The 367,957-nt window shown below is 61.8% G+C and carries 317 protein-coding genes, 3 tRNA genes, 6 pseudogenes and 1 other annotated feature; of the genes and pseudogenes, 187 read left to right on the top strand and 139 right to left on the bottom strand.

Annotation, left to right across the window (positions count from 1 at the left end; all coding sequences use genetic code 11):
• Positions 1 to 86: 86 nt before the first annotated feature.
• A tRNA-Phe gene (locus FJW04_RS18665) sits at positions 87 to 162 on the bottom strand.
• Between the two features lie 172 nt (positions 163 to 334).
• Complete coding sequence (locus tag FJW04_RS18660; protein ID WP_140715885.1) at positions 335 to 1,207, bottom strand: helix-turn-helix domain-containing protein; 873 nt, start codon at positions 1,205 to 1,207, stop codon at positions 335 to 337.
• Positions 1,208 to 1,311: 104 nt separating this feature from the next.
• Between FJW04_RS18660 and FJW04_RS18655 the strand changes: the two genes are divergently transcribed.
• The 5 genes from FJW04_RS18655 (at position 1,312) to FJW04_RS18635 (ending at position 7,523) form a co-directional block, all read left to right on the top strand.
• Positions 1,312 to 2,583 (top strand): ABC transporter substrate-binding protein, encoded by a 1,272-nt coding sequence (locus FJW04_RS18655; RefSeq protein ID WP_140715881.1) that lies wholly within the window; start codon positions 1,312 to 1,314, stop codon positions 2,581 to 2,583.
• Positions 2,584 to 2,677: 94 nt separating this feature from the next.
• Positions 2,678 to 3,538, top strand: a complete 861-nt coding sequence (locus FJW04_RS18650) for a sugar ABC transporter permease (RefSeq protein WP_140715879.1) — start codon at positions 2,678 to 2,680, stop codon at positions 3,536 to 3,538.
• Positions 3,535 to 4,371, top strand: a complete 837-nt coding sequence (locus FJW04_RS18645; RefSeq protein WP_140715877.1) for a carbohydrate ABC transporter permease — start codon at positions 3,535 to 3,537, stop codon at positions 4,369 to 4,371. Before FJW04_RS18650 ends, FJW04_RS18645 begins: the two co-directional genes overlap by 4 nt.
• Before the next feature lie 8 nt (positions 4,372 to 4,379).
• Positions 4,380 to 5,459, top strand: a complete 1,080-nt coding sequence (gene ugpC, locus FJW04_RS18640; protein WP_140715874.1) for a sn-glycerol-3-phosphate ABC transporter ATP-binding protein UgpC — start codon at positions 4,380 to 4,382, stop codon at positions 5,457 to 5,459.
• Between the two features lie 36 nt (positions 5,460 to 5,495).
• Positions 5,496 to 7,523, top strand: coding sequence for an aldo/keto reductase (locus FJW04_RS18635; protein ID WP_015316255.1), 2,028 nt, complete (start codon positions 5,496 to 5,498; stop codon positions 7,521 to 7,523).
• A gap of 7 nt (positions 7,524 to 7,530) precedes the next feature.
• On the opposite strand, the gene FJW04_RS18630 is transcribed toward FJW04_RS18635, so the two are convergent.
• Positions 7,531 to 8,415 carry an AraC family transcriptional regulator gene (locus FJW04_RS18630; RefSeq protein ID WP_140715872.1) on the bottom strand — a complete coding sequence of 295 codons (885 nt, stop codon included), beginning with the start codon at positions 8,413 to 8,415 and terminating at the stop codon, positions 7,531 to 7,533.
• A 249-nt stretch (positions 8,416 to 8,664) separates the two neighbouring features.
• On the opposite strand from FJW04_RS18630, the gene FJW04_RS18625 reads away from it, so the two are divergent.
• The 6 genes from FJW04_RS18625 (at position 8,665) to FJW04_RS18600 (ending at position 17,663) form a co-directional block, all read left to right on the top strand.
• The gene (locus FJW04_RS18625; RefSeq protein ID WP_140715870.1) at positions 8,665 to 10,131 is read left to right on the top strand and encodes an alpha-glucosidase/alpha-galactosidase; all 1,467 of its coding nucleotides are present in this window, start codon (positions 8,665 to 8,667) and stop codon (positions 10,129 to 10,131) included.
• Between the two features lie 103 nt (positions 10,132 to 10,234).
• On the top strand, positions 10,235 to 12,316 hold the full coding sequence (locus tag FJW04_RS18620; RefSeq protein WP_140715868.1) for an ABC transporter substrate-binding protein: 2,082 nt from the start codon (positions 10,235 to 10,237) through the stop codon (positions 12,314 to 12,316).
• Between the two features lie 134 nt (positions 12,317 to 12,450).
• A complete protein-coding gene (locus FJW04_RS18615; protein ID WP_140660720.1) occupies positions 12,451 to 13,458 on the top strand; it encodes an ABC transporter permease in 1,008 nt (335 codons plus the stop codon).
• Entirely contained in the window at positions 13,459 to 14,595 is a 1,137-nt protein-coding gene (locus FJW04_RS18610) for an ABC transporter permease (protein ID WP_140715866.1), read from the top strand.
• Positions 14,596 to 14,605: 10 nt separating this feature from the next.
• Positions 14,606 to 16,273 carry an ABC transporter ATP-binding protein gene (locus FJW04_RS18605; RefSeq protein WP_140614686.1) on the top strand — a complete coding sequence of 556 codons (1,668 nt, stop codon included), beginning with the start codon at positions 14,606 to 14,608 and terminating at the stop codon, positions 16,271 to 16,273.
• Positions 16,274 to 16,292: 19 nt separating this feature from the next.
• Positions 16,293 to 17,663: an alpha-glucosidase/alpha-galactosidase gene (locus FJW04_RS18600; RefSeq protein WP_140614685.1), complete on the top strand. Its 1,371-nt coding sequence runs from the start codon at positions 16,293 to 16,295 to the stop codon at positions 17,661 to 17,663.
• A gap of 11 nt (positions 17,664 to 17,674) precedes the next feature.
• Here the strand turns inward: FJW04_RS18600 and yacG are convergent, their stop codons facing one another.
• The 9 genes from yacG to FJW04_RS18555 all read right to left on the bottom strand — a co-directional run bounded on the left by yacG (position 17,675) and on the right by FJW04_RS18555 (position 23,269).
• The gene (gene yacG / locus FJW04_RS18595) at positions 17,675 to 17,872 is read right to left on the bottom strand and encodes a DNA gyrase inhibitor YacG (protein ID WP_023772777.1); all 198 of its coding nucleotides are present in this window, start codon (positions 17,870 to 17,872) and stop codon (positions 17,675 to 17,677) included.
• Positions 17,869 to 18,495 (bottom strand): Maf-like protein, encoded by a 627-nt coding sequence (locus FJW04_RS18590; RefSeq protein WP_015316264.1) that lies wholly within the window; start codon positions 18,493 to 18,495, stop codon positions 17,869 to 17,871. Before FJW04_RS18590 ends, yacG begins: the two co-directional genes overlap by 4 nt.
• 24 nt (positions 18,496 to 18,519) lie before the next feature.
• Positions 18,520 to 18,738: a translation initiation factor IF-1 gene (gene infA / locus FJW04_RS18585; protein ID WP_006329283.1), complete on the bottom strand. Its 219-nt coding sequence runs from the start codon at positions 18,736 to 18,738 to the stop codon at positions 18,520 to 18,522.
• 87 nt (positions 18,739 to 18,825) lie between these two features.
• Complete coding sequence (locus FJW04_RS18580) at positions 18,826 to 19,287, bottom strand: low molecular weight phosphatase family protein (RefSeq protein ID WP_140614683.1); 462 nt, start codon at positions 19,285 to 19,287, stop codon at positions 18,826 to 18,828.
• Positions 19,275 to 19,760 (bottom strand): UPF0262 family protein, encoded by a 486-nt coding sequence (locus FJW04_RS18575; protein ID WP_015316266.1) that lies wholly within the window; start codon positions 19,758 to 19,760, stop codon positions 19,275 to 19,277. The genes FJW04_RS18580 and FJW04_RS18575 overlap by 13 nt, the downstream gene beginning before the upstream one ends.
• A 6-nt stretch (positions 19,761 to 19,766) precedes the next feature.
• On the bottom strand, positions 19,767 to 21,059 hold the full coding sequence (gene hisD / locus FJW04_RS18570) for a histidinol dehydrogenase (RefSeq protein ID WP_140715864.1): 1,293 nt from the start codon (positions 21,057 to 21,059) through the stop codon (positions 19,767 to 19,769).
• Positions 21,060 to 21,066: 7 nt separating this feature from the next.
• Entirely contained in the window at positions 21,067 to 21,501 is a 435-nt protein-coding gene (locus FJW04_RS18565) for a DUF2948 family protein (RefSeq protein WP_015316268.1), read from the bottom strand.
• 168 nt (positions 21,502 to 21,669) lie between these two features.
• Positions 21,670 to 22,962 (bottom strand): UDP-N-acetylglucosamine 1-carboxyvinyltransferase, encoded by a 1,293-nt coding sequence (murA, locus tag FJW04_RS18560; protein ID WP_140715862.1) that lies wholly within the window; start codon positions 22,960 to 22,962, stop codon positions 21,670 to 21,672.
• Positions 22,963 to 23,092: 130 nt separating this feature from the next.
• Positions 23,093 to 23,269 carry a hypothetical protein gene (locus FJW04_RS18555; RefSeq protein ID WP_015316270.1) on the bottom strand — a complete coding sequence of 59 codons (177 nt, stop codon included), beginning with the start codon at positions 23,267 to 23,269 and terminating at the stop codon, positions 23,093 to 23,095.
• Positions 23,270 to 23,429: 160 nt separating this feature from the next.
• Between FJW04_RS18555 and FJW04_RS18550 the strand changes: the two genes are divergently transcribed.
• The 5 genes from FJW04_RS18550 (at position 23,430) to FJW04_RS18530 (ending at position 28,460) form a co-directional block, all read left to right on the top strand.
• Positions 23,430 to 23,504 (top strand) — tRNA-Thr (locus FJW04_RS18550).
• 86 nt (positions 23,505 to 23,590) lie between these two features.
• On the top strand, positions 23,591 to 24,217 hold the full coding sequence (locus FJW04_RS18545; protein ID WP_210241305.1) for a hypothetical protein: 627 nt from the start codon (positions 23,591 to 23,593) through the stop codon (positions 24,215 to 24,217).
• A 217-nt stretch (positions 24,218 to 24,434) separates the two neighbouring features.
• Positions 24,435 to 26,102 (top strand): DUF882 domain-containing protein, encoded by a 1,668-nt coding sequence (locus tag FJW04_RS18540; RefSeq protein ID WP_140715860.1) that lies wholly within the window; start codon positions 24,435 to 24,437, stop codon positions 26,100 to 26,102.
• A 94-nt stretch (positions 26,103 to 26,196) separates the two neighbouring features.
• Entirely contained in the window at positions 26,197 to 27,102 is a 906-nt protein-coding gene (locus tag FJW04_RS18535) for a MurR/RpiR family transcriptional regulator (RefSeq protein ID WP_140715857.1), read from the top strand.
• 41 nt (positions 27,103 to 27,143) lie between these two features.
• Entirely contained in the window at positions 27,144 to 28,460 is a 1,317-nt protein-coding gene (locus tag FJW04_RS18530; RefSeq protein ID WP_140715855.1) for an ArgE/DapE family deacylase, read from the top strand.
• Between the two features lie 20 nt (positions 28,461 to 28,480).
• Here the strand turns inward: FJW04_RS18530 and FJW04_RS18525 are convergent, their stop codons facing one another.
• Genes FJW04_RS18525 through FJW04_RS18505 form a run of 5 tightly spaced genes read right to left on the bottom strand, consistent with a single transcriptional unit; the run spans position 28,481 to position 33,104 of the window.
• Positions 28,481 to 29,515 (bottom strand): branched-chain amino acid ABC transporter permease, encoded by a 1,035-nt coding sequence (locus FJW04_RS18525; protein ID WP_140715853.1) that lies wholly within the window; start codon positions 29,513 to 29,515, stop codon positions 28,481 to 28,483.
• Complete coding sequence (locus FJW04_RS18520) at positions 29,512 to 30,387, bottom strand: branched-chain amino acid ABC transporter permease (protein ID WP_140660772.1); 876 nt, start codon at positions 30,385 to 30,387, stop codon at positions 29,512 to 29,514. Before FJW04_RS18520 ends, FJW04_RS18525 begins: the two co-directional genes overlap by 4 nt.
• Positions 30,388 to 30,396: 9 nt before the next feature.
• Entirely contained in the window at positions 30,397 to 31,110 is a 714-nt protein-coding gene (locus tag FJW04_RS18515; RefSeq protein ID WP_140614676.1) for an ABC transporter ATP-binding protein, read from the bottom strand.
• Positions 31,107 to 31,847, bottom strand: a complete 741-nt coding sequence (locus FJW04_RS18510; protein ID WP_015316277.1) for an ATP-binding cassette domain-containing protein — start codon at positions 31,845 to 31,847, stop codon at positions 31,107 to 31,109. Before FJW04_RS18510 ends, FJW04_RS18515 begins: the two co-directional genes overlap by 4 nt.
• Positions 31,848 to 31,850: 3 nt before the next feature.
• Positions 31,851 to 33,104, bottom strand: coding sequence for an ABC transporter substrate-binding protein (locus FJW04_RS18505; RefSeq protein ID WP_140715851.1), 1,254 nt, complete (start codon positions 33,102 to 33,104; stop codon positions 31,851 to 31,853).
• 190 nt (positions 33,105 to 33,294) lie between these two features.
• Between FJW04_RS18505 and FJW04_RS18500 the strand changes: the two genes are divergently transcribed.
• The gene (locus tag FJW04_RS18500) at positions 33,295 to 34,113 is read left to right on the top strand and encodes an alpha/beta hydrolase (RefSeq protein ID WP_041163341.1); all 819 of its coding nucleotides are present in this window, start codon (positions 33,295 to 33,297) and stop codon (positions 34,111 to 34,113) included.
• A 172-nt stretch (positions 34,114 to 34,285) separates the two neighbouring features.
• Positions 34,286 to 35,680, top strand: coding sequence for a multicopper oxidase family protein (locus FJW04_RS18495; protein WP_140715849.1), 1,395 nt, complete (start codon positions 34,286 to 34,288; stop codon positions 35,678 to 35,680).
• Positions 35,681 to 35,713: 33 nt separating this feature from the next.
• Here the strand turns inward: FJW04_RS18495 and FJW04_RS18490 are convergent, their stop codons facing one another.
• The 3 genes from FJW04_RS18490 to FJW04_RS18480 all read right to left on the bottom strand — a co-directional run bounded on the left by FJW04_RS18490 (position 35,714) and on the right by FJW04_RS18480 (position 37,959).
• Positions 35,714 to 36,001 carry a PTS sugar transporter subunit IIB gene (locus FJW04_RS18490; protein WP_015316281.1) on the bottom strand — a complete coding sequence of 96 codons (288 nt, stop codon included), beginning with the start codon at positions 35,999 to 36,001 and terminating at the stop codon, positions 35,714 to 35,716.
• 16 nt (positions 36,002 to 36,017) lie between these two features.
• Positions 36,018 to 36,482, bottom strand: coding sequence for a PTS sugar transporter subunit IIA (locus FJW04_RS18485; protein ID WP_140715847.1), 465 nt, complete (start codon positions 36,480 to 36,482; stop codon positions 36,018 to 36,020).
• Between the two features lie 70 nt (positions 36,483 to 36,552).
• Complete coding sequence (locus tag FJW04_RS18480; protein ID WP_140715845.1) at positions 36,553 to 37,959, bottom strand: PTS transporter subunit IIC; 1,407 nt, start codon at positions 37,957 to 37,959, stop codon at positions 36,553 to 36,555.
• Between the two features lie 338 nt (positions 37,960 to 38,297).
• Between FJW04_RS18480 and FJW04_RS18475 the strand changes: the two genes are divergently transcribed.
• Genes FJW04_RS18475 through FJW04_RS18465 form a run of 3 tightly spaced genes read left to right on the top strand, consistent with a single transcriptional unit; the run spans position 38,298 to position 40,312 of the window.
• Entirely contained in the window at positions 38,298 to 39,632 is a 1,335-nt protein-coding gene (locus tag FJW04_RS18475) for an NAD(P)H-dependent oxidoreductase (protein WP_140715843.1), read from the top strand.
• A gap of 45 nt (positions 39,633 to 39,677) precedes the next feature.
• Entirely contained in the window at positions 39,678 to 39,920 is a 243-nt protein-coding gene (locus FJW04_RS18470) for a type II toxin-antitoxin system VapB family antitoxin (RefSeq protein WP_015316285.1), read from the top strand.
• On the top strand, positions 39,920 to 40,312 hold the full coding sequence (locus tag FJW04_RS18465) for a type II toxin-antitoxin system VapC family toxin (protein WP_140715841.1): 393 nt from the start codon (positions 39,920 to 39,922) through the stop codon (positions 40,310 to 40,312). The genes FJW04_RS18470 and FJW04_RS18465 overlap by 1 nt, the downstream gene beginning before the upstream one ends.
• A 10-nt stretch (positions 40,313 to 40,322) precedes the next feature.
• Here FJW04_RS18465 and proC read toward each other — a convergent pair whose 3' ends face one another.
• Genes proC through FJW04_RS18450 form a run of 3 tightly spaced genes read right to left on the bottom strand, consistent with a single transcriptional unit; the run spans position 40,323 to position 43,494 of the window.
• On the bottom strand, positions 40,323 to 41,138 hold the full coding sequence (gene proC / locus FJW04_RS18460) for a pyrroline-5-carboxylate reductase (RefSeq protein ID WP_140715833.1): 816 nt from the start codon (positions 41,136 to 41,138) through the stop codon (positions 40,323 to 40,325).
• 60 nt (positions 41,139 to 41,198) lie between these two features.
• Positions 41,199 to 42,527 (bottom strand): O-antigen ligase, encoded by a 1,329-nt coding sequence (locus FJW04_RS18455; RefSeq protein ID WP_015316288.1) that lies wholly within the window; start codon positions 42,525 to 42,527, stop codon positions 41,199 to 41,201.
• Positions 42,496 to 43,494 (bottom strand): glycosyltransferase, encoded by a 999-nt coding sequence (locus tag FJW04_RS18450; protein ID WP_140715830.1) that lies wholly within the window; start codon positions 43,492 to 43,494, stop codon positions 42,496 to 42,498. Before FJW04_RS18450 ends, FJW04_RS18455 begins: the two co-directional genes overlap by 32 nt.
• A 171-nt stretch (positions 43,495 to 43,665) precedes the next feature.
• Between FJW04_RS18450 and FJW04_RS18445 the strand changes: the two genes are divergently transcribed.
• The 3 genes from FJW04_RS18445 to FJW04_RS18435 are packed head-to-tail and all read left to right on the top strand — an operon-like array spanning position 43,666 to position 46,564.
• Positions 43,666 to 44,838 (top strand): glycosyltransferase family 4 protein, encoded by a 1,173-nt coding sequence (locus FJW04_RS18445; RefSeq protein WP_140715828.1) that lies wholly within the window; start codon positions 43,666 to 43,668, stop codon positions 44,836 to 44,838.
• Positions 44,835 to 45,641, top strand: a complete 807-nt coding sequence (locus FJW04_RS18440) for a WecB/TagA/CpsF family glycosyltransferase (protein WP_015316291.1) — start codon at positions 44,835 to 44,837, stop codon at positions 45,639 to 45,641. Before FJW04_RS18445 ends, FJW04_RS18440 begins: the two co-directional genes overlap by 4 nt.
• A complete protein-coding gene (locus FJW04_RS18435) occupies positions 45,638 to 46,564 on the top strand; it encodes a DUF6492 family protein (RefSeq protein WP_140715826.1) in 927 nt (308 codons plus the stop codon). Before FJW04_RS18440 ends, FJW04_RS18435 begins: the two co-directional genes overlap by 4 nt.
• A gap of 6 nt (positions 46,565 to 46,570) precedes the next feature.
• Here FJW04_RS18435 and FJW04_RS18430 read toward each other — a convergent pair whose 3' ends face one another.
• The gene (locus FJW04_RS18430) at positions 46,571 to 47,866 is read right to left on the bottom strand and encodes a lipopolysaccharide biosynthesis protein (protein WP_140715824.1); all 1,296 of its coding nucleotides are present in this window, start codon (positions 47,864 to 47,866) and stop codon (positions 46,571 to 46,573) included.
• 200 nt (positions 47,867 to 48,066) lie between these two features.
• Here FJW04_RS18430 and FJW04_RS18425 point away from each other — a divergent pair, with 200 nt between their 5' ends.
• From FJW04_RS18425 to FJW04_RS18410, 4 genes are all read left to right on the top strand, one after another.
• Positions 48,067 to 50,655: a GumC family protein gene (locus FJW04_RS18425; RefSeq protein ID WP_140715822.1), complete on the top strand. Its 2,589-nt coding sequence runs from the start codon at positions 48,067 to 48,069 to the stop codon at positions 50,653 to 50,655.
• Positions 50,656 to 50,834: 179 nt separating this feature from the next.
• Positions 50,835 to 51,734 (top strand): bifunctional methylenetetrahydrofolate dehydrogenase/methenyltetrahydrofolate cyclohydrolase FolD, encoded by a 900-nt coding sequence (gene folD / locus FJW04_RS18420; RefSeq protein ID WP_140715820.1) that lies wholly within the window; start codon positions 50,835 to 50,837, stop codon positions 51,732 to 51,734.
• A 28-nt stretch (positions 51,735 to 51,762) separates the two neighbouring features.
• Complete coding sequence (locus tag FJW04_RS18415; protein ID WP_032922464.1) at positions 51,763 to 52,761, top strand: GlxA family transcriptional regulator; 999 nt, start codon at positions 51,763 to 51,765, stop codon at positions 52,759 to 52,761.
• Positions 52,762 to 52,874: 113 nt separating this feature from the next.
• Positions 52,875 to 54,539 carry a VWA domain-containing protein gene (locus FJW04_RS18410; protein ID WP_140715818.1) on the top strand — a complete coding sequence of 555 codons (1,665 nt, stop codon included), beginning with the start codon at positions 52,875 to 52,877 and terminating at the stop codon, positions 54,537 to 54,539.
• A gap of 66 nt (positions 54,540 to 54,605) precedes the next feature.
• Here the strand turns inward: FJW04_RS18410 and edd are convergent, their stop codons facing one another.
• The 3 genes from edd to zwf all read right to left on the bottom strand — a co-directional run bounded on the left by edd (position 54,606) and on the right by zwf (position 58,673).
• Entirely contained in the window at positions 54,606 to 56,429 is a 1,824-nt protein-coding gene (gene edd, locus FJW04_RS18405) for a phosphogluconate dehydratase (protein WP_140660789.1), read from the bottom strand.
• A gap of 73 nt (positions 56,430 to 56,502) precedes the next feature.
• Positions 56,503 to 57,219, bottom strand: coding sequence for a 6-phosphogluconolactonase (gene pgl, locus FJW04_RS18400; RefSeq protein WP_140614660.1), 717 nt, complete (start codon positions 57,217 to 57,219; stop codon positions 56,503 to 56,505).
• Positions 57,201 to 58,673 carry a glucose-6-phosphate dehydrogenase gene (gene zwf, locus FJW04_RS18395; RefSeq protein WP_015316300.1) on the bottom strand — a complete coding sequence of 491 codons (1,473 nt, stop codon included), beginning with the start codon at positions 58,671 to 58,673 and terminating at the stop codon, positions 57,201 to 57,203. The genes pgl and zwf overlap by 19 nt, the downstream gene beginning before the upstream one ends.
• A gap of 317 nt (positions 58,674 to 58,990) precedes the next feature.
• Between zwf and FJW04_RS18390 the strand changes: the two genes are divergently transcribed.
• Positions 58,991 to 59,737, top strand: coding sequence for an SDR family oxidoreductase (locus FJW04_RS18390; protein ID WP_140715924.1), 747 nt, complete (start codon positions 58,991 to 58,993; stop codon positions 59,735 to 59,737).
• A gap of 19 nt (positions 59,738 to 59,756) precedes the next feature.
• On the opposite strand, the gene FJW04_RS18385 is transcribed toward FJW04_RS18390, so the two are convergent.
• The 3 genes from FJW04_RS18385 to FJW04_RS18375 form a co-directional block, all read right to left on the bottom strand.
• Positions 59,757 to 60,638, bottom strand: a complete 882-nt coding sequence (locus FJW04_RS18385; RefSeq protein WP_181172979.1) for an SH3 domain-containing protein — start codon at positions 60,636 to 60,638, stop codon at positions 59,757 to 59,759.
• A gap of 373 nt (positions 60,639 to 61,011) precedes the next feature.
• Positions 61,012 to 62,298, bottom strand: a complete 1,287-nt coding sequence (locus FJW04_RS18380; protein WP_140715814.1) for an FAD-binding oxidoreductase — start codon at positions 62,296 to 62,298, stop codon at positions 61,012 to 61,014.
• Positions 62,299 to 62,437: 139 nt separating this feature from the next.
• Complete coding sequence (locus FJW04_RS18375) at positions 62,438 to 63,874, bottom strand: glutamine synthetase family protein (protein ID WP_015316305.1); 1,437 nt, start codon at positions 63,872 to 63,874, stop codon at positions 62,438 to 62,440.
• Positions 63,875 to 64,022: 148 nt separating this feature from the next.
• On the opposite strand from FJW04_RS18375, the gene FJW04_RS18370 reads away from it, so the two are divergent.
• The gene (locus FJW04_RS18370) at positions 64,023 to 64,745 is read left to right on the top strand and encodes an HAD family hydrolase (protein ID WP_140715812.1); all 723 of its coding nucleotides are present in this window, start codon (positions 64,023 to 64,025) and stop codon (positions 64,743 to 64,745) included.
• Between the two features lie 64 nt (positions 64,746 to 64,809).
• On the opposite strand, the gene FJW04_RS18365 is transcribed toward FJW04_RS18370, so the two are convergent.
• The 3 genes from FJW04_RS18365 to aceA all read right to left on the bottom strand — a co-directional run bounded on the left by FJW04_RS18365 (position 64,810) and on the right by aceA (position 67,080).
• Positions 64,810 to 65,223, bottom strand: coding sequence for a response regulator (locus tag FJW04_RS18365; RefSeq protein WP_167331149.1), 414 nt, complete (start codon positions 65,221 to 65,223; stop codon positions 64,810 to 64,812).
• 269 nt (positions 65,224 to 65,492) lie between these two features.
• Positions 65,493 to 65,735, bottom strand: coding sequence for a hypothetical protein (locus tag FJW04_RS18360; RefSeq protein WP_006202762.1), 243 nt, complete (start codon positions 65,733 to 65,735; stop codon positions 65,493 to 65,495).
• A 55-nt stretch (positions 65,736 to 65,790) separates the two neighbouring features.
• Complete coding sequence (gene aceA, locus FJW04_RS18355; protein WP_140715810.1) at positions 65,791 to 67,080, bottom strand: isocitrate lyase; 1,290 nt, start codon at positions 67,078 to 67,080, stop codon at positions 65,791 to 65,793.
• Between the two features lie 223 nt (positions 67,081 to 67,303).
• Between aceA and FJW04_RS18350 the strand changes: the two genes are divergently transcribed.
• The 7 genes from FJW04_RS18350 to FJW04_RS18320 all read left to right on the top strand — a co-directional run bounded on the left by FJW04_RS18350 (position 67,304) and on the right by FJW04_RS18320 (position 75,366).
• On the top strand, positions 67,304 to 68,752 hold the full coding sequence (locus tag FJW04_RS18350; protein ID WP_140715809.1) for a helix-turn-helix domain-containing protein: 1,449 nt from the start codon (positions 67,304 to 67,306) through the stop codon (positions 68,750 to 68,752).
• 146 nt (positions 68,753 to 68,898) lie between these two features.
• Complete coding sequence (locus tag FJW04_RS18345; protein WP_140715807.1) at positions 68,899 to 69,798, top strand: DUF2167 domain-containing protein; 900 nt, start codon at positions 68,899 to 68,901, stop codon at positions 69,796 to 69,798.
• 176 nt (positions 69,799 to 69,974) lie between these two features.
• Complete coding sequence (locus tag FJW04_RS18340) at positions 69,975 to 70,928, top strand: DMT family transporter (protein WP_140715805.1); 954 nt, start codon at positions 69,975 to 69,977, stop codon at positions 70,926 to 70,928.
• 328 nt (positions 70,929 to 71,256) lie between these two features.
• The gene (locus FJW04_RS18335; RefSeq protein ID WP_023772832.1) at positions 71,257 to 72,354 is read left to right on the top strand and encodes a polyamine ABC transporter substrate-binding protein; all 1,098 of its coding nucleotides are present in this window, start codon (positions 71,257 to 71,259) and stop codon (positions 72,352 to 72,354) included.
• A gap of 76 nt (positions 72,355 to 72,430) precedes the next feature.
• The gene (locus tag FJW04_RS18330; RefSeq protein WP_015316313.1) at positions 72,431 to 73,573 is read left to right on the top strand and encodes an ABC transporter ATP-binding protein; all 1,143 of its coding nucleotides are present in this window, start codon (positions 72,431 to 72,433) and stop codon (positions 73,571 to 73,573) included.
• 9 nt (positions 73,574 to 73,582) lie between these two features.
• A complete protein-coding gene (locus FJW04_RS18325) occupies positions 73,583 to 74,551 on the top strand; it encodes an ABC transporter permease subunit (protein ID WP_140715803.1) in 969 nt (322 codons plus the stop codon).
• The gene (locus FJW04_RS18320; protein ID WP_015316315.1) at positions 74,548 to 75,366 is read left to right on the top strand and encodes an ABC transporter permease subunit; all 819 of its coding nucleotides are present in this window, start codon (positions 74,548 to 74,550) and stop codon (positions 75,364 to 75,366) included. The genes FJW04_RS18325 and FJW04_RS18320 overlap by 4 nt, the downstream gene beginning before the upstream one ends.
• Before the next feature lie 25 nt (positions 75,367 to 75,391).
• Here the strand turns inward: FJW04_RS18320 and FJW04_RS18315 are convergent, their stop codons facing one another.
• On the bottom strand, positions 75,392 to 77,245 hold the full coding sequence (locus FJW04_RS18315) for an AsmA family protein (RefSeq protein WP_140715801.1): 1,854 nt from the start codon (positions 77,243 to 77,245) through the stop codon (positions 75,392 to 75,394).
• Between the two features lie 204 nt (positions 77,246 to 77,449).
• Between FJW04_RS18315 and FJW04_RS18310 the strand changes: the two genes are divergently transcribed.
• Positions 77,450 to 79,408, top strand: coding sequence for an acetoacetate--CoA ligase (locus tag FJW04_RS18310; RefSeq protein ID WP_140715799.1), 1,959 nt, complete (start codon positions 77,450 to 77,452; stop codon positions 79,406 to 79,408).
• A 246-nt stretch (positions 79,409 to 79,654) separates the two neighbouring features.
• On the opposite strand, the gene FJW04_RS18305 is transcribed toward FJW04_RS18310, so the two are convergent.
• Positions 79,655 to 83,551 (bottom strand): PAS domain S-box protein, encoded by a 3,897-nt coding sequence (locus tag FJW04_RS18305; protein ID WP_140715797.1) that lies wholly within the window; start codon positions 83,549 to 83,551, stop codon positions 79,655 to 79,657.
• 248 nt (positions 83,552 to 83,799) lie between these two features.
• Between FJW04_RS18305 and FJW04_RS18300 the strand changes: the two genes are divergently transcribed.
• The 3 genes from FJW04_RS18300 to FJW04_RS18290 all read left to right on the top strand — a co-directional run bounded on the left by FJW04_RS18300 (position 83,800) and on the right by FJW04_RS18290 (position 86,178).
• A complete protein-coding gene (locus FJW04_RS18300; RefSeq protein ID WP_015316319.1) occupies positions 83,800 to 84,258 on the top strand; it encodes a phasin in 459 nt (152 codons plus the stop codon).
• Positions 84,259 to 84,609: 351 nt separating this feature from the next.
• Positions 84,610 to 84,686, top strand: a tRNA-His gene (locus FJW04_RS18295).
• 262 nt (positions 84,687 to 84,948) lie between these two features.
• Positions 84,949 to 86,178: an integrase gene (locus FJW04_RS18290; protein ID WP_348641981.1), complete on the top strand. Its 1,230-nt coding sequence runs from the start codon at positions 84,949 to 84,951 to the stop codon at positions 86,176 to 86,178.
• Between the two features lie 2,563 nt (positions 86,179 to 88,741).
• On the opposite strand, the gene FJW04_RS18280 is transcribed toward FJW04_RS18290, so the two are convergent.
• The gene (locus tag FJW04_RS18280) at positions 88,742 to 88,876 is read right to left on the bottom strand and encodes a DUF1127 domain-containing protein (RefSeq protein WP_140715921.1); all 135 of its coding nucleotides are present in this window, start codon (positions 88,874 to 88,876) and stop codon (positions 88,742 to 88,744) included.
• 215 nt (positions 88,877 to 89,091) lie between these two features.
• Here FJW04_RS18280 and FJW04_RS18275 point away from each other — a divergent pair, with 215 nt between their 5' ends.
• The 10 genes from FJW04_RS18275 to FJW04_RS18235 all read left to right on the top strand — a co-directional run bounded on the left by FJW04_RS18275 (position 89,092) and on the right by FJW04_RS18235 (position 96,647).
• Entirely contained in the window at positions 89,092 to 90,000 is a 909-nt protein-coding gene (locus FJW04_RS18275) for a transcriptional regulator GcvA (RefSeq protein WP_140715791.1), read from the top strand.
• 394 nt (positions 90,001 to 90,394) lie between these two features.
• On the top strand, positions 90,395 to 90,835 hold the full coding sequence (locus FJW04_RS30365; RefSeq protein ID WP_246673880.1) for a hypothetical protein: 441 nt from the start codon (positions 90,395 to 90,397) through the stop codon (positions 90,833 to 90,835).
• 182 nt (positions 90,836 to 91,017) lie between these two features.
• A complete protein-coding gene (locus tag FJW04_RS30360; RefSeq protein ID WP_246673878.1) occupies positions 91,018 to 91,185 on the top strand; it encodes a hypothetical protein in 168 nt (55 codons plus the stop codon).
• Between the two features lie 87 nt (positions 91,186 to 91,272).
• Positions 91,273 to 91,407 carry a hypothetical protein gene (locus tag FJW04_RS30585; protein WP_281405547.1) on the top strand — a complete coding sequence of 45 codons (135 nt, stop codon included), beginning with the start codon at positions 91,273 to 91,275 and terminating at the stop codon, positions 91,405 to 91,407.
• A gap of 265 nt (positions 91,408 to 91,672) precedes the next feature.
• Entirely contained in the window at positions 91,673 to 92,599 is a 927-nt protein-coding gene (locus tag FJW04_RS18260) for a zincin-like metallopeptidase domain-containing protein (protein WP_140715789.1), read from the top strand.
• 521 nt (positions 92,600 to 93,120) lie between these two features.
• Positions 93,121 to 93,804: a hypothetical protein gene (locus FJW04_RS18255; protein WP_246673876.1), complete on the top strand. Its 684-nt coding sequence runs from the start codon at positions 93,121 to 93,123 to the stop codon at positions 93,802 to 93,804.
• Between the two features lie 128 nt (positions 93,805 to 93,932).
• Positions 93,933 to 94,127, top strand: coding sequence for a DUF6499 domain-containing protein (locus tag FJW04_RS18250; protein WP_140715787.1), 195 nt, complete (start codon positions 93,933 to 93,935; stop codon positions 94,125 to 94,127).
• Positions 94,128 to 94,182: 55 nt separating this feature from the next.
• Positions 94,183 to 94,683: a DUF2285 domain-containing protein gene (locus FJW04_RS18245; protein WP_140715785.1), complete on the top strand. Its 501-nt coding sequence runs from the start codon at positions 94,183 to 94,185 to the stop codon at positions 94,681 to 94,683.
• Positions 94,684 to 94,932: 249 nt separating this feature from the next.
• Complete coding sequence (locus FJW04_RS18240; RefSeq protein ID WP_140715783.1) at positions 94,933 to 95,997, top strand: ParA family protein; 1,065 nt, start codon at positions 94,933 to 94,935, stop codon at positions 95,995 to 95,997.
• Between the two features lie 2 nt (positions 95,998 to 95,999).
• The gene (locus FJW04_RS18235; RefSeq protein ID WP_140715781.1) at positions 96,000 to 96,647 is read left to right on the top strand and encodes a hypothetical protein; all 648 of its coding nucleotides are present in this window, start codon (positions 96,000 to 96,002) and stop codon (positions 96,645 to 96,647) included.
• Between the two features lie 198 nt (positions 96,648 to 96,845).
• On the opposite strand, the gene FJW04_RS18230 is transcribed toward FJW04_RS18235, so the two are convergent.
• Positions 96,846 to 97,793: a hypothetical protein gene (locus tag FJW04_RS18230; protein ID WP_140715779.1), complete on the bottom strand. Its 948-nt coding sequence runs from the start codon at positions 97,791 to 97,793 to the stop codon at positions 96,846 to 96,848.
• Between the two features lie 430 nt (positions 97,794 to 98,223).
• Positions 98,224 to 99,459 carry an adenylate/guanylate cyclase domain-containing protein gene (locus FJW04_RS18225; protein WP_140715777.1) on the bottom strand — a complete coding sequence of 412 codons (1,236 nt, stop codon included), beginning with the start codon at positions 99,457 to 99,459 and terminating at the stop codon, positions 98,224 to 98,226.
• Between the two features lie 521 nt (positions 99,460 to 99,980).
• Between FJW04_RS18225 and FJW04_RS18220 the strand changes: the two genes are divergently transcribed.
• The 7 genes and pseudogenes from FJW04_RS18220 (at position 99,981) to FJW04_RS18195 (ending at position 105,927) form a co-directional block, all read left to right on the top strand.
• A complete protein-coding gene (locus FJW04_RS18220; protein ID WP_140715775.1) occupies positions 99,981 to 101,816 on the top strand; it encodes a hypothetical protein in 1,836 nt (611 codons plus the stop codon).
• Positions 101,817 to 102,844: 1,028 nt separating this feature from the next.
• Positions 102,845 to 103,171, top strand: a complete 327-nt coding sequence (locus tag FJW04_RS18215) for a DUF736 domain-containing protein (protein WP_140715773.1) — start codon at positions 102,845 to 102,847, stop codon at positions 103,169 to 103,171.
• A gap of 282 nt (positions 103,172 to 103,453) precedes the next feature.
• On the top strand, positions 103,454 to 103,735 hold the full coding sequence (locus FJW04_RS18210) for a helix-turn-helix domain-containing protein (protein WP_140715771.1): 282 nt from the start codon (positions 103,454 to 103,456) through the stop codon (positions 103,733 to 103,735).
• A gap of 17 nt (positions 103,736 to 103,752) precedes the next feature.
• Positions 103,753 to 104,292: pseudogene (locus FJW04_RS18205) on the top strand (replication initiator protein A); the annotation flags it as partial.
• Positions 104,290 to 104,574 carry a TrbG/VirB9 family P-type conjugative transfer protein gene (locus FJW04_RS30355; RefSeq protein ID WP_348641983.1) on the top strand — a complete coding sequence of 95 codons (285 nt, stop codon included), beginning with the start codon at positions 104,290 to 104,292 and terminating at the stop codon, positions 104,572 to 104,574. The pseudogene FJW04_RS18205 and the gene FJW04_RS30355, both read left to right, overlap by 3 nt.
• Complete coding sequence (locus FJW04_RS18200) at positions 104,571 to 105,704, top strand: TrbI/VirB10 family protein (RefSeq protein ID WP_140715767.1); 1,134 nt, start codon at positions 104,571 to 104,573, stop codon at positions 105,702 to 105,704. Before FJW04_RS30355 ends, FJW04_RS18200 begins: the two co-directional genes overlap by 4 nt.
• Position 105,705: 1 nt before the next feature.
• Positions 105,706 to 105,927: a DUF2274 domain-containing protein gene (locus FJW04_RS18195; protein ID WP_140715765.1), complete on the top strand. Its 222-nt coding sequence runs from the start codon at positions 105,706 to 105,708 to the stop codon at positions 105,925 to 105,927.
• 431 nt (positions 105,928 to 106,358) lie between these two features.
• Here FJW04_RS18195 and FJW04_RS30350 read toward each other — a convergent pair whose 3' ends face one another.
• The 3 genes from FJW04_RS30350 to FJW04_RS18180 form a co-directional block, all read right to left on the bottom strand.
• Positions 106,359 to 106,562 carry an Hsp20/alpha crystallin family protein gene (locus FJW04_RS30350; RefSeq protein WP_246673874.1) on the bottom strand — a complete coding sequence of 68 codons (204 nt, stop codon included), beginning with the start codon at positions 106,560 to 106,562 and terminating at the stop codon, positions 106,359 to 106,361.
• Between the two features lie 140 nt (positions 106,563 to 106,702).
• On the bottom strand, positions 106,703 to 106,873 hold the full coding sequence (locus FJW04_RS29980; RefSeq protein WP_181172978.1) for a hypothetical protein: 171 nt from the start codon (positions 106,871 to 106,873) through the stop codon (positions 106,703 to 106,705).
• Between the two features lie 1,108 nt (positions 106,874 to 107,981).
• Complete coding sequence (locus FJW04_RS18180; protein WP_246673873.1) at positions 107,982 to 108,296, bottom strand: AraC family transcriptional regulator; 315 nt, start codon at positions 108,294 to 108,296, stop codon at positions 107,982 to 107,984.
• Positions 108,297 to 108,732: 436 nt separating this feature from the next.
• Between FJW04_RS18180 and arr the strand changes: the two genes are divergently transcribed.
• Complete coding sequence (gene arr / locus FJW04_RS18175; RefSeq protein ID WP_140715759.1) at positions 108,733 to 109,149, top strand: NAD(+)--rifampin ADP-ribosyltransferase; 417 nt, start codon at positions 108,733 to 108,735, stop codon at positions 109,147 to 109,149.
• A 71-nt stretch (positions 109,150 to 109,220) separates the two neighbouring features.
• On the opposite strand, the gene FJW04_RS18170 is transcribed toward arr, so the two are convergent.
• A complete protein-coding gene (locus FJW04_RS18170) occupies positions 109,221 to 109,886 on the bottom strand; it encodes a metalloregulator ArsR/SmtB family transcription factor (protein ID WP_140715757.1) in 666 nt (221 codons plus the stop codon).
• A gap of 88 nt (positions 109,887 to 109,974) precedes the next feature.
• Between FJW04_RS18170 and FJW04_RS30345 the strand changes: the two are divergent.
• The 5 genes and pseudogenes from FJW04_RS30345 to FJW04_RS18150 form a co-directional block, all read left to right on the top strand.
• Positions 109,975 to 110,244 (top strand): annotated as a pseudogene (locus FJW04_RS30345) (DUF2938 family protein); the annotation flags it as partial.
• 65 nt (positions 110,245 to 110,309) lie between these two features.
• Positions 110,310 to 110,402 carry a DUF2938 family protein gene (locus FJW04_RS30340; protein WP_246673889.1) on the top strand — a complete coding sequence of 31 codons (93 nt, stop codon included), beginning with the start codon at positions 110,310 to 110,312 and terminating at the stop codon, positions 110,400 to 110,402.
• A gap of 449 nt (positions 110,403 to 110,851) precedes the next feature.
• Positions 110,852 to 111,166, top strand: a complete 315-nt coding sequence (locus FJW04_RS18160; RefSeq protein ID WP_140715755.1) for a hypothetical protein — start codon at positions 110,852 to 110,854, stop codon at positions 111,164 to 111,166.
• Positions 111,167 to 111,310: 144 nt separating this feature from the next.
• Complete coding sequence (locus FJW04_RS18155; protein WP_348641980.1) at positions 111,311 to 112,597, top strand: DUF2254 domain-containing protein; 1,287 nt, start codon at positions 111,311 to 111,313, stop codon at positions 112,595 to 112,597.
• Between the two features lie 1,455 nt (positions 112,598 to 114,052).
• On the top strand, positions 114,053 to 114,262 hold the full coding sequence (locus FJW04_RS18150; RefSeq protein ID WP_140715751.1) for a hypothetical protein: 210 nt from the start codon (positions 114,053 to 114,055) through the stop codon (positions 114,260 to 114,262).
• A gap of 226 nt (positions 114,263 to 114,488) precedes the next feature.
• Here FJW04_RS18150 and FJW04_RS18145 read toward each other — a convergent pair whose 3' ends face one another.
• Complete coding sequence (locus tag FJW04_RS18145) at positions 114,489 to 114,740, bottom strand: helix-hairpin-helix domain-containing protein (RefSeq protein WP_140715749.1); 252 nt, start codon at positions 114,738 to 114,740, stop codon at positions 114,489 to 114,491.
• A gap of 437 nt (positions 114,741 to 115,177) precedes the next feature.
• Between FJW04_RS18145 and FJW04_RS30335 the strand changes: the two are divergent.
• Positions 115,178 to 115,368, top strand: a pseudogene (locus tag FJW04_RS30335) (hypothetical protein); the annotation flags it as partial.
• Between the two features lie 102 nt (positions 115,369 to 115,470).
• On the opposite strand, the gene FJW04_RS18140 reads toward FJW04_RS30335, so the two are convergent.
• The 8 genes from FJW04_RS18140 to FJW04_RS18105 all read right to left on the bottom strand — a co-directional run bounded on the left by FJW04_RS18140 (position 115,471) and on the right by FJW04_RS18105 (position 122,585).
• Entirely contained in the window at positions 115,471 to 116,949 is a 1,479-nt protein-coding gene (locus FJW04_RS18140; RefSeq protein ID WP_140715747.1) for a SulP family inorganic anion transporter, read from the bottom strand.
• Positions 116,950 to 117,011: 62 nt separating this feature from the next.
• Positions 117,012 to 117,067, bottom strand: a sequence feature (sul1 is cis-regulatory element that is thought to sense ions involved in sulfur or methionine metabolism; They are found in Alphaproteobacteria).
• 477 nt (positions 117,068 to 117,544) lie between these two features.
• Entirely contained in the window at positions 117,545 to 118,330 is a 786-nt protein-coding gene (locus FJW04_RS18135; protein WP_140715745.1) for a hypothetical protein, read from the bottom strand.
• Complete coding sequence (locus FJW04_RS18130) at positions 118,317 to 118,850, bottom strand: sigma-70 family RNA polymerase sigma factor (protein WP_140715743.1); 534 nt, start codon at positions 118,848 to 118,850, stop codon at positions 118,317 to 118,319. The genes FJW04_RS18135 and FJW04_RS18130 overlap by 14 nt, the downstream gene beginning before the upstream one ends.
• A gap of 72 nt (positions 118,851 to 118,922) precedes the next feature.
• Positions 118,923 to 119,096, bottom strand: coding sequence for a ribbon-helix-helix protein, CopG family (locus FJW04_RS30580; RefSeq protein ID WP_281405548.1), 174 nt, complete (start codon positions 119,094 to 119,096; stop codon positions 118,923 to 118,925).
• Positions 119,097 to 119,772: 676 nt separating this feature from the next.
• Complete coding sequence (locus tag FJW04_RS18120; RefSeq protein WP_140715739.1) at positions 119,773 to 120,444, bottom strand: hypothetical protein; 672 nt, start codon at positions 120,442 to 120,444, stop codon at positions 119,773 to 119,775.
• A 64-nt stretch (positions 120,445 to 120,508) separates the two neighbouring features.
• On the bottom strand, positions 120,509 to 121,066 hold the full coding sequence (locus tag FJW04_RS18115) for an SH3 domain-containing protein (RefSeq protein ID WP_140715737.1): 558 nt from the start codon (positions 121,064 to 121,066) through the stop codon (positions 120,509 to 120,511).
• A 264-nt stretch (positions 121,067 to 121,330) separates the two neighbouring features.
• Entirely contained in the window at positions 121,331 to 121,738 is a 408-nt protein-coding gene (locus FJW04_RS18110; protein ID WP_140715735.1) for a hypothetical protein, read from the bottom strand.
• A gap of 478 nt (positions 121,739 to 122,216) precedes the next feature.
• A complete protein-coding gene (locus FJW04_RS18105; protein WP_140715733.1) occupies positions 122,217 to 122,585 on the bottom strand; it encodes a hypothetical protein in 369 nt (122 codons plus the stop codon).
• A 993-nt stretch (positions 122,586 to 123,578) separates the two neighbouring features.
• On the opposite strand from FJW04_RS18105, the gene FJW04_RS18100 reads away from it, so the two are divergent.
• From FJW04_RS18100 to FJW04_RS18060, 9 genes are all read left to right on the top strand, one after another.
• The gene (locus FJW04_RS18100; RefSeq protein WP_140715731.1) at positions 123,579 to 124,559 is read left to right on the top strand and encodes a manganese catalase family protein; all 981 of its coding nucleotides are present in this window, start codon (positions 123,579 to 123,581) and stop codon (positions 124,557 to 124,559) included.
• Positions 124,560 to 124,563: 4 nt separating this feature from the next.
• The gene (locus FJW04_RS18095) at positions 124,564 to 125,391 is read left to right on the top strand and encodes a DsbA family protein (RefSeq protein ID WP_140715729.1); all 828 of its coding nucleotides are present in this window, start codon (positions 124,564 to 124,566) and stop codon (positions 125,389 to 125,391) included.
• Positions 125,392 to 125,549: 158 nt separating this feature from the next.
• Positions 125,550 to 125,924: a hypothetical protein gene (locus FJW04_RS18090; protein ID WP_140715727.1), complete on the top strand. Its 375-nt coding sequence runs from the start codon at positions 125,550 to 125,552 to the stop codon at positions 125,922 to 125,924.
• Positions 125,921 to 128,017: a pyrroloquinoline quinone-dependent dehydrogenase gene (locus FJW04_RS18085; protein ID WP_140715725.1), complete on the top strand. Its 2,097-nt coding sequence runs from the start codon at positions 125,921 to 125,923 to the stop codon at positions 128,015 to 128,017. The genes FJW04_RS18090 and FJW04_RS18085 overlap by 4 nt, the downstream gene beginning before the upstream one ends.
• 158 nt (positions 128,018 to 128,175) lie before the next feature.
• Positions 128,176 to 129,189: a ubiquinol oxidase subunit II gene (gene cyoA / locus FJW04_RS18080; protein WP_140715723.1), complete on the top strand. Its 1,014-nt coding sequence runs from the start codon at positions 128,176 to 128,178 to the stop codon at positions 129,187 to 129,189.
• The gene (gene cyoB / locus FJW04_RS18075; RefSeq protein ID WP_140715721.1) at positions 129,179 to 131,182 is read left to right on the top strand and encodes a cytochrome o ubiquinol oxidase subunit I; all 2,004 of its coding nucleotides are present in this window, start codon (positions 129,179 to 129,181) and stop codon (positions 131,180 to 131,182) included. The genes cyoA (FJW04_RS18080) and cyoB (FJW04_RS18075) overlap by 11 nt, the downstream gene beginning before the upstream one ends.
• The gene (locus tag FJW04_RS18070; protein ID WP_140715719.1) at positions 131,179 to 131,886 is read left to right on the top strand and encodes a cytochrome (ubi)quinol oxidase subunit III; all 708 of its coding nucleotides are present in this window, start codon (positions 131,179 to 131,181) and stop codon (positions 131,884 to 131,886) included. Before cyoB (FJW04_RS18075) ends, FJW04_RS18070 begins: the two co-directional genes overlap by 4 nt.
• Positions 131,883 to 132,347, top strand: coding sequence for a cytochrome o ubiquinol oxidase subunit IV (gene cyoD, locus FJW04_RS18065; RefSeq protein WP_140715717.1), 465 nt, complete (start codon positions 131,883 to 131,885; stop codon positions 132,345 to 132,347). Before FJW04_RS18070 ends, cyoD (FJW04_RS18065) begins: the two co-directional genes overlap by 4 nt.
• 94 nt (positions 132,348 to 132,441) lie before the next feature.
• Positions 132,442 to 133,176 carry a DUF4396 domain-containing protein gene (locus FJW04_RS18060; protein ID WP_140715715.1) on the top strand — a complete coding sequence of 245 codons (735 nt, stop codon included), beginning with the start codon at positions 132,442 to 132,444 and terminating at the stop codon, positions 133,174 to 133,176.
• 270 nt (positions 133,177 to 133,446) lie between these two features.
• On the opposite strand, the gene FJW04_RS18055 is transcribed toward FJW04_RS18060, so the two are convergent.
• The 3 genes from FJW04_RS18055 to FJW04_RS18045 are packed head-to-tail and all read right to left on the bottom strand — an operon-like array spanning position 133,447 to position 137,217.
• Positions 133,447 to 134,700 (bottom strand): cytochrome c, encoded by a 1,254-nt coding sequence (locus FJW04_RS18055; protein ID WP_140715713.1) that lies wholly within the window; start codon positions 134,698 to 134,700, stop codon positions 133,447 to 133,449.
• Positions 134,697 to 136,463 carry a GMC family oxidoreductase gene (locus FJW04_RS18050; RefSeq protein WP_140715916.1) on the bottom strand — a complete coding sequence of 589 codons (1,767 nt, stop codon included), beginning with the start codon at positions 136,461 to 136,463 and terminating at the stop codon, positions 134,697 to 134,699. The genes FJW04_RS18055 and FJW04_RS18050 overlap by 4 nt, the downstream gene beginning before the upstream one ends.
• A 4-nt stretch (positions 136,464 to 136,467) precedes the next feature.
• The gene (locus FJW04_RS18045; RefSeq protein WP_140715711.1) at positions 136,468 to 137,217 is read right to left on the bottom strand and encodes a gluconate 2-dehydrogenase subunit 3 family protein; all 750 of its coding nucleotides are present in this window, start codon (positions 137,215 to 137,217) and stop codon (positions 136,468 to 136,470) included.
• Between the two features lie 235 nt (positions 137,218 to 137,452).
• Between FJW04_RS18045 and FJW04_RS18040 the strand changes: the two genes are divergently transcribed.
• The gene (locus tag FJW04_RS18040) at positions 137,453 to 138,670 is read left to right on the top strand and encodes a cation:proton antiporter (RefSeq protein ID WP_140715709.1); all 1,218 of its coding nucleotides are present in this window, start codon (positions 137,453 to 137,455) and stop codon (positions 138,668 to 138,670) included.
• A 224-nt stretch (positions 138,671 to 138,894) separates the two neighbouring features.
• Here the strand turns inward: FJW04_RS18040 and FJW04_RS18035 are convergent, their stop codons facing one another.
• The 4 genes from FJW04_RS18035 to FJW04_RS18020 all read right to left on the bottom strand — a co-directional run bounded on the left by FJW04_RS18035 (position 138,895) and on the right by FJW04_RS18020 (position 143,782).
• A complete protein-coding gene (locus FJW04_RS18035; protein WP_140715707.1) occupies positions 138,895 to 139,593 on the bottom strand; it encodes an ABC transporter ATP-binding protein in 699 nt (232 codons plus the stop codon).
• Positions 139,590 to 141,440: a branched-chain amino acid ABC transporter ATP-binding protein/permease gene (locus FJW04_RS18030; RefSeq protein ID WP_140715705.1), complete on the bottom strand. Its 1,851-nt coding sequence runs from the start codon at positions 141,438 to 141,440 to the stop codon at positions 139,590 to 139,592. Before FJW04_RS18030 ends, FJW04_RS18035 begins: the two co-directional genes overlap by 4 nt.
• A gap of 10 nt (positions 141,441 to 141,450) precedes the next feature.
• The gene (locus FJW04_RS18025) at positions 141,451 to 142,326 is read right to left on the bottom strand and encodes a branched-chain amino acid ABC transporter permease (RefSeq protein ID WP_140715703.1); all 876 of its coding nucleotides are present in this window, start codon (positions 142,324 to 142,326) and stop codon (positions 141,451 to 141,453) included.
• Positions 142,327 to 142,471: 145 nt separating this feature from the next.
• Entirely contained in the window at positions 142,472 to 143,782 is a 1,311-nt protein-coding gene (locus tag FJW04_RS18020) for a substrate-binding protein (protein ID WP_246673871.1), read from the bottom strand.
• A 272-nt stretch (positions 143,783 to 144,054) separates the two neighbouring features.
• Between FJW04_RS18020 and FJW04_RS18015 the strand changes: the two genes are divergently transcribed.
• From FJW04_RS18015 to FJW04_RS30320, 13 genes are all read left to right on the top strand, one after another.
• Complete coding sequence (locus tag FJW04_RS18015) at positions 144,055 to 144,768, top strand: Crp/Fnr family transcriptional regulator (protein ID WP_181172977.1); 714 nt, start codon at positions 144,055 to 144,057, stop codon at positions 144,766 to 144,768.
• Positions 144,769 to 144,997: 229 nt separating this feature from the next.
• Positions 144,998 to 145,792 carry a GntR family transcriptional regulator gene (locus FJW04_RS18010; protein WP_246673868.1) on the top strand — a complete coding sequence of 265 codons (795 nt, stop codon included), beginning with the start codon at positions 144,998 to 145,000 and terminating at the stop codon, positions 145,790 to 145,792.
• A 46-nt stretch (positions 145,793 to 145,838) separates the two neighbouring features.
• Entirely contained in the window at positions 145,839 to 146,825 is a 987-nt protein-coding gene (locus FJW04_RS18005; protein ID WP_140715697.1) for a sialic acid TRAP transporter substrate-binding protein SiaP, read from the top strand.
• Positions 146,826 to 146,906: 81 nt separating this feature from the next.
• Positions 146,907 to 147,458 (top strand): TRAP transporter small permease, encoded by a 552-nt coding sequence (locus FJW04_RS18000; protein ID WP_140715695.1) that lies wholly within the window; start codon positions 146,907 to 146,909, stop codon positions 147,456 to 147,458.
• Positions 147,459 to 147,470: 12 nt separating this feature from the next.
• The gene (locus FJW04_RS17995; protein WP_140715694.1) at positions 147,471 to 148,745 is read left to right on the top strand and encodes a TRAP transporter large permease; all 1,275 of its coding nucleotides are present in this window, start codon (positions 147,471 to 147,473) and stop codon (positions 148,743 to 148,745) included.
• 181 nt (positions 148,746 to 148,926) lie between these two features.
• Positions 148,927 to 150,138, top strand: a complete 1,212-nt coding sequence (locus FJW04_RS17990) for an amino acid ABC transporter substrate-binding protein (protein ID WP_140715692.1) — start codon at positions 148,927 to 148,929, stop codon at positions 150,136 to 150,138.
• 29 nt (positions 150,139 to 150,167) lie between these two features.
• Complete coding sequence (locus FJW04_RS17985) at positions 150,168 to 151,031, top strand: branched-chain amino acid ABC transporter permease (protein WP_140715690.1); 864 nt, start codon at positions 150,168 to 150,170, stop codon at positions 151,029 to 151,031.
• Entirely contained in the window at positions 151,028 to 151,975 is a 948-nt protein-coding gene (locus FJW04_RS17980; RefSeq protein WP_140715688.1) for a branched-chain amino acid ABC transporter permease, read from the top strand. The genes FJW04_RS17985 and FJW04_RS17980 overlap by 4 nt, the downstream gene beginning before the upstream one ends.
• Positions 151,972 to 152,706 (top strand): ABC transporter ATP-binding protein, encoded by a 735-nt coding sequence (locus FJW04_RS17975; RefSeq protein ID WP_140715686.1) that lies wholly within the window; start codon positions 151,972 to 151,974, stop codon positions 152,704 to 152,706. Before FJW04_RS17980 ends, FJW04_RS17975 begins: the two co-directional genes overlap by 4 nt.
• A 5-nt stretch (positions 152,707 to 152,711) precedes the next feature.
• Positions 152,712 to 153,437, top strand: coding sequence for an ABC transporter ATP-binding protein (locus FJW04_RS17970; protein ID WP_181172982.1), 726 nt, complete (start codon positions 152,712 to 152,714; stop codon positions 153,435 to 153,437).
• Positions 153,438 to 153,616: 179 nt separating this feature from the next.
• Positions 153,617 to 155,914, top strand: coding sequence for a glycogen debranching N-terminal domain-containing protein (locus FJW04_RS17965; protein ID WP_140715682.1), 2,298 nt, complete (start codon positions 153,617 to 153,619; stop codon positions 155,912 to 155,914).
• Between the two features lie 167 nt (positions 155,915 to 156,081).
• The gene (locus tag FJW04_RS30325) at positions 156,082 to 156,663 is read left to right on the top strand and encodes an FAD-dependent monooxygenase (protein WP_246673867.1); all 582 of its coding nucleotides are present in this window, start codon (positions 156,082 to 156,084) and stop codon (positions 156,661 to 156,663) included.
• Positions 156,578 to 157,285 carry an FAD-dependent monooxygenase gene (locus tag FJW04_RS30320; protein ID WP_246673865.1) on the top strand — a complete coding sequence of 236 codons (708 nt, stop codon included), beginning with the start codon at positions 156,578 to 156,580 and terminating at the stop codon, positions 157,283 to 157,285. The genes FJW04_RS30325 and FJW04_RS30320 overlap by 86 nt, the downstream gene beginning before the upstream one ends.
• Positions 157,286 to 158,101: 816 nt before the next feature.
• On the opposite strand, the gene FJW04_RS17955 is transcribed toward FJW04_RS30320, so the two are convergent.
• Both FJW04_RS17955 and FJW04_RS17950 read right to left on the bottom strand, forming a co-directional pair.
• A complete protein-coding gene (locus FJW04_RS17955; RefSeq protein ID WP_246673864.1) occupies positions 158,102 to 160,627 on the bottom strand; it encodes a pyrroloquinoline quinone-dependent dehydrogenase in 2,526 nt (841 codons plus the stop codon).
• Positions 160,628 to 160,951: 324 nt separating this feature from the next.
• Complete coding sequence (locus FJW04_RS17950; RefSeq protein WP_140715680.1) at positions 160,952 to 162,100, bottom strand: AI-2E family transporter; 1,149 nt, start codon at positions 162,098 to 162,100, stop codon at positions 160,952 to 160,954.
• 170 nt (positions 162,101 to 162,270) lie between these two features.
• Here FJW04_RS17950 and FJW04_RS17945 point away from each other — a divergent pair, with 170 nt between their 5' ends.
• Positions 162,271 to 163,230: a YihY/virulence factor BrkB family protein gene (locus FJW04_RS17945; protein WP_181172976.1), complete on the top strand. Its 960-nt coding sequence runs from the start codon at positions 162,271 to 162,273 to the stop codon at positions 163,228 to 163,230.
• Positions 163,231 to 163,395: 165 nt separating this feature from the next.
• On the opposite strand, the gene FJW04_RS17940 is transcribed toward FJW04_RS17945, so the two are convergent.
• Positions 163,396 to 164,247 carry a PRC-barrel domain-containing protein gene (locus FJW04_RS17940; protein WP_140715676.1) on the bottom strand — a complete coding sequence of 284 codons (852 nt, stop codon included), beginning with the start codon at positions 164,245 to 164,247 and terminating at the stop codon, positions 163,396 to 163,398.
• Positions 164,248 to 165,051: 804 nt separating this feature from the next.
• On the opposite strand from FJW04_RS17940, the gene FJW04_RS17935 reads away from it, so the two are divergent.
• From FJW04_RS17935 to FJW04_RS29975, 5 genes are all read left to right on the top strand, one after another.
• Entirely contained in the window at positions 165,052 to 165,597 is a 546-nt protein-coding gene (locus tag FJW04_RS17935) for a hypothetical protein (protein WP_140715674.1), read from the top strand.
• A 120-nt stretch (positions 165,598 to 165,717) separates the two neighbouring features.
• Positions 165,718 to 166,968, top strand: a complete 1,251-nt coding sequence (locus FJW04_RS17930) for a cation:proton antiporter (protein WP_140715672.1) — start codon at positions 165,718 to 165,720, stop codon at positions 166,966 to 166,968.
• Positions 166,969 to 167,243: 275 nt separating this feature from the next.
• Positions 167,244 to 167,660, top strand: coding sequence for a BA14K family protein (locus FJW04_RS17925; RefSeq protein ID WP_140715910.1), 417 nt, complete (start codon positions 167,244 to 167,246; stop codon positions 167,658 to 167,660).
• A gap of 505 nt (positions 167,661 to 168,165) precedes the next feature.
• Positions 168,166 to 168,426: a hypothetical protein gene (locus tag FJW04_RS17920; RefSeq protein WP_140715670.1), complete on the top strand. Its 261-nt coding sequence runs from the start codon at positions 168,166 to 168,168 to the stop codon at positions 168,424 to 168,426.
• Between the two features lie 171 nt (positions 168,427 to 168,597).
• Positions 168,598 to 168,747: a hypothetical protein gene (locus FJW04_RS29975; RefSeq protein WP_181172975.1), complete on the top strand. Its 150-nt coding sequence runs from the start codon at positions 168,598 to 168,600 to the stop codon at positions 168,745 to 168,747.
• Positions 168,748 to 168,890: 143 nt separating this feature from the next.
• Here the strand turns inward: FJW04_RS29975 and FJW04_RS17915 are convergent, their stop codons facing one another.
• The 13 genes from FJW04_RS17915 to FJW04_RS17855 all read right to left on the bottom strand — a co-directional run bounded on the left by FJW04_RS17915 (position 168,891) and on the right by FJW04_RS17855 (position 181,392).
• A complete protein-coding gene (locus tag FJW04_RS17915; RefSeq protein WP_140715668.1) occupies positions 168,891 to 169,220 on the bottom strand; it encodes a hypothetical protein in 330 nt (109 codons plus the stop codon).
• A 240-nt stretch (positions 169,221 to 169,460) separates the two neighbouring features.
• Positions 169,461 to 169,721 carry an oxidase gene (locus tag FJW04_RS17910; protein WP_140715666.1) on the bottom strand — a complete coding sequence of 87 codons (261 nt, stop codon included), beginning with the start codon at positions 169,719 to 169,721 and terminating at the stop codon, positions 169,461 to 169,463.
• Positions 169,718 to 170,356 (bottom strand): cytochrome c oxidase subunit 3, encoded by a 639-nt coding sequence (locus FJW04_RS17905; protein ID WP_140715664.1) that lies wholly within the window; start codon positions 170,354 to 170,356, stop codon positions 169,718 to 169,720. The genes FJW04_RS17910 and FJW04_RS17905 overlap by 4 nt, the downstream gene beginning before the upstream one ends.
• Positions 170,353 to 171,966 carry a cytochrome c oxidase subunit I gene (ctaD, locus tag FJW04_RS17900; RefSeq protein ID WP_140715662.1) on the bottom strand — a complete coding sequence of 538 codons (1,614 nt, stop codon included), beginning with the start codon at positions 171,964 to 171,966 and terminating at the stop codon, positions 170,353 to 170,355. The genes FJW04_RS17905 and ctaD overlap by 4 nt, the downstream gene beginning before the upstream one ends.
• The gene (coxB, locus tag FJW04_RS17895) at positions 171,963 to 172,907 is read right to left on the bottom strand and encodes a cytochrome c oxidase subunit II (protein ID WP_140715660.1); all 945 of its coding nucleotides are present in this window, start codon (positions 172,905 to 172,907) and stop codon (positions 171,963 to 171,965) included. Before coxB ends, ctaD begins: the two co-directional genes overlap by 4 nt.
• Complete coding sequence (locus tag FJW04_RS17890; RefSeq protein WP_140715658.1) at positions 172,904 to 173,701, bottom strand: SCO family protein; 798 nt, start codon at positions 173,699 to 173,701, stop codon at positions 172,904 to 172,906. Before FJW04_RS17890 ends, coxB begins: the two co-directional genes overlap by 4 nt.
• Complete coding sequence (locus FJW04_RS17885) at positions 173,698 to 174,204, bottom strand: hypothetical protein (protein ID WP_140715656.1); 507 nt, start codon at positions 174,202 to 174,204, stop codon at positions 173,698 to 173,700. Before FJW04_RS17885 ends, FJW04_RS17890 begins: the two co-directional genes overlap by 4 nt.
• Positions 174,197 to 175,324 carry a hypothetical protein gene (locus FJW04_RS17880; RefSeq protein ID WP_140715654.1) on the bottom strand — a complete coding sequence of 376 codons (1,128 nt, stop codon included), beginning with the start codon at positions 175,322 to 175,324 and terminating at the stop codon, positions 174,197 to 174,199. Before FJW04_RS17880 ends, FJW04_RS17885 begins: the two co-directional genes overlap by 8 nt.
• Entirely contained in the window at positions 175,321 to 175,800 is a 480-nt protein-coding gene (locus FJW04_RS17875) for a cytochrome c (RefSeq protein WP_246673884.1), read from the bottom strand. Before FJW04_RS17875 ends, FJW04_RS17880 begins: the two co-directional genes overlap by 4 nt.
• A 101-nt stretch (positions 175,801 to 175,901) precedes the next feature.
• Positions 175,902 to 176,438 (bottom strand): DUF3341 domain-containing protein, encoded by a 537-nt coding sequence (locus FJW04_RS17870; protein ID WP_140715650.1) that lies wholly within the window; start codon positions 176,436 to 176,438, stop codon positions 175,902 to 175,904.
• Positions 176,435 to 177,808 carry an NrfD/PsrC family molybdoenzyme membrane anchor subunit gene (gene nrfD, locus FJW04_RS17865; RefSeq protein ID WP_140715648.1) on the bottom strand — a complete coding sequence of 458 codons (1,374 nt, stop codon included), beginning with the start codon at positions 177,806 to 177,808 and terminating at the stop codon, positions 176,435 to 176,437. Before nrfD ends, FJW04_RS17870 begins: the two co-directional genes overlap by 4 nt.
• A complete protein-coding gene (locus tag FJW04_RS17860; RefSeq protein ID WP_140715646.1) occupies positions 177,795 to 180,752 on the bottom strand; it encodes a TAT-variant-translocated molybdopterin oxidoreductase in 2,958 nt (985 codons plus the stop codon). Before FJW04_RS17860 ends, nrfD begins: the two co-directional genes overlap by 14 nt.
• Positions 180,736 to 181,392 carry a cytochrome c3 family protein gene (locus tag FJW04_RS17855; RefSeq protein ID WP_140715644.1) on the bottom strand — a complete coding sequence of 219 codons (657 nt, stop codon included), beginning with the start codon at positions 181,390 to 181,392 and terminating at the stop codon, positions 180,736 to 180,738. The genes FJW04_RS17860 and FJW04_RS17855 overlap by 17 nt, the downstream gene beginning before the upstream one ends.
• A gap of 1,339 nt (positions 181,393 to 182,731) precedes the next feature.
• Here FJW04_RS17855 and FJW04_RS17845 point away from each other — a divergent pair.
• The 8 genes from FJW04_RS17845 (at position 182,732) to FJW04_RS17810 (ending at position 205,042) form a co-directional block, all read left to right on the top strand.
• On the top strand, positions 182,732 to 183,007 hold the full coding sequence (locus FJW04_RS17845; protein ID WP_140715640.1) for a hypothetical protein: 276 nt from the start codon (positions 182,732 to 182,734) through the stop codon (positions 183,005 to 183,007).
• A gap of 189 nt (positions 183,008 to 183,196) precedes the next feature.
• Positions 183,197 to 183,433 carry a hypothetical protein gene (locus tag FJW04_RS17840; protein WP_140715638.1) on the top strand — a complete coding sequence of 79 codons (237 nt, stop codon included), beginning with the start codon at positions 183,197 to 183,199 and terminating at the stop codon, positions 183,431 to 183,433.
• Positions 183,397 to 183,645 (top strand): DUF982 domain-containing protein, encoded by a 249-nt coding sequence (locus FJW04_RS17835; RefSeq protein WP_140715636.1) that lies wholly within the window; start codon positions 183,397 to 183,399, stop codon positions 183,643 to 183,645. Before FJW04_RS17840 ends, FJW04_RS17835 begins: the two co-directional genes overlap by 37 nt.
• A gap of 1,303 nt (positions 183,646 to 184,948) precedes the next feature.
• Positions 184,949 to 194,539, top strand: a complete 9,591-nt coding sequence (locus FJW04_RS17830) for a hypothetical protein (protein WP_140715634.1) — start codon at positions 184,949 to 184,951, stop codon at positions 194,537 to 194,539.
• A 1-nt stretch (position 194,540) separates the two neighbouring features.
• Positions 194,541 to 200,066 (top strand): hypothetical protein, encoded by a 5,526-nt coding sequence (locus tag FJW04_RS17825; protein WP_140715632.1) that lies wholly within the window; start codon positions 194,541 to 194,543, stop codon positions 200,064 to 200,066.
• Between the two features lie 157 nt (positions 200,067 to 200,223).
• Positions 200,224 to 200,913: a hypothetical protein gene (locus FJW04_RS17820; protein WP_140715630.1), complete on the top strand. Its 690-nt coding sequence runs from the start codon at positions 200,224 to 200,226 to the stop codon at positions 200,911 to 200,913.
• A 287-nt stretch (positions 200,914 to 201,200) separates the two neighbouring features.
• Positions 201,201 to 203,546 carry a hypothetical protein gene (locus FJW04_RS17815; RefSeq protein WP_140715628.1) on the top strand — a complete coding sequence of 782 codons (2,346 nt, stop codon included), beginning with the start codon at positions 201,201 to 201,203 and terminating at the stop codon, positions 203,544 to 203,546.
• Positions 203,546 to 205,042 (top strand): septum formation inhibitor-activating ATPase, encoded by a 1,497-nt coding sequence (locus FJW04_RS17810; RefSeq protein ID WP_140715907.1) that lies wholly within the window; start codon positions 203,546 to 203,548, stop codon positions 205,040 to 205,042. Before FJW04_RS17815 ends, FJW04_RS17810 begins: the two co-directional genes overlap by 1 nt.
• 573 nt (positions 205,043 to 205,615) lie before the next feature.
• On the opposite strand, the gene FJW04_RS17805 is transcribed toward FJW04_RS17810, so the two are convergent.
• The 3 genes from FJW04_RS17805 to FJW04_RS17795 form a co-directional block, all read right to left on the bottom strand.
• Complete coding sequence (locus FJW04_RS17805) at positions 205,616 to 206,635, bottom strand: NAD-dependent epimerase (protein WP_015316379.1); 1,020 nt, start codon at positions 206,633 to 206,635, stop codon at positions 205,616 to 205,618.
• A gap of 105 nt (positions 206,636 to 206,740) precedes the next feature.
• A complete protein-coding gene (locus FJW04_RS17800) occupies positions 206,741 to 208,132 on the bottom strand; it encodes an HlyD family type I secretion periplasmic adaptor subunit (RefSeq protein ID WP_015316380.1) in 1,392 nt (463 codons plus the stop codon).
• Entirely contained in the window at positions 208,125 to 209,879 is a 1,755-nt protein-coding gene (locus tag FJW04_RS17795; RefSeq protein ID WP_140715626.1) for a type I secretion system permease/ATPase, read from the bottom strand. The genes FJW04_RS17800 and FJW04_RS17795 overlap by 8 nt, the downstream gene beginning before the upstream one ends.
• Positions 209,880 to 210,283: 404 nt before the next feature.
• Here FJW04_RS17795 and FJW04_RS17790 point away from each other — a divergent pair, with 404 nt between their 5' ends.
• From FJW04_RS17790 to FJW04_RS17755, 8 genes are all read left to right on the top strand, one after another.
• The gene (locus tag FJW04_RS17790) at positions 210,284 to 211,993 is read left to right on the top strand and encodes a calcium-binding protein (RefSeq protein WP_140715624.1); all 1,710 of its coding nucleotides are present in this window, start codon (positions 210,284 to 210,286) and stop codon (positions 211,991 to 211,993) included.
• Between the two features lie 176 nt (positions 211,994 to 212,169).
• On the top strand, positions 212,170 to 212,421 hold the full coding sequence (locus FJW04_RS17785) for a hypothetical protein (protein ID WP_140660803.1): 252 nt from the start codon (positions 212,170 to 212,172) through the stop codon (positions 212,419 to 212,421).
• A 254-nt stretch (positions 212,422 to 212,675) separates the two neighbouring features.
• Entirely contained in the window at positions 212,676 to 213,887 is a 1,212-nt protein-coding gene (locus tag FJW04_RS17780) for a glycosyltransferase (RefSeq protein WP_140715623.1), read from the top strand.
• On the top strand, positions 213,884 to 215,146 hold the full coding sequence (locus tag FJW04_RS17775) for an O-antigen ligase family protein (RefSeq protein ID WP_140715622.1): 1,263 nt from the start codon (positions 213,884 to 213,886) through the stop codon (positions 215,144 to 215,146). The genes FJW04_RS17780 and FJW04_RS17775 overlap by 4 nt, the downstream gene beginning before the upstream one ends.
• Positions 215,146 to 217,137 carry an asparagine synthase (glutamine-hydrolyzing) gene (asnB, locus tag FJW04_RS17770; protein WP_140715621.1) on the top strand — a complete coding sequence of 664 codons (1,992 nt, stop codon included), beginning with the start codon at positions 215,146 to 215,148 and terminating at the stop codon, positions 217,135 to 217,137. The genes FJW04_RS17775 and asnB (FJW04_RS17770) overlap by 1 nt, the downstream gene beginning before the upstream one ends.
• A 1-nt stretch (position 217,138) precedes the next feature.
• Entirely contained in the window at positions 217,139 to 219,373 is a 2,235-nt protein-coding gene (locus tag FJW04_RS17765; RefSeq protein ID WP_140715905.1) for an exopolysaccharide transport family protein, read from the top strand.
• Positions 219,374 to 219,470: 97 nt separating this feature from the next.
• Entirely contained in the window at positions 219,471 to 220,715 is a 1,245-nt protein-coding gene (locus tag FJW04_RS17760; RefSeq protein ID WP_246673860.1) for a lipopolysaccharide biosynthesis protein, read from the top strand.
• A 1-nt stretch (position 220,716) separates the two neighbouring features.
• Complete coding sequence (locus FJW04_RS17755; RefSeq protein ID WP_140715620.1) at positions 220,717 to 221,778, top strand: glycosyltransferase family 2 protein; 1,062 nt, start codon at positions 220,717 to 220,719, stop codon at positions 221,776 to 221,778.
• A 132-nt stretch (positions 221,779 to 221,910) separates the two neighbouring features.
• Here the strand turns inward: FJW04_RS17755 and FJW04_RS17750 are convergent, their stop codons facing one another.
• The gene (locus FJW04_RS17750) at positions 221,911 to 222,612 is read right to left on the bottom strand and encodes a helix-turn-helix transcriptional regulator (protein WP_246673858.1); all 702 of its coding nucleotides are present in this window, start codon (positions 222,610 to 222,612) and stop codon (positions 221,911 to 221,913) included.
• Positions 222,613 to 222,796: 184 nt separating this feature from the next.
• Between FJW04_RS17750 and FJW04_RS17745 the strand changes: the two genes are divergently transcribed.
• A complete protein-coding gene (locus FJW04_RS17745) occupies positions 222,797 to 224,536 on the top strand; it encodes a PAS domain S-box protein (RefSeq protein ID WP_140660807.1) in 1,740 nt (579 codons plus the stop codon).
• Between the two features lies 1 nt (position 224,537).
• Here FJW04_RS17745 and FJW04_RS17740 read toward each other — a convergent pair whose 3' ends face one another.
• On the bottom strand, positions 224,538 to 225,209 hold the full coding sequence (locus FJW04_RS17740; RefSeq protein ID WP_140715619.1) for a response regulator transcription factor: 672 nt from the start codon (positions 225,207 to 225,209) through the stop codon (positions 224,538 to 224,540).
• Between the two features lie 421 nt (positions 225,210 to 225,630).
• Between FJW04_RS17740 and FJW04_RS17735 the strand changes: the two genes are divergently transcribed.
• From FJW04_RS17735 to FJW04_RS17705, 7 genes are all read left to right on the top strand, one after another.
• Positions 225,631 to 226,353 carry an NDP-sugar synthase gene (locus tag FJW04_RS17735; protein WP_015316392.1) on the top strand — a complete coding sequence of 241 codons (723 nt, stop codon included), beginning with the start codon at positions 225,631 to 225,633 and terminating at the stop codon, positions 226,351 to 226,353.
• A gap of 33 nt (positions 226,354 to 226,386) precedes the next feature.
• Complete coding sequence (locus FJW04_RS17730; RefSeq protein WP_015316393.1) at positions 226,387 to 227,523, top strand: DegT/DnrJ/EryC1/StrS aminotransferase family protein; 1,137 nt, start codon at positions 226,387 to 226,389, stop codon at positions 227,521 to 227,523.
• Entirely contained in the window at positions 227,520 to 228,194 is a 675-nt protein-coding gene (locus FJW04_RS17725; protein WP_140614635.1) for a sugar transferase, read from the top strand. Before FJW04_RS17730 ends, FJW04_RS17725 begins: the two co-directional genes overlap by 4 nt.
• 64 nt (positions 228,195 to 228,258) lie before the next feature.
• Positions 228,259 to 229,263, top strand: a complete 1,005-nt coding sequence (locus FJW04_RS17720) for an SDR family NAD(P)-dependent oxidoreductase (RefSeq protein ID WP_140614634.1) — start codon at positions 228,259 to 228,261, stop codon at positions 229,261 to 229,263.
• Positions 229,260 to 230,522, top strand: a complete 1,263-nt coding sequence (locus FJW04_RS17715) for a hypothetical protein (RefSeq protein ID WP_140715618.1) — start codon at positions 229,260 to 229,262, stop codon at positions 230,520 to 230,522. Before FJW04_RS17720 ends, FJW04_RS17715 begins: the two co-directional genes overlap by 4 nt.
• Positions 230,509 to 231,768, top strand: coding sequence for a polysaccharide biosynthesis/export family protein (locus tag FJW04_RS17710; RefSeq protein ID WP_140660809.1), 1,260 nt, complete (start codon positions 230,509 to 230,511; stop codon positions 231,766 to 231,768). The genes FJW04_RS17715 and FJW04_RS17710 overlap by 14 nt, the downstream gene beginning before the upstream one ends.
• Before the next feature lie 60 nt (positions 231,769 to 231,828).
• Positions 231,829 to 232,521 (top strand): class I SAM-dependent methyltransferase, encoded by a 693-nt coding sequence (locus FJW04_RS17705; RefSeq protein ID WP_140660810.1) that lies wholly within the window; start codon positions 231,829 to 231,831, stop codon positions 232,519 to 232,521.
• 54 nt (positions 232,522 to 232,575) lie between these two features.
• Here the strand turns inward: FJW04_RS17705 and FJW04_RS17700 are convergent, their stop codons facing one another.
• The 7 genes from FJW04_RS17700 to FJW04_RS17675 form a co-directional block, all read right to left on the bottom strand.
• The gene (locus FJW04_RS17700) at positions 232,576 to 232,851 is read right to left on the bottom strand and encodes an acyl carrier protein (RefSeq protein WP_181172973.1); all 276 of its coding nucleotides are present in this window, start codon (positions 232,849 to 232,851) and stop codon (positions 232,576 to 232,578) included.
• Positions 232,852 to 232,905: 54 nt separating this feature from the next.
• Positions 232,906 to 234,459, bottom strand: coding sequence for an AMP-binding protein (locus FJW04_RS17695; protein ID WP_181172972.1), 1,554 nt, complete (start codon positions 234,457 to 234,459; stop codon positions 232,906 to 232,908).
• Positions 234,456 to 236,477, bottom strand: coding sequence for an asparagine synthase (glutamine-hydrolyzing) (gene asnB / locus FJW04_RS17690; protein WP_140715617.1), 2,022 nt, complete (start codon positions 236,475 to 236,477; stop codon positions 234,456 to 234,458). Before asnB (FJW04_RS17690) ends, FJW04_RS17695 begins: the two co-directional genes overlap by 4 nt.
• A 4-nt stretch (positions 236,478 to 236,481) precedes the next feature.
• On the bottom strand, positions 236,482 to 237,465 hold the full coding sequence (gene nadE / locus FJW04_RS17685; protein ID WP_140715616.1) for an NAD(+) synthase: 984 nt from the start codon (positions 237,463 to 237,465) through the stop codon (positions 236,482 to 236,484).
• On the bottom strand, positions 237,462 to 240,191 hold the full coding sequence (locus tag FJW04_RS17680) for an AMP-binding protein (protein ID WP_140715615.1): 2,730 nt from the start codon (positions 240,189 to 240,191) through the stop codon (positions 237,462 to 237,464). Before FJW04_RS17680 ends, nadE begins: the two co-directional genes overlap by 4 nt.
• A gap of 334 nt (positions 240,192 to 240,525) precedes the next feature.
• Positions 240,526 to 240,669, bottom strand: coding sequence for a hypothetical protein (locus FJW04_RS29970; RefSeq protein ID WP_167331116.1), 144 nt, complete (start codon positions 240,667 to 240,669; stop codon positions 240,526 to 240,528).
• 247 nt (positions 240,670 to 240,916) lie between these two features.
• On the bottom strand, positions 240,917 to 244,069 hold the full coding sequence (locus tag FJW04_RS17675; protein WP_140715896.1) for a GAF domain-containing protein: 3,153 nt from the start codon (positions 244,067 to 244,069) through the stop codon (positions 240,917 to 240,919).
• A 398-nt stretch (positions 244,070 to 244,467) separates the two neighbouring features.
• Between FJW04_RS17675 and FJW04_RS17670 the strand changes: the two genes are divergently transcribed.
• Positions 244,468 to 244,710 carry a hypothetical protein gene (locus FJW04_RS17670; protein WP_015316406.1) on the top strand — a complete coding sequence of 81 codons (243 nt, stop codon included), beginning with the start codon at positions 244,468 to 244,470 and terminating at the stop codon, positions 244,708 to 244,710.
• A 108-nt stretch (positions 244,711 to 244,818) separates the two neighbouring features.
• Positions 244,819 to 245,103 (top strand): hypothetical protein, encoded by a 285-nt coding sequence (locus FJW04_RS17665; RefSeq protein WP_140614627.1) that lies wholly within the window; start codon positions 244,819 to 244,821, stop codon positions 245,101 to 245,103.
• A gap of 16 nt (positions 245,104 to 245,119) precedes the next feature.
• On the opposite strand, the gene xth is transcribed toward FJW04_RS17665, so the two are convergent.
• On the bottom strand, positions 245,120 to 245,905 hold the full coding sequence (xth, locus tag FJW04_RS17660; RefSeq protein ID WP_140715894.1) for an exodeoxyribonuclease III: 786 nt from the start codon (positions 245,903 to 245,905) through the stop codon (positions 245,120 to 245,122).
• Positions 245,906 to 246,239: 334 nt separating this feature from the next.
• On the opposite strand from xth, the gene FJW04_RS17655 reads away from it, so the two are divergent.
• Positions 246,240 to 247,166 (top strand): NAD(P)/FAD-dependent oxidoreductase, encoded by a 927-nt coding sequence (locus tag FJW04_RS17655; protein WP_140715614.1) that lies wholly within the window; start codon positions 246,240 to 246,242, stop codon positions 247,164 to 247,166.
• A gap of 137 nt (positions 247,167 to 247,303) precedes the next feature.
• Here the strand turns inward: FJW04_RS17655 and FJW04_RS30315 are convergent, their stop codons facing one another.
• Complete coding sequence (locus FJW04_RS30315) at positions 247,304 to 247,471, bottom strand: hypothetical protein (RefSeq protein WP_246673855.1); 168 nt, start codon at positions 247,469 to 247,471, stop codon at positions 247,304 to 247,306.
• On the opposite strand from FJW04_RS30315, the gene FJW04_RS17650 reads away from it, so the two are divergent.
• The 3 genes from FJW04_RS17650 to FJW04_RS17640 all read left to right on the top strand — a co-directional run bounded on the left by FJW04_RS17650 (position 247,451) and on the right by FJW04_RS17640 (position 249,559).
• Positions 247,451 to 248,302 (top strand): alpha/beta hydrolase, encoded by an 852-nt coding sequence (locus FJW04_RS17650; RefSeq protein WP_246673854.1) that lies wholly within the window; start codon positions 247,451 to 247,453, stop codon positions 248,300 to 248,302. The genes FJW04_RS30315 and FJW04_RS17650 overlap by 21 nt on opposite strands.
• A complete protein-coding gene (locus tag FJW04_RS17645; protein WP_015316411.1) occupies positions 248,247 to 248,876 on the top strand; it encodes a DUF1003 domain-containing protein in 630 nt (209 codons plus the stop codon). The genes FJW04_RS17650 and FJW04_RS17645 overlap by 56 nt, the downstream gene beginning before the upstream one ends.
• A gap of 290 nt (positions 248,877 to 249,166) precedes the next feature.
• Entirely contained in the window at positions 249,167 to 249,559 is a 393-nt protein-coding gene (locus tag FJW04_RS17640; RefSeq protein WP_015316412.1) for a response regulator, read from the top strand.
• Between the two features lie 339 nt (positions 249,560 to 249,898).
• On the opposite strand, the gene FJW04_RS29965 is transcribed toward FJW04_RS17640, so the two are convergent.
• The 4 genes from FJW04_RS29965 to FJW04_RS17620 form a co-directional block, all read right to left on the bottom strand.
• On the bottom strand, positions 249,899 to 250,075 hold the full coding sequence (locus FJW04_RS29965; protein ID WP_157163632.1) for a hypothetical protein: 177 nt from the start codon (positions 250,073 to 250,075) through the stop codon (positions 249,899 to 249,901).
• Between the two features lie 171 nt (positions 250,076 to 250,246).
• Positions 250,247 to 250,840, bottom strand: a complete 594-nt coding sequence (locus FJW04_RS17630) for a sigma factor-like helix-turn-helix DNA-binding protein (RefSeq protein WP_246673881.1) — start codon at positions 250,838 to 250,840, stop codon at positions 250,247 to 250,249.
• Positions 250,841 to 251,216: 376 nt separating this feature from the next.
• Positions 251,217 to 251,453, bottom strand: a complete 237-nt coding sequence (locus tag FJW04_RS17625) for a hypothetical protein (RefSeq protein WP_015316415.1) — start codon at positions 251,451 to 251,453, stop codon at positions 251,217 to 251,219.
• Positions 251,454 to 251,472: 19 nt separating this feature from the next.
• Entirely contained in the window at positions 251,473 to 252,207 is a 735-nt protein-coding gene (locus tag FJW04_RS17620; RefSeq protein ID WP_140715611.1) for a Crp/Fnr family transcriptional regulator, read from the bottom strand.
• A 73-nt stretch (positions 252,208 to 252,280) separates the two neighbouring features.
• On the opposite strand from FJW04_RS17620, the gene FJW04_RS29960 reads away from it, so the two are divergent.
• Together FJW04_RS29960 and FJW04_RS17610 are read left to right on the top strand one after the other, a co-directional pair.
• The gene (locus tag FJW04_RS29960) at positions 252,281 to 252,697 is read left to right on the top strand and encodes a hypothetical protein (RefSeq protein WP_041163349.1); all 417 of its coding nucleotides are present in this window, start codon (positions 252,281 to 252,283) and stop codon (positions 252,695 to 252,697) included.
• A gap of 247 nt (positions 252,698 to 252,944) precedes the next feature.
• Complete coding sequence (locus tag FJW04_RS17610) at positions 252,945 to 256,286, top strand: DEAD/DEAH box helicase (protein WP_181172971.1); 3,342 nt, start codon at positions 252,945 to 252,947, stop codon at positions 256,284 to 256,286.
• A gap of 277 nt (positions 256,287 to 256,563) precedes the next feature.
• Here FJW04_RS17610 and cyoD (FJW04_RS17605) read toward each other — a convergent pair whose 3' ends face one another.
• The 5 genes from cyoD (FJW04_RS17605) to FJW04_RS17585 all read right to left on the bottom strand — a co-directional run bounded on the left by cyoD (FJW04_RS17605) (position 256,564) and on the right by FJW04_RS17585 (position 261,733).
• Positions 256,564 to 256,980, bottom strand: a complete 417-nt coding sequence (gene cyoD / locus FJW04_RS17605; protein ID WP_015316420.1) for a cytochrome o ubiquinol oxidase subunit IV — start codon at positions 256,978 to 256,980, stop codon at positions 256,564 to 256,566.
• Positions 256,977 to 257,663: a cytochrome (ubi)quinol oxidase subunit III gene (locus tag FJW04_RS17600; RefSeq protein WP_140715610.1), complete on the bottom strand. Its 687-nt coding sequence runs from the start codon at positions 257,661 to 257,663 to the stop codon at positions 256,977 to 256,979. The genes cyoD (FJW04_RS17605) and FJW04_RS17600 overlap by 4 nt, the downstream gene beginning before the upstream one ends.
• Positions 257,660 to 259,663, bottom strand: a complete 2,004-nt coding sequence (cyoB, locus tag FJW04_RS17595) for a cytochrome o ubiquinol oxidase subunit I (protein WP_181172981.1) — start codon at positions 259,661 to 259,663, stop codon at positions 257,660 to 257,662. Before cyoB (FJW04_RS17595) ends, FJW04_RS17600 begins: the two co-directional genes overlap by 4 nt.
• A gap of 2 nt (positions 259,664 to 259,665) precedes the next feature.
• Complete coding sequence (gene cyoA / locus FJW04_RS17590; protein WP_140715608.1) at positions 259,666 to 260,682, bottom strand: ubiquinol oxidase subunit II; 1,017 nt, start codon at positions 260,680 to 260,682, stop codon at positions 259,666 to 259,668.
• A gap of 181 nt (positions 260,683 to 260,863) precedes the next feature.
• Positions 260,864 to 261,733: an MBL fold metallo-hydrolase gene (locus FJW04_RS17585; protein ID WP_015316424.1), complete on the bottom strand. Its 870-nt coding sequence runs from the start codon at positions 261,731 to 261,733 to the stop codon at positions 260,864 to 260,866.
• Between the two features lie 313 nt (positions 261,734 to 262,046).
• On the opposite strand from FJW04_RS17585, the gene FJW04_RS17580 reads away from it, so the two are divergent.
• Positions 262,047 to 263,216 (top strand): beta-glucosidase, encoded by a 1,170-nt coding sequence (locus FJW04_RS17580; protein WP_181171267.1) that lies wholly within the window; start codon positions 262,047 to 262,049, stop codon positions 263,214 to 263,216.
• A 58-nt stretch (positions 263,217 to 263,274) separates the two neighbouring features.
• Here FJW04_RS17580 and FJW04_RS17575 read toward each other — a convergent pair whose 3' ends face one another.
• Genes FJW04_RS17575 through FJW04_RS17565 form a run of 3 tightly spaced genes read right to left on the bottom strand, consistent with a single transcriptional unit; the run spans position 263,275 to position 266,169 of the window.
• On the bottom strand, positions 263,275 to 263,796 hold the full coding sequence (locus FJW04_RS17575; RefSeq protein WP_015316426.1) for a ferritin-like domain-containing protein: 522 nt from the start codon (positions 263,794 to 263,796) through the stop codon (positions 263,275 to 263,277).
• 34 nt (positions 263,797 to 263,830) lie between these two features.
• Positions 263,831 to 264,994: a UDP-galactopyranose mutase gene (glf, locus tag FJW04_RS17570; protein WP_140614620.1), complete on the bottom strand. Its 1,164-nt coding sequence runs from the start codon at positions 264,992 to 264,994 to the stop codon at positions 263,831 to 263,833.
• Positions 264,995 to 264,996: 2 nt separating this feature from the next.
• Positions 264,997 to 266,169, bottom strand: a complete 1,173-nt coding sequence (locus FJW04_RS17565; protein WP_140614619.1) for a glycosyltransferase — start codon at positions 266,167 to 266,169, stop codon at positions 264,997 to 264,999.
• A 360-nt stretch (positions 266,170 to 266,529) separates the two neighbouring features.
• On the opposite strand from FJW04_RS17565, the gene FJW04_RS17560 reads away from it, so the two are divergent.
• Positions 266,530 to 267,447: a hypothetical protein gene (locus tag FJW04_RS17560; RefSeq protein ID WP_181166253.1), complete on the top strand. Its 918-nt coding sequence runs from the start codon at positions 266,530 to 266,532 to the stop codon at positions 267,445 to 267,447.
• Positions 267,448 to 267,626: 179 nt separating this feature from the next.
• A pseudogene (locus FJW04_RS17555) lies at positions 267,627 to 268,471 on the top strand (manganese catalase family protein).
• 66 nt (positions 268,472 to 268,537) lie between these two features.
• Here FJW04_RS17555 and FJW04_RS17550 read toward each other — a convergent pair.
• The gene (locus FJW04_RS17550) at positions 268,538 to 270,121 is read right to left on the bottom strand and encodes a M20/M25/M40 family metallo-hydrolase (RefSeq protein ID WP_210241304.1); all 1,584 of its coding nucleotides are present in this window, start codon (positions 270,119 to 270,121) and stop codon (positions 268,538 to 268,540) included.
• Positions 270,122 to 270,522: 401 nt separating this feature from the next.
• Between FJW04_RS17550 and FJW04_RS17545 the strand changes: the two genes are divergently transcribed.
• Genes FJW04_RS17545 through FJW04_RS17535 form a run of 3 tightly spaced genes read left to right on the top strand, consistent with a single transcriptional unit; the run spans position 270,523 to position 272,359 of the window.
• Positions 270,523 to 271,134: a hypothetical protein gene (locus FJW04_RS17545; RefSeq protein WP_140715606.1), complete on the top strand. Its 612-nt coding sequence runs from the start codon at positions 270,523 to 270,525 to the stop codon at positions 271,132 to 271,134.
• Complete coding sequence (locus tag FJW04_RS17540) at positions 271,131 to 271,523, top strand: phage holin family protein (protein ID WP_140715605.1); 393 nt, start codon at positions 271,131 to 271,133, stop codon at positions 271,521 to 271,523. Before FJW04_RS17545 ends, FJW04_RS17540 begins: the two co-directional genes overlap by 4 nt.
• Entirely contained in the window at positions 271,520 to 272,359 is an 840-nt protein-coding gene (locus FJW04_RS17535) for a DUF3618 domain-containing protein (RefSeq protein WP_140715604.1), read from the top strand. The genes FJW04_RS17540 and FJW04_RS17535 overlap by 4 nt, the downstream gene beginning before the upstream one ends.
• Positions 272,360 to 272,532: 173 nt before the next feature.
• Here FJW04_RS17535 and FJW04_RS17530 read toward each other — a convergent pair whose 3' ends face one another.
• From FJW04_RS17530 to FJW04_RS17515, 4 genes are all read right to left on the bottom strand, one after another.
• A complete protein-coding gene (locus tag FJW04_RS17530) occupies positions 272,533 to 273,009 on the bottom strand; it encodes a GNAT family N-acetyltransferase (protein ID WP_140715603.1) in 477 nt (158 codons plus the stop codon).
• A gap of 28 nt (positions 273,010 to 273,037) precedes the next feature.
• The gene (locus FJW04_RS17525) at positions 273,038 to 273,712 is read right to left on the bottom strand and encodes a LysE family translocator (protein WP_140715602.1); all 675 of its coding nucleotides are present in this window, start codon (positions 273,710 to 273,712) and stop codon (positions 273,038 to 273,040) included.
• Positions 273,713 to 273,953: 241 nt separating this feature from the next.
• Positions 273,954 to 274,808 carry an alpha/beta hydrolase gene (locus FJW04_RS17520; protein WP_181172970.1) on the bottom strand — a complete coding sequence of 285 codons (855 nt, stop codon included), beginning with the start codon at positions 274,806 to 274,808 and terminating at the stop codon, positions 273,954 to 273,956.
• The gene (locus FJW04_RS17515) at positions 274,808 to 275,899 is read right to left on the bottom strand and encodes a flavodoxin family protein (protein ID WP_140715600.1); all 1,092 of its coding nucleotides are present in this window, start codon (positions 275,897 to 275,899) and stop codon (positions 274,808 to 274,810) included. The genes FJW04_RS17520 and FJW04_RS17515 overlap by 1 nt, the downstream gene beginning before the upstream one ends.
• A 603-nt stretch (positions 275,900 to 276,502) precedes the next feature.
• Between FJW04_RS17515 and FJW04_RS17510 the strand changes: the two genes are divergently transcribed.
• The 4 genes from FJW04_RS17510 (at position 276,503) to FJW04_RS17495 (ending at position 279,910) form a co-directional block, all read left to right on the top strand.
• Positions 276,503 to 277,252 (top strand): Crp/Fnr family transcriptional regulator, encoded by a 750-nt coding sequence (locus tag FJW04_RS17510; RefSeq protein ID WP_140660831.1) that lies wholly within the window; start codon positions 276,503 to 276,505, stop codon positions 277,250 to 277,252.
• 467 nt (positions 277,253 to 277,719) lie between these two features.
• Positions 277,720 to 278,151 carry a DUF2231 domain-containing protein gene (locus FJW04_RS17505; protein ID WP_140715599.1) on the top strand — a complete coding sequence of 144 codons (432 nt, stop codon included), beginning with the start codon at positions 277,720 to 277,722 and terminating at the stop codon, positions 278,149 to 278,151.
• Positions 278,148 to 279,494 (top strand): sorbosone dehydrogenase family protein, encoded by a 1,347-nt coding sequence (locus FJW04_RS17500; RefSeq protein WP_140715598.1) that lies wholly within the window; start codon positions 278,148 to 278,150, stop codon positions 279,492 to 279,494. The genes FJW04_RS17505 and FJW04_RS17500 overlap by 4 nt, the downstream gene beginning before the upstream one ends.
• Before the next feature lie 152 nt (positions 279,495 to 279,646).
• Complete coding sequence (locus tag FJW04_RS17495) at positions 279,647 to 279,910, top strand: hypothetical protein (protein ID WP_224531258.1); 264 nt, start codon at positions 279,647 to 279,649, stop codon at positions 279,908 to 279,910.
• Positions 279,911 to 280,147: 237 nt separating this feature from the next.
• Here the strand turns inward: FJW04_RS17495 and FJW04_RS17490 are convergent, their stop codons facing one another.
• The 4 genes from FJW04_RS17490 to FJW04_RS17470 form a co-directional block, all read right to left on the bottom strand.
• On the bottom strand, positions 280,148 to 280,867 hold the full coding sequence (locus tag FJW04_RS17490) for a Crp/Fnr family transcriptional regulator (RefSeq protein ID WP_140715596.1): 720 nt from the start codon (positions 280,865 to 280,867) through the stop codon (positions 280,148 to 280,150).
• A gap of 446 nt (positions 280,868 to 281,313) precedes the next feature.
• Complete coding sequence (locus FJW04_RS17480; protein WP_140715595.1) at positions 281,314 to 281,571, bottom strand: hypothetical protein; 258 nt, start codon at positions 281,569 to 281,571, stop codon at positions 281,314 to 281,316.
• A gap of 249 nt (positions 281,572 to 281,820) precedes the next feature.
• Positions 281,821 to 282,237 (bottom strand): HD domain-containing protein, encoded by a 417-nt coding sequence (locus FJW04_RS17475; RefSeq protein WP_140660835.1) that lies wholly within the window; start codon positions 282,235 to 282,237, stop codon positions 281,821 to 281,823.
• 49 nt (positions 282,238 to 282,286) lie between these two features.
• Positions 282,287 to 282,682 carry a GFA family protein gene (locus FJW04_RS17470; protein ID WP_224598647.1) on the bottom strand — a complete coding sequence of 132 codons (396 nt, stop codon included), beginning with the start codon at positions 282,680 to 282,682 and terminating at the stop codon, positions 282,287 to 282,289.
• 432 nt (positions 282,683 to 283,114) lie between these two features.
• Here FJW04_RS17470 and FJW04_RS17465 point away from each other — a divergent pair, with 432 nt between their 5' ends.
• The 3 genes from FJW04_RS17465 (at position 283,115) to FJW04_RS17455 (ending at position 285,878) form a co-directional block, all read left to right on the top strand.
• Positions 283,115 to 284,098 carry an ABC transporter substrate-binding protein gene (locus FJW04_RS17465; RefSeq protein ID WP_140715593.1) on the top strand — a complete coding sequence of 328 codons (984 nt, stop codon included), beginning with the start codon at positions 283,115 to 283,117 and terminating at the stop codon, positions 284,096 to 284,098.
• 95 nt (positions 284,099 to 284,193) lie between these two features.
• Positions 284,194 to 284,997: an ABC transporter permease gene (locus FJW04_RS17460; RefSeq protein ID WP_140660837.1), complete on the top strand. Its 804-nt coding sequence runs from the start codon at positions 284,194 to 284,196 to the stop codon at positions 284,995 to 284,997.
• Between the two features lie 122 nt (positions 284,998 to 285,119).
• Complete coding sequence (locus FJW04_RS17455) at positions 285,120 to 285,878, top strand: ABC transporter ATP-binding protein (RefSeq protein WP_167331150.1); 759 nt, start codon at positions 285,120 to 285,122, stop codon at positions 285,876 to 285,878.
• 89 nt (positions 285,879 to 285,967) lie between these two features.
• On the opposite strand, the gene FJW04_RS17450 is transcribed toward FJW04_RS17455, so the two are convergent.
• Positions 285,968 to 287,587 (bottom strand): GMC family oxidoreductase N-terminal domain-containing protein, encoded by a 1,620-nt coding sequence (locus FJW04_RS17450; RefSeq protein ID WP_140715592.1) that lies wholly within the window; start codon positions 287,585 to 287,587, stop codon positions 285,968 to 285,970.
• Positions 287,588 to 287,970: 383 nt separating this feature from the next.
• Between FJW04_RS17450 and FJW04_RS17445 the strand changes: the two genes are divergently transcribed.
• Genes FJW04_RS17445 through FJW04_RS17425 form a run of 5 tightly spaced genes read left to right on the top strand, consistent with a single transcriptional unit; the run spans position 287,971 to position 292,882 of the window.
• Positions 287,971 to 289,245, top strand: coding sequence for an NAD(P)/FAD-dependent oxidoreductase (locus FJW04_RS17445; protein ID WP_140715892.1), 1,275 nt, complete (start codon positions 287,971 to 287,973; stop codon positions 289,243 to 289,245).
• Positions 289,246 to 289,289: 44 nt separating this feature from the next.
• Entirely contained in the window at positions 289,290 to 289,706 is a 417-nt protein-coding gene (locus FJW04_RS17440; protein WP_015316456.1) for a RidA family protein, read from the top strand.
• 5 nt (positions 289,707 to 289,711) lie between these two features.
• Positions 289,712 to 290,386, top strand: a complete 675-nt coding sequence (locus FJW04_RS17435) for a DUF1028 domain-containing protein (RefSeq protein ID WP_140614607.1) — start codon at positions 289,712 to 289,714, stop codon at positions 290,384 to 290,386.
• Positions 290,387 to 290,406: 20 nt separating this feature from the next.
• Entirely contained in the window at positions 290,407 to 291,897 is a 1,491-nt protein-coding gene (locus tag FJW04_RS17430) for an aldehyde dehydrogenase (protein ID WP_140715591.1), read from the top strand.
• Between the two features lie 49 nt (positions 291,898 to 291,946).
• The gene (locus FJW04_RS17425) at positions 291,947 to 292,882 is read left to right on the top strand and encodes a LysR family transcriptional regulator (RefSeq protein WP_015316459.1); all 936 of its coding nucleotides are present in this window, start codon (positions 291,947 to 291,949) and stop codon (positions 292,880 to 292,882) included.
• A 15-nt stretch (positions 292,883 to 292,897) separates the two neighbouring features.
• On the opposite strand, the gene argE is transcribed toward FJW04_RS17425, so the two are convergent.
• Positions 292,898 to 294,055, bottom strand: a complete 1,158-nt coding sequence (gene argE / locus FJW04_RS17420) for an acetylornithine deacetylase (protein ID WP_041163727.1) — start codon at positions 294,053 to 294,055, stop codon at positions 292,898 to 292,900.
• Positions 294,056 to 294,279: 224 nt separating this feature from the next.
• On the opposite strand from argE, the gene FJW04_RS17415 reads away from it, so the two are divergent.
• Both FJW04_RS17415 and FJW04_RS30640 read left to right on the top strand, forming a co-directional pair.
• The gene (locus FJW04_RS17415; protein ID WP_140715590.1) at positions 294,280 to 296,349 is read left to right on the top strand and encodes an FAD-dependent oxidoreductase; all 2,070 of its coding nucleotides are present in this window, start codon (positions 294,280 to 294,282) and stop codon (positions 296,347 to 296,349) included.
• A 179-nt stretch (positions 296,350 to 296,528) separates the two neighbouring features.
• A pseudogene (locus FJW04_RS30640) lies at positions 296,529 to 296,615 on the top strand (SDR family NAD(P)-dependent oxidoreductase); the annotation flags it as partial.
• A 56-nt stretch (positions 296,616 to 296,671) separates the two neighbouring features.
• Here FJW04_RS30640 and FJW04_RS17405 read toward each other — a convergent pair.
• Positions 296,672 to 297,994 (bottom strand): MFS transporter, encoded by a 1,323-nt coding sequence (locus FJW04_RS17405; RefSeq protein WP_140715589.1) that lies wholly within the window; start codon positions 297,992 to 297,994, stop codon positions 296,672 to 296,674.
• A gap of 205 nt (positions 297,995 to 298,199) precedes the next feature.
• Here FJW04_RS17405 and cyoA (FJW04_RS17400) point away from each other — a divergent pair, with 205 nt between their 5' ends.
• From cyoA (FJW04_RS17400) to FJW04_RS17360, 9 genes are all read left to right on the top strand, one after another.
• Complete coding sequence (gene cyoA, locus FJW04_RS17400) at positions 298,200 to 299,381, top strand: ubiquinol oxidase subunit II (RefSeq protein WP_140715587.1); 1,182 nt, start codon at positions 298,200 to 298,202, stop codon at positions 299,379 to 299,381.
• A 10-nt stretch (positions 299,382 to 299,391) separates the two neighbouring features.
• Positions 299,392 to 301,389, top strand: a complete 1,998-nt coding sequence (cyoB, locus tag FJW04_RS17395; protein ID WP_140715586.1) for a cytochrome o ubiquinol oxidase subunit I — start codon at positions 299,392 to 299,394, stop codon at positions 301,387 to 301,389.
• Positions 301,386 to 302,018, top strand: coding sequence for a cytochrome o ubiquinol oxidase subunit III (gene cyoC / locus FJW04_RS17390; protein ID WP_210241303.1), 633 nt, complete (start codon positions 301,386 to 301,388; stop codon positions 302,016 to 302,018). Before cyoB (FJW04_RS17395) ends, cyoC begins: the two co-directional genes overlap by 4 nt.
• A complete protein-coding gene (cyoD, locus tag FJW04_RS17385) occupies positions 302,015 to 302,392 on the top strand; it encodes a cytochrome o ubiquinol oxidase subunit IV (RefSeq protein WP_140715584.1) in 378 nt (125 codons plus the stop codon). Before cyoC ends, cyoD (FJW04_RS17385) begins: the two co-directional genes overlap by 4 nt.
• Complete coding sequence (locus tag FJW04_RS17380) at positions 302,389 to 303,195, top strand: SURF1 family protein (RefSeq protein ID WP_140715582.1); 807 nt, start codon at positions 302,389 to 302,391, stop codon at positions 303,193 to 303,195. Before cyoD (FJW04_RS17385) ends, FJW04_RS17380 begins: the two co-directional genes overlap by 4 nt.
• The gene (locus tag FJW04_RS17375) at positions 303,192 to 304,544 is read left to right on the top strand and encodes an ATP-binding protein (protein WP_140715580.1); all 1,353 of its coding nucleotides are present in this window, start codon (positions 303,192 to 303,194) and stop codon (positions 304,542 to 304,544) included. The genes FJW04_RS17380 and FJW04_RS17375 overlap by 4 nt, the downstream gene beginning before the upstream one ends.
• On the top strand, positions 304,534 to 305,070 hold the full coding sequence (locus FJW04_RS17370; RefSeq protein ID WP_015316469.1) for a response regulator transcription factor: 537 nt from the start codon (positions 304,534 to 304,536) through the stop codon (positions 305,068 to 305,070). Before FJW04_RS17375 ends, FJW04_RS17370 begins: the two co-directional genes overlap by 11 nt.
• Positions 305,071 to 305,299: 229 nt before the next feature.
• Entirely contained in the window at positions 305,300 to 305,908 is a 609-nt protein-coding gene (locus FJW04_RS17365) for an isochorismatase family cysteine hydrolase (RefSeq protein WP_015316470.1), read from the top strand.
• Positions 305,909 to 305,986: 78 nt separating this feature from the next.
• Complete coding sequence (locus FJW04_RS17360) at positions 305,987 to 307,249, top strand: DUF763 domain-containing protein (protein ID WP_015316471.1); 1,263 nt, start codon at positions 305,987 to 305,989, stop codon at positions 307,247 to 307,249.
• Between the two features lie 7 nt (positions 307,250 to 307,256).
• On the opposite strand, the gene FJW04_RS17355 is transcribed toward FJW04_RS17360, so the two are convergent.
• Positions 307,257 to 307,457 (bottom strand): KTSC domain-containing protein, encoded by a 201-nt coding sequence (locus FJW04_RS17355; protein ID WP_015316472.1) that lies wholly within the window; start codon positions 307,455 to 307,457, stop codon positions 307,257 to 307,259.
• A 70-nt stretch (positions 307,458 to 307,527) separates the two neighbouring features.
• On the bottom strand, positions 307,528 to 307,965 hold the full coding sequence (locus FJW04_RS17350; RefSeq protein ID WP_015316473.1) for a GFA family protein: 438 nt from the start codon (positions 307,963 to 307,965) through the stop codon (positions 307,528 to 307,530).
• A gap of 167 nt (positions 307,966 to 308,132) precedes the next feature.
• Here FJW04_RS17350 and FJW04_RS17345 point away from each other — a divergent pair, with 167 nt between their 5' ends.
• Positions 308,133 to 308,744: an alpha-ketoglutarate-dependent dioxygenase AlkB gene (locus FJW04_RS17345; RefSeq protein WP_140715578.1), complete on the top strand. Its 612-nt coding sequence runs from the start codon at positions 308,133 to 308,135 to the stop codon at positions 308,742 to 308,744.
• A gap of 160 nt (positions 308,745 to 308,904) precedes the next feature.
• On the opposite strand, the gene FJW04_RS17340 is transcribed toward FJW04_RS17345, so the two are convergent.
• Both FJW04_RS17340 and FJW04_RS17335 read right to left on the bottom strand, forming a co-directional pair.
• On the bottom strand, positions 308,905 to 309,654 hold the full coding sequence (locus FJW04_RS17340) for a DUF1236 domain-containing protein (protein WP_140715576.1): 750 nt from the start codon (positions 309,652 to 309,654) through the stop codon (positions 308,905 to 308,907).
• A gap of 123 nt (positions 309,655 to 309,777) precedes the next feature.
• Complete coding sequence (locus tag FJW04_RS17335; protein ID WP_140614593.1) at positions 309,778 to 310,563, bottom strand: SDR family oxidoreductase; 786 nt, start codon at positions 310,561 to 310,563, stop codon at positions 309,778 to 309,780.
• A gap of 98 nt (positions 310,564 to 310,661) precedes the next feature.
• Here FJW04_RS17335 and uxuA point away from each other — a divergent pair, with 98 nt between their 5' ends.
• Positions 310,662 to 311,846, top strand: coding sequence for a mannonate dehydratase (uxuA, locus tag FJW04_RS17330; RefSeq protein WP_015316477.1), 1,185 nt, complete (start codon positions 310,662 to 310,664; stop codon positions 311,844 to 311,846).
• A gap of 319 nt (positions 311,847 to 312,165) precedes the next feature.
• A complete protein-coding gene (locus FJW04_RS17325) occupies positions 312,166 to 313,512 on the top strand; it encodes an FAD-binding oxidoreductase (RefSeq protein ID WP_140715574.1) in 1,347 nt (448 codons plus the stop codon).
• Positions 313,513 to 313,674: 162 nt separating this feature from the next.
• Here FJW04_RS17325 and FJW04_RS17320 read toward each other — a convergent pair whose 3' ends face one another.
• The 4 genes from FJW04_RS17320 to FJW04_RS17305 are packed head-to-tail and all read right to left on the bottom strand — an operon-like array spanning position 313,675 to position 317,373.
• The gene (locus FJW04_RS17320; RefSeq protein ID WP_140715572.1) at positions 313,675 to 314,472 is read right to left on the bottom strand and encodes an N-formylglutamate amidohydrolase; all 798 of its coding nucleotides are present in this window, start codon (positions 314,470 to 314,472) and stop codon (positions 313,675 to 313,677) included.
• A complete protein-coding gene (locus FJW04_RS17315) occupies positions 314,472 to 315,794 on the bottom strand; it encodes a glutamine synthetase (protein WP_140715570.1) in 1,323 nt (440 codons plus the stop codon). Before FJW04_RS17315 ends, FJW04_RS17320 begins: the two co-directional genes overlap by 1 nt.
• On the bottom strand, positions 315,791 to 316,438 hold the full coding sequence (locus tag FJW04_RS17310; RefSeq protein ID WP_140715568.1) for an isochorismatase family cysteine hydrolase: 648 nt from the start codon (positions 316,436 to 316,438) through the stop codon (positions 315,791 to 315,793). Before FJW04_RS17310 ends, FJW04_RS17315 begins: the two co-directional genes overlap by 4 nt.
• Positions 316,435 to 317,373, bottom strand: a complete 939-nt coding sequence (locus tag FJW04_RS17305; RefSeq protein WP_140715566.1) for a MurR/RpiR family transcriptional regulator — start codon at positions 317,371 to 317,373, stop codon at positions 316,435 to 316,437. Before FJW04_RS17305 ends, FJW04_RS17310 begins: the two co-directional genes overlap by 4 nt.
• Before the next feature lie 158 nt (positions 317,374 to 317,531).
• Here FJW04_RS17305 and FJW04_RS17300 point away from each other — a divergent pair, with 158 nt between their 5' ends.
• The 5 genes from FJW04_RS17300 to FJW04_RS17285 all read left to right on the top strand — a co-directional run bounded on the left by FJW04_RS17300 (position 317,532) and on the right by FJW04_RS17285 (position 321,471).
• Positions 317,532 to 318,572 (top strand): ornithine cyclodeaminase, encoded by a 1,041-nt coding sequence (locus tag FJW04_RS17300; RefSeq protein ID WP_140715564.1) that lies wholly within the window; start codon positions 317,532 to 317,534, stop codon positions 318,570 to 318,572.
• A 253-nt stretch (positions 318,573 to 318,825) separates the two neighbouring features.
• Entirely contained in the window at positions 318,826 to 319,845 is a 1,020-nt protein-coding gene (locus FJW04_RS17295) for an isopenicillin N synthase family oxygenase (RefSeq protein WP_140715562.1), read from the top strand.
• A 3-nt stretch (positions 319,846 to 319,848) separates the two neighbouring features.
• The gene (locus FJW04_RS29955; protein WP_181172968.1) at positions 319,849 to 320,133 is read left to right on the top strand and encodes a hypothetical protein; all 285 of its coding nucleotides are present in this window, start codon (positions 319,849 to 319,851) and stop codon (positions 320,131 to 320,133) included.
• Positions 320,130 to 320,819 carry an SDR family NAD(P)-dependent oxidoreductase gene (locus FJW04_RS17290; protein WP_140614586.1) on the top strand — a complete coding sequence of 230 codons (690 nt, stop codon included), beginning with the start codon at positions 320,130 to 320,132 and terminating at the stop codon, positions 320,817 to 320,819. Before FJW04_RS29955 ends, FJW04_RS17290 begins: the two co-directional genes overlap by 4 nt.
• Before the next feature lie 400 nt (positions 320,820 to 321,219).
• On the top strand, positions 321,220 to 321,471 hold the full coding sequence (locus FJW04_RS17285; protein WP_015316487.1) for a DUF768 domain-containing protein: 252 nt from the start codon (positions 321,220 to 321,222) through the stop codon (positions 321,469 to 321,471).
• Positions 321,472 to 321,535: 64 nt separating this feature from the next.
• Here the strand turns inward: FJW04_RS17285 and FJW04_RS17280 are convergent, their stop codons facing one another.
• From FJW04_RS17280 to FJW04_RS17265, 4 genes are all read right to left on the bottom strand, one after another.
• Positions 321,536 to 322,654 carry a P1 family peptidase gene (locus tag FJW04_RS17280; protein WP_140715560.1) on the bottom strand — a complete coding sequence of 373 codons (1,119 nt, stop codon included), beginning with the start codon at positions 322,652 to 322,654 and terminating at the stop codon, positions 321,536 to 321,538.
• Positions 322,655 to 322,658: 4 nt separating this feature from the next.
• Positions 322,659 to 324,290, bottom strand: coding sequence for an exodeoxyribonuclease VII large subunit (gene xseA / locus FJW04_RS17275; RefSeq protein WP_140715558.1), 1,632 nt, complete (start codon positions 324,288 to 324,290; stop codon positions 322,659 to 322,661).
• 72 nt (positions 324,291 to 324,362) lie between these two features.
• Positions 324,363 to 325,319: a LysR substrate-binding domain-containing protein gene (locus tag FJW04_RS17270; RefSeq protein WP_140614583.1), complete on the bottom strand. Its 957-nt coding sequence runs from the start codon at positions 325,317 to 325,319 to the stop codon at positions 324,363 to 324,365.
• A 27-nt stretch (positions 325,320 to 325,346) separates the two neighbouring features.
• Positions 325,347 to 325,625: a hypothetical protein gene (locus tag FJW04_RS17265; protein ID WP_140715556.1), complete on the bottom strand. Its 279-nt coding sequence runs from the start codon at positions 325,623 to 325,625 to the stop codon at positions 325,347 to 325,349.
• On the opposite strand from FJW04_RS17265, the gene FJW04_RS17260 reads away from it, so the two are divergent.
• Complete coding sequence (locus FJW04_RS17260) at positions 325,567 to 325,842, top strand: DUF1127 domain-containing protein (RefSeq protein ID WP_140715554.1); 276 nt, start codon at positions 325,567 to 325,569, stop codon at positions 325,840 to 325,842. The genes FJW04_RS17265 and FJW04_RS17260 overlap by 59 nt on opposite strands.
• Before the next feature lie 160 nt (positions 325,843 to 326,002).
• Here the strand turns inward: FJW04_RS17260 and FJW04_RS17255 are convergent, their stop codons facing one another.
• The 4 genes from FJW04_RS17255 to FJW04_RS17240 all read right to left on the bottom strand — a co-directional run bounded on the left by FJW04_RS17255 (position 326,003) and on the right by FJW04_RS17240 (position 330,056).
• Positions 326,003 to 327,034 (bottom strand): DUF937 domain-containing protein, encoded by a 1,032-nt coding sequence (locus tag FJW04_RS17255; RefSeq protein WP_140715552.1) that lies wholly within the window; start codon positions 327,032 to 327,034, stop codon positions 326,003 to 326,005.
• A gap of 90 nt (positions 327,035 to 327,124) precedes the next feature.
• Complete coding sequence (locus tag FJW04_RS17250) at positions 327,125 to 328,498, bottom strand: glutamate--cysteine ligase (RefSeq protein ID WP_140660864.1); 1,374 nt, start codon at positions 328,496 to 328,498, stop codon at positions 327,125 to 327,127.
• 144 nt (positions 328,499 to 328,642) lie between these two features.
• Positions 328,643 to 329,377, bottom strand: a complete 735-nt coding sequence (locus FJW04_RS17245) for a 16S rRNA (uracil(1498)-N(3))-methyltransferase (RefSeq protein WP_140715890.1) — start codon at positions 329,375 to 329,377, stop codon at positions 328,643 to 328,645.
• A 31-nt stretch (positions 329,378 to 329,408) separates the two neighbouring features.
• Positions 329,409 to 330,056, bottom strand: coding sequence for a hypothetical protein (locus tag FJW04_RS17240; RefSeq protein WP_015316495.1), 648 nt, complete (start codon positions 330,054 to 330,056; stop codon positions 329,409 to 329,411).
• A gap of 87 nt (positions 330,057 to 330,143) precedes the next feature.
• Here FJW04_RS17240 and FJW04_RS17235 point away from each other — a divergent pair.
• A pseudogene (locus FJW04_RS17235) lies at positions 330,144 to 330,841 on the top strand (type 1 glutamine amidotransferase).
• A 289-nt stretch (positions 330,842 to 331,130) separates the two neighbouring features.
• Positions 331,131 to 331,262 carry a hypothetical protein gene (locus tag FJW04_RS30575; RefSeq protein ID WP_013893872.1) on the top strand — a complete coding sequence of 44 codons (132 nt, stop codon included), beginning with the start codon at positions 331,131 to 331,133 and terminating at the stop codon, positions 331,260 to 331,262.
• A 66-nt stretch (positions 331,263 to 331,328) separates the two neighbouring features.
• Here FJW04_RS30575 and FJW04_RS17225 read toward each other — a convergent pair whose 3' ends face one another.
• From FJW04_RS17225 to FJW04_RS17215, 3 genes are read right to left on the bottom strand one after another with little or no spacing between them, the layout of a single operon-like run.
• Positions 331,329 to 332,102: a metallophosphoesterase gene (locus FJW04_RS17225; RefSeq protein ID WP_015316497.1), complete on the bottom strand. Its 774-nt coding sequence runs from the start codon at positions 332,100 to 332,102 to the stop codon at positions 331,329 to 331,331.
• Positions 332,103 to 332,136: 34 nt separating this feature from the next.
• Positions 332,137 to 333,273 (bottom strand): alpha-hydroxy acid oxidase, encoded by a 1,137-nt coding sequence (locus FJW04_RS17220; protein ID WP_015316498.1) that lies wholly within the window; start codon positions 333,271 to 333,273, stop codon positions 332,137 to 332,139.
• 25 nt (positions 333,274 to 333,298) lie between these two features.
• Positions 333,299 to 334,102 carry an FCD domain-containing protein gene (locus FJW04_RS17215; protein WP_015316499.1) on the bottom strand — a complete coding sequence of 268 codons (804 nt, stop codon included), beginning with the start codon at positions 334,100 to 334,102 and terminating at the stop codon, positions 333,299 to 333,301.
• Between the two features lie 207 nt (positions 334,103 to 334,309).
• Between FJW04_RS17215 and FJW04_RS17210 the strand changes: the two genes are divergently transcribed.
• The 4 genes from FJW04_RS17210 (at position 334,310) to glcF (ending at position 340,064) form a co-directional block, all read left to right on the top strand.
• Positions 334,310 to 335,632: a DUF3422 family protein gene (locus FJW04_RS17210; RefSeq protein ID WP_140715550.1), complete on the top strand. Its 1,323-nt coding sequence runs from the start codon at positions 334,310 to 334,312 to the stop codon at positions 335,630 to 335,632.
• Positions 335,633 to 335,787: 155 nt separating this feature from the next.
• The gene (locus tag FJW04_RS17205) at positions 335,788 to 337,284 is read left to right on the top strand and encodes an FAD-linked oxidase C-terminal domain-containing protein (protein ID WP_140715548.1); all 1,497 of its coding nucleotides are present in this window, start codon (positions 335,788 to 335,790) and stop codon (positions 337,282 to 337,284) included.
• Between the two features lie 238 nt (positions 337,285 to 337,522).
• Entirely contained in the window at positions 337,523 to 338,728 is a 1,206-nt protein-coding gene (locus FJW04_RS17195; RefSeq protein WP_140715546.1) for an FAD-binding protein, read from the top strand.
• Positions 338,729 to 338,738: 10 nt separating this feature from the next.
• Positions 338,739 to 340,064, top strand: a complete 1,326-nt coding sequence (gene glcF / locus FJW04_RS17190) for a glycolate oxidase subunit GlcF (protein WP_140715544.1) — start codon at positions 338,739 to 338,741, stop codon at positions 340,062 to 340,064.
• An 8-nt stretch (positions 340,065 to 340,072) separates the two neighbouring features.
• Here glcF and FJW04_RS17185 read toward each other — a convergent pair whose 3' ends face one another.
• Together FJW04_RS17185 and FJW04_RS17180 are read right to left on the bottom strand one after the other, a co-directional pair.
• On the bottom strand, positions 340,073 to 340,993 hold the full coding sequence (locus tag FJW04_RS17185) for a bifunctional 5,10-methylenetetrahydrofolate dehydrogenase/5,10-methenyltetrahydrofolate cyclohydrolase (RefSeq protein ID WP_140715542.1): 921 nt from the start codon (positions 340,991 to 340,993) through the stop codon (positions 340,073 to 340,075).
• A gap of 289 nt (positions 340,994 to 341,282) precedes the next feature.
• Positions 341,283 to 342,029, bottom strand: a complete 747-nt coding sequence (locus tag FJW04_RS17180) for a L,D-transpeptidase (RefSeq protein ID WP_140715540.1) — start codon at positions 342,027 to 342,029, stop codon at positions 341,283 to 341,285.
• Between the two features lie 212 nt (positions 342,030 to 342,241).
• Here FJW04_RS17180 and FJW04_RS17175 point away from each other — a divergent pair, with 212 nt between their 5' ends.
• Positions 342,242 to 342,880 (top strand): DNA-3-methyladenine glycosylase I, encoded by a 639-nt coding sequence (locus FJW04_RS17175; protein WP_140715538.1) that lies wholly within the window; start codon positions 342,242 to 342,244, stop codon positions 342,878 to 342,880.
• Positions 342,881 to 342,891: 11 nt separating this feature from the next.
• On the opposite strand, the gene FJW04_RS17170 is transcribed toward FJW04_RS17175, so the two are convergent.
• Complete coding sequence (locus FJW04_RS17170; RefSeq protein ID WP_015316507.1) at positions 342,892 to 343,143, bottom strand: hypothetical protein; 252 nt, start codon at positions 343,141 to 343,143, stop codon at positions 342,892 to 342,894.
• A 249-nt stretch (positions 343,144 to 343,392) separates the two neighbouring features.
• On the opposite strand from FJW04_RS17170, the gene hisS reads away from it, so the two are divergent.
• From hisS to FJW04_RS17145, 4 genes are all read left to right on the top strand, one after another.
• Entirely contained in the window at positions 343,393 to 344,898 is a 1,506-nt protein-coding gene (gene hisS, locus FJW04_RS17165; RefSeq protein ID WP_140715536.1) for a histidine--tRNA ligase, read from the top strand.
• A gap of 178 nt (positions 344,899 to 345,076) precedes the next feature.
• Entirely contained in the window at positions 345,077 to 346,195 is a 1,119-nt protein-coding gene (locus FJW04_RS17155) for an ATP phosphoribosyltransferase regulatory subunit (RefSeq protein WP_140715534.1), read from the top strand.
• Positions 346,192 to 346,890 carry an ATP phosphoribosyltransferase gene (gene hisG / locus FJW04_RS17150; protein WP_140715532.1) on the top strand — a complete coding sequence of 233 codons (699 nt, stop codon included), beginning with the start codon at positions 346,192 to 346,194 and terminating at the stop codon, positions 346,888 to 346,890. Before FJW04_RS17155 ends, hisG begins: the two co-directional genes overlap by 4 nt.
• Positions 346,891 to 346,982: 92 nt before the next feature.
• On the top strand, positions 346,983 to 348,755 hold the full coding sequence (locus FJW04_RS17145; protein ID WP_140715530.1) for an AMP-binding protein: 1,773 nt from the start codon (positions 346,983 to 346,985) through the stop codon (positions 348,753 to 348,755).
• Between the two features lie 7 nt (positions 348,756 to 348,762).
• Here the strand turns inward: FJW04_RS17145 and FJW04_RS17140 are convergent, their stop codons facing one another.
• On the bottom strand, positions 348,763 to 350,307 hold the full coding sequence (locus FJW04_RS17140; RefSeq protein WP_181172967.1) for an alpha/beta hydrolase: 1,545 nt from the start codon (positions 350,305 to 350,307) through the stop codon (positions 348,763 to 348,765).
• 174 nt (positions 350,308 to 350,481) lie between these two features.
• Here FJW04_RS17140 and FJW04_RS17135 point away from each other — a divergent pair, with 174 nt between their 5' ends.
• Entirely contained in the window at positions 350,482 to 351,123 is a 642-nt protein-coding gene (locus FJW04_RS17135) for a class I SAM-dependent methyltransferase (protein WP_140715526.1), read from the top strand.
• A gap of 16 nt (positions 351,124 to 351,139) precedes the next feature.
• Here the strand turns inward: FJW04_RS17135 and FJW04_RS17130 are convergent, their stop codons facing one another.
• Both FJW04_RS17130 and FJW04_RS17125 read right to left on the bottom strand, forming a co-directional pair.
• Positions 351,140 to 351,814: a TetR/AcrR family transcriptional regulator gene (locus FJW04_RS17130; protein ID WP_015316514.1), complete on the bottom strand. Its 675-nt coding sequence runs from the start codon at positions 351,812 to 351,814 to the stop codon at positions 351,140 to 351,142.
• Between the two features lie 103 nt (positions 351,815 to 351,917).
• Positions 351,918 to 352,862, bottom strand: coding sequence for a nucleoside hydrolase (locus FJW04_RS17125; RefSeq protein ID WP_140614559.1), 945 nt, complete (start codon positions 352,860 to 352,862; stop codon positions 351,918 to 351,920).
• Positions 352,863 to 352,964: 102 nt separating this feature from the next.
• Between FJW04_RS17125 and FJW04_RS17120 the strand changes: the two genes are divergently transcribed.
• The 4 genes from FJW04_RS17120 (at position 352,965) to FJW04_RS17105 (ending at position 356,717) form a co-directional block, all read left to right on the top strand.
• On the top strand, positions 352,965 to 353,978 hold the full coding sequence (locus FJW04_RS17120) for a 2OG-Fe(II) oxygenase family protein (RefSeq protein WP_140614558.1): 1,014 nt from the start codon (positions 352,965 to 352,967) through the stop codon (positions 353,976 to 353,978).
• A gap of 80 nt (positions 353,979 to 354,058) precedes the next feature.
• Positions 354,059 to 354,916, top strand: a complete 858-nt coding sequence (locus FJW04_RS17115) for an ABC transporter substrate-binding protein (RefSeq protein WP_140715524.1) — start codon at positions 354,059 to 354,061, stop codon at positions 354,914 to 354,916.
• A gap of 56 nt (positions 354,917 to 354,972) precedes the next feature.
• Complete coding sequence (locus tag FJW04_RS17110; protein WP_140715522.1) at positions 354,973 to 355,914, top strand: amino acid ABC transporter permease; 942 nt, start codon at positions 354,973 to 354,975, stop codon at positions 355,912 to 355,914.
• A complete protein-coding gene (locus FJW04_RS17105) occupies positions 355,911 to 356,717 on the top strand; it encodes an amino acid ABC transporter ATP-binding protein (RefSeq protein WP_015316519.1) in 807 nt (268 codons plus the stop codon). Before FJW04_RS17110 ends, FJW04_RS17105 begins: the two co-directional genes overlap by 4 nt.
• Before the next feature lie 19 nt (positions 356,718 to 356,736).
• Here the strand turns inward: FJW04_RS17105 and FJW04_RS17100 are convergent, their stop codons facing one another.
• Positions 356,737 to 357,645 carry a hydrogen peroxide-inducible genes activator gene (locus FJW04_RS17100; RefSeq protein WP_015316520.1) on the bottom strand — a complete coding sequence of 303 codons (909 nt, stop codon included), beginning with the start codon at positions 357,643 to 357,645 and terminating at the stop codon, positions 356,737 to 356,739.
• A 198-nt stretch (positions 357,646 to 357,843) separates the two neighbouring features.
• On the opposite strand from FJW04_RS17100, the gene katG reads away from it, so the two are divergent.
• The gene (gene katG, locus FJW04_RS17095; protein ID WP_140715520.1) at positions 357,844 to 360,054 is read left to right on the top strand and encodes a catalase/peroxidase HPI; all 2,211 of its coding nucleotides are present in this window, start codon (positions 357,844 to 357,846) and stop codon (positions 360,052 to 360,054) included.
• Between the two features lie 68 nt (positions 360,055 to 360,122).
• Here the strand turns inward: katG and FJW04_RS17090 are convergent, their stop codons facing one another.
• Complete coding sequence (locus FJW04_RS17090; RefSeq protein WP_015316522.1) at positions 360,123 to 360,800, bottom strand: MIP family channel protein; 678 nt, start codon at positions 360,798 to 360,800, stop codon at positions 360,123 to 360,125.
• 316 nt (positions 360,801 to 361,116) lie between these two features.
• Between FJW04_RS17090 and FJW04_RS17085 the strand changes: the two genes are divergently transcribed.
• From FJW04_RS17085 to FJW04_RS17060, 6 genes are all read left to right on the top strand, one after another.
• A complete protein-coding gene (locus tag FJW04_RS17085; protein WP_140715518.1) occupies positions 361,117 to 362,406 on the top strand; it encodes an RsmB/NOP family class I SAM-dependent RNA methyltransferase in 1,290 nt (429 codons plus the stop codon).
• Between the two features lie 72 nt (positions 362,407 to 362,478).
• Complete coding sequence (locus tag FJW04_RS17080) at positions 362,479 to 362,931, top strand: TspO/MBR family protein (protein ID WP_246673850.1); 453 nt, start codon at positions 362,479 to 362,481, stop codon at positions 362,929 to 362,931.
• Positions 362,932 to 363,029: 98 nt separating this feature from the next.
• Positions 363,030 to 363,488, top strand: coding sequence for a PaaI family thioesterase (locus FJW04_RS17075; RefSeq protein ID WP_023771340.1), 459 nt, complete (start codon positions 363,030 to 363,032; stop codon positions 363,486 to 363,488).
• A 105-nt stretch (positions 363,489 to 363,593) separates the two neighbouring features.
• Positions 363,594 to 364,262, top strand: coding sequence for a 5'-methylthioadenosine/S-adenosylhomocysteine nucleosidase (locus FJW04_RS17070; protein ID WP_140715517.1), 669 nt, complete (start codon positions 363,594 to 363,596; stop codon positions 364,260 to 364,262).
• Between the two features lie 55 nt (positions 364,263 to 364,317).
• Entirely contained in the window at positions 364,318 to 365,880 is a 1,563-nt protein-coding gene (gene guaA, locus FJW04_RS17065; RefSeq protein WP_140715515.1) for a glutamine-hydrolyzing GMP synthase, read from the top strand.
• Positions 365,881 to 366,638: 758 nt separating this feature from the next.
• Positions 366,639 to 367,957: VCBS domain-containing protein (locus FJW04_RS17060; RefSeq protein ID WP_210241302.1), on the top strand; the 1,319-nt coding region annotated here is incomplete at its 3' end.

Below are 367,957 nucleotides of genomic sequence, written 5' to 3'. Positions count from 1 at the left end.
ACTCCAAAACCCCTTCGGGCCAAAAGTGTTACCCATGTCTCCGGTATAAACCGTAACCTATGTGTCCGGAACGGACCTTAAAATGATGGTGCCCAGAGGCGGATTCGAACCACCGACACGCGGATTTTCAGTCCGCTGCTCTACCAACTGAGCTATCTGGGCCTGTTCCGGCTAACGAAAACTCGCGCTCCGGATTTCATGAAGGCACCGTGGGCGCCCCTTGAAAGCGCGTGGGTTATAGCATGGGAATCCGGCCTGTCCAGCGCCCAGATGTGGATTTCCCGCAGGAAAAGAAATGTCGCCCGATGGGCCGGTTTCCATGCCGTGCGCCCGCCTATCTGGCGCTTGGCAGCCCCTTGCGGAAGTCGGATGGGGTCATGCCGGCCAGCTTGCGGAAGGATTTGTTGAAGGCGCTGAGCGAGCCGAAGCCCGAGTCCATGGCGACCCGCAGCACATTGGCGTCCTGATGCATCAGAAGCGCCTGCGCGTAGCTCAGCCGCAACAGGTTGACATATTCGTTGAGCGTCATGCCGGTTGATTTCTTGAACAGGCTCATGGCGTATTTGGGGTGGATATCGGCGGCGGCCGCTATGTTCATGCAATCGATGTCGTAGAGGAAATTTTCGGCGATGAAATCGCACATGCGCCCGACATTGCGTGAGGACTGCTGGTCGAAGGGGCTGCCCGCCTCCTGCCCGGCGGCGTTTTCCGGCACCAGCCGATAGGGCTCGAACCGCACCCGCTCCAGCCGCAGCAGGAGTTCGTTGACGGCATGCTCGGTCTTGGCCGGGTCGCCCGAACGGGCGTAGCGGTTCCAGCGGGCGAAATTGTCATTGTCGGATTGATCGGTGGCGCTTGTCACCAGCGTCACACCCGTCATCAGCCGGTGGCGTATATCCGCCGGCAGGTGCAGCCGGAAGAAATGCACCAGCGGCAGGTGCGCGCCGGCATAGACGGCGTCGTCGCTCAAATCGTCCATCTGGTGCGGCAGGCCGCCCCAGAACAGGCACATCTCGCCGGCCGAGAGCGAGATTTCGTGCTCGTTCATGCGGTAGTGGACGGAGCCGCGGACGATGAAATTCACCTCGACCTGGGCATGCCAATGCGGCTTCAGCATCACCAGCGGATTGGTGTGGAACATCTGCAACAGCAGCGGCAGGCCTTCCACACTGCTGGCACCAGGCTGGTAAAACGGCCGTTCGGGCATCTTACTTTCCGCCAATTTTGTATTCCCTTTGTCCGGGACAGGCCTTTGCCGGTGCCTAGTCTAGCCAGGCTCGCAGAGAGAGCAAATGAAATGGGAGGATTTCAATGCGCATCACACTGTCCTGCGCCGCGCTAGCGCTTGCCTTGGGCTCAGCCCCGGCCTTCGCGCAATCCGGCGAAATCACCATCTGGAGCTGGAACATCGCCGCCTCGTCGCTGAAGGCAACGGTTGCCGGTTTCAACAAGGTCCATCCCGACATCAAGGTCACGGTCCAGGATCTCGGCAACCAGCCGACCTATGACAAGTCGATCGCCGGGTGCGCGGCCGGCGGCGTCGGCCTGCCCGATATCGTGACCATCGAGAACGGCGAGGCCGAGAATTACTGGAGCCAGTTTCCCGACTGTTTCGTCGACCTGCACACGTTGGGCTACACGGCGGAAGACCAGAAGAAATTCCCCGATTTCAAGCGTACCGAACTCGAAGTCGGCGACAAGGCCTATGCCATGCCGTGGGATTCCGGCCCGGTCGCCGCCTTCTATCGCCGCGACTTCTATGAAAAGGCCGGCGTCGATCCGGCATCGATCAAGACCTGGGACGATTTCATCGCCGCCGGCAAGAAGATCCAGGCCGCCAATCCAGGGGTCTCGATGACCAATGCCGATTTCAACGGCGACAGTGAATTCTTCCGTATGATCTCCAACGAACAGGGCTGTGCCTATTTCGCCGAGGACGGCCAGTCGATCACGGTCAACCAGCCCAAATGCGTCGACGCCATGACCAAGGTCAAGGAGATGAAGGACGCGGGCATCGTCTCGTCGGCCGACTGGGGCACCAAGATCACCAACAACACCGCCGGAACCGTCGCCACCCAGGTCTATGGCGGCTGGTACGAAGGCACCATCCGCACCGAATCGGCCGGCGAAAACGGCAAGTGGGGCGTCTACCTGATGCCGAGCCTGACCGCGGACGGGCCGCACGCCGCCAATCTCGGCGGTTCGTCGCTCGCCATCACCTCGGCGTCGAAGAACAAGGAAGCGGCCTACGAGTATTTGAAATACACGCTCGGCACCAATGAAGGCCAGATCACCATGCTGAAGGAGTTCGGCCTCGTCCCATCACTGGTCTCGGCCCTGAACGACCCTTACGTCAACCAGGGCCAGCCCTACTGGGGCGGCCAAGCGGTGTGGAAGGATATTCTGGGCACCTTGCCCAAGGTCGTTCCGAGCCGCGGCACGCAGTTCCAGAGCGATGCCGAGATCATCGTGCGCGCCGTGCAGACCAAATACCTCGCCGGCGGATATCCCGACGCCAAGGCGGCACTCGACGATGCCGCCAGCCAGATCGCCTCGGCGACTGGGCTGCCTGTCAAGTCCTGAACTCCCAGGACGGGGTCCGGGACGGCAGCTATGTCGTCCTGGACCCGCCGCTTGCACGCTTGCTTTCAACACCAGGGATGAAGGAGGACAAAAGATGCGCGACCGCAATGCCACGGCCTATCGCTTCCTTACGCCCTATCTCCTGATCTTCGCCATCTTCTGGGTGTGGCCGATCATCTCCTCGTTCCTGATCTCGTTCCAGGCGACGCGCACCGTGCCGTGGCGCTTCGCGCCCGGCTTCAACTGGGGCCGGCTGGTCGGCGACCCCGCCTTCTTCAACGCGCTGAAGAACACGCTGCTCATCCTTGTCATCCAGGTTCCGGTGATGATCGCGCTGGCCATGGTGATGGCGGTGCTTCTGAATTCGCCGCTGCTCAAGGCCCGCGGCCTCTACCGCTTCGCCTTCTTCGCCCCCGTGGTGGTCGGCGAGGTCGCTTATTCGGCGGTGTTCCGGCTGATGTTCAGCCTCGATTTCGGGATCGTCAACAAGCTGCTGAACAGCATCGGCCTGCCCAAGGTCGACTGGTTTTCCAATGTCACGCCGGCCATGGCGCTGATCATGATCGCGGTCACCTGGCGCTGGGCCGGCTACAACGCCATCATCCTGCTGGCCGGCATGCAGTCCATTCCCGAGGATGTCTACGAGGCAGCGACGCTCGACCGGGTAAGCAAGCTCAAGCAATTCTTCTACATCACCCTGCCGCTGTTGAAGCCGGTCATCGTCTTCTGCGCCGTGCTGTCGATCATCGGCACCATGCAATTGTTCACCGAGCCGTTCCTGATCACCGAGCGTGGCGGGCCGGGCGGCGGCACCGAGACGCTCGGTCTGCTGCTTTACCGCCAAGGCTTCCGCTCGCTCAATTTCGGCTATGCCTCTGCCGTCGCCTACACCATGGCCGGGCTGGCGATCGCCATCACGCTGGTGCAGCTATGGCTGACGAGGGAACCGAAATGAGTTCGCTCTCGTCGGCAAGACTGAAACGAAGCATCGCACTGCACCTGTTCCTGACGCCGCTGGCGCTGATCTGGTTGTTTCCGCTGTGGATGATGGTGGTGTTCTCGACCATGCCCGACAACGGCATATTCAGCCCGGGTATCGAACTGTTGCCGCGCGGCAATTTCGTCGACAATTTCAACAATCTGCAGCGCGACACAGACTTCGTCGGCGCCATCGTCATCTCCGTTTGCGTGGCGGTGACCTACACCGTCTTGTCGGTGCTGTTGACCTCGATGGCCGGCTGGGCGCTGGCCCGCTACCAGTTCTTCGGTAAAAGCGTGGTCGTGGCCATCATCCTGGGCACCATCACGCTGCCCTATGCGGTGGTGCTGATCCCGCAATTCATCATGGTGGCGCGCGACTTCAAGCTTGCCAACACCTGGGTGGCGCTGATCGTGCCGCCGCTGTTCAATTCGCTGGGCGCGCTGTTCATGCGCCAGAGTTTTTCGATGATGCCGGACGATCTGTTCGATGCGGCCCGCGTCGAGGGCGTCAAGGAGTGGCGGATCTTCGTCTTCATCGCCTTGCCGCTGGCGCGGCCGATGCTGGCGGCGCTCTGCATCATCCTGTTCCTCGCCTCCTGGAATAATTATCTGTGGCCACTTCTGATCAACAGCCAGCCGGGTTCGATGACAGCACCCGTGGCGCTTGGCACGCTGATCGGCCTGACCAAAGTGTCGTGGGGCGGCATCATGGCGGGCGCGGTCATGCTGACCGTGCCGATGCTCATCGTCTTCGTGCTCCTGCAGCGTCATTTCATCGCCGGCATCGCCGCCGGCGCGGTCAAGTAAGGGGCAGAATGGCAACCGTCACGCTCACCAATGTCGCCAAGCGCTTCGGCGCGTTCGAAGTCGTCCACTGTGCCAACATCGACATCGCCGATGGCGAGTTCGTCGTCTTCGTCGGCCCGTCGGGCTGCGGCAAGTCAACGCTGCTCAGGATGATCGCCGGGCTGGAGGACATCAGCGGCGGCGAGATCGCCATCGGCGGCAAGGTGGTCAACGATGTCGAGCCCGCCGACCGCGGCATCGCCATGGTGTTCCAGTCCTACGCGCTCTATCCGCATATGAGCGTCGAGCAGAATCTCTCCTTCGGGCTGCGCATGACCGGCAACCCCAAGGCCGACACCGAGCGGCGGGTGAAGCGCGCGGCCGAGATCCTGCGCATCAGCGAATTGATGGACCGCCGTCCGAAGAAACTTTCCGGTGGCCAGCGCCAGCGTGTCGCCATCGGCCGCGCCATCGTGCGCGAGCCGCAAGTGTTCCTGTTCGACGAGCCGCTCTCCAATCTCGATGCCGAACTGCGTGTCCAGATGCGGGTCGAGATTTCAAGGCTCCACAAGGAACTCGGCGCCACCATGGTCTATGTCACCCACGACCAGACCGAGGCGATGACGCTGGCCGACCGGATCGTCGTGCTGCGCGCCGGCCATATCGAGCAGATCGGCCGGCCGCTGGAACTCTATGACGATCCCGACAATATGTTCGTGGCCGGCTTTGTCGGTTCGCCGAAGATGAATTTCATCAAGGCCCATATTGTCGGGCGTGATGAAAAAGGGGTCGTGGTCGAGCTGGCGGGCGAGGAGAAGACCCGCATCACGCAACCGTTGAAATGCGCAGGGCCTGAACTGGGTAGCAAAGTCATCGTCGGCGTGCGGCCGGAACATTTTGGCAGCGCCGGTGAAGGCGACGCCGACCTCACCGCCGCCATCGACGTGGTCGAGCACCTCGGCGGCACGAGCTTTCTCTATGCCCGAACGACCCATGGCGAGGATGTGGTGATCCAGCGCGACGCGGCAAAGGTTCCCGACACCTCGGAGGTCACCGTTTCCATCCGCAAATCCTACCTGTTCGACGAAAAGGGGCTGCGGCTGCGCTGACCGGCCGCCCCTTTCCAAGCCCGCAAGGAGAATGACATGACTGCATCAACGCCCATTCGCTGGGGGATTCTTGGGCCGGGCGGCATTGCCAAGGCTTTTGCCGGCGGCGTCGCCGGTTCGCGCACCGGGAAACTGGTCGCCATCGGCGCGCGTAACCCCGGCAAGCCGGGTCTGGCCGAGAGCTTTCCCGGCGCCCGCATCCTCGACGGTTATGACGCTCTTCTCGCCGATCCGGAAATCGACGCGATCTATATCGCGGTGCCGCATCCCGGCCACGCGCAATGGGCGATCCGGGCGGCGGAAGCCGGAAAACATGTGCTTTGCGAAAAGCCGCTCGGGCTGACCGCCTTCGAGGCCGACGCCATTATGCATGCGGCGCGCAAGGCCGGCACCTTTCTCGGCGAAGCCTTCATGTACCGGCTGCATCCGCAGACGCAGCAACTGGTGGGCCTGGTCAAGTCCGGCGTCATCGGCGAGATCAGGATGATCAAGTCGAGCTTCGGCTTCGCCATGCCTGATTTCATGCCGGAGCACCGGCTCTACGCCAACGACCTCGCCGGCGGCGGCATCCTCGACGTCGGCGGCTATCCCGTGTCGATGGTGCGCCTCATTGCCGGCGCTGCCGCGGGAGAGCCATTCGCCGAACCCGACAAGGTGGTGGGCGCCGCCCACCTTGGCCAGTCCGGCGTCGACGAATGGGCCTCCGCTGTCCTGCATTTCCCCGGTGGCATCGTCGCCGAGGTTTCCTGCAGTATCTCGCTGAACCAGGACAACGTGCTGCGCATCTTCGGCACCAAGGGCCGCATCGAGGTGCCGGACTTCTGGTTCGCCGGCGGCGACCGCGATGTCGGCCTCGGCCGGATCGACGTGATCGGCGCCGACGGCGCGCAAGAGACCATCAGCGTCAACGAGAAGCGCCATGTCTATTCCTTCGAGGTCGATGCCGCCGGCGAGGCGATCCGCGCCGGGCGACAGGAATTCGCCTGGCCGGGGATGGGCTGGGCCGACAGCCTCGGCACCTTGCGCGTGCTAGACAGATGGCGCGCGGCGGTGGGGCTGGAGTACGAGATCGAGAAGGCCTCGCTGCGCACCAACACCATCTCCGGCCGACCTCTGCGGCCCGGCGGCACCGCGATAGGCAAGCGCACCATACCGGGCCTGCCGAAACCGACCTCCGTGGTGGCGCTCGGCTTCGAGGATTTCCGCACCTTCTCCTCCGGGTCGATCCTGCTCGATGCCTTTTTCGAGGCTGGCGGCAATCTGTTCGACACCGGCTACGTCTATGGCGGCGGCTACACCGAGACGCTGCTCGGCCAATGGCTGAGAAACCGTGGCGTGCGCGAGCAGTCGGTGATCATCGCCAAGGGCGCGCACTCGCCGCTCTGCTATCCCGACGTGATCGCAAAGCAGCTTGCCCAGTCGCTCGACCGCCTGCAGACCGACCATGTCGACATCTATTTCATGCATCGCGACAATCCGGACGTGCCGGTCGGCGAGTTCGTCGACGCCATGGACGCGGAGGTCAAGGCCGGGCGTATTCGCGGTCCCTTCGGCGGCTCCAACTGGACGATGCAGCGCATGGACGAGGCCATTGCCTATGCCGAGCGCACTGGCAAGCAGAAGCCCGGCGCGCTCTCCAACAATTTTTCGCTGGCCGAAATGCTGGAGCCGATCTGGGCCGGCTGCATCACCTCCTCCACCGACGACTGGAAAGCCTGGCTGACATCCAGGCAGATGCCGAATTTCGCCTGGTCGAGCCAGGGACGCGGCTTCTTCACCGACCGCGCCGGGCGCGACAGGCTGGACAGCGAGGAACTGGTGCGGGTCTGGTACTCCGAGCGCAATTTCGGCCGCCGCGACCGGGCGATCGAACTCGCCGCCAGGCTGCGCAAGAGCCCGATCCATATTGCGCTGGCCTATGTCCTCAACCAGCCTTTCCCATCGGTCCCGTTGATCGGGCCGCGCACGCTGGGCGAACTGGACGACAGCCTGCGGGCGCTGGACATCGCGCTTTCGCCAGCCGAACTCGAGTGGCTGGACGGCGGCAGCCTGCACGCGGCCTGATTAGGTCTCAAGCGGCGTCAGGTCTCGTCGTCCACACCCTGGCGCCGCGCCTGGCCGGCGTTCGCAAGCTGGCATACATGCCGGTGGTGCGGAACTGGCTGGGCGTCGTGCCGTAGAGGCGGCGAAAGACCTTCGAAAAATAATTCGCATCCTCGAACCCGCACAGGATGGCCACTTCCTTCACCGGCAGGAAATCCGCCTTGGTCAGCAATTTCGCCGCCCGCTGCAGCCGCTGCTGCAGCACGAACTCGGCGGGCGGCAGGCCTTCGCTCTCGGCGAAGCAGCGTGAGAAATGAGCCCGGCTCAGTCCGCTGATCTGGACAAGGTCCGCCACCGGCAGGGCTTTGTCGAGATTGGCGTTGATATGATCGATGACCGGCTGCATGGCACTCTGTTTTTCGGCAAAGGCGTGCGAGCCGAACACATCGTCGTAGAGCGCCATCGCCGCCTCGTAGGCGATCGCCGAAGCAGCGCCTGGAGAAGCGGCCCCTTTGATAAGACGCAGACTGCAATCGGCAAGATGATCGATCGTCGCCGGCTGCAGCCGAAAGACCGGACCCGACACGTCGAGGATCGACTTGTGGACGCGCAACGCCTCCTCGCCGTTCATCGAGATCCAGAAATATTCCCAGCGCTCGCCCCTGGCCAGCCAGTAGCGGTGGTTGTGCGGCACCAGCACCAGCAGCGTGTCGTTCGTCTGCAGGCGGTAATCGCGGTTTTCGTAGCGCAACCGGCCGGTACCGCCGATCGTATGCTGCAGGACGGTGAACGGTGTCTGACCGCGCTTTCGCCCGTCCCAGTCATAGGTCACGTCCTCGCGCACCTCATAGCCCGTGCTCGTCGGCATGGCATGCAGGCGCTGGCGGCCGCGCGGCAGCGAGACGGTCCGCATCGACTCTCCGTTGGCGATCAAATCCCGCAGCACAAAATTACCCCTGAAAGCATAATCCTTCTCTGGTCGCGCCCGCGAATAAGCGCATAATCGCGCCTCGACGAACGCGAATAGCCCGCGAACGAGGAGCGGGCGGGAGGAGAGAAAAGCCGGATTCCGGCTTGAATGGCATGCGCCCAAAAGGCGTGTGGCCATCTTTCTTCCCTTGCTGCTCCTTGCCTAGCATTCGATTGGACCGAGGTGAAGGTGATGAGTTTCAAAATCGCTATTATCGGCGCCGGCAGCGTCGGTTTCACCAAGAAGCTGTTCACCGACATATTGTGCGTGCCGGAATTCAAGGACATTGAATTCGCGCTGACCGACGTCAGCGAGCACAATCTCGCGATGATCAAGGCGATCCTCGACAGAATTGTCGAGGCAAACAATCTGCCAACGAGGGTGACCGCGACGACCGACCGCCGCAAGGCGCTCGAGGGCGCGCGCTACATCATCAGCTGCGTGCGGGTCGGCGGCCTCGAAGCCTATGCCGATGATATCCGCATTCCCTTGAGATACGGCATCGACCAATGCGTCGGCGACACGATCTGCGCCGGCGGTATTCTCTACGGTCAGCGCAACATTCCGGTGATCCTGGATTTCTGCAAGGACATCCGCGAAGTCGCCGATACCAACGCCAAATTCCTCAACTATGCCAACCCGATGGCGATGAACACCTGGGCGGCGATCGAATACGGCAAGGTCGACACGGTCGGTCTCTGCCATGGCGTCCAGCACGGCGCCGAGCAGATCGCCGAGGTGCTGGGCGCGAAATCGCCACGGGAACTCGACTATGTCTGTTCCGGCATCAACCACCAGACCTGGTTCATCGATTTGCGGCTGAACGGCCGCAAGATCGACAGGGATGAGCTAATTGCCGCCTTCGAGGCACATCCGGTCTATTCCCAGCAGGAAAAGCTGCGCATCGATGTGCTGAAGCGCTTCGGCGTCTATTCGACCGAAAGCAACGGCCATCTCTCCGAATATCTGCCTTGGTACCGCAAGCGCCCCGACGAGATCACGCGCTGGATCGACATGTCCGACTGGATCCATGGCGAGACCGGCGGCTACCTCCGCTATTCCACGGAAACCCGCAACTGGTTCGAGACCGAATATCCGCAATTCCTCGAAGCGGCGTCGAAACCGATCGACGCATCAAGGCGCTCGAATGAGCATGCGAGCCACATATTGGAGGCGCTGGAAACCAACCGCGTCTATCGTGGCCACTTCAACGTCAGGAATGACGGCGTCATCACCAATCTGCCACGGGACGCCATCATCGAGTCACCCGGTTTCGTCGATCGTTTCGGCATCAACATGGCCGCCGGCATCACGTTGCCGGAAGCCTGTGCCGCTACTTGCATGGCCTCGATCAACGTCCAGCGCATGTCGGTCCACGCGGCGATATCTGGCGACATCGATCTTCTGAAGCTTGCCGTGCTGCATGACCCGCTGGTCGGCGCGGTGTCGACGCCGGAGGAGGTCTGGCAGATGGTCGACGAAATGGTCGTCGCCCAGGCGCAATGGCTGCCGCAATATGCCCATGCGGTTCCGGCAGCCAAGGAGAGGCTGTCGAAATCCACGGTCAAGACGCGGGAATGGGCCGGAGCCGCGCGGCGAAGCGTGCGCTCGATCGAGGAACTGCGCGCCGAAAAGGCCGCGCTGAAGCAGGCCGTCTGAGAACCGGGCGCGGCGGCGGATCCACGGGAGGCGGATCCACCGCAGCCTGCCGTCCAGGCCAAATACGAGCAGCAGCAAACGTCTGAATACGAGGGAGGAGACAATGAGCAACCTACGCAGCATTGGCATTGCCGCCGGACTGGCGCTGAGCGTCTCCGTTCCGGCGCTCAACGCTTTCGCTTCCGAGCCGACCGTCCCACCGGTTCCGGCGACGTTTCCGGCCGAGGGCAAGATCAAGTACGTGCCGCGCGACTCCATCCTAGAGTTCAAGGCGCTGCCCGACTATCACGAGCCCGATTGGGTCACGGAAAAATACGTCAAGGCCGGCAAGCTGCCGCCGGTGAAAGATCGGCTGCCGAAAGAGCCACTTGTCTTCAAGACCGCCAACATGCCGGACGGCGTCGGCGTCTATGGCGATACGATGCGCCATGTCATCGGCGGAAGGCCGGAAGGCTGGAACTACGGCGCCGGCCAGACCCAAGGGTGGGGCGGCATCGACATCGGCCTCTCCGAATGCCTGACGCGCACAGCGCCACTGTTCCAGGTCGAGGCGAAGGACACCGAGCCGCTGCCCAACCTCGCCAAAAGCTGGGATTGGTCAGCCGATGGCCACAAGCTGACCATGCATCTCGTCGAAGGCGCCAAATGGTCGGACGGCGTGCCATTCAACGCCGACGACGTCATGTTCTACTGGGACGACGAGGTCATGGATCCCAATGTCTCGCCGCTCAATGGCGCCACCCAGGAAACCTTCGGCGTCGGCACGACGCTGAAGAAGATCGACGACTACACCGTCGAGTGGACCTTCAAGGACGCCTTCCCGAAACAGCACCTCTACGCAATGGCCTATGGCACCTTCTGCCCCGGTCCCGCGCATATCTTGAAGCCGCAGCACCCGAAATATTCGAAGAACACCTACGACCAGTTCAAGAACGCCTTCCCGCCGGAATATATGAACATGCCTGTCATGGGCGCCTGGGTGCCGGTCGACTATCGGGCCGACGACATCATCGTCATGCGCCGCAATCCCTACTATTGGAAGGTGGACGAGAATGGCAACCAGCTGCCCTATCTCAACGAGCTGCATTACAAACTGTCGACCTGGGCCGACCGCGACGTTCAGGCGGTCGCCGGCGCCGGCGACTTCTCCAACCTCGAGCAGCCGGAAAACTTCGTCGCCTCGCTGAAGCGCGCGGCGGAGGCGAACGCGCCGGCGCGCCTTGCCTTCGGCCCGCGGCTGATCGGCTACAATCTGCGCCTGAACTTCTCCGCCAATGGCTGGGGCAATCCGGACGAGCGCGGCCAGGCGATCCGCGAACTGAACCGCAACGAGGATTTCCGCAAGGCCGTCACCATGGCGCTTGACCGCAAGGCGCTGGGCGATTCCCTCGTCAAGGGGCCGTTCACCGCGATCTATCCAGGCGGCCTTTCCTCGGGCACCAGCTTTTATGACCGCAAATCCACCGTCTACTATCCTTTCGACCTCGAGGGCGCCAAGGCCGAACTCGCCAAGGCCGGTCTGAAGGACACAGACGGCGACGGCATCGTCAACTTTCCGGCCGGTACCGCCGGCGGCAAGAACGTCGAAATCGTGATGCTGGTCAACAACGACTACACGACCGACAAGAGCCTCGCCGAAGGCGTGGTCGCGCAGATGGAGAAGCTTGGCCTCCGGATCGTGCTCAACGGGCTTAACGGCACCCAGCGCGATGCCACGCAATATTCAGGCCGCTTCGACTGGCTGATCCGGCGCAATGAGCAGGAGCTGACCTCCGTGGTGCAGAACACCGTGCAACTCGCTCCGGTCGGCCCCAAGACCAGCTGGGATCACCGCGCGCCGGAAAGCGGCGAGGTCGACCTGATGCCTTTCGAGAAGGACCTCGTCGACATCGTCAACAAGTTCGTCTCGTCGGCGGATAACAACCAGCGCGCCAGTCTGATGCGGGACTTCCAGAAGATCTCGACCGAGCACGTCTACAATGTCGGCCTGACGGAATATCCCGGCGCCTTGATCGTCAACAAGCGCTTCTCCAACATCCCGCAGGGCACGCCGATCTTCATGTTCAACTGGGCCGAGGATTCGATCATCCGCGAACGGGTCTTCGTCGCGGCCGACAAACAGGCGAAATACGAATTGTTCCCCGAAGAGCTTCCCGGCAAACCTGGAGACAAGGGCCCGATGTAAGTTTAAGGGCCGATGCAAGTTTACCTCCCCTGACTGAGAGCGACCCGGCCGCGTCGATGGCGCGGCCGGGACAAACCAACCCTCCGAGCGCCCCTCCAGGGAAGCGTCCGGCGAGATGAGGAAGCGGACCGTCCATGCTGCGATTCCTGCTCACGCGCATAGCGTCGGCAATCCCGGTTCTCGCTATTTTGAGCCTCGTCACTTTTGCCATCATCCAGGCGCCGCCTGGCGATTATGCCGACTACATCCGCTCGCAGCTGATCAACCAGGGCGGAGCCTCCTTCGCGGAGGCCGACGCGCAGGCCCAGGCCTATCGCGTCGAACACGGCCTCGATAAGCCGCTGCCCGTCCAGTATCTCAACTGGATCGGCGGCATCGTCACCCGCGGCGATTTCGGCTACAGCCTCTATTACAACAAGCCGGTGGCAGAGGTTGTCGGCGAGCGCCTGCCGCGCACGCTGCTGCTCGCGCTGGTCTGCCATCTGCTCGCCTCGGTGCTCGGCATCACTTTCGGCATATGGGCCGCGACCCGGCAATACACCTGGATCGATTCCACGCTGTCGGCCATCGCCTTTCTCGGCATGACGGTGCCGCGCTTCCTGATGGCGCTGATCATCGTCTATCTCCTGGTCTTCCAGTTTAACGTGTCGGAGATCGGCTCATTCTTCTCGCCGCAATATGGCGGCGCGCCATGGTCGTGGGCCAAATTCGTCGACCTGGTCAAGCATGTCTGGCCGGTGGTGGCGATCGCCACCTTCGGCGGCCTCGCCTACAATATGCGCGTCATGCGCAGCAATCTGCTCGACACGCTCAACGCGCAATATGTCGAGACGGCGAGAGCCAAGGGCCTGACCGGCAGTGCCGTCGTCATGCGCCACGCCGTGCCCAATGCCTTGCATCCGCTCGTCATGTACCAGGGCGTGGTGCTGCCATACATGCTGACGGGCGAGATCGAGACGGCGATCATCTTCGCGCTGCCGACCGTCGGCCCGGCGATCGTCGGTTCGATGGCGGTCGGCGACGTCTATGTCACAGCCACCTTCATGATGGTGCTGTCGGCGACGCTGATCGTCGGCAACATCATCGCCGACATGCTGCTCGTCCTGCTCGATCCGCGCGTGCGCCAGTTCGGGGAGGGCTAGATGCTGGCGCGAGAGCCTTCACCACCGCCACTGCCGGCCGAGCGAGCCACAGTAGCGCCCGCACGCGGCAATGAGAGCTACATGGCGCTTGTCTGGCGCCGACTGAAGCGCTCCTGGACCGGGATGGCTGGGCTTTGGCTGGTCGTGCTGCTGCTGGTGATGGCCGTGTTCGCCGAATTCCTGGCCCCGATGGATCCGAAGGCGACCGATGTCGGCTTCGCCCCGCCGCAGCTGCCGTCCTTCCACGACAAGGATGGTAATTTCGTCGCGCGGCCTAGGGTCTATGCGCTGGCCGATTCGGCCGATCTCGATCCGGTCACCTTCCAGCCCATCGTCGGCCCCGACTACGACCACCCGAGGCTGCTTGGCTTCTTCGTCGAGGGCGCGCCCTACAAGCTCTTCGGGCTGATCCCGGCGAGCCGGCACTTGTTCGCCTCGACGGACGGCCAGCCGGTGCATTTCCTCGGCACCGACAAATTCGGCCGGGACGTGCTGTCGCGCGCCATCCATGGTTCGCGCGTCTCGCTGATGATCGCGCTGACGGTGGTCTTCATCATCACGGTCATCGGTACCACTGTCGGCATGGTGTCGGGCTATTTCGGCGGCCGGTTCGACGTCTGGATGCAGCGCTTCGTCGAACTGGTGCTCGCCTTCCCACAACTGCCGCTCTATCTGGCGCTGACGACGCTGATCCCTGTCACCGCGCCGACCAATGTGTTCCTCGGCTTTGTCATCATCGTCATGTCGGCGTTGGGCTGGGCGCAGATGTCGCGCGAGGTGCGCGGCAAGACACTGGCGCTGGCGCGCATCGAATATGTGCGCGCCGCCATGGCGGTCGGCTCCACCGACCGGCGCATCATCCTGCAGCACATCTTCCCCAATGTGATGAGCCACGTGATCGTCGCCGTGACGCTGGCCATCCCGACGGTTGTGCTGCTCGAATCCTTCCTCGGTTTCCTCGGTTTTGCCGTCAAGCCGCCCCTGATCTCCTGGGGGCTGATGCTTCAGGACACCGCGACCTATTCCGTCATCGGTACCTATCCCTGGATCCTGTCGCCGGTCGGTTTCGTGCTGGTCACCGTCTTCGCCTTCAACGCGCTCGGCGACGGCCTGCGCGATGCCGTCGATCCGTATTGAGGGGACAGCAATGACCGTCGTACTCGCCGAGCCCTTCGCACCAGCCTTCCGCCTCGATCATGATGGGCGCCAGGGAGAGCCCGTCATCGACGCCCGCAACATCGAGGTCGCCTTCAAGGTCGAGCACGGTACCGTCGAGGCGGTCAAGGACATCTCGTTCCAGCTCTATCGCGGCGAGACGATCGCGATCGTCGGCGAATCCGGTTCCGGCAAGTCGGTGACGGCGCGCACCGTCATGGGCCTGCTGTCGCGCCGCGCAACGGTGTCACCGAAATCGAGCGTCTGTTATGACGGACAGGACATTCTGAAATTCCCCGAGAGCGCCCGGCGCAAGCTGCGCGGCAACCGCATCTCGATGATCTTCCAGGAGCCGATGAGCTCGCTCAACCCGATTTACACGGTCGGCAGCCAGATCGTCGAAGCGATCCGGGTGCATCGCAAGGTGAGCCGCAAACAAGCCTGGGCGCGCGCTCTCGAACTGCTGCGGCATGTGCAGATTCCCGAGCCCGAGGCGCGGCTCAAGCAATATCCGCACCAGCTCTCGGGTGGGCAACGGCAGCGCGTGATGATCGCCATGGCGCTCGCCAACGATCCCGACGTGCTGATTGCCGATGAGCCGACGACCGCGCTCGACGTCACGGTCCAGGCGCAGATCCTCAACCTGATCCGCAATCTGCAGAAAGAGCTGCGGATGGCGGTCATCCTGATCACCCACGACCTCACCGTGGTGCGCAAGTTTTCCGACTACGTCTATGTGATGCAGCATGGCGAAATGTGCGAGCACAACGTCACTGAACGCTTGTTCGCCGATCCGCGGCATCCCTACACCAGGCGATTGCTTGCTTCCGAACCAAGAGGACGGCCGCAACCGTTGCCCGCGGGCTCTGGCACCATCCTCGAAGCGAATGGCGTGCGCGTCTGCTTCATGCTGCGCCACGGCACGTTCTTGAAGCCGGACTGGCGTGAACTGGTCGCGGTCGACGACCTCGACCTCAAGCTTTGCCGCCATGAGACGCTTGGGCTGGTCGGCGAATCCGGCTCCGGCAAGACCACGTTCGGCCAGGCGCTGCTCCGGCTGACCGAAGCGAAACGCGGTGAGATCCGCTTCGATGGCCAGCCGATCCATGGCCTGTCGCGAACGCAGATGCGGCCGCTGCGGTCGCGCATGCAGATCGTCTTCCAGGACCCGTTCTCCTCGCTTAACCCACGCATGACGATCGGCCAGATCATCGAGGAAGGGCTGGTCGTCAACGGCATCGGCGCAACGCGCCGCGAGCGGGTCGAACGGGTGCGCGAGGCGTTGGTCAGCGCGGGCATGCCGGGCGATATCCTGTCGCGGTTTCCGCATGAATTTTCCGGCGGCCAGCGGCAGCGCATCGCCATCGCCCGGGCCATCGCGCTCGAACCCGAATTCATCCTGCTCGACGAGCCGACGTCGGCGCTGGATCTCTCCGTCCAGGCGCAGATCATCGACCTGCTGCGCAAGCTGCAGGACGAGCGTGGCTTGAGCTATCTCTTCATCTCGCACGACCTGAAGGTGGTGCGGGCGCTCTGCCACCGCGTCATCGTCATGCAGCACGGCAAGATCGTCGAGCAGGGACCTGTCGACCAGGTCCTCACCCATCCCAAGACCGCCTACACCGAACGGCTCGTCAGGGCCGCTTTCGACGTGGCCTGAACATATGCCGGAGGTTAACGTGGCAAGACATCCCAGGATCACTTTCATCGGCGCCGGCTCGACGGTGTTCATGAAGAACATCGTCGGCGACGTGCTGCAGCGCCCGGCGCTTTCGGGCGCCACGATCGCGCTGATGGACATCAATCCGCAGCGGCTGGAAGAAAGCGCCGTCGTCGTCAACAAACTGATCGCCACACTCGGCGTCAAGGCGATGGCCGAGACCTACACGGACCAGCGCAAGGCGCTGGCGGACGCCGATTTCGTCGTCGTCGCCTTCCAGATCGGCGGCTATGAGCCCTGCACCGTCACGGATTTCGAGGTGCCGAAGACATATGGCCTGCGCCAGACCATCGCCGATACGCTCGGCGTCGGCGGCATCATGCGCGGCCTAAGGACCGTGCCGCATCTGTGGAAGATCTGCGAGGACATGCTTGCCGTCTGCCCGCGGGCCATCATGCTGCAATATGTCAACCCGATGGCGATCAACACCTGGGCGATCTCGGAGAAATATCCCGAGATCAGGCAGGTCGGGCTGTGCCACTCGGTGCAAGGTACGGCGATGGAACTGGCACACGATCTCGACCTTCCCTATGACGAGATCCGCTACCGCTCGGCCGGCATCAACCACATGGCTTTCTACCTGCAGTTCGAGCATCGCCAGCCGGATGGATCCTATCGCGACCTCTATCCCGATCTCGTGCGTGCCTATCGCGAAGGCCGCGCGCCCAAACCCGGCTGGAATCCGCGCTGTCCGAACAAGGTGCGCTATGAGATGCTGACGCGGCTGGGCTATTTCGTCACCGAGAGCTCGGAGCATTTCGCCGAATACACGCCCTATTTCATCAAGGACGGCCGTCCCGATTTGATCGAGAAATACGGCATTCCGCTCGATGAATACCCCAAGCGCTGCGTCGAGCAGATCGAGCGTTGGAAGGACCAGGCGCAGGCCTACCGCTCGGCCCAGCGCATCGAGGTCGAAGAGTCGAAGGAATATGCCTCCTCGATCATGAATTCGGTCTGGACCGGCGAACCGTCGGTCATCTACGGCAATGTGCGCAACAATGGCTGCATCACCTCGCTGCCGCGTGATTGCGCCGCCGAAGTGCCGTGCCTGGTCGATGCGTCCGGCATCCAGCCGACCTATATAGGCGACCTGCCGCCGCAATTGACGGCGCTGATCCGCACCAACATCAACGTACAGGAACTGACGGTGCGCGCGCTGATGAGCGAAAACCGCGACCACATCTATCACGCGGCGATGATGGATCCGCACACCGCGGCCGAACTCGATCTCGACCAGATCTGGTCACTGGTCGATGATCTCCTGGCCGCACATGGCGACTGGCTGCCGGCCTGGGCGCGCGTCAAACGCAAGAACGAAGCCGCCTGACCGGCGCTCGTCTACTTCGGCTCGTCGGCGTCCGGTTCTTCCTCGTCGTCGCGGGCCGAGATGACATAGGCACCCTTCAGCCAGCGGTTGAGGTCGATGTCCTTGCAGCGCGTCGAGCAGAATGGATAGGTCTCGCGCGCCGATGGCTTGCCGCATTCCGGGCACGGGCGCTTGGGCCGCAGGGGCGTGACCTTGTCGTCGAGGCTCATGGTCGCGCGGACAACCAGTTTTGATGCGTCTTGAAACCTTCGCCCGACAGCAGCGCCACCGTCTCGTAGAGCGGCAGGCCGACAATGTTGGTGTAGGAGCCGACGAGCTTGACGACGAAGGCGCCGGCCAATCCTTGCACGGCATAGCCGCCGGCCTTTCCGCGCCATTCGCCGGACGCGACATAGGCGTCGATCTCCTCGCGCGGCAGCCGCTTGAAACGCACCCGCGTCTCGACCAGTCGCTGGCGCAGTTTGCCGCCCGGCGTGATCAGGCAGATGCCGGAATAGACCCGGTGCGAACGTCCGGACAACAGCCCGAGGCAGTTGGCGGCGTCATCCAGCGTCTCGGCCTTGGGCAGGATGCGCCGCCCGACGGCGACCACCGTGTCGGCCGCCAGCACGAAGCTCGGCGCATGGTCCGTCTCGGACTTCAGCGACGCGAACGCCTTCTCGGCCTTTTCCTTCGACAGCCGTTTGGCCAGCGAGCGCGGATGCTCGGCACGCAGCGGCGTTTCGTCGATATCGGCTGGCAGGATGCGGTCCGGCTCGATGCCGGCCTGCTGCAGGAGTTCGATGCGGCGCGGCGAACCCGAGGCAAGCACCAGCTTTTGCAAAATGCTCATCGCTTTACCGGCCGGGTCTTGATCTTACTTGAAGCGGTAGGTGATGCGGCCCTTGGTCAGGTCGTATGGCGTCATCTCGACCAGAACCTTGTCGCCGGTCAGCACGCGGATGCGGTTCTTGCGCATGCGGCCGGCGGTATGGGCGATGATCTCGTGTTCGTTTTCGAGCTTCACCCTGAACATCGCGTTGGGCAACAATTCCGTGACGATACCCGGAAACTCGAGGACTTCTTCCTTCGGCATTCGATACCTTTGCTTGGATGGCAGTTCCAGCGCCCCGGCTGGAATTTCGGCGGAACCTATATGATAATCTGTCGCTTGTGAACACGCTTAATCGCCAGGCCTCGGAACGGTGAACCGGCTGTAGATCCGGGCTTTCAGCCGCTCGCGCACGTCGCGATAGCTGGCCATGATGTGTTCGCGCGTGCCGCCGGCATCGGTCGGATCCGGCGTCGGCCAGTATTCCACCTCGACGGCAAGCGAGCGCGTGAGTTCGAGCGCGGCATGGTGGGCCTCCGGCGCCAGTGTCACGATCAGGTCGAAATAGTCGTCCTCGAGATCGTTCAGCGTCCTTGGATGACGCTCACCCAGCGACAGCCCGTCCTCGGCAAGCACGGCATCGACGAACGGGTCGCGCTCGCCGGCGCGCACGCCGGCCGAGGCGACGAAGACGGTGGCGGGCAGCATCCGGCGCGCCAGCTGCTCGGCCATCGGCGAGCGCACGGCATTCATGCCGCACAGGAACAGAACCGAGCGGGGCAGGGCGCCGGGGGCCAGGATCAGCCCCGCCAGTGCAGCACGCAGACCAGCGTGAACAGCCGTCGCGCCGTGTCGAAGTCGATGTCGATCTTGCCGGAGAGCCGATCCATCAGCGTCTGCGAGCCCTCATTGTGCAGGCCACGGCGGCCCATGTCGATCGCCTCGATATGGCTCGGCGTCGAGGAGCGGATGGCGTCGTAATAGCTCTCGCAGATCATGTAGTAATCCTTGACGATGCGCCTGAGCGGCGTCAGCGACAGGATGTGGGTGACGACGGCGGTGCCGTCCTCGCGTGCCACGGCAAAGACCAGGCGGGACTCGGCCAGCGACAGCTTCAGCCGGTAGGGACCCGCACCGCTGTCGTTGACAGGCTGAAAACTATTCTCCTCGATCAGGTCGAAGATCGCCACCGCCCGCTCATGCTCGACATCGGGCGTCGAACGGCCGATCGACTCATCGAGTTCGACATCGATCAGTTTTGCGCGGGTTTGACCGGAGCCCGTCATACTGGCCTACATGTTCAGCCGTATGGCGACAGAGCGGCCATGCGCGTCAAGCCCTTCCGCCTGCGCGAGTGCGATCGCCGCCGGTGCCAGCACGCGCAACTGCTCCGGTCCGAGTTTGAGGACCGAGGTGCGCTTGACGAAGTCGAGCACGGACAGGCCGGACGAGAAGCGCGCCGAGCGCGCCGTCGGCAGCACGTGGTTGGAGCCGCCGACATAGTCGCCGATGACCTCGGGCGTGTGGCGACCGAGAAAAACCGCGCCCGCGTTGCGCATCTTCGCCAGGAAGCCTTCGGCATCCTCGATGGCCAGCTCGACATGTTCGGCGGCGATGCGGTCGACCAGCGGCAGCGCGGCCTCGACCGTCGCAACCAGGATGACGGCGCCGAAATCGCGCCAGCTCTGGGCCGCCGTTTCCGCGCGCGGCAGGCTCCGCAGCTGGCGTTCGACCGCCCGTTCGACCGCCTTGCCGAATGCTGGGTCGTCGGTGATCAGGATCGACTGCGCCGACACGTCATGTTCGGCCTGGGCGAGCAGATCGGCGGCGATCCAGTCCGGATCGTTGTCGCTGTCCGCCACGACGAGCACTTCGGAAGGGCCGGCGATCATGTCGATGCCGACCGTGCCGAACACCTGCCGCTTGGCTGCGGCGACATAGGCATTGCCTGGACCGACGATCTTGGCGACGGGCTTTATCGTCTGCGTACCATAGGCGAGTGCCGCGATCGCTTGCGCGCCGCCGACGCGGTAGATTTCGGAGACGCCCGATATATCCGCCGCCACCAGCACCAGCGGGTTGACGACGCCGTGCGGTGCCGGCACGACCATGACGATGCGCTCGACGCCGGCTACCTTGGCCGGCACGGCGTTCATCAGCACCGAGCTCGGATAGCTTGCCGTGCCGCCCGGCACATAGAGTCCGACCGCTTCGACCGCCGTCCAACGCGAGCCGAGCTCGACGCCGACGGCATCCGTGTAGCGTTCGTCCTGGGGCTTTTGCCGCTGGTGATGGGACCGGATGCGGTCGCGTGCGAATTTCAGCGCCTCGACCGTGGCCGGATCGGCCTCGGCATAGGCGCCGGCGATGTCTTCCGCCGAGACGGCAATGCCGAGCTTGGCGAGGTCGCCTCCGCCGAATTTCCGCGTGTAGTCGATCAGTGCCGCATCGCCCTCGGCACGCACGCGCGCGATGATGTCTCGCACCACGGCGTCGACGTCGGCCGACACCTCGCGCTTGGTCGTGAGAAACGCGGCGAAACGCTGCTCGAAATCGGCGTCGGACTGGGCAAGCGTGATGGCCATCGTATGCTCAAGCCCTGTGGATGGGGCGCGAGGTGGCTTCCCACGCACCGCCAATATCGGCAAGGCGGGCTTCGATGCATTCGACATCGAGCATGATTGTGCCGCCGCCCGAAAAGATCAGTTCGACGATGCCCGCGGGCTTGCTGATCTCGATAAAGCTGATCGCCAGCAAGGAAAGAATTTCGGCGGGCTTGTCGCGGGCGATGCCGTTGGTCTTGGCGCCCAGCACCCGGTCGAAATGCAGCACGGCCTGCCGTCGTTCGTTGTGCTGGCGAAACAGGCCGGATTTGGCCTCCCACACGAAACGGTTCATGGTCAGGACGAAGCGTTTGGCCTTGGGCAGGAATTCGAGGTCCGAGACCTTCATCACGGCGTCCTGGAGATGGGCCGAGACGATGCTCAGATCCTGGTCGTCGAGCGCGATAAGCTTGAGGGCGGTCATCCGGATTTTCGACCTACAGGTTGGTTTCAGCCTCTGTTAGGCGGTCTTTCCGGTCGGTGCAACCACCCCACGACGTCCGCCCGAGGCATTGCCTCGGGTTTGCGCTGCGGGCAGACGGGCGGCAGCGCTATGAGCCGCCCTTTGCCAGAAGCTGCTGCTGTCCGACCGTCAGGCGGAAATACGTTCGATCACCGCGCCGCAGTTGGACAGCTTTTCCTCCAGCCGCTCGAAACCGCGGTCGAGATGATAGACACGGTTGACCGTGGTTTCGCCTTCGGCCGCCAGCCCGGCGATGACCAGCGAGACGGAAGCGCGAAGGTCGGTCGCCATGACTGGCGCGCCCTTCAGCTTCGCCACGCCGTCGACGATCGCCGTCTGCCCCGAGAGCGTGATGTGGGCGCCGAGCCGAGCCAGTTCCTGGACGTGCATGAAGCGGTTTTCGAAGATCGTCTCGGTGATGCGCGATTTGCCCTTGGCCATGGTCATCAGGCCCATGAACTGCGCCTGCAGATCGGTCGGGAAGGCCGGGAAGGGGGCCGTCGTCACGTCGACGGGTGAAATGCCGGCGCCATTGCGCTTCACGCGGATGCCGGAATTGGTCTGGGTGATCTCCGCACCCGTCTGGGAAATCACGTCGAGCGCCGTCTGCAGCAGCTCCGGCCGTGCGCCTTCCAGCACGACGTCGCCGCCGGTCATCGCCACCGCCATGGCATAGGTGCCGGTCTCGATGCGGTCGGGGATGACACGCACGCGCGCGCCCGACAGCGCTTCGACGCCGTCGATGGTGATGGTCGGGGTGCCGGCGCCGGAAATTCTGGCGCCCATGGCGTTCAGGCATTCGGCGAGATTGACGATCTCGGGCTCGCAGGCGGCGTTATCGAGCACCGTCTCGCCCTTGGCCAGCGACGCCGCCATCATCAGCACATGGGTGGCGCCGACCGAGACTTTCGGGAAGACATAGCGGTTGCCGACGAGGCGGCCGTTCCGGGTCTTGGCGATGACGTAGCCGGTATCGACATCGATGTCGGCGCCCAGTGCCTGCAGGCCTTCGAGGAACAGATCGACCGGGCGCGTGCCGATGGCGCAGCCGCCGGGCAGCGACACCTTGGCCTCGCCCATGCGGGCCAGCAGCGGGCCGATCACCCAGAACGAGGCGCGCATTTTCGACACCAGTTCGTAAGGCGCCGTGGTATCGACGATATTGCGGGCGGAGAAGTTGATGGTGCGCGAATAGCCCTCATTCTGCTTCTCGCGGCGGCCATTGACCGAATAGTCGACGCCATGATTGCCGAGGATGCGGATCAACTGCTCGACATCGGCCAGATGCGGCACGTTTTCCAGCGTCAGCGTGTCGTCGGTCAGAAGCGAGGCGATCATCAGCGGCAGGGCGGCGTTTTTCGCGCCCGAGATCGGAATGCTTCCGGCAAGCTTGTTGCCGCCGACAATTCTGATGCGATCCATTGGAGACTGTCCCTCTCGGCCAGAAAAGGGCCGGTTCAATCGTTTGAGTATCGGCCCGTCTAGACCATTGACCAATTTGGTTCAAGAAATAGGATTTCGCCCACCCCGGCCTGAGAGTGGCCGATTTGAGTTAATCTTTCTTCATTTCCTTGGCCGCGCCGAGCCCGTCGGGCCGCTGGTCGGCCTCGCCTGTCCGGCGCGAGCGCGACTGCGCCTTGCGCTTCTGCAGGTTGGCCCGCAACTGCTCGGCGAGCCGGTTCTTGCGGGTTGTTCCGCTGTTCTTCGGTGGATTTGTCTTGTCGTTCATTGTCCCGCCACGGCTGGCGACCAGCCAGCCCGCTTTCAGGGATAGCCAACATTGTGGCGCCGCCATGTCAATAAAAGCTATCCGGCAAAACCATTCACAGAAGCGTTGTTCTTGGCCTTGCGCTTGCCGGTTCGATATGGCAGAAGCCCCGCCATCAGCGGCTGCGGTAGCTCAGTGGTAGAGCACTCCCTTGGTAAGGGAGAGGTCGAGAGTTCAATCCTCTCTCGCAGCACCAGACACCCTGCAAACAACGCGGCCTGTGACACCGTCTTTCCGGCACGGACAGGCGATGAACTCACGGCATGCGCTGGAATCCGTGGATTGCCCACGGCGTTGTTCCCTTTGCGCTACCGGGATGATCTAGTGCCCGTTCCCATTCCGGGCATGGCTGCCGAGGCCACAATGCAGATATTCGAGGCCATCAAGAGCGATCTGTATCGCTATACGCGCAGCAGCGACATCGTGACGTTGTGCCGGCAATATCTCACGAATCGGGGCTTCAACTACATGGTCTGGCACCGGATCGCGCAGTCGGACAATTCCGTCGTGTGCGGGATAGCCCGTCTCTTCCTCTCGCTGAAGATGAGGAAATTCGGCATACAAATCCCCGTGGAGACCAGCATCGGCCATGGCTTCTACATAGGCCATGGCGGCCCGTGCGTGGTCCATCATACGGCAACGATCGGCAACAACTGCAACATATCCCAGTATGTGACGATCGGGGCGACGCTTGGCAAATCCGCGTCGATAGGGGACGAGGTCTATATCGGCCCAAACGTGTGCATCGTAGAGGAGGTCACGATCGGCAGCCGCTCGCTTATCGGCGCGGGTGCCGTTGTCACTAGGAATATTCCGGCGGGGAGCACCGTGGTCGGCGTCCCCGCGAGGCCGATCGACAAGGCGCGGCAGCACAATTTCATCACCAATCGATGGCCGCCGGCAATGTGAACAGGTCTATAGTGCTTGCCGGTGGCGCGCCCTCACCGGTCGAACGCATGCGCGGCATGACACGATTCGTTAACCAAGATGCTGTTCTTCGACATGTCGGGTTGTCGGACGGCTGCCTGTCCGGCTGGTTAAGTCATGGCCGGGGAGAGTGCCGAACGAAAGCTCCTCATCTGAGCGAAGACGTCAAATCGCCTGAAACAGGAACGATGTGCAAGGCATGAATGGGATTGAAAGCGAACAAAACCCGCTCGGCGCTTCCCGTCGTTGGACATGGTTGCCGGCCATTGCGATGGCGTTGCTTTGCATGTGTGTCACCGATGCGTTCGCCGAGACGCGCGCCTTGCGGATTCAGCATCTTCATACGGGCGAGAAGGCCGAGATCGTCTTCAAGCGCGATGGGCGCTACGATCAGGCGGGCCTGAAGAAGATCAACTTCATGCTGCGCGACTGGCGCCGCAACGAGCCGACCAGGATGGACCCGCGCCTGCTCGACCTGGTCTGGCAGGCTTACCGCGCCAGCGGCTCGACGGCCTATATCCATGTGGTCAGCGCCTATCGCTCGCCGGCCACCAACGCCATGCTGCGCGGTCGTTCGAAGGGCGTGGCCCGCGAAAGCCAGCACATGGTTGGCCGCGCCATGGACTTCTTCCTGCCTGACGTGCCGCTGAAGAAGTTGCGCGACATCGGCCTGAAGATGCAGGGCGGCGGCGTCGGCTATTATCCGACCTCCGGTTCGCCGTTCATTCATATGGATGTCGGCAATGTGCGGCATTGGCCCGGCATCAGCCGCCTGGAGCTCGCCAGGGTCTTCCCGAACGGCAACACGCTGCATGTGCCGAGCGACGGCAAACCGTTGCCTGGCTACGAGCAGGCGTTTGCCGCCTACGAGTCACGCAAGGTCGCCGGCACGCCCAACATCGAACTGGCCAGCGCCGACCGCGGCCAGCGCAGGCCAGCGCGCGGCCTGCTGGCGACGCTTTTGGGCGGGCGCGGCGCGGATGAAGCCGACGATGCCGCGGAAGCGGCGCCTGCGCCACGCAAGCCGACCAAGTCAGTTGAACCTAAAACGGCCGGTGAACCCAAGATGCCTGGCGACTCCAAGACGGCTGGCCAGGGCATTGCTATCGTGGCGCCGGAGGCAGCCCAGCGGGCGGACGTCCAGATCGCCTCCGCCGATCCGGCCGAAGAAACGCCTGCAAAGACGCCTGAAGCGATCGTCATGGCAATGGCGCCCGGCACGGTGCCTATACCCGCTTTCGCACCGCGCACCGGGTTCGCCGCCACCATTCCAATCCCGCAAGCCGTGCCGTTCGGCGTAGCCAGCAGCGCGTCCACCGCGCGGGTTGAACCGGCGGCGACCGGTGCCGAAATTCCCGTGGCCAGGATGAATGCCGCCCCCGCGATTGCCGGTCCGGACATGCTGGCGCTCAACATCCCTGTCCCGACATGGCGACCGCAAGACCAGACGGGCCCCGCGCGTCAACCGGAGGCGGCCAAATCCGCCGATGCAATCGGTGCCTTGCTGGCCACGCATCACGTCGATGACAGCCTCGATTCGCTGGCTGGACAGCGGATTGCAGTCCCTGCATCGAAACCTGAAGACCGTGTCAGGACCAGCCCCAAGGCCGACCGTGTCCAGCCACGTCTCGATCCCGAAGCCACCGCCGTCATTCTGCCAGCGGCGCCGACCGGCCAATCGGTTGAGACCGGGCGCCGCATCACCGGAACCGGCTCGACAGCGGCGACCGTCATTGCCGCCAATTTCATCCGCACGGCGCCGGAGCAGGTCTATCTCGATGGCTTCCAGCCACGAGGACAGACGTCCGATCACCGCCGCTTCACCGGCTCCGCTGTGAAATTCCTGCCCACCGCCAGGTTCAGATAGGTCGACGCGCAAGTCTGTAAGATATTTTCCAAATTTGACAATCTTGTATGAAATTGTAAGATAATCGTCTTTCCGTTGGCGAGAGGCGATGACCATGTCGATCCGCGAAGAGTTGGCCAACACCACCTTGGCTTTCACGTCGGCGGAAGAAAAGATCGTTCAGGTCCTGCTCGCCGATTATCCGATGTCGGGGCTGGGAACGGCGACCCGGCTGGCGCGACGCGCTGGAGTCAGCGACCCGAGCGTGACCCGCCTGATGACCAAGCTCGGATATGTCGGCTTTGCCGATTTCCAGGCGCGGCTGCTGACGGAAGTCGAATCAAGACTGCATTCGCCGTTGCTGATGATGGAGGCCAAGCGTCCCGGCGGCTCCAGCGAGGGCACGGCACTGGCCTACTTCCATTCGGTTTCCGACAGTCTGGAGCGCACGCGCACGGCGGTCCCCCTGCAGGCCTATACACGCGCTGTCAATTTGCTGCTCGAGACCAAGGGCCAGGTCGTCCTGCTGGGCGGCCGCTTCAGCCGCCACATCGCCTCCATGCTCGCCGGCTATCTCCTGCAGTTCCGCTCCGGCGTGCGCGACATCGGCTCGTTGAGCCCGGCGGATTTCGACTTGCTGATCGACCTCGGCAAGCGCGACCTTCTCGTCGTGTTCGACTACCGGCGCTACCAGTCGGACGTGGTGAGCTTTGCGCGGCAGGCGAAGGAACGCGGCGTCTCCGTCCTGCTGTTCACCGATGTGTGGCTGTCGCCGATCGCTGACGTCGCCGACCTGACGATGGTCGCGGCGATCGACGCCAACTCGCCCTTCGACACGCTGGCGACCGCCGTGGCTCAGATGGAGACCGTTTTCGCCCATGCGCTGGAAGGCCATGGCGCCGGGGTGCGCAAGCGCATCGAGGACATCGAGAAGATCCGCAGCGCCAATGCCGTCACCCTCGATGCCGCCTTGTCGCCGTCCGACAACGAAACCGCCAAACCAAGAGCCACCAGGAAATAGCATCGATGCGCCCGGCGCGGCGGTGCGAGGAAGGAATAACCATGGCTGACGCCCAGACGATCATCGATGCCGTGCAGGCTGAAATCGAGAGAGACCGCGACTGGCTGATCGGGCTTGTCCGCGACATGGTCCGAATCCCTTCGGTCAATCCTAAATTCGAGGCCAATCCGGCGATCAACCGCGAGGCGGATGTCCAGGCTCTGCTGGAGCCGATCCTCAAGAACGATGGCTTCAAGACCGAACAGTGGGACGCCTTGCCCGGCCGGCCCAATCTGGTCGGCGAATGGGCTGGAAACGAGGAGCGCAGCCTGATCCTGTGTGGGCATATCGATGTCGTGCCGGTCGGCGAGATGAAGGACTGGTCGGTCGATCCGTTTGGCGGTGAGATCACGAATGGCCGGCTCTATGGCCGGGGTGCGGTCGACATGAAGGGCGGCGTCGCGGCTTGCGTCGCCGCCGCGCACGCGATCCGCAAGGCGGGTATCACACTGCAAGGCCGGTTGGCCGTCCACTCCGTCGTCGACGAGGAGGCTGGTGGCTTCGGCGCCATGGATGCGGTCAAGAAGGGCAAACTCGCCAAGGCGGTGCTTGTCGCCGAGCCGACCTGGGGCGATGTCCTCCCGGTCGAGGGCGGGCTCGAATGGGCGCGGGTGACGATCCGTGGCCGCAACGCGCATTCGGCGCTGCGTTACAACGAAATCTACCCGCAACGGCACGACAAGGACCGGCTGAAGCCGGGTGTCAACGCCATCGAGATCGCGGCGCGGTTCATTGCCGCCGTCCGCCAATACGAGCTCGACCGGACACGGGCAAAGTCCCATCCGCTGCTGCCGGTCGGCATGAACACGATCAACATCGGAGTCATGCATGGCGGAACGGGCCTTGGCGAACACGGCCTGCCGACGGTGATGACCAACCCGGCCATCATCCCCGATGTTGCCGTGCTCGATCTCGACATGAAGTTTCTGCCGGATGAGAATTCAGCCGAATACCGCCGCGACTTCGAAGCGTTCGTCCATCATTTCGCGCAAACCGACGCCTGGTTGCGCGACAACCCGCCTGCCATCCAGTGGGAGCTCGGCGGGCTGCATTTCCCGCCGATGAACACGCCGGTCGACCATCCGCTGGTGACGTCGCTGATGAAACGCAAGGCGGCGATCGGCAAGGCGCCTCAGACAAGCGGCTTCGTCGCCGTGTGCGATGCAGCGCACTATGCTGGCGCCGGTGTCGACGGTGTCATTTTCGGTCCGTCGGGCGACGGCTTCCATGGCGCCAACGAATATGTCGAAGTGGAATCGGTGGTCGAGACCGCCAAGGTGATCGCGGCATCCGTCATCGACTGGTGCGGCGTGCGCTGAGAAGCTTGCTTTTCAGGTGGTCACGCCGGGCGGTTGATCCGCCCGGCGACGGCACCCCAAGCCGCTTTGATCATGCCGGCCAGTCCGCTGGGATAGGCCAGCATCACGCCGATGATCAGAACCGCCGTGATCATTGGGCGCCATGCGCCGAAATCAGCCATCCACTCGGCGAAAACCGTCAGCACGAAAGAGGCGACGATGGCGCCGTAGATGGTGCTGGTGCCGCCCAGCAGCACCATCGACAGGATGATGGTCGCCAGGCTCATGCCGAACACGTCGATCGAGGCGTTGCGCTGGTAGGCGGCATAGAAGGCCCCGGCGATGCCGGTAAAGAAGGCGCTTGCCGCAAGCGTCAGCATGCGCTGGCGCACGATCGAGACACCGCGGCTGACGGCGTATTCCTCATTGTCGCGCAGCGCCACGATGCTGGCGCCGGCGCGCGAGCGCACGAACACACGCAGGAACAGCGTGCTCGCCCCCAGCAGCGCCAGCGCGATGTAGAAATAGGCGAATTTGGCGTCGCGGACCATATTGTGGTCGAACCAGTAGAGGCCGGGGATACGCACGATCCCTTGCGTGCCGCCGGTGATGTCGGACTGGCTGAGGATCACTTGCATGACCAATTGCGCGAAGCCGAAGGTGACCAGGATGATATAGATGCCCTTCAGGCGCAGGATCGGGATGGTCACCACGATCGCGGCAAGCGTGGCGATGATGCCGCTGGCAAACAGCGCGATCCACGGATCGAGCCCGGCCAGCTTGGTCAGCAGGCTGTAGGCGTAGACGCCGATGCCGAAGAGCGCCAGATGACCGAAATTGAAGACGCCGCCATAGCCGAGGCTGAGGTCCCAATTCGACGCCACGATGGCGTAGATAAAGGCCATGATCAGGATGTGGCGGGCATAGGTGTCGCCGAAGACGAGCGGCAGCAGCGCCAGCACGGCCAAGCCGAGCACGAATCCGATGGCTTCGTGCTTCCACGGCGTGCGGCCAGGTGCGATCGGGGTTGCCGCCGCTGTGCGGATCTGGGTGATCGGCGAGGTCGTGTCGGTCATGCGAGGCCTCGCGAGCGGCTGGCGAAAATGCCCTCGGGACGTACCATCAGGGTCAGGATCAGCACGCCGAACAGCAATGCCGGCGTCCAGTAGAGCCCGAAATAATAGCTGCAGGCGGCCTCGAAAAAGCCGATCAGATAGGCGGCGAAGATCGGTCCCGATATGCTCGATATGCCGCCGAAGACGACGACGATCAGCGCCTTGAGCAGCGGGTCTGAGCCCATCACGGGCGACATGAAGCGATAGCCGCCCATGAAGATGCCGGCGAGCCCCGCCAACGAAGCGGCGATGGCGAAGGCCAGCCCGTAGAGCGCGGTGACATTCAGGCCGACCAGATGGCTGGCATCCTCGTTCTGCGCGACCGCACGCAATGCCAGCCCGAGGCGCGAACGGTTGAGGAACATCCACAACGCCGCCAGGATCAGCGGCGTGATGACGATGATGGCGATCTGGTGCAGCGAAACGCCGACGCCGCCGATGGTGGCGTTGCCGTCCACCAGCGCCGGGATCTGCTTGGAGCGCGGCCCCCAGATGGTGAGCGCTCCGTTCTCGATCAGCGATCCGGCGGCAAGCGTGGTGATGACGACGACCAGCACGATGTTGGGCCGGCCGATCAGCGGCCGCACGACGCTTGCCTGCAGGATCCAGCCGGCGCCGGCCATGACGACCACGGCGACGGGAAAGGCTACCGCCGCCGGCAGGCCGAGTTCCACCAATTGCCAGGCGACATAGGCGCCCAGCATCATGAACACGCCATGGCTGAAGTTGAACACGCCGATCGTCGTCCAGACCAAAGCGAGCCCGACCGCCATCATGGCGTAGAGCGAACCTTGGAACAGGCCGCCGAACAGGATTTCCGCCAATGCGCTCATACCAAGTTCCTAGTGGCCAAAATACATCGACATGATCTCGCCGTGGTCGAGGCTCTCGCCCGGCTTGATCTCGGTCGCCACCGCGCCGTGGTTGACGAGGTAGAGTTGCTGCGTCAGTTCCAGCAGGAACTCGATGTCCTGCTCGACGACGATCAGCGGCACCCCGCCGCGCGAAATGTCCATGACGGAGGCGCAGAGTTCGTCCTTGATCTTGGGGGCCAGCCCAAGCGTCGGCTCGTCGAGGATCAGGAGGCGCGGATGGCTCATCAGCGCCGTGCCGATCGACACCATCTGGCGCTCGCCGCCCGACAGCGTGCGCACGCGCTGGCGCCAGCGTTCCGCCAGTTTCGGGAACAGTTTGATCACCTTCTCGCGGTTCTCCGCCTCATGCGGACGGGCGCGCGGCGAATAGGCGCCCAGCGCCATGCAGTCGGCGATGGAGAGGTCGGGAAACAGCCGGTTGCCTTGCGGCACGTGGATCAGGCCGGCGCCGACGATGGCGCGGGCGCTGAGGCCTGCTATGTCTTGCCCGTCGAACTGGATGCGGCCGTTCTTCGGCCGGAGCAGGCCGGAGACGGTGCGCAACAGGGTCGTCTTGCCATGACCGTTGGGTCCGAACAGGCCGACATTGCCGAAGCGGCCAGCTTCCAGCGAAATGTCGTGCAGCACGGTGACGCGGCCATAGCCGGCGGTGACGCCTTCGACGGTGAGGATGGGAATCACGCCACCGCCCTCCTGGTTCCGAGATAGGCCTCGATGACGCGCTGGTCGGCGATCACGCTTGCCGGCTCGCCAGCGGCGAGCACGCGGCCATTGTTAAGCACCAGCAGATGCTGCGACAGGCTCATCAGGAAGGTCAGCACATGCTCGATCAGGAGGATGGTGATGCCGCGTTCGGCGGTGCGGCGGATCAAACCGATCGACGTCTCGATCTCGGGCTTGGTCAAGCTCGATGCCGGTTCGTCGAGCAACAGCATACGTGGCTGCATGGCGATCGCGGTGGCAAGCATCAGGCATTTGCGCTCGAAGACGGAAAGCTCGCCGGCCAGCCGCCCGAAGGACACTGAACCCAAGCCGACAAACTCCAGTGCCTCTGCGGCCGCCTCGCGGGCGGCTGCCGCTGCACCTTTCTCCTTTCTGCCGTAGCTGGCGCCGATCAGCGCGTTCTCGAATACGGTCAGCCCGTCGAAGCTGGTTTCGCGCTGAAAGGTGCGGGCAAGGCCGAGGCGCGCGATGGCATGTCCAGACTTGCCGTTGATCGCGGTCCCGTCAAAGCGGATGTGGCCTCTGTCCGGCCCGAACGGGATGCCGGTGATGATGTTGAACAGCGTGCTCTTGCCGCTGCCGTTCGGGCCTGCGATGCCAAAGATCTCGCCAGCCTCGACCTTGAACGACACGCCATCGACGGCCTTCAGCGAACCGAAGGCCTTCGATACGTCGTCCAATTCAAGCAGGGCCATGCCTCACTGCATCCAGGGCTGCGGCTTGAAGGCACCGGTGGCGTATTTTTCCGGCGAGATCAGCGTGCGCTGGCCGTCCCAGATCTGAAAGAAGGTGATCGGGATATAGTCGTCGCCCTGCGTGGCGAGATGCGTGGCGGGATCGAATTTCAGCCGGCCTTCGGCGACCTGCTTGTCGGTCTCCGACAGCGCCTTCATGATCGCGGCGTGGTCGGATGCGCCGCCGACTTTCTTGACCGCGTCGAAATAGACGTTGGTCATTTCATAGAGGCCGACGCCATAGGTGCCGCTCTCGACGCCATATTTGGCCTTGAACTTGGCCGCCACCTCATCGGCGCGCGGGTTCTTCGGCGTCGTCAGCGCCCCGCCGAGGAGATTGTAGATGACGCCATTCGACTTTTTGCCGGTGAGTTCGACGAATTCCGGAACACTCGGCGCATATTGCAGGAAGACAAGGCTCTTGGTCGGCTGTTCGAGGAACTGGTTCAGGAAAGACGCCGAATTGCCCGGCAGATAATCGGTGTTGATGACGACATCGAGAACATTCTCGCGCACCTTGGCCAGGATCGAACGCCAGTCGGTGACTTCGCCGAAGGGCACGATCTCATCGACGCTGATAGTCCAGCCCTTCTCCTTGAAAGTCTTCTTCATGCCCTCCGAGATGGTCTTCGAATAGGCGTTGTCGGAGGAGATGATGGCGACTTTCTTGGTCGGCAATGTGATCTTGCCGTCGGCCGCGAGTTTCTCGACGAACAAGGTGACGTCGGTGTTGTAGGCGTCGAAGGACGGCGTTAGCGACCAACAGCACATGTACTTGTCTGGACTCGGCGCGATGATGTCCCTGGTCTGCTGCGAGGTGGCCGCCAGCATGTAGGGCATCTCGGCCTCGGCCATGTTGTCGATCTCGAAATTCGTCAGGCTGGCGTAGCCGGTGAGCATGAATTGCACGCCGGGATCGCCAAGCAGGCGCTCGACCGCGCTGGTGACGTTGCCGGCGGACTGATCCTTGACGTCGCCGACCACCAGTTCGAATGTGTTGCCGGCAACGCCGCCGGCGGCATTCGCCTCATCGATTGCCATCTGCACGCCGCGCTGGAATTCCTGGCCGTCCGCCGCGGCAGGGCCCGTGATCGGCGCCAGCAGGCCGATCTTGACGACATCGGCGAAAGCGGGGGCGCTTGCCGTGGCAAACGCCGCGATCAGGGCCGTGGTCATCAGCATATGGCGGAGTCTGTTGCCTGCGAATTTGGATTTCATCGTGCCGTTCCCTCTTTTCCTCCCGTTCATCGGGAGTTGGATAATTGACAATCTACGCACAATTGTTGTTATTTGAAAAGGATTTTTCAACGGCACGAGACCGGGAAAATGTTATGGCAGGGCTTGGGGAGGCGGCGGCGCTTTGTTGTGCAACTGCTTCGAAACAGGGCGATTCCAGACGGAGCCAAAGATGACGATCGCGCAGAAGACCCTTGAAACCAGTCACGGCAGGATCGCCGTTCGCGAGACCGGCGGCAAAGGCACCGCCGTCCTGCTGATCCACGGCAATTCGTCTTCCGGTGCCGTTTTCCGCAACCAGCTCGAGAGCCCGCTGGGCGAGCGCTACCACATGATCGCCCCCGATCTGCCGGGCCACGGCGCCTCCGGCAATGCGATCGATCCGGACCGCTCCTACAGTATGGAAGGCTATGCCGATGCGATGACCGAAGTGCTCGGCCTGCTCGGTATCGACAAGGGCATCGTCTTCGGCTGGTCGCTCGGCGGTCATATCGGGCTGGAGATGATCGACCGTTATCCTGGCCTGCTTGGCCTGATGATATCGGGCACTCCGCCTGTAGCGCCCGAGGAGGTCGGCAACGGCTTCAAGTCGAGTCCGCATATGCATCTTGCCGGACAAGAGGCCTTCACCGCCGCTGATGTCGAGGCTTATGCGCGCAGCACTTGCGGGGAACCGTTCGAACCGTTCCTCCTCGACACGGTGGCGCGCACCGACGGGCGGGCGCGGCGCCTGATGTTCGAGAAATTCGCGGCCGGCACAGGCCGCAACCAGCGCGAGATCGTCGCCGGCAAGACGCCTCCGATAGCCGTTCTCAATGGCATCGACGAGCCTTTCGTGAACACCGATTTTGTCTCAGCGGTCAAGTTCTCCAACCTGTGGGAAGGCAAGGCGCATCTGCTCGACAAATCGGGCCATGCGCCGTTCTGGGATTCTCCCGGCCGCTTCAACCCGATCTTCGCCCGCTTCCTGGAAAGCGTGGATCAGGCATAGACTCGCCGCAAGGCACCGACCAGCCGCCATCGACCGGAATGTGTCCAGCCCTGCTGGCCTCATTGCACTGACAGGAGGAGGGCGGCCGCGACTGGGCCGTTGGCAAGGCATGCGTGTCCGGCTATGACGGCAAAGTTGCGGAGAGCAGTCAGCTTTTCCGTTGGAGTGCGACATGACCGTATTTACACGCCGCGGACTGCTGAAAACTGCCGCCGTTGCCGGTGCGAGCGGGCTCGGGCTTGCCGCCATGGGCAGGATTGGCGGCTGGGCGGCGTCCGCGCCTGAGCCGGTGGTGCTGCGGACGGCGAAAATCCAGGCGAAGCTGATGGATGTCGGCCAGACCAACAATGTGCTGACTTACGGCAAAGCGGGAATGCCGCCGGTGCTCAGGATGAAAAAAGGCGAACCCTTTGCCGCGCGCCTCGACAATGCCATCGACGATCCGACGACCATCCACTGGCATGGTATTCGCCTGCCGAACAAGATGGATGGCGTGCCCTTCCTGGTGCAGCCTTACGTCTACACCGGCGATCATTTCGACTATGCCTTCACGCCGCCCGATGCCGGCACCTTCTGGTATCACCCGCACTGCAACACGCTGGAGCAGATGGGGCACGGCCTGACCGGCGTGATCGTGGTTGAAAACCCGAACGATCCGGAATTCGACGCTGAATTTGTCCTCAACCTGCGCGACTGGCGCCTTGGCGACGACGGCCAGTTCATCGACCAGTTCCGGCCGCGCGATGCCGCGAGAACCGGCACTTACGGCACGGTGCGTACCGCCAACTGGCTCGATCAGCCGCAATATGACGCGCCCGCCGGCGGGCTGGTGCGGCTGCGCATCGCCATTACCGATGTCACCCGCATCTATGCCTTTCGCGTCGACGGCGCCGAAGCGATGGTGATGGCGCTGGACGGCAATCCGGTGCCGGAGCGCTTTGCGCCCGATGCCTTGCTGCTTGGACCGGGGCAGCGCATGGAACTCGCCATCCGCATGCCCGACGATGAGGGCGCGATCGTCAGCCTGCGGGACGTCAGGGGCACCAAGCCCAAGGTGCTGGCGACGCTGCGCGCGACGGGCAACTCGCTCAAGCGGGACGTTCGCGACGTTGCGCCGCTGGAAGTGAATCCGGTGGCGGAAGTGGATCTCGGCTCGGCCCAGCATATCTCCCTGTCGCTCAGCGCCACGGCGGAGAACGTCCCGAGCGACAGCATCTGCGGTTCTCTCGGCTACAGTTTCTGGGCGATCAACAAGGTGCCGTGGCCGGGCGATACGCCCGATCCAACCGCGCCGCTCGCCGAGCTGAAGCTTGGCAGGAGCTATGTCATCGACATGGAGAACCTGACGCCGCAATCGCATCCGATGCATTTGCACGGCATGAGCTTCAAGGTTTTGTCATCCTCGACGCGGCCGGTGCGGCCGTTAATTTCGGACACCTATCTCATCCAGCCCAATGAGAAGGTGAGCCTTGGCTTCGTCGCCGACAATCCCGGCGACTGGCTGCTGCATTGCCACATCATCGAGCACCAGAAATCGGGCATGACGAGTTACGTCAGGGTGGTCTGAGCCGGGCCCACCGAAGGCAGCATTGTCCGCGACCTACTTGCGCAGTTGCGCCTCGATCTCGTCGAGCACCTTGTCCTTGCCGATGCCGGTGAGGAAGGCGAGGCCCTTGATGACCGGCTTGGTCACCGAAGCCGAGATCGGCGTGGTGGCGACGATGAAGTCGACGCTGTCGGCGAGCCCCGGCACTTCGGTTGCCTTGGCCTGCTGCGCGTTGAAGGTAAGGCCGCGCATCTTCATCGCCTCGGTAACGGCGACGTTGACCGCCGTCGAGGTGGCGATGCCGGTGCCGCAGGCAAAGAGAATTGTCTTCTGTCTGGCCATCTTTGCTTTCCCTTGATTAGCAGCCGAGCACGGTGCGCACGTCGTCAAGCGTCCTGGCCGACCTCAAGCCGTCCAATGCATCTGGATTCTGGATCGTTGCCATGACGGACTGCAGCGCTTCAATCTGCTTGTCCTTGTCATTGATCGCAAGCAGGAAGACAAAACCCACCGGCAGCTTCTCGTCGGGGTCTTCCATGTTGGCGAAGATCACCGGCCTTCTCAGCGTGCCCATTGCGATGCCGGGCTTCAGCACATGCTCGGGATCGGTGTGGGGCACCGCGACATTGTCGGCGCGTTCCAGCGGCAATCCTGTCGGGATGGTCATTTCGCGGCGCACGACCGCGTCGGCATAGGAGCTCTTGACATAGCCAAGGGCCTCGAGCCGTCCCGCCAGGACGCGGATGATCTCCTCATTGGTCAACGCGTCCGACCCGAGCACGATCGCTTCGGGATCCAGAAGCTGCATGAGGGCGTCGGACATGTCTTGCTCCGTCGATAAATCGTGCGCCGGCGAAGGCGCACGATCGTTTCAGATGAAGGCATGCTTGCGTTCAGGCCGTGCCTTCGGCCGGCTCGTCCTCGGCGCCCGCCGCCCGTTCCCAGCCGAGCGGATTGCGGCGATAGAGCACGAACAGGGCCGCGATGACCACGGCGATCACGATGATGCCGATCAGCCCAAGTCCCTGGATGGCCTCGATGATCACATAGGGCACCCACAGGAAGCCGTCGACCACCGAGGTGATCTGCAAAGCATCCGCCGGCAGTTTGAAGCCCGACGCGACGGCCGCACTGGTGAACAGCGGCGCCAGGGCGTTGGCGACATAGAAGCCGATCGCCAAGGTCACCGTGCCGATCACCACCATGCGGAACACATTGCCCTTGACCAGCGGGGCGGTCATGGCGACGATGAACGGGATGACCGCCAGATCGGCGAACAGGATGACGCGGTTGCCCGGCAGGATCACCGACAGGATGATCGCGATCGGCACCAGGATCAGCGACGACGAGATCGCGGCGGGATGGCCGATCAGGATCGCCGAATCGAGGCCGACGAGAAGCTCGCGATCGCCAGTGCGCTTGCGCACGAACTCCTGCGCCGCGTCGGAAACCGGGATCAGGCCCTCCATCAGGATCTTCACCATGCGCGGCAGCAGCAGCATAACCGCGGCAAGTGTCATTCCGGTGCCCAGCACCTTGGCCAGCACCGTGCCGGGATCGCCGGCATTGTAGAAGGCGATGGCGCCGAGCACGAGGCCGATGATCAGGCCGAGCACGACCGGTTCGCCGAACACGCCGAAGCGGCGCTCGATGGTTTCGGTGTTGATGTTGATGCGGTTGATGCCGGGAATGCGGTCCATGATCCAGTTCAGCATGATGGCGATCGGCAGGATTTGCGCCGAGGCGAGATGCGGCACCGAAATGCCGGGAACGCCGTAGAATTGCTGCACCGCGCGCGCCGACCAATCGGCGAACAGCAGCGACAGCGCCGCAACCAGGGCCGCGATGGCAATGCCGTAGGCCAGATTGTCGGTGGCGGCGACGACGAGCGAGCCGACGAAGGCGAAATGCCAGAAATTCCAGACGTCGACATTGAGCGTGCGCGTCATGCGCGTCAGCAACAGCACGATGTTGACCAGGATGCCGACCGGGATGACCCAAAGCCCGACCGAGGAGCCAAAGGCGATGGCGGCCGCCGAGGGCCAGCCGACGTCGATAATGTCGCGATGAATGCCGGTGTTGGTGACAATGGCCTTGGCGACGTCGCCGATCGACGTGAACATCAGGCCAAGCACAAGGTTGATACCGATGAAGGCGACCCCGATGGTGACGGCGGCGCGAAAGGCCTTGCTGACCTTGGCGCCCAAAACCACGGCAATGATGAAAATGACGATCGGCAGCAGGATTGTCGCGCCGAGCGTGTCGATGGCCCCCTTGAGGCCAGCGAGTAGAGTATCCATTCTTCCTCCCCTGGAGCCCCGAGCCTAAAGCTTCGCGGTGCTCCTTTCTCTCAGCCTCTGCCGCCATCTTAGCGCAAAGGCACTCCCCAGATGCCGCGAGACGAGTGCCCCTCCGAGCGGTTGTCTCGATGAACATTTGCCTTTGTTGGCAAACGAATGTTTTATTGAGACTGTTCGCAACAATGTCAATTGGCAAGCCTTTGGGCCAATCGGCCAAGGCGACGACGCTTGTTACGGGTCATTTTCGTTGGAAATCGCCGGTCGCGAGCGGTTTTGTTGGCACAGGGGAATGGTCCCTGCTAATTCGCGTCCAGACCAAGAAGCTGTGGACATCCCGCATGACCAATGTCGCCTTGACCGGGCTTGCCCGCGATCTCGCCAGACGTGCCGCCGACGGCCGCCCGGTGCGCATCGGCATCATCGGCTCCGGCGAAATGGGCACTGACCTCGTCACGCAAGGCATGCTGATGCCCGGCATTGCGGTTTGCGCCGTCTCGACCCGGCGCCCGCACACCGCGCGTGACGCCATCCGCATCGCCTACGGTGACGAGGCGATGGCGGTCGAAGCCGACACCGCGTCGAAAGTCACCGCGGCGATCGAGGTTGGAAAAATAGCCATCACCTCGAACGAGATGCTGGTCACCAACCCACTGATCGATGTCGTCATCGACGCCACCGGCAAGCCGGGCGTCGCCGCCGATTTCGACCTGATGGCGATGGAGCACGGCAAGCACCTGGTGATGATGAATGTCGAGGCCGACGTCACCATCGGCTGTTACCTCAAGCAGCAGGCCGACCGGCTTGGCGTGGTTTATTCGGTCGGCGCCGGCGACGAGCCGTCGAGCTGCATGGAACTGATCGAGTTCGCGTCCGCACTCGGCCTTACCATCGTCTCGGCTGGCAAGGGCAAGAACAACCCGCTCAACCACGATGCCGTGCCTGACGACTATCGCGAGGAAGCGACCCGCCGCAACATGAACCCGCGCATGCTGGTCGAGTTCGTCGACGGCTCCAAGACCATGGTCGAGATGTGCGCCATCGCCAACGCCACCGGGCTGGTGCCTGACGTGCCCGGCATGCATGGTCCCAAGGCCGACCGCGATGACCTCGTCAAGGTGCTGATCCCGCGCGAGGATGGTGGCCTCCTGCTGAAAAAAGGCGTCGTCGACTACACCATCGGCAAGGGTGTGGCGCCCGGTGTCTTCGTCATCGTCGAGGCGACGCATCCGCGCATCATCGAACGCATGGACGACCTGCATATCGGCCGCGGTCCCTATTACAGCCTGTTCCGGCCCTACCATCTGACCTCACTGGAAGTGCCGCTGACGGCCGCTCGCATCGTGCTGTTCGGCAAGCCCGACATGGTGCCGCTGCCGCGGCCGGTTGCCGAGGTCTGCGCCGTCGCCAAGCGCGATCTCGCCGCCGGCGAGACCTTCGATGCGATCGGCGAGACCTGCTATCGCTCCTGGACCATGACCGTCGGCGACGCGCGTTCCCAGCGCGCCGTGCCGGTCGGCCTGCTCGAGGGCGGCAAGGTGCTGAAGCCGGTCAGGAAAGGTGCACTGCTGACCACCGACAATGCAGCGCCAGACCGGACGACCAGTCTGTTCGCGCTGCGTCGCCTGCAGGACGAGATGCTGTACGGAAACAAGCCCGTTGTGGCGCTGTCATGACAGATGCGCTATATTGTAATGGCAGATGACGCCGAGGATCGACCAATGAACCTCCAGATCAGGGACCCGCGTGCACGTGAACTGGCACAGCGGCTCGCCGCCAAACGCAAGATTTCGATGACCGAGGCGGTGATCGAAGCTCTTGAGTCCGAACTGAAACGGGAAAGTGGACGCGCTCCGTTGGCGCAGCGGCTGGCTGCCATCGCCGATGAACTCAAAGCCAGAGCTGGCCAGGGCGGCCGGCCCGTACACAAGGATGAGATCGATGAGATGTGGGGCCACTCCTGATGTTTGTCGACACCTCGGTGGTCGTCGCAATTCTTTCGGGAGAAGGAGATGCTGGCGAGTGGAGCAACCGCATCGCGGTAGCACCTCGCACTATTACTTCCGCGCTGGTGGTGCTCGAAGCGGCTATGCGGCTTTCAACTATGCTGGCGGTCGAGCCGCTCGTCGCTGAAGTGGCGATAGAGGCTTTTCTCCGCGAGGCCGAAATCGAAATCGTTCCCATCGACGCCGGCGACGCCAAGCTCGCGGTCCAAGCTTTTTCAGACTATGGAAAAGGACGCGGGCATCCCGCCCAACTCAACCTGGCCGATTGCCTGTCCTATGCTTGCGCAAAGGGCCGCGGCTCTGCTCTGCTCTACAAAGGCAACGACTTCTCGCATACCGATCTGGCCTAGGGAGTCTGCTCTATTTCCCTAGTTCGATCGACCGCAGCCGCGCCGCTTCCACCGCTTGCGTAAGGAGATTGGTCAACCGGTCATCGCCCATCAGCACGCCAAGCGCCGCCGCCGTCGTGCCGTTGGGGCTGGTCACCTGCTTGCGCAGCACGGCCGGGTCCTCGCGGCTTTCAGCGGCGAGCGATGCCGCGCCGTAAACGGTCTGCATGGCGAGCAGCCTGGCGGTCGCCGCCGGCAGGCCGGCCTTCTCGGCGGCCACCGTCAGCGCCTCGATGAAATGGAAGATATAGGCCGGACCCGATCCGGACACGGCGGTCACCGCATCCATAAGGCCTTCGTCGTCGATAGTGGCCACTTCGCCGCTGGCCGACAGAAGGTCGGCGACGAAGCGCTTGGCGTCGGCGGAAACCAGGGGATTGGAAAACACCACCATCATGCCCTTGCCGATGGCCGCCGGCGTGTTGGGCATGCACCGCACAACGGGGGCGCGGTTGCCGAGGATGCCCTCGAAGGTGGCGGACGGCGTGCCGGCGGCGATGCTGACGAAAGTGGTGCGTCCATCGCCGAAGCGCTTGTACGCGGCGGTGACGTCGCGAATCACCTGAGGTTTCACCGCGATGACGACCAGATCGGGCACGGCATCCGCCGGAATGGCCCCGGCATCCGCTGCCGAGCCGCAGCCAAGCGCCACTGCGCGATCGCGCAGCTCGGCATTGGGCTCGACCACGAAAACCGCCGAGGGTGCAAGCTTGCCGGACTTCAGCCAGCCCGAGAGCATGGCGTAACCCATATTGCCGCAACCGGCGAGAACAAGCCTGATCGTCATCGAGAGCCCTCCGAGGAAAGGCCATGACATAGACGCTCGCGGGTCGGTGGGGAAGCCCTCTCAGGACCGCTGAACAGGCGTGCGCACCGCGATCGGCCGCAACGACACTTGCCTGAGGCCCAGCACGCCGAGCACGAAGAACAGCCAGACCGGATCGCCGCGATGGAAGAAGAAGCTCTCGAGAAAGGCGTTGAGTGCGGTGAACAGCACCACCATCATGAAGAAATCGCCGAGATAGATGTTCTCCTTGCGCTGCGGAATGCGCATATAGTCGCGCAATGGTGCGATGAGGAACGTGTAGACCGCCACGCAAAGGGCAGGGATGCCCATCAGCACCGCGATGTCGAGATAGCCGTCATGGCCGTGCACGATGGTCCTGATGTCCCACGGGCGATCGAAGGGTTGGTCCTGGTTGAGCAGCAGCGGCGTGCCCCAGAAGCTCTCATAACCGTAGCCGGTCCACGGCTTCTTCGCCAGCATCGAGCCGGCGAACTCCCACAATGTCGTCCGGCCGGTATAGGTGAGGTCGGGGAAGTAGATGGCCGCCAGATGCTTCACCGGCGGCAGGAAGACGATGCCCAGCGTGCCGACCGCCGTGGCGATGATCGCCAGCATGAACAGGATCGGCGTACCGAGCCGCATGCCCATCAGACTCGGAAACATCACGATCAGGATCGAGAACGGCACCAGCCCGGCGGTGGTCTTGGAGCCGGTGTGCAGCATGAAGATCATCGCCGCGCAGAAGATACCCGCGCCCCACCAGCGCTGGCCGCGTCGGTAGAGATAAAGCCCGGCGAAGCTGAAGCAGGCCATGATCGGGCCGGCGATGTTCTTGTGGGTGAACACCCCGCGCCACAGGCCGGCATGTTCGGGCTCCTGCGAGTCAGCCGTGTGCATCGCCTCGTGCGGAAAGACGATCAGGCCGAGATAGGACAGGCCCATGACCACAACCGCGGTGAAGATGATGACCCTGGAGAAGGACTCGGCGTCGCGGGGTAGCGCCAGAATCGTCGCCATCGTCAGGATGCCGATCATGGTGAAGGACGCCGCGCGCATTGCCGAGGGCGGATCGGTCGCCAGCACCACCGACAGGAAGAAGAAGCCCAGCATCAGTATCCAGGACGGGCTGAGCAGCGAGCGCACGACGCGCGGATCGGCGAAGGCCATCAGCGCGAAGATCGAAATCCCGCCGAGCGAGCCGAAGCCGAGCTGATTGACGATGTCGCCCCCTTCGCCGGTGAGTTCGGCGCCGGCCGGCTGGAACGGGCGGAAGGACACCATGATGACGGTGAACAGCAGCGCGGCGATCGCGGTCGCCACGCCACCGCGCGTGAACGCGGCGCTGAGCGGCGCGCGCTCAGTTCTTCTCAGGCTGGCGGTATTGCTCATTGGCATATCCGAATTCGGCCAGCACGCGGCCCAGCGCCACATGGACGGGGTAGATGGCGGCCGCCGGGGATCCCGTGCGCGCCAGCCGCATGATGCCGCGAAGCGGCGAGGCGGCAAGCAGCGCCAGGCTCCTGGCGAATACCTTGGCGCCGGCGAACGGCATGCCGGCGCGCCTCTTCTTTTCCACCAGTGTCGAGATGACACCGTTGCGTAGGCTGCGGGCGCGGATCCAGTCGGTCTCGACGCGCCGGGCCGGAACGGTCTCCCGCACCTTGGCTTCGGCGCACCAGCCCAGCACGAAGCCGCGTTGCGCCGACCGGCTGAGAAAGTCGGAATCGCCGCCGCCCATGAAATTGAATCTGAGATCGAGGAAGGGCGGCCCCATCGCGGTCAGCACGTTGCGCCCGACCAGAAGATTGCCGGACGAATAGAGCGCGGGCACCCGTCCCGTCTCCCGGTAGGGGGGTGCGAAGACGGGATGCTCGGCCCATTTGGCATGGGCAGGATCGGCAAAAACGGGCACCTGCGGGCCGCCGACGATGTCGGCGGCGAGCGTTTCGGCGGCGTGGCACATCCGCTCCAGCCATTGCGGATCGGCGGTCTCGTCATCGTCGATGACCAGAAGATGCTTGAAGTTCGGGAACTGCAGGATCGCCGTCTGCCAGCCGGCATTGTAGGCGCTGCAATTGCCGCGCTCATGCGCGATGATGACCATGCCCGGTATCTCGCCGCGCTCGAACAGCGGCAGCACCGCCTTGGCGCCCTCCCGCGCCTCGGCCTCGTTTTCGATGAGGATGACGGCAAAGCGCCTGTCGGTTTGCTGCGCGCGAAGCGACGCCAGTGTCTCCAGCACCTGCTGCGGCCGCTTGAACGTCGGCAAGGTGACGATCGCTTCGACGGGCTCCACGTCGAGCAGGCGAGATCGTCCCGCGATCGATACCGAACCGTCCAATGGCAAAGGGATCATCCGTGTCCAGCCGCGTCGTGAGTCGCGTTCTGGTACCACCACGATGATAAGGTTTCGTTAATCACCTTGCACGGAGAGGCCCGCCAGACATGGGTTTTGGGGCGTTGATCGTGCTCGTTTAATCAAGGGTTCACCGCGCTTTGCTACCGGCTACACCACAGGATAGGTAAGATGCATCTGCTGTTCGCCACATCGATCGTGCCCGACGGTGCTCTCGCCTCGGGCTACGAGATAGCCAACGCCGCGATTATCGCCGCCCTGCGGCGCGCCGGCGCGCGCGTCACGGTCATCGGCTTCACCTGGCCCGGAAAAGCCGCGGCCGATCCCGAAAATACCGTGGTGCTGGGGGCGGTCGACGTGCGCACCGAAAGTGCTTCGCCGCTGCAAAAGCTTGTCTGGGTCGGCAAGGCGATGTTTTCAGGCCTGACCTTCGCGTCGGTCAAGTTGCGTGCGGTGTCCAGCCACGATGTTCAGGCCGCCCTCGAACGAGCCGGTCCGTTCGATGGATATGTGCTGAATTCCGTGCAGTTCGCCGGCGCTTTCGAACGGGTCTTCGAAGACCGGCCCTCGATTTTCGTCGCCCACAATGTCGAGCATCTCTCGGCGCGGGAGAACGCCGTTGCCTCCGCCGACATTTTCCAGCGCCTGCTGTTTCGGCGCGAGGCAAGGCTGCTCAAACTGGTCGAAGAGCGCCTCTGCCGCCGCGCGCGTTTTGTCTTCACGTTGGCCGAGGAGGATCGCGGGGCACTTGGCGTCGCCTCGGATGATCGTTCGGCGGTGCTGCCGCTGGTGACCTGCGCCACGGCGCCAGTCCGGAACGGCCGGCGCGCGATCGACTGTGACGCGGCCCTGATCGGCACCTGGACCTGGCAGCCGAACCGCATCGGCCTCGACTGGTTCCTGGGCAAGGTGGTGCCGCATCTGCGGCCTGGTTTCCGCATCCGCATAGCGGGTCACATGCCTTCCGGCGTCACCTCCGCGCATCCGGGCGTCGAGTTTGTCGGCCGTGTCGCGGATGCCAGGGCTTTCGTGCGCGGCGCGGCCGTCATCCCGCTGATCAGCACCGCAGGCAGCGGCGTGCAGCTGAAGACCATCGAGACCTTCGAGCTTGGCCTGCCCTCGGTGGCCACCAGCCGGTCGCTGCGCGGCATCGACCATCGCCCCGACAATTGCGTCGTCACCGACGATCCGGCCGGCTTCGCCAAGGCCCTGGAGGCAGCCGCGGCCGACATCAACGATGTCGATGGCAGCACCTTCCATGGCCGGCAGGTCAAGGCGCTCGACGCCGCGGTTCGTGTCGGTCTCGAAAAAATCGGCGCCGTGCGGGAGGAGGTGTTTGCATGAACATGCACGCCGCCCGCGCCGCGTTCGGCTTTGACAGCCTGAAGGCAATCCTCGGCATCCCGGTGCTGGCGATCCGCTGGGACGATGCGATTGCCTTGCTGAACCGATTGATCGCCGAGCGGCGCTTCACCAAGGTCAGTTTCCTCAACGCCCACAATGCCAATATCGCCCACACCGACCCGGTGTTCGCCGAGGCGCTCGACGATTTCCTCATCCTGCCGGACGGCATCGGCGTCGATCTCGCCGCGAAGCTGCTCTACGGCGCGCCGTTTCCCGACAATCTCAACGGCACCGACTTCGTGCCGGCCTTCCTGCAGGCTTCCAAGAGGCCGCTGACGGTGGGGCTGCTCGGAGCGACCCGTGTCAACGCCGAGGCGGCGTCCGTGAAGCTGGCGGCGCTTGCCGTACAGCACAACTTCGTGGTCATTCACGACGGTTATTTCTCCCCCGCGCAGGAGCCGGAGATCATCGACCGGATCGCAAAGCTACGGCCTGATATGCTGCTGGTCGCGATGGGCGTGCCGCGCCAGGAATTGTGGATTGAACGCCACATCGACGAACGCCATTGCACGCTGCCGATCGCGGTCGGCGCGCTGCTCGATTTCCTGAGCGGCTCGGTGCCGCGCGCACCGCTGTGGATGCGCCGCCTGCGGCTGGAATGGCTGTTCCGCCTGGCGGTCGAGCCCGGCCGGCTCTGGCGCCGCTACGTGGTCGGCAACCCCCTGTTCCTGTGGCGGGTCGTCAAGCAGAAATGGGCGCGCGGCGCCGAGGCCGTCGCAGATGCTCCCGGAGAGTTTCGTTGAACAAGCGGTTCGTCCCAGACCCGCTGGCCGGCCCACGCCTGTTGCCGAAGACGCCGACGGCAGCGGTTGTGACGGCAAGCTACGCCCCGGATTTTGAACGCTGCCGACTGCTGTGCGAAACGCTTGACCGGCATGTCTCGGGCGCCGCGCACCACTACATTCTGGTGGAACATCGCGACCTTCCGCTTTTCCGCCAGTTGGAGACCAGCCGCCGTTCGATCGTCGATGAGCGGGATCTCCTGCCGCACTGGCTGCGCGCCTTCGACGATCCGCTCAGCCTGTTTCGCCGCCGCGTCTGGCTCAGCCTGAAGACCCAGCCGCTGCGTGGCTGGCACGTGCAGCAGCTGCGCCGTATCGCCATATCGGCGCACGCGGGGGAAGATGTGCTGATCTTCTGCGATTCCGACGTCGCTTTCCTGAAGGCCTTCGATTGCGGTGCCTTTTGGCGAGATGGCAAGGCGCGTTTGTTTCGCCGGGATGGTGTGCTCGCCGATGACGGCCATGACGAGCATCGCTTGTGGTCGCGCAATGCCGGAATGGCACTTGGCATCGATTCGTCCCGGACATCGGTCCATGATTATATCTCGACGCTGATCGCCTGGCGCCGCGACACGGTGCTTGCCATGTGCGGCCGGATCGAAAAGGTCCATGGCCGCGACTGGGTCGAGGTCATCGGCTCGGCGCGCAAATTCTCCGAATGCATGATCTACGGACGCTATGTCGACGATCTGCTGGACGGAGCCGGCCACTTCCACGGTTCGGAAGAATTCTGCCGCGTCCACTGGACGGGCGAGGCGCTGTCGGACGACGAGTTCCGCCGCTTCGTTGCCAGCATGGCGCCAGAGCAGGTGGCAATCGGCATGCAGTCCTTTATCGGCACCGATATAGGCCGGATCCGACGCCTGATCGGGCTTGATCGCTGATTTGTCCTAGATTGCCTTGGCCGGTCTGCGCAGCGCCGAATAGGTCAGCAGCATGGACGCGAGGTAGAGCAGCAGGAAGACGATGTTGAGCGACAGCACCAGATCAGATGTTTCGGAAATGGTGGTCAGCACATAGATCAGCAGCAGCGCCTTGAGGGCGGCGAGCAGGCCGAGATTGAGCGCTCGCACCAGCGTCTGGCCGCGCGCGAAAAGAAGCTCGGCCTGGTATTCGACCAGATTGCGCAGTCCAGGCACACAGATCGCCAGCGCCACCAGGGGTGAGGCCTCGGAAACATTCCTGCCGAGTGCGTTGGGAAAGAAATGCAGCACGATGCCAAGCGCTGCCAGCGCCAGCGTTGAAACGAGGAACACGCCGCCCTCGATGCCGCTCTTTATCGCAAGGCGCGACAGCAGCTCCGGCGCGCGCATCATGCGCTGCACGAGCATCATGGAGAAGGTACGGATGGGGATCGCCGTCAGGTCGACGAGCCGCATGATGATGGCATAGATGCCGGCCAAATGCGGGCCGCCGATCGCCAGCACCAGCAGCTTGTCGAATTCCGATTGCAGGTAGAACAACACCTCGGCGCCGGCCACATAGATGGAATCGGCGAGCCGCCGCAGATAGAGTTCGATGCGCAGCCGCAGCCGCTGGCGTGGATAGAACCAGCCAAAAGCCAAAAGCAGCGAGGCGGCGTTGGCCCCTATGTAGAACCACGACCACATCCAAATGTCATGCTGTGGCGAGACCATGAACAACACCGCGCCAAGCGCCCGCAGGGCGGTGGCCAGGATCGCCAGCACGGCTGCACGGCCGAATTTGCCCAGCCCGTTGTTGACGATCAGCGCCACTTCCACCGGCCGCCACAGCAGCGCCTCGGCAAAAACGATCGCCGTGAATACCGACAGCGGCACGGTGCCGGCAAAGAAGATCAGGTAAACGCCGAACGAGGCCACGGCCAAAAGCGGCAGCGAGACGGCGCCGAGCAGCAGGAAACCCGCCGTGAACGTGCCGATCAGATTGGGGCGGATGGTGGCGGTGCGGTAGAGTGCCGAAATGAAACCGAAGGCGAGAAGCCTCGACAGCATGACGCCGGCCGCCGAGGCGGTGGCGAACATGCCGAACTCTGCGATCGACAGCGTATTGGCGAGCGCGATGAAATAGGCGAGTGAAAACACCAGTCGCCCGCCGGCGCCGCTGATCGCCGAAAAATAGTCGCGCACCAGCCCCCGCCGTTCGGCCATCAAGGTGCCGATCCGCGCGAAGGTCCGCCTTTGCGGTATGTCGCTGGCCTCAGTCATACGTCGAGGAAAATGCATAGAGTGGAAAGTTTAACGCGTCGTTCTGAAGCTTTAAGTAGTGTTGAAAATTCTTGCAACCAAGACGTGAATTACCGCGATCGTCTCCTGGAAATTAACCTTTTGTTTCCTATGCCTGTTTAGCGTGGCTTAACGAATGGCCGACCGCCGCTGCCAAGCGGCCAAGAGTAAAGCTCCACGACATGGTCGACAGGGAAAACCGTGAAGACTGGAAGCGCGAGCGCTCCTTGCTGGCGCTTGGCGAAGCCGTGCGTGGCGAGGACGATGCTTCGCTGGTGTCGATAGGAGACCGCGCGGACCCCTCATGGCGCGAGGATGCCGCCACGCGCCATCGCCTGGCTCGTTCCCGTCGCGAGACGAAGGCGAGCCCGCCTCGGTCGGCAGCCGATAACGCCGAACGGTCTCGCCTGGACGAGGAGCAGCCGTTTGTATCCGAGGGCGCCTGGCGTTCGCGGGGGGAAACCGGCACCGGCGATTTGCCACCCGACATGCCGCAAGCAAGGCCCGCCCCCGAGGAACCTTCGGGCACGGGTGGCGCCCACGATGCAATCGGGTCCCGCGCTGCGGGCAGAGCCGACCCGTCCTCCAATGGCGGGGCGGACAGTCAGCAGTGGAAGCCGCTGATCGATCCGATGCTGGTCGTTCGCGGCGTTGCCAGGTCGAAGCTGCTGATCGTTGCGACCACGATACTGGGCGCTGGACTTGGCGTTGCCATCGCCTTGTCGATGCCGAAGAAATACGAAGCCACGACCGAACTGATCATCGAGCCGGGTGACCTGAAGCTCTCCGACCGCGATCTCACCCAACCGGTAGGCCAGCCCGATGCCGCTCTGGCCGTCGTCGAAACCCGGATCAAGATGCTAACCTCGGGCACCGTTCTCGATCAGGTCGTCAAGAATCTCAACCTCGTCAACGATCCGGAATTCAATGGCCAGGGCTCCGGCGGCCTCGGCGTCATGTCGCTCATCCGCTCGATCGTGTCACGCAACGATGGGCCGGGCGGCGTCGATGAGATTCGCCGCCAGGCGCTGGCTGTCGGCAATCTGGCCAAAAGTCTGTCGGTCGAACGCAGCGGCAAGACTTTTGTCATTTCCGTCAGCGCCGTGACCCAGAACGGCGACAAGTCGGCGCTCATTGCCAATACGACGAGGACCGTCTTCCAGCAGGAAGCCGCCAAATACCAGTCCGACATGGCCGGACGCGCGACGAACGAATTGACGTCCAAGCTCGATGATCTGCGCAAGGGGGTCGAGGCGTCCGAGCGCAAGGTCGAGGATTTCAGGGCCACGCATGGCCTGGTCGACGCGCAAGGCCATCTGATCAGCGACGATCAAATGCTGAAGCTCAACGAGCAGCTCTCGGTCGCCCGCGCCCGCACGCTGGAACTCAATGCCCGGGCAGCGTCGGCGCGTTCGCTGGATGTCAATTCCGTTCTGACCGGCACGTTGCCGGAAGAGATCAACTCCAACGCCATGAGCGATCTGCGCTCGCAATATGCAACGCTGAAGCAGGAGGCCGATCGTGCCGCGGTCCGGCTGGGACCGCGTCATCCAGAACTCCAGGCCCTCGACGCCCAGATCGCCGGCGCGCGCGAGCGCATCGCGGCTGAACTGCGCCGCATCGCCTCTTCGCTGCAGGTCGACTTGAAGCGCGCGGTTCAGCTCGAACAGGACCTTGCTTCCCGGCTGGCCCAGGCAAAGGTCCAAAGCGGCGACGTCAACAGCGACCTGGTTGCCCTGCGGGAACTGGAGCGTGAGGCCACCGCCAAACGTTCCGTCTACGAACAATATCTCTTGCGCGCCAAGGAGACTGGTGAACAGACGGGCATCAACACGACCAACATCAATGTGATCACTCCCGCCCAGGCTCCACTCGAGCCAAATGGACCCTCACGGGCCTTGGTGGCGCTGGCCGGCCTGCTGCTTGGCCTTGCCGCCGGCGTTGGCGTTGGCGCTCTGCGCGGTACCTATGACAGCCTGCGCGAGACGGCAAGCGCGCGCTCACGCCGCGAGCGCAAGGTGGACGAACGCAAGTTGGCTGACCAGAGAGCGCCTCGCGAGGAGCAGGCATTCCGGGCGGAGCCTCCGCCAGAGCCACCGATGCCGGCAGCGCCTGTGCCGCCGCCGCCCGCACCACCGCCGCCGGTCACGCGGACCGAGGCCGCTCCCGCCGAAAGCTCCGGGAGGATCGGCGCACTCATGTCGAGACTGCGCAAGGCCATGTCCCGCAAGCCGTCCGCCGAAGCCGACGACGACATCTCCAGCGGGTTCGGCCTACCCGCCTTCGCCGACAACGGACGGCCTGTCAACGCTCCGCTATTTCCTGGCCATCCGGAGTCCGGTTTCGGGCCTCGGCAGGCGCCCGGCCTGGATTATTCGCAGTCACCCTTCCAGCCGGGCCCCGATGCGGGGTATGGGCAGCGGATGACCTTGCCTTCGCGCTCGCCCCTGATGCCGCAACAGGCAACGTACCCGGCTCCCCCGTTTCCGTCCTCTCCCTATGCACAGCCGTTGGGCTACCCCCAGGCGCAGCCCTGGTCGCAAGCGGGCCATCCCTCCACGCAAAGCTCAGCGGGACCTTATGCGGCGCAGATGCCGTATCCGCCGCCGCCCGCTCCGGCGCAGCCACCGGCCGCCCCGCCCGCGAGGCCGACTCCGGTCGAGGAGGGTGGCGAACAAGCATCGGTCGAAGAGATTCGCGCCAGCCTGCGTGAATTCCGCGAAGCGGTCCGCGAACTCACGGAAAACCGCACCCGCCGCCGCTACTTCTGAGCCACCAGATAGGCTGCGGAGGCCGAACAAAACCGTGCTGGTTTCGCGTAAACGGCATGGGAAGGCGCTTTGACGGGATTGCGAGCTTGTATTTTCGTGACAATGCCGCGCTGCAGATTGCCTGCGCCGCGGCATTATGTTCTCGAAAGCGGCGTGGGCGAAACGATGTTGAGGGTGGCATGGCCGAAGTGATTGACGGAAAAAGCGTTGCCGAAGACGTGGTGCGGACGGTCAAGGCGCTGACCGCCGAGCTGGTCGCCAAGGGCAAGGCCAAGCCAGGCCTGGCCGTGGTCATCGTCGGCGAGGATCCGGCGAGCCAGGTCTATGTCGCCTCCAAATCCCGCACCGCCAAGGAATGCGGCTTTCATTCGCTTCAGCACACGCTGCCGGCGGAAACGTCCCAAGAGGCGCTGCTCAAGCTCATCGCCGAACTCAACGCCGATCCTGAAATCAACGGCATCCTGGTCCAGCTTCCGCTGCCCGCCCATGTCGATGCCGGCAAGATCATCCAGGCGATCGCGCCGCACAAGGACGTCGACGGCTTCCATTTCATCAATGTCGGCAAGCTCGGCACTGGTGAACTCGACACGGCCTTCGTTCCCTGCACGCCCGCCGGCTCGATGCTTTTGATCGAGCGCGTGCGCGGCAAGGACCTGTCCGGCCTCAACGCCGTTGTCGTCGGCCGCTCCAACATCGTCGGCAAGCCGATGGCCAATCTGCTGCTTGCCGCCAACTGCACCGTCACCATCGCGCATAGCCGCACCAAGGACCTGCCGGCGCTTGCCCGCACGGCCGACATCCTGGTCGCCGCTGTCGGCAGGCCGGAAATGATCAGGGGTGACTGGGTCAAGCCTGGCGCCACCGTCATCGATGTCGGCATCAACCGCATTCCCGCGCCCGAGAAAGGCGAGGGCAAGTCGCGTCTCGTCGGCGATGTCGCCTATGCCGAAGCGGCCAGGGCGGCCGGCGCGATCACTCCGGTGCCCGGCGGCGTCGGGCCGATGACCATTGCCATGTTGATGGCCAATACGTTAGCTTCGGCCTACCTTGCGGCCGGACTGAAGCGGCCTTCCTTCTGAGCCCGGGTTGACCCTGAAAGCCGCAGCTTTGCCGAACCCCACTATTTCCCCGGAACGGCCGGTCACGAATGATCCCGTTCAAGGCGGCCGGCAGTTCGCTTTCCTGCTGGTCGACAAGTTTTCGATGTTCTCGCTGGCCGCCGCGATCGATACGTTCCGGTCGGCGAACCGCCTGCTCGGTCGCGACTTCTACGGCTGGACAACTGTGTCGGCCGATGGTGACCCGGTGATGGCTTCCAACGGCCTGCCGCTCAAGATCGACTACGCCGTCGCCGACCTGCCGCCGGTCGATATTCTCTTCGTCTCGGTCGGCTTGACGACAGAATTTCCGGGCAAGAGCAAGGTTCTGGCCGCCTTGCGCAGCTGGGGCCGGCGCGGCAACGCGCTTGGTGCCTTGTCGGTCGGATCCTACCTGCTGGCCGAGGCTGGCCAGCTCGAAGGCTATCGCTGCACGATCCATTGGGAAAACCGCGCCGGCTTCGTCGAGCGCTTTCCCGACATCAACTGCACGGGCAACGTCTTCGAGATCGACCGCAAACGCTACACCTGCGCCGGCGGCACCACCTCGATCGATCTGATGCTGGAGATCGTGCGTGGCGATTTCGGCTCCAACCTCGCCAATGGCGTCGCCAACCAGTTCCAGCACGAGCGCATCCGCTCCGCTGGAGACCGCCAGCGCGTCGGGCCGGAGCGTGACCTCACCGGCAAGTCGGAGAAGTTGCGACGCATCGTCGAATTGATGGCCGACCATCTCGACGAGCCGCTGTCGGCGGTACAGCTCGCCAAGTCGGCGGGCCTCTCGGTGCGCCAGGTGGAGCGGCTGTTTTTGCGCCATCTCAACGTCACGCCGGGGCGCTACTACATGCGGCTGCGGCTGGAGCGCGCGCGCGAATTGCTGCGCCAGACCAACATGCCGATCCTCGACGTGGCGATCGCGACCGGCTTCACCTCGCATTCCTATTTTGCCCAGAGCTATCGGCTGCAGTTTGGCCGCCCGCCCTCGGAAGAGCGCCGCACGACATACTGAATTGGGTACGCACGGGCCCTATGCGAGCTATCGCTGATAGCGGTGGCTTGTGTCCCTGCACGCGCTCAAATAGCTTCGGCCAGCGGACGGGGTGGCTAACTCAGGAGATTTCGATGGCGATACTTGCGCGGAGCGTCGCTGCGGCGATCCTCCTTTTGTCGACGACGACATTCGGCTTTGCCGCCAACAAGGTCATCATCATCCTCGACGCGTCGGGATCGATGTGGGCGCAGATCGACGGAAAGCCCAAGCTGGAAATCGCCCGCGAATCGCTGAGGACCGTGCTTCAATCGGTTCCCGCCGACGACGAGATCGGCTTCATGGCCTATGGCCATCGCGAAAAAGGCAGCTGCGACGACATCCAACTGATCGTGCCGCCCCAGGCGGGCTCGGCAAGCGCCATCTCGGCAGCCGCCGACAGCATGAAGTTCCTCGGCAAGACGCCGCTGACGGCAGCCGTCAAGCAGGCGGCCGAAGCGCTGAAATATACCGAGGACAAGGCAACTGTCGTTCTTATCACCGATGGGCTCGAAACGTGCGGCGGCGACCCTTGTGCGCTGGGCAAGGAACTCGAAGCCTCCGGCGTCGATTTCACCGCCGACGTCGTCGGCTTCGGCCTGACCGCCGACGAAGGCAAGCAGATTGCCTGCCTCGCGGACAACACCGGCGGCAAATACATCCAGGCTTCCGACGAGAAGGCGCTGCAGGAAGCGCTGGTCGAGACCGTCGCGGCGCCGGCACCGGCGCCCGAGCCAGCACCGGCCCTCGCTCCGGCACCAGCGCCCGAGCCGGCGAAGCCCGAGTTCAATTTCATGCCGACCGTGGTGCTGGCCGAGGGCGGCGATCCTGTCACCGACGGCAATGCCTGGGAAGTCTACAAGGCCAAATCGGACGGCACGCGCGGCGACAACGTCACCACCGAATACGGCGACTACAAAGCCAATCTGGAACCGGGCGACTACATCGTCGTCGCGCGCGACGGTGAGGCCAAGACGGAGCAGAAGATCAAGATCGAGGCGGGCCAGGTCTACAAGCCGCTGTTCACCTTGAATGCCGGCACACTCATCCTGCATCCGCGTCCGAGCCAAGGTGCCGATGTGGCCAGCGGGGCGGCTGTCGTGATCGCCTATCCGGGCGTCGACAACCCTCCGACCTATTATGGAGACACGAAAGTCGTGTTGCCGGCCGGCGACGAGAAAGTGACCGTCACGATCGGACGGGGCGTGGTCACCGAAACGATCCTGCTTGCCGCGGGCAGGGTGATCGACAAGGACATAATCGTCGGCGTCGGCCATGTCGTTGCCAACGCATACTATGTGGCCGGCGGCGACAAGGCTGACGGTTCAGGCACCGGCTTCAAGGTGCTCAAGGCCAAGAAGAAGATCGATGGCACCCGCGACGAGGTCACCTATGCCTATGGCCCCGACAGCAAGTTCGATCTGCCGCCCGATGACTATGTGCTGATCGCGACGGTCGATCTCGCCATCGTGGAACAGCCTTTTAGCGTCAAGGTCGGCGAGTTCCAGGACCTCAAGGTCGCCATGAATGCCGGCGTGCTGGCAATCACGGCGCCTGGCACCTCCAAGATCGAGATCTTCGAGACGAAGAAGGACATCAATGGCAATCGCAAGTCGATCGGCTATGCCTATGACGAGAAGTATCAGGCCGCGATAGCGGAGGGCGATTACGCGGTGGTTTCGGAGAAGTCGGACAACAGCAAGAAGGAAGGCGCCGTGACCGTGAAGGCCGGAGAGCGGGTTGAACTGACGGTGCAATGAGGATTGCGATTTCGACCGTGAAAAAGGGCGGCCACGTGCCGCCCTTTTCATGCCGGACAGAATGCGTCAGGCAGTGCCGAACGCGCTGGCGCCGTGATCGGCGCGGCCCACCAATTGGCGGAAGCCGGCGAACAACTCGCGTCCGAAGCCGAATTCATTGCCGATGAGATCGACTTCGGCCGTGCGGCGCAACGCGAATTCGGTGCCTGGCACCAGCACTTCCAGCGTGCCGGCATCGGCGTCGAGGCGGATGATGTCGCCGTCATGGATCCGCGCGATCGGCCCGTCCTCGACCGCTTCCGGCGTCACATGGATTGCCGCCGGCACCTTGCCGGAGGCACCCGACATGCGCCCATCGGTGACCAGCGCCACGCGCTGGCCGCGATCCTGCAGGATGCCGAGCACGGTGGTCAGCTTGTGCAGTTCCGGCATGCCGTTGGCCTTCGGACCCTGGAAGCGGATGACGGCGATGAAGTCGCCGGTGAGTGTGCCCGCCTTGAAGGCGTCGTTCAGCCCCTGCTGGCTGTCGAACACCTTGGCCGGCGCTTCGATGATACGCCGCTCCGGTTTGACCGCCGATGTCTTGATGACGGCGTGGCCGAGATTGCCCGCCAGCACCTTCAGACCGCCCGTCGCTTGGAAGGCCTTGTTGAACGGCGCCAGCACCTTTTCGTCGCCGCTTGCGCGCGGCGAAGCCTCGCGCAGCACGCCGCCGTCGGCGCCGAGCTTTGCCTCGACCGCGTACGGCCGCAGGCCTTCGCCCCACACCGTCTGCACATCCTCGTGCAGGACGCCTTCGTCGAGCAGTTCGCGGATCAGGAAGCCGAGGCCGCCGGCTGCATGGAAATGATTCACGTCGGCAAGTCCGTTCGGATAGACCCGTGCCAACAGAGGCACCGCTTCCGAGAGGTCGGAAATATCCTGCCAGGTCAGCGCGATGCCGGCGGCGGCGGCCATGGCGATCAGGTGGATGGTGTGGTTGGTCGACCCGCCGGTGGCATGCAGGCCGACGACGCCATTGACGAACGAACGTTCGTCGATCATCCGCCCGACCGGCGTATAGGCGTTGCCGAGCGCGGTGATCGCCAGTGCCCGTTTCGTCGCTTCGCGGGTCAAGGCGTCGCGCAGGGGCGTGCCGGGGTTGACGAAGGACGCGCCCGGCGTGTGCAGGCCCATGATCTCCATCAGCATCTGGTTGGAGTTCGCCGTCCCGTAGAAGGTGCAGGTGCCCGGCCCGTGATACGACTTGGACTCGGCTTCCAGGAGTTCGGCGCGTCCTGCCTTGCCCTCGGCATAGAGCTGGCGGACCTTGGCCTTCTCATCGTTGGGCAGGCCTGTCGTCATCGGGCCGGCAGGAATGAACACCGCCGGCAGATGGCCGAAGGTTAGTGCGGCGATCACCAGACCCGGGACGATCTTGTCGCAGACGCCGAGATAGACGGCGGCGTCGAACATGTTGTGCGACAGGCCGATCGCGGCTGCCATGGCGATCACGTCGCGCGAAAACAGCGACAGCTCCATGCCGGGCTGGCCTTGGGTCACGCCATCGCACATCGCCGGCACGCCGCCCGCGACCTGGGCGATGCCGCCCGCCTCGCGCGCGGCCTCCTTGATCAGGGCAGGGAAGGTCTCGAAGGGCTGATGCGCCGACAGCATGTCGTTGTAAGAGGTGATGATGCCGAGATTGGGCACCTTGTCGGCACCGAGCGCCAGCTTTTCCGAGGGGCTGCAGACCGCGAAGCCATGGGCAAGGTTGCCGCAGGACAGCACCGACCGGTTGGCGGTCTGGTTCGACGCTTCGGCGATACGGCTGAGGTAGCGCTCCCGGCCCGGTTTGGAGCGCTGGCGTATCCGTTCGGTGATGGCTTCGATGTCTCGTCTTGCGGTCATGGGATCAGGTCCTTTCAGGCGAGGTCCCGGAAACATCCTCCCGCCGTTGCCGGGACCACTTGTAAACTTGAAATCAGGGCGCCCAGAAAACCTCCACGGGCTTGGGCGATGCGTCGAGCACGGCACGGATCGGCTTTCGCGGCCCGGACGCGGCCGCGCCGTCGAAGGCGGTGCGCTTGTCCTCGCCCTCGATGTGCAGCGCGATGAAACCGGCGTCGATGATCCGCGCCAGGGTCAGGGTCAGCCGAGGCTCACCCGCACTTGCGGCGTGAACCGGCAGGATGATCCTGTCCGAGGCGGGGTCGAGCAGCTTCGGCAGATCGTCGGCGTCGGGAAAGAATGAGGCGGTATGGCCGTCCGGCCCCATGCCGAGGATCACGGCATCGAGCGGCCAGGGCAGGGATCGCAGGGCCGCATCGTCGGATGCTGCAGCATCCTCGATGCCGACCGCCTCGTGGTAGAGCGGAACGAAGCGGGCCGCCTTGGCCGCGTTCTGCAGCAGGTTGGCGGCAACCAGCCCGGCATTGGATCGCGGCGAGGAGGCCGGCACGAAACGTTCGTCGACCAGCGTCACGATCACCTTGTCCCAGGCGATCGGCGCCGCAGAGAGCGTGGCAAAGAACTTTGCCGGTGTCGTGCCGCCGGAGACCGCCAGCAATGCCGTGCCGCGCCCGGTGATCGCCTTGGTCAGGGCATCAGCGACGCGGCCAGCCAGCGCCAAGGCCAGTTGCGGACGGTCGGGAAAAGCGTTCCAGTTGTAGCTGGCGCCGTTCAATTGCTCTCGTGCCATGTCCGCCCGTCACGTTCGATCAGTGCTATCGAGGCCGACGGCCCCCATGTGCCTGCCGTATAGCCCTGCGCTTCCTGCTTGGCGCCTTCCCAGGCATTCTGGATCGGGTCGATCCACTTCCAGGCGGCTTCCACCTCGTCGCGGCGCATGAACAGAGTCTGGTTGCCGCGGATGACATCCATGATCAGCCGTTCATAGGCGTCAGGCGCGCGGCCGTCGAAAGACTGCGCGAAACTCATGTCGAGCGAGATCTGGCGCAGCCGCATGCCGCCAGGGCCTGGGTCCTTGATCATGATGAACTGCTTGACGCCTTCGTCCGGCTGCAGCCGGATGACCAGTTGGTTGGCAAAGATCGGCCCCGCGCCGCTGTCGCCGAAAATCGAGTGCGGGATCGGCTTGAACTCGATGACGATTTCCGAAACCCGGGTCGCCAGCCGCTTTCCGGTCCTGAGGTAGAATGGAACGCCGGCCCAGCGCCAGGTGCCGATCTCGGCCTTGATGGCGACGAAGGTCTCGGTGTTGCTGTCCTTGCCGAGTTCCTCGACATAGCCTTTCACCGGTCCCCCGGCCGACGCACCGGCGCGGTACTGGCCGCGCACGGTGTGCTTCGGCGCCTCGTTGCCGTTGATGCGCTTCAGCGCCCGCAGCACCTTGAGCTTCTCGTCGCGCACCGCGTCGGCGTCCATCGACGAGGGCGCTTCCATGGCGACGAGGCAAAGCAGCTGCAGCATGTGGTTCTGCACCATGTCGCGCAGCGCACCGGCCTTGTCGTAGTAGGTGACGCGGTCTTCCAAGCCCACGGTCTCGGCGACGGTGATCTGCACGTGGTCGATGTGGGCGGAATTCCACAGCGGCTCGTACAGCGCATTGGCAAAGCGCAGCGCCATCAGGTTCTGCACCGTCTCCTTGCCGAGATAGTGGTCGATGCGGAAAATCTGGCTTTCGTGGAAGTCGTCGCCGACCAGGTCGTTGAGCGCCTGCGCTGAGGCAAGATCGCGGCCGATCGGCTTCTCCAGCACGATGCGCGAATTCGGCGTGATCAGATTGTGCTCTTTGAGCTTGTGCGAGATGTCGCCGAACAGCGCCGGCGCCACGGCCAGGTAAAAGGCGCGGATGTGGTCACTTTCGCCGATCGCCTTTTTCAGCTTGTCGAAGCCGGCGCCGCTCGTTGCATCGGCCGGGACGTAGGAAAGCCGGGCGAGGAAGGTCTTCAACTCCTTGGCATCGATATCGGCCGGCTTGACATGGTCCGAAATCGCCTGCTTGGCGAAAGCCTGGAACTCCTCGTCGCTCATTTTCGAGCGCGACGTGCCGATGATACGCGTCGGCTCGGAGAATTGATGGTCGCGCTGGCGATAGTAGAGCGACGGCAGCAGCTTGCGTTCCGACAGGTCGCCGGTACCACCGAAAATGATGAAGTCGAAAGGGTCGACGGGGATGATCTGGCTGGTCATGGTCTGTCCGCTTTGACGCCGGTCGCAAATACGCGGCTGATATATTCTAATCGATTTAAATTTTCCAGTGCCATGGTGTCACATCGAGGACCAGCCGCTGGATTTTGCGTCGGTCCACGTGTGCGCTTGACACTGGCGCCGCCGGGAGGCTTGTCGGTGAACGAAGACTCCGGAAGCTTTCGCAGTTGCAGCATAGAACGTGAATGTGACGAAAGCTAAGGGAGAAATCGGCGCGCCTTGCGGCATCGATCGCATCGGTCGCCAGCCCTTGTGCAAGCTGTGCAGTGATATCGAGGAAGTCCATGAGCGGGAAAAGCATGCGTCTGGAAAACAAGGTCGCCATTATCACCGGTGCGGCATCGGGCTTCGGCGAAGGCATGGCCAAGCGCTTCGCGGAAGAGGGCGCCAGGGTCGTTGTCGCCGATCTCAACGCCAAGGGTGCCAAACGCGTCGCCGATGAGATCGGCGAGGCGGCAATCTGGACGCAGACCGACGTTTCGTTGCGCTCCGAGTCCGACGAGATGGTCTATGCCGCCAAAAGCGCCTTCGGCCGTGTCGACATCATGGTCAACAATGCCGGGTTCACCCATCGCAATGGCGACATGCTCAAGGTCGACGAGGAAACCTTCGACCTGATCACATCAGTCAACATGAAGGCGATCTATCACGCCGCCCTTGCGGTGGTACCGATCATGGAGCGGCAAGGTGGTGGTGTCATCCTGACCACGGCCTCCACCGCGGGCCTGCGGCCGCGGCCCGGCCTCACCTGGTACAATGCCTCGAAGGGTTGGGCGATCACCGCCACCAAGTCGATGGCGGTGGAACTCGCGCCCAGGAACATCCGCGTCAACTGCCTTTGCCCGGTCGCCGGTGAAACCGGCATGCTTGAAAAATTCATGGGCGCCGACACGCCCGAGATCCGCGAGGCATTCCGCGCCTCGATCCCGCTCGGGCGGCTGTCGACCCCGCTCGACATCGCCAACGCGGCTTTATGGCTGGCCTCGGACGAGGCCGCTTTCATCACCGGGGTCGCGCTGGAGGTCGATGGCGGGCGCTGCATCTGAACGCGGCGATCGTCGGATATTACGTGCCGGGCTTGACGTAGCTCTTGTACACCCAGCCGTGCTTGCCGTTGTAGACGATCTCGCACCACTGCTTGCAGCCCATCAGTTGCACCGAGGTCCGGGCAGGGATCGTACCGATGGGGGTGGCCCCCTTCTTCGGAGCACTGCGCATGGTCACAGCCCTGAGAATACGGCCGTTGCCTGTCGCCGCCACCTTGCGCGGCTTCGCCTTGGCTGCGTTGTCCTCGCCTTGTGCATTCGCGGGTTTTTGGTCCGGTGCTTGCGGCTGCGTCTCCGGAATGGCGGCGGTCTGCGCGCCATCGGGATTGCTGCTATTGGCAGGCGGGCTCGGCGCGGCGACCTTGGCAAGCTCGTCGGTGGCATCGGTATCGGTAAACGATTGCGCGAATGCCGCCGCTGTTTTGTCAGGCGCCGGCTCGGGCTGCTTGGCTACCTGGCTGGGAGCCGCCGTTTGATCGGGATCAGTTGCCGCCGCAGCCTTCGGCTGCGCCCCTGTCCAGCGGGGATCATTGGCGGCAAGCGCTGGTATGTCCACCGCCGCCGCTGCCTTGGTCGGTGACACCTGGCTGGACTTGCGCTCCGCCTGCGGCGTCACGGCCGCCGCCGTCACCGTCGTCCCCGAGGAGGGAACTTTCGTCGTCTTCACCGGAATGGTCGGAATGCTCTGCTCGGGGCTGGCGGCTGCTTGCCTCTCGCCGGTCGGCAACGCCAGCCAGAGCGCCACTGCGGCAACGCCAAGCAGTGCCGCGGTGCCTATTGCCGCGATAACCAGGTGCGAGTTCGAACGGACTCCCTGCCAGAATGACGGGCGCATGTCATAGCCGAACTGCATGGCGAAGCGCCGACGTTCCGGAGCACCGAAACTGAAGGGCTCTCTCACTCTTGCCACCTCCATAAGCGGGCCGGTGTTCTTTCGATCAAATATCGCAAGTCACGCGTTCGATCAGCATCGGTCCCAAACGCGGGCGGGCCCGCAACAATCCCCGAACAATCGCCCAGATGCGGACCTTTCGCCCGCGATTGTGGCGTCAGTACGCCCTTACCAAGGATTCTGCGCTTTTGCCCGCAATTCCGCAATGTGTCGCCCGGGCAACAAATATTACATGGATATTACAATATTACATGAGTTCGTGATCGCAGGGATAGCGGCGATCCGATCGCAGCCTAAGCACGTCGTGTCGAAAAAGGCTCCACAACGCACTTGGATCTTGTTGTGCATGTCGTTCCTCCCAAAGGTCACTTCGCGCGACGCATTAGATCCTGTCCCGCAGCGCAAACCAGTTGAGCGCAAGGAAAAGCAGCGGCGCCCGGAACCGGCGGCCGCCAGGAAATGGCGGGATTTTCAGCTCCTCGATCAGCTTCAGCCGGTCGCGGTTGCCGGTGATGGTTTCGGCATAGAGTTTGCCGAAGAAGTTCGACAGCATGACGCCGTGACCGGAATAGCCGCCGGCTGAGATCACATTCGGCATCACTTCGCGCACGAATGGCTTCCTCGGCACCGTGATGCCGACATAGCCGCCCCAGCCATGGGTGATCTCGACATCGCTGAGCGCCGGATAGAGCTCCGCGATCTGACGGCGAATGTGGATGTGGATATCTTTGGGATCGTTGACGCCATAGACCTCGCGTCCGCCGAACAGCAGCCGTCCATCCCTGGATTTGCGGAAATAGCGCACGACGAAGCGGGAATCGTCGACCGATTCGCCCCCCGGCAACACGTTCGAATCCAACCCCAGCGGCACGGTCGCGCCGATGAAGGATCCGATCGGCATGATGTGCGCGGCGCTCACCGGCTCGAGCGTGCCGCCATAGGCGTTGACCGCGATCAGGCATTTTTGCGCCGAGATCGTCCCTCTCGGCGTGGAGACCCTGACCTTGCCGCCTGCCGAGACGATGCCGGTCGATGGCGTTCCTTCGAACAAGTGGGCGCCAGCTTGTGCCGCCGCCCGCGCCGTGCCGATCACCAGCTTCATCGGATGGATATGGCCGGTGCCGATATCGCGCGTGCCGCCGAAATAAGCGCTCGAGCCCAGCCGATCCGCCGTCTCCTTCGCATCCATGAAGGAGATGTGCGGGTATGAGAAGCGGCCGGCCATGATTTCGGCATGCGCCTTGTAGTCGTCGACATAGCGCGGCTTGTGCGCGACCGAGAGCTGGCCTGGCATATAGTCGATATCGATCTGGTTGAGGGCGGCGAAGTCGAGCAGATGCGCTTTCGCCTCTTCGGCGAGATCGAACAGGGCCCTGGCGCGGGACAGACCGTATTCGGCCTCCAGGTCCTCGGCCCAGGCACGCTGCCCGGTGCCGAGCTGGCCGCCATTGCGCCCCGAAGCGCCATCGCCAAAACGATATGCTTCGATCAGGACAACGCCGGTACCGGCCTTGGCCAAATGTGTCGCTGCCGACAGGCCGGTAAACCCGCCGCCGATAATAACGACGTCGCAGGTCCGGTCACCGTCGAGCGTTGGATATTCGGGCCGCGGCCCAGCCGTGTCCTCATACCAGGACCGGCCGGGGGAAATGGGGGATTGGTAGTTCATGATGAGCGAAGACTCGAGGGAGTTCGGGTAGTGAGTAGTGAGTAGTGAGTAGTGAGTAGTGAGTAGTGAGTAGTGAGTAGTGAGTAGTGAGTAGTGAGTAGTGAGTAGTCGCTACCAACTACTCACTACTCACTCACCATCACACATTCAGCAGCAGATATTCCCGCTCCCACGGACTGATCACTTCCATGAACGTTTCGAATTCCGCCCGCTTGATCGCCGCATAGGTGGCGGCGAAGGACTTGCCCAGCAGTGCGCAGAGTTCCTCGTCGCCTTCGAACAGGTCGACGGCTTCGAGCAGGCTGCGCGGCAGGTCGATCTCGTGCGCGTTGGCGGTGGTCAGCACGGGAGGCTCGGCCTTGATCTTCCTGGTGATGCCGATCAGCCCGCAGGCAAGCGAAGCCGCCAGCGCCAGATAGGGATTGGCATCGGAGGACGGGATGCGGTTTTCAACGCGCCGCGCCGCTGGATCGGAACGCGGCACGCGGAAAGCCGTGGTGCGGTTGTCGTAGCCCCATTTGTTGTTGACCGGGGCAGAGGCCGCCTGCGTCAGCCGCCGGTAGGAATTGACGTAGGGCGCGAACATAACCAGCGCATTCGGCACGTGCTTCTGCATGCCGCCGATGAAATGGAAGAAATCCTCGGTCTCCGAACCATCCTCGGCCGAAAAGATGTTCCTGCCCGTCTTCTTGTCGACGATCGACTGATGGATATGCATGGCGGAGCCCGGCTGGCCCTGAATCGGCTTGGCCATGAAGGTCGCGTAGATCTCATGCTTGAGCGCGGCTTCACGAATGGTGCGCTTGAACATGAACACTTGGTCGGCGAGCTCGATCGGATCGCCGTGGCGCAGATTGATCTCGAGCTGGCCGGCGCCCTCTTCGTGGATGAGCGTGTCGATCTCCAGGCCCTGGCTTTCGGAGAAATGGTAGATGTCGTCGATCAGTTCGTCGAACTCGTTGACGCCGGCGATCGAATAGCCGGCGCCGCCGCCGATCGCGCGCCCCGAGCGGCCGACAGGCGGGGTCAGGGGATAGTCCGGGTCCGGATTCTTGCGCACGAGGTAGAACTCGATTTCGGGTGCCACGACCGGCTTCAGCCCAAGCTTGTCATAGGCCGCCAGCACTCGCTTCAGCACATTGCGCGGCGTGAACTCGACCGAGCGGCCGTCCTGGTGGACGAGGTCGCAGATGACGGCGGCCGTCGGGTCTTCCTCCCAGGGCACCACGGTCAATGTCGACAGGTCCGGCATCAGCTTGAGGTCGCCGTCGTCTTCCGGATAGTGAAAGCCGTTGCCGTCCTCCGGATAGCCGCCGGAAATCGTCGTCATGAAGACCGCCGAAGGCAGCGCCAGTGAGGTGTTGGAAGTGAATTTCTTCGACGGCATCATCTTGCCGCGCGCCACACCGGCCTGATCAGGCGTGATGCATTCGATATCCTCGATGCCGCGCCATTCCAGCCAATCGCTGACTTCCTTCCAGTTCTTCACACCTCGCAGGTTTTTCACGAAGGCAGGCGTGCGCGCCCGTCCTCCGCGGCTCGACGGACGGACTTCCTTTTTTGCAGGCGGCATCATTCACCAGATTGGGTTGCGGATTTTCAAGTATAGCCGTGCCGTGCAACGGAAGGGAAGGGGAGCCGCCGCGGGCATTTGCCGTTGCGGGTTGAAAACCGCTTGCCGGTCGGCATAGGTTTGGCGTCTTCCCGCACTCGAGAAGCCGGCGATGAGATCCAGTAGCGAACTGACCACGATCGGCTTCGATGCCGACGACACGCTTTGGCAGAACGAACGGTTCTTCCGCATGACGGAAAAGCGCTTTGCCGCCATGCTGGCCGATCATGGCGAGGGCGAGCAGATCTCGGCTCGACTGTTGGAAGCCGAGAGGCGCAATCTCGCGATCTACGGTTTCGGCATCAAGGGATTTACGCTCTCGATGATCGAGACGGCGATAGAGGTCACCGACGGGCGCGTGCCGGCTTCCGTCATATCGGAGATTCTCGACGCCGGCCGCGAGATGCTGGGCCATCCGATCGAGCCTTTGCCGCATGCACGCGAGACGGTCGAGAAGCTCGCCGGCACCTTCCGCCTCGTGCTGATCACCAAGGGCGATCTGTTCGATCAGGAGCGCAAGCTGGCCGGCTCCGGGCTGGGCGAGTTGTTCGACGCGGTCGAGATCGTCAGCGACAAGACCGCGGCGACCTATGCGCGCCTTTTCAACCGCCATGGCGATGGCCCGGCAAGGAGCATGATGGTCGGCAATTCGCTGAAGTCGGACGTGGTGCCCGCCATCGAGGCCGGCGGCTGGGGTGTCCATGTGCCGCACGAATTGACCTGGGTGCTCGAACATGTCGAGGCGCCGGTCGCCGAGCCGCGTTTCCGCCAGATATCGGATCTCAGCCAATTGCCCGCGCTTGTCGAAAGCATCAGGAACAGAGTTCGATCGTAGACCTCCGACTGCTTTTTTCGCGCAATTCTGGATGGAAAAACGGTTTTCGCCTTTTGGAATCGTTTTAGCGGCCGGTCAGGCGATCGATGACCGGTTGCAGCCGTTCGGGCGTGATCGGCTTGGCCACCACCGCGTCGACGACATGCGCCAGGCCCAGGCTCTCGGGCGTGCCATTCTTGGTTGAAAGCAGGATCACGGGAGGAAGTGCCTTGCCCGCGGCTCGCCGCAACGTGTCGATACTGGACATCAGCGTGTCGCAGTCTTTGTTGTCGGGGCCACCATCGAGGACAACCGCCCCGGGGATAAGCGAACGTAAGGTCTTCACCGCCATTTCAGGCGATTCCGAGATTGGTTTGAGCCCGGAACGCTCGACGATTTTAGACACCACGACGCGATTGATCGGCGACTTCCCGACAACAAGCACCCGCGAAGGATCTCGGATCGTCTCAATGTTTGAACCCCGGGTCACCCGATTCAGATGTTTTGTACTCTCCCCCTCGTCACTCACTAGGCACCCAAGTCGGCCAAGAATCTTGCCCCTATTTCAATGCAGAGTTGAATCTGCGGACAATTGGCGTGAGATCGCACCCTATGTCAAGTTGAAATAAAAGACTTCTGAAACCGTCTCCCACACAGTGGATTCAAGCAACAGTACTGTACTGCCCTGTCCATAGCTTGGTTGCGTGAAAATAAAATTCACCTACGCATACGCGGCGCGGGCAAATGGCCGGTTGTAGCGCTTCCGGGTCAGCCATGGCTTTGTTGTGTAACGATGACCGGGATCAGCAGGTCGCCCCAATTGCCGTCGCCGCCATGGTGCCTCGCGGAGCGCACGAGCTCCACCGAGACGCCCGCCTCGACCGCCTTCATCACCGATTGGTTGAGCCTGTGCAGGTCGTTGGCCAGCATGCGGATTGTCGCCTGCTGGTCGACGCTCATCGTGGTCGATTGCTCTTCGGCCCGTTCCTTGACGCGGCTTATCGATGCCATTGGTCTTCTCCTGTGTCTGAGGCCCTGTTGGGCGTTTCCTCGGTATTTCTGGTCGCTATTCCGCGGCCGGCTTGAACTGCGCGTGCTCGGTCGATTCATGCATGGCCGTGGTCGACGACCGGCCGCCGGTGATCGCCATAGAGACCGCGTCGAAATAGCCGGTGCCGACCTCGCGCTGGTGCTTGGTCGCGGTATAGCCACTGGCTTCCGCCGCGAATTCCGCTTCCTGCAACTCGGAATAGGCCGCCATCTGCCGCGCCTTGTAGCCGCGGGCGAGTTCGAACATGCCGTAGTTGAGCTGGTGGAAGCCGGCCAGCGTGATGAATTGGAACTTGTAGCCCATGGCGCCCAGTTCCCTCTGGAACTTGGCGATCGTCGCGTCGTCGAGATTCTTCTTCCAGTTGAACGACGGCGAGCAATTGTAGGCGAGCAGCTTGCCTGGATGGTGCCTGCGCACCCCCTCGGCGAATTTCTTGGCCTGCGCCAGGTCGGGCTTCGAGGTCTCGCACCAGATCAGGTCGGCGTGCGGCGCATAGGCAATGGCCCGCGCGATGCAAGGCTCGATGCCGTTCCGGACCTGGTAGAAGCCTTCCACCGTGCGGCCGGCATCATAGTCGACGAAGGGCTGGTCGCGCTCATCGATATCGGAGGTCAGCAGCTTTGCAGCTTCCGCGTCCGTGCGTGCCACGACCAAGGTGGGCGTAGCCATCACGTCGGCCGCGAGCCGCGCCGCGTTGAGGTTGCGGATATGCGCCGCGGTCGGGATCAGCACCTTGCCGCCGAGATGGCCGCACTTCTTCTCCGACGCCAACTGGTCCTCGTAATGGACGCCAGCGGCACCGGCCTCGATGAACGCCTTCATGATCTCGAAGGCGTTGAGCGGACCGCCGAAGCCGGCTTCCGCGTCGGCAACGATCGGCGCGAACCAGGTCTCGACAGAAAGCCCCTTGCCTTCGGAGGTTTCGATCTGGTCGGCGCGCTGCAGCGTGCGGTTGATGCGCTTGACCAGTTCGGGCGCCGCATTGGCCGGATAGAGCGACTGGTCCGGATACATTGCCGAGGCGGTGTTTGCGTCGGCGGCGACTTGCCAGCCCGACAGGTAGATCGCCTTCAGCCCGGCGCGCACCTGCTGCATCGCCTGGTTGCCGGACATGGCGCCGAGCGCGTTGACGAAGTCCTCCTCGTGGATGAGTTTCCACAGCCGGTTGGCGCCCATTTCGGCAAGGCTCTGACGAATCTGCACCGAACCGCGCAGCCGCTTCACGTCCTCCGGCGAATAGGGACGTTCAATGCCGTCGAAGCGACCTTCAGGCGCCGAGGGGACGAGGTTGTAAAAATCAGTCATTGGTCACTCCGAAGATTTCTGCACAGCCAATTCTCGGGCTGCTTCTATGTGACTGAATTTACATTCTGGCACCGCATGGGCTAGAAAAATCAGTAAAATCGGGCGGATATAAGAGAAAACCTGTGTTGTATTTGACAGCAAGGCGCTGTAAATTTGTCAATCCTGTAAAGCGAAGGAGACGGGATGCAGCGGGCGGCGTGTAAATTCCTGTCAAGGATTGGCGATGGCTGACCAGAAGATTTTCGCTGGGCCGCGCATCCGCCGCATCCGTGGCGCCAAGGGCCTGACCCAGACGGCGATGGCCGAGGGGCTCGGCATCTCGCCGTCCTACCTCAACCTGATCGAGCGCAACCAGCGGCCGCTGACGGTGCAATTGATCCTGAAGCTCGCCTCCGTCTACAAAGTCGATCCGCATGAGCTTCAGGGCGAGGCAAGGGGATCGGTCGCTGCCCTCAAGGAGGTGTTCACCGATCCGCTGCTGGTCGGCGAACTGCCGGGAGACCAGGAATTGATCGAGTTCGCCGAGGCGGCGCCCAACGCCTCCGCCGCGGTGATAAAACTGTTCCGCGCCTATCGCGAGCAAGCCGAGCGGCTGTCCGATCTCAACGAGCTTCTGGCCCGCGAGGGCCGGGCGACCGCCCTCTCTGGCGCCCGCCTGCCGATCGACGAGGTGCGCGAGATTTTCGAGCGGCGACCGAACCATTTCGTCTCGCTCGAGGAAGAGGCCGAGGCGTTCACGTCGGTGCTCGATCCCGGCGACGACCTGTTTGGCGCCTTGAAGGCATGGCTGAAGCGCGAATACGGCATCGTGGTCAAGGTTCTGCCGGTCGCCACCATGCCGAACTGGCGCCGCCGCTACGACCGCCACTCGCAGCGCCTGTTCCTGTCCGAGCGTCTGTCGCCGTTCGACCAGTTGCGTGAAGTCGCGATGGAGGCCTGCCTGATCCGCATGTCGGTTGCGGTCGCCGGTGAGATCCAGGCACTGAGGCTGACCACGGACGAGGCGCGCCGCCTTGCCCGCTTCGAACTCGGCCGCTACGCCGCCCATGCGCTGATGATGCCCTATCAGCCCTTTCACGCGGCGGCCGTTCGCTCACGCTACGACATTGATGTCCTGCGCTCGCGCTTCGGCGTTTCCTTCGAGCAGGCGGCAAACCGGCTGACCATGCTGCAGCGGCCAGTTGCTTCCGGCGTGCCCTTCTTCATGCTGGAGATCGACAATGCGGGAAACCGCTTCCGCAAGGCCGGCAGCCAGGGCTTTCCGCAAAGCCGCTTCGGCGGGGGCTGTGCCAAGCTTCCCGTGCATGTCGCCTTCACTCAGCCGGGCCAGATATTCGTCGAGGCGGTGGAAATGCCCGACGGCGCCGAGTTCCTGTGCATCGCCCGCACGCTGGAGGGGCCGCAAGGCGCGTTCTCCGAACGACCCCGCCGCACGGCACTGCTGCTCGGCTGCGACATCGGCTTTCGCGACGACATCGTCTATGGCACGGTGCTGCCTGGCGCGGCGACCGGCGCGAAGATGGGGGCGGGCACCGTCGCGGCGACGCCTGTCGGCCCCGCCTGCCGGCTTTGCGAGCGCGCCGGCTGCCTGGCGCGCGCCGAGCCGCCGGTGACGCGACCGCTCGGCCTCGACGAGATGGTCACCGGCCTGAGTGCCTTCGACTTTCAGTGATGTCGTGGTGACTTGCCGCGCGAAGAAGAAGACTGCTTCCTACTCAGGAAGACAATAAGCCTTCACGCTAAATATAGCGGATGCAATATTGATTAAGCGTTGCTGTTAAGATATCAACGACAATCTGTGCAGCGATCGGGGGATTGATGAGCCGGATAGCTCTTTGGCTTGGTTTGGGCCTTGCCCTTTCGGTCTGGCCCGCTCAGGCGGAAAAATCCTCGAATTTTTTTAAATCTTACCAAGGGTACAATGACGACGGCAAGGCTTTCCTGGACAAAATCGAGCCGAAGATCGGCACGGTGCATCTTGCCGAAGGTGTACACCTGACCCTTGGCGATAAGTTCTATTTTCTTAACAAGAAAGACACTGCCTCTGTTTTGACAGAAGCCTGGGGCAATCCTGCCAGTTCCGCTGCCGATTCGGTCGGCATGATCTTTCCGGCCAAATATGATCCCATTGCCGACGGTAATTGGGGCATAGAGTTGCGATGGGAGAAGATAGGCTATGTCGATGATGGCGACGCCGCATCCATCGACTACGGCGAGTTGCTGCGCACCATGCAGGCGGACACATTGTCAGGCAACGATCAAAGGGCAAAGGATGGCTTTCCTCCCATTACCTTGATCGGCTGGGCCTCGCCGCCAGTCTACGACTCGGTCAACAAGCGTTTGCACTGGGCAAAGGAACTGCAATTCGGAGACGATACCGTCCACACGCTCAACTACGACGTCCGTTTTCTGGGTAAGGAGGGCGTTTTTGTGATGAGTTATATCGCTACGGTGGAGCAATTGCCGGAGATAAGGCAAAGCCTGGACGAAGTCCTTGGCCTCGCCGCCTTCAATACCGGCAAGAAATACACTGATTTCATACCCGGCTCCGATACAGTTGCGGCAGTTGGCATTGGTGGCCTCATAGCGGGAAAATTGGCGGCGAAGGCGGGCCTTCTGGCCGTGGCGCTCATTGCGCTGAAGAAATTCGGTTTGATCTTGCTGGTTCCCTTGGCCGGAGTCTGGCGCTTCATTCGCGGCAACAAGCGCACGTCGTAGGCGTCGCCCAAGCGCTGCTGACTGTTGTCGGGCGCGCCGGTAGGGTGCCGGCAGTGCGCCAAACGGAACACTGCACTGGATCACGCCTCGCCAATGCCTTTGCGGTACGCGAACAGGGTACGTTCTTGTCGTCTCCTGCGCATCGTGCCGTCCTCAAAATCTCGACAGTCGCGCCCATGACCGACACCACATCAAGGCAGATCGCCACGTCCGCGGCCATCCCGCCGCGCGAGGAGCGCATCGGCTTCCTTCTGGTGTTCCTGTCGGCACTGATGTGGAGTTTCGGCGGCACCATCGCCCGGTTCATCACGGTCGGCGACAGTTGGACCGTGATATTCTGGCGCTCCGCGTGGGCTGCCGTCTTCCTGCTTTGCTTCATGGTCTGGCGTGACGGCTGGCGCGGCATGCTGAAATCATTCCGCGACATGGGCCTGCCAGGCATTGCGGTGGGGTTCTGCTTCGCCATTGCGTCGACCTCGTTCGTGGTGGCGCTTGCCTATACCACCGTCGCCAATATTCTTTTGATGCAAGCCGGCGTGCCGCTTCTGGCGGCCCTGTTTGCCTGGGCGCTGTTCCGCGAAAAGGTAACCGTCGCGACCTGGATAGCAATCGTCGCCGTCATCGCCGGCGTCGCCATCATGGTGTCTGAATCTGTTGACGGCGCCGTCTCGCCCATAGGCGATGGACTGGCGCTGCTGATCGCGTTCATGTTCTCGATCGCCACCGTCATCACCCGGCGCTTCTCCAGCGTCCGCATGACGCCGGCGACCTGTCTCGGCACGATTCTGGCGGCGGGCTTCGCTGCCTCGCAGGCCTCGACGTTCGCGGTGTCGGCCGGCGACATGGGCCTTCTCCTCGTCTTCGGCGTGGTCAATCTCGGCCTTGGCCTTGCATTCTTCGCCACTGGCGCGCGCTTGATCCCGGCGGCTATCGCGGCGTTGCTCGGCACGTTCGAGCCGATCCTGGGGCCGATATGGGTCTGGCTCATCCATTCCGAGGTGCCGTCCGGGCGCACCATCGTCGGCGGCGCGGTGGTGGTCACGGCGCTGCTTGTCCATATCGGGCTCGAATTCAAGCGCCAGGCGCGGCCTCAGCGGGCTGGGGTCACCGGGGTGCCTTCGCCTAATTGATGCGGGCGCCGAAGCTTTGCCCATTGACAATGTCGCTGCCACCCGGGCAGGCTGGGAACACGGCAACAACAAGACAGGCGTATCTTGCCAAGTCTCCCCGGCGGCCCGATCGAGACCGGACCACATTCTAGTATCTCTGACCGTACGGCGGCGAAAGCTTCTGACGGCATCGCAATTCCTTCCCGCCCCGACCGAGTGGGCGGCCGTCGGCAGCGTGCCGAATGGCGGTCGTCGACCTCTGGAAAGCTCAACAGTCTAAAGCAAATGCCCGGCCGCGCGAGCATGTCGCGACGCGCCGGCAATGGAACACTCACCAAAGGAGAATAGCATGATCCGCAAAGCGCTCTGGCTTTCGGCAACCTCGGTATTTCTGGCGCTTTTGACGCCCGCCGGTCACGCCGCGGACCGCGTCGTCAACGTCTTCAACTGGTCGGATTACATCGACAGTTCGATCATCGATGATTTCACCAAGAAAACCGGCATCAAGGTCGTTTACGATACGTTCGATTCCAACGAGATCCTCGAAACCAAGCTGCTCGCCGGCGGCAGCGGCTACGACGTCGTCGTGCCGAGCGGCAATTTCCTGGCCCGCCAGATCCAGGCCGGTGTGTTCCAGAAACTCGACAAGTCGAAGCTGCCGAACCTCTCCAACATGTGGGACACGGTTACGGAGCGCACCGCCAAATACGATCCCGGCAACGAATACTCGGTCAATTACATGTGGGGCACGGTCGGCATCGGCTACAACACCAAGAAAGTGCAGGCAGCGCTCGGCACCGACAAGATCGACAGCTGGGATACCTTCTTCAACCCCGATAGCCTGGCCAAATTGAAGGATTGCGGCGTCTATGTGCTGGATTCTCCATCCGACATCCTGCCGGCGGCGCTGAAGTACCTCGGTCTCGACCCCAACAGCACGTCGCCCGACGATATCGCCAAGGCCGAGGAAGCTCTTCTCAAGGTCCGTCCCTATATCAGGAAGTTCCACTCGTCCGAATACATCAACGCACTTGCCAATGGCGATATCTGCCTGGCGGTCGGCTGGTCGGGTGACGTGTTCCAGGCTCGCAACCGCGCGGTCGAGGCCAAGCAAGGCGTGGAAATCGGCTATTCCGTGCCGAAGGAAGGCGCCCAGATGTGGTTCGATCAGATGGCGATCCCCGCCGACGCGCCGCACGTCGCCGAGGCGCTTGAATTCATCAACTACATGATGACGCCGGAAGTGATCGCCAAGTCGTCGAACTATGTCCTTTATGCCAACGGCAACAAGGCATCGCAGCAATTCGTGGACAAGGCGCTGCTCGACGATCCGTCGGTCTATCCGGACGCCGCGACCTTGCAGAAGCTCTATACCACCCAGCCTTACGATCCCAAGACCCAGCGCATCGTCACGCGCAGCTGGACCAAGATCGTCACCGGCCAGTAGGCAATCCGGCGCGACCCCGGCAGCCAACTGCCGGGGTCGATTTCTTTTGGGGAATAAAAAAGCACGGAGTGGGGATATGAAATCGCTTGGCAGCATCCGCAGGGACTTCGCGCCATGGAACGACCCGAACGCCAAGCCATATATCCAGTTCGACAATGTCACCAAGAAGTTTGGTGACTTTACCGCCGTCAACAATCTGTCGCTGACCATTTTCGAGCGTGAATTCTTCGCTCTGCTTGGCGCATCGGGTTGCGGAAAGTCGACGCTGCTCAGGATGCTTGCCGGCTTCGAGGAGCCGACGGCCGGGCGCATCCTGCTCGACGGCCAGGATCTGCGCGGCATTCCGCCCTATCGCCGGCCGGTCAACATGATGTTCCAGTCTTATGCCTTGTTCCCGCATATGACCGTCGAGAAGAACATCGCCTTCGGTCTCAAACAGGAAGGCATGCCGAAGCCGGATATCGAAAAACGCGTCGCCGACATGCTGAAGCTGGTCAAGCTCGAGCAGTTCGCCAAGCGCAAGCCGCACCAGCTTTCCGGCGGCCAGCGCCAGCGCGTCGCGCTTGCCCGCTCGGTAGCCAAGCGACCGAAGGTGCTGCTGCTCGACGAGCCGCTCGGCGCGCTCGACAAGAAACTGCGCGAGGAAACTCAGTTCGAACTGATGGATCTGCAGCAGGAGCTTGGTCTCACCTTCGTCGTCGTCACCCATGATCAGGAAGAGGCGATGACGATGGCCGATCGCATCGCCATCATGGATAAGGGCGAGGTGATGCAGGTGGCGACGCCGCCGGAAGTCTATGAAGCCCCGACCTCGCGCTTCGTCGCCCATTTCGTCGGCAACGTGAACATGTTCGAGGGCAAGGTTGCCGAACAGGCGGCCAACACGACGCGCATTACAGGTCCAAGCGGAGCTCAGATCGTCGTCGAGAACGGTGGCGCGGCTGCGAAGGCCAATGCGGACATCGTCTTCGCCGTCAGGCCGGAGAAGATCAGGGTCTCGTCTAAGAAGCCGGCCGATGCCGTCAACGCGCTGGAAGGTGAGGTTTACGACATCGCCTATCTCGGCGACATGACTGTCTATCACGTCAGGCTGGACGACGGGCAGATCGTGCGGGCAAGCGCCTTGAACGCGGCCCGTGTGACCGAGGATCCACTGACCTGGAACGACCGTGCCTGGGTGTCTTTCCGGCCCGACGCCGGCGTCGTGCTGGCACGGTAGGGGACGGCCATGTCCAACATCGCCGTTACCGATGCCGCCGCGCCACCGACCGCCGCCAATCCGTTCCTGACGCGGCTCGGTGCCGGCTTCGTCAGCCGGCTCGTCATCATCGTTCCCTATCTCTGGCTGCTGTTCTTCTTTCTTGTCCCCTTTGTCATCGTCTTCAAGATCTCGTTGTCGCAGACGGCTATCGCCATGCCACCCTATACGCCGGTGCTCGATTTCAGGGACGGCGTTTCCGGTTTCTTCGCCGGCTTTCGCGACCTCAACTTCGACAATTATGTCTGGCTGACGCAGGACGCACTCTATTTCAAGGCCTATCTCACCAGCGTGGTCATCGCTGCCATCTCGACGGTGCTGACCCTGCTGGTTGGCTATCCCATCGCCTATGGCATGGCGCGCGCTCCGGCGACAATCCGCCCGACATTGCTGATGCTGGTCATCCTGCCGTTCTGGACGTCGTTCCTGATCCGCGTCTATGCCTGGATCGGCATTCTCAAGCCCGAGGGCCTGCTCAACCAGCTGCTCTTGTCGCTGCACATCATCAACCAGCCGCTGGTGATCCTCAACACCTACACGGCCATCTTCATAGGCATCGTCTATTCCTACCTGCCGTTCATGGTGCTGCCGCTTTATTCGTCGCTGGAAAAAATGGACTATTCGCTGATCGAGGCAGCCAAGGACCTCGGCTGCCCGCCGACGTCAGCCTTCTGGAAGATCACTTTTCCGCTGTCGCTGCCCGGCGTCATAGCCGGCTGCCTGCTGGTGTTCATCCCGGCCGTCGGCGAGTTCGTCATCCCCGATTTGCTCGGCGGCTCGCAGACGCTGATGATCGGCAAGACGCTGTGGAACGAGTTTTTCGCCAATCGTGACTGGCCGGTGTCGTCGGCCGTTGCCGTCATCCTGCTGTTGCTGCTGATCGTACCGATCGTGTTGTTCCAGCATGCCCAGGCCCGCGCGCAGGAGCAGGGCAAATGAACACCACCTGGAGCCGCTTCAACATCACTTCGATCACGCTCGGTTTTGCCTTTCTCTATTTGCCGATCGTGCTGCTCGTCGTCTTTTCCTTCAACGAGTCCAAGCTCGTCACCGTCTGGGGCGGCTTTTCCACCAAATGGTACGTATCGCTGTTCCACAATCAGGGCCTGATGGACGCCGCATGGGTGACCATCCGCGTCGGTCTGATTTCAGCGACCGTGGCGACCGTTCTCGGCACAATGGGGGCCCTGGCGCTGACCCGCTACACACGCTTCCGGGGCAGGGTCCTGTTCTCCGGCATGATCTTCGCACCATTGGTCATGCCTGACGTCATTACCGGCCTGTCGCTGCTCCTGCTGTTTGTCGCCATCGGCATGGATCGCGGCATGACGACCGTGATCCTCGCGCATATCACCTTCACGATGTGCTTTGTCGCTGTTGTCGTGCAGTCGCGGCTTGTCAGTTTCGATCGCTCGCTGGAAGAAGCCGCCATGGATCTCGGCGCGCCGCCCGTGAAGACCTTTTTCCAGATCACCCTGCCAGTCATTCTGCCAGCGATCGTGTCTGGTTGGATGCTGGCCTTCACGCTGTCACTAGACGACCTGGTCATCGCCAGCTTTGCTTCCGGCCCTGGCGCCACCACGCTGCCGATGAAGATCTACAGCCAGGTCCGCCTCGGTGTGACGCCGGAGATCAATGCCGCCTGCACCCTTCTGATCGCGATCGTCACGGTTGGCGTCATCATCGCTTCCGTCGCCAATAAGCGGCGCGAGGTACAGCGGCAGCTTGACGAGCGGGCCGCGCAACGCGGTTAGAAGCGTTTCAACTGAGGGCCGGGCCTTATTCGCCCGAAACGCCGCGGCTGATGGGCGAAATGAACGGCGTGCTCCAGGTTCCGCCGACGAAAAACGACGACTGGTTGGGTCCCTGCTGGCCGCTCTTCTGCGTTGCTGGCTGATCCGGCTGGATGACACCGCCCGACAACGCCAGTCCGCGTCCTGCGTAGGATGCGATGCCGGAAAGCCATATCTTGTATTTCGCCGAATTGGCCTCGGCCTTGTCCAGTCTGGCCACGCCTCGCGAAATGGTTGCCTTCACTTCGGCGCCATCGATGGGCAGCGTCCCGTCCGAGACATCGTCGAGCGCGAAGAAGCCGCCTTGTTCGGTATGCTTGAGAAAGGCCGGCAGGTTGAACTTGCTGAGCGCGCCAGGGCCAAAGGTCGCCGAGACCGAGCCGTCGGCGTTCTCAAAAACCGAATCCCAGGTCCTTCCCGGTCCCTTGAGGATGACCGAGACGGTGCCCGTGCCGACCGGCACCAGCCGGGTCATCCCGGCCGCGGTGCCGAACGCCCCGCCATCGACATCGGAGGCCAGCAGCCGGATCTCGACCTGGGTGCCCTCGGGCTTGCGGTCGAAACGAAGGCTGGTCTGGATGTTGCCGCCGAAGGCGGAGGCGTCGGAGATGTCGAAGACGGAAAGGCCATCCTTGACCTGCGCGGTGGCTGCGACATCGGCAAGCTGGATGCTCCCTGCGGTGGCATGCGCCGCCGACAGCCTGAGATCGAGGTTGACCCGGTCGGCGAAACTCGTGTCGATCTGACCTGGTTCGCCGCTGCTCGCCGGTCCCAGCGACGTGAAGGCGGATAGAAACGACCTGAGGTCGAGCGTGTCGAAGGCAAGCGTGCCCGAGATCACCGGCTGTGCCTCGCCAAGCGACACGTCCAGCGCACCCATGCCCGGATTGTTGTCCAGCGCCAGCGCCGTGTTCTCGAACTTGACGCGTCCGGCCGATGCCGTGACCTTGCTCGAAATGCTGATCGAGCCGATCGCGGCGCTCGGCGCGATGCCCGCCTGCGACCATTCCAGTACGCGGCGCAGCGAAGGTGCCGCGAATTTCACCTGGCCGTCGAAATAGGCGTTTTCGGACATGCTGGCCGTGCCGTCGAAGGAGAAGGTGGCCGGCGCCGCCTTGAAGGACAGGGTCAGCGGCGCCATGCCCCCGGCAAACAGCACCAGCGGCCTCGGCGAGGCAGCATCCACGGTCACGCTTTCGCCACGCCAGATCCCGGTCGCGGACAGTGTTGCATTGCTGTTCATCGCCGCCCAGTTGGCCTGGCCGCTAAGACTGCTCAGGATCTCTTCATCCTTGCCGTTGACGGACGCCACCATGCGGCCGTCCCTGAACTCCACAGTGCCGAACGTGTCGGCCGGCAGCTTGTCGAGGTCGGGCTTGGCGGGGTCGGCGTTGACCAGGCCACGGGCCGCATCGATGGAGCGCGCGATGCGCCCGCCGGTCGGCGCCGTGGGCAGGAACAGACCGTCCGCCGTGCGCTGGACCCGGATCGTCGGCCGCACCAGCCGTGCCGTGGAAAACACCACATCGCCCTGCAATGCCGCCATGGCCGAGAGGTCGACTTCGACCCGTTCGGCTTCGACGACCGGCGGCGCATCGCCGTCGGTCCATTTTGACAGCGTCACATCGGTCAGGATCGCGCGGAAATTCGGCCAGACCTCGATTCGTGGCGACCCCTCGATGGCAACCCGAAAGCCACTCCAGGCGCTCAATTCCCACGCGATGCGGTCACGCACGATCCGCGTCGAGGCGATCAGCGGCAGGGCCGCGACCACCAGAGCGATGACGATCGCGGCAGCGCCGATCGCCCATACTCCGCGGCGGATCAAGGATGATGGCATATAGCCCCGTATGCTTCCATTCCGACAAAAACGAGCGTCCGACGGGTATAACCCCTGTCGTCACTACGACTTAGGGCCGACGCATTTCAAGTCTTTATGGCCCGGCGATGGCATTTGCGCACACCTGACCGCATCGGCCCAACAAAATCTTGCTCTGCCGCGCAGCGATATGCATAAGCGATGGCGACCGTGGGAGGATCGATCATGGCTGGCGAACTACCGCTCTGGACCCCGACGCAAGACCAGATTGATGCCTCGCCATTGACCGCTTTCATGAAGGCCGCGGCAGCGAGTACCGGCAGTCCATTCTCGTCCTATGCCGACCTCCACCTCTGGTCGGTCGAGAACCGGGAGGCGTTCTGGGGTCTCGTCTGGGATTTCTGCGGTCTTGAAGGCGACAAGGGTGAACGACTGCTGCTCGACGGCGAGAAGATGCCCGGCGCCTCTTTCTTTCCGGACGCGTCTTTGAATTTCGCCGAAAACCTTCTGAAAAAGACGGGCGCTGGCGAGGCCATCGTCTTTCGCGGCGAGGACAAGGTCGAGAGGCGGCTGTCGTGGAATGAACTGCATGGCCTGGTCTCGCGCCTGCAGCAGCTTTTCCTGTCGCTCAAGGTGAAGAAGGGTGACCGTATAGCGGCGATGATGCCCAACATGCCCGAGGCCGTCGCCGCCATGCTGGCGGCGGCCTCCATCGGGGCGGTGTGGTCATCCTGTTCTCCCGATTTCGGCGAGCAGGGCGTACTCGATAGGTTCGGCCAGATCGAGCCAGTCATCTTCATCGCGCCGGACGGCTATTGGTATAATGGCAAGGCGATCGAGGTCGCCGACAAGATCAAGGCGGTCGCGGCCAGGCTCGGCGGCGTCCGCAAAGTCCTGCTCGTCGACTATCTCGGCACCTCCGCCGACGTGGCTGATACCATCGACAAGGCGGTGGCGATGGAAGAGGCCCTGTCGCCCTTTGCCGTCAGGCCCGTCACCTTCGAGCGGCTGCCGTTTTCGCATCCGCTCTATATCCTGTTTTCGTCCGGTACCACCGGCATTCCCAAATGCATCGTCCATTCGGCCGGCGGCACGCTCATTCAGCATGTCAAGGAACACCGGTTGCATGCCGGCCTCGGCGATGGCGATCGCTTCTTCTATTTCACCACCTGCGGCTGGATGATGTGGAACTGGCTGGTTTCGGGCCTCGCTTCCGGCGCCACGTTGCTGCTCTACGACGGTTCTCCGTTCTATCCCGACGGCAATGTGCTGTTCGATTTCGCCGATGCCGAGAAGATGACCTTTTTCGGCACCTCGGCCAAGTTCATCGATTCCGTGCGCAAGGCCGGCCTCAAGCCGATCCGCAGCCATGATCTGTCGACGATACGCGCCATATCCTCCACCGGATCGCCGCTTTCGCCCGAGGATTTCCGCTTCGTCTATGATGGCATCAAGAAGGACGTGCACCTTGCCTCGGTGTCCGGGGGCACCGATATCGTCTCGTGCTTCGTGCTCGGCGTGCCGACCCAGCCGGTCTGGACCGGCGAGATCCAGGGGCCGGGCCTCGGCCTCGCCGTCGACGTCTGGGACGATGACGGCAAGCCGGTCCGGCAGGAGAAGGGGGAGCTGGTGTGCACCAGGGCTTTCCCGTCCATGCCGATCGGCTTCTGGAACGATCCCGACGGCAGGAAATACCAGGCGGCCTATTTCGAGCGTTTCGACAATGTCTGGTGCCATGGCGATTTCGCCGAATGGACCGATCATGGCGGCATGGTCATCCATGGCCGCTCCGACGCGACGCTCAACCCCGGCGGTGTGCGCATCGGCACGGCCGAGATCTACAACCAGGTCGAGCAGATGCCGGAAATCCTGGAGGCGCTGTGCATCGGCCAGGATTTCGACAATGATGTGCGCGTCGTGCTGTTCGTGCGGCTTGCCGCCGGCGTCAAGCTCGACGACGATCTTGAAAAGCGCATCCGGGCCAAGATCCGCAGCGGCGCCAGCCCACGCCATGTTCCGGCCAGGATCGTCGCCGTCTCCGACATCCCCCGCACCAAGTCGGGCAAGATCACCGAGCTTGCGGTGCGCGACGTGGTCCACGGCCGCGCCATCAAGAACAAGGAAGCGCTGGCCAACCCGGAAGCGCTGGAACTGTTCCGCGACTTGCCGCAGCTCGCGCAGTGACCACGACCGCCATGGTTAACGAAATATGTCGCACGAATTTACCTAGATTTCACGAGTGGTACACATTCGTAAATTTTTTGGCGCCCCGGTAAGGACTTGTTAAGGCCCGGCGTCGATAGTCGCACGTAACTTGAGGGAGAAATCCCGTTCCTCAGCCCCGAGGATCTGAATTCAGCTCAAGCCCCCGTTGTGACAGCAATCCAATTTCCTAAGGCGTCCTTACCGGGCGCCTTTTTTCTTGGCTTGCTATTCCGCGAGCACCCGGGTCGAGGGAAACGCAACCTCCACCAGCGTGCCTTCGCCGGGCGTCGAATTGATGGTGAAGCGGGCGCGGTTGGCTTCCACCATCGCCTTGGTCAGCGGCAGGCCAAGGCCGGTGCCGTCGCCGCGCCCACGCTTCAGCGCATTGATCTGCTTGAACGGCTTCAGCGCCTGCTCGATCTCGGCCTGGCTCATGCCGATGCCGGTGTCGCGGACCCGCATGACGACGTCGCCCGAGGTCTCGTAGGCGGTCGAGACGATCACCTGGCCGCCGGCCTGGGTATAGCGCACGGCGTTGGACAGGATGTTGAGCGCGATCTGGCGCACGCTGCGCAGGTCCGCCACCACTTCCGGCAGCCGCGAGGCGAAGCTGGAGCGGATGATGACGCGTTCGCGGTTGGCCTGGGGCTGCATCATCGCCACGGTTTCGGCCAGTGTATCGTTGAGCGACACCGCCTCATAAGCCATTTCCTGCTGGCCGGCCTCGATCTTCGAGATATCCAGGAGGTCGTTGACCAGATCGAGCACGTGGTTGCCCGAGCGGTTGATGTCGCGCAGATAATCGCGGTAGCGGTCATTGGCCACCGGCCCGAACTTCTCGTCGACCATCAGTTCGGAAAAGCCGATGATGGCGTTGAGCGGCGTGCGGATCTCATGGCTGATGCGGGCGAGGAAATCTGTCTTCTGCGAGGAGGCGCGTTCGGCCACCGCGCGCGCCTGGGTGAGATCCTCTTCGGCTCGCTTCCACTGCGTGATGTCGCGCACCACGGCACAGAAGCCGCTGTCGTTGGGCAACCGGCCGATGGTCATGAACAGCGGGATGAAGCGTCCCTGTGCTTCGCGGCCGATCACCTCGCGGCCGTCATTCAAGACGCTCGCCACACCAGGCTCCGACAGGCCGGTGAGATAGTCGCGCGCCGCGCGCTGGCTCTCGATGGCAAACAGCGAGGCGAAGGGCTTGCCGGTCACCTCGTCGCTGTCGAAACCGAACAGCGCCTCGGCCGGGCGGCTGATCGAACGGATGGTGCCGTCGCTGCCGATCAGCACGACCCCGTCGGTAGCTGTGTCGATGATGGTGCGCATCTCGGCGATGCGTGCCTTGAGCTCGGAAATGTCGGGCTGCGTCGGCTCCTCGCCGATCGCGTGCAGGGCCACAGGCGCATCATCCTCGCCGGAACGGCGGACGACCAGCATCAGGGCCTTGCCGTCGCGCCAGGGCACGGAGCGCAGGATGGCGTCGATCGGGAATTCCTGCCCGTCGCGCGTCTTCAGCCGCAGCGCCCGGTCGCTGCCGTCGGAGGCGCCGTCATCGGCATAGGGATCGGCAAACAAAGCGCCGAGGCCGCCCGCATCCTCGAGGTCCTCCAGCGTCGCGTACCTGGTCAGGTCGAGGAATTCCTCGTTGGCATAGTGCAACTGGTCGCCTGAATGGATGATCAGCGGCACCGGCAGCTTGCCGAGCAGCGATGTATCGGGCGTCTTGTTTTCTGTGCCGACGGAAAAAGCCGACGGCATGAACCCTTCGGTCTTGAGCGGCGGTACCTGCAGCCGTGGCGGCTGGATGAGCGTCTCGGCCGCGTGATGCGTGCCGCCGGTTCCGCCGGTGGCCGCAATCGCTTGATCGCCGGATGCAGTTGCTGCGTCGCCGGCCCAATCCTCGTCATCCTCGGCGTCGCGAAAATCGTCTGACGTCATGCTGTCGTCATCGGCCGGTGCCTGGGCAGGTTCTGCCTGCGCCGCAGCCTCGCCATCCTCGGCCGTCGCCGCCTCTTTGTCGCTATCGTGGGCGGCATAGTCGAGCAGGGAGCCCGAGGCCTCCGGCGGCGGGGATCCGGAGGCCGGCGCCTGTTGTTCGGCCTGGTCCGGTTGCGCACCGTCGAGCCGCGCCAGATCCCTCTGATCCTCGGCATCGCTTGGGGAAAATTCGCCCGCATCCGGCTCGTCTTCCGTATCGGGCGCTGCCATCTCATGCGCCGGGCCGCTCGCCGGTTCCTGGCTCGAGCCTGCTGGTCCGGCATTCGGGTCGGCGATATCCGCCCGCGGCTCCGCATCGGCCTCCGCCTTGGCCGCGTCGTGCGGCCCGGGCAAAGACCCTGCTCCGGCACCTTGTTCCGCCTGCCTTGCCGGCTCGGCTGCCGCCGGCGGCTCTGCCGTGGAACTGTCTTTTTTCAGCCGCTCGCCGATCTCGCGGAATGCGCTGCGTTCCAGCGAGGACAGTCCCTTGTCGTTGGCCGGCTGCCGGTGTTCGGCCAACCGGATGACCTTGTCGGCAAAGCGCCGCTCCGGTTTCGGGACGATGGTCAGCGCCGGCACTTCGCCCTTGAACGGATCCGATGCTTTTGGTTCTTCGGCCTTTGGGTCTTCCGGCATTGTCTCCACGGTTTTCGGCTTGGGTGCCGCCGGCATCTCGCCATTGGGCACCAGGGCCATGCCGATCGCTTCCGGATCGACGACCGCATCCCCGCTTCGCGCGACGCCGAAGCCGCGAAAGCCTTCGAAGGCGCGGCCGCGCCCATAGACAGGCAATGCCGCCAGGTCGACAGGGATCTTCAGGTCGGTACCGACGACCGGCCACAGCACCGAGCGGCCGGACCAGGTGTCGCGCCGCTCCAGCAGGCCGGAGATCTCGCCGGATGCATCAAGGCCGAAGGCCGCCGCCACATCCCGGAAGCGCCGGCCGATCACGTCGGCGGCCGGATGGCCGACGATATCGGCGAATTCCGGCGACAGGGCGCTGAACTTACCCTCGGCGTCGGTCCGCCAGACAAAACGCAGCGGTGCGGCCGAGCGGTCTATCGTCCGGGTGACCACGGTCGCGGTCGGGGCTACGGGCGAGGTGGCCTCGTCTTGCTTTACGCTGTGCGCCGCAGCTTCGGTGCCGACCGCCTCTGCCACGCGTTTCGGTTCCGGCGCGGCTGGCGCGTCGTCTTCTCCGGCATTGAAATACCAATGATCGTGCTGCCCCGGCGTGCCGGCCGCCGGCTGATCATTGTCGGCGGCAGCGGGTGTCGGCCCGGCCGGCTCCTCGATTTCCCGCGCTGTCGGCTCCGGCATCTCGCCAGCCATGGGTTCGGAAGGGACGTGTTCGTGCTCGGTCGCGGCAGCGACGGGCAACTGCTCGCTCGCCTCTGTCGCGGCGGTTCCCACCATCCGAACGCCAACCTCCTCGGCAGGGCTTTCCGTGGTCGCGGGCGAACCGTCTGCCGGAGCCGCGCTGTCCTCGAGTTGGTCCTCGTCTATCACCACCAGCAGATGCCGCTCCGGCGTCAGCCGGGCGAGACCGGCGGGGTAGGAGGTCCTGCCGCCCGGAACGAGGCGCTTGACGATGCGCTCGCCCTCGGCCGCGACGTCTGCCACCAGGGCCGCCAGTGTCGCGGGCTGGATGCCGAGCGCCGAAAATCCCTCCGAGGCGGCCTCGACATTGCCCTTGGCATCGATGAAGGCGATGAAATGGCCGTCTTCGGTAAAGCCGCTGATTGCCCGGCCGGCGATCTCGGCGGCACTGCGCGAGCCGGTCTGCGCGGCCGGCACCGCCAGCATGATGGCATTCTCGCCGTCGGGTAGCGTCACGGCACTGGCAAGAAAGCCGACGGCGCGACTGGTCATGCCGGTCGCCAGGCGCACGGTAATCGATCGATCGACGCCGATCTGGGGAAAACCGCTGGTCGCCATGATCTGGCGGCGTGCGACCAGCGGCAGCCGCGCCGAGGCCCCAATGATCGCTTCGATGTCGGGATAGCCGAACATGGCGGCGCCCGGCCCGTTGGCCCAGATCACCTGCTCGAGGTCCACCGACAGGATCGCGATTGCGTCGCCGGCGGCAAACCGCTGGCGGACCGCGTCAAGCACGGCGACGTCGAGGAAGGAATATTCGGACGGCATGCGCTTGGCGAACCCTCACGGAGCGGCGAATTTGCAGTTAACGCTTTGTTAATAAAAGCCGCAGCCACGAAGGTCCACAAGCCAGAACGTGCAAAGGCTGAATTTTGGCCGTTTGGTTAACGGCCGAAAACATTTTTTTGTGCACTGCAACAAAGATATTGCAATGCACAAGATTTGCCTTTATATTGCCATCATACATGAACGAGACGGCTTTCTGTCAAAGCCGCTGCCGCTGAAAAGGATGGAAAATGTCCAGGACCAAGACCGCCGAGACGATCGAAAACGTTGAATTCCCGAGCTTCGACGCTTCCAAGGCCACCGACCAGATGCGCGCTTTCGCCGAAAAGGGCGTTGAGCAGTCGAAGGAGGCCTACGCCAAGCTCAAGACCGGTGCCGAGGAAACCCAGAAGGCCCTGGAGTCGACCTACGAAACCGCCAAGGCTGTTTCCAGCGACCTGTCGCTCAAGACCATCACCGCGCTGCGCGCCAACGCCGAGGCCGGCTTCTCGCATCTCGAAGCCCTGATCGGCGCGAAGTCGCTGTCGGAAGTCATCGAGTTGCAGACCGCGTTCCTGCGTAAGCGCGTCGAACTGACCGTCGAGCAGGCCAAGGACTTCCAGGCCGTTGCCTCCAAGGCGGCCGAGGACGTCTCGAAGCCGATCAAGACCGCCTTCGAGAAGGCGATCAAGGAAATCAAGGCCGCCTAACAAGTGCGCATCGTCCGCGGATGCAACAAAAGGTCGCATTTTGTCGGACAAATAGATGTGAGATAGTGGCGACCGAGCGAATACCCGGCGAGTGGAACCTCCTCCCTCTGCTCTTCGGGGTGACCAGCCAGCACCTCCTCCCGCTGGCTCGTAACAGGAAAAGGCCGGCACCTCCTCCCGCCGGCCTTTTTCTTTGTCCGGCGAAAGAGGCGCCGCTGTAGGGAAGTGGCCTTTGCTTTGCAAAAGCCTTGAATTAGAATTCATAAGCCCGTAAGGACGCATCGCCGAACGAAAGAGCGGATCGCGGAGAGTGAACCTTCCACCCCGATCCTGCTACCAACGTTAAGACGTGCCGTTGTAGCTCAGATGGTTAGAGCGCCGGATTGTGGATCCGGAGGTCGCTGGTTCGATCCCAGCCAACGGTACCATTTGCACTTCTCTCTAAGTTCTTGATTCTATTACGTAAATCTTCCAATTTTGGCGAGGGTATTGCCCCGATTTGAACTCTTGTGCTACCTATTGTGTTACCTATTGTGCTACAAATGGTATGTTCACTACATGGGAAGACGCCGAGAAGAGCAGGACCCTGACCGCTTCCTTAGGGTGCGAGGCAGCCGTTTTCATTACTACCGGCGCGTCCCAAAGGAACTCCGTGACCTCGATGAGCGTGGTGAATTCGTGCGGCGCGCCTTGGACACGATCGACCGATCGAGGGCGCGAACCGCCCGAGATCTTCATGAGGCTGCCGACAACGCGCTTTGGTCCTCTCTTATGCTGGGGGACAACCCCCAGGCTGCACGCATTCGATACCAGCGAGCGATCAAACGCGCGGAGGCGTTGGGGTTCGTCTATCGGCCGCTCGCGGACATCCTGGTTGCCGAGCCGCTCGACACGATCTTAAAGCGCGTTGAAGCTACGATTGGAAAGCCTGACACCTCGCCAGTGCTCGATGCGGTCGGTGGTGCAGCAGCCCCTCCCGACGACAAGATGTCGGAGGCACTGCAACTCTACTTCACCGATATCGCTCGCGACGAAATCCGCACCAAAAGTCCAGATCAGAGAAGGCGGTGGAAGGCAAAACGCCAAATGAGCGTCGATGTCTTCATAGGCTTGGTCGGCGACAAGACGATGGGCGAGATCACCCGCGATGATGCGCGAACGGTCCACAAATATTGGCTGGATCGAATTGCGCCTAAGAAGGGAAGGCCAGACCGCTCGGCGTCGACCGGCAACCGAAATATGGGCAACCTTCGGACCCTATATGGCGATTACTACCGGCATATTGGCTTTCCCGAGCAGAAGAATCCCTTCGCGGACCTGTCATTCAGCGACAAGTCGAAGCGCTCTCGGCCTCCATTTCCAACAGACTGGATTCGAGACAAGATATTTGCACCTGGCGCACTCGCGACGCTCAATGACGAGGCACGCGGCATCGTCCTTGCCTTTGCGGAAACGGGTGCGAGGCCAAGCGAACTTGCAAACCTCCACTCGGGCGTCATCCGTCTCGATCATGAAGTGCCGCACATTTCGATCGAGCCCCGTGAGGATCCTGATGATCCGCGCGAGATCAAGACCGCGTCATCGGTACGCAAGGTCCCCCTGGTAGGTGTCGCGCTTGAAGTGTTCAAGAAGCATCCGGGGGGCTTTCCGCGCTACAAGGATCGTGAGGCGTCCCTGTCCGCGCTGCTCAACAAGCACTTCGAGACCCACAAATTGTTCCCAACTGACAAGCACACGGTCTATTCGCTGAGACACTCCTTCGAAGACCGTATGAAGAATGCCAGGTTGGACGAGGAACTGCGTCGTATGCTGATGGGCCATACAATTGACCGGCCAAAATATGGCGAGGGCGGTGACATGAAGATGTGGCAGGAAGAACTCATGAAGATCGCTCTGCCCTTTGATCCCGCAATCGTTTAACGCGCTGTCGCACCACCGCAATCCGATCCTGCTTCGCCTGGTAGTCCTGCAGTGCGCGTTCGAGATAATCGTATAACGGGAGCCATGCCTCACCCTGCTCACCTCGCGCGACGATGATCTCGGCAACGCGATCGAGCGCGCGCTCAATCCGCTCAACCGTGATCGGCCGCGCTGCTGGCAGGCGCCGCTTCACAGTCCATCCTTTCTGGTCCTCCACGCACAAAGCATATCGTCCGAGTAAGCGGACTTTCAGCAGCACGGGAAGGGTGTGCCTCTGGTCGGGCGGCGACCGGCGGCTGCGGCGTACCTTTCGGACACATCGCTGACGATCCCGGCTAAGAGAGGTAAGCCTCAGAGCGCTACCGCCGATACAGCGCTGCAATTGAGTTCCAGGGTGTACCCCTCAATCGCGGCGGCGAGCGCCTTAACAGCCGTGTTGTCGACCAGCGCGCCGGCGACTTCCACCTGGCGATCCGCAGGCGTTGCGGCCTTCCCTCCGTATTTCAGTCCGAAGATGGCAAGCAGGCCAAGAAAGCCAATGCCGATATCATCGAGCCGCCGGCGAAGGTGGCGACATCGCGAGGCAAGGGGCTAATTCTGGATCAATATCGAACGATAATGCTTACTGCATCAGTCGGAAAGAGATATTTCGTGAACGTCCACGTATGCACGGCGTCTCCTATTTCGGCGTCCATTCGTGCTGCGTTCCTCTCAAACGCAAAAAAACGGCCTCGGTCAGACCGGGACGGTTATTGATGATGGAATTGGTTGCTGGGATAGGATTGGAACCTGCTGGCCTCGCTTGCGAAGTCGCCCAGACGAAGCCATCGGCCATCGTGTTGACGCCGAGAAACAGCGACAGCTCGGCTACCGCGTCGTCGAGGTCGCCAATCGCGCCGTCGATGAGATTGCCGAGCTGCGCCGCGAGATTGGCGACTTGGCTAAGGAAAGTGGCGCGGGGGAAGTGACGCGGCGCCCATGTTCCGGTGGGGCCCAGCCCGACTGAGATGGTGCGGACGCGGCAGCTCGCCTGAGCTTGGCCCGACCGAGTGATGCCCCCATCGCCCGCTCGAACCGCACCGCGCCCTCGTGGTGGCTACCATGCGCGTGACGCGCGGTATATGTTCGCCGGGTAAAATACCGGTGAACGATTAGCGCAACCGACCAGACGGCCGTCCGTTTATCTATGCTGGTTGATCCCAGCACTTCCTGTAATTGCCCGCTGCCGAAAGGTGGCGGGCTTTTTTGCTTCCGGCCGGGAACCGATCCTCTCGGCCCAAGTTCATTCCGTGGCACCCTTGATTCCCCCGGGCAGGAGCGCCGGAGAGTTGTTCTAACAGCTTTCAAACAAAGCCCGCCACCGTCCCCTCAGTGGCGGGCTTTGCTGTGTTTAGCGCGGCGAGGCGGACTCGAGCACCTGCGTGAGACAGCGGCTCGCTGAAATCAAGCCGATCCCAAACTTCGCAGGCGCCCGCGAGCTAAGCCCGGCCTTCGCTAAGGCGGGTCTCCGCTGCCTGGCGGCTATTTGCGGCCCTGAGCTTCAGCAAGCGGTTGCTGATCCTTGTTCATCTGATGGACGGTGAGAGATCGGTGTCGGACCTGGCCTCTTTAATTGGTGGGCGTGATCGGCCTTTTCCACGCACCATCCTCGTCTTCCAAGCCCAGGCGGTGAACTCCTAAATGGAGATGGCGGATCGTGAGGCGGGCAAAGGTTTGCGACTGACTGTTACGCAAAACGTGCCCCAAGACCCCGGGCCATTTGCATTTCCCTCTGGTGCCTCCTTCAAGGTGTCCGTCCCCCGCCGCACTCTCGATATAGCATGAGTGTCCTAGGGCGAGCAGGGGCTCTCAGTGAGGTGCGACGCAGGTCGAGAATTACGCCGCGTCTATCAAGTCGTGCTTGAGGCGTAAAATCCGCAGATCGCACGTCTTTAGTCTCGACTCGGCTGTGATCATCTCAACCTGAGGAATTAACTTCGTGGCTTGTCGAGCCGATTTGCGAGGCTAACCAAACTGCGAGCCTGTTCTATCGACAATTGATAGAGCACCAAAGCGCCCCGTTCGTAAGGCTGTCCTGTGAAGACATCGAAAACTGTCCACGTGTCGTCGCGCTCTTTCCTGATGTCGTATCTCTCGTTTGCCATGGACAATCTCTGAAGCGCCAAGCGGACCGTACCCCAATCGAAACGAAAGTCCAATAACCGCAGCTTTCGCCCGGGCGCTACTAGGGCGGCTCAGCGCACTACCACTGATCTCTTTTGATATCCGGTGGGGCACCACCCAAGCCTCGTCGTTGCAGCCCAGTCCGCTCTCGGCCCTAAAGGCGACATCCGAGGAAAGGCTTGGGGATGTCTGTAGTTCGTAATCCGAACCGAGCGAGCGATGGCATGGTTGTGATCTTGTTTGGACAGGCGAGCGAACCGTAAACTGCCCGCAACAATGCCATTTTCGTTGAGAGCCGGCCGCGTCTGTTCGATGCCTGCACTTCGCTGGTGCGGCTCTCGTGGCCCGGGCGGTCAATGAAATCTGCTTCGCTGATCCGACGGCGATGCGGGGGCCAGAATTAGGCCTGCCAAGGCCATTTTGCGCATTCGTTCCGAACCTGAGTACGACTAAGACCCAGGTCTGCAAGCTGATGGTCCTCGAGCTCGGCCAATTGTCCACGCTGGCAGTGGAGTTGGATCCAGCGCGCTACCATTACAATCGCTCCTGTCACATTGTTGGCGATGTGACGGACATGTGTCGGCAACGACGACGAAGGCCTCCGCGCCTCAGCCACCGGGTGATTGAACATTTCTCATCCTTTCGCGGCATCCATGTTGACCTGTGGCGCTGAAGTGCGCCAATCTGCTGCCGCGCGCAAAGCATGGTTTCTCGTGCTAGCCCCAATTTTTCTCATGATCTGGTGCTAAATTGGCTCGCCGACTGCCGTCGCTCAATGCCCTCAAAGCCTTCGAGGCGGCGGCACGTCATCAGAGCTTCACAAGGGCGGCGGAAGAGCTGTCCGTGACGCAGGGCGCGGTGAGCCATCAGGTGAAGGCGCTCGAGCTTGAATTGGGCATCAGGCTGTTCGATCGCGAACGTCAAAAGCTGAGCATTACACGGGCCGGGCTTACCTATCTGGAGGTGGTGCGCGATGCCTTCGACAGCATAGCTCTCGGCACGCAGCGCATCCAGCATCTATCACGGGCCGGAGCGCTGACGGTCAGCACGTCGCCCGACTTTGCGGCCAAATGGTTGGTCAACCGCCTTGGCAGGTTTGCCGAGACGCATCCAGCCATCGATCTCAGGATTTCCGCAACCATGCATCACGTCGACTTCGCCAGAGAGGATGTCGATCTTGCGGTGCGGCATGGCGATGGCAACTGGCCGGGGCATGATGTTGTCCGCATATGCTCCGAGGAACTGTTCGCGATCTGCAGTCCCAAACTGAAGCAGCGAATGCGCGAGCCTTCCGACGTGCTGAGATTTCCGTTGCTGCATCTTGATGACCGAAAGGACTGGTCGGAATGGCTCGAGGTCGCTGGCGTCGTTGATGCCAAACTCTCCCACGGACCGATCTTGAACCGCGCCAGCATGGTCATAGACGCCGCTGTAGACGGCCAGGGCGTCGCACTCGCCCGCACGACGCTTGCGGCGTGGGACCTCATCAACGGGCGGCTCGTCAGGCCCTTCGCCACGGCTCTGCGATTGTCCAAGACCTATTGGATCGTGTGTCCCAAGGCGACGTCGATGCTGCCCAAAATCGCGACATTTCGGGACTGGCTGTTGGCCGAGGCCGCTGAGGACGTACGTCGCCTTGAGACGCTCGTTCCAAAGTAATAATTCCAAAATCGCTACGCCGGAGCAGTCGCAAGTGTCACTCGCCAAAGGCAAATTCCTCGCCTGACTCTTGCGACGGGCGACATCCGGTTACGGGCGCAAGCAGCAATTCGGACGAACGCCGATAAGAGACCGCTAGCGGGCGCAACCGTTCAAACGACGCTAAGAAAAAAACAAGTGGGCCGGAAGCGAGGCCGAGGACGACGTTGGGCCTGAAGTCGGCGGCCTGAGCGGAGAGGACCAACCTTCCGAGAAAAACGGGTGGAGCCGATCATCTCGGCATAGGTGCGGCGCCGACGCTCAATCTTTCCGCGACGGTGTCGATGCGCATGCGCAAGACGGGCCGGTCATCCCGCGCATTGGAGACGAGCCCTGGAAGTTCACGACGCGGCAATTGCGCCGCACGGTCGCCTGGTACATCGCCAACCGGCCGTTCGGTACGGTCGCCGGCAATCCAGTACAAGCACGCCTCCGTCGCCATGTTCGAGGGCTAGCCGGATCGAGCCAGGCCGATTTCCGCCTCGCTGTCGAGCGCGAGCGCGCACTCGGCCAGCTCGACGATATCGTCGCCCATTACGAGGCATTCCTTCGCCAGGAAGGTCCGGCCGGACCGGGTGCAGCCCGATTGCGACGGGAGTGCGCCCGCGTTGAGGGCGAACTCGGCGATCTCCCTGGCCGGATCATGGACCGCAAGCGACTGCGCACCATGCTTGCCCATCTCGGGCGGACGCTGCATGTCGGCTTCCTCAACGACTGTCTCTTCGATGCGGCGACCGCGCTCTACCTCACTGGCGCGGTGGATTCCGAGCGAACGGCGCCCGCGTTGTCGCGATGAAGCCCCGATCGCTGTCCCAACGCCTGCCTGACCGCCAGGCACCTTGGGCCTTGGCAGACTTCGATCGCCGAGGGCGAACCGCTGCTTGCCGACCGGCGCCTGTCGCAATTGCAGCGCACGGCGATCCTTAAGGACAATGAGCGGAAGCGCCGACTGGTCGCACCCCTCCTGGAGGGTGACACATGACAGCGCTCGGGCCGAAGAGCGAAGCCGCGTTGAGGACGGCCATGGCGCGGCTGCTCGACGGTCGCCCCGAGCGCACCGACGGGGCGCTGACCATCGCCAATCTGGCACGCGAGGCCGGCATCAGCCGGGCGACGGCGAACCGGGCCGGTGATCTTCTCGTCTAGTTCCGGACCGCCGAGGTCCGCCAGCGACGATCGTCGCCCAGCGCCCTCAAGGAACGCGTCCGCGCTCTCGAAGCGGAGCTGCGCGCCGTGCGCGGTGCCGAGGTGGCCGAGCTGCGGGCGCTCGCCCGCACGCTCGCGCAGCATATCCAGGTGCTGACATTGCAGGTCGCCGAGCGCGATGCCGCGATCGACGGTCTGAAGGACGAGTTGGCACGATGTTGACGCCAGAGTCGTGCCGCTGCGGCGTCCGCCTCGTGGTGGCGACTGAGAACCGCGCGTCATCCTCATCGATCCGGTCTCGGCGCGCCGGTCATGGCCGCCCTCCTCAAGCTCGCCCGTCGAGGCAGGGCTCGGGTTGTGGCAGACGCTGCCGGCCCGTCAACCCTGTTCCGCACCAGCACCGAGAACAGTGTGTGACGGGCCGGCTTCCCGCGTCTGCCTCTGCCGCCTCGCCCTCGACGGAAAGGGCGAGCTTGAGGAGGCAGTCATGACCACGAATCGCACACATGAGACCCGGACCGACATCTATGAGCGCGTCACCAGCCAGATCATCGCGGCAATAGAGGCCGGCGCCGACGACTATCGGATGCCCTGGCACCATGACGGATCAGCCATCACCACGCCCGTCAACGTCGCCTCGCAGAAGGCCTATCGCGGCGTCAACGTCATCGCACTCTGGGCCGCAGCGTACGCGGTCGGCTATCCCGTTGGCATCTGGGGCACCTATCGCCAGTGGCAGGCACTCGGCGCCCAGGTCCGCAAGGGCGAGCGCGGCCATCTGGTCGTGTTCTGGAAGATTGCCGATCGCCACGGCGAGGCCGACGCCGAGGACGGCGACGAAGATCACGACGAGCCTGCCCGGCGCATGTTCGCCCGCGGCTACACGGTCTTCAATTGCGCCCAGGTCGATGGCTACACGCTGCCTGAGATGCCGGTGCTGCCCGAGGCCGAGCGTATCGAGCAGGCCGAGCGGTTCTGTGCGGCGCTTGGCATCGACATCCGGCACGGCGGCTCACGAGCGTACTATAGACCGTCCACGGATCACGTGCAGATGCCCGAGTTTGCCTGCTTCCGCGATGCCGTCGCCTACTACGCCGTGCTGCTCCACGAATGCGGGCATGCCTCCGGCGCCAGCCATCGACTCGATCGCGACCTCTCCGGACGTTTCGGCTCGGCGGCCTACGCCATGGAGGAATGCACGGTCGAGCTCCTGAGTGCCATGATCTGCGCCGACCTCAACCTCAGTGTCGAGCCGCGGCCCGATCACGCCGCCTATGTCGCGTCCTGGCTCGAAGTGCTTCGCGCCGACAAGCGGGCCATCTTCACCGCCGCGGCTAAGGCGCAACAGATCGCCGACTGGATGCACGCCCAGCAGGGCAACACCCATCGCCACGACAACAGGGACGCAGCATAGGCGCGCCCCGGTCGACCAAGATAGGCAGTATTGCTTCGCTTGCCGCTCACCATAAGACCGCGAACGGACGATAGTCCGCAAGGCTCGGTTATGATGCTGGGTGTCGGGTGGCGCCCACCAGCCAGAGCTGTGCTACGAGACGGCTAAAGAAGCCCTGTTGTGATTTGCTGTCGCCCTGCAATTGCCCTGTACCGTCCTCGACGAGAACAGTCATCTCGTGAGCGACGCCGGGCAACCGACGGATGCCTTCAGGAATATACCTTAGCCCGAACCAACCGCGCACCATCGCGGTTGCCAGCCAATGCCGGACGAAAAGAGCGCTAGCGGCCGGGCCTTGCTCCAGCAGCGCCAGCGTCTCGCGGCGGCTCTGAGCCCAGTTCGGGGACCTCCGGCAGCACGCCGCCAATTATGATTGGCGTCAATCAATTTGTATATTACCCCTGTCTCGAACTTGCGGTCGAAGAGGGTGCGCGAACACCCTTTTCGACCTGACCAAAGCCAAGCTGTGTGGAGCTCGGATCATGGCTGATTCCGACAATACCACGACTTTGCCTTCCGTCACGCTGGGACGGGAGCCCGAATCTCCGTTGACAGCAGAGCGTCCTGAGCCTCCTGCCGACCATGCAGCTGAAGATCAGCCGCCCGCTGATCCAGCGCTTGCCGTGTCCCTCGCCTGGCTCCGGGCGCACGTAGCGAAGCTGGCCTCTTGTATCCGGCAGCAGGAGGCTGAGTGCGGGCTCCTAGAGCGCGGCGCACTGTTGTCTATTGGCGAAGTCATCGGGCGCGGGGAGGGGGCTGACGCCGACCCAGATTATCTTGATTTGTGCAAGGAAGAGCAGGACAACGCTGAAAGCGCGGACGCCTCGTTGGCGGAGATTGCGGCGACGCCTGCCCAGTCTCTAGCGGGTGTGGTTGCGAAGCTTGCGGCTGTCATTCGGGAGGCGACTGACAACACCGACCTGTGCGAATTTCCGCTGCCGCACATCCGCTCCGCCTTGGCCGATCTGCGGCGTCTCACGCAGCACGCGATAAACGATCAGCCAGCTGGCTGGCCCGCCGGCGACCAGTCGATCGGCTCGCTGTTCGAGCAGTCCGCCTCGTCCTTCGCCGCTTGGCGCGCGTTCAGCGCGTGGTGCCAGGGTGATGACGAAGGCTATCGCACATGGACGAGCACATTCAAGATACTGCAGGGTGCAAGCCAATAGGCATCGCAAAGTCTTGGTCTAACTGCTCGGTGCCGAGATATGTCTTCGTCCCTTCGTCAATGACGGAATCCAAGGATTTCGCTCAACGCCGCGTACTCCTATCAATCCTTGAGAAGGGAAGGACGCGGATGAAGCCCGACACATCACAGTGGCGTGACCCACAGGCATACGCATTCGTCAAAGGCGCAGCCGCTGACGAGATCGCCTGGGAGTTCCTGCGACGCAACCCGCACTATCAGCAGGACTTCGCAACCTCCCGCTCGGCTAAGTCGAGGCGCGCATTACGTAAGCGCTGGGGTTTGCAGTTTCGCCGCTCGGCCTGACCAGTCCGCGGTCGAGCAGCCCGTCTATTGGGCGCCTCAGATCGATCCTGGGGTCGTGAACCTTGTCGAGGTTCCACCGGATCTGCGAGCGCGGGAGGGCAGCGCCTTCGACGTACCGTTGGCCGTGGGCCGGCATGATGAGGTCGGCCTTCACATGCGTTCGTCTCTTGGCGATATGCAACTGGCGCTTCTTGGCGACACGAAGCCAGGCGAACCGCTTGCCGCCATCATACCGCTGGACGACATGGCGCACGACCGGCTGCAAGCCATTGAGCGGTTCATCCGCTCGATCCACAGGCAGCAGCTTCTCGACGCTCGATTGACTGCAGCCCAGCGCCGGCGCCTAAGCCAAATGCTGCGATGCCTCGATGGCCGGGAAGAGCAGGCATCCCATTTTGAAGTCGCTACCGCCTTGTTCGGTCGGCGACTGGTCAGTGCCGTCGACTGGCACGACTCGGCTTTTCGATATCAGACGCATCGCTTAGCGCGGGACGGTTTCAGGATGGTCGAGCGCGGCTACCGTCAATTGCTTCGCGCGCGACGGCGCCTTTCCTGAAGGGGTTCGACGCCGCCTGGTTCACTTGATGCGTGGTCTCCAAGCCGGGCCTACGATCCTGAAGTGAACGGCGTTTTTTGCGCCCCATCCCGGCCGGCAGCGGCGCCCTGGCATGATCCCGAAAGCGGCCAATCACTTAGGTGCCCAAGCGAGGGTTTGCGTATTGCGGACTTCCATCAGGCGTGCTTGATGCCAACAAATCGCAAGACGCCGGTCGTCGCCGTGTGAGCTGGGCCAGCAGGGGGGGTTATGAAGCAGATTGCTATATTTAACCATAAGGGCGGAGTCGCGAAAACTACGATGACATTCCATTTGGCATGGATGTTATCAATGCTGGGCAAGCGGGTGATGGTCGTTGACTGCGACCCCCAATGCAATCTCACTGGGATTTTTCTCGGCGATATGGATACCGAGGACTATCCATTCGAAAGTGAGTCGCCTCAGAAGCCGCGAAATATTCGAGACGCTGTGCGACCAGCCTTCGAATCTCGACCATATATGATCGAGGCGACCGAACTCTATGAGTCACCGGCCCAAAAGGGTCTATTTTTGCTCCCGGGCCATGTGGGTCTGTCCGAATATGAAAGTCAGCTTGCTGTCGCTCACGAACTCAGTAACACGCTGTCGGCACTCCAGAACATTCCAGGCGCTCTGCATCATGCCATCAGGAAATCTGCAGACCTTTACGGTATAGACTATGCCCTGGTCGATATGAGCCCAAGCCTAGGAGCTATAAACCAAAACCTTTTTATGACGAGCGATGCCTTCATTCTGCCGATGGCGCCTGACCTGTTCTCGGCGATGGCACTTCGCTCCCTGGCGCGAACGCTTCCAAAGTGGGCAGAATGGGGGCGAAAAGCTTCCGCCAATGCACTATTGAAAATTGCTGATTACCCATTTCGCCCAATTACGCCGGTCTATTTGGGTTCGACCGTAAACAATTTTCGAAAGCGGGCGAGAGGGGAGGAGCAGGCGAAGCCGACCCAAGCATTTCAAAAGTGGTTTGACCGGCTGGCGGAAGCGAGAAGCACTGATCTGCTCGTCGCCCTCGAAGCTTCGAAGATGCTTCTCCCCACTGAGACCTACGCTGCTGCAAATGCACCAACGAACGAGTTCCTTATGGAGATCGGGTCGTTGGACGGCTTGATCGCGACGGCACAGGAGTTGGCTAAACCGGTGTTCGCGATCGATCTCGCAACCGACACCAACTTCCGAGGGAACGTAGCCGATACTTATCAAATAAAAATAAATGACGTGTATCAAGGGTTTAAATCCGGCGCGGAGAAGGTCATCGCCCTGACGGATATCTTCTGAACATGGAGAGGTTCAGCGGTGCAACAGCTACCTTCGAGCACGCCATCGAAAGGGCGCGTCAGATGGTTGCACTATTCGACGCGCTGACAGCATTGCGTCCCCACGAGCCAGCAAATGACGACGCACTCAGGTCAGCCTATTTTCTGGCTGTCAGTTCGTTTGACTTTTTTGCGCACGAACTGGCTGCCGTAGAAGCCAAGCATCGTTTCACCAACGGTTTGAGGACAAGAAACATTCATCTTCCGATGGATGTTATGACTATCGCCGACGAGGAAGCGCGCATAGCAACGGCCGAGACCCACGTTCGACAAACAAATTCCTACAAAGCGTTCGTAGACCCGGCGAAGTTGGCGGAATTGCTATCTTGCTACTGTTTGAAGCCGTGGGACAGGTTGGCAATACTGATCAATTCCGGCCTCCCAGAGATTGAGCGTAAATCCCCAGAGCACATAAAGGGGCAACTCAAAAGCGTCTGGAAACGGAGGAATCAGATCGCTCATGAAGCTGACGTAAATCCAACACTCGCCGGAGTTTCACTCTGGCCAATCGACAAGGTCGACACAGAAATAACGATCAGTTTCATTTGCTCCATCGGCGCGCATATGCCGAAGGTGATTTCTGAACCGCTATTGGATGATGAAGTGGAATAAAACGCTCGCCGCTGATCCTCGCGAAAAAAGAAGCTGAGGTAGGGTGTAACCACAACCGGCGATGTCGCGATTCTCACGCAAACGAATGTCAAACCGGACATTCTGCTTGCGGCCCACAACTCTCCCGGCCTCGTCCTCGCCATGCTACCGTTCCGGCTCTACGTGGCGGATCGGGCGATGTCGAAGCTGAAGTGGTGATCAGTCCCTCGAAGTTCGCTCCGCAACGTCCATGAGCTGGGACAGCAGATGATCCGCAAGCTGTTCCGGCGAAAACTCCTTGGCAGGAGATGCCTTCGTTACGTAGGCGCTGTAGTCCATACGAACGAGGCCGTAGCGGAACTTCAGGCTTCGTAGCTGTGCGGCCTTGTTGAAGGACGGGTAGAACCCCGGCAGCTCCGGGAAGCCCTTGTAGAACGTGGCGTGGAGATCGATATGCTCGATAGAGTTTATGTAGTGAGGGTACCAACTGCAGATCAAGTTGACCGGATAGCAGCTTACAATGCGGAAGTGCTGGGAGGTCTTGTACTCGACATTCAAGCCTGAGCTCCGAACCACCTCGGTTCCGGCCTTGAGGGCATCGCTGAACTCCTCATAGGCCGCTTTGGCCTTGGCGGTGCCTTCGTGGGAGCGTTCGAATTGCTGTTGAGCGATCTTGAGCTCTGTTGCCCGCTTGAGCCGCGCGGCCCTCTCCATCACCGTCTCCGGCCTTGACGTGCCACCTGCGTCGAGCACCCGCTGCTCGATGACGGCTGCAGCTCCCTCTAGGCCCCATCTTTCGAGACCGACGTAGAGCCGAGTTGGCGGAAGCCAGGCAGGCGTCGACGGCTTCGGCTCGGTTGGGATGAACACGGTAAAGTCGAAGCCATGCTCGAAGGCCCTCGTCCGGATGGCGTTCATTTCGACCCCGGTCCAGCGGGTCTGGCCCCATTCGGTGCGGTACAGGATGACCACGACCACGACCCGGGCCTTCTTGCCGTACACCTCGCTGAAAGTGGTCTGCCCGTCCGTCCCGGCAAGTTCCTTCTGCCGCTCCGAATAGATGAACGTCTTCAACCTGTCCGCCACAAGGTCGTTCAGCTGTGTTGCCCGCGCCTCATCCTGTGCGGTAAATGAGAAGGCCACGTCGTATTCAAATTGATCTTTCATGCGGCCAATATAGGCGAGGCATCGCCCGTACGTCCGTATCCTTGGCGTTTGTTCACGGCTTTCTCCCGGATCCACCAAAGCGGCGTTTGTGCTTCGGCCCGGCTGCTGCTACATTCTCGGAATTATCGGAGGGTGGGGCTTGGAGGAACGTGCACAGCCGCACCCTTACGGCTTCCCGGACGACTGGTTCTACTGGGTCGAGACGGCCAAAGATTCGAGCTACGGAGGCATCCGGTGCTTCCCGCCGCCTGACCCCTCGAGGCTCCCGCCGGAACGCTTGAAGGACCACGCGCTCTTCCAGAGGATGCTCCTCTCGCTCCGAGATTTCGCCCACGCACGCAGCGCCATCACCTTCATCCGCGAGGCCGTCGACTTCGACCAGAAGTATAGCCTGGCGGAGCTGCGGCGCTTCCAGTGCTACGAGACGACGCTAGTGGTGTCCTATTGCCGCCCCTTCTCCGAGTGCGTCGGCGGCTTCCCGCGGCTCTCGCGTTTGCCAATAGACTCGAACGTGCATATGGCCTACCGCCGCATGAGCACGGGCAAAGTTTGGATCAAGCTTCACCGCCGTTTCGAATTCCGCCATGGCTTGCGGAATATCATCGTTGCGCCAGCGATTGACGATCTCCATGCCGCGCAAGTAGTGGTCATAGGCTCCCAAGCTCTCGGTCGGTTTACGCCGCGATGCCTTCACGACGTCGGATTCGACATATCCCGGAACGGCGGCGACAATGCTTCGAGTCACTTCGTCCTGAACCGCGAAGATGTCCTCCAACTCCCGATCATAGCGTTCGGCCCAGACGTGACTACCGGTCGCTGCCTCGATCAACTGGGCCGTGATGCGCACTCGCTTGGCGACTCTGCGAACGCTGCCCTCCACCAAGTAGCGTACGCCAAGCTTTCGCCCTGCTTCTGCGATGTCGACGGCGATTCCCTTGAACGCGAAGGACGAGTTCCGTGCGATCACGAACAGGCCGCGATTGCGCGCCAGTTCAGTGATGATGTCCTCTGTGATGCCGTCGGCGAAGTACTCCTGCTCTTGATCGCCGCTCATGTTGTCGAAGGGCAGCACGGCGATCGACGGCTTCTCATTGGCGACCGACTCAACTCCGACGGGCTGCAGGAACGGCGCGTCGGGAAAGAGATGGACGTTGTAGACGCGCACCGGCCGCTCGATGTTCTTGAGCGTCTGCTCGCCCGTATCTTCAAAGGAGAGTGCGAGCCTGTTGCCGAGACTGTCCCGGACAGAGCCGGATACGGCAACGCCGCCCGGTTTGGCGATGCTCTCGATCCGTGCCGCGATGTTGACGCCATCACCGAAGATGTCGTCGTCGTCGTCAATGATATCTCCGACATTGATCCCGATGCGGAACTCGATGCGGCTGTCCGCCGGCACGTCGGCATTGCGCTCGCGCATCTTGTGCTGGATGTCGGTGGCGCAAGCCACGGCATTTACCGCGCTGGGGAACTCTACCAGCAACCCATCGCCCGTTAGCTTTACGATCCTGCCCTGATGCTCGGCGATCTTAGTGTCTACCAGTTCGTGGCGATGCGCCTTGAACGCTGACAGGGTTCCGCTCTCGTCGCGACCCATCAGCCTGGAGTAGCCGACCACATCGGCCGCGAGGATGGCGGCAAGGCGACGCTGATTGCGTTCTTCGGCCATTGGCAATGCGGCAACCTGGAGCGAAGGAAATCACAAGGATTGTATGGGCGCTCAGGGGCGGAGTCTGTCACGCCTCTTGGCTGCTATTTGGGTTAGTTTCCCACCTTGGTCGCACCGCGCCGAACGTCCGCTATCGTAGAGAAGCGGGTGGTGCCGAGATGAGTAGGATGCCCGGATTGTCTTAACGTGTTGTTAACCAATCCTATAAAGGTCTTGGGTCGGAATAAATACACCAGCTTGCTAATGTGTAATTGTCTACCGCAATAATCCGACCTGAGATTTTCATTTGTGACGCCCAGTAATTTGAGGGGTACTCAGATGACCAATGCAGTCCCTGCCGACCTGCAATCAAAAGGCAACGCTTTTTTCCGCTGCCGCACCCAAGTCACCGGCGAGATCGGGTGGGACGCCAACAGAACCGTCGCGTTCCACGCCTACTCTACACCACAGGAGGGGACGGTTCCTTTTTGTCGCCACAGAGCGAACACGACTTACCCCTTCCATGCAGCTGGAATATCGTTATGACCTCAACCATCGAGCTTCAGGTCAGCGCCCAAAAGTTCACCGACCAAGTGCTCCAGACACTGCTCGCGACACCGCGCCCGCTCCCGGACCCCTACCTCGGGATGCAGCTACAGCGGGTGCGCTACCGCAGTGTAAGCCTCCGCCGCGATGCGGTCGCGTCCTACCGCCTATTGCATGTCAACGCCAGCCACGACCAAGGTCCCGGGTACTACGACATCAGCGCTCGGCAGACGCAACTGGCTGTCGACGTTACCGCCGAGATTACGGCAGAGGCCAACATCGCAGCACAGCCGAACCGTCTCGCGACTCCCGACGTGACCGTTGATGGTACGCTCGTCTTCGACCTTGAGGTCAAGCAGTCATCGATCGGGGTGCTGGCGCTCGATACGACGTTTCGCGACCTTGAAGTCGGCATCTCGTTCCCGTCGATCGCGGGCGTCGTCGACCCGAAGCAGTGGGCGATGGACCAGCTGAAATCGCTTCTCAACCTGAAGCCGATCAAGTTAGATCTCTCCGACACGCTCGCCAAGGGCCTGCAGTTCTGGAACCAGGGGATCGCCCTTGACGCGACGGGCAACGCGCTGATCATCCGCGCCGAGGTGGCCGACGACGGCAATCCCTCTCGCTGGACCGATTTCTACAACGGCGCGATCAAGGAGAGACTCGGCCGGGCCGACTGGGCCGTTGTCGCACTCCCGCGGGACCTAAGCCTCACGATCCAGACGCAGATCTGGGGGCGACTCACGCAGGCGCTCGGCCAGTACCGGGTGCGCACCGTCGATGTGCAGTATTCCGGCCACGGCGACCGCGCCTCCTTCACGATCACGCCGTATCTTGAGGTGTGGGAGGACGGCGTGGAGGTGATCGTCAACGTAGTCTCCGCCTCGTTCGGTATCTCGGTCGGATTCGAGACCGGCAAGGTAGTAGTCGAGATCGACGCCTCCGCAGCCGACGACCTTGCCGGCGGGATTCGCGCCGTGATCGCCGGCCTCGTCGCAGCGTTCGTCCCGCTCGTCGGCTGGCTCGCGGCTATTGTGCTCAACGAGGTGCTAGGCGTCCTGCTCGACGAGGCGTCCCAAGCCATCGCCCAAGCCGCCTCCGGGATCGACGGTCTTCCGGAGGGCACGAAGGTCGAAGAGATCGGCCCCTTCAAATACCGCGCCCGCATTCCGTTCACGGCACCGAGTTCCCTCCCTGGCGCGATCACGACGTTCTCGGCCGATGCCGAAGCGGTAACCGTCGGCGGCACATGGAGCGTGACGAACCTAAGCCCCGGCGAGTTGAAGGTCACAGCTTCGCGGTTCGCCCGAAATGCTCCGTTCGTGTCGTGCGGGGTGCTGGGCTACTCCACACTCGAGGCATTCGACGCCGACCCAGCCGGCTCGATCAGCATGCACGCCGAGGCTGAACTCACGTCGACCGGCACGGCGCCCGTATCGGTCGACAACGTCATTTCTGTGCGCATGCCTCCCACGGACGGCAGCACCGGACTCACCTTCGTGCCTGGCGAGAAAGCGCTGCCATCGAAGCTCGAGCTCGACGGGCCAGGCTCGCTACAGCTCGCCGAGCCGATCCTGGTCGAGGTCCGCACCAGCATCGGCGTGGTGCGGCTGAACTTCGACCAGCTCGCTGGCACAGTGATCACTGTGCCGGAACTGAAGCGGTTGCGATCGCAGATCAAGGCGAACCTGGCCTACTGCGACGCCGAGGAGCTACCCATCTGGTGGCTCAAGAAGCACGATCTAATCCCGGGCGGCGCAGACCTCACATCCGAGGAGATTAAGGCGAAGCTGCTGGAGGAGACCGTCACCACCATCCCCGCCTTCTACTAACTCCTTCCTGGTCGCAGGCGCTCGTTCCGTCTCGCACTATGCCATCTGAGTGAATACCCACGACGATGGGTGGCCAGACCTCGTTGAACCAATCTCCCGGTCGGCAAAGGCGAGATCCTTCGCCATCACGGTCGCGACGGCCATTGTGAGTGATCACGCCCGCCAGTTTGTCCGCATGTCGCAGAGGACGACAAGGTTAATGCTGGGACGGCGTCGGTCGGGAGAGTCGGCGAAGAGAAATGAAATGGATGATGCCGCAGTTCGCGGCCGCACTGCCTGGGATGCGGGAAATACAGTCGGAACGAACGACCCCTGCTGCCACTCCACCGGGCCGAGTCAAAGCGACCCTATGTCCCGCAAAGCGAGCGCCCGCAGAACGGCAGGCTATCGAAAATCCCAGCTGAAACCCGCCAGGCCGGTAACGGCCCCTAATGAGACATTCAGACAATGCCGCGCGACGAAAAAAGGTAGCATCAAAACGCGTCTTTCGCCGCCGATTCCCAAAGCGTCCAGCAAACGTCATCATAGATCTGCGGGAAGCGCGATCCAAATGGCCTTGCGCCCGTAGCACGACACGTCGACGCTGCAGTGCGGGCGAAGGCATCTCGATCCGAGCAGTCAGCCGCTCAAAGGTAGCGTGCGCTTGGCACTGGAGGGAAAGAGGCTTCGATGCAGTACTTGCCGAATCCGTGTCAGGAAATCCGCTGGCGAAGCAATCCGCTTAATCTTTGTTGATCCCTCATGCCGCCATTGCCTCCGTCGGCCATTTCGCGGAGCGCACCAATGACCTCTCGAACGGGCTGATCTGGCCGAAGGACGGCTGAAGCCTCGATCGCCTATGCCGCAATGGCGCGGCGCGCGTTTCTTCCCCTGGGCAAAGCCCATTCCTCGCGAACCAAGAAACGCGCGCCTGTGCCATCCTCCGCTGTGCTGCGGTCGCAAGCGATGCGGCGGCGGTCGCCTCCGGCCTCACGATCGCCATCGAGGCCGCATGGTGCGGGCTCGGAAACGAAGAACGGAGACTGAAAATGGCTACCATCGGCATCTTCAAGAAGACCAGTGCGAACGAGTTCGCCGGCGAGATCGTCACCCTCAGCGTCCAGGCCAAGGGCGTGCGCATCGTCCCCGACACCCGCGCCAGCGGCGAGAACGCACCAAGCCACCGCGTCGTGGTCGGCAAGGCCGAGATCGGCGCCGCCTGGTCCAAGCGCTCCAACGAGGGCCGCGACTATCTCGGCCTCAAGCTGGACGATCCGAGCTTCACCGCTCCCATCTACGCCAACCTCTTCGCCGACGAGGAAGGCGAGGGCCACAGCCTGATCTGGTCCCGCCCCAACCGCCGCAACGGCGAGTGAACTGGCAGACGCCTCGCCCGGTACCGGGCGGGGCGCCTTTTGATGAGGCGAAAGCTTTCCGCGGACCGCCACAGGGCTTCCTGTCATCAGTTACGTTGCTGATGCCGCCTGCGTGAAGATGGTCGAGCGCGGCGATATTGCAGCGAGCGTCGGCGCCATCCCGAAGGCCTCCTAGCGGTGCGAAATAGCGCCGCTCAATTGCGCACCTGATCACGGTGCCCTGGCTCCTCCATCCTGGCCATCGATCGCCGTTCAACCTCGACGGCCGGAAGGAGATACCTCATGAACACCGACGCCGCGCCATTGCCGCCGCGCTACCTGCGCACTTCGGAAGCCGCGCATTTCCTCAGTCTCTCGGCGCGCACACTTGAGAAACATCGCACCTACGGCACAGGGCCCGCCTATCGCAAACTCGGCGGCCGCGTCGTCTACGCCGTCGACGACCTCCAGGCCTGGGTTCAGCGCGGCGCGATGACATCGACATCCGATCCGTATGGCTCGCTGCTGCCCGCCAAGCCTCAGGCCGCCCGCCTGATCCCCTATGCCGGACGCGAAAGGCGCTGAGCCCGCCGATCTCCCCAATGTCGGCACGACCACGCCCACCATTGGAGCGCGAACAGCTCGATCTGTTTCAGGCGCTGCCCGGTGTCGTGGCGCCACGCGATGCGCAGGACCTCATGGCCTATCCCTTCTTCTCCCTCGCCAAATCCAGGCGCCTCGCTCCGATCGACTTTCACGCCGGCGATGTGGCGATCCGCGTCGAAGCGATGCCCGATCACGGCATGGCGACGATCTGGGATGCCGATATCCTGATCTGGGCGGCGAGCCAGATCGTCAACGCTCGGGACGCCGGATTGCGCACATCCCGCCTGATGGCCGCGACGCCATATGAGATGCTTACCTTCATCGGCCGCGGCGTCTCCAAGCGAGACTACCTGCGCCTCAAGGCGGCGCTCGATCGCCTGCAGTCGACAAGCGTCGTCACCTCCATTCGCCAGCCGGCCGAGGGCCGCCGTCACCGCTTCTCGTGGATCAATGAATGGCAGGAGCGCTGCGGTCGAAACGGTCGCCCGCTTGGCGTCGAAATGATCCTGCCCGATTGGTTCTATCGCGCCGTCATGGTCGAGTTTCCGCGCGGTATCGTCCAAGGCGAGATGCCGCCGATTTTCGTCATCGGTCCGGACGGCGAGGCTGAAATCACCAACAGCCGCGTCTATCAAAGCATCCTCATCATCGACCGCCTTTTTGGTGCGGCCGAACTGCGTCTTGGCGCAGGCAAGCGGCAGCAGACGGTCAGGATAGTGCGCGTCGACAGAAGAAGCGATGGGTTGTGGCGGAGCCCCAGCGACAGCGCCGCGTCGGAGCTGCCGAACGCAATGCACAGGGGAGCGCTGCAGCCATGAACGAGAAGAATATGGCCGAACCCATGCGGCTTCGCGCCGACCCGCCGCGTGTGACGCGTCTGTCGCGCAAAATGCTCGCAGGCATCGGCTTCGTCGCCTCGCTCGGTGTCGGCGGCGCGCTGATTTACGCTCTGCAGGAGGCCAGCACATTCAAGCAGGGCGAGGAGCTCTACCCTACCTCCAATCGGCCGCCCGCCGACGGGTTGGCAACACTTCCGCGCGACTATGCCGGCCCGATCCTTGGGCCGCCGCTGCCTGGCGATCTCGGCAGGCCGATTCTCGATGCGCAGAACAAAGGGCAAGCCGTGGTGCCCCCATCAATCGCAAGTCCCGCGATCGACGAAGCCGAGCAGCGCCGGCAAGCCGAAGAGGAAGCGGCCAGAACCTCGCGCGTGTTCTTCCAGACAGCGCAAGGAGATTCCAGGACCGCCGAAGCGTCCGCTCCTGCTGTCAGCGATCTTGCCAGTCAGTACGCTCAGCCAAATGCGCAGGATCGCCAGCTTTCCTTCCTGTCCGCCGCCGCTGACCGGCGTACCGTGGCCCCGGATCACATCACCCCTCCCGCGTCACCCTATGTGCTTCAAGCCGGTGCCGTGATCCCGGCCGCGCTCGTCACAGGTATCCGGTCGGACCTTCCCGGGCAGATCAGCGCCCAGGTGACCGAAAATGTTTATGACAGCCCCACCGGTCGCTCGCTGCTCATCCCGCAAGGCACTCGAATTGTTGGGCAGTACAATAGCGCAATTGGTTCCGGGCAGCGCCGCGTGCTGCTTGTCTGGAACAGGCTGATCTTTCCCGACGGACGCTCCATGGTGCTGGAGCGGCAGCCTGGTGCAGACACTCAGGGCTATGCCGGCCTGGAGGATGCCGTCGATTATCACTGGGGCGAGTTGTTCAAGGCCGCGGCGTTGTCGACCATTCTGAGCGTTGGCGCGCAGGCCGGTTCTTCTGATCAAGACAGCGATATCGTGCGGGCTCTGCGCAGCGGCGCTTCCGGTAGCGTCAGCCAGGTAGGCCAACAGGTCGTTCAGCGGCAACTCGCTATCGCCCCGACGCTCACGATTCGGCCTGGGTTTCCCGTTCGCGTCCTCGTCAGCCGCGACCTTGCCCTTGAACCATACGGAGGTTGACATGGCCAAGTTGAAACTTGCAACGATCGCCGACGACAAGCCGGTGAAGATTACGGTGGAACTGCCGGCGCCTCTGCATCGCGACTTGGTGAAATACGCAGAGATCCTTGGCCGCGAGACCGGGCAGCCATCTGCGGGTCCATCACGCTTGATTGCGCCAATGCTTGAACGGTTCATCGCAACGGACCGCGGCTTTGCGAGAGCAAAGAAGGAAGAGGCTTAGACCGAGCTTTCCTACGGCCGACGGCCGGCCAGCGTATTGAGCCGGGTGGCCGATAGGATGCGCTCCTGTCGATGGCTTACGGCCACTTAGGCCTGAACGGTCAAGTCGTTCGCTATCATGGGCCGGTCATGGCCTTGCCCAGCTTTGATTAAGGTCAAAACGACAGCTCGATCCGGCGTTACCTGCTGGCAATGGCGATGAAACGATCGGACGGCGCCGCAGCGCTCGGCCGATCCGGTTTCGGAAAAACAAATGATCCTGCATAACGGCACACTCGTCGGAGATGACCCATGGCGAGAGCCTGCCGCTGTTTGACAACAAGGGACACCAATCCTACCTCAACCCGATCGAATTCGAGGAGTCCGTGCTCGAGATTGACCCACGCCGGCGGCAGACATCGCAACTTAACCGCCAATCCGGATGAGTCCCGGCTAGCAGCCCGTCGGGCAACTGGAACGATCGCTAGAAGGAGCAGTAGCGCCGCTCCGAGAGATAGTAGTCCTCCTGTTTTCCTCGGTCTTCTCGCCCTTTATGGTCAGGATCTTGTTGGCGAGCTTGATGCCGACATTCTTTCCGTTGATGCCCGGGAGCTCGACGATGATCTCAAACCCATTGGCCTTCTCGACCAGGTCCATCGCCCGCGCTACCGGCCAGGCAGAGCCGCGGAACGCGGGCTGGTCGCGGCCGAAAACGAGGGGGAAGAGGGCAGCCGGAAGTCGAAGGGATGAAAGTCATCGAAAAGCCGATCAACTTCGCGGCGCAACCTCGAACGCCGTCACTGCGCCGCAGAGGTCGCCGCTTCCAGCCCAAAGAGTTCGATCGCCGCTCTGACGGCCTGCGCCGTGTCGGTCAATTCCGCCAGGTTCAATGTGTCTTCAGGGGCAGTCATCCGAAACCATGTCTCTCGACAATTTGCCATGCGCTCAACAGTGCGCCAGCCCTTCATCGACCGTGCCACGCGCATGGTGATGCTTGTCAGACTTCCGCGATCACCATAAACGACTGTACGTGCTCTGATATTGAACCCAGCAGGATGGCCCTATGTCGTCTTAGTCGCTTCCGTGTAAGACCACGCGGCGGAGGCTGCATCTAAACTACAAAGGTGTGAGTCAGGTTCTTTGTACGTCACTGGGAGGTTCCGCAATATTAGCCAGAACGATGTGTGCGGCCGCTTATTTAGCTCGGCAGGATTTTTGGGCGGAACCTAGTCGGCCACTTCCAGTTAACGATGCGTGGTCGATTCCCTCCGGGATCCAGCCACTCAATAAGGAGGCCCGTCGCGGGAGGCCACGCGGCGGGCTTTTTCGTTGAGCTGTTTCACTGCGGCACAGCGACGGCGGCTCCCCGGGATCGGCCAAGGTGTTGCTAATATACAGCACCCCGGCTGCTTCTCAAGCGGCCTCGCGCGGAACGGCTTCCTTCGGCCACCCGTTAGCGTCAACATGACAGCGAACAATGCGAGACGGCGAGATGGACAAGCGGCAAGATACGAGAACCATCGAGGTGTGCTATCTTCTAGCCGTGCCAGTGTCACTGCTCCTCACCGTGGTATTCGCGGGAATGGTCCTTGGCTGAACGGATACGCTCCCAAGCGGTCTACGTCGGCTTGCCGACGAGCGGCCTCTTCGGCGGCACATCAGGTAACCGAATCAAGGGGTTAACGACTTGTTAGCTTCACGAAGGTTGCATGAGGCGCGCCAAATGTTCAGGGATAAAGAAGCTCGAGTTCAGTTTTCGAAGCGCCCCTGCTAGCGGCGGTGCCAATCTCCGTCATGTTCGCGGTGGCCGTGTTCAGCCTTACGTTCGGTTGGTTCGGATGAGCACGCGAGGCACTGGCTTCCTCGACCAGTGGATCCGGTCCAACGTTCCGGGGACAGTCGGTGCGGATGTCGTCTCAGTCGCGGAGCTGCCGCGCCGAGCGCGCCACGTCAGTGCTTGATATTGGGTGTGATTTGAATTACGGAGCTCCGTCGCCGAGAGCCCGGCCCGGTGCTCCTTCAAAATACCGATGGATCTGTTCATCGGAAAATCTCGACAGCGGTGTGAGCGACCCCTCATCCAGTCTTAGCGTTAAGCTTCCCCATCCGCGCCTGCAATGGGGTCACCTGCCGGTATTTGTTCATCACGGTGGTAAAATGGCTCTGGTTTGAAAATCCACTGGAATGAGCGATGTCGGCGATCGCCATGCGGCTGTCGGCAAGCAGCCTTTCAGGGAGGTCCAGCCGCAGGTCGAGAACATATTGATGCGGCGGCACGCCGAAGGTCCTGGCAAACGCCCGTACGAAATGAGAGGGCGAAAGCCCGCACTCCGCGGCCATCTCGGCAAGCGCCAGCTTGCGGGTGAAGTTCTCGTGCAGGAAGTCTTGCACCTTGCGTGCGGCGGGGGGAGAAAGCCCGCCTTTTGCAGTGAGCGCCGGCTGCCGCGCCGAATTGATTCGAGAAACTTCTCGGCACTGTCTCGCTGCGGCACATTCGCCGAACCTCCTTTCCTGCGCCGGATCATGTTCATTGATGGGATATCGTTCGCATTGAATCGATCTAGCCGAACCGATCTAGCGTCACGGCGGAAATTGAATTCTGCGGGGCCGCCTGCGTCACTAGCGTGAGCAGACTTCCGCCCTTAACTAAGCGTCGCTTTTTGCGGGCCATTGACTGACCGGCGCGATCTTATGAGGCTAGTGTCGGATTGCACTTGCGTTGCTGCCGGCCGTCCGCCCAATTGCCCCGCAGCAGGTCTTCTTTGGTGACCGACGGTTAGCCAAGCGGTTCACCACATGAATGACGATGCATAGGAGTTGAAGAGGTATGTACGCCAAAGACGTTCCGGCCGGGACCACCTTCTACCACGGAACCAAAGCTGACCTCGAAGTCGGCGACCTGATCGAGCCCGGCTTCCGAAGCAATTTCGTCGAACGCGGCTTGCAGCACGTCTATTTCACCGCCACACTCGAAGCAGCGACTTGGGGGGCAGAGCTCGCCAAGGGTGAGGGTCGAAGCCGCATCTTCATTGTCGAACCCACCGGGCCGTTCGACGACGATCCGAACCTCACCGACAAGAGGTTCCCTGGCAACATGACCGCGTCCTACCGTTCGGTCGATCCGCTGCGGATCACCGGCGAGGTCGAGGATTGGGTTGGCCATTCGCCGGAGCGACTCCAAGAAATGAAGGATAGTCTCGCCCGCATGAATCAGGGAGGAGGCGCCACGATCATTGAGGAGTGAGATCAGCCGGCGCTGGGAGCGCGCTAGCAGGCACAGAGCATTAAAACGGCAGACCGCGGAATAGCCTGTTTTCAGGCTGCAACTTCGATCGGAAGGCCGGCAGCCTTCCAGTCCGGAAATCCAGCCGCGAGGCGGCGGACTCGAAAGCCCCTGTCGATCAGAATGTCGGCTGCAGTAGCAGAAAGAACGCAATAGGGACCGCGGCAATAGGCGACGATATCCTGATCCGCAGGCAGTTCGGCCAGTCGAAGTTCAAGATCCTCGATCGGAATGTTGAGCGCACCAGGTAGATGGCCTTGCTGATATTCTTCGGGCGGACGGACATCGAGCAGTGTGATGGTACGATCGCCGAGGCGCTGTAGCAGTTCGTCGCGAGAGATCGAGTCCAGCTTTCCGCTCGCGTTCATCGGATCGGCCATTAACTCGCGGATCTCAGCACGTGTGTGCTCAGCGTAGGCGCGAAGCGACGCCAACACGGCTTCAATCGGACCCACGCCAAGGCGGTAAAATACGCGCTTGCCATCGCGGCGCGTCTCCACGAATCCGGCTCGGCGCAGGTGCTGAAGATGCTGAGAGGCGTTCGCGACCGTCAGCCCACCTAGTTCAGCTAGCCGCTCGACGGACCGCTCGCCCTGCGCGATATGCTCCAGCAGCACAAGGCGATGCGGATGGCCGAGCGTCCGAGCCGTCTCGGCAAGGTCGGTATAGAGCGAGGTGGCGGCGTCTGCTTTCATCATTGACAAAGGTGTATCATCGCACAATCATTCAAGCGAGTCATTGAATGATCGTCGTTCCTTGCGAGATATATGAACATGGAGATGGCGCATGAACCAGGACATCGTCACAAGTGCTTACGGCGCCGTGCTGGTCGGGGCGGGGGCCACGCTTGTCATGGATGTCTGGGCGCAGCTGCAAAAGCGGGCCTTCGGGGTTTCCTCACTTGATTACCGCTTCGTCGGCCGATGGATCGGCTACTCTCCCAAAGGAAAATTCGCGCATGACGCGATTGGCAAAGCTGCCCCTTTGCCTGGAGAGGCGCTTCTGGGTTGGGAAGCCCATTATCTCATTGGCATCCTGTTCGCCATCATTCTCGTCGCCGTTTGGGGGGCCGAGTGTTTGGGGGCCGAGTGGTTGCGTCATCGACGCTTGCGCCCGCTCTCATGGTCGGGATCGGCAGCATTGGCGCACCATTTTTTGTCATGCAGCCCGGACTTGGCATCGGCGTCGCAGCTTCTCGTACCCCGAAGCCCTGATTGCCCGCTTTCGCAGCCTGATCGCGCATACTTCCTTTGGAATCGGGCTCTACGTCTCAGGCCTGTCCTTCGGGCAGGTCACTAGACTGATCTTCTGCTAGAATGCTCTCTCGTGGGAAGGGCTTCTACATCGCGCTGGCAGGTCGAGTGATAAAATCGTGTGAACCGGCTGCTCCCACCTAGCAATGGTCAAGGATGTAGCGATGCCCGATCTCGCATTTGAACTTCGCTAAGTTCGACGTGCATTGCTACCGACGCGCTCGGGCTGTCGTAAACGCCCGCCAGCCCCGAATTCGCAGCGTGAGGTCCTAAGCGTCAGGGTTAATTGGGGCAATGCTCAATGACCATACTGTCGCGCCCAAGATAGCGTGGAACCGCTGCCCAACAGAGCAGTTCCTGTTCAAACGGAACACCCTGGGGCGGACCTGTCGCCCAGAAAGGTAATGCAAATGAGACTCATAGTTGCTGCGACCGCAGCTTCAATCGCCTTTTCAGTTCACCCGGTGGCCTCGCAGGCCGCAGCGGAAAAACACACGCTCAACTGTCGTCCGGCTCAGGGCTCGAGCTTAGACCAGGGATCTGCTCCCGAGACACTATCCGACAAGCTCAAGAGTTGCGACGGAGTGCTCAAGGCCCCGAAGATTGGCGACAAGGAAATGGTCGAGCCAGCTCCGCACGTCGGCACAATGCCCGTTATTCCGCCAGGCGCGGTGCCGCAACAACCCTCCAGTGAGGCGCTTGGTTCGAAAACCGAGCTGAACTGATCACGCCGGTTGATTGGCCAGAGTCGCGGAACGAGAATCTTCGTCTGGCTCTTGGTGTTTGGAGATTCGTGATGACCAGTTGCCTGCAATGAAAAGTCAACCAGGGTTATGAGAGCGCGTCTCCGCAAGCTGGGCGCCTGGCTCGTGAACACTTTTTGGTTGATTCCGGCTGCGATGACCCTCGTGGGGGTGTTGCTGGCGTTCGTGCTGATCGCAGCGGACCACAGCAGGATTATGACCAATTCGCAACTGGAGAACTCTTGGCTTTACAGCGGCGGGGCCACGGGCGCACGAACCCTACTGGGGGCCATCGCGTCCTCGACAATCGGTGTCGCGGGTACCGTTTTCTCCATCACCATTGCGGCTCTGTCGCTTGCAGCTGGACAGATGGGCCCGCGGCTGCTGCGGAACTTCACGAGCGATCGTAGCAACCAGTTTACGCTGGGTGTCTTTGTCGGCACGTTTTCATATGCTCTTCTGGTCCTGCGGGCAGTTCGCACCCAAGGCGAGGGTGTTTTTGTACCCCATCTCGCACTCACCGTCGCCATCGCACTTGCGTTCGTCTGTGTGGCCACCCTCGTGTTTTTCGTTGGCCATATGGCGGGACGCATAAACGTCGACACGGTGATCTCGTTGGTGAGCAACGACATGCAGCTTGCATTCGACCGAATCGCAAAGAAGGACAGGCAGCCCGAGGCTCCTCCGCCCTCATTTTGGAGCGGTGCAACGGTCATTTTCGACAGCCGGCAAGGCTATCTTCAGCAATTGGATGAGTCAGGATTGGCCAAGTGGGCGGCCAGCAGGGGAACCACGCTGCGACTGCTGGCCCGGCCAGGTGACTATGTATTTCCCGGAGCGCCAGTCGCATTGATGACACGGCCCGCTGAGGGCGCAGCGGATGCGATACGAGATGCTACGGCACTCAGCAGTGAACGTGGCAGTTCGGCCGATATGAAATTCGCAGTGCGGCAGCTTGTCGAAGTTGCCGTCCGTGCGCTATCTTCGGGGATAAACGATCCATACACAGCTCTGACCGTGATCGACCGGTTCGGGGCAACCTTATGCAAGCTTGCACCCTTGCACCTGCCCAGCGGTGTCTTGATCCACGAGGGAACGCCTGTCCTAGTGTCACCCAGCGTTGACTACGATGGCCTGTTGGACGACATGTTCCACATGATAAGGCAGAACGGTTCGAGCAGTCCGGTTCTGCTCATGAGGATGCTGGAGGTGCTGACGGTCGTTATGGCGTGCGACCAGGCCCCGTCTCGTCGAGCTGCGCTGCAACGCCACGCCGATCTACTGCTGGGCGACGCCAAACGGAACATCCACACGCCCGAGGATCTCCGCGACATCGTCCGCAAGTACGCTGGATTCATGACGATGAAAACTCGTGGCCCCCTCCACTACCTCAATTCTGACGGAATGGCCTGAGGGTTGGCTGGGCGGATCGACTGCCCGATTTGCCAAACGCACTTCTCGGCAAAGGAACTCCGACCGCCACTATCCTCGTGCAGGCTGGCCAGCGGCCGGCATCCTGGTCCGCACAGTCATTATACTCTACTGACCTTATATCCCAGCTGGTGTTTAACGTTCATCTAGAAAGATCAATTGAACGTTCGTCAGCATCTTTAAAGTTCCTCTTAGTCTTATCACGAGATTTTTCGTGAATTTACTTTAGGTGCGGAACAATAGCTTGTTCCATTGGTTGGAACTTGGAGATCCCATCGGCCGCGATCGGCAGGTACGCATCGCCTGAGCTGATCCGCGGGGAAGGCAGGTGCAACCCTTCGTTTCGCGCGCCTGCCAGGTCTTGACAAGCCTTCGTCGGCAAGTCCGGCGAAGCCAGCTCAGAGATGAGCTCGGGGTCTCGCGGCCTGTAAGGCCACCAGCCATCGCGGGTGACGCACGCAGGTCATAAAGCACCGACCAAAGGAGTAAAACATGAAAGGCTTGATTCTCTCTCTGGCCATGATGGCGTTCGCTGTACCCGCGTTTGCCCAATCAGGCGACACAAGCAACACCACAAAGAGCGCTCAAACTGGCGAAGGCGGAAATGCCCAGCAAAACAAAGACATGGCGATGACGGTGGAAAAGTTGAAACTCAGCTCAAGAACGCGGGGTTCAAGCAGATCCAAGTGCTGGACGCCTCGTATCTTGTCCAGGCTCAGACGGACGACGGAGACCGGATCTTCATGGTCATCAACCCGCCTGCGAGCTTGTCCGACACCACCTCGGCCACGGGGAACCAAGGTAGCGTCGCGCAGTGAATCTCTGATCGCCAAAGGTGCGCGGCCCCCGGCCGCCACCGAACCCATGTTCAATTCGGTTCCTCGCGTCAAGAGGCCCGCGGTGCTGTTTAACCGAGCCGGGCCCCCGTACCCTAGCTGAGGATTTGGATGCTCTTCTCACACTCCGATCGCTATTGCGGGCCAAACCGCCCACGAATGACAGTTTCAGTCCCTTGGCTCCGCGAGGTGGCGTTCCGTCGCGCTTGGGGAATAGGAGGGCCGGCCGGGCCAGGTGAGGCCGTCCACCTACCAGGGCTGCGTGCAGTCATGTGTAGGCCGACACGATCCTCCAGCATGAGCTGCCGACCCAGGCCGGCAAGTATCTTCTCTTTCTGGTTAGTGGCGATTCAGCTTCTGAAGGCCAGATGGTCATCTGCTGAAGCCAATCCCACGGTGGGTCGACTGTGACACCGGTACCTTCAGTCCGCCGCCTTGCGCAGGGCGGTTTGTTTGGGCCATCCCGGTCGGGAACGACCGCCTCGGGCAGACTGCCTCGGGCAGACTAGAGTTCGCGCCAGACCACATAGACCACAGCCAGAGCACGGCTTTGAAGCAAGGCAAATATTGCAAATCACCGGAACACCAATGGAGGTACGCCGTGATCAAATACCATACTGCTCGCCTTGAGGAACTTATCGAGCAATACATGGAGACGAGGTCCTGGACCTGTTCGCCTGTTTCGGTGGCGGCGGCGGCGGCAATTATCCTCGCGGAAATGCCGGATTGTGCCATCCAGGCACAGGAGCTAAGCAGCATGATCGCCCGTTCGGCCGTCCGGCACGGGCACGCAGTGAGCTTCGACTTGTGATCCGCTCCGCGAGAAGCTCGCAAGCAGTCAGCGGGCCCAGTTTAGTGCCATGAAGAAGCTGGCAGGCATTTCTGCAATGTACGGCGGCGATCTCCCTCGCTTCTCGGGTCATGGCCAAAATGTGTGGTGACGGGCGCCGGCACGTTCACTGCGCTCTGGCCAAGCCGTAGCCGACAGCATCGCCGCTTGCCGGTGAGTTCCGTGCTTGCGCGGCGAACTGTCGAAATCAGAGTTTCCTGATCGTGGCCGGCCCAGCCTTCAGCCGCACCACCAGCGCGGCATCGAAGCCGTCCAGAGCCTCGACTTCGGCCCATCGTTTGAAGGGCCGGTGGTCGCACAATCGGCGGGCCAACCGAGCATCCATGCCAGGCAATGCCGCCAACTCGTTCTGCGAAGCCGAATTGATGTCGAGAACCTGGCCGGCGTGATGAGCAGTTGCATCATGCTGTGTGCCGGCAGCGTTTCGGATCGTCTTCATCCTCGCCTCCCTGGGTTCTGCTACTGTCGGCGCCAGCACTGGAATACCTGCCTCGCCGCCGCGATCATCAGTCGATCGCCGTCCGGTTTAAATATGACCCGTTCTGCAAACGTCCAGAGTTTTGCTCAATCCGGTATGCTTCCATTACCGAAATCCACCGAGCTGTGAGTTTAGGCCAGCAGAGCGCTGCGGGAACCGGTCGACGGGGGCGCAGATCGCCCGAAAAGCCAAGCCGGTCGCTGGTTCGATCGCCTTTTGGAGAATTCCGAATGATGGATTGCAAGACTACCCGGGTTCCAGTGCGATCAGCAGATCACTACCCCCCGGAAACCCATGTTTGTGCGGGCTAGCCTCGACGCGCTGCGAGGTCAAGCCGCATCGTGACTGCGTCGTCGCCAGCTGTGCGGCACGCGACGTCCCAGGATTGCAAAGGCCTCTCGGCGCTGCGATATGTTGGCGACTATCTGCAGGCCACCGGCCTCTTCGAGGAGATCAATCTTCTAGCCGATCCCGATGAGCCGCGCGACCTGTTGGCATGCTGCTGAGGGCGGCCCTGCAGCCGGCAGCTGAACAAGGCCATCTCCTGGAAGCAGCTGAACAAGGCCATCTCCTGGAACACGAGTTCTGACTACGCCCTGCTCCAGTGGTAACCAACCAACATTACCCGCCCTGGTGTGGTGCGAGCTAGCCCCTGTTTTAGCTATGCTCAAGTGCCTCTCGGACCCCGCGTCTAGTGGCCGGAGGCTGTTATATGCCTGGCTTCGCGAAGGGCGAACTTGCCCATGATCGTGGCGCTCGCTTGGTTTAAGCCGACCAGCTCCACGTCCACTTTCTGAGCTTGGAATTTCAGGACCGCCCGGTCAATCGCTCCCACTCCCGTTAGATCCCAGACATGAGCGTGAGAGAGGTCGATGCGGACGCTATCCAGGTTCTCGCCGAAGTCGAGGGCCTCAAGGAATTCCCCCGCCGTGGCGAAAAAAAGCTGACCCAGGATGGTGTAGGTCCGCACCCGTCCGTCCTGCGAGCTCTCTGAGACAACCCTGAAAATCTGCGAGACTTTCCACGCAAAGAAGATGCCGGAAAGCAACACGCCGACCCCTACACCAAGCGCAAGGTTGTGCGTTCCCACCACGGTAAACACGGTTGCCAGCATGACAAGGCTGGAGCGGCGGGGATGCGTGCGCAGGTCGTTGATGGAGGACCAGGAAAATGTGCCGATCGAAACCATGATCATGATCGCCACCAAGGCCGGCATTGGCACCATCCTGACCCAATCGTTGAGCAGCAGAAGCAGGCAGAGTAGGAACGAGCCCGCGACGAAGGCGGAAAGTCTCCCGCGACCGCCCGATTTAACATTGATCACCGACTGGCCGATCATCGCGCAGCCCGCCATGCCGCCCAGGAAGCCAGTGCAAAAATTGGCAATACCCTGACCGACGCACTCGCGGTTCTTGTCGCTTCTGGTGTCGGTCATCTGGTCCACGATGGATGCTGTGAGCAAGCTCTCCAGCAAGCCGACGGCAGCAACGCCGGCTGAATAGGGAAGGATGATCCACAACGTGTCCAACGTGTAAGGCACGTCGGGGATCAGGAATCTTGGGAGGCTTGACGGTAATTCTCCAAGATCGCCGACCGTACGCACATCAAGGCCCAGCGTCAGCGAAGCCAGGGTAAGGACGACGATGCAGACGAGTGGGGAAGGAACGGCCTTGGAGATTCGGGGGAAAAGATAGATTATCGCCAACCCGGCGGCGATCATCACGTAGGTTTCCCAGGTCTTGCCGATCAATTCGGGAAATTGCGCCATGAAGATGAGAATGGCGAGTGCATTGACGAAGCCGGTGAGAACCGAGCCAGAGACGAAACGCATGGCATGGCCAAGCCGGGCAAATCCCGCGAGCACCTGTAGTACACCCGCCAGTACAGTCGCCGCCAGGAGATACTGCAGGCCATGATCGCGAACGAGCGACACCATAAGAACGGCCGTGGCCGCTGTTGCGGCCGAGATCATCCCCGGTCGACCGCCGGTGATGGATATAATGACGGCAATGGAGAATGAGGCATAGAGTCCGACTTTGGGGTCGACCCCCGCGATGATCGAAAATCCGATCGCCTCGGGTATCAGTGCGAGAGCTACGACAATGCCCGCGAGCAAGTCCCCGCGGAGGTTGCAGAGCCATTCTCGGCGATACCTTTCCAAGGAATTCATAAGTGTCCGAAGTGAACGCAAAGCCGCCCCCTCAAAAGGGTGAACGCTAACTGGGCTTTGGAAATTGTCCGGCGGATCAGCGGCCGGAATAGCCACCCGGGATCACACCGGGTCCGAATTGAGTTGTTCCCGTATAGCACGTGATTGCTGCAAAGCAACATACGATCCGGGTGCTTGCCCGGCCAGACCGAGGCTGCGCAACATTGCGCATGGCCTAACCGGTGACCCTCCACCCCAATTTGCGGGGGTGGCCCTTCTTCTCACGTTGGTCGCCGAGCTACCGCTGCTCCCCGCTGCCATCTAACGTGAGCGGTCCGGCATAAACCCCCGCGGAAACGCCGGACCGCTAAGGAAGTGCTGGCGCGTTCGCACTTCCTCGATCGAAAAAGCTTAGAGCTGCAACGCCGCGGCAACCGTATTCAGTGGCGCCCCAACCGAGCGCTGAATTTGCAAGCTCGACGCAAGTTTGTGTCCTGCAAAAATCAAGCCGATTCCTCTCGTAAATTCGAGCCTTCCAGTCACTGCCGAGCTTCCAAAGCCGTCAATGCCGTGCTTCTGAGACATCCGTTCGTCGCTGCTACGGCCGGCCAGCAACTTAACCTCTGACCTTGGGGGCGACATTTCTGCGGCTGGCCACTTCCATTTCCTTTGCTTCCTTCTCCAGGCGATCCGGCGTGGCAGAGCCCATCAGCGCATATGCCGTGCCACCTGACTGCCAGTAAACGGTGGGCACTCGACCGTCAGTGGCCGGAGTTGGGGGCACGGCGTCTTCGCCGTTCATGGGAACTGCCACCAGCGTAATACGGCCAACACTTGGGGTGTCCGCCGTTACTACCAGGCTCTGCTTCCCGTTCCAGGGCTGAACCTGAACGTCCTTCACCCGCCAGACTGTCGGAAGAGCGGGCATGCTTATGTTTACCGCTCCGATCAGCCGTTCGATCTTATCCTGCTTCGGCTCGCTGCCCTTCTCAGGGCCGGCATTGAGCTGGGCGACCCGCAACGCGTCCCGCGCAGCCAGGATGAACGTCTCATCCGCCTTTTGACCGCCTTGGCGAAGCGGCTCGGTCAACGAATTGGCTGACCAGCCCAAGAAGACCAGCGCCGCCGCAGCCAGCTGCAACTTGAACACCGCAAATACTTTCCTTCGTCGGAACGCGTTCTCCAACTCCCGGGCCCTGTCCAGGCTTGCTCGAGGTGGAAACAGCCGCTGGGGCTGGACATTGCGCAACGCTTCCATGCGCTGTGCTTGCGCGAATACCTCCGCCGCTGCTTCCGGCTCGCGGGCAAGACGCGCCTGGAGTTCAGACCTCCGGGACGGCAACAGCTCGCCGTCAAGAAACCGGTTTATCTCCTCTTCGGAAATTCGGTCACTTGGCCACATCACGGCCTCCCACTATTTTCAATTGAGCCCGTGCGGTGTCGTTCGTCTTTTCCATATTGTGTTTCAGGGCAATCCGGGCCCGGCTCAAACGAGACATCACTGTTCCCACCGGAACCCCAAGCACCGCGGCAGCATCCGAATAGGTGAAGCCTAAGACGGCGACCAAATGGAGCACTTCGGCTTGGTCAGACGGTAGTCCCTCTAGCGCCCGTTGAACGTTGGAGAGCTCAGCGCAGTGTTCTTGTGATGGCATCAGCAACGGGTCGCATTGTTGGGCATAAGCGGCCAAGCGACGGCGCTCAGCATCAGCTCGGACAGCGCTTGTGAAAAATGTGTTCCGAACGATCGTGATCAACCACGGCATCAGCGGGCGCGACGCGTCGTAGGTGCGCGACAACCCGAGTGCCCGAACAAGCGCCTCCTGCACCAGATCGTCCGCGTCGGTGTCATTTTTTGTGAGCACCCTGCTGTAGCGCCACAGGTCCTCCAAGTGTGGAGTGACGTCGAAGTTCACCTTCATGGTCCATATACTGATCGGGAGCCGAAACTATTCCAACCCCACTGACTACAATTTGCTACCGCCGGTCTGATTCTACCGATGGATCAAATCGTCGCCTGGGACTGGATCCATCAACCGTGTTTCAAGCCACTCGCTCAGAGCTCTCTCAATGAGATCATCGCGACTGACATTCATCCGGCTCGCCAGAGTTGCCAGCCCGTCTGCAGTTTTTGGCCTCAGTGGCACACCTGGCGTGTTTCGTAACATGAAGGCTGCGCGCAGGTCCGAGCGCTGCAAATCCGCTACTTCGTGGCCGGCCGTGTCATTCCTGGCGCCAGACAGTGTCATGGATGTTCCTTTCGGCGGGGGAGGCCCAGCAGTGAAGGGACAACCAAGGAGGGCCTGCTGGGCCTGACAGGCGAGGGGCGACTAGCTTGCCTGCCTGGAATATACCGGACAGCACCGGAAACTATTCCAAGGCCGCCGGATTTTTTGCCCGCCCAAAGGGCGAGACGGATCACAGCTGTATCTCCTTCTCGGGGATGAGAGGCCGGCGCGGGTGCTAAAGAGATTAGCGCCCCGAGAGCTTGAAGGGGGCGCGCTTGGCATCGGGTGTGAATGGGTGGCGCCAAGCTGAAGATCGGACCAGCTCAGGCCGCTCTATCCGAGGCTGTCGGCAAACCGAGGCTATGTCTGCAAGCCGCAAGCGAGAATGACCGGAACTAACAATCGGATCGGACGGACCGGCGCGAAAACCTCTTGGTGCCAGCAAAAGTAGGACAACTGCGGCCGCGATCAATGCGATTACGATAGCAGTCTTCAAAATCTCTCTCATGGGTTCCCATTCAAGATGGTGAGAGTGAGCCTGATGACTGAGCAGTCGCTCCTATTCGATGTCGAGCCAGCAACGCCTCTGGCAGTACCAAGCAGGGCCATTGGAATTCTATTTGCAAGCGCTACTCGCCTGCAATGCGGCGCTCAATCCCATCAGGGAATATACGTACTGGGTCTGGGTGCCCCTCCAGGACGTGGCGAACAGCTTCATGTTGCTTCCGGCCCGCATCGCACTGATCATTGACCGATCCTCACCGGCGTTCTGAAGCCAGGCCTTGTTATCTTGCGTGAACATTGAGAAGCGCTGGTCTGCAATCACCACATTGATATTCGACCCTGGCTTGAGCCGATACCCCATGATTGCCTCGGGCTGTTCCTCGACCGGTGTGCGCGAGACCGTTACAAAATTTTCGCCATGATCGACACCGGCCGGCAGTTTGGAAACGGGGACACTCAAGACATAGCACCTTGTCGTGTCGGCACGATAAGAATAGACGCCCCAAGCGCCGTGCCGCGAGAGGAGTCTTGGGGCAGCCTGCACCCAAGTGGTAGAAACCAGCAAACATGCGATGCCCGCTCCAACTGATTTGATGCCCATTATTTCCTTCCAGCTTAGCAGCGCCATAGTGTCCCCGAGGCTTTCGCCCGGAAAAATCTCGCTTTCGGCTCTTCGAGGGTTCGTGACTGCCGTCAGCTTGCCGTCACCACGATTCACGAAATGGTGAGTGGAAGGATCCGGCCCGCAACAGGCAGCTCGTTGTTCACAAGGGGGGTCGCTCAACAATCCGTCCTCTGGATGCTTGCCTGTGATCGTCCGCAAGCCACTCGACCCGTGCGGGTTCGCTTCAAAGCACCTCGCCGGGATAGACGCCCCACATACTGATCTGCCTGATGAAGCCGGATTTGGGGCCCAGTGCAACAGCACACCATTGTCCGTCGCATCGGGTCAGTTCTACCCGCACGCCAGGCTGCAGCCAGGCAACAACCGAACTGCCACTGGACGGTTTGTCTCGCAGCGCAACGTTGTCCTTGGCCCAGGGCTCGACAACGGCCGCCCTGCGGCCTGACAGGAGCGATTCATGAATCCATCCGCTGGTTCCGTCCCAGTCTCTGACCCGTCGCCAATTGTCATACTGTTGGTAGATTTCCAGCGGCATTCCCGGGCGCATAAGGACCCATTCAACTTGATACCCCATGCCAGGACCGACACGAAGGTTGGCTGATGAGGCTCTCAGCGCGGCAAAGCGAGGCAGAACGAGAAGATTAGCCTTGGAGCGGAGTCCCGTCGCCGTCGCGGATCCTGCGAGCGATCCAGCTATCAGAATGAACCGAGCAAGAGAGATAGACCAGTGATGCCCGGCCTTGCTGAGGACGTTCGGGCCGAGATTCGCCGTCGACTTCATGCAATCTGCCACGGAATGTGGAACGGCAATCTCGCATGCAGCAAACGAGAGCGTTGATTGCCGGACGCCGTTCCTATGCTCTTGTAGAAGCCCGACCGAGCTTTGAGGCGAGGTGATTTCAATGCCGCGAGAAGATGCACGATCCGTCGGTCCAGGTAGCGTCCAGATCGGCCACTGCAGTGCAAGCCGCCGGGGGGTTCAGATCAGGTTTTACCGGTTGCGTCATACGCCATTGAGGTTCTCGGCAGCAGACGACGTATGGCATCAGCCCTTTGTCTGATCCTCAGACACGGTGCTCGTCGGAATCGCGTCCAACGCGACCAGTTTTTCCGCGCACAGATCAGCGGCGCCCGGTGCATCCTTTTTTATTCCGGCGAATTTGACCCAGCCACCGTCGGTAATGAAACCGTCCCTCTGATAGGAAGACGTTTCCTTCAGCTTGGCCAGATTTTGGCTCGCGTCGGACGCCGTGATAAACTTTTGGACACACAGATTGGCGGCCAGTTCTGCCCTGGCTTTTATGGCTGAGGTCTTGGCCATTTCCGCCGCAGTTCCTGCCAGGGTCCAGCCGCCGGCAGTGAATCCGACGATGATGGTGAGGACCACCGCGCCTACCACTGACCAGAACCAGAGCGTCTTGGAAGGCCGATATTCTTCGAATTGTTGCGACATTTCCTGGTTCTCCGTCTCGTTTGTTCTCTGTGGACTGGGATCGAAGCCAACCCGCGCAGGTCGTCAAAAGCTTGCTGCTGGCTGTCCAGCAGGTGGAGGGGTGGGGCATCTCACCGGCAGAGCTTCCGATTTGTCTGATGCACAATATACTTAGCATGGGCGGAATCTATTCCACGCCGGTCGCAAGTTTCTGAAGGCAAGATGCTGGCTGCCCGTTTTCTCAGCCGCCTGATCTCTTCCTGTGGCGTAGCGCTACAGACGGAAACTTCGAAGGGAGCCCGATGTCGCGGACTCGTGGGTCAGGGCGAGAACCGCAAATCGGCACAGCGGTAGCAATGCGCAGCAAGGGTCGGTCTACCACCTTGGCGTCAATCGGCCGCTGAACTGTCGATGTGCTTGCCCCCAAGTTTGGCTTCTGCGGGTTTCGCCGTCACCAGTACCCTCTTCGACACACTCTGTCCGACAGGGGCGGAGGAGCTCATATCTCGCCCACGACCGTGCCGTCACCGTTGGCCACCATCGCCGCAATTTCCCGGCAGGCATCCACGTCGCTTGCTTCTTCAAGTGCCTCCAGTGGAGCGCGAACGCGCAACCACACGGCATCACCGGTTGGTTGGGCCAGAACCGCCTTCACCGCTGGCACGACGGGCAGCTTCAGGAGCTTGCCAAGCAGGTCGTCGATCAAGCGATCGTCCTCACCGCGCACGAGTTTCGCCAGCAGCGCCGGTGCGAAATTGGCCGCCCCGCTGATCGCCCCGCTGGCGCCTTGCCTGACCGCTCTCGCCGGATGGCCTTCATGGCCGACGAGTATGGCGAGGTCGCGATGCTGGGCAAGCAGCGCCGCCAAGTGCGATCCTCGTGAATGCTCCCTCAGGCCAAGACTCCTTAGAATCTCCTCCTTCCCTGCAGCTCACGAGGACGTCCACGACTTCCCGGCGAAGGTTAAAGTCGGTGCGACCAGTCGGATGCGTCCGCCTGAACGAACAGGTAAATGCCGATGGCCAGCAACATCGCCAGCATTATCCAGATGATCAGTTTCGAGATGTTCACAGGTGGCAGATAATCGCAATGGCGCCCCGGCAGCAATTCACATTTCGAGGCTTGAGCGTTTGAGGGATAAGATTGCACGATTGCGTTATCGCTCTTGATCGGCCTCTTTTTTTAGCGTTCCCTGATGCGTTGTGACGAGATCGATTTTCGAAACGATATTCGCTGTCGCTGCTGGGGTCGCCCTGTCGACTGCACTCGGCTATCTCGCCTATGCTTGGCCGGGCGATGCCGTGCCCATGCTGGAATGGCTTGCCAGGCCGTTTACATTCAGCACCCTTCTGTGGGCGGCGCTCGGGGCGATGTTTGGGCTCAGCGCCTTGCAATTTCGGCGAGGCCGAACAGGCGTCGGCCGCAAAATGCGGCGCGACGAGCGGGAAACCCCATAGCGGACAAGAGCCTGCTAGACATGCGGAGGCTCCGGTGAACAGCACGCGCTCATTGTGCTGCGAAGCAGGGTCCACCGGGGCCCTCAAATTTCTGCGCCTGTAAATGCTTCGATGAAGAAGTAGTTAGTCGCCGTCATGCTCAGCAGATGAAGCCATGAACATACCGGCGAGGCGTGCCCAGTCATTCCGCGCCACAAACGCTCGGATAAGGCATGCTGCCGCAAACTCCTGCCCGGTTCCTTCGCCTCTCGCGACACCCAGAAAAGGAGTGCCCGGTTGGAGGAACAAAACTCTGCCCCTTCAGTTCGGCCCGAGGTGCTGCGCCCCGGTGTTGCACGTGAGCCCGACGTGAGTGCCCTCTGGGGTGAACCGTCGGATCGGCCACCCCCAAAACGGAGACAATCATGTTTCACCACGTCAAGGAACTTCAGTTCAACGCGCGCGTATCTGAACCCGACCCAAAATTCGCTGCCCTGCTGCTTGAACAATTCGGTGGCGCCAATGGCGAGCTGGCCGCCGCGATGCGGTATTTTACCCAGGCCTTCTCAACCCGCAAACCTTACCCCGACAAGTACGATATGTTGATGGACATTGCGACGGAGGAGTTCAGCCATCTCGAGATCGTCGGAGCAACCATCACGATGCTTCTGGACGGGGTCAACGGTGAACTGAAGAATGCGGCCGAGGCGAGCCCCCTGAACAAACTGACGAAAGGTAAGGCCGGCAAGGAGGATGTGCTCCATGAGGCGTTGACCAACCCACAATTTCTGGTTCAATCAGCTGGCGGACCGACCTTGACGAATAGCCAAGGTGTGCCGTTTTCCGGCAGCTACATAGACGCCAACGGCGATTTGACCGTGGACCTGCGCTCGGACATGGCCGCCGAGGCGCGAGCGAAGATCACCTACGAATACCTGATGAAATTCACGGACGATCCTCTTGTCCACGACAGCCTGCGATTCCTGATGACTCGCGAGATCGCCCACTTCCAGATGTTCGGGGCAGCGTTGGAGACCATTCAACCCAACTTCCCAATGGGCGTCCTGCAGGGAGACCCGCGGCATACCCACACCTACTTCAATCTCTCGAACGGAGCCGAGGCGCGGGGTCCCTGGAACGAGGGACAGGGTCCGTGGAGCGCCGGCGAGAGCTGGGACTATGTGAAGGAGCCTCACAAGCACGTCATCGACACCCAGGGAGAGATCAACCACGAACCAAAGAGCGTCAACATCACTCAAAAGCAGGTGGAGGCCAAGAACAAGGAGCTCTCCCACAAACGCAGCGCCGAGGTCAAAGCAAAAACAACCTCTGCTCCCACCCAGTGGTCCTCCTATCCGCAGGACTCGATCGACAGCCCGGTGAAAGCGCAATCCACGGGAATCTGACGACGTGGGTGAGAGCGAGAACCAAGCCTCGCCCGAACCCCGGCCCAATAACACGCCGGTTCTTGAGATCTCGTATTTCACGGATCCACTGTGCTGTTGGAGCTGGGGCTTCGAGCCTCAATTGAGACGCTTACGCTACGGCTTCGCCGGTCGGATTGCGTTGCGATTGCGTTTGGGCGGCATGATCGGTAGCTGGGACAGGTTCAGTGATCCACTAAACGACGTTCACCGCCCGGCGCAGATGGGTCCGATCTGGATCCAGGCGGCTCGTATTACTGGCATGCCATTCGAGCCGACGATATGGGCTCGCGATCCGCCAGCCTCTTCGTGGCCTTCCTGTCTCGCGGTCAAGGCGGCGGGTCTCCAGTCGGCCGCCGCCGCCGACCTCTATCTGCGCCGCATTCGCGAAGCCGTGATGATTGAAGGCCGGAATATCGCGAAAGAAGAGGTGCTGGCCGACATCGCACATGAGCTTGCCAAAGCACGCCCTGATCTGCTCGACCCCAAGCGGCTCGAGTTGGACGCAATCGGAGCCGAGGCGCGAGCCGCGCTCGAGGAGGATGTGCGCGAAGCCAGATTCCGAGGCGTCGGCAGATTTCCCTGCCTCAGCCTCAGTCGGCCGGGAGCGGATCGCGCCTGGATAGTCGGCTGGCTGCCTTGGGATGAATTGCTCGCCAGATTGCTCACCTATGCCCCCGACCTCGGGGCGGCGCGGGAGCCCCCCAGTGCTGAAGCGTATGCACTTTACTGGGGTGGGATGACGCCCCGGGAAGCTGAGGGCACAACAGGCAATCCAGACGGCACGATGGCCAACAAAGCTGCGTTTCCCTAGGCACGCGCGGCGCGTTCCGCCGCTCACGTCGAGCTTCCGCCGCTCACGTGATGGTGAAGCCGCGGTTGGAACAGACCGGCCAAGCTCGGGTTAGCAAAGTGCTCCGTCCCGCAAGACGCCCCTTTGGGATCGCTTAAACAAACGTCGCAGGAACGATCATGAAAACCCAGCAACTGCCGAACATCAATCATCGTGGCCCGCTCGTCGTCATCACAGCGGCGGTGCTGGCGAGCGCAATCGCTTTCTACTACTTCGCCACCCCACTGACTGGGGTAAATGGAACCCCCGGAGCCATGCTTGTGCTCGTTGCCAGCCTGGCACTTGCGCTGGATGGCCTCGTATTGCGCTTCAGAAGAGGTGGTGTCGTCTTCACCCTGGCCTGGATCTTGGGCCTTCTAGGAGCACTCGGCACATTCACCGCCGCCGTGTTTCTCCATGCCTGGTGGCTCGTGGCTGCCGTGGCCGTTGTGTTGGCCGGGCTGCTGATCACGCTGGGTTTCCGTCAGACCAAGATTCAGGATACGTCCCAATGAAAACTGGTAACTTCCGTACGAGCGTGGCCTTTGCCGTCTTCCTGTTGATCGGGGTCGGCATACATTCAGTCTCTGCCCAAAATGACAATAATTCACCCGCGTCGCAACCGGGCGGCATACCGGATGCCGTTAAACAGCCGAACGACACGAGCGGAGGCGCCAGCCCTTCGGCCGGGGGCGCGGGTTCGCCGATGGAAGCGACAACGGCCCCGCTCCCCGCACCAAAGCCAATCCCTCTGATCCCGCCGCAGCCGACCTGGAGCAGCTTTCATGGCCAGCTTAATGGCCAAAAGTTCTCGCCGCTCACCCAGATTACCGCGGCAAACGTTGGCTCGCTGCGTAAAGTATGGGAGCTGCACACCGGTGATATGTCGGACGGCTCAGGGGCATTGCCAGCCTCGGTCTGGTCCGCAACTCCCATTTTCGCCAACGACACGCTTTATATCGGGACACCCTTCTACGGGGTGCTGGCACTCGATCCGGGGACAGGGGCGATCAAGTGGAAGTTCGAGTCCAAATCCACTTTGAAAGCATTGACACAGCCAGCCTTGAAGAACCGTGGCGTTGCTTACTGGCAGAGCAAGAATCCGATAGCCGGCGAAGGCTGTCAGAAGATCGTCTATCTCGGCACCATGGATGCGCACCTCTTCGCGCTCGATGCCGATTCCGGACAGCTCTGCAAGAAATTTGGCTCGGGTGGCGTGTTGGATGTGAACCAGTGGAACGACATCAACGCCAAGTACCCGCTTTCGCTGTTGCAGCCGCCCACCGTGGCGGGCAACCACGTCATCATCGGCTGGGCTGGTAAGGATTGGGCCTATGCCGAGGCTCCTCCTGGGACGGTGTTCTCGTTGGATCCGCAGACCGGCGTGCGACAGTGGTCGTTTTCGGCACTGCCTGCGCAGATCGCAAAACGGACCGGGACCGCCAATGTTTGGACGGCAATGTCCGTGGACGAAGGGCTCGGGCTCGTGTACCTGCCGGTCTCCAGCCCGTCGCCGAACTACTGGGGCGGCAACCGTGCCGATCCCATACCACTTGCGACATCGACCACCGCGCTGGATCTCGAAACCGGCAAGGTCGTCTGGTCGCGACAGTGGGTCCATCACGACATCTGGGACTACGACATCAATTCCGCGCCTACGCTTATGGACATCACCGTGGCGGGCAAACAAATTCCTGCCCTCATGCAGGCGACGAAGATGGGCTTTCTGTTCGTCGTTGACCGGCGCACCGGAAAAGACGTCTGGCCGATCGATGAACGCCCTGTACCGGGCGGCGACGGCAGCGTCCAAGGGGAAGTCTACGCTCCCACGCAGCCCTTCCCCACCAAACCCGCACCGCTGCTGGACCAGTCCAAAAAGCCACCCATCTGGCGAATAGCTGATGTCGTCGGCCTGGGCGAGTGCTCCCGGCTATGGGACAACCTCTCCTATCGTGGCATGTACAGCCCCCCGACACACAAGGGCGAAGGCGTGCTGGCTTACCCGGATTCGGCGGGCGGCGTCCAATGGGGCGGGGTGGGGTTCGATCCAGGCACCCAAACGGCGGTGGTCAACTTCTCGCACGTCGTCCAATCCATCAAGCTCTATCCCCGCGATGAATACCAGCGGCTCGCCGGCGATTCCGGCAATGAGCAGGGCTACTATCCGCAGGAGGGCGCACCCTACGGCATGTCGCTGCACAACGCTCTCAACTGGCTTGGCATGCCCTGCTGGGCACCCCCCTTTGGAGAAATCGCCGCCATCGACATGACCACCGGCGACATCAAATGGCGCCGGCCGATGGGAGCATCGCAGAAGTGGGGCTTCTATATGCCTGAATCACTCGGGTCGGTGACGATTGGTGGCCCGGCCGTGACGGCGGGTGGTTTGATATTCATCGGGGGGTCGATGGACGCCAAGGTGCGCGCCTATTCTCTCACCAACGGACAGGAACTTTGGTCCGACATTGTCCAGGCGCCCGCGGTGGCCAATCCCGCGGTGTACGAGTACCGCGGCCGCGAATACGTGGTGTTCGTCGCCGGCGGAAATACCATTCTGAAAGACCAGGTTGGCGATCAGGTTGCCGCTTATGCCCTTCCCGGGCCGTAACGACCAAACGCCACCACCGGTAAAGCTCTGGTCGCAGGTCCAGTCGCTGCCGCTGTGACTGTCTTGCTCAGGATGCACCATCGGCCACATCCAGGAAGCTGTGAAGGCTACTTCGAATGAGAGTTGGGAATTGCCAAAGCGCAAAGGCGTCGTCGTGCATGCAAGGCAAGGGCGAAGTCCAAAGAGGCACCTGCCAAAGGGTCGATCGCGCCGCACCGCTCATCGCACGAGCCGTGGCCGCTCTGTCGGCAACCTCCGCGGTTCTGACCGGGTGTTCGGGAGGCGTATTCGATCCGCAGGGACCAATCGCGGCCGGCAACACGAAAATCTTGCTCAATTCGCTGGCCGTAATGCTGGTCATCGTGATCCCTACATTGGTCGCGCTGCTCCTTTTCGCCTGGAAATTCCGAGCCACAAACAGTCAGGCCCGCTACGACCCCGAGTTTGTTTATTCCGGTCGCATAGAGCTGATCGTCTGGGGGATTCCAACTTTGACGATCCTCTTCCTTGGTGGACTCATCTACTACGGATCACATCACCTGGATCCCCGCACGCCGATAGCTTCAGATAAGCCACAGCTGAATGTCCAAGTCGTGGCGCTCGACTGGAAATGGCTCTTCATCTATCCCGACCAGCAAGTCGCCACTGTCAACAAGCTTGTCATCCCGGCTGGCGTGCCGATACATTTCACATTGACTTCCGCCAGTGTCATGAATGCTTTCTTCGTGCCGCAGCTCGGCAGCATGATCTACGCCATGAACGGTATGCAGACAGACCTGCACCTGCAGGCTGACCACGTGGGTACCTACTACGGGCAATCGGCGCATTTTAGTGGCGACGGCTTTTCGGATATGCACTTCCAGGTGCACGCGATCCCGGCACAAGAATTTGACGCCTTCGTATCCGGTTTGAAAGCCGAAACCGGCGTCTTGAACGCCGACGTCTACCTCAAGCTCGCGCAACAGGGCAGCGATGTTCCGGCGACCACGTTTGGTCATGCACAACCGGGTTTGTTTGATGCAATCGTGCATCAGGCGCTGCCTCCCGGCCCCGGTCCAGCCGACAACAAGTCCGGCAACAAACCGAACATCAGGCCCGAGTCGTCGCCGTCGCCCACCGCTTCGGCGAACCCGGCGACGAAGCAACGAGAGGAGGCGCACAATGCTCGGTAAGCTCGACTGGTCCGCCATCCCCTTTGACCAGCCGATCCCACTTGGAGCGGCCTTGATCGTGTTTCTTGCCGGCCTCGGTGTGCTAGGCTGGATTACGTTAAAGGGGCATTGGCCTTATCTATGGCACGACTGGATAACGTCCGTCGATCACAAGCGCATTGGCGTTATGTACATTGTGCTTGCCGTACTGATGCTGCTGCGCGGCTTCGTCGACGCAATCATGATGCGCACCCAGCAGCTGTTTGCGATTCACGGACCGGGTTACCTGCCGCCCGAGCACTTCAATCAGATATTCTCGGCCCACGGGACGATCATGATCTTCTTCGCCTCGATGCCGTTCATGATCGGCCTGATGAACTTCGTTGTGCCGCTGCAATTGGGAATACGTGATGTGGCGTTCCCCACGCTCAACTCGGTCAGTTTCTGGCTGACGGCGACCGGTGCCCTGCTGGTCAATATCTCTCTGGTTGTCGGGGAATTCGCGCGCACCGGCTGGCTGCCCTATGCGCCGCTTTCCGAACTCGCATATTCGCCCGGCGTGGGTGTGGATTATTATTTGTGGGCGATCCAGATCTCCGGGGTCGGAACGCTCTTTACCGGCGTGAACCTGGTAACCACCATTTTGAAGATGCGCGCTCCTGGAATGGGGTATCTGCGCATGCCCATGTTCTGCTGGACGTCGTTGGCTTCCAATCTCCTGATCGTTGCTGCCTTCCCGATCCTTACGGCGACGCTGGCGATGCTGACGCTCGACCGCTACCTCGGCTTTCACTTCTTCACCAACGAAGCCGGCGGGAACCAGATGATGTTCGTCAACCTCATCTGGGCCTGGGGCCATCCAGAAGTGTACATCCTGGTGCTTCCCGCCTTTGGCGTGTTCTCCGAGATCTTCTCCACGTTCTCGTCCAAGCCGCTGTTCGGCTATCGCTCCATGGTGGCGGCGACGATGTTCATCTGTCTCGTGTCGTTCATGGTCTGGCTGCACCACTTCTTCACCATGGGCGCAGGCGCAGACGTAAATACGGCCTTCGGCATAGCCACCTCGGTAATTGCTGTTGGAACAGGGGTGAAGATCTACAATTGGCTCTTCACCATGTATGGCGGGAGAATTCGCTTCGACACTCCAATGCTATGGGCGCTTGGCTTTGTCACCACTTTCACCATCGGGGGAATGACCGGCGTCCTGCTTGCAGTGCCGCCAGCCGACTACGTTCTGCACAATTCGCTCTTCCTGGTGGCGCATTTCCACAATGTCATCATCTCAGGCGTTCTCTTCGGCGCTTTCGCCGGCTTTACCTTCTGGTTCCCAAAGGCGTTCGGCTTTCGACTGCACGAGGGATGGGGCAAGGCGGCCTTCTGGCTAACGCTACTGGGCTTCATCCTCGTCTTCGCACCTCTTTATGTGGTTGGCCTGGAAGGCATGACGCGCCGGCTCCAGCACATTGAAGTGGATGCTTGGGCGCCTTGGATCGTCATCGCGGCAAGCGGTATCGCGGTAATGCTTTTAGGTGCGGCCTGCCAGATCGCGCAGCTCTTCCTGTCAATCAGGGACCGTGACCAGCTTCGCGACGACACTGGCGACCCTTGGGACGGGCGCTCGCTCGAGTGGTCGACACCGTCGCCACCCCCTCCGTTCAACTTTGCGCACCAGCCGCATGTCGAAAACGAGGAGCCCTATTGGAGCATGAAACAACGCGTGATCGAAGGCCAAGACCCAAAGACGGTCAGGCAGTACGAACCGATCGACATGCCAAAGAACAGCCCAACGGGTTTCGTGACTGCATTCTTCGCAACGCTTATCGGATTTGCACTCATCTGGCACATCTGGTGGCTGTCAATTCTCGGGTTCCTCGGCGCCTACGCCACATTTGTCGTGTTCGCCTGGCGAGACCAGGCCGAAATCGTGATCCCTGCCAAAGAGGTCGAACGGATCGACCGCGACCGCACCGCCGCGCAAATCGCCTGGCTCCGGCGCAGGGAGCAAGTGACATGAGTGACCACTTCGATACGATGCCCAGTGACATCACCGCTGGAAGTACCAGACGCGACCCCTACATGGTGGGCCGTTCGAGCGAGCAGGGAGAAGGGCGCTCACGACACCAGGGTGCCACCGGACACGGCGAGGGCGGTCCCGCCTCGAAATTTGTAACCGTCACCTACGGATTTTGGATTTTTCTCCTGTCCGACATAATCATGTTCTCGGCCATTTTCGCGTCGTACGCGGTGCTCGCGAATGCGACCGATAACGGGCCGACAGGCAAGCAGCTGTTCGACCTCACACGCGTTGCCATTCAGACCGGGCTCTTGTTGACCTCGACCTTCACCGCAGGGCTCGCCTCGCTGGCGGTCGAAAGACGTTCGATGCCTGGCGCACAGTCATGGCTGGTCGTCACTGGGGTCCTTGGAGCATTGTTCCTGCTTCTCGAGGGACAGGAATTCATCACGATGATCGGGGACAATGCCGGTCCCGGCCGAAGCGCGTTCCTGTCGGCCTTCTTCGCTTTGGTCGGGTGCCATGGCGTCCATGTGGGGCTTGGCATCCTGTGGCTCGGAACCATGATGGCCCAGCTCTGGGTGAAGGGCTTTCGCGCCGACATCTTGCGCAGGCTTCACTGTTTTACCCTCTTTTGGCACGCCCTGGACATCATCTGGGTCGCGATTTTCAGCCTCGTTTACCTGCTGGGAGCATCGCAGTGACAGATAAGACCGCCCCATCCGACGCGCCCGTCGACACCCGCGATGCCGCCCCTGGCGAGGAGACGATCGCGCGCAATGAGCCTGCGGCTGGACTGCGGGGATATCTGCTCGGCTACGGCCTCGCGCTCCTGTTGACGGTGGGGTCGTTCATCGCCTCGCAGACGGAGTTGATCTATCAGCCGGCCGTCATTTCTGCGCTCGTCGTGCTGGCCCTTGCACAGATCGGCGTGCATCTGGTTTTCTTCCTGCATCTGACGACCGGACCAGACAACACAAACAACATTTTGGCCCTCGCTTTTGGAGTGTTGATCGTTGTCCTGATTGTGCTCGGCTCCGTCTGGATCATGCGACACCTCGACCAGAACATGGCGCCCATGAACCCGCAACCGCTTGCGTCGCTGACGCCCCGGGCTGCCGAACGACTTCGGCTGCTCTCGGCTTTGCCCGGCGCGGTGGGCTGATCGAAGCTGTTCCCGTCAGTCTCGTGAGCCGGCGCATCAAATTGACGGCCAGGATGGCAGGCGGCATCCAAGGACAGCGAAAGAGGAGGAAACTATGATTCCCGAATGGTTACGTTGGGTGGCCGTGCTTTCCTTGCTGGCCGGAATTCTGTCGTCAATCTGGATTGCAACAGACGAGTTCCGAGCCCCGCAGGATATGTGGATCATGAACCTCGTTTGGCCGGTGTGTGCCCTCTTCGGATATGGCTTCGTTCTTTTCCTTTATGTGCACTCCGGCCGGCCAAGCTCCAAGGGCACGGTCGAGCGGCGAAGCGGAGACGCAAAGAACTCAGGCTCGCACAAGACAGCTCTTTCGCCGACGGCGATCGCAAAGGCAGCATTGCATTGCGGAGCCGGCTGCACCGTGGGCGATGTCATTGCCGAAACGCTGGCTCTTGCCTTCCCAACTGTCCTGTTGTGGCTGGGCTGGAAAAGCTTGTTTGCGGAGAGGACGATTTCGGTCTGGATCCTGGACTACATCTTCGCCTTTGTGCTGGGCATCGCCTTCCAGTATTTTACGATAAAGCCGATGCGACAGCTGTCCGCGAAGCAAGGATTGCTACAAGCCCTCAAGGCTGATGCTCTGTCGCTGACAGCATGGCAGGTTGGTATGTATGGCCTCATGGGCGTCGGGCAGTTTTTGCTCTTCAAACCGGTCTTCGGGACGCAACTGGAAGCCAACATGCCTGAGTTCTGGTTCTTGATGCAACTGGCCATGCTGGCCGGCTTTGCAACCAGTTATCCCGTAAATTGGTGGCTCCTCAGGAAAGGCATAAAGGAACTGATGTAGGGCTGCGCCCCTCGCCAGAGCTGCCCCAGCTCCCCTGCAGGAGAAACCGTGCCTTGCGATGAGCCATTCCCGCAGCGCCGCTCAGCCTTAACGCTCCCCCAGCGCACGCCCCTGCCATCCGACACTCCGCCGGCTCCGGACCCGATGCTTGGTCGATCCTCGCTGCCGCTGTGGCAGCATTGTGCAGGCCTTAAAATGGACCGCTTGGCACGCCTCTGGAAGGTTCGCTATACCGCTTTCGCTACGGCCGCCGGAGGCGGTGCAGACCACCTAATACGCGCTCGTGGCCGACTCGACCGACTTGCGCAGGTCTCGCACCTCGTCGGAGCTCACCGCGCCTGCCTTGTTGCCCCAGGCATTGCGGACGTAGGTAGCGACTGACGCAATCTGGCCATCGGTAAGCTTCCATCCGAATGACGGCATCGCCAGTGGGTTCGGACTTTCGGGCATCGAGGCAGCGTGCCCGCCGTTGAGGATGATGCGTAAAACCGACAGCGGCTGGTCGGATTGGACGACTGCGTCCCCTTTGAGGGAGGGAAAGAGTCCTTTCACGCCGACGCCTCCTGACTGATGGCAAGCAGAGCATTGGTCGGCATAGATCGCCTGTCCGGCGCGAACGTCGTCCTGGTCTGGACCTTCCGAGCCTTGCCGAGCGGTAGCCGGAAGCGACTTTAGATACGTTGCGATCGCCTGCAAATCTTCGTCGCTCATTTTGGATGTCGAGTCCTTGATCACCTCGGCCATCGGCCCATAGGCGGTGGTGCGGTCATTGCGGCCAGTCTTGAGAAAACGGGCTATGTCCCCTGTGTTCCACGATCCCAGGCCCTGACGCCGGTCGCCTGCCAGGCTCGGCGCGTACCAGTTCTGGATTTCCCCGCCCTGATACATTTGGTCCGTCTTGGCCGAGCCGAACATGTTCTTGGGTGTGTGGCAGGCCCCGCAGTGACCGAGACCTTCCACCAGATAAGCGCCGCGATTCCACTCCGCCGACTGCCTTTTGTCAGGCTGGAATTCGCCGGGCGTGAAGAACAGTTCGTTCCATCCCGCCATGGCGATCCGATGGTTGAGCGGCCATGTAAACTCGTTGGCACGCGTCGGTGCCCGCACCGGCTCAACCGTACGCAGGTAAGCGCGGATGTCATCAACGTCCGCGCGCGAAACCTTGGTGAACCAGGGATAGGGAAATGCCGGATAGAGACGGTGGCCATCTGCGGCTATCCCCTCGTGCATGGCGCGGTAGAATTGCTCCTCGGTCCACGCGCCGATGCCCGTCTCGGGGTCGGGGGTTATGTTGGCTGAATAGATAGTGCCGAACGGCGTCTCGATGGGCCGGTCGCCGGCAAAGGGCTTGCCGCCATCCGCCGTGTGGCAGGCGACGCAATCGCCGGCTGCCGCCAGACGGCGCCCGCGCTCCTGCCTGGCGAAGTCCCCGATCTGCGCCTGGGCGAAGGGGCCGGGAAGAACCAACCACCCGCCGATCAGGGCGGTGGTTGCAGCCAGGGCGAGGAGCGTGTGCTTCGTCATGTCTGCACCAGAGGACCTGGTCGCTTGAGATACTGATTGCGGATCGCGTCCGCTGCCCAAAGCGCAAGTGCACTCACTGTCCCGGTCGGGTTGTATCCGCTGTTGTGCGGAAAGGCGCTGGCGCCGACCACGAACAGGTTAGGCACCTCCCAGTGCTGCAGATACCGGTTGACCACGCTTTGCTGAGCAGTGGCGCCCATAATGGCGCCACCTGTGTTGTGCGTCGACTGATAGGGCTCGATGTCATAATGCGGCCCCCGCGGCGACTTCTTGATCTCGCGCGGCTTCATCGCCTTTGCAATGTCGACCATCTTGGCCATGGTGAAATCCTGCATCCTCAATTCGTTCTGCTTGAAGTCGTAGGTCATGCGCATCAGGGGTCGGCCGTAGACGTCCCGATAGGTTGGATCAAGATCCAGGTGGTTGGCCGAGTTCGGCATTACCGCCCCCATCAACGAAACCGACATGGAGGTCAGATAGTTCTCGATGAAGGCCTTCTTCCACTTGGCACCCCATTTTGGGGTGCCTTCCGGCAGGAACTCGGTCTCGATCGGCCGGCCGGTGGTCACGTAGCCGGCAATGTAGCCGCCGTGGATGAAACCAAGCCCGCTATGGTCGAAGTTATCGCCGTTCCAGTCGTCGACGATCATGCCCAAAGCGCCGGCCCCCACAAAGGGATTGAGGACCTTGTCGCCAAGGAAGACGTCCACCGAAGGGGTGATCTGATAGCAATAGTTCTTGCCGAGCGTCCCCTGGCCGGTACTTGGGTCGTAGATTGTCCCAATTCCGGAGGTCATCAACAGGTGCACGTTGTGGGTGATGTAGGCGCACACAACCACAAGGTCGGCGGGCTGTTCGTATTCGTTCCCGTGCATGTCGACGTAAGTGACACCCGTGGCGTGTTTGCGCGAGCTGTCGAGATTGATCGCCGTGACCTCGCTTTCGGTGCGAAGACCAAAGTTTTTCTTCTGCATCAAGACGGGCAAGATCGTCGTCTGCGCACTCGCCTTGGAATAGTTGCCGCAGCCGAACTTTTCGCAGAACCCGCAATAGGTGCAGGGCGCCAGACTGACACCGAGCGGGTTGGTATAGGCCTGTGACATGTTGGCGGAAGGGCATGGGAACGCATGCAGCCCGATCGAGTCCGCCGCTTCTGCAAACAACGTCGGCCCATAGGTCTGCTTCATCGGCGGCGTGGGGTAGGATTTGGAACGCCGTCCCTCGAAGGGGTTCCCGCCCGATTTTTTCTGTCCGTTTACGTTGCCGGCCTGACCGGCGATCCCGCACAGTTCTTCCCACCGGGTATAGTACGGCTCGAGCTCGTTATAGGTGACGCCCCAATCCTGCAGCGTCATGTCCTGCGGAACCATGCCTTCGCCATAGCGTGCGATCGTCTGGCTGCGGATCTCGAAGTCATAAGGCAGGAAGCGCCAGGCCTGACCATTCCAGTGTAGGATCGAACCTCCGACGCCGGTTCCGGGTAAGAATGACCCCAGGCGCCGCATCGGCAGCGCCTTCTGGTCGGACGTATTGCGGAACGTCAGCGTCTCCTGGGCGGTCTGTTCGAACAGATGACCGCGGTAGCGATAGCGCAGCTCGTCCTGGATGAAGGTTGGGGCAAAATCCGTGCTGGTTTCCCGCAAGCTGCCACGTTCGATCGCAAGGACTTCGAGACCAGCCTCGGTCAGTTCGTGTCCCATGATGGCGCCGGTCCAGCCGAATCCGACCAGCACGACATCAACCGAAGGAAGCTTCTGAGCCATGGTGCTATCCCTTGCTGTCCCAAGCGGGCCGGCCGCGAATACCGACAGGGGACTGATCGTAGCGGTCCCCGTGGCGGTCGACCCAGTCGAGATAATTGTAACGCGCACCCGGAAAGCCGAGCATCTTCCAGCCGGCCATGTCCTTGTTGCCGCCATAGATGGGATCGCTGAACATACCCTCCTTGGTGTTCAGCCACAGCATTTGAAAGAATGTCTTGGCATCGACGCCGCCGAGATCAAGCTTGCCCTTCTCAAGATCAGACAGAAGTGCATCCTGTGCTTCGGGCGCAAGCTCCGCGAAACGCTTGCCGCCTTGCGAAGCGACTGCATGCTGGTCAATCGCAGTGATCGCCGCGCGGTAGAGCGCGGAAGGCGTCATGCGCGATTGGTAGCCCTGCGTGTCCTCGCCCTTGTCCCAGGGGCCTTGCATGTACCAGCTGCCGCCGCGTCCATACGCGCCAGCGAGTTGGTGGTCGATGAACAGCGGCACACCACAGCCGCGGGCACCCGGGCCGAGAGCATCCTCAGGGATCAGCCTTTCGGTCGCGGCTTCGACAAAGGCGGCCTCGTCGGCGGTGAAGAATTTATAGTCAGCCGCATCGAGCGGGTTTGGCGCGTCCGCCTGATGTGGCAGCCACCTGTCACCGTCGCCGCCTTTGACGTCTCGCGCCGAAGCCGCCCCAATCGTGGCCGATGCCGTGACTGTCGCACCTGCCGTGAGAAACTTACGGCGGCTCAACAAGTTCGGCTTCATGGCGGAGATCCAGCAGCTGTGGGCTTATTTGACCCGCAACCCTCCCCATCCCGAAATGTTCCGCTTCTGACGCGTTTGTGATCGGGAACATGGTGGCGCGGCGTATCGGCCAGGGCGCATCCGGATCTGCTCTGGTCACATCTCCCCTTCGGATCACGCGAACTTCTTCGCACCGGCCGTTCCACTGGGGCCTTACGGCCCTATTTGTCCTGATCAGACCTTACCTGGGGCCGCCATGAACGATCTTCCAATCCTCACCCTGGGGATGATCCTGCTCACCGCTTCTTTGGTGGCGATGATCTCCCGACGGCTGCAACTTCCCTACAGCGTCGGGCTTGTTGCGGCAGGCATCGCCCTTGGCTTCATGCCCGGCGTTGTCGAACTTCCGCTCAGTCGGGATCTGATCTTCACGGTCTTTTTGCCGCCGCTGATCTTCCAGGCGGCCCTTGCGATTGAATGGCGTCATTTTCGCCTGAATCTGCCGGTCACGATTCTGCTCGCTTTTCCCGGGGTAGCAGTTGCCGCCGCAGTGGTTGCGGCTGGCATGCATTTGCTGCTGGGATGGACCTGGATCGGAGCCGGACTATTCGGCGTGCTGATAGCGGCGACCGATCCGGTGTCGGTTATCGCAGCCTTCAAGGAGATGAAGGTTCAGCCCCGTCTGGCTCTCCTTGTCGAATCGGAAAGTCTGCTTAACGATGGCGCGGCCGCGGTTGGCTTCGGCATCCTCGCGGCCATCGCGGCAGGCTCCGAAGCGACATCCCTGAGCATTGCTGCGTCGCTGTTGTGGACTGTCGCGGGTGGGATTGCCTCCGGCGCGGCCGTGGCAGCTGTGCTGCTTCTGATTGCCGGCCGAACCGAAGACCATCTTGTTGAAATAACCCTGACGACCATCGCGGCCTACGGTTCGTTTCTGCTTGCTGAGGACCTTGCCATGTCGGGCGTGCTGGCTACACTCACCGCAGGCTTGATCGTCGGCAACGTCGGATGGAAAGGCGCTATTTCCACCAATGCCAGAAGTCACGTTCTGGCGTTCTGGGAATACGCGGCCTTCCTGGCAAATTCTATCGTGTTCATCTTGATCGGCGGCCATGAAGCCCATCAGCCACTTGGGATATTCGCAGGCACCTCGGCGATCGCCATCATCCTGGTGCTGGTTGGCCGGACATTGGCTATCTATCCTTTCTGTGCCCTGCTTGCTGCGACGCCCCTGAAGGTGGATGCCAGCTATCAGCACATTCTGGTATGGGGCGGGCTGCGCGGTGCGCTCGCTCTGGCCCTGGCGCTTGCACTTCCTGAAAACGTCGCCGAGCGCAGTCAAATAATCGTTGTCGCGTTCGCGGTTGTTGCCTTCTCCATCTTTGTCCAGGGGCTGAGCATGCCGTGGCTTATCAGACGGATGGGGCTGACCGCCGAACGCGCGGGTTCGTCCACACCTGACCGGAGCCGGTGAGGAAGTCGAGGCCGTTCTCGGGTTCCGACTGCTCAGGCGCTGTGATGTCAGCAGGGCTGGAAAGCCATGCCACTCGGTTGCAGCTCGGGCTGCGCCGGACGCATGCCTGTCCACCAGATCGCCATGCACCGGGCGCAATGACGACGCGCTGCCCGCGTCGCGGGACCTGATCCCAGCCGCGTGCCCCCGCTTACGGGGCGACCAGGAACAGCACGTCGCCCGGGCTAAACACCGATGTAGCGTTGCAAGAGTTCGGGCTGCGCCTTGATCTCCGCGGCAGGGCCTTCGTGGACGATATGGCCGTTGTTGATGATGTAGACGCGCTTTGCCAGCGAAAGCGTTGCCGCCAGGTTCTGTTCGACAAGAACGAGGGTATGGCCGGCTTCGGCCAGGTCGCGGCAGGTGCGAACGAGATTCTGTACGATGACAGGTGCAAGGCCCTCGAACGGCTCGTCGAGCAGGACGATTTTTGGGTCGCGAACAAGAGCGCGGGCGATGGCCAGCATCTGCTGTTCGCCGCCCGAAAGATCGGTACCCCGGCTGCCGCGCCTTTCCTTCAGCCGCGGGAACATCTCGTATATGCGCTCGAGCGGCCAATTGTTGTCTGCGGTCAATCCAGCCAGGACGATGTTGTCTTCGACGCTCAAGCTGCCGAAGATGCGGCGATCCTCGTGGACCAGCTGCATTCCGCGTCGAGCTATGCTGTGTGCCTTCCTGCCCGCCAGTTCCTCACCATCGAGCTTGATACTGCCCGTTCGCGGCGTCACAACTCCCATCAGGCTCTTTAGCGTCGTCGACTTGCCGGCGCCGTTCCTCCCAAGCAGCGCGATCACCTCGTGCTTTTCAACCCGCAGCGATACGTCGAATAGAATATGGCTGTCACCGTAGTAGCTGTTCAGCCCGGCGACCTCGAGCAGGCTCATGCTAACTCCTCGTGGATCCCGCCGAGATAGGCTTCCTGCACCTTTGCATTGGCCTTGATCTCATCTGGTGACCCTTCCACGAGGACGCGGCCCTCCTGCAGCACGGTCACCCTTTCGACCAGTTCGAACAGCGCATCCATGTCGTGGTCGATGATGATCATCGTGCGGCCGCGCGCGACCGACTTCAGCAGTGCAACGGTTTCCACGCGCTCTCGTGGACTCATCCCCGCAAGTGGCTCGTCCAGCAGCAGCAGGCTGGGCGAGGTCGCCAGCGCCAAGCCAATCTCGAGCCGGCGTTTCTCACCATAGGCAAGTTCGGATACTGGGGTCTCGGGCCGGTGCGTGAGGTTCACCAGCGCCAGCGTGCGCTCCACCTGTTCTTCGAGGCCCGGGATTGCGCGGATGCTGCGGAAGAGATCGAGCCTGAATCTGCCGCGAAGCTCGCCCAAGGCGGCGATCGTAAGATTCTGCCTGACCGTCAGCCGATCAAAGAGCTGGTTGATCTGGTAGCTCTTCGTCAGCCCCAACTGGCATACATCCGCGACGCCCAAATTGGTGATGTCACGGCCCTGGAACAGGATCCTGCCGGATGTCGGCGTCACCTCTCGGGTGAGCATCTTGAAGAAGGTGCTCTTGCCGGCACCATTTGGACCGATGATGCCCCGCACCTCGCCGTGCTCTACGCTGAAGTCGATGTCGCTGTTGGCCAGCAGGCCCCCGTAACGCTTGCTCAACCCGATGGCGCGAAGGATCGGTCCGGCTGCGGAGTCTGTCGGGCGGTGTCTTGTCGGCATCAGCTGCGCGGTGGAGGGGAACCTAGAATGGTCGCTCGAGGGGAGTGCGTCTGACGGCTGTGCCGGCCGCGCGGCTTTCTTTCCGCCCGTGCCCCATTCATAGACGTCGACAATAGCGCCGACGATGCCTCGCCTGAGAAAACAGACGAGCAGCACGAAGACGATGCCAAGCACCAGCTTCCATATCGCCCCAAGATGCAGCGTGTTTTGGAAGAAGTCGCTCAGAAAGAGCCACACCGTGGCACCGACCAAGGGCCCGAACAGTGTTCCAGCGCCGCCGATTGCGGTCTGCATGACCAGCTGGCCGGAGGTGTCGAACATGAAGGCTTCGGGCGGCATGAAGCCCTGCATGACACCGAGCAGACCGCCGGCGAAGCCGGCATAAACGGCGGCAATCACGAAAGCGGCGTGTTTGTAGCGGTGGATGTCGTGGCCCAGCGCCCCGGCGCGTAGGGGGTTGTCCCGGATGGCCGAGAGGATCGCTCCGACGGGCGAGCGCACGATTCGCAACGCGATCATCAGGCCAACGAAATACCAGAAGGCCAGGAAGACATACATCGTTCGATCGGTATCGAATTCGAGTGTGGTGAAGCCAACGTCGAAACTCGGCGTCGGCACTCCGGGCAGGCCGTTTTCGCCACCCGTGTAAGCCGATAGCGGATTGAACTCGACGAAGAAGAACACCTCCGAAATCGCCACCGTGATCATCGCGAAATAGATGCCTGTCCGCTTCAGCGCGATCAATCCGACCAGATGACCAACGAGGCCGGCCACGATGGCGCCGATGCAGACGGACGCCAGCACGTGGGGGAAGTTCAACTCGGTCATTAGATAGGCCGCGAACATGCCGCCCGTGCCGAAAAAAGCGGACTGGCCGAACGAAAGCAGCCCGGTGTAGCCGAAGAGAATGTCGAATCCCAATCCGAACAGGCCCCAGATCAGAATGCGATTTATGGTCGCCGGCGCAAAGCCGAAATGCGGCAGCACGAATGGCGCTCCGACCAACGCGATCGCCGTCAGCACCTCGACCAGAAATGGTTTTTTGCTGTTCATGGCGCACCGGTCATTCACGGCCCGCCGTGCCGAACAGTCCGTACGGGCGAAGCACGAGTACGAGAGTCATCGCCACAAAAAGCATGACATAGGCGTAGCCCGGGTTGAACATCGAGGTGATGGAGATGATCTCGCCAGCGATCAGGCCCCCGACAACGGCACCCGGGAAAGATCCTACGCCGCCGATAACGACGACAACGAAAGTCTGCACCAGGATCGACTCGCCGACGTCCGGCGCGATCGACACCACTGGCGCGTTTACGATACCTGCAAAACCGGCCGCCATCGCCCCGATGCCGAACACCAGCGTGAAGATCTTGTAGACGTCTATGCCAAGCGAGCTGACCATCACAGAGTCCTCGATGCCGGCGCGCACGATCATGCCGACACGGGTGCGGTAGAGCACGAAGTAGAGCGCGAGCAGCGCAACGGCGACGATAGCCAGCAGAGCCAGGCGATACGTGGGATACATCATGAAACCGAGGGGGGTGATGCCGACCAGCGGCCCGGGCGGGGGCACGGTCTTCGACAGGCCGCCGAAAAAGAAGCGCACCGCCTCGACAAAGACGATGCCCAGTCCGAACGTGACGAGCAACTGATCCTCATAGGGTCGCGAATAGAAATGCCTGATGATGAGCTTCTCCATGAGGAGGCCGACCAGCATGACGAAGAGCGAACCGGCGACCACCGCAGCGACGAAAGAGCCGGTATAATCATAGGCGACGTAGCCGGCATACCCGCCAAGCATGAACATCGCGCCATGCGCCAGGTTGAGCACACCGAGTGTCCCGTAAATTATGGTCAAGCCGGAGGAAATGAGGGCCAGCAGGGCCCCCAGCACCAAGCCGTTGAAGCATTGCGATATAAAATTGGCCCAGTTGATCACGCTGCCGCCCACCGTCCGAGGTTAAGGAATAGTCCGTGCCGTCGCTGCCAGGACGAGCCATCCGGTAACGTTCGGGCCGCGGGTCGAAAGCGGAAGCGCCGGCTTTCTCCGCGCTCCATGCGCGGAAAAGGCGTCAGGGCGTACTTCAGGTATACTCGCCCAGCTGACAGCCGAACGCGTCGGGCTTCTGCATCAGACCTTCGCCGGGCACGATCTCGACGACGTCCCAGAAATCCTCCTCATTTTTCATGTCCTTGGCGGCCTTGCCACGAACGATGACGACGGGACGAATGAGCTGGTGATCCTCTGCACGGAATTTCACATCGCCGACCATCGATGGGAAGGTCTCGCCCTTCTCATACTGCTTGATTACGTCGGGTGGATAGAAACTTCCTGCTTCCGAGACCATGCGTGCCCAGATGGCGAATTGCATGTAGCCATTCTCGGCGCCCCATTCAGGCCGGTAGTTGTACTTCTTCTGGAAAGCATCGACGAAAGCCTTGGCCAGGGGGTACTGGTCTTGCATCGTCCACCAGAAATCGGTGGCCGCAAACACGCCTTCAGTCAGCTCCGCCCCGACTTCCTTGGCCAGGAATGGGATTTGGTACGGAATCACCATCTTCATGTTCGGCGTCAGGCCGAATTGCTTGGCCTGTTGTACCGACAGCACGGCGTCGCGGCCCCAGTTGACGTTGACGATAAACTCGGCGCCGGAATTGGCAATGTTGGTAAGATACTGGCTGAAGTCCTGGGTTCCGAGCGGCGACACCTGGTTCGTCACCATCTGCCAGCCGCCCTGCGAAGTCAGATAGTCATTGACCGACTTGGTGACGGTGTGGCCATAGGTATAGTCGGGCGTCATGAACGCGGCTTTCTTGCCCTTCCCAAAGTTCTTCAGCAGCACCGGACCGATGGCGTTGGCGCAGGTTTCGCCATAGACGCACTGACGGAAAGAGTAACGCGCGCAGTCCTTGCCCGTGGTGTCATTCGAGCCGGAGATGGCCACAAGGTAGAGGATCTTTTCGCGCTGGGCGAATTTGTTGAGTGCGACGGCGACCGCCGAGGACGTGGAGCCCGTCATGGCGACGATCTTCTTGTCGTTGATGAAAGTCTGCTGTTCCTGCACGGCGTTGTTCGGTTTGGCGGCTGAGTCGGCGACCACCAGTTCCACCTTCTTGCCCAGTACACCTTTCCCGATCTTAGGCGCGATCTGTTTGAGCAGATCGTTGCCTTCGTTGATGTGCTCGATCGCCAACTGCATGCCCTTGAGTTCATCCTCGCCCTGTACCGCATAGGCGCCCGTGCGTGGGACAGAAGCGCCGATATAGACGGTGTCTCCCTGCGAGCCTACAGGCCAGGTGCCGAGCGCAGGCTTGTCGTCGGCGGCAAAGGCCGGGCGTAGGAATGAAGCTGGCAGCATCATGCTGCCGGCCACGCCGGCGCCGGCCTGCAGCATGGTGCGCCGGGACAGGCCGGCCGATTTATGGTCGTTGAATTGCATTGCATGTTCCTCCCTTGGCCAAGCGCTTCTGGAGCACTCGTTGCTGCCCACGCTCGGGCAAAAATCGGATCGCATTGGCATTCGCAACCGCACGAGAGGTTCGGTCAATGCAACTTTGGTTGGATGATTTGGATCAATGATCTAGATTAACAAGCCACCGCAAATTGCATCGGCAGATGGAACTCTCACGGCTCGGACGCGGAATGCCCCTAAACGGTCACGCAGTGATGGCCAGACTAACGCAGGTCATGAAACTTGGGGCAGCTGACCTCGCCAGTCTTGAAGCCCTCTTCGAGCGAGACGTTACCGTCGGGAAGCGCGAGGAACTCGTCATCCACGGCTCGCCCTTCCGCAGCTTGTGCTTTGTCAAAGACGGATATGCAATTCGCTACAGGGTGCTGCGAAACGGAAGGCGTCAAATCCTCAAGCTCATCCTGCCGGGTGACGTCATCGGATTTCCCGTGAGCTTCTTCGATCGATCCACCTATACCGTCGTGGCGCTCACTGAAATGACCTGCACGGTCTGTTCGCTCGAGTCCTATATCCGCCTGTGCTACGAGCAACCGCAATTCGGGCTTGTTCTGAGTTGGCTCGCCGCGCAGGAAGCGGCAGGCTATGCCGAGCATATCGTCAACATTGGCCGGCGCAGGCCAATCGAGCGCTTGGCCCACCTCCTGCTCGAACTGCATGAACGCCTTTCGCAGGTCGGACGTGCCACCGAAACTCGCTTTGATCTCCCTTTCTCGCAGGAGATCATGGCCGACGCCCTAGGGCTGAGTGTGCCGCATCTCAACCGCGTCATGCAGCAGTTACGCGTGCAACGACTGATTACGACCGAGGCACGTCGCATCGAATTGACGGACGCCACCGCTCTGCAAACCCTGGCCCAGTATGAACCGCTAGGCCTCGCCCCGATCGACCTGCCGGATCGTCTGCGCTGAGTGCTGGCTGCCTTCTTCAGGGCAAGTCGCCAGGCATGTGGATGGACACGCGAGGGCCGGAACCGAGCGATACGAATTGCGTCGCGCAAGCAGCTCCCTCCGGTTGACCTGTTTGTCGTGGGCCAGGCGCTTGGCACGGTCGCACTAGTACGACCTGGGCTGCCTACAGGCCTTGTATGTTAGATATGTCAGGGCGTATGATCGTGTTCGAGAAACTGGGCAGGATGGTTTGACGGACGAAACGACAACGCTGCTTTCCGCCGCAACCCCGCCGCCACGTGACGGTGCGGGTCGCAACGCTTTCGGCTTTTCCGGCAGCGCGCAGAAGATTGCGACTCTCGTTCATCGACGCCTGCGCGACGACATCCTCTCGCTTGCGCTCAAGCCCGGGACGGTCGTTTCGGAAAATGAGCTTTCGACTGTCTACGGCATCGGGCGAACGCCGGTCCGGGAAGCACTGTTGCGCCTATCCGACGAAGGCCTGGTCGAAGTTGTGCCGAAGTCGGGGACGCGGGTTACGCGGATTCCGGCGTCACGGCTGCCTGAAGCTATCCTGGTGCGCAAATCGCTGGAAGACATCACCACCCGGGCCGCCGCCGAATGCGCCAGCATCAGCGATCTTATGGGCTTGCGCATGCTGATCCAGCGCCAGCGGGAGGCCGCCGAACAGGCAAATGAAGCCGCCTTCCATGCCGCGGACGAGGCTTTCCATGCACAGATCGCGCGGGCGGCAGGTTATCCCGGTATCTGGGTGCTGGTCCAGCAGGTGAAGGCGCAGGTTGACCGCTATCGCCGCCTTACCTTGCCGCAGAAGGGGCGCATGGCGCGCGTCCAGAAGGATCATGAGGCCGTGCTGGCCGGACTTGAAGCGCGTGATTGCGCCGCCGCCGCCGCGGCCATGGCCGCGCATATCGACCAGCTGAGGCTCGATATCGGGGCGATCCGAAGTCTCTATCCGAACTATTTCACAGACGAGACCGATGCCGACCGCAGGTCGGACATGAGGGAGGGCAGCGGCCGATAGGCGAGGGTGTCCGCACCGAATTTGTTGAACACAGGGAGGAACCGTCATGATCACCAGACTTTTCAGGCTGGCCGTCGCCGCTTTCGCGGTGCTTTCGGCATTTGCCATCGGGCCGGCATCGGCCCAAACGGTGCTGAAATGGGCGCATGTCTACGAGACCGGCGAGCCCTATCACATCCAGGCCCTATGGGCCGCCGACGAAATCGCCAAACGCACGGACGGCCGATACAAGATCGAGGTATTCCCGGCCTCGCAGCTGGGCAACGAAAACCAGATAAACGAGGCGCTGACGCTTGGCACGGTCGACATGATCTACACTGGCGTCGCCTTCGCCGGCTCGATCTACGGTCCGCTGTCGATGACCAATGCCCCGTTCATCCTGCGGGATTTCAACCACTGGAAAGCCTATCGCGATTCATCGCTCTTCCAGGATCTGGCCAAGGGCTATGACGACAAGACCGGACACCACATCGTTTCCCTGACCTACTATGGCCAGCGCGACGTGACCGCCAACAAGGAGATCAAGGAACCGGAGGACATGAAGGGCATGAAACTGCGCGTACCCCCGGCGCCCTTGTTTAAGATGTTCACCAAGTCGGTCGGCGCCAACGCCACGCCGATCGCGTTTTCCGAGGTCTATCTCGCTCTGCAACAAGGCACGGTCGATGGCCAGGAAAATCCGCTGCCGACCATCATGGCCAAGAAGTTCTATGAAGTGCAGAGTCACATCATGCTGACCGGCCACATCACCGAATCGTTGGTCACCATCGTCGGCGGTCATGTCTGGAGCGCGATGAGCGAGGAGGACAAGAAAATCTTCACCGACGTGCTGAAGGAAGCTGCCTCGCGCTGCACCGACCAGATCCGCACCAAGGAAAGCGAGCTCGCCGGCAAGTTCCGCGCTATGGGCAAGACGGTCGTCGACGTCGATCGCCAGGCCTTCATCAAGGCGGCGCGGCCGCTGCACAATGATCCCGACTCCGGCGCTGTCTGGACGAAGGAGCAGTACGACGCTTTGCAGGCCCTCAAATAGTCGCCGATCCCTCCCCAGGGGGAGGCCTCGCCTCCCGGTCTGCTATCCGCGAAGCTGCGGGCCAGGAATAGGGAAACCGCTATGACGCAAAACAGCCTGGGCGACGCGGCGCGCATTCGCGTCTCCGAAGAGGCGCCCGATCCTCCAATCGAGCATCATGTCGAGGACTGGCTTGCCTTCGCCATCTTCTGGGGCATGGCGATCATCGTCTTCCTGCAGTTCTTCACGCGCTATGTGCTCAACAATTCGCTGGCCTGGACCGAGGAGATCGCCCGCTATCTCCTGATGATCATCACCTTTGTCGGCGCCGCGATCGCCATGCGGCGCGGCACCCACATCAGCGTCGAGGTGGCGCATATGTTTCTGCCCGCACCGGCCGTACGCGTTTTGAACTTCATCATCGACGTGCTGGTGATCGGCTTCGTGGGGCTGTTGTGCTGGTTCTCCATAGCGATCACACGGCTCATGCAAATCCAGACCATGACCGTGTTTCCATGGCCGATGAGCATCGTCTATGGCGGCATCGCCATCGGTTGTTTCCTGATGCTGTGGCGCGCGGCGGGGCGCTTCCTCGCCGGCGCCAGGCGCGGCTGGCGTCCTGATCCGAGCCGCACAGAACTGATCATCGATTGAGGCCGGACAAAAATGTGGCTCCTGTTCCTAGCGTTTTTCGCCCTGCTGCTGATCGGTGCGCCGATCTTCCTTGCCCTGGGCGGCGCCTCTCTGGTCGACACCGTGTTCTTGTCCAACATCCCCGACTTCGTGGTGCTGCATCGCATGGCCGGCGGCGTCGATTCCTTTCCGTTGCTGGCGGTGCCATTCTTCATCCTCGCCGGCAATCTCATGAACACGGCTGGTATCACGAACCGCATCTTCGACTTCGCCGCCTCCGCCGTGGGCTGGCTGCGCGGCGGGCTTGGGCATGTCAACGTCGTCGCCTCGATCATCTTTGCCGGCATGTCGGGAACCGCCGTGGCCGACGCCGGAGGGCTCGGCAACATCGAAATCAAGGCGATGCGCGACCACGGCTACGACCATGAATTCTCGGTCGGCATCACGGCCGCATCCTCCACCATCGGACCGATCATCCCGCCTTCGCTGCCAATGGTGGTGTTCGGCGTGATGGCCAACGTTTCGATCGGTCAGCTTTTCACGGCAGGGATCATACCCGGCCTCGTGGTAGCAGCAGCACTGATGCTCTACGTAAGTTGGTATGCTCGACGCAACGGCCTGGGCCACGACCAGTCGTTCCGCTGGCGCGCGCTTGGGCGTGATTTCATTCGCGCTATTCCCGCATTGCTGACCCCCGTCATCATCATCGGTGGCATGACCACCGGCGCCTTCACACCGACCGAAGCGGCCGTCGCTGCTTGTGCCTGGGCGCTGTTCCTCGGAATTTTCCTTTACCGGTCGCTCACCTTCCGCCAGTTCTACCGCATCACGCTGGAGACCATAGAGACGACCGCAAGCGTGCTCATCATCGTCGGCGGCGCCTCCCTGTTCGGCTGGGTGCTGACCACCACACGGGTGACGGAACATGTAGCCGCCGGGTTGCTCTCGATCACCGACAACCCGCTGCTGCTGCTGCTGATCATCAACATTATCCTGCTGGTCGTCGGCTGCTTCATGGAGACCATCGCCGCGATTTCGATCCTGGTGCCGATCCTGATGCCGGTGGTCAATCAGGTCGGTATCGACCCGGTCCAGTTCGGGGTGGTCATGGTACTCAACCTCATGATCGGTCTGCTGACTCCGCCTGTCGGCATGGTGCTGTTCGTTCTGTCGCGCGTCGGCAAACTGTCCTTCGACCGCACGGTCATGGCGGTGCTGCCGTTTCTCATCCCGCTGCTGATCGTTCTGGTGCTGGTTTCGGTGATCCCGCAACTGACGCTTTGGTTGCCGACGATGTGGTACCGGTGACCTGTCACTGGGGCGTTGCCTTGCACGAATGTCGCAGCACCCCTCTTGCCCTGGAGCCTCCAAACTCCAGCTTTCAAGGATACCCAGTGGCTGAACAGATTTGGTTGAGGAGACCCGTTCCATTCGACAGCCTGCCGCTGGTAGCCGGTGGCGCGGCAAAGACGCTTAGGGAGGAGAAATCATGTCAAACAAAATGCTTCATCTGGCCGGCGCGTTGCTGGCCGGCGCGGCCTTCGGATTTTCATCGGGCGCGGCATGCGCGGACGACATCGTGCTTGGCGCATCGGTGCAACTGACCGGCGCCTCAGCCAATACAGGCCGCTATTACAAGGATGCCTACGAGTTCGCGATCGACAAGATCAACGCCGCCGGCGGCGTCACGGTGGGCGGCGAGAAGCACAAGCTGGCGCTGAAAATCTACGACAACCAGTCGGACGTTAATTTGAGCGTGCGGCAGTACACGCAGTTGGTCTCGCAGGACAAGGTCGCCCTGCTGCTCGGGCCGTTCGCGTCGAACTTCGCGCTGGCCGATTCCGCCGTGTCGGAGAAATATCAAGTTCCCATGGTGCAAGGCGGCGGCGCGTCGGACCAGATCTTCTCGCGCAAGTTCAAATACATATTCGGCACGCTGGCACCTGCGAGCAACTATTTCGGCTCGACGGTCAAGATGCTTGGCGAACTCGATCCCGCACCCAAGTCCGTCGCCTTGCTCTATGCCGACGATGCTTTCGACGTCTCGGTCGCGGATGGCACGCGGCCCTTGTTGAAGCAGGCTGGGCTGACGATCGCCATGGACGAGAAATACAGTTCCAATGCCAGTGACTTCAATTCGCTGCTGTCTCAGATCAAGAGCAATGGCGCGGAGGTGGTTCTGGTCGCCGGCCACGAAACCGAAATCCTCAATTTCGTCCGCCAGGCAAAAAGCCTGGCCGTCGCCCCAAAGCTCTATTCCTTCACCGTCGGTGTGCCGAGCGAGGATTTCCGCAAGGCGCTCGGTGCGGACGCAGACTATGCCTTCGGCATGACTGCCTGGCTGCCGTCGGCGGAGCTGAAGGACAAATGGTTCGGCGATGCTGCTGCCTTCGCCAAGGCTTACAAGGCGAAATATCACTATGATCCCGATTACCATGCCGCCTCGGGTGCGGCCGACGTCGAGGCATTGGCGCAGGCGATCGAGGATGCCGGCGGCATCGATGCCGCCAAGGTCCGTGATGCGCTGGCCAAACTCAACCTCGACAGCCTCTATGGCAAGATCGCCTTCGCCGAAAACGGTCAGATCGACCTGCCTCAGACGGTTATCCAGGTGCAGGGCACGGACCTCAAGCCGATCTATGGCGCGAAGGGTTTCATAGAGAAGCCGAAATACCCGATGCCGGCTTGGGACAAACGCTGACGCTGTAAAGGCAAGTTGGGGAGACCGGGATGGATCTGCTTGCGCAAATCCTGATCAACGGCATCCTGCTTGGCGGGCTCTACGCCGTCATGGCGCTCGGGCTCGCCCTTGTCTGGGGCGTGCTCAACATCGTCAATCTGGCACACGGCGCCTTCATCATGCTTGGAGCCTATTTGTCCTGGCATCTCTACACCTATCTCGGCATCGACCCGTTCCTCGGCCTGCCGATTACCGCCATAATCATGTTCGCGCTCGGCTATGGGGTGCAGCGCGGGTTACTCAACCTGGTGGCGCGCGGGCCGATGTTCAACACGCTGCTCATAACCTTCGGGCTGGAGGTGGTGCTGACCTATCTGGCGCAGCTTGCCTTCTCCGCCGATTTCCGCACCATCAACCCGCCCTACGCCGGCAACAGCATCTCCCTCGGCCCGATCGTGCTGCCGCAGGCCCGGCTGATGGCGTTCGGCGTGGCCATCGTGCTGACCCTTGCCATGTGGGCTTTCCTGCTGCGCTCCAAGCTTGGCCGCGCCATTCGCGCTACCGCTCAGAACCTCGTGGCGGCAAGGCTTTACGGCGTCGAGCCGCGTCATCTCTACGCGGTGACCTTCGGCATTGGCATTGGACTTGCAGGTGCTGCCGGCGGGCTTTACGGCACGGTTTCGCAGATCAATCCCTATGTCGGCGCGGCATTGACCGCCAAATCCTTCGCCATCGCCATCATCGGCGGACTGGACAACCCCTTAGGTGTGTTGGTCGGAGGGCTGTTCCTCGGCACGATCGAGTCACTGGCGGTGCTCTATATCGGCGCGACCTTCGCCGACGTGGCAAGTTTCGGCGTACTGGTTGCCGTGTTGATTGCGCGGCCGAGCGGACTGCTGGGCAAGACCGCATGACCGCTCTGCGCATAGTCGTCGCTTTGGTCGTGGTCGCGGCGCTCGCGGCCGTGCCGTGGTTCGGCTCGGACGTGCTGATCCAGTTCGGTATCAACGCGCTGCTGTTGGGGGTTCTGGCGCAAGGCTGGAACATCATCGGCGGCTATGCCGGTTATGCCTCTTTCGGCAATTCGGTGTTTTACGGCCTCGGCAGCTACGGCGTCGCCATCGCCATGGTGCAGTGGCAGTTGCCTTTCGCCGTCGGGCTGGTATTCGGCGTCGCCTTGGCGGTCGCCTTTGCCTTTCTGCTTGGCCTTCCGGTGCTGAGGTTGAAGGGGCATTATTTTGCGATCGCCACCCTGGCGCTGGCGCAAGTCATGATCGCCATTGTGTCCAACATCGGACTGGCCGGCCAGAACATCGGCCTCGTGCTGCCGCCGCTCAACAACGACCTGCTGTTCTATGAGCTGGCTCTCGGGCTGCTGGTGCTGGCGACCCTGACGATTTTGTGGCTGACGCGAAGCCGCTTCGGCTTCGGGCTGATCGCCATCCGGGAGAACGAGGAGGGTGCCGCCGTGATGGGCGTCAACACGACGCTCTACAAGGTGCTGGCCTTCGCCCTGTCCGGCGTTTTCACCGCTCTCGCTGGCGGCATTCACGCCTATTGGATCACCTTCCTCGATCCCGAAAGCGCTTTCGATATCAGCCTCAACGTGAAGATGATCATCATGGCGGTCTTCGGCGGGCCCGGCACCGTCCTCGGGCCTGTCGTCGGCGCGTTCACTCTGTCTGCGATCTCGGAGTTCCTGTCGAGCGAGGTCACCAGCCTCGCCGGCCTGTTCTTCGGTATCGTTGTCGTGGTCGCCGTGGTGCTGATGCCGCGCGGGCTGGCAGATGTGGTGCGTCGTTTCCGCAAATCGGGATGGCGCTATTTCATTGAAAATGTGCGGGCCCACCGCATATGAGCCCGATCCTTCAAATCAGCCACGTGACACGCCGCTTCGCGGGGCTGATCGCCGTCAACGATGTCTCCTTCACGCTCGACGAAGGCGAGATCCTCGGGGTTATCGGGCCTAATGGCGCCGGCAAGACGACACTGGTCAGCCTGATCAGCGGCACGCTGGCGCCCAGCTCGGGCGACATTGTTTTCGCCGGGCAATCGATCACAGGACTGCCTGCCTATCGACGCGCGCGCCTTGGCATTGGCCGAACCTTCCAGATTATGCGCCCCTTCCCCGGCCTGTCGGTGCTGGACAATGTAGCTGTTGGCGCGCTGTTCGGCCATGGCGGCGGCGAAGCCGATCTCGACCGTGCACGCGAAAAGGCCCGTGGCTACCTCGATTTCGTCGGACTTGGCAAATCGGCCGATCAACGCGCTGACGAGCTTGGCGGTCCAGGACGCAAAAGGCTGGAACTCGCCAAGGCGCTCGCCATGGAGCCGAAGCTTCTGTTATGCGACGAAGTGATGGCGGGATTGAACCATGTCGAGATCGAGGAGGTGATCGACGTCATCCGCAAGGTGCGCGACCGAGGTATCTCCATTCTGGTGATCGAACACGTCATCAAGGCGATCAAGAGCCTCTCTGACCGGCTGTTGGTGCTGCACCATGGCGAAAAGATCGCCGACGGCGCGCCGGATGCGGTGCTCTCCGACAAAACGGTGGTAGAGGCCTACCTTGGCAAGAGGCGCGCATGAATGCCGTGACGCACAACGGGCATGAGTCGCTCTTGAAGGTTACCGACCTTGGGGCCGGTTATGGCGGCATGCCGGTGCTGCGAAACGTCTCTCTGGAAGTGCGCAAAGCCGAGATCGTCGCCCTGGTCGGTGGCAATGGCGCCGGCAAGACGACACTGCTCCGCGCCCTGTCGCGTGTCATCGCTGCCACCGGAACGATCGAATTTTCCGGCCGGGATCTGGTGCCCATGACCTCGGACGAAGCGTTTGCGTCAGGGCTGGTGCAGGTGCCGGAAGGCCGCCAGCTGTTCGACCGCATGACCGTCGAGGACAATCTCTTGATGGGCGCCTACCGGCGCAACGACAAGGCGGCCGTGGAAGGCGATCTCAAGCGTATGTACGGCCTCTTTCCTCGGCTTGGCGAACGCAAGAAGCAGCTGGCCGGATCGATGTCGGGCGGCGAACAGCAGATGTGCGCCATGGCGCGCGGCCTGATGGCGGGACCCGTCCTGCTGATGATCGACGAGATGAGCCTTGGCCTGGCGCCGGTCGTGGTCGAACAGTTGATGTCGGTGCTGGCAACCATTCGCAACGAGGGTGTGACGATCCTTCTGGTCGAGCAGGATGTGCATCTGGCGCTGTCGGGCGCCGATCGCGGCTATGTCATGGAGACCGGCGAGATCGTGCACCGGGGCGCGGCCAAGGACCTGATCGACGACCCCGAGGTTCGCCGCGCCTATCTGGGACTTTGATCAGGCATGTTGGGTCCAGCGTTCAAGCGGTCCGCTTCATTCGCCGCGTCGACCAACTAGGCCTTCAATCGGTACTTCGGGCATCCGCCAACGGCGATGATTTGCTTCGACCTTGCGCCCAGCGATGCCCCGCAGAAGTCACGAGCGCGCGCCGGCAGCGCGATTGCCGAGGAACATTGATGACGAAGACACGGCAGAGACCCGCCGCAAAAAAGAAGCCAGGCAGGGCCACCCTTGCGCAGGTCCCGCGATCGTCACGCGAACAGGAAAAGGCGCAACAGGCCCCTAAGGCGAAACGGGAGCGGGAACGGCGTGTGCTCACGCAAGGCCATCCGGCCATCGTACGCAGCATCGCCGACGCCATCACCACTAAGGACATCAACCTCTATTACGTCGTCGCCCCGAATGCGCAGATACCGCTGAGTGATGAGCACGGGTTCGGGCTCTATTTTCATGATTGTCGTTTCCTCGGCGGCTATGAAATGTCGCTTGCAGGAGTGGCCCCCATCGTGTTGGCCTCGACCGCGGAGAAGGGCCACATCGCGCTTTTTCAACTCACCAATCCGGACTTGCACGTGGGGCAGGGGACTTTGATCCCCAAGGAAGAGTTGGGCCTCCGCTGGGAACGGGTTCTGGATGCCGATCAAACGCGCTTACGCGAGACCATCTCATTCCAGAACTTTGGCCATAAGGCGCACCACTTCTCTTTTACCCTGGGCTTCCGCGCCGGTTTCGAAGACATATTCAATGTGCGCGGGTTGGTGCGCGAGACGCGCGGCAAACCCGAGCCGCCGCGCTGGCGCGGCGGCAAACTCCAGTTCGTATATCATGGCGCCGACGGCTTTCGGAGAACGACGGCAATCGCCTTCTCCCCGCCACCTCACGCCAGCCATGACACCACCGCCGAGTTCAGGATCAGGATCTCCCCAGGGGACACCCAGACCTTTTCGGTTGGAATCGAGCTGACCGAAACCTGCGCGAAGCCCGGACACAATGAGCCCGAGGAGCAGCCGAATGGAGCAGGGCAGGTGGGCCTTGCAAACCCGCGAAATGGGTCTGAGCAGCGCCTCGAGCAGCATACAAACTTCATCAGCGACAGCTTGCTTTTGAACAACATCGTTGATCGCTCGCTGCGCGACCTTGGAATTTTGCGGTCGCGGCTGGGGCGCGAGGAGTATTTTGCCGCCGGGGTGCCTTGGTTCGTGGCTTTGTTCGGCCGTGACAGCCTGATCGTAGCTCTCGAAATGCTCGCCTTTCAGCCGCACATCGCCGCCCAGACATTGCGCCTCCTTGCCAGCTATCAAGGGCAATGCGTGGACCGCTGGCGTGACGAACAACCCGGCAAGATCCTTCATGAACTCCGCGTCGGAGAATTGGCCAGGGCGGGAGACATTCCCCATGCCCGCTTCTACGGCAGCGTGGATGCGACCCCGCTGTTCCTTCTGCTGTTGGGCCGATATGTGGCGTGGACAGCAGACCTTGCACTGTTCCGGGAGCTACGAGACACCGTCGATCGCGCATTGGCTTGGATTGCCGAAGCGACGGACATGAACGGCTACGTGGCGTATCGAAGCGCTTCGCGAAAGGGCTTGGTCAACCAGGGCTGGAAAGATTCCGGGGATGCTATCGTGCGTGCGAACGGCAGTATCGCGCAGCCGCCGATAGCCTTGGTCGAGGTGCAGGGCTACGTTTTTGCCGCCAAACGCGCGATGGCCGGCATCTTCGAACGCGAGGGAGAGATCGACCGGGCCAAGCAGCTTCGAAGCGAAGCCAAGATGTTGAGGAGCAGGTTCAATCACGACTTCTGGAGCGAGGATCTTGGCCTGTTCGTGCTCGCGCTCGAGAAAGGAGGGCGTCAAGTTCCGGTTGTGTCCTCCAATCCCGGACAGGCGCTGTGGACCGGCATCGCAGACCAGGACAAGGCCCAAAGGTCGCTCGCACGACTGATGCAGGACGATATGTTCGGGGGCTGGGGCGTGCGTACCCTCTCGACCACAGAGCGGCGCTACAATCCAGTTGGTTATCACCTCGGAACCGTCTGGCCGCACGACAATGCCTTGCTGGCGGCGGGATGCCGGCAGTATGGCGACGACACGGCAGCGTTGCGGGTCTTCACGGCCATTGCAGAGGCGGCGATGCATTTTCGGCATCAAAGGCTTCCCGAAGCGATTGCAGGGTTTGGACGGGAGGATTTTCAGGTACCGGTTCACTATCCCGTCGCCTGCCATCCGCAGGCCTGGGCCGCGGGAGCCGTACCATTTCTCCTGACCACCTGCCTTGGGCTGCAGCCGGAGGCATTGCCCCGTACTTTGCGGATCATACGACCGCGCCTTCCCAGTTTTGTGAGCCGCATCGAGCTGCATGGCTTGCGCGTCGGTGGAGAGAGCGTCGATCTGCAATTCACGAGGACCGCCGATGCCGTTACGGCGAAGGTCCTGCGGGTCAGCGGCGATCTCGCCGTCCACATCGAGGGATAAGCTACAATCCGGTCGGCTCAAGCAAGGACACAGCTCTCAATGTGCTTTGTTCTGGCTCGAAACTGGTCCAGACTCGGTAGTGCTCCTGCCCTGTCGGCCTCCGAGCGAAACCGCTGGAGGTGAATTGATCCTCTTGTCCAGGATGCAACAGCCTCTAGCTTCCGATCATGACCACCCGTACCGTACTGATCTCCGGTGGCGGAATTGCTGGGCCAGCGCTGGCCTTTTGGCTCAATGAAGCCGGATTTCAGCCAACCTTGATTGAGCGAGCGCCAACTCTGCGCACCGGCGGATATGTTATCGATTTCTGGGGCCTCGGATACAGCATCGCCGAACGCATGGGGCTTGGCGCGGATATAGAGCGCGTTGGCTACCATGTGCGCGAGGTGCGCATCGTCAATGATCACGGCAGCCGGATTACGGGTTTTGGCACCAGAGTCTTCAGCGAGGTGACTGATGGCCGTTATGTGACCCTTGGGCGCAGTGACCTGTCGCGATTGATGTTCGAAAAGATCAGCCACACGACCGAAATTATTTTTGACGAGGAGATCCTCGCGCTTCAGGAACTGCCAAATGGTATGGGCGCTCGGCTCGAACGGGGCGGCGAGCGCCAGTTCGATCTGGTGATCGGCGCCGACGGATTGCACTCGGCCGTTCGCCGGCTTGCCTTCGGCCCCCGAACACGAGTTCGAGAAAAAACTCGGCTATGTGGTCGCCGCCTTCGAGACGCAGGGTTATCGTCCCCGTGACGAGGACGTGTATGTGATGTACGGCCGACCCGGGCAATTGGTCGGACGCTTTACGCTTCGCGACAACCGCAGCCTGTTGCTGTTCGTCTTTACCTGCCAGGATGACCCCGCTCCCGTCGGGCTTCACGCACAAAAGGCCATGCTTCGACAACGTTATCGCGATGCAAAATGGGAATGCCCTCGCATTCTGGAGGAGCTTGATAAAACCACCGAACTCTACTTCGACAGCGTCAGCCAGATCAGGATGAACAGGTGGACGAACGGCCGCGTTGCCCTGACCGGCGACGCCGCGTTTTGCGTGTCTCTTTTGGCGGGGCAAGGGTCTGCCCTGGCCATGATTTCCGCCTACGTGCTGGCGGGCGAGTTGTTGAGGGCTGAGGGACGTCATGAGAAAGCCTTCCCCAAATACGAAGCATACCTGCGCGACTATATCGGGACAAAACAGCAAGGCGCCGAGCGGTTTGCTACAGCCCTTGCTCCCAAGACGCAGGTGGGCCTGTGGTTCAGGAATCTGGTGATAAGAACATTTGCAGTCCCCGGCCTGGCCCGTCTGGCGGTCAGCAGGGAAATTGCCGATTTGCTGGAACTCCCCGATTATCGGTGGCCGGCCGCGGTGGATTGACGACACCTGGCTTGCGCTTCGGCGCGCAATGTTCAAGCTGCCCGAACAAACTGCTTCAGCCCCTTCAAAACGCGAGCAAGGAAAGTGCCCGCCGCGGCACATTCCCGAACAGGCTTTCAGGATGGAATAGTTTCCCGACATGCTCAGTAGATGGGGTGCGAGTAAGTTTCGATGTGCCTCGAGGGCCATCGGCGGCCGCAAGGAGTGGTAGCGCGGGCTAAGTCTTGGGTAGCTCAGCGCTTCGCGTTTTGGGAGGAGCGCGCTCCTATCAGGCCCAGCGGCTGTTCCCTGGCCGCTGGGCCGGTCCGCATGTAGTGAACAGATGGGCAGTCTTGACCATGGATACGGTGCTCGGAAGCAGAAGGTATTACCCGTCTATTTGCCCAGTCTGCGCGGGAACGGCACTCGAAGCCGATCTCCTTCCGCAATTGTGCGAATTCCAGTGCGGCCTTTGCGGGGCCTACGAAATCACCGGCGCCGCACGCTCTGTAATGAAAGGTATCTCCCAGGAGTACAGGCAGCTGTGGCTTTCTCAAGCCCGAGACCGGGCTGTGGGTTCGCGGCACATCCCTCTGGTGGCTTGCATCAACGAAGAACCGGAGACGGCAAGCCGTTCTTGAGACAGCGGGAATGCTGCCGAGAAGTCTAACGCGATGGCTTTGGCATTGCTGAAGCGTCCCGCGCAATGAGCTGAATGACCCCACTTCTGCTGTAGTCGCCGCGATGCGCTAACACCCTCGGGGAAAGCGGCCGGCGCGGTCTGCCTCCGCTTGCTTATGCAGATCGCTCGAGACTCGTCGCGCCGGACCTGGATCATCACTGCGTGGCTTCCACCTCGCCTGGCTTGGGCAATGCCCATGCGATCACGTAGTCGCCCACGGGCGTTTTCATGAAATGATGTCCTCCTGCGGTGATCGCCACAAACTGTCGGCCATTTGCTTCAAAAGTAATTGGGTTGGCTTGGCCGCCGGCCGGTAGCTTCGTCTGCCACAGGACCTTCCCGGTTTGCGTATCGATGGCTCGGAACATGTTGTCCGTGGTCGCAGCTATGAACGCGAGGCCCCCTGCGGTGACCACCGCACCTCCGTTGTTCGGCGTGCCAATGCGGATCGGAAGCATGGAAGGAATTCCGAACGGACCGTTGGCACGTGCGTCCCCGAAGGGACGATCCCAAAGCGTTTTGCCCGTCGCGAGCTCGACACCGCGGATGCCGCCATAAGGGGGCTGCTTGCACATCAAGCCCGTCCATTTCTGGCGCCAGCCGGCACCGACTTCGATGCCGTAAGGCGCGCCGACCTGGGGGTCGCCACCGGGATCGGCCGGAACCTGGTCTCCATCCGGCTCATTGACCGGCAACAGCCCGCGTTTTTTTACCTCCTCTCGGCTGATCAGCCGGTCGTAATTGGCCATGTCGTTGTAGTTTACGATCAGAATGCCGCGTTTGGGATCCACCGCCACGCTGCCCCAGTCGGACCCGCCATTGTAACTGGGATACTCGACGAAGTGCCGGTCCGTGGTCGGCGGGGTATATTCACCGCGATAGTAAGCCTTGCGGAACTGAATCCGGCACCAGAGTTGGTCGAGTGGAGACATACCCCACATGTCCCGTTCGGTCAGAGCTGGCTTGGTAAGGTCAACGTAGGACGAATACGGTTGGGTCGGCGAGAGCTTCTGCGGCTCGACGCCACCTGTCGGCACCTTGCGGTTTTCCACCGGAAACAAGGGGTCCCCCGTTCGGCGATCAAGCACATAGATCTGCCCCTGTTTCGAAGGCAGGATCAGCGCCGGGACAGTGGCGCCGGCGTGAGGGAAGTCGACCAGCGTCGGCTGCGAGCCAAGGTCGTAGTCCCACAGGTCATAGTGAACTGTCTGAAAATGCCATACTGGCCTGCCATTGGTCACGTCGATGGCGACGACGGAAGAGTTGTAGTCGTTCTCGCAAGCCTTGCGATTGCCGCCATAGTAATCGACGGAAGAGTTCCCCAGCGGGACGTAAACGTAGCCAAGCTGCTCGTTGCAAGCGGCAGAGGCCCACATGTTGGGGGTGCCGCGCGTGAAGGTTTCGCCCGGAGCAGGCTCGCCGGTGAGGTTCGGGCGGCACATGTCCCAGGCCCAGGCGAGCTTACCGGTGACCGCATCGTAGCCGCGGATGACGCCCGATGGTGCATCCTCGGCCTGGCCGTCCTGCACCTGTCCTCCCATCACAACGATACCGCGCACGATGACTGGCGCCGCAACGTTTCCATACCAGCCAGGAACCTTCTGGCCGATGCCGCGCCAAAGATCCACCTGGCCGTCCGAGCCGAATCCGGGACAGGGCGCACCCGTCGCCGCATCGACGGCGATCAGCCGAGCGTCCAGCGTACCCTCGATGATACGCTCGGCGCACAGGTCGCCGGAGCCCGCGGCGGGATTGCGGTAATACGAAACTCCGCGGCAGGTTGCGCCGTAGGGGACGGCGTCGTCGGGCACACGAGGATCGTATTGCCAAATGGCCTTTCCCGTCGCCGCATTGAGCGCGAACAGCTTGTTCTTGGGCGAGCAAAGATAAAGCCGGTTGCCGATCTTCAGGGGTGTTATCTCCGGATATTCATTCTTCGTCTCGCTGTCGGGCAGGTCTCTCGTCCGGAACGTCCACATGAGTTTCAGGTTCTTGACGTTGTCGCGATCGATTTCTCGGAGCGAGGAATACCGCAAACTCAGGTTCGTGCCGCCCCACGAAACCCAGTCGCTGCCTGCATCGCTGCGCATCTGGACCATGGCTCCTTCGCCTGGGGGCAGGCCTGCACCTTGCTCGCTGCTGCTGCTCGGCGCAGAACCGTCTGCCGCGACTTTGGCTGCTAGTTCCGGTGCCTTGGGCGCTAAGCGCTGCAAGGGCCGAGCAAGATCCGGCGTCTGGTCAACGGCCGATTGGGCCTTAGCGCTCGAAACATTCCAGGGATAGGAAACGAACGCGCTGGCTCCGAGTGCGATCAAAACAAGCCCCGCCGCCACAAAGCCGGCGGACTTGGCGCCGACCCCTCTTGTGGTGTGTTGCGGGCGCTCGAACACGGGCAGACACAAGAGCACAAGACCGAGCAGAATCGATGGCCCGACCAGGCGCGGGACCTGTGCCCACCAATTCGTACCGACCTCCCAGAATGCCCAGGCAACCGTGAAAACATAGGTGCCGGCGTAGAGCCAGATTCCGCTCTCGAAACAAAGAGCAACAGCGCGCCAGAGGCAGCCAGGCCAGCCCCCGCGATCAAGTAGTACCAGGACCCGCCGAGCGCGACGAGCCAGATGCCACCGGTTGCAAGCATCGCCCCGATCAACACAATGGCAGCGCCTAGAATTCTGCAATAGTTGATCCAGCCGCGACCGTTACCGCGCTTCGATGTCCGCATTTCGAGTCCTCCTGGGGCTGTCGCGAGGCCGGGCCAGCACTGGGCCCGATCACACATTGTTTCATCTCGCTACAGAACAGAACTGCGCGGCGGCGCCATTGTTCCCCGGTTTTTCCGCAAACCCCGAACGCCGTTGCGCGGGCTAGAGGCATCTTCGTTGGACCATGCCAGTCGCGCCCACCGCGTGAAGGGCCACCGCCAAGGGAGACCGCGCGGCCGCGTCCTCTCGGTCCAACGAAGTTTCCGTCCAAGTCCGAACTTGCCAAAACCTAAACCAGTTTCACGAAGCTCTGCCCGGTTTGCCGGGTTCTGCCAACGCCGAGACATCCTTGCAGGCAGGGGCGCGCTCGACGTATAGCCGCAAGAAAAAAACGCGGATGATAGCAGCCAAAGGTGTGGCAAGCGCCAAACCGTAGACGCCAAACAGTACCCCAAGCACAATCTGTCCGGAAAAGAGCATAGCTGGAGGCACCGAAACCGCTCGCCTTTGGACCATCGGCGTCAAGACGTAGCTCTCCAGCGTCTGTACGGAGACATATATCGCGGCCGCTCCGATCACCGCCCAAATGCCGAAGGGCAAGCTCGCGACGATGATTATGATACCTGCGAGCAGCGGGCCCAAGGTTGGCACAAAGGCAAGCAGGCCCGCTTGCAGGCCTAGAAGGGCAGCCGGACCGACCCCAATGAGCATCAATCCAAGCCACACTAACAGCCCAATTAGAGCCATCGTTATCAGCTGGCCCAGAATCCAGTGCCGAAGGGCCTGCCCCGATTCTTCCAACACCAAACCCCAGCAGTCTTGCCGGTCCGGCGGGGCAAGCAGGAGAATGGCGTCTCGGTAGACCAGAGGCTGTGCGGCCAAAAACAGCCCGAGGAACGCGATGATCATACCGTCGCCCAGCCCGGCCACCAAAGTCGCTATGGCGGTCCAGGCCGGCCCAAAGAGCCCTCCCACGTCTGGCAGCATGGACTTCAAGGTTGGCGTTGCATCGCGCATCTGGGTCAGATCCCCGGCGCTGTCGGCTGGAAATTTCAGCCCGTGCTGCTTCAGCCAGGCCAAGCCGTTGTTGATCTGCTCGCGCACGGTGGCCGCCAGTTCGCTGCCTTGCGCCCCAATCGCGGTTCCGCCCCACGCAATGCAGGCAGAGACAACAACAAGGATTACAGTACAGACAATCATCAACCGCACGCTGCGAGGCCACTGCACCAGTTTCCCGAGCAAGAAGGTGAGGGCATCGAGAAACGCCGCGAACACGACGCCAGCAAAAAGAAGCAGCAAAGCTTCACTCACGCGCCAAACGAGAAAAAGGGCTGCCCCGGCAAAGGCAGCGCAAAATACCGCATAACGGATGAGTGCTTTCGGGTTTTCGCCACCTGCCACCTGTGCACCATTCTTTCGCTCAGCCGCCGGGGCGGCCCGCTTCGACATTGTGCCAATCGGTGGAGCGCCAGGAGCTGCTTGTCGGTCGACACCTGCCGACGTCCACGGGACTGCCGGGCGAACCCAGCGAAATCGATCAGGTGCGGCCGGGCCTTACGGGCTGTGGAACGATGCGCTTCATGAATGGTTCCCTCGCATCAGCGGGCCCGGAGGGTGCAATGCCGCAGTCTTGGTCCACGTCAGCGAAGCTGCGATCCTGGGTGCTTGTCGTGGGTCGAGCCGCGACCGCATTCCGCACCCACAAGCTCTCTATCATTGCATCGGGTGTGGCGTTCCGCGCCACCCTCGCGGTCTTTCCCGGCGTCGCCGTGCTGGTCTGGGTCAGCATCCGGTTCATACGCCCGGACGAGTTACGCGCAGCAGTGCATGCTGTCGCCTCTATGATGCCACAGAGTACACAGGACATCATTCGTACCGCCATGAACAGCCAACTCGCGCACGATCCCGGCGCAGGTTCTTCTTCGGGCTTCCTAGGGCCGTTTTTCGCGCTCGCTCTGGCCGCCTGGAGTGCCAGCAGCGGTTTCAAGGCGATCTTGGTCGCCCTCAACACAATCTTTGATCGCACGGAAAGCCGACATTTCCTGCGCCTGACGGTGATCGCGTTTTCATTTGCCGGCGGCGCTCTCTTTCTGTCGCTCATCGCCATCGCTTTGATCCTGGCAGGCCCTTTCGTGCTTTCGCTTGGCGGAACCGCGCAACGTTGGCCTGTGCTCTTGACCTACCTCAGATGGCCCATCTTGGTGACGCTCTGCATCGCTGGCGTCGGAACCCTCTACCGCTATGCTCCAAATCGTGAGGGCGAGCGGGCGCCACTGGTGACCTACGGTTCATTCACAGCAGCGTTGGCCCTGACCGGCTGTTCCGCGGCGTTCTCACGCGTGCTCGCTCACGTCGCCAGCCTCTCGGTTACATATGGATCGCTGAGCACCCTGATTGGCTCTGGCTATCAGCCACGCTGGTGCTGGTCGGCGCAGAACTGGACGCGGCGCTCAAAACCGGCAACGGAGACAAGTCGAAGGACCGCGACGACAGTAGAGCACGGGACATCGGGCGGCAGGCCGTCCCAGGCCACCGCGACCGCCTGTTCCGCGCAACGATGCATGTCGGGCGCCGGGTGATGGATTGGAGGCGCGTTGCTTCCGGGGCGCTTCTGTAACCCAGACGGGAAGACGAAGTCGTCGGTCCGTTCCTCGCTACAGGCGCCAGCCACAGCCCCTTGGCGCCGCTTCGTAGCTGCATTCCGGCAGCGAGGACCGCTCCTCATCGGAGCGGTCCTTTGGCAACTACTGCACGGTCATGCGCTGGTTGTCGCGATTGTCGGCCCAGGTGCTTTTGTCGTAAGCGGGCTGGGCTTTCAGCTGATCCTTGGTGAAGTTCGTGTACAGATATTTGTTGCCATTCTGATCCTTCATGAATGAAAGCTTGTCCATGCCTACGGCCACTTCCTTCTCGCCCATGCCGAGGAAACCGCCCACGTCGACGATGACCGCGTCAACCTTGCCATCTTTGGTCAGGACCACGTCGCCGATCTCGCCTACGTTAGCGTCATTGGCACCGTAGACAGTGGTCCCGACCAGCTCCTGGGTGCGAATCTTGCCGGGATCGATGGGGGTCAGCGATGCCTTGTCTGTCGCGCCAATCGCGGCCGTGGTGGCCGGCGCGGTGGTCGTCTCCGTAGGCGCTGCCGCCATGCTTGTGTCGTTGTTACTATCCTGCTTCACCGCCGCACTGTTTGCGGACGTCGTATCATAAGATTTGCGGTCGAAATTCGCTTTTGCCTTCAGATCATCCGACGTGGCACTGATGACGAGCCAGCGGTTGCCATCCTTCTCCGCCCATTTCACTGTGTTGTACGGTATAGCCACGTCCTTTTCCCCCATTCCGAGAAAGCCTCCGACGCCGACGATAACAGAGTCCACTGCGCCGTTGTCGCCTATCAAAAGGTCATCTACCGACCCGACATTGTCAGCATTGTCGCCGGTACCGTTGTAAACCTTCTTGCCGATGATATTGGATGCCAAGTGGCCCGACACGGTTTGGGCTTGCTGGGTTGTGGCTGTCTGGGCCGCATAAGCCAGGTTCGAAGCTGAAACAAATGCAGCCAATGCGGTCGTGGCTAGAATAGTGCGTACCATGAGGATTCTCCTGTTGACGATCAAGTTCGTTCTGGCCCTCGGGGGCAGCGAACGGACTATTGGGACAACGAGACGCATCCGGACAGGTTCCGAAAGTGGGCAGGCATCCTCTAGTTGCTTTTCCACTCAAACGCTCGACAGCGAGACAAGTTTGGTCGGCTTTGCTCCAGCGATTGATCCTGTTCCCACCGTAGAGGAAGGTGTACGCGAATCGCCGGGCCTCTCCTGCTCCCTGGCAACATTGTGCAGCCCCTTGGCACACGGTTGATGACGTCCATCTCAAGTGAACCGGCCCGGAGTCTGGTAGACCTTCTGAAGCGTCGTAGTGGATATGTCGCCTTAGCAGCGGAGTCCTTGCTGCGGCGGTCTGCCGGGCAACGCGTGATCTGCTGCTTGTCTAGCAGCTCCGGGGGATGCGAACCGGGAATCTCTCCTGGAGCGCAAACGTCGGAACAAAACAACCGAGGACTTGTTTTTCATGACGTTCACTTGGCCGCGAAAGCACTCCGCTGCTGCGAGCCTGTTCGCCAACGCCGCCCACGACGCGGACTCCGCCGATTCAAATTCGCGACGGCGCCGGCCAGATGAAGAAGTGGTGGCGAAAAAAGTGAAGCCGACGAGGCTGATGCATGCAAGAGCAGGAGCATCGATCGCGACCGCCCCGATTGAGAAGAACATACGCAGGAGCTCGAGATGCTTAGTAGCGCGTCCGCGCTTGCAAAGGTGGGAATCCTGTGAGCAGTCGTGGAGGAACAAGCCCTAATCTGGTTCCAGACGCGAAGTGCGGTACGCAGGAAACCTGACATGACAGTGGTAATTGGACTGTTTGACAATCATGAGGATGCAAACCAGGCCGTAGGTGAGTTGGGCGAGGCGGGAGTTGCGCTTTCCGACATCAGCATTGTGGCAGGTGGTGCTAATGGCTGGTATGCCGACCATCGCTCGCAGGCCGCGGAAGATGCTGCGGCCGGCGCGGCTATCGGCGGATTAGTCGGTGGCGCGGCGGGACTTCTGGCAGGATTCGGCATAATGGTGATTCCGGGCCTCGGTCCTGTGGTAGCCGCTGGATGGTTGGCCGCCACAGCTGCGGGCGCTATAGGCGGCGGCGCCGCAGCTGGAGTAACCGGCGGAATCATCGGAGCCATGACAAGCTCCGGCGTTCCCGAAAGCGACGCCGGCGTTTATGCGGAAGGCATTCGCCAAGGCGGCACACTTGTGGTGGCGAAGGTCCGGAATCAACTGGTTCCCAACGCCAAACAGATCCTTCGGGCCAGATCAGTCGATCTGGTGGAACGGCGTAGCCAATATCAGGCGGCAGGGTGGACCGGGTTCGATCCCTATGCCGGTTAGAAACAATCCCGTTGCCCATTCTTTTCACCTGCCCGACAGCGAAAGCGGCCGTCGGTTCGTCATTGCATCCGTCCACGCGGTGTCGGTCTGGCGCATCTCGCGACATCCCCAGGCAAACTGATGAGCAGTTTCAACGGAGCGCTGGCGCTTGGTGCAGGCACGGTGCTGGTGCTCGGCTTGTTGGGCGGATACGTCAAAAACCGGCTGTGGCTGGCCGAAAGTACGATCTGCCTCATCCTGGGTGCGGTTTTAGGGCCGATGGGGCTTGGCTGGGCAGATCTTGCCTCGCTGCCACTCGACCCGTTTGCGCTCCTCAAGGAAGCGGCACGTCTCACTTTGGGGATCTCTGTCATGGCGGCCGCCCTGCGGCTGCCGCCGGGATTTGTAGCCCGGCGTGCTGCCGGCCTCGCAATTGTACTGGGGCCAGGAATGCTGTTGATGTTCTTGTCAGGCTCGCTCCTTGCTCTGACGATCCTCAATCAGCGGCCGCTTGTCGCTCTGCTGGTCGGCGCGGCACTTGCTCCGACGGATCCGGTCGTGGCGGGGGCGATCACCGCCGGAAGAGCCGCCGAACGCATGGTTCCAAACCGAATGCGCAGTCTTCTGACCGCCGAAAGCGGCGCCAACGACGGCCTCGCACTTCTTTTCGTCACGCTGCCAGCTCTCGTCGTTGCCCAGGCTCCAGTCGAGGCTCTTTCGGAATGGCTGACGCAGGTTCTGCTCTGGCAAACTATGGGTAGCGTTTCGATTGGGCTCGTATTGGGGTGGCTGGCGGGTCACCTGCTAACGTGGGCTCGGCGCCAGCCCTTTTGCCAGCACCATTCCATAGCAACCATTGCCCTGGCATTGTCGCTGACTGTCCTTGCCTTCGTTCGCCTGATCGGGAGTGACGGCATTCTTGCAGTTTTTGCCTCGGGCCTTGTCATCAATTCCTTTGTTTCTAAAGAGGAGGCCCGCCAGGAAAACGTCCAGGCGGCGGTTAGCCGCTTCTTCGATCTCCCAGTCTTCATCCTGGTTGGGACTATGCTCCCTTGGGCAGCTTGGCACGAGCTTGGCTGGAGGGCGATTGGATTCGCGGTAGCTGTGCTCATTGTGAGGCGGGTGCCGTGGTGGGTTGCATTGTATCGGGCGGTGCCTGAAATCAGAACAATGTCGGAGGCTGTTTTCCTTGGCTGGTTCGGTCCAATCGGGATCTCCACCATTTACTATCTTCTGCTGATCCGTGAAAAGACAGGCCTGCACGAGGTATGGGAAATCGGCACCATCGCGGTGTCTTTGTCTGTCGTGGTGCACGGCATGTCCGCGACGCCCTTTACGCAGCTGATAGGGCGGGCAAGAACAACCTCGGGACAAGCCCAACAGGGATCTTAGTCTAGGCCGGCCGACACGGTCCAGCTTTGCAAATCTGCTAACCGGCGTGTTGGCACACACCAGGCAGGTTCAAAGCCGCCATTGCGTGTGAGCCATCCGCCTTCCGTTATTCGTCACCGTTGGGCTGGCGCAGCTAGGCCAAGTCATAGATCCTACATGTAAGTAGTTGTTCTTGAGAAATACGACAATTGCAACAAGAATTCTTGATGGGCAAACCCGATTGGAACAAAATCACCATACAGCGGTTTGCAATCCATCAAGCAATGGAGGCTTCGATGAAAAAATCCTCGATTATGCGAAGCATGCTAGCAGTTCTACTTGCCTTCGGAACCGTCGTTCCGGCCAGTGCTGTGCCGGCGTTTGTTCCAAAGGTCCAGTCCGCTTCCACGGAGGTGGTCCCTGTTCGGTACGATCGAAATCGCCTGATGTTTAGAAGAAATCACGGATACTGGCGTGGTCATCGGGGCTACAGACACTACCGTCCCGGATATCGCCGGCATAACGGCTGGTGGTTTCCTCCGGCAGCATTTGCGTTGGGCGCCATCATTGGCGGCGCCATGAGTCAGCCGCACGTGGTCGGCAATCGACACCTCCGCTGGTGCTATGATCACTATCGCTCATACAGGGCATCCGACAACACATTCCAGCCGTATCACGGACCGCGTCGGCAATGCCGATCGCCCTACGATTAAGCCGTCCATCCGCAGCATCTCACGAGAGACCTGATGGCCTCGCTTCAGCAGACTGACGCGAGGCCGACGACTTCGTCCGATGGGTCGTCGTAGAAGCGTGCGGTCGTCTCCAAGCAGTGCGGATGCGCTCCGAGCGCGTTCACTGCAGCAAGGTGGGTTTGCGTGCTGAGACGTGCCCTGTAGCGTGCTGCAAAGCCACCAGGCGGCATGTCCATGGCTCTGATGACACATAGTCGATGTCCGGCTCAGACGTTATGGCGGCAAGCGGCCGAAAAAATTTGCGACAGCCTGGAATAGTTTCGGTGCGAGCCGAGTAAACGGGATGTTTCGGGCGGCCATCCAAACGCTGTCCCGCAACTCCATGCCCGATCTGGGAGTACCGATCTCATAGTGATGGTTCCGATGCTTACCGCCGACAGAAGCGCTCGTTGGCGAGCACGCCCCCGGACGGCGTCGAACAATGCAGCCGCGCAATCGGCCAGAAGTGGGAGCATGAGCATAGGTCATGCGCAAATTGCACGATTATGAAGAAGTAGGCCTGATCGGCTATCCGTCTGATGGCGCCTACGTCGCCGTGATGGGCAAGGGGGATTATCTGCTTGGAGGCGAGTTGTGCGGGCTCAACGGGGCGCGCTTGGCCGAACAAGCAGCTTCCCTGCCACGATACTATCCCCACGCTATGCGGCTCGTGTTGATAACAGTGCACGGAGACCGCCTTGTGGCGGTCAGGGACTATGGGGTCCCGCTAGGCGAAATTGATGCGTGATTGGCCGTGCCCAACAGGCATGAAGAGACGCGGACCCGACTCTGATGGGCCCTCGACGACGGTTCGCGCTAAGGTGCCGAATCGCGCCGTGCCGGCGTCAAGATCAGATCGCTATTTTGCAGCTGATCGCTTCGTGACCGGCATTGCTAGAGTTCTGCGCTGGAGATGCCATTGACCAGCAGAACGCTGATCGCGGCTACCATCGGCCTCATCTCAGGAGCCGCTATAGGTGTCAGTCACGACAACCTCTTCGCAGGCGCTGGAATCGGCACCGCTTTTGCCATCGCCTTTGCAATGGCAGTGCGTGATCGGAACGAATAGTTTGCAAGGAGGGATCCAGCGTGCTCGCTTGTGCGGCTGGAAAGAGTAGCCGCCCGCGCAGCCGCTTTGGCAGAACAGAGCGTCTGAAACAGCGCCGCGCACAGTTACCAGCCGGCCGGTCCGGGCAGGCGGCCTTGACGCCGTCAAGCCCCCCAGATCGCCCATAGGGCCACCGCCACCGCGATCACCGCAAGGAGGGCGAGTGGAAGCCACCGATTCGGGTGGGTGGCGGACCGTCTGCCGTCGTGCTCGCGTTCCATGGAACGACTGTCGGCCTTTTTGGCCGTCACCTCTGCGCGCAGCGGTGTGCCCGTTCCGCCCGGCTGGGGAAAGCCGCCCGCTTCTGCATCCGTTTCCATTGGGGCGGCGGCGGGATCGAAGCCAGGGGTCTTGTCGCCAAATGATCCGGTATCAACGGCAGCGGCAGTGTTCCACCCCGGCTTTTTGTTCCTTTCGTTGGTCGACCCTGTCATCCCATTTCCGTCCCAAATTCACCGCGGCCAGAACTGCTTATGCCGTGGCGAACTTTAGGCGTCGTGGAATGTTCCCTCGCAGCCGCGGCTTTCCCCGGCCCGACTGGACCGCCCACACGGAGGACGACGACTAAGCGATAGCTGATAGGTGCGACTTTGCTTGTCTTCCGCTGCTGCTTCATCTGATCCGGAGCGAATCGCGACAAACTGTAGCGCCTTGGTAAATCGAACGCGGAGTGATCAGGTCATCGGCTGGTCAATCAGCGTCAGCACAAACAGGATCAACAGCCAGAGCGCGCCCGCCACAACACTCAGCCTTACCAAGATTTCCATGCGGGCCAATTCCATGAATGCCAGAGCGATGATGACGGTCTTTGCCGCAGCGATCGCCATGTTGGTCAACATGTTGAAACCGGCCAAATCGAGATAGGACGAGGCGACAGTGAGCGCCAGCAGCGCGAGCAGACCAATGTAGGCGAGGATGAGCCGTGAGAGGGTCATGCCCGGCTCACCAGGTACAGAAGGGGAAACAGGATCACCCAAACGATGTCGATGAAGTGCCAGTAGAATCCGACCGCCCGTACGCGGCGCAGGTGGTTTGATGGGTTCGCCCAATTCCAGCTGGCAGCGATCCCGAGCACCACCGCGATGCCGCTGAAGAGGTGCAAAGCATGTAACCCCGTCATGGCAAAGTACAGTTGGAAGAAGTGGCGCGCCGCCAGTTCGTGCGCTCCTTGCCAGTGGAAAGGCAGCCCGAGCACCGGAGCCACGTGTTCCTGCGCCTCCTCAAAATATTCATAACCTTTGATGGCGAGGAAGGCAGTACCAAGCACGGCTGTCGCCAGCAGTGACAAGACCGAAGTCTTTGGGCGCTCACCTTGCAACCCCCAATGCGCCAGCGCCATCGTCAGGCTTGAGGTAATCAGGATTGCCGTGTTGGCAGTGCCAAGTAGGATCGAAAGGTGCCTGGACGCTTCGCCGAACGTTTCGGAGCTGTGGATCCGCGCGGCCGTGTAGATCAGGATGAGTCCGCCGAAGAGCATGGCTTCGGAAATCAGAAATACCCACATCCCAAGGGCGTCGGCCGTGCGCTCGCGCTCGGCATCGCGAAACGCAATGCTTTCGGTCGCTGTCATGACTGCTGGTCCTTGAGCTCGTATTGATACGGCTTGCTGGTCACCTGCGGCATCTGTTCAAAATTGTGCGGTGGCGGCGGCGAACTCGTCTGCCACTCAAGGCCGGTGGCGCGCCATGGGTTAGCTGGAGCGAAGCGGCCGGCAAACAGCGACCACCCGAGATAGAAGAGCGGCATCAGGTACCCGATGGCAAGGATCACAGCGCCGGCGGAAGACAGTTCATGCCAGAAGGCGAATTCTGGGGGATAGGCGTGATAACGGCGCGGCATCCCCAAAACCCCGAGCACGAACTGAGGAAAAAAGGTGAGATTGAAGCCTATGAATATCGTAGCGGCGGCCACCCGGGCCCACATCTCGGGATACATGCGTCCCGTCATCTTGGGCCACCAGAAATGGATACCCGCCATGAATGCGGTCACCATGCCGCCCACCATGATGTAGTGGAAGTGAGCTACCACGAAATAGGTGTCATGGAGGTCGACGTCGACCGCCAGCGAAGCCAGGAATAGCCCCGCGAGTCCGCCGAAGGTAAACAGCGCCAGAAAACCCAGCGCATAAATCATCGACGCTTCGAAGGTGATGGAACCTTTGCGCAGCGTGAGGCTCCAGTTGAACACCTTGATTGCCGAGGGAATGGCAACGCAAAACGACAGAAAAGAGAACACGACGCCTGCGTACGTTGATTGGCCGGAGACGAACATATGATGGCCCCACACCAGAAACCCGAACAGGGCGATGGCCATCGTGGCGAGCGCGACGGCGGTGTATCCAAAGAGCGGCTTTCGACAAAAGCACGGTATGATTTCGGACACCACACCCATGCCGGGCAGGATCATGATGTAGACGGCGGGATGGGAGTAGAACCAGAAAAGATGCTGAAACAGCAACGGGTCTCCGCCTTGACCAGGGTCGAAGATCCCGATGCCAAACAGCCGATCAAACACGATCAGGATGAGCGTCAGCGCCAGCACCGGCGTTGACAGCACCATGACAAGGCTCGTCGCGTATATCGTCCAGACAAAGATCGGCAGCCTGAACCAGGTGAGCCCCGGTGCGCGCAGCTTGTGGACCGTAACGATGAAATTGATGCCGGTCATGATCGTCGAGAAGCCGACTACGAAGACGCCAAAAGCGGCCGCGCTCACGTGACTGTTCGAGTAAATAGAGGAAAACGGAGTGTAGAAGGTCCATCCGGTGTCGACACCGCCGGCAACCACGGCAGACAGCGTAAACAGGCTGCCGAGGATGAACACGTACCAGCTTGCGAGGTTCAGTTTCGGAAACGCCAAGTCGCGCGCACCAATCATCAGCGGCAGGAGGAAGTTGCCGAGCGTGGCTGGGATTGAGGGGACCAGGAAGAACCAGACCATCACGATCCCGTGGATCGTGAATAGACGGTTATACGTGTCGTCCGAGACAAGGTCGCCGGCGGGCGTCGCGAGCTCGATGCGCATCAGCGTGGCCATGGCCCCGCCGAGAAAAAAGAAGGCTGTGAGCGAAATCAGGTAAAGCCAGGCGATGCGCTTGTGGTCCGTCGTTAGTAACCACGAAACAGGTGTCGTGCCTTCGCTGAGATAGCTCGGTGCGACCGGGGCGGCCGGAGCATTCATCGTGAACCCTCCTGTGTGGACAATGATTTTATGTACGCCACGACCTCTTGAAGCTCGCTCTCCTCGATCAAGCCGTCGAAACTGGGCATCACGGGATCGTAGCCGGCCGCTACCTGCTTGTTCGGCTGCAGAATGGAATCGCGGATATAGCGCTCGTCGGCCATGACGGTGGTGCTGTTGGAGAGCGCCACCGGCCGCCCGAAAACACCTCGCAGGTTGGGCGCCCGCACCGTGCCGCCTCCATCGTGGCATCCCGAACATCCAAGTGAGCTGAAAAGGCGCTCGCCGGAGCCGGCAAGCGATTGCCCCCCACCTTCTTGCTTCAGCCAGGCCGCGAAGTCCTGAGGCTCCATCGCATACACGGTGCCCAGCATTTGCGAGTGAGCTGTGCCGCAATATTCTGCGCAGAACAGCCGGTACTTGCCTGGCTTGGTGGCGGTGAACCAGACCCGCGTTGATCGGCCGGGAACCGCGTCCTGCTTTACGCGAAAAGCAGGAACGAAGAAGGAATGGATGACATCCTGAGAGCCGAGCGTGACGAGGATGGGGCGACCAACTGGAATGTGCAATGCGTCGATTTCGCGCTGGCCGCCGGCATGCCGGAACTGCCACATCCACTGCTTGCCGAGCCCGGCTATCTCGATCGCATCGGCGGGCGGATGGTCGCGCTGCACGAAGATATAGGCTCCCCAGCCGAAAAGCGCGAACGCTATGACGAGCGTGGCGGTCGTCCATCCGATCTCCAAAGGGGTGTTACGCGCCACGCGCCCGGAGCGGTCGGCGGATGAGCCCGCCCGGTATTTCACCGCATATCCAATAACAAGCGCGGTCAGAAACAACCCAAGCCCGCCCGAAAAGGCCAAGAGCGTGTAGAACAACCAGTCGACCTGTGGCGCCAGGCTCGAGGCCTCGGGCGGGAGAAATTGAATGCCCCCGCTCACGGCGTCTTCTCCCTCCGGCGGTTCCCGATTCCCCGGGGCTTGCGCGACAGGATGAAGATCAGCCCGCCTAACAGTGCCAAGGTCAGGCCACCTGAGACCGACAGCACCCGGCCGATCAGCGGCGTGTATTGGCCACGCGACGTATCAAAGCCTGAACAAAGCAGCACGACCTGGTCTGAGTAGGTGCCGATGGAGCCGCTGGACGCCTCGACCAGCGCCAGCCGAAGATCGCGCGGCTTCAGCGTGGTCGAAGAGAGCAGGCGCGAGAGTCTGGCTTGCGGCGTGAGCACGGCGACCGATACGGGGTGGACAAACTGGTTTATACGCTCGCGGCTCTGGTAGGTGTAGCCCAGTCCATGCGCCAGGCTGCCGATCGAGGCGTCATCGCCGGTGAGAAAGCGCCACGCCGGCATGTCGGTGCGGTTCATGATCCTTGCCAGCTTCGCCTTGCCGGCTTTCGCATCGGCCGCCGTCTCGCGGGGGTCGATCGAGACGAAGACTGCCCGGTAAGCGTCCGTTTCGAGTCCGCTCTGCTCAAGTGCGTCCGCTACTATGTTCTGCGTGAGACCGCACAGGTTTGGACATTTGTTGTAGCCAATCAACAGGACAGCAGCTTTGCCGTCGAGCACGTCCTTGAAAGGCCTGCGCACACCCGATGCTTCCAAGAAGGCGAGGTCGGGATCAATCCCCGCGTTCCGAGGCGGCAAAAGCGCCGGACGACTGACAGTAGCCTTCGCCTGAACCGCCGATAGCAAGCCGGCGGTCAACAGCACCACAAGCGCCAAAGACTTCATCTGGCGCCTCCAGTTGCCGCCCCGCTGCCAGCTTCCACCGCCGGCGTCGATCCGCCGGGTGCGGTCTCCTCCGTATTCCTGCAGTCTCTTGCCTGCGGCGCCCGTGGGACGTTTGCATTTAGCAGGTCGCATTCGCCGCTTTTAGCGGAACCGCGCCCCATCCATTCCGGTACACCCTTGTCCGCGATCATTTGCATGGCATCCTCTATCGGAATGCGGGCTATGCCGGCCTTTTGATCGATCCATCCGGTCTTTTCCAGTTGCGCCTTCTCGCGCGCCAGGAGCATCCTCAGCGCATCTTCGCCGTCGCGCTGCAGAGTAGGGGAACGATCATTGTCCTCGAAAGCGCGACCGAGGGGTGGCTGTCGCGGAGTGGTGTCGAAAAGGAGCGCGAGCACGCCGAGCGTTACGCCGAGGAACACGACGAACCCGGCTGAAAACCACAGCAGGATTCGCCCCGATACGTCGCGACTTTCGGGTTGGCGCCTGTTCGGTTCAGCCATTGATCGGCGCTCTTGATGCGAGACGGTCAATAAGGCGCGGCGACCCCGCAGCAGCCAGAAGCAAGCCGCCCAGAGCCGCAAAGGCGGCAACGTCGATCCAGGCATAGTGCAATGAGGTCTCTGCAAAGGCCGGCCGCACGCGCCAGACGACGTCTAGGGCATGACCGGCGAAAACAACTGCGGCGAGGACGGCGACGGCGTTTCGGCTGCGCTTGAGGCCTCGCGACAAGAATGCTGTGACGGCAACGGCGTGGCAAGCGACCATAACCCACATCACAATTTGCCACCCGTTCTCGCCGCGGGCAACGTACCAGTGAATCTCGTCTGGCAGGTCCGCCGCCCAGACGATGAGGTACTGCATGTAAACAAGATAGACCCAGCCGAGAACGAAGCCGAACAGCATGTTGCACGCGTCCTCCGTGATGAGCACGCCCCTCTTGCCGCCTTGTGGAATGCCTTCTGTCAGCCCGAGCGACATCAGCAGTGTTGCCAGTGCCAAAGCACCAGACATCTGGCCGGAGGTCTCGATCAGTCCGTACACCGTCGAGACGAACTGCGGTTCCAGCGCCAGCATCCAGTCCACGGAGAACATCAGGACGCTCAACCCATAGATGACGAGGCCGACAGCCGCCCAGCGGCCACGGCGGGCAAAGGGTCGGCTTTTCTCCCCATCCGAACTGATTGACATAGCCAGCGACCACAGCCATAGCCAGGCAACCGCGCAACTGGCAGCGCGCAACAAAAAGAATGGCACGTTGAGATACGCCAGCTTGAGTTGCACCTTTTCGGGCAATTCTTCTGCGGGAAGGTGTGCCCAGGCGAATACCGGGTGCAACGCCAAAAGCAACGGCAGCATCATGGCCAGAGCGACTGGCAAGGTGGCGGCGATGGTGCGCAGCCAGGGCCGCAGGGCCCGCCCCCAGTCGCCGCCGGTGAGCACATGGATCATCAGCAGGGCAATGGCTCCGAGCGGCAAACCGAGTATGAACAGAGCGACCGTCCACCACGCGGCGGCGACCTGCATCGGTGCCAGGAACAAGCCGAACCCGCAGCCCGCGAGGCCTGCAAGGCCGACGATGCCGGCCACAGGCGCGGCGCGCTGCAGGATAAGCTCGTTCATTGTGTTGCGCTCCCCTCGATCTTCTCGCGCACCGCGGTCGGCAATTCTGCCAGCTGGGCGTGCTGCGAGAGCTGAAGTGCGCGCACATAGGCCACGATCGCCCAGCGGTCAGCTGGCGGAACGCGATCGGCATAAGAGTACATCACGCCATACCCATGGGTTATGACGTCGTAAATATGCCGGTTGGAGACTTGCAGCAGGGCATCCTGATGGTAGGTGGGCGGTGACGGGAAGCCGCGTTGCACGATCATCCCTCGCCCGTCCCCCGAGAGCCCGTGGCAGGGCGAACAGAATATGTCGAAGCGTTCCCTGCCGTGTTGAAGCAGAGCCATGTCTATTTTCTGCGGGATATCGCTTGGCGTTGGGGAGATGTCGGCGTCGCGCCGCACCGTTCCGGGAACCGGCTGCCTGGCCGAAGCGCCGTCCGGAAATGTTGCCGCCGATGCGAGCGGATCATAGCGTGGCTGGTCCGACATCGCCTGCTTTTGGCAGCCTGCCAGCAGGCCCGAGCATAAGAGGACCGCTGTGGTCCCGAGGCGCAGCCCGCCAAAGCAGCGGCGGATGCGCGGGGCGGAGGTCATGGCTTCACCAGTTCGACGTGGTGCGCGCCCAGCCGTTTGAGCAGGTTTCGCGCGGCCACCGGTCTGAACAGGGGGTCCGAGGCCTTGAGCAGCAGGTGGAAACGACCGCCAGAACCATAGCTGAAGTCAGAGACGCCGAAGACGGGATGGTGATAACGAGGCAGGCCGTTGGCCGCGAGCATCCCGACAAACCCGGCCATGGCCGCTCCGAGAACGCCGGCTTCGAAGGCAAGGACGAGATAGGCCGGCCATGCATTCATCGGCCGGCCCCCGACGTTGATCGGGTAGTCGATCTCGACCGAGTAGAGGATAAGCAAATAAACGGCCGCGGCCCCGAGCAGACCGCCCGCCAGCACAAAATAGGGCAATCTCGTGCGACGCGCTCCCAGCTTCTCGGGCAGACCCTCGATGGGGTAGGGCGAGAAGGTATCCAACTTGGTGTAGCCGAACTCGCGCAGGGACTGGACCGCGTTGCCCAGGCTTTCCGGCGTCGGAAACGTCGCCATCATTCCATACGGCTGAGAGGCGCTCATGCTTTCCCCACCGTTTGCTCATGTGCCAGCTCCTCGACTTCGAAGATGGTCACCGCAGGCAGAATTCGGATGAACAGAAACACCAGAGCGAAGAATGTGCCGAGCGAACCGAACAGGATGCCGAAGTCGAGCCAGGTCAGCGACTGCGAGCCCCAGGACGAGGGCAGGTAGCCGTTGGCCAGGCTACTGACCACGATGACGTAGCGCTCGGTCCACATACCGACGTTTATCAGCAACGAGATTACCCAAAGGCCCGGCATCCACAACCTGACGCGGGGGAACCACAAGAGCTGCAGGACGCCCACATTGCAGAACATCATCAGCCAGAAGAACCAGGCGTACGGACCGAAGGCGCGGCGGAACATCATGACCCGCTCGAAATCCTCGCCCGAGTACCAGGAGAAGAAAATCTCGGAGATGTAGCCGTAGACGACGATCATGCCAGAGGCGATCATCAGCTTGGCGGCATTTTCCATGTGCCGTTTCGTAATGATGTCTTCCAGCTTGAACAGAGTGCGAAGCGGGGCGGCAATCGTGACCACCATCGCGAGGCCCGAATACAGCGCGCCAGCAACGAAATAGGGCGGGAATATCGTTGAATGATAGCCGGGCACCAGCGCATAGGCGAAATCAAGCGACACGATCGAATGCACGGACACGACAAGCGGCGTGGCGAGGGCCGCCAACAAATAGTAGACGCTCTGGAAGCGCATCCAATGGTAGGCCGACCCGCACCAGCCAAGCGCCAGGATACCGTAGAACAGCTGCCCCCGGCGCGTTTCAGCGCGGTCGCGCAGGATTGCGAGGTCGGGTATCAGGCCCATGTACCAGAACAGCAGCGACACGGTGGCGTAGGTTGAAATTGCCGCGAAGTCCCAGACCAACGGACTTCGCCATTGTGGCCAATGCATGTGCGTGTTGGGCAATGGCAGCAGCCAGTAGAAGAACCACGGCCTGCCAAGGTGCAAAATCGGGAACAGCCCGGCCATCGCCACCGCGAACAGCGTCATGGCCTCTGCAAAGCGATTGATGGAATCCCGCCAGCTCTGACGCAGGAGAAGCAGCACGGCCGAGATCAAGGTTCCAGCGTGACCAATGCCGATCCACCACACAAAGTTCGAGATCATCGTGCCCCAGGCGACCGGGATGTTGATGCCGTATTTCCCGACACCGACAGCGATCAGGTAGACGATCGAATATAAGAACAGCATCACCAGTATGAAGAGACCAGCAAAGGCGAGCCAGAAATATCGCGGCAATCGGCCTTGCAGTACGATCGAGCCGATGCGCCTGGTGATCTCCTGTTTGGTGTGCCTCCCTTCCAGGACGGCGAGGGAGCCGTCCCTTCGCGCGACGTCAGCCTGTGCCATGGCCGTCCCCTTTCTCCTCCCTCTCGCGGGCAAGCGCCGGGTTTGGGTTCCTGACCTTGCCGAGGTAGGTGGTGCGCGGCCGCGTATTGAGTTCAGCGAGCAATGCATAGTTGAGCGGCGATGCCTTGACCTGATTGACGGCAGCGTGCCTGTCGTTAAGGTCTCCAAACCAGATCGCCTGCGTTGGGCAGACCTGTTGGCAGGCCGTGACCACCTCGCCGTCGGCTATGGGGCGATTGTCGATTTGCGCATGGATGCGGGCGGCCGCGATCCGTTGCACACAGTACGTGCATTTTTCCATCACGCCACGCGAGCGGACCGATACGTTCGGATTGTTGACCGCCTGAAGGAAACCCACCTTTTCCTTGTCGAACTCCTGGTATTCCAGAAAATTGAAGCGGCGTACCTTGTAGGGGCAGTTCTGGGAGCAATAGCGGGTGCCGATGCAGCGGTTGTAAACCTGGGCGTTGATGCCGTCATGCGTGTGGACCGTGGCGTTGACGGGACAGACCACTTCGCAGGGCGCCTTCTCACACTGCATGCAGGGCACCGGCTGGAACAACGTCTGCGGATCGTCCGGGAGACCTTCATAATAGCGGTCCACGCGCAGCCAGTGCATCTCGTGGCCACGCGCGCACTCTTCCGGGCCGACCGTCGGAATGTTATTTTCCGACTGGCACGCGGCGACGCAGGCCATGCACCCGATGCAGGCGTTCTCGTCGATCGCCATCGCCCACGCTTCCTGATCATAGTGGTATTCGGGATAGAGCGACTCCTTCGGCTCCGGAGGCGCGCCTGCATTTACGAAGTCCGGATTGTCACGATACTGCGACCAGGTTGCGTGCCGCGCTATCGGACGTCCTTCCATCGCCTGATGTTCTTGCGTCGTCGTAAGCTGCTTGCCCAGGTCGAGCCGCTCGACAGTTGCGCCGCTCAGTGCCCACGGTGAACCGGCCTTCCGCAGCACGAACGCGTCGTAGCCGCTTGCGAGATCGGCCACCGGTCCCGCGGAGCGCCGGCCGAATCCGAAGGTTAGCGTCAGACTCCCCTTGGGGTGGCCTGGCGTCAGCCAGACCGGCGCGTCGATGCTGCTTTTGTCGGCGGAAATGCGGATGACGTCGCCATTGGCCAGTTTGTGCAACTCGGCATCCGAGGGCGCCATCAGCGCGGCGTTGCTCCACACCAGCTTGGTAAGGGGACGCGGCAGCTCCTGCAACCACGCATTGTTGGCAAAACGCCCGTCGCGCAGCCACGGGTCGGACGCGAAGCGGATTTCCAGGGTCCCGGGGCGATTGACTTGCTGGGGTGGGGACGCGGTCGAAGTTGTCGGCGGCTGCGTTGCTGCATCCGGTTCGCCGCTCCCCGCCACGCAACCGGCTTTCAACGTCTGATCCCAAGCATCGTCCTCCATGCTGGACGAGCGCCAGGTTCGCCGAACGAGATCCAGCGCAGACAGATCCTGTTGCTGGAGAAGGACGGCCAATATCTCGTGCACGGTACGACCGGCGAATATAGGGGCAATCGTCGGCTGCATGATCGAAGTCGTGCCGTCGAAGGCACGCAGATCTGACCAGCTCTCGAGGTCGTGGGCGGCGGGGACGTGCCAGCGGGCGAGCCGTGCGGTCTCGTCCACATAGAGGCCGTGATGGACGACCTTGGTGATCTTGCCGAACGACTTGCCAATCTCCAGGTCGCCGGGCGCGGTATGGACCGGATTGCAGTCCAAGACGACGGCAGTGTCGATCCGTCCCGCGTATGCATCATCGACGAAATCCGGCAATGCGGCCGCGTCGCCGAGAATTTCGGGCGGCTCGATCACACGAAGGGTGGCCCCGACTGCACCGAGCGACTGGTTGGCCAAAAGCGCCTGATGGGCGACATCAGCGCTCACGCCCTTGCCTACGGCGAGCAATGCCCCCGATCCCGCCGACCTCAGATCGTCCGCGGCAGCCCGAAGCCATTGCGGTGCGTCCTCGCCGGCGGCGCTATCGCCCGAAATCAGGGCTGCAAGCCGCCTGCCGAGGCCGTCCAGTTCGCTGGGCCTCACAGCCAGACGATGATCGGCCGAGGCACCCGTAATGGTCGGAGTCGTCTCGATGGCGTATAGCCGGTTCATGCTGCTGCCGGGCTTGGGCGTGCGTCGACCGAGGCCAAATCCGCGTGCATAGGCGAGGTTGCCCGGGCCATCACCCAGGAAGTCATCGTCGAGGCTGACGATGACACTGGCATGCTGCAAATTGTAGATCGGCGACAGCGGGCGGCCAAATGCGGCCGTTGTGGCTTTTGTCATGGCGTTTCCGCCTAGAGCGTCATGGCGATAAAACCGCATCTCCGGAAAAACTGCGCGCAAGTCGCGAAATTGGGCGGCGAGCGTCGGCGATGTTGACGGTCCGGACAGGATGGCAAGCCCCTCACCCCGCACCTCAGCAAATTGCTTGCGCAGCGCAGCCATTGCGCCGAGGAAAGACCCATAATCGGCGGGAGCGCCGTCCAGCAGTGGGGTCCGAGACCTGTCCGGATCATAGAGCGAAAGCACCGCCGCCTGCATGATTGCGTCTGTGGCGCCCAAGGACGCGGGATGGTCGGGATTGCCCTCGATTTTGGTCGGCCGGCCCTCGTGCGTCTCGACAAGCACGCCGACGCCGTACCCTTCTTTGGAAAAGGTCGTGGCATAATATTCGGCCCTGCCAGGCACGACGTTTTCAGGCTGACGGACGTAGGGGACGATATCGTCGGCCGGAGCGCAAGCCGCGAGCCCGCCGAATGAAACGGCGGCGCCTAGAAGCTTGAGGAGCTTGCGCCGATCGAGGCCCGGTCGAAATGTCGCCCAGCCTTCGTCGCGCAAGGACGGGAATTCCGCTTCGACATATTTACGAAACTCTGGCGCATCGGAGAGTTCGGCTAGGCTTCTCCAGAGCCGAGATTCGTCAGCGGTGGCAGACATAGCAATCAGTCATCGTGTGGGGTTGGATGTTCAGCAGTTTTATTAACTTGGCGCGCATTTCCTCGACATTGGGGGGTGGTGTCCAATCGGTGCTGAAGACAGCGTGGGGAGGACGCAGATTATCTTTGGGGTCGCGGTGGCATCCCAGGCACCATTCCATGTCGAGGGGCTCGCTCTTGCGCATCAAGGGCATTTCTTCGACATGGCCGTGACAGGTCACGCAGGCGACGCCCTTGTTGACGTGTATCGAATGGTTGAAGAAGACGAAATCGGCCACCCGGTTCACCCGGTGCCAACGGAGCGGATTTCCGGTTGCCAAACTCTGCCGAACGGGGGCCAGCATGTCGGCATTTGTCCAAAGCTGCGAGTGGCAGGTCATACACACTTCCGTTGCCGGAAGCCCGGCTGACGACGACACCTCCACGCTGTTATGGCAATAGCGGCAGTCGATTCCGAGCTGACCGACGTGATGCTTATGGCTGAATGGAACGGGCTGCGCATTTGCGCGTGCAACAAACGTGGACCAATTGACACGCGGGGCAACCGAGGCGAGCCCAACCAGCGCCACCAGGCCCGCCAGTCCACCCCAAAGGACAAACCGTGCAACCCCGTTTGCGCCAGGCCGGAAAATCTGTGGCATTCGCTACGCTGACATTTTAGGCGTGAAAACGAATAACACCTGGAACTTCGGAATGTTCCATGGGCGGAGGCGAGGGAAAGGAGGTCTGGCGCGCGACCCACGCCCGGAAAACCTCGGCCCGAGCAGTGAGGATCAGGATCGCGGCCAAGGTGGTTCGAGCGGGAATTCCCACGCCACGGCGTCTGGCGAAGGCTGGAATGTCGACGACTTGCCCCTATCACTTTCCACGTGAGCAGGATGGGTGCGCGTGACGGGATACTCCCGTGCAGACGTGGTGCCGCTGCTGGCCGGCGGCTGCGGGGATAAGCGTGACCCGCGTACGAACAAGCTGCTGCATGACGCGATTTTCGAATGGCTCAACCGAGCGCCTCCTAGCCAGCGACAAAAATCCTTCGAACCTTTTTTACGACGCGCGATTTGGGCTTGGGGGGCAGGGGTGTGCTGGCTTCCTGAGCGAGCCGCGCCTCTTTTAATCGCGCTGATTTTGCGGCGCGCCTGGCCCGTTCCTCAATAAGGGCCGCCGCCGCTGTGGCCTGGTCGTTCCGGCCGTCGTCACGGGTCCACAGCATATCAGTGCCTCGCCTTGGCTGGGGCGCTCCTTTTCTATCTGTATTGCGCCCTGATTGGGTCGATTGCCCCGAACCTCGGCTTGTCGAAAGTGTTCCCTACAGCCATGCGGATGAGACCAACCGTGGGGAATGATGAGAAGATCTCCCAAAATAGTCGGTGAACCCAAATGACGGCGCGTTCTTTGCCATCCTTGTGCCCTGTACATCCAGGCACGCGTTCCTGTCCTTCTTGGCGACGACCATCTTCCCGCCGGCGCGGGTGGAGCGACATCTCCTTCGAAGATCGCCTCGGCTGAGCGCAGCGACGGCAAATGGACCTTCGCCTAAAAGCCCACATGATCCCCGATACGAAAGACAGGTTCCGTTATGAATTGTGTTCGGCCGGACGGTAGCGGGCGGCAACAAAACTGGCCATCTCCTCGGCGGAAACCTACCTCGCCTCCGTTGAGAAAAGAGCCTGCATCGTTCGCCACGGACTTCCAGCGTGTGTTTGGCACGACTTGCACTGAAGCAGGTGTGAACTTTTCTGATCTCAAATGCCTGATGAACCACAGCCGTAAGTGTCCAAGATGGCGACGATATCCGCATCGCGGCACAGAGAGTGACTAACAAATGGACGAGCTTTGCCGACCGAGCCCAGCCTTGGCTAACAGCAACGTGGCCCCTAGCAATGACAACGGTGTCGCAGCGCTGTTACTATTCTCGTTTTGGGAGGTGACTTCAAAATCACCGGGAACGCTACGGTCGAGCGGTGGGCCGATGAAGCCCGAATGTTCGTCTACCTCGGCTACAATACTCCTGACCCGGAGGCGGAAATGTCCGAGCGCATCACCTTGGCTGCCCGCCTCATGGAATATGGCTATCAGCGTGAACAGAGAACAGGTCCCGTGGTCTCCAAAGTTCAACTCAAAGGCGCGATCGTCGTTGCGCAGACCTGCCGTGTAACGCTGCCAATTGGTACGGACTGTGAGGGACATGGATCAAGAAGAATGACAGCTCTGCCATCCAAAGGTGTAGGTTGCCAATCTATTTTAGATAGACCTTAATGAAGGTTCGAACCGGGTGGACTGGTCCCCTCCAAGTCCCCCGCGAAGATGGAGGTCGATTGGGCTCCTGGCCTAGTCGGCCTTCTTCGCTGGTCAGTCGCGTAGGGGGCCTTGCCACAATTTTGATTAATTTCGGAACGATTCGCCGGCTCAGGTGTTGGGCCGCGGATACTGTGGGACAAATCCGACATGACCGATCGTGATAATGCCAACGGGCCGACGACTCTAGCTGCGTCTGTAATGCGTCAGATTAGCTCAAAGGCATTGAAGCACTACACGGCGACCTTGCCCATCTTCCGCGTTGACGAAACGATCCCGGATAGGCTCAAAGAACTCCTTGAACGGCTGGACCATGCAGAAGAAGCCAGCCTCTACGAGGAACCTCCCCGATGGCACTCAGATGGTTTAGCCCTGCAGTCCCTGTGACAACGGGTGAGATGGGTTCCACGTATCACTGCTCCAACGTTGAGGGCGCCGCTGCCGAATTACTGAAATGGAGCAAGCGCGGCCCCCACTGGGAGAAAGCAGTCCGCGCCTGCATGGCTTGTCTTGCCGATCAAGCGACGCCGCAAGAGGCCCGGCGGCTGTTCCGTCTCGCAGCCAAGGAGGCGGGTGTGCTGTGGGACAATGTCCATTGAGACGGCTGGAGAAATTGCGGCAGGCGGTAGCGATGTCGCAAGTCCTTTATCTTGCCAGCACATTTCGCAATGCGGATTGAGAGTGCTGTGATCTCGCCAACGGCGATTGGCTTGTGGTGGACCGGCGCCGAGTTGGGTCTGCCCATGGGCCGAGCTCTGGCAGCCACGATTGGCGAGAAGTTGGCGCCACAAGAGCCCGACCACCGACGAGCGAGTTTTAGCGACGCTAATCTCACGCGTGCTATCAACCTTTTGGCCAACAGCTCACCCGACAGTAGAGAGCGATCTTACAAAGCCGCACAAATAATTCGCTCGCTATGCCTCAGGCTATCTCGATTGGCAACTTCCTCGCACGCCGACAACCACACGCTAATCCAGGCCGCATGCTGCGGACCCACCAAGAGCAACAACGAGAAGACCAAGCCCTCCAAAAATGTGATACCTATTGTGATACAAATTCGCGTCAAGGGCGCAGAAAGGATAATAAAACAAAGCGGTACATATCGGTCGCTCCCAAGCGTTGTGGCCGCTGAAGATCCTGCGCCGCCGCTCCGCATGCGATGGACGTCAAGACCAGGATGCTAGCCAGGCGACTCACGCAGCGTCTCCTCTAGCGTTTATGGAGAAACCATTTCGCCTTTCATCACGATCAGCCACGCGTTGCCTGTTGAACAAACAAACAGACTCGACTCCTAATACTGACCTGTGTAGCATTAGCTCGAATAATGCTAGAGGGGGTGGGCGAAGCTGAAGGATCGCGCAAAAGATAAACCCTTGGAGAGTTAACTCTCTGAGTATAAATCGGCTTGATTTGGTGAAAATGCGGCGCTTGTGAACCGATTCAACACTTAATGGTGTAAGAGATCGGAGATATTTTGCCGTAGTAGGCGGCAAAGAACCGTACCACTGTCGTGGATATTGGTGTAGCGCAATCTACGATGGCGTTGAATTGCCAGGCGCAGAGCATTCTTCCAGACTGCGATCGTCAGCAAGGGAATATAAAGCGCGCGGCGTATCCATCGCCGAAATCGCTTATTTCGTTCGAGCTTCGATGCGTGTTCAGGCGAGCCTTTACGGGGGATCGAAGACATGGCCGAAGACGGTTGTCGAGCAAGGTCATCGCACAAGGGCGCACCTCGGCGCCGTAAAGAAAGTCCTGTCCAATCCTGGCCAAGTTCCGCTGGATTGCGGATGGTGCCCATGGAACACCCAATCGCCGGACCCAGCGGGTTCCTCCTTCGGTTCAGAGCGGCCTTTTTCGCAGCTTTGAATTACCCCCAGATCCTCACTCGGGAGCGCCCTAATGGCTGACGGTGGAGACATCCTGCGGCTAACACGGCGTGGCTTTCTTTGCTCAGCCGGTGCCGTCCTCGGCGCGGCGGCTCTCGCACAGTCACAGACCGCCGCTTATCCCTTTCTCCTCATCGAGACCTTGTACGTTCAAAGACAAAATGGCCCCGAATACTTGGCTGGGATCCGCTTGCGGCTGCGCCGGGCCAGTCACGATGAGGAGGACGAGAAGAGCCTGACTATCCGTGGTTCGGACTTTGTGGCTTCCGGCGCGGAACCTCCAAAGGTGAGATTGTCTGGCCTTACAATTTTGGCGCGCGATTCGTCCGAACCGGTTCCGAGCGATACACGGTTGACGCTCACCGTTTCCGGCGTTGATCTGTTCAATCATCGAAATGCTGATGTAGGAGGCGCGTGCACCTACGCATTTACAATTAGCGCGGATGTTCAAGGCTCGGGCGACCACAAGTCAGTTGTTTGGCAGATCGGGCTTCGCACAAATGCCTGGGTGCACCGCGACTTGGTTCATTGGCTTGAGTTCCCGCCCGCCCGCTTTGGCAACGAGGGCAGGGTGGAATTGGGACAGGTGATGGATGGACAAGCCGGTTTCAAGCTTGACCTCGGGGCGGGTTGGGTCGCCGAGACGCTGAGCCGGATCACAGGTGCCAGAATAGAGGCGACCAACAATCATATTGCCGTCCTCAGCGTCGTTCCGCGTGACCCGGACGACAGGTCGAACCAGGCCCGTGAATGGCGCTGGAGTGTGCGCCCGATCTATGCGAGTTCCCGGCTTACCGCATATGATGCGACAATCGTGTTCCGCAGCCTGCGCTTTGGCTGGGGGCGGGCGAAGGCTGAGGACGGCAAGCTCCCGGCGGAGAGCGCCGATGAGCCTACAAAGGCTCAGTTTTTCATAGAGGTCGGTTCTGATGAGCCGTCCCCGAAAGGTACGTTTCCAGAGACCTCCTTGCTTGCCAGCCCAAACGGCCAGGTGGGATTGCCGCAGGCCCGCTTTTTGATACGGGGCGAAAATAGCTCGTACCTGTCAATCACGGGGGGCGACGCCCGAGCTGCTTGGGACACCGTGGGTGGACGCGCCGGTGGATTCAAGGATGAACCAGGACCGGCCGATATGGTTTTGTCGGGTACGTTCGCAGTTAGACTTACAAGCGCCGGCAAACTCCTTTGCGGTATGGACTATACGTTTGACCCAGGCGAGGGCACGTTAAGGCTGCGCTCCGCCAAGGATGGGCATTGGTTTCTCAATGCCAACATTCCACCCACGCCTGCCAGTCGGATGCTGGACCTCGACGACCTTCTTGTCACCACTGAATCAGAGGAGCGTGTCGACACCGACGATCAGTCAAGACAGGTGTTTAGTCTAGCCTTCGGCTGGTTGGCTCTTGAGGTGCAAACTGCTGGCAAGCCGGTTGGCACGACGCGGCTTCCAGGCATCTCTCTGAATGCAACCTTGTCTCGCGCAAAGGTCGAGAGTTTGGCGTTGCGAGCGACGCTAGCCGACCTACCCGTCTCGTTGGCGCCCGAGCCAGGATTGGAAATGTTCAGCCGTGTCATCGTCGTGGATCCAGGGTTGTCGCCCGTCCTGCGTCTCCGCAACGTCGAGTTGCCGAGCGGGTTGGATGAAGCCGAGGCAGCCCGCGCTGGCCATATCTTCCTGGACGCTCCCGCCGCAGGAGCAGATGGACTGCCGGGCCTGGATGTTCCACTTGATTCCGCATTGGTCCAGGTTCGCCGCGCAAGCGACATGCTGATGCTCGACTTCCGGCTGGCCAATCTTCGGTTGCGCTCGGATACCTTCGGCGCCGATTTCGTCGTCTACCCTGACCCGGTGGCGAAGCCTTCGGACCTCATGCCCATAGAGTATCCGAAGGAAGCCGTATTGCGAGCCGATTTCGGTCCGCAACATATGGCCGAACAGGCGTTCGCGCGCCGCGATGCGATTGCTGGCGGACTGCCGTCGATCGACTTCCAGAAACTCGCAGATTTTCTAGCAGGCAACTGGCCCGCAAGGGTGCACGATGCCTTTGCCACTCTTCGAACCGGGTCGCGTTCCAAAAAGCGCAAAGTGCGTTCCGGTACTCTCCGCGACTTGGCGGCAGAGGTCGCTCGCATACTCGGCTCTGTCGCAGAGGCCGACAGCGACTTGGTAACAAAGCTCAAAGATTACGATCCTCGGTTGGTAGACCGCGTCAAGGATTTCCGGACCTTTGCCGAAACCTACAACAAGTATGCTAAATCGAGTTGGCCGCCTGTTGTCGGCCGTCTTCCCGAGGACCAGCAAATCTATGCGGGACCCGACGACTTGGATCCCGATGCGGCAAACCTTGCCTGGGATCTCCGCAAGTCAGACCTTCAGGTCATCCTAAGAGCCAAGCTGATCGAGCGACTGATCTCGGTTGACGGCAGTTATGGCAACGCCATTTCCCCCGGCCTGTTGCCCACGATTGAAGGAGAGATAGTAGACGTCGTGGGGGGCAGGGGCAGCAACATTGCCGAGACGATCTGGTTCGCCCCAGCGCCTCCCGATAAGGCGATTACAGCGCTGCTTGAAGGCAAATGGGCCGACGTAAAGGCGCAACGCGATGCAAGTCCAGTCAAGGAGCAGATCGCGCCGGACTACGCCGAGTTCCGCACGCGCTGGAAGCGGCAGGCCGAACGGTTTCGCAGCCGGCTTTCGCAGGCGGACTTGGCGGAAGTTTCAAATTTCGCCTCGATTCGCTGGGCTCTCGGCCGCAGCCGCAATGACCCGGTGTCGGATCTGTTGAGCCGCGTGATCAACAGCATGGTCGACCTCACGGGAGAGGTCGATGAGCCCTATACGCAACGCAGCCGCGCCCGCCTTTCGGGTCCGAGCAGGCTCGTTTTCCAGTGGTCGAGGCGCCACGATGCTAGCGGAAACGAAGGACCAGAAGCCCAATTTGCCCTGAATGAGCTGCTGGATTGGTATCGCCGCGACCAAGTGGTGCCCCTGCGCGCCCAGACGGTTCGCGAAGCCGACAACCGCGGCAACATAGTTCGGAGCGTCGATCGTGGCCAGCAATTGCGTCTGCAGGGCTTTCAGCCGGCACTTGATCTGTCGGCAATGGGCTGGATGGACAAGGTTTATGCTGCCTCCGCCCGCTCACCGCTGGACTATGAGACCGCGATCGAGTTGCCGTTCCGCTTGCAGTTGTCGCCGGCTCAAGACGCGGTGTGGGTTCTTCCACATCAGATTGACCTAGACCTGTCCCTTCCCCCAGACCCAAGCGATCCTTCCAAGGGCCTTCCGCTTTGGTCGGTCGCGCTTGAACCTGCTAACCCGGATCCGTTGCTCAGGGCCGTTTGGTCGGAGGATTTTTGGCCCGAGCGCTTTCTCAACGGCCGAGACAGGGTCGATTCGGCCAAGCCGATTGATGTTCGGGACAAACGCGCGGCTGAACTGCTCAATGCCCAGAATGGACAGCCTACGCGAGGAGCGGCCGCTCCGTGGTACGCGCCTCGTCTGCGTCGCCGTGCGGGAGAGATCATCGATGCGGTTCCGCTAACAGTGTCGGAAGAGGAGCGTCAGTTCCGTGCCTCTATGGATTCTTATGATCGGGACCAGATTGTAGCCGAATCCTCTGTCCCCGGCATTCTGGTAAAGCGTGGCATCGACCCGAAAACTAACCAGGTGATCGAAGGCGGCGATTCCTATTCGCCGCCTGACGGATATGGGTTCAACGACGTTGCGCTTGAGGCCGTTCTGGGGGATGACGGCCAGCAGGTCGCACGGCTGGACAGCAGCGCGATCTACGCTCCAAGATCCCTTAGCTTCCGTGAACTCCGTTTGACCGGCCTAGGAGGAACGCTTGATCTGCACACCAAGTTCAAGCCGCCTGTTTCGGCCGATCTGTTGGACGGAGGCAATCTCTATCCCGCATTTACACTTGAAAGCTGGCGCCACCTCGCCGTGCTTGGACGCGATCGCGTCGTCGAACTGGTCTACAAGGGGTATCTGTTCCCGTTTGGTCACCACGCATCGCTCGTGAAATTGACGGAGCGGCGTTACCTACAGCCGGCCGGCAACAAGCGCGGACCGACCGCCTATCTTGTGCAGAGACTCTTCATTAGATGCTCTGAGCCTTCAAAGACAGATTGGTATGATCAGCCAGATGCCGGCCGCGCCTGGCCTGTCGACGAAATGCGCATTCTTACTGGCCAGACGGCCGACCTCGTCGACCCGTTGCCGGGATCGCCATCGGTTCCTAAGCATGAGACAGCGACAGTCCTTCCCAATGGACGCGTCTCGCTTGATGGGGGCTGCGGACTGGTGTTCTGGCCGCGTACAGCGCCGTTTAAAGGCGCCGAGGTGCCTTTTGAATTTCAGATTGACGGACTGGCACAGGCCCATCGGCTGCCAATGATCTTTGTCGACAACGAGGCCGCGAACGACGAGCAGACCCTAGCTTCCCTTATCACTTACTACAATCAACTCGACTCCGACACGGTCGTGACCTTGAATGGGCCGAAACCGGCGGGCCAGGATCACCGGTTCTTCAACAGCGACCTCGACCGCAGAAGCGTCAGGGTATTCGATCAAGGCGGGGCCTCACGACGCTACGGGCAACCGTTGGAGGAAGGAGAAACGAGCTACGAGACGCAGGCCTGGGCTGTCGGCGTGGAAGGGCGGCCTGGAGAGCAGCGAAAAGCAGGGGCCAAAGACCCGCTGACACTGGCCCGCGGTTCCACGTTGCGGCCAAGGTCTAATTACGGCTTCTCCCCCCTTCTGCTTGCGAGCGACCAGCCGCCTTTCTATCCCCTGGTTCACTTTGCGGAAATCCGCCTCGACCGGCTCGGTCGATTGTTGGGTGAGCGGCAAGGCCGCGAATGCCTGGTGGCGTTTGAGGCAAACTATCTGAGGAAAGGGTTCACGGACGCGACGCAGCCCGCGAGCGGTCCCGAGCCGTTTCTCGGTATTCTCAATCAGGTCATTCTCGATGTGGGTGCAAGGGGCGACCGCGTTGGCGCGATCGGGCGTCCGGCCGGCCGTCTGCTTCTGCTGGCGCGCAAGGAAGGGCCACTTACCACCAGCCGCGATAAGGCGCTATCCGAAGGCGATTCCGACATCTATCGCAACACACCGCCAGACTTTGGCGTCGATCAGTTCAAGTCTTTAGCATCGCGCGCATCAGGCATTGTCTCGCAGCAGTCCAACGCGCTTCAGGCCGTTGACGCCGATACTTCTCCCATGTCAGTCGGCACTCTCCTGGACAAAGTGCTTGGTGACGCCGACATGACGGTGTTCGGGTCCTACAAGCTGAGGGAACTGATCAACGACTCTCTGACCGGTCTTGCCGATGCCGTGCCAAGCGTCCGTGAGGTGAAGGACTATGTCGGCGGCGCCGCGGAAACATTGATCGCTGCGGTGAGGAACGAAGTCCTCCCGGCGATCCGCAAAGCATTGGGGGAGGTCGAGCGGGCGTTCAATGCTGCAGCGATCAAAGCTGGTAACGGGGCTTTGGAATTGCGGCGCGTCTATCCTGACATCGGCAGCGCGATAGGTTCACTAGACAATTCCATGCGTGAATTTGAGCAAGCCCGCGACATTGCGACAGCGGCCTCCCGGCTTACTGCCATCGTTACCGCGGGCAAGTCGCTTGTCAAAGCGTTCGAGAAAGCGGGCCGCGACCCTGTATCGCCGTTGAAGCTCGAACTTCAGCGCGTTATCGTGGCCGATCTGCAGGGCGTCGACGACATAGAGCAGTCCTTAAGCAGCCTTCTCAAGAACCCGCCTGACCTCGAGACGCCACTTGCTGCAGCGCAGCAGGCTGCGCTGATGGCGCTTTCCAAAAAGCTTGATGAACCCGACACGCGCTCACAGATCGTCGCCGCGATCACCGCTGTCATGACGCTGCCTGATCCCGGTTCCGGTGCTGCAACCCTGGACAAGGCCGTTTCGGAAATTGTCGACGCGGTCTACACAGGCTTCCTCGAAGCGATGTTCCGCCCGGCCCCGCCGACCGACCTTGCGGGCTTCTTGGCCCGCCTCGAGCGGCTGCAGGGCTTGCAGATACTTGGCAAGGCTCTGGAGGCATCGCCGACCTTGGCTGAGATTCGCGGTAGCTTGGAATCCTATCTCAATGCCATGGACGCCGAGGCGCGCGCCTATTGGGCGCAGTTGCTGATGCTCCGGGATCAGATCAAGGACCGTCTGGCTGAAGCCGAGACGGCTAGGAAAGCGCTCAAACAACTCACCGACAATTCCAACTCCGACGAAGCGCGCCTTCATGCAAAAGAAGAGGAAGGCAGGCTGACCCCCATCATCGCCAGCGCGAAGGACGAAGTCGCGCGTCTGGCCGACAAGGCGGCAAGAGCGCTGTTCGGCTGCGACGCCAAGGCACTGTTGGCATCAAAGGACCAACTGCAACAGAGCCTGCAGCGTTTACACGACGAGCATGATTTCAGCCGCAAAATTCCGCTTGCAATCGAGCTGCTAAGCCAGATCGATCGGATTTTTCTGCAAGGAAGGTTCGGCAGCGCGGCCGAGACGGCGATGGCGGAGCTTGCGGCTGCTGCGGCGGATCAGCTGAAGCCGGTCCTGGATGCGATCCTTGACGGCTATACCGCCGTGCTCGACTTGGCCGATATGTTCGTTGAGCAGTCCGTGGGCCTTGATCCGCCCGCCGCGCTTGCCGAGGCGATCACCACTGCGGGAGCCGCCTTGGATGATCTCACGGTCACGATTGGAGAAGGCGGAACGGCTGACAAGATGCGAAAGCTCGTTGCCGGCCTCGCCGCATCGAACAGCAATATCGACTCCGACATCGATACGTTGACCGCCGATTTGCAGCTGCGGCTGGACCGGATCGTCAAGGCATTGAATATTGCCAGCGCAGCACGGCTAAGCCAGCCATTCGGGCGGATCAAGCAGCTGGTGATCGAGCTGACAACCGCCATGGCCGAGGCGGCAAAGAAATTCGGACGCAAGCAGAGCCAGGCTGCCCGCAAATGGGCCCCGGCCCTGTTCGATGTCTACGGCGAGGCAGTCGAGGAGGCGCACCGGTCTTTGGTACGTGCCGCGACAGCAATTGCCCAGGCCAGACTGACAATGACCGGCTGGCGCGAGCCGGCGACGCCCGTCGCTCTGCCGAAGCCAGGGCTAGCGGCCGCTGCCGCAAGACGTGCAATAGAGCTTGCCCGCCGGCAGCCGAGCGTCGACAACTATCACCAGGTCGTTAAGACCTTTCCGCGGGGCGAACTGTCTGCCTTGCTCGAGGCATGGCCAAAGGCGATCGTCCAAAGCGTCGACGCTCTCCAGGATCTCGCCGCCAAATGGGCCGCCGACACGCAAGCCCTCCCCAAGCTGGCGCTCGGTCTGCAACAGGACTCAAGCGACGCCGAGCCGATTGCCGTGGATGCGGTAAAGGCGATGGAAACTGCCTTCGGCAAGTTTGTCCAGGACGAATTCATCGAGGTCAAAACCCGTGTTTTTGCAGCTGGCAAGGACGTTGCTGCTGCCGCTGCAGGACAAGTCGCGACGGCTGCACCCCGGATGATGAAGAGGGTGATGGACGCCCGGCAGCAGATGTCTGAAACCGCGGAGCGATATCCCTTCCTCGCGCCGGTCGCTGACTCGGTAGCCCGCATGGCCGACGATCTGACCAATCTGCCGGACACTCTCGCTATCGACAAATTCCTGGCGTCAGCGTCCTCGGCCGCAGATAAGTTTGACGGCGCGAAATCCATCGGCCAGGTGAGCACGGCAGCGGCTGGTTTTCGTACTGCTCTCGAGCTCGATGCGGGCGACGCGTACCTTGCCACCTTTCGCGCCACCCTTTTGTCGGTCGGCTCCCAAGCCGGAAACAGGCTGCGCGACGAAGCAGTAGCGCAAGCAGCCGGAGTGATTGCTGCGCTTGAAGCGAATGTCGATCAAGCCGCAGACCAAGCAGAGTCCTGGCTCCTGGATCAAGTCTTCTCTGCAAAGCAGGTGACCGATGCGATGGTCGGCCTGCAGAAGATAGCAAAGACGATACGTGACCAGCGCAACAAATTGCTAGTGACCCTCAACGACGATAACAGGCGGATCGCAAGAACCATCGGCGACATGCTCAAGTTCCTCAAGCTTGACCCGGGCGAGCTTAACGACACGACACTCCTGCCTGCCCTGCTGCTGACAGCTGTAGGAGGAATGCAAGGGACGGCCAAGAGCCGGCTCAACCAAAAGGTCGGGCTGCTTCAGGCAAATTACACGATGCCCAAAGACGAACTCGAAAATGAGCTGGAAGTGGCAACGGCGCTTGTTGGCAAAGATACGGACGGCGCAAGGCTTTCTTCCGCGCAGCGACTTGCGTCCCTGCAAAGGCTGGCTAGCGCTGGCCGCAGCGGCGACCTCGCAGTGGTGCAGATCGTCGGCAGCCTGCGCACTACAATGGACCAGGTCCTGCACGCCAACTTCGCGGCCCTGGTGGATTTCCAAAATGTCCGCAAGATCATTGAGGATCAGCTTCGCAAGCTTCTGCCGACGCGTATCACCACGCAGTTGGACTATTCCGTACCATTGCAGAAGTTCCCGGCAAGTGCGGCCATCTTCAACCCGATTGGCGACGGCCGGTTCACGATGCGATCCGTCAACTCGATCGATTTCTCTGATCCTGATAATCCCCGCTTCGATGCCTCTGCCGAGGCGCTGCTTTCACCCTTTGAAATCAAGTTGCTGGGCAGCTTCGACGCCATCACCCTCGTCTTTTCCGCAGCGCGCCTGACATGGAAGCTGGGAGGCCAAGCTCACTTCCTCATCGACTTTGTCGACTATCGCATCGGGCCGGCGTTGTCTTTCGTCGATAAACTCGCTGCCGCGTTGGGTCAGTCGTCTGGTGGCGCGTACGTCCGATTGGCGGAAGGGTTTGCGGGCATCGAAGCTGGTTATAAAATAAACATACCGGCTTTCACCCTGGGCGGCGTTACATTCCTCAATGTTGGCCTGTCGGCTGGCGCCGTGCTGCCGTTCGACAAGCGTCCAGCCCAGTTCGTGGCGGCGTTGTCTTCGCGCGATGATCCCTTCGTCATCATTGCGGGCGTGTGGGGCGGGGGCGGGCATTTCCAGCTGACCTCCGACGGCCGCAGCATCACGGGCTTCGACGCATCTTTCGTGTTCGGCGGCGGCGGCGGTGTAACCTACGGTCCTTTGACCATGGTTGGGCGGGTAACCGTAGGTGTCTTCATTCGCAAGGTCGGTCATTTCACAGAGATCGCGGGTGACTTCTTCGCTGGTGGCTCTGGCAGGGTCGCCATCTTCGGCATCTCGGCCAGTCTCACGGTGGTGACCGGAATGACGGGTGCCGGTGACATGTTTGGCTCGGCGGTCTTTCGCTACTCCTTCTCAATCGGCTTCGCCAAAGTCAGCTTTTCGGTCACGGTGTTCAAGAAGGAGTCGAAGGGCTTTGGAAAGCAGCAGGCCATGCTGACTGACCAACTCCCCTACGATGTCGCAGATGCAAGCGGGGCACTACTGACCACATCCGCGACCGGACGCACGGCGCGCATTTCAGTTTCGACCGTGCGCCAGGATCTCAACTATCGCGCTTGGCAGCGCTATTTCAGCCCGCTGCGGCCGGAAGGGTACTAAGATGGTCTCCAACTCCGAACCAGACCTTGGCAACTTTCCTGTAGATATCCTCGCTCGTACTATTCCGTCAGGTTTGCTGGGTGATGATCTGCGCGTCACCGTGGCGCTGCGGCCGATCAAGACCGACAAAGAGGGCTCCGCACGCCTCGACACCTGGCCTTCGGACATTGAAAAAAGCCTAGTAAGGCAACCCCCGCGGCTCGAGCTTCGATTTCCTTCGCCCGTTGCGGATGCTCATCCATTAGCGCCGGCTACCTGCGAGGCAAGCGAACAGGTTGCGCTCGCCTTATGGCCCGGACGGTCGGATCCGGCGTCTGCACGAGAGCTATGGCAAGAACTTATGGTCTCACCCACCATCGGGTGGAAAGAATTACACAAAGATCTCAAGTCTTTGGAAGACACCGAGAAGCCGGGCGAAATGCCCTCACCCATCTGCGTTTCCGGCCGGCAGGGAGAAATGGTCCTGCTCACAAAGATGCTACGGGCGATCGAGACCGCTCAGTTGGCCTTGGCCGAGGCACCCCACAAGCGCAGCCACGACCTGGCGCTTGTCGCATGGGACGCTGCCAAGAAATTTCTACGCGCCCCCCAAAACGTTGATCTTTCGGCAATCTATCCCAACGAACTACCGCAGGATGATGGTAAGCCGGCCGAGCCAAAACTGAACATTACGCAGACCAAATTGAAACGAGATTATGCGATCAAGGTCCTCGAACGCATGAAGGCCGCGTGCGCTGAATCACGGATGGTCGGGACCTTGAAGGTGGAGGCCGCCGCCACGGCTGCCGCCGAAGCGCTGCTCAAATCCACGCTGAACAGACTTATCGACGGATTGACGTGCGTTCTCGTCGGCAAGGCGGTCGCTGCCGATGAGAAGATAGCCGCGCTTTACCGAAGGTTATTTGAACTTCGGCAGTTCTTCCTATTCGCCGCGGCGCTCGATTCCGGAACCCTTGATGAGCTCGCAAAAAATGAGAAAGACGCGCGTGATGCCCCTAATGCTCCGCCGCCGGACCTGGATCTGACCAAAGCCAAGGGGCGAGCCGCGACGGACGAGGGTAATCTGGATTTACAAACGGCGCCCGCGATGAAGCGGATCGCAGCGCTTGAGGAATCGCCTGATCTTGGCAGGCTGTTCCGCCTCTTTGTCGACTTCAAGCTGCCTGCAGGTGAGCTGTTGAAGCGCCTGAAAGGACGGCAAGCCTGTGCTGACGGTGGCATCTTTGCCTTCGTCCGGTTAGCCGGCTGCGATCTTTCGACCTGCCATCGTGCAGATGAGTTTTCACGCTGGACCCTGACGAAGATACGCCTCGACGAGGACCGTACCAAGATCCTGTCGTTTTTGCCGGCAAGCCGCGACGAGCTCATCCTCGAGCTGTCAAAGTACGATATGGGTCAGGCCCGATCGGTGCTGCATCAGCAGGATGGCATTTACCTCCTGGGTGGCTCTCCGGTCGGAGCGGATCCGACACCGGATGCCGGTATGGCGGCTCTTGTTTTTCCAGCCTATGAGCTGGTTTCAGCTGACCTTCGCGCTGCGGCGCGAGAGGTGGATAGTCGCGCAGACCGACTGCTGTCGGCCGCGGCTCTCGCAGGCGATGCTCCGCCATCTAGCATCGTCCAGCGGGCAAAGTCCGGCCTGAGGTCCGGCGGCTTGTCAGTGGTCGGATTCAGCGCTGCCCCACGTCTGTCCCAGTTGATCGGAACATCCGATGCAGCTTTACAACTGACCTGCGGCCTGACGTTCCTCGATGCCGAAGACCTGTCGATGGGTCGCCTGCCAATGCTGGCTGTCCGCGCGAAATCGGGCGAGCAGGGGCCGGTGGTCCATCAGTGGCATATCCAAACGCGCAAGCGCGTAACCTATCTGCCCCGCCGCAACCAGCGTGGCGGCAAAATCGATGTCGACCAACTGATAGCGAAGCTTTATCCTGGGCATTGGGATGGCCCTGATAGCGCCGACTCCCCCAGACGACTGGCGCAGGCAAGCGTCGACCGCAGTTCGCCACGCATTTTCGACCTGACCAGCGAGGGCGAGCGCGTGCTGGTGGCGGCCGTCGACGCCGCCGAACTCACCTTCCTCGGCGACCCGATGGGGGTCGAGACTGGATTGGCTGCAAATGTCCAGATGTTGGACGAAACGTCTAATGATTTTCTTCTCGACCGAGACATATCCCTTCTGGAACTGGGCGGCCCCGAACAGGCCAGTGCCGGTGTGCTACCACTACGATTTGGCATGCCGATCACCGCCGGGTTTTCGACTGTCTTTCTGGGCGGCGGGACGCTGACGCCGACGGAGGCCGCCGAGCGCTTTGCCGCGATAGCTGAGGCCACCGTGCCCCGCAGGATCGGCGATACGCCCCCTGAAGGACGGCGCTACTTGCGCAGCGAGCCGGTGGCCTCTCCTCAGGTGCTGCTTCCAAAAGCGGAAGCCGATGCCGTGGTGGCATCTTACCGGAAGCCGGGGGGGCCCGATTTTGGACCGCAAACGACAGGGCAGGTCGTACTCCGCAGTCGGCTAGATGAATCGGGTAAAGTTGGTGCAAGGCTGGGACCCGATGTTGTCACCCGGATCGTCCTACCTCCGCTGGTCAGTCTTGAAACCGCTGAGAAGCATGGCGCTTTTGACGATACTCGCCCTCGCTGCTTTCCGGGCTCTGCAGGAAGCTTTCCTGTAGCGCGTGTCACCAATGTGCCGTTGTTTCCGGGTGCGTATAGTCGCCCAGACCAAGCGCTTCGTCCGAGAGACGGTCTTCGTGACGTCCACTGCGACGCCGGCTTCGGCGGCTACCCGTTATTGCGCCAGGTGATCGGGTCCGCTTCCGACAGAACCGCAACTATCGATGCGGCCTTTGACGATGGGCGGGAGTGGCTGGCGAAGGCAAGAACCTGGGCGCGCGTTGCCGAGGCCGATCCGACACTGGACAATCCAGTGCCGGCGTCACCCTCTGGGGATGCAGTTTTCGCCTCGATTGGAGATAAGACGGTTGATCAAGGCCGAATGATCCCATTCTATCCTGATCCGATGGCCGCAACCCTGGTCGTCAGATTTCGCACCGGCGCCGAAGCGATGAGCCGCGAAAGTGTCCAGTGTCTCTCGGTGCCGCTCGTCGATCCGAAAATCTGGCCCGACGTCGTCCCGGTGGCGTTGGAAATAACCCGGCGCGACGACGCCAATCAGCCGGTCATCGAGTACAAAGACAATGTTCGCGTGAGCGTCTCGGGACGGCGGTGCCGGCGCGTCGTAGTCAACATTCGGCCAGGCCTTAGCGGCACATTGGATTTGTGGTCAGTACCCTCGCCACTCCAACTGGAACAGTGGAGCGAACTTGTCGATACCACCGCTTCCATCGATTGCCTGCCCGGCCTTGCCAATGCGCCTCTTCTCGACAGACTCTGTGGCTGCGGTATCATGGGCATGGACGCCCCGCACCCCTCCCGGTTGTCGGCCGTTGCGGAGCGATTGCACAAAGAGCTTTTAAGCCACCCACTTCCGGAGCTGGCCGAAACCAGAAGTATCACCATCGCTCATGCCACCACGCGGCCAACGCGCCCACTCGATGTGGCGAGGACTGCGGATGGACCGATGCTGGCCATGCGCCGCGCAGCCAGCGGTGCGACGACTGACCTGGGTCCATCGATCTTGCTCGATCTCCCGGCGGCTTTGCCTCCGGCCTGGAGCACTCGGGCTCAGGAAGAAAACGCCAACGAGGTCGATCTCGGTGGATTCCTGGGCGTTGACCTTGCCTCGACCAGCGGTATCGAAATCACTGCTCAAGCGATCGCTCCCTTCGGCACCGATTTCGACGACGTTACGCGAAGCCGGACCAGGGATGCCGTGAACAGGGGCATTGTGAATCCGATTTTTGATCGCACAACGGGGCTTGAGCGCAAAGCGAAGGATTTGGACGTTTATGGCTTTTCGATCTCGCCACATGGCCGCGTCGAGCTGCCGACCAGCAAGCAGTTGTGGGCGCGGTTCTCCAACTTGCCGCCGAGCATTGAAGGGCTTGAGCCCAACAAGGCCTCCTGGATTTCGCTGCACGCTCTGTTTGGGGGGAACCCGGGCGACATTGCCACCGACATCCACCCGCTTTTCGGTGATACCCGCGCCCGACAAGTCAGGCTCAAGTTCACAGCTATCTCCCGGCACGCCAATGCATTTGTGAGGCGGTCTCGCATTCTGTCGGGAGAGCATGTGGCTGGCATTCCCCTGCCTTCGGCCGACACGATGCTGGCTCCCCAGCAAGGGCCAAACGAGTTTACGCAAAGCATTTGGCTGCCCGCTTCCGCGGCACCCGCCGTTCCAGTCGCAGCTGCTCAGGCTCATCCCGTCATTGACGAAGAAACAACTTTAGGTGGTTCCCCGGACCTGCCAAAGATCATCAGCCGGCGTGTGACCAAGGTTCGGCTTTGGCTTGCACGGCCCTGGTTTTCTTCCGGCGAAGGCGAAAAACTCGGCATCGTTTTGTGGCCGCGGCTGTCGCGGGTGCGCATTCGCAGCCTCAAGCGAGGGTTGCTGGGCACCCAAAGCTTGTACGAACGGCCTTCGCTGGATGCCTCACCGTCTGAGGGGTTGGCCGACTACATGTCGCTTTACCGCTTCGAGGACCGGTTCCTTACTGGCGCCGCGGACTACATCACGCGCTGGGGCTCTGACCCCGCTGAAGCGTTCCCGAAGAATGGCTGGCGCGACTGGGTCGTTCCTAACGACGTGTTTCGCGACTTCGAGTTTGATCCCAAGGCCGGGACCGCCACGCATCGGCGTTCGGATGCCGCCTTTGTCCCAAAGGTGCAGATGCCGATACCCGAGGCAGACAAGCATGAGGGCAAGAAGACGGAGACCACGACGCAAAGACGCAAGCGATATCTGAATGTGGATCTTCTGGCATATGAGCCCCGCTTCAATGTCGACCGCGAGCAGTGGTACGTCGACCTTCATCTCGACGCTGGTGAGATGATCATGCCTTTCCTGCGCCTGGGTGTGGTCCGCTACCAGAAGAATGCACCTGCCGACCTGCAGGTGTCTTTTCCGGGCGATCCCTTCGAACTGCAGGTCCAGACCCGACGCGAGACGAGTCTTGAGCTTGTGCCTGATCCGGGAGACCAGGCGCGGGTGCGATTGACCCTGACCGTGAAAGGGCCAGCATCACCCGACACTGCGAGCGATGTTGCCGCCGGTGCCGACGCAAGGGTTGAAACCCGCATGCGATTTGATCTGCAAGGTCTTGTTCACGGTACCCGCCTTCGACGGCTGGCGTCCGGGCTTGAGGTCCGAGCGTCCGGTCGAGGAGACACGTGGCGCGGGACATTCACCCTGCCGCGCCAAGCAGTGCTCGACCCGAACGTTCACCTGACGGTTCACGTTGCCGAACGTGCCTATCGGCCGCCGACAAGCTATCCCGAGGCCTATTTTCAACCTGGCTCAAAAGAGTCCACGTTCATGAGCCACAAGAAACTTTACGCTTGCAGCATCGATGTTCCGAAAGTGGGTCAAGGGCAAAGCAAAAGCCAGCATGAGAGCTAGTTGCAGAATCGATAGGCTATCTGGAATTGGTAGACACTGATTGGATCAGGCTGCGCTACTGATACCTAAAATATGCCTGTTTGGCAGGAAGCTGATGCATCGCAGTATTGTAGATAAGTTTTGAATATTACGATAGAAAACGAAGGGGAGCGAAAAGATGTTGAATAAGAACATTATCGCCAAAATGGTAAAAATGTACTGCCTAAATGTTGGTATAATTCTAATTATGGCGACGTGGAATGGAAGGGCCGTTGCACAGGATATGACAATCGATTGGAGCGTATGTACGCAGCCCGACCTGACGTCAGATGGGTATGCAAAAAAGCGCTCTGCCGAGATAAATACGGCAGTCGCAAATGCGAAAAAAAGAAATAGCAAAGCTCACATCGCAGTTGCTTTAAATAAGTATTATGGGGAAATGGTTCAGATCAGGAGAGACCACGTAAGGCTAAAATATATGCCGATAAGCGAAAAAAGACCAGAATCGTCGTGCGCTCTTAGTGACAAGAACTATGAGAAACTTCTATTGTTAAGGGACGCGTCCTACTATGTAATGTGTCGATCAGAGGTTGCGATCGGAGCGAGTAAGCCCGCGCGGCTCTTAAAAGACCTGAAATCGCTGGCCTTTGCTGCCATATACGATCTGAAAAAGTCCCTCGGGGCAGATCTGCGTGCAAAGAAGGACGAACCGACCACCCCTCCTGGCGGTTATGCTGCATGTGAGCTTGGCGTCGCGGATGGGCTCAACGATCCTTTTCCGCAAGACGGCGAGACGTCAGGCTTTGAAACGCGGTTAGTGGTTCCAGATTCCGAAAAACCGGGTATTGGAGAACCTTCAGAACAGTGATCCCCGCTACGCTGCTCGGTTTCTGCCGTTCACCTTGCTATTTCCATCAAAGCATGGGCGACTAGAACTCGTTCCTAGTCTGACTCAGTTATAGGGCTTGGAGAAATTGAGCAGCTTCCGGGAGAACGGCGGATGTCGCCATGCCGCACGCGTATAGCGGCTTGCGGCTCCCGCAGAAGCGGGTGAGCGACCAGAGAAAGAAGCCTACGTTGGAGATTAAAGACTAACTCTTAATATGCTGACTAGCGCGGAGGCCAAACGCGTCGAGTTTTGGCGGGGAGTAGGGAGTGGATCCGCTAGATTTGGTATCTGCAGCGCCATGGCGGAACGTTACGTTCACGACCTATGCGTTGAGCCTGTCTTTTTTTGAAGCTGTCGTCCTCGATCGTCTCATCCGAGGCGGCGGTCAATCGGCTCTCATCCTCGCCGATCCTGAAGGTGTACGATCAGGCCTGAGCGAGGAAGGGGCCCGCCGTGCCGGCCGCGACTACGATATTGAGCCGATCGCCTGTACTACCGGCGTTTTCCATCCGAAAATAAGCGTCTTCGCGACCGCGGAGGATGCTCATCTGCTGGTTGGCTCGGGAAATCTGACATTTGGCGGTTGGGGCGGCAATCTCGAGCTGGTCGAACACCTCCACCCCAGTTTCGCAGCTGATGCGGTCAACGACGCGGCGGATCTGTTTGAGCTACTCAGCATATCCGACCGCATTCACACAGAGGCCGGCCCGGCTTGCATCCGGGTGGCAGAGTCCCTTCGCGCCGCAAACCGTACCGCGCCAAAGACAGGGGATGTCCGGCTGGTTCACAGCGTGGGTGGCTCGATCGCCGCCGAAATTCAGCGCTTCGCAGACGAACTCGGAGGCGCTCTGCAGATCACGGTAGTATCGCCCTATCACGACCTCGACGGGCGCGGGGTCGACGCTTTGTCTGACGCTTTGTCGTGTGACAATGTGCGGTTGCACGCTCATCCAGATGGGACCGTGCGCGGGTTAGGCGCAGCCTGTTGGCCGTTCGACGGAACGCGCAAGCGCAAGGCTGTGAACGTCGCGACACCGTTCGCGGCCGACGACCGCCCGCTTCATGCGAAGGCGATCGAAGTTGTCTGCCGACGGGGTAGGTTGGTGATCTCCGGCAGTGCCAACAGCACGCATGCTGGGCTGTTCGGGGCCAATGTCGAGGCGTCGGTGCTTCGGATCCATCGCAATGCACAACTAGGCTGGAAACAGTCACCAGCCCCGCCGCCGAAGCGGTCCGAGGTGGAAACCACTGACGAAGAGGAGGACACAAACGACAGCGTGGGAGTCCTTCGGGCTTCGCTCGAGGGCGGCATGGTGAAGGCGACCGTCATCACCCCAGCGATTCGGGGGAGCGTGACAGTCTACGTACGGAGTGTCCGAAAGACCCGTGAGTTGGGGCAAGGGGACATAAATGGTGAGGGTCGCCTCATCATAGGTGCACCCGGGCTTGAACAGGAGGCTTGGGAGAGCGGACGCGTCGTTCTTCGGATTGAGCAAGGCGAAAAGGTGCTCGAAGGTTTTATCGCCATTTCAGCCGCTTCGGAGCTTGTCCGGCGTGTCGGTCCAATGGCGACCCGCATTTTCGCCATCCTTGCCGGCAATGAGACCCCAGCCGACGTTGCAGCCATCCTCGCATGGTTTCGCGAGGATCCGGACAGGCTGCCCCGTGCTGCCAAGATTTCAGGAACATTTGCGGGCGAGGACGGTGATGAAGCCTCCACATTTGTGCACCTTGGCGCCCTTCAAGGCGCGGCGCTAAGCAATACCCACCAAGGGGTAGGAGAGGGCGGTTCGGTCGCGTGGAAACATGCGATGGCGCTCCTGCGCTCGGCATTTTCGACCCCTCGCGGACCTTGGATTGCCGAAGGCGAAACCGACGACGATGACGATGAGGACCAGGACGAACGCGAAAAACGCGCGCGTAAGCAAGATCAGCAGAATACAAAATCGCTTGAGAACTTTGAAGCGCTCTTGCTGAAAATGCTCGACCCAACAAGCACGAGCGCCGATCCTTTGCTGGCTCTCGCCCTGACGCATTTTATCGCCGATCGCATCCGACCGTCCCCTGCTAAGGTGCGGCAATGGCTCGGAAAGGTAATGCCCGCGATCTCCTCCTACAGCGGGCCGACGGCCAACCAGGCATTGGCGTCGCTCCTCGTCTACTATGGCACGGATGGTGCGCCGAACGGCGCCTCGCGGGTAAGGCGCACCCTCTTGAAGCACGGAGTTGATCCGATCACACTCGATCCCCTCAGCTTTGAGAGAATCCCGGCGTTCATAGATCTGCTCGCGCAAGGGTTCGACGTCACGGAGTTCATCGCGGCAATCTGCGGCGCCAAGACCGCAGGGGAAGAAGTGCGCGCATATCTTACGGCCGCCACTGCGGGAGCAGCCTTGATCGATTCCCTTTTCTTGGCGAAGTCGGAGTATTGGCCGCAGCTTCAAAAGGCCCTCACCGACCGAGCGCTGTTCCAAAAATTCTATATTTTCGAAACGCCGCCGCCGGCCTGTCCGCGCTGTCACATGACGTTCCCGCGGGGTAGATCCGGCGACCTCCGTCAACTCGGTGTTACGACATGCTGCGGCCGCCTCATATTGAGCAAGGCCCTTTAATGCCGGCGACGCTCAGCGAACTTCTCGAGAATGCCTCGTCCACGCGAGAGCCACAGATCCTGGACGAGATCGGCATCCGCCAGGGCGGGGTTGACCCGCTTGGGCTCCGTCAGATCAATTTCGGATTAATGGATCGAGTGCTACCAAACCTCAACAACGTCGCGCGGCACATTCGGCCCTATGTCGTAATGTCGTGGGCATGGCGCCGGGTACGGCGCGTATTCGAACGTGACAAGAAGGATGGTGCGCTCGATTCCGAAATACGTGACTTTGTCGACCGCATCGAAGCGCTCTACGCATGGTCACAGTTTCTCGTTGATCCGGGTGCTGACCTGCCAGGCGCGGTGGCGATGCGGAAGCTATTCGAAGTCAAAAGCTATGTTTTTGGAGGGGAGGAATGGGAGCGCCGGCGCGACATGCGCCGGTATTCGACCGGCCTGATCTCGCCGCTGAACTACGGTCCGAGCCTGCAAACCATGGGATGGCTCGTGCGAGCAGATGAAGGCACTGGCATCTTCCGCACGCCGCCGGAATTGGATTCTGTCCTCGATGCATTCGAGCAGAAGATCAAAGGGGAGCTCGATCACCCCGCGTTCAACCGTCTCGGATCAGTGAGGGTCAAGCGCGAGGACGCCGAGCGATGGGGTAAGCTATGGTCGATGTGGAAACCTCTCGCGATCGAACGCAAAGCGTTGTTTGAGCGCTTGGGCGGGCCACTAGCGGCTCTCACCCGCCAGCATGGGATCGCGCTCGCTCGCGCTGGTTTCAACGACCTCGCCAGCCAAGAATGGGAGTTGGACGAAGTACGAGCGCGCATGTCAGATCCGCCACATGCCTGGGACGATCCCGGCGCCTGCCCACCGATCGCTGCTGATTGGCGCGCGGTCCAGGTACGACAGGTTTTCCGTCTTGCACTCGAAGGGCTCTTCTTCTGGTTCGTGGAGAGGCTGGGCGATCGGCCGATGCACAGCTCAGCCGTCGCCGATGAGTTTATCGGAGAGTTGGGAAAGAAACGCCTACCAAGAACGGCAGGCGCATGGCTGCTTGACAATGCCGCCAAAGAAAATCCAGTCAACGTTCTAGCCACGATCAAACGCGCCTTGTACGCGCGCACTGAATTAGCAGCAGCAGTTATCGACGGGCTGCGCCACAGCCTTCACGAAGCCCCCGCCGAGGCGCTCGACTTCGAGACCTTCGATCGTCTACCGCTCGCGCGCGCCCGCAAGGAAGCCGAACGCTGGCGGGGTCTTTCTCCACGGGACTTCTTGGTACGCGTCCTTGAGACATGGGTCATGGCGCAGCATACCTATTGGTGCGTCAATCGTGGGCTGTCGGATGCACGCGGCCGCGGCAAGACGATACTTCGGCTGCGCATCGTCATGGACGAAGGGGGGTGGACTCAAACGCCCGGTACGACTCTCGGCAATCCACCCGAGGCAACGCCGGACCGTCTCGACACCGCGATCAACCTGCTGGAAGAGTGCCAGATGTTGTGAGCGCGCAAGTCTAGGTGACTTTGACAGCGGCACACAGCTCTTGGCCATCCATCGATACGACGCGGCTATCGATCGTTGCGTGTCTTCGCAAGGACATTGGCCTCGGCGTCGCGATGCTCCCCAGACACCCAGGCGTGGCGTAAAGAAGCAGGATGGCGCGTAGGGTCGACATTGCATGATGATGTCACTATATAGCGGCGGCTTCGACCACGTACCTGTGGTTGTGTGCCACGAGGTAGCTGTAATTGTGCTACACGTTGTGATACCTATTGTGTTACAAATCGGCCTTCGCCATCAAGAAAAAGATAGTAAAAACAATGGCATATGGTCGAGATTGATCCCAGCCAACGGTACCACTAGCACTCTCCCCATAACCGGTCGAAACTATTGGAGAAGGTTTTTCCAATAGCGGGTCCTTTCCTGATTGCATCGCCTTCGATGCTGCGCCCCTTGCTCTCGCGCACCGCAACTTTCGCGGTGTTCCGGCGCATCAGTAAGTGATGGCTCGACCCGCAAAACCACGCCCCGCTCTTAAACCGTCGGCTGCGGCCCGGGCCTCGCGAACCCGACCCGTCAGCTGTAGAAATCCTGGTACCACTCGACGAACCGCCCCACCCCCTCGGTGACGGAGGTGCGGGGGCGATAGCCGACCGCCGCCTGCAGCGCCGAAGTGTCGGCGAAGGTGTCGGGCACGTCGCCGGCCTGCAGCGGCAGCAGCTCGATCACCGCCTTGCGGCCGAGCGCGTTTTCCAGCGCCTCGACATAGGCGGTCAGCTTCACCGGGTTGTTGTTGCCGATGTTGAAGATGCGCCAGGGCGCGCTGCTGGTCGCCGGGTCCGGACGGCCGGAATCCCAGGCCGGGTTGGCTGCGGCGGGGCTGTCGCTGGCACGGATCACGCCCTCGGCGATGTCCTCGACATAGGTGAAGTCGCGCGTGTGGTTGCCGTTGTTGAACAGCTTGATCGGCTCACCGGCCAGAATGCTCCTGGTGAACAGGAACAGCGCCATGTCAGGGCGTCCCCAGGGGCCGTACACGGTGAAGAAGCGCAGCCCCGTGGTCGGCAGGCCGAACAGGTGGCTGTAGCTGTGCGCCATCAGTTCGTTGGCACGTTTGGTGGCGGCGTAGAACTGCAGCGGATGGTCGGCCGGCCGATGCTCGGAAAACGGCATGTCGGTGTTGGCACCGTAGACGCTCGAGGTGCTGGCATAGGTCAGGTGCCCGACACGGCTGCCGCGGCAGGCCTCGAGCATGTTGGTGTAGGCGATGATGTTGCTCTCGACATAGGCGCGCGGGTTTTCCAGGCTGTAGCGCACGCCGGCCTGGGCGGCGAGATGGATCACCCGGTCGAAGGCATGGTCGGCAAAGCAGCCGTCGACCACGCCCCTGTCGGCGAGATCGCCGTGGATGAAATGATAGCCGGCATTGGTCTTGCGGCTCGCCTCGTCCAGGAGCCGCAGCCGCGCCTGCTTGATTTGCGGGTCGTAGTAATCGTTGATGCTGTCAATGCCGACAACCTCGTCACCGCGCTCCAGGAGCCGCCTGGCGACATGATAGCCTATGAAGCCGGCAGCGCCGGTGACCAGTACCTTCATCAGAAGGCATTATAGGTTGCGCCGCGAAACCGGCATCCTGCGGACGCATGATATGTCCAGCCCATGGCTCTCGGACTGGACCCGGCGTGCGAATTCCAGGTCTGCTTAGCGGAAAGCCCTGGAAATCTGGTCCGTGAGAGGTTTCAGCATATACGACCAGACATTGCGTTCATCCGTGCGGATGTGAACTTCCGCTGGCATGCCCGGTCTGAGTTGCCTGGCTTCCTTCAAGCACTCCGACTGACTGTCGACCTTGATACGGGCCGAAAAGTACGAAAGCTGGCGTTGCGGATCTTTGATCAGGTCCGCCGAGATGTACTTGACGGAGCCGTTGCAAACAGGGGTAGTCCCGGCATCGAAAGCTGGAAACCGGATCGAAACGCTCTGTCCCGGGTTGACGTCGTCTATGCGGGAAGGAGGGATCAACGCGTCCACGACAAGGTTGTCGGCCTCGGGAACGATCGTCATCAGCAGTTCGCCCGGGGCGACCACGCCGCCGACAGTGTGAACGGACGACTGCTGAACTGTGCCGGATTGCGGAGCGCGGATCTCGGTTTTGGTCAGTTCGTCTTGCGCCACGATCTTGCGTTCGTTGAGTTCGGTGCGCTTGGCTTCAGTCTCGCGCAGTTCACCGGTCACATCGCTTCGCCGTTGCTCGTCGAGCTGCAGAATCTGCAACTCGATCTCGCTGATCTTGGCCTGTGCCTCTGCTACCGCGGCTGCAAGTCGCCCCGACTCGCCCTTGGCTCGCGTCGCATCCAGCCTGACGTTGCTGATCCTCTCTTTGGATACCAGTTTCTTCGAATAGAGGGCGTCGACATCCGTAAGGTCAGTGCTCAGCAGCGCCGCTGATTCATCGGCTGCAACCTGCTGCGCCTTCAGGCCATCGATCTGACGCTCGAGTTGCTTTGTTTGGCTCGACAAGAGCGCCTTCTGCCCGGCCAATGCCGAGGCACGGGTTTCGAACAGCGCGCGCTCGCCGCTGACAAGGGCGGCCAGCTCCGGCTTTGGCATCCCGGCCTCAAGGCCGGCTGGAAGCTGCATTTCACGCAAACCGCCGCGTTCGGCCTCCAGTCGCGCAAGCCGCACCGTGGTGCGATCAAGATCTTCGCTGATGATCTGCAGATTGGCCCGTGGCAGCGTGCCGTCCAGCCGGACCAATATGTCACCGGCCCGAACATGGTCGCCGTCTTGCGCAAAGATGCCGCCGATCGTGCCGCCGGTCTGGTGCTGGACCTTCTTGATGTTGCTTTCGACCACCACCGTGGCGGGCGCGATCACGGCACCAGCTATCTTGGTCAAGCCAAGCCATGCTCCGCCGCCGACCACCAGCAGGCCAGTCACAACGAGCCCCAGCGTCATGCTTGGCCAAAGGGTCCCTGGCGCAAGGATGCTGTCTGGCACCTTGGGCAAGTCGGTTTCGGCGGGCTGATCTCGAGTTCCGAACCGGGCAAGTGTCGGCATGAACGCAAGCACGCGGGGCAAGATGTCACGCATGTCCGGTCACTCCCGAGTGGATGGGCGCGATCGAAGATGGACGTTGCGCGGCAGGCGAGGGCGGCCGCCGCATGCCGGCAAGCACTTCCTCGCGCGAGCCGAAGGTGCGCAGCCTGCCATCCGCCAGGACCATGACCTGATCGATGTTGGTGAGGGCAGATGGCCTGTGTGCAACAACGATCACAATACCTCCACGCTGGCGGACGGCCATGATGGCTCCGGCCAGGGCGGCGTCACCTTCAACGTCGAGATTTGAGTTTGGCTCGTCCAGCACGACCAGGAACGGGTTGCCGTAGAGCGCCCGGGCAAGGCCGATAAGCTGCCTTTGCCCTGCCGACAGCGCTCTTCCTCCCTCGCCGATGCGCGTCTGGAAGCCTGCCGGCAGATGCATGATCATCGAGTGGACGCCCGCGGCTTTCGCCGCGGCGAGCACGCCCTGGGGGTCGCTCTTGCCGCCAAATCTCGAAATATTGTCCGCCACCGTCCCGTCGAACAGTTCAACATCCTGCGGCAGATAGCCAATGTGGGCGCCGAGCCGTTGCGCGTCCCACTGGTCGAGAGAGGCCCCGTCCAGCCGCACCGTGCCGTGCAGAGGGCTCCAAACTCCCACCAGCGCGCGCACCAATGTTGTCTTTCCCGAGCCGCTTGGGCCGATAACGGCCATTCCCGCGCCGCTCGAAAGCTGGAAGCTTACATCGATGAGCGTCGGCCTGGGTGTACCCGGAGGCGCTACCGCCAAACTATCGACCGCCAGGCGAGCCTCTGGCGGCGGCAACTTCATGGATTCGATTGGACTCTCGAACGCACGGAGCGCCGCTTTCAACTGGGAATAGCTCTGCCGGGTGGACAGGAAACCCCGCCAGTTCGCAATCGCCGCATCGACCGGGGCTAGCGCGCGACCCAGCAATATCGACGACGCGATGATCACGCCAGGGGATGCTTCGCCTCCGATGACGAGATACGCGCCGAGCCCTAGCACCGAAGATTGCAGCACCATCCTAAGCGCCTTCGACAGCGAGCTGATTCCACCCACGATGTCGGAGAGCCGCTCCTGATAGGAGAGATAAGCGTGAGTGACTTCGCCCCAGCGCCCCGCCAGCCGTTCGGAGAGGCCCATCGCGTGGACCACCTCGGCATTCCGACGGCCGGAATCAGCAAGCGCGCGCTGTGTCAGGATCGCTTCGGACGCCAGCGCCGCAGGGCGGCGGCTGATGATCTCAGCCACGATGGTCAGCACGACGACGGCGACGGAGCCGAGGGTCGCAAGCACGCCGAGCGACGGATGCAACATGTAGATAATGAGCAGATAAAACGGGATCCACGGCGCGTCGAAAAGAACCGTCGGCCCCGTTCCCGAAAGGAATCCGCGCAATTGATCGAGGTCCCGCAACGGAAGCACCCGGTCCGCTTCTCGACCGGCCCTGAGCGGGAGAAGCAACGAAATTGCGAATGTTCTCTGCTGCAAACTGCAGTAGAATCGACTGGCGATTCGGACCAGTAGACGAAGCCGCACGAAATCGAGCAGACCGTAGGCCGCATAGAGGCCCAGCATTCCGATGGTGAACCCGACCAAGGTCGGGACGCTTTGCGACGGCAGGACGCGATCATAGACCTGCAGCATGTAAACGGATCCGGTCAACGCAAGGATGTTTATCATTGCGGAAAAGAGTCCGATGCCAGCTATTCCAGGCAGGCAGTCTAGTATTGCGGAGCGTAGCGGAGAGGCGCTTTGTGGCTCTTTATTCATAGCTTATTGCTATGACACGACGTTGTCGCGTGTCTTTCTTTGTTCATCCGATGGGTAACCTTTTCTGATTCCACCATATCACATGCGCCCCCCGGACATGATGGCTAGCTAACATATGGCGAACTTTATGCAAAATGAAGCGAAATCGTGGCCGGGAGTCGGGGTGGGGAGAGGGGTGCCTGTGAAAACAGTGGAGAACTGTGCATGCGGTCGTCAGTGGAAAACCCGCAGATTTCGCTGCAAGCCACTGACTTTACAGTAAATTGCACTGACCCGTTGATGTGGCCATCCCCACAGCGATCAAAAACTTCGTTCAAAGATGTTGGTATGTGATTTTCATCTAATGTAGCTTTCGGTCTAACCCCCATCCAGGGCGGGGTGTTGCCAAACAAGAAGGAAAACGCATGGCGACTCTCCATTATGCATCAGGCGGTTCGGCTGCCGAAGTTGCGGGCGCCGGATTTAACCTGGCGGACGTTCAGTATCTTTCGCAGGTCAATGAGCTGCCCAGCGGAATGAAGGGGCTTGTCTATCTAAGCGCTCATGACGGGGTGACCTCGTCGTTCATCGAAAAAGTCACGCCCTTCCTCAACAATCCAAAAGTGTTTGGATTTTTCCTGATGGACGAGCCGGATCCTACCGGCAGATGGGGCACCTACGCGAGTGCGGCAAATCTGAAGGCTGAATCCGACTGGATCCATTCCCACTTCCCGGGCGCCAAGACCTTCATCACCATGATGAATATGGGGTCGTCCACCAACCCGGACTTTTCCAACACCTATAATCCCGCCAACACCGGGATCGACTACTATGGACTGGACCCATACCCGGTTCGCACGGGGATAAGCAGCGTCGACTACAACATGATCGACAGAGCCGTGGCAGCGGCCGTGAAATCAGGCATTCCGGCTGACAAGATCGTTCCTGTATATCAGACATTTGGCGGCGGCGGTTGGCAGACGGACACCGGCGGCAAGCACGTCATGCCAACGTCGACCCAAATGCAAACGATGATCGATCACTGGGCAAAGCTGGTTCCGTCCCCAGCCTTCGACTATGCGTATGCCTGGGGTTCTCAGAATGGCGACACCGCCCTGGAGAACTCCCCTGAGTTGCAGGCCGTTTTTCGCCAGCACAACCTCGCCAGCCCTAGTCCTTCGACACCGCCTCCGAGTTCCGAGCCGACAACGCCTACGCCCACCACGCCGACTGTCCCCGATCCCACGCAGTCGACCCATCACATCTTCCATGGCGGCCCTGGCGCGGACGTATTTCATTCGACCAGCGGGGACGACGTTTACTATGTCAACAATGCACATGATAAGGTGATGGAGGCATCAGGCGGCGGCTTCGACAAGGTGGTCGCCTCGGTCAGCTACGCATTGTCTGCTGGTTCGCATGTCGAGCAACTCTCGACCGACAAGACGGGCGGCACACATACGATCAACTTGACGGGCAACGAGTTCGGCCAGGCGATCAATGGCAATTACGGCGCCAACAAGATCGATGGTCGAGGCGGCGCCGATACAATGAAAGGCTATGGCGGCAACGACACCTATTTTGTCGACAATGTGCATGACAAGGTGGTGGAGCAGCCAGGCAACGGCAAGGACGCGGTGTTCGCCTCGGTGAGCTATGCTCTCTCGGCGGGCTCATCCGTCGAGAAACTTGCGACCACGCAGGCTTCGGGAACGGGGCAAATCAACCTGACCGGCAACGAGTTTGCCCAGACGATCCAAGGAAATGCCGGCGCCAACAAGATCAATGGCGGGGGTGGTTCCGATACGCTGACGGGCTTTGGCGGCAAGGACGTCTTCGTGTTCAACACCGCGCTTGGCTCTGGAAATATCGACAAGATAACCGACTTCAAGGTTTCCCAGGACAAGATCCAACTTGATCACAGCGTATTCACCGGACTCCAGCAGGGCGCCCTTTCGGCCGCGAACTTCCACATCGGCAAAGGTGCGCATGATGGAAGCGACCACATCATCTATAACAGTTCGACCGGCGCGCTCTCTTTCGACAGTGACGGTATCGGCGGCCATGCTCAGACGCAGTTTGCGACCGTTGCTCCGCATCTCTCAATTGGCGCGAGCTCCTTTTTCGTGGTTTGACGCGCGCGGTTGTGCTTCCGGCAGGAGCTGAGCGCTCCTGCCGGTCGGCTTCTCCGCTCGCCGTCGAGTTGAGCGCGCACGCCGCTTTTTGGGCTAAAAACGGCTGCCGTCCGAGGCATTGCGGGAACATTCTGCCTTGATCGTGGTTTGGTGCCATCGCGCAGGGGATGGATGACGTGCCAAGCTACGAAGTCGAGGAGATTTTCGCCGGCCAAGTCGTGGTGACCCACAAGGTAGTCGCACCAACTCCGTTTCGAGCAGCCAAGCTCGCGACAAACCGGGAAATCACGCTTCGTGCTTCCGAGGTCCGCTGGATCCGGGTATTCGAGCAGGACGGCCGCCGCCGAGCCTATGAATATACGTTCTCGGATCGACCTCAACCCACCCCAACGAGCAATCTTGATAGTCCGATCACCCGTTCGCGATGAATGCGCATTCGCGCGGCTGATCCCATAGCGCACGGCGTCTCGATCCAAACAGTCCAGCCCGCGGTCTGATCCTTGCGCCGTTGGCACGCAAGCATGGTTCTAGTTGCGTCATTCGAACGGACGAGGACAACGGCCAGCCCTGCCCGTAGCCTGAATTGCTGGTGTAAATCGCAACGAAATCGGGCCATGGGAAACGATCCAAGTTCGAGCCGCTTATGGGAGCCGAAGGCCCGCTGGATTTCGGGAGCGGCACGATGAACCCGCACCTGGTCTGCATCGGCGGCGAGGATCACGCCCTGAGGATCTCGTTTCTGATGGAACTCCGTGAGCGGGGTTTTCGGGTCACCGCGGTCTCGACCGGCGATGAAGCTCTGTTTTTACGGCACGGCATTCCGCACCGCCGCTACGAGTTCAATCGCTTTGCCAATGGCAGCGGCAAAGCCGGGACCATCAGGACATTGCGAAGGTTGTTGCGGGAACTCCGCCCCGACATCGTCCAAAGCTTCGATACGAAACCCAATTTGCTAACCCCGCTGGCGGTGCGGGGAGAAGTCCCGGTCGTCCGCACGATCAACGGCTTGGGCTGGACCTTCTCATCGCTGGAGCCGCGAGCCTTGGCCATGCGGCCCGCCTTCTGCGGTCTGCAGTGGGTTGCTTCCTTCTGGACTGCTGCCACGGTTTTCCAAAATCGCGACGACCAAGCCTTTTTTGAGCGCTATCGGCTGATCCCACGCGGCAGCGGACGCCTTATTCAGGGGTCGGGCATCGACGTCAATGCATTCGCGGTGGCAAGACGTCTTGCCTCATCACCAGCGGCAATGCGGCGGGAATTCGGACTGGAATCGGCCGAGATCGTCATTTTTGTCGGCCGGCTCACCCGCCTTAAGGGCATTCCGACCCTTCTCGAGGCGATTCCGTACATTCTCTCCAAAAGACCTCATGCGCGTTTCGTGCTCGTTGGCCCACGGGAATCGGAAGGACCATTCGCCGTCGAAAAGTCCGAAATCCAACGATTTGCTTCTCATGTAACCGTGCTGGGCAAACGGCATGATGTCCCCAGTCTGCTTGGCATGGCTGATTTGTTCGCCTTCCCAACACAATATCGGGAGGGCGTTCCGCGCGTCTTGCTGGAAGCCGGACTCGCTGGATTGCCGATAGTCGCATCGCGAATGCCCGGTTGCAGCGACGTCGTCGAAGATGGGTGGAACGGTTATCTGGTCACGCCGCGCGATGCTCGCGCCCTTGCGGACCGGATAGTCGACATACTGTCGGACCGCACCTTGGGAGCGGCCATGGGGCAGCGCTCCGCCTCGCTTGTCAGGGAGCGTTTTGCCCTGCCGGGCATCGTCGACCAGTACTGCGATGTCTATAAGAGCAATCTCAGGACCAAATCTCGCGGCTTGCTTGCTCCATCGCCTCTGGAGAGCGGCATTGCGAACCGCCGGTTGGACGGGGCGCGGCAATGATGCGCGACGCGTTGCTTGCCGGCGGTGTCATCCTGTCAGCCGCGTCGCAGCTCTCCGTCCCCGGCATGCCATTCGGCTATGGCGAACTGCTCCTGGCGCTTTGGATCATGCTGTCGGCCGGACGAATGTTGGTCGGCGGGCGCGTCGAAGCGACACCAGCCTTCGCGCAACTCGCGACTTTTTGGCTGCTCCTTTCTCTCGCATTGGGGATCGGCACGATCGTCGGCTACTTGACGACCCTGCTTTACCCGACAGGGTTGTTGCACGACACAATGGCCTACGTGCTGTTGGCCAGCATCACTTGCCTGGCGAGTGTTGAGCCCGACGCGGGGCGTCGTCTTCGGCGCAGCGGTTGGTGGACAATCGTGTTCGCCGACGCAATATTTGCCATCCAACTCGCCATCGCGTGGGGCTGGCTCCATCAGCCCGGCGTCGATCCGTGGTATTGGGACCGCTTCCGCGGCTGGTCTGAAAATCCGAACCAGCTCGCGCTCTATTGCGCGCTTCTTGGTCCGCTGGCGCTGCACCTTGCAACCACTACTCGCAATCGGTGGGGTCAGGTCCTTGCGCTCTCAAGCCTCGTGTTCATCTTTTTTGTCGGCCGCCTGACCAGGAGCGATGCCTATCTCTACACCACGATTGTAAGCGGCGTCGCCTTCCTCGGGTTGCGGTTGAAGGCATGGTTGGCATCCGATGGCAATCGAACCAGCCTGCCCAGGCAGATCGCACTTCTGCTGATGGTCGGCGCTGTCCCCTTGGTGATAGCGATGACCCCCTATCTTCTTAGCGAGGAAAGCTTTGCGGCGAATTTTGCCAAGAGCCTCACCAAGGACGGAGGCGGCGAGGCCACGGCTGAAACATTCGAACTTCGGGTTTATCTGTGGGATGAGGCGCTTCAGAAGGGGCTGCAATCGGCATCGCTCGGCCTCGGTCCTGGCCCCCACCTGGAGCGCCCGCCGACGGCCGACATGCAATTTCTGGAGCGGCCGTTCGAAGCGCACAATACGGTTCTCGACCTCTATCTGCAGGGCGGGCTGGTCGCGGTCATCGCCTTGCTGTGGATCGTTGGATCGGCGGCCATGTCCGCCTGGCGCGCTCGCTACGACGCGCTTTTGGTGCTCGTGGCGTCCGCAGCCGTGTTCAGCATACCGCACCTCATCATTCGTCATCCGATCGTGTGGTTTGCATTGACCTTCTGCCTCGTCGCGGGACCGCCAAGCGTTTTCCGGCGCGAGCTTGAGCCTTCAGAGGTGATGTGATGTGCGGGATAGCCGGGATACTTCTCGCGTCCAATGCTGCCGACCCCAAGTCGCTCGATCAGATCGGGCAAATGATGATGGCGCTTCGTCACCGCGGTCCGGATGGCGAAGGACTCTGGACGGATCGCGAAGCAGGCATTGCCTTAGGCCACAGGCGGCTGGCGATCGTCGATCTGTCGGAAACGGGGCAACAGCCCATGCTGTCCACAAGCGGTCGGTATGCGATCACCTTCAACGGCGAGATATATAATTTCCGTGACCTGCGTCTCGAGCTTGAAGGCGTCGGGCACCATTTCCGCGGCACCAGCGACACGGAAGTCATGTTGTGTGCGATCGAGAGCTGGGGCCTCGAGGCCGCACTCCAGCGTTTTGCTGGCATGTTCGCGTTCGCCTTGTGGGACCTGAAGACGAGGACCCTCCATCTCGCGCGGGATCGACTGGGCAAAAAGCCCCTCTACATCGCTTCAGCCAGGCATGCGCTGGTCTTTGCTTCCGAACTGAAAGCAATCAGCCGCTTTTCAGGCTACTCTCCGGAGATCGATCTGGATGCCGCCACTGCAATGCTTTCCAAGGGGTGGGTCCCGGATCAGAGTTGCATTTGGCGAGGTGTCTTCAAGCTGCCACCCGGCTCGGTCCTGACCCTCACGGCCGCGACTGTGGCGGAGGGGCGCGGGGCCGCCTCCCTTTCGCAGGGCGCAAGTCGCTGGTGGTCGCTGGCCGAAGTCGCCAAGAACGGCCGAGAACACCAGATCGCCGGCAGTGACGACGATTTGACCAATGAACTGGATGATCTGCTCCGGCTTGCCGTTCGCGAGCGCATGATCGCCGACGTTCCGTTGGGCGGTTTCCTGTCGGGAGGCGTCGACAGCTCTACCGTTGCAGCCTTGATGCAGGCTCAATCGCCAAATCCCGTGCGCACTTTCACCATCGCCTTCGCGGAGAGCGGCTTTGACGAGGCCCCTTACGCCGCCGAGGTAGCGCGCCATCTGGGCACCGACCACACGGAACTACACCTTTCGGCCGCCGCCGCGCGTGACGTGATCCCCGAACTGCCAACGGTGTGGGATGAGCCATTCGCCGACGAATCGCAGATACCGACTCTGCTGGTGGCGCGGCTGGCCCGCCAGCACGTGACCGTGGCGCTGTCGGGGGACGGCGGAGACGAGTGCTTTGCAGGCTATGGCCGCCACTTCATGGCGGACCGGCTGAAACGGTACCAAGGCCTACCCGCAAGTGCACGACGAACGGTGGCGGCCGGCGCAGGGATGCTGTCCAGGGCGGCTCGTCACGATTTCATTGGCAACCTGCCACTTCCGTCGCATGTGCGGCATGCGCTGCGCAGCGATCGGCTCACTCGCTTCGCCTGGCTTCTCGCCGCGAAGGATGAAGACGAGCTGCACAGGCGGCTGACGGGATCATCGGCCGAAAACCTCACCCGGCACGAGACTCCTGCATCCATAGTCTCTGCACCGCGGCTCGACGGGCTGTTGTCTCGCCTCCTGTACGACGACATGTCCGGTTACCTCGCTGGTGACATTCTCGTCAAACTGGATCGAGCCAGCATGGCCAACAGCCTCGAGGCGCGTTGTCCCCTGCTGGACCACCGCGCCGTCGAATTCGCTTGGCGCCTTCCGGCTGCCATGAAGGTTCGCAACGGCAGAGGCAAGTGGATCCTTCGAAATGTGCTGCGTCGTTATCTTCCGCAACGGCTGATCGACCGGCCGAAGCAGGGCTTCGACGTGCCGATCGCGGCTTGGCTGCGGGGCCCGTTGCGCAGCTGGGCCACCGATATTCTGTCCGATGTTCGCAACCAGGGCGAAGGCTTGCTGGACAGCACAAAGGTGGACGCCTGCTGGCGCGATCACGTTACAGGACAGGACCGCTCCCGTGAACTGTGGTCGGTGCTGATGTTTCAAGCCTGGTGCAACGAGGCCAAGCGGCAGGCGTCGGCATCGAACTCATCCCGTGAACTCGATCTGGCAGGAGTATGAAATGGCGGGTTCCGCAGTCAGCCGAATTGAATTGCCACGAGCCACCCCGGTGGCTGCCCCGGTTCCTGAAAGCAGGGCCCGCGTACGGCCTCCCAGAAGCGCCCCGAATTCAGCAACCCCGTCTCGCCAACTGCTGGTGACATTAGCGAGCAGGAAATGGATCATTCTGCTCTTCGCGGTTGTCGGCGGCATCTTGGCGGCCTTGGCGGGAATAACCCGCCCTACCATGTACGAAGCCACCAGCCAGCTTATCATAGACGCTCCTGCCAGGGCGGCCCTTCCCGCCAGCCCGGGCTCAGCGCAGGACATGATCGATTCAAGCATTGACGACCACATCACGATGCTCTCGTCGGAGAGCCACCTTCGTCGAGTCGCCGCAGCGCTGCGTCAACCGAGCGCGGCCAACGCGACCGCACAACCGCAAGCCGGGAAGGGAAGCTCCAGCCAGGGGCCAACGCCCGCCGATCCGCCGACATCGCACTCTTTCGCTGGCGATCTGCTGAAGCGCCTTTGGCCGCGGGATGTTGTATCCACCAATGCGCCGCAAGCAGCAGAGGCCGCCGAGATGAAAGCGCTGCGCAAAGGGGTAAGGGTCGGACAAGAGCTCCGGTCCCGGGTCATTTCCGTCGGCTTCTCGGACGATGACCCGGCGCGCGCGGCGCTGGTGGCCAATACATTCACCAAGATCTATGTCGACGACCTCGCGCAGAAAAGTCAGGCGTCGAACATGCAGGAACTTGACGCCGTCGTCGCCAGTTTGCCCAAACTGCAGAATGAACTGGTGGATGCGTCCAATCGGCTCGAGGAGTATCGGCTGAGCCATGGCGCGGTCGATCAAGGCTCGGCTGACAAGGTGGCCGGGGAGAGGGCGGATCTCAGCCAACAGATATCGATGTCCAAAGCGGATCTGGCGGCGCTGGAGTCCCGGCTCCAGCGTATCCAGGAGCTTCGAAAGCAGGGCGCGCCGGCCGCGACCCTGGCCGAGGCCGCCGGCACGCAGGAGTTGGCCGACCTTTCGGCTCGCGTGGCCAGGGCGCCAGCGGACAAGGATCTGGCCAATGCCTTTTCCGTCGCGATCGAAAAGGCAATCGCTGATATCGTCGCTGAAGCGGACATCTATCGTGCCCAGGTCGAGGCTCTGGGAACTCGAATGCGTGTGCTCGATGCGGTCGCGGCCGACACGGCCAACCGGCTCGCCGGTTTGCGGGCGCTCGAACCTCAAGTCAGCCTCCTGACGCAACGCTACAACGAACTTCTCGGCCGCCAGCAGGACCTGAAGCGGCGCATCGGAGCTCCGTCCGCCGGGGTCTCGGTCCTTTCCGTTGCATGGCCGCCGACAATTCCGCAGACATTGCCGCCGGTTTTTCTGGTTCCACCGGGAATGATTGCGTTCGGCCTCCTTGGCGCCGTTTTGGTTCTCATGCGAAATCGCTTCGATCGCACCTTGCGCGGTGAAGCGGAGGCGGAAGCCGTGCTCAGGATACCGTGCGTGGGGCTCGTGCCCGAACCGGGCAGGATGCACGCCAAACAGTTGCGTGACCTGGTTTTGGGCCAGCCCAAGTCGGCCTACAGCCGTGCGGTGACGTCGCTGCTGGTCGCGGCCGCGCCAAATCAGGCAAGGGGTCGTGCTCCGCACACGATCCTGCTCACGCCAAGCGTCCGGGCTGACGGAGCGACCGAGCTTGCGTGGGGCCTGGCCTTGGCGGCCACCCGACTGGGCAATCGTGTTCTTCTGGTGGATCTCCAGCGGGCGGGCTCCCAACTTACGCCCGAGTTTCTGCGCCAGTTCAACGGACCCAAGGCTCGTCATTCCTTCGCGGATTACATCAGCAGTCGTTGTACCTTGGAGGACGCGGTCGCCAGCATTCCCGAAATTGGCATCGACCTGACGACCATGGCACCTGCAGAGGATCTTTTGGCTCTCCTGGCGCGTGTCGACACCGCCAAGTGCAGGGAAGATCTGCACTCGGCGTACAGCCTCGTCATCATAAACGGGCCATCGGGGCTGGCTGGGCCAGGAGCCATGTTCCTCAAGAGCTGGGCGGACGCGGTTCTAGTTACCGTTCGCTGGGCAAGAACCTCGCGGCATGTCGCGCGCGGGGTGGTGGAGCAGCTCCTGAGCGACGGAACGCTCTCGGTTCCGGTGGCGAGCGTCCTTACCCGGGTGAACCTCACCCGGTACGGCAGGTATCGATTTGGCGACAGTGCCGATCTTTTGCGCGAGAGGATCTCATGAATTCGACCGGCACCGGCCGTAAGCAAGGCTCGCCATGATCCGACTTCCTCAAAGCCCGATCGGCAAGGTCCTTCGAGCGGCCGGTGGCGTGTCGGCCATGGCAATTGCCGGTCAGCTCATTCTTGTCGCGACCATTCCGGTGTTGGCCAGGCTCTATTCTCCTGCTGATTTCGGCTTGTTCACGATCTATCTTTCGACCGTGAACATACTGGGGGCGGTCGCGGCACTGCGCTTTGAGGCTTCGCTGTACGGCGTCAAGAGCGACGCGCAGGCATACGTCACGGTTAAGCTCATTCTTTTGGCCGTGTCGGCAACCGGCGTTCTTGCTTTGACGGCGGGGGTTATGTTGTCGAGCACCGTTCCGGTCCGCGCTGTTGACCTTGTGTGGCTGGTTCCGATCGGCATGGCAGGCGCAGGTCTTGTGGAGACCATGAATTGCTGGAGCCTGCGTGCCGGCCTGCTGCGCGACTTCGCGCTCGGCCGCTTGATCTTGCCCGCGACGATGGCGTTGTTGCAGCTGATGTTCGGCATCGTCCATCTCGGAGGAGAGGCGATGGTGCACGCTCACATTCTCAGCCAATTCATCTTCATTGGGTTCCTTGGCGTTCGGATTTTCCGCTGGGAGGACGTGTGCGGTATTGCCCGCGCGCCGTGGCAAACGGTCTTTGAAAAGGCCAGGCGCGAATACAAATTTCCACTGTTCGACATCCCGGCAACGGTCGCAAGTTTCGCCATCAACAACCTTCCGGCGATACTCGTCGGCTCAATGTTCGGGACCGCCTATGCGGGCTATCTGGGCGTCGCGTCGCGGCTCGTCACCGGCCCCGTCACGCTCATAGCCACGCCGCTCAGCAATGTCTTTGTCGCCGAAGCCAATAAGGGCGGCGGCCGCAGGCATCTGCTCGGCCTCGCACGAGGCCTGCTTATCCTTGCCGGCGGGCTCACTTCGCTGCCCATTCTGGCTCTTGGCCTCGCCGCACCGCAGCTCGTCGTACCCCTCCTGGGACGGCCATGGCTGCCTGCCGCCGAGATCATGACGGCGCTGGCTTTCATGGGCGCGGTGCAAGCTTTGTCGACGCCGCTTCAGGATGTGCCGGCTCTCCTGCGACGGCAGGAGGTGCGCCTGGTCGTCGATGCCGTAAGGACGGTGCTCGTGTTTGGTCCGCTTCTAGCCGGCGCCAGAGCTGGCTGGGAACCTCTCACTGTCATTTATCTCATGGCTGCCGGCGGCGCCGGGGGCTTCTTCATCAAGACGGCAGCCTCTCTCTATCTGTTGAAGCAAAGTGTTCAACCGGACGAGACGTCGCCTCGCAGCCGGTGCATCGCCTTGGAGGAAAGATAACATGACGCAGATGGACAGTCGCGACGCCCTTCCTTCCGCAGCCTTGCCAACAGGGGTCGGACCTTCGCAAGATGAGGGGTCGGCGGAGTTGGTGACACTGCGGCCGTTCATTTCAGTGGCCATCCCGACCTTTCGCAGGCCAGATACCATTCGAAGGACAATCGACAGCATCCTCCAGCAGGATTTTGCGAATTGGGAACTGGTGGTTAGCGACGACGAGGGGCAAGGAGGGCTGTCCTGGAGGATCGTCGACGACTATGCGCGTGCCGACGGTCGCATCCGGATTGTCGAGAACGGCAGGGGGCGAGGCCAGGTCGAGAATACCAACAACGCCATGCTGGCTTGCACCGGCACCTGGATCAAATTGCTGCATGACGACGACTGGCTTGCGCCCGGCGCACTCAAGCGATTTGCCGAGGTGTCCAAGGAGCATCCCTCGGCCGCATTCATGACCTGTGCAGCCAATATCGTGGAAGACGGCAGGATCATGCTCCGCTCGACGCCATCGGAGCAAAACCGCGTTTCAGTCTATTCGAGCCAGCAATGCCTCAGGGATCTTTACCTTGTCCGGACGACGAGGAGCCTCGGCATCATTCCCTCGACACTGTTGATCAACAGCAAGGTTCTTCGGGCTGGATGCCGAATGCGTGCACACAAATCGATCCCCGCCGGCGTTGACCAATTGTTCTTCGTGGACCTGGCCGGTCACGGAGACATGGTTGCGATTAATGAGGGTCTGATTTTTTACGACGCGACGAACCATCCGAGCATCACCACATCGAAGAGCTACACGGAAGTGGACGAAGTTACGCTTGCGGTTAAGCAGCTTAATTGGCAGCTGCTCGAAAACAGAAGGAATCTTCCTGACCCCGAGAGCCTCTTGCGAGCATTGCGGGTTGCACGCGTACCCGCCAGATTTCATCACCAGTCCTTGCCCGTGACTATCCGCGACACGCTGCAAATTCTTCGCCCATCAGTGATGAAGATCGCAAGCCAGTACCTCGTGGAATACCTGTTCAGGATCCGCCCGGTCCTAGGGCCATGGTATACCCGAAGACAGTGATGGAGCTGACCCGTTCAAGGCCGCGCACGGGACGCGGCACGCGCCGAACCAATTTATGGAACACGGAAACACGACGGCCGCCCCTGCGGTGGCCGCAAGGCTGGACACGATCATCCCCGAATGTTCAGGGAACTAGGGCAACACCGAGACGCGTGCGAGAAGGGTGACCAATTCTGCCTGACGCCTGGTTTCAGTTTTGGCGAACAGTGATGCGAGCTGGGTTCGGATGGTCGTCCGGCTGAGCGCACAGCTTTCAGCGATTTCCAATGGGGTGTAGCCCTTTGCCAGCCGCACCGCCAGATGTGTCTCGGCTCCGGTCAAACCGAACATTCGCTGCAGGGTTTGAGGATTGGGCGCCGATTTCGTCTCTCGGTCCAACAGGGCGACGACGATCGTGTTGTCGGCTGCGAAGAGGCCGCGCTCGTTGATGACAACGGGACGATCTCCGCTGCTGCGGACCACAATCCATGCAAACGATCCGGGATTGAGGTGGCACGGCACGTTCGCGATCAGGCTTCTGAGCGCTCCCGAAAGGCCGTCGGCGTTGTTCACTTGATTGCCGTAACCGCTGAGAATGACGCGCGCGGTGGCGTTCCACTTGAGGACTTTCCTGGTTTCGCTGAGCACGAGACATCCGTAGCCAAGGCGATCAAGCATACCCGGGAAAGAATGCAGCGGCGGTTGGTCACCTTCGGTGGCGGCAGCAGGCCTTTCAACCTGCCGGTCGGAGCTTTGGGCATGGCGCAAGGGAGACGGCCTGCTGCCAGGCCCCATGGCCGCCATCGCACGTTGCACTTGGAAAACAGTACTTCTCGGCCGTTCGACCAGGTTCATTGTCGTCACCACTTTCCGGTTTCACTGTCAGATCGGCGCCAGCGCATGGGCTAAGTGTTGGAACTTTCTTCTGATGATTCTGATAGGCTGACATTTCGGCGCGCGAAAGCGAGCAGCAGCACTAGGTCCGATAACCAAAGGCTCTAAGCCGCATTGGCTAAGCCAAAAGTTGTAGGTAGTCAGGATGAGATTGCGGATAGGCGGTCCCGTACTGTCGGACAGGCTACGACAACATCTGGTTTCGTCGGCCGTCCTGCTGGCTACCCTTTTTATCGAGATGAAATCGTCGCTGACAGGTGGTGGCAGTGCGGCCTTTCTGGAATGTGTGCCGGCGATTGTCATCATCGCCTTCCTGGAGGACCGCTGGCCTGCGATGGCTGCCACGTTTGCCATGGTGGCTGTCGGCTTGGCAGTTCGCCTGGCGGCGAACGGTCAGTTGGTCGGAGATGATCTTTCCGGGGCCATTCTCCTCGCCTTGTCCGGCGGGATGATCGCCTTTCTTTTCCATCGTTCAAGGCAGGAGTTGAGGAGCGCGCTCGATGTCGCCGAGAACAGGCTTACCGCCATCGAGACGACCGAAGCGCGATATCGCTGGGCTTTCGAGCGGGCCGCCTTGGGATTTGCGACCGCAAATGACCGTGGTGAGCTGCTGCAGGTCAACATGTGCATGTGCAGTATGTCCGGCTACGCACAGGAAGAGCTCGTCGGCCAGCATATCGAAACGCTCGTTCATCCTGACGAACGCGATCTGTTCGCCAGGCTTGGACGTGGTCTAAGCGCGGAGGCGCCGTCGTTTGGCTTGGAAATGCGCTTGAGAAGGAAGGATGGCACTGTTTTCTGGGCTCGCGTGACCCTCTCTTGGTCTGGTCCGGAGAAACAACTGCCGATGGGCATATTTGTCGTCTTCGAGGATATCACTGAACGCAGGGCTGCAAGCGAAGCGCTCTTGAGCCAAAAGGAATGGCTGGACCTTGCGCTGCTCGCCGGAAGGCTTGGCACATGGCGCGTGGACTACAAGGAGAGAATTGTCTCCGGTTCAGATCAATTTTGGGAAATTCTTGGTTTGCCGCCAGCCGCTTCCCGTCCTCTGGACGAGCTGTCGGCGATCATTCATACGGCGGACTGGCCAAAACTCGGGGCCCATTCAGAATTCATCGCGGCAACCGCCAACTACGACGCAGAGGTTCGAGTTCGGCGGTCGGACGGACAGTTCCGCTGGATTGCCCTGCGCGGCCGTGAGGACATCCGCGATGGCTATCATCAGCGGTTCGGGATCGCGGCTGACCTTACCGAGCGGCGGCAGACGACACTGTTGCGGGCCGCGGTGAGAAGACAGGAGCGGCTTATACTTGAACAGCGGCACCGGCTCAGTAATCTGTTTGCCGTGATCACGGCTGTCGTGAAAATGATCCCTGCTTCAGACCAGGATATTTCCAAGTACAGAGGAGATCTTTTAGAGCGAATTCGGGCGCTCGAATCCACGCACCTGCTGTTGATCAACAATGCAGAGTTATCATCTACGATCCGCGATATTGTCGCACATGCGCTTCGCCCCTACGCGGAGGCACACAGAGCAACGATCACAGGGCCTCATGTCAGAATCGTCGGAGGCGCCGCGGAAAGTTTCGCGATGGTCGTCCACGAACTCACGACAAATTCGGTCAAGCACGGGGTGCTCGGGAACTCCCAAGGCCAGGTGGAGGTAAGGTGGGGCGTCGCACCCGAGGGCTCGGACGGCGACATCGTGTTCGACTGGATCGAACGAGGCGGCCGAAATGCCAAGCCTGTCCTGCGGAAAGGTTTTGGGTCGATTGTCCTTGGCGCCGATGGAACGCCCTTGGTCGGTCACTCTTCGAAACTGGAAATGTCGGCTGGTGGATTGCGATATCAGCTACGCCTATCCCAGGGCGAGATTCAGCCTTAACTTAGATCGTTCCAAGCCATGTCCTCATCAAAACAGCGACCTCGGTGCGGTTTCGGACTCCCAGTTCACGCAAGATTGCGGCGGCATGGATCTTCGTCGTGGCCTCGGCGATGTCGAGATCGCGGGCGATCTCCTTGTTCGAATAACCTTCGGCCATAAGCTTGAGCACGTCCTTTTGCCTTGACGTGAGCCTTCCCAGAGAACCTGGGCTGGCCAAGGCCTGGTGCGAAGCCTCCACGGGAGATCTATGCGTCTGAGGCGCGGCTGCGCCAGAGCTTCGCGACAGGAGGGCTGGTACATAGATGCGGCCTGACAAGATCTCTTTGACGGCCAGCACCACCTCCTCATCCGGCTGCGACTTCACGATGTAGCCGTGGAGGCCAACTGAAAGGGCCAACAAAATTTCCGATCGTGAATCGTTTCCTGACACAATCGCAAACCTGCTTTTGGGATAGGCGGCGAGAACGTCGCCGAGCACTTCCTGGGTGAGCAGCCCGGGCATGTTCAGGTCCAGGATCGCAAGATCAATTGTTTCGTGTTCGGCCAGGAGCCCAACCACGGCATCAAAACAGGTCGCCTCGATTATTTCGACACCAGGGATTCCGGCTGTCAGCGCCATGCGCAAGCCACGTCGATAAAGGCCATGATCATCGGCTATGACGATCTTGTACATAGAAACCCCCACGCACAAACAACCCGCACTACCTGGCCGCGCCTTGTAGGAGCGCCGGTACGTCCAGAAAGGTGGACCCCGACGTCCTACAACCCCGTCCTGCTAATTACCGTACGCTAATGTAGCTCGGTTTTAGGAAAATGTTTACCTTCGATCGTAATTCAAGTGGGACCTTGGTCTGTTGCGCGTCTCGGCCACTCCCGTCAGGTCCGCGGGATATGTTTCGTCCCCTACGGTTCCGGGATCAGAGAAATTCGTCCGTGCCATTCAAACGCACGACGACAATATCCCGGTTGGCTCCCTAATCTCTCGCAGGTTCGGACAACTGAAACCCTGCTGCGCGAGGCGGTTCGCCGTCTTGGCTTCGGATGCAGTTTCAGCCGTCAAGGCCAACTCTGGCCATGTGCGTAGGGAGGATCGAATGAAAGCGGTAATTCAATGCGGTGGCATGGGAACGCGCCTTCGGCCATTTACATCGGTTTTGCCGAAGCCGCTGATGCCAATTGGCGCGCGGCCAGTCCTCGAGTTGCTGCTGAAATGGCTGCGGCGTAGCGGAATCGAAGACGTCTACGTCACTACCGGCTATCTCGGGCACCTGATCCGGAGCGTGTGCGGCGACGGCTCGCAGTGGAATCTGAGGATCCGCTACACGCAGGAAATGGAACCGCTCGGAACGATCGGGCCGCTTTCCTTGATCAGAGACGAATTGAATGAGCCTTTCATTGTCCTGAACGGCGATGTGCTGACCGACCTGAGCATCAGCCGGTTTACCGCGGCGCACCGCCTGCACAAGGACTCCGTCACGATAGCGACTTCGCTGCGGCTTACCAAGATGGATTTCGGCGTCATCGACGAGGTTGACAACACCGTCCAGGTGTTCCGCGAAAAGCCGGCGCTGTCGCACCTGGTCAGCATGGGCATCTACTGCATGAACCCGGACGTCCTCGACTTCATCCCATCCGGCATACCGTTTGGGTTCGACGACCTCATGCTGCAGATGCTCCAGGCTGGGCGCGTCGTGCATGTCTACAAGCATGAGGGTCTTTGGCTCGACATCGGACGCGTCGAGGACTTCCAGAACGCGCAGACGGTTTCCTGGGAAGAGCAGTCCGCGTCCATCGAAGTCGCCGCCGCGGCAGCGTAACGGCCAGGCGCGAGGATCATCGAGGAGGTGACGATGCTCTTGGTAAGTTCCCCGGTCCTGGGAGTGCCAGAAAAAGCGGCTCTGGCGAAAGTGATCGACAGCGGTTGGCTGACGATGGGTGAACGGGTCCGGGCTTTCGAAGAGGCGTTTGCCTTGATGCACGAGGCGGAGGACTGCGTAGCGGTTAGTTCCTGCACCGCAGCCCTTCATCTTATCCTTCACGGATTGGGGATTGGTCCGGGCGACGAGGTGCTGGTTCCTTCGCTGACCTTCGTGGCTACCGCGAACGCAGTGCTCTATGTCGGCGCTACTCCTGTCTTTGTCGACATAGAATCGGCAGACGTCCCTCTGATGTCGCTCAAAGAAGCAGAAGCACGCTGCAGCCCTCGCACCAGGGCCGTGATCCTGGTTCATTTCGCCGGCTATCTTGCCGACAAGGACGCCTGGCAAGCATTCGCCAGCGCACGCGGGCTCTCGATCATCGAGGATGCGGCACATGCTCCCGGCCTAAAAGCGGTTGGCACCTTTGGTGCGGGCGCCGCCTTCAGCTTCTATGGCAACAAGAACATGACGACGGCGGAGGGTGGGGCCGTAATTGCCCGGGACCCCCAACTGCTGGACAGGATTCGCCAGGCTCGCGCGCACGGCATGACCACCGGAACACGCCAGCGACTAAACAGCCGCACCGCGCACTACGATGTGACCATGCTCGGCTTTAACTACCGAATGGATGAAATGCGGGCCGCGATCGGCTTGGTTCAGCTCCAGAACCTGCAGGAGTGGAACGAGATAAGGCGCATTCTTGTCGTGTTGTACCGGCGCCTTATCGCGTTGCGTTGTCCGGCGATCACAATACCCTTCGAAGAACCGCGAGCCTCGGCTTACCACATCATGCCGATCCTCTTGCCGCGCTACGTCAACAGGCAGCATGTCGTCGATGAACTGCGGGCGCAGGACATACAAACCACGGTCCATTACCCGCCCGTTCATCAGATGACCCTCTACCGTGAGCTTTACCCGGGTACCCACCTGCCGCGCACCGAGGATTTCGCGGAACGAGAGTTGACCATTCCGCTGCATCCTCAGATTACCGCGCCCGCGGTTGAAGCCGTGGTGGACGTCCTGGCGACCGCGCTCAATAGCGGCATCCACGCGGGAACCGCCGCATGAACGCGTTTGATCTGTCCATACACCCGCCCGTCGTGTCAGGCGTGAGCCATGGTTTTGGCAGACGCGCGATGGATGTCGTGGCCGCATCCTTGGCCGCGATCGTTTTCGCGCCGCTGATGTTGCTGATTGCATTTGCGCTATTTCTCGAGGGCGGACGCCCCGTGCTTTTCCGGCAGCCTCGCATCGGTGCAGGGGGGCGCATGTTTCATATCTATAAGTTCCGCAAATTCGAGGTTCTGTGTGATCCTCAGGGCCCTGCGTTGACCAGCATAGGCGACCGTCGGCTGACGAAGATCGGGCGCATTTTGGCCAGCACCAAACTGGATGAGTTGCCGCAACTCTGGAATGTGCTCAGAGGCGACATGGCCATCGTCGGGCCACGGCCGGAAAGCCTCGCCTTTGCTGACTGCTTCCATGGCGGCTTCGAGGCGGTCCTAAGATATAAACCCGGCTTGGTCGGCCCGACGCAAGTTCTTTTCCGTCACGAAGCCTCTCTCTACCCGGTCTCAGGAGACCTGTCGTCCTTCTACAGGGAGGCGCTGTTTCCGATCAAAGCCAAGTTCGATCTTTCCTATTATCCCCGACGAACCATCGCTTCGGATGTTGTGTGGATGATCCTCGGTTTTCTGGCGGTAATCGGCTGGGTGCCTGTCGGGCTACTCAGGCGTTGAAGGCTGTTTCTGTGCGCGCGCTCGGCAACCGGAGCGCTTCAGGTGAAAGAAGGAACACCTGGTTATGAGCTACAATGGCAAGAGAGTTCTGGTCACTGGCGCGGATGGGTTCATTGGATCGCACCTGACCGAGGCACTCGTCCGCAACGGTGCCGAGGTGACCGCATTGGCCCTCTATAATTCGTTCGACAGTCATGGATGGCTGGATGATCTGCCAGACGACATCCGAGGTCATCTGAAACTCGTTCGAGGCGATGTACGCGACGGTGCATTCCTGAACCGGATCGTGCGCGGCCAAGCCGTCGTGTTTCATCTCGCTGCGCTTATCGCGATCCCGTACTCATACGCGGCCGCCCAGTCCTATGTGGAAACCAATATCATGGGGACGCTGAATGTCCTTGAAGCGGCCCGCCAATGGGAGACGGAACGGATCATTCACACCTCGACCAGTGAGGTTTACGGCACGGCGCTCAGCATGCCGATCAGCGAGTCCCATCCTCTTCAGGGACAATCGCCATATTCGGCGTCCAAGATCGGCGCCGACATGATGGCGCAGTCCTATGCCAGATCGTTCGACCTGCCCGTCGTGATCCTCCGGCCGTTCAATACATTCGGGCCGCGACAAAGCGAACGAGCCATAATACCGACAATCATCCGGCAGGCGCTCGATCCAAAATGTGTTTCGATCATGGTGGGAGATACCAGCCCGGTCCGCGACCTGACCTTCGTCGAGGACACAGCGGCTGCCTTCCTGAGCGCGGGTTCAGCCACACTCGAATTCGGCCATGCCTACAATGCTGGAAGCCAGCGTGCCGTGACCATATCGGACGTGCTCGATCTCGTGCGCGAACTGAGCAACTGCAAGAAGCCCGTTCACCGCGACGAGAGTCGATTGCGGCCGCAAAACTCCGAGGTTCGCGCTCTGCTGGCCGATTCATCACGGCTCGAACGCGAAACCGGATGGACTGCGCAAACGAGTTTGCGCCACGGCTTGGCCAGAACCATCGATTGGTGGCGGGCGCGCCTCGGCGAAGGTCGGGTACGCCGCGAAATGAGCTACATGACATGAGGTTTTACCCATTTCCATTGGCACTGCTCCTGATCGCCTTTGCCGTCCTGCTGCGGGCGGCCGACAGCCAGGGAAACAGCATGTCCACGACGTTCGTCGCGCCAATGCCGATAGATCTCCCAGATTATCTGCATCCCGCGACAGATCCGGCATTCGGCACGAATTTCATGCGCATCACCAAACCCGGCGCACTTGGGGGAGGTGTCGTGTGTGGGACGAAATATTGCAGTCATCGCTATTCGAGCGCTCAAGCCTGGAATGCGGACCAGAGCCTGCTCGTGCTGGCCAATGGCTGCAACGGGCTGTGCTTCCTCGACGGCAAGACATATGCTCCGCTATTCCACCGCGACAAAGGCGGTGAATGCGAATGGCATCCTCGAAACGCAGACGTGATGATCTGCGTTGAGGATCGGAAGATCTCGACATGGGCGCCAAGGACAAACCACGAAGACGTTGTCTTAGTCACGGCTCAATACCACGATCTGCAGTTCGGGCCGTCGAAGGGCAATCCAAGCCGTGACGGCAACCGTATAGCCGTCCGCGCTGTCCGCGCGGATGGAAAAGCGGTGGTGTTCGCCTTCGATCTCGCGGATCGGTTCAAATTCCCGGACATCGATCTCGCTCAGGTTCCCGGAACCACCAGCTCCTGCACCATCTCCCCGCTCGGCACCAACATCCTTTGCTTTCAAAACCTGGCCGATGGCACCGAGCAGAGGGCCATTTTCAGTGTCGATGGCACCTTGCGACAGAGGTGGACGGACCATCACCGCCCCGGCCACGGAGACCTTACGCTCGATGACGACGGCAGCGAGGTCTATGTTGGCATCAGCAAATCCGGCCCCGACAAGTATCACGTGATCAAGCGAAGACTGTCCGATGGGAAGGTGACCTCCCTGACCGGATACGGCGAAGCAGAGCATGCATCGTCGCGTGCTCTGAAGCGGCCCGGCTGGGTCTTCCTGACCTATGGCGGCAACCCGGAAGAGATATCGGCCAATCCAGGCTGGGCACCATATGCACGGGAAGTCATCGCGTTGCGCATCGACGGCAGCGGCGAAGTTCGGCGCATCGTGCAGACCCGCAACGCGCCCTTCGACTACTGGAGCGAGACGCATGCGTCACCTTCGCCGGACGGCACACAGGTGATCTGGTCCAGCAATTGGGGCGTGGCCGGTGGACCGGTTTACGACTTCGTCACCCGCGTCGACTGGCCCGAAAACCAGGACAAGAAGGAGATTGTCGCGAATGGTCAACCTTAGCCGATTCTTCCTTGCGACACTTGCGATGCTTTGCGCCCTGCCGATGGCTGCGGCAGCCGATGCGACGATCTATCGAATTTCGCCCGGAGACACCATCGAGATCGCAATCACCTCGCTTCCCGAGCGGACGCAGCGTGCGGTGGTGCAGATGGACGGCACCATCGTTCTCGCCGAGGCAGGCACGGTGCCTGTCGCCGGCCTGACCCCGTCCGAACTTCAGACGCGCTTGCAGGCGATCCTGCCGACCAAGATCTACCACATACGCATGCCGGACGGCCGTGAGCAGGTGGCGGTCGTCAGGCCCGGCGACGTGACGGCGATCATCGCTGAATACCGTCCAATCTACGTGACTGGCGAAGTGCTCGCTCCTGGGCAGCAAGCCTTTCGTCCGCTCATGACGGTTCGGCAGGCGATAGCCGTCGCCGGCGGCTTCAGCCTCTTGCGTGCACGGGCGAACCAGGCTGGGCCGGACCCAACGGACCTGCAGCGCGATTATGAGACGATCTGGGGAGAATACATCAAGGACTATTTCCACAGTGCGCGCATACGTGCCGAACTTCAAAAGCAGCCCGATTTCGACATGAAGGCCCCCCAGGGCTTTCCGCTGTCTTCTTCCCTCGCAACCGAAATCGCGCAGGCCGAGGCAGAAGGGCTGAAGCTCTCGCTGGACAATTTCGGGCAGGAGCAGAGCTTTCTGGAGAAGGGCGCCAAGGATGCAGCGACCCAGGTCCAGGCGTTGCTCCAGCGCGAGCAGGACGAAGCCGATGGAGTCAAGGCCGATGAAGAGGATTTGGCGCAGGTGACAAAGCTCTTCAAGGCTGGCAACCTGACCAACAACCGGCTCGCCGATGTCCGGCGCGCGGTGCTTCTGTCCTCGAGCCGTGCGCTTGAAACTTCGGTCGAACTCATGAGGGCTCGGCGCCAACAGGATGATCTTGCAAGGCAGATCGAGCGCAATGACAACCAGAGGCGTGCCGGTTTGTTGAACGAGTTGCGGGATACACAGGCGCGCCTTGCCGACATCACCGCAAGGCTGCACGCGGTCAGCCAGAAATTGCAGCCGCAGGGAGCATCCGCCTTGCCGCAGCCGATCGGCGGCGAAACCGTGCGGGCCCAGGTGACGATCATCCGCTCCGTCGATGCGCAATGGCGCAAGCAGCCGGCCGACCAGGATACCGCGGTGGCGCCGGGTGATACGATCGAGGTCAGGTTCAGCAGCGCGCTCGAAAACGCGGCGGTGCAATAGACAATCGCTGCCGGCGTCGCCGGTAGCGGCAATATCTTCGATGTCGTTGCGAGAACGGTCGTGAGCGAAGAGATCAGCGTCGCCGGCGCTTACAACAAAGGCAGCATCATCTTCATGGGAATGAAGATCCTGGTTGCGCCCGGTGCACTGGTGCCGCGGCCGGAAACAGAGCTGCTCGGCTCCGTTGCCGTAGATGTCCTGCGCGCAATGGACCTGCCGGCGCCGCGTGTCGTCGACATGTGCTGTGGCGCCGGCAACCTGGCCTGCGCGATCGCTAGCCATATCCAATCCGCCCGAGTTTGGGCCTGCGATCTTACCGACGGCTGTATCGACGCGGCGCGGCGAAATGTCGTTCATCATGGCTTGACTGACCGGATTTCAGTGCATCAGGGTGATTTGTTCGAAGGCGTGTCCGGACTGGAGCTCAACGGCACGCTTGATGCCATCGTCTGCAATCCGCCCTACATTTCGGAGAAGCGGCTCGAGGGTGATCGCCGCCATCTGGTCGTGCTTGAGCCGCGAGAGGCATTCGCGGCCGGTCCTTATGGGCTCAGCATTCATATGCGGGTCGTCAAGGACGCGCTGCGCTACCTCCGACCAGGCGGCGTCCTGCTGTTCGAGGTGGGGCTTGGTCAGGACCGCCAGGTCATAAGTCTTCTGGAGCGCAGCAAGGGCTACGAGCAGATACGCACCTTCGCCAACCATGCCGGTGAAGTGCGGGTGGTCCTGGCAGGGGCCAGGCGGCAGGCATGACCGCGTTCGGCCGGTATCGGGCCGACCGTCCAGATCATTGCTTCTTGCGCCAGATCATTTCTTCTTGCGAACGATGAACCGCGCGATTCCTTGAATCGAATCGAGGTTTTCCGGCAGGAGTTCACTGTCTTCCACTGTGATGCCGAAAGTCTCTTCGATGAACCCGATCACCTCGAGCACTCCGGTCGAGTCGACGATCCCCTGATCGAGCAATGATGCGGTGACGGATAGCGCCTTGACGTCCGCGATGTAGAAATTCGAGGCCAGGAAGCTGCGGATCTGGTTGATATGAATGTCGTCGCTTTCCGCGGCCGATATCATGGAATCCATCTAATCCATCCTCCATTGCAAAGGCGACTTGCGATCGCGCGCATCTGAAACAATCTACGACAGGGCCGCTTTCTTGAGCTTTCCGGTATCGGTCATCGGCAGGCTGGGCACGATGACGATGGTCTTTGGCACCATGAAATTCTCCAGCCGTTTCCGGCACTCCATCAGGAGCTGCCTTTCGCCGACAATTCTTCCCTGCTCGATGACGACGAATGCTTTGACCGCTTGCCCGAGGAGGTCGTCGGGAACCCCGATGACCGCGGCTTCCTTCACCCCAGGGACGTCCATAAGCACGCTTTCCACCTCTTTGGGAGCGACCTTTTCGCCTCGTGATTTTATGATCTCGTCACCACGGCCGACGAAGTACAAATAGCCTTCAGCGTCCATCCGGCAGTAGTCGCCCGTGTAGAGGACCTGCTCGCCCGGCAGCGGCCCCGGCTTCAGCTTCCTTGCCGTGGCCTCTGGCTTGCCCCAATAGCCTTTCATCACCGTTGCGCCGCGAACTACAAGTTGGCCAACGACGCCCGGACCGACCCGCCTGCCACTCTCGTCGACGATCCACACTTCTGTGTTGGGAATGGCAATGCCTACGCTGAGGGGCTTTCGCCCGAGATCGTCGGGCGGCAGATAGCTGCAGCGTTTGCATTCGGTGAGGCCGTACATGGAATAGATGCGTGCGCCCGAAAACAGCTCCCTGAGCATGGCAATCTGCTTGAGCGGCAGGGCGGCCGCGGTATTGGTGACATAGCGGATGCTCGCGAAATCGTTGCTCTTCAGCGATCTGAGTTCCGCAAGCGCCGCGAAGATCGTGGGCACGCCCGGAAAACCTGTGATCTGCTCGTCCTTGATGACCTGAAGGATCTGCGCCGGAAAGGCGAAGGAGCGCTCGAGGACGAGCCGTGCGCCGGTGCGAAAGGCCATGATCATCTGATAGAGCCCGTAGTCGAAGGCGAGGGGCAGAACGTTGAGGATCACCTCATCCTCACGCAGCTCCAGATAGGAGGCGATCGATGCGCACGCGGCAGTCATGTTGCCGTGCGTCAACATGACCCCCTTGGGTTCGCCGGTGGATCCGGAGGTGTAGACGATGGCGGCGAGATCGATGTCGATCGATTTGCGCGGCGGCGCAACAGAAGGTCCTTCGATGATCGTGTCCCAACGCACGGCGTGCGGCAATCGGTTGAACTCGGCCTCGTCGACCGGCCCAGAGACAATCACCGCCCGCAGCGAGTGACAGTCGCGCGACGGCTGGGAGAATATCGAGTGCAGATGGCTGTCCGTGATCAGCGCCGCTGGCAGGCAATCGTTGAGCAGGTAATGAAGCTTCTCGCTTTTCGTAAGCGGGTTGACGATGCAGACCACGGCGTTCGCCTTGAGCACCGCCCAGAAGCTGACGACGGTTTCGACCGTATTGTCGGCGAAGATCATGACGCGGTCGCCGCGCTCGACGCCGGCCGCGGCCAGGAAATGCGCGATCCTGTCGGAGCGCTCATCGATCTCCGCGTAGGTGACGCGTTGCTTGCCGGCCACCAACGCGACCTTGCCGCCAAGCCGGCCGGCGGAATGGATGAGGTAGTCCTGCAGGAGTGGTACGGCGCCGTGGATCATGCCAGGACCCTTTCCCGCTGTTCGTGATCAACGTCGATCCTGAGCTCGGCTTTGTCCGCTCCGCGTGGGCGGCTCGCGATGAACTGCTGATGCAGAAGCTGGGTCGACAACACGCCGACCAGTGCCATGTTGTCGGAGTTGGAGAGATCGCCGTCGCCGGCCTTGGACCGGCACTTTCCAAGCAGGAAAGCCACCGATTTCGGATCGAAGACATTTGCCGCTCGCAATGCCGTGTCCGACAGTGCTTCGCGAATGTAATCTGGTGCATCATGACCAACGAAACTAAGCGCGTTTGGCGCCCTGTAGGGCTGCTTCGTGCGGGCAACGACTTGCGGTGGCACGATCGGCTGCGCCACTCGCTTGAGCACGTGCTTTTCGTCGAGGACGCGCAACTTGTAAGCATCCGGAAGCGAATTCGCGAGCGCCACGACATCGTCGTCGAGATAGGGGAAGCGCCCCTCGACCGAGTGTGCCATCAGCATCCTGTCGCCCTGCGAGGAGAGCAGGTAGCCCGACATCAGCGTTCGGATTTCGAGATACTGGTCCTGGGCAAGGAAGCTCCATCGCGAAAATTCGGCGGGGAGAGGGGCGAGCAGTTCGGAGGCTGCATTGCGGTGCTGCGAGGCGCCGCGCATGTCGGGGCAGAATAGGCGCTTGATGGCGCTTGTGGTGCGCCACCGCGTGTCGTGTGCAAAGCCGGGCCTGTCGCAGGCATGAAGATCGCGCCCGAAGAACTGTCGCGCCATGGCCTGTTGGTGAACCGGTGAGCGCGACAGATAGGGGTAGAGACGCTCGAGCAGTCGCGCACGCCGGCTCGAAGCAGGTTGACGCCCCCAGAAGCGGCGAACCTTGCCTTCGCGGAAAAGGTCGTAGCCGGCGAACATCTCGTCGGCGCCTTCCCCTGTCAGCACAACCTTGATGCCGCGCTCGCGGACCAACTTGGACAGAAGGAAGAGCGGTGCCGGGGCCGTCCTCAGGATTGGCCGCTCGGCGTGGTAGACGACCTCGGGAAAAACCGCTGCAATGTCGCGGCGGGAAATCACCACCTCGTGGTGCTCGCTCGCGGTCGCGGCGGCAACCAGACGCTGGAAATAGGTCTCGTCGTATTCCTCGTCGGCAAAACGCAAGGAGAATGTCTGGAAGCGCTCCCCCGCGAAACGTCTCCCAAGCGCCGCGACAAGTGAGCTGTCGAGCCCACCGGACAAATAGCAACCCACCGGCACGTCGGCCTGCACCATCCGCAGCGCCGTCGCGGCTTCGAGCGCACTGCGGACCGCCTCGACGGCATCGTCGCACGAGCCGGTGAACCATTCAGGGTTGGAACCGGAAATTCGCGGATAATGCGGCTCCCAGAAAGCCGTCTCCCGCGCCACGCCACCCTCATAGAGCCGGATATGTCCAGGCTGCAATTCCTTGACGCCTTCGAAGACGCTCTGCGGTGGGATCACCGTCCAGAATGTGAATGTCTGATCGATTCCTGCCGGATCAAAGGCGCGAGGAATGGCCATTTCCGCAGCGAAAATGGCTTTGACTTCGCTTGCAAAGAAGACGCGGCCGCCGTGCTCGCAATAATACAGCGGGCAGATGCCGTAGCGGTCACGCGACAGGATCAGGCGGCCGGCAGCAGAGTCCCATATCGCGACTGCCCATTGACCATTCATCCGCTCAAAGGCGGCCTGGCCCCAGGCCTGGTAAGCATGGAGCACGACTTCCGTGTCGCTACGCGTGCGGAAGCGGTGACCAAGCGCGATCAACTTGTCGCGCAATTCGACGTAGTTGAAGATTTCACCGTTGAAGACGATCCATGTCAGGCCGCTGACGTCGGCGAGTGGCTGCTGGCCGTGCAGCAGGTCGACCACGGACAGGCGGGTATGCGCCAAACCCGCACGTCGGTCGCGGTACAGCCCCCGCTCGTCGGGTCCGCGGTGTGCGAGCGCGCCCACCATACGCAACAGCGCTTCCCGCGAAGGAGGTGGGGCAGTGGCGCTCAGCGCGACAATTCCGGCGATCCCGCACATCCGTTCAGTCCACCGTCATTGGCACCGAAGGCAAAGGCTGGGCGTGCAGATAGCGCGCCGCTCGACGCTTGGCTTCGATATCCTTGAAGACCTTCTGGACCTCGTCTGGTGACAACCCGGCAACATCAGCGACATCATCGGCGCAGATGCCATGGTTCACGCCGTAGAGGCATAGGTCCGTCTGATGATAGGGCAGGGCGAAGTAGAACTCCTCCTGGCTCTGCGCCATGGAGAAGGTGTCGGTCGTCGGCGGCCTGCGCCGGATCTCCCCGTCCACACCGAGATATTCCGCCAGTTGATAGACCTGCGTCTTGTAGAGGTGGACGATCGGCATCAGGTCAGCGATTCCGTCGCCTTGCTTGACGAAAAAACCCTGATCATATTCGAGCCGGTTAGGCGTGCCCGCCACCGCATAGCCGAGACGGTCCGCGTGATAGTACTCAGTCATCTTGCGAATGCGCTGCTTGTAATTGGTCGCGGCCACTATCTGCAGATAGGCCGCTCCTGACAGGCGCACGGTATCGATCTTCCCCTGGGGATCCTGAACGGTGAGACGGGTGATATTGAGGCCTTTGCTCTCCAGCACCGAGGTCAGCACCAGCTTGCATTTCCACCCTTCGCCGTAGTCCGGAACAACGGTGCGAATGGCCTCTATCTGCCGGCTATAGGCACCGATGGCGTCGAGAGCCGGCGCAATGTCCTCGGCGATGGTGTCGATGCCCAGCTGACCGGCGATAACGCGCCCCAGCCTCAGCGAGTCCCCGGACGAGTCACGCTCCGGCATGAAGATCCCGAGCACCCTGTCCTTGCCGAAGGCAGCCACGCACAACGACGCGACCACCGAACTGTCGATGCCGCCTGAGAGCCCGACCACCACTCCGCGCCGGCGGAGCGCGACCAATACCTGCTCGCGCACGGATGCTACGATGCGGTCGACCTCCGCGGCCGCATCCAGTGCCAGAACATCCTTGCCGAACCGCGAAGTCACGCGAAGCTGCCTTTCATGGTTGAAGACTCGGCCGGCGAATAAGTGCGAGCGACCGCCTCCTCGATCAGCGGACGATTGACGCCGATGTGAGGCTCGACGACCAGATCAATGTGGTTGCCGGCAATCGGGATGACCTGCAGGTCCGCGAACACCCGATCCCATCCGATCGCAAGAGGCATTCCCGGTCGCGCGCAACGGAACAGCGTTCCGGTGATCGGGAGCACCGTTCTTGGCTGCTCCAACCAACGGAAGAAGGCCTGCGCACGCAAGACTTCCTGCAACTCCAGCTTGATGCGGAAGCTGGTTGCGTTGAATTGTCCTCGGGAAAAGTGGTCGATGGCTTGGGCAAGACGGGCTTCCTGGCCGACCTTGACCGTGAGCTTCGCCAAAACACGGCAAGCCATTCGATAGGGTGACATGCGGTTGGATCGGACCCGGCGCAAGGTGCGGGTGATTGTCTCCCAGGGACGGCTCCGCTCGCCAGCCAGGCTGGTGTCGAGGATACCGACAAACTTCACGGACCTTCCCTCCTTCAGCAGGCGCACGGCAACTTCGAATGCGACGGCTCCGCCGAGCGAGTGGCCGAGAAGCCTTACATGGCCCGACGGCTGGATGCGGTTGATCTGTTCAAGCGCGGCGTCCACCATGGCGGCAAGATCGTTCTGGCCGCTGAGAATGGTCGCGAGGCTGGGATATCTTATCGGACGGACCGTTGCGACTTTGCCCATGGCTGAGGCGAAGGCTGCAAGACTAGGCCCATAGCCCACGGAGCCGGGAAACAGAAAGAGAAAAGGCCGATCATGCTCCAGCACATGATCGGGCGCTTTGCCGGCTTGTGCGGACGCGACCGCGCTGACCATCGCTTCGGCGCTCATCCCGACGGTAAATGCCTCAAGATCCAGTTCCTGGCCGATTTCGTTCTCGATCTCCATGACGCAGTGGAGCAGCTTCAGCGAGTCCCCTCCCGCTTCATCCCATCGCCCGACGGCTGCCCGCGTGTTGAGGACCCTGGTCCAGGCATTCTGCACCGCTTGATGGGCCTTGAGATCGCTGCCTGAAATCGGTGGATCGGCAACTTGGGTAGGCTTCTTGGCCAGAAGATCCATTTTCCCGAGTTTCGCCACATCTATTTTTCCGCCCGCCAGGCGCGGAATGTCCTCTACCCTGTGGAGCCGAAGCGGCCGCAGTGGCGGCGGTAGCGTCTTTGCAAGCAGCTGGCGAAGGTCGTCGGCGAAGGCCGGACCGGCGGAATTCCTGGGGATCGCGAAAGCGACCAGTTCGTTGGCCTCGGTCACGATCGTCACCGCATCCTCGACTGACGAGGCGGAGCGCAGGATCCTCTCGACTTCGGCCGGCTCGATGCGCCGACCGTTGATCTTTATCTGCCGCCCCTTGCGGCCGACGATCCTCAGCAGGCCCCGATTGTCCAATTGGACGAGATCGCCGGTCGCGAATATCCGTTGACTTGGATCATCGGGATCCGCCTCGGCAGGGATGACGGTGCCGTTTTCCCAGTGGCCGAGCAAGACGTAGGGGCTCTTGATGACGAGTTCCCCGCTTCCGCCCCGCGGTACGCTGTCACCGTCCTCGTTGACGATCGCAAAAGCTATTCCTGGCAAGAGCCGGCCGACCGGCACGGACGTTTGGTTCTTTGGTTGAACGCGAGGCAGAAACCATTGTGACCCGGTCGTCTCGGTTGACGAATAGCCGATCTGTACGAGGCAATGAGCAGGAATCGCCTTTCGCAAAAGGGCAATGTCGGTCCAAAGCACTTTCTCGCCGCCGACGCGGACCACCCTGAGCGATCCGAACGCATCGGCGGGGGCATTGGCCATGAGGGCGCGAAGCAGCGCGGGCACGAGGTAAGTAAGCGTCGCGCCAACCTGCTGCATTCGCTCGCGAACCGCACGCAGGCCGATCGCTTCCACGTCGACCATATGCAAAGTGGCGCCGCACAGGACCGAAGTCAGGATTTCTCGACATCCGGCTATGGTGGCCGGCCCGGTCAAGGGGAGGAAGACATCGTCGGAATTGATGTGACACGCATCGGCATATTGGTGCACCCGCCAGAGCAGGCTGCGCTGGCTGTTGACTATGCCCTTTGGAGATCCGGTGCTGCCAGACGTGTAAAGAACCATCGCCGGTGCATCGACGGATACGGCAGGCAATTGCGTCGATGACAGCGGCGCCGTCGACGCGGGGCTGGCAGTCACATCGATCCAGCGGATGTCCTCGGGTAAACCCGCATGCCGGTGTCCAACGCCAAGAATGGCGCGGAGCCGCGCGACGCCGACAATCTCGTTGACACGGGCGATTGGGTCCCGGGCGTTGAGGGGAACCGAAATCCTTCCCGCCGCAATGCTCGCCAGGACAGCAACGATGTACCAGACGGAGTTTGGTTGATAAATTCCGATCGGCTGCCCCTCGGGAACGACGGCAGCGATCCGGCGGGACAGGACTTCGACGGCAGTTGCAAGCTCGAAGTACGACAGTTGATTCACGCCGTCATGCACAGCGGCTTTTCCGGAAAATTGGGCCGCGACTTTCTTGAGCTGATCGGCAATCCCGACATCCGCAAATGCCGGCCCCAACTTCTGATGAAGGCGCAGCGCCGGGCCACCTTGATCCAGGGCGTAGGCCGCGACGTCTATCCATCTGCGGGAGGGCCGAGAATCCTGGTGATGGTCCTGATCCGCTGCTGGTGCATTCAAATACGCCGGGAGCATGGCTTGCCTGGGTTTACGGTTGATACCCGGTTATGAGCTTGCAAGAGGGGGAATTCATCGATCATTCTGATGATGAACAAGGCAAGGAAAGAGATTAGGCGTCGGGTTTCCTTGCCACGGGCGCAGCGTTGGAACCGATCCGCTGTTGATCTGTTGTTTACCCAGCGTGGAGATGTCCCCTCAACTCCTAGCCGATCGCCCGCTGCACTCCCCCGAGGCAGTGGGCTTTCTTTTTCAATTGGAAATCGCGGGCTCTCGAACAAGCCTGTCAGGCGAGATGAGCCGCTGCTGTAAATAGGATTTAGCGTCTTCCCGAGAGACCTGGAGGCTTCCGTCAGGTGCTGTCCTTGTATGACTTCGCCGCCTCATCGATCTTGCGCCAATCGTTGCCGTGGCGACGTACCAGCTCCCTTGCCTGAGCGGGCGACAGGTCATGCGTTTCGACGACATGCCGGACCTCCGCGTCCTCGCCCTTCAAGGGACGTGTACGACGCCTCTTGGTCGGTTGATCCCCCATTTCTCCATCTCGCCTTGACACGATCGTTTCCTCCGGTGTCGCAAACAAGCTGCGAGTAGGGAAAAGGTTTCACTGTTGGGTGCACGAAGCCCCAATAGCCTCTGCGGTACGGCAGTTGTCTTGCCGAAGACATCAATTCCGCCCAAGCGCGGCGTCCCGTAAAGCAACTGAAGCGGAGAGGGATTGGTGTGCCTCGGGCAGTGACCATTCACTTGCGATCCAGCACCTTACGGATCTTCTCTGCCAATTCGTCAATCGTGTAGGGCTTGGTCAAAAGCTCCGTTCCAAAATCAAGTGTGCCGTTGTGTACAATCGCGTTTCGTGTGTAGCCGGTGGTGTAGAGCACTTTTAGCGACGGGTGCATGCTCTTGACCTGATCCACCAGTTCCCGGCCGGACATCTCCGGCATGACGACGTCAGTGAACAGAAGCGACGGCACTTGCCCGCTTGCGACGGCCGCCAGCGCGTCCCGCGGCCCTTGCATTTCCAACACGGAATAGCCCAGTTCCCGCAGCGCCTCCGCAGCCATCAGCCGGACGCGATCTTCATCCTCGACAACCATGATGATCTCGTCCTCACTGCCGGGGTGCTCGCCCGCCACGGACTCGGCCGGGCTGTCGACCACGTCGCCGTGCGAGCGTGGCAGATAGATTTTCAAAGTGGTTCCGATACCCTGCTCGGAATAGATCTTGACGCTGCCGCCGGACTGGCGAACAAATCCATAAACCTGGCTGAGCCCCAGCCCGGTGCCTTTGCCAACCCCCTTTGTGGTGAAGAACGGATCGAAGGCTCTGGCCAACACGTCAGCGGTCATGCCGGTTCCGGTGTCCGTGACAGCTATCATCACATACTGGCCGGAGGGTATTGCGTTTTCTCTCGCATACCGGTCGTCGACATGGGCATTGGATGTCTCGATGGTCAGCCTTCCACCAGCGGGCATGGCATCCCGCGCGTTGACGCAAAGGTTGAGCAACGCGCTTTCCAGCTGCCCTGCGTCGACTTCCACATGCCAAAGTCCCGCGGCGAGCACGGTCTCGATTTGGATTGTCTCCCCAAGCGTCCGGCTCAGCAATTCACTCATATCCGAGACGAGGCGATTTGGATTCAGGCGCTTGGGCGCCAGAGGTTGCTGGCGGGAGAAGGCAAGCAGCCGCTTGGTAAGTTCTGCAGCACGTTGGGCTCCATCGATCGCGCCGGTCACGAACTGGTGGACGTTGGTATCGCCGTTTCTGAGCTTGCGCTGCACAAGGTTCAGTCCGCCGATAATGACAGCCAGCATATTGTTGAAGTCGTGCGCGATGCCACCGGTAAGCTGTCCGACAGCTTCCATCTTCTGGGCCTGCCGCAGGTGCTCTTCTGCTCTGGTGCGTTCGGCGACTTCGTCCATGACACGTTGTTCAAGGGTGCCATTGAGCGTCTGCAGCGCCTTGAACAGTCGAGAATTGTCGATTGCCGTCGCGGCATGGCCCGCAAGCCCCAGCAAGGCCTTCTCTTGCTGTTCGGCGAAGACGCCGATCTCTGCATGACCAAAGAAGAGGCCGCCCAGCACCTCTCCCGAACGCGAGACGACCGGTACCGCAAGATAGGAACGCACTGGCAGATGGCCCTCCGGCATTCCCTTGCGGGGCCAGTTCTTGCCGTAGCGGGGGTCGGCGAGGATGTCGTCGGAGCGCACCACGCTTGTCCCGCGGAAAGTGGGGTCGAACACCGCCGTGTTGCGAGGCATTGGAAAATTTTCGAACGCGGAGCGAGGTGCGCCCGACAGGGCGTAGAGCATGTAGCTGTCGCCCTTGTCGTCGATCACATTGTAGAAGAAAGCTCCGAATTGTGCGCCCGACAGCGCTACGCCGGCATCAGTTACCGTTTGAACAATCCGCTCCACGTCGAGCTCGGCCGCTACCGCGGCAGCGGTGACGTTCATCATCTGAAGCTGATGCTCCACCCGCTTTCGCGCGGTGATATCCATGACGGTACCAATGAAGCGGACCGCGCGCCCTGACTGGAAAAGCGACTCGCCCGCTGCCGCAATCCAGCGTTCCTTGCCGTCGTGCAAGCCGACCGTCCGATATTCGATGTCGTAGCGGGAAGACGTGCCCGGCGCGAGCGCATGGCGTACGGCCTCGTCGGCGCGGGCCCGATCTTCTGGATGAATACCCGCCAGGAACGCGCTTTCATATGTTACCTCCGCGTCTGGCGGGAGGCCGAAAAGGGCTTTGCACCGGTCATCCCACCGCAGCGCCTTGGTGACGGGATCGTAGTCCCAGGTCCCGATAGCGGCTGCGTCCGTGGCAAGCCGGAGGCGCTCCTCACTGGCCCGGGCCGCCTGTTCCGAGCGAACGCGCTCGATGTGAGCCCAGGACCGCTCCGTCACCTCCATCAGCAAGGACAGTTCGCGTTGTGACCAGACGCGGGGCTGCTTGTCGTGAATGGCCATCAGGGCGGTCAGCCGGCTCTGTTTTACCAAGGGCATGCAGATGGTTGCCGTTATGCCGATGTCCTGAAAGGTCTTTGCCTCCTCGGGCGCAATTTCCTCGAGGTTGTTGTTGATGATGAGCGGCCGATTGGCGCTGAGATTGGTGACCGCCAGGCGACCAAAATCGGTAAGACTGTAATACCCTCTGATGCTGGGCGAGCCGGGTGCGCTCCAGTCGCCACGGATGGTGAAATGGTCCTGGTCCTGCTCCATGTCGGCGTAGGCGCAAATCGAGACGGCAAGATGTTCGCCCAACAAACGAGTGGTGATCGCCATGACGGCGTCGGCGTCGGCCGCGAGGGCAATCTCCCTTCCAAGACGGTCGAGAAAAGCCAGGCGTTCGGCGTTCTCACGCAGCGCTCGCTCAGCGCGAAGCCGCTCGATGGCGGTACGCGTCCGGTCCGCCACTTCCGAAATAAGGGCGACCTCCTCCTTGGCCCAGCGTCTGGGCGCGGAGTGGTTCAGGTATAGCAGCGCCACCAAACCGCCATGCTCGGTAACCGGCATGTTGATGACGGATTGGGCGCTGATGGCTTTGAGAGCCTCTGCATGGTCCCTTGTTCGCGGGTCCGTCTCGGCATTTTCGAAGACAACGGTGTCGCCCCGCTTCAAGTCCTCGATATACGAGCCGTAGTTCCTGAAATTCAGGGTCCCAGCCAGGCTTTTGATGCCTGGCGCGTTCCAATCCCTCTCGATCGTGATGGTTTCTTTCTCAAGATCGATCGTGCCGTATCCGGCTCGGCTGACATCGAAATGTCTCCCTACCAGTTCCGCGGCAGCGTGGGCCAGTTCGGCAGGATCAGTAATCTCGCGAATCCGGTCGCCCAGCGCCGCCAACAGCTCGAAGCGCTGCAGTTCAGATTGACGATCGCCTGAAGTGACCCCCATATCGCCCCCGTTTTGCCCGGACTGGATAATGCGGTTGACGGCCAAGAGTTCCATTGCGGCCCGCACGCTTCTTTGACGGGCAGGCCGGCGGTTCGCGCGAACACCTTGAGTGACACACGACGAGACGCGGCTTGAACGGCAAGAAACATCTACGATGTCCCTTTGGTCGCCTTGAACTTTAGAACACTCGCGGCTCCAACGGTCGTGCGGCTTCCATTGGGCGTGGCGCTAGCCGCGTCGCTATACGCAATTGGATCTTTTGTGCGCGAACTTGCCTCGGTCCATCATAGGTTAGCGACACGTCGTGCGCTGTGCCGCATAAGCGAGAGGTCAGCGGGCATGTAACGGGCTCCGCTGCTTGGGAGACCATCGCACTCTCGCTCGTTTGGAGACGCTTGATGCTTGACCGACCCATTCGCACGGATACCCTCTACCCGAATGACCTGGACACGCTTCGCGCGGTCTTCGACGCGATGTGCCAGGAGTTTGCCATTTTGCCGGACACCGCGGCGGCTCACTCCATCGCGAGAGAGCTGATCAGGCTGTTCCAGACCGGGATCACGGAATCGGCCATGCTGATGATTGCCGTGCGCGCGCGTTGGCAGGACGACTGGCAAACGGAAGCCAGCAACGCTGCCTGACCTCCGGTGCAGGCACGCACAATCGGTGCATCCTTTTCGAAACGGTGGCGTTGACCGTCACCCTGCCAGCAATGGCCGATCCGTTATCACCACCGACAGGAGGGATCGATGCCGAAATTTCGCTTCGAGTTTATCGAAGGCATGTCCCAGCCTGCAATCTTCGCCGACATGGCTGATCGGGATGAGGCCATCAAAGAGGCGAAGCGCGCAGCCAAGGAGGCCATGCTTGACGGAATTATCGATGGCGCGGACCCGACCAACTGGGTGACGAAAGTCTACGACGAGGCGGGTTATCTCGTCGTCACACTTGGATTCCAGGATCTGGTCGCCGCCCCCGAGGATTCGCAACGATTAAGAGAGGCGGACGAACCTGGCGTCATGCGGTCTGGCTGAAGCCCGATGTCTCGGTTCACCGGGGCCAGTCGAGTTCGATCCAGGCTGGCGCGTGATCGCTTGGCTTGTCCCATCCCCGTACCGTCTCATCCACGCCCGCGCCGGCCAGCCTGTTCGTGAGCGAGGGGCTCACGAGAAGATGGTCCATGCGAAGGCCGGAACTGCGGTCGTAACCGCCCCGATAGGAAAAATTCCAGTAGGTATAGACGCCTCTCTCGGGACGGATCAGCCTGACGGCGTCGGTCCAGCCATCGGCAAGTAGGTCGGCGTAAGCCTGTCGGCTCTCCGGGAAGTAGACGGCGTCGCCCAGCCATCGTGCCGGAACCGCGGCGTCGATCGGCGCCGGCACCACGTTGTAGTCGCCGCAAAGCAGGCTGGCGGGCGCGTCCTTGATCAGGAGCCGTCCGTAGTCGATCAGCCGCTCGAACCAGCGGAGCTTATAGTCGAACTTCGGACCAGGCGCCGGGTTGCCGTTGGGCAGGTATAGGCAACCAACGACGAGACCGTCGATCTCCGCCTCGATGTAACGGCTATGCGTGTCATCGGCGTCACCGGGCAACCCGCGCCGACGCTCATGCGGCTGCTTGCCCCGAGCGAGAATGGCTACGCCGTTGTACGACTTCTGTCCGTGCCATATCGCCCCGTAGCCGGCGTTGCTGATGGCATCGGCAGGAAACTTTTCGTCCGATGTTTTCAATTCCTGGAGACAGATGATGTCGTAGTGCGTCTCACCCAGCCATTTGAGCAGAACCGGCAATCGACCATTGACGCCGTTTACGTTAAAGGTAGCGACCCGGATCATCTGAAGCCTTGAGGCATCCATTCATAAAATGGCGCTCCCCGTTTGAGCGAGTTCGGCAGCGCCCTTTGTCGGCGGCCTCAGCTCTTCACTCATATCATTCATGGCCTGCGAGCCGCCCGACGTCGTTTGAGGACGAGGTCAGCGGTTGTGTTTCGCAGGTGCTCACCTTGTCCGTCAGGATTAACCCCGAAGCGGTAAGAAGGTTTCGACGCCGAGCAGGACCGGTGTGACAACGAGATCGAAGCTCTCTGGCTGCGGCTGAAGCCGGCCGGGCTTATGCGGTCTCTCCGCGTGTCGTGCTGGAACATCGAACGAACCAGATAGTTCGCCGCTGATGGAGCAAACCTGCGGTGAAAGCCATGCCGGTCACCCGCTCGCCGACGCTGAAGATGTGCTGATCGTCGGAGGCGGGCCGGCGGGACTGACCGCGGCCCAATATCTCGCCCGTTTTCGCCATCGCGTGCTGGTGGTCGATGCCGGCCAGCCCCGTGCCGCTCTGATCCCGAAAAGCCATAACTGTCCGGGCTTTCCCGAAGGGATAAGTGGCCCCGACCTTCTCGATCGGCTTGGCCGCCACGCGAGCTTGTACGGAGCAACCTTGATGCGGGGGCAGGTGTTTTCGCTGGCCGCTGGCGAGGGAGGCTTTGATGCTGAGACCTCGATCGGCGCAATCCGCGCGCGTAAGGTTTTCCTGTCGACCGGGATTGTCGACACGACACCCGAATTGCCCCGCTTGGCGGAGGCAATTGCGGCCGGTGTCGTTCGGCTTTGTCCGGTGTGCGACGGATATGAGGTGATCGACCGGAAGATAGCGGTCGTGGGGCAGGGTGACAGAGCCTTGCACGAGGCCATTTTCCTCAGCCGATTCACACCACACGTGACGATGCTGGGGACCCATGCATCGGACTTTTCAACCAGCACGCGTCGCGCGGCGGGCGAAAGAGGGATAGTCATCCGTCACACTCTCGACAGGCTCAGCCCGGCTGCTGACGGTTGTGCGGCGATTTTGCAGGATGGAGCGACCTGCCGCTTCGATGCAGTCTACGCGGCCTTGGGATGCAAGGTGCGCTCGCACCTCGCCCTGGCCGTCGGCGCGAGATGTTGCGCGGAGGGCTACGTCACGGTCGATGAGCACCAGCAGACTTCCGTCGCCGGCATGTACGCCATCGGCGACGTTGTGAAAGCGCTGAATCAGATTGCGGTCGCGTTTGGACAAGCTGCCATCGCCGCGTCCCATGCCCATAGAGAGCTTACCGCCTAGGCCGTTTGAGCCGGCTACAAAGCGTCGTCTTTGTCCAGCGGAACAAGCCGCCACTCCGAAGGTTTGGGCAGGCAGGGCACCGGGCAGGGCAGTTGCTGGCAGGCATGGGCATGGCGTTCGACAGGGATGGACCGAAGCTATCGACCGTGCTGCTCATCGCCGCATTGTCGGCACTTGCCGGGTACAATCACGCCCGCGCCAAACGTGCGCTTGTTGGCCGGGCGCACGGCAATGTCATGGAGGTTGACGGCCTTCGCCTGCATTTTATCGAAGCCGGCACCGGCATGCCGCTCATTCTGCTGCATGGAAACGGATCCATGGCACAGGATTTCAAGTCGAGCGGCATCTTCGATCAGGCGGCAAAAACCTATCGGGTACTCGCATTTGATCGGCCGGGCTTCGGGCGAAGCACGCGGTCGCGCGGCCGGCGGTGGTCTGCCCGCGACCAAGCCGATCTCATACATGCCGCCGCCGGCAGGCTGGGTATCGAGAACTACATCGTGCTTGGACATTCGTGGGGCGCTTGGGTAGCCCTCGAATTGGCGCGCAGGCATTCTCGTTCGGTTGCCGGCGTCGTGCTGGTCTCCGGCTATTACTATCCGCCGCCGCGGCTTGATCTTGCGCTGGCCGCCCTCCCGGCTCTGCCATTCGTCGGCACCGCGTTTCGCCACACCTTGCTGCCGGTGCTTGTGAGGCTTGCCTGGCCTTGGACGATGCAGAAGATCTTCCACCCAGCGGATGTCCCTGCCGACTTCGCCGTTCTCGCAAAAGATATCGCCAGCCGCCCTTCCCAACTGCGGGCGGTGTGTTCGGAATCGGCATCGATGCTGGCGGCGGCCCTGCTGACGAAGGCCAGCTACACGGACATTGCCGTCCCGACCGGCATCCTGGCGGGTTCTGGAGACCGGCTGTTCGACGCCGAGGGGGAGGCACGACGCCTGCATGCGGAGGTCGGTGGGTCCCTCCTCGACGTCGTTGAGGGCGCCGGCCATATGGTTCATCAGAGCGCCCCGGGGGCGGTGATCGCCATGGTGGACACGATTGCAGGACGGCACTCCTCGTCTGAAGAGACCGGCGGCCATGAGCCCGCGAGTTCAGGCGGTGCAGCCTCGCCGGACGTGCCAGGCGGGCGATGAGCAACGCTCGGATGACATTGGCCGCCAAACCGGGCTTTCAAAGATGAACGATCAGCATCCCGCCGACATGCAGTCGGTCCTTCAGCAGAACATACAGGCTCTGGTCGACCACAGGCGACAACAGGAGGAGCACCAAGGCGTTCAGGTGCGAATTGCCGGCATCATTTCGCGCTTCGCGGGAAGCATGCCTTTTGTCTATTTGCATCTCGCAATTCTGATCGCCTGGATCCTTGCGAACCTTGGCCTGATACCGGCCGTCCCAGCCTGGGACCCAACTTTTGTGATCCTGGCCATGGTGGCTTCGGTCGAGGCGATCTTCCTGTCCACCTTCGTGCTGATCAACCAAAACAGAATGGCCGAACACAGCGAGCGCCGAGCGGAGCTGGATCTGCAGATCAGCCTTCTCAACGAGCACGAAACCACGAGGCTCATCGAAATGGTGGCTGCTTTGACGGAGCGCCTCAATGTCTCCACACCGGCCGATCAGGAGCTGCCGCAACTGGCCGAGAATGTCGATCCCCGGCAGGTGATGACGGAAATCCAGCAAGCTTCTGGAGATCAGGAGAAATCTTGAGCAAAAACGAAATGCCCCGCATTGGAGGCGGGCTGCCGCGGAGGCTAATCGAATAAGAGCCTACATCCAGAGGAACATTCGCTGCACTTCAAGGTTCGGTCGCGGGCCTACAATCCTCCCTTGTCTTGGCCTTCGAGGCTGTCGAAGCAGCTTCAGCCCGTCTCGGCTTTCCGAGGCGGGCTTCTCATGACTCCGCCGCGAGGTCGCGGTGACAACAGGCCGATGCGTGTCATATGGAACCAAGTTGACGCCGAGATCGTAGTAGCGGTGGCGACTTGGGGATATCCCGGATGAGCGATGGCGTTGTTCTGATCGTCGAAGATGAGACGATGATACTGCTCGACCTCGAGTCAGCTTTGGAGGAGGCTGGCTTTCAGGTCGTCGGCGTTCGAAATGCTGCCGAGGCGCTGGCGGCCTTCGACCCCGATCCCACCAGGTTCAAGGCCGTGCTCACCGACATCCGTTTGGGGCCGGGACAATCCGGGTGGGAGATCGCCCGGCATTTGCGTAGGTCCAACTCGACCATCCCAGTTGTCTATATGAGCGGCGACAGCGCGGTACACTGGGGAGCGGAAGGAGTGCCCAACAGCATTATGATCACCAAGCCCTTCTTTCTGCCGCAAATCATAACCGCCGTTTCGCAGCTTTTAAACGCTCGGCAAGCCCCAGAAACTCACATCTAGCGCTGATAAGCTTTTTCTCCTTCCACGAAAATCCATGGAACATTCTGTCCCGACCAGCGTTAGGGCGCGCCGGAGAATCCTTATTGTAGGTTTCTTGCAGTGCATGGGCGGGATGAAATGCATAGGGATGCCTATACCCCATCGGAACTTGCCGTACTGAGCCGTGTTCTTGCACGCAGCAATCTCAAGAACGAGACTGAAGCCGAGAGAGAACGGCGCGCATCGCGCATCCTTGCTTACTACCAAGCCGGGATCACGGACGAGAACGAGCTTGAACAGCTGTCCCGGCAGCCGCTGGGAAGATGACGACTGAGCGTCCGTGTCTCGGCAAGCATGCATTTATTCGTCGAGCTTTCGGTCGAGTTCGTCGAGCAACGACCGATGCTCGCGCGGCATGTCCGCATCGGTCGGTAGGTCCAGCAACTGGCGAAGCTGGCGACGGCTGGCGTCCGATGCAATCCACTGACGTATGAGACGGGCTATGGCCTTCTGTTGCGCCTTGCCGATTTCTTCCATGTTGGGAACCCGAACTTGTCCGAGGGTCGAACTCGGCGGATCCCCTCATGGTTCCCTGTCATGCATAACAAACCTGCGGTTGAGCTATGGGCCACCTCAAGGCAAGCGATGTGTGGCTGCCTGAAAGGCATCCCGAATTTTTTGCCTTGAACACGGCCGCTTTGCTCACCGTCAATTCGATTTTTCAGGCGTGGCTTCCGCCGGGACGCCCGACAGGACAGCCATTCTTGTCCTCGCATCCTGTATCCGGCCCTTGATGGTGGCTGTGTCGCAATCGCAGATGTCGGCGGCGTCTTCATAGGACAGTCCGAGCATGCAAACCAGAACGATGGCCTGCCGCTCCGGATCCGCCAGGAGGTCAATGGCACGCGCTACCCTGGGGCCGGCTTCCATCTGTTCCTGTGTGTCGGTGGCAAAAGGTTCCGACAAGCAACTCGCCGACCCTCGAGCCTGGGGGGCTGTGCCTTCAAGCCTGGCCAAGGAAGCCCTGCGCATGGTGGCGAAGATCCAGGGCTTTACCCTGCTTCCATCAAGACCATCGAGATCTGCAATCCCTTTGACCAATGTTTCTCGAACAAGATTGTCAGCTTCGTCGATGCTGCCGCTGAGCGAACGTGCGAATGCCCGCAATGCGGGAACAAGATCGACCAGGTTCGTCTGTTCGCCAGAACCTGGCAAGGACGATCCGCCAGGGTCGGTAGCGGGCTGTGTCTGCTCCGCAAGCGCCGGATCGGACGCGTTGAGCTTGCGATGGTGGTCAGCCATCACACCGATCCTCCAGGGACATGGGACCTCTTTCGTGTCGGTCTGATCTGGTGGGGTGAAGGGTCCAAGAAGCGACAATTGCCATGTTTTGCTCCAGGCTGATACTCGGGCCCGTCATCAGCAGGGTCCTGCGTGCGAGCAAGGGTGCATTGTCCCCCGGCACGCACAGACCCAATTAATCCGGTCGCCGACTAGGCGCACTTACATAGATTAAAGCGCCCACCCGCTTGCATTCATGGATCTACTCCATGACCGAGCGCTGAGTGATCTATGGCTCGCGGCTTTGGATATATGTCGGCTCGATGCCCGTCCGATGGGCATGTTGAAGCTGGTTGGGTGGGGGCTGATCCGATAATGGCGCGAAAATCGGCCGAATTCATCTCATCAATTTGATCTGAAGCGAGAGGCTTAGCCGCAGAACCTTGTCGCCATTTTCATCACGCACCTCGACAAACAATTTCTGGCCGTCGACGCTTTTCAATGCGTCTCTCGTAAGATCGATAAGGCCCTCGAATCCGACTCGGCGCACCTCTTCTAGGCCAGCGCATTCGACACCTATCTCATCCTGCAAGACCAAATCGCGATCGCCGGTGTCAAAGAAAAATCGTGCCATGGGAGAGCTTCCGTCACCACTAATCTGCCGGGTTCTTTTGATGCAGGTAAGTCGTGTCGAAATCCCCTGCGTGAGTGAGGCCGGGCCAGTCGATTGCATGCATTCTCGACCCCGTGGTGGCGATCAGGCCTTCACGTCGTAGTTCCTGAAGCATTCGGTTGACGTGGACCGTCGACAGACCCAATGCGTCGCCAAGTGCGGCTTGGGTTATGGGAATATCCGCAATGTGATCCTGAATGCGTCCGACCGCCCGCAAGCGAAATATGAGTTCGCACAAAATGTGAGCCATGCGGGTGTAAGCCTCACGTCTTCCAACGTTGGTGACCCACTCCCTGTACATCGCGGCGTCGATCAGCGTCGACCGCCAGAAAGCGGTGGCGATGCGAGGGTGCTGGTTACAGATGCTGCGTAGAACATCGTGTCGCATGAAGCCCACTCGGGCCGGCGTCATGGTCGAGAAATTACAATCCATGACCGACAGATGCAGCCCGTGCAGATCGGGAATGTCCCCGGCCACGAAGAAAGACGTGATCTGTCGCTTTCCTTCGCTTGTGTATTTGGTGGACCCGACCAAACCATCCAGGACGACAAACGAGTAAACAGGATGGTCACCCTCACGCACCAGGTCGTGGTTGGCCGAAAAATCTTTCTCCTGAATCGGTATGCTTTTCAAAACCGCGATTTCGGCTTCTCGAATGTCCGAGATGGTCTGAAGCTTGCGGATAAGTACATCCGAGGACGAAGAGGGGGACAAAATGGCTACCTAGCTGATGTTGCCCACCGAACTTTTATCCCAGCCAAAAGTTCCGGATGGCGGTGAAATCCGAATGAGCAGAACCTGGTTTGCCAAAGGCGCGATCAAAACCGCAGCCCACGGAACAAACGCACCCACGGCTTTGTACGTTTTCATACCTAACGCCGCTCCGCCGGAACGTAGGGTAGGCATTCGCGGTTACGTCGGACTCTTCGGGGAGTTCGCCATGGATGAGCCTAAGACAGCTTTCATTGATCGCCTGATCAAGGAAACCAGCGTCAGCGAAAAAGACGCCCGCGAACTGATAGCCCTGCTAGGGCTCAATTGGTCGTCCTTGGTCCGGGAAGCGAAGCTCCTGAAGCCACAGGCCCACGGTGCCTCTTATATGAGCGTGGACGGCGGCGGCGTCTCTGATTTCCAAACGAATTCTAACCAGGTCTCCGAGCAAGGCGGCCATTCTAGCCCGCTGGTCGGAAAGGCTGACACGTAGCGCCCGCGCTATCACGAGCTCGTTCAAAGTCCTTGTGGAGATTCTGGAAGCATGGCCGGCTAAACGGCCATCGTCGGCGGCGGTGACCGCTGCCAACAGAAGCGGCTCATCGAGAGCCGCATTGTTGGCGCGTTGCTCCATAGAACGCAAGACCGCGCACGCTGCCACTGCCTGCAACACTTTATCCGCCCCCAAGGAACGGGGTGGTTCCACTGACGTTCTCCGACGGTGGCAAGGTGAGACCTCAGTGAACAGACCCATTTCGCGGACGGAAATCATCGAAGAAGTCCATCACCCGTCGAATGACGGGGACCTCGCGAGAGACCAGGGCGCCTCGCCTTCCGCCGCAATCGCGGCGGCGCTGGCCGACTCCCTTGAGAGCGGTCCAAACAAGCATATTGTCCATATAGCCGCCTCGGAACGCAGTGCCGAAGAGACCGCTGCGGCTTTGCGTCAGTTTCTGCCGAGCGCGGACGTCATCTTCCTGCCGTCCTGGGATTGCCTGCCTTACGACAGGGTATGGCCGACACGCGCCAATATGGGGCGGAGGCTTCGCGCTCTGCGTGAGATCGCGAGCGAGCCAAAACGTCCGCGCATCGTGGTTCTGTCGATCGAGACCACGCTCCAGCGGGTGCCGCCCGCACCAGTCATTGCTGGCGGTTTTACAATGCTGGAACTCGGACAAGAGTTCGACCCGGATGGTTTCCGAACGAGAGCAGAGGCGATTGGATACGGTGTCGACGAAAGGGTCGACGAACCGGGCGAGATAGCCTTTCGGGGCGACCTCATGGACATATTCCCTGCTGGCGCCGATCACCCGGTTCGCGTCGTCATCGGTCCAGATAGCTGCATCCGGGAACTCAAGACCTATGACCCCATAAGCCAGCTTAGCGAACAGTCGCGCGAGTCGGTCACGGTTGGGCCAGCATCCGAGCTGATTTTCGCAACGGGGGATCATCCTGAGTTGGCAGCGATGCGCGCGACGTCGATGGAAGAACGCCTCGTCGCGTTATACGGCAGCATGCCGTCGGTCTTCGATGTGGCATCCGGCGCCTGTGTCTCCATCGCGGAAGGTCTCGAAGGCGCGCCGCTCGACCGCTTCCTGGGCCTGATCGAAGATGCTCGTGGTGCAAGGCAGGAGGTTGCCGCGCCCGCCAAACCCTTGCCGGAACAGTTTTACCTGTCGCGTCAAGAATGGGACGTCGCAGTCCGTAAACGCCACGGCACGAGTCTCGCCGTTTCTGCCGCGCGAGTTCCCAAATTCTTCCAGCAGGCGCGATCCGGGGATCAGTTCGCCGAATTTGTGGAAAGGCAGATAAGGTCGGGTGTCACCGTGGCATTCGCGGGCGAGGCCTCCGAACTGCGGCGAGCCGATCGTCTGCTCGATCGGAAGCTTGGTCGGCGAATGGGGGAAGTGGCTGACTGGCCGCGGATCCGTTCGGCCCCAAGGGGCTCTCTTCTCAAGGCCGAGATCGTTCTCGACGAAGGGTTTGTCGACGAGCAATCAGGCATCGCGGTGGTGGCCGCGGCCGACCTGTTTGGCCACGCCTTGAAAGCAAACGGCAGCGCGGCCACCAGCATGCTCGAACCCGAGTTGCGCATTGGCGACGTCGTCGTCCATGAGGACCATGGCCTGGCCACGCTGGTGGCGGTCGAACAGGTCGAGTTGGCCGGTCAGCAGCAGGATGTCGTCAGGCTGGAATATCAGGACGGAGCTTCCTTGCTGGTCCCGGTCGATGAGTTTGGGCGGATATGGCGCTACGGCTCGGAACCCGCTGCAGTGCCGCTCGATCGCTTGAACAGCGATGGGTGGCTCAACCGACGCAAGGCGGCGCTGCGCGATATCGACAGGCTGGCCAAGCGCTTGAGGGACCTTGCCAATGCCAGGTCCAGCCAGCCTGCCGCGATCATAAAACCCTCTCGCGCCGACCTTGCCCGGTTCGCGGCGCGGTTTCCCTATACCGAGACTCCCGACCAGGCTGCCGCCATCCGCGACGTGCTCGGCGACCTGTCGTCGGGGAGAACAATGAATCGCCTTGTCTGCGGCGACGTCGGCTTCGGCAAGACAGAGGTGGCCCTGCGGGCTTGCGCCGCCGCGGCCCTCTGCGGGAAGCAGGTGGCGGTGATAGCGCCAACAACGGTGTTGGCACGCCAGCACTACGAGACGTTCAGCAGAAGATTTGCGGGAACCGGCCTCGACGTCGCCCACCTCTCGAGAATGGTCGGAGCGGCGGAGGCGAGAGCGGTGAAGGAGCGGCTGCGGAGCGGTCAGGTCGCGGTGGTTGTGGGTACCCAGGCCCTGGCGGCCAAGAGCGTCAGCTTCGCCAATCTCGGACTGCTGGTGATCGACGAGGAGCACCGGTTCGGCGTCAAGTTGAAGCAGGCGCTGCGGAACATGGCGCCCTGCCTTCATACGCTGAGCATGAGCGCCACGCCGATACCGCGGACGCTGCAATCGGCGATGTCAGGCGTCCAGGAGGCCAGCGTCCTCAACTCTCCGCCCGCCAAAAGACGTCCCGTTCGCACCATCCTGGCGCCCTTCGATCCAGCTTCGGCAAGAGCCGCCCTTTTGCGCGAGTTTCGTCGGGGCGGACAGAGCTTCCTGGTGGTTCCGCGCATCGAAGACATCGATCCGGTTCGCCTGCAGCTAAACAGACTGGTGCCGGAACTCGCGGTCAAGACGGCGCACGGCGAAATGAAAGGGAGACAACTGGACGACATCATGGTCGGGTTCGCTAACGGTGACGGCGACGTCCTGTTGAGCACCGACATCATCGAGAGCGGCCTCGACGTGCCGCGGGCCAACACCATACTGATCTGGCGAGCGGACAGGTTCGGTCTGGCACAGCTGCACCAGCTTCGCGGCCGGGTCGGAAGGGGGGCGGTGCAGGCTATTGCTCTTCTTCTGACCGAGCCTGGCATCGAACTGGCCGAAGGCACAAGAGCCCGACTTTCGACCATGATTGCGCTCGATCGGCTTGGCTCCGGCCTTGCGATCAGCCAAAGGGACCTCGACCTGCGCGGGGCAGGAGACCTTTTCGGCGAAGATCAAGCCGGACACATGAAGCTGATCGGAGCAGGCCTTTACCAACATTTTCTGCAGCGGGCGGTCTCGCTGGCTGCGGGAGGGGCCGATACCGACAAGCAGCTTGCCGACATCAACGGCGCCGGAAAAGGGGCCTTTCCCGAAAGTTACGTCAACGAGCCGACGGTGCGCGTCAGCCTCTATGCGAGGCTGTCTCGTTTGGCTGCCGAGACGGACCTCGATGCATTCGGCGAAGAGCTTGAGGACCGCTTTGGAGACATGCCCGGCGAAGTGGCGGATTTACTGGAACTGACCAGGTTGCGCATAGCCGCGGCGGACCTGGGCATCAGCAAAGTCGATGTGGGACCAGAAGGGATCGCGATCACCTTCCGCAAGAAGCCGGTGGCATCAAAATGGCGCTTTAAAAACGCACAGGGCTTCGAGTTCCGCAACGGTCGGCTGATTTTCAGGTCCCCGATCCAGTCTCGCGGCTCAGGTATCGATGCCGTCCGCTCGGTGCTCGGTGCCTTGCGTGCAGCCCGGCCGGCGCGGCGCCGCCCATGATGGGTTCGCTCGGATCACCGGTTCCAGATCGTGGGGAAAGTCCGGCGCTTCGATGGGCAGTTCGTCAGCTGGCGTTCTCCCTTTGAATCACGGCCGGAAGCATTTCAGCGACTTCGATGAGGATATCCTTGACGAAGTGATTGATCTGGGCGCCCATCTACCGCGAGCCTGTTGTCTCCGATGGCGTCCGAACTTGCTGCCCGAACCAAAGTTCCGCCTGAAACGCGTGACGAGGCGAGCGAAAGTCAGCTAATACCGTGTCCGGCGTGCGGTTCGCTCAAGGCATCACTCCGGCTTGATGGGCGGTCATGGCAGCCATGTTCTGATCCAGATGGGCCATGATCCAGACTGAGCCCAGAACCACCAGCGCCACGATCAGCACGCCGAAGGCCAGGGCCAGGACGTTGTTGGTGTTGTCCCGTCCGGTCGTCAGGTGGAGAAAGAAGACAAGATGCACGCCCATCTGCGCGACAGCGAGCACCACCAGAGCCGAAATTACCGCCGGCTGGTAGATCAGGTTGGTCTGAGCCGCCAGGAACGAAGCGATCGTCAGCAGGATGGCCAGGCCGAAGCCAAGCAGGTAGCCAGAGAGGCCCCCCGCCATTTCGTGCTCGGTTATGCGTTCCTCGCCCGGTGCTGAATCGCGGCGGTCTGGCGTCTCGCCTGTCCCGCTCTCGCCCCCGATCTCGGTCATGGCGATGCTCCTAACAGATAAACCAAGGTGAAGATGGCAACCCAGATGATGTCGAGCGCGTGCCAGAAGAGCCCGAAGCAGTGGAGCCGCCGCAAAATATCGGACCGAAAACCCTTGACCCACAGCTGCGCCATCATGGTGCCGAGCCAGAGCAGGCCGAGGGCGACGTGGGTCCCGTGGCAACCAACGAGCGCAAAGAAGGCCGAAAGAAATGCGCTGCGAGACGGGCCTGCCTGCTCGCCGGCCATCGCCGCGAACTCCTGCACCTCCAGGAGCAGGAAGGCTGCCCCGAGCAGGCCGGTAACCAGCAGCCAGAACTGGGTGGCAGCCATCGATCTGCGGTGGCTCGCGAGCGTTGCCAAGCCGCCGGTGAAGCTCGAACTGAGCAGAAGGCCCGTTTGCACCGCAACGCGCGTGGGCTCGAACAGATCCTTGCCGGCCGGCCCGTCGGCGGTTGCCTTGGCGAGCACGGCATAGGCGGCGAAGAAGGCCGAGAACATGATGATGTCGGACAGCAGAAAGATCCAGAACCCGTAGGCAACGGTGACGAACTTCGACGCTGGGCCGCCCTGTCCGTGGCCCGTCGCGGATCTTGCACCATGGCTGCCGGTGCGATTGACCCGGTATTGGTCGCGTGTCTGGCCGTCGGCGCTGATGTCGCTGGTGAAGGCGTGATCGCTCATACCGGACGTTCCCAGCTGCGCAGGAAGGCAAGCCGCGCGGCTCGGCCGTTTCGGTCTATTCGCGCGACCTCATCGGCGGGGATCTCGTAGTCGCCATGATCGCGCCAGGCGAAGACGACGAAGGTGGCGTAGGCGCCGATGAAGCCGACGATCGCCAGCCACCAAATGTGCCAGATCAGCGCGAAGCCGATCAGCGTGCTGAAAAAAGCGGTGACGAAGCCCGTCGGGCTGTTGCGCGGCATCTCGATAGGCTCGTACGCGGCCTCCGTCCCCGCGCCCTGCTCCTCGATCCCCCGCTGCTTGATGGTCCAGTAGGGTTCTTCGTTCTCGACATGTGGCAGCCGCGCAAAGTTGAAGGCGGGCGGAGGGGAGGGTGTCGACCATTCCAGCGAACGCCCATCCCACGGGTCGCCGGTCTCGTCGCGAAGCTTGTCGCGATGCCGGATCGAAACCACCAGCTGCATGATCTGCAGTGCGGCGCCGATGATCATCACCAGCACGCCGAACGCGGCCACCACCAGCCACGGTGCCCAAAGATCCATGTCGATGTGCTGAAGGCGCCGCGTCATGCCAAGCAGGCCGACGATATAGAGGGGCACGAAGACCAGCATGTAGCCGACCAAGGTGACCCAAAACGCCGCCTTCCCCCAACCTTCGTGCAACCGGAAGCCGAATGCCTTGGGGAACCAGTAGGTGAAGCCGGCGAAGGCGCCGAACAGCACGCCCGAGATGATGACGTTGTGGAAATGTGCCACGAGGAAAAGCGAGTTGTGCAGCACGAAGTCGGCGGGCGGGACGGCAAGCAGGACGCCGGTCATGCCGCCGACGGTGAAGGTGGTGACGAAAGCCAGTGCCCAAAGCATGGGCGTGTCGAAGCGAACGCGCCCGCCATACATGGTGAAGAGCCAATTGTAGATTTTTACGCCGGTGCCGACGGCGATCACCGAGGTGGCGATGCCAAACGCGGCATTGACGTCGGCACCGGCGCCCATTGTGAAGAAATGGTGCAGCCAGACCATGAACGAGACGATGCAGATGAACATCGTCGCCGCGACCATCGAACGATATCCGAACAGCGGCTTTGACGAGAAGGTCGAGAAGATCTCGGAAAAAATCCCGAAGGCTGGAAGCACCAGGATGTAGACCTCGGGATGGCCCCAGGCCCAGATCAGGTTGACGAACATCATCTGATTTCCCCCGGCTTCGTTGGTGAAGAAATGGAAGCCGAGATAGCGGTCCAGCGTCAGCATCGCGAGCGTGGCGGTGAGGATAGGGAAGGCCGCGACGATGAGCAGGTTGGATGCCAGCGATGTCCAGCAGAACATCGGCATGCGCAGGTACCCCATTCCCGGCGCACGCATCTTGAGGATGGTCGTCACCAGGTTCACGCCGGTCAGCAGCGTGCCGACGCCGGAGATCTGGATCGACCACAGATAGTAGTCGACACCGACGCCCGGCGAGTAGGTGGTTTCCGACAAGGGTGCATAGGGCAACCAGCCGGTGCGCGCGAACTCGCCGATGACAAGCGAGATGTTGACCAGCAGGGCTCCGGTAGCCGTCAACCAGAAGCTGACCGAGTTGAGTGTCGGAAAGGCGACATCGCGGATGCCAAGCTGCAGTGGCACGACGAAATTCATCAGTCCGATGATGAAGGGCATTGCCGCGAAGAAGATCATGATCGTGCCGTGCGCCGAAAAGATCTGGTCGTAATGCTCGGGCGGAAGATAGCCTGGACCGTGGATGGCCAGCACCTGTTGCGTGCGCATCATGATGGCATCGATGAAGCCACGCAAAAGCATGAGCATCGCGAGCACGATGTACATCACGCCGATGCGTTTGTGGTCGACCGAAGTTATCCACTCGCTCCACAGATAGGGCCAATATCCCTTGAGACTTATCCAGCAGAGCACCGCTGCCGCGGCGAGGAACACCGCGAAGGCCGCAGCGAGGGGGATAGGTTGGTCGAACGGAATCGCCGACCAATCGAGCTTGCCGAGCATCGTCATTCTCCCCCTTCTGCCTGCTGGTGGTGCGCCATGGCCGCCGCTCGTAACGCCTTCGGACTGACCTGTGGCTCACCGCTGCCGGCACTTTCAGCGGGGCCGGGGCCGGGCGGCAGCGTCTGCTGAACAACCGCTTCGAACAGCCCGGGCTGCACGTGGCCGAACGAAGCCGGCGGCAGGTTTGTGCTTTGCCGGGCGAGCTCGCGGTAAGCGTCGGCGTTGAGCACGCCGCCGCCACCACGCAACGATGACGTCCAGCGGGTGAACGCATCAGGCGAAACCGCGGTCACGCTGAAGTTCATGTCCGAGAAGCCGTCGCCGCTGAAATGCGCCGACTGACCGAAATAGCTCCCCTCGCGGTCGGCCTGCAGATGCAACTCGGTCTGCATGCCGTTCATGACATAGACCATGCTGCCAAGCTGAGGCACGAAGAACGTGTTCATCACGCTGGCCGAGGTCAGCTTGAAATGCACGGGAACGCCGGCCGGGATGACCAGCTGGTTGACCGCTCCAACACCCTGCTCGGGATAGAGGAACAGCCATTTCCAATCGAGCGCCACCACTTGGATGTCGAGCGGTGGCTGCGCCGAGGCGATCGGTTTGCGCGGATCGAGGTGATAGGAACCGTAATAGATCAGTCCGCCAAGGAAGAGGATGGTGAGCGTCGGAATCGACCAGACGATCAACTCGATCCGGCCTGAATAGGTGAATTCCGGGTCGTAACGGGCATTGCTGTTGGAGGCGCGGAATTTCCAAGCGAAGGCCAGCAGTGCGATCAGCGTCGGAATGACGATCACCAGCATCACCGCCAGCGAGTTCAAAAGGATCGTGCGATTGCCCGCGCCAATTGGCCCCTGGGGGTCGAGCACGCCCCCCGCGCAGCCGGGCAAGAATGCGGCTGCGGGTATCCAGAGCAGCGAACGCGCCGGCTTGAAGGTGGGTGGCAATAACAGTGGCTGCGCCACGCATCTCGGGGAGGACGCGTCGTGAGGGCACGCGTTCTTCGCGTTTTCCATCTAAGTCTTCCCTGACGCAGAATTCGAGATACGCCCGGTGTCGCCTGCCGCCCAACGAACGCCTAACTGGCGCCTGTGACGTTTGTTCCGCCGCCGCCCGTCTTGGGCCGCCCGGGCGGCAAAGCCGGCGCGTTTTTGACAGATCTTGAGAACCGCAGCAGAGCGCTGCGCTCGGACAGGCTCAGCTATTTGGAACCGTCGCCGGCTCGCGCACGAACTTCATTTTCGGCGGCACGGCAAACTCCGTGAACCGATCAGCCAGGCTGTCAAGAGCTTGACGCATGCCCATGCCAGCCGCCGCCGCCCCATGTCCACTGATGACCATCTGCGGCTTCAGCGCGGCCAGGCGCTTCACCGATCTTTCCGCCGCATCCCAGTCCGGCGTGAAATAGCGTGGCGGACCGTGCATCTCGAGATCCTGAACGGCGACCTCATAGACCGACTCCTGGCCCGTGGTGATGAAAGCGTCCCCTACGATCAGCGAGCGGTCCTCCTCGCGCCAGAGCGAGATATGCCCCGGGGCGTGTCCTGGCGTGTGCAGCCACTGCCATCCGGGCATTCCGGGGATCGAACCGTCGGCCGGCAAGAGTTCCAGACGGTTGCCAAGATCGATCGGCCCGCGTGGAAATAGCGGCGAGAGCAGCGCCATCAGTCCACCCCCGACCCAGGGGTCCGGCGGCGGATAGGATGTGGTCCCGTCCAAATAGGGGCGCTCGAGCGGGTGCGCGAAGACAGGCACGTCCCACGTATTCGCCAGGTCCAGAACCGTTCCCACATGGTCGAAATGGCCGTGCGTCAAGATGATCGCAGCCGGCCGCGCGTCAATCCCGAAGCGCTTCTCCGCCACAGCAAGGATGCTGCTCCGGGACGTCGGCAACCCGGTATCGATCAGCACCCATTTCCGGTCTCCGCTGCCCGGTGCGCCGAAGAACACGACATTGACGATTGCCAGCCGCAAATAACCCAGATCCGGTGCGATGCTCCAAGCACCGTCGCCACGATCCTCGCGCCTGGCGTGGTCGATATCGGAAAGTTGAATTTGAACGGTCATGTGATCCCGTGCCTCTGTTGTTTGCCGGGCAGCCGGTCGAGTTAAGCGACGCCGGTGCTACATCGCCCCGAACTTGGCTCGAGCCTCCTTGTTCCTGATGTCGCCAATCGCCACCCAGTTCGCGGCTGGTCGACCACCGGAACAAAGGCTCGGCCAGTCGGTTCGGCTTTACCCCGCTCAGGCAGGATGAGGGGTCAGCTGAGCTGAGCAATGGGACGCGGCTTGCCTGATCGGATACGGCGTTTCGCCAAGGCAATTCGCGGTCCAAACAGGGCGGCCGAGTTTGAAACCGACTGCCCAAAGGAGACTTCGAATGGACGAAGTGGAACGCACGGACGGGCACGAAGTGGGTGAGTCGGCTCCGAAAGCTTCGCGCTTTGCCAGTTTTTTCATGGCGGGCTTTGAGTGCTCCTCGCATCGGCGCAAGGATGGCGTCCGCCTCGACCTTATTCGTGCGACTTCGCATAATTTGCATGCCCTCGGCGATTACCGGGCCTGCGCCGAACTCGGCCTGCGCACCATTCGCGATGGGCTACGCTGGCACCTGATCGAAACCGCTCCTGGAACCTATGACTGGTCAAGTTGGATGCCTATGGTCGAGGCAGCCCAATCGGCAGGGGTCCAGGTCATCTGGGACATCTTCCATTATGGATCCCCGGATCATGTCGATCAGGGGTCCATCCAGTTCATCGATGCCTATGCCTCGTTCGCGGCGGAAGCCGTGAGGGTGTACCGTTCGATAACCGGAACATCGCCTCTGTTGTGTCCGATCAACGAAATCTCCTTCTTCGCCTGGGCCGTCGAGGTCGGCTATTTCCCGCGCGTAGGGCCGAACAAGCGGGGATGGTTCAAGCGGCACCTCGTCAAGGCTGCCATAGCCGGTGTTCGTGCAATGCGGGAGGTCGATCCGGCATGCGGATTTGTCTGGGCCGAGCCGCTCATCCACATCGCGCCTCGCGACCGGACCCGCGGCGAACGGCGCCGCGCCGAAAACGCCCGACTGGGACAGTTCGAGGCCTACGACATGTTGCTGGGCCGCGTCGAACCGGAGTTGGGCGGCAGCGAGGATGTTGTCGACGCCGTGGGCCTGAACTTCTACCCACACAATCAATGGTACATAAATGGACCGACCATTCCGATGGGGCACCACGAGTACCGTGCTCTGTCGGAAATGCTGATCGAGGTCGCTCATCGATACGGCAAGCCGATGTTCATTGCCGAAACCGGCTCGGAGGGATCGGGCGGGGCGGCTTGGCTCCACTATGTCTGCGACGAGGTGCGTGCGGCGATAAAACTCGAAGCGCCGATCGAGGGTATTTGCCTGTATCCGATAACCGCTTACCCCGGGTGGGATAATTCCCGACATGCGGAGGTGGGATTGTTTTCCGTCATCCAGGCGGATGGCACGCGACGCCTCCGCCAGCCCGTCGCGGACGAACTGGTTCGGCAGCAAGATCTGTTCGCACCAAACCGGACGCGTTGAAGGAGCGGCCGGCAACCAGGCGGGGGCGGCGTTGTGGATGCCGCCCCTGGCCGTTGGATCAGCTTTTTGCGGTCTCCCCCGCCGCGCGCAACTTGGCGTACCGCAGGGTCACGTCGCTCAGATTTTCCTTAAGCCAATCGGCCATCGCTTCCTCTTCGCTCAGATTTTGCTTGAGGACCGTTTCGGCATCCTGGAAGCCGCCGGCCTCGGCGAGCACCAGGAGCGAATTGTAGGCAGCGATCTCGTAGTTCTCGAAGGCGAAATTCGCTAGGCTGTTCTTGATGATCTCGTCGCCTGCCATCGAGTGTCCCATGGCAGCCATGCTGCCAACCATCGACAGGGCCGTGTCCTTGAGAGTCGAGTGCTCTTCATCGAGACCCTCCAGGACCGTCTCGAGCCGAGTGATCTGGCCCTCGGTCTCTTGAATATGCCGGCGCAAGCGATCAGCCACCTCAGGATAATTCTCGATACGCTCGACCTGTGGTTTCATGATCGACAGCGCTTGGTTCTCCATGGCATGGGCGTTGCGCAAGCCAACAATGAATATCGAACGGCTCTCCGAGTTGAAGTTTGTATCCATCGCAATTCTCCTTCTGTTTTCTGCCGCGGTTAATTCAGCTCCCATGTGCGGGAGAACTCGCCACCAGTCCGGCCAGGGACGTCCTTCCAGTGCCCGCCCATTCCGGCAGACTTTTCTGGATGCGAGCGAAAGTGGCCAGAGCCTGTCCGACCACCTGGTCCATGTTGTAGTAGCGGTATGTTGCCAGGCGGCCGACAAACCACACGTCGGGACAGGTTGCGGAGAGCGCTTCGTAGCGCTTGTAGAGCGCTTCGTTTTCGGCTCGCGGCACCGGGTAGTACGGGTCGCCGATATCCGTCGGGTATTCGTAAGTCAGGCTGGTCCGCGCGTTCTGCTGGCCGGTCAGATGTTTGTACTCGGTGATGCGGGTGTAATCTTGCGTCTGCGGATAATTGACGACGGCGACCGGCTGAAACTGCTCGCGGTCCAGGGTGACGTGCTCGAAACGCAGCGAGCGATAGGGAAGATGCCCAAGCTGCCACCCGAAATATTCGTCGATCGGACCGGTATAGATCATCCGCCTGAACGGGATCTTCTCACGGATTTCGCGGAAATCGGTCTGCAGCATGATCTTGATGTTCGGATGGTCGAGCATGCGTTCAAACATCCTGGTGTATCCGCCGGCCGGCATTTTCTGGAAACTATCGCTGAAATAGCGGTCGTCACGGTTGGTCCTGGTCGGCACTCGTGCCGTCACCGACTTGCTCAGTTGACTGGGATCGACGCCCCATTGCTTCCTGGTGTAGCCACGGAAGAATTTTTCGTAGAGCTCGCGGCCCACCGTGCTGACAACGACATCCTCGGCCGTGCGAACGTCCTCCACAGTCTCGCGTCGCGACGCGAAGAATTCCTCCAACTGGGCCGAGGTCAGATCCAGTCCATAAAGGCTGTTGATCGTGTCGAGATTAATCGGGATGGGAACGAGTTTCCCGTCCACCGCCGCCAACACCCTGTGCTCGTATGACCGCCACTCGGTGAACTGCGACAGGTAGTCCACGATTGCCTGGCTGTTGGTGTGGAAGATATGCGGACCGTAGCGGTGGATCAGGATGCCGGCTTCATTGTAGCAATCATACGCATTGCCGCCGACATGGCCGCGACGATCTACCAGCAGGACGCTTTCGTGACGCTGCGAGGCTATCCTTTCGGCAAGCACGCTGCCGGCAAAACCCGCCCCGACGACCAGCCAGTCGAACATGGCTAAGCGCTCCTGCGAAGAGGGACGATTTTCTTGCGTTCATGGGCGCGCTCGATGTGAGCCGCCATGGCATTCCATGTTCGCTCCCAGGAGGTATCCGCAAGGTAGGCGTCGACTTGTTGCCGGAGCATCTGGCGCGGTCGCGAAAGAGCCGAGCGGAGCTTGGTTTCCAGATCGTCGCTGTCGGCGATTTCCACCAGCCCGGCAGCGCCGTAGCTGCGCACCACGTCCACGATCGCCGTCGAGACTACCGGCAGCCCTGCCGCGAGGAACTCCGGCGTCTTGGTCGGGCTGATGAAGCGGGTCGCTTCATTGAGGGCGAACGGCATCCAGCCGGCATCCCAATGGCGCAGGTAGTCGGGCAGATCGCAGTAGGCTTTCCCGCCCAGCCAGTGAAGGTTCTCGGCGCGCGGCAGGCTTGCAGCGTCGATCTTGACCACCGGGCCGAGCATGACGAAATGCACGTCCGGCATGGTCTCCGCCGCCTGGGCTACGAGATCGACGTCCAGCCGCTCGTCGATGACGCCGAAATAACCGACCCTCGGGTGAGGAATGCCGGCCTGATCGGCCGGGTCTTTTCCCGGCTTCCTGGCCTGGTGAAAGTGGTTCACGTCGATGCTGCTCGGAAAGGGATAGATCGCGTGATGCAGGTGGCGCTTGGTCTCGAACAAGCTCAGGCCGCCGGTGAAAACAAGATCGGCGCGGTGCAGAAGCGCCTTTTCCATCTGCCTCAATTCAGGCGGCGCATTCTTGAACGCCGAGAGTTCGTCCATACAATCATAGACACATATGTCAGGCTCAAGGTACTCCGTGAAGCGGAGAGCCATTGGCGTATAATACCAGGCGATCAGCCGGCTGTGCGGCATAGACGCGATTGTCTGCTGAACAAATCTGCGCTGCACGGCATCTGCTTTCGCGGCCGACGTGCCGACCGGGAGCACTGGTGTCACAATCAGAATGTTTGGCGAGGCCTCGCTCGTCCGCATTAGCGGCTGCGGCAATTCTTCGAAGACAGGTTCTTCAAAGTAGACCACCCTCTGCTGCATGGATGCGAGAGTGAGGATATGCTGCGGGCGTTGATGAACGAAATTCCACCTTAAATGAGAGAAGCAAACCAGTAGATTTTGCCTGCCAGCCTGTTTACTGACGGTTACCCTGCCCAAGGCTGCTTCCATTGAGATATTCCTTTTATAGACGGTGGTTTATGTTGCGACTAACATTTGTTAATCGTGGATGAGGGGGAACTAGACTTCGGTTTCAGCTCCTAACTTTCGGGTAGGTGAGTTGTTCCAAGGTGAAACGGAGAGCCTCGGTCGCCGCTTCGGATTGGACGAATGCAAAGCGCCGGCTGCGCGGAGGCAGACTGGCTGTCTCAAATGGCGGGTCATCGAAACTGCCCGCGACCAAGTTTGCTGGTGGAGAACCGCCTTCGCCGTATTTGCGTTGAACTTGCTGGCTATAAAATGTGCCGGACATCAACTTGATTCGCCCGCGGCTTGGGCGGGTCCGGGGCAAGGGCAAATTCCGGGGCTAAGATGAAGATCGACTTCGATACCAACGTGTTTCCGCTGTTTCATCCGCAAAGCGTGGATGACCTCAAGGACCCATGCCCCGTCTTCGATGGCAGGCTGTGGCATGTCTTCGGTTCCAGCGGGACGGTGACGACCGAGACGTGGAGGATCCTGCACGCCACGGCCCCCGACCTCTATGGGCCTTGGACCGAGCACGAAGCGATCGAGCTTCCCATCAACGGGACCGGGGTCGCGGCTCCGGGCGTCATCCACGAAAGTGGCGTCTTCCATATGTTCATCCAGACCGAGTTCATGAAATCCGGGGGCCGCTGCGAGCATGCGGTTTCCAACGACGGCTTTCATTGGGTGGTTCTCAGCCCGGCCATTCTCGCCATCCCCGACACGGAAGAGGATGGCATCTACGATCCGCATCCGGCCGTCATTGGTGGCAAGCGCTATCTCGTTTACTCTGCCATGCCGAAATTCAACAGGGTGCCGCAGCCCGACATCTATCTCGCACGCAGCCAGTCCGACTCGTGGTTCGGGCCGTGGAAGCGGATCGGCAAGATCCTCGATCACGCTGATGTCCCTCATCACAATACGAGAGAGGACCCCGACTATGAATGGGGCATAGAAGGTGCCCAACTGGTCGAGTTGCCGGATGGCCGCGTGCTTCTGAACGCCACTTGCTTTCTTCCAAATGGCCTTCGTGGGAATCGCCAGCGCGTGTTTTTTGCCATCGCTGACGAGGTTGCCGGACCTTACGTGTCCATAGGCCCGGTACTCGAACCAGGCCAGCCGGGCGAGAACGGTCATTCAACGGTGATGATCGAAGGCAGCCAGCTTTCCCTGTTTTACCAAAGCCGGGTTGCCGCGACCGACCACCGGTGGCGCTACGGCTTGGCCCGATGTGACGTGGCTCTGTTTTCCAAGGTTGCATGATCCTGGTCTGCCGGCCGGCACGACTGCGTTCGACCGGCCGGAGCGGCTGTCGTCGTCGTGCAATTGAGTTCCGTTGACACGAGGCGATCCGTTGCCAGTTCTTTCCAAATTAAACGCCTACCCGGGCGGAACAATGCTTCCGGGCTGAGGTTCGGCTGACTTCAAACGGAGAGTCAGCCATGTATTACACCGACAAGAAATTGCAGTTCCCGGTTCGAGTCGAGACGCCGAACCCAATCTTTGCTCGCGCCTTACAGCAGGCCATAGGCGGAGTGGAAGGCGAAATCCGTGTCGCCTTGCAATATTTCTTTCAAGCGTGGGGGTGCCGTGGACCGGCCAAGTACCGCGACCTGCTGTTGAACACAGCCACCGAGGAGCTCGCCCATATCGAGATGCTGGCGACCGCGGTCGCGCTCAATCTCGAAGGGGCACCGCTTTCATTGCAGGAGGACGTGTCGTCCGATGCGGTCGGCGGCTCTGTCCTCAACGGGATGAATTTCCGTCATATCTTGTCGACTGGGCTCGCCGCCCTGCCGGAAAACTCCAACGGTGTTCCCTTCAATGCTTCGCATGTTTATGCCAGCGGCAATCTTGCCGCCGATAGGTCGCCAACGTAACCGCGGAAGGAAGCGGACGCGTGCTTGCGACCCGCCTCTACAACATGACCAACGATGCCGGAATGAAGGACATGCTGTCATTCCTCATTGCGCGCGACACCATGCATCAGCAGCAGTGGCTGGCGGCGATCGAGGACATGGGGGGCCTGACTGCGTCTCTGCCGGTGCCCAATTCCTTCCCGCAGGAGAAAGAGCGTCAGGACGTATCCTATGCCTTCATCAACTGTTTCATCGAAGGTGTAGCACCGGCGCAGGGACGCTGGAGCGAAGGCCCGTCGATGGACGGCAAGGGCGAGTTCTCCCTGGTGCCCGGCGCACCGATGGGCGAGGAGCCAATGCTTTCGCCGCCACGGCCAAGCTCTGGCGCGCAGAGCGAGCAGATGTTCGACAGGAAGGCAGCCGAATAGTCATAGTCGCAGGCCGAAGGCGGCGGCCAAATGGGGGCCGCTTCCGCTTTGTGCCGTTCGTACTTGTCAGGTCGCGTCGGGCCGAAGGATCCTGGCGCAGACATCGCGAATGAGCTGCGGCAGGACGTCGAACGCATAGCCGACATGCAATCGTTCGAGCGGCGTGTGATAATCGCGTCCCCACGGACCGATGTTGATTGTCGGTATGTTGGCCAGGGCTCGCGTGAGGGGCCAGCGCACGCTGTCTTTCCAGGCTGGTGTGTTGCGGGCGACGACGTCGAGGGAGGACTCGGCCGCTTCGCCAAAGAAGCTCATGTCCGAAATCCCGGCGAAATAGTCCGCGCAGGTGACCACGCTGCCATAGCGAGCCGCTGCCTCGTCGGCCACCTCGACGGCAGCGGCTCGCAGCCTGGCGGCTGCCGGCTGCGCGGAAAGGTTCGTCGGCAGATAGGGAATGGATCCGAAGCCCGTCACGATGGCTGGTCCGGCCAAGCGGCTGAGTTCCCAGGCCTGCTCGGTTATCAATCGGCACTTCTCGGGCAGGGGCTGGTCGCCGGCGGCGATCGAAGCGGAAACAGCTTCGAGCCGCATCCGCTCCGGTTCTTCGAGACGCGCCAGCAGAGTCTCATACCGATGGACCGGGATCGATTGCACCATCTCCAGCAGACCTGTTTCGTGCTGAGCGGAGACGCGCCGCCGGAGCTCCTGTAAAAGACGCGAGGCCGCTTCGGCGCATAGGCTGTCGAACCGGTCGAGCACCTCACTGGGCGCCCGGCGATAACTCAGCACATTGAAAGTGGCATGGGCGGTCCGCGGTGTCGTGACATCATACCCCGTCTTTCCGTCCCGAATCCCGAGCAGGCTGGGCGGGGTGCCGGGTTCGGTGCCGCACATGTCGGTGAGCTCGGGCGCCCATTCGATCCGCGCGGCGATTGCCGCGGCGATCGCGCCGGCATTGAGGCCATTCAAGGGAAAGCCGCTATGTGTGGGAACACCAACCACGCAGGCGGCCGGAAGCAGCTTGCCGACGGTTCCCAGAGCGATGACGCGACCCTTGCTGCCGTCGCCATCATCCGCGATCGCATCGAGATTGATCACCGCGAGCAAATCGAGGTCCCGCTCTTTACAGAGTCCAGGCAGCATCTGCGCCGCCTTGCGGGCGCCGGCGGAATTGTTCTCCTCGTCCGGCACTGCGATAAAAAGCAGATTTCCAGCCGGCTTTGCGCTTTCGGCAAATTCGGCGCATACGGCCAGCCCGGCTGCAAGGCCCGCCTTCATGTCGAGAAGACCGCGTCCGGCAAGGAACTCCCCGCCCGCGAAATCATGGTGGGCCAGAATGGCGGCTGGAGCGTTCGCGGCGACGAGGGAACCGTGCAACGCCTTTGTCAACGCGTCGGGCCGAGTGGCCAGAGGCTCCAACTGTCCGTAGTCGCTTGTCCCGACGGTGTCGTAGTGACCGGTCAAGAGCACGGTCGAGCGACCAGTGCCGCGCAGGAGCATCGCCACGCAGTGACGGCCGTCCTGGGGTCCGACCTCGATCGTCCAGACCTCCGCGTTCTGAAATGCCGTCTCCTTTCGGAGTTCCGCCGCCAACCAAGGGCCGAAGGCAGCCTCGCCGTCCGTGCCGGTGATGCTCTTCTGCTCGGTCAACCCGATTGCCCAGCGCCGCGCGCGACTGGACAGCGTCTCGATAGGGTTGCGGGTCATTGCGGTCCTGCCATTCGGGTGGGAACGGTGGACCCTATCCTGGTCAAGCGATTTCTCTCAAGCGTACTTCGGCCCTGGCTTAGTGGAATTAGAAGGCATTCGTGCTCGGAGGGGAACTCTCGGGCCGGGGCAGCTCATCTCGATCGCGGACTGGCGGCGCTTCCGACCAGTTCTTCCTGCATTGCTCTTGGATCGCAAAAAGCTCTTCGCCGACGGAACATCGCAGGGTCCATGAAGTTGGGCTGCCAAGGAGGAACGTGCCATGAACGGTGTCATCTATCTTATCGGCCTCGTCGTTGTCGTGCTCGCGGTCCTCTCCTTCCTCGGTTTTCACTAGGTGACCCATGCAACGTAATGACGGCCAGGGCCGTAAAGCCACCGATTTCGACAAGGCGACAAGCGACGTTTCCGATAGGCTTGGCCGGGAAAAAGAGCGCGCGAGCGAGTTGCTTCACGATGCTCGCGACGGACTGACCCGCAAGGCTGGCGACTACGCGACAGAAGCCACGCAGGTTATTTCGGACAAGGCGGAGGAGACGCAGCGCGACATCGGATCAAGCTTGGCGGCGTTGGGCGGCGCGTTACGCGCGGCCAGCGAGCATCTGGCCAACAATGATGAAAGGACCGCGTCGAAATTTGCCCTGGACGCCGCTGGCGGGCTGGAGCGGCTTTCCTCCTCGTTGAAACAAAAGCCGTTCGGCCAGGTGCTTGAGGATGTGCAGTCTTTCGGCCGGCAAAACCCCGGTGTCCTGCTTGCCGGGTCTGTACTGGCCGGATTGGCGCTGGGTCGGTTCATCAAGGCTTCCCCGCCCAGAAGCCCCGAAGCATCTCGAAGTGCCTCGGGTGGTGCAAATTCGCAGACCGGCGAAGCTGCTGGTTGGTCGGCCGATGGGGCGCAAGGATTCGGCGGCGGTGTTGACGATCTGGCCACGCATTATGGGGAGCAAGACAGATGAACACTCAAGACAATCCCAGCCTCGCGACCCTGGTGACCGACTTGGCCCAAAACGTCACCACGCTGGTGCAAACCGAAGCCAGGCTTCTGCGGGCGGAGCTCTCTGAAAAGTTTACCAAGACGGGCGCTGGCGCCGCCGAGGTGCTGGGCGGGGCCATCTGCCTGCTCGCGGCTCTGCTCGTGCTGCTTCAGGCACTGGTCATCGCATTGACGAGGGCAGGGCTGGGGGCCGGGTGGTCCTCTCTGTTGGTCGGCGTGGTGGTGGCAGTTCTTGGCGTCATTCTGCTGCGCACCGGCATGGCAAGCATGGCGCCTTCCGAACTTACTCCCGACCGAACCCAGGAACAGCTCAGGCGCGACGCGACTGTGATCAAGGAACAAGTGAGATGACCGAGAAATCCGCAGCCGAACTCGAACGCGAGGCGGAAGCCGCGCGCGCCAGGGTGGTGGAGACCGCCGAATCCATTCGAGGCAAAATGACACCGGGACAATTGCTGGACGAATTCACCGGCATCTTCTCTGGAGGAGAGAGTTCGGCAATGCTCAACAACCTGAGAACGCAGGTCAGGGACAATCCCTTGCCCGTGACCATGGTGGGCGCCGGTCTGGCTTGGCTGATGCTGGGCAGCGGTCCGTCGAACGGCAGCCGTCGCCCGGCCGGCTATACGGCGCCAACCCCGCCCCGCGGGGGTGACGAGGCGGAGGGCGGCGGCTTGGGCAGCACGCTCTCCGGAACCGCTGAATCGCTCACGTCGGCCGCAAGCAGCGCTGGCGCAGCCATATCGGGCGCAGCAAGCGGCGTCGCCGAAGGGCTGACGAGCAACGCCGCCAGCGCAGGATCGACGGCTGGCGACATGGCTGCGAAAGCCAGCCGCTCGGCACAGGAGCTGTTGAACGATCAGCCCCTCGCCGTTGCGGCGGTCGGTCTCGCCATCGGCGCCGCGATAGGCGCCATGTTGCCCCATACCGCAATGGAGGATGAGCAGCTGGGCGGCTATGGCGAGAAGCTTCGCAACACCTCGGAGACCATGCTCGAGCAAGGCCTCGATCAGGCCAGGCAGGTTGCCGCGGACGCCTATGAGACGATCAAGCAGGAAGCTGGACGGCAGGACACACAAGCAGGCACGGTGGCCGACCAGATTGGTGAAATCGTCAAGTCCGCGGCCGACACGACGGAGCAGTCCCTACGGGAACGGATCTCTCTCCCGTCGGAACAAAAATCCTAGCCGAGGATGCTGGAGCCACCGCAACGATGGGCGATTCTCGCAAGGCAAGGCGGGAGCTTCAACCGATTGGCAGTGGGGGCTCCGCCACTTCAGCAACCACGATTGCGGCGGGCGCTTCGAATGAAGCGTCGCCTTCGATACACCAGCTCGCGAAAGGGTTGTCGCTCCAATCTTCAGAGCTCTTTTCGCAGGAAGATGCGCGCCGCGCCAGGAATGCCAAATTCAACCCTGCCAAATTCCTCGTATCCGTGGCGAACATAGAAGCCAGGTGCTTGGAAGCTGCTGGTCTCGACCACGGCGCGGGCGCAGCCACGCTTTCTTGCCTCTGTTTCAACGGCTGAAAGGAGCCGGCTGCCATACGACTTTCCTCGAACATCCTCAGCCACGAAAAACATGTCCAGGAACAACAGTCCAAGCTCAGTCCTGCCCCACAAACCCCCAACGACCTTTCCCGAGGCATCCCGCACTATGGCGCCGATCGGCATTCGATCCGCGACGCCGGACTTGGCCACATTGTAGCGATAGAGCGCAGCGCCCGCTTCTGCCTTGGCATCCCCGCCGGTTTCAACCAACTCGATCAGGAGATCCGGCTTCCGTGCTGCGCGGCTCGCTGAACATGCCCAGCCTGAAACCTGCTTCGATCTTGTCATGGTTGGATCTGCGGAGGAGACTTTCGCTTCACTTGCCGGCCCCGCCGCCCACCACCATTCGAATGCCAAGGCCGACAATGAAGCAGCCCGCTATCCGTTGTTGCCAAAGTCTCACGCGGGGTCGACGCATGACCCATTCGCCGAGCACACCAGAAGCAACCGCATAGGTCCCCAGGACCAAGACGCCAGTCAGTTTCTGGGTCGCGCCGAGCATCAGCATCTGGAACCAGACAGAGCCACGGTTCGGATCGACGAACTGAGGCAGGAAAGCGATCATGAAAGTCATGGGCCAAGGATTGATGAGGTTGGCTATCATACCTTCCCGTATCGCGGCGAGCGGCCCGACGCGCTTGACGCAATCGAGATCCAGATCGCTTTTCGTGTCCGAGAGCAAACTTATGCCCAACCAGACAAGATAGGCTGCTCCAGCCCAACGGAGCGCGTCAAATGCCAATGGCGATGCACGCAAGAGCGAGGAGACACCCAGGGCGATCAGCGGCAGTTGCACCATGCCTGCGCCCAATGTCATTCCCACGACCGTGAACAACGCCACGCCACGGCCTTGCCCGATGCCACGTGCCATGACCAGCATGCTGTCGGGCCCAGGCGGCATCTGCAACAGGATCACGGTGCCGAGAAAGGCGAACCACAGATTGGGATCGATCTTACACCTCCTTGGCCCAAGCCTATTTGGTGCGTTCAATGCTGGCCCCCTGTCCCGGCAAGCGGTAACATCCTTGCCTTGGGCGCGATCGCTCCTGGCGCCGTCTAGCCGGCCTTGTCAAACCGTATGGAGAGCCCCTGCTCGATGAGAACTCCGTCGCAAGGCGATATTTCCGGTCCGGAGCTTCCGGTATTCTCCTGGGCGTCACAATTTTCCAAAGCGAGATTTGTTCCCGGGGGAATGAACGCTGCGTGTCATCCCGCAAGACCAAACCAGCCGTTCAAGCAAGGAAGTCCAGAATCGCCTTTGCCAACAGCTCCGGAGCTTCTTCGGCGACATGGTGACCGCTGTCGATGCCCCGGCCTTGCAGGTGCCGGGCCCATGGGCGCCAGATCGCCAGCACATCACCATAGAGCCGTTCAAGATCGTCGCGCAGCGACCACAGGACAAGCGTTGGGCATTCGACCCGGAGCCCTCGGGCGCGATCCTCCGCATCGTGCCGGCGATCGATCGTGAGCCCGGCCCGGTAGTCTTCCAGCATGCCATGCACGACATGCGGACTGCTGATCGCCGCCTGATAGTCCTCGAAGTTTTCTCTGCCCATCGTCTCGGCCGATCCGCCATACCAGGCCTGCGGATCGACATTGATGGCGCGCTCGGGCTTGTCTGGCTGGGCAAAGAAGAACCAATGCCACCACTCTGTCGCAAAGCGGCTGTCGCAACGCTCCAGATGCTCAAGGACCGGAATGCCATCGATTTCGAGAAGGTGCGAAATACTGGCAGGATGATCCATCGCCATCCTGAACGCGGTAAGGGCGCCACGGTCATGCCCGGCGACGGCGAAACGATCAAAACCAAGCCTGTGCATGAGAGCCACGCAAATGCCGGCCTTTGCCCGCTTTGAAGATCCCGCGCTTTCCCAGGCATCGGCCGGGACGGACGATTGCCCGAACCCCGGCAGGTCCGGGCAAATGACGGTGTGATGTCTTGCCAGGATCGGCGCGACGCGATGCCATGTGGTGTGGGTTCGCGGGTGCCCATGCAGGAGCAACACTGGCGGGCCAGCCCCACCATGGCGCACGCGCAATGTCGCATCCGCAAGCTTGACGATCTCCAGGCTAAAGCCGTCGAACATCATTTTTGCCGAGGATCGGTCAGCGACTGTCCAGCGGCGACGAAAGTGCCCTCCTTGCGAGCGACCGCAGCGGCCAGAAGCGTACGCGCCGCGTTTCGGACTTCTTCCTGCAGGTCCATGTCGTCGTCGAGCTCGTTGTGGCTGGTAGCGTATGGCTTCCAATAACCGGTGTAGCGGTCGAGTTCGGCCTTCGGCCCCGCCGGGACCATTTCGATCGATTTCAGCCAATCCGATAAAGAGCGCCGGACGTTTTCGGCTCCCTCGGTATCGCCGTGCACGATTACCGAGAAGAGCCGGCCGGCAAGGTGCCGGGGATAGTCCCATCCCTCGAGTTCCAGCGCCTTCGCCTCCCGCGCCTCCTTGCCGTGCGTGGAACTAGGATCGGGATTGCCGCCATCGGCGCATACCAGACGGTCCATCATCAGCTTCAGCGGCGAGGTGGCCTGATACCAGTGGACAGGCGTTATGATCATCACCGCATGGGCGGCAACCCACATTGGATAGATCTCGTTCATCCAGTCCTGCGTCTGGCCGAGCGAATGATTTGGATAGCAGGAGCAAGGCCAGTGACAAAGCGCGGCAGCGGTGGAGAAGCAGGCCTTGCAGGGATAGATTTTGCGGCCGTATTCGGCGGCCAGCCGGGACAAATCCAGGATCTCGACTTCCGCGCCGCCGGCCTTGAAAATCTTCCGGGCGATTTCGACAAAACGATAGGATTTGGACATCTCGCCGGGGCAGGTGTGCTCGCTGCGCGGCGATCCGTTCACGATCAGGACGCGGCGTCGTTTGCCCAGCTCGTTCATGCGCTTTGCGCGCTCGATTGCTTGTCTGGCCTTGAGCCAATCGACCGCCAGATCGTAATCGGGATCGGCGAAGCCACGGCCCGCCTTTCGGGTCCGCGGGCTCTTCCTGGAATCCCTGTAGGCCTGCCAGGCGACCTCCGTTATCCGCTCGATGTCGGCGGCCAGGGGCTCGAACGCCGGATCATTGAACTGTTCGCCATAGCGACGCTTGAAAGCCTGTTCGTCCAGGCGGGGGCTGGGCATGCCCTTGCGCGGTTCTGGCGCGCCGCGCTTCAGCCAATCGAACATGGGGTTTCACCTCTGCATGGAAAGCGATCCAAGCTCAAACGCGGCAAACAGGCACGGCGTTCCGAACGCGCCATAGCCATGATCTGCAAGGACTTTTGGGCGAGTACAAAACAAGGCGCGCCGGAATCACCCGAGCCGGCGTGTTTCGAATTGATTCGCCAAGTTCGGTACGAAGGCGTACACAAAGAGGTCGTCAGCAGCACGATCCGGGCGTTGACGCTTGGGAGCGACCATCGCACTCCTGCCCCAGCGTGAGGCTAGGATGTCATGACAAAAGACCCTGAGCGCCCCGGTCTGGCGGCCGAAGCCGTGCGTACACTTGCCCGGGAATCGGGCGCTACGGAACAGCAGATACGTGACATAGTGTTGCTTGTAGGGTTCGACCGCTCTTCGATCCTCAGGGAAGCTCGTCTTCTGGCGAAGGATGGATAGTCGACAAAACTTGCGATTTGTCCACAGCAGCTATTGTCGGTTTCATACCGACGCGGCCGCCTGCCTAGTGCTGGCCGGGTGGGACAGTTTATGTTTTGCCACCGTCCCCTCGTTCGAGGGGCGCGGCCGGCCGAGAGATCCCAGTGCTCTTGCCCAAGTGGAGAGCGTCTCGTGGATCCCAAGATTCTGCAGGCCAAGAGCGAGTTGTTGCGCCGAATGAGCGTGGCCGATTTCGAGCGGCTGCGGCCGCATCTCGAAAGTGTTTTTCTGGAGTTGCGCTCGCCGTTGGAGATCGAAGGCCAAAAGATCGAAGCTGTCTATTTCCTGGAGAGTGGCATCGCATCGGTCGTCGCCAAGACTGCGGGAACGGCTGAATCGGAGGTGGGAATAATCGGCTTCGAAGGTATGACCGGTTCGGCGCTGATCATGGGCGACGATCTGGCAAGCTTCGATTGTTACATCCAGTCGACGAGCGAAGCGATACGGATGAGCGCCGCGCCGTTCGTCGAAGCCTTGGCAGAGAGCCCTACCTTGCGGCCCTTCCTGTTGCGCTACGTGCAGTATCTCCACGTCCAGACCAGCTACACGGCGTCGATCAACGCGCGGCACAGCCTGGAGGTCAGGCTGGCGAGATGGCTTCTGATGTGCAGCGACCGGACCGTTGGCGACAGGCTTATGATAACCCACGAATTCCTTTCCGTCATGCTGGGCGTCAGGCGCCCCGGGGTTACCGTGGGGCTTCAGACAATCGAGAGCCATGGCTACATCCGTGCCCGCCGCGGCGAAATCACGATCCGGGATCGGAAAGGTCTCGTGGCGCTGGCACGGGAATCTTACGGCCCTCCCGAACTGCAATACCGTCGGCTGGTCGGGGACCTCGGTTCAAAGAACCCTTCGAGGCAGGACCGCCCGCCCAGCTGACCGCCATCATGCCGGCATTGCTGGGCGAGGATCGCGGAAGTGGCCGACGCGACGATGCCGATGACGGCACATTGCCTAAGCCCGCATCGGCCACTGCGGCATGATTTGGGGATGCCGCCTGGTTAATCTAGTCATCTGCCAATGACTGACAATAAAGGGCCAAGGCTCGGTAAGAAACGTACGAAGCCGAACCTAATCTCACTGACCGGAGGCGATACGGGCCCTGCTCATCTCGCACACGGAATGGAACTGGCGTCCCACCGCTTGCCCGGCAATGTTACTCGCGCTGCGGACATTGCGAACTTGAATTCCCGGAGCACACCGCGCTTCGCGCCATTCACCGGCGACAGCGATCGGCATTGGTCAGGGCAATCACAAGTCCTTGAACGCGAACAGTTCCCGGAACATCTCAACTTCAGGTTTGTTTGAAGCCCAGATGCCATCTGGAGCAGGGGCGGAGAAGATCCGTGGCCAATTCGCGATCGATACCGGTGGTCGTCGGCCGTCCGATCCATCGGACACCGATGGCGGTCGCCAATGCCTGTTTCATCGGCACGCTGCTGACCGACCTCACCTATTGGCGAACGGCGGAGATGATGTGGGCCGATTTTTCCGCATGGCTGCTGTTTGCCGGCCTCGTGATGGGCGCTCTTGCGGTGCTTGCGGCGCTTTTCGATCTCTTCACCCGTCGAATTCTCCGTACGCACGGAGCCTATCTGCTCGGCGGCCTGGTGGTGCTTGTGCTGTCGTTCTTCAACGCGCTGGTGCACAGCCGTGACGCCTGGACGTCGGTCGTGCCGACAGGGCTCATCCTCTCCGCGGCGGCCGTGATCGTCTTGGTTCTCGTGTGGTTGCTGGAATGGAGCACCGGCCGCACCCGCGTCGAGGTGCTCGAATGAACGCCCTGCGGGTTTCGAACACTCACATCCGGCGTGCCCTTGGGTTCGGTCTGTTGTGCGGATCGCTTTTGGCATTGCCCGCCTGCAGCAACGACGACCCAGACCCAAGCGGCCAGGTCGGGCCAAATCCGACACTGCCTGAACCAACGCAATATCTTGTTCCGCCCATGCATGTCGCTTCGGTCGTCGGCTGGAAGCAGGACGAGAAACCAACGGTCGCGAAGGGTTTGCAGATCCAGGCATTCGCCAAGGGATTGAAGCATCCACGCTCGCTCTACACCTTGCCGAACGGTGACGTTCTCGTGGTCGAGTCAGTGGCGCCGCCCGGCGCCGCAATCAAGCGTCCGAAGGACCTGATCATGGGCTGGATCGAGTCCATGGCGACGTCGGGCGGCGGCACCGAGGGAAGCAACCGCATCACGCTGTTGCGTGATACGAACGGCGACGGCGTGCCCGACGTGCAGGATGTATTCCTCGATCACCTGAATTCGCCCTTCGGCGTGGCCCTGGTCGGCAACGATCTCTACGTCGCCAACACGGATGCGATCGTGCGTTATCCCTACACGTCCGGCGAGACCAAGATCACCGCGCCAGGCACCGCGCTGACGCCGCTGCCCGGCGGCCCGATCGATCATCACTGGACCAAGTCTCTCGTCGCCAGTCCGGACGGATCGCTGCTTTATGTCGGCGTCGGCTCCAACAGCAACATCACCGAGAACGGCATCCAGGCGGAAAAGGATCGCGCCGCGATCTGGGAGGTCGACAGGGCGACAGGCCGTTCGCGCATTTTCGCAAGCGGGCTGCGCAATCCCAACGGTTTAAGCTGGGAGCCGCAGAGCGGAGCGCTGTGGGCCGTCATCAACGAGCGCGACGAACTCGGCCCCAATCTGGTTCCCGACTACATGACTTCGGTCAAGGACGGCGCGTTTTATGGCTGGCCCTACAGCTACTATGGCCAGCATGTCGATCCGCGGGTGATGCCGCGGCGGCCGGACCTGGTCGCCAAGGCCATCCCTCCGGACTATGCACTGAGTTCCCATGTCGCGCCCCTGGGACTGGCATTTTACACCGGCACCAACCTGCCCGAATTCTATCGGAATGGCGCCTTTGTCGGCGAACATGGCAGTTGGAACCGCAAGCGCTTCAACGGCTATAAGGTCGTTTTCATACCGTTCAATGGAGGTCATCCTGACGGTAAGCCTCAGGACGTCGTCACCGGTTTCCTTGACAATGACAACAAGGCACATGGGCGGCCAGTGGGCGTTGCCGTCGACAAGGCGGGCGCGCTGTTGATTGCGGACGATGTCGGAAACACGGTCTGGCGCGTGACCGCAGCTCGGTAGTTATCGGATTGTATGCGCAGGAAGCCCGGTAGTGAAACTGATCCTCACGCTGTTATCGGCGGCGTAACCTATACTGAGGATTCAAAGCATGCGTTACCCGGCACTCGCGATAAGTCGAGAGGAACAAAGGTCGCGCCGCCTTGTTACCGATGATGGCGCGCTATTATTTTGATCTAGTCGACAACGGAACCTCCTACCCGGACACTGAAGGAACCGAGCTTCCGAGCTTGGAGGCAGCTGAGGATGAGGCGGCAAAGGCGTTGCTCGAAATAGCAAAGGACCAGATGCCTGAAGGCAATTTCCGAGAGGTTGCCCTGCATGTCCGTGCTGGTGCTAGCAAACCCCTCGTTATGGTGAAGGTAACGTTCGAACTGGTGCGCAACGGACCTGATCGCGATGGACCCGTGGGAACCTGACTACTTCCTCAATGAAAGTGCGCGCCTATATCAACGGAGGGCGGCGGCACAGATTGCCGATCTTCGCTCGAATATTGAAGACACGCGGCGCGTAATCGAGGAATCGCGCAAGCTGCTGGACCGGCTTTCCGCCAAATCAGGCGCTATCCACCCGTAGGGAATGACAAGGCCCGCTCGTAACGCGGGCCGCTTGAGTTGTGGTGGAGCAATCCGCCTCATAACTGAGTTTAAGGCTGCTCATCTCGGTTCGTTGTTGATGCTCAGATAGGTAGGGTCGAACTCGGCAAGCCTGGCAAGCTGGTCCCAGTCCAAAATGGTGACCATATGGTTCGTCCAGGTGATTACCTTGATCTTCTTCAAGCCTCCGATCACCCGGTTCATGTGCACGACCGACAACCCAAGCACGTCGGCCATTTCAGTCTGTGACAACGGTAGATGGAAACTCATGCCGCTGGTGCGTTTCACCGCCTGCAGACGTACGAACAGTTCGCAGATGAGATGGGCCAGATGCGAGGTCCTGGAGCGGCGGCCCATTGCCACGATCCATTCGCGATGTATGGCCCCATCGACCAGCGTATCGAGCCACAACAGCCGGGTCAGGTGAGGGGCCTGTTCCGTAATGGCTTTCAGCTTGTTGTGGTCCGCGTACATCACCCGGCAAGGCGACAGCGCGACGATACCGTGATCCATGGTCTTGAGCAAAAAGGCGTGGAGATCGACGAAGTCGCCGGGCACCTGCAAGGACGTGAACTGCCGGCCGCCGTCCTCGAGCACCTTGTAGCGTGCCGCCAGGCCATCCAGCAGCATGGTGCTATAGGTTGGCCGGGACCCCGCTTCGACCACATCTTGCCCCTTTTCGAACTCGCGTCCGAAAACAACCGTTTCGGCCAGCAAGACCTTCTCGACGTCCGAAAGAGTGTCGTGCTGGCCGAGTTGCAGATAGAGGGACTCTAACATCATGGCCTCAAGGCGATCGGGGTTGAAACGCCGATCGCCAGATGTCCTGGACGCAAGGATAGCAGCCGGACCTTAGGCCTTCGGAAGATGGCGGACCCTATCATCGGCAGCCTGCGCGTATTCTGGCGCAAGCGCCGGAGCGGGAACCACCAGTGTCGCTAGCTATTAGCACGCTAGAGGTGTCCAAGGCTGCCCCGAAAATGAAACGGTGTCATTTCGATCTCTATAACGGTCATGGCCCCGCACCCAACGACGACGGCAGCCATTTGAATCGCGAGAACAGGCGAGGGCAGAAGCCATTCGCATTTCGCAGGAAGTCGCTCGCGATGAAATGCCGGATCGCGACCTGGTCAACATACCGGCAAAGTGCGCAATGAGGCGGGCGCCCAGGTGTTCGAGGCATCGCTTGTCCTGACCGCCGGGTGGAGCGCGTGACCTTGATGCGGTCAGCGTGGGAGTCGCTGTGGAATTTGCACCACATTTTCCGATCCGGGCAGTTCAAAGGCCATGGCCAATCGACGCAAGGAAGCCATTTCCACGATCAATTCTTCGATCGAACGATCCGGCAACCCCGTCTTCACTTTCTGCCTTACCCTTGCTGTGAGTTCATGAACGCGGACAGGCACGAAAAGCGCGCTGTCGTCCAGCAATCTGCTGATTTCGATCACCACATCGGCGTCGATGTCTTTCGGCAATTCCCGCATGGGCGTCACCTTGGTCTCGAAGCGATCCGAAGGCAGCCAAGGCATTGCGCACCGGAAGGCATGCCCGACGGGGATCGATCGTCGGATTCATAAAACCACCCACCCAGCGTGTCACTAAAAACGTTGGTACGAAAATTACCAAACGGGTTGGTTCCCGTAATCCATGTATTCTGGCATCGCGCGACTACAGGCATTGTTCAGGGGCGCCTGTCGCATGCCAGGACGCGATTGCCGCCAGCATCCCGGCATTCACTTGGAGAACTCGTCGTCAAGAATGCGCAATGCTTCTTCATACTTGGCCGTGGATGCTCCGATCTGCCGTGATTGCCAGATATTGTCGGCCAGATCCGCCCGTTTTACCGGCAGCGCCAATGGGTTCGAGGCGGCCCGGCGTACGAATGCGAAATAGTCCTCGCCTTCTCTGCGTGTCATGGCGTCGACCGCGGCGGCGATCGTCGGTCCAAAGCCCGCCTCTTCGAGCTTGGCCCGGCTCCAGCCTTCGCTTTTTTCCAGGACATCGTGCAGATAGGCGACGACTTTCTGATCTATCGTTTCGACGGCGTCGGCCACTCGACGGCAATGATCGATATAGGGGCCTCCTGTCTTGTCATGCTGCGATGCATGCGCCTGCTCCGCAATCTTGGCCGCCCGATAGAAAATACTCATCACATCGATCTCCGTCCTTTCGGCCAGCGAGCCGCATCGCCTTCATGCGCTACCAGCGTTCCTCGGTTTCGCGGTGCGGCAAGTCCACGCCGCAGCAGACCCAGCCGAGCCGCTGCCCTAATCCGTAGTTGTAGCGAGGCTCCAGCCGCGCTGGATCGTCGAATGTGCCGACATGCAGCGCGATTTCCCCGGGCGAGACGTCATAGGCAAGGCTGAGCGGCGATCCGCAGGCAGGACAGAACCCCCTTTGGGCGATTGGCGAAGATCGGCGATAGGCGGGAGTGGCGTCGATCCAGGTCAGGTCTGGCGAAGGCACCCACGCCAGGACCGCAAATGCACTGCCGGTCGCGCGCCGGCACATATCGCAATGGCAATAGTGCACTCTCGGTTCGCTTGTGACGTTGAAGCGAATCCGGCCGCAAAGACATCCGCCGTTCAGTTCCACCTTGGCTCCAGTCCGATGAGCCTGCGTTTCGGCAGGCTCTCCAATCTCGTGCGGGCAGCTTCGTTCATCTGGCGAAAACGTCGGCCGCCCTCGTCGGTTCCTATGCCCCGCAGGAGGGGTTCGCGCACGGGGCTCTCGTCTTTTCGAGCGCCGTGGCATTGAGGCCGCTTCTGTCGGCGACCCTGCGGAAAATGGCCAGCCAGGTCCAGAGCCAGGCCGCCGATCGGCTATCGAGCCGCTTCGGTTTCGACGAAGCAATGGGCAGAAAAAGACTTCTTTTTGCGATCCGGCCCGGATGCTCTGTTGCAAACCTTAGAACACGCAAGGCTCGCTGGGAGGCGACGCCCAAACAAGAGCGGCTGCCGAAACGCAACCGGCATAGGCCGCGAGAATGAGGCCGATGCCGGCAACAGCCATAGGGGAACCACGACAATGAAGACATTTCGAAACTGCCTGATGGGCGCGGTCGGCGCAGGCCTGCTGGGCCTGGGGCTTGCAGCTCCCGCCAATGCGGGCGCCATCCGTCTCGGCATGACGACCTGGGTAGGTTACGGGCCGCTGTTTCTTGCCCGCGACCTCGGTTACTTCAAGGAGGCCGGCGTCGACGTCGACCTGAAGGTCATAGAAGAATCAGCGCTTTACATGGCTGCGGTCGCCGGCGGCGATCTCGATGGCGCCGCCTCCACCGTAGACGAGCTGATGAAGTACCGCTCGGACGATCTCTGCTTCAAATACGTCCTTGCGCTCGACGACAGCCACGGCGGTGATGGCGTCGTCACGCAGCCCGACATCAAGTCGCTCAAGGATCTGAAGGGCCAGCAGGTGGCCTTGAACGAGGGCTCCGTTTCCGAATTCTGGTTCAACGTGCTCCTGAAAAAGGAAGGCATGACCGAGGACGACGTTACCATTACCAACATGACCGCCGATGACGCGGCGACCGCCTTCATCGCCGGCCAGGTTCCCGCCGCCGTGACGTGGGAGCCGCACCTCACCGAGGTCCGCAAGGGCGGCAAGGGAAAGGTGTTGATCGATTCCACGACCACCCCTGGCTTGATCGTCGACGTGATCGCCCTCAAATGCGATCTGATCGAAAAACATCCCGAGGACGTAAAGGCCCTCGTCAAGGGCTATTACAAAGCGGTTGAATACATCAAGACCAATCCGGAAAAGGCCTATGAGATCATGGCCAAGGGCATTGGCGGCTATCTCGAAAAGCCCGAGGATTTCGCCGCCGGTGCCAAGGGCGTGCGCTATTACGATCGCGATCGCAACCTGGAATTCTTCGGTATGCCGGAAAAGAGCGAGGCGTCCGAGCTGGTGAATTTCGCGCAGGACATCTGGGGCAAGGCCGGCAAGCTCAAGATGACGATCGACGCGAAAACCATCCTCGATACCGACTTCATCAGGGAACAATGAGCCTTCGAGAAACCGGGGTCGGTCCGCTTGGGCCGACCCCTGTTTACCGACAGGCCGGAGCCTTCTCGCTTCAGAAAATCAACGGAGGCCATGCCATGGCACAGAGGCGGACGGCGTGGACACGCCTGACGACCCCATTCGCCAACATTCCCGCCAGCACGGCAACGACACTCGCGCTGGCGATGTGGGTGGTCGTGATCGGCGGCTGGGCGCTGCTGTCCTATGGCCGCGTCGTGCCGAACATGTTCCTGCCGACGCCCGGAACCGTGCTGCAGACGACCTATCGCATGTCCCAGGACGGCAGCCTTTTTTACCACACTTTCACCAGCGCCAAGGTGGTGATCCTGGGCTTCATCGTCTCCTCACTGATCTCGGTGCCGCTGGGGCTGTGGATGGGGACCTATCGGGTGGTGCAGGCGCCGCTGGAGCCCTTGGTCAACTTCATCCGCTACCTCCCTGTGACCTCCTTCGTGCCCCTGTTCATCCTTTGGATCGGCATCGGTATCGAACAGCGCATAGCGGTCATCTTCTTCGGCACCTTCTTCCAGCAGCTCGTGATGATTTCGGACTGTGCGCGCAGCGTCTCCAGGGACCTGGTCAACGCCTCCTACACTTTGGGCACCAAGCGCAGCGAAGCGGTGTGGCACGTCATTTTCCCGGCCGCGCTTCCAGCCATCCTCGACACGCTTCGCGTCACCATGGGCTGGGCCTGGACCTATCTGGTCGTGGCCGAACTCGTCGCCGCGTCGAGCGGCCTCGGCTATATCAGCCTGAAGGCGATGCGAGGCTTCCAGGTCGATGTGATCTTCATGGCAATCGCCGCGATCGGGCTTCTGGGCCTTATCACCGACACGGCGTTCCGCATTATCAGGGCCAGGGTCGCGCCATGGGCATCCTGATTTTGAACGCAAGCTCGCAAACCGCAGTCGGATCAAGGGTAGCAATGAGCGAGACCATCAAGGCGAACGATCTGGCCGGCACGGCCGCGACGACCGGCGATCCGCGCTCGACCGGCACGACGATGGCCGTTGAGGACGTGACATTGCGTTACGGCGACGCCAACGGCGTGCTGGCGCTGGACGATGTGTCGCTGAAGGTGGCCAAGAACGAATTCTGCGTCATCGTCGGCCCTTCGGGATGCGGCAAATCGAGCCTGCTCTACCTTGCGGCCGGCCTCAACGACGCGACTTCAGGCAGCATCAAGGTCGATGGCAGGGAAGTGATCGAACCGGGTCCAGACAGAGGCATGGTGTTCCAGAGCTACACCTTGTTTCCCTGGCTCACCGTGCGCGCCAACATCGAGTATGGACCCAAGCGCAAAGGCCTGCCGGCGGGGCGGCGCAAGCAGATCGTCGACCAGTATCTCGACGAAGTCGGCCTCGCGCCGTTTGCCGACCACTACCCCGCCCAACTTTCCGGCGGCATGAAGCAGCGCGTGGCGATCGCGCGCGCCCTTGCCAACGATCCGGCCGTTCTGTTGATGGATGAGCCCTTCGGCGCCCTCGACAGCCAGACGCGCGGCACCATGCAGAAACTGCTTTTGCGCGTCTGGGAGCGGCAGCAAAAGACGGTGCTGTTCGTTACTCACGATATAGACGAGGCGCTGGTCCTGGGCGATCGCGTCTTGGTGATGACGGCCCGGCCCGGCAAGATCAAGGCCGAGATCAAGGTCGACATCCCAAGGCCGCGTTCGATGGATGTGATCCTCGAACCCGAGTTCATCGCCCTCAAGCGCCGCATCCTCGGCCTCTTGCACGACGAGATCGATGAGGATCATTGAGAGCAATCTCGAGGAAACACAAACGGTCGTCGGCAGGTCGGCGTTGCCAACGCTGAACTGCCTACGATGTTGAAAGGCGGAGCGGATCGTTACCTTTCGCCGCGATACGCCGAGCCCAGGATCATCTCCGAGCACTTCTGTCCGATCATCATGCTTGGCGCGTTCGTGTTGCCGCCGATCAGCTTCGGCATGACTGACGCATCGGCGACCCGGAGACCGTCCACGCCTCGCACTTTCAGCGTCGCCGGATCAACGACCGCCATCGCGTCCGTCCCCATCTTGCAGGTCCCGACGGGGTGGTAGACGGTCAGAGCTTCGGCGCGCAGATAGGCCAGGATCTCGTCGTCGCTGCTGACATCCTTGCCCGGAAGCATTTCCTTGCCACGCACCGCATCGAACTCGGATGCGGCCAGGATCCTGCGCGCGATCTTGATGCCTTCGACAAGCACCATGGCGTCGTCCTCGTTGGCGAAGAAGCGGTGGTCGATGAGAACGTCACGGCGAGAACTGTCCCGTGACAATCTGATCTCGCCAACGCTTTTCGGCCTGAGAACGCAGGTGTGAACGGCGTAGCCGTGGCCATATTCGATGAGCCTGCCGCGATGGCTGCGATAGCCCGGCACGAAGTGGAACTGAACATCGGGAAGGCCGTTCGCGTGCCTGGTTTTGGCAAAGCCACCGGCTTCGACATAGTTGGTGGTGAGGATTCCCTTGCGGCGCGCGAAATACTGGAAAGGCGCTGCCGCGATGCGGGGCAGGTTGGCAAAAGACAGGCCGAGCGTCCTGGTGCTCCTGGAGCGCACGGTGATCATGCCGTCGACATGGTCCTGCAGGTTCTTGCCGACACCGGGCAGATCGAGAATCGGCGTGATGCCGATCTGCCGCAGCTCGTCCGCGGGGCCGATGCCGGATGCCATCAGGATCTTGGGCGAGTTGATGGCCCCGGCACAGAGCACGATCTCGCGGCTGGCCGCGAGTATTTTTTGCTCGCCGTCGAGGCGCACCCGCAGGCCGGTGGCGCGCCCTTCGGCGATGACAAGGTCGACCACCTCGCATGCACTGAGCAGCGTCAGGTTCCCGCGATTAAGCACCGGACGCATGAAGGCGGTGAAGCTGCTGAAGCGCTGGCCCCGGTTCTGGGTGACGTTGTAGATGCCGAGGCCGAACTGGCTCTCGGCGTTGAAGTCGTCGTTGGCGGGCAGGCCGGCATTTTTGCCGGCCTTGACGAACATGCTGGAAAGCATGTTCGGATCGCGCGGATTGTCGACCATGAGCTCGCCGTCCGTGCCGTGATAGCGCGGGTCCTGGGCGATCAGGTTGCGCTCCAGCTTCCTGAACACCGGCAGCACGTCGCTGTAAGCCCAGCCGGCGCAGCCGAGCCCGGCCCACTCGTCATAGTCCTGCGCGGCGCCGCGAATATAGACCATCGAGTTGATCGAACTCGATCCGCCCAGCGCCTTGCCCCGGTTGACCGGAATGCGGCGGTTGTTGAGATGGGGCTGCGGCACGCCGACGAAACAATAGTCGTAGTTCGGGTTGCCATAGAGCGACAGAATGCCCGCCGGAATCCTTACCCGCAGGCTGTTGTCGCTGCCGCCTGCCTCTACCAGGCACACCCTGACCGACGGATCGGCGCTCAGCCGATTGGCCACCACGCATCCGGCCGAACCCGCGCCGACGACAATGTAATCATAGCTCTCAGTCTTCATGCCAGCCCCTCGAGAATGCCGGCTCGTGGCATTGCCGAACGGGCCGCTGCGAGGCTGCATCCTGTTCCGCAACAATTCGGTGCCGACACGTGCCCGGCTTCGCGGCCAGCTCATGCGGCGCTGCGGATCCGGCCGCTGAAACTGTAGATGCGTCCATCGGCACGAGAAATTCGGAAATGGTTACGCGTGACTTCGGAGATTCGTTATGGGCGCCCACCGGCACGTGCTGCTACTTGTGACCGCCAATGGGGAGGCGACCGGATGGCGCACGGCCTGTCCGGAACACGGCGAAATTGATCTCCGGGGGCTGCGTTTGCCGGCCGCCGGAAATCGGTTTCATCGCGTGCGGCGGGAGCTGTCGGATGGTCAGAAAAGGACTGGGCATGTCGGTTGAGACGATAGACACGCTTGTCGTTGGCGGCGGCCAGGCTGGGGTGGCCATGAGCGAGCACCTGAGCAAATGCGGGGTGCCGCATCTCGTTCTCGAACGCGGCCGCATCGCCGAGCGCTGGCGCTCGCAGCGGTGGGACTCCCTGGTTGCCAATGGCCCGGCCTGGCACGACCGCTTCCCGGGCATGGAATTTCCTGTGACAGGCCCCGATGGCTTTCCCTCCAAGGAAGAGGTCGCCGACTATTTTGTCGCTTACGCAAAGCAGATCAATGCGCCGGTCCGCTGCGGCGTCGAGGTCAGGCTTGTGCAAAGAAACATAGGGCGGCCCGGATTCCGTGTCGAGACGTCCGATGGCGTGATCGAGGCCAACAGCGTTGTCGCGGCGACCGGCCCTTTCCAGGTCCCGGTCATCCCGCCCGTCGTTCCTGCCGATGCCGGCATCCTGCAAATCCACTCCAGCGCCTACCGCAATCCCGCGCAGTTGCCGAAAGGCGCGGTGCTGGTGGTCGGCGCGGGATCCTCGGGCGTCCAGATTGCGGACGAACTCCAGCGTGCTGGCAAACGCGTCTATCTCTCGGTAGGCGCGCACGACCGCCCGCCGCGCGCCTATCGCGGCCGCGACTTCTGCTGGTGGCTGGGCGTTCTCGGCAAATGGGACCTCGAAACTCCAGGACCCGGCACGGAGCATGTCACGATCGCGGTGAGCGGCGCGCGGGGCGGAGAAACGATCGATTTTCGCCGTCTGGCGGCGCAGGGGCTTACGCTCGTCGGCATGACGAGGGCGTACCAGGACGGCGCCATGACCTTCGCGCCCGATCTTGCCAAAAACATTGCCCGCGGTGATGCCAATCTGATGGCATTGCTGGACGAGGCCGACGCCTATGTCGCGCGCAACGGTCTCGAGCTTCCCGAAGAACCCGCTGCCCGCCGGATCGGTCCTGACCCGGACTGCGTAACCAATCCGATCCTCGAGCTCGATCTGACCGAAGCCGGGATAAGTTCGATCATCTGGGCGACGGGCTTTGCCGTCGATTACAGCTGGCTGAAGGTCGATGCCTTTGACGAGCAGGGCCGGCCGAGGCATCAGCGCGGCGTCTCGACCGAGCCAGGGATCTATTTCCTGGGCCTCCCCTGGCAGTCACGCAGGGGATCGAGCTTCATCTGGGGCGTGTGGCACGATGCCAAGCACGTGGCCGACCGTATTTCGACGCAGCGCAAATATCTCGCTTATCACGCCGCCGCGAAGCGCGAGGCCGTGGACGCCTGACCAAAGCTGGCGACGGCCGCAAGCCCGACCTGATGGAGATCAAGATGAAGCATACCCGAATTCGTACCTTCAATACGAAGGACACTTATCCCGAGCAGAAGCTCGACAATGATCTGTGCCAGGCAGTCGTCACACGGGGTGGCCGGACGATCTATCTGCGCGGGCAGTGCCCGCAGGATCTCGACACCGCCAAGAATATCGCCAGCCACGATCCGGTCGAGCAGACCCACAAGGTGATGCAGAATATCAAGCAGCTCATCGAGGAATGCGGCGGCACCATGGAGCATCTGGTGAAAGTGGTGGTCTACATCACCGATGTCCGCCATCGCGAAGCCGTCTACCGAACGATGGGCGAATACATCAAGGGCGTCTATCCGGTTTCGACCGGCCTTGTCGTGTCGGCCCTGGCAAGGCCGGAATGGCTGGTCGAGATCGACGGCACGGCCGTAATTCCGGACTGAGCGCCATGACCTTTTCCATCGTCGCACGGTGCCGGCGCACCGGCATGTTCGGAGTGGCGGTATCCTCGTCATCCCCCGCGGTCGCGGCCCGCTGCGCCTATGCACAGGCCGGCGTCGGCGCCGTTGCCAGCCAGAATGTCACGGACCCGACGCTCGGGCCACGGGCGCTGGAGCTGATGGCGCGAGGCGCCTCCGCCGCCGAAGCCGTCGCGATCCTGAAGCGCACGGCTGCTTTCAGCGAATACCGGCAGGTCCTGGCGGTCGACAAGGCCGGCGGCAGCGCGATCCATTCGGGACCGAAAGCGCTTGGCATCTGGAGCGAGGCACGCGGCGAGGACGTCGCCTGCGGCGGCAACCTGCTTGCCAGCGATAGGGTTCCGAAAGCCATGGTGGACGCCTTTCTCGCCTCCGAGGGCGATCTCGGAGACCGGCTGATTGCCACCATGCGAGCCGCGCTCGAGGCCGGCGGCGAGGCGGGGCCTGTCCGCTCCGCCGGTATGAAACTGGTACGCGATGTGTCATGGCCGGTCGCCGACCTGCGTTGCGACTGGACCGAAGGGTGTCCGGTCGAGCAGCTGGCAATGCTGTGGGACATCTATAAGCCCCAGCTCGATGCTTATGTCACGCGCGCCCTCAACCCGTCCGGTGCGCCAAGCTACGGCGTTCCCGGTGATGAGTAGTTCGACAATCTGGAGCCAGCATGAGCGAACTCAGTCATAAGGATTGGATCAGCAAAGCCTCGGCTATCTGTTTTCGCGACAGGGCGTTCATCGACGGCAAGGCAATGCCCGCGCGTTCCGGCAGAACATTTACCAGCATCAATCCGGCCACCGGAGCAACGCTCGCTGAGGTGGCTTCCTGCGGCGAAGAGGACATCGACCTTGCCGTCGCCGCGGCACGTCGCAGTTTTGAGGCCGGCGTCTGGTCGAGAGCGACCCCTCAGCATCGCAAACGGGTGCTGCTGCGGTTGGCGGAATTGCTGCGCGAGAACCTGCAGGAGCTCGCGCTGCTGGAATCTCTTGATATGGGCAAGCTGGTCAAGGACGCAGCGACCGTCGACGTGCCGGGGTCGGCGGCGATCTTCCAGTGGTATGGCGAAGCGATAGACAAGGTCTATGACGAGGTGGCGCCGACGGCCCGAGGCGACCTTGCTTTGGTACGGCGCGAGCCGCTCGGGGTCGTGGGCGCCGTCGTGCCGTGGAACTTTCCGCTCGACATGGCGACCTGGAAATGCGCGCCCGCGCTGGCTGCGGGCAATTCGGTGGTGCTCAAACCCGCCGAGCAGTCGCCTTTCTCGGCGCTCAGGCTGGCCGAGCTTGCCATGGAGGCAGGGCTGCCCGCCGGCGTGCTCAATGTGGTGCCCGGCCTCGGCGAGACGGCCGGCCAGGCGCTTGGCCGTCATATGGACGTGGATTGCCTTGCCTTCACTGGATCGACCGCTGTCGGCAAGATGTTCCTGCAATATTCCGGCCAGTCGAACATGAAGCAGGTCTGGCTGGAGACCGGTGGCAAGAGCCCCAATCTGGTGTTCGCCGATTGCGGTGATCTGGACGCGGCAGCCGACATGGCCGCCTTCAGCATCTTCTTCAACCAGGGACAGGTATGCTCGGCCAACTCCCGGCTTCTGGTGGAGCGCGGCATCAAGGATACGCTCGTCGAGAAACTGGCGCAGCGCGCGACGGCGACCCAGCCCGGCGATCCGCTCGACCCTGCATCCAGGATGGGTGCGATGGTGGACGCGCGCCACGCCGCGACCGTCATGCGTTTCGTCGATGGCGGCAAGAAGTCGGCACGGCTAGTGACCGGCGGCGACCGGGTTACCGTCGACGGGCGCGGCAGTTTCGTGCAGCCCACGATCTTCGACGACGTCTCGCCCGACGACCCGCTTGCGCGCGACGAGATATTCGGTCCGGTCCTGTCGGTGATCGCCTTCGACACCGAAGACGAGGCGCTTCGCATCGCCAACGACAGCGTCTACGGCCTGGCCGCGTCGCTGTGGACCGACAGCCTGTCGCGGGCGCATCGTCTCGCGGAAGGGCTGCGCGTGGGCACGGTTTCCGTGAACACCGTCGATGCGCTGAGCCCGATGACTCCCTTCGGCGGTTTCAAGCAGTCCGGCTTCGGGCGCGACCTGTCGCTGCACGCGCTCGACAAGTACACCGCGCTGAAGACTACCTGGATAAAATATTGAGAAGCGGCCGCGACTTGATCGCCGGCTGCAAACCGGCAACATAGCCACTATGCCGCTTCGCTTCACGCTGAGACAACTCGAATATTTCGTCGCCGTTGGCGAAGCGGGTTCGATCGCCAAGGCGGCCGAGCAGGTGAATGTCTCGCCGCCATCGATCTCGGCGTCGATCGCTCAGCTCGAAGCCGAGTTCGGCGTGCAGCTTTTCGTGCGCAAGCATTCGCACGCGCTGGCGCTGACGGCGGGCGGGCGCCTGTTCCTCAAGGAAGCAGCGCGTCTGCTTAACGACGCGGATGCGCTGCACGACATTGCCGGGGATATCGCCGAAAAGGTGCGCGGACCGCTGGCGATCGGCTGCCTGCTCACTTTCGCCCAGATCGTGCTGCCGGCACTGCGCAAGAAATTCGAGGACGCCTATCCCGATGTGCGGGTCAGGCAATTCGAGCGCAACCAGGGGCAATTGTTCGAGATGCTCCAACGTGGCGAAATAGACGCCGCGCTGACCTACGATCTGGAGCTGTCGCAAGACATGACTTTCGAGCCGCTGATGCAGTTGCCGGCCTATGTCATGCTGCCGGCCGCGCATCGCCTGGCGGCGAAGGCAGGTATCACGCCCGAGGAACTGGTCGATGAGCCGATGGTGCTGCTTGACCTGCCCTACAGCAGGGAATATTTCCTGTCGGCTTTCCAGCCCAGGGGCCTGCGGCCCAAGATCGTCGAGCGCACCGGCGACATCGCCGTGATGCGCTCGATGGTCGCCAACGGCTTCGGCTACGGCATCGCCAATATGCGGCCGCTCAACACCATGTCGCCGGACGGCAAATTGCTGGTCTTTGTGCCTTTGTTGGGCGACCTCAGGCCGCTGACCATAGGGATTGCCCTGCCGAACGCCGAGCATCGCACGCTGACGGTGCAGGCCTTCATCGACCACTGTCGCCGCTTCGTCGTCGAGCAGGGCGTCTTCGGTACCGAGCGCATCGTGAAGTGAGGCCTGCCATGCGGCTCACGGCCAGCCGTCCGTGAGCCGTTCCAGCAATCTGTCCAGCATCGCGTCGCAACGACGCAGCTGTTCGACGCTGACAAATTCGTCGGGCTTGTGTCCCTGCGCCATGGAGCCCGGCCCGCAGACGACTGCAGGCGTGCCAAGATCGCGGCTGAACAATCCGCCCTCCGTGCCGAACGCGACTTTCATCGTGTCGTTGGCACCGGTCAGCGACTTGACGAAAGCCACCGCCTCCGATGCGGCCGGGGTGTCGAGGCCCGGATAGGTGTTGGTGATCTCGATGTCGATCGCTGCCTCTGCCGCGATCGAAGCGGCGTCCTCGGCAATGCGCACCGCGGCGGCGCGCAGCCTGTCGAGAATGCTGGCGGCGTCGTCGGCGGCAATGTTGCGGATCTCGAAATCGACGTGGCAGAGGTTGGGCACGATGTTGAGCGCGACACCGGCATTGATCTTGCCGACATGAACCGTCGTGTAGGGAATGTCGTAGTCGCCGTCGCGGGCGCCGTCGCGGGCCAGCCGTTCCTGTTCGTCACGCAAGGCGCGCACGAAATCGCACCCGAGGTGGATCGCATTGAGCGCCAGCGGGGCGAGCGCCGAATGGCCTTCGCGTCCCCTGCAGACGGCGCGAGCGGCAAGCTTGCCCTTGTGCCCGGTCGCCACCTGCATGTTGGTCGGCTCCCCGACGATGCACAGCAGCGGGCGTTGCGGCGCCGCACGCAGCATTTCGATCAGGTCGCGCACGCCTAGGCAGCCGACTTCCTCGTCACAGGAGAGCGCCAGATGCAACGGCGTCCGAAGCGCGATCCTGGAGGCCTTGATGCAGATCGCGAGCGCAGAGGCCACAAAACCCTTCATATCCGCCGCGCCGCGCCCATAGAGCTTGCCGTCGCGCTCGGTCATTTCGAATGGGGGCAGCGTCCAGTTCTGGCCGTCCACGGGAACGACGTCGGTGTGGCCGGACAGCATGACACCGGGTCTGCCTGCCGGGCCAATGGTGGCAAAGAGGTTGGCCTTGTGCCTGTCCGCGCCGTGGACGATCTGGCAGGCAACGCCGCTCGCTTCGAGCAAGTCGGCCGCATAGCCGATCAGGTCGAGGTTCGAGTCGCGGCTCACCGTGGGGAATGCGATCAGCCGTTCGAGAATCCTGATGCTGTCCATTTTCTGTCTCTCGGTCGGGTTCTGGCTGTCTAGCATCATGCCGCCGATGCTCTGAAGTCGCATTTCGCTCAGCCCCGGTTCAACGCAGACTAATTCGCGCCGGCGCGCGCGATTAGGCGCGTCCTAATCGGCACAGAAGAAATCCGTAGTTTTCCCGCGCCGGCTCGAACTTATGAGTAGTCTCGGCAGCACCGGCGGTGCCGAGCCGGCAGGGAGGAAGCTACATGCGCGACCCACGCTACGACATCCTGTTCGAGCCGATGAAGATAGGTCCGGTGACGGCCAAGAACCGCTTCTATCAGGTTCCGCACTGCAATGGCGGTGGCTATCGCGATCCATCGGCGGCGGCAGAGATGCGCCGCATCAAGTCGGAAGGCGGCTGGGGCGTGATCTTCACGGAGCAGACGGAGATGCACCATACCTCCGAGATCACGCCCTTCATCGAACTGCGGCTATGGGACGATGCCGACATTCCGGCATTGGCCAAGATGGCCGAGGCCATGCATCAGCACGGGGCGCTGGCCGGCATCCAGCTCGCCTATTCCGGGATCAATGGCCCCAACCTCTACACCAAGGAGGTGCCGCGCGGGCCGTCGGCCCTGCCGATCCGCACCTTCACCAATGATCCGGTGCAGGCGCGCGCCATGGACAGAGAGGACATACGCGACCTGCGCCGCTGGCACCGCAATGCCTTCAAACGCGCCAAGCAGGCGGGTTTCGACCTTGTCTGCCTCTATGGCGCGCACGGCTTCGGCATCATCCAGCATTTCCTGTCGACGGCCACCAACCAGCGCGGCGACGAATATGGCGGCTCGCTGGAAAACCGTTCGCGGCTGATGCGCGAGCTGATCGGGGAAGGGCGCGACGCGATCGGCGACGCGTGTGGCCTGACGCTCAGGCTGTCGCTGGACGAGATGATCGGTGAACTCGGCTTCGCCAATTCGGAAGTCCGCGACATGATCGAGATGCATGCCGAACTGCCCGATCTTTGGGATCTCGCGCACGGCGCTTGGGAGGATTGCTCGGGTCCGTCACGCTTCAAGGACGAGGCGGCGCAGGAAAGCCTGGTGTCGGGCATCAAGAAGCTGACCTCGAAGCCGGTCGTCGGCGTCGGCCGCTTCACCTCGCCCGACGTGATGGTCAGGATGATCAGGTCGGGCACGCTCGACTTCATCGGCTGCGCGCGCCCGTCGATTGCCGATCCTTTCCTGCCGAGGAAGGTCGAGGAGGGCCGCATCGAGGACATCCGCGAATGCATTGGCTGCAACATCTGCATCACCGGCGACATGACCATGTCGATCTCGCGCTGCACGCAGAACCCGACCTTCATGGAGGAATGGCGCAAAGGCTGGCATCCGGAGCGCATGCAGGGCAAGGGCGACAGCGACAGCGTGCTGATCGTCGGCGCCGGGCCCGCCGGACTGGAGGCCGCGCGTGCGCTCGGCCTGCGCGGCTATAAAGTGGCCATCGCGGAAGCGGGCACCGAGCTTGGCGGACGCGTGGCGCGCGAAAGCAAACTTCCAGGCCTGTCGGCCTGGGGCAGGGTGCGCGACTATCGGCAGTATCAGCTCAGCCAGATGCCCGATGTCGACATCTATTTCGAAAGCCGGCTGTCGGCCGGTGACATCCTCTCGTTCGGCTTCCAGAACGTCGCCATTGCCACCGGATCGACCTGGCGCCGCGACGGCGTCGCGCGTGCCCATGTCGTGCCGATGCCGATCGACGCCGCGATGCCGGTCTACTCACCCGACGATCTGATGGCCGGCAAGGTTCCGGCCGGCAAGGTCGTGCTGTTCGACGACGACCACTATTACATGGGCGGCGTTCTCGCCGAGCTGATGGCGCTTCGGGGAACGAAGGTGACCCTGGTGACGCCATCGGCTTATGTCTCGGACTGGACCCGCAACACGCTGGAGCAAGGGGCCATTCACCGCCGCCTGGCTGAACTCGGCGTCGATATCGTCCTCAACAGGACCGTCACGAGTGTCGCTTCAGGTGGCGTCGTGACGGCCTGCGTCTACACCGGCGCGAAACAGGATCTGACGGCCGATGCCGTCGTCCTGGTCACGTCACGCAATCAGGACGACGCCGTTTGGCGCGAGCTCAAGGCGCGGGAAAACGAGTGGGGCGACAACGGCATCCGTTCGGTCAAGGTCATTGGCGACGCCGAAGCACCGGGGCCGATCGCCTGGGCAACCTATGCCGGCCATCGCTTCGCCCGGGAGCTGGACGAACCTGACATCGGCGACGCATTGCCATTTCGGCGGGAAGTCGCCGCACTGGCGGCGGAATAGAACGCCGGGGCGCGGCAGATCAGATCGCCCGCCCTTCCTGGTCGAAGAAGTGCAGATGCCCGGGTTCGGCCCGCAGGCCGACCTCGGCGCCGGTTTCGGGCGGCAGGTCTGGCCACTGTCCAGCTCGACATGGAGGAGCGTGACGGCGCCGGTGTATTCGGCGAGCCTTACCTTGCCGCGCAGCGATCCTGTTCCTCTGCTCCGACGCCGCGAGCTTCGTCTACGGCGCCGCGCTCGACGTGGATGGCGGCTCGATGTTCCGCTGACCGGGAGGGCAGCGGCTCCGGCGACGCTCGCTGACCCTTCCCGCCATTTATAGAGTTCAGTCGGTCGGACGATCCGCGACCGAACGCCGCCCGTCGATCCACAAGGCAAGCAAGGTGCAGGCCGCGCCCGAGAGCAGGTAGGCGCCCGCCGCGATGAGGCCGAAATTGCCGGCCAAAAGCAGGGCTGCGAGCGGCGCGAAGCCGGCGCCGAACATCCATGCGAGATCCGAGGTTATCGCCGAGCCGGTATAGCGATAGTGTCGCGAAAAGCTCGATGCTACGACGCCCGACGATTGCCCGAAACTCAGCCCCAGCAGGATGAAGCCCAACACCATGAACAGGGCCTCCCCGACGGTGCCGCCATCCAGGAGCTGCGGGGCAAAGCCGCTGAACGTCGCGATGGCGATCGCCGAACCGCCGAGCAGCGCACGGCGTCCGACACGATCGGCCAGTGGCCCCGACGCGACGATGGCCGCGATGCCGAACAGCGCGCTCACCGCCTCGATCGTCAGGAAGCGCGCCGGCCCCTCATTGGTGAACAGGAACACCCAGGAGAGCGGAAACACCGTCACCATGTGGAACAGGGCGAAACTCGCCAGCGGCGCGAAGGCGCCGATGACGACGTTGCGGCCTTCGGCCCTGATCGTATCCCTGATGCGCGTCGGCTGCAGGTCGCCGCTCTCGTACAATCTTGAAAATTCGGGCGTCACCACAATGCGCAGCCTGGCAAACAGGGCCACGACATTGATGGCGAAGGCGACGAAGAAAGGATAGCGCCAGCCCCAGGCAAGGAAGTCGTCGGCCGACAGGTTGGCGACGAAGAAAGCGAAGAGGGAACTCGCCACGATGAGGCCGATCGGCGCGCCGAGTTGCGGGATCATGGCGTAGAAGCCGCGCCGGTTCTGAGGCGCGTTCAGCGCCAGCAGCGAGGGAAGTCCGTCCCAGGTTCCGCCGAGCGCCACGCCTTGCCCGATGCGGGCCAGCGCCAGAAGCCAGATCGCAAGCGCGCCGATATCGCCATAGGCGGGAAGGAACGCGATGGCGACGGTCGAGGTGCCGAGCAGGAACAGCGCGATCGTCAATTTCGCCCCGCGGCCATAGGCGCGATCGACGGCCATGAACAGAACGGAGCCGAACGGACGGGCGATGAAGGCCAGTGCGAAAATGGCGAAGGAGTAGAGCGTTCCGACGAGCGGGTCGTGCGTCGGAAACACCAGCTTTGGGAACACGATGACGGACGCGATCGCATAGACGAAGAAGTCGAAGAATTCCGACGTCCTGCCCACGATCACGCCGACCGCGATATCGCCCGCGCTGACCTGGCCGTGGTCCGAGCCGATCAGCCCGCTGTTTGTTTCGGCAGTCGAAGTCTGAGCCATCTTGTCCGTCGCCACCGCGTGGAATGAAATATCTGGGACCCAATCACAGGGATTCCATTGTGCGCGGCACACTGTGCCAGACCCACCCCGGCTGGGCATTGGACAAATTGTCCAATGTCAGCGCGCCGCCGCCGGCAGTAGCCCTTTGTTGATACCGCACCGCAACATCCCTCCGCGTGCGGCGGTCCATCGAGGGCAGCATCTGATGAAACGATTTGGGGCCTTGCTTCTGTTTCCCCTGACCGGGCTGTTGAGCGGCTGCGATATGGTCGTGCTCGCGCCGGCAGGCGATGTCGCGGCCCAGCAGCGCGACCTGCTGGTGGTCTCGACCTTGCTGATGCTGATCATCATCGTTCCGGTCATGGCGCTGACTGTCTTTTTCGCCTGGCGCTACCGGCACTCCAATGCCTCGGCGACCTATGCGCCGGATTGGGATCATTCGACGAAACTCGAACTGGTGATCTGGGCAGCACCGCTTCTCATCATTATATGCCTTGGCGCGCTGACCTGGCTCGGCACGCATTTGCTCGACCCGTACCGCCGGATCGACAGGATCGAACCCGGCCAGCCCGTCACCCAGTTGCACAAGCCGCTCAGGGTCGAGGTCGTGGCGCTCGACTGGAAATGGCTGTTCATCTATCCCGATTACGGCATCGCTGCCGTCAACGAGCTGGCGGCGCCGGTCAACCAGCCGATCGACTTCCGCATCACCTCCTCGGCGGTGATGAATTCCTTCTACATTCCAGCCCTCGCCGGGCAGATCTATGCCATGCCGGGCATGGAGACGAAGCTGCACGCCGTCATTAACCGGCCAGGCACCTATAGCGGTTTCTCCGCCAATTATAGCGGCGCCGGCTTTTCGGGCATGCGCTTTGCCTTCCACGGCCTATCCGATGATGCCTTCAGCCAGTGGGTGGCACAGGCCAGGACCGCATCCGCGGCTCTCAACCGCGACAGTTATCTCGAACTCGAAAAGCCGAGCGAGAACGAACCCGTCCGCCACTACGCCTCCGTCGATCCCGATCTCTATGGCGCCATCCTCAATCTGTGCGTCGAGCGCGGCAAGATGTGCATGAACGAGATGATGTCGATCGACGCCAAGGGCGGTCTCGGCCTTGCGGGTGTGCGCAACACCTTGCCGCTGCAATATGACAAGCTCGCGCGGCGCGGCGCGGTGTTCGGAAACGATCCCTCCTATGTCGCCAGCATCTGCACGGCGGAGGAGGCCGCTGCCGTCTCGCGCGCCTCCCGCGATGCCCGGCCGACCTATTGGCCGGCGAAGAACCTGTCCCCGCTGCGCGGGGCGGGACTGCTCCGACCAGGGACAGACAGCCGCAGCGCGGAGGCCGATACCCCGGCCCTCGGCCTGCTGCGGCGCGAACTGTGAGAGACTTGCGATGCCCGATACGCTGACCAAATTCATTTTCGGCCGCCTCAACTGGGACTCGCTGCCGCTGCATGAGCCGATCGTTGTCGCCACCTTCGCCGCGGTGGCGCTCGGCGGCATCGCGCTTCTCGGCGTCATCACCTATTTCAGGCTGTGGGGCTACCTGTGGCGTGAATGGTTCACCAGCGTCGACCACAAGAAGATCGGCATCATGTACATGGTGCTGGGGCTGGTCATGCTGCTGCGCGGCTTCTCGGACGCCATCATGATGCGCCTCCAGCAGGCCATCGCCTTCAATGGCTCCGAGGGCTACCTGAACTCACATCACTACGACCAGATCTTCACCGCCCATGGCGTCATCATGATCTTCTTCGTGGCGATGCCCTTCGTCACCGGGCTGATGAATTTCGTCGTGCCGCTGCAGATCGGCGCCCGCGACGTCTCCTTTCCGTTCCTCAACAATTTCTCCTTCTGGATGACGGTCGGCGGCGCAATCCTCGTCATGGCCTCGCTGTTCGTCGGCGAATTCGCCCGCACCGGCTGGCTCGCCTATCCGCCGCTCTCCGGCATGGGCTACAGTCCCGACGTCGGCGTCGACTATTATATCTGGGCGCTGCAGGTGGCGGGTGTCGGCACGACGCTGTCGGGCATCAACCTGATCTGCACCATCATCAAGATGCGCGCGCCCGGCATGACGATGATGCGCATGCCCGTCTTCACCTGGACGTCGCTCTGCACCAACGTGCTGATCGTCGCCTCCTTCCCGGTGCTGACGGCGGTGCTCTCGCTGCTGGCGCTCGACCGCTATGTCGGCACCAACTTCTTCACCAATGACTTCGGCGGCAATCCGATGATGTATGTGAACCTCATCTGGATATGGGGTCACCCGGAAGTCTACATCCTCATCCTGCCGCTGTTCGGCGTCTTCTCCGAAGTCACCTCGACCTTCTCCGGCAAGCGCCTGTTCGGCTACACCTCGATGGTCTACGCCACGGTGGTCATCACCATCCTGTCCTATCTCGTCTGGCTGCACCACTTCTTCACCATGGGCTCCGGCGCCAGCGTCAATTCCTTCTTCGGCATTACGACGATGATCATCTCGATCCCGACGGGAGCGAAGATCTTCAACTGGCTGTTCACAATGTACCGGGGCCGCATCCGCTTCGAACTGCCGATGATGTGGACGGTGGCCTTCATGCTCACCTTCACCGTCGGCGGCATGACCGGCGTGCTGCTTGCCGTGCCGCCGGCGGATTTCGTGCTGCACAACAGCCTGTTCCTGATCGCGCACTTCCATAACGTCATCATCGGCGGCGTGCTGTTCGGGCTGTTCGCCGGCATTGCCTACTGGTGGCCCAAGGCCTTCGGGTTCAAGCTCGACCCGTTCTGGGGCAAGGTCTCGTTCTGGTGCTGGGTGGTCGGCTTCTGGTTCGCCTTCATGCCGCTCTACGTGCTCGGGCTGATGGGCGTGACACGCCGCATGCGGGTATTCGATGATCCCTCGCTGCAGATATGGTTCGTCATCGCCGCCTTCGGCGCGGTGCTGATCGCCTGCGGCATCGCCGCCTTCCTGATCCAGATCTTCGTCTCCATCCGCAGGCGCGAGGCGCTTGCCGATCCGACCGGCGATCCATGGGACGGCCGCACGCTCGAATGGTCGACCTCCTCGCCGCCACCTGCCTACAATTTCGCCTTCACACCTGTCATTCGCGACAACGATGCCTGGTTTGACATGAAGCAGGCCGGCTACACCAGGCCGCTCGCCGGCTTCAAGCCGATCCACATGCCCAGCAATACCGGCACCGGTGTCATCCTGGCCGCCTTCAGCGTCGCGCTCGGCTTCGCCCTGATCTGGTACATCTGGTGGCTGGCGGCGCTGAGCTTCGTTTGCCTCATCGCCACCGCGATCGGCCACACCTTCAACTATCACCGCGACTTCCACATTCCGGCAGCCGAAGTCACTCGGACGGAAGAGGCGAGGACGACGCTCCTCGGGGCTGGGGTTTGAGCATGGCATCGACAGCAATCATGGCCGGCACCGAACCGGTGTTTCACCTGGAAGAGGAGCATGCGCACGCCGAAGGCGGCTCCACCATGCTCGGCTTCTGGCTCTATCTCATGAGCGACTGCCTGATCTTCGCGATGCTGTTCGCCGCCTATGGCGTGCTTGGCGGCAACTACGCGGCCGGGCCGGCACCCAAGGACCTGTTCGACCTCGATCTGGTGGCGGTCAACACCGCCATGCTGCTCTTCTCCTCGATCACCTATGGCTTCGCCATGCTGACCATGGACAAGGGTCGCGTGGGGGCGACGCAAGCCTGGCTCGCCGTCACCGGCCTGTTCGGCCTGGCGTTCCTGTCGATCGAGCTCTACGAATTCTCGCACATGATCCATGAAGGCGCGACACCGCAGCGCAGCGCCTTCCTGTCGTCCTTCTTCACCCTGGTCGGTACGCACGGCCTGCATGTCACCTTCGGCATCGTCTGGCTGGTGACGCTGATGACTCAGGTCGCGAGATTTGGCCTCGTCGAGGCGAACCGCCGCCGGCTGATGTGCCTCTCGATGTTCTGGCATTTCCTTGACGTCGTCTGGATCGGCGTCTTCACCTTCGTCTATCTGATGGGAATGTTGCGATGAGCGCTCATGATCATGCCGAGGGTCACGGCCACGCCCATGCTGGAGCAGCACACGGATCGTTCCGGAGCTATCTGACCGGCTTCATCCTGTCGGTGATCCTGACCGCCATCCCGTTCTGGCTGGTCATGAGCGGCGCCATCGACGACAAGCAGGCGACGGCCATCGTCATCATGGCCTTCGCGGTCGCGCAGATCGTCGTCCACATGGTCTTCTTCCTGCATATGGACACCACCTCGGAAGGCGGATGGTCGATGCTGGCGCTGATCTTCACGCTGATCCTGGTCGTGATCGTACTGACCGGCTCGCTATGGGTGATGTATCATCTCAACGCCAACATGATGCCGGGGCTGCACGACATGCGCGAGAAGCCATGAGCCCGGTTGCGGGCTCTGGGAGAACCAACACCGAGGCGACGGGCATCGGTCCGCGGCCCGCGTCGCAAGAGGGCGCCGGCCGGTCGTCCGCATCGCGCCTTGTCCTTGTGCTGCTCGGGCTCCTCGGCGTGCTGGTGTTTGTCGGGCTCGGCATATGGCAGTTGGAAAGGCGTACCTGGAAGCTCGACCTGATCGCCCGTGTCGACCAACGCATTCATGCCCCGGTTTTCGAAGCGCCTGGCCCGGAGAGCTGGAACGGCATCACCGCGGCCCGCTACGAATACAGCCATGTGCGACTGGCCGGACGCTTCCTGGGCGGCGCCAACACGCTGGTTCAGGCGGTGACGGAGCTTGGCGGCGGCTATTGGGTGCTGACGCCGATGCGGACCGACAGTGGCTTCGTCGTGCTGGTCAATCGCGGCTTCATTCCCCCGGAGCGCAAGGCCGAGTTCGGACAAGAGAGCGACGGCTCAACCGCGCCGGCCATCATCGATGGACTGTTGCGCATGAGCGAGCCAGGCGGTGGCTTCCTGCGCAAGAATGACACCACGGGCAATCGCTGGTATTCGCGGGATGTCGCCGCCATCGCAACCGCGCGCGGCCTGACGGATGTCGCACCCTATTTTGTCGATGCTGAGGCATCCGGCATCGACGGCTGGCCACGCGGCGGGCTGACCGTCGTGACTTTCCGCAACAGCCACCTCATCTATGCTTTGACCTGGTTCACGCTCGCTGCGATGCTTGCCCTCGCCCTGGCCAAGCCGATGACCGGCCGCCCCCAGCGGCAAGGACCAGCAAGATGAGCGTTCCCACGCAAGCGCTCCGCCGCGACAAATCGCTGGTGACGGCGTCCCTTGCCGCCAACAATGGCGCGGTACCAAATCCCGAAGCAACGAACAGGAAGAACTTGTTCCTGCTCATCCAACTGCGTTGGCTGGCGGTGGCGGGTCAGGTGCTCACCATTCTGGCGACGCAATACTGGTTCGAGATCCCGCTGCCGCTGGCGAAGATGGCCGGCGTTGTGCTTTTCCTGGTTGGCCTCAACATCTTCAGCTTGCTGGTCCTGCGCGGTATCAGGCCGATCACCAACACCCAGCTCTTCGTCGCGCTCATCTTCGACATGGCGGCACTGACGACGCAGCTCTACCTGAGCGGCGGCGCGTCCAATCCGTTCGTATCGCTCTACCTTCTGCAGATCACGCTCGGCGCGGCACTGCTGACCCCAAGGTTTACCTGGATCCTGGTGGCGGCCGCGTCGGCCTGCTTCGTCTTCCTCATCTTCCTTTTCCAGCCGATCGCCATCCCGCATCATGGCGGCAGCGATCTCCTGTCCCTGCATATCAGGGGCATGTTCATCTGCTTCGTGCTGGCCGCCGGCCTGATCGTGATCTTCATGACGCGCATCGACCGCAACCTGCGCGAACGTGATGCCTATCTCGCCGACCTGCGCCAGCGCTCGGCCGAGGAGGACCACATCGTGCGCATGGGCCTGCTGGCCTCCGGCGCCGCGCACGAACTGGGTACGCCGCTTGCCACGATATCCGTCATCCTGTCCGACTGGCGCCAGATGCGCACCCTTGCACGCAACCGCGAACTGGCGGCCGACATGGCCGAAATGCGGGCGCAGATCGAGCGCTGCAAGCGCATCGTGTCCGGCATTCTGATGTCTTCCGGCCAGGCCAGGGGCGAGGGAACGATACGCACCACCATTCGCGGTTTCCTCGACGATCTGGTCGAGGAATGGCGCATCAGTCGCCAGCCATTCAAGCTGGAATACACGAACGACTTCGACCCGGACGAGCAGATCGTGTCCGACACGGCGTTGAAGCAGGTCATCTTCAACGTGTTCGACAACGCCCAGGAAGCGTCGCAGGCTTGGGTCGGCGTCACCGCCGAGCGGCAGGACGACAAACTGGTGATTGCCGTAAGCGATCGTGGGCCGGGTTTCGACGAGACTATTCTGGCAGCGCTTGGCCAGCCCTATATGTCGAGCAAGGGACGGCCAGGGGGCGGTCTTGGTCTTTTCCTTGTCATGAATGTGGTCCGGAAACTGGGAGGCGATTTTTCCGCGCGCAACATGGAGCAGGGCGCCTGTGTTACGCTTTCGCTGCCGCTCGCGGCGTTGACCGACGGAGATGATCATGAGGCCTGATAGATCCCTCTTTATCGTCGAGGACGACACGACCTTCGCCAAGACGCTGAAGCGCTCCTTCGAAAAGCGCGACTACGACGTCATGGTCTGCCACGACAGGGAAGCCTTGCTCGACGCCCTCGAAAAATCCGTTCCGGCTTATGCCGTCGTCGATCTCAAGCTTGGGGCCGGCGGTTCCGGGCTGGAGTGCGTCAAGCTGCTCAGCGCCCGCGATGCGTCGATCAGGATCGTCGTGCTGACAGGGTTTGCCAGCATCGCCACGGCGGTCGAGGCGATCAAGCTCGGCGCCAGCCACTACTTGGCCAAACCCGCCAACACCGATGATATCGAAGCCGCCTTCGGCCGTGCCGAGGGCGACATTTCCGTACCGCTTTCCAGCCGGCCCACCTCGATCAAGAACCTGGAGTGGGAGCGCATCCACGAAACGCTGGTCGAAACCGGCTTCAACATCTCCGAAACGGCGCGCCGGCTTGGCCTGCATCGGCGCACCCTGGCCCGCAAGCTCGAGAAGCGTGTGGTGAGATAGCGGGAAGGTCCGGCGAGCCGCGGTGCCGCTCTCGGCACAGCCTTGGAAAAGGACCGCCCCATAGCTCCGACAGTCTCATGCGAGCGCCTCCGTTCACCGCGGCGGAGACGCTGGCCACCCGCGTCGGTTCCTGCCGGCGGCTCAGGAACGAGTTCCCGCATGCGGCGTTGCGTATCCGGATGGCAGTGCCGGAAGTCATGAGAACGCACCGCCGGTCGGAGATGCGTTGATGTCGATGCCAGGCTTGGCTTATGGCCCATTGGGCGACCGGTGCATGCATGTCTGTGTGGATATGCAGAAGCTGTTTGCCGAACCGTCACCTTGGGCGACGCCCTGGATAACCCGTGTCTTGCCTCAAATTGAGAGGTTGGTCGAAAGGCGTGCGGAACAGACGGTTTTCACGCGCTTCCTGCCTGCGCAAAGGCCGGGACAAGGCGCTGGTACATGGAAGCGCTATTATGAGCGCTGGGCCTCGATGGCGATCGACAATATCGGGCCGGAGATGATCGAATTGTTGCCGGCGCTGGCCGCTTACTGTCCGCCGGCGGCAGTCATCGACAAGCACATCTATTCCCCCTGGTTCGAAGGGCGCCTCAGGGCCTTTCTGATGGAACGCGAGATCGACACGCTGGTCGTCACGGGAGGCGAAACCGATGTATGCGTCCTAGCCACCGTGCTCGGCGCCATCGATTTCGGCTATCGCGTGGTGCTCGTCACCGACGCATTGTGCAGCTCTTCCGACGCAACGCATGACGCGCTGCTTACCGTCTATCACCAGCGCTTCGCGCAGCAGGTCGAGACAGTCGAGATGGAAACGGTTCTCTCGAACTGGACTTGACGCCAGTGTAGCGTCAGCCTTCCCTGCGGGGTCTGTAGTGCTTATCTGTCCCAATCGCGGACATTGGAGCAGGCAAACGTGGCGCAACGATCGGGCAGTGCTGATCTTCCCCTTCACGGTGGACGCGTGCCGAAATGGCTGGGCGACCGCATGACGCGTCTCGGTGCCGTCATGTGCGAGGCGATCATCCATCACTATGGCCGCAACGAATTGCTGCGGCGTCTGGCGCATCCGTTCTGGTTCCAGTCCTTCGGCGCGGTCATGGGCATGGATTGGCATTCGTCCGGCATCACCACCAGCGTCGTCGGCGCCTTGAAACGCGGCCTCACGCCGCTGTCGGGCGAACTCGGTATCCACGTCTGCGGCGGCCGTGGAGCGCATTCGCGCAAAACCCCCCACGAGCTTGCCGCCATTGGCGAGCGCATCGGCTTCGACGGAGCCCGCCTTGCAACCGCAAGCCGGCTTGTCGCCAAGGTGGACAGCGCCGCCGTTCAGGACGGGTTCGATCTCTATCTGCATGGCTTCATCGTCACCGACGACGGCGACTGGGTGGTGGTGCAGCAAGGCATGAACGGTGACAGCAAGGTGGCGCGCCGCTATCATTGGCTGTCCGAAGGTTTGAAGAGTTTTGTCGACCAGCCGCATGCCGCCATCGAAGGCGCCAACCAGGGCGAGATCGTCAACCTGACCGACCGCCGCGCCGAAGCCTCGCGCCAGGGACAGCTTGATCTCCTCCAGGATCTTGGGCCGGACCGCATCCTTCGGGAGTTCGCCGCGCTGGAGCCCGGTACGGCACCGGCTCCGGTGCAGCCCCTGCTGCCGCATCTGATCATGCCGGCTCATCACGACGTTCGCGAAAGCGACGTCGTGATGCATCGCCTTCATGGCAACATGGCCGCCGCCGCGGAGCGAGGTCCAGCCGATTTTGCCGAGCTTCTCCTGGTTCCGGGCGTAGGCGCCCGCACGGTGAGGGCACTCGCTCTCGTTGCCGAAGTGGTGCATGGCGCGCCTTGCCGATTTTCGGACCCGGGTCGTTTTTCGCTGGCGCATGGCGGCAAGGACAGGCATCCGTTCCCTGTACCGCTCAAGGTCTATGACGAGACGATCGGCGTGCTGAAGTCCGCCGTGCAAAAGGCCAGGCTCGGTCGCGAAGAGGAAATCGGCGCCCTGAGGCGGCTCGACCATCAGTCGCGGCAGGTCGAGCGATACGTCACGGGTCCCAGCCTCAAGGAAATTGTCGCCGGCGAATTCGACCAGTCGCATCTGCTTGGCGGCCGCAGTGTCTTTGGTTGGGAACCGGCGCCGGATGAGTTGAGCGCCGACGAGAACAGGAAGGCGTGACGGGGCATCACGCCACGCGACGGTACCTGTGGTGGTCCTTGATGAATTTATTGAAGAAGCGGCCTTTCGAAGGAGCGCGCATGAACGCCGCATAGGTAGCCGGGGCGACGTCCTCATAGTCATAGCGGTTGCCGTGCGGCACGAACCAGACCGAGAGGATCCTGGTCGCGGGATCGTATTGCGTGTTTCGAATGACGGTCGATGGCATGCTGGCACCTGACGGCTCAGCCAAATAACCCGCCAGGCGTGGTGCGGTTCCGTGCCGCCATCCGACATTGCTACCTGTCGCTTGGGTTGCCGAACTTCGCATCGCGTTTCCTCGAATATCGATCGATGCGCGGCAGCTTGTCGGCAAAGTCGACCCAAGGCAGCCTGAGGTCCCAATAGGCATGGGCCTGTGGCCGCAGCCCTTCGGGTTTGTCGAAGAATCCGATCGTCAGATAAAGCTCGTCCGGCAGCCCTTCGTCGCTATAGCCTATCGAACTCCCGCAGTCGGGACAGAAAGTGCGGATAACACCCGGCGTCTTGGAAAAGGCCTTTGGCGCCCCCCTCAAAAGATTGAATTGGCTCGGCCGATACCCGACCCAGACGGTGAGTGGACTGCCGATGGCCCGTCGGCAATCGTCATCGTGATCGTAGCATATCCAGAAAGGCTCACCGTCCATGGTGGCGGCGATCGCCCCGCAAAAGCAGGCCCCGGTTTCAACGCGCGGCATCCGGCACTCCAAGGCTAGAACGTGCCCGGCGGCCCCCGACGGAACCGCCGTTGCTAAACTTTCACGCTCCTCCCGCGGTTCCGTTGCGCCGGTTTTGGGACGTATCCAGGGCGGGCAAGCGCGGTTCCCATATTGCCTTGTGGTCCGGCCTTCACCATCTAGGCAAAATGTCGCCGCTCAAACCGAAAACAGCCGGCCGTGTGGCCCAGCACGATCTCTTCGGTGCCGCTCAGGATGATCTGCCGGAGGGTTTCGCCTACCAGACCGGACTGATCACGCCACAGGACGAAATCGAACTCGTCCATCATCTAGAGGCACTGCCCTTCAAGGCCTTCGACTTCCATGGCCATCTGGCAAACCGGCGTGTCGTCGGTTTTGGCCTTCGTTACGATTATGACCGGCGCGAGGTGGTCGAGGCACCGCCGATACCTGATTTTCTGCTGCCCTTGCGCGAAAAGGTCGCGGCTTTTGCGCGCCGGCCGGCCGAAACCTTCGCGCAGGTCTTGATCAACGAGTACCGGCCCGGCGCCGGTATCGGCTGGCACCGCGACAAGCCGCATTTCGAGGATGTCGCGGGCGTTTCGCTGCTGGCGCCCTGCGATTTTCGCCTTCGGCGCAAGAATGGGTCTAAATGGGAGCGTCGGACCATCACTGTCGAGCCGAGATCGGCCTATCTCATGACGGGGCCGTCGCGGTCGCAATGGGAGCACGGCATCCCGCCGCTTGCCGAGCACCGCTACTCGATTACCTTGAGGACATTGCGGCCTCGCAATCCCTGAGCATGCGCAGAGGTTTGCACGGGAAGTTCCGCATCATCCCGCCATAGTGCTCAACCCGACCCGCGTGCAGCGGGGCGGGTTGAACGATCCTGTGCTCTAACTCTTTGTTTTTACGCAATTCCGAACGGAAAACCGCTACGCACTTTTCCCTGGAATTGCCCTAGGTCAGCACCAGCACGATTTTGTATGTATCCGGATCGACGATCACGATCCGGCCGTCGGCGAGAACGAAATACTCGTACGCCTCGTAGGCCGGAACGATCTTCACGATGCGAGCCGGCAAGCGATGCAGCCTGACCTTGTGCCGCGGAACTTCGATGCCGACGGAGACGTCGAAGTCGACGTTCGTGACCGGCTCGACCTTGGTTTCCCTGATCACATGAGTGATCTGGGTCTTCTGTTCAACCGTCACATTGTTGATGGAAGCGGTCGAGGTCTTGTCCTGCGTGGAGGCCTTGCCTTGGGCCTGCTGATCGGTCTGGACCTTTGTCTTGTCCTGAGCCTGCTGATCCGTTGTGGTGCCGGCCTTACCCTGTGCCTGCTGGTCGGTCTGGACCTTGGTTTTGTCCTGGGCCTGCTGGTCGGTCTTGGTGCCAGCCTTGCCCTGCGCCTGCTGGTCCGTCTGGATCTTCGTCTTGCCCTGGGCCTGCTGGTCCGTGGTGGTGCCGGCCTTGCCCTGGGCCTGCTCCTCTGTCTTGGCCTTGGTCTTGTCCTGAACCTGCTGATCAGTCTGGGACTTGGTGCCCTGTGCCTGCTCCTTCATCTTCGAGCCCTTCTGGCAGTTGGTCGTGCCGGAAGCGCAATTTGTGTCCGCTCCTGATTGGCTATCGGCGGGCTGCTGCGTCTGAGCCATCGCCGTCCCGCAGCCTAGCCCGATCGCCAGCATGCTGGTAATGAGAACATGTTTCATAGGAAATCTCCTTCGGAGAGTTCGTCCCTTCAAGGGGTAAAACTTCGGCCAAAAAAGATTGTTCCGAACTGGCTGCGTTAATGCACCACTCCCGATTGGGTCTCGAGATCGATCTTCACGGTCTTACTTCACGCCGATGCCGGCGGTGAGGCCGCCATCTATCTTGTAGTCGGCACCTGTGCAGAAGCCGGCCTTCGACGAGCACAGGAAAGCGATGAGTTCCGCCACTTCCTCCGGTTCCCCGATGCGGCCGAGCGGATGGGCCGCGCCGAAGCGCCTGTAGGCCTCTTCCACGTCGGCATCGCTGCCGCCGTCGCCACGCGCGGCCTTTTCGAGGATCGGTGTGCGGATCGAGCCCGGGCTGACCGAATTGACCCTTATGCCGGACGCGGCATAGTCGAGTGCCAGCGAACGCGTCAGCGTATGAATGGCGCCCTTGGTCGTGGCATAGGCGGCAACGTTCTGCTGACAGGCGAAGCCCTGCACCGAAGCGACGTTGACGATGGCGCCGCCGCCACGCTTGATCATTTCCGGGATGCCGAAATGGGCGGTCAGATAGATCGAGCCGACATTGACCGTCATAGCGCGGTTCCACGTTTCCCAGTCGGTTGTCGTCGCCGTTCCGTAGGGATGCACCGCCGCCGAATTGACGATGACGTCTATGCCGCCGAATTTCGCCACGCCGGCCACGACCGCGTCGCGAACCTGCTCGGAAACGGAGACGTCAACCGTTTGCACCAGCGCATCGGCTCCGGACTTGGCGAGGCTTTCCTGCATGGCGGCGTTGGCCGCGCTGTCGATCCCGCAGGCGACGATCGCGGCGCCCCCAGCCGCCAGGCGTTTGGCGGCTGCCAGGCCGATACCGGTCGTTCCTGTCACCAATGCCACCTTGCCGTCAAAATCCTTCATTGCGGAAGCTCCTTCATTGCTATCGAAACCGGCTCTTAGTTTGACACTCATCGTGGTCAAACAATAGGTTGCCGGTCTCTCGCAGAAAGGAAGTGGCAATGGAACAGTGTTGGCGTTGGTACGGTCCCGATGATCCGGTGACGCTTGAACATGTCAAACAGGCTGGCGCCACCGGCGTAGTTTCAGCGCTTCACCATATCTATGATGGCAGGGCCTGGCCTGAGGCCGATGTGCTCGAACGCAAGCGCATCATCGAGGCGGCTGGGTTGACCTGGTCGGTCGTCGAGAGCATTCCGGTTCACAATTCCTTCAAGATCGGCGCGCCGGAGCGCGAGCGCTATGCCGGCTATTATCGCGACAGCATCCGCGCGCTCGCGAAGGCCGGAATCCAGACGATCTGCTATAATTTCATGCCTGTGGTCGACTGGACTCGCACCGACCTGGCCTACCGGCTGCCGACGACCGGTTATGCCTTGCGCTTCGACGCCATCGACTTCGCTGCCTATGATCTCTTTGTCTTGCAGCGCAAGAACGGCGCGGCAAGCTATACGCCGTCACGTATTGCCCAGGCCGAGGAGCGCCTGAAGGCGCTGACACCGGAGCAGATCGGCCAGATCGAGCGCAATCTGATCGCCGGCCTGCCGGCTACGGAGCGTAGCTATAACAGGGACAGTTTCCGCGAGGCGCTGGCGGAATACGACGCGATTGGGCCTAAGGAACTGCGCGACAATCTTGCCTGGTTCCTGCGCGAGATCATCCCGGCGGCCGAAGAGGCGGGTGTGCGTATGTGCATCCACCCCGACGATCCGCCCTTCTCGCTTTATGGCCTGCCGCGCGTCGTTTCGACGGCCGAGGATGCGCGTTTCATCCTCGAGACGGTCGACAGCCCGGCCAATGGTTTGACGTTCTGCACCGGCTCCTACGGTACGCGCGCCGACAACGACATTGTCGCCATGGTCAAGGAATTCGCCGACCGCATCCATTTCGTCCATCTGCGCAACATCACCATCGAGGAGGACGGTTCGTTCTACGAGGCCGAGCATCTCGAGGGCGGCACCGACATGGCGCATGTCATCCTCGCTTTGATGCAGGAAGAGAAGCGCCGTCGCGGAGAAGGCCGAGCCGACTGGCAAATTCCGATGCGGCCCGATCATGGCCATCTGCTTGCCGACGACATCGGCAAGAAGAAGATCAACCCCGGCTATTCGCTCATCGGCCGGCTGAAAGGCCTCGCGGAGCTGCGCGGCATCATGCGTGCGGTGGAGCGGTTCGGGCTGGCCTGAAGCCATCGGGCGGCAAGCTAACGTTTGCGATCTTCCGCCGGAATGTCGCGACAGGTCTGAGCGAGCGCTTCGCTTCGTCCGGCATCCGCGTGCCCTAGCCACCCGATTGTCGATGAAGCCGGGGCTGCCCTGCGACGAGAAGTGGCCTCGACGGGTGGTCAACAATTTCATCGAGCTGGCACGCAAATTTTCGAGGCCGGTCGTGTAGTGCTCGTCGGCGCACTTCATGCTTGGCCAGTGTCCGATGAAAGCGGGCGACTTTCGCGCCACTGGGACCAGCCATCGGCGCGGGGCACGCTTATGAGAAAAGGACAGTCCTTTGACGATCTTCCCTTTCACCGAAGCCAGTCCGATCCAGTTCCAGGCGCCGCTGCCGAAGACGTCGGATGTGGTCATTGTCGGCGGTGGCATCATCGGCGTGACCGCGGCCTTGTTCCTGGCCCGTCGCAACATACCTGTGATCTTGCTGGAGAAGGGACGCATCGCCGCGGAGCAGTCCTCGCGCAATTGGGGCTGGATTCGCCAGCAGGGCCGCGACGCGGACGAATTGCCCATCGTCATCGAAGCGCAGCGTCTCTGGCGCCAACTGGCCGAGGAGTGCGGCGAGGACATAGGCTTGACGCAGACGGGCGTGACCTATCTTGCGCGGACCGACAAGGAGATGGCCGGTTTCGCCAAGTTCCTGAAGATCGCCGAGGCCCATGGCGTCGACACGCGCCTCCTCGACCAGGGCGAGACGGCCAAGCTGATCCCTGCCATGTCACGCCCCTTCAAGGGCGCCATGACCACGCCGTCGGACATGCGTGCCGAGCCCTGGGTCGCCGTGCCGGCGCTTGCCCGCCTGGCCGCTCGCCAGGGTGTCACAATCATCGAGAACTGTGCGGCACGCATGCTCGACATCTCAGCAGGGCGCATCAGCGGTGTCTGGACCGAACGAGGCCGCATCGCCACCTCGAACGTGCTTGTCGCCAGCGGCGCCTGGACGTCGCTGTTCCTGCGCGCGCATGGCGTCTCGATCCCGCAGCTCAGTGTCCGCACGACCGTCGCGGCGACCGCGCCTATGCCAGAAATCCATGCCGGCGCTGCCGCGGACGAACGCATCGCCTTCCGGCGTAGAAAGGACGGCGGGTACACGCTCGCGGCGGGAGGCAGCCACCTGCTCTATGTCGGGCCGGATGCATTGCGTCACGCACCGAAATACCTGCCTGCCCTGAAGGCAAATCCTTTCGGCACGCGCTACCTGCCGGCGGCGCCGCGTGCATATCCGGACAGCTGGTCCACCCCGCGCAAATGGGATGCCGACAAGGAAAGCCCGTTCGAACGCATGCGCGTTCTCAATCCTGCCCCGGAACCCAGGGCCCTTCGCGCCATCGATCATGGGTTCAAGGCGCTTTTTCCGCAATTCGAGGCGGTGCCGCTCAGGGCAAGCTGGGCCGGCATGATAGATGCGATGCCGGATGTCGTGCCTGTGGTCGATCGCGCCGTGACGGTCGATGGCCTCGTCATCGCCACCGGGATGAGCGGCCATGGCTTCGGCATAGGGCCTGGCATGGGCCGCGTCCTGTCCGACTTGATCCAGGGCAACGAGACTGGGCACAACCTTCACAGGTTCCGTCAATCCCGGTTCAGCGACGGCAGCCCTATCCGGATGGGACCATCGCTTTAGGCGAAATTGCCCTGACGCCGGTTGGGGCGGCAGGTCAGGTCGGGCGACCTGATTGTAAGCTTTCGAGAGGTTGTCCATTTGGACCGGACCGTTCCCCGCTCACGCGAGCGCCGCGCTGATGGCGAGAAGCGCGGCTTGCCGACCTGCGCCGTGGTCGCGGCGTCACCTCCGCACCGGCTGAGATGCCTCCGTCTCGTGCGCCGGCAGCGCCGCCGCCAGCCGGTCCGCCCATTCCTTGATGCCCGACCGTGTCGACAACAGGTCCTGCCTGATCTCGACAAGGACGGCGGGGATGCCGCGATCATCGCCATGGATGGGTACGGCGTAGTCGGCATCGCGGCTGATCACATAGGGTACGTTGGCCGCGACGTTGAGTGCGGCGTCGGTGCGCAGGCCCGAAAGGATCGCCGCTGCGAGATCGGCTGCATGACCATGCAGCACACCCGCATGCCAAGGCCTGGCGACACCCAGGAACACCGGTGTGAAGGAATGGATCGTCACGATCCGCGTCGGCCGGCCCTCGGCCACACGGCGATCGAGGTGCGCGGCCACCCGCTCATGGAACGGCGAAAACATGATTTCCGCGCGCCGGTCTCGTTCCGCTCCGTCGACGCCGGCATTGCCGGGAATGTCAGTGTCTTCCGACAGCACCGGAATGCTGCCCAGGCTGCCCAGTGGCCGGTTGAGATCGATCAGCAGTCGGGAATAGCCGCTGAGAAAGGCCGCTGCATCAAGCCGTGCCGATAACAGGCGCGTCACCTCCGCGGCGCCGATGTCCCATGCGATGTGGCGCTGCAGATGACTGGCATCGAGCCCGAGCCGGCGGTACTCCGCCGGCATATGGTTGGACGCATGCTCGCACAGCAGCACGATCTCGCAACGGCCATGCTCGTTGAGCACCTCGACGGCTTCGGGCCAATCTCCTTGAGGGCGCGAGCTTTTTTCGGCCTGCGCAGTCATCAATAAAGCGTCCGGTAGAGATCGCAGATGGCAGCCGGATCAAGGCCTGCCAGGCGCTCGGCTTCATGCTGCTTCAACCCGACGAAGGTCTCGATGAAGATCGGGGCGAACCATCCCGTAACGGTCTTGTCGGCCAGGAGCGCATCCAGTGCCGCCGGCAAGGTCTCGGGAAGCCGCACCAGACCGAGTTCCGCCCGTTCCGTCTCGCTCATCAGCGTCGGGTCGCCAGTGACCAGCGGCGGTGATGGCAAGTCCGCCTTCAGCCCCTCCAGCCCGGCGCGGATGATCGCCGCCAGCGACAGATAGGGATTGCCGGTGGCGTCGGCCGCCCGGTACTCGACATTATACTGCCGTGCCGGATCGCGTCCGCCGATCGTCATCGTCGGACAGATGCGGAGCGACGCCTCGCGGTCGCGGTCGGCGAGCCAGGTGTAGGACGAACTCCAGCTGTGCGGCTTAAGGCGATAGAAGGACGACACGCTCGACGCCGTCATGGCGGTCATCGCAGGCAGATGGCGCAGCACGCCGGCGCAGAAGGCGCCAGCCTTGGCGGACAGGCCTCCGGGACGCGCCGGATCGTAAGTTGCCGGCTTGTCGGCTTCGTCGACGAAGCTGAAATGGATGTGCACGCCGTTGCCGACGGCATCCGGGGCGACCTTGGGCGCGAAGCTCGCGCGCCAACCGGCATTGCGTGCCACTTCGCGCGTGATTTCGCGGATGGCGACGGCGCAATCTGCTGCCGTGAGCGCATCGGCCGGCTCGTGCGTCACTTCGAATTGCTCACTGCCGAATTCGGCGATGACCACTTCGGGGCCGACACCTGCCTCTTCGAGTGCCGCCATCAGATTGGGGGCGAACGGGTCGGTGCGGCGCAGGGCGGCAAAGGACATCGAATGTGCCGGCGCGAAGCTGCCGCCGGCAATGTTGAATTCGTGCTCGAAGGCGGCGATGACGGAAAGGCCGGTGGCCGCCTTCAATTCCGCCAGCGCATCCCGGAGCATGGTCCGCGTGCAGCCAAGCCACGGGCTGCCATCGAGCTCGACGATGTCGCCGGCCACCATGTCGAAGGGCGTCGCCGATCCCGTCCGCTCGGTGCGGAAGCGCGCCTTGAGATCCGGGATCAGCCGAAGGTCACCGGACGAACCCCAGGGATTGGGATCGACGATCGAATTGAACGGCGTCATCGACAGATTGGCCTGCAGCCAGCCGACCCCTGTCGCGGCGGTCTTTTGCAATCTACTTTCGACCACGAAGCGGCCCCGCGTAATGGCGGAGAGATCCGTGGTGACGACGGCGACGAGAGGCTCGACGGCAGATGTCATGCCTTTTTTCCCAGAGCGTTGAAGCGGTCGACGACGGTGTCGGTGTCCGTGACCCAGCAATAGCCGCCAAAGGCCTTCAGCGCGATGTCGTGGCGCTCCTGGGTAATGGTGGCGCAGGCATCCGATACGCAGGTGACGAGATAGCCGCGGTCGGCGCCGTCGCGCACTGTCATGTCGACGCACTGGTCGGTCAGCACGCCGACCACGACGAGATAGCGGATGCCAAGGTTTTTCAGCAGGTAGTCGACATTGGTCGAGTTGAAGATGCCCGACGAGGTTTTCGGCAGCATGATCTCGTCGCCGACCGGCGCCAGCGATGGCACTGGCAGGCCTTCGGGGAGGCTGGGCGCAACATGGATCGGCGTCAGCTTGTGGTCAAGCGAGCGGTCGCGGCCGTCTTCGGTCAGGCTCTGGATGATGGTGTGCAGCACTTCGACGCCATTGGCCCTCGCCGCCGCCAGCAGGCGCTCCTGGTTGGGGATCGTCTGCGAGCATGTCTGCCGGTAGAAATAATGATCGGGTCCGCGTTCTGGATGCGAAGGATCGGCACCCGGCTCCAACCAGATGCGTTGCATGTCGACCAGCAGGAGCGCTGTCTCGCCGGTACGAAACACTTCGTCTCGCTTGGGTAGGGCTTGGGTCATGCCTTCTCGTCCTGCTTTGCTGCTTTGGGTCCAGGTATCTTGCGCGGTCCTGATGTCTTGCGCATGCCGCTCCCTTCCGCATCGCTGTCGAGCGTCACCGCATTGGCGTGCCGCACTTTCTCGATCCTCTCGATGCGAGCCCGAGCGTCGTCGCCCAGCGTTGAAACGATCTGGGCCGTCAGCGCCTCCATCTGTGCGATCGCCGGCGCCAGCGTGTCATAGGGCGAGGCGACTTCGAGCGGGCTGACGATCGTGACTTCGGCAAGATCCGATATCGGTGACAGCCATTGGTCGGTGAACAGAAGAATGCGTACATCGAGCGCGGCGGCTTGGCGCGCATAGGCCATCACGTCGAACTGGTAGCGGCGATAGTCGAAGACGACGAGCACGTCGCGACGACCGAGGTCGGCCAGCGTGTCGAACGACTGCGGAGAGAGCACGCCGAGATCGCGGACCCCGGTGCGGAACTGCACGAGATATCCAGCCAGCATCCCGGCGATGTGGCGGCTGAACCGGCCGCCGACCAGCAAGATTTCGCCCTTGGCCTCCATCAAAAGGCGGGCGGCACGCTCGTAGGTCTGGACCGGTGTCGCCGCGGTGGCTTTCTGCAGGGCCGTGGTAACGGAATCGAGATAGGCAAGCACCGCGCTGTCGCTGGAACCGCTTTGCCGCTTGGTCTCCATCATCAACAGCGGCGAATGCAGCCTGGCCTCGACCTCGGCGAGCAGCTTTGCCTGAAAGTCCGGGAACCCTTCATAGCCGAGCTTGACGACCAGCCGGACAACAGTGGGATCGCTGACGCCGGCGCGTCGCGCAAGCGACGATGCGGTACCGAGGCCCGAGGTCGGATAGTCCGTCAGCAGCAGCCTGACGATCTTCTCTTCCGACGGCGTCAGCGCCAGATCCCCGCGCATCAGAACATCGCGTATCGCCATAGGCCTCCCCTGAAATATATGCTGTGTCGAGTCTATTTCAGATATTTTAATTATGGTCAATAATGAAGAGGTATTGACATACTTTCCGAGACTGCCGACGATGATGAAGGCGTACAACCCGCATCGCCAGGGCTGACTGGTGTACCGGCAAGGAACAAATGATACCCAATCTCAACATCGTGCCGTTCGTCAGCGTCGACAATATGATGAAGCTCGTGCTCAGGATCGGCGTCGAGCGGTTCCTGGTTGAGCTCGCCGGCTATATCGAGGACGACTTCCGCCGCTGGGAGCTGTTCGACAAGACCCCGCGCGTCGCTTCGCACAGCGCCGAGGGCGTTATCGAGCTGATGCCGACCAGCGACGGCGAGGTCTATGGTTTCAAATATGTCAATGGTCATCCCAAGAACATGCGCGAGGGCCGCCAGACCGTGACTGCCTTCGGCATGCTGGCCGACGTCCACAACGGCTATCCCGTGTTGCTGTCCGAGATGACCATTCTGACCGCACTGCGCACGGCGGCCATGTCGGCCCTTGCCGCGAAGCACTTGGCGCCGGCCGAGTCCTGCTGCATGGCGCTGATAGGCAACGGCGCCCAGGCTGAGTTCCAGGCGCTGGCCTTCAAGGCACTGCTCGGCGTCGACAGGCTGCGGCTTTACGACATCGACCGTTCGGCAACACAGAAATGCATTCACAATCTCGCCGGCCTCGGCTTCGACATGACGGCCTGCACGAGCGCGCAGGAAGCGGTTGAGGGTGCGGACATCATCACCACCGTCACCGCCGACAAGCAGTACGCCACCATCCTGACCGACAACATGATCGGCTCGGGCGTACATATCAACGCCGTTGGCGGCGACTGCCCCGGCAAGACCGAACTGCACCGCGACATCCTGCTGCGCTCCGACATTTTCGTCGAATACCCGCCGCAGACCCGCATCGAAGGCGAGATCCAGCAGCTCGCGCCGGATCATCGGGTGACTGAGCTGTGGCAGGTGGTCACCGGCGCCGTTGAGGGCCGGCGCGACGCCGGCCAGATCACGCTGTTCGATTCGGTGGGTTTCGCTATCGAGGACTTTTCGGCGTTGCGCTATGTCAGGGATCAACTGAGGTCGACCGGCCTGTACCAGGAGCTCGATATGCTCGCCGACCCCGACGAGCCACGCGACCTGTTCGGCATGCTGCTCAGGGCAGCGCAATAGCGTGGAGGTCGCGCGCCTGCTGGCGGTCCGTATCCGCCGGAATGATCGCGGTCATTGTCAGCTTGCCGGCGCGCGCGCAAAAATTGTTCATCGCGGCGGGCTTGAAGGGCCGATCGTTTCTTTCTTGGCAATCTGGAGTCGATGACACTTGCATGCATTCTTGGCGGGTGTGACCGCCGAAAAGTGCACGCCTGTCCAACAGTCCCGGTTTGCGGACGGTAACATCCGCACAAAGCCGGGAAAGGAGCCTGATATGCCCAGAATAGTACCCGTGCTCGACTTGAGCCGCTTTGAACAAGGCGCGTCGGAACGCCGGACATTTCTGGCGGATCTGCGTTCCGCGTCGCGCGACATCGGCTTTTTCTACCTGGCCGGACATGGCATTTCGTGGGCGGAAATCAGTGAAGTGCTCACCGCGTCGCGCCGCTTCTTTGCCTTGGCCGAGGCCGACAAGCTCGCGATCGAAATGGTCAAATCCTCGCAGTTCCGTGGCTATACCCGCGCCGGCGGCGAGCTGACCAAGGGCAAGGCCGATTGGCGCGAACAGCTCGACATCCGCGTCGAGCGTCAGCCCATAGCGCAAGGGCCAGGAATTCCCGCCTGGACGCGGCTGCAGGGGCCGAACCAGTGGCCCGCTGCGTTGCCGGAACTCAAACCCGCCCTGCTGGCATGGCAGGCCAAGGCAACAGCAGTGGCCATCAGGCTGTTGAAAGCCTTCGCGCTGTCGCTCGATCAACCCGAGGACGCTTTCGACCCGATCTACCGCGAGCAGCCAAACCACCGCATGAAAATCGTGCGCTATCCCGGCCGAGAGGCGACCGGCGATGACCAGGGTGTCGGCGCGCACAAGGATGGCGGTTTCCTGACGTTGTTGCTTCAGGATGACAATAAGGGGCTGCAGGTCGACTATGACGGAAGCTGGGTGGATGTGGACCCCATTCCCGGTACGCTCGTCGTCAACATCGGCGAATTGCTCGAACTGGCCTCAAACGGCTATTTGCGGGCGACCGTGCATCGTGTCGTGACGCCGGCGGCCGGCATTGAACGCATTTCGGTGCCGTTCTTCTTCAGCGCCAGGCTCGATGCGACGATACCGCTGCTTAGCCTTTCCGAGGATCTGGCGGCGCAGGCGCGCGGGCCGGCCAGCGATCCGGACAATCCGCTGTTTCGCGATGTCGGAACCAATGTGCTGAAAAGCCGGCTGCGCTCGCATCCCGACGTCGCTCGGCGCCATTATGTGGATCTGCTCGAGCCGGAAAGCCGGGCCGGCTGAGTCTTGGACGAGAAAGAACGGGATTTTTGCCATCCCGACCGATTCTTAGAAAATCATTCGTCGTATTCGTCGGGGAATCGGCTCAAAAAGGAAAAACCGTTCGGTGTTTTCCTCCCATTTCACCGAGCGGTGTTCCCCTCTGAAGGTTATGACCTTCTTTTTTGGCCGGGCCGTTTCGCGCCCGGCCATTTTTCTTTCCGCCCTGCGTGTTGCCGGTGCGGAGCCGATCCGGCAGAGTTCAACATCCGCCGGCGGTTGCAATCACTGGAAGAGGAGAGGATCTCATGACATCCAACGTCGCCGTGATTGCCGGGGCGGGCTCCGGATTGAGCGCCTCGCTCGCGCGTCTTCTCGCCAGGGAAGGGTTCCATGTCGTCCTGGCCGCCCGAAACATCGAGAAGCTCGATGCCTTGCAAGCGCAAACGGGCGCGCAAGCCGTGGCGACGGATGTCTCGGATCCAGCATCGGTCGAGCATCTGTTCGATATCGCGGACAAGGCTGGACCACTTTCCCTCGTGATTTTCAACGCCGGCGGCCGCGCTCGCGGTCCAATAGCCGAACTCGATCCCGAGGCTGTCCGACAGGCTTTGCTGGTCGGGGCCTATGGCGGGTTCCTGGTAGCTCAACAGGCGGCCCGCCGGCTGATCGCTCAAGGGGCGGGGTCGATCCTCTTCACCGGAGCGACAGCAAGTGTGAAGGGGTTCGCCGGCTCCGCCGGCTTTGCGATGCCCAAATTCGGATTGCGCGGGCTGGCGCAATCCATGGCCCGCGAACTGGCGCCCAAGAACATCCACGTTGCGCATTTCATCATCGACGGCGCCATTGCTTCGGCCGCTTCCGGACAGGAGCCCGGGCCGCAGGATCGCCGGCTGTCTCCGGATGCGATCGCAGAGGCCTATCTCGCCATCCACCGCCAGCACCGCAGCGCCTGGACCTGGGAAATGGAACTCAGGCCGTGGGTTGAAAATTTCTGACTGGATCAGCGATCTATGCGACTTTTGCATGGCTCGTCTGCACGGGCCTTGAGGAGAGTCGACATCGGATGTGGATGTCACTATATAGCGGCGGCTTCGCGGGCTCACGCCTTGAAGCGCAACGTCATAGGCGGCTGTAGTGACAGCCAGTGAGATTAAGAAACGGACTGGAAGCCGTAAAAGGTAGAAGCAATTGCTCGGAGCGGGAAGACCCCGCCAACGGTACAGTCCTTCAGAATCAGAAAATGTTCTTCACCCCTCGATTTCCTTCGGCTCTGTGGACCCTGGACGGCTTCGGCTTGCCGGCTGGCCGCGACTCGGCTCGAATGGGAACATGCATCCTTCGCGGGATGCCGACGCTTATGATTACCAACCGGCTTTGCCGCCAGGGAACAGCAGTATGAGTGAACACGCGATCGAGTTCTTGCGGGGATGGATCGGCGAAAAGGTCCATTGCCAGTCCCACGCCAGGATCGAGAAGCAGGCCGAGACGTTGGCCCGCGAATGCGCCGCCAAGGCGGCCGAGGTCGGCATACCGCTGGAGGACATCCAGGAGGAAGTCGGCGACATCCAGGAATTGATCGCTTCCCGGCTCGAGGAAGCGGCCGAGGCCGACGAAAACCAGCAGGCCTCAAGCAAAGCCGCGGAATAACTACGGGTCAAACCTGTTCGAAACGCGCGGGCTTCGGCCCGCGTTTTCGTCTCAGCCATCCCTCTCAGCCAAACTTTTCTTCCAGCCACGCCTTTGGCAGCGCCGGCACGAAATTGCCGTCGCGCCCAGTCATGTCGTCATTGGCGATAAGAGCGTTGAGGATGGATTCCTCCACCGTCTGGATCACCGCATCGAAGAACGGGTCGATGTCTGTATCGGGAATGAAATCGGCGCTGGCGATGCGGCCGGACAACCCCAGCGCCGCGGCGGGATTAGCCGTCGAGAAGGCGAGGAAGATATCGCCCGAACTGTGATAGCCGAAGCCGCCCGTCAAGGCGACGCCGAGCGGCACACGGCGCGCCAATCGCTTCATCTGATGCGGCAGGAAAGGCGCGTCGGTCGCGATGACGGCGATGATTGAGCCCTTTTCCGCGCGCGACGTGGCTTCGCGGATCGCCGGTTCGGTGAGTTCGGGCCCGGCGCGCAGGCCGCGAATGGTGAAATTATGCCGCTTGCCGAAATTCGACTGCACGAAGGCGCCGACCGTGTAGGTGCGCCCCTGCCATGCGACGATGCGCGAGGCCGTGCCGGACCCTGCCTTGAAGCCGAAGGTGATCATGCCGGTGCCGCCGCCGACGCTGCCTTCCTCGACCGGTCCGCCGGCGGCGCCGTCAAGGGCTTCGGCGACGTGCTCCGACGTTAGATGGTGGCCGTTGATGTCGTTGAGAAATCCGTCATAAGTCTCCGCCGCCACCGGCAGCCCCCAGGCGCTGTCGATCGCGGCCGGCAGCACCCGGTTCATCCAGCGCAGCGTGCCGTCACGCGAAACACCGCAGGAATGCGTGTTGGTGATGGTGATCGGGAAGTTGAAGGCGCCGGTTTCCTCGATGATGTGCGAGCCGGTCATCTCGCCATTGCCGTTCTGGCTGAAAATGCCGGCGAAGACCGGGGTGGCCAATTCGGCGCGCGGCCTCGGCAGGATTGCGGTCACGCCGGTGCGCACCGGCCCCTTGCCGACGATAAGCGGACCATCGCCCGATATCAGCGTCGCATAGCCTACAGCGACGCCGGGCACGTCGGTGATCGCGTTGAACGGCCCGGGCGTTCCGTCGAAGCCGATAGCGAAGCTTCGCGCGCGCGGCTTGCCGGACGGCGTTGCCAGATGGTGCGGATTGTCGATCATGCTCTTAGAACAAGGATCCCTGATTGCCGGGTTCCTTTGCCTTTGCCGCCGGTCTGGCCACGGGCTTTGGCCGCGCCGCGCCACTGGTTGCCACCGCATCCGCCGTGCCATCGGCGAACTCCAGCGACAGCGCCATCCCCGACGCCACCTCGGCGGCCTGCTTGATGACCGCGCCGTCGGCATCCTTCACCAGCGCGAAGCCGCGCGCCAGGACGGCCTTGTGCGAAAGCGTCGCCATCAGCCGGTCGGCCTGGACGATGCGGCCGCGCAACCGCTCCAGCCTGAGCAGCATCGCCTGGCCGCCGCGTCTCGTCAAAGCCGTCAGAAGATCCCTCTGCACACGTTGGCGCCGGGCTGTCGGCTCGATCGTGATGCGGCCCTGCAGCAAAGCCAATTGCTGTCTGTGCCGCTGCAGCGATGCCTTGGCGCATTTTGGCAACTGATCCGCGGCACGATTGAGCTCCGCGCGCCGGCTTCTGGCCAGAGTGCGCAGCGCCCCTTGCGCCCGCAAAAGGCTACGGTCGTTGGTGCGCCGCGCTTCGGCAATCCGCTGCGACAGCATTGCCGGCGTCAATTTTACAGCGAAGAATCGCGCCCGCTTGCGCTCGGTGGAAACCATCAGGCCACGACCGAGCCTCGATGTCGCCTCGTCCAGGCGCCGGCGCGGCAGCGCCAGCAATTGATCGGGCGAGGGCATCGCACGCGCCGCCGCACGGGCTGCCTGCCGCTTGCGCTCGAAATTGCGCAAGACGGCGGCCTTGAGCCGCGCGCCGAGGCTGGCCAGCGTCGCTTCGAGGTCAGCCTTCACCGGCACGGCGATTTCGGCCGCGCCCGTCGGTGTCGGCGCCCGCACATCCGCGACAAGGTCGATCAGCGTCCAGTCGGTTTCGTGGCCGACAGCCGAAATCACCGGAATGCCCGAGGCGGCGACCGCGCGGGCGAGTGCCTCGTCGTTGAAGCCCCACAGATCTTCCAGGCTGCCGCCGCCGCGCGCCACGATCAGCAGATCGGGGCGCTGAATGGGGCTGTCCCATGCCAGCGCGTTGAAACCGGTGACGGCATTGGTCACTTCCGCACTCGCCGTGTCGCCTTGAACCCGCACGGGCCAGACCAGCACATGCAGTGGAAAGCGGTCCTTGATGCGATGGATGATGTCGCGGATGACCGAGCCGGTCGGCGAGGTGACCACGCCGATGACGCGTGGCATGAACGGCAGCCGGCGTTTGCGCACCGCATCGAAAAGGCCCTCCGCCTGCAGCCGGCGTTTGCGTTCCTCCAGCAGCGCCATCAGCGCCCCGGCGCCGGCCGGCTCGAGATTGTCGATGACGATCTGGTAATTGGACTTGCCGGGATAGGTGGTGAGCTTGCCGGTGGCGATCACCTCCATCCCTTCCTCGGGACGAAATTTCAGCCGGCTCATCGTGCCTTTCCAGACCACGGCGTCGAGCCGCGCACGGTCGTCCTTGAGCGCGAAATAAGCATGGCCGGAGGAATGCGGCCCACGATAACCTGAGATTTCGCCGCGCACCCGCACATTGCCGAAGACGTCCTCGACCGTGCGCTTCAGCGCGCCTGATATTTCGCTCACCGTGTATTCGGTGGCGTTGGTGCGTGATTCGGATGCTGCTTCGCTCATCGGTCGATTGGGGGCCGGTTGGACGCCGACGTCAAGGCGGCCGTGTCAGGCCCGATAGTCATGACCCGCTTTTTACCAGCCCGGCAGGATCTGGTTCGGCTTGCTTCGCTTCATCTTGGCAAAGGCGAGGGCCGCGAAATCGAACGTCCCCGTCTCCTCGCCGAGCGGCACGGAGATGTTGTCCAGGCTTTCCGAGATGTGGCGGGCAAGCGCATCGACGATCTCCGGCCGCGAGGTCTGGCCGCGCATGATGCCGATGCGGCAGTCGGGCAGGGCGCCGAAGCCGTCGGCCTCGCCCAGCACCCGCATGCCGGGCCTGAGCGCGCATTCCGGCAGCACCGAGATCGCCAGCCCCGACAGCACGGCGGCGGTGATCACGGTCGCTGAGAAACTGGTGAACAGGATGCGGTAGTCGCGGTTCTGCTGGTCCAACACGTCGACCGCGGCGCGCCTCCAGATGCAGTTCGGCCGGCCGAAGGCCATCGGCAGCGTCTCCTGTTCATGTGTCGCATGGTTGGCCGAGGAGACCCAGAGCAGCGGTTCACGCCGCACCACCTCCGACTGGCCGCGCACATCATTGTGCGTCACCAGCGCTAGGTCGAGATTGCCGCGCTTGATGTGCTCGACCAGCCCCGGCGTCGGTTCGCAGATGACGGTCAGTTCGACGCGCGGATTGGAGCGCGTGAACCGTGCCATGATCTCGGGCAGGAAACGGTCCGCATAATCGTCAGGCGTGCCGATGCGGATCGTGCCTTCGAGCCTCTGGTCATCGAAGGCTGCGAGCGTTTCGCGGTTGAGATAGAGCAATCGCCTTGCGTAGGAGAGCAGTTTGTCGCCTTCCTCCGTCAGCCTGTTCGAGCGCCCCTCCTTCTCGAACAGCGGCTTGCCGATCCGCTCCTCCAGCCGGCGCATCTGCATCGACACCGCCGACTGGGTGCGGTGCACTTCTTCCGCAGCGCGGGTGAAGCTGCCGGTATCGGCAATCGAGATGAAGGTCTGCAATTGATCGAGATCGAGCGGCGCTTTCATCGGTCCAATCCATCACTACTGTTGATATTAAAGATTAGAAACATTCGTTGGATTAATCAATCGGTCGATGGCAAATTGGCATTGTCCAAGTGAAAGCCATGCATGTCGCCCAAAAGTGGACACCGGTTTTGAGACGACGACATGCATTTCTAAAATTGTATTTGAGACCGGAACGGCCGCTGTCGCCAGCGCCGATCGTCGGGTTTCGTCCGTTCGAGTCTGAAGGAGACCGATATGACCACGATCGATCGCCACCGAGACCTCGCGCATCACCTCGCGTCCGGCTGTTGCGACGCGCGTGGCCAACATTGTCTCCAACACCTACCGCGCCTGGAAAAACCGCCGCGCCTTCTACCGCCTTGGCGAGATGTCGGATGCAGAACTCGCCGATATCGGCCTCACGCGCGCCGACCTGCATGTTGCAATCGACGTGTCGTTTGGCCGTGACCCGACGGCAATCCTGCGTGAGATCGCCAGCGATCGCGTGGAAACGATCGAGGAAATCGCCCGCAAGGTGGCCTGATTGGTTCAGCTTCGGTTGCGTTGAACCCTTTCACGGTTCAGCGCGACCAAGGTTCTGCAGGCTCCCCACTCCCTGCCGGTTCCCCGCCGGCCTGCCTGCACGCTGCCCGGTCCTCCCAAGGACCGGGCTTTTCCTTTAAGGTTTACCGAAGGCCGGGCGACTACCGCCGGTCCATGTCCCGCTTGAACTGGTCGAAGATCGTTTCCACGCCCTTCTGGTATTCGTCGCGCTGCTGGGCTCCGGTCTGGAACATCTTGCCGAAAATGTCGTCGAACGGGTTCCGTGGCCGTCCGCTCGGATTGGCTTGGGGCTGTGGTGCTTGGCGCTGCTGCGGTTGCGGCGCTTGAGGTTGCGGCGCCGGCTGCCCGCCGGGCATCCCGAGGCCGCCGCCTCCACCTTGCCGCAGCATCTCCTCGAAGATTTTCCCCAGCGGGTTGTCGCCGTAGGGGCTCTGTGTCTGCTGGGGCTGGGGCCGGCTTTGTGGTTGCTGCGGCGCGCCGCCACCGAACATGTCCTGCAGCACCTTGCCGAGCGGATTGTCGCCATAAGGATTGGGCGCCGGCTGCGGCTGGCTTTGCGGCTGCGGTGAGCCGCCGCCGAACATGTCCTGCAAGACCTTGCCGAGCGGGTTGTCCATGGGGTTCTGAGGCGGTGGCGCCTGGCGCTGTTGCGGCGCTGGCGCCTGCATGCCGCCTTGCCGCATCATCTGCTCGATGATCTCGCCCAGTGGATTGTTGCCGCCGCCGCCAAGACCAGCCGCTGCCTGCATCTGGTTTGTCGTCTGCTTGAACAGTCCGCCCATTACCATCGAGGCGATAGCAGGCAGCATCTGCTGCAAGATCTGCTGGCTGACGCCGCTCGCCTGCGCGGCCTGGCTGGCCACGGCGCGCGACAGGTCTTTCGAACCGAACAGATGTCCCAGAATGCCGTTGCCCTCGTCGACGCCTTGCGGCGAGAAGGCGCGCGTGGCGTCCTCGAAATATTTGGCGTGCTGGCCGCTTGCCATCGCCGTCATGAAGGCGCCGAGCCCATAGGGATCGGCGGTGTTGCGTTGCAACCCTTGTGAAAAGGCTGGCAGCAGTGCGGCGACCGCCGCCTGCGTCTGCTGCAGCGAAAGCCCGTATTGCTGGGCAAGCGCCTGCATGCCGTTGCCGTTCTGGGCCTGCGCCAGCATGTCGAACAAGGTAGGCATCGGCTTCTCCTCCGGGAAATCCTCGAAAGAGAGCCTAATTCGTTTCAGCGCCCGATTGAAGTTACTTTTGCCACCCGCCATGGCTCGCGGTTAATAGGCATACTCCATGAACACCGGCTCGATCGAGCCGCCCCAGCGCGTGTGGTAGGCCGACAGCATCTCCTCCGCACTGGTGGTGCCGCGCGCCACGACCTCGTCGAGCGTGTTGAGGAACGAGGTTTCGTCGTAGCCGTCACGGTTCTTCTTGCCGCGGTTCTTCAACCCCGTGCGCGAAATGGCCATGACGTCGCGGGCGACCTCGCGCAACGTCGTGTTGCGGAAGGGCGCGGCAATGCCGAGCTCCGGCACGGCGTTGCGCATGGCCAGGACTTCCTTGTAGGTCCAGCTCGACGTCAACGCCTCGGCCGCGTCGAGTGCCACCTCGTCGTAGAGCAGCCCGACCCAGAAGGCCGGCAGCGCGCAGATGCGCCGCCAGGGACCGCCATCGGCGCCGCGCATTTCAAGGAAACGCTTGAGCCGCACGTCCGGGAACAGCGTCGACAGATGGTTCGCCCAGTCGCCCATCGTCGGCAGCCCGTCCGGCACTTCATTGCGCGCGGCCCCGGCCATGAACTGGCGGAAGGTGATATGCGTCATGTCGTGATAACGGCCATCGCGAATGACGAAATACATCGGCACGTCGAGTGCCCATTCGACATAGTCGGCGAAACCGAAATCGGGCGAGAAGCAGAATTCGAGCAGGCCCGAGCGCTGGTTGTCGGTGTCGCGCCAGATGTCGCCGCGCCAGCTCTGCAGCCCGTTCGGCCGGCTGTCGGTGAAGGGCGAGTTGGCGAACAGTGCGGTCGACAGCGGCTGCAGCTTCAGCGACACCTGCATCTTGCGGCGCATGTCGGCCTCGCTCTCGAAGTCGAGGTTCACCTGGATCGTGCAGGTGCGGTACATCATGTCGAGGCCCTTGGTGCCGACCTTGGGCATGTAGCGCGTCATGATCTCATAGCGCGACTTCGGCATTTTCGGTGTCTCGGCCAACGACCATTTCGGGCTGCCGCCGAGGCCGAGGAAGCGGATGCCCATCGGCTCGGCGATCTCGCGCACCTGCGCCAGATGGGCGTTGCCCTCGCGGCAGGTCTGGTGGATCGTCTCCAGCGGCGCGCCGGAAAGCTCGAACTGGCCGCCGGGCTCGAGCGAAATTGCCCCCTGGCCCGTCGGTTCGACCAAGCCGATGATGCGGCCGTCATCCATGATCGGATCCCAGCCAAGCTTGTTCTGCATGCCTTCAAGGATGGCGCGGATGCCGCGCTCACCACCATAGGGCACCGGTGCGTTGCCATCGACATAGAACGGGAATTTCTCGTGCTCGGTGCCGATGCGCCATTTTTCGCGCGGCTTGTTGCCTTCGGCCAGGTGCTCGACAAGCTCGTCTATGCCTTCGATGGGCCGGAAATCGGTTGTGTCGCGCGCCATTCTCAAGCCCTCAAAGGCGGTTGGACCACCGCCGGCGCTAAATGGACGAAATGTCAGTAGCCGATCAAGCGAAAAATCCTGAGCCACAGGTCAAGAGGAATTGAAGGCCACGCCCAGCAAACACCTCTTGCAAGAGACAGAGCACTACCAGTCGCCGATCGTTGCCTGCATCACCGCAAGCGCTGCCACGGCCGCCGTGTCGGCACGCAGGATACGCGGTCCGAGCGGAATGGCGGTCACGAAGGGGAGCGCGCGCAGCATCTTGCGCTCCTCGTCGGAAAAGCCCCCCTCGGGCCCGACGAGCAGGGCGAGCTTCTTCTCCTTCACCGTCTGCAACGCAGGCAGTGGGTTGTTGGTCGAGGCGTCCTCGTCGCAGAAGATCAACCGGCGTTCCTTGTCCCAGCCGGTCAGCAGGCGCTCGAATTTTTCCGCCTCGCGCACTTCTGGCACCGCCAGGATGCCGCATTGTTCGGCGGCCTCGACGACATTGGCGCGCAGGCGATCGATCGACGGCTTGGCCACCTGCGTGTGCTGGGTGATGACCGGCTGCAGGACGCCGGCGCCCATCTCGACCGCCTTCTGCACGAGATAATCCAGCCGGCCCTGCTTCAGCGGTGCGAAGCAATAGACCAGGTCAGGCAAAGGCGGCTGCGGCCTTTGCAGCGCCATTACTTTCAGCCGCACCGAGCGCTTCGATTTCGCTGATATCGCGGCCGACCACTCGCCGTCGCGGCCATTGAAGACAAGGATCTCGGCGCCTTCGGCGAGCCGCAGCACATGCAGGAGATAATGGCTCTGCTGCTGGCCGGGTTCGACCTCGATGTCCGGTCCGAGGTCGTCGGGCACGAACAGACGTTGCATCTTGTAGTTGGCGCGCATGGCCGAGGAATGGGCGAGGCGGCCGCCGGCGTCAAGCCTTGGCGGAGGGATGCCACACAGGCTGAAAGCCGTGACGCAGGATGGCAACCGTCGTTTCCGGGGTCAGCAGCACCAGCGTCTCGTCCTCGAACCGACCCAGGCTGGTAGGCGGGCCGTATCCGGCAAAAGACCATGGCAACGCCTTGCCGTGGCACAAGGCGTAGGTGCTGCCGCCGGTTGCGATCATCGCGCCGTCGGGCAGGCGGGCAAGCGCGTCCATCGCGACGGCAGGCCGTTTGCCACCCGACGCCAACCGCTCCTTGTGCAGCCGTTTGTCCACCTGCGGCGCGCGCGGCTCGGCAATGACGAAGGCTTGGCCGAAGCGCCTGACAAAATCCCTGGCTCGTTCGCGCTGGCAAAAGAAGCAGGGACGATGCCCGGCGGCGAGCGCCGTCACCTCGTCGAGGAAGAACAGTTCGGTCCAGCCGGCCTTGCCATCGGCCCGGTTGCGGCCCATCGGCTCGCGCCGCACATTGCGGAATTGGCACACGCAGATGATCCAGGCCTGAAGCGCCCAGCGCTTTTTCAGGAGCGTCTTTGTCGCGGGGTCGTGGATGATGCCGCGATTGCCGGTGAACAGGCCGCGCTCCGGCACGGCATGAATGGCGCCGAACGGATCGACCCGGTTCTGCAGTGGCATGGTTTTCTCCTGGGACACGCATCTTGGCTGCGATACTGGCGGCATGATATCGCTGGTTTCCTCGTTTTCATGTCAGCAGGGTTTGCCATGCGGGTGCTGGTGGTCCAGAACTTCGACAATACCGGCCTTGGCCAGGTTGGCGCGGCGCTCGCGGAAGCGGGTGCCGATCTCGATGTGCGCCTTCCCTACAAGGGTGATGCGCTGCCACGGGACGCAACCGGCCATGATGCCATGGTGGTGCTCGGCGGTGGCCAGAATGCACTGGACGACGAAGACTATCCCTATTTCCCGGCGCTGCTGAACTGACCCGCGATTTTGCCGGCAAGGACCGCGCAGTGCTCGGCATCTGTCTCGGGGGTCAACTCGTCGCCCGCGCCTTTGGCGGCGAAAACCGCATTGGCGGCGCCAATGAATTCGGCTGGCGCGGCGTGTCGTTGACCCCGGATGCCAAGGCCGACCCAGTGCTGTCTGCATTGCCGGAAACATTCCCGATCTTCCAGTGGCACGACGATACATTCGAGCTGCCGAAAGACGCCGTGCGGCTCGCCGGCAACGATGTCGCCGAAAACCAGGCGTTTCGCGTCGGCCGCGCCGTCTACGGCTTCCAGTTCCATTTCGAGGCCGACCGGCCGCTGGTGAAGGACTGGAGTTCCTCCTTCGCCCCGACCATTGCCGCGCGCCATCCCGACTGGGCCGGCGAGCTCGAGGACGAAATGGCCCGCAATGGCCCTGACGCCGATGCTGCCGGCCTCGCCATCGCCCGTGCCTGGGTGGCGACGATCTGAGCATTCGCTTCCGCGTCCTACCGCGTGACATAATTGGCACGTGGGACGGAATCCGTCTGGGGAAAACCCTTTCATCCTTGGCTTGTGTCCACCCGCTATCCTAGGAGGCGCGCGCTATATCGGCTGTGCAACCGGGATGAACCTTTTGTGTGACCCGTGCGACACACCATCGATACAGAACACGCCTAGAAGCGCGAAATCGTCGAAACTTTGAAGCGATTTTTCCGTTTCAACGCATTGGTAACCGCCTCGTGCACAGATGCAGAAAGCTCAACAAGAGATGACCTCCGTGAAAGCAGCTCTTCTGTCCTTTGCCATGCTGTCCGCCATCGTGCTTTGCGGCCTTGGCATCTATGCCGCCGATGCCGCCAACAACCACAATGCGGTCGACGGCTACGGCGTTACCGCCTCCCTGCGCTAAAGCCCAGGCATCGCTCGCGCGAGTATCCCTCGCGCCAGTATCCTCGCGCCCTTGGGCGCCGGGGCCTCAAGGTTCCTTTATCGACATTTCCAGGATGCGTTTGTCCGCGCCGTCCACGACGAGCGCGGTAAGCTTGCCTGACTGCCAGGCAAGCGTGTCGACATTGACGCGGTTGGCCATCACTTCCGCCTCGGGGACCGGCGTGTGGCCATGCACCACGATCTTCTGGAGGAGACCGGTGTGATCGTGGAAGACGTCACGGATCCAGATCAGGTCCTGGATATTCTGTTTCTCCAGCGCAATGCCTGGCCTTATGCCGGCATGGCAGAAGAAGAAGTCGCCTGACGTCACCGAGAACGGCAGCGACCGCAGGAAGTCGATATGGCTTTGCGGCACGGCTGCGAGCAAGGCTTGGTGGCCCTTGCGCATGGCTGACTCGGCCTTGCCGAACCAGATGCCGCTGCCGTTGTTGATCGTCACCCCATAGGATTGCGCGGTCTGGATGCCGCCAAAACGGATGAAGAGCCCTTCGGGGTCGGGTGTCTCGAGAAAGTCGAGAAAGCCGAGGTCGTGGTTGCCGGCCAGCATCATGTTTCGCTGATCGCGTTCGCGCGCTTCGATCAGGAAGTCGATGACGCCCTTGGAGTCGGGCCCTCGATCGACATAGTCGCCAAGATGGATGATGCGCCAGTCCGCGACCAGGTCCCTGGCGATCTCGGCCTCGATCTGGCCGTGCATGGCGGCCAGCAGGTCGAGCCGGCCATGCACGTCGCCGATCGCGTAGAGACGCACGCCGTCCGGCCCGCGTGCGTCGAGGAAATGGATGCCGGGTTCCACCAAGGTTCTGGTATCTCCGTGGTCAGATGTCACGGCCTTAGCGCCGGAGTTGGTCCTTGCCCATGTCGGTGACCAGACGTTTTCCGCACAGCGCCAGCGTGATGTCCATCTCCTTGCGGATGATTTCCAATGCCTTGGTAACCCCTTCCTTGCCGAGCGCGCCCAGGCCGTAAAGAAATGGCCGGCCGATATAGGTGCCCTTGGCGCCCAGGCAGAGCGCTTTCAACACATCCTGGCCGGAGCGGATGCCGCCGTCCATATGCACTTCTATTCTGTCGCCGACCGCATCCGCGATCTCTTCCAGCGCCATGATGGAGGACGATGCGCCGTCGAGTTGGCGGCCGCCATGATTGGAAACGATGATGGCATCGGCGCCGGTGTTGGCTGCCATCAGCGCGTCCTCCTTGTCGAGGATGCCCTTGAGGATCAGTTTGCCGCCCCAGCGCTCCTTGATCCAGGCGACGTCCTTCCACGACAGGTGCGGATCGAACTGTTCGGTCGTCCATGACGACAACGAAGCCACATCGCCGACGCCCTTGGCATGGCCGACGATGTTACGGAAGGTACGGCGCTTCGTGCCAGCCATGCCCATCCACCAGCCAGGCCGCACAGCGATGTTGGCGATGTTGGCGAGCGTCATCTTGGGCGGCGCCGAAAGCCCATTGCGGACGTCCTTGTGGCGCTGGCCGAGGACCTGCAGGTCGAGCGTCAGCACCAGCGCCGAGCACTTCGCCGCCTTCGCCCGGTCGATCAAATTGAGGACGAAATCCTTGTCGCGCAGTACATAGAGCTGGAACCAGAACGGTTTCTTCGTCACCGACGCGACATCCTCGATCGAGCAGATGCTCATCGTCGAAAGCGTGAACGGCACGCCGAATTCCTCAGCCGCCTGCGCTGCCAGCATCTCGCCGTCGGCGTGCTGCATGCCGGTCAGGCCTGTCGGCGCAAGCGCCACCGGCATCGACACTTTCTGGCCGATCATGGTCGATTCCAGCGAGCGGTTGCTCATGTCGACCAGCACGCGCTGGCGGAACTTGATCTTCTGGAAGTCTTCCTCGTTTGCCCGGTAGGTGCTCTCGGTCCAGGCGCCGGAGTCGGCATAGTCGAAGAACATCTTGGGCACGCGCCGGCGCGCGAGATCCTTGAGGTCTGCGATGGTGAGAATGTCGCTCATGATGGTCCCCGCTTGATCAAATTGACTAGGAGCGGCTGCGCGCTGGTTCGCTGCCGCCGGTTTCCGAGCGCTGCCTTAGCCTCAGCCGCGACACGCGTTGCCAGTCGCCGCTGCGCTCGGCTTCCGCCATCGAGCGCTCGACATAGGTCATGTGGTCCATCGCCGCCTGGCGGGCGGCGGCCGGATCGCCAGCCCTGACCGCGGTGTGGATCGCCCGGTGCTGTGCCAGCAGCGCCTCTCGCGCGCCCGGCACGGTGAACACCAGCAGCCGGTTCTGGAACACGCCTTCCGATAAGAGGCGGTAGCAGGAGCGCAGCGTGTGCAAGAGCAGGATGTTGTGCGCGCATTCGCAGATCGCGTGGTGGAATTCAACGTCGATTTCCGCCTCGTCGTCGAAGTCGCCGGTGCGATGCGCCTCATCCATGCGCGCCATGATGCGGTCGAGCAGGGCGAGGTCTTCGGGTGTGGCACGCCGTGCCGCGTATTCGGCGGCTATGCCCTCGACCTCGCGGCGATACTCCAGATAGTCCGTCACAGCCTTGCGATGCGTCGAGATCAGGTCCGCCACCGGCTTGGTAAACAACTGGCCGATAATGTCGGCGACATGCGTGCCGCCGCCGGCCTTGGTCGTCAGCAACCCACGTCCTTCGAGCGCCTTCAGCGCATCGCGCAGGATGGGCCGTGACACATCGAACTGACGCGCCAGTTCGCGCTCGCCCGGCAGCCGGTCGCCAGTGCGCAGCACGCCTTCGAGGATGAGGCTTTCGATCTGCTGCACGACTTCGTCGGCGGTGCGCGAATGCTCGATCCTGGAGAAAATATCGCTCAAAGGAAGCGCCTGGGGACGGAATGAATGTCGCGCAGATTAAAGCGTCTGTCGCCAACTGGTCAAATTATTTATCCAATTCGCCTGGTTCGGTCGATTTTCGCATCGCGCCGGCACGTCGCCTCGCGCTAAACTTTGCTGTTTACGTCCCTTGTCGATTGCCGCAAGACGGCACCATTGCACGAAGGGTCGAAACCAGGGGGACCAGACGTGTCGGACGAGACGTCCAATCTTGAATTCCAGTCGCGCAGCCAAGGCAGCGTCATGGGCTTTCCGGCGCATGAAGGCCGGCCCGGCGCGCTCGGCGAGGTTCATGCCCGTCCGCATCCACTCGTCGAGAAGCCGCGTGTCCTCGTCCAGCTCTCCTTCATGACCGAAGGAGGCTCCGCGGTCGACCATGCCGTGCTTTCGGAACTGTCGCGCCGCCTCGGCATCGCCGCCCCCGAGCGTCATGCCCGCCACCACGCCATGAAATGGGGCAAGGGCACGCTGCGCTGGGAGCGGCATACGGAGTTCTCGACCTATCTCTGGGAAGGACCGCTGGCCGAGAATGGCCGGGGGCAAGAGGATTCGCCGTTCGGCAATGGCTTTTCGCCGCCGGGAACCGTCATCTCGGGCATCCGGCTCGAGATCCGCAAGTGGACGCAGGCGAACGAGAGGCTGATCGCCGGCTTCGACCCGACCAGCCTCTGTCACTCGCTCGTCGAGCGCGGCAGCGCGGCTATTGTCACCGACTTCCGCCAGGACGGCGATGGCATGACCCGCATGCTGGTGCTTGATCGTGGTCTGACCCCGGCCAGCACCGGCGCGCTGTCGCAGCGGCTGATCGACATCGAGACCTACCGCACGCTTGCCATGCTCGGCTTGCCGCTGGCGCTCACCTTGTCCAGCCGCGCCCGCCGCATCGAGGATCGCTTGGCACAGACGACCCTGGAAATGAAAGTTGCCGAGACCCGCGACAGCCAGACGCTGCTCGCCGACCTGACGGAGCTTGCCGCCGAACTGGAGGCTGATGCCGCTTCCAGCCTTTACCGCTTCGGCGCCAGTCGCGCTTATGACGGCATCGTCACTGAAAGGCTCAAGGCACTGGATGAGGAGCCAGTGCTGGGCTACGACACCTGGGCGGGCTTTCTGCTGCGGCGCATGGCGCCAGCCATGCGCACCTGCCGCTCGGTCGAGGAGCGCCAGGCCAATCTGTCGCGAAAGCTGACCCGTGCCACCACGCTGTTGCGCACCTGGGTGGATGTCGAGGTCGAGAAGCAGAACCGCGATCTGCTCGCCTCGATGAACAACCGCGCCCGGCTGCAACTGCGCTTGCAGCAGACCGTCGAAGGGCTCTCGGTCGCCGCCGTCTCCTACTATGTGGTAGGCCTCATAGGCTATGTCGCCAAGGGCGCGTCGGTCTTTGGCCACGCCTTCGCGCCGGAGGTCGTTACCGCCGCATCGGTGCCGATCGCCATCCTGCTGGTCTGGTGGGGCGTGCGCAGGGTGCGACAGATGCATTCCGAGCCGGCGAAGCATCCGGCCGAATAGACCGCGCCAAGCTTCGAAGCGCGATGGATGTGCAGCGGCAGATTGCCGCTGCGGAAGCCTTGCATGCACCCGCCCCGGATGACATCAAAGCAAGGTTTGCAACAAATGTCGCTAGCTGGTAAATCATTTTTACCAGTTGAGTGGAGGAAGCGCCGATGTCTGGCCTTGCCATGCCCAAGCCAGACGCCGAGACGCTGCGCCGGCGCAGCGAAATCGTCGCCGACATGCGCATCATCGTGCCGGGCGAGGGCGTGGTCGACGCGGCCAATGAAATGCGGGTCTTCGAGAGTGATGGCCTGACTGCCTACCGGCAAGTGCCGCTGGTCGTGGTCCTGCCCGAGACGGTGGCGCAGGTTTCCCGTCTGCTGAAATACTGCAACGACCGCAACATCCGCGTCGTGCCGCGCGGCTCCGGCACCTCGCTGTCGGGCGGCGCGCTGCCGCTGGAAGACGCGGTGCTGCTGGTCATGAGCCGGTTCAACCGCATCCTGGAGATCGATTTTCCCAACCGCATCGTCGTCGCCCAGCCCGGCGTCACCAATCTCGGCATCACGTCCGCCGTCGAGCAGGAGGGCTTTTATTACGCCCCCGATCCATCCTCCCAGATCGCCTGCTCGATCGGCGGCAACGTCGCGGAGAATTCCGGCGGCGTGCACTGCCTGAAATATGGCCTCACCGCCAACAATGTGCTTGGCATCGAGATGGTGCTGATGAATGGCGAGGTGGTGCGGCTCGGCGGCGGCCACCTCGACGCGGAAGGCTATGACCTGCTCGGCGTCATGACCGGTTCGGAAGGTCTGCTCGGCGTCGTCACCGAGGTCACCGTGCGCATCCTGAAGAAACCGGAGACGGCGCGGGCGCTGCTGATCGGCTTTCCGACCAGCGAGCAGGGCGGCCAATGCGTGGCCGACATCATCGGCGCCGGCATCATTCCGGGCGGCATGGAAATGATGGACCGGCCGGCGATCCACGCGGCGGAGGATTTCGTCCATGCCGGATATCCCCTGGATGCGGAGGCACTGCTGATCGTCGAGCTCGATGGGCCGGGCGTCGAGGTCGATCATCTCATTACGGCGGTCGAGGCGATCGCCGTTGGCAACGGCTCGACCACCTGCCGCATCTCGCAGTCCGAGCAGGAGCGGCTGAGTTTTTGGGCCGGGCGCAAGGCGGCCTTCCCCGCCGTTGGCCGCATCTCGCCCGATTACTACTGCATGGACGGCACGATCCCACGCAAGGAGTTGCCGCGCGTGCTGGCCGGCATGCGCGAGCTGTCGCAAAAATACGGTCTCGGAGTCGCCAATGTCTTTCACGCCGGCGACGGCAATCTGCATCCCCTGATCCTTTATGACGCCAACGTGCCTGGTGAACTCGACAAGGCCGAAAGCTTTGGCGCTGATATTCTGAGGCTTTGCGTCAAGGTCGGTGGCGTGCTCACCGGCGAACATGGCGTCGGGGTCGAGAAGCGCGACCTGATGCCGGAGATGTTCAACCAGGTCGACCTCGACCAGCAAATGCGCGTCAAGTGCGCCTTCGATCCCAATCATCTGCTCAATCCCGGAAAGGTGTTCCCGCAACTGCGCCGCTGCGCCGAACTGGGGCGCATGCATGTGCATCGCGGGCAGGTGGCCTTTCCCGACATTCCGAGGTTTTGAGGGACATGTTGGCGCTTGAACACCCCCCTCTGTCCTGCCGGACATCTCCCCCACAAGGGGGGAGATTAGCAGTTCCGGCATCTCGCCGTTCAACAGACATTGGATGTTGGCGAAATCCGATGCGGCATCTGATCTCCCCCCTTGCGGGGGAGATGTCCGGCAGGACAGAGGGGGGTGTGAAGAAACGCGACCTATCACTTCTCGCCCGCTTTGCGGGGCAGAGGAAGGGCACGCGTGCATGACCGCCTTCACCCCCACCACTTCAGCCGAAGTCCTCTCCACGGTTGCCTGGGCGACGGCAGAAGAAGCATCGCTCGAAATTCTCGGCCACGGCTCCAAGCGCGGCATCGGCCGTCCGTTGCAGACCGAGCATACGCTCCACCTGTCGAAACTCTCGGGCGTGATCCTCTATGAACCCGCCGAACTGGTGCTGTCGGCCAAGTCAGGCACGCCGCTGGCCGAGATCGAAAGGCTGCTGGCTGAAAACGGCCAGCAGCTTGCCTTCGAGCCGATGGACTACGGCCCGCTGCTCGGTGGCGAGCGGGGCAAAGGCACCATCGGCGGCGTGCTTGGCGCCAACCTGTCCGGTCCGCGCCGGCTGAAGGCGGGTGCCGCGCGCGATCATATCCTGGGCATCAACGTCGTCTCCGGCCGGGGGGAAGCTTTCAAGTCGGGCGGCCGCGTGGTCAAGAACGTCACCGGCTACGATATGTCGAAGCTGATGGCCAACAGCTGGGGCACGCTGGCCGTCTTTACCGACGTCACCTTCAAGGTGCTGCCTGCGGCCGAGACCGAAGTCACGCTCGCTGTCCGTGGCCTGCTCGATGATGCAGCCTGCGCCGCCATGGCCTTGGCCCTTGGTTCCAGCGCGGAAGTTTCGAGCGCTGCCCATCTGCCGGAGCGCATCGCCGCCCGCGTTGCCGGCGGGACGCTCGGCAGTGAAGCCGCCACGCTGCTGCGCGTCGAGGGCTTTGGCCCGTCGGTTGCCTATCGCATCACCGCGCTGAAGACCCTGCTCGGCAAAGCCGGGCCGCTGGAAGAGATTTCCGGTGAGACCTCCAAGGCAATCTGGCGCGACGTGCGCGATATCAGGCCCTTCGTTGACGGCAGCGAGAAGCCGGTCTGGCGGGTCTCGATGACGCCCGCTCAGGGGCACCAGATGGTTCTGGCCCTACGCATGCAGGCCGCCGTCAGTGCCTTCTACGACTGGCAGGGCGGGCTGGTGTGGCTGCGCATGGAGGAGGGCGATCCCGAAGCCACCCTGCTTCGAGGGCTGTTGCGGAAACATGGCGGCGGCCACGCGACGTTGGTGCGCGCCGCTCCCACCCATCGTGTCGCGCTGCCAGTGTTCGAGCCGCAGGCGCCGGCATTGGCGGCGCTCAGCCAGCGCCTGAAACAGGAATTCGACCCGAAGAACATCCTCAATCCCGGCCGCATGGCCTAGGACATCAGAGATGCAGACCAATTTTTCGCCCGCCCAGCTTGCCGACCCTGATGTCGCCGAGTCCGAAAAGATCCTGCGCAAATGCGTGCATTGCGGTTTCTGCACCGCCACCTGCCCGACTTATGTAACGCTTGGCAACGAGCTCGATTCGCCGCGCGGGCGCATCTACCTGATCAAGGACATGCTGGAAAACGGCCGTCCCGCCGACAAGGAAATCGTCACCCATATCGACCGCTGCCTCTCCTGCCTGGCCTGCATGACCACGTGTCCATCAGGCGTCAATTACATGCATCTGGTCGACCATGCTCGTGCCCATATCCAGGAAACCTACAAGCGGCCGCTGCTCGACCGGCTGACCCGTGCCACGCTGGCCTACGTGCTGCCCTATCCCCAACGCTTCCGCGCCGCGCTCAAGCTTGCGAGGTTGGGCAAGCCTTTCATCGGCCTGTTCGAGAAGATTCCTGCACTGAAGCCGCTCGCCGCGATGCTCAAGCTCGCGCCTGCATCGATCCCGGCGGCCTCGCCGATGGCCTTGCCGGGTGTCCATGCCAGGCAGGGGACGAAAAAGGGCCGCGTCGCCATCCTGACCGGCTGCGCGCAATCGGTGCTTGACCCCGCCATCAACGACACCACCGTCTCGCTGCTGACGCGGCTCGGTGTCGAGGTCGTGGTGCCACCGGGCGAGGGCTGCTGCGGCGCCCTGGTTCATCACATGGGGCGGGAAGAAGCCGCCCTTGCCTCGGCCAGGCAAAATGTCGATGTCTGGACACGCTCCATCGAGCAGGGCGGGCTCGACGCCATTGTCATCACCGCATCGGGTTGCGGCACGACGATCAAGGATTACGGTTTCATGCTGCGGCTCGATCCGGCCTATGCCGACAAGGCCGCGCGCGTGTCGGCGCTGGCCAAGGACATCACCGAATATCTGGCAAGTCTCGAGCTCCCTGAACCGGTGAGCAAGCCGGGCACGGTCGTTGCGTATCACTCGGCCTGCTCGATGCAGCACGGCCAGAAGATCACCCGGCAGCCGAAGGAGCTGCTCGCCAAGGCCGGTTTCATTGTGCGCGAGCCGCGCGAGGGCCATCTCTGCTGCGGCTCGGCCGGCACCTACAATATCCTGCAGCCCGAGATTTCGGCCAGGCTGCGCGATCGTAAGGCGAAAAACATCGAGGCGACGGGCGCCTCGATCGTCGCCACCGGCAATATCGGTTGCATCACGCAGATCGCATCCGCCGCCAGCATGCCGGTGGTGCACACGATCAAACTGCTCGACTGGGCCTATGGCGGGCCGAGGCCGGATGGCATTTTGGATGAGAGCCTGGTCGCTGCGGAGTAGGCCGGGCGCTATTCCGCCGCAAGCCTGTCGGCCGTGCCGTAGGTCGCCTCGTAGAGCGCGCGCTGGCGGCTGAGCGCGACCATGGTATTGCGCAGCAGGATCGCCACCGTCAGCGGACCGACGCCTCCCGGCACCGGCGTGATCCACGAGGCGACTTCCTTGACGCTGTCGGTGTCGACGTCGCCGACGATGCGGCTCGTGCCGTCCGGTCCGACCTCCGAATTGATGCCGATGTCGATGACGGCGGCACCCGGCTTGACCATGTCGGCCTTGATCAGCCGCGGCTTGCCAACGGCGACGAACAGCGCATCGGCGCGCCGCGCATGGGCAGCGACCGACCGTGTCATATGATGGCAGACCGTCACCGTCGCGCCTTCGCTCATCAGCAGGAAGGCGATCGGCTTGCCGACGATTTCCGAATGGCCGACGATGACCACTTCCAGCCCCTTGAGGTCGAGGCCGGTTTCCTTGAGCAGTTCGACCGAAGCGGCCGCCGTGCAAGGCGCGAGATCGAGCTGGTTGTAGACGATGTTGCCGATCGAGGCCGGATGCATGCCCTCGACGTCCTTCAGCGGATGCACGGCCGCCTGCAGCATCTTGATCGGGATATGCGCCGGCACCGGCCGCTGGATGATGATGCCGGTGACACGCGGATCGGCATTCAGCCCATGGATGGCTGCTTCGAGTTCACCTGAGGTGATCGTGGCGGGAAAGCGCCGTTCCTCGAAATCGATGCCGGCGAGTTGAGCCTTGGCACGCTGGTTGCGCACATAGACGTCGACGGCGTCGGTATCGCCGACGGTGATCGAGATCAGCTTGGGCGGAAAGCCCTCGGCCTTGGCAATGGTCGCGTCCTCGCGCACGGCGGCGATGATGCGCTGGGCAACCGGGCCGCCCCTGAGATAGCGGCTGTCGTCGGACAGGGACATGGTTCGAACCTTTGGTGGGGAAATTGTGCACTGCAATAGCAGAGCACGGCCCGGAAATCAGCCCTGAAAACGAAACACCGTGCCTCCGGGGCGACCTGTCGCACCGTGAAACGAAAAGGGCAGCCCGGTTACCCGTGCTGCCCTCTCGTGACTGGCCGTATCCCCACACGGCCCGTCCCCCGTTAACTCGTTGCCAGTCTAAGCACGTCTTCCAAAAGTGCGCTATGACTTAAGGGCAACAGCGCGCCAAAACCTGCTCAGCACTGCTTAACCGGCTGATTCGCTGCCACTATATCACCTCGACGGTGGTTCCGACATTGACCCGCTCATAAAGGTCGACCACGTCCTCGTTGCGCATCCGGATGCAGCCCGATGATACCGCGCCGCCGATCGTCCAGGGCTGATTGGTGCCATGGATGCGGTACTCGGTCGTGCCGAGATAGAGAGCGCGCGCGCCGAGCGGGTTTTCCATGCCGCCAGCCAGATAGGTCGGCAGGTAGCGGCCCTTGGCCGCTTCGCGCTTGATCATCTCGGCCGGTGGACGCCAGTCCGGCCAGACGCGCTTGTTGGTGATCTTGTGGGTGCCCGACCATTCGAAACCGGGCTTGCCGGTGCCGACGCCGTAGCGCCGCGCTTTGCCGTTCTTCTCGACCAGATAGAGGAAATTCTGCGTGGTATCGATGACGATGGTGCCCGGCTTCTGGGCGCCGTCATAGGCGACTTCCTGCGGCAGGTAGACGGGGTTGATCTGCCGGCGCATGACCATGCGTTTGGCCGGCGCCTGCACGGCGGCCGTTTGCACTCGGTCGGGCTGTGCCGGCTGCGCGGTGCGCTGGCGCGGCTGCTGCTGCACGGCCTGTCGGTTCTGCCGCACGATTCCGGGCGCATGGCCGAGCTGCAGCACCCAGGGCGCGGAAAGGTCGGGGCTCACCATCACCGGCGGCCTGTCGGCATAACGGTCGTTGGCGGTTGAGGGTGTGACGCCGGCGGCAAACACAGCCACGGCGCCGAGCAAGGGAAACAGAACTCTCTTCATCGGGAACGCACCTTGATCGTCTAATACGCCGGGCAAGAACGCTCCCGGCTTGCGCGATCATTGGCGGCGAGCAGCAACCGAAACATGAATCGGAATGCGTAAAATGCGGTTCTGCCGGTAAACTCTTTGGTGTGGTTACCGCCCGGTTCAGGAATCTGGTAAAGCCACGGTAAAGACAGCGCGCAAGCGCGTTAACGGATGGATTTCTTGGGATGAGCAATGAAAACACCGGCCTGCTTGCCGGTCCTGACGGTGTCGTGCGCTGCTTCTGGCATGGCAATCTGCCCGATTATCTACATTACCATGACCATGAATGGGGCCGCCCGGTGGCCGACGACCGCAGGCTGTTCGAGAAGATCTGCTTGGAAGGGTTTCAGTCGGGCCTGTCCTGGCTGACCATTTTGCGCAAGCGGGATAATTTTCGCGAGGCCTTCGCTGGCTTCGACTTCGATAAGGTCGCCGCCTTCAACGAACGGGATGTCGAGCGCCTGCTCGGCAACGCCGGCATCATCCGCCATCGCGGCAAGATAGTCTCGACCATCAACAACGCCAAACGCGCCCGCGCGATGGTGGATGAGTTCGGCTCGCTGGCCGCCTGGTTCTGGAAGTTCGAACCCGGCAAGGAGGAGCGGCCGGAGATCGTCGACCTCGCCCATCTGCGCGCCAACCCGACCACCGCGGTTTCCGTTCGGATTTCGAAGGACCTGAAAAAGCGCGGCTGGACTTTCGTCGGCCCGACCACCGTCTACGCCTTCATGCAGGCCATGGGCCTTGTCAACGACCATCTCGAAGGCTGCGTGTGCCGTAAGGAGGTCGAGAAGCAGCGGAAGGCTTTCCAGCGGCCGAAATAGCCGGGGGCAGCTCAGGTGCCGTTGGCGCTGGCCAGGAACAGCCCGGCGACGATTGCGGCCACCGTGGCGACCGTCGGATAGATCACCAGCAGACCGGTCACCAACGCGTCGCGCAGGGAAGGATCCTTGCTGGTGCCTGCCGGCACATCGAACGGCCCGGCAGCCTGGCCAACCATTTGCGGTGCATGGGTGCCCGCCGGGCGCAGGCGCGTCGGCACTTCGCCGGCCTCGCTGTTGGCCTCAAATTCCGTTGCGCTGGTCATGTCCCGAACCCCTTCGTTTCGGTGCGCTATATCGGCCGCGATTGTGTCGGCACGATGCCGCGCCCGTGGCGGCATTGTTTCATTTCTGGTGTGTTTTTGTTTCAGGGGGTTTCGATTCTTCCTGATCTTGTCGGGTGCGCTCCGGGGCGCCAACCCTTGCCGCTCCCGGCTTCATCGGTTAGGAAACGCGCGCTGTGAACGCGCTAGATTTGCCGCGTCACGAAGTCATGAACATCGGGTGCCCAGATTATGGCCGACAAATCGGAAAAGACGAAAGCGCGGCTGCCGCGCGGGTTTGCCGACCGCGGCGCCGAGGATATCCGCGCCGTCGAGAAGATGATGGCGACGATCCGCTCGGTTTATGAGCTCTATGGCTTCGAACCGGCCGACCAGCCGCTGATCGAATATACCGATGCGTTGGGCAAATTCCTGCCCGACCAGGACCGGCCGAACGAAGGCGTGTTCTCTTTCCAGGACGACGACGACCAGTGGCTGTCGCTGCGCTACGACCTGACCGCGCCGACCGCGCGCTTCGTCGCCGAGAATTTCGAACGCCTGCCAAAACCCTATCGCAGCTACCGTTCCGGCTGGGTGTTCCGCAACGAAAAGCCTGGGCCCGGCCGCTTCCGCCAGTTCATGCAGTTCGACGCCGACACGATCGGCACGCCGGGCGTCGCGGCGGACGCCGAGATGGCGATGATGATGGCCGACGTCATGGAAGCGCTCGGTATCAAGCGCGGCGACTACGTCATCCGCGTCAACAACCGCAAGGTGCTGGACGGCGTGCTGGAAGCGATCGGCCTTGGCGGCGAGGAAAATGCCGGCCGCCGGCTGACGGTGCTGCGCGCCATCGACAAGCTCGACAAGCTCGGTCCGGACAGTGTCCGGCTTCTGCTTGGCCCGGGGCGCTGGGACGGCGGCAAGGAAGGCGAGGGTGACTTCGCCAAGGGCGCCGGGCTGAATGAAACGCAAGCCGAGGCTGTTCTTATGGCGACAGCGCGAAATGTGCAGGCGGGTCTGGATGCCAGCGTCAGCGGGAACGCGGTCTACCAGGAGGGCGTTGGCGAACTTGCGACCATCGAATCGTTGGTCCGGGCTGCCGGATATGCCGAGGACCGTATCGCCATGGATCGTTCCGTCGTGCGCGGCCTCGAATATTACACCGGCCCGGTCTTCGAGGCCGAGCTTCTGGCTGAAATCCCCAACGAGGACGGCCAGATTGTGCGCTTCGGCTCGGTCGGCGGCGGCGGCCGCTATGACGGTCTGGTCTCGCGCTTTCGCGGCGAGCCGGTGCCGGCGACCGGCTTTTCCATCGGCGTCTCGCGACTGATGACGGCGCTGAAGAACCTCGGCAAGCTGGACGTATCGGAAGTGATCGCGCCGGTCGTCGTGCTGGTCATGGACAAGGACACTGAAAGCCTCGGCCGCTATCAGAAGATGGTCTCGGAATTGCGCGCCGCCGGCATTCGCTCCGAAATGTATCTCGGCGGCGCCGGCATGAAGGCGCAGCTCAAATATGCCGACCGGCGCGGTTGTCCCATCGCCGTCATCCAGGGCGGCGACGAGCGGGCCAAGGGCGAATTGCAGATCAAGGACCTGATCGAAGGCGCGCGCATGTCGGCGGAGATCACCGACAATGCGGAATGGCGCGCCGCGCGTCCGGCCCAGGTGACAGTAGCGGAAAGCGAACTGGTCGCCGAAGTGAAGAAGATTTTGGCGGCGCAGGCCGCTGATCGCGCCAAGGGTGGCGCTTGAGCACCCCCCTCTGGCCTGCCGGCCATCTCCCCCGAAAAGGGGGAGATGGGATGTCGCGTAGGTTTTCGCCAATCTCCGATGTTGGGAAAAACGTGCCGAGCCCGAAGCTGCCGATCTCCCCCCTTGCGGGGGAGATGGCCGGCAGGCCAGAGGGGGGTGCCTCGCGCCCAACCTGTCTATGACCTCCCGCCCCGCCATCGCCACCGACATCATCACCCTCTTCGCCAACCGCAACACACATGCCGTCGAAGTCGCGGTGCTGCAGCCGGCCGATCCCTTCCTCGACATGGCCGGCGAGGATCTGCGCCGCCGCATTTTCCTGACCGAAAGCGAAACCGGGCAGGCGCTCTGCCTGCGGCCCGAATTCACCATTCCCGTCTGCCTCGACCACATAGCCAGCCAGGCCGGCACGCCGCGCCGCTATTCCTATCTGGGCGAAGTGTTTCGCCAGCGCCGCGAGGGCGGCAATGAGTTCTTCCAGGCCGGCATCGAGGATCTCGGCGACCGCGACACGGCCGAAGCCGATGCCCGCTCGGTCGCCGACGCGCATGCGCTGCTGTCGCTGGTGCTGCCCGGCCAGCCGCTGGCGGTCACGCTTGGCGACCAGGCGATTTTCGAGGCGGTGCTGGCGGCGCTCGGCTTGCCGCGCGGCTGGCGCATGCGGCTGGCCCGCGCCTTCGGCTCGGCGCCTATGCTGGAGACAGCACTCGCCGATCTCGCCAACCCGCCGCGCAACAGCCAGCTCTCCGGGCCGGTCGCGGCGCTTGTCCTCGATGGCGATCTGGACCGTCTTTCCCAGCATATTGCCGGCGGCATGGAGGAAGCCGGCTTGTCGGCATCGGCCGGGCGCGCGCCGTCGGATATCGCGCGGCGGCTGATCGAGAAAGCCGAGTTGCGCAGCGTGCGGCTGTCGAACGAGGCTTTCGCGGCGCTGAAAGATTTTCTGGCGATCGACGTGCCGCTCGATGGCGCGGCCCAGGCATTGGAAACCTTCGCGGCCGGCGCCGGACTTTCGCTGGGTGCGGCGCTGGAAAAATTCTCGGCCCGCGCCAAGGCGATCGAGGCGCATGGCTTGCCCTCCGAAAAAATCCGCTACGACGCCGCTTTCGGCCGTCCGCTCGACTACTACACCGGTGTCGTCTTCGAAATCGCGGCCGCCAACGGCGAGCGCGCCTTGGCCGGTGGCGGGCGCTACGACCGGTTGCTGACGCTGCTCGGTGCCAAGACCGCGATCCCCGGCGTCGGCTTTTCGGTGTGGCTCGACCGCATCGAGGCGCTGCGGGGGGCGGCATCATGATCACCCTCGCCGTTCCCTCGAAGGGTAGGCTCAAGGAGCAGGCGCTGGAGGTGTTGGCCAAGGCCGGCCTCGCCGTCAGCCTGCCCGGCGACGAGCGTAAGTATCACGCCCGCGTCGAGGGTCTGGACAATGTCGAAGTGCTCTTCCTGTCGGCCCCCGAGATATCGGGCGAAATAGGCCAAGGCGCGGTCGATCTCGGCATCACCGGCGAGGACCTGGTGCGGGAAAATCTCGCTGACTGGGAAGCGCGGGCCGAGATCGTCGCCCGCCTCGGCTTCGGCCATGCCGATGTGGTGGTCGCGGTGCCCGAGATCTGGCTCGATGTCGACACGATGGCCGATCTCGACGATGTCGCCGCCGACTTCCGCCAGCGCCATGGCCGCAGGCTGCGGATTGCCACCAAATATTGGCGGCTGACCCAGCAGTTCTTCTCCCAAAAGCACGGCATCCAGGTCTATCGCATCGTCGAGAGCCTGGGGGCTACCGAGGGCGCGCCGGCGGCCGGCCTCGCCGACGTCATCGTCGACATCACCAGCACGGGCTCGACGCTGCGCGCCAACCATCTCAAGGTGCTGGGCGATGGCGTGGTCCTGAAATCACAGGCCTGTCTGGTCGCGTCGAGGAAGACACGTGCAGCGGCCGACGACGTCGTTTTGCGCGACATCGTCGCGAAAATGGCGGCAGCGGTCGCATAGCGATCCTTCAGGGAAGGGGCTCCAGTACCATCGACGGGATTTCCAGCATCCCGGCAGGCTGATAGGTTCGGCCAGTCTTGGAGGAGACAGCGATGCCGGTCAATCTCGACGAACTGAAGAATGCCACCAATCTGCGCGGACGCGGCGCGCGCGCCGGCAGCGTCTTTATTGCACCGGTCGATGGCAGGGCGCATGTCTCGGGCGACCGCAAAGTGCCGCTGCTCGACAAGACCATTCCCGCGCTGTTCTCCGACACCGTCGGCAAATACGGCACGCTCGATGCCGCCGTGTTCGTCGGCCAGGACAAGCGCTTCACGTGGAGCGAACTGTCGGATACGGTGGATGCACTGGCCGCCGGCTTTCTGGCGCTCGGCCTCCGGAAGGGCGACCGGGTCGGCATCTGGTCGCCCAACCGCTGGGAATGGCTGGTGACGCAATTCGCCACCGCCCGCATCGGCCTGATCCTGGTCAACATCAATCCGGCCTACCGGCTGACCGAGCTGGAATATGCCCTGAACAAGGTTGGCTGCAAGGCACTGGTGACGGCGGCGAGCTTCAAGACATCGAACTATCTCGCCATGATCGAGACTCTGGCGCCGGAGATCGCTACGGCGACGCCCGGCAAGCTGAAGGCCGTGAAATTGCCGGCGCTCAGGATCGTCATCCGTATGGGCGAGGAAAACTCGCCAGGCATGTTCAATTTCGGCGACGTGCTGGCCATGGCCGGTCGCGACGAGCATGATAGCCTCGACCGCATCTCGGAAGGGCTGAAGCCTGGCGATGCGATCAACATCCAGTTCACCTCAGGCACGACGGGCGCACCCAAGGGCGCGACGCTCACCCATCTCAACATCGTCAACAACGGCAATTTCGTCACCTCGGCCATCAAGCTCACCGTCGACGATCGGCTCTGCATCCCGGTGCCGCTCTATCACTGCTTCGGCATGTCGATGGGCACGATGGGTTGTGTGTCGAAGGGCGCGACCATGGTTTTCCCCTGCGAGGGGTTCGATCCGGGCCTGACGCTGAAGGCGATCGCGCGGGAGCGCTGCACCGGCCTCTACGGCGTGCCGACCATGTTCGTCGGCATGCTCGATCATCCGGATTTCCCGACCTTCGATCTCTCCAGCCTGCGCACCGGCATCATGGCCGGTTCGCCCTGCCCGATCGAGGTGATGAAGAAGGTGGTCTCGCTCATGCACATGGCTGAAGTGACCATCGCCTACGGCATGACCGAGACCAGTCCGGTCTCGTTCCAGAGCAGCACCGACGATCCGTTGGAAAAGCGTGTCTCGACTGTCGGGCGCATCCACCCGCATGTCGAGGTCAAGGCGATCGCCGTCGACGGCGCCACCGTTGCGGTCGGCGCGCCGGGCGAGCTTTGTACGCGCGGCTATTCGGTGATGAAGGGCTATTGGGACGACGACGAAAAGACTCGCGAGGCGATCGATAGCGATGGCTGGATGCACACCGGCGACCTCGCCACCATCGACGCCGAGGGCTATTGCAACATTGTCGGCCGCGTCAAGGACATGGTCATTCGCGGCGGTGAGAACGTCTATCCCAGAGAGGTCGAGGAATTCCTCTACCGCCATCCCAAGGTGCGGGAAGTGCAGGTCTTCGGCATCCCGGACGCCAAATATGGCGAGGAGCTGTGCGCCTGGATCGTGCTCAAACCCGGCCAGGTCGCCACCGAGCAGGAGATCAAGGCGTTCTGCGCGGGCCAGATCGCCCACTACAAGGTGCCGCGCCATATTCGCTTCCGCACGGAATTGCCGATGACGGTGACCGGCAAACCGCAGAAATTCCTGATGCGTCAGGCGATGGCCGAGGAACTCGGGCTGGTGGCGCAGAAGACGGCGTGAGGCCGGATCAGCCGTGTCGCACAAGCGCGCCGATACCGTCGAGCAGCGCCTGCTGGTCGCCGACCCAGAACCAGTGGTCGTCGCCATCGACCTCCATAAACCGCGCGCCTGGAATCTTGGTCGCTAGGAACCGCCCCGCCTCGATGCGCACGGCGCGGTCGCCGGAACGGTGTAGGATCATCGTCGGGGCGGAGACGTTTGCCAGGAGGTGACGGACATCGGTGTCCCGCAACGCGTCGAGCAGCCCGGCGACCGCACCCGGGCTGGAGGCTGCCCTGAGCAATCCGGCCCACCAGGTCCTCGCCTGGCGGTCGCCAGCGAGGCTCGGTGCGAAGGTGTCGATTTCCGCCGCGCCACCCCAGCCCGCCAGCAGCCGTTGCTTCCACAGATCATACTGCGCGATGGTCAAGGCGTGGGGATAGTCAGGTGCACGGCTGCCTTTGGCGAGCGAGCCCCACAAGACAAGGCCCGTCAGCCGATCTGGATGCTGGACCGCAAAACGGATACAGCCCGGCCCACCCTCCGACGCGCCGACCAGCAAGGCCCTGCGGCTGCCGGCCGCGTTCATGACCGCCAGAATATCCTGCGCCGTCGCCTCGACCGTGGGGCGGGCACCGACGCGGTCGGAAAGCCCCATGCCGCGCCGGTCGAAGAGGATCAGGCGACCCAGGCGCGAAACCGCGGTCAGCCAGGCGCGGCAACCCGGGTCTTCCCAGATACGCTCGACATGTGAAATGAAGCCGGGAACAAGCACGATGTCCGTCGGGCCGCTGCCAAAGATCTGGTACGCGATGTGGATGCCGCCCACCGCGACATAGCGCGTCCTGGGCACATCCAGGGCGGCGTCCTGAGTTGGCTGGCTCAGCAAAGCAAGCGTGGCGGGGTCCGGCGCTACACCGAGTTCGTCCCGCAAGAGCCGGATGCACGTGTCGATCTGCCGCTCGGCCGCCGCCCTGTCCCCGGCCGCCAGATGGGCACGGATCAGATGTCGGTGCGCGCTTTCGCTCAAGGGGTCGAGTGCCGCCAGCCGTGTCGCGTGAACGACCGCGCCGCGAGGCTGGCTGTCGGCGATCTTGGCGTCGATGAGCCGCTCCAGCGCCTGCACCAGCCGGCCACGCAACGTCTCTCGCCGAAAGAAGACCCATTCCTCGAATTGCGGACAGTCCGGCAGCGAGAAGCCGGCGAGATAGTCGTCTTTGTAGATCTCGGCTGCCTTGTCGAGAGCGCCGGAATTGCAGGCCTGCTCGAAAATCCTGGTGTCGATCTCGGCGGACAACGCCGGGTGCAGGCTTAGCGAGACGCCTGTGGCGGCGATGATCTCGTTGCCGAACGCGATGCGGATTTTGTACAGCGTGCGCCGAAGGCGGGCGCGTGCGGCCTGCTCGTCGGCTTCCGGCCACAACAGCGCGGCGGCGACCTCGCGCGCCACCGGCCCGCTGGCCTCGGCGAGATAGATGAGGAGGGCTGCCGCCTTGCGCAGGGCGAGTTCCACCCGCCGGCCGTTCAACCGGAACTCCGGAAAACCTAGAAATCGGAATTCCAATCGCTCCATCGATCCGACCACGGCCATGCAGGGACGTTGAGGGGACGCCGGCCTTCTATCCATTCCCACGACATCGGGCCGATCGGGTCCGATCATGAGACTCCCTTGGAGCGAGAAATGTCACTGGTCAATACTCTCACCCGCCCTGTCGGTGCCGCCAACACACGGCAAGGAGGCTGAGACATGTGCCAATCCTGTCTCTCCTGGTACGCGCGCTGCATTGCTCCCTACCTCGTCCACGCCGGCTGTTCGGCCAACGCTTTCACGGACATGCGAAGGCGTCTGATCCCGCAGGCAGGGGGCGTCGTCGTCGAAGTCGGCTTCGGCTCCGGCCTGAACCTTCCCCATTACGACGCCGCCAGGGTGAAGCGGCTGGTCGGCGTCGATCCCGACGGCACGATGCTGGGCCTTGCCGAACCGAAGAGCCGTTCCCTGCCATTCGATGTCGACTGCATCAGGGCCAGCGGTGAAAGGCTGCCCTTGGCCGACAGCTTCGCCGACACGGTGGTCGTCACCTATGCCTTCTGCACCATTCCGGACCCCGAGGCGGCGTTGACCGAAATCCGGCGCATCCTCAAGCCCAAGGGCCGGCTGATCTTCATCGAGCACGGCCAGGCCGAAGGGCCGCGTTGCCGCCGGTGGCAAGAGCGTCTGAACCTGATATGGGGCCGGCTCGCCGGCGGCTGCCACCTCAATCGCGATCCATTGCACCTGATCCGGACGGCGGGCTTTCATATCGTCGAAGCGCAGCGCGAGCGGTTCCAGCTACCCTTCTGGCAGTTGGGAAGTCACCATGCCGGCATCGCGATACCCCTAACGGGTTGACGGGATGCCTCGTCCGCTAACGCCGCCCGCGCCGTATTTCCGCCGGCCGTGGCGCCGAACCCGGCTCCTGCACCAGCGGCCCCAGCAGCACCTCGCCGAACAGTGGCTGGTAGCTGCGGCGCACCGCCGGGTCCTCCTTGAAGGACAGCGCATATTGCCCGATCTGGTGGAAATAGGTGATGCGGGCCCTGACTAGGCTTTCGTCCTCGGGATAACCCATGGCGCGGAAGGAGCGGGTCAGGAGTTCGATGCGCAGGTCATCGATATCCTTGACCTCCTGCGCCAGCTTTTTCGACGTTCGTGACCAGTCGCGCACGGCGAGGTCGAGCAGGGGACTAAACGGCGCCTCGTCGACCCAAACATGCACGATGTCGGTGAAGAACTGCAGGCCGTCTATATTCTGCATCTCGCGCATAGCCCAGAAGGGCTCGCAATTGATATCTCGCCATTCTTGCAGCAGGCCGTCGCGAAGATCGGCCAGGCTGGTGAAATGGAAATAGAAGCTGCCGCGCGTCACCTTGAATTGCTTGGCGAGGCGGTCGATCTTGACCTCGCCAATGCCGTGCTTCTCCAGCACCTTGCGCGCCGCTGCGATCCAGGCCTCGCGACTCAGCGTCTGCCGCGCCGTCTTCCCAGGTCCCGCGGCTTTGGCTGGTCTCTTGCCTTTGGCCGGGGCGCTGTCCGATTTCATCCGATCAAGACCTTCATCGCACACGCAACGCCCACAAAACCGTTCGCCGGCTCCGATGCGCTTCGCGACTCATCAAGTGTCCATCTATCGCGGAAGGCGCAACTCAGGGCAATGCGCTGATCCGCTCCAGCATGAGTTCGAAGAACGGCGCGGGATCGATGCGCCGCAGGACGTTGCAGTTCTTGCGCCGGCCGGTGACGTGCCACCAGTCGACGACGGTCATGCCGATTGTCTCAGGCGAGACAATGTCGACCGTCACCGCGCACTGGCGCTGTTCATAGATTTGCGGTGCCAGGAGATAACCGGTGACGCAGGCATCGTGGATGGGGCGTGCCGGCGTCTCGAATTTGTGGGTGCCATACTGGCGGTAGAAGTCGGCCAGGTTCGCGGCCTCGATCGCCGCGCGGCTGCCGCTTGCGCGCAGGCGGTCGAGCCACTCAGGCGTCATCAGCGCCGTGTAGGTGCAATCGATGCCCGCCATGGTCACCGGCGCGCCGCTGTCGAACACCTTGTGCGCGGCATGCGGGTCGACGAAGATGTTGAACTCAGCCGCCGGCGTCGCGTTGCCACCCTGGAAGAAGCCGCCGCCCATCAGCACCACTTCGCGCAGACGGGGCACGATCCTCGGCTCCATGGTCATGGCCATGGCCAGATTCGTCATTGGCCCGAGCGTGCAAACGGTCAATTCGCCTTCCGGCGCGTCCATGATGGTGCACACCATGTAGTTCACCGCGTGTTCGCCCCGCAGCGGCGTCACCGGTTCGGCAAGGTCGGCGCCGTCGAGGCCGGTTTCCCCATGGACATATTCGGCGGTGATCAGCTTGCGCACCATCGGCGCCGGGCAGCCGGCATAAACGGGCACATCGGGCCGCCCGGCGAGTTCGACGACTTTCAGCGCATTCTTCGAGGTCAGGGCAAGCGGCACGTTGCCGCCGACCGTGGTGATGCCGACCACGTCGAGTTCATCAGGCGACCCCAGTGCGAAGAGGATGGCGAAGGCGTCGTCCTGGCCCGGATCGGTATCGATGATGATCTTGCGTGGTGCCATGATGCCGCGTCCTTCCTTTTGCGATCGAAAGCCTATTGATGAGGCCGTTCGGATGTGTAGAAATACAGTACTGTATCTTATGTTCAAGACAGGGTGTTCGAAATGGATGCACAAGAGCGCGGCGATTTTTCCGAAATTCCTATCCTCGACGTTTCGCCGCTCTATGGCGACGACGAAGGCGCGATCAGGGAAACGGCAGCGACACTGCGCCGCTATCTCGAGACGATCGGCTTCCTCTATGTCACCGGCCACCCCATTCCGCGCACCGATGTCGAAGCGGTCCGCGAGGCCTCCAAGCGTTTCTTCGCCTTGCCCGAGGAGGAGAAGGCGAAGCTGAAGATCGACAAGAATTTCCGCGGCTACTTGCCCTTTGCCGGCTCGACCATCGTGACCTCGTCCGTGGCGGCCGTCAGCAAGCCGAACCAGAGCGAATCGATCTTCTTCATGCACGAGGTCGGCGCCGACGACCCCCGGGCCTTGGCCGGCAAGCCGCTGCAAGGCCCCAACCAGTGGCCTGACGAGGCCGCCCTTGCCGGCTTCAGGGAGACCATCGAGCGCTATGTCCAGGAGATGGGCACGCTCGCCCGCAAGATGGTGCGCGCCATCGCGCTTTCGCTCGGGCTGCCCTCCGACAGTCTCGACCGCTATTTCGAGCAGCCGACGACTTTCCTGCGGCTGCTGCACTATCCGACGCAGCCCCAGGAAGAGGGGCTTTTCGGTTCGGCGCCGCACACCGACTACGGCTTCATCACGCTGCTCGCCCAGGACAATGTCGGCGGCCTCGAGGTCAAGAACAAGGCGGGCGACTGGGTTCCCGCGCCGCCGGTTCCGGATTCCTTCGTCATGAATGTCGGCGACATCCTGGCGCGTTGGTCGAACGACCAGTTCGTCTCGACGCCGCACCGCGTCATCAACCGCTCCGGACGCGAGCGCTATTCGCAGCCCTTCTTCTTCGACCCCTCCATGGACGAGACGATTGCCGCACTTTCGGTCTGTGTGCCGGCCGGCACACAGCCGAAATACGAGCCAGTGCTCTATGGCGATTACCTGATGGAGCGCATCGACAAGAATTATCACTATCGAAAGAAGAAGGCGGCCGAGACAGCCGCTTCGTAAGGGACACCGAGCACGTGCCGGCCACTGGCCCGGGCTCTGCCGGAAAGACTGCAAACAAGGACAAGAAAAGGGGAACAGCAATGAACAGATATCTGCGAATGACCAGCCTTGCACTGGCGCTCTCCACCACCGTCTGGGGCGGGGTTTCCAAAGCCGCCGACGTGCCGAAATCGGCTGAGGTGAAAGAGAGCGGAACGCTCGCCGTCGCCAACACTGTGGACTTCGCGCCGTTCGAATATCTCGACGCCGACGGCAAGCAGACCGGCATCATCGTCGAACTCGCCGGCGAGGTGGCCAAGCTCGTCGACGCCAAGCTCGATATCCAGCGCACGCCGTTCCCGTCGATGATCCCGGGTCTTGCGGCGGGCCGCTTCAAGATCGCCTGGGAGACCTTCTCGGCCACGCCGGAGCGCCTGAAGCAGGTCGATTTCATCATGTTCCTGAAGGCAGGGCTCGCCGTCTCGACATCGCCTGACAAGAAGGCGAGCTTCAGCGGCGACATGCCGCTCTGTGGCAAGCGCATCGGCGTCTCGGCCGGCAGCGCCTCGGATTTCCTGGTCGACAAGCTCGGTAAGGAATGCACCGACAAGGGCCAAAAGGCTATCGAGAAATCGGTGTTCAACTCCTCCACCGATATCGTCCAGGCCGTGCTTTCGGACCGCGTCGACGCGCGTATGGACGATGCCACCGCATCGAGCTATTTCGAGGTGACGAGCAAGGGCCAGTTGGTGGTCCTGCCGACGCTTTACGAGGTCGCGCCGCTCGGCATGGCGATCGCCAAGGACGACAAGCAGACCGCCGACATGATGGTGGCGGCACTTGCCGAACTGTTCAAGAACGGCACGTACAAAGCTATCCTGGAGAAATACGGCATGGGCGCCTATGCGATCAAGGAACCCTACTTCGTCGGCACCATGGACGCGCTTCGCGCCGAATAGAGACCATCCGGCGCCTGATGAACGTCAGGCGCCGGCCCGCAAGCTGGAGACATCCGATGGGCGTTGCCCTCCCGACCGACATCGGCGTCGAGCCAAGCGTTTCCGCCGCCGTGTCACGACTGACCGTCGTGCCGCAGCGCCGCTATGGCATTTGGGTCGGTACGGCGTTCGCCCTGCTGCTGGCCTTCCTCATCATTCGTGCTTTCGCCAGCAACCCGGCCTTTGCCTGGGGCACGGCAGCCGGATACCTGTTCCATCCCTCGATCATGCGAGGCCTCGGGAACACGCTGATGCTCACCGTCATCATCATGGTGCTGGCGATCATTGTCGGCACCGTCATCGCGATCATGCGGGTGTCGCCGAGCCCGGTGCTGCGCGCCTTTTCCGGCGTCTATGTCTGGTTCTTCCGGGGTGTCCCAGCCCTGATCCAGCTGATCTTCTGGTTCAACCTGTCGCTGCTGGTGCGCGAAATCTCGCTGACTTTGCCGTTCATAGGCACGCTGTTTTCCGTGCGCACCAATGATTTCATGACGCCGTTCTTCTCCGCCGTGGTGGCGCTTTCGCTGTGCGAGGCCGGCTACATGGCCGAGATCATCCGGGCCGGCATCAAGTCGGTGCCGTCTGGCCAGTCAGAGGCGGCGAGCGCGCTCGGCATGCCCTACCGCATGATCCTGAAGCGCATCACCTTGCCGCAGGCCATGCGCTTCGTGCTGCCGCCGACCGGCAATGAGGCGATCAACCTCCTGAAGATGACGTCGCTGGTGACGTTCATCGCCGTCGACGACCTGTTCTATACCGCGCAGAGCATCTATGCGCGCACCTTCGAGACCATTCCGCTGCTGATCGTGGTCGCCTTCTGGTATCTCGCGGTGGTCAGCATCATGTCGGTGGGGCAGCATTTCCTGGAGCGCCATTTCGGCCGCAGCGACGTCAGACGCGACCCCCTGACGATGCGCACCTTGCGCAACTTGATCAGCCTGCGCGGCGTTGCTCGATGAGTGATGTGAAGTCCGAAAATCGTGCCCGCTTCGGGGTGCCCGCCAACTCCATGGTGTTCGCGCGCGGCGTGCGCAAAACCTATGGCCAGCTTGAAGTTCTCAAAGGTGTCGACCTCGATGTACCGGAGGGATCGGTCGCCTGCATCATCGGCCCGTCGGGATCGGGCAAGAGCACGTTCCTGCGCTGCATCAACCATTTGGAAAAACTCAGCGGCGGCATCCTGCTCGTCGACAGCCAGTTCGTCGGCTACGACCTCCAGGGCGACAAGCTCTATGAGGTGAAGGACGATCTTCTGTGCCGGCGCCGCGCCGAGATCGGCATGCTGTTCCAGTCGTTCAACCTGTTCTCGCACATGACGGTGATGGAGAACCTGATCGAGGCGCCGACGCAGGTGCGGCGCATTCCAGTCGACCAGGCAAAGACCGAGGCGGAGGTGCTGCTGCGGCGTGTCGGCCTGGCCGATAAGGTAGACCGCTATCCCCGCGAACTGTCCGGGGGCCAGCAGCAGCGTGTCGCGATCGCGCGCGCCCTGGCGATGAAGCCCAAGGTGCTGCTCTTCGACGAGCCGACCTCGGCGCTGGATCCGGAACTGGTCGGCGAAGTCCTGCAGGTCATGCGCGACCTTGCCGAGAGCGGCATGACGATGGTCGTCGTCACCCACGAGGTCGGCTTTGCCCGCGAGATCGGCGACCAGCTCGTGTTCATGGACGGCGGCGTGATCGTCGAACGCGGCGCGCCGCGCGAGATGATCGCCAACCCGGTGTCGCCGCGCACCCGCGAGTTCCTGTCGCGGGTGCTGTAACGAGCGTTAGGGCCACCTCTCAGGCCGCCAACAGCGCCGGGCCTAGCCCCCGTATAATCTTGGCTAGCTCGACGCATTCCCCGTGCCGCGCATTGTTGCGTCGCCAGGCCAGGCAGATCATGCGCTGCGGCATCGGTTCCTGGAACGGCACGATCTTGAGGTCGGGGATGGTGCCGGCGGGGCCGGTCGCCATTTCGGGGATGAGCGTGACGCCGAGCCCGTGCGCCACCATCTGCAGGAGCGTGGTCAGGCTGGTCGCGCCATAGCTTGCCATCGCCACCGGCCGCACATTGCCGCAGACGGCCAGCGCCTGTTCGCGCAGGCAATGGCCTTCTTCCAGCAGCATCAGTCTTTCCAGCGCCGGGCTCTCGGGTGGAACCGGCGGCGAGGCAAAGGCCGGATCGTCCGACGGCACGGCCAGGAAGAACCGGTCGGGAAAGAGCGCCTCGGTGATCAGTCCTGGATGGTCGAGCGGAAGTGCCGCGATGAAGGCGTCGAGTTTTCGCGATGCGGTGTCTTCGACCAGGGAGGTGGTGACCGCCTCGCGCAATTCGAGCAGCAAGGCCGGGAAATGCTTCTTCAGTTCGGGCAAGGCGCGTGGCAGAAGATAGGGCGCGACAGTCGGGATGATGCCCAGCCGGAAGCGTCCCTCCATAGCCGTGCGGCCGCGCCGGGCCGTCGTTTCCACGTCACGTATGTCAGCCAGGATGCGCTCGATACGCGGCAACAGGGCGATCGCCTCGTCCGTCATGCGCACCGACTTGCCGCCGCGTTCGAACAGCCGGCAGTTCAGCCGTTGCTCCATTTCGGCGATCTGCGAGGACAGCGCCGGCTGGCTGACACCGGCAAGTTTCGCCGCACGCCCGAAATGCAGCGTCTGCGCCAGCGCGTCGAAATAATGCATCTGGCGAACTGTCAGTCCGATCATGCGGTCAAGCAGTCCGATCATGCGGTCAAGGCCATCATAAGAAAATCCTATCGAAATAAACAGGAAAGACAATTTGTTTTTATCGACGGTCTGGCCTAGGCTGGAATGGTTCCAGATTGGCGCGGGCCGCTGGCCGCCCCCAAAATCTCGGCAAAAATCAACCTCGGCAAATCAAACCTCGGCAAATTGGAGTGAGAGATGGACGCGAAAACCGACGACAGCAGCGCGGGCAAATGCCCTGTCGCGCATGGATCCGCCGGCCGGACCAACCGTGACTGGTGGCCGAACCAGCTTGACCTTGGGGTTCTCCATCAGCAGTCGAACCTGTCGGACCCGATGGGCGAGGACTTCGACTATGCCAAGGAATTCGCCAGCCTCGATCTCGATGCGGTCATCAAGGACCTGCACCAAGTGATGACGGATTCGCAGGATTGGTGGCCCGCCGACTTCGGCCATTACGGGCCGCTGTTCATCCGCATGGCCTGGCACAGCGCCGGCACCTACCGCATCGGTGATGGCCGCGGCGGTGCCGGAGCCGGCCAGCAGCGTTTCGCGCCGCTCAACAGCTGGCCTGACAACGCCAATCTCGACAAGGCGCGCCGCCTGCTCTGGCCGGTCAAGCAGAAATATGGCCGCAAGATTTCCTGGGCCGACCTGTTGATCCTCACCGGCAACGTCGCGCTGGAATCGATGGGCTTCAAGACCTTCGGCTTTGCCGGCGGCCGCGCCGACGTCTGGGAGCCCGAGCAGGACGTGGACTGGGGTTCGGAAACCAAGTGGCTGGGCGACGAGCGCTACTCGGGCGATCGTGAGCTTCGCGGCCATCTCGGCGCCGTGCAGATGGGCCTGATCTACGTCAATCCGGAAGGGCCGAACGGCAAGCCCGATCCGCTGGCCTCGGCCCGTGATATCCGGGAAACCTTCGCGCGCATGGCGATGAACGACGAAGAAACCGTGGCGCTGATTGCCGGCGGCCACACTTTCGGCAAGACCCACGGCGCCGGCGATGCCTCGCTGGTGGGCGCGGAGCCGGAAGGTGCCGGCATCGAGGCGCAGGGCCTCGGCTGGTCGAGCAAACATGCGTCAGGCATTGCCGGCGACGCCATCACCTCGGGTCTCGAAGTCACCTGGACCACGACGCCGACCAAGTGGAGCAACAACTTCTTCGACAATCTGTTCAATTTCGAATGGGAGCTGACGAAGAGCCCGGCGGGCGCCCATCAGTGGACGCCGAAGGGTGGCGCCGGTGCCGGCACGGTGCCGGATGCGCACAACCCATCGAAGCATCACGCGCCGGCCATGCTGACCACCGACCTCGCGCTGCGGGCCGACCCGGCCTATGAGAAGGTCTCGCGGCGTTTCCATGAACATCCGGATCAGTTCGCCGATGCCTTCGCCCGCGCCTGGTTCAAGCTGACCCATCGCGACATGGGTCCGGCGGTGCGCTATCTCGGCCCGTTGGTGCCCAAGGAAGAGCTGATCTGGCAGGACCCGATCCCGGCGCTCGACCATGAACTGGTCAACGAGCAGGACATCGCATCGCTGAAGGCCAAGATCCTGGCCTCCGGCCTGTTGGTTTCCGAACTGGTCTCGACGGCCTGGGCCTCGGCTTCGACCTTCCGCAACTCCGACAAGCGCGGCGGCGCCAATGGCGCACGCATCCGGCTGGCGCCGCAGAAGGACTGGGAAGTCAATCAGCCGGCCGAACTGTCGAAGGTGCTTGCCAGGCTCGAAGGCATCCAGACGGAGTTCAACACCGCGCAGACCGGCGACAAGAAGGTCTCGCTGGCCGACCTGATCGTGCTCGGCGGTGTCGCCGCGGTCGAGAAGGCCGCCAAGGATGGCGGCAACGACGTGAAGGTGCCGTTCACGCCCGGCCGCATGGATGCATCGCAGGAGCAGACGGACGTCCACTCCTTTGCCGCGCTCGAGCCGAAAGTCGACGGCTTCCGCAACTATGTCAGGGGCAAGCAGCCCATGTCGGTTGAAGCCATGCTGGTCGACCGCGCGCAGTTGCTGGGCCTGACGGCGCCGGAACTGACGGTGCTTGTTGGGGGCTTGCGGGTGCTCGGCGCCAACACCGGGCACTCAAAGCACGGCGTGTTCACCGACAGGCCGGGTAGGCTGACCAACGACTTTTTCGTCAACCTGCTCAGCATGAGCACGGTCTGGGATCCGGCTGCCGGTTCTGTTCCGGGTTCGGAAGAAGTGTACGAAGCGCGCGACCGCAAAACCAAGGCAGTCAGGTGGACCGGCACCCGTGCCGACCTGATCTTCGGTTCGCATGCGCAGCTGCGGGCATTGGCCGAGGTCTACGGATCGGCGGACGCCGGGCAGAAATTCGCCCGAGATTTCGTTGCGGCATGGACCAAGGTGATGAACGCTGACCGCTTTGACATCGCGGCCTGACCCGAGCTTGAGGACCTACGAAAGAGGCGCGGGCCACGGCCCGCGCCTCTTGCATTCAGGCTCTGGAATCAATCCTTCTCGAAGACACGCGCCTTGGCGACGACGCCGGCAATGGCGCCGCCGATCAGCGGTGCGACGATGAACAACCAGAGCTGGCTGAGTGCGGCACCGCCGGTAAACAGCGCCGGGCCGATCGAGCGCGCCGGATTGACCGAGGTACCGGTGACCGGGATCATGGCGAAGTGAATGCCCGCTAGCGTCAGGCCGATGACCAGGCCGGCAAACGCCGTCGAGTGTTTTTCAGCGGTAACGCCAAGGATCACCGTGACGAAGGTGAAGGTGCCGATCAGCTCCCACAGGAACGCCGAGCTCATGCCCCATTTCGTCTCGTCCCAGCCATTGGCGCCGAAGCCGCCGGTATGGCCGCCGGTCTGGCCGGAAACGATGATCCACAACGCCAGCGAGGCGATGATGGCACCGATGATCTGCGCGATCCAATAGGGGATGACGTCCTTGGCCGGCAGCCGGCCAGCCAGGAACACGCCGAGCGTCACCGCCGGATTGAGATGCGCGCCCGAAATCGGGCCGATCGCATAGGCCGCCGCGATGAGGCCGATGCCGAATGCCAGACCGATGCCTTCCTGGCCAAGTGGCAGCGCGCCGCCGAAGCCCCCCGTCACCACGGACGCCGTACCGATGAACACCAACAGAAATGTGCCTAGAACTTCCGCCAGATAAATCTTCATTGCCCTCTCCTCGTGACGATCCGCCGGTCCACGTTTTCCGCGCCGCGAATCATGACGGCAAGAGTATTCCCAACCGAAAAACTTGGAAAGCAGAGCTGTAGCGCCACACGCCGTCCTTCCGGCCGCCAGTTAAGAACATTAGAGATCTTGTATCTACTAGTCCGCCTGCTTCTAACCGCCGCGAAGATTTACCGGTCGGACAGGTTTCGCCGATCACCGCCAGCTTGCGCTCGCGGCGAAGCCGGGCGGGGTTCAATCCGGACGTGAAAGGCTTTAAGAGCAGACCGGATAATGTGCTCGATTGATGGAATGACGAATGCGACTGGGCGGACGGCTGGCTGCGGCGATTGAAGTGCTGGAGGACATTGGTCGGCGTCACCGGCCGGTGGCCGACGCGCTGAAGGATTGGGGCCTGTCCCATCGCTTCGCCGGCGGTGGGGATCGCGCCGCGATCGGCAACATCGTCTACGACGCGCTGCGCCGCAAGCGCTCCGCCGGCTGGTTGCTGGGCGAAGACACGCCGCGAGCCATCGGCTTCGGGGCGCTGCTGCTCGAATGGAGCCAGACGGCGCAGTCGCTCAACGCAGCGCTCGAAGGTGACAAATTCGCGCCGCCGCTGCTGAGCGCCACGGAACTTCAGGCAATGGCGGAACGCCGGCTTGCCGACGCGCCGCCCGCTGTTCGCGCCGACATTCCCGATTGGTGCGAACCGCTTTTCGAGCGGGCCTTCGGCGAGACATGGGTCGAGGAGGGCGCGGCGCTCGCCACACGTCCGCCGCTCGACATCCGGGTCAACACGCTGCAGGCCAATCGCGCCAAGGTGTTGGCCGAACTCGCGCAGACCGGTGCCAGTGCCGCACGGATCGCACCCTACGGCATCCGCATCCCGCCGATCGACGGTGACGGCCGGCATCCGAACGTGCAAGCAGAGCCGGCCCTCCAGAAAGGCTGGTTCGAGGTCCAGGACGAGGGGTCGCAAATTGCGGCGGCGCTTGCCGGCGCGACGGCTGGCATGCAGGTGCTCGATTTCTGCGCCGGCGCAGGCGGCAAGACGCTGGCGTTGTCGGCGGCGATGGACAACCACGGTCAAATCTTCGCTCACGATGCCGAAAAGGCGCGGCTGGCGCCAATCTTCGACCGCATTCGCCGCTCGGAAAACCGCAATGTGCAGGTCACCACCAAGCCGGCCGAGCTTGCCCCATTGACCGGCCACATGGACATCGTGCTGGTCGACGCGCCCTGCACCGGCAGCGGCACCTGGCGGCGGCGTCCCGACGCCAAATGGCGGCTGACGCAGAGACAGCTTGATGCCCGCAAGGGCGAGCAGGCGACGATCCTCGATGCCGCCAGAACCTACGTCAAACTCGGTGGCCTGCTGGTCTACGTAACCTGCTCCGTGTTCGACGAGGAGAACGGTGAACAAATCGCCGCGTTTCGCGAGCGGCACGGCGGCTTTGCCCCGGTCGATCATCGCCAGCTCTGGGACAGCCGTTTTCCCCGCCATACCGCCGCGATGCGGATCGGTGCCCTGGGTGGCATTTCGCTCTCGCCGGCGCTGAGCGGCACAGACGGATTTTATTTTTGCGCCATGCGCCGGGCGTACTGACGCTGTCGTTGACAGCTGCCCGCAGCGCCCCAATTGCAGATGCGCGGCGTTGCGCCGCCACAGGGTGAGTGCTTGCAAAGATATCTGTCGCTTCTGCTGTTCCTCGTCCTGGTGCTGGGCGGAGGCCTGCTGATCGGTTTCGCCACCTTGCCAGGTGCCTGGTATGCATCGCTGGCCAAGCCTTCCTTCAATCCGCCCAACTGGATTTTCGCGCCTGCCTGGACACTGCTCTATGTGCTGATCGCCGTGGCCGGCTGGCGGACATGGTTGCGGGACCCGGCCGGCACCGCGATGAAGATCTGGGTCGCTCAGCTTGTCCTGAATTTCCTGTGGTCGCCAACCTTCTTCGGCGCAAAAATGGTGGGGTCTGCTCTGGTCATCATCGTGCTTCTTCTGGCCGTCATCGCGCTGTTTATCGCAAGCGTCTGGACCCGCGATCGGCTCGCCGCTTGGCTTTTCCTGCCCTACGCGGCGTGGGTGGCGTTCGCCACCTTGCTCAACGCCTCGCTTCTTTGGCTGAACTAGGTGACGTTCGATGCGGTTTGCTGCAGTGCAGCAAAAGCATTTGCCTGCCGCTCATGCCTCTGCGATAAGCTTTCCCGGCAAACGTGAAGGCAACGGCGATGGCAGCAAAGATAGTACCGGCTCCGGACTATGAGGATCGCGTCAGGGCGTCCTTCGCCCGCCAGCAGGCGATGGCGACGATCGGCGCCGAACTGACATTGGTGACCCCCGGCATCATCGAGATCGAGATGCCTTATTCGGCGGCGCTGACCCAGCAGCATGGATTCCTGCATGCCGGCGTCATTTCGACGGCGCTGGACTCGGCTTGCGGCTATGCGGCGTTCTCGCTCATGCCGGAGAATTCCGGCGTGCTGACCATCGAATTCAAGGTCAACCTTCTGGCGCCGGGCCGGGGTGAGCGTTTTCTGTTCCGCGGTTCGGTGACCAAACCCGGCCGTACCATCATCGTTGCCGACGGCCAGGCCTATGCCTTCGCCACCGACGGCGAGGCCAAGCTGATCGCCACCATGACCGGGACGATGATGACGGTGCTAGGCCGCGATGGTATCGCTGGGTGAGTGGCCGGTTCGCCGCGGGCGAAGTTAATCGTGCCGGTGGCACGGAGCTGCCGCCGGCAGCGGCCATGCCGTTGGTCATAATGTAGCGCAAGCAGGAGGATCGCCATGACTGGCAACGTCGTGCGCATTGGCGGCAAGGATGTCCTCTTCGTCATGGCGGCGCGGGCCGAATATGGCCCGCATCTGCAGCGGCTGTTCACGCCGCTGATGACGGGTGTGGGCCCGGTCGAGGCCGGCGTGCGGCTGGGCGCTGAGCTCTCCTGGTTGAAATCGGACAAGGCATTGCCCGATCTGGTGGTATCGCTCGGCTCTGCTGGTAGCCGGACCCTGGAGCAGACCGAAATCTACCAGGCCGTCTCCGTCAGCTATCGCGACATCGATGCCTCGCCGCTGGGCTTCGAAAAAGGCGCGACGCCGTTTCTCGACCTGCCGGTGATCGTACCGTTGCCGTTGCGTATTCCCGAAATCAAGGAGGCGACACTGTCGACCGGCGGCGCCGTCATTACCGGCGCGGCGTACGAAGTGATCGCCGCCGACATGGTCGATATGGAGACCTTCGCCTGCCTGCGCGCCTGTCAGCTTTTCGATATCCCGCTCATCGGGCTGCGCGGCATTTCCGACGGCGCGGCTGATCTCAGGCACGTCGGCGACTGGACCGAATATCTGCACGTCATCGATGAAAAGCTGGCCGACGCCGTCATGCGGCTCGAACAGGCGATCGGTTCGGGCTTGCTCCGGCCGGATTCACCTGGTGACGAGGCGATACCGCTCTGAAAGTCAGGCGACGCAACCCATTGCGCAGACTCGTTTCTTTCTCTAAAGGCTCGCCATGACGACAGCCAATCACACCGACACCGTCCTGATTGTCGATTTCGGCAGCCAGTTTACGCAGCTCATCGCCCGCCGCATCCGCGAGGCCGGCGTGTTTTCCGAGATCGTGCCGTTCCAGTCGGCCGAGGCGGCATTCAAGCGCATCAACCCGAAAGCGGTCATCCTGTCCGGCGGCCCGGCTTCGACGTCCGATATCGGCAGCCCGCGCGCGCCGCAGATCGTCTTCGATGCCGGCGTGCCTGTGCTTGGCATCTGCTATGGCCAGATGGCCATGTGCGTGCAGATGGGTGGCGTCGCCGAAAGCTCCAACCATCGCGAATTCGGCCGCGCCTTTGTCGAGATCGAGAAGGACAGCCCGCTGTTCGAGGGCCTGTGGGCCACAGGCCAGCGCCATCAGGTGTGGATGAGCCATGGCGATCGCGTCATCGCCCTGCCGCCGGGCTTCGAGGTGTTCGGCAAATCGGAAAGCTCGCCCTTCGCCATTTTCGGCAATGTCGAACGCAGGATGTACGGCATCATGTTCCACCCCGAGGTGGTGCATACGCCGGATGGTGCCAGGCTGCTCAGGAACTTCGTCCACAACATCGCCGGCATCGAAGGCGACTGGACGATGCGCGCCTATCGCGAGCACGCGGTCGAGGCGATCCGCAAGCAGGTCGGCAAGGGCAAGGTCATCTGCGCGCTGTCGGGCGGCGTGGATTCCTCGGTGGCTGCCCTTCTGATCCACGAGGCGGTCGGCGACCAGCTGACCTGCATCCTCGTCGACCACGGCCTGATGCGCAAGGACGAGGCCGCTGGTGTGGTGGCGATGTTCCGCCAGCACTACAATCTGACTTTGATCCTGGTCGACGCCTCGGAAAAATTCATCTCTGCGCTGGAAGGCGAGTCCGACCCGGAAAAGAAGCGCAAGACCATTGGCCGGTTGTTCATCGAAGTGTTCGAGGACGAGGCCAAGAAGCTCGGCGGCGCCGATTTCCTGGCGCAAGGCACGCTCTATCCCGACGTGATCGAGAGCGTCTCCTTCACCGGCGGCCCCTCGGTCACCATCAAGTCTCACCACAATGTCGGCGGCCTGCCCGAGCGCATGAACATGCAACTGGTCGAGCCGTTGCGCGAATTGTTCAAGGACGAGGTGAGGGCGCTGGGCAAGGAGCTCGGCCTGCCCGAAAGCTTCATCGGACGTCATCCGTTCCCAGGCCCCGGCCTCGCCATCCGCTGCCCGGGCGGCATCACGCGGGAAAAGCTGGAGATCCTGCGCGAGGCCGATGCCATCTATCTCGACGAAATCCGCAAGGCCGGCCTCTATGACGCGATCTGGCAGGCCTTCGCCGTGCTGCTGCCGGTGCAGACTGTCGGCGTCATGGGCGACGGCCGCACCTACGAATTCGTCTGCGCGCTACGCGCCGTGACCTCCGTCGACGGCATGACGGCTGACTTCTACCACTACGACATGGCCTTCCTGGGCGCCGCCGCCACCCGCATCATCAATGAAGTCCGCGGCATCAACCGCGTGGTGTATGACGTGACGTCGAAGCCGCCTGGCACAATCGAGTGGGAGTGAAGGAGCGGCAATCGCGTAGATTCGGCGGCGATTTTCGCCATCGAGAATTGTTCTCGTGTCGTGTCTCACTTTCGCTGAACTGGTATTCTTCATCTCCAATCTGGCAAGTCCGATCTGCCCAAGTCCCTTACGAGGTAAAGACCTTTAAGAAGGAGGCTACGGCGTAAAACGGCGTGCACAAAGGCAAGATCTGCTTCGCGCCTTGTCATCCTTGGAGTGATCTGCGTTGGAGCGTGAAAATTCCGGATGTCCGGCTCGCCCGTGGCAGCGATCAAGGTCCAGCGTTAGTGCGCTGGCGGGCTCTCGTTACGCTGCCCCGCATCTTCTGCCGCGCTGGCTCATATCAGGCGTGCGCTCGTTCGATCTCACAAGCCGATCCGGGTGGCTGCAGCTCCTTCATGTTGAATATTAACCGTTCGCCCAAGTTGGACGTTGACGCTTCCTCCCCAGTAGAGTTAATAATCTCCTAATATAAGCATTGTCTAAAATCTCTTGATCGCAGACCGGCGATTTAGGCGATGCAATTGGGTTGGGAGACGCAGCGCTGCGACAACGCCGTCGCAGCCGCCATCATGCGATCATCATCCGCTAGCTCCAGCCGGCACCTGCTTGTCCGGCAGGCTCGCTGATGATGCGCCGCACTCGCTTTCAACCCAGCTGCGTGGCGACTTTGGGATCGGTGCTCGGACAGAGCGTGGTCGTACAGGACTATCAACAAACAGGCGTTGGGGCGTCTGCTACACAAACAGGGGTTGAAAATGGCTACTCAGGTCACCGGTGCCGGCGGCACCACGGCGTCATTCTCCAATACACCGCAGGCAAACGATGACACCTTCCTCTATTCGGAAGATGCAACCGGGGTCCTTGTCCTGAACGTTTTGGCGAATGATCTGGGTGGCGCAGCCAAACAGCTCTACTCCATCGACAACTCAATCCCAGAGAGCGGGTTGACGGCAACGAAAACGCCATCGCCAATAGACCTGCTCACGCGCGACACCACATACTCCAACGACAGTGCCGGCCTTGCCGGAACCACCGACACGAGTTTGCTTGGAGCGCGTATTTGGATGGCCAGCGATGGCACAATCCACTACGACACGGCGAGTATCGCTGGGCAGCTACAGGCACTTTCTGCGGGTGAGGTTCTCGTCGATAAGGTGACCTACGCTATTCAACTCGGCAACGGCACGCTGAGCTGGGCCACTGCCACCGTTCAGTTCACCGGCACGAATGACAAGCCCGATATCCATCTGGTGACGACCGACAGCGCGGCCGCGTCGCTGATCGAGACGAACTCGGCTCTGACGAAGAGCGGCACGCTGACTGTGAACGACGCTGACGTCTCCGACACAGTAACCGCAAGTGTCGCCTCAGTGTCGCTCGCCGGCACCCTTGGCGGCCTGAACAGCGCCGCCGTCATCGGCATGATGACGGTTTCACCGACCTCGCTGACGGCTAACCCTGGCGAAACCAACAATCTGGGCTGGACCTTCAATTCGGCGCCACAAGCCTTCGACTTCCTGGCTGTCGGCGAGACGCTGACGCTCACCTACACGATCAAGGCCGACGACGGCCATACAGGCACCGACATGCAGACGGTGACGATCACCATCAACGGCACCAATGACGCGCCGGACATCACCGTTGGTGCCGGCGACAGCGCTACAGCCTCGCTGACCGAGACCAATGCAGCCCTGATGAAGAGCGGCACCCTGACGGTGAACGATGCCGACCTCTCCGATACGGTGACTCCTAGCGTGACCTCAGTCTCGCTCGCCGGCACAACGGGCGGTCTGAACAGCGCCGCGGTGCTCGGCATGCTGACGGTGTCGCCGGCCTCGCTTGCCGCCAATCCGACCGACACGCACAATCTGAATTGGTCGTTCAACTCGACACCGCAAGCCTTCGACTTCCTTGCCCAAGGCGAGACTCTGACGCTCACCTACACGATCAAGGCCGACGACGGCCATACCGGCACCGACACGCAGACGGTGACGATTACCATCCACGGCACCAACGACGCACCGGTAGCGGTCGCGGACAGCGGCTCTGCCACCGAGGCCGGGATCACGGCGGG

Origin of the sequence: Mesorhizobium sp. B2-7-3 (assembly GCF_006440715.1) — a bacterium.
Lineage (GTDB): Bacteria > Pseudomonadota > Alphaproteobacteria > Rhizobiales > Rhizobiaceae > Mesorhizobium > Mesorhizobium australicum.
The sequence above is the reverse complement of the archived record's forward strand: the minus strand, read 5'-3'. Positions and strand labels throughout refer to the sequence as shown.

Bases quoted from the DNA above. Each gene is read 5' to 3' on its own strand.
- FJW04_RS17940 (WP_140715676.1), bottom strand. From the start codon at position 164,247: ATGGTACGCACTATTCTAGCCACGACCGCATTGGCTGCATTTGTTTCA.
- FJW04_RS17975 (WP_140715686.1), top strand. From the start codon at position 151,972: ATGAGCCCGATCCTTCAAATCAGCCACGTGACACGCCGCTTCGCGGGG.
- asnB (WP_140715621.1), top strand. From the start codon at position 215,146: ATGTGCGGGATAGCCGGGATACTTCTCGCGTCCAATGCTGCCGACCCC.
- FJW04_RS17490 (WP_140715596.1), bottom strand. From the start codon at position 280,867: ATGTTAGAGTCCCTCTATCTGCAACTCGGCCAGCACGACACTCTTTCG.
- FJW04_RS17300 (WP_140715564.1), top strand. From the start codon at position 317,532: ATGATACCCAATCTCAACATCGTGCCGTTCGTCAGCGTCGACAATATG.
- hisS (WP_140715536.1), top strand. From the start codon at position 343,393: ATGGCCGACAAATCGGAAAAGACGAAAGCGCGGCTGCCGCGCGGGTTT.
- FJW04_RS17810 (WP_140715907.1), top strand. From the start codon at position 203,546: ATGCCGGCGACGCTCAGCGAACTTCTCGAGAATGCCTCGTCCACGCGA.
- FJW04_RS17450 (WP_140715592.1), bottom strand. From the start codon at position 287,587: ATGAAGACTGAGAGCTATGATTACATTGTCGTCGGCGCGGGTTCGGCC.
- FJW04_RS17745 (WP_140660807.1), top strand. From the start codon at position 222,797: ATGAGATTGCGGATAGGCGGTCCCGTACTGTCGGACAGGCTACGACAA.
- FJW04_RS17995 (WP_140715694.1), top strand. From the start codon at position 147,471: ATGTGGCTCCTGTTCCTAGCGTTTTTCGCCCTGCTGCTGATCGGTGCG.
- FJW04_RS18470 (WP_015316285.1), top strand. From the start codon at position 39,678: ATGAACCTCCAGATCAGGGACCCGCGTGCACGTGAACTGGCACAGCGG.
- FJW04_RS18590 (WP_015316264.1), bottom strand. From the start codon at position 18,495: ATGAGCATTTTGCAAAAGCTGGTGCTTGCCTCGGGTTCGCCGCGCCGC.
- nrfD (WP_140715648.1), bottom strand. From the start codon at position 177,808: ATGGCACAGGCTGACGTCGCGCGAAGGGACGGCTCCCTCGCCGTCCTG.
- FJW04_RS17560 (WP_181166253.1), top strand. From the start codon at position 266,530: ATGAAGATCGACTTCGATACCAACGTGTTTCCGCTGTTTCATCCGCAA.
- FJW04_RS17845 (WP_140715640.1), top strand. From the start codon at position 182,732: ATGTTCGTCTACCTCGGCTACAATACTCCTGACCCGGAGGCGGAAATG.
- FJW04_RS18085 (WP_140715725.1), top strand. From the start codon at position 125,921: ATGAAAACTGGTAACTTCCGTACGAGCGTGGCCTTTGCCGTCTTCCTG.
- FJW04_RS18015 (WP_181172977.1), top strand. From the start codon at position 144,055: ATGGCCAGACTAACGCAGGTCATGAAACTTGGGGCAGCTGACCTCGCC.
- FJW04_RS18490 (WP_015316281.1), bottom strand. From the start codon at position 36,001: ATGGCCAGACAGAAGACAATTCTCTTTGCCTGCGGCACCGGCATCGCC.
- FJW04_RS18320 (WP_015316315.1), top strand. From the start codon at position 74,548: ATGAACACCACCTGGAGCCGCTTCAACATCACTTCGATCACGCTCGGT.
- FJW04_RS18610 (WP_140715866.1), top strand. From the start codon at position 13,459: ATGCTGGCGCGAGAGCCTTCACCACCGCCACTGCCGGCCGAGCGAGCC.
- FJW04_RS17730 (WP_015316393.1), top strand. From the start codon at position 226,387: ATGCTCTTGGTAAGTTCCCCGGTCCTGGGAGTGCCAGAAAAAGCGGCT.
- guaA (WP_140715515.1), top strand. From the start codon at position 364,318: ATGACGACAGCCAATCACACCGACACCGTCCTGATTGTCGATTTCGGC.
- FJW04_RS18110 (WP_140715735.1), bottom strand. From the start codon at position 121,738: ATGTCGCAACAATTCGAAGAATATCGGCCTTCCAAGACGCTCTGGTTC.
- FJW04_RS18375 (WP_015316305.1), bottom strand. From the start codon at position 63,874: ATGATGCCGCCTGCAAAAAAGGAAGTCCGTCCGTCGAGCCGCGGAGGA.
- FJW04_RS17675 (WP_140715896.1), bottom strand. From the start codon at position 244,069: ATGGGGGTCACTTCAGGCGATCGTCAATCTGAACTGCAGCGCTTCGAG.
- FJW04_RS17920 (WP_140715670.1), top strand. From the start codon at position 168,166: ATGCGCAAATTGCACGATTATGAAGAAGTAGGCCTGATCGGCTATCCG.
- FJW04_RS17185 (WP_140715542.1), bottom strand. From the start codon at position 340,993: ATGTCCCTGTCCGACGACAGCCGCTATCTCAGGGGCGGCCCGGTTGCC.
- FJW04_RS17370 (WP_015316469.1), top strand. From the start codon at position 304,534: ATGAGGCCTGATAGATCCCTCTTTATCGTCGAGGACGACACGACCTTC.
- FJW04_RS18130 (WP_140715743.1), bottom strand. From the start codon at position 118,850: ATGAAGGTGAACTTCGACGTCACTCCACACTTGGAGGACCTGTGGCGC.
- FJW04_RS17085 (WP_140715518.1), top strand. From the start codon at position 361,117: ATGCGACTGGGCGGACGGCTGGCTGCGGCGATTGAAGTGCTGGAGGAC.
- FJW04_RS17905 (WP_140715664.1), bottom strand. From the start codon at position 170,356: ATGACAGCGACCGAAAGCATTGCGTTTCGCGATGCCGAGCGCGAGCGC.
- FJW04_RS18030 (WP_140715705.1), bottom strand. From the start codon at position 141,440: ATGAACAGCAAAAAACCATTTCTGGTCGAGGTGCTGACGGCGATCGCG.
- FJW04_RS17350 (WP_015316473.1), bottom strand. From the start codon at position 307,965: ATGCCGCGCGTTGAAACCGGGGCCTGCTTTTGCGGGGCGATCGCCGCC.
- FJW04_RS17500 (WP_140715598.1), top strand. From the start codon at position 278,148: ATGAACGCCCTGCGGGTTTCGAACACTCACATCCGGCGTGCCCTTGGG.
- FJW04_RS17935 (WP_140715674.1), top strand. From the start codon at position 165,052: ATGACAGTGGTAATTGGACTGTTTGACAATCATGAGGATGCAAACCAG.
- FJW04_RS17440 (WP_015316456.1), top strand. From the start codon at position 289,290: ATGAAGCATACCCGAATTCGTACCTTCAATACGAAGGACACTTATCCC.
- FJW04_RS17575 (WP_015316426.1), bottom strand. From the start codon at position 263,796: ATGGATACAAACTTCAACTCGGAGAGCCGTTCGATATTCATTGTTGGC.
- FJW04_RS17520 (WP_181172970.1), bottom strand. From the start codon at position 274,808: ATGTTCGACGGCTTTAGCCTGGAGATCGTCAAGCTTGCGGATGCGACA.
- FJW04_RS18220 (WP_140715775.1), top strand. From the start codon at position 99,981: ATGACCTCAACCATCGAGCTTCAGGTCAGCGCCCAAAAGTTCACCGAC.
- FJW04_RS17380 (WP_140715582.1), top strand. From the start codon at position 302,389: ATGAGCCCGGTTGCGGGCTCTGGGAGAACCAACACCGAGGCGACGGGC.
- FJW04_RS17840 (WP_140715638.1), top strand. From the start codon at position 183,197: ATGACCGATCGTGATAATGCCAACGGGCCGACGACTCTAGCTGCGTCT.
- FJW04_RS17890 (WP_140715658.1), bottom strand. From the start codon at position 173,701: ATGAAGTCTTTGGCGCTTGTGGTGCTGTTGACCGCCGGCTTGCTATCG.
- FJW04_RS17735 (WP_015316392.1), top strand. From the start codon at position 225,631: ATGAAAGCGGTAATTCAATGCGGTGGCATGGGAACGCGCCTTCGGCCA.
- FJW04_RS18630 (WP_140715872.1), bottom strand. From the start codon at position 8,415: ATGCGGACCGTCTCGCTGCCGCGCGGCCGCCAGCGCCTGCATGCCATG.
- FJW04_RS18370 (WP_140715812.1), top strand. From the start codon at position 64,023: ATGAGATCCAGTAGCGAACTGACCACGATCGGCTTCGATGCCGACGAC.
- FJW04_RS17310 (WP_140715568.1), bottom strand. From the start codon at position 316,438: ATGACCCAAGCCCTACCCAAGCGAGACGAAGTGTTTCGTACCGGCGAG.
- FJW04_RS17630 (WP_246673881.1), bottom strand. From the start codon at position 250,840: ATGGCTGACCACCATCGCAAGCTCAACGCGTCCGATCCGGCGCTTGCG.
- FJW04_RS17950 (WP_140715680.1), bottom strand. From the start codon at position 162,100: ATGTCGAAGCGGGCCGCCCCGGCGGCTGAGCGAAAGAATGGTGCACAG.
- murA (WP_140715862.1), bottom strand. From the start codon at position 22,962: ATGGATCGCATCAGAATTGTCGGCGGCAACAAGCTTGCCGGAAGCATT.
- FJW04_RS18625 (WP_140715870.1), top strand. From the start codon at position 8,665: ATGAGTTTCAAAATCGCTATTATCGGCGCCGGCAGCGTCGGTTTCACC.
- cyoD (WP_140715584.1), top strand. From the start codon at position 302,015: ATGAGCGCTCATGATCATGCCGAGGGTCACGGCCACGCCCATGCTGGA.
- pgl (WP_140614660.1), bottom strand. From the start codon at position 57,219: ATGGCACGAGAGCAATTGAACGGCGCCAGCTACAACTGGAACGCTTTT.
- FJW04_RS18115 (WP_140715737.1), bottom strand. From the start codon at position 121,066: ATGAAGTCGACGGCGAATCTCGGCCCGAACGTCCTCAGCAAGGCCGGG.
- FJW04_RS18035 (WP_140715707.1), bottom strand. From the start codon at position 139,593: ATGAGCCTGCTCGAGGTCGCCGGGCTGAACAGCTACTACGGTGACAGC.
- FJW04_RS17130 (WP_015316514.1), bottom strand. From the start codon at position 351,814: ATGAAATCGGACAGCGCCCCGGCCAAAGGCAAGAGACCAGCCAAAGCC.
- uxuA (WP_015316477.1), top strand. From the start codon at position 310,662: ATGGAACAGTGTTGGCGTTGGTACGGTCCCGATGATCCGGTGACGCTT.
- FJW04_RS17405 (WP_140715589.1), bottom strand. From the start codon at position 297,994: ATGGCTCAGACTTCGACTGCCGAAACAAACAGCGGGCTGATCGGCTCG.
- FJW04_RS17460 (WP_140660837.1), top strand. From the start codon at position 284,194: ATGGCACAGAGGCGGACGGCGTGGACACGCCTGACGACCCCATTCGCC.
- FJW04_RS18210 (WP_140715771.1), top strand. From the start codon at position 103,454: ATGAACACCGACGCCGCGCCATTGCCGCCGCGCTACCTGCGCACTTCG.
- FJW04_RS18060 (WP_140715715.1), top strand. From the start codon at position 132,442: ATGATTCCCGAATGGTTACGTTGGGTGGCCGTGCTTTCCTTGCTGGCC.
- ctaD (WP_140715662.1), bottom strand. From the start codon at position 171,966: ATGAATGCTCCGGCCGCCCCGGTCGCACCGAGCTATCTCAGCGAAGGC.
- ugpC (WP_140715874.1), top strand. From the start codon at position 4,380: ATGGCAACCGTCACGCTCACCAATGTCGCCAAGCGCTTCGGCGCGTTC.
- FJW04_RS17800 (WP_015316380.1), bottom strand. From the start codon at position 208,132: ATGCGTGACATCTTGCCCCGCGTGCTTGCGTTCATGCCGACACTTGCC.
- FJW04_RS18455 (WP_015316288.1), bottom strand. From the start codon at position 42,527: ATGAGCAATACCGCCAGCCTGAGAAGAACTGAGCGCGCGCCGCTCAGC.
- cyoB (WP_140715586.1), top strand. From the start codon at position 299,392: ATGCCCGATACGCTGACCAAATTCATTTTCGGCCGCCTCAACTGGGAC.
- FJW04_RS17880 (WP_140715654.1), bottom strand. From the start codon at position 175,324: ATGAACGAGCTTATCCTGCAGCGCGCCGCGCCTGTGGCCGGCATCGTC.
- FJW04_RS18495 (WP_140715849.1), top strand. From the start codon at position 34,286: ATGACCGTATTTACACGCCGCGGACTGCTGAAAACTGCCGCCGTTGCC.
- FJW04_RS30315 (WP_246673855.1), bottom strand. From the start codon at position 247,471: ATGCAGCAGAATGAGCGGCATGCCGGTGCCGGCTTCGATAAAATGCAG.
- FJW04_RS17145 (WP_140715530.1), top strand. From the start codon at position 346,983: ATGCCGGTCAATCTCGACGAACTGAAGAATGCCACCAATCTGCGCGGA.
- FJW04_RS17100 (WP_015316520.1), bottom strand. From the start codon at position 357,645: ATGATCGGACTGACAGTTCGCCAGATGCATTATTTCGACGCGCTGGCG.
- FJW04_RS18215 (WP_140715773.1), top strand. From the start codon at position 102,845: ATGGCTACCATCGGCATCTTCAAGAAGACCAGTGCGAACGAGTTCGCC.
- FJW04_RS17645 (WP_015316411.1), top strand. From the start codon at position 248,247: ATGAGCCCGCGAGTTCAGGCGGTGCAGCCTCGCCGGACGTGCCAGGCG.
- FJW04_RS18040 (WP_140715709.1), top strand. From the start codon at position 137,453: ATGAACGATCTTCCAATCCTCACCCTGGGGATGATCCTGCTCACCGCT.
- FJW04_RS17250 (WP_140660864.1), bottom strand. From the start codon at position 328,498: ATGGCGCGCGACACAACCGATTTCCGGCCCATCGAAGGCATAGACGAG.
- FJW04_RS17480 (WP_140715595.1), bottom strand. From the start codon at position 281,571: ATGCGGGAATTGCCGAAAGACATCGACGCCGATGTGGTGATCGAAATC.
- FJW04_RS18575 (WP_015316266.1), bottom strand. From the start codon at position 19,760: ATGACGGGCTCCGGTCAAACCCGCGCAAAACTGATCGATGTCGAACTC.
- FJW04_RS17115 (WP_140715524.1), top strand. From the start codon at position 354,059: ATGAACAGATATCTGCGAATGACCAGCCTTGCACTGGCGCTCTCCACC.
- FJW04_RS18280 (WP_140715921.1), bottom strand. From the start codon at position 88,876: ATGGTAGCGCGCTGGATCCAACTCCACTGCCAGCGTGGACAATTGGCC.
- FJW04_RS17495 (WP_224531258.1), top strand. From the start codon at position 279,647: ATGGCGCGCTATTATTTTGATCTAGTCGACAACGGAACCTCCTACCCG.
- FJW04_RS17175 (WP_140715538.1), top strand. From the start codon at position 342,242: ATGAGCAATGAAAACACCGGCCTGCTTGCCGGTCCTGACGGTGTCGTG.
- FJW04_RS17870 (WP_140715650.1), bottom strand. From the start codon at position 176,438: ATGAGCGCCTCTCAGCCGTATGGAATGATGGCGACGTTTCCGACGCCG.
- FJW04_RS18525 (WP_140715853.1), bottom strand. From the start codon at position 29,515: ATGACCGACACGACCTCGCCGATCACCCAGATCCGCACAGCGGCGGCA.
- FJW04_RS18070 (WP_140715719.1), top strand. From the start codon at position 131,179: ATGAGTGACCACTTCGATACGATGCCCAGTGACATCACCGCTGGAAGT.
- FJW04_RS17925 (WP_140715910.1), top strand. From the start codon at position 167,244: ATGAAAAAATCCTCGATTATGCGAAGCATGCTAGCAGTTCTACTTGCC.
- FJW04_RS18540 (WP_140715860.1), top strand. From the start codon at position 24,435: ATGAATGGGATTGAAAGCGAACAAAACCCGCTCGGCGCTTCCCGTCGT.
- FJW04_RS17710 (WP_140660809.1), top strand. From the start codon at position 230,509: ATGGTCAACCTTAGCCGATTCTTCCTTGCGACACTTGCGATGCTTTGC.
- FJW04_RS17475 (WP_140660835.1), bottom strand. From the start codon at position 282,237: ATGAGTATTTTCTATCGGGCGGCCAAGATTGCGGAGCAGGCGCATGCA.
- zwf (WP_015316300.1), bottom strand. From the start codon at position 58,673: ATGACCAGCCAGATCATCCCCGTCGACCCTTTCGACTTCATCATTTTC.
- FJW04_RS18195 (WP_140715765.1), top strand. From the start codon at position 105,706: ATGGCCAAGTTGAAACTTGCAACGATCGCCGACGACAAGCCGGTGAAG.
- FJW04_RS17455 (WP_167331150.1), top strand. From the start codon at position 285,120: ATGGCCGTTGAGGACGTGACATTGCGTTACGGCGACGCCAACGGCGTG.
- FJW04_RS17445 (WP_140715892.1), top strand. From the start codon at position 287,971: ATGTCGGTTGAGACGATAGACACGCTTGTCGTTGGCGGCGGCCAGGCT.
- FJW04_RS18360 (WP_006202762.1), bottom strand. From the start codon at position 65,735: ATGGCATCGATAAGCCGCGTCAAGGAACGGGCCGAAGAGCAATCGACC.
- FJW04_RS17585 (WP_015316424.1), bottom strand. From the start codon at position 261,733: ATGACCGTTCAAATTCAACTTTCCGATATCGACCACGCCAGGCGCGAG.
- FJW04_RS18380 (WP_140715814.1), bottom strand. From the start codon at position 62,298: ATGAACTACCAATCCCCCATTTCCCCCGGCCGGTCCTGGTATGAGGAC.
- FJW04_RS18260 (WP_140715789.1), top strand. From the start codon at position 91,673: ATGACCACGAATCGCACACATGAGACCCGGACCGACATCTATGAGCGC.
- FJW04_RS18660 (WP_140715885.1), bottom strand. From the start codon at position 1,207: ATGCCCGAACGGCCGTTTTACCAGCCTGGTGCCAGCAGTGTGGAAGGC.
- FJW04_RS18140 (WP_140715747.1), bottom strand. From the start codon at position 116,949: ATGAATTCCTTGGAAAGGTATCGCCGAGAATGGCTCTGCAACCTCCGC.
- FJW04_RS17365 (WP_015316470.1), top strand. From the start codon at position 305,300: ATGTCGATGCCAGGCTTGGCTTATGGCCCATTGGGCGACCGGTGCATG.
- FJW04_RS18445 (WP_140715828.1), top strand. From the start codon at position 43,666: ATGCATCTGCTGTTCGCCACATCGATCGTGCCCGACGGTGCTCTCGCC.
- FJW04_RS29980 (WP_181172978.1), bottom strand. From the start codon at position 106,873: ATGAAGGGCTGGCGCACTGTTGAGCGCATGGCAAATTGTCGAGAGACA.
- FJW04_RS18225 (WP_140715777.1), bottom strand. From the start codon at position 99,459: ATGGCCGAAGAACGCAATCAGCGTCGCCTTGCCGCCATCCTCGCGGCC.
- FJW04_RS18655 (WP_140715881.1), top strand. From the start codon at position 1,312: ATGCGCATCACACTGTCCTGCGCCGCGCTAGCGCTTGCCTTGGGCTCA.
- FJW04_RS18145 (WP_140715749.1), bottom strand. From the start codon at position 114,740: ATGAAGACGATCCGAAACGCTGCCGGCACACAGCATGATGCAACTGCT.
- FJW04_RS17465 (WP_140715593.1), top strand. From the start codon at position 283,115: ATGAAGACATTTCGAAACTGCCTGATGGGCGCGGTCGGCGCAGGCCTG.
- FJW04_RS17135 (WP_140715526.1), top strand. From the start codon at position 350,482: ATGTGCCAATCCTGTCTCTCCTGGTACGCGCGCTGCATTGCTCCCTAC.
- FJW04_RS30360 (WP_246673878.1), top strand. From the start codon at position 91,018: ATGACAGCGCTCGGGCCGAAGAGCGAAGCCGCGTTGAGGACGGCCATG.
- glf (WP_140614620.1), bottom strand. From the start codon at position 264,994: ATGTTCGACTGGCTGGTCGTCGGGGCGGGTTTTGCCGGCAGCGTGCTT.
- FJW04_RS17355 (WP_015316472.1), bottom strand. From the start codon at position 307,457: ATGCCATCGACCGTCATTCGAAACACGCAATACGATCCCGCGACCAGG.
- FJW04_RS18305 (WP_140715797.1), bottom strand. From the start codon at position 83,551: ATGCCGTCCGAATATTCCTTCCTCGACGTCGCCGTGCTTGACGCGGTC.
- cyoD (WP_015316420.1), bottom strand. From the start codon at position 256,980: ATGACCGAGATCGGGGGCGAGAGCGGGACAGGCGAGACGCCAGACCGC.
- FJW04_RS17515 (WP_140715600.1), bottom strand. From the start codon at position 275,899: ATGTTCGATTGGCTGAAGCGCGGCGCGCCAGAACCGCGCAAGGGCATG.
- aceA (WP_140715810.1), bottom strand. From the start codon at position 67,080: ATGACTGATTTTTACAACCTCGTCCCCTCGGCGCCTGAAGGTCGCTTC.
- edd (WP_140660789.1), bottom strand. From the start codon at position 56,429: ATGACCGCAAGACGAGACATCGAAGCCATCACCGAACGGATACGCCAG.
- FJW04_RS17795 (WP_140715626.1), bottom strand. From the start codon at position 209,879: ATGAATAAAGAGCCACAAAGCGCCTCTCCGCTACGCTCCGCAATACTA.
- cyoA (WP_140715608.1), bottom strand. From the start codon at position 260,682: ATGGAAAACGCGAAGAACGCGTGCCCTCACGACGCGTCCTCCCCGAGA.
- FJW04_RS18045 (WP_140715711.1), bottom strand. From the start codon at position 137,217: ATGAAGCCGAACTTGTTGAGCCGCCGTAAGTTTCTCACGGCAGGTGCG.
- FJW04_RS18505 (WP_140715851.1), bottom strand. From the start codon at position 33,104: ATGAAATCCAAATTCGCAGGCAACAGACTCCGCCATATGCTGATGACC.
- cyoA (WP_140715723.1), top strand. From the start codon at position 128,176: ATGCAAGGCAAGGGCGAAGTCCAAAGAGGCACCTGCCAAAGGGTCGAT.
- FJW04_RS18480 (WP_140715845.1), bottom strand. From the start codon at position 37,959: ATGGATACTCTACTCGCTGGCCTCAAGGGGGCCATCGACACGCTCGGC.
- FJW04_RS17120 (WP_140614558.1), top strand. From the start codon at position 352,965: ATGGATGCACAAGAGCGCGGCGATTTTTCCGAAATTCCTATCCTCGAC.
- FJW04_RS17885 (WP_140715656.1), bottom strand. From the start codon at position 174,204: ATGGCTGAACCGAACAGGCGCCAACCCGAAAGTCGCGACGTATCGGGG.
- FJW04_RS18250 (WP_140715787.1), top strand. From the start codon at position 93,933: ATGAAGCCCGACACATCACAGTGGCGTGACCCACAGGCATACGCATTC.
- FJW04_RS17305 (WP_140715566.1), bottom strand. From the start codon at position 317,373: ATGGCGATACGCGATGTTCTGATGCGCGGGGATCTGGCGCTGACGCCG.
- FJW04_RS17125 (WP_140614559.1), bottom strand. From the start codon at position 352,862: ATGGCACCACGCAAGATCATCATCGATACCGATCCGGGCCAGGACGAC.
- FJW04_RS17715 (WP_140715618.1), top strand. From the start codon at position 229,260: ATGAGGTTTTACCCATTTCCATTGGCACTGCTCCTGATCGCCTTTGCC.
- FJW04_RS17205 (WP_140715548.1), top strand. From the start codon at position 335,788: ATGTCTGGCCTTGCCATGCCCAAGCCAGACGCCGAGACGCTGCGCCGG.
- FJW04_RS17565 (WP_140614619.1), bottom strand. From the start codon at position 266,169: ATGGAAGCAGCCTTGGGCAGGGTAACCGTCAGTAAACAGGCTGGCAGG.
- asnB (WP_140715617.1), bottom strand. From the start codon at position 236,477: ATGTGCGGGATCGCCGGAATTGTCGCGCTGAGCGCCACTGCCCCACCT.
- FJW04_RS18410 (WP_140715818.1), top strand. From the start codon at position 52,875: ATGGCGATACTTGCGCGGAGCGTCGCTGCGGCGATCCTCCTTTTGTCG.
- FJW04_RS17835 (WP_140715636.1), top strand. From the start codon at position 183,397: ATGGCACTCAGATGGTTTAGCCCTGCAGTCCCTGTGACAACGGGTGAG.
- FJW04_RS17240 (WP_015316495.1), bottom strand. From the start codon at position 330,056: ATGCCACTGCAGAACCGGGTCGATCCGTTCGGCGCCATTCATGCCGTG.
- FJW04_RS17255 (WP_140715552.1), bottom strand. From the start codon at position 327,034: ATGCCTACCTTGTTCGACATGCTGGCGCAGGCCCAGAACGGCAACGGC.
- FJW04_RS17105 (WP_015316519.1), top strand. From the start codon at position 355,911: ATGAGTGATGTGAAGTCCGAAAATCGTGCCCGCTTCGGGGTGCCCGCC.
- argE (WP_041163727.1), bottom strand. From the start codon at position 294,055: ATGGACAGCATCAGGATTCTCGAACGGCTGATCGCATTCCCCACGGTG.
- hisG (WP_140715532.1), top strand. From the start codon at position 346,192: ATGATCACCCTCGCCGTTCCCTCGAAGGGTAGGCTCAAGGAGCAGGCG.
- FJW04_RS18440 (WP_015316291.1), top strand. From the start codon at position 44,835: ATGAACATGCACGCCGCCCGCGCCGCGTTCGGCTTTGACAGCCTGAAG.
- FJW04_RS18200 (WP_140715767.1), top strand. From the start codon at position 104,571: ATGAACGAGAAGAATATGGCCGAACCCATGCGGCTTCGCGCCGACCCG.
- FJW04_RS17315 (WP_140715570.1), bottom strand. From the start codon at position 315,794: ATGACATCTGCCGTCGAGCCTCTCGTCGCCGTCGTCACCACGGATCTC.
- FJW04_RS18425 (WP_140715822.1), top strand. From the start codon at position 48,067: ATGGTCGACAGGGAAAACCGTGAAGACTGGAAGCGCGAGCGCTCCTTG.
- FJW04_RS18500 (WP_041163341.1), top strand. From the start codon at position 33,295: ATGACGATCGCGCAGAAGACCCTTGAAACCAGTCACGGCAGGATCGCC.
- FJW04_RS30350 (WP_246673874.1), bottom strand. From the start codon at position 106,562: ATGGACCTGGTCGAGAAGGCCAATGGGTTTGAGATCATCGTCGAGCTC.
- FJW04_RS17755 (WP_140715620.1), top strand. From the start codon at position 220,717: ATGACGCAGATGGACAGTCGCGACGCCCTTCCTTCCGCAGCCTTGCCA.
- FJW04_RS18160 (WP_140715755.1), top strand. From the start codon at position 110,852: ATGAGACTCATAGTTGCTGCGACCGCAGCTTCAATCGCCTTTTCAGTT.
- FJW04_RS17695 (WP_181172972.1), bottom strand. From the start codon at position 234,459: ATGATCCACGGCGCCGTACCACTCCTGCAGGACTACCTCATCCATTCC.
- FJW04_RS30580 (WP_281405548.1), bottom strand. From the start codon at position 119,096: ATGTTACGAAACACGCCAGGTGTGCCACTGAGGCCAAAAACTGCAGAC.
- FJW04_RS18635 (WP_015316255.1), top strand. From the start codon at position 5,496: ATGACTGCATCAACGCCCATTCGCTGGGGGATTCTTGGGCCGGGCGGC.
- FJW04_RS17825 (WP_140715632.1), top strand. From the start codon at position 194,541: ATGGTCTCCAACTCCGAACCAGACCTTGGCAACTTTCCTGTAGATATC.
- FJW04_RS17665 (WP_140614627.1), top strand. From the start codon at position 244,819: ATGCCGAAATTTCGCTTCGAGTTTATCGAAGGCATGTCCCAGCCTGCA.
- FJW04_RS17720 (WP_140614634.1), top strand. From the start codon at position 228,259: ATGAGCTACAATGGCAAGAGAGTTCTGGTCACTGGCGCGGATGGGTTC.
- FJW04_RS18340 (WP_140715805.1), top strand. From the start codon at position 69,975: ATGACCGACACCACATCAAGGCAGATCGCCACGTCCGCGGCCATCCCG.
- FJW04_RS18135 (WP_140715745.1), bottom strand. From the start codon at position 118,330: ATGTGGCCAAGTGACCGAATTTCCGAAGAGGAGATAAACCGGTTTCTT.
- FJW04_RS18020 (WP_246673871.1), bottom strand. From the start codon at position 143,782: ATGCTGCAGGCCGGCGCCGGCGTGGCCGGCAGCATGATGCTGCCAGCT.
- FJW04_RS17220 (WP_015316498.1), bottom strand. From the start codon at position 333,273: ATGAGCGACATTCTCACCATCGCAGACCTCAAGGATCTCGCGCGCCGG.
- FJW04_RS17340 (WP_140715576.1), bottom strand. From the start codon at position 309,654: ATGAAACATGTTCTCATTACCAGCATGCTGGCGATCGGGCTAGGCTGC.
- FJW04_RS17640 (WP_015316412.1), top strand. From the start codon at position 249,167: ATGAGCGATGGCGTTGTTCTGATCGTCGAAGATGAGACGATGATACTG.
- FJW04_RS17435 (WP_140614607.1), top strand. From the start codon at position 289,712: ATGACCTTTTCCATCGTCGCACGGTGCCGGCGCACCGGCATGTTCGGA.
- FJW04_RS18450 (WP_140715830.1), bottom strand. From the start codon at position 43,494: ATGATCCCTTTGCCATTGGACGGTTCGGTATCGATCGCGGGACGATCT.
- FJW04_RS17780 (WP_140715623.1), top strand. From the start codon at position 212,676: ATGAACCCGCACCTGGTCTGCATCGGCGGCGAGGATCACGCCCTGAGG.
- FJW04_RS17090 (WP_015316522.1), bottom strand. From the start codon at position 360,800: ATGAAGATTTATCTGGCGGAAGTTCTAGGCACATTTCTGTTGGTGTTC.
- FJW04_RS30340 (WP_246673889.1), top strand. From the start codon at position 110,310: ATGGTCGGGATCGGCAGCATTGGCGCACCATTTTTTGTCATGCAGCCC.
- FJW04_RS17625 (WP_015316415.1), bottom strand. From the start codon at position 251,453: ATGGCACGATTTTTCTTTGACACCGGCGATCGCGATTTGGTCTTGCAG.
- cyoB (WP_181172981.1), bottom strand. From the start codon at position 259,663: ATGCTCGGCAAGCTCGATTGGTCGGCGATTCCGTTCGACCAACCTATC.
- FJW04_RS17245 (WP_140715890.1), bottom strand. From the start codon at position 329,377: ATGCGCGCCAACTACAAGATGCAACGTCTGTTCGTGCCCGACGACCTC.
- FJW04_RS18235 (WP_140715781.1), top strand. From the start codon at position 96,000: ATGGAGAGGTTCAGCGGTGCAACAGCTACCTTCGAGCACGCCATCGAA.
- FJW04_RS30325 (WP_246673867.1), top strand. From the start codon at position 156,082: ATGACCACCCGTACCGTACTGATCTCCGGTGGCGGAATTGCTGGGCCA.
- FJW04_RS18335 (WP_023772832.1), top strand. From the start codon at position 71,257: ATGATCCGCAAAGCGCTCTGGCTTTCGGCAACCTCGGTATTTCTGGCG.
- FJW04_RS29965 (WP_157163632.1), bottom strand. From the start codon at position 250,075: ATGGAAGAAATCGGCAAGGCGCAACAGAAGGCCATAGCCCGTCTCATA.
- FJW04_RS17740 (WP_140715619.1), bottom strand. From the start codon at position 225,209: ATGTACAAGATCGTCATAGCCGATGATCATGGCCTTTATCGACGTGGC.
- FJW04_RS17425 (WP_015316459.1), top strand. From the start codon at position 291,947: ATGCCGCTTCGCTTCACGCTGAGACAACTCGAATATTTCGTCGCCGTT.
- FJW04_RS18530 (WP_140715855.1), top strand. From the start codon at position 27,144: ATGGCTGACGCCCAGACGATCATCGATGCCGTGCAGGCTGAAATCGAG.
- folD (WP_140715820.1), top strand. From the start codon at position 50,835: ATGGCCGAAGTGATTGACGGAAAAAGCGTTGCCGAAGACGTGGTGCGG.
- FJW04_RS17760 (WP_246673860.1), top strand. From the start codon at position 219,471: ATGGCAATTGCCGGTCAGCTCATTCTTGTCGCGACCATTCCGGTGTTG.
- FJW04_RS17140 (WP_181172967.1), bottom strand. From the start codon at position 350,307: ATGGAGCGATTGGAATTCCGATTTCTAGGTTTTCCGGAGTTCCGGTTG.
- FJW04_RS30355 (WP_348641983.1), top strand. From the start codon at position 104,290: ATGGTCGAGTTTCCGCGCGGTATCGTCCAAGGCGAGATGCCGCCGATT.
- FJW04_RS18510 (WP_015316277.1), bottom strand. From the start codon at position 31,847: ATGGCCCTGCTTGAATTGGACGACGTATCGAAGGCCTTCGGTTCGCTG.
- FJW04_RS18230 (WP_140715779.1), bottom strand. From the start codon at position 97,793: ATGAAAGATCAATTTGAATACGACGTGGCCTTCTCATTTACCGCACAG.
- FJW04_RS18315 (WP_140715801.1), bottom strand. From the start codon at position 77,245: ATGCCATCATCCTTGATCCGCCGCGGAGTATGGGCGATCGGCGCTGCC.
- FJW04_RS18350 (WP_140715809.1), top strand. From the start codon at position 67,304: ATGGCTGACCAGAAGATTTTCGCTGGGCCGCGCATCCGCCGCATCCGT.
- FJW04_RS18605 (WP_140614686.1), top strand. From the start codon at position 14,606: ATGACCGTCGTACTCGCCGAGCCCTTCGCACCAGCCTTCCGCCTCGAT.
- FJW04_RS18330 (WP_015316313.1), top strand. From the start codon at position 72,431: ATGAAATCGCTTGGCAGCATCCGCAGGGACTTCGCGCCATGGAACGAC.
- FJW04_RS17805 (WP_015316379.1), bottom strand. From the start codon at position 206,635: ATGAAGGTACTGGTCACCGGCGCTGCCGGCTTCATAGGCTATCATGTC.
- FJW04_RS17820 (WP_140715630.1), top strand. From the start codon at position 200,224: ATGTTGAATAAGAACATTATCGCCAAAATGGTAAAAATGTACTGCCTA.
- FJW04_RS17195 (WP_140715546.1), top strand. From the start codon at position 337,523: ATGACCGCCTTCACCCCCACCACTTCAGCCGAAGTCCTCTCCACGGTT.
- FJW04_RS18485 (WP_140715847.1), bottom strand. From the start codon at position 36,482: ATGTCCGACGCCCTCATGCAGCTTCTGGATCCCGAAGCGATCGTGCTC.
- FJW04_RS17750 (WP_246673858.1), bottom strand. From the start codon at position 222,612: ATGAACCTGGTCGAACGGCCGAGAAGTACTGTTTTCCAAGTGCAACGT.
- FJW04_RS18050 (WP_140715916.1), bottom strand. From the start codon at position 136,463: ATGGCTCAGAAGCTTCCTTCGGTTGATGTCGTGCTGGTCGGATTCGGC.
- FJW04_RS17295 (WP_140715562.1), top strand. From the start codon at position 318,826: ATGCCCAGAATAGTACCCGTGCTCGACTTGAGCCGCTTTGAACAAGGC.
- FJW04_RS18255 (WP_246673876.1), top strand. From the start codon at position 93,121: ATGGCTGATTCCGACAATACCACGACTTTGCCTTCCGTCACGCTGGGA.
- FJW04_RS18345 (WP_140715807.1), top strand. From the start codon at position 68,899: ATGAGCCGGATAGCTCTTTGGCTTGGTTTGGGCCTTGCCCTTTCGGTC.
- FJW04_RS18000 (WP_140715695.1), top strand. From the start codon at position 146,907: ATGACGCAAAACAGCCTGGGCGACGCGGCGCGCATTCGCGTCTCCGAA.
- FJW04_RS18090 (WP_140715727.1), top strand. From the start codon at position 125,550: ATGAAAACCCAGCAACTGCCGAACATCAATCATCGTGGCCCGCTCGTC.
- cyoB (WP_140715721.1), top strand. From the start codon at position 129,179: ATGCTCGGTAAGCTCGACTGGTCCGCCATCCCCTTTGACCAGCCGATC.
- proC (WP_140715833.1), bottom strand. From the start codon at position 41,138: ATGACGATCAGGCTTGTTCTCGCCGGTTGCGGCAATATGGGTTACGCC.
- katG (WP_140715520.1), top strand. From the start codon at position 357,844: ATGGACGCGAAAACCGACGACAGCAGCGCGGGCAAATGCCCTGTCGCG.
- glcF (WP_140715544.1), top strand. From the start codon at position 338,739: ATGCAGACCAATTTTTCGCCCGCCCAGCTTGCCGACCCTGATGTCGCC.
- FJW04_RS17670 (WP_015316406.1), top strand. From the start codon at position 244,468: ATGCTTGACCGACCCATTCGCACGGATACCCTCTACCCGAATGACCTG.
- FJW04_RS17915 (WP_140715668.1), bottom strand. From the start codon at position 169,220: ATGACAGGGTCGACCAACGAAAGGAACAAAAAGCCGGGGTGGAACACT.
- FJW04_RS17725 (WP_140614635.1), top strand. From the start codon at position 227,520: ATGAACGCGTTTGATCTGTCCATACACCCGCCCGTCGTGTCAGGCGTG.
- FJW04_RS17945 (WP_181172976.1), top strand. From the start codon at position 162,271: ATGCCGCAGTCTTGGTCCACGTCAGCGAAGCTGCGATCCTGGGTGCTT.
- FJW04_RS17155 (WP_140715534.1), top strand. From the start codon at position 345,077: ATGACCTCCCGCCCCGCCATCGCCACCGACATCATCACCCTCTTCGCC.
- FJW04_RS18615 (WP_140660720.1), top strand. From the start codon at position 12,451: ATGCTGCGATTCCTGCTCACGCGCATAGCGTCGGCAATCCCGGTTCTC.
- FJW04_RS17790 (WP_140715624.1), top strand. From the start codon at position 210,284: ATGGCGACTCTCCATTATGCATCAGGCGGTTCGGCTGCCGAAGTTGCG.
- FJW04_RS17345 (WP_140715578.1), top strand. From the start codon at position 308,133: ATGTCGCCGCTCAAACCGAAAACAGCCGGCCGTGTGGCCCAGCACGAT.
- FJW04_RS18100 (WP_140715731.1), top strand. From the start codon at position 123,579: ATGTTTCACCACGTCAAGGAACTTCAGTTCAACGCGCGCGTATCTGAA.
- FJW04_RS17655 (WP_140715614.1), top strand. From the start codon at position 246,240: ATGGAGCAAACCTGCGGTGAAAGCCATGCCGGTCACCCGCTCGCCGAC.
- FJW04_RS17965 (WP_140715682.1), top strand. From the start codon at position 153,617: ATGACGAAGACACGGCAGAGACCCGCCGCAAAAAAGAAGCCAGGCAGG.
- FJW04_RS17980 (WP_140715688.1), top strand. From the start codon at position 151,028: ATGACCGCTCTGCGCATAGTCGTCGCTTTGGTCGTGGTCGCGGCGCTC.
- FJW04_RS17180 (WP_140715540.1), bottom strand. From the start codon at position 342,029: ATGAAGAGAGTTCTGTTTCCCTTGCTCGGCGCCGTGGCTGTGTTTGCC.
- FJW04_RS17270 (WP_140614583.1), bottom strand. From the start codon at position 325,319: ATGAAAGCGCCGCTCGATCTCGATCAATTGCAGACCTTCATCTCGATT.
- hisD (WP_140715864.1), bottom strand. From the start codon at position 21,059: ATGGCCATCACGCTTGCCCAGTCCGACGCCGATTTCGAGCAGCGTTTC.
- FJW04_RS17070 (WP_140715517.1), top strand. From the start codon at position 363,594: ATGACTGGCAACGTCGTGCGCATTGGCGGCAAGGATGTCCTCTTCGTC.
- FJW04_RS17985 (WP_140715690.1), top strand. From the start codon at position 150,168: ATGGATCTGCTTGCGCAAATCCTGATCAACGGCATCCTGCTTGGCGGG.
- FJW04_RS18055 (WP_140715713.1), bottom strand. From the start codon at position 134,700: ATGACGAAGCACACGCTCCTCGCCCTGGCTGCAACCACCGCCCTGATC.
- FJW04_RS17990 (WP_140715692.1), top strand. From the start codon at position 148,927: ATGTCAAACAAAATGCTTCATCTGGCCGGCGCGTTGCTGGCCGGCGCG.
- FJW04_RS17320 (WP_140715572.1), bottom strand. From the start codon at position 314,472: ATGACTGCGCAGGCCGAAAAAAGCTCGCGCCCTCAAGGAGATTGGCCC.
- FJW04_RS17415 (WP_140715590.1), top strand. From the start codon at position 294,280: ATGCGCGACCCACGCTACGACATCCTGTTCGAGCCGATGAAGATAGGT.
- FJW04_RS17545 (WP_140715606.1), top strand. From the start codon at position 270,523: ATGCAACGTAATGACGGCCAGGGCCGTAAAGCCACCGATTTCGACAAG.
- FJW04_RS18555 (WP_015316270.1), bottom strand. From the start codon at position 23,269: ATGAACGACAAGACAAATCCACCGAAGAACAGCGGAACAACCCGCAAG.
- FJW04_RS18300 (WP_015316319.1), top strand. From the start codon at position 83,800: ATGTCCAGGACCAAGACCGCCGAGACGATCGAAAACGTTGAATTCCCG.
- FJW04_RS17775 (WP_140715622.1), top strand. From the start codon at position 213,884: ATGATGCGCGACGCGTTGCTTGCCGGCGGTGTCATCCTGTCAGCCGCG.
- FJW04_RS17680 (WP_140715615.1), bottom strand. From the start codon at position 240,191: ATGCTCCCGGCGTATTTGAATGCACCAGCAGCGGATCAGGACCATCAC.
- FJW04_RS17600 (WP_140715610.1), bottom strand. From the start codon at position 257,663: ATGAGCGATCACGCCTTCACCAGCGACATCAGCGCCGACGGCCAGACA.
- FJW04_RS17430 (WP_140715591.1), top strand. From the start codon at position 290,407: ATGAGCGAACTCAGTCATAAGGATTGGATCAGCAAAGCCTCGGCTATC.
- FJW04_RS17875 (WP_246673884.1), bottom strand. From the start codon at position 175,800: ATGTCGGACCAGCCACGCTATGATCCGCTCGCATCGGCGGCAACATTT.
- FJW04_RS18620 (WP_140715868.1), top strand. From the start codon at position 10,235: ATGAGCAACCTACGCAGCATTGGCATTGCCGCCGGACTGGCGCTGAGC.
- FJW04_RS17075 (WP_023771340.1), top strand. From the start codon at position 363,030: ATGGCAGCAAAGATAGTACCGGCTCCGGACTATGAGGATCGCGTCAGG.
- FJW04_RS18170 (WP_140715757.1), bottom strand. From the start codon at position 109,886: ATGATGAAAGCAGACGCCGCCACCTCGCTCTATACCGACCTTGCCGAG.
- FJW04_RS17860 (WP_140715646.1), bottom strand. From the start codon at position 180,752: ATGTCTGCCACCGCTGACGAATCTCGGCTCTGGAGAAGCCTAGCCGAA.
- FJW04_RS17580 (WP_181171267.1), top strand. From the start codon at position 262,047: ATGGACGAAGTGGAACGCACGGACGGGCACGAAGTGGGTGAGTCGGCT.
- FJW04_RS17830 (WP_140715634.1), top strand. From the start codon at position 184,949: ATGGCTGACGGTGGAGACATCCTGCGGCTAACACGGCGTGGCTTTCTT.
- FJW04_RS17535 (WP_140715604.1), top strand. From the start codon at position 271,520: ATGACCGAGAAATCCGCAGCCGAACTCGAACGCGAGGCGGAAGCCGCG.
- FJW04_RS18325 (WP_140715803.1), top strand. From the start codon at position 73,583: ATGTCCAACATCGCCGTTACCGATGCCGCCGCGCCACCGACCGCCGCC.
- FJW04_RS18565 (WP_015316268.1), bottom strand. From the start codon at position 21,501: ATGACCGCCCTCAAGCTTATCGCGCTCGACGACCAGGATCTGAGCATC.
- arr (WP_140715759.1), top strand. From the start codon at position 108,733: ATGTACGCCAAAGACGTTCCGGCCGGGACCACCTTCTACCACGGAACC.
- FJW04_RS17335 (WP_140614593.1), bottom strand. From the start codon at position 310,563: ATGAAGGATTTTGACGGCAAGGTGGCATTGGTGACAGGAACGACCGGT.
- FJW04_RS18520 (WP_140660772.1), bottom strand. From the start codon at position 30,387: ATGAGCGCATTGGCGGAAATCCTGTTCGGCGGCCTGTTCCAAGGTTCG.
- FJW04_RS17930 (WP_140715672.1), top strand. From the start codon at position 165,718: ATGAGCAGTTTCAACGGAGCGCTGGCGCTTGGTGCAGGCACGGTGCTG.
- FJW04_RS18465 (WP_140715841.1), top strand. From the start codon at position 39,920: ATGTTTGTCGACACCTCGGTGGTCGTCGCAATTCTTTCGGGAGAAGGA.
- xseA (WP_140715558.1), bottom strand. From the start codon at position 324,290: ATGAGCGAAGCAGCATCCGAATCACGCACCAACGCCACCGAATACACG.
- FJW04_RS17280 (WP_140715560.1), bottom strand. From the start codon at position 322,654: ATGATCGACAATCCGCACCATCTGGCAACGCCGTCCGGCAAGCCGCGC.
- FJW04_RS18310 (WP_140715799.1), top strand. From the start codon at position 77,450: ATGGCTGGCGAACTACCGCTCTGGACCCCGACGCAAGACCAGATTGAT.
- FJW04_RS18005 (WP_140715697.1), top strand. From the start codon at position 145,839: ATGATCACCAGACTTTTCAGGCTGGCCGTCGCCGCTTTCGCGGTGCTT.
- FJW04_RS17290 (WP_140614586.1), top strand. From the start codon at position 320,130: ATGACATCCAACGTCGCCGTGATTGCCGGGGCGGGCTCCGGATTGAGC.
- FJW04_RS18240 (WP_140715783.1), top strand. From the start codon at position 94,933: ATGAAGCAGATTGCTATATTTAACCATAAGGGCGGAGTCGCGAAAACT.
- FJW04_RS18390 (WP_140715924.1), top strand. From the start codon at position 58,991: ATGCGTCTGGAAAACAAGGTCGCCATTATCACCGGTGCGGCATCGGGC.
- cyoA (WP_140715587.1), top strand. From the start codon at position 298,200: ATGAAACGATTTGGGGCCTTGCTTCTGTTTCCCCTGACCGGGCTGTTG.
- FJW04_RS17765 (WP_140715905.1), top strand. From the start codon at position 217,139: ATGGCGGGTTCCGCAGTCAGCCGAATTGAATTGCCACGAGCCACCCCG.
- FJW04_RS18475 (WP_140715843.1), top strand. From the start codon at position 38,298: ATGACCAATGTCGCCTTGACCGGGCTTGCCCGCGATCTCGCCAGACGT.
- FJW04_RS18430 (WP_140715824.1), bottom strand. From the start codon at position 47,866: ATGACTGAGGCCAGCGACATACCGCAAAGGCGGACCTTCGCGCGGATC.
- FJW04_RS17855 (WP_140715644.1), bottom strand. From the start codon at position 181,392: ATGCCACAGATTTTCCGGCCTGGCGCAAACGGGGTTGCACGGTTTGTC.
- FJW04_RS29960 (WP_041163349.1), top strand. From the start codon at position 252,281: ATGAGCAGAACCTGGTTTGCCAAAGGCGCGATCAAAACCGCAGCCCAC.
- FJW04_RS17375 (WP_140715580.1), top strand. From the start codon at position 303,192: ATGAGCGTTCCCACGCAAGCGCTCCGCCGCGACAAATCGCTGGTGACG.
- xth (WP_140715894.1), bottom strand. From the start codon at position 245,905: ATGATCCGGGTCGCTACCTTTAACGTAAACGGCGTCAATGGTCGATTG.
- yacG (WP_023772777.1), bottom strand. From the start codon at position 17,872: ATGAGCCTCGACGACAAGGTCACGCCCCTGCGGCCCAAGCGCCCGTGC.
- FJW04_RS17910 (WP_140715666.1), bottom strand. From the start codon at position 169,721: ATGACCCTCTCACGGCTCATCCTCGCCTACATTGGTCTGCTCGCGCTG.
- FJW04_RS18645 (WP_140715877.1), top strand. From the start codon at position 3,535: ATGAGTTCGCTCTCGTCGGCAAGACTGAAACGAAGCATCGCACTGCAC.
- FJW04_RS17285 (WP_015316487.1), top strand. From the start codon at position 321,220: ATGAGTGAACACGCGATCGAGTTCTTGCGGGGATGGATCGGCGAAAAG.
- FJW04_RS18535 (WP_140715857.1), top strand. From the start codon at position 26,197: ATGTCGATCCGCGAAGAGTTGGCCAACACCACCTTGGCTTTCACGTCG.
- FJW04_RS17170 (WP_015316507.1), bottom strand. From the start codon at position 343,143: ATGACCAGCGCAACGGAATTTGAGGCCAACAGCGAGGCCGGCGAAGTG.
- FJW04_RS17530 (WP_140715603.1), bottom strand. From the start codon at position 273,009: ATGACAAGATCGAAGCAGGTTTCAGGCTGGGCATGTTCAGCGAGCCGC.
- FJW04_RS18650 (WP_140715879.1), top strand. From the start codon at position 2,678: ATGCGCGACCGCAATGCCACGGCCTATCGCTTCCTTACGCCCTATCTC.
- FJW04_RS17650 (WP_246673854.1), top strand. From the start codon at position 247,451: ATGCCGCTCATTCTGCTGCATGGAAACGGATCCATGGCACAGGATTTC.
- FJW04_RS17110 (WP_140715522.1), top strand. From the start codon at position 354,973: ATGGGCGTTGCCCTCCCGACCGACATCGGCGTCGAGCCAAGCGTTTCC.
- infA (WP_006329283.1), bottom strand. From the start codon at position 18,738: ATGCCGAAGGAAGAAGTCCTCGAGTTTCCGGGTATCGTCACGGAATTG.
- FJW04_RS17540 (WP_140715605.1), top strand. From the start codon at position 271,131: ATGAACACTCAAGACAATCCCAGCCTCGCGACCCTGGTGACCGACTTG.
- FJW04_RS17700 (WP_181172973.1), bottom strand. From the start codon at position 232,851: ATGGATTCCATGATATCGGCCGCGGAAAGCGACGACATTCATATCAAC.